This window comes from Tissierella sp. MB52-C2 (genome assembly GCF_030931715.1).
GTDB lineage: Bacteria > Bacillota > Clostridia > Tissierellales > Tissierellaceae > Tissierella.
Genome location: NZ_CP133261.1, coordinates 3,344,947 through 3,806,319 on the forward strand (window position 1 = coordinate 3,344,947; position 461,373 = coordinate 3,806,319).

Annotated in this window: 442 protein-coding genes, 6 tRNA genes, 3 rRNA genes, 3 pseudogenes, 5 riboswitches and 2 other annotated features (2 of these 461 cut by a window edge); of the genes and pseudogenes, 260 read left to right on the forward strand and 194 right to left on the reverse strand. The window is 30.7% G+C overall.

Features of this window, described 5'->3' with window-relative positions; genetic code table 11:
- Positions 1–1,388: the 3' portion of an FtsX-like permease family protein gene (locus tag RBU61_RS16770; RefSeq protein WP_308876793.1), read on the forward strand. It extends 1,243 nt beyond the left edge of the window; 1,388 of the gene's 2,631 nt are visible here — the last part of the coding sequence; the start codon falls outside the window, past its left edge; it ends in the stop codon at positions 1,386–1,388.
- 172 nt (positions 1,389–1,560) lie between these two features.
- Here RBU61_RS16770 and RBU61_RS16775 read toward each other — a convergent pair whose 3' ends face one another.
- The 11 genes from RBU61_RS16775 to RBU61_RS16825 form a co-directional block, all read right to left on the reverse strand.
- The gene (locus RBU61_RS16775) at positions 1,561–1,830 is read right to left on the reverse strand and encodes a CD3324 family protein (protein ID WP_308876794.1); all 270 of its coding nucleotides are present in this window, start codon (positions 1,828–1,830) and stop codon (positions 1,561–1,563) included.
- 118 nt (positions 1,831–1,948) lie between these two features.
- The gene (locus tag RBU61_RS16780) at positions 1,949–2,758 is read right to left on the reverse strand and encodes a GNAT family N-acetyltransferase (protein ID WP_308876795.1); all 810 of its coding nucleotides are present in this window, start codon (positions 2,756–2,758) and stop codon (positions 1,949–1,951) included.
- Positions 2,759–2,930: 172 nt separating this feature from the next.
- Entirely contained in the window at positions 2,931–5,528 is a 2,598-nt protein-coding gene (clpB, locus tag RBU61_RS16785; protein ID WP_308876797.1) for an ATP-dependent chaperone ClpB, read from the reverse strand.
- A 119-nt stretch (positions 5,529–5,647) separates the two neighbouring features.
- Positions 5,648–7,024, reverse strand: coding sequence for an ADP-ribosylglycohydrolase family protein (locus tag RBU61_RS16790; RefSeq protein WP_308876798.1), 1,377 nt, complete (start codon positions 7,022–7,024; stop codon positions 5,648–5,650).
- 32 nt (positions 7,025–7,056) lie between these two features.
- On the reverse strand, positions 7,057–7,995 hold the full coding sequence (locus RBU61_RS16795; protein ID WP_308876799.1) for a nucleoside hydrolase: 939 nt from the start codon (positions 7,993–7,995) through the stop codon (positions 7,057–7,059).
- A gap of 3 nt (positions 7,996–7,998) precedes the next feature.
- Positions 7,999–8,919 carry an ABC transporter permease gene (locus RBU61_RS16800; RefSeq protein ID WP_308876801.1) on the reverse strand — a complete coding sequence of 307 codons (921 nt, stop codon included), beginning with the start codon at positions 8,917–8,919 and terminating at the stop codon, positions 7,999–8,001.
- On the reverse strand, positions 8,912–9,961 hold the full coding sequence (locus RBU61_RS16805) for an ABC transporter permease (RefSeq protein ID WP_308876802.1): 1,050 nt from the start codon (positions 9,959–9,961) through the stop codon (positions 8,912–8,914). Before RBU61_RS16805 ends, RBU61_RS16800 begins: the two co-directional genes overlap by 8 nt.
- Positions 9,951–11,507, reverse strand: coding sequence for an ABC transporter ATP-binding protein (locus RBU61_RS16810; protein WP_308876803.1), 1,557 nt, complete (start codon positions 11,505–11,507; stop codon positions 9,951–9,953). The genes RBU61_RS16805 and RBU61_RS16810 overlap by 11 nt, the downstream gene beginning before the upstream one ends.
- 122 nt (positions 11,508–11,629) lie before the next feature.
- Positions 11,630–12,727: a BMP family ABC transporter substrate-binding protein gene (locus RBU61_RS16815; RefSeq protein ID WP_308876804.1), complete on the reverse strand. Its 1,098-nt coding sequence runs from the start codon at positions 12,725–12,727 to the stop codon at positions 11,630–11,632.
- A complete protein-coding gene (gene rbsK / locus RBU61_RS16820; RefSeq protein WP_308876805.1) occupies positions 12,728–13,648 on the reverse strand; it encodes a ribokinase in 921 nt (306 codons plus the stop codon). It abuts the gene before it with no gap.
- On the reverse strand, positions 13,645–14,658 hold the full coding sequence (locus RBU61_RS16825) for a LacI family DNA-binding transcriptional regulator (RefSeq protein WP_308876807.1): 1,014 nt from the start codon (positions 14,656–14,658) through the stop codon (positions 13,645–13,647). The genes rbsK and RBU61_RS16825 overlap by 4 nt, the downstream gene beginning before the upstream one ends.
- A 297-nt stretch (positions 14,659–14,955) precedes the next feature.
- Here RBU61_RS16825 and RBU61_RS16830 point away from each other — a divergent pair, with 297 nt between their 5' ends.
- On the forward strand, positions 14,956–15,282 hold the full coding sequence (locus RBU61_RS16830) for a transposase (protein ID WP_308876808.1): 327 nt from the start codon (positions 14,956–14,958) through the stop codon (positions 15,280–15,282).
- Between the two features lie 251 nt (positions 15,283–15,533).
- Positions 15,534–16,427: a transposase gene (locus RBU61_RS16835; RefSeq protein WP_308876809.1), complete on the forward strand. Its 894-nt coding sequence runs from the start codon at positions 15,534–15,536 to the stop codon at positions 16,425–16,427.
- Positions 16,428–16,611: 184 nt separating this feature from the next.
- Here the strand turns inward: RBU61_RS16835 and RBU61_RS16840 are convergent, their stop codons facing one another.
- Both RBU61_RS16840 and RBU61_RS16845 read right to left on the reverse strand, forming a co-directional pair.
- On the reverse strand, positions 16,612–17,547 hold the full coding sequence (locus RBU61_RS16840) for a DnaJ C-terminal domain-containing protein (RefSeq protein ID WP_308876810.1): 936 nt from the start codon (positions 17,545–17,547) through the stop codon (positions 16,612–16,614).
- A gap of 118 nt (positions 17,548–17,665) precedes the next feature.
- Positions 17,666–17,818, reverse strand: a complete 153-nt coding sequence (locus RBU61_RS16845; RefSeq protein ID WP_308876811.1) for an aspartyl-phosphate phosphatase Spo0E family protein — start codon at positions 17,816–17,818, stop codon at positions 17,666–17,668.
- 155 nt (positions 17,819–17,973) lie between these two features.
- On the opposite strand from RBU61_RS16845, the gene RBU61_RS16850 reads away from it, so the two are divergent.
- Positions 17,974–18,369: a helix-turn-helix domain-containing protein gene (locus tag RBU61_RS16850; RefSeq protein WP_308876812.1), complete on the forward strand. Its 396-nt coding sequence runs from the start codon at positions 17,974–17,976 to the stop codon at positions 18,367–18,369.
- A 161-nt stretch (positions 18,370–18,530) separates the two neighbouring features.
- On the opposite strand, the gene RBU61_RS16855 is transcribed toward RBU61_RS16850, so the two are convergent.
- The 4 genes from RBU61_RS16855 to RBU61_RS16870 all read right to left on the reverse strand — a co-directional run bounded on the left by RBU61_RS16855 (position 18,531) and on the right by RBU61_RS16870 (position 21,711).
- A complete protein-coding gene (locus tag RBU61_RS16855) occupies positions 18,531–18,674 on the reverse strand; it encodes an aspartyl-phosphate phosphatase Spo0E family protein (RefSeq protein ID WP_308876813.1) in 144 nt (47 codons plus the stop codon).
- A gap of 133 nt (positions 18,675–18,807) precedes the next feature.
- Positions 18,808–19,077 (reverse strand): metal-sensing transcriptional repressor, encoded by a 270-nt coding sequence (locus RBU61_RS16860; protein ID WP_308876814.1) that lies wholly within the window; start codon positions 19,075–19,077, stop codon positions 18,808–18,810.
- A gap of 14 nt (positions 19,078–19,091) precedes the next feature.
- On the reverse strand, positions 19,092–19,298 hold the full coding sequence (locus RBU61_RS16865) for a cation transporter (RefSeq protein ID WP_308876815.1): 207 nt from the start codon (positions 19,296–19,298) through the stop codon (positions 19,092–19,094).
- A 34-nt stretch (positions 19,299–19,332) separates the two neighbouring features.
- Entirely contained in the window at positions 19,333–21,711 is a 2,379-nt protein-coding gene (locus RBU61_RS16870) for a heavy metal translocating P-type ATPase (RefSeq protein WP_374212528.1), read from the reverse strand.
- A gap of 213 nt (positions 21,712–21,924) precedes the next feature.
- On the opposite strand from RBU61_RS16870, the gene RBU61_RS16875 reads away from it, so the two are divergent.
- The 4 genes from RBU61_RS16875 (at position 21,925) to RBU61_RS16890 (ending at position 26,526) form a co-directional block, all read left to right on the forward strand.
- Entirely contained in the window at positions 21,925–22,149 is a 225-nt protein-coding gene (locus RBU61_RS16875) for a FeoA family protein (RefSeq protein WP_308876817.1), read from the forward strand.
- 122 nt (positions 22,150–22,271) lie between these two features.
- A complete protein-coding gene (gene feoB / locus RBU61_RS16880) occupies positions 22,272–24,296 on the forward strand; it encodes a ferrous iron transport protein B (protein WP_308876818.1) in 2,025 nt (674 codons plus the stop codon).
- Between the two features lie 11 nt (positions 24,297–24,307).
- On the forward strand, positions 24,308–24,574 hold the full coding sequence (locus tag RBU61_RS16885; protein ID WP_308876819.1) for a hypothetical protein: 267 nt from the start codon (positions 24,308–24,310) through the stop codon (positions 24,572–24,574).
- A gap of 497 nt (positions 24,575–25,071) precedes the next feature.
- Positions 25,072–26,526 carry a nicotinate phosphoribosyltransferase gene (locus RBU61_RS16890; RefSeq protein WP_308876820.1) on the forward strand — a complete coding sequence of 485 codons (1,455 nt, stop codon included), beginning with the start codon at positions 25,072–25,074 and terminating at the stop codon, positions 26,524–26,526.
- Positions 26,527–26,637: 111 nt separating this feature from the next.
- Here RBU61_RS16890 and RBU61_RS16895 read toward each other — a convergent pair whose 3' ends face one another.
- Positions 26,638–27,831: a hypothetical protein gene (locus RBU61_RS16895; RefSeq protein WP_308876821.1), complete on the reverse strand. Its 1,194-nt coding sequence runs from the start codon at positions 27,829–27,831 to the stop codon at positions 26,638–26,640.
- Between the two features lie 467 nt (positions 27,832–28,298).
- Here RBU61_RS16895 and RBU61_RS16900 point away from each other — a divergent pair, with 467 nt between their 5' ends.
- Both RBU61_RS16900 and RBU61_RS16905 read left to right on the forward strand, forming a co-directional pair.
- The gene (locus RBU61_RS16900) at positions 28,299–28,850 is read left to right on the forward strand and encodes a hypothetical protein (protein WP_308876822.1); all 552 of its coding nucleotides are present in this window, start codon (positions 28,299–28,301) and stop codon (positions 28,848–28,850) included.
- Between the two features lie 12 nt (positions 28,851–28,862).
- Positions 28,863–29,270, forward strand: a complete 408-nt coding sequence (locus tag RBU61_RS16905) for a hypothetical protein (protein ID WP_308876823.1) — start codon at positions 28,863–28,865, stop codon at positions 29,268–29,270.
- 49 nt (positions 29,271–29,319) lie between these two features.
- Here the strand turns inward: RBU61_RS16905 and RBU61_RS16910 are convergent, their stop codons facing one another.
- The 5 genes from RBU61_RS16910 to RBU61_RS16930 form a co-directional block, all read right to left on the reverse strand.
- Positions 29,320–29,574: a hypothetical protein gene (locus tag RBU61_RS16910; protein WP_308876824.1), complete on the reverse strand. Its 255-nt coding sequence runs from the start codon at positions 29,572–29,574 to the stop codon at positions 29,320–29,322.
- A 107-nt stretch (positions 29,575–29,681) separates the two neighbouring features.
- Positions 29,682–30,233 carry an accessory gene regulator B family protein gene (locus tag RBU61_RS16915; protein WP_308876825.1) on the reverse strand — a complete coding sequence of 184 codons (552 nt, stop codon included), beginning with the start codon at positions 30,231–30,233 and terminating at the stop codon, positions 29,682–29,684.
- 201 nt (positions 30,234–30,434) lie between these two features.
- Positions 30,435–30,956 carry a hypothetical protein gene (locus RBU61_RS16920; RefSeq protein WP_308876826.1) on the reverse strand — a complete coding sequence of 174 codons (522 nt, stop codon included), beginning with the start codon at positions 30,954–30,956 and terminating at the stop codon, positions 30,435–30,437.
- Positions 30,957–30,968: 12 nt separating this feature from the next.
- On the reverse strand, positions 30,969–31,199 hold the full coding sequence (locus RBU61_RS16925; RefSeq protein ID WP_308876827.1) for a hypothetical protein: 231 nt from the start codon (positions 31,197–31,199) through the stop codon (positions 30,969–30,971).
- 314 nt (positions 31,200–31,513) lie between these two features.
- Entirely contained in the window at positions 31,514–31,645 is a 132-nt protein-coding gene (locus tag RBU61_RS16930) for a cyclic lactone autoinducer peptide (RefSeq protein WP_308876828.1), read from the reverse strand.
- 222 nt (positions 31,646–31,867) lie between these two features.
- Here RBU61_RS16930 and RBU61_RS16935 point away from each other — a divergent pair, with 222 nt between their 5' ends.
- A complete protein-coding gene (locus RBU61_RS16935; RefSeq protein ID WP_308876830.1) occupies positions 31,868–32,593 on the forward strand; it encodes a LytTR family DNA-binding domain-containing protein in 726 nt (241 codons plus the stop codon).
- 2 nt (positions 32,594–32,595) lie between these two features.
- Positions 32,596–33,909, forward strand: coding sequence for a GHKL domain-containing protein (locus tag RBU61_RS16940; protein WP_308876831.1), 1,314 nt, complete (start codon positions 32,596–32,598; stop codon positions 33,907–33,909).
- A gap of 389 nt (positions 33,910–34,298) precedes the next feature.
- On the opposite strand, the gene RBU61_RS16945 is transcribed toward RBU61_RS16940, so the two are convergent.
- The 16 genes from RBU61_RS16945 to RBU61_RS17020 form a co-directional block, all read right to left on the reverse strand.
- Positions 34,299–34,478, reverse strand: a complete 180-nt coding sequence (locus RBU61_RS16945; protein WP_308876832.1) for a hypothetical protein — start codon at positions 34,476–34,478, stop codon at positions 34,299–34,301.
- Between the two features lie 155 nt (positions 34,479–34,633).
- Positions 34,634–35,146, reverse strand: coding sequence for a hypothetical protein (locus RBU61_RS16950; RefSeq protein ID WP_308876833.1), 513 nt, complete (start codon positions 35,144–35,146; stop codon positions 34,634–34,636).
- Positions 35,147–35,340: 194 nt separating this feature from the next.
- A complete protein-coding gene (locus RBU61_RS16955) occupies positions 35,341–35,952 on the reverse strand; it encodes a V-type ATP synthase subunit D (RefSeq protein WP_308876834.1) in 612 nt (203 codons plus the stop codon).
- A 9-nt stretch (positions 35,953–35,961) separates the two neighbouring features.
- Positions 35,962–37,338: a V-type ATP synthase subunit B gene (locus RBU61_RS16960; protein WP_308876835.1), complete on the reverse strand. Its 1,377-nt coding sequence runs from the start codon at positions 37,336–37,338 to the stop codon at positions 35,962–35,964.
- 11 nt (positions 37,339–37,349) lie between these two features.
- A complete protein-coding gene (locus tag RBU61_RS16965; RefSeq protein ID WP_308876837.1) occupies positions 37,350–39,122 on the reverse strand; it encodes a V-type ATP synthase subunit A in 1,773 nt (590 codons plus the stop codon).
- Positions 39,115–39,744: a V-type ATP synthase subunit E gene (locus tag RBU61_RS16970; RefSeq protein ID WP_308876838.1), complete on the reverse strand. Its 630-nt coding sequence runs from the start codon at positions 39,742–39,744 to the stop codon at positions 39,115–39,117. The genes RBU61_RS16965 and RBU61_RS16970 overlap by 8 nt, the downstream gene beginning before the upstream one ends.
- A gap of 11 nt (positions 39,745–39,755) precedes the next feature.
- A complete protein-coding gene (locus tag RBU61_RS16975) occupies positions 39,756–40,061 on the reverse strand; it encodes a V-type ATP synthase subunit F (RefSeq protein ID WP_308876839.1) in 306 nt (101 codons plus the stop codon).
- Position 40,062: 1 nt separating this feature from the next.
- Positions 40,063–40,485, reverse strand: coding sequence for an ATP synthase subunit C (locus RBU61_RS16980; protein WP_308876840.1), 423 nt, complete (start codon positions 40,483–40,485; stop codon positions 40,063–40,065).
- Positions 40,486–40,499: 14 nt separating this feature from the next.
- Positions 40,500–42,437, reverse strand: coding sequence for a V-type ATPase 116kDa subunit family protein (locus tag RBU61_RS16985; protein WP_308876841.1), 1,938 nt, complete (start codon positions 42,435–42,437; stop codon positions 40,500–40,502).
- Positions 42,437–43,498, reverse strand: a complete 1,062-nt coding sequence (locus RBU61_RS16990) for a V-type ATPase subunit (RefSeq protein WP_308876842.1) — start codon at positions 43,496–43,498, stop codon at positions 42,437–42,439. Before RBU61_RS16990 ends, RBU61_RS16985 begins: the two co-directional genes overlap by 1 nt.
- Before the next feature lie 10 nt (positions 43,499–43,508).
- Entirely contained in the window at positions 43,509–43,826 is a 318-nt protein-coding gene (locus RBU61_RS16995; RefSeq protein WP_308876843.1) for a hypothetical protein, read from the reverse strand.
- Between the two features lie 256 nt (positions 43,827–44,082).
- The gene (locus RBU61_RS17000) at positions 44,083–44,649 is read right to left on the reverse strand and encodes an indolepyruvate oxidoreductase subunit beta (protein WP_308876844.1); all 567 of its coding nucleotides are present in this window, start codon (positions 44,647–44,649) and stop codon (positions 44,083–44,085) included.
- Positions 44,650–46,425, reverse strand: coding sequence for an indolepyruvate ferredoxin oxidoreductase subunit alpha (iorA, locus tag RBU61_RS17005; RefSeq protein ID WP_308876845.1), 1,776 nt, complete (start codon positions 46,423–46,425; stop codon positions 44,650–44,652).
- 102 nt (positions 46,426–46,527) lie between these two features.
- Positions 46,528–47,436, reverse strand: coding sequence for a nucleoside hydrolase (locus tag RBU61_RS17010; protein WP_308876846.1), 909 nt, complete (start codon positions 47,434–47,436; stop codon positions 46,528–46,530).
- Between the two features lie 32 nt (positions 47,437–47,468).
- On the reverse strand, positions 47,469–47,813 hold the full coding sequence (locus RBU61_RS17015; RefSeq protein WP_308876847.1) for a DUF1622 domain-containing protein: 345 nt from the start codon (positions 47,811–47,813) through the stop codon (positions 47,469–47,471).
- 214 nt (positions 47,814–48,027) lie between these two features.
- Positions 48,028–48,183, reverse strand: coding sequence for a hypothetical protein (locus RBU61_RS17020; RefSeq protein WP_308876848.1), 156 nt, complete (start codon positions 48,181–48,183; stop codon positions 48,028–48,030).
- Between the two features lie 119 nt (positions 48,184–48,302).
- Here RBU61_RS17020 and RBU61_RS17025 point away from each other — a divergent pair, with 119 nt between their 5' ends.
- Complete coding sequence (locus tag RBU61_RS17025) at positions 48,303–48,623, forward strand: CGGC domain-containing protein (protein WP_308876849.1); 321 nt, start codon at positions 48,303–48,305, stop codon at positions 48,621–48,623.
- A 260-nt stretch (positions 48,624–48,883) separates the two neighbouring features.
- Here the strand turns inward: RBU61_RS17025 and RBU61_RS17030 are convergent.
- From RBU61_RS17030 to RBU61_RS17060, 7 genes and pseudogenes are all read right to left on the reverse strand, one after another.
- Positions 48,884–49,300: pseudogene (locus RBU61_RS17030) on the reverse strand (ATP-binding cassette domain-containing protein); the annotation flags it as partial.
- A complete protein-coding gene (locus tag RBU61_RS17035; protein ID WP_308876850.1) occupies positions 49,284–49,619 on the reverse strand; it encodes a hypothetical protein in 336 nt (111 codons plus the stop codon). The pseudogene RBU61_RS17030 and the gene RBU61_RS17035, both read right to left, overlap by 17 nt.
- Positions 49,606–49,971 (reverse strand): hypothetical protein, encoded by a 366-nt coding sequence (locus tag RBU61_RS17040; protein ID WP_308876851.1) that lies wholly within the window; start codon positions 49,969–49,971, stop codon positions 49,606–49,608. Before RBU61_RS17040 ends, RBU61_RS17035 begins: the two co-directional genes overlap by 14 nt.
- A gap of 93 nt (positions 49,972–50,064) precedes the next feature.
- Positions 50,065–50,616, reverse strand: coding sequence for a CD3072 family TudS-related putative desulfidase (locus RBU61_RS17045; protein ID WP_308876852.1), 552 nt, complete (start codon positions 50,614–50,616; stop codon positions 50,065–50,067).
- A 27-nt stretch (positions 50,617–50,643) separates the two neighbouring features.
- Entirely contained in the window at positions 50,644–51,657 is a 1,014-nt protein-coding gene (locus RBU61_RS17050; protein WP_308876853.1) for an ABC transporter ATP-binding protein, read from the reverse strand.
- Between the two features lie 26 nt (positions 51,658–51,683).
- The gene (locus tag RBU61_RS17055) at positions 51,684–52,685 is read right to left on the reverse strand and encodes an ABC transporter substrate-binding protein (RefSeq protein WP_308876854.1); all 1,002 of its coding nucleotides are present in this window, start codon (positions 52,683–52,685) and stop codon (positions 51,684–51,686) included.
- 25 nt (positions 52,686–52,710) lie between these two features.
- Entirely contained in the window at positions 52,711–53,508 is a 798-nt protein-coding gene (locus RBU61_RS17060; RefSeq protein WP_308876855.1) for an ABC transporter permease, read from the reverse strand.
- Between the two features lie 429 nt (positions 53,509–53,937).
- On the opposite strand from RBU61_RS17060, the gene RBU61_RS17065 reads away from it, so the two are divergent.
- Together RBU61_RS17065 and RBU61_RS17070 are read left to right on the forward strand one after the other, a co-directional pair.
- Positions 53,938–54,798, forward strand: a complete 861-nt coding sequence (locus tag RBU61_RS17065) for a nucleoside hydrolase (RefSeq protein ID WP_308879839.1) — start codon at positions 53,938–53,940, stop codon at positions 54,796–54,798.
- Positions 54,799–54,859: 61 nt separating this feature from the next.
- Positions 54,860–55,135 carry a hypothetical protein gene (locus RBU61_RS17070; RefSeq protein ID WP_308876856.1) on the forward strand — a complete coding sequence of 92 codons (276 nt, stop codon included), beginning with the start codon at positions 54,860–54,862 and terminating at the stop codon, positions 55,133–55,135.
- A gap of 45 nt (positions 55,136–55,180) precedes the next feature.
- On the opposite strand, the gene RBU61_RS17075 is transcribed toward RBU61_RS17070, so the two are convergent.
- The 11 genes from RBU61_RS17075 to RBU61_RS17125 all read right to left on the reverse strand — a co-directional run bounded on the left by RBU61_RS17075 (position 55,181) and on the right by RBU61_RS17125 (position 64,242).
- Positions 55,181–56,182, reverse strand: coding sequence for a phosphotransferase (locus RBU61_RS17075; RefSeq protein WP_308876857.1), 1,002 nt, complete (start codon positions 56,180–56,182; stop codon positions 55,181–55,183).
- On the reverse strand, positions 56,139–56,849 hold the full coding sequence (locus RBU61_RS17080; protein ID WP_308876858.1) for a TIGR04282 family arsenosugar biosynthesis glycosyltransferase: 711 nt from the start codon (positions 56,847–56,849) through the stop codon (positions 56,139–56,141). Before RBU61_RS17080 ends, RBU61_RS17075 begins: the two co-directional genes overlap by 44 nt.
- Positions 56,849–57,523: a TIGR04283 family arsenosugar biosynthesis glycosyltransferase gene (locus tag RBU61_RS17085; protein WP_308876859.1), complete on the reverse strand. Its 675-nt coding sequence runs from the start codon at positions 57,521–57,523 to the stop codon at positions 56,849–56,851. The genes RBU61_RS17080 and RBU61_RS17085 overlap by 1 nt, the downstream gene beginning before the upstream one ends.
- Positions 57,520–58,545, reverse strand: coding sequence for an ABC transporter ATP-binding protein (locus RBU61_RS17090; RefSeq protein ID WP_308876861.1), 1,026 nt, complete (start codon positions 58,543–58,545; stop codon positions 57,520–57,522). The genes RBU61_RS17085 and RBU61_RS17090 overlap by 4 nt, the downstream gene beginning before the upstream one ends.
- A 12-nt stretch (positions 58,546–58,557) precedes the next feature.
- Positions 58,558–59,358 carry an ABC transporter permease subunit gene (locus tag RBU61_RS17095; protein WP_308876862.1) on the reverse strand — a complete coding sequence of 267 codons (801 nt, stop codon included), beginning with the start codon at positions 59,356–59,358 and terminating at the stop codon, positions 58,558–58,560.
- A 4-nt stretch (positions 59,359–59,362) separates the two neighbouring features.
- Positions 59,363–60,223 (reverse strand): ABC transporter permease subunit, encoded by an 861-nt coding sequence (locus RBU61_RS17100; RefSeq protein ID WP_308876863.1) that lies wholly within the window; start codon positions 60,221–60,223, stop codon positions 59,363–59,365.
- Between the two features lie 3 nt (positions 60,224–60,226).
- The gene (locus RBU61_RS17105; RefSeq protein WP_308876864.1) at positions 60,227–61,468 is read right to left on the reverse strand and encodes an ABC transporter substrate-binding protein; all 1,242 of its coding nucleotides are present in this window, start codon (positions 61,466–61,468) and stop codon (positions 60,227–60,229) included.
- Complete coding sequence (locus RBU61_RS17110) at positions 61,461–62,126, reverse strand: TVP38/TMEM64 family protein (RefSeq protein ID WP_308876865.1); 666 nt, start codon at positions 62,124–62,126, stop codon at positions 61,461–61,463. The genes RBU61_RS17105 and RBU61_RS17110 overlap by 8 nt, the downstream gene beginning before the upstream one ends.
- A 4-nt stretch (positions 62,127–62,130) precedes the next feature.
- Positions 62,131–63,240: a (Fe-S)-binding protein gene (locus tag RBU61_RS17115; protein ID WP_308876866.1), complete on the reverse strand. Its 1,110-nt coding sequence runs from the start codon at positions 63,238–63,240 to the stop codon at positions 62,131–62,133.
- A 57-nt stretch (positions 63,241–63,297) separates the two neighbouring features.
- Entirely contained in the window at positions 63,298–63,981 is a 684-nt protein-coding gene (locus tag RBU61_RS17120; RefSeq protein ID WP_308876867.1) for a TVP38/TMEM64 family protein, read from the reverse strand.
- Positions 63,982–64,153: 172 nt separating this feature from the next.
- Positions 64,154–64,242: transfer RNA gene (locus RBU61_RS17125), tRNA-Ser, on the reverse strand.
- Between the two features lie 206 nt (positions 64,243–64,448).
- Between RBU61_RS17125 and RBU61_RS17130 the strand changes: the two genes are divergently transcribed.
- The 3 genes from RBU61_RS17130 to RBU61_RS17140 all read left to right on the forward strand — a co-directional run bounded on the left by RBU61_RS17130 (position 64,449) and on the right by RBU61_RS17140 (position 64,915).
- Positions 64,449–64,523 (forward strand) — tRNA-Glu (locus RBU61_RS17130).
- A gap of 119 nt (positions 64,524–64,642) precedes the next feature.
- Positions 64,643–64,719, forward strand: a tRNA-Asp gene (locus RBU61_RS17135).
- Between the two features lie 120 nt (positions 64,720–64,839).
- Positions 64,840–64,915: transfer RNA gene (locus RBU61_RS17140), tRNA-Thr, on the forward strand.
- Positions 64,916–64,953: 38 nt separating this feature from the next.
- Here RBU61_RS17140 and tadA read toward each other — a convergent pair.
- The 7 genes from tadA to RBU61_RS17175 all read right to left on the reverse strand — a co-directional run bounded on the left by tadA (position 64,954) and on the right by RBU61_RS17175 (position 70,291).
- Positions 64,954–65,406 (reverse strand): tRNA adenosine(34) deaminase TadA, encoded by a 453-nt coding sequence (gene tadA / locus RBU61_RS17145; RefSeq protein ID WP_308876868.1) that lies wholly within the window; start codon positions 65,404–65,406, stop codon positions 64,954–64,956.
- Positions 65,407–65,690: 284 nt separating this feature from the next.
- A complete protein-coding gene (locus RBU61_RS17150) occupies positions 65,691–66,158 on the reverse strand; it encodes a GNAT family protein (protein ID WP_308876869.1) in 468 nt (155 codons plus the stop codon).
- A gap of 43 nt (positions 66,159–66,201) precedes the next feature.
- Complete coding sequence (locus RBU61_RS17155; protein WP_308876870.1) at positions 66,202–66,642, reverse strand: pyridoxamine 5'-phosphate oxidase family protein; 441 nt, start codon at positions 66,640–66,642, stop codon at positions 66,202–66,204.
- Between the two features lie 24 nt (positions 66,643–66,666).
- Complete coding sequence (locus RBU61_RS17160) at positions 66,667–67,374, reverse strand: hypothetical protein (RefSeq protein WP_308876871.1); 708 nt, start codon at positions 67,372–67,374, stop codon at positions 66,667–66,669.
- 59 nt (positions 67,375–67,433) lie between these two features.
- Complete coding sequence (locus tag RBU61_RS17165) at positions 67,434–68,339, reverse strand: YafY family protein (RefSeq protein ID WP_308876872.1); 906 nt, start codon at positions 68,337–68,339, stop codon at positions 67,434–67,436.
- A 292-nt stretch (positions 68,340–68,631) separates the two neighbouring features.
- A complete protein-coding gene (locus tag RBU61_RS17170) occupies positions 68,632–70,095 on the reverse strand; it encodes a serine hydrolase domain-containing protein (RefSeq protein WP_308876873.1) in 1,464 nt (487 codons plus the stop codon).
- Between the two features lie 119 nt (positions 70,096–70,214).
- Positions 70,215–70,291 (reverse strand) — tRNA-Arg (locus tag RBU61_RS17175).
- 171 nt (positions 70,292–70,462) lie between these two features.
- Between RBU61_RS17175 and RBU61_RS17180 the strand changes: the two genes are divergently transcribed.
- Complete coding sequence (locus RBU61_RS17180; protein WP_308876874.1) at positions 70,463–71,128, forward strand: AraC family transcriptional regulator; 666 nt, start codon at positions 70,463–70,465, stop codon at positions 71,126–71,128.
- 25 nt (positions 71,129–71,153) lie between these two features.
- On the opposite strand, the gene pssA is transcribed toward RBU61_RS17180, so the two are convergent.
- From pssA to RBU61_RS17280, 20 genes are all read right to left on the reverse strand, one after another.
- A complete protein-coding gene (gene pssA / locus RBU61_RS17185) occupies positions 71,154–71,723 on the reverse strand; it encodes a CDP-diacylglycerol--serine O-phosphatidyltransferase (protein WP_308876875.1) in 570 nt (189 codons plus the stop codon).
- Complete coding sequence (locus RBU61_RS17190) at positions 71,704–72,705, reverse strand: lysylphosphatidylglycerol synthase transmembrane domain-containing protein (RefSeq protein ID WP_308876876.1); 1,002 nt, start codon at positions 72,703–72,705, stop codon at positions 71,704–71,706. Before RBU61_RS17190 ends, pssA begins: the two co-directional genes overlap by 20 nt.
- An 8-nt stretch (positions 72,706–72,713) precedes the next feature.
- Complete coding sequence (locus RBU61_RS17195) at positions 72,714–73,280, reverse strand: nicotianamine synthase family protein (RefSeq protein ID WP_308876877.1); 567 nt, start codon at positions 73,278–73,280, stop codon at positions 72,714–72,716.
- Positions 73,281–73,292: 12 nt separating this feature from the next.
- Positions 73,293–75,047, reverse strand: coding sequence for a ferrous iron transporter B (locus tag RBU61_RS17200; protein ID WP_308876878.1), 1,755 nt, complete (start codon positions 75,045–75,047; stop codon positions 73,293–73,295).
- Between the two features lie 2 nt (positions 75,048–75,049).
- A complete protein-coding gene (locus RBU61_RS17205; protein ID WP_308876880.1) occupies positions 75,050–75,265 on the reverse strand; it encodes a FeoA family protein in 216 nt (71 codons plus the stop codon).
- Between the two features lie 172 nt (positions 75,266–75,437).
- Entirely contained in the window at positions 75,438–76,562 is a 1,125-nt protein-coding gene (locus tag RBU61_RS17210; RefSeq protein WP_308876882.1) for an ABC transporter permease, read from the reverse strand.
- Positions 76,549–77,604 (reverse strand): ABC transporter permease, encoded by a 1,056-nt coding sequence (locus RBU61_RS17215; protein WP_308876884.1) that lies wholly within the window; start codon positions 77,602–77,604, stop codon positions 76,549–76,551. Before RBU61_RS17215 ends, RBU61_RS17210 begins: the two co-directional genes overlap by 14 nt.
- A 1-nt stretch (position 77,605) precedes the next feature.
- Positions 77,606–78,538 carry an ABC transporter ATP-binding protein gene (locus RBU61_RS17220; RefSeq protein WP_308876885.1) on the reverse strand — a complete coding sequence of 311 codons (933 nt, stop codon included), beginning with the start codon at positions 78,536–78,538 and terminating at the stop codon, positions 77,606–77,608.
- Between the two features lie 215 nt (positions 78,539–78,753).
- Positions 78,754–79,668, reverse strand: a complete 915-nt coding sequence (locus RBU61_RS17225; RefSeq protein ID WP_308876887.1) for a M55 family metallopeptidase — start codon at positions 79,666–79,668, stop codon at positions 78,754–78,756.
- Positions 79,661–81,301 carry an ABC transporter ATP-binding protein gene (locus tag RBU61_RS17230; RefSeq protein WP_308876888.1) on the reverse strand — a complete coding sequence of 547 codons (1,641 nt, stop codon included), beginning with the start codon at positions 81,299–81,301 and terminating at the stop codon, positions 79,661–79,663. The genes RBU61_RS17225 and RBU61_RS17230 overlap by 8 nt, the downstream gene beginning before the upstream one ends.
- 17 nt (positions 81,302–81,318) lie before the next feature.
- A complete protein-coding gene (locus tag RBU61_RS17235; RefSeq protein ID WP_308876889.1) occupies positions 81,319–82,647 on the reverse strand; it encodes a radical SAM/SPASM domain-containing protein in 1,329 nt (442 codons plus the stop codon).
- Positions 82,644–83,948: a radical SAM/SPASM domain-containing protein gene (locus tag RBU61_RS17240; RefSeq protein WP_308876891.1), complete on the reverse strand. Its 1,305-nt coding sequence runs from the start codon at positions 83,946–83,948 to the stop codon at positions 82,644–82,646. Before RBU61_RS17240 ends, RBU61_RS17235 begins: the two co-directional genes overlap by 4 nt.
- Before the next feature lie 25 nt (positions 83,949–83,973).
- Positions 83,974–85,626 (reverse strand): hypothetical protein, encoded by a 1,653-nt coding sequence (locus RBU61_RS17245; RefSeq protein ID WP_308876892.1) that lies wholly within the window; start codon positions 85,624–85,626, stop codon positions 83,974–83,976.
- Between the two features lie 140 nt (positions 85,627–85,766).
- Entirely contained in the window at positions 85,767–85,934 is a 168-nt protein-coding gene (locus RBU61_RS17250) for a hypothetical protein (RefSeq protein WP_308876893.1), read from the reverse strand.
- Positions 85,935–86,375: 441 nt separating this feature from the next.
- Positions 86,376–88,019 carry a hypothetical protein gene (locus RBU61_RS17255; RefSeq protein ID WP_308876894.1) on the reverse strand — a complete coding sequence of 548 codons (1,644 nt, stop codon included), beginning with the start codon at positions 88,017–88,019 and terminating at the stop codon, positions 86,376–86,378.
- 108 nt (positions 88,020–88,127) lie between these two features.
- Positions 88,128–88,286 carry a hypothetical protein gene (locus RBU61_RS17260; protein WP_308876895.1) on the reverse strand — a complete coding sequence of 53 codons (159 nt, stop codon included), beginning with the start codon at positions 88,284–88,286 and terminating at the stop codon, positions 88,128–88,130.
- 442 nt (positions 88,287–88,728) lie between these two features.
- Positions 88,729–90,360, reverse strand: coding sequence for a hypothetical protein (locus RBU61_RS17265; RefSeq protein WP_308876896.1), 1,632 nt, complete (start codon positions 90,358–90,360; stop codon positions 88,729–88,731).
- A gap of 121 nt (positions 90,361–90,481) precedes the next feature.
- Positions 90,482–90,646, reverse strand: a complete 165-nt coding sequence (locus RBU61_RS17270; RefSeq protein WP_308876897.1) for a hypothetical protein — start codon at positions 90,644–90,646, stop codon at positions 90,482–90,484.
- A gap of 441 nt (positions 90,647–91,087) precedes the next feature.
- Positions 91,088–92,731, reverse strand: coding sequence for a hypothetical protein (locus RBU61_RS17275; RefSeq protein ID WP_308876898.1), 1,644 nt, complete (start codon positions 92,729–92,731; stop codon positions 91,088–91,090).
- Between the two features lie 169 nt (positions 92,732–92,900).
- Complete coding sequence (locus RBU61_RS17280) at positions 92,901–93,026, reverse strand: hypothetical protein (RefSeq protein WP_308876899.1); 126 nt, start codon at positions 93,024–93,026, stop codon at positions 92,901–92,903.
- Between the two features lie 618 nt (positions 93,027–93,644).
- Between RBU61_RS17280 and RBU61_RS17285 the strand changes: the two genes are divergently transcribed.
- The gene (locus RBU61_RS17285; RefSeq protein WP_308876900.1) at positions 93,645–94,457 is read left to right on the forward strand and encodes a histidine kinase; all 813 of its coding nucleotides are present in this window, start codon (positions 93,645–93,647) and stop codon (positions 94,455–94,457) included.
- A 5-nt stretch (positions 94,458–94,462) separates the two neighbouring features.
- Entirely contained in the window at positions 94,463–95,065 is a 603-nt protein-coding gene (locus RBU61_RS17290) for a response regulator transcription factor (protein WP_308876901.1), read from the forward strand.
- A 33-nt stretch (positions 95,066–95,098) separates the two neighbouring features.
- Here RBU61_RS17290 and RBU61_RS17295 read toward each other — a convergent pair whose 3' ends face one another.
- The 5 genes from RBU61_RS17295 to RBU61_RS17315 all read right to left on the reverse strand — a co-directional run bounded on the left by RBU61_RS17295 (position 95,099) and on the right by RBU61_RS17315 (position 101,557).
- Positions 95,099–96,943: an ABC transporter ATP-binding protein gene (locus RBU61_RS17295; protein WP_308876902.1), complete on the reverse strand. Its 1,845-nt coding sequence runs from the start codon at positions 96,941–96,943 to the stop codon at positions 95,099–95,101.
- On the reverse strand, positions 96,918–98,768 hold the full coding sequence (locus RBU61_RS17300; RefSeq protein WP_308876903.1) for an ABC transporter ATP-binding protein: 1,851 nt from the start codon (positions 98,766–98,768) through the stop codon (positions 96,918–96,920). Before RBU61_RS17300 ends, RBU61_RS17295 begins: the two co-directional genes overlap by 26 nt.
- An 89-nt stretch (positions 98,769–98,857) precedes the next feature.
- Positions 98,858–99,589 carry a GHKL domain-containing protein gene (locus RBU61_RS17305; RefSeq protein ID WP_308876904.1) on the reverse strand — a complete coding sequence of 244 codons (732 nt, stop codon included), beginning with the start codon at positions 99,587–99,589 and terminating at the stop codon, positions 98,858–98,860.
- Positions 99,582–100,310 (reverse strand): LytTR family DNA-binding domain-containing protein, encoded by a 729-nt coding sequence (locus RBU61_RS17310; RefSeq protein WP_308876905.1) that lies wholly within the window; start codon positions 100,308–100,310, stop codon positions 99,582–99,584. The genes RBU61_RS17305 and RBU61_RS17310 overlap by 8 nt, the downstream gene beginning before the upstream one ends.
- 59 nt (positions 100,311–100,369) lie before the next feature.
- Positions 100,370–101,557 (reverse strand): D-alanyl-D-alanine carboxypeptidase family protein, encoded by a 1,188-nt coding sequence (locus tag RBU61_RS17315; protein ID WP_308876906.1) that lies wholly within the window; start codon positions 101,555–101,557, stop codon positions 100,370–100,372.
- A gap of 181 nt (positions 101,558–101,738) precedes the next feature.
- On the opposite strand from RBU61_RS17315, the pseudogene RBU61_RS17320 reads away from it, so the two are divergent.
- Positions 101,739–103,296, forward strand: a pseudogene (locus tag RBU61_RS17320) (IS3 family transposase).
- A gap of 62 nt (positions 103,297–103,358) precedes the next feature.
- Here RBU61_RS17320 and RBU61_RS17325 read toward each other — a convergent pair.
- The 20 genes from RBU61_RS17325 to RBU61_RS17420 form a co-directional block, all read right to left on the reverse strand.
- On the reverse strand, positions 103,359–104,858 hold the full coding sequence (locus RBU61_RS17325; protein WP_308876907.1) for a M1 family metallopeptidase: 1,500 nt from the start codon (positions 104,856–104,858) through the stop codon (positions 103,359–103,361).
- Between the two features lie 103 nt (positions 104,859–104,961).
- The gene (locus tag RBU61_RS17330; protein WP_308876908.1) at positions 104,962–105,831 is read right to left on the reverse strand and encodes a DUF1002 domain-containing protein; all 870 of its coding nucleotides are present in this window, start codon (positions 105,829–105,831) and stop codon (positions 104,962–104,964) included.
- 123 nt (positions 105,832–105,954) lie between these two features.
- The gene (gene serS, locus RBU61_RS17335; RefSeq protein ID WP_308876909.1) at positions 105,955–107,229 is read right to left on the reverse strand and encodes a serine--tRNA ligase; all 1,275 of its coding nucleotides are present in this window, start codon (positions 107,227–107,229) and stop codon (positions 105,955–105,957) included.
- Between the two features lie 756 nt (positions 107,230–107,985).
- A complete protein-coding gene (locus RBU61_RS17340) occupies positions 107,986–109,398 on the reverse strand; it encodes a HAMP domain-containing sensor histidine kinase (RefSeq protein WP_308876910.1) in 1,413 nt (470 codons plus the stop codon).
- Position 109,399: 1 nt separating this feature from the next.
- Positions 109,400–110,110, reverse strand: coding sequence for a response regulator transcription factor (locus RBU61_RS17345; protein ID WP_308876911.1), 711 nt, complete (start codon positions 110,108–110,110; stop codon positions 109,400–109,402).
- Between the two features lie 66 nt (positions 110,111–110,176).
- Positions 110,177–110,968, reverse strand: coding sequence for a TraX family protein (locus RBU61_RS17350; protein ID WP_308876912.1), 792 nt, complete (start codon positions 110,966–110,968; stop codon positions 110,177–110,179).
- A gap of 297 nt (positions 110,969–111,265) precedes the next feature.
- Positions 111,266–112,294, reverse strand: coding sequence for a PTS sugar transporter subunit IIC (locus RBU61_RS17355; protein WP_308876913.1), 1,029 nt, complete (start codon positions 112,292–112,294; stop codon positions 111,266–111,268).
- A gap of 61 nt (positions 112,295–112,355) precedes the next feature.
- Positions 112,356–112,877 carry a transcription repressor NadR gene (locus RBU61_RS17360; RefSeq protein ID WP_308876914.1) on the reverse strand — a complete coding sequence of 174 codons (522 nt, stop codon included), beginning with the start codon at positions 112,875–112,877 and terminating at the stop codon, positions 112,356–112,358.
- A gap of 40 nt (positions 112,878–112,917) precedes the next feature.
- Positions 112,918–113,895 (reverse strand): ATP-binding protein, encoded by a 978-nt coding sequence (locus RBU61_RS17365; protein ID WP_308876915.1) that lies wholly within the window; start codon positions 113,893–113,895, stop codon positions 112,918–112,920.
- Positions 113,896–113,897: 2 nt separating this feature from the next.
- Positions 113,898–114,992, reverse strand: coding sequence for a DnaD domain protein (locus tag RBU61_RS17370; RefSeq protein ID WP_308876916.1), 1,095 nt, complete (start codon positions 114,990–114,992; stop codon positions 113,898–113,900).
- An 11-nt stretch (positions 114,993–115,003) separates the two neighbouring features.
- Positions 115,004–115,603, reverse strand: coding sequence for a GNAT family protein (locus RBU61_RS17375; RefSeq protein ID WP_308876917.1), 600 nt, complete (start codon positions 115,601–115,603; stop codon positions 115,004–115,006).
- A 186-nt stretch (positions 115,604–115,789) separates the two neighbouring features.
- Complete coding sequence (dnaB, locus tag RBU61_RS17380; protein WP_308876918.1) at positions 115,790–117,121, reverse strand: replicative DNA helicase; 1,332 nt, start codon at positions 117,119–117,121, stop codon at positions 115,790–115,792.
- A 12-nt stretch (positions 117,122–117,133) separates the two neighbouring features.
- Positions 117,134–117,577 (reverse strand): 50S ribosomal protein L9, encoded by a 444-nt coding sequence (gene rplI / locus RBU61_RS17385; RefSeq protein ID WP_308876919.1) that lies wholly within the window; start codon positions 117,575–117,577, stop codon positions 117,134–117,136.
- Positions 117,574–119,574, reverse strand: a complete 2,001-nt coding sequence (locus RBU61_RS17390; protein ID WP_308876920.1) for a DHH family phosphoesterase — start codon at positions 119,572–119,574, stop codon at positions 117,574–117,576. Before RBU61_RS17390 ends, rplI begins: the two co-directional genes overlap by 4 nt.
- Before the next feature lie 13 nt (positions 119,575–119,587).
- On the reverse strand, positions 119,588–120,541 hold the full coding sequence (locus tag RBU61_RS17395) for a DUF2232 domain-containing protein (RefSeq protein WP_308876921.1): 954 nt from the start codon (positions 120,539–120,541) through the stop codon (positions 119,588–119,590).
- An 11-nt stretch (positions 120,542–120,552) separates the two neighbouring features.
- Positions 120,553–120,873, reverse strand: a complete 321-nt coding sequence (locus RBU61_RS17400; protein ID WP_308876922.1) for a MazG-like family protein — start codon at positions 120,871–120,873, stop codon at positions 120,553–120,555.
- 93 nt (positions 120,874–120,966) lie between these two features.
- On the reverse strand, positions 120,967–121,191 hold the full coding sequence (gene rpsR, locus RBU61_RS17405) for a 30S ribosomal protein S18 (RefSeq protein ID WP_308876923.1): 225 nt from the start codon (positions 121,189–121,191) through the stop codon (positions 120,967–120,969).
- Positions 121,192–121,205: 14 nt separating this feature from the next.
- Positions 121,206–121,637: a single-stranded DNA-binding protein gene (locus RBU61_RS17410; protein ID WP_308876924.1), complete on the reverse strand. Its 432-nt coding sequence runs from the start codon at positions 121,635–121,637 to the stop codon at positions 121,206–121,208.
- A gap of 20 nt (positions 121,638–121,657) precedes the next feature.
- Positions 121,658–121,939, reverse strand: a complete 282-nt coding sequence (gene rpsF, locus RBU61_RS17415) for a 30S ribosomal protein S6 (RefSeq protein ID WP_308876925.1) — start codon at positions 121,937–121,939, stop codon at positions 121,658–121,660.
- A 180-nt stretch (positions 121,940–122,119) separates the two neighbouring features.
- Positions 122,120–122,680 carry a hypothetical protein gene (locus RBU61_RS17420; protein ID WP_308876926.1) on the reverse strand — a complete coding sequence of 187 codons (561 nt, stop codon included), beginning with the start codon at positions 122,678–122,680 and terminating at the stop codon, positions 122,120–122,122.
- Between the two features lie 233 nt (positions 122,681–122,913).
- Between RBU61_RS17420 and RBU61_RS17425 the strand changes: the two genes are divergently transcribed.
- From RBU61_RS17425 to RBU61_RS17455, 7 genes are all read left to right on the forward strand, one after another.
- A complete protein-coding gene (locus RBU61_RS17425) occupies positions 122,914–123,819 on the forward strand; it encodes a substrate-binding domain-containing protein (protein ID WP_308876927.1) in 906 nt (301 codons plus the stop codon).
- A gap of 11 nt (positions 123,820–123,830) precedes the next feature.
- The gene (gene pstC, locus RBU61_RS17430) at positions 123,831–124,688 is read left to right on the forward strand and encodes a phosphate ABC transporter permease subunit PstC (protein WP_308876928.1); all 858 of its coding nucleotides are present in this window, start codon (positions 123,831–123,833) and stop codon (positions 124,686–124,688) included.
- Positions 124,689–125,516: a phosphate ABC transporter permease PstA gene (gene pstA, locus RBU61_RS17435; protein WP_308876929.1), complete on the forward strand. Its 828-nt coding sequence runs from the start codon at positions 124,689–124,691 to the stop codon at positions 125,514–125,516.
- Positions 125,509–126,264: a phosphate ABC transporter ATP-binding protein PstB gene (gene pstB / locus RBU61_RS17440; protein ID WP_308876930.1), complete on the forward strand. Its 756-nt coding sequence runs from the start codon at positions 125,509–125,511 to the stop codon at positions 126,262–126,264. The genes pstA and pstB overlap by 8 nt, the downstream gene beginning before the upstream one ends.
- A 15-nt stretch (positions 126,265–126,279) precedes the next feature.
- On the forward strand, positions 126,280–126,933 hold the full coding sequence (gene phoU / locus RBU61_RS17445; RefSeq protein ID WP_308876931.1) for a phosphate signaling complex protein PhoU: 654 nt from the start codon (positions 126,280–126,282) through the stop codon (positions 126,931–126,933).
- A gap of 385 nt (positions 126,934–127,318) precedes the next feature.
- The gene (locus tag RBU61_RS17450) at positions 127,319–127,990 is read left to right on the forward strand and encodes a response regulator transcription factor (protein ID WP_308879840.1); all 672 of its coding nucleotides are present in this window, start codon (positions 127,319–127,321) and stop codon (positions 127,988–127,990) included.
- 2 nt (positions 127,991–127,992) lie between these two features.
- Complete coding sequence (locus tag RBU61_RS17455) at positions 127,993–129,171, forward strand: ATP-binding protein (RefSeq protein WP_308876932.1); 1,179 nt, start codon at positions 127,993–127,995, stop codon at positions 129,169–129,171.
- Positions 129,172–129,210: 39 nt separating this feature from the next.
- Here the strand turns inward: RBU61_RS17455 and RBU61_RS17460 are convergent, their stop codons facing one another.
- The 6 genes from RBU61_RS17460 to RBU61_RS17485 form a co-directional block, all read right to left on the reverse strand.
- The gene (locus RBU61_RS17460) at positions 129,211–130,395 is read right to left on the reverse strand and encodes a PLP-dependent aminotransferase family protein (protein ID WP_308876933.1); all 1,185 of its coding nucleotides are present in this window, start codon (positions 130,393–130,395) and stop codon (positions 129,211–129,213) included.
- Between the two features lie 110 nt (positions 130,396–130,505).
- Complete coding sequence (locus tag RBU61_RS17465) at positions 130,506–130,772, reverse strand: DUF951 domain-containing protein (RefSeq protein ID WP_374212531.1); 267 nt, start codon at positions 130,770–130,772, stop codon at positions 130,506–130,508.
- Complete coding sequence (locus RBU61_RS17470; RefSeq protein ID WP_308876935.1) at positions 130,759–131,646, reverse strand: mechanosensitive ion channel family protein; 888 nt, start codon at positions 131,644–131,646, stop codon at positions 130,759–130,761. Before RBU61_RS17470 ends, RBU61_RS17465 begins: the two co-directional genes overlap by 14 nt.
- 16 nt (positions 131,647–131,662) lie before the next feature.
- Positions 131,663–131,929, reverse strand: coding sequence for a DUF3343 domain-containing protein (locus tag RBU61_RS17475; protein WP_308876936.1), 267 nt, complete (start codon positions 131,927–131,929; stop codon positions 131,663–131,665).
- Between the two features lie 9 nt (positions 131,930–131,938).
- Complete coding sequence (gene yedF, locus RBU61_RS17480) at positions 131,939–132,550, reverse strand: sulfurtransferase-like selenium metabolism protein YedF (RefSeq protein ID WP_308876937.1); 612 nt, start codon at positions 132,548–132,550, stop codon at positions 131,939–131,941.
- 120 nt (positions 132,551–132,670) lie between these two features.
- Complete coding sequence (locus tag RBU61_RS17485; RefSeq protein WP_308876938.1) at positions 132,671–133,753, reverse strand: DUF5711 family protein; 1,083 nt, start codon at positions 133,751–133,753, stop codon at positions 132,671–132,673.
- 241 nt (positions 133,754–133,994) lie between these two features.
- On the opposite strand from RBU61_RS17485, the gene RBU61_RS17490 reads away from it, so the two are divergent.
- From RBU61_RS17490 to RBU61_RS17510, 5 genes are all read left to right on the forward strand, one after another.
- Positions 133,995–134,285, forward strand: a complete 291-nt coding sequence (locus RBU61_RS17490) for a hypothetical protein (protein ID WP_308876940.1) — start codon at positions 133,995–133,997, stop codon at positions 134,283–134,285.
- A 15-nt stretch (positions 134,286–134,300) separates the two neighbouring features.
- Positions 134,301–134,669, forward strand: a complete 369-nt coding sequence (locus RBU61_RS17495; protein WP_154440081.1) for a DUF2089 domain-containing protein — start codon at positions 134,301–134,303, stop codon at positions 134,667–134,669.
- A gap of 14 nt (positions 134,670–134,683) precedes the next feature.
- Complete coding sequence (locus RBU61_RS17500) at positions 134,684–135,895, forward strand: DUF4097 family beta strand repeat-containing protein (protein WP_308876941.1); 1,212 nt, start codon at positions 134,684–134,686, stop codon at positions 135,893–135,895.
- Positions 135,896–135,905: 10 nt separating this feature from the next.
- Complete coding sequence (locus tag RBU61_RS17505) at positions 135,906–136,283, forward strand: hypothetical protein (protein WP_308876942.1); 378 nt, start codon at positions 135,906–135,908, stop codon at positions 136,281–136,283.
- Between the two features lie 92 nt (positions 136,284–136,375).
- Positions 136,376–137,824, forward strand: a complete 1,449-nt coding sequence (locus RBU61_RS17510) for a PLP-dependent aminotransferase family protein (protein WP_308876943.1) — start codon at positions 136,376–136,378, stop codon at positions 137,822–137,824.
- Positions 137,825–137,870: 46 nt separating this feature from the next.
- On the opposite strand, the gene RBU61_RS17515 is transcribed toward RBU61_RS17510, so the two are convergent.
- The 3 genes from RBU61_RS17515 to RBU61_RS17525 all read right to left on the reverse strand — a co-directional run bounded on the left by RBU61_RS17515 (position 137,871) and on the right by RBU61_RS17525 (position 142,087).
- The gene (locus tag RBU61_RS17515) at positions 137,871–139,361 is read right to left on the reverse strand and encodes a BCCT family transporter (protein ID WP_308876944.1); all 1,491 of its coding nucleotides are present in this window, start codon (positions 139,359–139,361) and stop codon (positions 137,871–137,873) included.
- A 78-nt stretch (positions 139,362–139,439) separates the two neighbouring features.
- Positions 139,440–140,750: a betaine reductase selenoprotein B gene (gene grdH / locus RBU61_RS17520; RefSeq protein ID WP_308876945.1), complete on the reverse strand. Its 1,311-nt coding sequence runs from the start codon at positions 140,748–140,750 to the stop codon at positions 139,440–139,442.
- A gap of 11 nt (positions 140,751–140,761) precedes the next feature.
- The gene (locus tag RBU61_RS17525) at positions 140,762–142,087 is read right to left on the reverse strand and encodes a glycine/sarcosine/betaine reductase component B subunit (RefSeq protein WP_308876946.1); all 1,326 of its coding nucleotides are present in this window, start codon (positions 142,085–142,087) and stop codon (positions 140,762–140,764) included.
- Between the two features lie 276 nt (positions 142,088–142,363).
- Between RBU61_RS17525 and RBU61_RS17530 the strand changes: the two genes are divergently transcribed.
- Positions 142,364–143,029 (forward strand): TetR/AcrR family transcriptional regulator, encoded by a 666-nt coding sequence (locus RBU61_RS17530; protein ID WP_308876947.1) that lies wholly within the window; start codon positions 142,364–142,366, stop codon positions 143,027–143,029.
- A 59-nt stretch (positions 143,030–143,088) separates the two neighbouring features.
- Positions 143,089–143,243, forward strand: a riboswitch (M-box (ykoK) riboswitch).
- A gap of 288 nt (positions 143,244–143,531) precedes the next feature.
- Positions 143,532–146,165, forward strand: a complete 2,634-nt coding sequence (gene mgtA / locus RBU61_RS17535) for a magnesium-translocating P-type ATPase (protein ID WP_308876948.1) — start codon at positions 143,532–143,534, stop codon at positions 146,163–146,165.
- Here mgtA and RBU61_RS17540 read toward each other — a convergent pair.
- The 17 genes from RBU61_RS17540 to dnaA form a co-directional block, all read right to left on the reverse strand.
- Complete coding sequence (locus tag RBU61_RS17540; protein WP_308876949.1) at positions 146,149–146,961, reverse strand: alpha/beta hydrolase; 813 nt, start codon at positions 146,959–146,961, stop codon at positions 146,149–146,151. The two genes, mgtA and RBU61_RS17540, sit on opposite strands and share 17 nt — an antisense overlap.
- A 22-nt stretch (positions 146,962–146,983) precedes the next feature.
- Positions 146,984–148,000: a hypothetical protein gene (locus RBU61_RS17545; RefSeq protein WP_308876950.1), complete on the reverse strand. Its 1,017-nt coding sequence runs from the start codon at positions 147,998–148,000 to the stop codon at positions 146,984–146,986.
- A 292-nt stretch (positions 148,001–148,292) separates the two neighbouring features.
- Complete coding sequence (locus tag RBU61_RS17550) at positions 148,293–148,598, reverse strand: hypothetical protein (protein ID WP_308876951.1); 306 nt, start codon at positions 148,596–148,598, stop codon at positions 148,293–148,295.
- 389 nt (positions 148,599–148,987) lie between these two features.
- Positions 148,988–149,104, reverse strand: a 5S ribosomal RNA gene (rrf, locus tag RBU61_RS17555).
- A 24-nt stretch (positions 149,105–149,128) separates the two neighbouring features.
- Positions 149,129–152,024: ribosomal RNA gene (locus RBU61_RS17560) — 23S ribosomal RNA — on the reverse strand.
- Positions 152,025–152,095: 71 nt separating this feature from the next.
- Positions 152,096–152,171 (reverse strand) — tRNA-Ala (locus tag RBU61_RS17565).
- Positions 152,172–152,300: 129 nt separating this feature from the next.
- Positions 152,301–153,831 (reverse strand): 16S ribosomal RNA (locus tag RBU61_RS17570).
- Together the 16S, 23S and 5S rRNA genes with 1 tRNA gene alongside form the textbook arrangement of a ribosomal RNA operon.
- 307 nt (positions 153,832–154,138) lie before the next feature.
- The gene (locus tag RBU61_RS17575; protein WP_308876952.1) at positions 154,139–154,930 is read right to left on the reverse strand and encodes a SigB/SigF/SigG family RNA polymerase sigma factor; all 792 of its coding nucleotides are present in this window, start codon (positions 154,928–154,930) and stop codon (positions 154,139–154,141) included.
- Positions 154,927–155,304 (reverse strand): ATP-binding protein, encoded by a 378-nt coding sequence (locus RBU61_RS17580; protein WP_308876953.1) that lies wholly within the window; start codon positions 155,302–155,304, stop codon positions 154,927–154,929. Before RBU61_RS17580 ends, RBU61_RS17575 begins: the two co-directional genes overlap by 4 nt.
- Positions 155,297–155,626, reverse strand: coding sequence for an STAS domain-containing protein (locus RBU61_RS17585; RefSeq protein WP_308876954.1), 330 nt, complete (start codon positions 155,624–155,626; stop codon positions 155,297–155,299). The genes RBU61_RS17580 and RBU61_RS17585 overlap by 8 nt, the downstream gene beginning before the upstream one ends.
- A gap of 239 nt (positions 155,627–155,865) precedes the next feature.
- A complete protein-coding gene (gene gyrA / locus RBU61_RS17590; protein WP_308876955.1) occupies positions 155,866–158,289 on the reverse strand; it encodes a DNA gyrase subunit A in 2,424 nt (807 codons plus the stop codon).
- 10 nt (positions 158,290–158,299) lie between these two features.
- On the reverse strand, positions 158,300–160,219 hold the full coding sequence (gyrB, locus tag RBU61_RS17595) for a DNA topoisomerase (ATP-hydrolyzing) subunit B (protein WP_308876956.1): 1,920 nt from the start codon (positions 160,217–160,219) through the stop codon (positions 158,300–158,302).
- A 25-nt stretch (positions 160,220–160,244) separates the two neighbouring features.
- Positions 160,245–160,496 (reverse strand): extracellular matrix regulator RemB, encoded by a 252-nt coding sequence (gene remB / locus RBU61_RS17600; protein ID WP_308876957.1) that lies wholly within the window; start codon positions 160,494–160,496, stop codon positions 160,245–160,247.
- Between the two features lie 14 nt (positions 160,497–160,510).
- Positions 160,511–161,611, reverse strand: coding sequence for a DNA replication/repair protein RecF (gene recF / locus RBU61_RS17605; RefSeq protein WP_308876958.1), 1,101 nt, complete (start codon positions 161,609–161,611; stop codon positions 160,511–160,513).
- A gap of 27 nt (positions 161,612–161,638) precedes the next feature.
- Positions 161,639–161,848 carry an RNA-binding S4 domain-containing protein gene (locus RBU61_RS17610; RefSeq protein ID WP_308876959.1) on the reverse strand — a complete coding sequence of 70 codons (210 nt, stop codon included), beginning with the start codon at positions 161,846–161,848 and terminating at the stop codon, positions 161,639–161,641.
- 12 nt (positions 161,849–161,860) lie between these two features.
- Complete coding sequence (gene dnaN / locus RBU61_RS17615) at positions 161,861–162,967, reverse strand: DNA polymerase III subunit beta (protein WP_308876960.1); 1,107 nt, start codon at positions 162,965–162,967, stop codon at positions 161,861–161,863.
- A 182-nt stretch (positions 162,968–163,149) separates the two neighbouring features.
- Entirely contained in the window at positions 163,150–164,481 is a 1,332-nt protein-coding gene (gene dnaA, locus RBU61_RS17620; RefSeq protein ID WP_308876961.1) for a chromosomal replication initiator protein DnaA, read from the reverse strand.
- A 567-nt stretch (positions 164,482–165,048) separates the two neighbouring features.
- On the opposite strand from dnaA, the gene rpmH reads away from it, so the two are divergent.
- The 9 genes from rpmH (at position 165,049) to noc (ending at position 172,345) form a co-directional block, all read left to right on the forward strand.
- Positions 165,049–165,183 (forward strand): 50S ribosomal protein L34, encoded by a 135-nt coding sequence (gene rpmH, locus RBU61_RS17625; RefSeq protein WP_308876962.1) that lies wholly within the window; start codon positions 165,049–165,051, stop codon positions 165,181–165,183.
- Between the two features lie 72 nt (positions 165,184–165,255).
- A complete protein-coding gene (rnpA, locus tag RBU61_RS17630) occupies positions 165,256–165,612 on the forward strand; it encodes a ribonuclease P protein component (RefSeq protein ID WP_308876963.1) in 357 nt (118 codons plus the stop codon).
- Positions 165,605–165,820: a membrane protein insertion efficiency factor YidD gene (gene yidD / locus RBU61_RS17635; RefSeq protein ID WP_308876964.1), complete on the forward strand. Its 216-nt coding sequence runs from the start codon at positions 165,605–165,607 to the stop codon at positions 165,818–165,820. The genes rnpA and yidD overlap by 8 nt, the downstream gene beginning before the upstream one ends.
- Before the next feature lie 14 nt (positions 165,821–165,834).
- Positions 165,835–166,542: a YidC/Oxa1 family membrane protein insertase gene (locus tag RBU61_RS17640; RefSeq protein WP_308876965.1), complete on the forward strand. Its 708-nt coding sequence runs from the start codon at positions 165,835–165,837 to the stop codon at positions 166,540–166,542.
- A 4-nt stretch (positions 166,543–166,546) separates the two neighbouring features.
- Positions 166,547–167,173 carry an RNA-binding cell elongation regulator Jag/EloR gene (jag, locus tag RBU61_RS17645; RefSeq protein WP_308876966.1) on the forward strand — a complete coding sequence of 209 codons (627 nt, stop codon included), beginning with the start codon at positions 166,547–166,549 and terminating at the stop codon, positions 167,171–167,173.
- Between the two features lie 115 nt (positions 167,174–167,288).
- The gene (gene mnmE / locus RBU61_RS17650) at positions 167,289–168,662 is read left to right on the forward strand and encodes a tRNA uridine-5-carboxymethylaminomethyl(34) synthesis GTPase MnmE (protein ID WP_308876967.1); all 1,374 of its coding nucleotides are present in this window, start codon (positions 167,289–167,291) and stop codon (positions 168,660–168,662) included.
- 170 nt (positions 168,663–168,832) lie between these two features.
- The gene (mnmG, locus tag RBU61_RS17655; protein ID WP_308876968.1) at positions 168,833–170,752 is read left to right on the forward strand and encodes a tRNA uridine-5-carboxymethylaminomethyl(34) synthesis enzyme MnmG; all 1,920 of its coding nucleotides are present in this window, start codon (positions 168,833–168,835) and stop codon (positions 170,750–170,752) included.
- Positions 170,739–171,455 carry a 16S rRNA (guanine(527)-N(7))-methyltransferase RsmG gene (gene rsmG / locus RBU61_RS17660; RefSeq protein WP_308876970.1) on the forward strand — a complete coding sequence of 239 codons (717 nt, stop codon included), beginning with the start codon at positions 170,739–170,741 and terminating at the stop codon, positions 171,453–171,455. The genes mnmG and rsmG overlap by 14 nt, the downstream gene beginning before the upstream one ends.
- 98 nt (positions 171,456–171,553) lie before the next feature.
- Entirely contained in the window at positions 171,554–172,345 is a 792-nt protein-coding gene (noc, locus tag RBU61_RS17665; protein WP_308876971.1) for a nucleoid occlusion protein, read from the forward strand.
- A gap of 27 nt (positions 172,346–172,372) precedes the next feature.
- On the opposite strand, the gene RBU61_RS17670 is transcribed toward noc, so the two are convergent.
- Entirely contained in the window at positions 172,373–173,146 is a 774-nt protein-coding gene (locus tag RBU61_RS17670; protein WP_308876972.1) for a polysaccharide deacetylase family protein, read from the reverse strand.
- 277 nt (positions 173,147–173,423) lie between these two features.
- Between RBU61_RS17670 and RBU61_RS17675 the strand changes: the two genes are divergently transcribed.
- Positions 173,424–173,918 (forward strand): GNAT family N-acetyltransferase, encoded by a 495-nt coding sequence (locus RBU61_RS17675; RefSeq protein ID WP_308876973.1) that lies wholly within the window; start codon positions 173,424–173,426, stop codon positions 173,916–173,918.
- A gap of 496 nt (positions 173,919–174,414) precedes the next feature.
- Here the strand turns inward: RBU61_RS17675 and RBU61_RS17680 are convergent, their stop codons facing one another.
- Complete coding sequence (locus tag RBU61_RS17680; protein WP_308876974.1) at positions 174,415–175,005, reverse strand: DsbA family protein; 591 nt, start codon at positions 175,003–175,005, stop codon at positions 174,415–174,417.
- A 180-nt stretch (positions 175,006–175,185) separates the two neighbouring features.
- Between RBU61_RS17680 and RBU61_RS17685 the strand changes: the two genes are divergently transcribed.
- From RBU61_RS17685 to RBU61_RS17710, 6 genes are all read left to right on the forward strand, one after another.
- Positions 175,186–176,058, forward strand: coding sequence for an aminoglycoside phosphotransferase family protein (locus tag RBU61_RS17685; protein ID WP_308876975.1), 873 nt, complete (start codon positions 175,186–175,188; stop codon positions 176,056–176,058).
- An 82-nt stretch (positions 176,059–176,140) separates the two neighbouring features.
- Complete coding sequence (aac(6'), locus tag RBU61_RS17690; RefSeq protein WP_308876977.1) at positions 176,141–176,575, forward strand: aminoglycoside 6'-N-acetyltransferase; 435 nt, start codon at positions 176,141–176,143, stop codon at positions 176,573–176,575.
- A 54-nt stretch (positions 176,576–176,629) separates the two neighbouring features.
- Positions 176,630–177,085 carry a GNAT family N-acetyltransferase gene (locus RBU61_RS17695; RefSeq protein WP_308876978.1) on the forward strand — a complete coding sequence of 152 codons (456 nt, stop codon included), beginning with the start codon at positions 176,630–176,632 and terminating at the stop codon, positions 177,083–177,085.
- A 203-nt stretch (positions 177,086–177,288) separates the two neighbouring features.
- Positions 177,289–178,002 (forward strand): hypothetical protein, encoded by a 714-nt coding sequence (locus RBU61_RS17700; protein WP_308876979.1) that lies wholly within the window; start codon positions 177,289–177,291, stop codon positions 178,000–178,002.
- Between the two features lie 16 nt (positions 178,003–178,018).
- Entirely contained in the window at positions 178,019–178,513 is a 495-nt protein-coding gene (locus tag RBU61_RS17705; RefSeq protein WP_308876980.1) for a hypothetical protein, read from the forward strand.
- 1 nt (position 178,514) lies between these two features.
- The gene (locus RBU61_RS17710; protein ID WP_308876982.1) at positions 178,515–178,880 is read left to right on the forward strand and encodes a hypothetical protein; all 366 of its coding nucleotides are present in this window, start codon (positions 178,515–178,517) and stop codon (positions 178,878–178,880) included.
- A gap of 80 nt (positions 178,881–178,960) precedes the next feature.
- Here RBU61_RS17710 and RBU61_RS17715 read toward each other — a convergent pair whose 3' ends face one another.
- Complete coding sequence (locus RBU61_RS17715) at positions 178,961–179,386, reverse strand: hypothetical protein (protein WP_308876983.1); 426 nt, start codon at positions 179,384–179,386, stop codon at positions 178,961–178,963.
- A gap of 259 nt (positions 179,387–179,645) precedes the next feature.
- On the opposite strand from RBU61_RS17715, the gene RBU61_RS17720 reads away from it, so the two are divergent.
- From RBU61_RS17720 to RBU61_RS17760, 9 genes are all read left to right on the forward strand, one after another.
- Positions 179,646–180,413: an AAA family ATPase gene (locus RBU61_RS17720; protein WP_308876984.1), complete on the forward strand. Its 768-nt coding sequence runs from the start codon at positions 179,646–179,648 to the stop codon at positions 180,411–180,413.
- 4 nt (positions 180,414–180,417) lie between these two features.
- On the forward strand, positions 180,418–181,275 hold the full coding sequence (locus RBU61_RS17725) for a ParB/RepB/Spo0J family partition protein (RefSeq protein ID WP_308876985.1): 858 nt from the start codon (positions 180,418–180,420) through the stop codon (positions 181,273–181,275).
- Between the two features lie 22 nt (positions 181,276–181,297).
- Positions 181,298–182,194, forward strand: coding sequence for a PhzF family phenazine biosynthesis protein (locus tag RBU61_RS17730; RefSeq protein WP_308876986.1), 897 nt, complete (start codon positions 181,298–181,300; stop codon positions 182,192–182,194).
- Between the two features lie 206 nt (positions 182,195–182,400).
- Entirely contained in the window at positions 182,401–183,759 is a 1,359-nt protein-coding gene (locus tag RBU61_RS17735; protein WP_308876987.1) for a sodium:alanine symporter family protein, read from the forward strand.
- Positions 183,760–183,837: 78 nt separating this feature from the next.
- Positions 183,838–184,476: a cyclodeaminase/cyclohydrolase family protein gene (locus RBU61_RS17740; RefSeq protein WP_308876989.1), complete on the forward strand. Its 639-nt coding sequence runs from the start codon at positions 183,838–183,840 to the stop codon at positions 184,474–184,476.
- A gap of 108 nt (positions 184,477–184,584) precedes the next feature.
- Positions 184,585–186,309, forward strand: a complete 1,725-nt coding sequence (gene ade / locus RBU61_RS17745; RefSeq protein WP_308876991.1) for an adenine deaminase — start codon at positions 184,585–184,587, stop codon at positions 186,307–186,309.
- A 29-nt stretch (positions 186,310–186,338) separates the two neighbouring features.
- A complete protein-coding gene (locus RBU61_RS17750; RefSeq protein WP_308876992.1) occupies positions 186,339–187,481 on the forward strand; it encodes an aminotransferase class V-fold PLP-dependent enzyme in 1,143 nt (380 codons plus the stop codon).
- A gap of 14 nt (positions 187,482–187,495) precedes the next feature.
- Positions 187,496–188,017 carry a DUF4446 family protein gene (locus RBU61_RS17755; protein ID WP_308876993.1) on the forward strand — a complete coding sequence of 174 codons (522 nt, stop codon included), beginning with the start codon at positions 187,496–187,498 and terminating at the stop codon, positions 188,015–188,017.
- A 14-nt stretch (positions 188,018–188,031) separates the two neighbouring features.
- Positions 188,032–188,910, forward strand: a complete 879-nt coding sequence (locus RBU61_RS17760) for a diacylglycerol kinase family lipid kinase (RefSeq protein WP_308876994.1) — start codon at positions 188,032–188,034, stop codon at positions 188,908–188,910.
- Positions 188,911–188,926: 16 nt separating this feature from the next.
- Here RBU61_RS17760 and yyaC read toward each other — a convergent pair whose 3' ends face one another.
- Positions 188,927–189,520: a spore protease YyaC gene (gene yyaC, locus RBU61_RS17765; protein ID WP_308876995.1), complete on the reverse strand. Its 594-nt coding sequence runs from the start codon at positions 189,518–189,520 to the stop codon at positions 188,927–188,929.
- Positions 189,521–189,868: 348 nt separating this feature from the next.
- Here yyaC and RBU61_RS17770 point away from each other — a divergent pair, with 348 nt between their 5' ends.
- The gene (locus RBU61_RS17770; RefSeq protein ID WP_308876996.1) at positions 189,869–191,353 is read left to right on the forward strand and encodes a M23 family metallopeptidase; all 1,485 of its coding nucleotides are present in this window, start codon (positions 189,869–189,871) and stop codon (positions 191,351–191,353) included.
- Positions 191,354–191,450: 97 nt separating this feature from the next.
- Here the strand turns inward: RBU61_RS17770 and RBU61_RS17775 are convergent, their stop codons facing one another.
- Positions 191,451–192,734 carry a S8 family peptidase gene (locus RBU61_RS17775; RefSeq protein WP_308876997.1) on the reverse strand — a complete coding sequence of 428 codons (1,284 nt, stop codon included), beginning with the start codon at positions 192,732–192,734 and terminating at the stop codon, positions 191,451–191,453.
- A gap of 98 nt (positions 192,735–192,832) precedes the next feature.
- Positions 192,833–195,517, reverse strand: a complete 2,685-nt coding sequence (locus tag RBU61_RS17780; RefSeq protein WP_308876999.1) for a calcium-translocating P-type ATPase, SERCA-type — start codon at positions 195,515–195,517, stop codon at positions 192,833–192,835.
- 332 nt (positions 195,518–195,849) lie between these two features.
- Here RBU61_RS17780 and yycF point away from each other — a divergent pair, with 332 nt between their 5' ends.
- The 11 genes from yycF to RBU61_RS17835 all read left to right on the forward strand — a co-directional run bounded on the left by yycF (position 195,850) and on the right by RBU61_RS17835 (position 206,010).
- Complete coding sequence (gene yycF, locus RBU61_RS17785; protein ID WP_308877000.1) at positions 195,850–196,548, forward strand: response regulator YycF; 699 nt, start codon at positions 195,850–195,852, stop codon at positions 196,546–196,548.
- A gap of 1 nt (position 196,549) precedes the next feature.
- Entirely contained in the window at positions 196,550–198,358 is a 1,809-nt protein-coding gene (locus RBU61_RS17790; RefSeq protein ID WP_308877001.1) for an ATP-binding protein, read from the forward strand.
- An 83-nt stretch (positions 198,359–198,441) separates the two neighbouring features.
- Positions 198,442–198,942 (forward strand): hypothetical protein, encoded by a 501-nt coding sequence (locus RBU61_RS17795; protein ID WP_308877002.1) that lies wholly within the window; start codon positions 198,442–198,444, stop codon positions 198,940–198,942.
- A gap of 29 nt (positions 198,943–198,971) precedes the next feature.
- On the forward strand, positions 198,972–200,399 hold the full coding sequence (locus RBU61_RS17800; RefSeq protein ID WP_308877004.1) for a hypothetical protein: 1,428 nt from the start codon (positions 198,972–198,974) through the stop codon (positions 200,397–200,399).
- Between the two features lie 21 nt (positions 200,400–200,420).
- Positions 200,421–201,275, forward strand: a complete 855-nt coding sequence (locus tag RBU61_RS17805; RefSeq protein WP_308877006.1) for a two-component system regulatory protein YycI — start codon at positions 200,421–200,423, stop codon at positions 201,273–201,275.
- A 182-nt stretch (positions 201,276–201,457) separates the two neighbouring features.
- Entirely contained in the window at positions 201,458–202,252 is a 795-nt protein-coding gene (locus RBU61_RS17810) for an MBL fold metallo-hydrolase (protein ID WP_308877008.1), read from the forward strand.
- 12 nt (positions 202,253–202,264) lie between these two features.
- A complete protein-coding gene (locus RBU61_RS17815; protein ID WP_308877009.1) occupies positions 202,265–203,410 on the forward strand; it encodes a trypsin-like peptidase domain-containing protein in 1,146 nt (381 codons plus the stop codon).
- A 19-nt stretch (positions 203,411–203,429) separates the two neighbouring features.
- Positions 203,430–204,179, forward strand: coding sequence for a 5'/3'-nucleotidase SurE (surE, locus tag RBU61_RS17820; RefSeq protein WP_308877010.1), 750 nt, complete (start codon positions 203,430–203,432; stop codon positions 204,177–204,179).
- A 64-nt stretch (positions 204,180–204,243) separates the two neighbouring features.
- The gene (locus RBU61_RS17825) at positions 204,244–204,546 is read left to right on the forward strand and encodes a hypothetical protein (protein WP_308877011.1); all 303 of its coding nucleotides are present in this window, start codon (positions 204,244–204,246) and stop codon (positions 204,544–204,546) included.
- 83 nt (positions 204,547–204,629) lie between these two features.
- Positions 204,630–205,109 carry a 23S rRNA (pseudouridine(1915)-N(3))-methyltransferase RlmH gene (rlmH, locus tag RBU61_RS17830; protein ID WP_308877012.1) on the forward strand — a complete coding sequence of 160 codons (480 nt, stop codon included), beginning with the start codon at positions 204,630–204,632 and terminating at the stop codon, positions 205,107–205,109.
- Positions 205,110–205,152: 43 nt separating this feature from the next.
- Positions 205,153–206,010 carry a GIY-YIG nuclease family protein gene (locus RBU61_RS17835; protein ID WP_308877013.1) on the forward strand — a complete coding sequence of 286 codons (858 nt, stop codon included), beginning with the start codon at positions 205,153–205,155 and terminating at the stop codon, positions 206,008–206,010.
- Between the two features lie 300 nt (positions 206,011–206,310).
- On the opposite strand, the gene RBU61_RS17840 is transcribed toward RBU61_RS17835, so the two are convergent.
- Positions 206,311–206,814: a CPBP family intramembrane glutamic endopeptidase gene (locus RBU61_RS17840; protein ID WP_308877014.1), complete on the reverse strand. Its 504-nt coding sequence runs from the start codon at positions 206,812–206,814 to the stop codon at positions 206,311–206,313.
- Positions 206,815–207,880: 1,066 nt separating this feature from the next.
- Between RBU61_RS17840 and RBU61_RS17845 the strand changes: the two genes are divergently transcribed.
- The 5 genes from RBU61_RS17845 (at position 207,881) to RBU61_RS17865 (ending at position 211,445) form a co-directional block, all read left to right on the forward strand.
- Positions 207,881–208,492, forward strand: coding sequence for a sigma-70 family RNA polymerase sigma factor (locus RBU61_RS17845; protein ID WP_308877015.1), 612 nt, complete (start codon positions 207,881–207,883; stop codon positions 208,490–208,492).
- Positions 208,471–209,271 carry a hypothetical protein gene (locus tag RBU61_RS17850; RefSeq protein WP_308877016.1) on the forward strand — a complete coding sequence of 267 codons (801 nt, stop codon included), beginning with the start codon at positions 208,471–208,473 and terminating at the stop codon, positions 209,269–209,271. The genes RBU61_RS17845 and RBU61_RS17850 overlap by 22 nt, the downstream gene beginning before the upstream one ends.
- Before the next feature lie 567 nt (positions 209,272–209,838).
- Positions 209,839–210,126: a helix-turn-helix domain-containing protein gene (locus tag RBU61_RS17855; protein ID WP_308877017.1), complete on the forward strand. Its 288-nt coding sequence runs from the start codon at positions 209,839–209,841 to the stop codon at positions 210,124–210,126.
- The gene (locus RBU61_RS17860) at positions 210,123–211,079 is read left to right on the forward strand and encodes a transposase (RefSeq protein WP_308879841.1); all 957 of its coding nucleotides are present in this window, start codon (positions 210,123–210,125) and stop codon (positions 211,077–211,079) included. The genes RBU61_RS17855 and RBU61_RS17860 overlap by 4 nt, the downstream gene beginning before the upstream one ends.
- 213 nt (positions 211,080–211,292) lie before the next feature.
- Positions 211,293–211,445 (forward strand): DUF2200 family protein, encoded by a 153-nt coding sequence (locus RBU61_RS17865; RefSeq protein WP_308877018.1) that lies wholly within the window; start codon positions 211,293–211,295, stop codon positions 211,443–211,445.
- Positions 211,446–211,568: 123 nt separating this feature from the next.
- Here the strand turns inward: RBU61_RS17865 and RBU61_RS17870 are convergent, their stop codons facing one another.
- Positions 211,569–211,736 carry a hypothetical protein gene (locus RBU61_RS17870; RefSeq protein WP_308877019.1) on the reverse strand — a complete coding sequence of 56 codons (168 nt, stop codon included), beginning with the start codon at positions 211,734–211,736 and terminating at the stop codon, positions 211,569–211,571.
- Positions 211,737–212,047: 311 nt separating this feature from the next.
- Between RBU61_RS17870 and RBU61_RS17875 the strand changes: the two genes are divergently transcribed.
- From RBU61_RS17875 to RBU61_RS17900, 6 genes are all read left to right on the forward strand, one after another.
- Complete coding sequence (locus RBU61_RS17875) at positions 212,048–213,124, forward strand: metallophosphoesterase (protein WP_308877020.1); 1,077 nt, start codon at positions 212,048–212,050, stop codon at positions 213,122–213,124.
- Positions 213,125–213,150: 26 nt separating this feature from the next.
- A complete protein-coding gene (locus tag RBU61_RS17880; RefSeq protein ID WP_308877021.1) occupies positions 213,151–213,918 on the forward strand; it encodes a nitroreductase family protein in 768 nt (255 codons plus the stop codon).
- Between the two features lie 40 nt (positions 213,919–213,958).
- Positions 213,959–214,819, forward strand: coding sequence for an ARMT1-like domain-containing protein (locus tag RBU61_RS17885; RefSeq protein ID WP_308877023.1), 861 nt, complete (start codon positions 213,959–213,961; stop codon positions 214,817–214,819).
- Positions 214,820–215,047: 228 nt separating this feature from the next.
- Positions 215,048–215,773 (forward strand): MBL fold metallo-hydrolase, encoded by a 726-nt coding sequence (locus tag RBU61_RS17890; RefSeq protein WP_308877024.1) that lies wholly within the window; start codon positions 215,048–215,050, stop codon positions 215,771–215,773.
- A 318-nt stretch (positions 215,774–216,091) separates the two neighbouring features.
- Complete coding sequence (gene helD / locus RBU61_RS17895; protein ID WP_308877025.1) at positions 216,092–218,329, forward strand: RNA polymerase recycling motor HelD; 2,238 nt, start codon at positions 216,092–216,094, stop codon at positions 218,327–218,329.
- 612 nt (positions 218,330–218,941) lie between these two features.
- Positions 218,942–219,550, forward strand: coding sequence for a GNAT family protein (locus RBU61_RS17900; protein WP_308877026.1), 609 nt, complete (start codon positions 218,942–218,944; stop codon positions 219,548–219,550).
- Between the two features lie 351 nt (positions 219,551–219,901).
- On the opposite strand, the gene RBU61_RS17905 is transcribed toward RBU61_RS17900, so the two are convergent.
- Entirely contained in the window at positions 219,902–220,657 is a 756-nt protein-coding gene (locus RBU61_RS17905) for a class I SAM-dependent methyltransferase (RefSeq protein ID WP_308877027.1), read from the reverse strand.
- Between the two features lie 6 nt (positions 220,658–220,663).
- The gene (locus RBU61_RS17910) at positions 220,664–221,563 is read right to left on the reverse strand and encodes an AraC family transcriptional regulator (RefSeq protein ID WP_308877028.1); all 900 of its coding nucleotides are present in this window, start codon (positions 221,561–221,563) and stop codon (positions 220,664–220,666) included.
- 285 nt (positions 221,564–221,848) lie between these two features.
- Here RBU61_RS17910 and RBU61_RS17915 point away from each other — a divergent pair, with 285 nt between their 5' ends.
- The 5 genes from RBU61_RS17915 to RBU61_RS17935 all read left to right on the forward strand — a co-directional run bounded on the left by RBU61_RS17915 (position 221,849) and on the right by RBU61_RS17935 (position 226,984).
- The gene (locus RBU61_RS17915; RefSeq protein WP_308877029.1) at positions 221,849–223,087 is read left to right on the forward strand and encodes a transposase; all 1,239 of its coding nucleotides are present in this window, start codon (positions 221,849–221,851) and stop codon (positions 223,085–223,087) included.
- A 63-nt stretch (positions 223,088–223,150) separates the two neighbouring features.
- Entirely contained in the window at positions 223,151–223,561 is a 411-nt protein-coding gene (locus RBU61_RS17920; protein ID WP_308877030.1) for a hypothetical protein, read from the forward strand.
- A 205-nt stretch (positions 223,562–223,766) separates the two neighbouring features.
- Positions 223,767–225,299 carry a YjjI family glycine radical enzyme gene (locus RBU61_RS17925; RefSeq protein WP_308877031.1) on the forward strand — a complete coding sequence of 511 codons (1,533 nt, stop codon included), beginning with the start codon at positions 223,767–223,769 and terminating at the stop codon, positions 225,297–225,299.
- Positions 225,292–226,128 carry a YjjW family glycine radical enzyme activase gene (locus RBU61_RS17930; protein ID WP_308877032.1) on the forward strand — a complete coding sequence of 279 codons (837 nt, stop codon included), beginning with the start codon at positions 225,292–225,294 and terminating at the stop codon, positions 226,126–226,128. Before RBU61_RS17925 ends, RBU61_RS17930 begins: the two co-directional genes overlap by 8 nt.
- Before the next feature lie 88 nt (positions 226,129–226,216).
- Positions 226,217–226,984 carry a DUF975 family protein gene (locus RBU61_RS17935; RefSeq protein WP_308877033.1) on the forward strand — a complete coding sequence of 256 codons (768 nt, stop codon included), beginning with the start codon at positions 226,217–226,219 and terminating at the stop codon, positions 226,982–226,984.
- Between the two features lie 54 nt (positions 226,985–227,038).
- Here RBU61_RS17935 and RBU61_RS17940 read toward each other — a convergent pair whose 3' ends face one another.
- On the reverse strand, positions 227,039–227,821 hold the full coding sequence (locus RBU61_RS17940; RefSeq protein ID WP_308877034.1) for a formate/nitrite transporter family protein: 783 nt from the start codon (positions 227,819–227,821) through the stop codon (positions 227,039–227,041).
- A 243-nt stretch (positions 227,822–228,064) separates the two neighbouring features.
- On the opposite strand from RBU61_RS17940, the gene RBU61_RS17945 reads away from it, so the two are divergent.
- The 6 genes from RBU61_RS17945 (at position 228,065) to RBU61_RS17970 (ending at position 234,299) form a co-directional block, all read left to right on the forward strand.
- On the forward strand, positions 228,065–229,444 hold the full coding sequence (locus RBU61_RS17945; RefSeq protein WP_308877036.1) for an MATE family efflux transporter: 1,380 nt from the start codon (positions 228,065–228,067) through the stop codon (positions 229,442–229,444).
- Between the two features lie 125 nt (positions 229,445–229,569).
- On the forward strand, positions 229,570–229,827 hold the full coding sequence (locus tag RBU61_RS17950; protein ID WP_308877037.1) for a YkuS family protein: 258 nt from the start codon (positions 229,570–229,572) through the stop codon (positions 229,825–229,827).
- 326 nt (positions 229,828–230,153) lie between these two features.
- Positions 230,154–230,238: riboswitch (cyclic di-GMP riboswitch) on the forward strand.
- Between the two features lie 117 nt (positions 230,239–230,355).
- A complete protein-coding gene (locus tag RBU61_RS17955) occupies positions 230,356–230,784 on the forward strand; it encodes a GAF domain-containing protein (RefSeq protein WP_308877038.1) in 429 nt (142 codons plus the stop codon).
- Positions 230,785–230,811: 27 nt separating this feature from the next.
- Entirely contained in the window at positions 230,812–232,437 is a 1,626-nt protein-coding gene (locus RBU61_RS17960; protein ID WP_308877039.1) for a thiamine pyrophosphate-binding protein, read from the forward strand.
- Between the two features lie 11 nt (positions 232,438–232,448).
- Complete coding sequence (locus RBU61_RS17965) at positions 232,449–232,835, forward strand: hypothetical protein (RefSeq protein ID WP_308877040.1); 387 nt, start codon at positions 232,449–232,451, stop codon at positions 232,833–232,835.
- Positions 232,836–232,982: 147 nt separating this feature from the next.
- The gene (locus tag RBU61_RS17970; RefSeq protein WP_308877041.1) at positions 232,983–234,299 is read left to right on the forward strand and encodes a methyl-accepting chemotaxis protein; all 1,317 of its coding nucleotides are present in this window, start codon (positions 232,983–232,985) and stop codon (positions 234,297–234,299) included.
- Between the two features lie 30 nt (positions 234,300–234,329).
- On the opposite strand, the gene RBU61_RS17975 is transcribed toward RBU61_RS17970, so the two are convergent.
- Complete coding sequence (locus RBU61_RS17975; RefSeq protein WP_308877043.1) at positions 234,330–234,827, reverse strand: IS110 family transposase; 498 nt, start codon at positions 234,825–234,827, stop codon at positions 234,330–234,332.
- A 292-nt stretch (positions 234,828–235,119) separates the two neighbouring features.
- On the opposite strand from RBU61_RS17975, the gene RBU61_RS17980 reads away from it, so the two are divergent.
- From RBU61_RS17980 to tlp, 6 genes are all read left to right on the forward strand, one after another.
- Positions 235,120–235,662 carry a pyridoxamine 5'-phosphate oxidase family protein gene (locus tag RBU61_RS17980; RefSeq protein ID WP_308877044.1) on the forward strand — a complete coding sequence of 181 codons (543 nt, stop codon included), beginning with the start codon at positions 235,120–235,122 and terminating at the stop codon, positions 235,660–235,662.
- A 224-nt stretch (positions 235,663–235,886) separates the two neighbouring features.
- The gene (locus tag RBU61_RS17985) at positions 235,887–236,399 is read left to right on the forward strand and encodes a PadR family transcriptional regulator (RefSeq protein ID WP_308877045.1); all 513 of its coding nucleotides are present in this window, start codon (positions 235,887–235,889) and stop codon (positions 236,397–236,399) included.
- A gap of 15 nt (positions 236,400–236,414) precedes the next feature.
- Complete coding sequence (locus tag RBU61_RS17990; RefSeq protein WP_308877046.1) at positions 236,415–236,993, forward strand: flavodoxin family protein; 579 nt, start codon at positions 236,415–236,417, stop codon at positions 236,991–236,993.
- Positions 236,983–237,657, forward strand: a complete 675-nt coding sequence (locus tag RBU61_RS17995; protein ID WP_308877047.1) for an NAD(P)H-dependent oxidoreductase — start codon at positions 236,983–236,985, stop codon at positions 237,655–237,657. Before RBU61_RS17990 ends, RBU61_RS17995 begins: the two co-directional genes overlap by 11 nt.
- Before the next feature lie 339 nt (positions 237,658–237,996).
- Positions 237,997–238,203: an alpha/beta-type small acid-soluble spore protein gene (locus RBU61_RS18000; protein WP_308877048.1), complete on the forward strand. Its 207-nt coding sequence runs from the start codon at positions 237,997–237,999 to the stop codon at positions 238,201–238,203.
- 59 nt (positions 238,204–238,262) lie between these two features.
- A complete protein-coding gene (gene tlp, locus RBU61_RS18005) occupies positions 238,263–238,496 on the forward strand; it encodes a small acid-soluble spore protein Tlp (protein WP_308877050.1) in 234 nt (77 codons plus the stop codon).
- Positions 238,497–238,560: 64 nt separating this feature from the next.
- Here the strand turns inward: tlp and RBU61_RS18010 are convergent, their stop codons facing one another.
- On the reverse strand, positions 238,561–239,013 hold the full coding sequence (locus RBU61_RS18010) for a hypothetical protein (RefSeq protein WP_308877051.1): 453 nt from the start codon (positions 239,011–239,013) through the stop codon (positions 238,561–238,563).
- 340 nt (positions 239,014–239,353) lie between these two features.
- Between RBU61_RS18010 and RBU61_RS18015 the strand changes: the two genes are divergently transcribed.
- Entirely contained in the window at positions 239,354–239,695 is a 342-nt protein-coding gene (locus RBU61_RS18015) for a ferritin-like domain-containing protein (RefSeq protein WP_308877052.1), read from the forward strand.
- A gap of 12 nt (positions 239,696–239,707) precedes the next feature.
- Entirely contained in the window at positions 239,708–240,496 is a 789-nt protein-coding gene (locus RBU61_RS18020; protein WP_308877053.1) for a family 1 encapsulin nanocompartment shell protein, read from the forward strand.
- Positions 240,497–240,707: 211 nt separating this feature from the next.
- On the opposite strand, the gene RBU61_RS18025 is transcribed toward RBU61_RS18020, so the two are convergent.
- Both RBU61_RS18025 and ychF read right to left on the reverse strand, forming a co-directional pair.
- A complete protein-coding gene (locus tag RBU61_RS18025) occupies positions 240,708–241,244 on the reverse strand; it encodes a GNAT family N-acetyltransferase (protein WP_308877054.1) in 537 nt (178 codons plus the stop codon).
- Between the two features lie 293 nt (positions 241,245–241,537).
- Entirely contained in the window at positions 241,538–242,635 is a 1,098-nt protein-coding gene (ychF, locus tag RBU61_RS18030; RefSeq protein WP_308877056.1) for a redox-regulated ATPase YchF, read from the reverse strand.
- Positions 242,636–242,873: 238 nt separating this feature from the next.
- Between ychF and RBU61_RS18035 the strand changes: the two genes are divergently transcribed.
- From RBU61_RS18035 to RBU61_RS18045, 3 genes are all read left to right on the forward strand, one after another.
- Entirely contained in the window at positions 242,874–243,482 is a 609-nt protein-coding gene (locus tag RBU61_RS18035; protein WP_308877057.1) for a TetR/AcrR family transcriptional regulator, read from the forward strand.
- 1 nt (position 243,483) lies between these two features.
- Entirely contained in the window at positions 243,484–244,335 is an 852-nt protein-coding gene (locus RBU61_RS18040; protein WP_308877059.1) for a GNAT family N-acetyltransferase, read from the forward strand.
- Between the two features lie 176 nt (positions 244,336–244,511).
- A complete protein-coding gene (locus RBU61_RS18045) occupies positions 244,512–245,750 on the forward strand; it encodes a transposase (RefSeq protein ID WP_308877061.1) in 1,239 nt (412 codons plus the stop codon).
- Between the two features lie 238 nt (positions 245,751–245,988).
- Here the strand turns inward: RBU61_RS18045 and RBU61_RS18050 are convergent, their stop codons facing one another.
- Positions 245,989–247,203 carry an FAD-dependent oxidoreductase gene (locus RBU61_RS18050; protein ID WP_308877062.1) on the reverse strand — a complete coding sequence of 405 codons (1,215 nt, stop codon included), beginning with the start codon at positions 247,201–247,203 and terminating at the stop codon, positions 245,989–245,991.
- Positions 247,204–247,377: 174 nt separating this feature from the next.
- Between RBU61_RS18050 and RBU61_RS18055 the strand changes: the two genes are divergently transcribed.
- The 7 genes from RBU61_RS18055 to RBU61_RS18085 all read left to right on the forward strand — a co-directional run bounded on the left by RBU61_RS18055 (position 247,378) and on the right by RBU61_RS18085 (position 253,951).
- Positions 247,378–248,031, forward strand: a complete 654-nt coding sequence (locus tag RBU61_RS18055; protein ID WP_308877063.1) for a class A sortase — start codon at positions 247,378–247,380, stop codon at positions 248,029–248,031.
- Between the two features lie 87 nt (positions 248,032–248,118).
- Positions 248,119–249,285 (forward strand): glycoside hydrolase family 18 protein, encoded by a 1,167-nt coding sequence (locus RBU61_RS18060; RefSeq protein ID WP_308877064.1) that lies wholly within the window; start codon positions 248,119–248,121, stop codon positions 249,283–249,285.
- 123 nt (positions 249,286–249,408) lie between these two features.
- Positions 249,409–250,326 (forward strand): DMT family transporter, encoded by a 918-nt coding sequence (locus RBU61_RS18065; protein ID WP_308877065.1) that lies wholly within the window; start codon positions 249,409–249,411, stop codon positions 250,324–250,326.
- A gap of 14 nt (positions 250,327–250,340) precedes the next feature.
- A complete protein-coding gene (locus tag RBU61_RS18070; protein ID WP_308877066.1) occupies positions 250,341–251,210 on the forward strand; it encodes an ATP-binding protein in 870 nt (289 codons plus the stop codon).
- 50 nt (positions 251,211–251,260) lie between these two features.
- Complete coding sequence (locus RBU61_RS18075; protein ID WP_308877067.1) at positions 251,261–252,514, forward strand: DEAD/DEAH box helicase; 1,254 nt, start codon at positions 251,261–251,263, stop codon at positions 252,512–252,514.
- 22 nt (positions 252,515–252,536) lie between these two features.
- Positions 252,537–253,286, forward strand: a complete 750-nt coding sequence (locus RBU61_RS18080) for an exodeoxyribonuclease III (RefSeq protein WP_308877068.1) — start codon at positions 252,537–252,539, stop codon at positions 253,284–253,286.
- Positions 253,283–253,951, forward strand: a complete 669-nt coding sequence (locus RBU61_RS18085) for a hypothetical protein (RefSeq protein WP_308877069.1) — start codon at positions 253,283–253,285, stop codon at positions 253,949–253,951. Before RBU61_RS18080 ends, RBU61_RS18085 begins: the two co-directional genes overlap by 4 nt.
- Positions 253,952–253,969: 18 nt before the next feature.
- Here the strand turns inward: RBU61_RS18085 and RBU61_RS18090 are convergent, their stop codons facing one another.
- Genes RBU61_RS18090 through RBU61_RS18100 form a run of 3 tightly spaced genes read right to left on the reverse strand, consistent with a single transcriptional unit; the run spans position 253,970 to position 256,678 of the window.
- Positions 253,970–254,656, reverse strand: a complete 687-nt coding sequence (locus tag RBU61_RS18090; RefSeq protein WP_308877070.1) for an MBL fold metallo-hydrolase — start codon at positions 254,654–254,656, stop codon at positions 253,970–253,972.
- 10 nt (positions 254,657–254,666) lie between these two features.
- Entirely contained in the window at positions 254,667–256,019 is a 1,353-nt protein-coding gene (locus tag RBU61_RS18095; protein ID WP_308877071.1) for a HAMP domain-containing sensor histidine kinase, read from the reverse strand.
- Positions 256,016–256,678 carry a response regulator transcription factor gene (locus RBU61_RS18100; protein ID WP_308877072.1) on the reverse strand — a complete coding sequence of 221 codons (663 nt, stop codon included), beginning with the start codon at positions 256,676–256,678 and terminating at the stop codon, positions 256,016–256,018. The genes RBU61_RS18095 and RBU61_RS18100 overlap by 4 nt, the downstream gene beginning before the upstream one ends.
- 177 nt (positions 256,679–256,855) lie before the next feature.
- On the opposite strand from RBU61_RS18100, the gene RBU61_RS18105 reads away from it, so the two are divergent.
- The 9 genes from RBU61_RS18105 to phnE all read left to right on the forward strand — a co-directional run bounded on the left by RBU61_RS18105 (position 256,856) and on the right by phnE (position 267,916).
- Positions 256,856–258,121, forward strand: coding sequence for a trypsin-like peptidase domain-containing protein (locus RBU61_RS18105; protein WP_308877073.1), 1,266 nt, complete (start codon positions 256,856–256,858; stop codon positions 258,119–258,121).
- A 173-nt stretch (positions 258,122–258,294) separates the two neighbouring features.
- Entirely contained in the window at positions 258,295–259,746 is a 1,452-nt protein-coding gene (locus RBU61_RS18110) for an IS1182 family transposase (protein ID WP_308877074.1), read from the forward strand.
- A gap of 262 nt (positions 259,747–260,008) precedes the next feature.
- Positions 260,009–260,704 carry a DUF5058 family protein gene (locus RBU61_RS18115; protein ID WP_308877075.1) on the forward strand — a complete coding sequence of 232 codons (696 nt, stop codon included), beginning with the start codon at positions 260,009–260,011 and terminating at the stop codon, positions 260,702–260,704.
- 26 nt (positions 260,705–260,730) lie between these two features.
- Positions 260,731–261,420 (forward strand): hypothetical protein, encoded by a 690-nt coding sequence (locus tag RBU61_RS18120; protein ID WP_308877076.1) that lies wholly within the window; start codon positions 260,731–260,733, stop codon positions 261,418–261,420.
- A gap of 22 nt (positions 261,421–261,442) precedes the next feature.
- Positions 261,443–262,819 (forward strand): amidohydrolase, encoded by a 1,377-nt coding sequence (locus RBU61_RS18125; protein WP_308877077.1) that lies wholly within the window; start codon positions 261,443–261,445, stop codon positions 262,817–262,819.
- Between the two features lie 141 nt (positions 262,820–262,960).
- Entirely contained in the window at positions 262,961–264,583 is a 1,623-nt protein-coding gene (locus RBU61_RS18130) for a PucR family transcriptional regulator ligand-binding domain-containing protein (RefSeq protein ID WP_308877078.1), read from the forward strand.
- Between the two features lie 166 nt (positions 264,584–264,749).
- Positions 264,750–265,622 carry a phosphate/phosphite/phosphonate ABC transporter substrate-binding protein gene (locus tag RBU61_RS18135; RefSeq protein WP_308877079.1) on the forward strand — a complete coding sequence of 291 codons (873 nt, stop codon included), beginning with the start codon at positions 264,750–264,752 and terminating at the stop codon, positions 265,620–265,622.
- Positions 265,623–265,635: 13 nt separating this feature from the next.
- Positions 265,636–266,367, forward strand: coding sequence for a phosphonate ABC transporter ATP-binding protein (phnC, locus tag RBU61_RS18140; RefSeq protein WP_308877080.1), 732 nt, complete (start codon positions 265,636–265,638; stop codon positions 266,365–266,367).
- Entirely contained in the window at positions 266,339–267,916 is a 1,578-nt protein-coding gene (phnE, locus tag RBU61_RS18145; RefSeq protein ID WP_308877081.1) for a phosphonate ABC transporter, permease protein PhnE, read from the forward strand. The genes phnC and phnE overlap by 29 nt, the downstream gene beginning before the upstream one ends.
- 31 nt (positions 267,917–267,947) lie before the next feature.
- Here the strand turns inward: phnE and RBU61_RS18150 are convergent, their stop codons facing one another.
- Positions 267,948–269,531, reverse strand: a complete 1,584-nt coding sequence (locus RBU61_RS18150; protein WP_308877082.1) for an ATP-binding cassette domain-containing protein — start codon at positions 269,529–269,531, stop codon at positions 267,948–267,950.
- A gap of 233 nt (positions 269,532–269,764) precedes the next feature.
- On the opposite strand from RBU61_RS18150, the gene RBU61_RS18155 reads away from it, so the two are divergent.
- Positions 269,765–271,540, forward strand: coding sequence for a methyl-accepting chemotaxis protein (locus RBU61_RS18155; RefSeq protein ID WP_308877083.1), 1,776 nt, complete (start codon positions 269,765–269,767; stop codon positions 271,538–271,540).
- Positions 271,541–271,692: 152 nt separating this feature from the next.
- Here the strand turns inward: RBU61_RS18155 and msrB are convergent.
- Positions 271,693–272,136 (reverse strand): annotated as a pseudogene (gene msrB / locus RBU61_RS18160) (peptide-methionine (R)-S-oxide reductase MsrB); the annotation flags it as partial.
- 184 nt (positions 272,137–272,320) lie between these two features.
- Positions 272,321–272,570: a binding site (T-box leader), on the forward strand.
- Positions 272,571–272,669: 99 nt separating this feature from the next.
- Between msrB and RBU61_RS18165 the strand changes: the two are divergent.
- From RBU61_RS18165 to RBU61_RS18175, 3 genes are read left to right on the forward strand one after another with little or no spacing between them, the layout of a single operon-like run.
- Positions 272,670–273,473, forward strand: a complete 804-nt coding sequence (locus RBU61_RS18165) for an amino acid ABC transporter substrate-binding protein (protein ID WP_308877085.1) — start codon at positions 272,670–272,672, stop codon at positions 273,471–273,473.
- 11 nt (positions 273,474–273,484) lie between these two features.
- Positions 273,485–274,126, forward strand: coding sequence for an amino acid ABC transporter permease (locus RBU61_RS18170; RefSeq protein WP_308877086.1), 642 nt, complete (start codon positions 273,485–273,487; stop codon positions 274,124–274,126).
- 5 nt (positions 274,127–274,131) lie between these two features.
- Positions 274,132–274,746 (forward strand): ATP-binding cassette domain-containing protein, encoded by a 615-nt coding sequence (locus tag RBU61_RS18175; protein ID WP_308877087.1) that lies wholly within the window; start codon positions 274,132–274,134, stop codon positions 274,744–274,746.
- Between the two features lie 151 nt (positions 274,747–274,897).
- Here RBU61_RS18175 and RBU61_RS18180 read toward each other — a convergent pair whose 3' ends face one another.
- Positions 274,898–276,886, reverse strand: a complete 1,989-nt coding sequence (locus RBU61_RS18180) for a methyl-accepting chemotaxis protein (protein ID WP_308877088.1) — start codon at positions 276,884–276,886, stop codon at positions 274,898–274,900.
- A 462-nt stretch (positions 276,887–277,348) separates the two neighbouring features.
- On the opposite strand from RBU61_RS18180, the gene RBU61_RS18185 reads away from it, so the two are divergent.
- The 15 genes from RBU61_RS18185 to RBU61_RS18255 all read left to right on the forward strand — a co-directional run bounded on the left by RBU61_RS18185 (position 277,349) and on the right by RBU61_RS18255 (position 298,050).
- Positions 277,349–279,286, forward strand: a complete 1,938-nt coding sequence (locus RBU61_RS18185; protein ID WP_308877089.1) for a flavocytochrome c — start codon at positions 277,349–277,351, stop codon at positions 279,284–279,286.
- Positions 279,287–279,369: 83 nt separating this feature from the next.
- The gene (locus RBU61_RS18190; protein WP_308877090.1) at positions 279,370–279,945 is read left to right on the forward strand and encodes a TetR/AcrR family transcriptional regulator; all 576 of its coding nucleotides are present in this window, start codon (positions 279,370–279,372) and stop codon (positions 279,943–279,945) included.
- Between the two features lie 170 nt (positions 279,946–280,115).
- On the forward strand, positions 280,116–281,051 hold the full coding sequence (locus tag RBU61_RS18195) for a hypothetical protein (RefSeq protein ID WP_308877091.1): 936 nt from the start codon (positions 280,116–280,118) through the stop codon (positions 281,049–281,051).
- Between the two features lie 113 nt (positions 281,052–281,164).
- Positions 281,165–282,976: an oligoendopeptidase F gene (gene pepF, locus RBU61_RS18200; RefSeq protein ID WP_308877092.1), complete on the forward strand. Its 1,812-nt coding sequence runs from the start codon at positions 281,165–281,167 to the stop codon at positions 282,974–282,976.
- Between the two features lie 188 nt (positions 282,977–283,164).
- Entirely contained in the window at positions 283,165–284,775 is a 1,611-nt protein-coding gene (locus RBU61_RS18205; RefSeq protein ID WP_308877093.1) for a PucR family transcriptional regulator ligand-binding domain-containing protein, read from the forward strand.
- A gap of 85 nt (positions 284,776–284,860) precedes the next feature.
- A complete protein-coding gene (locus RBU61_RS18210; protein ID WP_308877094.1) occupies positions 284,861–286,213 on the forward strand; it encodes an amidohydrolase family protein in 1,353 nt (450 codons plus the stop codon).
- 2 nt (positions 286,214–286,215) lie between these two features.
- Positions 286,216–287,367, forward strand: a complete 1,152-nt coding sequence (locus tag RBU61_RS18215; RefSeq protein WP_308877095.1) for a M20 family metallopeptidase — start codon at positions 286,216–286,218, stop codon at positions 287,365–287,367.
- Between the two features lie 18 nt (positions 287,368–287,385).
- Positions 287,386–288,588 (forward strand): hypothetical protein, encoded by a 1,203-nt coding sequence (locus tag RBU61_RS18220; RefSeq protein ID WP_308877096.1) that lies wholly within the window; start codon positions 287,386–287,388, stop codon positions 288,586–288,588.
- 513 nt (positions 288,589–289,101) lie between these two features.
- Positions 289,102–290,667, forward strand: coding sequence for an ABC transporter ATP-binding protein (locus RBU61_RS18225; RefSeq protein ID WP_308879842.1), 1,566 nt, complete (start codon positions 289,102–289,104; stop codon positions 290,665–290,667).
- A 186-nt stretch (positions 290,668–290,853) separates the two neighbouring features.
- Entirely contained in the window at positions 290,854–291,078 is a 225-nt protein-coding gene (locus tag RBU61_RS18230; RefSeq protein WP_308877097.1) for a hypothetical protein, read from the forward strand.
- A gap of 92 nt (positions 291,079–291,170) precedes the next feature.
- On the forward strand, positions 291,171–292,853 hold the full coding sequence (locus tag RBU61_RS18235; RefSeq protein ID WP_308877098.1) for a sensor histidine kinase: 1,683 nt from the start codon (positions 291,171–291,173) through the stop codon (positions 292,851–292,853).
- 11 nt (positions 292,854–292,864) lie between these two features.
- A complete protein-coding gene (locus tag RBU61_RS18240; protein ID WP_308877099.1) occupies positions 292,865–293,632 on the forward strand; it encodes a LytTR family DNA-binding domain-containing protein in 768 nt (255 codons plus the stop codon).
- Between the two features lie 125 nt (positions 293,633–293,757).
- Positions 293,758–295,173, forward strand: coding sequence for a carbon starvation protein A (locus tag RBU61_RS18245; RefSeq protein WP_308877100.1), 1,416 nt, complete (start codon positions 293,758–293,760; stop codon positions 295,171–295,173).
- Positions 295,174–295,299: 126 nt separating this feature from the next.
- Complete coding sequence (locus tag RBU61_RS18250) at positions 295,300–297,288, forward strand: M28 family peptidase (RefSeq protein ID WP_308877101.1); 1,989 nt, start codon at positions 295,300–295,302, stop codon at positions 297,286–297,288.
- A gap of 78 nt (positions 297,289–297,366) precedes the next feature.
- The gene (locus RBU61_RS18255; protein WP_308877102.1) at positions 297,367–298,050 is read left to right on the forward strand and encodes a phosphoribosylaminoimidazolesuccinocarboxamide synthase; all 684 of its coding nucleotides are present in this window, start codon (positions 297,367–297,369) and stop codon (positions 298,048–298,050) included.
- 14 nt (positions 298,051–298,064) lie between these two features.
- Here RBU61_RS18255 and RBU61_RS18260 read toward each other — a convergent pair whose 3' ends face one another.
- A complete protein-coding gene (locus tag RBU61_RS18260) occupies positions 298,065–298,883 on the reverse strand; it encodes a M15 family metallopeptidase (RefSeq protein WP_308877103.1) in 819 nt (272 codons plus the stop codon).
- Positions 298,884–299,234: 351 nt separating this feature from the next.
- On the opposite strand from RBU61_RS18260, the gene RBU61_RS18265 reads away from it, so the two are divergent.
- From RBU61_RS18265 to RBU61_RS18285, 5 genes are all read left to right on the forward strand, one after another.
- Positions 299,235–300,977, forward strand: a complete 1,743-nt coding sequence (locus RBU61_RS18265) for an ABC transporter ATP-binding protein (RefSeq protein WP_308877104.1) — start codon at positions 299,235–299,237, stop codon at positions 300,975–300,977.
- Positions 300,967–302,793 carry an ABC transporter ATP-binding protein gene (locus RBU61_RS18270; RefSeq protein ID WP_308877105.1) on the forward strand — a complete coding sequence of 609 codons (1,827 nt, stop codon included), beginning with the start codon at positions 300,967–300,969 and terminating at the stop codon, positions 302,791–302,793. The genes RBU61_RS18265 and RBU61_RS18270 overlap by 11 nt, the downstream gene beginning before the upstream one ends.
- 185 nt (positions 302,794–302,978) lie before the next feature.
- The gene (locus RBU61_RS18275; protein WP_308877106.1) at positions 302,979–303,422 is read left to right on the forward strand and encodes a MarR family transcriptional regulator; all 444 of its coding nucleotides are present in this window, start codon (positions 302,979–302,981) and stop codon (positions 303,420–303,422) included.
- 17 nt (positions 303,423–303,439) lie between these two features.
- Positions 303,440–305,686 carry an ABC transporter ATP-binding protein gene (locus RBU61_RS18280; protein ID WP_308877107.1) on the forward strand — a complete coding sequence of 749 codons (2,247 nt, stop codon included), beginning with the start codon at positions 303,440–303,442 and terminating at the stop codon, positions 305,684–305,686.
- Positions 305,683–307,530, forward strand: a complete 1,848-nt coding sequence (locus RBU61_RS18285; protein WP_308877108.1) for an ABC transporter ATP-binding protein — start codon at positions 305,683–305,685, stop codon at positions 307,528–307,530. Before RBU61_RS18280 ends, RBU61_RS18285 begins: the two co-directional genes overlap by 4 nt.
- 58 nt (positions 307,531–307,588) lie before the next feature.
- On the opposite strand, the gene RBU61_RS18290 is transcribed toward RBU61_RS18285, so the two are convergent.
- The gene (locus RBU61_RS18290) at positions 307,589–308,794 is read right to left on the reverse strand and encodes an aspartate kinase (RefSeq protein ID WP_308877109.1); all 1,206 of its coding nucleotides are present in this window, start codon (positions 308,792–308,794) and stop codon (positions 307,589–307,591) included.
- Between the two features lie 108 nt (positions 308,795–308,902).
- Positions 308,903–309,089, reverse strand: a riboswitch (Lysine riboswitch).
- Positions 309,090–309,287: 198 nt separating this feature from the next.
- Between RBU61_RS18290 and RBU61_RS18295 the strand changes: the two genes are divergently transcribed.
- Positions 309,288–309,491 carry an ABC transporter transmembrane domain-containing protein gene (locus tag RBU61_RS18295; RefSeq protein WP_308877110.1) on the forward strand — a complete coding sequence of 68 codons (204 nt, stop codon included), beginning with the start codon at positions 309,288–309,290 and terminating at the stop codon, positions 309,489–309,491.
- A 562-nt stretch (positions 309,492–310,053) separates the two neighbouring features.
- On the opposite strand, the gene RBU61_RS18300 is transcribed toward RBU61_RS18295, so the two are convergent.
- Together RBU61_RS18300 and RBU61_RS18305 are read right to left on the reverse strand one after the other, a co-directional pair.
- Positions 310,054–310,254, reverse strand: a complete 201-nt coding sequence (locus RBU61_RS18300) for a helix-turn-helix transcriptional regulator (RefSeq protein ID WP_308877111.1) — start codon at positions 310,252–310,254, stop codon at positions 310,054–310,056.
- A gap of 55 nt (positions 310,255–310,309) precedes the next feature.
- The gene (locus RBU61_RS18305; protein ID WP_308877112.1) at positions 310,310–310,900 is read right to left on the reverse strand and encodes a hypothetical protein; all 591 of its coding nucleotides are present in this window, start codon (positions 310,898–310,900) and stop codon (positions 310,310–310,312) included.
- 459 nt (positions 310,901–311,359) lie between these two features.
- Here RBU61_RS18305 and RBU61_RS18310 point away from each other — a divergent pair, with 459 nt between their 5' ends.
- The 3 genes from RBU61_RS18310 (at position 311,360) to RBU61_RS18320 (ending at position 314,959) form a co-directional block, all read left to right on the forward strand.
- A complete protein-coding gene (locus RBU61_RS18310; protein WP_308877113.1) occupies positions 311,360–312,604 on the forward strand; it encodes a class 1 isoprenoid biosynthesis enzyme in 1,245 nt (414 codons plus the stop codon).
- 385 nt (positions 312,605–312,989) lie between these two features.
- Positions 312,990–313,691: a LytTR family DNA-binding domain-containing protein gene (locus RBU61_RS18315; RefSeq protein WP_308877114.1), complete on the forward strand. Its 702-nt coding sequence runs from the start codon at positions 312,990–312,992 to the stop codon at positions 313,689–313,691.
- Positions 313,688–314,959: a GHKL domain-containing protein gene (locus RBU61_RS18320; RefSeq protein WP_308877115.1), complete on the forward strand. Its 1,272-nt coding sequence runs from the start codon at positions 313,688–313,690 to the stop codon at positions 314,957–314,959. The genes RBU61_RS18315 and RBU61_RS18320 overlap by 4 nt, the downstream gene beginning before the upstream one ends.
- On the opposite strand, the gene RBU61_RS18325 is transcribed toward RBU61_RS18320, so the two are convergent.
- Positions 314,942–315,100, reverse strand: coding sequence for a cyclic lactone autoinducer peptide (locus RBU61_RS18325; RefSeq protein WP_308877116.1), 159 nt, complete (start codon positions 315,098–315,100; stop codon positions 314,942–314,944). The genes RBU61_RS18320 and RBU61_RS18325 overlap by 18 nt on opposite strands.
- On the reverse strand, positions 315,075–315,653 hold the full coding sequence (locus RBU61_RS19650) for an accessory gene regulator ArgB-like protein (protein ID WP_374212468.1): 579 nt from the start codon (positions 315,651–315,653) through the stop codon (positions 315,075–315,077). Before RBU61_RS19650 ends, RBU61_RS18325 begins: the two co-directional genes overlap by 26 nt.
- 262 nt (positions 315,654–315,915) lie before the next feature.
- Here RBU61_RS19650 and RBU61_RS18330 point away from each other — a divergent pair, with 262 nt between their 5' ends.
- The 14 genes from RBU61_RS18330 to RBU61_RS18395 all read left to right on the forward strand — a co-directional run bounded on the left by RBU61_RS18330 (position 315,916) and on the right by RBU61_RS18395 (position 330,984).
- Complete coding sequence (locus tag RBU61_RS18330; protein ID WP_308877117.1) at positions 315,916–316,863, forward strand: hypothetical protein; 948 nt, start codon at positions 315,916–315,918, stop codon at positions 316,861–316,863.
- An 11-nt stretch (positions 316,864–316,874) separates the two neighbouring features.
- Complete coding sequence (locus RBU61_RS18335; protein ID WP_308877118.1) at positions 316,875–317,495, forward strand: hypothetical protein; 621 nt, start codon at positions 316,875–316,877, stop codon at positions 317,493–317,495.
- Between the two features lie 146 nt (positions 317,496–317,641).
- On the forward strand, positions 317,642–318,199 hold the full coding sequence (locus RBU61_RS18340) for a hypothetical protein (protein ID WP_308877119.1): 558 nt from the start codon (positions 317,642–317,644) through the stop codon (positions 318,197–318,199).
- Between the two features lie 955 nt (positions 318,200–319,154).
- On the forward strand, positions 319,155–319,535 hold the full coding sequence (locus RBU61_RS18345) for a hypothetical protein (RefSeq protein ID WP_308877120.1): 381 nt from the start codon (positions 319,155–319,157) through the stop codon (positions 319,533–319,535).
- Positions 319,536–319,568: 33 nt separating this feature from the next.
- Entirely contained in the window at positions 319,569–320,006 is a 438-nt protein-coding gene (locus RBU61_RS18350; protein ID WP_308877121.1) for a hypothetical protein, read from the forward strand.
- A gap of 610 nt (positions 320,007–320,616) precedes the next feature.
- Positions 320,617–321,642, forward strand: coding sequence for a lipoate--protein ligase (locus RBU61_RS18355; protein ID WP_308877122.1), 1,026 nt, complete (start codon positions 320,617–320,619; stop codon positions 321,640–321,642).
- Positions 321,633–322,475, forward strand: coding sequence for a lipoyl synthase (gene lipA / locus RBU61_RS18360; RefSeq protein WP_308877123.1), 843 nt, complete (start codon positions 321,633–321,635; stop codon positions 322,473–322,475). Before RBU61_RS18355 ends, lipA begins: the two co-directional genes overlap by 10 nt.
- A gap of 108 nt (positions 322,476–322,583) precedes the next feature.
- Positions 322,584–323,390, forward strand: coding sequence for an ATP-grasp domain-containing protein (locus RBU61_RS18365; RefSeq protein WP_308877124.1), 807 nt, complete (start codon positions 322,584–322,586; stop codon positions 323,388–323,390).
- Positions 323,391–323,493: 103 nt separating this feature from the next.
- The gene (locus RBU61_RS18370) at positions 323,494–324,414 is read left to right on the forward strand and encodes a diguanylate cyclase (RefSeq protein WP_308877126.1); all 921 of its coding nucleotides are present in this window, start codon (positions 323,494–323,496) and stop codon (positions 324,412–324,414) included.
- Between the two features lie 218 nt (positions 324,415–324,632).
- The gene (locus RBU61_RS18375; protein WP_308877127.1) at positions 324,633–326,600 is read left to right on the forward strand and encodes a transporter substrate-binding domain-containing protein; all 1,968 of its coding nucleotides are present in this window, start codon (positions 324,633–324,635) and stop codon (positions 326,598–326,600) included.
- 16 nt (positions 326,601–326,616) lie between these two features.
- Complete coding sequence (locus RBU61_RS18380) at positions 326,617–327,978, forward strand: sigma-54 dependent transcriptional regulator (RefSeq protein WP_308877128.1); 1,362 nt, start codon at positions 326,617–326,619, stop codon at positions 327,976–327,978.
- Between the two features lie 186 nt (positions 327,979–328,164).
- Positions 328,165–329,205 carry a TRAP transporter substrate-binding protein gene (locus RBU61_RS18385; RefSeq protein ID WP_308877129.1) on the forward strand — a complete coding sequence of 347 codons (1,041 nt, stop codon included), beginning with the start codon at positions 328,165–328,167 and terminating at the stop codon, positions 329,203–329,205.
- 31 nt (positions 329,206–329,236) lie between these two features.
- Entirely contained in the window at positions 329,237–329,713 is a 477-nt protein-coding gene (locus tag RBU61_RS18390) for a TRAP transporter small permease (RefSeq protein ID WP_308877130.1), read from the forward strand.
- Entirely contained in the window at positions 329,710–330,984 is a 1,275-nt protein-coding gene (locus RBU61_RS18395) for a TRAP transporter large permease (RefSeq protein ID WP_308877131.1), read from the forward strand. The genes RBU61_RS18390 and RBU61_RS18395 overlap by 4 nt, the downstream gene beginning before the upstream one ends.
- A gap of 43 nt (positions 330,985–331,027) precedes the next feature.
- Here the strand turns inward: RBU61_RS18395 and RBU61_RS18400 are convergent, their stop codons facing one another.
- The 5 genes from RBU61_RS18400 to RBU61_RS18420 all read right to left on the reverse strand — a co-directional run bounded on the left by RBU61_RS18400 (position 331,028) and on the right by RBU61_RS18420 (position 334,801).
- A complete protein-coding gene (locus tag RBU61_RS18400; protein ID WP_308877132.1) occupies positions 331,028–331,693 on the reverse strand; it encodes a DUF6320 domain-containing protein in 666 nt (221 codons plus the stop codon).
- A gap of 14 nt (positions 331,694–331,707) precedes the next feature.
- Positions 331,708–332,973: a hypothetical protein gene (locus RBU61_RS18405; RefSeq protein WP_308877133.1), complete on the reverse strand. Its 1,266-nt coding sequence runs from the start codon at positions 332,971–332,973 to the stop codon at positions 331,708–331,710.
- Positions 332,974–332,994: 21 nt separating this feature from the next.
- A complete protein-coding gene (locus RBU61_RS18410; RefSeq protein WP_308877134.1) occupies positions 332,995–333,906 on the reverse strand; it encodes an alpha/beta hydrolase in 912 nt (303 codons plus the stop codon).
- A gap of 130 nt (positions 333,907–334,036) precedes the next feature.
- A complete protein-coding gene (locus tag RBU61_RS18415; RefSeq protein ID WP_308877135.1) occupies positions 334,037–334,423 on the reverse strand; it encodes a DUF302 domain-containing protein in 387 nt (128 codons plus the stop codon).
- A 114-nt stretch (positions 334,424–334,537) separates the two neighbouring features.
- On the reverse strand, positions 334,538–334,801 hold the full coding sequence (locus RBU61_RS18420) for a YciI family protein (RefSeq protein ID WP_216559419.1): 264 nt from the start codon (positions 334,799–334,801) through the stop codon (positions 334,538–334,540).
- 175 nt (positions 334,802–334,976) lie between these two features.
- Here RBU61_RS18420 and RBU61_RS18425 point away from each other — a divergent pair, with 175 nt between their 5' ends.
- From RBU61_RS18425 to hcp, 7 genes are all read left to right on the forward strand, one after another.
- Positions 334,977–335,531 (forward strand): DJ-1 family glyoxalase III, encoded by a 555-nt coding sequence (locus RBU61_RS18425; RefSeq protein ID WP_308877136.1) that lies wholly within the window; start codon positions 334,977–334,979, stop codon positions 335,529–335,531.
- Positions 335,532–335,712: 181 nt separating this feature from the next.
- Positions 335,713–336,156 (forward strand): hypothetical protein, encoded by a 444-nt coding sequence (locus RBU61_RS18430; protein WP_308877137.1) that lies wholly within the window; start codon positions 335,713–335,715, stop codon positions 336,154–336,156.
- A 165-nt stretch (positions 336,157–336,321) separates the two neighbouring features.
- Positions 336,322–337,554 (forward strand): ABC transporter substrate-binding protein, encoded by a 1,233-nt coding sequence (locus tag RBU61_RS18435; RefSeq protein WP_308877138.1) that lies wholly within the window; start codon positions 336,322–336,324, stop codon positions 337,552–337,554.
- A gap of 10 nt (positions 337,555–337,564) precedes the next feature.
- Positions 337,565–338,266 carry a GTP-binding protein gene (locus tag RBU61_RS18440; protein WP_308877139.1) on the forward strand — a complete coding sequence of 234 codons (702 nt, stop codon included), beginning with the start codon at positions 337,565–337,567 and terminating at the stop codon, positions 338,264–338,266.
- A complete protein-coding gene (locus RBU61_RS18445) occupies positions 338,259–339,248 on the forward strand; it encodes an ABC transporter ATP-binding protein (protein WP_308877140.1) in 990 nt (329 codons plus the stop codon). Before RBU61_RS18440 ends, RBU61_RS18445 begins: the two co-directional genes overlap by 8 nt.
- Before the next feature lie 197 nt (positions 339,249–339,445).
- The gene (locus tag RBU61_RS18450) at positions 339,446–339,688 is read left to right on the forward strand and encodes a hypothetical protein (RefSeq protein ID WP_308877141.1); all 243 of its coding nucleotides are present in this window, start codon (positions 339,446–339,448) and stop codon (positions 339,686–339,688) included.
- 149 nt (positions 339,689–339,837) lie between these two features.
- On the forward strand, positions 339,838–341,502 hold the full coding sequence (gene hcp / locus RBU61_RS18455) for a hydroxylamine reductase (protein WP_308877142.1): 1,665 nt from the start codon (positions 339,838–339,840) through the stop codon (positions 341,500–341,502).
- A gap of 129 nt (positions 341,503–341,631) precedes the next feature.
- On the opposite strand, the gene RBU61_RS18460 is transcribed toward hcp, so the two are convergent.
- Entirely contained in the window at positions 341,632–342,105 is a 474-nt protein-coding gene (locus RBU61_RS18460; protein ID WP_308877143.1) for a pyridoxamine 5'-phosphate oxidase family protein, read from the reverse strand.
- Positions 342,106–342,266: 161 nt separating this feature from the next.
- Between RBU61_RS18460 and RBU61_RS18465 the strand changes: the two genes are divergently transcribed.
- The 3 genes from RBU61_RS18465 to RBU61_RS18475 all read left to right on the forward strand — a co-directional run bounded on the left by RBU61_RS18465 (position 342,267) and on the right by RBU61_RS18475 (position 344,892).
- Positions 342,267–343,685 carry a PLP-dependent aminotransferase family protein gene (locus tag RBU61_RS18465; RefSeq protein WP_308877144.1) on the forward strand — a complete coding sequence of 473 codons (1,419 nt, stop codon included), beginning with the start codon at positions 342,267–342,269 and terminating at the stop codon, positions 343,683–343,685.
- An 86-nt stretch (positions 343,686–343,771) separates the two neighbouring features.
- Positions 343,772–344,245, forward strand: a complete 474-nt coding sequence (locus RBU61_RS18470) for a methylated-DNA--[protein]-cysteine S-methyltransferase (protein WP_308877145.1) — start codon at positions 343,772–343,774, stop codon at positions 344,243–344,245.
- Between the two features lie 77 nt (positions 344,246–344,322).
- The gene (locus RBU61_RS18475) at positions 344,323–344,892 is read left to right on the forward strand and encodes an Ada metal-binding domain-containing protein (protein ID WP_308877146.1); all 570 of its coding nucleotides are present in this window, start codon (positions 344,323–344,325) and stop codon (positions 344,890–344,892) included.
- Positions 344,893–345,028: 136 nt separating this feature from the next.
- On the opposite strand, the gene RBU61_RS18480 is transcribed toward RBU61_RS18475, so the two are convergent.
- A complete protein-coding gene (locus RBU61_RS18480; protein WP_308877147.1) occupies positions 345,029–345,979 on the reverse strand; it encodes a WYL domain-containing protein in 951 nt (316 codons plus the stop codon).
- 117 nt (positions 345,980–346,096) lie between these two features.
- Between RBU61_RS18480 and RBU61_RS18485 the strand changes: the two genes are divergently transcribed.
- The 6 genes from RBU61_RS18485 (at position 346,097) to RBU61_RS18510 (ending at position 349,640) form a co-directional block, all read left to right on the forward strand.
- A complete protein-coding gene (locus RBU61_RS18485; RefSeq protein ID WP_308877148.1) occupies positions 346,097–346,621 on the forward strand; it encodes a dihydrofolate reductase family protein in 525 nt (174 codons plus the stop codon).
- 342 nt (positions 346,622–346,963) lie between these two features.
- On the forward strand, positions 346,964–347,377 hold the full coding sequence (locus tag RBU61_RS18490; RefSeq protein WP_308877149.1) for a RidA family protein: 414 nt from the start codon (positions 346,964–346,966) through the stop codon (positions 347,375–347,377).
- A 361-nt stretch (positions 347,378–347,738) separates the two neighbouring features.
- Positions 347,739–347,867, forward strand: a complete 129-nt coding sequence (locus tag RBU61_RS18495; protein WP_308877150.1) for a hypothetical protein — start codon at positions 347,739–347,741, stop codon at positions 347,865–347,867.
- A 153-nt stretch (positions 347,868–348,020) separates the two neighbouring features.
- Positions 348,021–348,206 carry a hypothetical protein gene (locus RBU61_RS18500; RefSeq protein WP_374212532.1) on the forward strand — a complete coding sequence of 62 codons (186 nt, stop codon included), beginning with the start codon at positions 348,021–348,023 and terminating at the stop codon, positions 348,204–348,206.
- 204 nt (positions 348,207–348,410) lie between these two features.
- Positions 348,411–349,181 (forward strand): DUF2087 domain-containing protein, encoded by a 771-nt coding sequence (locus RBU61_RS18505; RefSeq protein WP_308877151.1) that lies wholly within the window; start codon positions 348,411–348,413, stop codon positions 349,179–349,181.
- A gap of 57 nt (positions 349,182–349,238) precedes the next feature.
- Complete coding sequence (locus RBU61_RS18510; RefSeq protein ID WP_308877152.1) at positions 349,239–349,640, forward strand: GNAT family N-acetyltransferase; 402 nt, start codon at positions 349,239–349,241, stop codon at positions 349,638–349,640.
- A gap of 330 nt (positions 349,641–349,970) precedes the next feature.
- Here the strand turns inward: RBU61_RS18510 and RBU61_RS18515 are convergent, their stop codons facing one another.
- On the reverse strand, positions 349,971–350,543 hold the full coding sequence (locus RBU61_RS18515) for a cyclase family protein (protein WP_308877153.1): 573 nt from the start codon (positions 350,541–350,543) through the stop codon (positions 349,971–349,973).
- Entirely contained in the window at positions 350,533–351,003 is a 471-nt protein-coding gene (locus RBU61_RS18520) for a MarR family transcriptional regulator (protein WP_308877154.1), read from the reverse strand. The genes RBU61_RS18515 and RBU61_RS18520 overlap by 11 nt, the downstream gene beginning before the upstream one ends.
- 443 nt (positions 351,004–351,446) lie before the next feature.
- On the opposite strand from RBU61_RS18520, the gene RBU61_RS18525 reads away from it, so the two are divergent.
- Positions 351,447–352,637: an MFS transporter gene (locus RBU61_RS18525; RefSeq protein ID WP_308877155.1), complete on the forward strand. Its 1,191-nt coding sequence runs from the start codon at positions 351,447–351,449 to the stop codon at positions 352,635–352,637.
- 407 nt (positions 352,638–353,044) lie between these two features.
- On the opposite strand, the gene RBU61_RS18530 is transcribed toward RBU61_RS18525, so the two are convergent.
- Together RBU61_RS18530 and RBU61_RS18535 are read right to left on the reverse strand one after the other, a co-directional pair.
- A complete protein-coding gene (locus RBU61_RS18530) occupies positions 353,045–353,794 on the reverse strand; it encodes a 3'-5' exonuclease (protein ID WP_308877156.1) in 750 nt (249 codons plus the stop codon).
- Between the two features lie 251 nt (positions 353,795–354,045).
- Positions 354,046–355,413: a PQQ-dependent sugar dehydrogenase gene (locus RBU61_RS18535; RefSeq protein WP_308877157.1), complete on the reverse strand. Its 1,368-nt coding sequence runs from the start codon at positions 355,411–355,413 to the stop codon at positions 354,046–354,048.
- Positions 355,414–355,563: 150 nt separating this feature from the next.
- Between RBU61_RS18535 and RBU61_RS18540 the strand changes: the two genes are divergently transcribed.
- The 17 genes from RBU61_RS18540 (at position 355,564) to RBU61_RS18620 (ending at position 372,198) form a co-directional block, all read left to right on the forward strand.
- Entirely contained in the window at positions 355,564–356,067 is a 504-nt protein-coding gene (locus RBU61_RS18540) for a hypothetical protein (RefSeq protein WP_308877158.1), read from the forward strand.
- A 173-nt stretch (positions 356,068–356,240) separates the two neighbouring features.
- The gene (locus tag RBU61_RS18545) at positions 356,241–356,882 is read left to right on the forward strand and encodes a TetR/AcrR family transcriptional regulator (RefSeq protein WP_308877159.1); all 642 of its coding nucleotides are present in this window, start codon (positions 356,241–356,243) and stop codon (positions 356,880–356,882) included.
- Positions 356,883–356,884: 2 nt separating this feature from the next.
- Entirely contained in the window at positions 356,885–357,274 is a 390-nt protein-coding gene (locus RBU61_RS18550; RefSeq protein ID WP_308877160.1) for an FMN-binding protein, read from the forward strand.
- Positions 357,275–357,292: 18 nt separating this feature from the next.
- On the forward strand, positions 357,293–357,772 hold the full coding sequence (locus RBU61_RS18555) for a flavodoxin domain-containing protein (protein WP_308877161.1): 480 nt from the start codon (positions 357,293–357,295) through the stop codon (positions 357,770–357,772).
- Between the two features lie 132 nt (positions 357,773–357,904).
- On the forward strand, positions 357,905–358,669 hold the full coding sequence (locus RBU61_RS18560; protein WP_308877162.1) for a MerR family transcriptional regulator: 765 nt from the start codon (positions 357,905–357,907) through the stop codon (positions 358,667–358,669).
- Positions 358,670–358,732: 63 nt separating this feature from the next.
- Entirely contained in the window at positions 358,733–359,467 is a 735-nt protein-coding gene (locus RBU61_RS18565) for an ABC transporter ATP-binding protein (RefSeq protein ID WP_308877163.1), read from the forward strand.
- Entirely contained in the window at positions 359,454–360,197 is a 744-nt protein-coding gene (locus RBU61_RS18570) for an ABC transporter permease (RefSeq protein WP_308877164.1), read from the forward strand. Before RBU61_RS18565 ends, RBU61_RS18570 begins: the two co-directional genes overlap by 14 nt.
- A gap of 88 nt (positions 360,198–360,285) precedes the next feature.
- Positions 360,286–361,092, forward strand: a complete 807-nt coding sequence (locus RBU61_RS18575; protein ID WP_308877165.1) for a MerR family transcriptional regulator — start codon at positions 360,286–360,288, stop codon at positions 361,090–361,092.
- Positions 361,085–361,933: an ABC transporter ATP-binding protein gene (locus RBU61_RS18580; RefSeq protein ID WP_308877166.1), complete on the forward strand. Its 849-nt coding sequence runs from the start codon at positions 361,085–361,087 to the stop codon at positions 361,931–361,933. The genes RBU61_RS18575 and RBU61_RS18580 overlap by 8 nt, the downstream gene beginning before the upstream one ends.
- Positions 361,930–362,616: a hypothetical protein gene (locus RBU61_RS18585; RefSeq protein WP_308877167.1), complete on the forward strand. Its 687-nt coding sequence runs from the start codon at positions 361,930–361,932 to the stop codon at positions 362,614–362,616. The genes RBU61_RS18580 and RBU61_RS18585 overlap by 4 nt, the downstream gene beginning before the upstream one ends.
- Before the next feature lie 318 nt (positions 362,617–362,934).
- Positions 362,935–364,464 (forward strand): YfcC family protein, encoded by a 1,530-nt coding sequence (locus RBU61_RS18590; protein WP_308877168.1) that lies wholly within the window; start codon positions 362,935–362,937, stop codon positions 364,462–364,464.
- 27 nt (positions 364,465–364,491) lie between these two features.
- Positions 364,492–365,703: a peptidase T gene (gene pepT, locus RBU61_RS18595; protein ID WP_308877169.1), complete on the forward strand. Its 1,212-nt coding sequence runs from the start codon at positions 364,492–364,494 to the stop codon at positions 365,701–365,703.
- 18 nt (positions 365,704–365,721) lie between these two features.
- On the forward strand, positions 365,722–367,167 hold the full coding sequence (locus tag RBU61_RS18600; RefSeq protein ID WP_308877170.1) for an aminoacyl-histidine dipeptidase: 1,446 nt from the start codon (positions 365,722–365,724) through the stop codon (positions 367,165–367,167).
- Positions 367,168–367,282: 115 nt separating this feature from the next.
- Positions 367,283–368,686 carry a sigma 54-interacting transcriptional regulator gene (locus tag RBU61_RS18605; protein WP_308877171.1) on the forward strand — a complete coding sequence of 468 codons (1,404 nt, stop codon included), beginning with the start codon at positions 367,283–367,285 and terminating at the stop codon, positions 368,684–368,686.
- A 354-nt stretch (positions 368,687–369,040) separates the two neighbouring features.
- On the forward strand, positions 369,041–369,682 hold the full coding sequence (locus tag RBU61_RS18610) for a cyclodeaminase/cyclohydrolase family protein (RefSeq protein WP_308877173.1): 642 nt from the start codon (positions 369,041–369,043) through the stop codon (positions 369,680–369,682).
- 32 nt (positions 369,683–369,714) lie between these two features.
- Positions 369,715–370,638: a glutamate formimidoyltransferase gene (gene ftcD / locus RBU61_RS18615; RefSeq protein ID WP_308877174.1), complete on the forward strand. Its 924-nt coding sequence runs from the start codon at positions 369,715–369,717 to the stop codon at positions 370,636–370,638.
- Between the two features lie 75 nt (positions 370,639–370,713).
- Positions 370,714–372,198 carry a nucleoside recognition domain-containing protein gene (locus tag RBU61_RS18620; protein WP_308877175.1) on the forward strand — a complete coding sequence of 495 codons (1,485 nt, stop codon included), beginning with the start codon at positions 370,714–370,716 and terminating at the stop codon, positions 372,196–372,198.
- Between the two features lie 38 nt (positions 372,199–372,236).
- Here RBU61_RS18620 and RBU61_RS18625 read toward each other — a convergent pair whose 3' ends face one another.
- Positions 372,237–373,100 carry a LysR family transcriptional regulator gene (locus RBU61_RS18625; RefSeq protein ID WP_308877176.1) on the reverse strand — a complete coding sequence of 288 codons (864 nt, stop codon included), beginning with the start codon at positions 373,098–373,100 and terminating at the stop codon, positions 372,237–372,239.
- Between the two features lie 112 nt (positions 373,101–373,212).
- Here RBU61_RS18625 and RBU61_RS18630 point away from each other — a divergent pair, with 112 nt between their 5' ends.
- The 3 genes from RBU61_RS18630 to RBU61_RS18640 all read left to right on the forward strand — a co-directional run bounded on the left by RBU61_RS18630 (position 373,213) and on the right by RBU61_RS18640 (position 376,233).
- Positions 373,213–374,571: an MATE family efflux transporter gene (locus RBU61_RS18630; protein ID WP_308877177.1), complete on the forward strand. Its 1,359-nt coding sequence runs from the start codon at positions 373,213–373,215 to the stop codon at positions 374,569–374,571.
- Positions 374,572–374,611: 40 nt separating this feature from the next.
- Positions 374,612–374,839, forward strand: coding sequence for a DUF896 domain-containing protein (locus tag RBU61_RS18635; protein WP_308877178.1), 228 nt, complete (start codon positions 374,612–374,614; stop codon positions 374,837–374,839).
- 155 nt (positions 374,840–374,994) lie between these two features.
- A complete protein-coding gene (locus RBU61_RS18640; protein ID WP_308877179.1) occupies positions 374,995–376,233 on the forward strand; it encodes an amidohydrolase family protein in 1,239 nt (412 codons plus the stop codon).
- Between the two features lie 42 nt (positions 376,234–376,275).
- Here RBU61_RS18640 and ytaF read toward each other — a convergent pair whose 3' ends face one another.
- Positions 376,276–376,896: a sporulation membrane protein YtaF gene (ytaF, locus tag RBU61_RS18645; protein WP_308877180.1), complete on the reverse strand. Its 621-nt coding sequence runs from the start codon at positions 376,894–376,896 to the stop codon at positions 376,276–376,278.
- Between the two features lie 148 nt (positions 376,897–377,044).
- On the opposite strand from ytaF, the gene RBU61_RS18650 reads away from it, so the two are divergent.
- The 8 genes from RBU61_RS18650 (at position 377,045) to RBU61_RS18685 (ending at position 387,224) form a co-directional block, all read left to right on the forward strand.
- The gene (locus RBU61_RS18650) at positions 377,045–377,992 is read left to right on the forward strand and encodes a calcium/sodium antiporter (RefSeq protein ID WP_308877181.1); all 948 of its coding nucleotides are present in this window, start codon (positions 377,045–377,047) and stop codon (positions 377,990–377,992) included.
- Between the two features lie 149 nt (positions 377,993–378,141).
- Positions 378,142–378,786: a TetR/AcrR family transcriptional regulator gene (locus RBU61_RS18655; protein ID WP_308877182.1), complete on the forward strand. Its 645-nt coding sequence runs from the start codon at positions 378,142–378,144 to the stop codon at positions 378,784–378,786.
- A gap of 18 nt (positions 378,787–378,804) precedes the next feature.
- Positions 378,805–379,914 carry a radical SAM protein gene (locus RBU61_RS18660; RefSeq protein ID WP_308877183.1) on the forward strand — a complete coding sequence of 370 codons (1,110 nt, stop codon included), beginning with the start codon at positions 378,805–378,807 and terminating at the stop codon, positions 379,912–379,914.
- 172 nt (positions 379,915–380,086) lie between these two features.
- Entirely contained in the window at positions 380,087–381,922 is a 1,836-nt protein-coding gene (locus tag RBU61_RS18665; protein ID WP_308877184.1) for an ABC transporter ATP-binding protein, read from the forward strand.
- A complete protein-coding gene (locus RBU61_RS18670) occupies positions 381,912–383,780 on the forward strand; it encodes an ABC transporter ATP-binding protein (protein ID WP_308877185.1) in 1,869 nt (622 codons plus the stop codon). The genes RBU61_RS18665 and RBU61_RS18670 overlap by 11 nt, the downstream gene beginning before the upstream one ends.
- 172 nt (positions 383,781–383,952) lie before the next feature.
- Entirely contained in the window at positions 383,953–384,732 is a 780-nt protein-coding gene (locus RBU61_RS18675; protein WP_308877186.1) for an ABC transporter ATP-binding protein, read from the forward strand.
- Positions 384,733–386,358, forward strand: coding sequence for a hypothetical protein (locus RBU61_RS18680; RefSeq protein ID WP_308877187.1), 1,626 nt, complete (start codon positions 384,733–384,735; stop codon positions 386,356–386,358).
- A gap of 8 nt (positions 386,359–386,366) precedes the next feature.
- Entirely contained in the window at positions 386,367–387,224 is an 858-nt protein-coding gene (locus RBU61_RS18685) for an AAA family ATPase (RefSeq protein ID WP_308877188.1), read from the forward strand.
- A gap of 85 nt (positions 387,225–387,309) precedes the next feature.
- Here RBU61_RS18685 and RBU61_RS18690 read toward each other — a convergent pair whose 3' ends face one another.
- The 4 genes from RBU61_RS18690 to abc-f all read right to left on the reverse strand — a co-directional run bounded on the left by RBU61_RS18690 (position 387,310) and on the right by abc-f (position 393,302).
- Positions 387,310–389,055 carry an ABC transporter ATP-binding protein gene (locus RBU61_RS18690; RefSeq protein ID WP_308877189.1) on the reverse strand — a complete coding sequence of 582 codons (1,746 nt, stop codon included), beginning with the start codon at positions 389,053–389,055 and terminating at the stop codon, positions 387,310–387,312.
- Positions 389,045–390,790, reverse strand: a complete 1,746-nt coding sequence (locus RBU61_RS18695) for an ABC transporter ATP-binding protein (protein ID WP_308877190.1) — start codon at positions 390,788–390,790, stop codon at positions 389,045–389,047. The genes RBU61_RS18690 and RBU61_RS18695 overlap by 11 nt, the downstream gene beginning before the upstream one ends.
- Before the next feature lie 51 nt (positions 390,791–390,841).
- Entirely contained in the window at positions 390,842–391,261 is a 420-nt protein-coding gene (locus RBU61_RS18700; RefSeq protein WP_308877191.1) for a helix-turn-helix domain-containing protein, read from the reverse strand.
- Between the two features lie 160 nt (positions 391,262–391,421).
- Complete coding sequence (abc-f, locus tag RBU61_RS18705; RefSeq protein ID WP_308877192.1) at positions 391,422–393,302, reverse strand: ribosomal protection-like ABC-F family protein; 1,881 nt, start codon at positions 393,300–393,302, stop codon at positions 391,422–391,424.
- Positions 393,303–393,589: 287 nt separating this feature from the next.
- On the opposite strand from abc-f, the gene RBU61_RS18710 reads away from it, so the two are divergent.
- The 4 genes from RBU61_RS18710 to RBU61_RS18725 all read left to right on the forward strand — a co-directional run bounded on the left by RBU61_RS18710 (position 393,590) and on the right by RBU61_RS18725 (position 397,081).
- On the forward strand, positions 393,590–394,036 hold the full coding sequence (locus RBU61_RS18710; RefSeq protein WP_308877193.1) for a GNAT family N-acetyltransferase: 447 nt from the start codon (positions 393,590–393,592) through the stop codon (positions 394,034–394,036).
- A gap of 106 nt (positions 394,037–394,142) precedes the next feature.
- Positions 394,143–394,745, forward strand: a complete 603-nt coding sequence (locus tag RBU61_RS18715; protein WP_308879844.1) for a GNAT family protein — start codon at positions 394,143–394,145, stop codon at positions 394,743–394,745.
- A 465-nt stretch (positions 394,746–395,210) separates the two neighbouring features.
- Positions 395,211–395,831 carry a TetR/AcrR family transcriptional regulator gene (locus RBU61_RS18720; protein WP_308877194.1) on the forward strand — a complete coding sequence of 207 codons (621 nt, stop codon included), beginning with the start codon at positions 395,211–395,213 and terminating at the stop codon, positions 395,829–395,831.
- Positions 395,831–397,081, forward strand: a complete 1,251-nt coding sequence (locus RBU61_RS18725; RefSeq protein ID WP_308877195.1) for a cation:proton antiporter — start codon at positions 395,831–395,833, stop codon at positions 397,079–397,081. The genes RBU61_RS18720 and RBU61_RS18725 overlap by 1 nt, the downstream gene beginning before the upstream one ends.
- 139 nt (positions 397,082–397,220) lie before the next feature.
- Here the strand turns inward: RBU61_RS18725 and RBU61_RS18730 are convergent, their stop codons facing one another.
- Positions 397,221–398,222 (reverse strand): aminopeptidase, encoded by a 1,002-nt coding sequence (locus tag RBU61_RS18730; protein WP_308877196.1) that lies wholly within the window; start codon positions 398,220–398,222, stop codon positions 397,221–397,223.
- Positions 398,223–398,404: 182 nt separating this feature from the next.
- On the opposite strand from RBU61_RS18730, the gene RBU61_RS18735 reads away from it, so the two are divergent.
- From RBU61_RS18735 to RBU61_RS18825, 19 genes are all read left to right on the forward strand, one after another.
- Complete coding sequence (locus RBU61_RS18735; protein ID WP_308877197.1) at positions 398,405–398,779, forward strand: hypothetical protein; 375 nt, start codon at positions 398,405–398,407, stop codon at positions 398,777–398,779.
- A gap of 10 nt (positions 398,780–398,789) precedes the next feature.
- A complete protein-coding gene (locus RBU61_RS18740; protein ID WP_308877198.1) occupies positions 398,790–399,329 on the forward strand; it encodes a metalloregulator ArsR/SmtB family transcription factor in 540 nt (179 codons plus the stop codon).
- A gap of 57 nt (positions 399,330–399,386) precedes the next feature.
- Positions 399,387–399,674 (forward strand): DUF2087 domain-containing protein, encoded by a 288-nt coding sequence (locus RBU61_RS18745; RefSeq protein WP_308877199.1) that lies wholly within the window; start codon positions 399,387–399,389, stop codon positions 399,672–399,674.
- A gap of 346 nt (positions 399,675–400,020) precedes the next feature.
- A complete protein-coding gene (locus RBU61_RS18750; protein ID WP_308877200.1) occupies positions 400,021–401,031 on the forward strand; it encodes a DUF4037 domain-containing protein in 1,011 nt (336 codons plus the stop codon).
- 142 nt (positions 401,032–401,173) lie between these two features.
- Positions 401,174–401,436, forward strand: a binding site (T-box leader).
- Between the two features lie 111 nt (positions 401,437–401,547).
- On the forward strand, positions 401,548–402,090 hold the full coding sequence (locus tag RBU61_RS18755; protein ID WP_308877201.1) for a GNAT family N-acetyltransferase: 543 nt from the start codon (positions 401,548–401,550) through the stop codon (positions 402,088–402,090).
- Between the two features lie 75 nt (positions 402,091–402,165).
- Positions 402,166–402,786, forward strand: coding sequence for a GNAT family N-acetyltransferase (locus tag RBU61_RS18760; RefSeq protein WP_308877202.1), 621 nt, complete (start codon positions 402,166–402,168; stop codon positions 402,784–402,786).
- A 193-nt stretch (positions 402,787–402,979) separates the two neighbouring features.
- The gene (locus tag RBU61_RS18765; protein WP_308877203.1) at positions 402,980–403,993 is read left to right on the forward strand and encodes an ABC transporter ATP-binding protein; all 1,014 of its coding nucleotides are present in this window, start codon (positions 402,980–402,982) and stop codon (positions 403,991–403,993) included.
- On the forward strand, positions 403,974–404,207 hold the full coding sequence (locus RBU61_RS18770) for a hypothetical protein (RefSeq protein ID WP_308877204.1): 234 nt from the start codon (positions 403,974–403,976) through the stop codon (positions 404,205–404,207). Before RBU61_RS18765 ends, RBU61_RS18770 begins: the two co-directional genes overlap by 20 nt.
- 140 nt (positions 404,208–404,347) lie before the next feature.
- The gene (locus RBU61_RS18775) at positions 404,348–405,931 is read left to right on the forward strand and encodes a sensor domain-containing diguanylate cyclase (RefSeq protein ID WP_308877205.1); all 1,584 of its coding nucleotides are present in this window, start codon (positions 404,348–404,350) and stop codon (positions 405,929–405,931) included.
- Between the two features lie 25 nt (positions 405,932–405,956).
- Positions 405,957–407,171: an RtcB family protein gene (locus tag RBU61_RS18780; RefSeq protein ID WP_308877206.1), complete on the forward strand. Its 1,215-nt coding sequence runs from the start codon at positions 405,957–405,959 to the stop codon at positions 407,169–407,171.
- 60 nt (positions 407,172–407,231) lie between these two features.
- Positions 407,232–407,321: riboswitch (SAM riboswitch) on the forward strand.
- Between the two features lie 67 nt (positions 407,322–407,388).
- Positions 407,389–407,496: riboswitch (SAM riboswitch) on the forward strand.
- 142 nt (positions 407,497–407,638) lie between these two features.
- Positions 407,639–408,511, forward strand: a complete 873-nt coding sequence (gene metA, locus RBU61_RS18785) for a homoserine O-succinyltransferase (RefSeq protein WP_308877207.1) — start codon at positions 407,639–407,641, stop codon at positions 408,509–408,511.
- 16 nt (positions 408,512–408,527) lie between these two features.
- Positions 408,528–409,757 carry a homoserine dehydrogenase gene (locus tag RBU61_RS18790; protein ID WP_308877208.1) on the forward strand — a complete coding sequence of 410 codons (1,230 nt, stop codon included), beginning with the start codon at positions 408,528–408,530 and terminating at the stop codon, positions 409,755–409,757.
- A gap of 15 nt (positions 409,758–409,772) precedes the next feature.
- Entirely contained in the window at positions 409,773–410,963 is a 1,191-nt protein-coding gene (locus RBU61_RS18795; RefSeq protein ID WP_308877210.1) for an aspartate kinase, read from the forward strand.
- 139 nt (positions 410,964–411,102) lie between these two features.
- Positions 411,103–411,504 carry a metal-dependent transcriptional regulator gene (locus RBU61_RS18800; protein WP_308877211.1) on the forward strand — a complete coding sequence of 134 codons (402 nt, stop codon included), beginning with the start codon at positions 411,103–411,105 and terminating at the stop codon, positions 411,502–411,504.
- Positions 411,505–411,507: 3 nt separating this feature from the next.
- Positions 411,508–412,434, forward strand: coding sequence for a metal ABC transporter solute-binding protein, Zn/Mn family (locus RBU61_RS18805; RefSeq protein WP_308877213.1), 927 nt, complete (start codon positions 411,508–411,510; stop codon positions 412,432–412,434).
- A gap of 28 nt (positions 412,435–412,462) precedes the next feature.
- Positions 412,463–413,197 carry a metal ABC transporter ATP-binding protein gene (locus RBU61_RS18810; RefSeq protein ID WP_308877214.1) on the forward strand — a complete coding sequence of 245 codons (735 nt, stop codon included), beginning with the start codon at positions 412,463–412,465 and terminating at the stop codon, positions 413,195–413,197.
- 18 nt (positions 413,198–413,215) lie between these two features.
- Positions 413,216–414,334, forward strand: a complete 1,119-nt coding sequence (locus RBU61_RS18815; protein ID WP_308879845.1) for a metal ABC transporter permease — start codon at positions 413,216–413,218, stop codon at positions 414,332–414,334.
- Positions 414,335–415,456, forward strand: a complete 1,122-nt coding sequence (locus tag RBU61_RS18820) for a metal ABC transporter permease (protein WP_308877215.1) — start codon at positions 414,335–414,337, stop codon at positions 415,454–415,456. It begins immediately after the preceding gene.
- Positions 415,457–415,493: 37 nt separating this feature from the next.
- A complete protein-coding gene (locus RBU61_RS18825; protein WP_308877216.1) occupies positions 415,494–415,997 on the forward strand; it encodes a dihydrofolate reductase in 504 nt (167 codons plus the stop codon).
- A 90-nt stretch (positions 415,998–416,087) separates the two neighbouring features.
- Here the strand turns inward: RBU61_RS18825 and RBU61_RS18830 are convergent, their stop codons facing one another.
- Positions 416,088–417,278 (reverse strand): coenzyme F420-0:L-glutamate ligase, encoded by a 1,191-nt coding sequence (locus RBU61_RS18830; protein WP_308877217.1) that lies wholly within the window; start codon positions 417,276–417,278, stop codon positions 416,088–416,090.
- A gap of 98 nt (positions 417,279–417,376) precedes the next feature.
- Here RBU61_RS18830 and RBU61_RS18835 point away from each other — a divergent pair, with 98 nt between their 5' ends.
- From RBU61_RS18835 to RBU61_RS18845, 3 genes are all read left to right on the forward strand, one after another.
- Positions 417,377–418,258: a LysR family transcriptional regulator gene (locus RBU61_RS18835; protein ID WP_308877218.1), complete on the forward strand. Its 882-nt coding sequence runs from the start codon at positions 417,377–417,379 to the stop codon at positions 418,256–418,258.
- 71 nt (positions 418,259–418,329) lie between these two features.
- Positions 418,330–418,722: a hypothetical protein gene (locus RBU61_RS18840; protein WP_308877219.1), complete on the forward strand. Its 393-nt coding sequence runs from the start codon at positions 418,330–418,332 to the stop codon at positions 418,720–418,722.
- A 31-nt stretch (positions 418,723–418,753) separates the two neighbouring features.
- Positions 418,754–419,554, forward strand: coding sequence for a J domain-containing protein (locus RBU61_RS18845; RefSeq protein WP_308877220.1), 801 nt, complete (start codon positions 418,754–418,756; stop codon positions 419,552–419,554).
- 54 nt (positions 419,555–419,608) lie between these two features.
- On the opposite strand, the gene RBU61_RS18850 is transcribed toward RBU61_RS18845, so the two are convergent.
- The 4 genes from RBU61_RS18850 to RBU61_RS18865 form a co-directional block, all read right to left on the reverse strand.
- Complete coding sequence (locus RBU61_RS18850) at positions 419,609–421,051, reverse strand: nucleoside recognition domain-containing protein (RefSeq protein ID WP_308877221.1); 1,443 nt, start codon at positions 421,049–421,051, stop codon at positions 419,609–419,611.
- 15 nt (positions 421,052–421,066) lie between these two features.
- Positions 421,067–422,029 carry an agmatinase gene (gene speB, locus RBU61_RS18855; protein WP_308877222.1) on the reverse strand — a complete coding sequence of 321 codons (963 nt, stop codon included), beginning with the start codon at positions 422,027–422,029 and terminating at the stop codon, positions 421,067–421,069.
- Between the two features lie 205 nt (positions 422,030–422,234).
- Positions 422,235–423,665 (reverse strand): sigma 54-interacting transcriptional regulator, encoded by a 1,431-nt coding sequence (locus tag RBU61_RS18860; protein ID WP_308877223.1) that lies wholly within the window; start codon positions 423,663–423,665, stop codon positions 422,235–422,237.
- Between the two features lie 12 nt (positions 423,666–423,677).
- Complete coding sequence (locus tag RBU61_RS18865; protein WP_308877224.1) at positions 423,678–424,655, reverse strand: diaminopimelate dehydrogenase; 978 nt, start codon at positions 424,653–424,655, stop codon at positions 423,678–423,680.
- Positions 424,656–424,798: 143 nt separating this feature from the next.
- Here RBU61_RS18865 and RBU61_RS18870 point away from each other — a divergent pair, with 143 nt between their 5' ends.
- Both RBU61_RS18870 and RBU61_RS18875 read left to right on the forward strand, forming a co-directional pair.
- The gene (locus tag RBU61_RS18870) at positions 424,799–426,097 is read left to right on the forward strand and encodes a glutamate-cysteine ligase family protein (RefSeq protein WP_308877225.1); all 1,299 of its coding nucleotides are present in this window, start codon (positions 424,799–424,801) and stop codon (positions 426,095–426,097) included.
- On the forward strand, positions 426,097–427,422 hold the full coding sequence (locus RBU61_RS18875) for a glutathionylspermidine synthase family protein (protein WP_308877226.1): 1,326 nt from the start codon (positions 426,097–426,099) through the stop codon (positions 427,420–427,422). Before RBU61_RS18870 ends, RBU61_RS18875 begins: the two co-directional genes overlap by 1 nt.
- Positions 427,423–427,469: 47 nt before the next feature.
- On the opposite strand, the gene RBU61_RS18880 is transcribed toward RBU61_RS18875, so the two are convergent.
- Positions 427,470–427,964: a ferritin family protein gene (locus RBU61_RS18880; protein ID WP_308877227.1), complete on the reverse strand. Its 495-nt coding sequence runs from the start codon at positions 427,962–427,964 to the stop codon at positions 427,470–427,472.
- Positions 427,965–428,008: 44 nt separating this feature from the next.
- On the reverse strand, positions 428,009–428,428 hold the full coding sequence (locus RBU61_RS18885; protein WP_308877228.1) for a Fur family transcriptional regulator: 420 nt from the start codon (positions 428,426–428,428) through the stop codon (positions 428,009–428,011).
- A gap of 215 nt (positions 428,429–428,643) precedes the next feature.
- On the opposite strand from RBU61_RS18885, the gene RBU61_RS18890 reads away from it, so the two are divergent.
- The 4 genes from RBU61_RS18890 to rsgA all read left to right on the forward strand — a co-directional run bounded on the left by RBU61_RS18890 (position 428,644) and on the right by rsgA (position 432,141).
- Entirely contained in the window at positions 428,644–429,012 is a 369-nt protein-coding gene (locus tag RBU61_RS18890; RefSeq protein WP_308877229.1) for a GntR family transcriptional regulator, read from the forward strand.
- Between the two features lies 1 nt (position 429,013).
- Positions 429,014–429,904: an ABC transporter ATP-binding protein gene (locus tag RBU61_RS18895; RefSeq protein ID WP_308877230.1), complete on the forward strand. Its 891-nt coding sequence runs from the start codon at positions 429,014–429,016 to the stop codon at positions 429,902–429,904.
- Positions 429,891–430,634: a hypothetical protein gene (locus RBU61_RS18900; RefSeq protein ID WP_308877231.1), complete on the forward strand. Its 744-nt coding sequence runs from the start codon at positions 429,891–429,893 to the stop codon at positions 430,632–430,634. Before RBU61_RS18895 ends, RBU61_RS18900 begins: the two co-directional genes overlap by 14 nt.
- A gap of 472 nt (positions 430,635–431,106) precedes the next feature.
- A complete protein-coding gene (gene rsgA / locus RBU61_RS18905; RefSeq protein ID WP_308877232.1) occupies positions 431,107–432,141 on the forward strand; it encodes a ribosome small subunit-dependent GTPase A in 1,035 nt (344 codons plus the stop codon).
- A 27-nt stretch (positions 432,142–432,168) separates the two neighbouring features.
- Here rsgA and RBU61_RS18910 read toward each other — a convergent pair whose 3' ends face one another.
- Positions 432,169–432,522 carry a GNAT family N-acetyltransferase gene (locus RBU61_RS18910; RefSeq protein ID WP_308877233.1) on the reverse strand — a complete coding sequence of 118 codons (354 nt, stop codon included), beginning with the start codon at positions 432,520–432,522 and terminating at the stop codon, positions 432,169–432,171.
- Positions 432,523–433,029: 507 nt separating this feature from the next.
- On the opposite strand from RBU61_RS18910, the gene RBU61_RS18915 reads away from it, so the two are divergent.
- From RBU61_RS18915 to RBU61_RS18965, 11 genes are all read left to right on the forward strand, one after another.
- The gene (locus RBU61_RS18915) at positions 433,030–434,430 is read left to right on the forward strand and encodes a sigma 54-interacting transcriptional regulator (RefSeq protein WP_308877234.1); all 1,401 of its coding nucleotides are present in this window, start codon (positions 433,030–433,032) and stop codon (positions 434,428–434,430) included.
- 405 nt (positions 434,431–434,835) lie between these two features.
- Positions 434,836–436,134, forward strand: a complete 1,299-nt coding sequence (gene prdC / locus RBU61_RS18920) for a proline reductase-associated electron transfer protein PrdC (protein WP_308877235.1) — start codon at positions 434,836–434,838, stop codon at positions 436,132–436,134.
- A gap of 20 nt (positions 436,135–436,154) precedes the next feature.
- Positions 436,155–438,200 carry a D-proline reductase (dithiol) proprotein PrdA gene (gene prdA, locus RBU61_RS18925; protein WP_308877236.1) on the forward strand — a complete coding sequence of 682 codons (2,046 nt, stop codon included), beginning with the start codon at positions 436,155–436,157 and terminating at the stop codon, positions 438,198–438,200.
- Positions 438,201–438,219: 19 nt separating this feature from the next.
- Positions 438,220–438,465, forward strand: coding sequence for a CBO2463/CBO2479 domain-containing protein (locus tag RBU61_RS18930; RefSeq protein ID WP_308877237.1), 246 nt, complete (start codon positions 438,220–438,222; stop codon positions 438,463–438,465).
- A 3-nt stretch (positions 438,466–438,468) separates the two neighbouring features.
- Positions 438,469–439,188 carry a D-proline reductase (dithiol) protein PrdB gene (gene prdB, locus RBU61_RS18935; RefSeq protein ID WP_308877238.1) on the forward strand — a complete coding sequence of 240 codons (720 nt, stop codon included), beginning with the start codon at positions 438,469–438,471 and terminating at the stop codon, positions 439,186–439,188.
- 50 nt (positions 439,189–439,238) lie between these two features.
- Positions 439,239–440,246 carry a proline racemase gene (locus RBU61_RS18940; RefSeq protein WP_308877239.1) on the forward strand — a complete coding sequence of 336 codons (1,008 nt, stop codon included), beginning with the start codon at positions 439,239–439,241 and terminating at the stop codon, positions 440,244–440,246.
- Between the two features lie 133 nt (positions 440,247–440,379).
- The gene (locus RBU61_RS18945) at positions 440,380–440,802 is read left to right on the forward strand and encodes a DMT family transporter (RefSeq protein ID WP_308877240.1); all 423 of its coding nucleotides are present in this window, start codon (positions 440,380–440,382) and stop codon (positions 440,800–440,802) included.
- 13 nt (positions 440,803–440,815) lie between these two features.
- A complete protein-coding gene (locus RBU61_RS18950; protein WP_308877242.1) occupies positions 440,816–441,259 on the forward strand; it encodes a DMT family transporter in 444 nt (147 codons plus the stop codon).
- Positions 441,260–441,288: 29 nt separating this feature from the next.
- Positions 441,289–442,671, forward strand: a complete 1,383-nt coding sequence (gene trkA, locus RBU61_RS18955; RefSeq protein ID WP_308879846.1) for a Trk system potassium transporter TrkA — start codon at positions 441,289–441,291, stop codon at positions 442,669–442,671.
- Complete coding sequence (locus tag RBU61_RS18960) at positions 442,637–444,085, forward strand: TrkH family potassium uptake protein (RefSeq protein WP_308877243.1); 1,449 nt, start codon at positions 442,637–442,639, stop codon at positions 444,083–444,085. Before trkA ends, RBU61_RS18960 begins: the two co-directional genes overlap by 35 nt.
- 47 nt (positions 444,086–444,132) lie before the next feature.
- Entirely contained in the window at positions 444,133–444,627 is a 495-nt protein-coding gene (locus RBU61_RS18965; RefSeq protein ID WP_308877244.1) for a phosphatase PAP2 family protein, read from the forward strand.
- An 89-nt stretch (positions 444,628–444,716) separates the two neighbouring features.
- Here RBU61_RS18965 and RBU61_RS18970 read toward each other — a convergent pair whose 3' ends face one another.
- From RBU61_RS18970 to RBU61_RS18985, 4 genes are all read right to left on the reverse strand, one after another.
- A complete protein-coding gene (locus RBU61_RS18970; RefSeq protein ID WP_308877245.1) occupies positions 444,717–447,740 on the reverse strand; it encodes a DUF4183 domain-containing protein in 3,024 nt (1,007 codons plus the stop codon).
- Between the two features lie 183 nt (positions 447,741–447,923).
- On the reverse strand, positions 447,924–448,304 hold the full coding sequence (locus RBU61_RS18975; RefSeq protein ID WP_308877246.1) for a DUF4183 domain-containing protein: 381 nt from the start codon (positions 448,302–448,304) through the stop codon (positions 447,924–447,926).
- Between the two features lie 413 nt (positions 448,305–448,717).
- Positions 448,718–450,091 (reverse strand): HAMP domain-containing sensor histidine kinase, encoded by a 1,374-nt coding sequence (locus tag RBU61_RS18980; RefSeq protein ID WP_308877247.1) that lies wholly within the window; start codon positions 450,089–450,091, stop codon positions 448,718–448,720.
- A gap of 4 nt (positions 450,092–450,095) precedes the next feature.
- On the reverse strand, positions 450,096–450,794 hold the full coding sequence (locus RBU61_RS18985; protein ID WP_374212533.1) for a response regulator transcription factor: 699 nt from the start codon (positions 450,792–450,794) through the stop codon (positions 450,096–450,098).
- Between the two features lie 155 nt (positions 450,795–450,949).
- Between RBU61_RS18985 and RBU61_RS18990 the strand changes: the two genes are divergently transcribed.
- The 6 genes from RBU61_RS18990 to RBU61_RS19015 all read left to right on the forward strand — a co-directional run bounded on the left by RBU61_RS18990 (position 450,950) and on the right by RBU61_RS19015 (position 458,490).
- Positions 450,950–451,855 carry an ATP-binding cassette domain-containing protein gene (locus RBU61_RS18990; protein WP_308877249.1) on the forward strand — a complete coding sequence of 302 codons (906 nt, stop codon included), beginning with the start codon at positions 450,950–450,952 and terminating at the stop codon, positions 451,853–451,855.
- 17 nt (positions 451,856–451,872) lie between these two features.
- Positions 451,873–452,649 (forward strand): ABC transporter permease, encoded by a 777-nt coding sequence (locus RBU61_RS18995; protein ID WP_308877250.1) that lies wholly within the window; start codon positions 451,873–451,875, stop codon positions 452,647–452,649.
- Positions 452,650–452,659: 10 nt separating this feature from the next.
- Positions 452,660–453,400, forward strand: coding sequence for an ABC transporter permease (locus RBU61_RS19000; protein WP_308877251.1), 741 nt, complete (start codon positions 452,660–452,662; stop codon positions 453,398–453,400).
- 250 nt (positions 453,401–453,650) lie between these two features.
- Positions 453,651–454,475: a helix-turn-helix domain-containing protein gene (locus RBU61_RS19005; RefSeq protein WP_308877252.1), complete on the forward strand. Its 825-nt coding sequence runs from the start codon at positions 453,651–453,653 to the stop codon at positions 454,473–454,475.
- Between the two features lie 563 nt (positions 454,476–455,038).
- On the forward strand, positions 455,039–457,285 hold the full coding sequence (locus RBU61_RS19010) for a hypothetical protein (protein WP_308877253.1): 2,247 nt from the start codon (positions 455,039–455,041) through the stop codon (positions 457,283–457,285).
- Positions 457,286–457,371: 86 nt separating this feature from the next.
- Entirely contained in the window at positions 457,372–458,490 is a 1,119-nt protein-coding gene (locus tag RBU61_RS19015) for an LCP family protein (RefSeq protein WP_308877254.1), read from the forward strand.
- A gap of 56 nt (positions 458,491–458,546) precedes the next feature.
- Here RBU61_RS19015 and RBU61_RS19020 read toward each other — a convergent pair whose 3' ends face one another.
- Positions 458,547–459,935: an MATE family efflux transporter gene (locus tag RBU61_RS19020; protein WP_308877255.1), complete on the reverse strand. Its 1,389-nt coding sequence runs from the start codon at positions 459,933–459,935 to the stop codon at positions 458,547–458,549.
- A 267-nt stretch (positions 459,936–460,202) separates the two neighbouring features.
- Here RBU61_RS19020 and RBU61_RS19025 point away from each other — a divergent pair, with 267 nt between their 5' ends.
- Entirely contained in the window at positions 460,203–461,051 is an 849-nt protein-coding gene (locus RBU61_RS19025) for an undecaprenyl-diphosphate phosphatase (RefSeq protein WP_308877256.1), read from the forward strand.
- Positions 461,052–461,142: 91 nt separating this feature from the next.
- Positions 461,143–461,373 carry the 5' portion of a putative DNA modification/repair radical SAM protein gene (locus RBU61_RS19030; RefSeq protein WP_308877257.1) on the forward strand. 1,056 nt of this gene lie beyond the right edge of the window, so the window shows 231 of its 1,287 coding nt (coding positions 1–231); it begins with the start codon at positions 461,143–461,145; its stop codon lies off the right edge, out of view.

Consider the following 461,373-nt stretch of genomic DNA (forward strand, 5'->3'; position numbering starts at 1 on the left):
GTCAAAATAGTACTAAAGTAAAATTAAAAAAACAAAACTCTCACTCAATAATCAAAAAAACATTTGGTATAGAAGGTGAAATAGCAAGCGCACAGTTTTCAGCTAGCAAAAGGACTTTACGTACGGCTATATTATCTCTTTCAATGTGTTTTATCTTAGTAGCAGGATATATTAACATTATGTCCATCTACAATTTAGCCAATTCTACTAATGAAATACCTAAACATGATATGAAGGTTAATCTAGATATTATTGATGAACCAAGTGATGAGATGATAAATGAAATTATTTCCCTACCTGAAGTTAAAAATAGCGTCGTTAGAAGACAGGTACGCACTTCAACATATATCACATCAGAACAGGAATCAGATGTTTTTGCTGAATCTGGAGGGTTTGCTGAAGTAGGATTCCAATATAATGTATTAAGTGAAGAAGGAAAGCATAGAATTATAGTAAATTTAGTTGGATTAAGCGATAAATCATTTAAAAAGTATTGTGAAGAAATTGGTACTGATACCGGGGCATATTATCAAGATGGTGCGACAACAGGAATATTGTTAAATAGCACATATCATAAGCCAGATAATTCAAAGATTGTACAACAAATACCATTATTAAATATAAAAGAAGGCCATGAGCTAGTCTTATATGAAAAAGCAGAAAATTATATGAATACAAATTATAAATTTAATGTTCAAGTGGGCAATGTTACAGAGATTTCCCCCAGTGAACTAGGAATGCATAGATACAACTTAGCCTTTATAGTCCCTATGAAAGCCTATCAGCAAATAGTTAGTAGTTTTATGCCAGAGCGTATGCTTGAATACAGTGTTATGGCAATTGATTTGTTTGTCGGGGATGAAGCTAGTCCACGTGTGAAGGAAAAACTAACACAGATTTGTAGTTCTTATCTTGGATCCGATGATTTTAGGATATGGACTCTATTGGAAGACAAGAATCATGAAGAACTGGTTCAAAAAGCCGTAGGTATTAGCGTTTTTGCTGTAGCCTTATTGATTGGGTTAATTGGTGTTTTTAACGCTTTTTCTACCATTTCGAATAATCTTAGACTACGCAGAAGAGAATTTGCTATGCTTCGATCAGTGGGACTAACACCAAAGGGATTAAATAAAATGTTGATGCTGGAAGGTTTGTTCTTCGCATTAACACCAATTATTGTTAGTATCCCAATAGTATTATTTATTTGTTGGTTTATGTTAAGATTAACACCAATCACATGGTCTGAGTTTATATCTGTTTTTCCAGTTGGACCAATTTTAACATATGCTACACTTATAATTGTATCTATATTCTTGTCCTATGCGATTTCTTCAACATCCGTTAAGAAAAGTAATGTAGTAGAAGCAATCAAAGATGAAATAGTATAATACTTAGATAAGTATAATAAATAAGCTAGGTCATAACTGACCTAGCTTATTTGCTCAAGAGTTTATACTAGAAACACCTCTATTATTTTCAAAATACCATCTCCCTTCTTCTATACTAACCGGTTAACTATATTCTCTCATTTATTATATAAAAATGATATAGAGAGAATAATTATAATAGTTTTTTACCATATACTATTTTTCTAACCGTCTCTTGACTTAAATAATACTCCTCTGACAGCTTACTAATAGAAATACCTTTTTGAAATAATTTAATAATATCTTTATTCCTCTTTTCAATAGCTTCCTTGGAACCTGTCAACTGACCCCAGCTTACTCTGTCACTTGCTTTAGGTATATATATTAGCCCTCCGTCAATATGCTTTTGAACCTCTTCCAACAAATGAGGTGGCAATACTTCTGCTGCATTCTTGTAACTCAAATATCTGTACCTCCCATAAAAAAGTATTAAATCGACAAATGTGGTTTACACATTTCTTCATAATACCCACCTCCTTAATATATTTGTTTTAATATTATTTATATATTTAAAATAATTTTTATAATAGTTTTTCCATTCTAATTTCCCCTCTACCTTCAGCTCTAACATATCCTAAACTTTCATATAGATTAATACCACTATAATTTTCCACATCACAGGCTAAAAAACTTCTTTTTGCTCCGTTTTGTTTACCCCATTTAATAGCATATGTTAGCAATGAGCGACCTATTCCCTTCCCTTGATATTGAAGGTCTACAGCTACTTCCCTTATCCATAACACTGTTCCCTTATCACTTTCAAATCCATATAAATTAACACAGCATACTCCTACTATCTTTCCTTCCATTTCTGCTGCAAAAATACAGGAATTATCTGCTTCATTCCATTCTTTAATCCATTCATCATCTTCACCTGTAAATTCTCTAGAATATCCCATACAATTTCTAGTTACCTGACCTGCTACACTATATTCATCTTCCTTTAGCCTCCGTATATTAGAAGTATCATATTCATCTATAGAAATAGCCTCTATATCTCTATTCCAGAAATCAACAAACTCTGCTATAACTCTAAAGTCTTTTTTCTCTAAGCAACTGATAAATTCCTCTGGAATAAATTTTATATGTATCTTTTTTCCAGAAATTTTATTTTTCTTTATTAATGTCTCAAGACTATTTAACCCTGTCATAAATCCCTCTTTAGAATCTGCTGCCCAAAACAACTCTATTGCTCCATCTAGTTCCTTATATAAGAGAATGCTAGTTTCATCTTGATATATTAATTTAGCATCTTTTATATCATCTTCATCTATATATTCTAAAGAAGTATATTTATATTTTTTATCTATACTATTATTAATATTTTCCACTTCTATCCCCCCATCCTATTACCCTTACTAAGAAGTTAACCTAATTTTATCATTTATCTTATAAAAATAATATGGGAAAAATAATTATAATAATTTTTACCCTTGAATTTAAAAACTTGGCACAATTATAAAATATATTTTATAATTGTGCCAAGTTAGTATAGTTTATGGTTTATTTAATAGTTTTTAGACTTATTTTTAAATTATTTTGCTCATCGCAAGAAACTATTACATTATCTTTGTCCTTTAAATCTCCTCTAATAATCATTCTGCCAATTTCTGTTTCAAGATATTTTTGCAGGAATCTCTTAACTGGCCTTGCACCATATTGGATTGAATAAGCTCTATCTAGAATAAGGTCTTTTGCCTCTTCTGTTAATTCTATAGATATTTGTCTGTCCTCTAGACGAGTTCGGATTTCTTCTATTTGAAGATCTATTATCTTAAATATCTCATCTCTTTGTAGTGGTTTAAACATTACGATTTCATCTATACGATTTAAAAACTCTGGTCTAAAAGTTCTTCTCATTTCATTCATTACCTTATGTCTTGCATCCTGATCAATACTACCGTCTGGCCTAATTCCTTCTAATAAATATGAGGAGCCTATATTGGAAGTCATTATAATAACTGTGTTTTTAAAGTCAATAGTCCTTCCTTGATTATCAGTTAATCTTCCATCATCCAATACTTGTAAAAGTATATTGAATACATCTGAATGAGCCTTTTCTATTTCATCAAATAAGATTACAGAGTAAGGCTTTCTTCTTACAGATTCTGTCAATTGTCCCCCTTCATCATAGCCTACATATCCAGGAGGTGCTCCTATAAGCCTTGATACAGAATGCTTTTCCATATACTCAGACATATCTATTCTTATCATATTTCTTTCATCATCAAATAATGTAGTAGTTAGAGCTTTAGATAATTCCGTCTTACCTACTCCTGTTGGTCCTAAAAATATGAAGGAACCAATAGGTCTATTTATTTGTTTCATGCCTGCCCTAGCTCTAATTACTGCATCTACTACAGATTCAACTGCTTCTTCTTGTCCTATTACTCTTTTGTGAAGTATCTTATCTAGAGATAATAACTTTTCTCTTTCTGTTTCTACTAATTTAGATACTGGTATTCCAGTCCATTTAGCCACTACTTCTGCTATTTCCTCTTCTGTTACTTCTTCTTTCAACATTCTTTCTTCTTTTTCATTCTTCTTATTGGCATCTTCTAGTTTCTTTTCTAACTCTACTAAGGTACCATATCTTAATTGTGATAATTTTTCTAAATCATATTTTCTCTCTGCTTCTTCTATTTCTCTTTTTACCCTATCTATTTCCTCTTTTATATTCTTAACATTTGATATACTTTTTTTCTCATCTTCCCATTGAGCCTTCATTATATCAAATCTTTCCTTTAAGTCTGATAATTCCTTTTCTAATTTTTCTAATCTTATTTTAGAGGATTCATCAGTTTCTTTCTTTAAAGCAGACTTTTCTATTTCTAGTTGAAGTATCCTTCTTCTTATTTCATCTATTTCCACAGGCATAGAATCTATTTCTGTTCTTATCATGGCTGAAGCTTCATCCATTAAATCTATGGCCTTATCAGGTAAAAATCTATCAGATATATATCTATCAGAAAGAGTAGCAGCAGCTATTACTGCCCCATCTGATATTCTTATTCCATGATGGATTTCATATTTTTCTTTAAGTCCCCTAAGGATTGATATAGTATCTTCTACTGTTGGTTCTTGAACTAATACTTTTTGGAATCTTCTCTCTAGGGCCGCATCTTTTTCAATATATTGTCTATATTCATCTAAAGTAGTAGCTCCTATTGTATGAACTTCTCCCCTTGCAAGCATTGGCTTTAAAAGATTAGAAGCGTCCATGGCACCATCCGTTCTACCTGCACCTACTATATTGTGAACTTCATCTATGAACAATATTATTCGACCTTCTGATTTTTCTATTTCAGATAATACTGCCTTTAGTCTTTCCTCGAATTCACCTCTATACTTTGCTCCTGCTATTAACGCACCCATATCTAGTGCAAATATGGTCTTATCTTTAAGGCCTTCTGGCACATCGCCATTGACTATTCTCGAAGCCAAGCCTTCTACTATGGCTGTTTTTCCTACTCCTGGATCTCCTATTAAAACTGGATTGTTCTTAGTTCTTCTAGATAGTATTCTAATTACATTTCTTATTTCTCCATCTCTACCTATTACTGGGTCAATTTTACCCTTTCTCGCTTCCTCTACTAAATCTCTTCCAAATCTAGTCAATGCATCATAGGTGGACTCTGGATTATCAGAAGTAATAGTTTGATTTCCTCTGATCTTCTTCAAAGCTTCTAAAAACCTTTGTAAATTTATATTATATTTCTTAAATATTCTTTCAGAAGCTATTCCCTTTTCCTTTAAAAGACATATATAAATATGTTCAACTCCTACATATTCATCTCCAAACTTCTTAGCCTCTTCTTCTGCATTTAATAAAATCTTTGTATATGTTCTACTGGGATATAGTGACCCTCCACCACCAGATTGTTTTGGTAGTTTATCTACTTCCCTTTCTACATCCATTCTAATTAATTCTGGATTTTCTCCCATATAAGATAATACCTTAGGAATCAGTCCATCATCTTGAGTTATTAATCCATAATGAATATGGATTTCTTCAAGTTGCGGATTTCCATTTTTTATGGCTATATTCTGTGAGTTTTGCACTGCCTCTAAAGATTTTTGAGTAAATTTGTTTAAATCCATATTTTTCTCCTCTCCCGTCTATTTGAGTTAAAAAAATCCTCTTCCTGAGTAATTTATAAAATCAATTTTATTATACCCAAATTAAAGAGGATTTTACTTTTATATTTTAATTTCTATGATTATTTCATACTGTCTATACTTTTCAATGTTAATTCTACTAATTCAGATATGGATATTGTATCATAATTCCTTAAATATGTTTTAAAGATGGTGCCCATTGGTTGAACCCACTTTTTATTTAATCCATTTTCTGCATTTAATATCCCAACAACATTTCCTACTTGCCCTGCGTTACAGTCTACATCCAGACCTCCAAGCCCCACTAAATAAATTGTTTTATCATAGTCACCATTTCCAAACCATAAAGCTATTACTTCAATAGCTGCATTTGGATATGCATGAACAAGATTATATTTTTTAAATTGTTCTTCACATATGATAAAAGCCTCTTCTGCTGTATTTACCTTTTTACAAGTCTCTAAAGCAAATTTCACAACACTATAATATTGGCTTTTAGATGGCAATATTTCTATAGTATCAACAATTATTTTTCTAATATCTTTTTCTACAAAAGCTAGTGATGTCATCACTGCATTAAATACTTCTCCTATAATTCCATTATTATAATGTGATATCTGTCCATCTATCCAAGCTAATCTAGCTGCTTCCAGAGGGTTTCCTGGTGCTACCATACCACAGATTGCACCTCTCATCTGAGCACCAATCCATTCTTTATAGGGATTATTTTGCCTGCCTGAATATGGAGGCAATATTCCTAAGAACAAATTTTTAAGAGCAATATCTTCGGCAGACCAAGCATATGGAATCAAGGAAATCCAGTAATCTGCTATATACTCAGATTTAATTTTCTTTCCATATTCATTCATTGCCAATAGGAATGCTATCTCAAATGTAATATCATCGTTATAAGCACTTGGCTTCTTTAAATAACTTTCTACCTTTCCAAAGTCCCTTTTTATAGTTTCTCTTGAATAACCTTCTAATGCAGTACCAAAAGACCCTGCACAAATTTGACCCATCCAGCCCCAATATATCTGATTTTCCAGTCTTCCCTCATCTATATCTATCTTATTTATAAAATTACTTGCATTTTTAAATTGTTCCCAAGTCTTATATTCTTCATAATTCCAATAGTCTGAATCCTTGTCTTTAGGTGCTTTGCTTAATGCTTGGAATATTTTTGAAGTATATTTCATTAGAGCAGCATCATCATTGTTTGAATAAGCTCTGATTCCTTCCTTAAAGTATTCTTCCGCCTTAGAAACATCTCTTCCCATATTTTCAACGGATTGAATTGCACCTGCAATCAAACAAGCGGGGGCACCAGAACCTGGTGCCTTACTATGCCACATGGTTCTAATTTTATTCATTTCATGTTTTTGTGATGCACTTTGTGTCCAATCCTCATCATCTTCTATGACAATATGCCCTTTAGCATTGTCTACTATATTTTTAGCATACTCCCATGCTTTCATCACAACACCACCTTTATACATTTTTATAAATATTATTTACTATACATACCATCAAGTTTAGTCAAGCAATCACACATATATTCTACAAATTCTTTTCTATTTATATCTAATAAGACAAGAACATTAGGCTCCTTAGCTGGAACAGGTCTTATATCAGCTAAGGTCATTCCCCTCGTAATATCTCCTTGAGTCTCAATATCTACATGATATTTTTTACCCTCAAACAAATCAGGTCTTAACAAATAACCTATTGCACAAGGATCGTGTAAAGGGCTGCCTTCAAAACCAAACTTTTTACTTGCTATGGAATAAAAGTCCAATAATTCTGCAACAAAATTTGATACCTTACCTTTAGCCTTAAGCTCTTTTCTTTCGTCTTCCATTATCATAGCCTTGTTAGTTACATCTAGACCTGCCATCACAATATCTATTCCTGAATTGAATACAATTTTTGCCGCTTCAGGATCTACATAGATATTAAATTCTGCAGAAGAAGTTCTATTTCCAGTATAAATACCTCCACCCATTAGACATATTAAATCAATCTTCTCTTTTATCTCGGGAAAACTTCTTAATAACAAAGCTATATTGGTTAAAGGTCCGATAGGCACTAAAGTCACTTTCTCCTTAGAGTCTTTTATTTTTTCATACATGAATCGAACAGCGTGGGTATCAACGATTGAATATTTAGGCTCTGGAAGAACTGGACCATCCATTCCTGAAATCCCATGAGCATCTGCACCAGTGTGTATTTCTCTAGTAAGTGGATAAGCTTCACCTACTGCAACTGGAATATCTTCGTTTAAAAAAGATAATATCTTCAATGTATTATTAGTTACCTTATCTAATAGTTGATTTCCACCAACGGTTGTTATTCCTAAAATATTTAATTTATCTTTATTTGCCAATGCCATAAGTATGGCTATTGCATCATCATGTCCAGGATCGCAATCTATAATTATATTTCTCATATCTTACTCCTTCATCTTTCTCTTTTTTGTATCAGCTATTGCATATATTAACAGACCTACTACAGTAGTTAAATATGGCATGATTTTAATAAGTTCAGAAGGTATATTCAATAGTTGCAAAGTGTTTGATAAAGCATCTGCTACTCCAAATAATAAAGATGATAAGGTTGTACCTAAGACAGTCCCTTTGCCCATAGCTTCTGCTGCAAGTGCAATCCATCCACGCCCTGCTGACATACCCCTTGAAAACCAAGATACATATCCCATTGATAAAAATGCACCACCAAGACCTGCAAATACACCACTTAAGGCAATTGCCAAATATCTTATTTTTATAACATTTATCCCTACAGATTTTGCTGCATTTTCATTTTCGCCAACGGACTTAATTCGCAAGCCCAAAGATGTTTTATTCAATAAAAACCATACACCTATTGTAGATAAAATTCCTACATAAGTTAATATATTATGTCCAGAAATAATTTCTCCTAAAACAGGAATTTTATTAATTATAGGTATATTTAAGTTAGGTAAAACCTTACTAGCTAATGAAGAAGAAGTTCCTTTATCTCCTGTTAAATAATATAATAAAAATATAGTCACACCATCTGCAAAGAAATTTGTAGCAATACCACCTAAGATAACATCAGTTTTTAATTTAAGTGTAAAATATGCTAATATGCTAGCGGTAATCAAACCTACTAGAATTGCTCCCAGCAATCCTAAAAATGCACTTTTAGTATATGCACTAGCTACTACCCCTGCTAATGCAGACATTAGCATTATACCTTCAATCCCTATATTTACCGCACCTGCCCTATCTGAAATCAAAGCACCCAATGCGGCAAATAATATAGGTGTTGTAACTCTTATAGCTGAAAAAGCGAATTCAGTAGTGAAAATCGTTTCCAGTAATTTATGCATCTTTATTTACCTCCTTTAGGAGCATTCTTTGTCTATAATTTTCAAGGAATTTTCCTCCTGAAATTAGTAGAATTATAACTGCTTGCATTATGAAAACCATTTCTGATGGAACATTTGTCATTCTAGCCATTAGATCAGCACCAATTCTTATATATGCAATAAACAATGCAGAGAAAATCACATTTCCAGGCTTATTTTTTGCCAGCATCGCCACTAGTGCTCCATCAAACCCCAGTCCTGGAAGAGCAGCCCATTTAAATCGATCATACATACCAATTACTTCTACAGCCCCTCCCATACCAGCAATAGCACCTGCAATAATGCTTGCAATTATAATAACCTTAGTTGTTCTCATACCTGTGTATTTAGCAAAAGCATTATTTAAACCTGTCATTCTAATTTCATATCCCCATTTTGTTCTATACAAGAATATATACGCAAAACATACGGTCAGCAATGCAATTATCAATCCTATGTGTATTCTTGTACCAGGTACTATAACTTTAAGAAGGGATGAATCTTTCATCTTAAAGGATGCTACTCCTGAATAATTCGGATCTCTGTAGTAAAAATTCAATATATATAATCCTATACCATAGAAAATGCTATTAAACATTAGAGATATGACTAGCTCACTAGCATCCCATTTTGCTTTAAAAAATCCTATTAATAGCATTACTATCATTCCAAATAAGCTTCCTGCCGCTATTGCAATAAGAGGGTGTATCACACTTGGTAATGAGAATGTAATACCAACTATTGATGCCAGGAGTCCACTAAAATAAAATACTCCTTCTGATCCTAAATTAAATAAACCAGCTTGAAATAAAACAGACGTAGCCAATCCAGAAAAAATTAGAGGAATAGCCAATTCTACTACATTCCCTATATATCTTGTTTTGGCAATAGGCCCAACAACAAAATAATATATAGTGGATAATGGTTCTTTACTTACTAATAACATAATTATAAAACCTATTAATAAAGAAATAGCTACGGCTACGAAGGTTCGTATAATATCAAACTTTTTCTCAAAATTCATTTACAGCCCTCCCTATCTCTTCAATATTTTGTTTTTTTATACCAAGCATATATAATCCTAGTTCGTCTTCAGTAGTTTGTGAAAGATCATCGAAATATGCAACAATCTCACCTTCATATACAACCAGCAATGAGTCACTTAGTTCCATTGCTTCATTTAAATCAGCACTAACTAACAGAATAGCTGTACCTTGATCCCTCAATCTAATTATTTCCCGATGTATGAAGTCAGCAGCACCTACATCTACCCCTCGTGTTGGTTGTTCTGCAATGAGAACATCATGTTTAACCGAACATTCACGAGCTACAACTACCTTTTGAATATTTCCACCTGATAGACTATATACTTTTTGCTCTATATTTTTGCATACTATGTCATAATCTAAAACTAAATTATCTGCTAATTTTTCTATCTTTTTAACATTAAGCAAAAATCCATCATTTAACTCTCTTGTATCATATTTATTACCTATAATATTCTCTTTAATATAAGCTTCTCCTGCAACTCCTTGAGTCATTCTATCTTCTGGAATATATGACATCCCGTATTTTCTTAGTTGTTTAATTGTCATATCTTTTACATTTTTATCTTTAAATAATACTTCTCCCTCATAATTTCTTTTATGTCCAGTTATGATTTTAATAAGCTCTGCTTGACCATTACCCTCTACACCTGCGATGCCTAAAATTTTACCTTCATTTACAGTAAAACTAATATCCTTTAATAGTGCTTTATCTTCTTTATTTTTACAATTTAGATTGTTAATTTTTAATATAGATTTTCCTGCCTTGTTTTTCTTTTTATCATACTTCAAAACAATATCTCTGCCAATCATTAGATTCGATATCTCTTTTTCACTTACATCTGAAATATTATACGTTCCTTTTGTCATTCCCTTTCTGATAATGGTAACTCTATCAGAAATATTTTTTACTTCTCTAAGCTTATGAGATATAAATATTATAGTATGTCCATTGTCCTTCAATTTTTTCAATTGTATAAAGAGTTCCTCTGTTTCTTGTGGTGTTAAAACTGCAGTAGGTTCATCAAGAATAAGTATTTTAGCACCCCTTAATAATGCCTTTAATATCTCTACTTTCTGTTTCATGCCTACTGAGAGATCTTTAACTTTCATATTAGGGTTAACCTGCAAATTATAAATTTGTCCAAGTTCATTAATCATAGATATTGCCTTGTTATAATCTATAGATAACCCTTTTACAGGTTCCATTCCGAGAATCATATTTTGTGCAATAGTAAAAGAAGGTACTAGCATGAAATGCTGATGTACCATTCCAATTCCCATTTCAATTGCTTTATTGGAACTATTTATTTCCACTTTATTTCCTCTGAATAAAATTTCACCCGAGGTCGGTTGTTCCATGCCAAAAAGAATTTTCATTAAAGTTGATTTTCCTGCACCATTCTCCCCAACGATAGCATGTATTTCACCCTCTTTTAATTGGAAGTTGATATCTTTATTGGCGACAACTCCATTATTATATAATTTCATAACATTTTTTAACTCTAAAATGTAGTCACTCATAATATTACTACCTTTCTTTTAAAGATATTTTAGATTTAAATACTAATTGGGTTTTGCTAATTAGCAAAACCCAACTACTATCTTTTCACATTTTGCCGTTGGTGTTAAAATATTTTAATCTATTAAGGCCTAACAGATTCTCTTAACTCGTTTATCTTATCTGTAGATACTCCAAAAGCAGTTCCCACCTTTATTTCTCCATTAGCTATTTCTTGCTCTATCTCTATGATTTTATCCTTAATGTCTTGTGGTAATTTATCATAATACTCATTCTTAGCAAGACCAACTGCACCTTCAGCTACTCCCATTGAATTATGTGTACCATATTCAAGAGTGCCTTCAATATGTTTCTTAACAGCATCAAATATTGCTTGATCTATTCTCTTTACTGCTGAAGAAGCAATATGTGCTGCCTTTTCAGGATCTGAATCTTTAAATAACATCGCTTGGTCAGAGTCAACTCCTATTGCATAACCATTTTTTTCTGTTGCAGCATCTATTAAACCTAAACCAGTTCCACCTGCAACATTGAAGCTAATATCTGCACCAGAATTATATTGAACCAATCCTAATTCTTTTCCTTTAGCAGGATCTCCAAAGTCCCCTGCATATGAAACTATTACCTTAATATCAGGATTTACACTTTTTGCTCCCTCAATATATCCAACCAAGAAATCATTGATTCCTGGTATATCCATTCCACCAAGGAACCCAATTACATTTTCTTTATTTGCAATCTCAATATCTGATTTTGTTACTAAACCAGCCAATGCACCAGCTAAGTAGGATACTTCATTTGTACTGTAAAACATTGAATATACATTATCCACTGTTTCTTCAATAAATGTATCAAAGTTTATATATCTTTTCTCTGGATATTCTACTGCTAATGTATTCATTAATTCTGTAGTATCATTTCCAGAAATAATAATATCCCAATCACCTTCAGAAACATCTATAAAAGTTGGCTCCCATTTAGTAGAGTCTGTTCCCATTTCAATTACCTTTGTTTCTGCTCCAAGTTCTTTCCTAACAAGTTCTAATCCCGCATTTGCAGAATCAAAGAAAGACTTATCACCTAATGTACCGGGAATTAAAAGTACTACTTTAAGTTTTTCCCCAGACGCATCTTTATCTGGAACATTTTTAGGACTCGAACATCCTGTCAAGACAAAAGATAAAACTAATAATATAGACATAACAACAGCTATTTTTTTCATTTAAATTCCTCCTAAAAATTTATAATTACCTAACACATCTTGCCTTTTGGGCATAGATGATTGAGCACCTTTTCTAGTAACACTTATTGCTGAAGCTTTTATAGCATATTCTATAGCTTCCTCAACACTGTTACCATTGGCAATTTCTGCTGCCAATACACCATTAAAGCAATCCCCAGCACCTGTTGTATCAATAGCATCTACAGTAAGTCCCGGAAATTCAATTTTCCCATTTTTATTAACAAGTAATGCACCGTTTTCACCCAAAGTACAAATTACATTACCAACACCAAACTTGATTAGTTCTAATGCCTTTTTATATGAATCCTCTGCAACAATATCCTTAGTGAGGGTATCTAATTCACTTTTATTTGGAGTTATAATATCAATTTTACTTAATATGCTAGGACTTAATTCTATAGCTGGTGCAGGATTCAGTATTATAGTGCATCCTTTTTCTTTTCCTTTGTTTATGGCATATTCTACTGTTTCTATTGGAATTTCTAATTGTAGTAAAATAATACCAACTTCGTTAAATAATCCTTCATTTGCCTCAATATCTTCTTTTGTAATGCTTCCATTAGCTCCGGGTATAACTACTATAGAGTTGTCTGCATTTTTATCAACAGTTATCCACGCCATTCCTGTTTTTTGATTTTGATCTATTTTAATTCCAGTAATATCAATATCATCATTCTTTAAACTTTGTTGAAGCGCCTTTCCATCTTCATCATTTCCTATGGCCCCAATCATATAGGTTTTTGCTCCAAATCTAGAACAAGCTACAGCTTGATTAGCACCTTTTCCTCCATTATGCTTCTCCACATAAGAGGCTAATGTAGTTTCACCTATCATAGGGATTCTCTCCACAGAAACTACCATGTCTGTATTTAAACTTCCAATAACAAGCACCTTATTCATATTTGTCTCCTCTTACTAGTTGATTCTCTAACTACTAGTTCCAACTTTATCTCTACTTCATTATCTAGTTCTTCTTTATTCTCAAGAATATTTATCAATGTCTCTACAGCCAAATACCCAATTTTATAACTCGGTTGATTCACTGTGGTAAGAGAAGGCGTTACTAGAGATGAAATATAAATATCATCAAACCCAACTACACTAATATCTTCTGGTATATTTATTCCCTTCTCTTTTAACCCATTCATTGCTCCTATGGCAATAAGATCATTTCCACAAAATATAGCCGTTATATCCTTATCTATTACCATGTTTTTTATAGTCTCGTATCCGAACTCACTATTATAACTACCTTCTATAATCAATGTTTCATCATATTTTAAATTATTATCAAGAAGTGCTTTTTTATATCCCTCAAGTCTATCCATAGAAAGTCTGATATTGAGCGGACCTGATAAATACATAATCTTTTCATGACCTAACTTTATTAAATATGTTACAGCATCATATGCTCCAGAAAAACTATCAATTTCAACTTTCCCCTTAATTCCCTTAAAGTAAACATTTCTGTCCAAGGATACAATGGGAATCTTTATATTCAATTTTTCTTCAAGCTCTTTATTTCTAAAGGCTGATCCTGCTAAAGCGATACCATCAACTTGCTTCTCTATGAGATTGTTAATATATTTGATCTCTTTATTTAAATCTTCATCAGTATTACAGAAAAATATACTATATCCTCTATCATTAGCTACATCCTCCGCTCCTCTTGTTAAATCTGTAAAAAACGGATTCCGTACATCTGGAATGATAAGACCAATAGTTCTTGTCTTCTTGGTAATCATACTACGTGCAATACTATTAGGTGAATAATTTTCTTCTTCAATAATCCTCTTTACTTTTTCTATTGTTGGCCTACTTATATCGCTATCTTTTCCATTGACAATCTTGGAAACAGTTGCAATAGATACGCCAGCTAGCCTCGCAATATCCTTCATAGTTACATCCAAATCTTCACCTCCACAATCTACTTAAACGTTTTAGTAAAACGTTTAAGTAGATTATACTATTTAGAATTAATTGTGTCAATTAATTTTCCCCATGAAAAAAGGGCTGTTTCAAAATAAATAGTCCTTAATAAAAAAAGAGTTCAGAGAGCGGTTGCTCTTTGAACTCTTTTCTAGTATGCTTTATCTGCGATGAATATACATACTAAAGTTAATCATAGAGCAAAAATCAAAAAAATGCAACTAACTTTTAGTTTTGATTTGACTAATAATTTTGATATGGATGATGAGGTTTTCCTGGTGCACAATATTATTGAGGAGATGAATTTAAAGTTTTTAGATAGTGCCTACTCTAATAAAGGTAGAAAACCAGCTGTAGAATCAAAAACCATGTTGAAAATTCTAGTTTTTGCATACATAAATAGAAAATATTCAGCTAGAGATATTGAAGATGCCTGTAAATATGATATTCGATTCAGATGGCTTTTAGATAATGGAAAATCCCCTGATCATGTAACCATCAATAGATTTAGGAATAAGATATATCCTTTCATGGATGAAATATTACATCAACTAGTAAACTTACTAGTAGAACAAGGAGAAATGGATTTAAAAGTGTATACATAGACGGAACGAAAATAGAAGCAAATGCCAATAGATACACATTTGTATGGAAAAAATCTATACTTAAATATCAAGAGAAACTAATACAGAAAATACTAGAATATTTCAGAATTAATGAAAATTTATCTAGTGAGGATTGTAAAAAGCTTGTTCTACTTGAATTCAATAACATAAGAAATATTTGCAAATCAAGAAATATAGTATTTGCTTATGGTAAAGGGAAGCGAAAATTAGAAGAACAAAAGAAATATGAAATGTTGGAAGAGTGGCTTGATAAGCTAAATATATATGAAAAACATTTGAATATACTTGATGAAAGAAACAGCTATTCAAAAACAGATAAAGATGCAACTTTCATGAGATTAAAAGATGACCATATGAAAAATGGTCAGTTAAAACCTGCTTACAATATTCAATGTGCAACGAATGGCGGGTATATTGTAGATATAGAGGGATTTAGTAATCCTACAGATGTGAGAACCTTAGTTCCTTTTATGGATAAACTTCTAAAAAAATATGATACAAAAATAAATAGAGTTGTAGCAGACTCAGGCTATGAAAGTGAGGAAAATTATCTTTATCTAAGAAAAAAGAAAATAAAACCTTTCATAAAACCCTTAAATTATGAAGTAAAAAAGACAAGAAAATATAGAAATGACATATCAAGAAAAGAGAATATGATTTACTATAAAGTAGAAGATTACTATATTTGTCATAATAATAAAAAGCTTAAATTCGAAAAGAGAATATATAGAAAAAATAAATATGGATTTAAAAGTGAGTCTAAGGTTTATCTATGCAATGACTGTCTAAATTGTATATATTCTAGTGATTGCATCAATATGAAAAACAAAACTGGATTGAAACGCATATATGTTTCTGAAGGATTTGAAGAATTAAGAAAAGAATCAGAAAAAAATATAATGACAGAAGAAGGAATTACAGAAAGACTTAATCGTTCAATTCAGTCAGAAGGAGTATTTTCATATATAAAATCAGGAATGCAATATTTAAGATTTAAACATAGAGGTATGGAAAAAGTTATTTCAGAAATAAAGTTACTAAGTGTCGCAATAAATATAAGAAAACTAAGTAGTAAAATAAAGGCAGACAAATTAGGTTTTATCCGATATAAAGAAGTGATTTAGAAATAGAAAAAACGCCATAAGTAAAATGAGGTTTAGAAAAATCTAAGCTTTATTTCCTGTACCCTAAATTAATTTAGAGAGAGTATATTTAATATTTATAGGGACTGATATAACTTAGTTGTCAACTTTGATATAGAAAAAGAGGCGTTTCATAACTGATTTATCAGTTATGAAACAGCCCCTTCTAATTATGTTTCGATATTTCCTTTAGCTTCTGATATAATTCAATTTCTTCTTCCGTCAAACTCTTTGGATTTACTATATTTACTTCTATATATAAATCCCCCTTATTATCTTTCATATCTTTATATCCTTTTCCAGGTATTCTAATTTTCTTTCCTGATGATATTAGTTTTGGAATATCGATTTTAATCTTTCCATCTAAAGTATTTACTACTACCTTTTCTCCTAAAACTGCTTCCCAAGGTAGTAAGTCTAGTTTAGATACTATATCTAATCCATCTAATCTATTTTTTTCCTCTTCCTCAAAATTGATTTTAAAAAGAATATCTCCTTTTATTCCCCACTTTTCGCCTTTAACTTTCAATTTTTTCCCAGGCAATATTCCTTTTGGTACCTTTACTGTTATGCTTTTATTTTCTCCACCTATATTAAGATTAATATCCTTTTGGACTCCATTATATCCTTCTTCAATAGTTATATTTAGTTCTGATTCATAGGAAGGACTTTGTTTTCTACTGGCTTTTCTGCCACCTCCAAATAAATTACCTAAATCAAATCCTTTTTGACCACTGCTTCTTTGATTTCCCCCCATTCCACCAAAGAACATATTGAAGAAATCACTAAAGTCTCCATCCGCTGTACTATAGGTATAGCTATATCCACCAGGACCACCAAAACCATATTGAGATGGGTCGAAATTTTGACCATTGGAGAAATTATATCCTGATCCAAATTGGTCATACATCTTTTTCTTTTCTTCATCTCCTAGTACTTCATAGGCTTCATTTATTTCCTTAAACTTTTCCTGAGCTTTGTCATCATTTGGATTTAAGTCTGGATGATATTTCTTAGCTAAGCTTCTAAATGATTTTTTTATTTCATCTTGGCTTGCAGTTTTTTCAACACCAAGTATTTTATAATAGTCTTTATATTCCATAAAATCTTCTCCCTCTTATAATTAGAATTAAACAATTTGCCCTGACCTTCTTTGACCTTTAGTTTAATTATACCTTTTTCACTAAAAAAATCAATATAATATCTATCAATATAAATGGCTATTCTCTATCTTCTTCTTTAAAATTTTGTTCTTTATAATATTCTATTATCAATTTATCAAGTTCTTGACTTACCTTTAATACCCCTGCATTGTCGTTAGATTGAACCACTTGATGTAAATGTTCCCTTAGTTTATCAATTTTATTCTTCATTTTCTTCCTCCCGATAAAATTTTACTATATTTATTATATAATAAAACTTATACATAGCACAATGTTTTTTATGCATATAGCCAACAATATTTATATGCTATTAGCCAATTTAGTTAAATTCCAGAAACGTATACAGTATTATTGAGGTGGCGAAAATGAATGAAATTAAAAAAATATTAAATTATAAAGATGTAGGATTAAGAATTAGATTAGAAAGAGAAAAATTAGGATTATCTAGAGAAAAATTTGCTGAATTAATTGGATTATCATCATTTTATATTGGTCAACTGGAAAGAGGAGATCGTAAAATGAGTGTAGATACTTTAGCAAATATATCTAAGACTTTAAATGTATCTGTAGATTATCTCCTATATGGTTATAATTACTATATGGAGAATATAAAGGTTTCAGAAGCAATTGATGATATTTATAGGGTGTCTATTGATAATGAAATAAAAGAATTATTAGATATACTAAAGGGTAGCTCTAAAGAACAAATATCTCTTCTAAAAGATATTTATAAACTTATTTTGCCTTCCATTAAAAAATAAATATAAATATTAAAATAAGAATAAAAGATTGAAATATATCTTTTATTCCCAATATGAATATATCTATATCATTTTTCGACCTTCTCTGACCTTTGTTTTAATTACAAAGTTAATTTAATAAAAAATCAACTTATATTATAAACTATCTGTTGTTTTTTTACTTAACCTTTTCCCTCTTCTAAATAATACTCTACAATAAGTTTATCCAATTCTTCGCTTATTCTAACTACTTCCCCATAATCATTGTCTCTAGATTCCATCTCTTTATATAGTTTTTCTCTAATTTTATTAATTTCGTTTTTCATAGCTTCCCCCTGAATAAAAATCATACAATTAAGATTATACTTTACAACCTATATTGATTCAATAGATTTTTTATTATATTAAAAGAAATTTTTGACAAAATAAAACAACTTGATTACTCAAGTTGTCTTATGGCTATTTTATATATTTATCTATAATGTTTATTATTTCTTCTATTTTTTCTTCACCCTGTTTTTCATCTTCTAAAATAGCAGTAGATACACAAGATCTTATATGACTATTTAATATATCTATATTGGCCTTTTTTAATAGACCAATGGCAGATAGGATCTGTGTAGATACATCTACACAGTACCTATCATCTTCAAGCATTTTTATTATGCCATCTATCTGACCTCTAGCTGTTTTTAACTTAATAGCTGCTCTTCTTTTTCCTTCATTCATTAGATCACTACTCTCTACTTTATTTCTATTAAATCATATCCTGCGTCTTCTATTGCACCCTTTATAAGAATGTCATTTAAGCCTTCTCCTTCTACCTCTACACTTTTAGATGATAAATTCACTTCCACTTTACTCACTCCATCTAAACCCTTTAATGCATTTTTCACAGCATTTTCACAGTGTCCACAACTCATTCCTTCTACTAATAAAGTTTTTTTCATTTTATATTCCTCCTTATTTCTAGTAAATAATTATTTACTTTCCACTGAATTTTTTTAATCTAAGTGAATTTGTAACTACTGAAACTGAACTAAAAGCCATGGCTGCACCTGCTATCATTGGATCTAGAAAACCTAAGGCTGCAAAAGGTATTCCTATAGTATTATAGAAAAATGCCCAGAATAAGTTTTGCTTTATGGTTCTCATGGTTCTATGACTTAGTTTAATGGCTGTAACTACTCCAGATAAATCTCCCCTCATAAGGGTTATATCTGCTGCCTCCATGGCAACATCTGTACCTGTACCTATGGCAAAGCCCACATCTGCTGCTGCCAAAGCCGGTGCATCATTGATACCATCTCCAACCATACCTACGTGTTTTCCTTCTGATTTAATCTGTTCTACTACCTCTGCTTTATTCTCTGGTAAAACTTCTGCCAATACATTTGTTATACCTACTTCTTTAGCTATGGCTTTAGCAGTTCTTTCGTTATCTCCTGTTATCATATAAACTTCTAATCCCATAGATTTTAACTGTTCTATTGCCTTCTTTGAAGTCTCTTTTATTTGGTCTGCCACAGCTATAATTCCAGATAATTTATTATCTATAGATATTAACATTGCTGTTTTACCTTCTTCTTCTAGCCTTAATAAATCTTTTTCTCCTTCTAATATGGAGATATTACTATCTGCCATTAATTTTCTATTTCCAATTAGTATTTCTTTACCTTCAAGAACTGCCCTAAGTCCTTTTCCTGGTATTGCTGCAAAATCTGTAGGAATAGACAGTTGAAGTAATTCGTCTTCCCCTTTTTTTACTATTGATTGACCTAATGGATGTTCTGAAGTTTTTTCTACAGAGGCAGCTATTCTAAGAATTTCATCTCTATCTATTTCCATAAGAGAAACTATATCTGTTACCTCTGGTTCTCCCTTTGTTATTGTACCCGTTTTATCAAATACTATTGTATCCATTTCATGAGATCTCTCTAGATGTTCTCCGGATTTAATCAGTATTCCATTTTCAGCTCCCTTACCAGTACCAACCATTATAGCTGTAGGTGTGGCTAATCCTAATGCACAAGGGCAAGCTATTACTAAAACTGCAACTGCATTTATAAGACCTATATTAAAGTCTCCTTTAATAAAATAAAATCCTACAAATGTAATCAATGCAATGACAACAACTATTGGTACAAATATTCCAGATATTTTATCTGCCAATCTTTGAACTGGTGCTTTAGAGCCTTGGGCATCTTCCACCAGCTTAATGATTTGAGATAATACTGTATCCTTACCTATTTTAGTTGCTCTAAATTTAAAAGCACCAAACTTATTTATTGTAGCTCCTATTACCTCATCATCTATTCCCTTATCTGTAGGAATACTTTCTCCTGTAATCATAGACTCATCTACTGCAGAGTTTCCTTCTACTATGACTCCATCAACTGGTATTTTTTCTCCTGGTCTAACAACTATAATATCTCCTATTTCTACCTTCTCTATAGGTATATCCATCTCTGCTCCATCTTTTATAACTCTTGCTGTCTTAGGCTGTAATCCCATTAATTTCTTTATGGCCTCTGAAGTCTTTCCCTTCGCCACTGCTTCAAATGTTTTTCCTAGGATAATTAGAGTTATAATAACTGCTGAAGATTCAAAATAATATTCATGAACTCCCTTTAATAAGTTATATATACTATAAAAGTAGGCTGCTGATGTTCCCATGGAAATGAGAACATCCATATTAGCTCCTCCACCTCTTAAAGCATTATACGCTCCTTTATAAAACCTATAGCCTATAATAAATTGTACAGGGGTGGCAAGGATTAATTGAAACCATCCATTACTTAATATATTATCAATTCCTGCCATATGAAAAAACATTGCAGAAAATAAAGGTATACTTAATATGGCTGAGATGATAAATGATGTTTTTAGAGATTTTATTTCCTTCTCCCTAAGTTCTTTTTCTCTGTCTAAATCTCTTTCTACTTCTATCTCTGCCTTATATCCTGTTTTTTCTATGACTTTAATTAAAGTCTGTTCATCTGTTAATCCAGATAGATATTCTACCACTGCCTTATTAGTTGATAAATTAACTGCAGCCTTAACTCCTTCTAATTTATTCAGAGCCTTTTCTACTCTAGTGGAACAAGCTGCACAAGTCATACCTTCTATCATAAAAGTTTGCTTGACTACAGGTACCTCATATCCTGTTTTTTCTATGACTTTAATTAAATCCTTTGGTTTAATTTTGTTAGGATCAAACTCTATATTGGCCTTATTGGAAAGTAAATTCACCACTGCTGACTCTACCCCTTCCTGTTTGCCTAAGGATTTTTCTATTCTTGCAGAGCAAGCTGCACAAGTCATTCCAAGCACATCTATGCTTATTTTCTTGTTTTCCATTATATCACTCCTTTTTACCCCCACCCCCGGGGGGTGTACTTTTATTATATTCTTATATTAATATTTTGTCAACAATTTTATTATTTGTTTATTTTTTATTTTAACCCTAAGTATGTGAAATAATTATTGCATTTACATGTAAAATCATTTATAATAATAGTATAATGATAACGATTATCAATGTCTATAGATATATACATATGGAAGGGTGATATTATGAACACTTTATCTTTAGCTTCCTTAAAACCCAAGGAATGTGGCAGGATTAAAGAAATTTCAGGTTGTTGTAAAGCAAAAAAAAGATTATACGAATTAGGACTTCATAAAAATGCCTGTGTTAAAGTTGTTAAAAATGATTTTGGCCCTATTATTATTAATTTATCTGGTAACAAATTGGCTTTAGGTCGTGGTTTAGCATCTCAAGTATTTATTGAAAATTAATCATTAAAGGTTGACTAACCTTTTCTTAACGCTTATTAATGGAAAGTTCTCATATGATATTAGAATAGGACTTTCCTATTTGTTGTAAAAGATAATAATTAGATTGGAAAGAAGGGGAAAATTTGAATACGATAGCACTTGAAGGCAAAAATTTGAATACAATAGCACTTGTTGGAAATCCAAATAGTGGAAAGACAACTTTATTTAATGCACTAACAGGCTCTAACCAACACGTTGGAAACTGGCCTGGAGTTACTGTTGAGAAAAAAGAAGGAAAGTTTAAGCATAAAGGAGAACAATATAACGTAGTAGACCTTCCAGGTACTTATAGTCTCGGGGCATATTCGGAAGATGAAGTCGTTGCAAGAGACTATATTCTGAAAGGAAATCCAGATGTTGTAATTAATGTAGTAGATGCTACTAATATTGAAAGAAATCTTTATTTAACAACTCAATTAATGGAAATGGGTGTAAAAGTTGTAATTGCTCTTAATATGATGGATGAAGCTAAGCAAAGAAATATTGAGATAAATTTAGATAAGCTATCTAAGGAACTAGGGGTTCCTATAGTACCTACTATTGCTGCTAAAAATCAAGGTCTTGATATCCTAATAGATAAATCCATTGAATATGTAAAAAAAGAAAAAGATTTAAATAAATCCTTTAGTTATGGTAATGATATTGACAATGAAATAAAACAAATAGAAGAAATTATAGATGGACTAGATTTAAAATATCCTAAAAAATGGATAGCAGTAAAACTTTTAGAAGGAGATAAAGAGATATATAGTCTTCTGTCAAAAAAGGAATCTGAACCTCTTAAAGATCAATTATCAGCTTTAGAGAAAAAATCTCATGAATATGAGCTTGAAATAGTAGATAAAAGATATGAATTTATTGGAAATATTGTAGGTAGGTCTATTAAAAGACCATCAGAAGAAAAGGAAACTCTAACTGATAAAATAGACAAAATTATTACTAATAAATATTTAGGAATACCTATATTTGCTTTGATTATGTTTTTAGTATTTCAATTAACTTTTGTAATAGGTCAAGATTTACTTGGCGGTTATGTTGCAACTGGCATTGAAGCCTTAGGAGAATTTGTAGTTTCTCTATTAGAAAATATTAACTCACCTGAATGGCTTCTTGCTTTCCTTTCAGAGGGAGTCTTTGGTGGAGTAGGATCTGTATTTGAATTCGTTCCACTTATTATGGTATTATATTTTTTCTTAGGTATATTGGAAGATACAGGATATATGGCAAGGGCTGCCTATATAATGGACGGATTTATGAGACGTCTTGGTCTTCATGGTAAAAGTTTTATTTCAATGATTGTAGGCTTTGGATGTAACGTTCCTGGTATTATGTCAACTAGAACTTTAGATAACAAAAAGGATAGAATGATTGCATTACTAATTAATCCATTTATGTCCTGCGGAGCTAGACTTCCTATTTATTTAGTGTTTATAGCAGCGTTTTTCCCAGACCACGGTGGAATTGTATTGTTTTCACTTTATGCCTTAGGAATTATAATGGCTTTAATCATGGGTAAGATATTTTCAAAAACATTATTTAAAGGTGAATCTTCCCATTTTATAATGGAATTGCCGCCTTATAGATTACCTATATTTAAATATGTTTTAAGAGATATGTGGAGTAAAGTATGGGACTTCTTACATAGAGCTGGAACTATTATATTTGTAGTTGTTTCTGTTCTTTGGGTATTGTCCGTATTACCATTTGGCGTAGAGCCATATAGTCAAGAAAGTATTCTAGGTAGAATAGGTACTATTTTATCACCTATATTTGTACCTGCTGGTTTTGGTACTTGGCAAGCTACTGTTAGCTTATTCGCAGGAATAGCCGCAAAGGAAGCTGTTGTTGCAATCCTAGGAATGGTTTATGCCGGTGTAAGTGAAGGTACTGCCCTTGTTACTGCAATACAAAGTGTATTTACACCTTTAACTGCTGTATCTTTTATGATAATGGTTCTTTTATACACTCCTTGTGCAGCAGTAATAGGTACTGTAAAACATGAAACTAAGTCTGCTAAGTGGGCTGCCTTCATGGTTATATACACCTTTGCCCTGGGTTGGATATTATCAGTTATTGTATATCAAGTTGGAAGTCTTTTAGGATTTTAGGAGTTGATAATATGCTTAAAAATGTTTTAAAAGAGTTATCAGAAATTAGAGTTTTTTCCCTTCCTTTAATAGCAAAAAACTTAAATATATCTGAATCCTTAGTAGAGGAATTTATAGAACAATTATACCGTATGAAGTATATTGTAGAAGACGAAGGCTGTTCTGCTTCTGAGGTTAAATGTGGTTGTTGCTCATATAAATCCATGTGTACAAGCACATCAGTAAAAACCATAAGCATAACGGAGAAAGGAAAAAGATTATTAGAATCCCTTAAATAACACTAAAAAACTTTAAGAAAAATTTCTTAAAGTTTTTTTATATTATGTTTAAAATTATATTTCTGGGTATAATATCTATACATACATCATCTCATTATATCGGTAAAGTATAATTCCTATATAATATGGTGTGTGTAAAAAATAGATAGAACTTTAGCCCATAAACCTAATTCAAGTGTCTCATTAGCCCCTTAGCTTAAGAATAGCTTTACCAGCAAATAAAAATTGTTTCTTAGCACTATCCCTAAAATTGTAGATGGTAATTCCTCCATTATTAAAGAATTAAAAGATCAAGGAGTGTATTGAAGTATTGAATTTAAAAAATATTGTAAGTTCTTTAGGTTTGGGCGAAAAAATAAAGTTCTATTTTAAATAATGGGTAATTTCTATATAATTTTGGAAATTACCCATTTATTATTTTTTGTTGCTATGTTTATTGAACTTTTCATATTATAAGTCTATAATTAGGGTAATGATAATAAAAAAGGAGACTGCCAATGATAAGCCTAGATTGGAAGGATAGAAAGAATCTTACTATGTTAGCCGATTTTTATGAATTTACCATGGCTAATGGTTATTTAGAAAATGGTATGGGAGAGCAAATTGCTTATTTTGATATGTTCTTTAGAGCAATACCTGATGATGGTGGTTTTGCCATTATGGCAGGTGTGGAGCAATTAATAGAATATCTAAGGAATCTTAAATTTGATGAAGAAGACATAGATTATTTTGAATCTAAAAACATATTCTCTCAAAGCTTTTTAGATTATTTAAGAGACTTTAAATTTAAATGTGATGTATGGGCTATTCCAGAGGGAACTCCAATATTTCCTCAAGAACCTATTGTCGTAGTCCGTGGACCTGTAATACAGGCTCAACTTATAGAAACAATGGTACTCTTAACTATAAACCATCAAAGTTTGATAGCTACTAAGGCTAATAGAATAGTTAGGGCAGCCAATGGTAGAACTGTAATGGAATTTGGTTCTAGACGTGCTCAAGGATACGAAGGTGCAATCCTCGGTGCTAGAGCTGCATATATTGGCGGATGTATAGGAACAGCCAACACCATAGTAGATAGAGACTTTGATATTCCTGCCATGGGTACAATGGCTCATAGCTGGGTTCAAATGTTTCCCACAGAATTAGATGCCTTTAGGGCCTATGCTAGAACTTATCCAAATAATTGTACACTTTTAATAGATACATACAATACTCTAAAGCAAGGATTGCCAAATGCCATACAAGTATTCAATGAAGAAATTGTACCACGTGGATTTAGACCTAAAGGTATTAGAATAGATAGTGGAGATATTGCCTATCTATCTAAAGAATGTCGTAGAATTTTGGATGACGCAGGATTTAGTGATTGTGACATAATTGCTTCCAGTTCCCTAGATGAATATGTAATTAGAGACTTACTTATTCAAGGAGCAGAAATTGACTCCTTTGGAGTTGGAGAGAGACTTATAACTGCAAAATCACAGCCTGTATTTGGTGGTGTTTATAAGTTGACAACTGTAGAAAGAGAAGGACAGCTTATTCCTACAATAAAAGTCAGTGAAAACGTAGGCAAAATAACTACACCAGGTTTTAAACAAGTATATAGATTGTTTGATAATGCTACTAAAAAAGCAATAGCTGACGTAATTACTTTACATGATGAGATAATCGATACTAGTAGACCTTACGAAATATTCCATCCCCTATATACTTGGAAAAGAAAGACATTGGAAAATTTCCATGCTAAAAAGCTTTTGGTACAAATATTTGATAAAGGTATTTGCATATATGAAAATCCAAATATACATGAAATAAAAAACCATTGTAAAGAACAATTAGATTTAATGTGGGATGAAGTAAAAAGGTTTGAAAAGCCACATAGATATTTTGTAGATTTATCTCAGGATTTATGGAATATTAAAAACCAGTTGCTGGAAAAACATAAATAGAATATTGATTCTAGCAAACTTATATTGTGCATCTAAACATACGACTAATGAAACTCTATATAAATAAAAATAAGATTTAGTATTAATACTAAATCTTATTTTTATTTACTTTTACAACTTCTTATATAAATTCTCCATTTCTTCTACTACTTTTTTATCCGCATCTTTATCACCATAACGGCTATCTATATAAATTTTTCTAATTTTTTCAATTCTTTCTTCAGAGAACTTCTCAGCCTTTTTATTTATATCTAGAGATGTATCTGATTTTTTAATTTCTATATCTCTTTTATTTAATTTTTCTAGGTATCTTCTATAGTAGAACCTTATCTGTTCTTTTATTTCCTTTGGATACTTTTCCCTTGTTTTTTTCTTCTCTATCTTAATATCTTTTATATACTCTCTTTCTTCAGTATATTCTCGAGCATTATACTCTCTATACCCCACTTTTACAATCAATCTATATATAATATAGATTGTAGTTATGATAAGCAAAAATCCTATTATCCTTTCAAGCATTGGAAAGCTTCGAGGGATTATTTCTTCCACTTGTTCTATGCTTTCATAATTATCTACATTCATATTTTCAAATAAAGATTCCATATTATTTTTCTTTATCTCTCCTTCAATAAATACAATAAGTTTATTCATTAGATAAAATATTAAAATAATAGGATAATATAGTATCTTTATTATTACATCTATTATAAATCTATATATGTTGCCAACAATAGAAAATATAATATTTCTCAATCCATCAAGGGCAACCATGGAGGATAATATGGAAACAACTCCTATATATTTTCTATTTGATCTTTTTATATTCTCCATGTCCATACCAGAGTCTAAATGTCTAACGGTTCTTATTAATATTATTGTGGTTACCTGGCTAATGATTATAAAAGGTATGGAATATACTATAAAATTATCAAGGACACCACCTAAAAATGCCAAAGTTATTGCAGCTATATATGCTAAGTAGGACTTTTTTAGCTTTTCCGAATATTCATAGTGATTGCCTTGAAGCAAGGAATTTCTAATATATAAAAACATAAGGATAGTATTCATAAGTATAAATGTAATTGCAACGATGTCTTTAAAAAACAATAATGGAAGAAGTAAAAGTAATATACTTATATTATATATTTTTTTTCTTTTATAATTTAGTGCAAATATTAAAGAGCTTAGGTTCGTCCAAATAAAAACTATAAATATTTTATTTAAAGATGTAAAGGGAAAAAACATTAGTAATAGAGAATATATAAATGAAACCACAGATACTATTTCAATTAAAATTAAATCCATTTAATTCCCCCTATACTTAATTATATTTTTATTCAAATCACTTAGATTGTCACCATTTATAGATATGCAGACTACCTTATTTACAACTTTGCTCAATTTATTTATATAGTGTACATAGGGTTCTAGTACTCTTGGTGTGATTATTACAACTGTAGTATAACTTCCTCGCGATCTTAAAGCCTCATCTAAAGTTTCTTCAAAGATGGAGCCATGGTCTTTATATGCTCAGGTATTATATAATCTCCTCCTTCTTATATTATGTTAATTATACATTATTTAATAAATATAATTCAATAAAGAAAAAACAAAATATACCAAGTCTCTCCTAAAAATTTGCTGCTTTTTTATCTTTGTATTTTCATTGGTTTTAATGTATCATATTAATGGGTACTTATCTTATATATAATATTTAACTAATTGAATATATATATTCACAGCATAGTTGGAGCAGAAAGAAGGGATTAAATATGAAACGAAGGATACTTTTCTTACTTTATAGTTTGATAAGTATAGGTATTTTGATTTTAGCATTGATGAATAATGAATTGCTGCACAGTAGAGTTTTTCTACTGACAATTATTTTATTTGTAGGAATAGGTTTGCTAAATCATTTTTATGAAATAAATAGGTTAAATAAGGAAAATGAAAAGAAAAAAAGAATTTTTACTAAGGATAATGTAAAGATTCTAGTGGGTTCAGCTCTTGCAGCTGCTATAACATGGCATATGAATCACAAAATGGGCTATGGTGCAGTAATCGCTAATGGGTTTGTGGGAGTAGTAGCAACCATATTATTTTCTCCAGGATTGGCAGGTGTATTATTCACTACTTCTTTTATAGGTATGTCAGCCCAAACCGTAATGCCATCCATAACCATAGCTGGATTAACAGGACTGGTCGCAGGAATTATAATTATATTATCTAAAGATATATATGCAGGACTTGGGGGAAAGGGAGGTACTTCAATTGCACTTTCTGTTCAATTAGTAAAAGCCCTTCTAAGTGTATTTGGTATTTAAAGGAGGTAAAATATGATTTATTTAACTATGATAGTTGCCATATCTTCAGCGTGTCTGACTTATTTTTTAAGTCTACATCTTGAAAAAGGACCTACTCTTGCATCAGCTATAGTAACTTTATCATCAGGTTTGCTGCTGCCATATTTCTTCACAGAAGGTACTACACTTGCACTTGTTGCAACTGCTGCTTCTTACGCAGCTATGGTATCTGGAGCTAAATTTCCAAAGCTTATTGAAATGGCAGGAGTTGGAGCTATATGTGGTCTTGTTTTTAGTCTAACTCAAGATGTATTTATAGGTGTAGGTGGAAGACTTGGATCTATTGCAGCCATATCTGGGCTTTCTTGGCTTGGACTTAAGCAAATAATTGATAAATTTAAAAAACAAAATCAAGTCACAATAGATGTGTTACAAAAGTAAATATAAAAGAGAGCTATAGGATCAATGATCCTATAGCTCTCTTTTTATATTATCTAGCTGCTTTTAATTTTGCTATATCATTCCAGTTCTTTGATGCAACTATTTCTATAGTATTAAACTCTTCTGATAACTTATCGACTTTTCCATTTATTTCATATCTAAGTTCGCTTAAACTGGCAGTTTGTTCAATTATGGATTTTATGTCTTCCTTCATTTCTTGCTGCCCCTTTTCAAGACTTACTACCTTGTCCTCGATACTCCCTAACTTCTCTATTACTATTTTTTGAAATTCTTCGTTAGTCATTTTATCGACCTCCTTTATCCATTTCATTTATAGCTTAATAATAATTATATATTATAATAATGGATTATACAATGAAGTAATATTTCTATATTATAGTCTATTATAACTTAAATACTTAATGCTACTACCATTAAAGAACTACTAATGGCAAAGAAGTAATTAAGTACATCTACTATATCTAATACTATTAATACATGGCATATAGTTGCCAAAACCAATATGACACTTAACCATTTATCCTTTTTTACAATACTTTTATTTATAGTATCTTCATCTACAGTTCTATTTGTATGTACTATAGGTTTAGTGGTATAGATTTTTACTGTGGAATAAATAATAAATATTATTCCCAGAATCTGCTTTAGGGTGGAATCTAAATATATTTCTAAAAGTCCTATTATTATAAAGTTTAGGCTTGTAATAAATAAACATCCTAAGTACGTCTTACTATGGTATCCTCCCATATTTCTCCTAAGTAAAATTAACACACCTAAGTAGATAATTGATGATACAGTCTGTCTCATAATTATTCCAATTAATACAATAATTAAGGCCGTTAATATACTAGTTCCTATGATCTTCATTCCATAGAGTATTACCCCTATTTCATCATCTGTTGTTGACCAAGAAACATATCTTCTAATAAATTGACTTATCACTTTAACTCTAACTCCTTTCATTTATAATAATTATATCAAGTTAATTTTATATTTGTTGAAATCTGGATTAAGTGGTTATTTAGGGGGGATTCTGTGTTTAAAATTGGAATTTATGAAGACAATAAAAAAGCAAGGTAGTATTTTTATTCGCTTCATAATCTAATAAACAAAAAAACTAGATTAATCTAGTTTTTTTGTTTATTAATTTATATAAATCCAAGTACAATCCCAGTTTTGAAAAATTTCTGCATAGGATGTTCTAGTTGTATTTGTTTTTATTGATTTACCATCAAGTCTTGTATATTGTCTTTCAACTACTTTGTATTTATTGTAATAAGGTCTGTATCTAAGTCGGATAGTTCTATTTTTGGGAGCCGTGTGTGAGAAAGAAGATGTTTGACTATAATTTTTTCCAAATGTAACTCCAAATGAATTTCCTATTTTTAATTTATCACCATAATTTCCACTTAGCACATGTTGATATTGAATAGAAGTTCCAGTCATTTTAGACATTGAAGCTGTAATACCATTACTTGCTTGAGGACCATTTCTATAAGAACCATAACTAGTTCCTACTAATGTTTTACTTTCTACTTGCCAAAATGTTGCACCATCTGAAGGTGCTCTAAAAATTACTTCATCATCTGCATAAACCAAACTATTGTTAGAAATCAATAAAATAATAAATAATAACATAGATAAAACTTTTAAGCTTCTTTTCATATCATTTCCTCCTTAATTTTTGTTGGTATCATTCTTAGATTTAAAAAATAAAAAAGGCAAAAATAAAACAAATATAAATACAATTGTTGAAATAATAGAGACATAAGAAAAGACATTTGAAGAATATCCTTCTACTACATTAAAATTGATTTTTACTAAATTACCTAATTGAATAATAAGTGAGTAGATAATTAAATCAAAACTAATAATAATTAAAGTTATTGCTTTTTCTGTTTTATTCATGGATGAACTCCTTTCCCAAAATATCTAACTTGATTCTGTTGAGTTAAGTATCACATTGTTTAATATTAAGTTCCAGTTTTATAGGAAATTTTTATATAGATTGAACTTAATAAAAATTCAATTAAGTTGTCTCATCAGAAACCTTAATTATTTCACAATTATAAGTACTCAAGGCTCTATTAATTCTTGTTGTATTTCTCTTAACCTTCCTCCAAATGCGACTAACCTCCTGTTAGCTAGTTCTTTATCTGAAATAAATACTGCATCATCTGTAAGCTTTTCATCAACTTGTCCATTTTTATCTTATTTCTTGACTACTTCCTGATAGACTTCGGTGCCTTAGGTTCGTAATATAAAAATGTAGAAACTGTATTTGGAGACTCTTCAGCAATTTTCTTTGCTACTTTACTTATTTTATCTATACTCTTAATTAGAACTTTCTTCATCCCTTGTCCTCCTCTCTAGCTTTATTATTAATACTTAATGCCATTGTGGAAAATACCGCTAATGACAAAAGTAATTAATTTCATTTACTAAACTAATTTGTTTATCACTTTAACTACTATGCTCTTTGATTTATAATAATTATATCAGGTTAATTCCATATTTGTTGAAATTTGGATTAAGTGGTCTTTTTTTGGAGTAAGTGGTTATCTAGGGGGGATTCTGTGTTTAAAATTGGAATTTGTGAAGACAATAAAGATTTCTTATCTGAATTGAGGTTAATAATTGAGAAAAAATTTATCCAACATAATATTAATTGCGAAATAGATTGTTTTTATTCTGGGGAAGAGGTTCTTGACAATATATTTAATTTAAGGAAAACCTATGATATTATCTTTTTCGATATAGAACTACAAGGATTAAATGGAATAGAAACAGCACGAAAAGTTAGAGAAGTTGATAAAAATACTATATTTATATTTATTACATATTTAAACGAGAAAGTATATGAAGCCTTAGACCTGACAATCTTTCATTTCATAAGAAAAAGCCATTTTCACAAAGAGGTTAATTCAGTCCTTGATTCATTAATTAAGAAACTTGAATATTTAACTAAAAAATATTTCTTTCCTATAGGCGATAACGATATTTATCTTAAACTCTATGATATTATATACTTTGAAGTGGTGGATAGAACTGTAATTATACATACCCTAGATATTACTTATACTTCAAATTATCGTTCTCTAAAAGATATTCCTTATGATTTAACAGGGAAACATTTCTTTGAAATATATAGAGGAATTATGATAAATCTTAATCATGTGGAAGATTTTATAAATGATAAGGTTATTCTTTCCAATGGAGATACTTTCTATATTGCAAGAAGAAGAATTAATAACTTTAAGAAAGAATTCTATAGATATATTTCAACTAAAAGAGAGGGATAATCATGGAAAAGTCTAATATTATATTAAGTTTGTTATTTGCCATAGTGGATAATATGCTTTTTGTAGGTATATTATCTAGATTTAGAAACTCTAAAAATAATTATAAAATCATTGATTTTCTTTTAATTATTATTGTATCTATTGTTACATGTATATTCGCCCAATTTGGTATTACTCCGTACTTGAAACTAATTCTTATATCTATTTTATTATTTTTCATAACCTTCTTATATGATATTAAACTTCATCAACGTATTTTAAGTGTTGTAATATATTATTTTATATTAATTATTTCAGAGCTATTAATCACTTCACTAGCTTCAGAAGTTTTAGGTAAAACTGCAATAGAATTAAATTTTCCATATGCTTATTTTTATTTAGGATTATTTAGCAAATTTTTATCTATATTACTCTTTATGTTAATCAGTAATAAATTTTTAAATAAAAGTATTGTTCTACCGAAAGTTCTAAATTATCTAATGATAGGGGTTTTGTCTTTGTCCAGTATTTCAATGATATTATTATTTTATTCTAGTTTAGGATTATCCCCTAAAGGCATAGCTTTTACTTTATTTATCATATGCTTGTTTACTTTATTTACTAGTCTAGGTACTATGATAATGTATTTCAAGGCAAATACCTTTTATATTAATTTACAAAAAGAAACTACCAAAAGGATTTATAATAGATCTTATGAAAAGTTTATTATAAATAGTGAACTAAAAAATGATACCTTATCTAAAATATGGCATGATATAGGAAACCATATTAAGATATTAGAGAAAATGGATATAGTAGAAAATAAAGCTTATATAAATTCAATAAAAGAAAGGTTTAAATCTATTCCAAATAAAATAAGTACAGGAAATAAATTAATAGATATAATATTAAATGATAAATATACAGAAGCAACTATCCATAAAATAGACCTTGATATAAAAGCAATTTCTCCTCCTAACCTGGATATTGATGATATGGATTTAAGCTCTATTTTATTTAATACTATAGATAATGCAATAGAAGCCTGTTTAAATTGCAATGAAAAAAATAGATATATTTATTTGGAATTATATCTTGATGGAAATTTTTTATTTTATAAGATTAAAAATAGTTATAATTCTATTAAAGATAATTCTTCTAAGAAATTCTATTTTAATAAAAAGAAGTATCTCTCTTCTGGATATGGTATTAGCATAATAGCGGATATTTCAAATAAATATGATGGATATATGGATATAAAGAAAGATGATAATGAATATTCACTTACTATTATTCTTCCTTTAAATGACCATCCAATCCAAGAAATGACCACTTAAACCAAATTAAAACTATTTTAAATTAGATTTGATATAATTTTTATAGGTAAATAAAACGTATGTCTTATATGACAAATTAAAGTGTATCAAGATAAGAAAAAACACAAGAAAAGAAGGCAAAAATCCTTCTTTTTTTTAATAATAATTGAATTTTAAAGATAAAAAAGTTTTTGTAGATTTTTCATTTTAACTTATCTTGAAGGGTATTGATAAAAAACCTTAATTAATGTTATAGTTTCAATAGTTATAGGGATTTATTGCGAGAAATTTTTTTGTAGAATGATTTATCTAAAATTTTCTTAGAAAAATCATTCACTAATAATAAATCAAGGTAGTATTTTTTATTTGCTCTTAAATAACCAAGGTGAAAAAACATATTAAGTCATGGTTTATTGTTCTAAATAATATTTATTTAGAAAATGTACTCCTATTATAAAACATAAAACTTTCATTATAAAAGCAATATAATTCATAGGTTCTACCAAATAATTACCTGTAATACTTCCTGTTAATAAAAAAGGATATATTATTACTAGTATACTTAAAATCAAGCTAACTTTTTTATTCATATTATCAACCTTTCTATAAATAAAATATGAAAATAAAATTCCATGTATTTTTTACTTTGTAGCGCATTATAAGTTTGGACACCATTCATGCTTTCAAATTTTGGTTCAAGCTGTTTTATAGCTTCTCGTATAGTAAAAAACTTTCTCATTTCCTCTTACGCCTTTCCATATTTTATACTTTCAATAAAAAAATAGTTTGTAGAAAAGTTTGTAATAGCAATATAATATTTGCCATCTTCTAAAACTTCCAACATAATATCTTCTTTAGGTGATTTTAAGTCATCGTGTTTAACATTATCGTTAACAATATTAGATTTTATAAGTTCTACATTTAAAGCTTTATCTGTTACGTATTTCTCGTTTTCATTTTCTCCTAATATGGGACGACCTTCTATTTCAATAGAAATTCTATCACCTTTTTTTAATGATAATCTTTTTTCTTTTTCACCTCCTAATAAAACTGTATCTCCATTTTGCAACATTATATTGAATTGTTGATATGGATCTTGATTTAAAATTGGTATAATGAATCTTACATTTGCTTTTATCTTTTCATTATTACCTAGAATATTGTAAAAGGTTTTTGAACTATAATAATTTCTTGTTAATAACAAAAGTAAACAAATAAATATTATTAAAGAAATAAATATATTCTTTTTTTTAGACACTATTTCTTCCCCCTATCCCCTATCCCCTATCCCCTATCCCCTATCCCCTATCCCCTATCCCCTATCCCCTATAATAATTATATCAGATTAAATTTATATCTGTTGTAATTTGGTTTAAGTGATCTTTTCTTGGAGTGAATGGTTATTTCCATATAAAAATACCAGAAGAATCCTTTATTCTTCTGGTATTTTCTTTATTTTCCCTTAACTCTCTTTAATCTAAAGAAATCTTCTCTTTCCTTTTCTTCCAATACTTCCTCTATATATTTAATAGTAGAAGTATATTTAGGAATTTGGATTTTATCTAGGGCGTTGGCTCTTTTTTGTGTCTTTTTTATTTCCATGGCTAATTTATATACTGAGTTTTCTAGCTCTGCTAATTCATATATAAGATTTTTTATATCTGTAAATTTTAGTACTGCTTTGTCAAAGGCTGGATTTGTTCTAAAAAAACCATACTCTGTCGTAAGAATAGTGTCTTCCCTTTTTATAATGGGTACTTCTACTCCCATTACAGATTTAAATAATATATCAAAACTCTCTTCCTTTGCAATAGAACTTGCTAGTTCACTTACATATTCACTGCCTATGGTTATATTGGCTAGCTTTAAAGCTTCATAGGCCTGCTTAAACTCAATATCTATTCTCTCCTGTAGTTCACTAGCCCTATCTATTAGAGACATCATTTCTCTAATTAAAACTGTTCTCTTTCTATCTAATAACTCATAACCCTTCTTCGCAAATCCAAGGGAACCTTTAGCTTTAATTAAGTTTGCTTTTGTAGGGGTCATTTTATATACTACCATTTAATCACCTTATTTCATATACTTTTCTATTAAGGCTGGGTCTAGTCTATCTAATTCTTCTTTAGGTAATAGTGAAAGAATTTTCCATGATAAATCTAATGTATTTTCCATATCTCTATTTTCATTATGCTTTTGGGTAACAAATTTTTCTTCAAAAGCATCTCCAAACTCCATATGTTTTTTATCCTTATGAGATAAATCATCTTCACCTACTATCTGTGCCAAGGATCTAACATCTTGAACCTTAGAATATGCAGAAAATAATTGGTTAGATACATCTGGATGATCTTCCCTTGTATAGCCTTCACCGATACCGTCTTTCATAAGTCTTGATAATGAAGGGAGTACATTTATAGGTGGATAAATATTCTTCTGATGAAGTTCTCTTGATAATACTATCTGTCCCTCTGTTATATATCCAGTTAAGTCTGGTATAGGGTGGGTTATATCATCATTTGGCATTGTAAGTATTGGTATTAATGTTACTGAACCTTCCCTATCCTTTAACATACCTGCCCTTTCATATAATGCTGCTAAATCAGAGTAAAGATACCCTGGATAACCTCTTCTACTTGGTACTTCTTCTCTTAGGGAAGAAACTTCTCTAAGAGCTTCACCATAGCTAGTTATATCTGTCATTATAACTAATACGTGTTGATTTTCTTCAAAGGCTAGGTATTCTGCTGCCGTTAGAGCTGCCCTTGGTGTTATGATTCTTTCCATTATAGGGTCATCTGCATAATTAATATACATAACTACCTTGCTCTGAACTCCTGCTTTCTTAAAGGCTTCTTTGAAGAAAAATGCTTCATCATGTTTTACACCTATGGCTGCAAAAACTATTGAAAAGTTGTCACTTTCCTTACCCTTTACTTTAATCTTTGCCTGTCTAACTATTTGTGCTGCCAATTCATTATGGGGTAATCCTGAACCCGAGAATATAGGCAGCTTCTGTCCCCTAATAAGGGTAATAAGCCCATCTATTGAAGATATTCCTGTTTGAATATAATCCCTTGGATATTCTCTAGATACGGGATTTATCGGTCTACCGTTTACATTGTAAAAGTTGTCTGCATATATATCTCCACCATTATCTATTGGCATACCTATTCCATTAAAAGTTCTTCCTAGTATATCCTTAGATAATGGGATTTCAAAGGGTCTTCCTTCAAAGCTTACCTTAGTATTTTCTACAGAATGACCTAAGGTAGAACCAAAAACCTGTACTACTACTTTATCTCCATCTATTTTGATAACCCTGCCAAGTTTCTTTTCACCTAAATTATTCTCAACTTCAACGATTTCTCCATATCCAACTGCATGAACTTTTGATAATTCAATTAATGCTCCCTCTACCTTATCTAATACTAAATATTCTTTTTTCACTTTATCACCTGCTATTTAGAATAATCTAATTCTAATTTATTGTAAAAATCATTAATCATATTTTTTAATTCTTCTATCTTTCCTATATTATCGTTAGGTATAGAATATTTCATCTTAATAACTTCATCATAAATTGCTCCATTTCTTACTTTAGAAATAGGTATGTTTTTCTTTATAGCTTGCAATCCTCTTTCATATAACAAATCTATGGTTTTTAACATTTCTAATTGTTTCTTTAAAGGTACGTAGGTATCCTCCTTATGGAAAGCATTTTGCTGTAAAAATCCTATTTTTATCACTCTAGCAACCTCAAGAATTAATCTTTGATCATCAGGCAACACATCTTCACCAACTAAAAGAACTATTTCAAGGAGCCTGCTTTCCTCAAATAAAAGTCTTAACATCTTTCCTCGAAATCCATCTACTTCTTCATTTAACTCCATTTCGTAATAGTTTCGGAGCATTTCCATATATCCACTATAACTATTCAACCAGTTTATAGCTGGATAATGTCTTGAATAAGCTAGTTCTCTATCTAGTCCTAAAAATACATTTACAAATCTTTTGGTGTTTTCTGTAACTGGCTCAGAGAAATCCCCTCCTGCGGGAGATACTGCACCTATAATAGTTACAGAACCTTCATTACCTGAAAGAGATTTTACATATCCTGCTCTCTCATAGAATTGGGCAAGTCTAGAAGGCAAATATGCTGGATAGCCTTCTTCTGCCGGCATTTCCTCTAGTCTTCCTGATATTTCACGTAAAGCCTCTGCCCAACGGGAAGTGGAGTCTGCCATTATTGCCACATGATATCCCATATCTCTAAAGTATTCTGCCATGGTAATTCCTGTATAAATACTGGCTTCCCTTGCTGCTACTGGCATATTTGATGTATTAGCTATAAGGACAGTTCTTTCTACTATAGCTCTCCCAGTTTTAGGATCTATTAGTTCTGGAAAGTCCTCCAGTACTTCTGTCATTTCGTTTCCTCTTTCACCGCAACCAATATATATTATAATATCTGCATCTGACCATTTTGCCAGTTGGTGCTGAGTCATAGTCTTTCCTGTACCAAATCCTCCAGGAATTGCAGCAGTTCCACCCTTCGCTATGGGAAAGAAAATATCTAGAACCCTTTGTCCTGTGGCTAATAATTTAGTTATAGGCAATCTTTCTTTTATTGGTCTTGAAACTCTAACAGGCCATTCCTGATACATTTTAAGAGAATACTTATTTCCTTCGCCATCTTCTATTTCTACTAGCTCTTCTTCAATATTATATTTTCCATTTTTTATTACCTTAGTTACTTTCCCTTCTAGTCCTACTGGTACTAGAAGTTTGTGATTAATTAAAGATGTCTCCTGCACCGTACCAAATATTTCCCCTTCTTTAAGGAATTGTCCCATTTCTACATTTATATTTACTTCCCATAATTTTTCTTCATCTATAGATATAAGACCTATACCTTCTGGAATAAAGCTGCCAAAATCATCTCTTATTTTCTTTAGAGGCCTTTGAATACCATCAAACATATTGCCTAACATACCAGGACCTAGTTTTAGGGACAAAGGCTTTCCAGTTGAAACTATCTTTTCTCCTCTTTTTAAACCTTCTGTTTCTTCATATACCTGAACTGTGCCGTATTCTCCATCTATGGATATAATCTCACCAATGAGTTTTTTGTCTCCTACTAATACCATTTCTCTCATTTTAAATCCAGTCATTTCTTCTCCAAGTATTACAGGACCGTTGATCATAGAGATTTTACCAACTAAGTTATTCATTTAAATCACCTGTCTTTTCTAATAAACCATGTAGCTTTTTACCGATTTCATATCTATTGGAAAATATAATGGTTTTAAAACTATTATCCAGATTATAAGTCTTATTTTTATCTGATAATATAAATCCACCGATTAAATCCTTTGTAATCGCGCTAAAGGATATTTCCTTATTGCTTTCTTCCCCAATTTTTATAATGGAGTTTTTAAATCTTTCTAAATCTATTTCCGTTAATCCTATGATAATGCTGTGTTCTTCTACTTCATTAATTAAATCTTGAATTTTACTTAGGACGTAGTTTTCATAATCTTTAGTTTTAGTAAATTCCTTTGCTTTCTCTTCTAATGTCTGCATTAAATCTTCTAGAAGTTCTTCCCTCTTGGAAAGTATTCTTTCTCTATTTTTTTCAATAGCCTTAGAAATCATTTCATTTTTTTGAATTTCAGCTAAATTTCTTTTTCTTTCTAATAGATTTTCTTTGGCTTCCATGAGGCTAGATGTCTTTGCCTCTAATATCTTTTTGTTTCGTTCTTCTTGTTCTTCCAGGAATCTTTTACATTTTTCTTCTTCATCTTTATAGACTAATTTATAGAAAATATCTAACTTATCATCAATAGTAATCATTATTTCACCACCTAGATTTTTATACCTACAGATTCCTTAACATATCTCATAATAAAATTTCTGTCCCTTAAGCCAGTTGCATCTGGAATAGTAGTTATAAGCTTAGAATCTCCAGTTCTTTTTAGTTCCAATACCTGTTCTTCTATTTCTTCAAATATCTTTTCCGTTATTATAATTATTCCAATGTCTGGATTTTCAACAGCTTCTTTGAAATACTTCTCTGTTTCTTCTTTATTTTTTGCTAAAATTCCTTCTATTCCTGCAAGCCTAAGTCCTATTATAGTGTCTTCATTATGGCTGATTAAGAAGGATTTCATATTATAACCTTCCTAGGATTAAGATAGATACTATAAGTCCATAAATAGCAATACCTTCTGCAAGACCTACGAATATCAATGTCTTACCTAATATTCTTGAATCCTCAGATACAGCTCCTAAAGCTGAAGCACCTACTACAGCAACTGCATATCCTGTACCTATGGCTGCTAATCCTGTAGATAAAGCTGCTGCAATAAATCCCATACCTGATGCTGCAGATGCGGAAGCTGTTTCAGCATTAATCGCTCCTGGCACTAAAGTTATTATGGCAGCTGCTAATAGTGGTAAAAATACGAATAAGTTTGTTCTTAAAGCCTTCTTTAATCTCTTTTTGCTCTCTTCCATGTTGTTATAAATCATAAAAATTCCAGTTCCTATGGTAATTAAAACCATTAAAGTTGTTGATATTAATATAAATTGCATTTAAATTCCTCCTATTATTTAATATTTACAGGGTTAAATTCCTTTCCTTCACCTTTATAATATCTACTAAACAATTCATAATATTGAAGTCTTAAACCTTGAATGAACACTATAAGACCTTCCATACCAATGATTACAATATTTCCTATAATAAGAACTATAATATTTCCTGTAGTCGTTCCTATCATTTTTCCTATGGTCTCAAAGGCTATAAATAAACCTACGTGAGTTAGTGCAAAGGCCCCTACCCTTATGAAAGAAACTGTACCACTTAACATACTCAAAAAAGTTTCTATAATGGAAAATACAGATTCTACATAATATCCAGATATATCATCTCCATGAAGAGGACGTTTTTTCGTTATAAGATGAGTAAGTGGTTGTCTAAATATCATGGCTAATATACATAAAACAATGATAACTATACCTATTTCCATTGACAATATTGGTCTATTTAAAAGCTTTCCACCAACTAATATCAGTAAGCATAGATATAATAAAAACCCGGCCAAGCCTTCTTTTCCAAATAATCCATCTTCTATGTCTCTTCTCTTCACACTGTTTATCATTCCATAGATATAAGCTATAAGAATAAGTCCTATACCTATGAATACTGCTGCCACCAGTACTGTATTTATATTTTCAAAGGGCTTAATTATAAGGGCAGGCAAAATATCTTCAAATCCAAATACTGCTCCATATAATCCTCCAAATATCATAGAACTAATACCTAGTCTTCCTAATAAACCACCAAACATCTTATTTTTCCTAGATAAAATCAGTCCACCTAATAATAGTATAAATCCTTGCCCTAAGTCTCCAAACATTGCCCCAAATAATAACATATAGGATATAGATAAAAATGGAGTAGGGTCTAGTTCGTTGTAAGATGGGACGCCATACATTCTAACTAAAGATTCAAAGGGTCTAAAAAGCCAAAAATTTCTTAGTTTAGTAGGTGGTGTAAGATCTGACTCATCCTTAAACATTATAAGGATATCTTCATACTCCCTTAATCTATCTTCAATATTTTTCTTATCTTTTTTAGCTACCCAACCTGATAGATAAAAAAATCTATTAGATCTTGCTAATTTTTCTTTGATATCTTCAATTTTTCCTTTTACATTTAAATGATTTATTGATTTTATAATATTGTCTTTATATTTATTTTCTAAATCAATTAATAGTTCTTCTAATATTTTTATATTTTTTCTTAGTTCTTTTAGCTTTACTTCTAAAGTCTCCATCATATCCTTTGGAGTACCTTTATATTCCTCAGGTATTATAATCTCTCTAAAGTTTAAAGATCTTAAAATTCTATTCATTTCTTCTCTTATGGTTGAAGGGTAAATAACTAAATAAGTTTCTCCATCTTTATTTGTTCCTGTATGGAGAATAGTCGCTAATATATTTTCATAGTTCTTTTTAAGATTTAATCTATCTTCTTTTGATAAGGACCCAATTCTAAAGTCAAAGTATGAAAGGTTTCTCAGATTTTCTATTGGTATTGTAAAGTCTTTTATTTGTGAAAAGCTTCTATAAAAGTCTTCTATTTCCTTTAACTGTTTTTTAGCTGATTTCAATTCTTCATTAGGGCCCTTTACCTCATCATAGATATTTTCTAATTCCTTGGAGATACAAGATATGTCTACATTCTCTTTTAAATCAGGTTCCATATCTATAGATTCAATATGAAATATTTCTTTTAATTCTTCTCCTTTTTTAAGAGCTCCCTCATAAAACTTATCTTTCTGAAAGGATGTTATATAGTTTAAATCTATGACTTTTTCTAAGTTTTCATCCTCTACCTTGAAGACAAAACTATTATCTTCAATTTGTGATAATGCAGATACTAAATCTACCTTTCCAGACAAGATGATATCCTTCAGTACATTATCTACATCAAAGATATTTCCAATGACATTAATCATAGTCATCTTTTCAACAGCCATTATTTATCACTTCCTTCAATTTTCCTTACTAAATATTCTTTTATTTCCTCTATTTCCAGTCCATATTTTTTAGCTTCTAATATAGAAATAATATCTCTTATTTCATACTCTAAAAGATGAAAATATGCAAAAGACATTGTTATATCAAACTTTGCTTTTTTAAATACATCTGAAAACCTGTAATAAATATATCTTTCAATTCTTCTCTCCATATATAAATCTACATCTTTTTCAGTATCAAATAAGAAATCATAAGAGGTGGATAAGACAATTTCTTTAAGCTCATCTACATTGGAATAACACATTTTCTTTAAAATTTTATATTTCAACTCATATCCATGGGGTAATATGAAATTTATTAACTCCTCCGGGATTAAATTATAAAATTTAATTCCTCTATAAATCCATTCAATATTTAATAAATCTTCGTTTCTCCCAAGTATTTCTTCAAAGATTAATCTATCTTCTTTCTTCAATTTCTTAGAATTATTGCTTAAAAGATTAAAATATAGCCTATCTAGATTCATTTCCATATAAAATATAATCTTTTCAGGTTCTTCCTTTCTATAAGGACTTAAAAAACTATAATAAATAGTTCCCTCTAAGTTTTCGATTAATTCTTCTAAATTAGATGAATTCTTTAACTTATTAGAATCAAAGCTGTAATTTTCCCCACCTAAAAGGCTTAAATTTCTGAATTCCATCTTTATCTTATCTTCATTTCTGCTTAAAGCTCTTAAATATAGTTTTAAATCTTCAATTTCATATCTAAGAATTAAAGCCTTGAATAGATCCTTATATCCACCAGCAAAATATTTTATTATTCTGCCAAACTCATGGATTAGATTTCTTTCAAGCTCTATTTGAACTTGTGGAATATCCTCTAAGTCTTCCCCATTCTTTAAGACCTCTTTATAACTAGTATTTTCTTTTAGATATAAAATTTGTTCCTCTACGCTTTCCTTTTCCATTAATTGAATATAATCTTCTTTGTCTAATAGTTTAGCCTTTAGAACTCTAATCTTAGTGTTTATGGCTGCAAAAACTCTTTCATTGCCCATAAATATCCCTCTATTCTTCCATCCTAAATAAACCAACCCATAAGTCTTCAACTAATCTTTTTTTATTTTCCTTATAGGAGTTTTCAATATCTTTTAAGATCTTACTATCTTTATATTCTAATCTTTCTATTTCTTCTTCACTTTCCTTAATGATTTTCTTATAAATATCTTCTCCCTCTATCCTTCCCTCTTCCATATACCTTTTTTCTAACTCTTGAAGGTTTTCTTTTAGCTGTCTTTCTCTTTGATTCATAATTTCTTCAGTCTTCAGCTTTATGTTTACAGCGTCTTTATCAATGCTAATAATCTTTTTAACAATATCATCCATAGCCATCACTCCTCGATTAATCTATTATACTCCTATTATTTTTTATGTAAACTTTGATAATTTCTCCTTTGAGCTCGATAATTTAATATAGATCAACTTCTAATAATAATAATTAACCTCTCTCTTATTTACTCGATAAATCTCTCTTATACTTCTATTTACTTCTTTTTTATATTCGTTACAAAAATTTAATAAAATAAAAAAGGGGCTGTTTCATAACTGATTTATCAGTTATGAAACAGCCCTTCTCTTTATTTTAGTTTAATCCTCTTTCGAAAGCCTTTAAATTTACTTCATGAACTCTTTCAGGAAGGAATTTCTTTATTTTTTGTTTCCAATCTATATTTTCTAGTCCTAAAGCCTTAACTATAAGCCCTAACATTACTATATTTTGGCATCTTGGTTCTCCCAGTTCTTCTGCTATATCTCTTGCATTTATTGATATTACATTATCAATTTTAGATTTTAATTCTTCCATTATATTTTCGGGATATTTCTCTAATCCTGCTAAAACTGGCAAAGGCCACATTTCTTCTTCATTTACTATTAATGTTCCGTCCTTTTTAAGTTGAGAGACATATCTTGCTCCTTCTAATTTCTCAAAAGAAACTAATACATCTGCTTCTCCTTTGTTTATAGTTGGTGAATATACCTTATCACCAAATCTAATTTGAGTAGTAACACTACCACCTCTTTGAGCCATACCATGGATTTCAGACATTTTTACATCGTAGCCTTCTTCCAATAGCCCTTCTGATAATATTTTAGATACTAGAATTGTACCTTGACCACCTACACCTACTAAAAGTAAAGACTTAGCCAATTACTCCACCTCTTTCCCAAAAGATTCTATAGCATTAAATGGACAAACCTGTAGACATACTGTACAGCCGTTACATAGTGAAGTATCCATACTTACTACATTATCCTTCATAGATATGGCTGGACAACCTATTCTTAAACAAGTCTTACATTTTCTACATTTATCTTGATTTACTTGACAATGTAGTCCACGTCTCGCCTTTTGAACATCTTTAATAAGTGCACAAGGCTGTTTTGTAATAATTACAAATGGGTCTGTGGCTTGTAGCGCGTCTTTTACTGCATTTATATTTTCATCCATTTTATATGGATCTATTACCCTTATATTTTCCTCTTTAACACCTATAGCCTTAACTAAGCCTTCTATATCAATCATTGGTGCTTCTATACCAGATATGTTCTTACCAGTACCTGGATTTTGCTGATGTCCTGTCATAGCAGTAATCCTATTATCAAGGATTACAACTACCATATTGCTCTTATTATATACTGCATTAACTAATCCTGTCATACCAGAGTGGAAGAATGTGGAGTCCCCTACAAATCCAAATACCTTCTTCTCTCTATCTGCCATTTGGTTGACCTTATCAAATCCAATACCTGCCGTAATTCCAGCACCCATACAAATAACAGTGTCTCCCATACCTAATGGCGGCATAGCTCCTAAGGTATAACAACCTATATCTGATGTAACTACTACCTTATTTTTATGTTTAGATAGAGCATAGAATATTCCTCTATGTGGACATCCTGCACATAATGCAGGAGGTCTAGACGATACTTCTAAATCTAATTTATGTGTATCTTCTACCTTTTCACCCAGCATAGCTTCTCTTATGATTTGCGGATTTATTTCTCCACAAACTGAGAATATCTCCTTACCTATACATTCTATTCCCATGGCTTTAATAAATTGTTCCATATATGGCTCATTTTCTTCTATTACATAGAGCTTGTCTACTTCGTTACTAAATTCTTTAAATAATTTATCTGGTAATGGATAGCTAAATCCTACCTTCAAGTATGATACAGTATCTCCAAATACTTCCTTTGCATGAAGATAACTTGCACCAGATGTGATAATTCCTATTTTTTTATCATTCCATTCAATTCTATTTAGTGGACTATTATTTGAATACTCCCTAAGTCTTGGAAGTCTATCTGTTTCAATTTCTATATGTTTAGCCTTAGAATTTGCCGGAACCATTATATATTTCTTAGTATCCTTTACATATTCTTTAATTCCAACGTCTATTCTTTCTCCTAATTCAACTACACCTTTACTATGGCAAACTCTAGTAGTCACCTTAAATAATACTGGAGTATCATAAGTTTCAGAGATTTCAAAAGCATGTTTTACAAAATCTTTACATTCTTGACTATCTGATGGTTCTACCATAGCCACCTTTGCATGAGGTGCGAATAATCTATTGTCCTGTTCATTCTGTGAACTATGCATACCTGGCTCATCAGCAGTTATAACTATTAGTCCCCCATTTACACCTTCATAAGCTATGGTAAATAATGGGTCTGCCGCCACATTTAATCCTACGTGCTTCATTGCAACTAAAGATCTAGCCCCTGCTATAGATGCACCTGCCCCAACTTCTAAAGCCACCTTCTCATTTGTAGACCATTCTGAATATATTTCCTCATATGAAGAAATATTTTCAAGTATTTCAGTGCTTGGTGTTCCAGGATAAGCTGTTGCAACTAGACATCCTGCCTCATATGCCCCTCTTGCAATAGCTTCATTTCCTGTTAAAAGCTTTTTCATAGAATCCCTCCTACTTTTATGGTGTTTATAATATTATATCAGAAATGTCACAATTTGTAATAAAATTTGAAAACTTTAGATTGGAAAATTTTAGTTGAAAATTTAACAAACTAATTCTTTAATAAAGGACCTAAATCCTTCTATATCTATATCTACTGCTACATCTATATTCTTATCCTCTTCAGGCATATTTCTATAATCTAAAAGTATTGAACCTAAGGCCTCTTTATTATTTGTCTCTATTGACACATTAAATTTCTTCTTTTTTATTATTTCCGGTAAAATCATAGTAATAAAAGCTACTGCATCATGGACTTCAATATTGTTTTCTCCCCATAGACATTCCCTATTATGTATTGCAAGAAAAATATTTGAAAGTAATGTACCATGTATATTATTAAGTGAGGAAAAGTATTCTATATCTTCTAGTCTTAGGAAAGCCTTTTTAGTTATATCTAATCCTACCATAGTTAAAGGTATAGAAGATTTAAATACTATATCTGCTGCCTGTGGATCTACATACATATTGAATTCTGCCCAGGGTGTGATATTTCCCGCTCCTGTAGTTCCACCCATAAATGTTATGGACTTTATTAGATTCTTTACATCTGGATATTTTAATAAAGTATTTGCTATATTTGTCATAGGTCCTATAGATAGAATTTCTAATTGTCCGTTGTTTTTAGTGGCTTCGTTATATATAAAGTCTACTGCTTCAATATTATAAAATTGCTTTTCAGATTCTTGTAATACTAATTTTCCTAAACCATTCCTTTTATTAGATAATTTCCTTTCTCTAGCTAAGGGCTGACTTGCACCTTTTGCAACTGGTATGTCCCATCCAATTGCATCTAATAGGTTTAAGGCATTTCTGCTGGTGTTTTCCATACTAGCATTTCCAACTATAGTTGTTAGTCCTAATACATTTATACTCTCTACTTTATGAGCAAGTACCAAAGCTGCAGCATCATCTAATCCTGGATCACAATCTATAATAATTGGTCTTTTCATGTTATCCCCCCAGATAATAGTTAAGATAAACCCTATTTTCCTTCTACTTCCACATTCTTTGCTCCACTTTTTAATTCCCAGTGTAGTACAAAGGTTAAAACTACCCTAAGTATTGCAACTGCTGCAAGTATAATAAATTCATCTATTGTCCTTATGACTACTGTTTTTATAATTTCTGCTGCTAATTTAAACTCTAAACTAAGAGACATAGCCTTAGCAAAATCAATAGCTACTTCATCATCTCTAAAGTCAAATCCGTTTCTCATAAATTGAAAGATTCCTCTTAAGGCTGCTATTGTAATAATAGCTACACCTATGGTCTCCAAGGAACCAGTAATATACGGTATTATAAGTTCTAAAAAATGTTCAATTATCATTTATTTCTCTCCTCTTTTGTATAATGTTACAAGGGGGGATGAGTATATTACTCTTATATTTTAGCATAAAAAACATTGATTGTGTAAATATATTAAGATCCAGTATTATAAATATGTATAAGGATTTATTTTATGACAAATTTTCTATTAAAAATACCTTTAGCTTGAAATATAACCACAAACTAAAGGTATTTGTTATTTATCTATATATCGTTTATTTCCCTAAAACTGCTTCTTTTATTGTCATACTATATTGTTCCTTAAAATAATCTTCAAGTGACTTTACTTCTTCCTCTGTTTTTTCAGCAGCCCCACCCCATCTGTCAGAACCTTTTATTTTCTCAGTATTATCGTTATAGTCTCCATCCACCGTAGGGTTATTTTTGCTAATAAATATTCCCTGTTACTTTTTTCTCCGTTGACATTATATTATGTTTATAGTAATATGGCAGGAACAAATTAATAGATAAAAAGGTTAGGAGAGTAAATATGAAAATTGCAATTGGAATATGTGAAAAAATAAATGGTAAATGTTCTACTATGGGATGTTTTAGGACATACAACAACAAAGAGAAGCACTTTTCTCAATACAAGGACATAGAAACTGAACTTATATCTTTATTCTCATGCAATATATGTTCTATGGATTCTAAAGAAAATATAATTACCATTGCGGAAAGACTGAAAAATTCTGAAGTAGACAGGGTACATCTAGGCACTTGTGCTGTTAAATGCAAGGCTGACAGAAAAGATGAAATTAAAGAAATCTTTGAATCCATGAATATAGAGGTAGTAGAAGGCACTCATTAAGATAAGATTAAAGTAACTTTTAGTCGTGATAATACTATGGGATTATCAAACAAAGATGTGGACGATGGTTTAACTCTCATGTATTTAATAGGTAATAAGAATATAGAACTATTTAATGAGTTAATTTTTGAAGCTTGGAAAAGAGAATAAGACACAAATAGGGCATAATAGCTCTTTTGTGTCTTATTCTAATAGTATCAACTTAAAAAATCTTAAATTTAGACCTATGATTAAAATTTAAACTTCTAATCTTTAATATGTTATAGCTCCCAACCACTTGATTCTGCCTGTATTGTCCATAATTTTTTATAAAGACCATTCCTATACATAAGTTCATCATGTGTTCCTTCCTCTGCAATTTTCCCTGCTTCCATAACGCTGATATTATCCGCATTCTTAATGGTTTTAAGGCGATGGGCAATTACTATGACTGTTCTTCCTACTATAAGCTCGTTGATTGCTCTTTGTACTTCAACCTCATTTTCTGGATCAAGGGAAGCTGTTGCTTCATCAAGTAAAACAACAGGAGCATCCTTTAGCATAGCACGGGCAATAGAAATACGTTGCTTTTCACCACCTGAAAGAGTGCAGCCTCATTCTCCAACCATAGGGTCAAATCCCTTTGGAAGCTTCATAATAAAGTCATAGCAGCAAGGTTTTTTAGCTGCCTCTATCATTCATTAAATTTAAAATACGCTCTCTTGCTCTTTCATCATAGCGAAGCTCCGCATATTTCATCAATGCAGAAGTAAGAGGATCATATACCCTGGAACCTATAACTAAGAACATTACAAAGGTCAATACATCTAAAGACCCTCCTATTAATAAATAGGTACCTGTTAAAATCATTAAAGTTAGACCTGCACGAATAAGAGTAATAGAAGTAAGAATAATAGGTCCTGATAAAGCTTCAAATGGAATACATTCTTTCATTAACTTTCTAAAAGAGTTCTCAAGACGAGCAAATTTTTCACCTACAAGATTATAAGCCTTCATAACACGGATACCTAACAAATACTCCTGTTTCAATCAAGGTGAAATCACCCATCATCATATTAGCTAAATCTCCCGGATCACGACTTGTAATATAACCTAGCGAAAGTTTACGAAGATGTTCTGCAAGATTAGCCCTATCTTCTGCAGAAAGTGCATAGGCATCACAATAGCTATGGCGATATGCAGGCTTTTCAGCAATAAACATCACTATCATATAAGCAAATAATATGTCAACAATCCTGCAAATCCTAGTCATATCAAGTCCTGTACCAGAACCATCAAAAGCGTTAAATATAATCTTTATCACTTCAATAGAAAACATAAAGGAAACTACATTGACTAAATTAGCCAAGATTATCCTGTAATATTAATAAAATATTTCTTCTATATCTATTGATTTTGAAATCTACTAAATTCATTTGATAAATAGCAGAATTTCTGTTTTCTAGTTTATAAATTCTCTTATTTTATCTAAAGAACTATATACATCATTTTCATTAATAGCTGTAAAAGGTATTTCTATTCCGACTTCCTTCAGATAATCTCTTAGTTCTTCTATGAACACACCTGAGCCTTTAACTTCCTTTAAAGTTCCAAGGATATTTTCCAGTTCATCGTTGTTTGAAATCTCTCCTCTAAAATCTCCGGAACAGGTATAATCAACTCCACAGCTTGGGCTGCCATCTATCCCTACAACTCCTAGGATTTCATAGCCTGCATTTATATAGCTTTTAGTCTGCTGGACTATGGGTCTAAGCATTTCTTTACATTGTTCCCTATAAAACAAAGTATCAAATTGCTCCTTTACATGGCCCCATCTTTTTATTCCATATACAATCATTTCTGGACATGGAAGTTGAATAATACCTATGCCTTTCTCCCCAAGAATATCTATAAATTCCTTAAAAGTTCCCTTATACTGGCTAAGTCCTTCCACCTTAGAATTAGAATTAATGATACAATGACAAATTAATATTATCTTCTTATTTCTTTTCAATTGTCATCCTCCTTAACTATTTAATAGTTATAGACCAATACAATGATTTTTCTTTAATTTCAAATACACTCTTTGCCCCAAAATATAAAGATTCAAATCATTAAACAACACATCTACCTTTAATGAAATAGAATTAATATCAACTGTGTATCTTATAATATTACCTTGAGGCAGTATATCAATAATTTTGCCAGAAATGATATACGATTCTTTAGATTCTTCTAATTCAATAGGAGATATCTCAATAGTCTCAGGTCTAATTACAATTCTTGGATGAGCTGAATATTCTTGACTTGTCAGCTTGGAGAATTGCTCACTTTCCAATATATTGTAATTGCCAACAAAGGCTGCTGTGAAAATAGTTTTTGGATTGCTGTATATTTCAAAAGGATTTCCTGATTGCTCTATAATCCCATCTTTCATTATATGAATTGTATCTGACATAGTCATTGCCTCATCTTGGTCATGGGTAACAAATATCGAAGTCATATTAAGCTCCTTGTGTATTTCCTTTATTCTGGATTGTAGAGATTTACGAAGCTTTGCATCTATTGCACTCAAAGGTTCATCTAATAGCAAAACCTTAGGTTTAGTCACAATACATCTTGCCAATGCTACTCTCTGCTGCTCGCCCCCAGAAAGCTGATAAGGATATCTCTTTTCATAGCCTTGAAGATTAACCATTTTTAAAGTATTCTTCACAAGATCATCAATAGTATCTTTTTTAGCCTTCTTCATCCTAAGACCAAATGAAATATTATTATATACATTCATATTAGGAAAAAGACTATATTGTTGAAATATCATTCCGATATTTCTATCCTTTGGATTCAAAAAAGTAATATCTTCTCCATCTAAAAATATCCTTCCACTGGTTACCACTTCTAATCCTGCAAGACATCTAAGAAGTGTACTTTTCCCACAGCCAGAAGAACCTAATAATGTAACAAATTCTCCCTGGGGAATTGAAAGATTGGTGTTTTTAAGGACATGGTTCTCACCATAATATTTTTCTATGTTTTCAAAAACAATATATGACATATTTATCTCCCTAACTTGATTAAATCCTATTTCCCCAATGCCTTTCTTGCATTATTTACATAAGACATATCAATAATATTTTCATATCCAATAGGATTTTTAATAATTCCCTGTTCTAAGCAAAAATCTTCGATTGCATTATAGCCTTCTTCGGAGAAGAAGCCATCGTTAGAAAGTGCTCCTCTTAATATACCGACAATTTCAACTAAATCTCTGTCTTCAAACATAGGAGAAACTAATTTTGCAAGTTCCTCATCAGTATGCTCTGATTGCCAAGCCATAGCTTTTATAACAGCATTTACAAATTTTTGAACTGTTTCAGGATTTTTCTCTGCAAATTCCTTAGTGACTGTAACCATTTGAGATTCATAATATTTAGATCCATAAAGTGCCTCATGCTGTGCAGGATCAGATGTATTAATTAAAATATTAGCGTTTAGATTTTTAAGTTCATTAATATGGATTCCATCAAAAAATGATGCTGAGATACTTCCTTGCTCAAGCGCAGCCAAAGCAGCTCCGTACTCCATATTTATCCACTCAACATCATTCTCAGAAAGTCCGGCTTCTTCCAAGGCAGAAAGAACAAATGAATAAGGGGCAGAGCCCGGCATTCCAGCAAAAATTGCCTTTCCTTTTAGTTGTTCAACACTTGTGATTTCGGAATTTCCGGCAAAAATATATTGCTTATTCTTTACTGTTGAAATAACTATCTTAGACTCTAATCCCTCTTCAGAAGCACGAAGTACCGGTTCAGTGGATAGCATACAAAATTGTGAATCTCCTGCATGCATCCCTTGGAAAGCTATTGGACCATCCTTAAAAACAACCCACTCAGTATCTAATCCTTCTTCCTTAAAGTAACCTAACATTTCAGCTGCATATACAGGAATCCAAGACTCTCCTCTCATTTCTGATATTACAATTTTTGTAAACTCTGAATCCTTAGAAACCTCCTTTGATGTACATCCGGTAAATATTCCGGCAATTAGACAGATCATAAGTACAATAATTATTGATTTTTTCATTTTTTCCTCCCCATTTTATTAGATTCTATATATTTTTTTCATGCTGTAGAGATAATCTTGTAGCTGCTCTCCAACGCAATAAATATGCCTCAATTTTATCGAGAATAAAATTAAGAATAATACCTACCATTAATAAAATAAAAATACAGGACATAACACGAGCTATCTTAAAATATGATGAGGCATAAGCAATCATCCATCCAAATCCAGCCGAAGCTCCCATAAACTCTCCTATAATTGCACCAATTAAAGAAGCCCCTACACCATTACGAATACCCGCTATTATCCAAGGCATACTAGATGGCAATACTACATGGTACAAGGTTTGTATTGTTCCCGCACCTAACAAATTTGCTGATTCAATGAGCTTAGGTTCTACATTTTGAATACCTGCATAGGTAGAGAAAAAAACATTGAAAAAGACCATTAATGCTGCAAGAAATATCTTTGATGTTAAACCTAGTCCAAACCATAGTATATATACCGGTGCTAGTGTGAGCTGAGGTACACCATGAATAGCTGTAATTATAGGTAAGAAAATCTTACCTAATGATTGTACTTGTCCAAATAATAGTCCAATAAAGATTCCTATAATAGTACCATAGAACAATCCGGCAAGGGCCTCTCGCAAGGTTATAGACGTATGTTTTACTAAATCTCCACTCAAAAAAAATTGTTTTAAATCTAAAACAATCTCACTTGGATAGCTTGTAAAAAAAGCATTATAAAGCTTAAATCTAGCGGCAATTTCCCAGAAAGATATAAATAAAACAACAATCAATATCCTTGTAATAAATACAAATTTATTTTTTCTCTTATCCATAATCACCATCCCTTCATATTCATCCAAAGTTGTCGAATATTGTCAATAATATCACACTGTATAAATATAATAATCTATCAACATAAGATGTTGAAGAGTTATTAAAAAAAATAATAGCAATTAAATTATTATTGTTTTTTTTAATAACATCCTTAATTTGAAATAACCTTGATATTGTTTCAGATAGAATCTATATCTACATAGCCTTCATGGAATCCGTAATATAAAGAATTATAGCTTTCCCAGAATGCTCAATTATCATTTAACTTTCTCGCCTTTTATAAAATTATTGCTGAATGGGATAGTTCAAATTGGCGAGATTTCTACCTTCCAACACATTATGTTTTAACATAAAATTATTGATTATGTTAGTATATAATTTGAAGTAGATTAAAATCACATGGCTAGGAGGTATTAATTTTGATTAAAGTGATTTTTGATTGTGATAATACTATGGGATTACCAAACAAAGATGTGGACGATGGTTTAACTCTTATGTATTTAATAGGTAATAATAATATAGATTTGCTTGGAGTAACCACTACTTTTGGCAACAGCAATATAGAGGACGTATTTACAACTACAACTAAATTGTTTAGAGATCTAAATATTACAAATATCCCCTTAAAGAAGGGAGCGGCACAGGACTATGATAGAAGAAGTGAAGCGGCTAGATTTCTTGTAGATATGGTCAATAAGTACCCTAATGAAATTACTATATTGGCAACAGGTTCTCTATCTAATCTATATGGTGCTTATCTTCTTGATAGTGATTTCTATAAAAAGGTTAAAAAAATTGTACTTATGGGAGGGTTGACTGAGCCCTTGATCATCAATTGTAAAAACTTAAATGAGTTAAACTTCTCCGTTGATAGTGAAGCAAGTCACAATGTTCTGCACTCTGGTGCAAAAGTCACTACGATGACAGGTCATATCTGTCTACAGGCGGAGTTCAAAAAAGAAGAATATGAAAGATTGATGGATAATAAAGATATACCGTCCTATATCTACATTAGAGAACATTCCTATGGGTGGTTTGAACATTTTAGAGCTTTATTTAATACAGAGGGATTTTTCAATTGGGATATAGTTGCAGCTGTATATATAACTAATCCTGAATTATTTAATGAAAATCCTAAACCTATAGTTTCCACTGTAAAGGATTTGGAAACTGGATTTTTAAGAGTAGATGAGAATAGTGAAAAGGAAAATATAGTAAATATACCTACAGTGATAAAGAATGTAGAACTGTTTAATGAGTTAATTTTTGAGGCTTGGAAGAATGTTTAGTCATTAGATGGGTAAATATAATTTATATACTATAATATCAATTTTATGAAAGGAGAATTTCATGGAATTAATTATTAGAAATGCTAAACTAAGAGGTGCAGATAGTTTAGTTGATATTGGTATTGAAAACGATAAGTTTAAGGAAATTAATAAAGGTATTGAGGCTAAAGGTATTAAGGAAATAAATGCCAATGGTAATTTAGTATCACCACCTTTCATAGAGTCCCATATCCACTTAGACTCTGCCCTTACTGTAGGCTTTCCACGATATAACGAAAGTGGAACTCTGTTAGAGGGAATTGAAATTTGGGGTGAAAGGAAGAAATATTTAATATAGATTTTAAACTTTAAAAAACACAAGGGATTTTACCCTTGTGTTTTATTACATATAATCCCTCAATAAGCCTTCCATAAAATCCATATCCAAGTATTCCTTTATCTTCTTAAATGTGTCCATGTTTTTTATTTCCTTATTGGGGTCATGATATTCTACAAATGCATGGGCACACCACCCTAATGCTCTTAAATATAGATATGGAGTATAAAGATTTACTCTTTCTCTTATATTTTTGTCCTTACAACTTAGTCCATTTATATATTCTTTAAAAAACTCTTCTTTTTCATCACTGCTTAGTATATAATCTGTTTTCCATAATGTAGTAGTAGGGGAAAGAAATTGAGTTAAATCTTGAGCTGGATCACTTATAACTGGTTTTTCCCAGTCAATTAAATATGCATTTTCTCCTATGATGAAATTGTGGGAATTAACCTCTGTATTATTTATTACATGCCAAGGCTCATCTATGAAATATTTCTCTTTACTTCTATTTACCTTTGCCCAATCTAAGAACTTATGGAAAAATAATTTAATATCTTTATCTACTACATCACTATGCCATACATTCTCTAGGAGCCTTTCTCCTTCAGCTATTCTATGGCTAAATATATTTTCCTCCACAACAAAATGATTACCTTTATTTATATCCAAGGAGTGAATTTTAGAGAATATATTTGCTGACTCTTGTAAGTCTCTACCATAGTCGAGAGGATATCCTTCTAAAAACTCCATGATAAGTATTCCATAGTCAAAGAACATCTTTGATCCATCTACAAAGAATACCTTTGGAGTTACAGAAGATTTCTCTAAATATTTTAAGGAATTAAATTCATATCCTATTTGATTATCTAGCTGTAGCTGACTTCCAGTATTTACCCTAAATACATATTTATTATCAAATGAATCTATTGTAAAGTTAATATTATATTCACCTTGAGCCAGAAACTTAACTTCCGCATCTTCTCCTAAATTAAGCTCTCTCAAAATAGTCTTTCTATTTATATCAATATATTGTTTGATTTGTCCTATTAATTTGTTTCTTATCATATTTACCACTCCATCTTCTTACAAATTCTATGGTATTTGAAGCTATTGGATTTTCATTGTTTTTATACATATCCATGAATAAAAATAAATCTTCCTTAGTATCAATATCCATATATTTTGGTGCAAAATCTACAGTTAATCCTTGACTATTAATAATATCTACAGTAGATTCAAGGACTGATTTTCCACCCCACTTTTTGTTTATATGAAATATTCCCTTATTTGGTGTTTTCATACCAATCAAATAATATCCACCATCATAGGAAGGTCCCAGGACTATATGATTTTTATCTAATATTTCAAAGGAATAAAATATATCAGAAGAACTAATATGAGGTATATCTGAACCTATTAAAACTACCTTTTCATATCCTAAATTTAATACATGAGAAATTCCATTATACATTTTACTTCCTAGATCTTCTCCCCTTTGAGGAAAGGTTTTGGTAAAATTAGGAATTATATTGCCTATTACTCCTAGAGAATATTCTGGAGTATAGGTAATATATATGTCTATATCTTCTTTTAAAGCTTTAAAAGTATTAAATAAATCCTTCAGAAATTCCATATGTAAATTAGCACACTCTTCTCCTGTCATTATGTCCATTAATCTGGTTTTGGTCATTCCAGGCAGAGGAACTCTTGTCATAAGTATTAAAGCATTCATTACCTCACCTCTTTGTATATCCTTGCTAATTTATCTGGTGACATACCTAATATATATAGCAGTTTTATTTTATGCATTTTCAATAATGTCTTTACTTGTCCACCTTTTTCAAATCGTCTTCCTGAAGTGCCTATTCTTTTATCTAATACCTTCATCTTTCCTAATCTATGAATCCTTCTAGAAAATTCCCAGTCCTCCATTAGCTCCATGTCCTTATATCCACCTAAATTTTCGAAAATATCTCTTTTCATAAATATACCTTGATCTCCAAAAATTAGTTTAAAATGTTTTGCTCTTTTATTTGAGGAATTTGACACAAATCTCATGAATTTAGTATCTAAATCATAGAAATAAAGTTTGAAACATCCTCCTATATAACCATTTTCTATTGTTTTTTCTATTTTTGCTAGGCTATCTTCATCTAATATAGAGTCAGAATGAACAAACCATAGAATATTTCCCTTGGAAGCTTTAGCTCCAGCATTCATCTGTCTTCCTCTTCCCTTTTCACTCTTTATAACTCTAGCATATTTATTTGCAATTTCTACTGTACTATCTATACTGCCTCCATCTACTACGATTATTTCTTTTTGTCCTCTTATCTTCGCAAGTCGTTCTAAATTTTTTCCTATAGTCTTTTCTTCATTTAATACAGGTATTATTATAGATATCATCTATCCTCATCCTTAAATAGCCTTATACCTTCAAGGTTTATGTCTATAGATACTTTATCTTCAACTTCATATGTGGGAGAAGCATTGGATACTACCTTTAGCATATCTTTATCTATGGAAACAGTATAGTAAATCCTCTCTCCACCATACTTTTTAGATCTTATTATACCAGATAATGTTTTAGTTTCTTGTGGGCATATTCTTATATCCTCTGGCTTTACCATTACAATTACATTCTCCATATCTTCCATATTAATAGGAAAGTTTAATGTATTACCTATAAATCTGTTATTTATCACTGAGCCACTAATATAATTCTTATCACCCATGAAGTCTGCCACTTCCATAGAATTTGGGCTTTCATATAATTCCTCTGGAGTTCCAAATTGTTTAATTTCACCCTTTAACATTATGGCTATTTTGTCTGAAGTCATTAATGCTTCTTCCTTATCATGGGTCACTAAAATAGTCGTTATATTTAATTTTTTTTGTATACTCTTTGTAAGTTCTCGCATTTCTTCCCTTAGCTTTGTATCTAAATTGGAAAATGGTTCATCTAATAAAAGCACCCTTGGATCAATGGCTAAAGCTCTAGCTAATGCAACTCTTTGCTGTTCTCCTCCTGAGATTTCATTAGGGTACTTTTTATTATATCCCTTTAACTTAACTAAGTCTAACATCTTTTTCACTTGGATCTTTATATCCTTTTTAGGAACCTTTCTCATTTTAAGCCCAAATCCTATGTTTTCTTCTATATTTAGATGTGGAAATAAAAGATAATCTTGAAATACTATAACTATTCCTCTTTTTTCCACTGGAACATTTAATACAGTTTTTCCATCTATTAATATATCTCCCTCATCTGGAGGAAGAAGTCCCCCAATAATCTTTAAGGATGTAGTCTTTCCACATCCTGATGGTCCAAGTAACGATACTAATTCTCCCTCTTCTATGACTAAAGATATATTATTCAATACCTTTTTCCCACTGAAACCTTTATATATATTTTTAAGTTCAATCATAATTCTACTCCTTTAATAAAAACCACTAGATTTATAATATTTCTTTATCAAAATTTCCATTAATCCTAAGAATACCATGGTAGTTAAGATAAATACAATACTGTATACTGAGCCTAACATCCTGTCACCACTTTTTACAAAGGGAAACATAATCATGGAAAATGTAATTACCCTTCCCCCACCTATTAAAAGATTAAGAAAGTATTGACTAAAGGAAACTATAAATACCATAGTTCCAGCAGATACTATGCCAGGGGCAATGAGAGGTAAAGTAATATTTATGAAGGTCTGAAAGGAGTTTGCACCTAAAACTTTTGCTTGTAACTCTAGAGATTCTCCTATTATTTCAAAGACATTTTTAAGTATTCTTACTCCATAGGGAATACAGGGTGGTAGATGAATCAAGACTACACCTAAAAATGTATTGGCAAGTCCCAATTTTAAAAATGTAATATGTACACCCATGGCTACTGCAACAGTAGGTACTATAATAGGTGCGAAGATTAAGATTTCTATTAACTTTTTCCCCTTAAATTCATATATTCCTAAGGCTTTTCCAGCTGGAATACTTATGATTAGCGTAATTATAGTCACTACTGTAGATAAAGTAATACTATATAATAAAACCCCTAAAGAATTATTCTTAGGGTCTAAAAAATACTCCCATCCCCTTAAACCAAATTCCTTTGGAAATATTAGAGGCCAAGGCCATATTTTTGTAAAACTCCATATAATTATAACTATTAATGGAAGTATTAAAAAAGCCATAAACAAATATGTAATAAATCTAAATAATAAATTGTTCTTATTCATAAAATCACCATTTATATTTTGTCATCAATGAAAATGCCTTATTGTAAAGCCATACTAAAACTATAGATATAAAAGTCAGTATCATGTTTATTACCATAGCATAGGGTCTATTTATTAAGCTAGGATTGCTATATTCTATAAAGGCCTTAATAGGTAAAGTTTGAGGGGATGTAGGTCCTAGTAACAATGGTACTTCATAGGCTCCAAAGGAAAATGCAAATATTATTATAAAGGAAGAAAAAACAGTAGGTCCAATAAGGGGAAGTAAAATATGTCTAAAGACTTGTCTATTGTTTGCCCCTAAGTTTCGTGCAACATCTGATAATTTATTGCTAATATTTCCTAATATGGCATAAGTAGTCATGGCAATAAAGGGAATTTCCTTCCACATATAGGATAGTATAATACCTACTCCATTTTTCCCATATAAAAGAGAAGGAAAACTTGCTTGTTCTTTAATTAGTCCAAAGCTATGGAGTATTCTTGGAAAAGTCCCAGATTGAGCCAATATATTATACATCAGAAGGGCAGAAACCATATGAGGAACTACTATAGGTATATTAAATATTCTTTCCATACCAGTTCTAATTTTAGATTTATAAATTGAATATGCAAGTAGTACGCCTAAAACTATAGATATAATAGAAGATACTAAAGCTATATAAAGACTAAATTCTAAGGAGTCAATAAAACTCTTGCTCCCTAGAACTTCTCTATAGTATTTCAATGTAATTTCTGTTAAACCAGCTGCCTTGAATATACCAATACTCTGAAGAAATCCCATTAATATTCCAAAGGCAAATATTCCAATAATCACTGCCATAATTGGAATTAGTAATATATAAGGTTTTAATCGTTCTTTCAATTTTTATTCACCTTCACCAGGAATTGTTTCCATCCAAATCTTTTCAATAATTGGTACTAGTTTTGCTGGCATTTCAGGTAATCTATGTTCTGCTAATTCATCCTGTGGTAAAGTTGCTATACCTAATTCTATAGCATTGAACATAGCCTTTTCTTCATCACTAAGTTTATCATTATCTAGTACTGGCAAATCTCCTCTACCTGTAGGATCATACTTTGAGACCTGTGCTTCAACACTTAAAATAAAGTCAATAACAGCCATTGCACCAGCTTTATTCGGTGAGTTAAAAGGAATTGCTAAAAAGTTTGTATTGCCTATGGTTCCCTTATCAAATATAAAAGTTCTAGTAGTATCTTTAAACTCTCCAGTTAATATTTTATTAGATGCTTCATTTGGATTATATCCCATAGTCATCCATACTTCTCCATCTGCATACATATTGTTTAAAAGTGGTACTTCTGCTGGATAAGTTTTTCCTTCTTTCCAAAGATAAGGTTTTAATTCCTTTAAATATTCTATTGCCGGCTCTATGGCTTTTCTTACTACTTCTTCATCTGCTTCCATATCTATAAACTGTTCATATCCTACTATATCGGATATTATATTTCTAATAAATGCAGAACCTGTAAAATCGGGTAATGCAGGATATGTAAACTTTCCTGGATTATTCTTTGCCCATTCTAGTAATTCCTCATGTCCCTTAGGTACATTATCTGTCTTTTCACTATCATAAATCATAACAAACTGTGCCTTTCCATAAGGTGCCTCATAGCCATCTACAGAATAACCAAAGTCGTATTTCACATCTGGAGAATCTTTATCTATATACTTATTAAAGTTTGGTAATTCTTCTGTAAATGGTCCAAACAATAAACCATTTTCTTTAGCTGTAAAGAAATTTTCTCCATTAATCCATACAACATCTATATTTCCTTCAGTAGACTCCACTTGTTTCTCATTTAAAAGATTATTAAGGATTTCATCTATATTCATACCTACTCTTTTTAAAGTTATATCATATCTTTCCTTTAATGTGTCTGCCACATATCCGTCAATCCATGAGTTATGAGTATCGCTTCCACCCCATCCATAGTATGTAACTGTGGTCCCCTTAGCTTCTTGTAAAATATCTTCCCAACTACTATCTAATACATCTATAGTATCTACTGAGGGTTTCTTAGCACATCCAACTAAGTTAAAGATTAAAATACTTGATAATATAAGCAATAATAACTTTTTATTCATTTATTCCTTCTCCTTTCCCTTGAAATAATCTTTTCATTATAAATGAAATAACAATTAATCCTATTAATAATCCAATTGCTATATAAAAATCTTTACTTCCTAATGCTGTAGTCTTATCTCCAAGATTTGTATATACTATAATCCCTGGCATAGAACCAATAGTCGTAGCCAAGATAAAATCTTTTAATTTTATATCAGATAATCCTGCGCTATAACTTACTACCTTAAATGGGAATAATGGTATAAGTCTTAGGATTAATGTAAGAAAAAAACCTGATTTTTTATTTTTATTGTTAAATAATACTATATCCCTTTTTATAATTTTCTTAACTACTTGTTGTCCTAAACATCTGGAGATATAAAAAGAGATAATTGCTCCAATTAAGGAACCTATAGTGGTAAGTATAGTTCCCCAAAATAATCCAAATATCATTCCACCGGCTATTACTAATACAGAATCTGGAAACAATAGAAGTGGTAAAGAAGATAATAATACCAAATATATAATAGGAGCCATTATTCCCTTACCTTGGATATAGTCCTTGATTTCACTTGGTCCATAGCCTTTGAATATATTAAATTTATTAATTAATATTGCTATGATAATTATAATAGTTGCTATTATAAGAATTTTTAATAAAGACTTTTTATCTTTCATGCTTTCACTTCCCTATTTTCTTTCCATTATATCTATTGACCCATTTTCTTATTAATCCTTGATTTATTTGTTCCATATTTTGAAAATCATCATTAAATAATAAGTCCAATATATGATATGACTTCTTCCCGCCTCTTCTCATAGACTCTACACATTCCTGACAATAGGCAATTATATATTCTGTATATGCCTCATTAGCTCTCCTTATGGTATGCGCCTTAGCTATATGACCTTCAGTGGTAGGCACTAGACCTCCTGCCCCACAGCAAAGAGTTTCTCCCCTGTTATATTTCATTTCTTCTACCCTAAACCCTAACTCATTTAATATATCTCTAATAGAACTATGGATTATATCCATATCTCTAGTAGGACATGGATCATGGATAGTAAATTTCTTATTTATAGTTGTTCCTATACCCCTTCTATCCTCTGGAACTCCTTCCTTTGCTATTACTTCCCATAAAGAAACCACCTCTATATCTTTACTATTATTCTTTATGGTCATAAAACAATTTTGGCATCCAGTTATGATTCTTTTTATATTTTTATCTTCAAATTCTTTTTCCAGTATGGAGTAATATTCTTTAAACTTCCTATCCTTACCTAGAAATACAGTAGGTTTTCCACAGCACTTTGTATATATTCCTATACCATTTATTTTAGTTCTAAGATAGCTATACGTATTTTCCACAATCTTTGGACTATGGGAAATAAGTCCACAGCCTGGAAAAAATATGGTATCTCCTTGTAAATTCTCTATATCAGATGTAAATAAGTAGGAAAAACTAAGTTTCTGATGGATGTCCACCCCTCCAGTTCCCAATTCCTTAGGCACCTTCCCATTATTTTCTTCCACTATGTCTTTTCTTAATCTCATAAAAATAGACTTTAAATCTACATTCTTTGGACATACCTTGGAGCAATAACCACATAACATACATGAATAAGGTAAAGAGTAGTCATATTCCTTTTTATCCTTTAATTCCCTTAACAAGTCTTTCGGATTTTCGCAAAACTTGATAAGCATAGGACAGCCCTTCATACAGGCTTTACATCCAATACATCTTTCTTCTGCTTCAATTATTTTCTTCATAGCTTTATCTGATATATTCATATAAAACACCTTTCCATCTTAACTAAAAGAAAGGATTGTCTCAACAATCCCAATTTCTTATAACTTCTCTTTGTTCTTTTCGTTCCATAGCTTTTTCAATAAAAATGCAAATGCACTAACTCCAAATAATATAAGTAGTCCCGTGACAAATGTTTTTGCTCCACCTGTTAGCTTTTCCCCTGCATAGGAATAAATTATAGTAGCTGGAAGTTGTCCAAGTCCCGTAGCCCAAAAGAAAGACCATAGGCTCATGGAAGTTAATCCTGCTCCATAGCTTACTATGTCGAAGGATATAAATGGTAGAAGTCTAGCTATTAATACTGCGTTTCTACCATATTTATCGAAGAAGCTGTCTATTTCCCTTAAGGCAAATTTAGATGTTAATTTTTCTGCCGTAGTTCTTCCATATGTCTTTGAGATATAGAAACATAAAACTGCTCCTGCCATGGCAGATGACCATGAAAGTATGGCTCCCTTAACCCATCCAAATAATCCTGCATTAGCAAAGGTAATTAGAAATGCTGGAAGTGGTGCTGCTACTGATTGAAATATCATAAGTAAAAATGATATAATAGGTGCCCATATACCAAAGGAAAGTATATAATCTTTAATTACTTCTACATCGCCTTTCCCAAATAGTCCAACTACTTCTTTTACTACTAAATTAACCTGTGGCACAAATAAATATATTCCAGCTAATAAAAGAACAATAATTAATTTTGTCCATGTGGATTTTTTCAATATTTACACCCCTCTTCTATTATAATGACGATATGATTTTAACATAGCTACAACCTTTAATAAAATTAATTTTTTCTATGATTTGCTATTTAATATAGACTAGATTAATATAAAGATGCCTTAAATAATACGTATTATTTAAGGCATCTTTTCGAAAATATATGCGATTTAACGGAGAGAGTGGGATTTGAACCCACGGTACAAGACATCTTGCACAACGGTTTTCGAGACCGCTACCATAAGCCTCTCGGACATCTCTCCTAAATTAAAAGTTTTCCTATACATTATAGCATAAAGTAACTCTAAATTTCTATAGGATAAAAGAAGAGTTATAATATTTCGTTAATTATGTTTAATATTTTATAAATTATCATTTTAAGAAATTAATTAATAAAATATAAAATTATGTTTGACAAATATAATGATCCATGTTAATATTAAGAAGGTTGTCTCTTGGCAATCCATATGGCCCCATGGTCAAGCGGTTAAGACATCGCCCTTTCACGGCGGTAACCCGGGTTCGAATCCCGGTGGGGTCACCATTATGACCTAACACAACGAGCGATAGTGAGTTGATGTAGGTCAAACGCAACGAGTACCAAATCTATACGAGCATAGCAAGTAAATAGATTTGAGTTACGAAACTGCGAAAATATGTAATGGCCTGGTAGTTCAGTTGGTTAGAATGCCAGCCTGTCACGCTGGAGGTCGAGGGTTCGAGTCCCTTCCAGGTCGCCATTATGACCTAACACAACGAACGACAGTGAGTTGATGTAGGTCAAACGCAACGAGCACCAAATCTATAGGAGTGTAACGAGTAAATAGATTTGAGTTGCGAGACTGCGAAAATATAGGTTTGCTGGCGTAGCTCAATCGGCAGAGCAACTGACTTGTAATCAGTAGGTTGGGGGTTCAATTCCTCTCGCCAGCTCCATAAATAAAAAAACATTAAGACTAAGTCTTAATGTTTTTTTATTTATTTCTTCTTAATTCTCTAAAAAATTCAGATATTATACTACTGCACTCATCTTCCAATACTCCAAATTCAACTTCTACCCTATGATTAAACTTAGGGTGATTTGTTAAATCCTCTATAGTTCCACAGCATCCTCTTTTAGGATCTCTAGCACCTATAACTAACCTACCTATTCTGGAATTAACTATGGCACCAGCACACATGGCACAAGGCTCTAAGGTAACATACATGGTACAATCAAGTAATCTCCAAGCATGAAGCCATTGGCTTGCTTCTTTAATTGAAAGTATTTCTGCATGGGCCGTAGGGTCACTTATTGTTTCCCTTTGATTATAACCTCTACCAATTATTTCTCCTTTATAAACAACAACAGCACCTACTGGAACTTCGTAGGCGCTATAAGCTCTTTTAGCTTCTTCTAAAGCTTCTTTCATATAAAAAATATCCATCAATATCACCTATCACTAAATTAAAATTCATCTTTTTATATACTAATATCTACCTTATTAGCTGTATTTCCGCCATATACAATATATTTTCCTCTACTTTCAGATAGCTTATTTAATGTAAATATGAAAACTTACTAATCAATAAGAGAAAAATCTTAATTTTATCCTTATATATTTAATTCTCTATATTATACCAGTTATTTGTTATAATAACAGTACATATCCGTGGTGTCAAGATAGCGTAAAGTACTCTTAAAATATAAAAAGAATGCTGTTCAATCTCTTTATTCTCTAACCATTATATAAAATTCATCTCCAGACCTGGAATGATTAACAGTCTTTAATATGGTAAAACCAGCTTTTTCATACAAACTAATAGCACGTTTATTAAAGGAAGCAACTGTCAGTCGATATTTTTCAACTTGAAATTGCTCTTGGGCAAAATCCATTCCGGCGTTTAAAAATGTATATCCTAGTCCATTTCCACATAAAATCGGCTTCATACCTAATCCAATATCTAAAGCTTCTTCAGAGTATATATAGTCATAGGTTGGGATTTGTGCTGGTTTACCAAAACAAAAATAACCAGACAATTGATTTTTATCATCAATAAAAGCATAATAATCACCACTTATAAGCTCAAGAATAGTTTCTCGATTCTTTTCTAAGCTATATATGGAATAAGGCTCTTCATAAATCCAATTTGAAATATCTTCAGCTAAATCTTTTGTCATTTCAGTAATTAAACTCATACAATCTCCCCATTTAAATTTATTCTAAAGACTTTATCTTTCTTCACAATACTCCCTCAACTTCCTGCCAATCAACTAGAAGATTATATCTATTGGTCTTAAAACGCAGAACACAATATTCTAGATCATTGGAACCCTTAAAATGTTGTCCCATTCCTGGATACCACATTTCCTCCTTCACAGCTATATCTGTTACAATCTCAATAGTTCCCACTAAAGTTATATTATATGCACCGTCCTTATTAAAGCATAAGCTGGCACGGTTACAGTTTTCTATACGCTTTACCTTATTGCTTTTAAGTCCAGTACAAAATGTAAGCCAATTAATTCCATCAGACTTTGATGCCGTAATTGTTGAAGCAGTAGGATGGCCATCCTTGTCAATAAGTGCCAGAACACAATAAGGCTCTGAACCTACCAATGAATTATGTGCTGTATTCTGACGAATAATTTCCCCTGCTTTTTTAATAATCTCTTTACTCATTTCACCACCTCCGTAATAACTCTTTTAGCCTTTAATAAACTTCAAAATCTTTTTTGACTCTGCATGGGGATTAAGCATAAAAATACGCTCTCTTATCTTTTCAATGGCCTCATCCTTCTCAATTTTTGCAGCTTTATCAAATATGTCCTCACCCCAAAAATTTTCAGTTGTGCAAAATACTGTTGAAGACCAACCGTATTCCATTCCTTTTTGGGATGTTTTTTGCTGTCTTCCACACATAGTTAAATACATTTTCATTTGCAACTCCGTTAAGGCTCTATCAAATTGAGATTTTTCATCCTTCCCAAATCCTGCCAACTGCTTTATTCCGTGTAAGGGCAAAGTTCCATTCTCAATGACAGCATCATAAATGCGTTTCGCATAGTTACTGATTGTACCCTCTGAGTATTCCTCATCAAAGCTTCTATTCTCACGCCTAACAGCAAGAAAATAGGGAGCCCATTCCTTGGCAATATATCCGCTTTTCCTAAAAAATAGTTTTGCATAGGCAATATCCTTACGCTGATCCAACACACGTATACGCCACTCCCAGGGGTCAGTTTCCGGATTTCCTGTATGCCAGCAAACTGGCGTCTCGTAAGGGGGTATTTCCTTCCAATTCCATGGAATTACGGAAAAAATCCCCTCGCTGTTTCCTCCACCCATGGAAAACCCCACATCCAATAAGGTATTAACAAAATCTCCATAGTTTTTTATCTCCTTACCATTCAATCAAAACCCTCCTTTAAAGAAGATCATATCACATTAAACAGGACAACACCCTGTCCTGTTTATCTATAAGATTCTAAAATATTATCAGCAATTCTTTTTATATGTTCCGCCATATGAGCAGGTTCTATTACCTTTACCTTATCTCCAAATCCCAAAAGCCATGATATGGTGAAATCCATATTTGTATAGCCAATTTCAAGACGGAGCAGACCTTCTTCCGTTTCTGTATAACACTGGAGCCCATATGTTTCAATGAGCTGATAGCGGGCTGATAAGTCAAATAGAGCAACCAGCTTTTTATCATCTGGAAGATGGGCATTGAAATCTCTCTTTTCAGGTGGAATTTCACGTGGAATATAGGTTTCAGCACAAAGGTATAAATCCCATAATCTCATTATCTTGAATAATCTCCAATCCTTTCGGTCTTGACAGAATCCAAATATATACCATGCTGTCCACTGGAAAATTATAAAGTATGGTTCGATATGGCGATGGGTAATTCCCTTTTCATAATAATAGTCAAATTCAATTATTCTATGCTCATGAATAGCCTGTTTAATAAGTTCAATCTTTTCCGTCAAACTACCTTTGTAATGAGAGGCAAGGTCTATTACAATAGGCTCTCGTAGTGATACGACCATATCTTTATTGGCAGATAATTTATCTAGAGTTTTCTCAATATGAGACTTGTCCGATACGCTTCCGATACCTTTAAGCCCAGCAATAATCCCTGAAAGCTCATCAACAGTCAGAACACTTTTGTCTAGCTTGAAACCCTCTGCAATAGAAATACCACCGCCGCTTCCTTGATATGTGATAATCGGTATGCCCGACTGACACATAGTGTCAATATCCCTACCAATGGTACGGCGGGTAACTTCAAATTTCTCAGCGAGATATGGAGCCGTTACTCTCTCGTTTTGAAGCAAGATTGTGAGTATTCCAAGCAAGCGGTCAATCTTCATGGACACCCGCCTCCAATTCTCTCGTTACAGCACTAGGATAAACACTACGGTAAAATTCTCCAATCATAAAATTACCTCCTATTTAACATTATAACACATGAACACGACACTCATATGTCGTGTTCATGTGTTATCAAAAAAATCTTATATAGACTAGTTTCCTTCATCATATCTATTTTCGGCAACAGATAAGTGTAAAGCCATAAAAAAGCTGCAAGTCTTTATTTCTAAAGACTTACAGCTTTATTTTTGTGTTATTAAGTCAAAATAGATGCAGGTAAGATTATGCTCATTATCGGGACACGGCATTATGCTGGCGAGTGTATACAAAAAATGTAATAGAAGTAGTTAATAGCGCCAGTGAAATCAAAACTGTAAGGATACTATATGTTTGCCAAACAAGTAACGTTGGCCAATCGTATCCGAAGACCATTGGGAAAACCCAGCACATAATGCATATGGCAACAGTAACCATTAGCCAAACAACGGTTATGAGTATTCCTTTTTTTGTTATTGATTGCCGCTCATTCATTTTCTTTCTGCGTAACCCCAAAATAAAGAAAATGACAGACAACAGGCAAACAATAATTGTAGCAGACGAAAGAATCATGTCCAAAAGCTGTATGCCACTTATCTTATACGACTGCGTAAGATTGCCGTCCAATATATCTTTAATGCTTTTTACCAGACTGATATTGGTATTAGCGCCGTTGGTTAGCAGGCAGAAAGCTGTTCGTTCATTTGGCAGTATTACCACTTGGGTTGAGAAATTGGGATTGCTCCCCGAGTGCTCAATAATTGTTTTGTCAGCGTTTACCATCCATCCCGCCGCATAATACATCCCATTGACATCCGGAACAGATACGTCTCCATGATGTGATTTCATGATAACCGCTTTAAATACTTCGGGTATATTCTGTACATCACCCATCTGTATGTCCATCCAATGCGCCATATCCTTTGTAGAAGACATGATGTATCCCGCCGGTTTGTTACCGGCATAATCTGGTGCGTCATATGGGCTTGTTATAAAAAAAGAAGATCGGTAGCCCTGCGCCAGTTGCCCGGTTGCTTTGGCTTCTTCTTTATAAACATAAGTATGATATAAGCCCAAGGGGCGAAATACCTGCTCCGTCATAAAGTTTTCATAGCTTTGACTAGACACAACCTCAATAACCAAACCTAATACATCATAATTGACAGTTCCATACTCGTATTGCTCACCGGGAAGAAATGCCAGTTCAGCATCCACCAATGCTTCCACGGTCTTTCGCAACATATCTGGCGTACTGCCTTGCGGGATGCTTTGAACATGCTTTCGATTTGTCAAGCCGCTGGTATGGTGCAAGAAGTGATTAAGTGTAAGGCTCTGCATATCAACAGGCATCCCTTTATACTCCATCGTAAGCCAAGGCAGATATTTCTGAATAGGATCGGTCATGGACAGTAGTCCCTGCTCCTCTAACAGTAAAATACCCACACCAGTAAAAGCCTTACTAACCGAAGCCAGCTCGTATAGAGTGTTTTCATTGGCAGGCAACCTTTTCTCACGGTCTGCGTAGCCAGAGGAAAAGTAGAATGTTTCATCCCCGTCGATTATAGAAATTGACATGCTCGGTACACCTGATATACGACAGGCATCATCCAGCAATGTTTGTATTGCCACAGATTGTGCGTCCGATAGCGCATAAACCGGTGTTGCAAATCCTGTGAATAGTATAAGTGATGCTATCATGGTAACGATGATCTTTTTCATTGAGGCCTCCATTATAAAAAATGCCTATACGGATAATATAAATTATTTTCAACTTAGAATAACATAAAAAATTAGAATAAGACAGATGCCATCTTACATCTGTCTTATTCTATCATTCGTGGTGCACTGGAGAGGAATCGAACCCCCGGCCTACGCCTTAGGAGGGCGTCGCTCTATCCTACTGAGCTACCAGTGCATAGTTTACCAATATATTTTATAATATCTTTATATATATGTCAAGGAGGAAGAAAGCCGAAATATCTGATTTCTTTACTTAACCATGTTTGAATTTTTCCATTAAAATTGATATAATATATAACTGATAGTGATTATCATTTTAAGTTTGTTAGTTATTGGAGGGTTGACTATGGTACATCTAGAAAATCAGTTGCTTAAAGAAATAAATTGTAGAAATAAAGCTAAAACCTTATACTATTACAATAGAATTTTTAATAATATTAAGGAATTTGATTTTAGTGATGTAAACTATATAAAATCTATAAAAAATTATTTAATATCTCTAAGCTCAATTTTATACATCAATGCCTCTAATAGTCCTGTATGTAAAAAAATATTATACGAGAAAAGAGTTTGCATGATAAAGGAAATAGAAAAAAAGCCTTGTGTAAAAGATCTTTACTCCTTAGGAAAAGATTTAATATTTTTCCATTTAGATATTCAAAGCATGGAAGATATGAAAAATAAAAATCCAATTATTATGGAAGCCTTAGATTATATATATAGCAATCTAGATGAAAATCTAACCCTTGGAAATGTGGCTAAGGAAATACATATCAGTAGTAGTTATTTATCCTGTTTATTTTCTAAATGTACGGGATATAGCTTTTCTGATTTTATTAATAAGATAAGAATCGATAAATCTAAACTACTCCTACAGAATACTTCTCTTTCATTATTGGATATAACCATAGAATGTGGATTTAGTAGTCAGAGTTATTTCTGCTATGTATTTAAAAAGGTAGAAGGTGTAACTCCAAAAGAATATAGAACTAAGCTTAATACTAAAAAATAAGACCTTCTATAGAAGGTCTTATTTTTTAAATATTAGGTTTTTTCACTCTAAATGTACTTATCATCAGGAATGATAATATTATAGTTATTATAAGGTTTTCATAAGATAAATTTAAAGAGCTTTCCATTATCCTATAATTAATATCTATAATATATTTTGCTACTAATATTCCGCCTGCGATAGTAATAGGTAGTCCTATGATATAGCATGTCTCTTTCTCAATATTAAATCTAGCAAGTCTAAATATCCCTGTGCCTATAAATAATAAAGACACTGCTATTTCCAATAAACCTAAATAATTGCCATGTATATTTAATCCAATTATTGTTGGAGCTAATCCAAAGGATACTAAATCACATAGTGAATCTAGTTCTCGTCCAAATTCACTAGTCATATTAAGTTTTCTAGCAATAAATCCGTCCATCTTATCTGTGATAGCAGCTAATAAAATTAGTACACAAGCCATCTTTATTTTATTCATATCTGTAGTATTACTAATAAATATTGCTATGGCTCCTAAAAACATATTAAAATATGTTATCATAGCTGGTAATACATAATACTTTCTATGCTCTCTAGATTCTGCCTTTAGCATATCCATCATCCTTTACAAAATATCTCCTTAATTTATCTAAGATTAACATTATAAAACTTAATCCAAACTCAAACCAAAAAGTTACAAACCTAAATACTACAGATATTGCTATACTTTTCTCCACTGGAATTCCTTTCATTACTAAGAGCGTAACCATACTAGTTTCAAAACTGCCTATACTTCCAGGTAACAAAGGTATCATACCAACTATATAGGTCAGATATGTTATTGCAGCTATTGAAATTAAATCTAGTTTCATATTAAATCCCTTGATTACTAAAGCCATTTTAAAGGCAAATAATATCCATATAAAAATTCCCAATAATATTTGAATTAAAAACTGTAGCTTATTTTCCAATAACTTTCCTATTGATAAACTATATTGCCCAAATGCATTTTCTATTTTTATAATTGTTTCAGACTTCAATGAAAACTTATATAATATTTTTTTTATAACATTGGGCTTTACACACAAGATCAATAAAACAAATAATCCTAAGGCTAATACAACTACTGCTGATAAAAATAAATTAAAATACGATTTATAGTGATTTCCCATTGTAGTATAAAACCATATTAAGCTTATTATAGTTAAAGAAAGAAAGCTAAAAAGACTAATGGTCTTTTGTAATCCTACAACTACAGTAGCTTCACCGTAACTTAAGTCTAGCCTATTTTTAATCTGATATAACCTAGCTAGTTCACCACCCATCTTTACTCCCGGTGTTATGGCATCTACAATATTCCCCTTAGCATTTATTCTAAAAGCATCTATAAACCTACAATTCCTCTGAATCCAAGAAACCATATACTTCCATTGTAGACTTAGTAAAACCATTGTTAAAAATTGTAAAGATAATGCTATTATCAGTATATAAAGATTCATGGATCTAAGATTAATTAAAACCATTTCCCAATCAAAATATATAGATACAAATCCTATTCCTATAATAGTTAAGATATACAATATATATTTTTTCATAATCTCACCTAATTCTTTACCATAAGTAGGACTTCTTTCATCGTATTTAACTCGTTGTCTAAACAACAATTCCTAGTACAGCTTTCTTTTTCATTTAAGTATTCATTTGATATATTTGAGTAGAAATACCTTAGATTCTTCTTAGGCATACGAACCAATATCCTAGTACCTTTTCTAGCTTTGCTCCATATATGCTCTACTACTTCTTCCTTAGGTGTAACCTGCAGTGCCACATGTATAACATCATAGGAAGATATATCTACTTCTTCTCCTCCGGTATTTGTTATATATATCTTATTATTTAATCCCATTTTCTCTACTACATTTCTAGCATTATATACTGCCCTGCTATCTATATCTATTACATCTACCTTTGCTCCTGTTAAATTTGCTATTTGAAGCGCAGTACATGGAATAGATCCTCCCCCAATACATAGTATTCTATCGTTTATTTTTACATCAGCTAGTTTTATTTCATTCCTAACAATCTTTTTATAATATTTTTCATATAATCTAATTAGAAAATTTGAACAGGAAATCCTTTTTTCCATCCATTTTGTCCAAGTCACTATCATAAATTCCACCCGCTAAAGTACAGCCATTATAAACAGACCAATATGATTTACTAGCCCTGCAAATAGGAAAGCTGATATAATCGTTATAACACCTATAGTTATAGATACCTTTAAGGAGAATTCCTTTGTAAGTACGCCGAAAACTGATAAACAAGGTAGATAAAATAGTGCCATTACTGAACCTACTAATAATTGTAATGTGTTTAAATCCATTTCAAGTAATGGAAGTACTGCCAATTCTCTTCTTATTATTCCTAGCAATAGAGATAGGCTGGCTTCCTTAGGTAATCCTAACCATCCTTCAACTAAAGGCCCTATTATATTGCTAAATTCATTTAATATGCCTGTTTCTGCCACTATTGCAGCTATTAATATACCTATAAACATTGGACCTTCTGCATCAAGTAAGAAATGTTTCATTCTTATTTTTAGCTTCTTCTTAAAAGCATTTTTATCTGGTAACAATAGATTAGGTACTTCTAAAAGCATTGGCTGCCCTTTTCCTGGTATGACTTTATTCATAATTACACCTACACATAGTAATATTAGTACAGACATCATATAAACCAATATTAAAGCAGGTATAGATCTATCTCCTAAAAGTGCTATAAATGCACCAGTTTGAGAAGCGCAAGGAATAGCAAAGGAAACTAAAGCTGCAACCATTATTCTTTCCTTATACGTAGTGGCAGCCCTTGTACCTACTATGGCAGGTACAGCACATCCATATCCCATCATAATAGGTATTATATTTCCACCTTGGATTCCTATACGACTAAGTATTCCGTCTGCCAAAACTCCTATCCTAGGTAAATATCCACTGTCCTCTAAGAAGGAAAAAACCACATAGAATAATAAGACATAAGGAAGAATCAATGCAAATGGCCACTCTATCCCTATAATCAATATACCAAATTCCCCTACTAATAGATTTCTAAAAATCCCTGCAGGTATAATTGCAGAAACTATCGTTGTAAGAAAAGGCATAATAACCTTTCTTACTAAAGGTAAAAGTACTACTGATCTAAGAGCCTTTCCTCCACCAACTACAACACCTAGAGATAATATTAATACTAAAATAGCTATAGGTATACCTGGCCACGGTTGTACAGTCCAATTCTCTAGTTTTTCCATAAAAGTTGGTTCTTTTTCTTCTTTCTTCTCTACCTTCTCTATAACCTTATTGATCCTATTCCATCTTTCTTCATCTTCTAATGGAGGCTCTGGATCCTTTGTTGTACCTGATAGTTCTACAGATTTCAAAATCAAATCCGTAAGTCCTGTATTTTTAATTGCCACTGTTGGAATCACAGGAGCATTTAGTTCCTTAGATAATTGTTCTACATCTATTGTGATCCCTTGTCTCGCCGCAACGTCTACTAAGTTTAAACAATAAATAATAGGAGTAGAATATTCCTGAAGTTGAATTGCCAGATCTAAGTTTCGTCCTAAGTGAGTAGCATCTAATACACAAATAATTACATCTGCCCCTTCTTCTAATAGACCTACTGCTACTTCTTCAGCCTCAGAACTAGCCTCTAAGGAATATGTACCTGGTACATCTATCATTACCCCTTCAATATTTCTAAAATTAATATCTCCTACGGTATAATCAACAGTAGTACCAGCATAGTTTGAACTGTCTACATGGACTCCTGTTAACTTAGAAAATACTACACTTTTTCCTACATTGGGATTTCCCATAAGTAATATTTTTATTTTATCATCAAGAGATATACTTCCCTGATTATTAGAGTGACATCCCATTTCTAACTTACCTCCTGAACAACTATTTCTTTTGCTACATCTTTTGCTATGGCTATACTTCTATTACCTACTTTTACTACTATTGGCCCTCCTAGAGGCTGTTTGCTCTGAACCTTAAAGTCTATTCCTTTTCTAAGACCTAGAACTTTTAATAAATGTAAATCTGGCAAATCTTTAATTTTATAGTCATAAGTTTTTTTACAATTAGTCAGTACCATCTCCGTCCTCCTTTATTAATTGTATTAAATCATATATTGATAACAATTATCATTATGATTGTTATAAGTATAACATTACCTTTAGATTTTTTATTTAGATATCTTACGATTTATTTAGATAATATACTTAATTTAAAAGGACTGGTCTATAACTCCGTTATAGACCAGTCCTTTAATTTACTTGTTTTGCTCTAGAAAAATATAGCCCCATTAATAAGAATACCACGGCAAACAATAACTGCATAAATATTTCATACTTTACATCTAATAGAGAGCTAATATCCATTTCATTTATCTTTACAAAATAATATGTTGGGAAAAATTTAGCTATTGTCAATACCTTTTCTCCTAAAAATTGCTGAGGTACCATTACTCCTGATATAAACGAAGTTCCAAGAGATAGTACTGTACTTACCCCAGATATAATATATTTATTATGTGTTATATTATTGATTAAAAATACGAGACATAATGCAGAAAATGAAAATACTATTGTATTGACTACATATTTTGAAAAGTTCACTTCTCCAATATATTTTCCTTTCAAAACAATACTTCCAAATATAAATATTAATGTTAGAAAACTTGCTATTGTCAACTGTCCTAAATATATTTCTCTATTAAATTTCAAAAACTTTATTGAAGATATCTTTCTTCTGTTCTCAACTTCCTTATTTATAAAGTCAGTCATTACAAACCCTATTACAGAAATATATAAAGCCATTATTATATAGGAGACATAATTAAAGTAAAATTTAAACCATGTATTCATCTTCTGATTTATATTATTATCAGATTTAACTATATTTACCTCTATCCCTTCATCTAAAGCAGTACTTACATTGGATAAACCAAATTTCCCATCTTCATAGGTTGCATTGGCAAAGGAAATAAATTTATTGATTTGATTTTCAATTTGATAAGATGCTACATTTCTATCATCTCTAAATAATTCAATGGCATTTTTCTTATTTACTACCCTTTCGTCAAAATCCTCTGGAATGATAATTACTGCATCTACTATTTGGAGAAACACCTGCTCCTTAATATATTCTTCATCTGCCTCTATGAAGGTTGTATTATTCTTCTTTCCTAGATAATCTGTTAAGCTTCTAGATATTTCACTATTACTGTTATCAACTATTCCAATAGTAAACTTTGTTTCTGTGAAGCTGATTTCCCTTTGAGCATTGCTGCCACTATTTAATATTGATAGAATAAAAAATATTATAGTATACGAGAGAATAACGCCTTTGTTTTTTAGTGCTATCTTAATAAAATACTTATATACTGTCATAGGTTTTCCTCCTTAAAAATACATAGGATATACTGATTAAGGCTACACAATAAATTGATAAAATAATGATTCCTTCACCTACACTTTTAGTGCTCCCTAATAGATTGATCCTATATAGATTGTTGGTTATTATAGATATGGGATTTATTCTTCCTAATATCGGAATATTCTGATCAATTGAAATCTTTATATTAGGTGACATCATCCCAGATAAAGCCGATAAAACCAAAGTAATCATAATACCTATAATTGTCTTTGTATTTTCATTTTGTTTATTGGAAGCTCCAATAAACATTCCGAGGGCTACTCCAAATAAATTTCCCATTATTATAAGCACTGTACTGTACTTTAGTTCTGTAAACAAATTAATCTTTAAGATATATTTTATAAAAATCAATAATATGCCGTTTGAAAGTAAATTTAAGATTAATGAAACTATAACACCTGCCAATAGAAATTCATTCTTTCGCAGAGGTGTTATATTTATTCTCTTTCCTAGATTAGTCAGATTTGCTTGAATCAAAATTACTGTTACAATTCCAGGAAAAATTCCATATGCAGAAACCATTGCAATTAGTGAATAAAATATTATAATTACAACATCTGCTTTTTGATTTGTTTCTGAAATATATTCCACTGTAAAATCAAATTTTTCAATGGGAACACTTAAACTTTCCATCTGTTTAATTTGATCCAATATCTCTTTAATTATAGTCTGATTTACTCCTGATTTTTTGACTAATAAATTAAAATCATCGTCAATAAATCCTTGAATTTCTTCATTCTCTAACTTTTCATTTATCTCTTCTTCTGAGATTTTATGAACATTTACTATTTCAATTTCTTCCAATATAAATGCAATAGGATTTTGAGAGCTTATTCCTATATCTATATTCTCTAGTTGTATATTTATCATTCCATTGAAGGCTGTGTAGAAAAATATTGCCATTATAATTGGATATATTAAAGTCCAGAAAAGAAAAGATTTGTCTCTATATAAATTTTTTCCTTGATATATGCAATTTCTAAATATACTTTTCATATCAATCCCTAAGCTCCTTCCCTGTTAACTCCAAAAATACATCATTTAATGTTGGCAGCTGGCTATATAATTTTGTATAGGTAAGGTTATTTTCTTTTATAAACTCCAATAGATTTGATAAATTGTTTAGTCCATTTTCAAACTTTATTATATAATCATCTTCTCTTTTTTCTATATCTATTACATGAGGAATTTTTCTGATCTTCTGAATCTCTTTATCTTCAATATCTGAGAAACCAACTACTATCTTTTCAGTGGTTGTTATCATAGCCTTCAATTCTTCATTAGTTCCTGAAACCAAATTTTTGCCATTATCCATGATTATAATTCTCTTACAGAGCATTTCTGCTTCCTCTAGATAATGAGTAGTATATATAATAGTACTTCCTTCTTGATTTAACCTTTTTATTCCATCTAATATGAAGTTTCTGCTTTGTGCATCTACTGCAACTGTAGGTTCATCCAAAAAAATCAACTTCGGTTTATGAGCTATACCACAAGCAATATTTAGTCTTCTTTTGAGTCCTCCACTTAATTTCTTAGGATAGAATTTTACATAATCCTTCAGCCCTACAAATTCTATAGCTTCTTCTACATATTGTTTTCTCTTAACTTTATCTTCTATATAAAGTCCGCAAAAATAATCTATATTTTCTCTTACGGTTAAATTCTCAAAAACTGAAACTTCTTGAGGCACTACTCCTATCTGTTTTTTAATATCATAGGAGTTTGGAGTCATTTTCTTTCCAAATATTTGTATTTCACCTTTATCGAAATTCAATAATGAAAGAATACAGTTTATTGCCGTAGTCTTACCACAACCATTAGGTCCTAAAAGTCCCAATATCTCTCCCTCTTCAACCTCCATATTAAAATGCTCAAGGGCAATTAATTCCTTATATCTTTTTACTAAGTTATTTACTTTTACTACCACTTAAATCACTCCCCCTATTTCATCTTAATTTAATTATATGTATTTGGAGTTTTTCATTGTAGTGTATAGAATCACAATATAGTATGACATTTGTCATATTATAAGAAAAATAATATAGAAAAATATATTTATATTTATAACTATAAGTAATTACACAAAAAATTAAACAGCCTCAGTTCGATAGAATATCAAGCTTTGGCTGTTTAGAGTTGTTTTTACTCTTTAGGTTGAAGTTCAAATTTAGCACTCTTATCATCTTTTATTTTATAAAAGTATTGCGATATTTCATATAAATCAAGATAAGTTAGTGAACTTATATCTTTATCTAATAATTTTCTTATATTCTCATCTTTCACTAATTCCAAGGATTCAGGTCTATTTCTCACTAATTCCTCAAACATATTTTTAAGATCTTTGCTTATTATATGATTTAAAGGAATGTGCAAATTAGGCAGATATCTAAAAAAATCAATTGTATCTTTAAAAGAAATTTTAATATCCAATTCTAATTCTTTTACTCTTCTTTGTACATAATTATTGTAAATAATTTTAACCTTAGAATCATCAAATTTGGACAATGAGATTTCACTATTAAGGGCTTTTTTTACATCATTTTCTAGGTTTAAGTATATTGAAGACATATCTCCTTTGTCTATGTCATGATATATGCAATTATAATTTAGGTAATCAATTACCGAGGCTTCGGTGCTTATCAATGAAACCGGGATCTTGTAGTATGATAAAAAATTAACTACCATTTCAATTTCTCCCACTTCTTTTTCTCCTAAAGATAATATTTGAATCTCATCTCTAAAGGTATGAGGGAACCTACAATGGTCACTTTTCTTGCCATGAAAACCCACTAGAAAAGCTGTTTTATAATCAATACTAAAATCAATATTTCTTATTTTCTTGATTATATTGATTCCATGACTTAATTTCTCCGTTAAATTACTAGGGAATATACCATCATTATGGTCATAGCATAGATATATATTCATATTATTAGGTATGGAGTTTATAATTGTAGCTATTTCTTTATATAATAAATCCTCATTCCTCTTATTATCCCACAAATCTTCAACTCCAATAATTCCTTCTAAATCGATTATAATCAATATATTATCCATTTTGCACCTCTAGGCTTTCGTGTTTAAATTTATAGTATCTATCAAAAAAATCAGATTTATAGTTTCCATGCTCAATCATTATTACTGTTTTATCTGAAAAATATTTATTTAGTATATAATCGAATTTATTTTTAAAATCAGCATCTAAACTGGCTAGAGGTTCGTCCAATATATAAATAGATGAATTCTTGGATAGACATCTTATTATTTCTATTTTCTTCCTCTGACCTCCAGATAGATTATAGTTTTCATCTATAAAAGTATCTATACCTTCTTCTAAGCTTTCTATATACTCCAATAGATCAAAATCCTCCAGAATTTCATTTAGAGCATATTTACCATTATCTGCTTCATATAAAATGTTATTTCTTATAGACAAAGGATAGACAGTTGGGTTTTGATTAGATATACTTATACAATCCATAATATCTGAAGCCTTGTATTCTTTATGGCTATTATCATTAATCAGATATTCTCCACAACTTAAAGGATATTGTAATGATATAAGTTTTATAATACTGGATTTTCCACTTCCATTTTCACCTTCAATCAATATATGTTCCCCCTTATTTAAATGCATATTAACATCCTTCAATATATAAGAATCTTTTATTTTAAATTCTCCATCTTTTATCTCTATTTTATCAATATACTCAAGGGGTTGTTTATTTTCTTCTTCATCTTTGAATAATTTTTTTGTTTCCATTACTTCAAAGACCCTATCCAAACTCACATGATATCTTTGGACAGTTGGTATCAGATTAGTTATCCCTATGAGGCTTATCAATACTTTTTGAATATAAAAAGATAGAAATATGAAGATTTCTGGGGTTATTCTTTTCTTAAATACAAGTATTCCAGCTAATATATAAAATAAGAATATATTGATTTTCATAATAGAATCCATTATATATTGTAAATTTATCTTACTTTCATTTAGCTTATCAACATTAGAAATCTTATCCTCTATATAATCATCAAAATCCCTTACTATAAAGTTTTTAATCTTTTCATTTGAGGCAACTTCATAAATATTATTAGAAACTTTCTTGATAATACCCAATATCACATCTGAATAATAAAAGTTTATTTTATTATATTTCTTTATTTTTTTAGAATAATGAATATTGATAAATATTATAGGTATCACTAAAACAATAGTATATATAAACCAAGTATTTTGCTTAACTAATATAAATAGCATAGATAACAAAACTATAACTTCCGATAAATATCCAAATAAATAATCTAAATAAGATAAAGGAGAACTATAATCACCTGTGAATACATTATTTAATTTAGCCGAATTATATGTACTGCTATATTGAAAATGTCCAAAATAGCTGTAAAATATCCTCTCTTTAACCTTATTATTTATTCTAATCATCAATTTAGAAGATACTTTATCTAATGAATAATTTATAATGCCAAACACCATATAGTATAGGGCAAACAGGATAATATACCTTTTAAACAAAAATCTATTATTCTGCATAATTGATGCAACAATTACACTTACTAGATAAGGTTCTATTAATGCACTGATCTTTATCAAAATACCTGTCAATTTAATCAATAAATATTTAATTTTATATCTATCTAATAAAGCCATACTCTTTTTTATATATAGCAAATTTATCTTCTCCTATATCATGCTTTAATTTTATCAGTATTTCTTATTTCCTCAGCTATCAATTGATTTAAAACTCTCTCTAAAGCTACTTTATAATCTTCTTCTTTCCATCTGCTGCAATATCCTATATCTAAGGTATCGTATCTTTTGATATTCTCGGCAATACAACCGCCTCTGCAAAAATATTTATAATCACAATCTTTGCATCTTGACATATTACGGACATCACGATTATGGATATTTTCTATATTATCCTTATTTATAAGAATCTCTGGCTTATAAGTTCCTACCTCTAGTTTAGGATTATCTGAACTTAAGCAAGTAACAGCCTTTCCATTTGGTATAAATGTATAAGAAGGTCTAAATGTAAGGTCACAATGCTTATATGGTATTCGAGTCTCCCTTGACTGTATCATACTAAGCATAGAAATTTCAGTATAATTTGTAAAGCTTTGACTTAGATATTTTGCTCTATTATCCAGTTCAATTAGTTGTTTAAAGGATTCCTTTGCAATATTAATATATGTCTTATCCCCACCTATAGATTTTGTTTTCATCATATCTAAATCAAATTTCACTGAAAATTTATTTTCCAACCATCCATGCTTTTCCAGAATATCAAAAAATAGAGGATAATCTTCAATCTCTTCAGGATGATATACAGAATTGATAATTATCTCAATATCATTGTTCAATAAAAACTCCAATGCTTCCCATATATTATCGTAGAACTTATCATTAAAGGTATTCCTATGTTTTAAATGTAGTTTTTTATTGCCATCAATTGAAAGTATTACAGTTTGAATCCTTTCTCTATTTGATTTTATCAAAGATTCATATTTGGATATATTTGAACCATTGGTAGTAAAGGTCAGCCTTGCTGTTGGAAACTTTTCAAAAACGCTTTCTATAAATTTAAAATTATCATCTAGGAAAGGCTCTCCACCCATGATAGTGATGGTCTTTATAATTGAATTCGTATCAAATAACTCATCATATACTTTATAGAATTTTTTTATCTTATCAAGGTCATCTGTATTCATCTTAGATTTAATATGTTTATAATCCTTTTGATAGCAATAGATACAATTATAATTACAGTCAAAGCCAGTTATAAAAACTAAATCAAGAAATTGTTTCTTATCCTTTACAATGATTTCTGCTTCATCAATTAGTATATCAGAATTATTTTTCAGATAGTCTCTATAATCATCTAAAAGTTCATTATATTCTTCCTTGTCTGTAACTATATAATCCAAGGTTACCAAATCGAAAATTATATATTTTCCATAATTATAATGAACTGTTTTCTCATTATCTGTTCTTATATTGAATTTTCCAATCATAGTATCACTTCCTCTATGGTTTCATATCCTAAAGCATTGGAATATTGCAATAGTTTCCTCGAAAAGGAACTGCATTCTCCTCTGAAGCCCTCATTATTAATATTTCTTGAATTTCCACATCCGCCACCACATAATAAAGCAAATTTACAATTTTTGCATTGTTCAATAGTAGTTATATTCCTATTTAACAAGCTATTTTCAAAATACCTAAATTCAGGATAATATGTTCCAACTCTAGAATCTCTATTTCCTACAGAAACTAGGCAGGAATAAATATCTCCACTACTATCTATCAGCCTAGCACTTGTCTCTGCTGGACAACTATGGTATTTTAAACCGATAGGTTTGCCATTAATTAAGGACCTATGCAGGTTAGAGGACATATTGTTAATAGTATTGTCACTATATTCATCTACTGAGTACAATATAGGTTCTAAAAAGTTTTTACTATCATCGTCTAATTGAAATATAGGCTGTAATTCAAATATCAACAGTTTATTATCTGGATATTCTTTCTTTAAATTATCCCTAAGCTCTAAACATTCTTGATAATTAGCTTTGCTGATATTCATTCTTATTTTTATTCTTATATTATTTTTTATGGCTAAATCAATATTGGATATCAGTTTATCAAAGGTTCCCAGTCTATTGTCTTTTAAAAAACGGGATTTATCATGGGTTTCCTTACCTCCATCTAATGTTACCTGCAGCCATTTTACCTTAATCTTTTTCAAAATATCAATATACTTATCTATACCGTAGCCATTTGTTATTATTCGATATTCTTTATCAGGATATTTTTCTATTATATATTTTATAATATCCATATTTTGTTCCAATAGAGGTTCTCCACCATATAAAAGTATGCTTTCTATATTTGGAAACAGAGATTCAGACCTGTCAATCATATCTTCTGTCAGTATATCCTTATCATGGTTATTTACATTGGATTCAAAGCAGTAGCTACATCCAAAATTACAATCATAGGTCAAAACTATACCTAAATCCTTAATATTTTTTTTTCGCTTTTCATAGTTTCTTCTAAGAGTTTCCAATTGAGATTCCTTGTACCTATTCTCTTCTTCTCGATTTTTCATCATATATTTTCGTTTAGTCAGTGCATTATATAAGTCTGTTTCGTATTTATTATTAAACTCAATATCATCTGATTTTGTCCAAAGCTTGATTAGGTTTAAATCTTCTTCTGATAATATATCTGATAATCCATTTAATAAGTTGATTAAGATATATTCATCCTCTTTATTTGTCTTCATAATTGTAGAATGTTCTATAAAATGCATGGCTTGTCCTCCTATGGTTTTTATATTAAAGTATGGATTCAATTCCCTTGATGTTTTCTTGCAAATAATTCGTCCAATCTACTTTTAATTCTTCAAATGTTTTTCCAAATACTTCTTTATAGGTTAATCCATTAAAATCTGTAACATTTAGGTAAAGCATCTTTTCCAATCCATATTCTTCAACTAAGTAATTAAAGAAACTAAAGTTCTTATGATAATCCATAGTGTCACCTTCATTCATCAAATCCATAGGTGCATTTCCTTCATTTGAGTTAGTACCTAGAATCTTACGAAATTTAACTCTATATAAAACGTTCAAATTGTTTTTCATTATTCTCTTATTTTTACTCTTTGCAATTTCTTCTATATTATTAATATCAATATCATTTTTAATATAAAGATTTAATAAATCGTCATATAAACTCTTTAGTTTTTTTAATTCATTTTCTGTGAAACCTTGTGCAAATAGAAGCTCTGTATAATTTGGTATGTTATTAAATTCATCTTCAATCATTTTAATAGAAGCTTCTGAATATATTATATCTAAATAATTTGCAATTCCTTCATTTAACCATTTAGGTCTTGTAATAGTTATACCTTTTTCCATAAAAGGATTATAGAAAAACAAATGACAATATTCATGTGCATGAGAATTTATATCTCTTAAGTTTATCTTGTCAGTTCCTTTGGAAAAAAATCCTCCATCAATAGGATCATAGGAGTTAGTAGTATCAAAAATATATTCTATTTTAGGTACATTATTTAGTACCTCTTTATATTCGGCATAGAATCTTGGCGAATCTTGTTCTATCCCATTCTTTATAGCTAATATATCTCTATCAAATCTTAATATAATCTGTTCTATTTTTTCTGCTGTATTATATTGTGTTGCTATACTATACTGTGCTTCCATCTCTGCAATACTAATATCTATTTTAAATCCATTGATTTCTTCTTTAGTATTTATAATAAATTTATCTGCTATATCGTATACTTCCATCCTATTCATTAGACTCTCTATTTTCCTTTGATAACCTAAGTCTATCCCCTTTTCCTTTGCCCAATTCTCTATATCAGATATATTTATATTGTTTTTAAGAAGTTCTTCCTTTTTATTATTTTTTAATAGGTATTCAACTAAGTCCCTTGATGCAGATTTTATATTATCTATTTCTTCTTTAGTTGAAAATGGCTCAAAAAATCTTGCTCCAAATAATGAAAAATCATTATTTGTATAATATGTAGTATAATCCACTTCCTTTTTCTCTATATCATATATATATGCATAAAGCCCTTCTGATATCCAGTTATCATATATTCCATAAGATTTCTTTATAAGTTCTTTTTTAAATTCTTCTGTTTCTATGAATTTAACATCACATTTTATTATTCTATCTACCTTTGGAACTATATGTTGCTTTGATATCTCTATTTCAATATTTTCTATTGGTGAAAATTCATTTATCTTATGTAATTCATTTAATATAGATGTATATATACTTTCCTTTTCATCTATATTATCCGATATTTTTATCTTTATATTGTCATTTTGATAGATTGTAGAACCTTCACCACTAGCTTCAACTAATTGGATTTTTTCTTTTTTTTCATTCTTTTCACTACATCCTATTAGAAATATTGTAATGATGAGTAAAAATATGATTTTTCTGTTTTTCATTTTATATCTCCTCCTTTAATAAAGATATATTTTTAATAAAGATATATTTTAGCAATTTAAAGGCAAAATAATTAAATAAACTTGATATAGAAATAGATGGAGGTTAATTCCATCTATTTCTATATCTTTAAAATTATTACCTAACAGTTTATAAACATATTATATGAATAGTATATGTCCCTACAGCTACGAGTAAGTCCACCACAACTTTGCTCTAAGCTTATGTCATCTCCCAATTGAATGTTTCCATTTTTCTCTTCTTCTAAATCAATATCTTCATTCCAGATAATATCGTTCAATGATTTCATATTTTCAGCCTCCTTTCTGTAAGTATTTGTCGCTAATTATAAAATCACGTAATTAGCATAAATACTACTCTTTTAATTGAAGTGGCTAGTGTTCTCCCATTTTAGACATAATTAACTAATCATATATATAATTCAAAATTAGTTTATAAATGAGAGACCTACTCTATTCCTCTTTCCCCATAGAGAGCTATAGAAATATTAGCATAATATTATACTAAATATTTCTACTAGCCAATTCATAAGTTCATTGTATTATTACTTAAGTATTCCGTCAACCCGTTGATATGGCTTATCTCCCGACATTATTCAACATAATTTGGTATCTTTTGTCGAATAAATATAAGTCAGTTAGAATTATGTGTTTTAACTCCAACTGACTTTTGCAACATCCAGAACTATTTAATCGTACACTCAACATATATCCAAACAACTTACATGATATTAAAGTATGGATTCAATTCCCTTAATATTTTCTTTTAAATAATTCGTCCAATCTACTTTTAATTCTTCAAATGTTTTTCCAAATACTTCTTTATAGGTTAATCCATTAAAATCTGTAACATTTAAGTAAAGCATCTTTTCCAATCCATATTCTTCAACTAAGTAATTAAAGAAACTAAAATTTTTGTGATAATCCATAGATTCACCTTCTGTCATCAAATCCATAGGTGCATTTCCTTCATTTAAGTCAATACCTAGTGTCTTATGAAATTTAACTTTGTGTAAAACTCTCAAATTATTTTCCACTATTCTCTTATTTTTACTCTTTGCAATTTCTTCTATATTATTAATATCAATATCATTTTTAATATAAATATTTAATAAATTATCGTATAAACTCTTTAGTTCTTTTAACTCCTCTTCTGTAAAATCTTGTGTACCTAGAAGTTCTGTATAATTGGGTATGTTATTAAATCCATCTTCTATCATTTTCATATAAGATTCTGAATACACTCCGTGCATATAATTCGCAATTCCTTCACCAAGCCATCCTGAAATTCCTATATTTATACCTTTTTCTATAAAAGGATTACGAAATAAAATATGGCAATATTCGTGTGCATGAACGTTCAATATCTTCAAATTTACTTCTTCACTTCCCGGCTGTATCACAAATCCACCATCAGGCAAATGATCAACACTCGTATTAAAAATATATTTTATCTTAGGAACATTGTTTAAGATTTCCTTATATTCAGCATAGAATTTTGGTGCTTCCTCCTCTATTCCCTTTCTTACAGCTAATATATCTCTATCAAACATCAATATAAACTGTTCTATTTTTTCTGCTGTATCATACTGCTTAGTTCTTTCATTTTTTGCTTTTATTTCTGTCATGCTTATATCTATTTTAAATCCATTGATTTCTTCTCTCGTATTTATAATGAATTTATCTGCTATATCGTATACTTCCATTCTATTCATTAAACTTTCTATTTCATTATGATAGGATAAATCTATATTTTTTTCTTTTGCCCATTCTTCCATGTGTAGTATTTCTATATTGTTTTTAAGAAGTTCTTCCCTTTTATTATCTTTTAATAAGTATTCTACTAAATCTATAGATGCAGATTTTACACTTTCTATTTCCTCTATAGATGAAAAAGGCTCAAAAAATCTTGCTCCAAATAATGAGAAATCATTATTTGAATAATATGTAGTAAAGTCCACCTCCTTTTCTTCTATACCATATATCCTTGCATAAAGCCCTTCTGATATCCAATTATCATATATATCATAAGACCTTTTAATTAATTGTTTTCTGAAATCTTCCGTTTCTATATACTTTGCATCACATTTTATTATCTTGTCTAGATTAGGAACAATATATTGTTTTGATATCTCTATTTCAATATTTTCTATAGGAGAAAATTCATCTATCCTTTGTAATTCTTTCAGTATAGATGCGTATATACTTTCCTTCTCATCTGTATTATCAGCTATTTTTATCTTTATATTATCATTTTGATAGATTGTAGAACCTTCACTGCTAACTTCAACTAATTGAATTTGTCCATTTTTTTCACTACATCCTGTCAGTAATATTGTAATGATAAGCAATAGTATGACTTTTCTATTTTTCATTTTATATCCCCCATTCTAGCAAAGCTTCATACAAAGAATAAAACTTAGATAAATATTAATATAAAATAGATGGAGCTAAGTTCCATCTATTTTATACCTTAAAAATTATCAATTACACAATGTGTATGGGTTATATGATCCACAACCACAGTTATTATTAATTCCACAACTTTGCTCTAAGCTTGGGTATTCTCCCAATTGAATGTTTCCATTTTCTTCTTCTAAATCAAGATCTTCATTCCAGATAATATCGTTCAATGATTTCATACTTCTGCCTCCTTTCTGTAAGTATTTATCACTAATTACCAAATCATGTAATTGGCATAAGTACTGCCTTTTTAATTGAAATGGATAGTGTCTTCTCACATTAAACACAGTTTGTTAATCATACGTATATAGTTCAAAATTAGTTTATAAATGAGAGACCTACTCTATTCCTCTTTCCCTATAGAGAGCTATAGAAATATTAGCATAATATTATACTAAATATTTCTACTAGCCAATTCATAAGTTCATTGTATTATTGTTTAATCATCGCGTCAACTCGTTGATATGACTTGTTTTCTGACATTTCTCAACATAATTCGGTATCTTTCGTCGAATAAATATAAGTGAGTTAGAATTATGTGTTTTAATTCCAACTGACTTTTGCAATATCCAGAACTATTTAATCATACATTCAACATATATCCAAAAAATTTACATTATATTAAAGTATGGATTCAATTCCCTTGATGTTTTCTTGCAAATAATTCGTCCAATCTACTTTTAATTCTTCAAATGTTTTTCCAAAGGTTTCTTTATAGGTTAATTGACTGAAATCTGCAACATTTAAATAAAGTATCTTCTCTAATCCATACTCTTGAATTAAATAGTTAACAAAACTAAAATTTTTATGATAATTCATAGTATTACCTTCATTCATTAAATCTAAAGGAGCACTCCCATCATTTAATTTAGACCCAAGTATTTGATTGAATTTAACTCTAGATAAATATCTCAAATGATTTTCTATTATTCTTTTATTTTGATTCTTTGCAATTTCTTCTATATTGTTAATATCAATATTGTTTTCAATATAAATATTTAATAGATTAGTGTATAGACTTTGTAGTTCTTTTAATTCATTATCCGTAAGATTTAGTGTTTCTAGTACTTCCATAAAATTAGATATCTTATAAAAGTTATATTCCATTACTTCAATATAAGCTTCAGAATACACTCCATATAAATAGTCTGCAATCCCTTCGTTAAGCCATACTGGCTTTGTAATAACTATGCCCTCTTCTATAAAGGGATTATGGAATAGTAAATGACAATATTCATGTGCATGAACATTGACATCTCTTAAATGTATTTCTTCAGTTCCTGCCATAATATAGCCTCCATCAGCATTACCATCAGCACTTGTATCAAAGATATACTCTATTTTTGGCACATTATTTAATATTTGTTTGTACTCCGAATAAAACCTTGGTGCGTCCTTCTCTATTCCTTTCTTTAAAGCTAATATATCCCTATCAAACTTCAATATAACCTGTTCTATTTTTTCTGCTGTACTGTACTGTTCATTTATTTCTGCAATACTTATATCTATTTTAAATCCATTTATTTCTTCTCTCGTATTTATAATGAATTTATCTGCTATATCGTATACTTCCATTCTATTCATTAAACTTTCAATTTCTCTTTGATAAGATAAATCTATACTCTTTTCTTCTGCCCATTCTTCTATATCTGATATTTCTATATTGTTTTTAAGAAGTTCCTCCTTTTTATTGTTTTTTAATATGTATTCCACTAAATCTATAGATGCAGATTTTACACTTTCTATCTCTTCCTTTGATACAAATGGCTTAAAAATCCTTGCTCCAAATAATGAAAATTCATTATTTGAATAATATGTAGTAAAGTCCACTTCCTTTTTCTCTATATCATATATCTTTGCATATAGTCCTTCTGATATCCAGTTATCATATATTCCATAGGATTTTTTTATAAGTTCCTTTTTAAACTCTTCTGTTTCTATAAATTTAGCATCACATTTTATTATCTTATCTATATTTGGAACTATATATTGTTTTGATATTTCTATTTCAAGATTTTCTATAGGAGAAAATTCATCTATCCTTTGTAATTCGTTTAATATCGATGTATAAATTATTTCCTTCTCATCTGTATTATCAGCTATTTTTATCTTTATATTATCATTTTGATAGATTGTAGAACCTCCACTACTAACCTCTATTAATTGAATTGGCTCTTTTTTTTCATTCTTTTCACTACATCCTATTAGAAGTATTGTGATGATAAGTAGAAATATCATTTTTCTGTTTTTCATTCATGTGTCCTCCTTTGATAAAGATATATCTTAACAATTTGAATACAAAATAATTAAATAAACTTAATATAGAAATAGATGGAGCTAATTCCACCTATTTCTATACTTTGAAAATTATTACCTAACAATTTAGAAACATATTATATGAGTATATGTCCCTACAGCTACGAGTAAGTCCACCACAACTTTGTTCTAAGCTTATGTCATCTCCAAATTGAATGTTGCCATTTTTTTCTTCTTCTAAATCAATATCTTCATTCCAGATAATATCGTTCAATGATTTCATATTTTCAGCCTCCTTTCTGTAAGTATTTGTCGCTAATTATAAAATCACGTAATTAGCATAAATACTACTCTTTTAATTGAAGTGGCTAGTGTTCTCCCATTTTAGACATAACTAACTAATCATATATATAATTCAAAATTAGTTTAGAAATGAGAGACCTACTCTATTCCTCTTTCCCCATAGAGAGCTATAGAAATATTAGCATCTTACTATACCAAATACTTCCATTAGCCAATTCATAAGTTCATTGTACTATTACTCAGATATTCCGTCAACCTGTTGATATGACTTATCCCCCGACATTATTCAACATAATCTGGTATCTTTTGTCGAATAAATATAAGTCAGTTAGAATTATGTGTTTTAACTCCAACTGACTTTTGTAATATCCAGAACTATTTAATTATCCACTCAACATCTATCCAAAAAACTTACACTATATCATAGTATAGATTCAATCCCCTTGATATTTTCTTTTAAGTAATTCATCCAATCTACTTTTAATTCATCAAAGGTTTTTCCAAATACTTCTTTATAGGTTAATTGACCAATATTAGTTACATTCAGATATAGTATCTTGTCTAACCCATATTCTTCGACTAAATAATTAAAAAAACTACAATTTTTATGATAATTCATAGTATTTCCTTCGTATAATTGATCGGCAATAACGCTCTCTTCTTTTAGTTTAGAACCCCAAATCTCATTAACTTTAACTTTAGAAAAAACTCTCACATGGTTTTCTAATATTCTTTTATTTTTATCCTTCGCTATTTCTTCTATATTATTGATATCAATATCATTCTTAACATAAATATCTAATTCTTTATCAAATACACTTTTTATTTCTTTAAACTTACTATATGTTGAATCTTTAATTGCTATATCTTCTGTGTAATTAGACTTAATATCAAAAAAACTTTTCAATGTTTCCACATTACTTTCAGAATAAACTACATCGAAATAATCTGCCATCCCTTCATCTATCCATGATGGTGTTGAAATAGCTATACCATTATCTATAAACGGACTGTAGAAGAAGAAGTGACAATATTCATGTGCATGAGTTGTAATATCTCTTAAGCTTACTCTTTTAGAACCTTGAGAAACATAACCATCAGCATACACATCAGCATTAGTATAAAAAATGTACTCTATTTTAGGAACATTATTTAAGATTTCCTTATATTCAGCATAGAATTTTGGTGCTTCTTCCTCTATTCCCTTTTTTATAGCTAATATATCTCTATCAAACATCAATATAATCTGTTCTATTTTTTCTGCTGTATCGTATTGTTCAGTTATATTATTTTTAGCTTTTATTTCTGCAATACTTATATCTATCTTAAATCCATTTATTTCTTCTCTGGTATTTATAATGAATTTATCTGATATATCATACACTTCCATCCTATTCATTAGGCTTTCTATTTCTCTTTGGTAAGATAAATCTATCCCCTTTTCTTCTGCCCATTCTTCTATATCAGATATATTTATATTGTTTTTAAGAAGTTCTTCCTTTTTATTATTTTTTAATATGTATTCCACCAAATCTATAGATGCAGATTTTACATTATCTACTTCTTCCTTAGTTGAAAATGGCTCAAAAAATCTTGCTCCAAATAAAGAAAAATCGTTATTTGAATAATATGTAGAAAATCCTATGGTTTTATCTTGTCCAAATATCTTGCCGTAAAGTCCTTCTGATATCCAATTATCATATATCCCATAGGACTTTTTTATAAGTTCCTTTTTAAACTCTTCTGTTTCTATAAACTTGGTATCACATTTTATTATCTTATCTATATTTGGAACTATATATTGTTTTGATATTTCTATTTCAAGATTTTCTATAGGAGAAAATTCATCTATTTTCTGTAATTCATTTAATATGGATGTATATATATTTTCCTTTTCATCTATATTATCAGCTATTTTTATCTTTATATTATCATTTTGATAGATTGTAGAACCTCCACTACTAACTTCCATTAATTGAATTGGTTCTTTTTTTTCATTCTTTTCACTACATCCTATTAGAAGTATTGTGATGATAAGTAAAATTATGATTTTTTTATTTCTCATTTATATGTCCCCTTATTTATATTTTTATATTAAAGTAGCCTCTTGTGCTAGTAATTTTGAAATTACATAATTCTACTAATTAATTTTTTGAAAAATAATGCCTCTCAAGAATACAATTTGGAAACAATACCCAAACATGGGTTCTTTAATATATATTATATTTATGTCATTATTCAGTATCTGAATCATATATTGTCGCTAACATCAGCATATCATTCATAAAAAAACCTGTCAATCCATTGATTTTACTCATTCTTCGACATATTTTGATATGTTTTGTCGATTTATTATGCACAAATTTGACCACCAACATTTATCTCACCAAAGAAACTATATATATTACAAATATAGATATCGTCATTGTTGTTCATAGTATCTTTTATTATTAAATTTAGTATATTTTATGATATGAATTTACCACAACTACCTAATGCTATCTAATGCTTATGTAGTGTAAATAAAATTAAAGTTATAAAAAGAATTATATATAGAGGATGTAACATTGAAAGCTTGTATCAAAATATTCTCTTGATCTATAAAAATTGGATTATCAGCTAACTATATAAAGAATCTCTTCTAGAATGATAAATCAAGATAGAATTACAATATATTTGTATAGTTTAATAAATATTAGTATAATTGGATTACACAGATAATAGAAAACTTATAAAGGAGTTTCTTAATGAGAAGATTTATAGAAAAATCATTCATAGTTCTTTTTTGTTTATATAATACTTATAAAATAAACCCAACAAAAGACTTAGCTTTTTACTTTCTTATATCTCTGATTCTCTCCTTATTCTTAGATTTGTTTCGCCCTAAAAAAGTAAGGTTTTTTATTTATTTTATCTTTTTAATATTTTATCTTTATGATCCCTTATTTATCTATTACTTACCTTTGATTTTTTATAATATGTATTTGGATTTCAGTATATATGCTTTTTTTACCATAATATTAGTTCTAAGGGATTTTTCTATAGCAAATCTTTTAGTTTCCTCCATATCTATTTACCTTTCAATTATGACAAAAAGATTCAATGTATTTTTAAATCAAAACAAAATAGTAAGGGACGAATTGAAAGAAGATGCCATTTATTTAAAAAAATATACTGAACAATTAAAAATTGATAGAGAAAAGAATATTCATATTGCCATACTTACAGAAAGAAATAGAATTGCAAGAGAACTCCATGACTCTATAGGTCATGCCATAAGCAGCAGTATATTACAGGTGGAAGCCCTAAAGATAATCTCCGATAATAACATGATAGAAAGTTTAGATTTACTCCAAAATACCTTAAATAACGGAATGAATGATATTAGAAATAGCATCCACAATTTATATAATGAATCTCTTGATTTGGAGAGTAGAATCGAAAGCCTTTGTAGAGAAGTTCCTACTATAGACATTCAACTTATATATAAGTTAGAAGATAGTTTACCCTATGATTTAAAATTTGACATATTATCTGTTATAAGAGAGGCCATCACTAATTGTGCTAAACATTCTAATGCTACAGAGCTTAAAATCAACCTTCTAAGTCAACCTAAGTTCTATTCTATTATAGTGAGGGATAATGGCAACAAATTTAATAAAACAGATGATCTCTTAACTAAGGGAATAGGTCTTCTTTCTATGAATGAAGTCGCTAATAAATATAATGGTTTTTTAAATTATGAGTTTGATAATGGATTTAAAATACACCTGACTTTAATGAAAGGATGATGTATATGAAAGTTATAATCGTAGATGATGATTATTTAGTAGTAAACTCTTTAAAAACAATCGTAAATGCCAGTGGAATAGAAGTTTTAGCTGTGGGTCATGATGGTATGGAGGCAGTTGAACTTTATTCCCTTCACAAACCTGATTTAATCCTTATGGACATAAGGATGGAAAAAATGAATGGAATAGAAGCTACTAAGGAAATTTTAGATAGAGACCCTAATGCTAAAATACTGTTGATTACCACATTTCAAGATGATGAATATATATCTGCTGCCCTTTCCTTAGGCTGTAAAGGTTATATATTAAAACAAAATATTGGGGGCATTATCCCTGCCATAAATGCAGTTTACTCCGGTAATCATGTTTTCGATTCAAAGATAGTATCTAATATACAAAAGCATTCTAAGAAAAACATAGATATAGATTTAACAGATAGAGAGTTTGATATTTTGCTTTTAGTTGCAGAAGGATTTAATAATAAGGAGATTGCTGAAAAGCTATTTCTAAGTGAAGGTACTGTAAGAAATTATATTTCTCATATGTTAGAAAAATTATCTTTAAGAGATAGGACACAACTAGCCATTTATTATTATAAAAAACAGTAGGGACGGTTCATTATTAATCGTCCCTACTATCTATTACACTGCTTCTTCATTATAATACTGAGCTTGTGAATTCCATAATTCATAGTATTTTCCATCTATATCCTTCAATAAACTTTCATGATTTCCCTTTTGAATTATCGCCCCCTTATGAAATACTGCTATTTCATCACAAAATCTACAGGATGATAATCTATGAGATATATAAAAGGCTGTCTTGGTGCCTACTAATTCGTTGAACTTAGAATATATTTCAAACTCTGCTATAGGATCTAAAGCTGATGTTGGTTCATCTAATATAATAATAGGTGCATTACGATATAAGGCCCTAGCCAAAGCTATTTTTTGTGCTTCTCCACCTGAAATCTCTACTCCATCTTCATCAAAATTTTTATATAATGGTGTTTGAACACCCTTTGGCATATTAATTAATCTTTTTTCTAATCCTGCTTTAATTAAAATGTCTTCCACTTGATTTTCATCATAATCTACAGATGTGGCTACATTCTGTCCTAGAGAGAAGGAAAATAGCTTAAAATCTTGAAATACTATGGAAAATAAACTTAAATATTCATCATAATCATATTTCCTTATATCTATTCCATTTAAAAGTATTTCTCCTTCGTCTGGGTCATAGAGCCTGCACAATAACTTGATAAAAGTAGTTTTTCCTGAGCCATTCATCCCCACTATGGCAAGTCGTTCCCCTATATTTAATTTCATAGAAACATTCTTTAATACATTATTATTTGTCCCTGGATATTTAAAAGATACGTTTCTAAACTCTATTTCATATTCATCATCATCTCTTTTTTCCACTGGCAATGTTCCCTTATATTTCTCTCCCTCTATATTTAAAAAATCCATATATAACTGCAAATATTGATTATTAATCTTTAATCCTACTATAGTCATTAGCACCATACCGCTTCCTGCCATAAATTGATTTATACTTCCTGTATATTTGACTATATTTCCTATGGTAATGGAACCACTCATAGCTTTTAGCCCCACAAATATATATACTAAACCAGATAATAATGATGAAATAAATCCATTTGCCGCACCATATTTAACATTATTGGAAATAATTTCATTTAATATCTGATGTACTCCATTATACATATTTTCAAATCCTTTATTAAATAAAGACTTTTGATTATATAGCCTTACACTTTTACCTGAATTATAATCTAAAATTTGATTATAGTAAAAGAAAAACATTCTATTATAGTCGGTTGTTCTATTAAAAGAATTAAAAAATTTATTTTTTGAACTTTCATTTAACTTTAAGTTGTAAATTGTACATATGACCAATATAACTATAAAGATCATATTGAATATTGGGGAACTTATAAACCCAATAGATTCTCCTATATTTGAATTCACTTTAAAAATCTCTATTATCAATATAATACTTGTGAATAGGGTAACTAAACCTTTTATCAATTCATCAAAATAATTAACAAATCCATATATTCCTCCACCATTCATATTTTCTGCCTCTGTTATTTTTGTTCTTAGAATATGAGTTTCTGGGTTTTCCACATGTTGATAATCCATATTTATTATTTTTTCATTCATCCTCATATCTTGATTCTGCAACATTATTCTAACCAATAACTCCTTTAAATGTTCAAAACCTGTGGATAAAAGATAAATCATAAGATTCAATCCAATTGTCATACCTACAAGGAAGGTAAGTCTATCTACATCTTGTATTCCCAGTAATTCATCTATTATTTTTGAAGACATATAAATATTTATAAAAGGCATTATGGATTTAAAAAATGAATTAGAAATAGTAACTGGAATTACCCAAGGCTGTAGTATATGAATTTCCTTTAATCCAAATTTAAGAATCTGTATATCTTTCTTCACTTTCCACACCTCCTATATTATCTCTATAGTAATGTGCCTGTATATCGTACATTTCCTTATAGCTTCCACCTTTATTCATTAGACTATTGTGATTTCCTTCTTCTATTATCTCACCATCTTTAAGAAAAACTATTCTATCACAAAATCTAGTAGATGATAACCGATGAGATATAAATATGGAGGTTTTTTCCTTTGTCAGTTCATTGTATTTCTGGTATATTTCATTTTCGGCTATGGGATCTAAAGCTGCTGTAGGTTCATCTAATATAATAATAGGTCCATCCTTATATAATGCAGCAGCTAAAGCTAGTTTCTGTTTTTCTCCCCCCGATAAATCTATGGCATCATCATAGATGGATTTTAGCATTAGAGTCTTTTTACCTTTCTCTAAGGAGTTTATCTTCTCCATTAATCCAGACATATTAAGGACTTTATCCATTTTTTCTCCATCAATATTTTCTTCTAATTGAGACGCTATATTTTCTTCTATGGACATTGGAAGTAGATATATATCTTGAAATACTGCAGAAAATAGTTTGTAGTATTCATCCCTATTATATAAGGTAGATTTCTTTCCATTTATATATATTTCACCTTTAGTAGGAGTATATAATCCACAGATTAATTTAACTAAAGTGGTTTTTCCTGCACCATTTATTCCCACTAAGGCTAATTTCTCTCCCTTTCTTATATGAAGATTAATGTTTTTAATAGTATAGTCTTCTGCTTCTGGATATTTATATGAAATATTTCTTAGTTCTATATCACAAGGTAATTCGTATTCTTTTGGTAACTCTACTCCAGTACCTCTATTCATCTTATCTTCCATCTCTAAAAATTCTCTTAAATCTATAGTCTCTAAATGAACTCTATTTAGTTCATTTATATTTTTTACTATGGCTGATAGCCAAGTGGAAAATCCAGCAATAGCTCCAAAATATAGTACAAAATTACCTATACTCATATTTTTATATAATACAGAATGAATTAAAATTCCATAGGCTATGCCATCTCTTAAAAAACCTAATAATCCATCTATAATATTAGCAAGATATTTTCTAGATATATTTTGCTTTTGTAGCTTTATTCTTTTATATAAAAATATATTATACATTTCTTTAAACCATAAAGACATATTATACAACCTTAAATCCTTAGCAGCTTTAAAATCTCCTGATTTTTCCCTTATATATCTAAGTCTCTTTTCTATTGGTGCTAAATTGGATTTGTTTTTATATTCAAATTTATTTGCGTAATCTCCCACAAAATAATTAATTAAGGAAGAAATAAAAATTAATAACATAAACAATGGATGTATAGTAAATATTATACTTCCATATAGAATCAGACCTACTATATTTGATATTAGTTCTACAGAAACCTTAATTACAAGTTCTGTAGCAGAACTATTGTCGCTAGATGCCATAATCGCCTTCATAAATTTGTTTTGTCCTTGTGGTCCATCTATATTTTCAAAATCCGTATCAGTTGCCTTATGGATTTGCATTCCAATATACTTAAATCTATAGGGTATTCCTCCAAATAATATTTTCAAGTATGACCCTTTCAAGATTGTTTCTACTATTATAATACAAACTATTGGTATTCCAATGTTTATTAAAAGTTTAGTTATACCTACATTTTCTACTATGGAATCTATTAGTACCTTAGGCAAATAGATACTAAGTAATGGTCCAAGGACTAATAAAGGAATCTGCATAATGAAAAACCCAAATAATCCCTTATCCCAATTCCACATATTTTTAATTAAATACCTTAGATTCTCAAATAAAGAATATTTTTTCTTCAAAATATTTTCTTCCATAATCTTCATCACCTCAACTATATCATAGCATTACATCCATATTTATGTAAAAAAAAGCACCAATGGTTCAATTTATGACACCAATGGTACTATATTGATAAAATTATTTCTGTTGCAAAAACACCTTCTTCATTTTGTCTATTTATAAATCCATTATATTTTTTTACTATACTATCCACCCTTTTTAAGCCAAACCCATGATTTAGCCCCAGTTTTGTAGTTAGATATTCTAAGTTAATTTTCTTTACTTCCCCACCTACAGAGTTAGTTATGGATATATATAATTGTCCTTTCATTTCTCTTATATAGATTCTTATGAATCTTTCATCTAAATTCTCCAATTTCATAGTAGCCTCCATAGCATTATCCATTAGATTTCCAATAATCACACAAAGATCCATATCTAAAATCTTTAAATCCTTTGGAACTGTTGCTTTAGCATTAATTTTTATATCATTACTAATAGCCATGGATAATTTACTATTTAAAATTGCGTCTACCATTATGTTTCCTGTTTTAACAACTATATCTATATTGGTTAAATCCTTATCTAATTCATTTAGATATTTGTCCATATCTTCATATTTTCCTAAGGAGAGATATGCCTTCATCACCTGTATATGATTATGGTAATCATGTCTCCATCCTCTCATTTGCTTGTAGATATTTTCCACTTCATTGAAATGTTTTGATACAAGGTCATTTTGATAGTTTCTAATTCTACTATCTACTAACTTATTGAATAAATATCTACCTAGAAAAAATATAATTCCCATGAATAGAGGAAATCCTACAATAAAAGTTAAAACCTTATTATTCATCCACTCCACCTCTAAAGTATCTAATAAATTCCATATTAACTTTAGAATATAGCCTTCTGCTTACAGGAATAGTATCCTTATTATCTAACTTTATATCTGTTTTTCCTATTCTATTTATATGCATTAATCCCACTATATAGGACCTATGGCATCTGATGAAAAGTTTTTCATCTAATTCCTTTTCTATAACACCGATATTTTTGCGAGTAGTATACTTTTTATCTATTGTATAGATATCTATGGAGTGGGAAAAGGCTTCTATATATATTATATCTTTCTCCTTTATTCGAATAGTTTCTCCTTCTACATCTACAAGGATTATCTTCTCTTCTATATAAATCTTTTTCTTTGCCTTATCTAGACATTCATATAGTTTGGTTTCCACTATGGGTTTAATTAAATAGTTTATGGCATCTACTTCATAACCTTCTCCTATATAATCTGGGATAGCTGTAATAAAGATTATGTTTAATAAATTATCTTCTTGTCTTATTTTTTTCGCCAAGTCTACTCCATTTATTCCCGCCATTTCTATATCTAAAAGGAGTATGTTATATTTTTTATCCATACTCCAACTGAATTCAAAGGATTCACCACTATAAAAGCACTCTATATTTATTCTTAGATTGTTTTTATCTGCCCAGTTAATCACATAGGTTTCCAATAATTTTACCTGTATCTTCTCATCATCACAAATTGCTATATTAATTATCTCAGACATCTTAGTCCTCCTATGATATAATATTGTAAGATATTATATCATATTTAAATTTGTGAAGACTATTCTTTGCCAAATAATCTTTCAAAGTATCTCTTAATAATTGTATACCACTTAGCTTTATTTACGTCTTCCTTAATCAAAATATCTGTTTCAAATATTATATTGCCATTCTCTACTACCTTAGCCTTCCCTATGACAGTATCTTTTTTTATAGGTAATTTTATATTTTCATCTATATCTATATTCACATCTATATTTTCATCATTTCTTATTAATTTTGAAAATTCTTCTTCAGGGAATATATCTACTTTTGTAATATCTCCTTTGGGAAATTCTAAAGTTTTTAATGTGGTATTCTCATCTAAAAATATTTTATGAGAGTAGTTATGAATCCCATATTCTACTAGAATTTTAGACATTATATTTCTTTTTTCAAAATCCTTAGCACCCATTATTATAGCTATAAGTCTTAAATCTTTACTTTCTGTAGCTTTACCGTCTATGGTAAATGTGGATACATAACTATATCCTGCCTTATTTGTAAAGCCTGTCTTTAAACCATCTACACCTTTTATTTCATTTAATAGAGGATTAGTATTTAACTCAAAATAATTTCTATCTATATTTTCTATTGCCCTCATTGTAGAAATATCCAATATCTCAGGATATTTGCTAATTATATATTGGGATAAAAGAAATATTTCCTTTGTGGTCATTTTATTTTGTAAATCTTTTCCTTGTATTGGAAGTCCTGTAGAATTATAAAACTCCCCATGGCTAATACCTATCTCTTTTGCTTTTTCATTCATTAACCTTACAAAATTTTCTTCTGTTCCCCCTACATATTTTGCCAATGCATATGCTGCATCATTTCCAGATACAACTATAGCTGCATCAATTAATTCCTTTACTGAAAATGCTTCTCCTACATTTACTTTAAAACTAGACCCTTTTATTTTTGTAGTATCTTTATCTATGGTTATAATGTCGTCCAAGGAAATATCTCCCTTTGATACTTTATCCATTACTACCAAATAAGACATTAACTTAGATATACTTGCTATTTCTACTACTTCATCTATATTATATTGTTCTAATATTTCACCAGTTTCAAAGTCAGCTAAAATATATGACCTTAGATTTTCTTCTAAAATAATAGGAATATATGTATCTATGTTATCTCCATAAGATATGGTACTTGTTATTGTAATCATTAAAATTAATAAAATTGATAATAGTCTTTTCATAAAACCCCTCCATACCTATTGTAACAAAAAAATATCTATATTTATATAATGTATTAGATATTTACTACAAATATTAAATAATGAGAGTAAATAAAATAAAGCAGAGAACCTGGTATGTGATATGCTCCCCTTATGGTAGACAGATTAAATAAAAAAATCTGATACCAAAGGGGAGTTTTTTATGTCTAAAAGAAGTAAGTATACTAAAGAACAGAAATATGCCATCTTAAAAGGAATAGAATTTGGTGAGTTGTCTATAGAAGATTATTGTAAAAAATTTAATATTTCTGAATCAACTTATTCAAATTGGAAGTTTTTATACGAAACATACGGAATTGAATCTCTGGAAGAAAGTAAAACCTGGAAAAAATATCCCAAAGAATTAAAAGAGAAAGCAGTTTTAGAATACTTAAATGGTTGGGATTCACAAGTAAATATTTGTAGAAAGTATGCAATATCATCACATTCAACGTTACAGAGATGGATTAAAAGGTATAATAGTCATAACGAATTAAATACTACAAAAGGTAGGGTTGATGCTGTTATGACTAAAGGTAGAAAGACTAGTCTAGAAGAAAGAATAGAGATCGCTAAATACTGTATAAATCAAAATAAAAATTATCAAGAGACCTCGGAAACTTATGAAGTTTCATATCAACAAGTCTATCAGTGGGTTAGAAAGTTTGAAGAACTAGGAGAGGATGGACTTATTGATTGTAGGGGTAAGGCTAAAGTAGAATTAAGTTTAGAAGATAAAGAAAAAAATGAATTAAGGAAATTAAAAAAAGAAAATGAAAGATTAAGAATGGAAAATGATTTTCTAAAAAAGTTGCAGGAGCTAGAAAGGAGGGGGTATTAGGCTCATATTTATCCAAGCTTAAATATGAAGCCATAGAACTCCTGAATAAAGAGAATAATTATTCCATAACTTCCTTATGTCAGATAGCAGATATTTCAAGATCATCCTATTATAAATGGCTTAATACAACGGAAACAAAAATGAGAAAATTAATGACGGTTTGATTAAAGAAATTATCTCTTTATATGAAGAAGTAGATGGGATCTATGGTTATAGAAGAATTACCATGAATATCAATCGTAAATTAAATAGTAAATATAATCATAAAAGAATATATCGACTTATGAAAATATTGGGATTAAAATCAGTAATTAGAGTCAAAAAGAAAAGATATATAAAAGTGTCCGCTGAAGAAATTGCAAAAAACAAATTAAATAGAGAATTCTCAGCATCTAAATTTAATGAAAAATGGTTATCCGATGTTACAGAATTTAAGTATGGTGTTGGCAAGAAGGCCTATTTAAGTGCCATTTTAGACCTTTATGATAATAGCATTGTTGCTTATGAAATCGGACATAGAAACAATAATTCATTAGTATTTAGAACATTTGATAAAGCCATTGAATCCAATCCTGGTGCAAGACCTTTATTTCATAGTGATAGAGGCTACCAATATACCTCATATGGGTTTAGAAAAAGACTGGAGATAAATGGTATGGAGCAAAGTATGTCAAGAGCTGGTAAATGCATTGATAACGGTCCTATGGAGAATTTTTGGGGGATATTAAAATCAGAAAGATATTATCTTAAAGGGAAATATGATACCTATGAAGAATTGAAAAATGATATTAAAGGCTACATAAAATTTTATAACAACAAAAGGTTACAAGAAAGATTAAACAGCATGAGTCCACTTGAATACAGAGCTCATGCTGCTTAGAATATTTTATTTATTTAAATTGTCTACTTGACAGGGTGCAGTTCAATGTTCTCTGCTTTATTTTATTTATTACCTTTTAAATACTCCTTTACTAAAGGTTCAAAGGATGTATTTGTCACTTCTTCACAGACTTTAATAAAATCTTCAGTTGTTGCTATATGAAATTTATATCTTTCATAGTATTTACTTAATATCTCATATAGTACTTCTTCTCCAAAGTCTTCTTTTATTCTATCTATAAACATAGCACCTCTTAGATATACTAGGATAGAGTAATCATCCCATCCTGCAAATTCTTCTAAAGGTTTATTTACTACTTCATTTCCTATATACTTATATTGAGTTGCGTATTCATATCCTAATTTTATATTTTCATTATAATAATCCTTAGCTTCTCTTTCTCCCTTAGTTTCATTTACATATATTAATTCTGAATATGTGGCTAAACTTTCATCTAGCCAGGCCTCAGCTACTTGATTGTTTCCCACTAAACCATACCACCATTGATGGGCTGTTTCATGGACTATGACTTTTTCCAATATACTTGTTAAATGTCTATAAAAATAATCATTAGATATAAAGACTATACCAGGGTACTCCATACCAGAAGGAAATTCTGTATTTACTATGGAATATATGCCATAAGGGTATTTGCCAAAGATTCTATTAAAAGTTAATAAAGATTGCTCTCCTATTTCTAAGGTCTTATCTATCATATGAGAATTATCATTTACTGAATAAACCTTAACTATTGTATCATCTACTTTCTTTTCCTTAACTACAAAATCTTTACTTGCGACCCAAGCAAAATCTCTTATTAGCTTTCCTTCAATATTATATATCTTTTTACCTTTGCTTTCTTTTTCTGATAAGATTTTTCCACTGGAGGCAACTATCATTTCCTTAGGTACTGTAATAGTTACATCATAATCAGATACCTGACTATAGAAAGGATCTCCTATTTTATAATATGGGTCTAAGTTCCAGCCTTTTTCATCATATACACAGACTATAGGATACCAGTTTCCAAAATTTATTCCCTTATCATGGTATCCAAATCTATCCTTTGTAGTGGGTAATTTCACCTTATATTCTAGATAGATTTCCGTTGATTCACCTTTTTGTAATGTTTCATTAAGTCTTACATGAAGAATAGTATCTGCATCCTTATCTATATTCCATTCTAAATCCTTATTTTCAAAACTTACTTTTTCTATATCTATAAAGCCCCCCCTATAATTTAAAGAATCTATATTCTCTCCTAAATTAAATAAAACAGGTGCATCTTCCAAGGTTTTAAAGGCATTGGGATAAAGGTGGAAATATAGTTCTTCTAAATCTACATCTGTATTATTAGTATAGATAAGAGTCTGTTTTCCAGTATATGTCATGGTTTCAGCATCTAATTCTACGTCTATTTTATATTTGTTTATATTTGATTCATCTACTCCATTTGAGTTTTTAATGACTATTGTATCTGGGTTTAATTGCTGACTTTCTAGTCTACATCCTGATGATAATATAAACATTACAATTATAATGAATAGTCTAAATTTTTTCATAATATCCCTCCATATATTAATATTACCTATATATAGAAAATTTATCAATGAAAACTTTTGATATAATTAAAAAACCTAGGATTATATAACCCTAGGTTTTTTATTATTTTCTTTTAAACAAAGAATTAAAAAACTCTTTTATGGCATCTAATATCTTCTGAAGCAATGACTTCACTTCTTCATTATTTTTTAATGTTTCATCAAGTTTTTGACCAATGCCTTTTAGTTGTTCTTTAATTTGTTCTGTATTTAGATCTAGATTACCTATTTTTTCCATTAATTTTGTAATATCTTTTATTTGATCTGTATTTAAATTTATATCCAATTTTCCTGCAATTTCAATAATAATCTTTTTTATTTCCTCTGGAGCCTTTACATTCTTTTCTATAACCTTTTCTTTTACTTCTCTAATTAATTCACTAGCCTTTTCTTTACCTATTATTTCTCCCAATTCTCCTGTTTGAATAATTTCTTCATTGGCTACTTTCTTCTGGTCTTCACTTATTTCTATACCTGTTGCCTGTTCAAAAGCCTTTAGTATACCAGTAAGGGCTCCTGTTCCTGAAACCGGATATGGAGCGGCTGCTATGACTTTAGCGTCTCTTACACCTGCTGTAATAAGTGCACTACTGTACATTTCTTCTGTTGCCCAAGAGATATTATATGTTTGTACATCTATACCAGAACCTTCTTCTAATAGCTCAACATAGGAAGATGATATGGTTATCTTTCCAAGTTGTCCTTCACTTGCCACCCCTTCTAAGTATTTTCTTTCTTCTTCATTATTTACTTCTATTATAGTAGCTTCATTTTTATTTACATTGAAAAGATTCAACATTTGTTTTCTTTGATCTTCATTTAAGTTTTTCCCCAGTGTAACAACCTTTGTACTATCTCCATAGGCAAAGGCATTAAACATGAACACTAAAGATAGAATTATTGTTATATTTATTATTAATTTTTTGTTTTTCAATTTACCACCTCTCTGCAATGCTTTTTCTTTATTTTATCATATAATTTCTTTTTAGTCTCTGATTATATAATAGAAATCAATAAAGAACTAGAATAGATTCTATCTAGCTCTTTATAATATACTCTATTTCTCTATTTTCTCCAATCCTCCCATATATGGTCTTAATACCTCTGGGACTATTACTGTTCCATCTTCTTCTTGATAATTTTCAAGAATTGCTGCAAAAGTTCTACCTACAGCTAGACCTGAACCATTTAGAGTATGAACAAACTCTACTTTGCCTGTTTCTTCTTTTCTATATCTAATATTTGCACGTCTTGCTTGGAAATCTTCAAAGTTACTACAGCTTGAAATCTCCACATATCTGCCATAGGAAGGCATCCATACTTCTATATCATAAGTCTTTGCAGCTGAAAATCCTAAGTCTCCACTACATAATGCAACGACTCTATAAGGTATATTAAGTTTTTTTAATACTTCCTCTGCACTTAAAGTTAATTTCTCTAACTCTTCGTAGGAGTTCTCTGGATTTGCAAATTTAACTAGTTCAACCTTATCAAATTGGTGATTTCTAATAAGTCCTCTAGTATCTCTTCCTGCTGCTCCTGCCTCTTGTCTAAAGCAAGGAGTATACGCTGTATAGTATATTGGTAAATCCTTTTCATTTAAGATTTCATCTCGCAGCAAATTTGTAAGAGGAACTTCTGCTGTTGGCACTAAGAAATAATCTTTACTAGGCAAATGGAACATATCTTCTTCAAATTTCGGTAATTGACCTGTACCTATCATACTATCTCTATTTACCATAAATGGAGTAGCCATTTCAATAAATCCATGATCAGTGGTGTGAAGATTTAGCATAAACTGCGTAATAGCTCTTTCAAGCCTTGCACCTAAACCTCTAAAAACTGTAAATCTAGCACCTGTAATCTTTGTGGCACTTTCAAAATCTAATATATTTAAATCTGTACCTATATCCCAGTGAGCCTTTGCATCAAAAGTAAAGTTTCTTGGTTCTCCAAACTTTCTTATTTCTACATTATCTGTATCGTCTTTACCTTCTATTACAGATTCATTAGGTGTATTTGGTATTTGGAGTAAAGTCTGTCTTAATTCTTCGTCTATTTCCTTTACTTTTACATCTAATTCTCTTATTCTTTCTGATAACTCTTTCATTTCAGCGAAAATAGGTGCTGGGTCTTTACCTTCCTTTTTAAGTTTAGGTATTTCTTTTGACCCTGCATTTTGTTTCGCCTTCATTTCTTCTACTTCTACAAGGATATTTCTTCTGTTTTCATCTAATTCTAAAACCTTATCAATAGGAAATTCACCTTTTCTCTTTCCTAAAGCTTTTATTACTTCCTCTGGATTTGATCTAATTCTTCTAATATCTAACATGATTATAACCTCCTTAAATTTTCCACAGTCCCGAAACACAAATCGGGTTAGGCATTTTCCACAGTTTCGCAACTCAAATCTATTCACTCGCTACGCTCGTATAGATTTGGTTCTCATTGCCTTTTTGTCCAATGAGCGATAGCGAGTTGCAGACAAAACGGACAGCGGAGGTGCGTTTGACCTACCATCGATTTGCAAAAAACGCAAATCGGGTTAGGTCATAAAAAAAACTCTCAATCCCTAAATATTAGGGACGAGAGTTACCCGCGTTGCCACCCTAGTTAGCCCGAAGGCTCACTCGAAATTCATAGACTCTAGGACGGATTCAATATTTCACTTTGCCAATTTTCACCAACCATTGACTCTCTAAAAAAGCTATATACTTACTATTTCCCTTCTTTGCCTAGTATTTAATTTTAATTATAGATATTATAACACAATATTTGGAATTGTCAAGGATAACTTTTTACTTTTTGTTTAATTTATAATAAAAATAAGATTTAAACGGATATATCTTGATGAAAAATTCATAATTTTTTTAATTTATTTCTATTATATATTTGTCTAAATGGAGCATAACGGTTTTTATAGAGCAGACAATCTTAAAAATCTATATTAGACTATTTAATATATCTCATATATAGGTATTTATAAAGGTTTTATTAAAATTTATGAGAAAATAGAAGTATGGATGATTGCATAATTGATTTTTTAGTTTTAAAATACTCAAAACACAGTCAACATGGATATAATGGCTTAGTTAAAAAGAACAACCTCAAAACATGTACCCGTTCCAAACTTACTTTCTACACTGATTTCGCCTCCGTGGACTTTTATAATCTGCTTAGTTATAGCCATACCTAAACCCGTTCCTTCAACTGTATTAGAAGTATTTGTGCCTCGATAATGTCTATTGAAAATATATGGCAAATCCTCTGGTGAGATTCCCTTACCATCATCAGCCACCTGTATGTGAATTTTATTTTCCTCATAAGTTAATTTCACATTAATATTCACTGATCTGTCATTATGTGTAATAGCATTATATAAGATGTTATTTATGGCTCGTCTAAAAAGTACAGGATCAAGCTGACATAAAATCTGTGTTTCATCACAATACCAATCCAAATGAACATTAGACATATCTACACCGTTAAGCACATCAATAACAATATCTCTTAACAAAGTCACCATATTTACCCTCTGTAAATTTAACACCAAATATCCACTCTCTAGTCTCGTACTTAGATTTAAATCATCTACTAGGTTTGAGATATAAAGTGCTTTATCCTCAATAATCTTTGCATAACGATGCATATTCTCTACTGAAATGCTTTCATCACTACGAAGCAATTCTCCATATCCACGAATAGACGCCAATGGCGTTTTTATATCATGGGATATATTAGAGATCCAGTTTTCTCGCATGACATCTATGGCAACACGTTCTTTTTCATTGGCTTGTAATTGGCCCGACAGTTTATTGATATTAGAAAAAACCGAGCCGTATAATCCATTTGTTGACAGAACTTGGTTGTAATGTCCCCCAGTCAGATTCTCTATACCTTTGATCATTTCTCCTACAGGTCTTGTTAGACCCCTACTAAAACCCATGCCAAAGAGCAACCCTAAAATTATGTCCACAGCAAAAATAAGCAGCATAATTCCACCTATAATACTGGCAAAATAATTTTTATTAAAGGTAAAAAACGTCCTTTGAAGGTCTCTATATGGCATACCAATTAAATAGGTATAGGTCTCTTCCTCAAAAGACACCTCACTTACAAACATCGTATCTGGATTGGCGTATTTATAATTATGCACTAAGGTCATTGGAGTGTATATCTGTGGAAGTTCTTCATGCCCATTGAATTGAAAAATCACATTATAATCTGTACCGAGTATCTGGATCCAAGCATTATTTTGGATTAAAGAACGCTGTGCATTTTTGTCTAAGGAAAACTGTCCTTCCTCTAAGCTAATATGCTTAAAAAACTGTCTAACATAATCTTCTGGACTAATGTAGCGTTCATTAGCAATACCATAGGAATAGGATTCCCTAGATCCAAAATGAAATAGGCCAAAAGTTATAAGGCCGTTGACCAATACTACTACAATGATAACCATAATAATACTCATTAAATATTTAAGAGTTAAATGTAATCTCATATTATTTATCCTTTACTACTAACTTATAGCCAAGCCCTTTTACTGTTATTAAATATTCTGGATTTGATGGGTCTACTTCAATTTGCTCTCTTATTCTTCGAATGTGTACCATAATTGTGTTGTCAAATCCAATATAATCCTCTCCCCAGACTGCATCACATAAATGCTCCTTACTTAAAATCAAATTAGGATGTTTTGCAAAATATTCCAATAGCTTATAGGCTTTTGGCTGTAGCACAAGTGCTTCATCTTCCTTAAAAAGTTCGCCTTTTAAAGGAATCATCCTAAATGGTCCAAAATGGATAGTTTCAATATCCTGTGTATCAGCTATAGATTCTGAGCGTTTCAAATGTGCTTTTACTCGATATGCAAGTTCTTTTGGGCTAAATGGTTTAGTCACATAATCATCTGCCCCTATTGCAAATCCCACAATTCGATCCACTTCTTCCGTTTTTGCAGATACAAAAATAATGGGAATCTGTGAAGTCTCTCTTATGGTCTTACATAGATTATGGCCTTGAATATCAGGCAACATTACATCTAAAATCACAATATCTGGTTGCCAGCTATGAAAGTCTTCCAAAGCTTTAACACCTGTATTTGTAGTTTTAACATAAGTAAAACCTTCTAATTTCAAAGCATGTTCGATTATCTCCAGCAACTCAACTTCATCATCTACAACAAGTATCTTTTTATTGAATAGCACATCCATAATACCGCTCCCTTATTCTTAATATAGGTATAGTATACCCAATTTCAGCGCCATGTGTTAAATAATCTACACGAAAAAAGTAGATAAAATGTATAAAGCATAGATATGAACTGGATAGAATACATAGAACAAGTACTTCATGCCCTTCCCTCTTTGTCCATTATAAAGTGCTAGAAGAGGTAGAGCACCAATCATCAACCATTGGAAATTATTATAAAGTAGACCCTGTAATGAAAAATTCTGCCACGGTATTAGGGCAATGGATACCAGCGCATATAAAATCAGTTGAAGTGTTTTTTTATCACGTGTTAAATAAAACAAGATTCCCAATCCCACAAATATTGGACCGCCTTCAACAAATATTGGGGTTGGTAATAGGAAAACTGCATGAATCATCCCTGGAATATGAAGGTTCATCATCATAAATATACCAAGGGCAACGGGCAATACCAATCCCAAAATGCCCAGCACTACAGACATGATGCGTCTTTCTTTTATACCTTTTTTTAAATAATCAATAATCGTTAAGTAAACAGTAATTAAAAAGAGAGTCGCAAAAATATTTGCCATAAGAGCAGCATTATCACTACGTGGAAACCATCTTGTAATCCATTGATTTCCAAGAACCATTATCAATGATCCCACGTAGAGTCTAGCCATATATTTGGCACGATTGCGTGTATGGACAAAGCCTTCCACAGTCATGAAGGCAAATATCGGAGCCACTACACGCCCTATCCATGTAAACCATAGAGGCACCTGATTAGTAAACGAAAAAAAGTAATGCACATGATCAAAAACCATTAGAAAAAGTGCAATGAGTTTTATTTGAAATCCTGTTAATCCTTTTTTAAACATATTGTTCACCTCATTTTTTTATTTTCATTATGAGTATAGCAGGGTAAGTTTAAATCTTATTAACAGAAACCTTAATTAAACCTTAATTATCTGGTTTCCGTATAGCAAGCAAGAGTACCGATTTTTACTAAATTCCTCTGTTAAAATGCAAATATCCATTAGAAAATCTAAATTTAGATTTTCTAATGGATATTCTCATCTTTTGTTCTTTAATTATTTTATCTTTAGTTAGGAGGCTCGTCCTCCTGTTTTTTTTATACCCCATGGGAGTTTCTTAAAACAATATATTCAAAAAGTTTATAATTTCATATCTCCAAATTTTATTAATCCCTTTTTCCTCATCCATTGTGATACTACATAGGATATTAGTCCAGGCAATAAAAAATGCATTACAAAAATTAAAATTAAAGTCTTAGAATCTCCGCCCATTGCATCTATAGTAGCAAATTGACCTACCAACCCACTGGTACCCATACCTGCACCTATGCTATTTCCTTCCATCTTCAAAACATATGTAGATATAGGTCCTAAAATAGCCGATGATACTATGGCAGGCATCCATATTAAAGGATTTCTTATTATATTTGGAACTTGAAGCATTGAAGTACCCAATCCTTGAGCTATAAAACCTCCGAAACCGTTTTCTTTATAGGAAGCCACTGCAAATCCAATCATATTTGCTGCACATCCTACTGTACTAGCTCCTGCTGCCAATCCTGATAATCCCAAAGATATGGCCAATGCTGCTGAACTTATTGGAAGTGTTAAAACTATTCCCATGACTACTGAAACTATTATTCCCATGGGAATTGGGTGCATTTCTGTTGCTGTATTCACTATATTTCCAAAGAAATTCATTACTGCTGTCATATATGGGCCAATATGAATTCCTACAAGTCCACCTAATACAATGGTGGATAGAGGGACTAATACTATATCTACCTTAGTTCTGCCACCAATTAATTTAGAAAACTCTGCTCCTACTAAAGCCGCCACAAATGCCCCCACAGGTTCTCCTGTATTTATAATTGCCGTAGCTCCATCAAAAGTAATACTTCCTGCTCCTATGGCCCCAGTAATTACTGAAGCAAATATTCCTAATGGCGGAGCACCTACACTATACGCTACTCCTGCTCCTATGGCTGGTCCCATTAGTTTTTGTGCTATGGACCCAAATAGAACAAGAGCATTAATATTAAATAAAGTTCCTAATTGTTTAGTTATAAGTCCGATAAGCAAAGATGAAAAAAGTCCTAAAGCCATGCCGTTTAATATTTTAACAAAATAATCTCTTAGACTTCCCTGTGATTTTGCTATTTCCGACACCCCCGAGTTAAGTTGTATTTACAGCTGTCTTGTCAGCTATATATATAAATATATCATCTCATTATTCTTTTATCAAGTATTTTTTCTTTGAAAGTGCTTCTCTTATCTTATGAAATACTTCTTCGCTATTTACTTCTATAGTATGTAAGTGAACACCATCTGTTAGTGAGGATAAGGGCTCCGCTTTAGTTGTCTTTAAATTATCCATAAATAGCATTAAATCATGTCTCGACCCTATTTGTAGTTGAGACTTTATTTCTCCATATAAAGGATGTTCTACTATTACATCTATAATCTTTCCACCTAAATTAACTATAGTTCTTAATTCATCTTCTAACTCATAATTATTTTGGTGATTACACACTATAGTTTTTATTAGCCTATCTTTTTCATAAATCCTAGGCATCAAATATCCTTGAGGTGTGGCAAATATATTTTCCCCTTTCGCCCGTAGTATTGCAATATCTTGAACTATTACTTGTCTACTTACTTGTAATTTTTCTGCTAATTCTGTACCTTTTACTGGATCCTTTGATTTGTTTAATATATTAATGATTTCCTGTCTTCTTTCACCTGCATCCATTATCTAACCCCCAGATTTACTATTTATTATTTACTAAAAGCTATTCCCATCTTAAATCTGGTCCATAAAATTTCAATGGAATAAACTTATCTAATATTCTAGAAAATACTCTATCTGTATAAGTCTCAGATATTTCCTTTGGAGTTAGGTTTGTAGATATTATAGTCTTTTTACCTCCTATTATTCTTGTATTTACTATATTGAAGATTTCTGCATTTGTAAAAGTATTGGCTACTTCAGTGCCTAAATCATCGATTATTAATAAATCTGCATCAAATAATGAATTATATTCATAATCATTAGACTTGGTATCCCTTCTAAATCTATGTCCTTCTATTATTTCAAGTATTGTAAATGCAGTTTGATATATGACTATTTTATTTTTATCTAAGAGAGACTTGGCTATACAGCTACAAAGAAAAGTTTTTCCTAAACCTGTAGTTCCATAGAATAGCAAATTGTCTCCATTGTTTTCGTTAAAATTGCTGATAAATCCTTCTGCAATACTTACAATATCCTGCATATTTTGCCTTGGTGTCATTATTTCATTTCCAAAGGGTTCATCTTTAAATATATTAATATTAAAGGTCTTAAAATTTTCTATTTCTAAAGAGTTTTCTATATTTGACATTTTATATGCTCTAGAGACTAAGGCCTGTCTTAAACAGTTACATTGGCTGCTATTATCTAAATATCCTGTATCTTTACAGTTTTCGCACTCATATTTTATATCCATATAATCAGCTGAAATATTAGATTCTGTTAATAAATATGCCTTTTCCATCTTTAATTTTTCTATTATCTCTTTAGCCTTTTCTGCTGCTTCCATATATTTATCGGGATTACCTATTATGTATTTAGACATGGAAAGTCCTGCCTTAAATATATCTTCATCAATTCTTTTAATGGCAGGTATTTTTTTATAGACATTTTCTTTCCTAATTCTCTGCTCACTTAATTGTCTATCTCTTTTTCTCTCATATTCAGTTGATAATTCCTTTAATATATCTTTATACATCTCTAAGCTTCTCCTTTTGCTTTTTGATTATATGCTTCCCTCTTTCTTCTTGCGATATTTTCAAGTTCTTCAGAAGTATATTTATCTGTTCTCTGTTCAAAATTATGAAACCTTGTTTTAAGTGGTGTGTTTTTATTTTGTCCGGGTCTTGCTATTTTGTATTCCTTTTTCTCCTTAGGTCTATCCTTTTCTTCTATATCTTCTAAGGTCTGTATTCCCTTATTATGCCAAGATGTCATTACTCCGTCAATATAGTTGACACTAGGGTTTGCCACCTTAGATGAAGACTCGCAGCCCTTTAGAACCATATCTAAGGAGAACCTATATTTATCAAACCATTTATCTATTACAGTCATTTCACCCTCTGAAATAGGTCTTTTATCTAGTCCTAATGACTTCATTACTCTTTGGTATCTATAATATCTTTCATCTTGAGTTTTAAAATAATCTATTATGGCTTCCATATTTGTAAGTCCATTATCATACCAATTTCTTATGATACCTTCTATATAGTTCAGGCTCTTAACTCCCTTTCTCTCCACTCCATAGAAAAAGGCCTTTTCTATTACATCTGGATTCATATTATAATTTTCTATCCATGATAATATCTTTTGTTTCTCAGTAGTTACAGTTTGTCTTCTAATTATATAGTCTATTTGGTTAAACATTTTGTTTATGGCCGGTATTTGATTTGCATCAATTAATTCCTTAGGTGTAATATTCTTTGGCTTCTGTATAGTATTTTCTTTTGTACTAAATAGACTTAGATTATTTTTTATGTATAGTTGCTTTAGATTTAGAAACTTCACTTTATAGTTATACTTATTTTCTTCTTCATTTGGTATCTTAATTATTATTCCCTTGCTCTCCCAAAAGTCCCAAGCTCTCAATACATCTTCCAAAGGTATTTCTAAATGTTTCGCTATGGTTTGGTTTGTTACCTCTATTTTCTCATCTTTATCATGGGCATATTTATATCCTAATAAATAAACTTTTACATAAGTTCCATTGGCCATGGGCATAAAGTCATTTATAAATATGTTTTCTATAGGGGTATCACCTAAATCCATATCCGTAGTTTCAAGAGTGAAACTCATTTTATCAACTCCTACATCGTTTTCCTTAGTTTAAAAAATCTTTTCTTATCTACAACCATTTTGTAGATATAATTATATATCTTTTTATCTGTTATTACAAAAGAAGATTTTGCTTCCAAATAGTATGGGTCTGTTAAGTCTAATTCTGAATCAAAGAATTCATCAAGATAATAACCTGTAGGAAGAAATCCTATTTTTTCGTATACTCTATAAGCCCTTTTATTAAATTCTGCTACTTCCAGTATCATCTTTCTCATTTTCATTTCAGTAAAGTAATATTCCAGAAATGTATCTAAAATCTCTGTTCCATATCCTTTATCCACATTGTTTGGATCAAGAACTATTCCTAAAGTAGATTCCCTTCTAACTACTTTTATATCTTTTATGCCCATATATCCTATTAGTTGATTATTTTCATTTAACACACCATAGTATTTATTAAATAACCTATCGGTCTTCATTTTATACCATAGTTTTATTTCTTTATCGTTCATTGGTGGAAAATTATAATCTTCTATTAAAGTATTTTCATGAAAGCCCCAATTTTTCATATTAAATACATCTTCAAGTTTTAATTCCCTTATTGTAATTCTCTTCCCTTTAACTTCCAAAAGATCACCCCGTTGTATCAATTGACAATTCTAGAACAAGGCAAATAAAGATAAGATAAAGGATTACAATGATACTTTTTTATTGTAATCCTATTATTTCTAAAATATATATAAATCCTTTAATTCCATAATATCCTTATATAAATAAAGTATTTAATTTTTAATTTCATTGTCCATTGTCAATTCTTATTCTCTTACCATATTAACAAACTTAGTAAATTCTTTCTTAAATACTAATTCAATACTTCCAGTTGGTCCATTTCTATGTTTTGCTATAATTACTTCTCCTATATTTTTCTTTTCTGAGTCCTCATTATAATAATCATCCCTGTATAGGAAAAGTACTACGTCAGCATCCTGCTCTATGGCTCCAGACTCCCTAAGGTCAGATAATATAGGTCTATGATCAGTTCTTAGTTCTGGGGCACGGCTTAGCTGTGATAAGGCTATTACAGGGCAGTCCATCTCCTTAGCCAATGCCTTTAGACCTCTAGAAATTGTTGAAATCTCCTGTTGTCTACTTTCCTGTTTACCTTCTAATTGCATCAGTTGCAAATAGTCTATCATAACAAGGTCTAGCCCTTTTTCTATTTTCAACCTTCTGCATTTAGCTTTCATTTCCATCAATGAAATCCCTGGTGTATCGTCTATAAAAACATTTGCCTGAGATAAAGGACCCATAGAATTTATAACCTGCAGCCACTCCTCCTCTTCAAGTCTTCCTGATATGATCTTTTGAAGATCCACATGGGCTGTGGCAGAAATCATTCTCTGTACTAGCTGTTCCTTAGACATCTCTAAGGAAAATACTGCTACACTTGCACTAGCTTTTAAGGCAGCATTAGTTACTATATTTACAGATATGGCAGTTTTTCCCATGGAAGGTCTAGCCGCCAATAGGACTAAGTCTGATTTTTGAAGCCCAGATAATTTGTTATCTAAGTCTATAAATCCAGTCGTAAGTCCAGTTAAAGTTCCTTGGTTTGCTGCTCTTTCTTCTATCTGAGAAAAGCTATCTAATAACACTTCACTAATAGGAGAAAATCCTTCTCTATGTCTTCCTTGAGTAATATCAAATATAGACTTTTCAGCCTTTTCTATTATGGTATTTACTTCATCTGAATTCTCATAGGATTTAGCAATTACATCATCGCAGGAATTAATTAGCCTTCTGAGAATAGATTTTTCTTCTACTATTTTGCAATAATATTTCACATTGGCAGTCGTTGCTATACTACTGGAAATATTCGCAAGATAAGTAACACCACCAATATTTTCTAATGTTCCTCGCCTTTTTAATTCTTCTGATAAAGTAATTAAATCTACTGGTTCATTTTTATTAAATAATACTAATATGGATTCGAATATTTCCTTATTGGCTTCTTTGTAGAAATCATCTGGTCTAATGATTTCTATTGCCGTATTTATAGCTTCTTTATTTAAAATCATAGCTCCTAATACCGATTGTTCTGCTTCTAGGCTATGAGGTGGAACTCGTCCAATTAGTGCTGTTTCCATTTAATCACCCTACTATTCTTTTACACTAACATTTAATTTTGCTAATATTTCAGCATATACTCTTACGTCTACTTGAGTATTGCCAAGGGATTTAATATTATCCTTTAATTCTATTTTTCTTCTATCTATATCTATTTTATGTTGTGCTTTTAATCCATCAGCTATATCCTTTGAAGTAATGGAACCAAATAATTTTCCACCTTCCCCTGATTTACCTTTAATTACTACTGTAATGGATTCTATCTTCTTTTTAAGTTCTAATGCAGCTTTATTTTCTTCTGCTTTTTTCTGAGCTTGCTCAGCTTTTTCTTCTTCCCATTTTTTCAGATTAGTTGGAGTTGCCTCTATTGCATCGCCTTTTGGCAATAAAAAGTTTCTAGCATAACCATCCTTTGCGTTTACCAAATCCCCAGCTTTACCTAAACCCTTTATATCTTTCATTAATATTACCTTCATTCTTCTTCACCTTCCCTTAAAAATTTATCTATTGTTTCAGTAAGTATGGATTCTCCTTCATCCATACTAATATTATCTAATTGAGTACCGGCACTAGTTAAGTGTCCACCTCCACCTAATTCCTCTAGGATTAATTGTACAGATATATTTCCCAGTGACCTTCCGCTAATATGAAGTTTATTATTTACATAGGTCATTACAAAGGAAGCCTCTACACCATTTATATTTAAAAGCTCATTTGCAGCCTGTGCAGCTATTAAAAGTGAATCATCCATCTGTGTTTCAAGTCTACCTATGGCTATTTTCTCAAATATAATCCTAGAAGACTTTATTACTTCTGCTTTATATATAAATGTATTATAATCATCTCTAAATAATTGTCTTACCACTGTAGTATCTGCCCCTGCTCTTTTTAATGTAGAAGCTGCTTCAAAAGTTCTAACTCCTGTTTGAAAGCTAAAATTCTTTGTATCTACAGTTATACCAGCCATTAATGCCTCTGCCTCAAACTTAGTTAAATTGATTTTATTGCTCATATAAGACAATACTTCTGTAACTAACTCGCAGGTAGAAGATGCATAGGGTTCCAAGTAAGTAAGGACAGGATCTTTTATAAATTCTACACCTCTCCTATGGTGATCTATGACTACTACCTTATCTGTATGATCTAAAAGATCTGGTGCTTCTGTAAAGCTAGGTTTATGGTTATCTACCACCACCATTAAGCAATTATTATTTATTAGTTCTAAGGCCACTTCTGGAGTTATAATCCTCTCCAAAAGTTCTGGCTGTTCTTTCTCCATTTTTTCATAAACATTTTTAATAGATGGATTTTCTCCACTTAAAACTAAATATCCTTCTTTATCTCTATCACTTACACAGCGTAATATTCCTATTCCTGCACCAAAGGAGTCCATATCCGGATTTTTATGTCCCATTACAAATACTTTATCAGCTTGGTCTATAAGCTGTCTTAAGGCATATCCTATGACCCTTGATTTTACTTTATTTCTCTTTTCTATGGCCTTTGTCTTACCACCATAGAAGCTTAATTGACTGCCAACTTGAACAACAGCTTGGTCTCCACCTCTCCCAAGGCCAACATCTATGGCCGCTCTTGCCTTTTCATAGGAGTCAAATGGAGTATTCCCACCTGCACCAACTCCCATACTTAATGTAATAGGAATTGCATTTCCTAAATTCAATTCCCTTAATTGATCTAATATATCAAACTTTTTTGCTTCTATGCTTTTAAAAGCATGATTTTCCATTATTATAAAGTATTTATCGTTTTCATATTTTCTAACTACACCGTTATACTTAGCAAAATATGAGTTAATATTTTTATCTATTTCTGCCATTACTAAGGGTCTATTTACTTCTGGAGTACTATTTTTTACGTCATCATAATTATCCACATAGGCCAATGCTACTACTAGCCTTTCTCTATTATATCTATCTTCCAAACCTACAAAATTAGTATTATCAACGAAATAAAGCATTACTATCATATTGTTAGTACTATTAGTTTTTCTTGTATCTACTATATTAGGATATACCTTATAGATTCTATCTTCATATTTTACATCTAAGGGTTTTAAATCATTTTCCTTAAATATACCCTCTAGACTAATTCCTGGAATTAACTCTAATATCTTTTTATTTAATATATCTTCATCGTCTATCATTTTTAAAAATGGAGTATTATACCATGATATTGCCCTATTGTCATCTAACATAACCAAGGGAAATGGCATATTAAATATAGCGTGCTTTGTTGCAGACTCAAATTCATCTGCAAGGCCTTCCACGTGTCTCTTAAAAGCTTCCTCCTGTTTATGGGTATTTTTTATACTATGAAAAATTAAATATCCCAACAGAATTACACCTATTACCGCCAATATTGGTTGGTAAATCGATATTATCACAAGTAAAACTCCAATGATTATAAGATTTACATTGTCTTCTAGCCATTTAAATATATTTTTTTTATCCATATTAATCCCCCTATTAGGATTTCGATCTTCTTAATTTTCTTGTGTCAAATATTGTATCTAATATACCTATAAATAATATAATACTGCTCATAGGTATGAATAAGGTCATCATACCCAAGATTAAAATCCTAAATACTAAGCGAACTTTAGATTTCTTTAAAAGAAAATCTACAACAGCTAATCCTTGAACTAAAAATACAAAGCTAACTAAAAATGTAATATTAAATAACAGGGCATCGTGGTACTCTATCCCCAGTTGCTTTATTATAAAAGCTGCCACAAACATTACTCCAACTCCTGGAATAATATTTTTAGGTAATTTAAACTTAGAAAATCCTATGGTTTTCACTGCACCATATCCCATTTTCCTCAAAATTAATGATGATAAAAATACATTAATAGAACTTGTAACTAAAGAGAGTATTCCTATCATAGATGGAATGAGAACTATAAGACTTCTATATGCACTTTCCAATAAATCTTTAGTCTGGAGTATCTCATAATTTGTCATTCCCATGTCTTTAAACATATCTATCTGTATAGTTAATATTTGAGTAAAGTCATTTTCTAACTGTTTAGTTAAGTCTAAGTCAGATATTTTCACTCCAAGAAACATTAATATTACAATAGAAAGAAAAAATATTAAGGTGGAGATCGATATGATTTCCATAGTAGTTTTTCTTTTTATTATACAATAGTTTATCACAAGACTTAAAGGTAGAAAAATTAGGATAAGTAATGCATTGGATGCAAACCCAAGAAGCGCTCCTACTATTATAAAGGATATTACCATACTAATGGCATTGACATATATATTATTTCTTATGCCTAGAACTATGAAAGGTAATGGGATAAACAACATCAATAAAGGTAAGAAATGAATTCCGTAAACTATGTACAAGGCCATAATAGATATTATTACTATACTTTCTGTTATGCTTTTCTTTATTTTATCATTATTATTCAAAAATTTCACCTCTAATCTTTATGGTTGTCTATAAATTCCAACAATATACTTAAATCTCCATACCATTTTTCTATTTTATGTTCTTCTATTAGATTTAATTGAATATTATCTCTTAAAGTTGATTTTATACTTTCATAGGATAACCCTAATCTTTTACCTAAAAGCAAAGATTCTAATATAAGATTGGAAATATTATCTTCAAGGTTTTCCTTAGTATTTTCTTCTCCATTTGCCAGAGTAGTATAAAGGTTAGCAACTGTACTAAGCAACTGAGCCTTTAACCACTCTACAGTCTTCATATTCTTTATAATATCTACGTCTTTGTTCTTCATCTATTCCCATCCTTTAATTTATATTTTAGCCTTATTAAAATAATACAAATTATCAGGACATAAGTCAAATAAAAAAGAGAGGATTATCCTCTCTTATTCTGCACTATATGGTAATAATGCTACTTGTCTTGCTCTTTTTATAGCTGTTGTAAGTTCTCTTTGATGTTTTGAGCAGTTGCCTGAAATTCTTCTAGGAAGAATTTTGCCTCTTTCCGTTATATATTTTTTAAGTTTATTTATATCTTTATAATCTATATTACTAGATTTATCTGCACAAAAGCTACAAACTCTTTTTCTTGGTTTAAATCTTCTTTGCATCTCTTTACCTCCTTCTAGAATGGAATATCGTCATTATCAGTAGGATGGAAGCCCTCTATACCACCAAAATCTGAAGAAGAATCATTGAAACCTGGGGTTTGATTCTTATCTCCCCACTCTAGAAATTCAACATTATTAGCTACAACCTCTGTAGTATATACTCTTTGACCCTCTTTTTCATAAGAGCCAGTTTGGATTCTACCTTGAATAGCTACTAATCTACCTTTTGCTAAGTAGTTAGCACAATTTTCAGCAGGTTTTCCCCATACTACTATGTTTATAAAATCAGCCGTTGGTTGATTTCTAGATTCCATTTCTTGTTTCTTTTCCCTTGAAAGTCCCTTATCTACTGCCATTCCAAATCTTGCAACAGCAGCACCGCTTCCAGGTATATATCTTAGTTCTGGATCTCTTGTTAGCCTTCCAATCAATACAACATTATTCAATATTTTCACCTTCCCTTAGATTATTCATCTTCTCTAGTGATCATGTGTCTCATAATGCTGTCAGAAATTCTAGCAACCCTATCTAACTCTTTAATAACTTCTGGTGTACCTTCAAAGTTTATAAGTACATAATATCCTTCAGCTATATCATCAATTAGATATGCAAGTTTTCTAGTTCCCCACTCATCAATGTTTGTTATAGCTCCGTCAGCTTCAATTATACCTTTGAATCTTTCAAGAACTTGAACTCTTTTTTCCTCTTCATTTGGTAAAAAGATAAACACCGCTTCATATTTTCTCATACATTTCACCTCCCTATGGACTATCGGCTCTATATTTAGTTATAGAGCAAGGATTACCAAAGTATTATACCACTTATGATGAGAGTATGCAAGAAAATTTAAATACCTTTTATATAATAATTATGTCCAGATTTTACATTTCTTTTAATTTATAAAATACCATAATATTTAATCATATGATCAATCAATTTGTAGTAGTTCTACTCCTTCTTGAGGCTCAATATATATTTCAAATGCGCCTGTTGCCTTATATCCTATTAAAGCTATTATATTCTCTCCTTTCGATAAAGAATAGGTTGCTTTTTCTGTAACAGATTCTTTCATAAGTTCAACTAATTCACCATTGGATAAAATTATAAATACTTTGAAGTCATCTTCTGGAGCAGAATTTTTATAGGATATTACTACATCACATTCATTTTCTGTATTTATTGAAACATAATGGTGAACACCTGTAAATTTACTAAATTTAAAAGAAAACCCATTTATCTCAGGGGTAGACCCTCTAGTTAGGAAGAACCTACCAATTGAATTATTTATTATCATATTCTCGCCTATATCTTCTAAATTATTTAGTTCTGACCATTTTTTTATGTTTGACTTCTCTTCCAATGTATTTACAACATTCGTATTTCCTTTAGTCATATTATCATCTTTAATAGAATTTTTCCTATATAAAGAAAATATAGTCAAAATTATGATAGCAGATAAAATTAAAAAGACAAAATTTCTCTTAGACATAACAAGCATCTCCCCTTTACATTTACATAAGCTTACCATATACATAAATTTAAATAAATAAATTTAATCCACTATTTTATATCACAATTCGACGTTTTTTACTTCCAATTAAACATTTACTATTTATAATAATATCAGCTAATTAATTTTACATAAACTTTACATTATCATAACAATAGATTTAACATTCCTCCTATATACTAAAGGCAAATAGTAAAAAGGGAGGAAATAAAGTGAAAAGAATAATTGTTTTAACATTATCATTTATTTTAGCAGTATCACTTCTTGTAGGATGTAAACCAAATAATCAAAATGGAGAAAATATTGAAACAGGTGAAGGTAGTAAAAAAGAATTTGATTTATCAAAAGAAATCGTCGTAGTTACTAGGGAAGAAGGTTCAGGTACAAGAGGTGCTTTTGTTGAATTAACAGGAATAGAAGAAAAAGATAGTAGTGGTAATAAAGTAGATAGAACTACAAAAGAAGCTATTACTCAAATGAAAACAGATACTGTACTTACAACAGTTGCTGGAGACGAGTATGCCATAGGATATATATCTACAGGTTCTCTTCAAGATACAATAAAAGCATTAAGTATAGATGGAATAGAGCCTACAACTGAAAATATCAAAAATGGCAATTATAAGATAGCAAGACCTTTCAATATCGCAACAAAACATGAAGTTTCTGAAATTACACAAGATTTTATAGACTTTATAATGAGTAAGGAAGGTCAAGAAATAGTTTCAAAATCTTATATAGCTATAGATGATAATCCAGAAGTATATAGCGGAAATAAACCAGCTGGAAAAATAGTTGTTGCTGGTTCTTCATCTGTTACACCAGTTATGGAAAAACTTAGAGAAGCTTATCTTGAAATCAACCCAAATGCTGAAATTGAAATACAACAATCTGACTCATCAGCAGGTATAAAAGCTGCAACAGATGGTACTTGTGATATAGGTATGGCTTCAAGAGCATTAAAAGATAGTGAAATAACAGGACTTCAAAGTATGGAAATAGCTTTAGATGGAATTGCAGTAATTATCAATCCTAACAATACTTTAACTGATATATCTTTAGAAAATGTAAAAAAAGTATTTATAGGAGAATTTACTAACTGGAGTGACATTAAATAAAGGGTGATTAAATGAAAAGAAAATTTTTAGACAAATTTATGGAGATAATATTTTTTATCTCCGCTTGTGTTTCTATAATATCTGTAATTTTAATATGTTATTTTATGTTTGCCAATGGTATACCAGGGATTAAAAAAATTGGTGTATTCAATTTTTTATTTGGATTAGATTGGTCTCCTTCTAATATACCACCATCCTTTGGAATATTTCCTATGATTGTTGGAAGTATTTATGTAACCTTTGGTGCCATAATAATCGGAGTTCCAATTGGAGTCTTAACTGCCATATATCTGGCTAAGTTTTGCTCACCTAGATTATATAAATATCTAAAACCAGCAGTCAATTTAATGGCTGGAATTCCTTCAATTATATATGGTTTCTTTGGACTTGTTGTACTTGTACCTCTAATAAGGAATATATTTGGCGGCACAGGCTCTAGTATATTAACAGCCTCCATACTACTTGGCATTATGATTTTGCCAACTATAATAGGTCTTTCAGAATCTGCCATTAGAGCAGTACCTAATTCTTATTATGAAGGAGCTGTGGCTCTAGGTGCTACTCATGAATATTCAATAGTTTTCGCCATGTTACCTGCAGCAAAATCTGGTATACTTTCGTCTATAGTTCTTGGAATTGGCAGAGCCATAGGTGAAACCATGGCAGTAATCATGGTAGCAGGAAATCAGGCTCGTATGCCTAATGGAATATTAAAAGGTGTACGTACTCTTACTGCTAATATTGTAATAGAAATGGGATATGCTGCAGACCTTCATAGAGAAGCTTTAATTGCAACAGGTGTAGTATTATTTGTATTTATTTTGATAATAAATGGATTATTCTCCATATTAAAAAGGAAGGTGTTTTAATTGACTAAATTAAGTAAGCTGATTAAAACTCTTGTAATGCTTTCAGCATTTTTAACCTTCTCTATTTTATTTATTATAATTGGATATATTTTAATGAAAGGAATTCCACATATAAAACCTTCTCTATTTGCTTTAGAGTATACAACAGAAAATGTTTCCTTATTTCCAGCTATAATTACTACTTTAATAATGACATTTTTATCCTTATTGATTTCCTGTCCAATTGGAATATTTACTGGAATATTTCTTATTGAATATGCAAGGAAGGGAAATAAATTGGTTGAAACAATAAGGCTAACTACAGAAACTCTCTCTGGCATACCTTCTATTGTTTATGGTTTATTTGGACTATTATTCTTTGTAACAAGCTTAGGTATGGGATTTTCTATTTTATCTGGTGCTCTGACTTTATCTATTATGATCCTTCCTCTTATAATTAGGGCAACAGAGGAAGCCCTTTTAGCTGTTCCTAATAATCTTCGTGAAGCAAGTTTTGCTTTAGGTGCAGGAAAACTTAGAACTATATTTAAAATAGTCTTACCTACAGCAATACCTGGAATATTTTCTGGAATTATCCTTGCCATAGGTAGAATTGTGGGAGAAACTGCTGCCCTTGTATATACTGCTGGCACAGTACCTCAAATACCTAAAAATTTATTTTCATCAAGCAGGACTTTGGCAATTCATATGTATTCTCTTTCTAGCGAAGGTTTGTATACTAATGAAGCCTATGGTACAGCTGTAGTACTTTTATTAGTAGTCATAGGAATTAATGGATTATCATCTTTAATAGCTAAAAAATTAAGGAAAGGTGAGTTAAATGGATAAAATCGTAGTTGAAAATTTAAATCTATATTATGGGGATTTTCAAGCCCTTAAAAATATAAATATAAATATTCCCAAAAATCGTATTACTGCTTTTATAGGTCCTTCTGGTTGTGGTAAATCTACATTTCTTAAAGCCCTTAATAGAATGAATGATTTAGTTTCTGATTGTAAAATAGAAGGTAAAGTTTTAGTAGATAAAGAGAATATTTATGATGACGGAAATATAAATATAAATAATTTAAGAAAACGTATAGGTATGGTTTTTCAAAAACCAAATCCTTTTCCAATGAGTATATATGATAATATCGCCTTTGGTCCTCGTACTCATGGAATAAAATCAAAAAGTGAATTAGATGAAATAGTAGAAAAAAGCCTTAAGAATGCTGCCATATTCAATGAAGTAAAGGACAGGCTAAAGAAAAACGCCCTAGAACTTTCCGGTGGACAACAGCAAAGGATATGTATAGCAAGGGCTTTAGCTGTTGAACCAGAGGTACTCTTATTGGATGAACCTACAAGTGCTCTTGATCCAATATCCACCATCAAAATCGAAGAATTAGTTGAGGACTTGAAGGATATTTATACTATAGTTATGGTGACTCATAATATGCAGCAGGCAACTCGTATCTCCGATAAAACTGCATTCTTCTTATCAGGAGAATTAGTTGAATTTGATGATACAGATATTATATTCTCTAATCCAAAAGATAAACGTACTGAAGATTATATTACTGGAAGATTTGGTTAAAAGGAGCTGATATAAATGAGAAGTAAATTTGATAAAGAATTACAGTTATTAAATGAAGAGCTTATCGATATGGGAAATATTGTTGAAAGCTCCATAGAAACTGCTGTCACTGCTCTCATAGAGCAAGATGCAGATTTGGCAAGAAGAATTGTAGAAAATGATAGGGAAGTAGATGAAATAGAAAAAAGCATAGAAAGCAGATGCTTAAAACTCTTATTACAACAACAACCTGTAGCTAGTGATCTAAGAATGATCTCTTCAGCACTAAAGATAATTACAGATATGGAAAGAATAGGGGATCAGGCTGCTGATATTTCTGAAATAACCATTAGACTTGTGGGACAAAAATATATAAAGAAAATCACCCATATTCCACAAATGGCAGCAGCTACAATTAAAATGGTACGTGATAGTATAAATGCCTTTGTAAAGAAAGATTTAGAGCTTGTAAAGACTGTTATAGACTATGACGATGAAGTAGATGCACTATTTCATGTAGTAAAAAACGAATTAATTGAACTTATTAGAGAAAGTGTGGAAAATGGAGAACAGGCCGTAGACCTACTTATGATAGCTAAATATCTGGAGAGAATTGGTGACCATGCAGAAAATATTTCTGAATGGGTTTATTATTCTATTACGGGAGAGCATTATGTAAGGAATTATTGATTGAAATATGAGAGTCTTTTTCAAGATGATTTTAAATAACAATTAAAAAGGCAACTACTTTTCTTTTTGTCAAGAGAACCTAATCAAGTAATGGATTAACCCCTTAATACTAAATAGAGCCTCAAGAATACTATTAATATTTTAATCTCTATGATATGATTAAAATATGTTATTGAGAATAATCCAAATTTAAAAATAGATATATTAGGGGGTTATTACTTATTAAAAAAAGCTAGTATGGGGATTGGATTATGTGTCATAGGATAAAAATTCAATATGTATATTTTATGGCGATAAAAAATACTCTATATAATATAGTGAATTTAAATATTATAAATCATAATTAACACTATACTACAATTAATATTGGGGTGGTTTTATGAAGATGGTTTACTGTGTTGAAGACGATGAAAGCATCAGACAATTAGTCTTATATGCGTTAAAAAACAATGGCTTTGAAACTAAAGGTTTCGAAAATGGTGATGATCTATATACTGAACTCCAACATACAATACCTGATTTAATTTTATTAGATATAATGTTACCTGGAGATGATGGATATAAGATATTAGATAATATAAGGAAAAATCATAATACTAAAGATATACCAGTAATAATTCTTACTGCAAAAACTAATGAATATGATAAGGTAAAGGGACTTGATATGGGAGCAGATGATTATATTTCAAAACCCTTTGGTGTAATGGAACTAATATCTAGAGTCAATGCTGTTCTTCGTAGAAGCCTTAAAACAGATAATAAAGATAGTATTTTATCTATAGGTAATCTTACTATAGATGAAAGCAAACGTACTGTAACTGTAGACAATAAAGAGATCAATTTAACCTTTAAGGAATTTGAACTTCTTCTATATCTTCTTAGAAATAAAAATATGGTTTTATCCCGTGATAAGATAATGAATGAAGTATGGGAAACTGATTTTGAAGGAGAAAGTAGAACTGTAGATGTTCATGTAAGAACCCTAAGATTAAAACTAGGCGATGCTGGTAAAATTATTCAAACCATAAGAAATGTTGGATATAAGATAGGAGGATAATCTTGGAAAGAAAAATCTATTATAATCTTGCGGCCATAGCAACTATAACAGCAATTATAACCTCCATAGTACTAGTATTTTTGTTCTATGACTTCTATAATCCAGAGGATATTACCGATATAGTTAAAATAGATACTTATGATTATGATTCTGTACCTGAGGCGAAGGATTCAAACTCCTACTATGATTTAAACATAGATAATAAGGTAGTCAGAATATCTAAACCTGTTCAAAATATTAAACACGCCTTTATAGGAATATTGCCTGCCATGGCAGGAGTATTGGTCTTAATCCTAATTTCCCTATATATAGTTGCTTCCCTCTTAACATCTAAATTAATAGAACCCATGAAAATAGCATCTAGAAGCATTGAAAGCATATTATCAGGAGAAGAAATAATAGATACTAAAACCTATGAGGAACTTCAACCTTTTATTAGAACCATAGACATACAGAAAAAGGAAATTGAATACTCTATCGACCAACTAAAGAAATCGGAAAAATTTAGACGAGAATTTACTGCAAATGTATCCCATGAACTCAAGACTCCACTAACGTCTATTATTGGATTTGCTGAAATGATAGAAACTGGAATGGCTAAAGATGATGACATTAAAAGATCTGCCTCTATTATTTATAAGGAAGGAAATAGACTTTTAGGTTTAATAGATTCTATAATCAAATTATCCCAACTAGATGATTTATCTATTAAAAGAGATTTAACTGAAATAGACTTATTCTCAATTGGAGAATTTGTATATTCAAACCTATTAAATAGTGCAAAAGAAAAAAATATATATTTAAATCTAGAAGGGCAACATACTAAAATCAAGGGAAATCAAAGGATGATTGAAGATCTCATATTTAATTTAGTAGATAATGCTATTAAATATAATAAAATAAACGGTAAGGTAGATATTGAGATTTATTCTGATAGTAAATGGGGCATAGTTAAAGTAAGTGATACAGGTATTGGAATACCATTAAAATATCAGGATAGAATATTTGAAAGATTTTACAGAGTAGATAAATCCCGCTCTAAAAAGATTAATGGTACTGGTCTAGGTCTATCTATAGTTAAACATACTGTTGAATACCATGGTGGACAATTATCTATTTCCAGTGTAGAAGATGAAGGAACCATCATAGTAGTTAGATTACCTAATATTGATAATAAATAAAACCCTTAAATTATCTAGATAATTTAAGGGTTTTATTTATTATTTAACTGCTTCTCTTATTACTTTTCCAAGTCTTTTTATACCTTCTACTATTTTTTCTTCATCCATATTAGAATAATTTAATCTAAAAGTATTTTCATTTCCACCATTAGGGAAGAAAGAACCACCTGGTACATAAGCAACGTTTTCTTCCAATGCTTTCAATGCTAATTCTCTAGCATTCATATATTCAGGTAATACTACCCAAGTAAATAGTCCTCCCTCTGGATACGTATAAGTAACTCCTTGTGGGAATTCTTCTTCTATGGTTTTCATCATTAAGTCTCTTCTAACTCTATATAAATCAATTATTTTCTTAATATGCTCATCTATATTATAATCCTCTAGGAACTTTGCTGTCTCCATCTGTGATACAGTACTTGATTGAAGGTCTGCTCCCTGTTTTACAAGTATAAACTTATTTAAGAATTCAGTATCAGCTGCTACCCAACCAAGTCTTAATCCAGGGCAAAGTATTTTAGAAAATGTACCTAAGAAAGCTACTCTTCCTTCTGTATCAAAATGTTTTACAGCTGGTAGTATTTCTCCTTCAAATCTTAATTCTCCATAAGGATTATCTTCTATTATGGCTACATTATATTCATTAGCTAGGTCTATTAACTTCATTCTTCTCTCTACTGACCAAGTCTTGCCTGATGGATTTTGGAAATCTGGAATAACATAGATAAATTTAACTTTATCATTGTTTTTTAATACTTCTTCTAATTCTTCCATATTCATACCATCTTTATCAGTAGATACTTCTATGAATTCTGGTTCATAAGCCTTAAATGCATTGATAGCTCCTAAATAAGTAGGGCTTTCACATACTATAATATCTCCAGGATTTATAAATACTTTAGCAGCAAAATCTAATCCCTGTTGTGAACCGCTGGTTATTAATATGTTTTCAGCTTTTACATCTACTTTCACTTTTTCCATTCTCTTAGCTATGGCTTCCCTAAGTGGCCCATAACCCTCAGTTGGACCATATTGTAGTGCTTGAGTTCCTGTTTTTTCTAGAACTTCTCTTCCAATTTTAATAAATTCTTCTATTGGAAATGATTCTGGAGCTGGTAATCCACCAGCAAATGAGATTATACCTGGTTGCTGAGTTAATTTTAACAACTCTCTAATTTCTGAAGCTCTAATATTGTCCATACGCTTTGCATAGTTTAATGACATTAGACGCACACCTCCACTGAATTTGGATTCTGTTTGTTATATCCTTGTCTATAGTTTACTATTAAATTATGCAATTGTCTAATATTATAATACAATTTAGCATCTAAAAATTAAAGTTCATCTATTGGGAATTTTCCATCAATTCCCTCTTCATTATTTTCTTTACCTTTATAATGAATTATACTAATCCACTTATCTTCCACTAAAATCTTTCTAATTCTTTTATTAAAGTCTATCCTTGGTATCCAAATCTGTCTATCACAACCTAAACATCTAAGTTTTATATCTGCACCAGTACGCATGATTTCCCACTTATTTTCTCCACAAGGATGACCCTTTTTTAAAGTTATAATATCTCCAGTATCATATTTCAATATCATTTTCTTTTCCTCCAAATATTACTGTTTTGGGATAAGGTCTCTTTATATTCTCTTTAGCAAAAGCTTCCTTAACCTTTTTTCTTATTTGTCTTTCAACTGCCCATTGTTCCATAGGCTTAGTTTTAGCTATTATGGTAAGCGATATATTTGATTCTCCTAAGTCTGTAATTCCTAGTATAGTAGGTCCATCTAATACAGAATCATTATTCTTTTTAATATCTAGACAAATACCTTCTAATATTTTAGTAATCTTATCTATGTCTTCTTCATAGGATACAAATACCTCTACTAATGCTCTCATGGCACCTCTAGTTTTATTAGTTACAATTTGAATCATACCATTGGGAATTATATATAAGTCACCCGAAAAATCTCTAATCTTTGTAACTCTAAACCCCAGCTCTTCAACAGTACCTTCCATGGATTCCACACTTATATAATCTCCAACTGCATACTGGTCTTCGAATAATATGAAAAATCCAGTAATAACATCCTTAACTAAAGATTGAGCACCAAAACCTATGGCCAATCCACCAATTCCCGCAGTAGCAAGTATAGAGGTAGTATTGATATTGAACATATCTAGAACTATTACCGCGCCTATAAAAAATAAAATATATTTAAATAGTTTTTTCAAGACCTCAGCAATGGTATTAGCTCTTTTACTGTCAACAAAAAAGTTTGTACCTCTTTTATTCTTTAGAGTCTTGTCTATAAGTTTATTTATTAAAGAAACTATTGATCTTATTACTAAGATTATAATAAATATCTTTATGAGTTTTCCTAGAATATTAAAATCTCCAGTATCTTTCTTTATATATCTTTCTATATTATTTCTTAGATAATCAAATTTTTCTATAATATCTTTCATAGAATCAACTCCAGAATTAATCTATCTTCTCAGCTTTATTACCTGATCCACTTTTTGTATATTTATATATACTATCTACATTTATTTCCTCATTATTTACCATATCCTTTACCTTTGGCAAATCGTCCAATGCAAAAATAATGGCTAATCCACAGCTAACAGTAATTTCTCTTGGAGTAGGTATAGTTCTAAAGCTTATTTCTTTCTCTTTAAATACTCCTTCCGCCTGAATAGTATGATGTGTAGATTTATAAGTAGTTACTCCATAAGTTTCTTTTATCATATTTATCTCCTACCCGATATTTAAAGTATTGTTTGCGTTTCTCATTTTCTCATATATAGCATACATATTTCCTATTTCTCCAACTTGAATTTTATCCTTTAGATTATAATAATCTAAACAAGTTCCACAGGAAATAATTTCAACACCTGATTTTGCTAACTCCTTTAGGTCTTCCAGCACAGGTGAATCTTCACAGGTTAAATTGACACCGGAATTTAAAAACACCATTGTAGTTGGAAATGGAGTAGTTTCTCTTATGGTATATATAAAGCTTTTCATTAAAATCTTACCTAATTCTTCTCCACCAACACCCATTTTATCTGAAGCTATGGATATGGTTAAATCCTTAGTCTTACTTGGAATAGAAACATTAATAGTATCTTTTACTATAGTATCTTCTACTGCCCCATCCTTAGTAATATGAATATAATAATCATTGTCCTTACTATCTATTATAAAGCTACACCCACAGGATTGAGCTAATTTTGATACATTATCTCTAGCTACTTCATTATCTACTATTGTAGTAATTACTCCCTTTTTTAAATTATCTAATTCTTTTTTAGTCATTATAACTGGTCTAGGGCAAAGTTCGCCTCTTGCATCTACTTCTATTCTCATTTATTTACGCCTCCTGTATATTCAATAATTATATTATACTAATTTTAAGGGATGTCAATAAAGTTATTTATAAATATTATACTTTTTTATTTTCTATAGATTAGTTTAATAAAATAAATTCTATTTATTAGAAAATCTATAGATTTTAATCTCATCATTATTCCAAATCAGTATATTATTTTTACTAATCTCCACTTCTTTTATTTCATCAGTGTATTTTAATATTTCCTTATTTCCTTCTATTATGGACATACCTTTTTCCCCATAAACTAATATCTTTCCATTAAAATCCATTATTTTTCCGTAATCCTCAGTAAACCCTATTTTATTTTTAGTATTCCCATCAAAATCTATAACTTCTAAATAGTTACTATATAATATATATATATCTTCTCCTATATAAATATCTTTTATTAAATCAAATTGTTTTTTCCATAATACTTCATCTTCTTTAATACAATAAATATTATAATCAGTTAAGACAATTATTTTATCTTTTGATATAAACTGGAGGTATACTGCTATTTCTCCTTCTATATCTAAAGAACTTAACTTCTCGTTATTTTCTCCATATACTTCTATTTGAGACTTCAAAACATTTCCTTTAAAGTCTAAGGATGACAATACTCTTTTTTTGCCATTTTTATTTACCTCATATGTAAGTATATTCTTATCTTCATATGAAGTACTACCAATTATGGCATTATCTTTATCTAATATTGTTATGCTTTCCTCCCCAGCCTCTTTTATATGATATATAATATATCCATTGCTTTCCTTTAAATTAAATATTTCTTTATTTATTTGATTCCTATATATGGTTTGTCCATTTTTATCTAAATAATAAATATCTCCCGTTGACCTATCTGTCACATAAATATTCTTTTGTCCATAATATATAAAAGGATCTGTAAAATTAAATTCTTTTTCTAAAATAATACTTCCATCACTTTTTAGAAAACTTAGTTTATTCCCATTCCATCTAATTATATTATTATCATATAGATTTACACTAACTAAAGACTCCTTATCTTTAAAGGAATCTACTAATTCTAAAGTCTTCTCCTTCACTCCTATGGAATTGAAAAATGTAATTAATCTTTCTTGATTTTTCTCATTTAATAAAAATATACTTAAACCAAGAAATATAATAATAAATATTTTAAGTCCTTTAGGACTACTATCCCTTTTATCGCTCTCCATATTACTCCTCCCAAAGCCATATTATAAACTTATTATATCATACCTAAATTATATAACAATTTAAGAATTTACATATTATTACTATAATAATATTAATATTTAAGCATTAACATTAATAATATTAATTTATAAATTAATATTATTAATGTTTTTATTGACATTTTTTATTTTTAATATTATTATAGTATTAACAAATAAAATATAATATTTCAAATATAATATTAATTATGGAGGTGAATAAATGGCACCAAAAATAAAAATTAGAGTTGTTGATAAAAAGAGTAACTTTAAATTATGGCTGCCTGCCATACCTTTTTGGTTGATCGTTTCTTTATCCTCCTTAGCCTTAAAATTTAAAGATGTAATCGTAAAAAATATAGATGGTTCAGATGAAGGTATAAAACTTGTTTTAGAATTATTAGATAGTGAAATTATAAAAGATTTAATCAACGAACTTAAGGGAAATGGTAAATTTGATTTAATTGATTTATTCACTGGTGATGGAACAATGGTTAAAATTTCTGTAATTTAAAGAAAGGATGAAAACATGAAAAGAGAAGTAATAGGCAAATGTCCAGTTTGTGGAGAAGAACTTTTTGTAACAAAACTTAGTTGTCACAAATGTCATACTCATATAGAAGGTAATTTTTCACTTTGTAAGTTTTGTAAACTTACAGATGATCAAAAACACTTTGTAGAAATATTTATGAAAAGCAGAGGTAATATAAAGGAAATAGAAAAAGAATTAGGTATATCATATCCAACTGTAAGGGGAAGGCTTGAAAATGTAATTGAGGCCTTAGGTTATAGTCCAAAGTACAATGAACCTACAGTTAATAAGAAAGAAGTTCTTGAGAAATTAAATAGTGGTGAAATAACATCTGAAGAAGCCCTTAAACTTCTTCAAGGTGAATAATAGGAGGGAGAAAATTGAAAGAGGAAAAAATGATGATTTTATCAATGCTTGAAGAAGGCAAAATAACATCTCAAGAAGCAATTAAATTAATGGAAGCATTAGAGGATATAGAATTTCCTAAAGAAACTCAAAATATTAAAGAAGAAAAAGATGAAAAACATAAGGAGAGAGAAGTATTTAAACCTATTTTTAACAGTCTAGAAGATATTGGGTCCGATATAGGCAGTGCTTTGTCTAATATGTTTGAAGGTCTTAAAGGTATAGGTAATTCTTTTAACTTTATAGGTAATTATGAAACTGTAGTTACAGATTTAGATATGGATTTATCAGGAATTGAAAACCCAAGTTTAGATTTTAAAGCCATTAATGGCAGTATAAAGCTTAGACCAGCAGATGATAATAAGCTTATTATTAAGTCCACTTGTAAGTATAAAAATGGACTACTAAACCTAAATGAACCTTATTTCGATTTTTATGCAGATGAAAATAAAATAATATTCAACCCAAAATATAATAGCAACATATCCATTAGTTTAGATGTTTTTGTACCAAAACAAGATTATGATGAAATAATATTAAGTTCTAGCAACGGAAAAATAGATATAGAAGAACTAAATACTAATATCTTAAAATGTGTAACAAACAATTCCTCCATTGATATTCTAGACGTAAATAGCAAGGAAATGGATTTATCGACTAAAAATAGTAGGATAGAATGTAGAGATACTAGGTCAATTTTTTTAAAGGCTACAACTTCTAACTCCAATATATATTTAATGGATGTTATTGCAACGGAAATAGATGCTAAAACAGCAAACGCTAAAATAGTAGTAAATGATATAGATGCTTTTAACGTAGTATTGAAAACCTCAAACTCTCCTATTGAAGTAGAAGATATTACATGCGATATAATCAATCTAACTACATCTAATAGTAAGATTGATTTAGATAATATAGATATAGATAGAGTTAAGGATGTTGAATTGCATACTTCCAATGGCTCTATTAATTTAGAAATCAATAAAATCGATAGAGATATTTATTTTGACTTAGAAACATCTATTGGAAATATATCTCTTGAAATACCAGATTTAGTATATAAAATAAATAAACAAGCAAATCTAGGTTTTAGAAAAATAGTGGCTCATAGTGTTAATTTTGACGAAAGTCAGGACTCTGCTAAGTTTATTGCATCAACATCTAATGGTTCAATAAAAATATATTAGGAGTGATAATATGTCAGAAAAGCTACAAATATTAAACATGGTTCAAGAAGGAAAAATTACAGCTGAAGAAGGAGTTAAACTACTTGAGGCATTAGAAGATAACAGCAAATCCACAAATAATTTAGTTTATTCAGGCAACAAAGCTAAGTGGTTAAAAGTAAGAGTCTTTGACCCAAATGATGCAACAAAAGTAAATGTAACTTTACCTGTTTCTCTTATTAACATAGGAGTTAAGCTAGCAGGCAAATTTTCCCCCGAATTTAAAGCAGCTGGTCTAACGGAAGAAGATATGGAAGAAATCTTTGCAGCTATTCAAAATGGTCAAATGGGTAAAATTGTAGATGTAGATAGTGAAGACGGTACTAGAGTTGAGGTAGTAATAGAATAATCCCATTTTTATGGGATTATTTTGTTATTTTTAGTTTATTATTATATCAAATCTGTTATAATAATCGTATCCATACATTTAAGGAGGATACTATGGAAAAGTTTAAATTAAATAAAGACACTGATATACCTTTATATATACAATTATATGAAAAATTTAAAATCTTAATAGAAGAGGACCAATTAGAACAGGAGAAATTACCTTCCATAAGGAGCCTTGCAAAATCCCTTGGAGTAAATAATGTAACTATAGTTAGTGCATATAAACTTTTAGAAAAAGAAGGATATGTTTATTCCATAAAAGGCAGTGGAACTTATATAAAAAAATTGCCTGATGAAACTATCCATTATTTAGAGGAAGGTGATATGGATTTAATGGTATCTGGTATACTTCCTATATCAAAGAACAGTATAAACTTTGCATCTATGTCACCTACATCTGATTTATTTCCCATAGAGGAGTTTAAAAAGGTCTTAATGGAAGTTTTAGATAGGGATGCTGGTCTAGCCTTTTTATATCCAGAAATCACAGGATATGACCCTTTAAGAGATTCCATTTCTAAATTTCTAAAAGAAAATTATAATACAATAGTAAATAAAGAAGAAATACTTATTACCTCTGGAGGCCAGCAGGGATTAGATATAATCTCTAAAACATTGATTACTCCTGGAGATTGTATTTTTGTTGAAAACCCGACTTATTCTGGAGCCTTATCCTCATTTAAATCTAGAGGTGCGAAAATCATCGGAATACCTATAAATGAAAGTGGAATAGATATAGGATCTCTAAAATCTTATATAAAAAAATATAGACCTAAGTTTTTGTATATAATGACTAATTATCAAAGTCCAACGACTTACTCCTATAGTACTGAGAACAAAGAGGAACTTTTATCGCTATCTAAAGAGTATGGCTTCTATATAATAGAGGATGATTTTTTGACAGATTTAAATTTTAGTGAGAATAAAAAAATGCCGCTAAAATCGAAGGATAGATTTGATCAAGTAATATTTATTAAAAGCTTCTCAAAAATATTTATGCCTGGTGTTCGTATCGGGTTTATTACTTTACCTAATAAGTTATTTAAGGAAATAATAAAAGCAAAACATACTACTGATATTTCGTCATCAGGATATCTTCAAAGAGCCTTCGACTTATATTTAAGACAGGGCCATTGGAAAAGCCATATAGAGAAAATTAAAACAGTTTATTCTGAAAAATATAAAATCATGACTGATGGATTAGATAATTTATCTCAGTATGGAATATCATACATAAAACCTGATGGTGGCCTTAGTATTTGGCTTAAACTACCTAATAATATAGATGCTATTAATCTTTACAATGAATGTGCTGAAAAGGGATTGGCTATTGTACCTGGAAAAGTTTTTTTCGTAGACGATTCTATTTATTCAAACTATATAAGACTTAGTTTTGGAGCAGTAACCAATGAAGAAATGACTGAAGGCCTTAGAATATTAGAAAATATAGTATCTAGACCCTTTAAGGATAAGGAAAATAATTATTTGCCATTTATATAAAATGTTCTGCATAAGAGGAGGGCCCCAAATGGGGACCCTCTATTATTTATTTTTCTTCTTTTAAGGCTTTCATCAATGATACTATTGCCAATATCATTACAAATATAAATGGGAATGCTGCAGCAACTGATGCAGTTTGCAGTGCTTCAAGTCCACCAGCTAGTAATAAAGATGTTGCTAATAAGGCCTGAACGATTCCCCAAATAAATTGTTTTTTAGTTGAAGGATTTAGGTTTCCTTCTGAAGTCAACATTCCTAATACAAATGTAGCTGAGTTTGCAGATGTAATAAAGAATGTACATAATAAAGCTACTGTAATTAAAGATAATACTGTACTTAAAGGATAGTTATTAAATACTTGGAATAAAGCTGTAGATGTATTACTTGCAGCGGCAGCTAATCCTTCTACTCCAATTTTATCAACTAAGTTTAATCCCATTGTTCCAAAAGCTGCAAACCATATGATTGATACTAGGGCTGGAGCAAGAATAACTCCTCCTATAAATTCTCTAATAGTTCTACCCTTTGATATACGAGCTATAAATGTACCTACAAATGGAGCCCAAGCTATCCACCATGCCCAATAAAATATTGTCCATGAGTTTAACCAACTATTGTCACCAAAGGGTTCAACATGAAGACTATCAGCTATAAAGCCATTAATATATTGACCTAATCCATTGGTAAAGGAGTTTACTACCTTTAGTGTAGGGCCTAATACAAAAGTAAGTAATAGAAGTCCAAAGGCTAATACTAGGTTTATATCTCCTAATGTTTTTATACCTTTATCTATTCCACTAACAGCTGTCCAAATATATATAATTGTAATTACTACGATTATTCCTACTTGAACTAATTTAGTTTCTGGAATATTGAATAGGAAATTTAATCCACTATTAATCTGTAAAGTACCAAGACCAAGAGATGTAGCTACTCCTGCAACTGTTGCAAATACTGCAAGTATATCTATTAGCTTTCCAATAGGTCCATTAACTCTTTTTTCACCTAATAGTGGTATGAAAATACTACTGATTAAACCTGGTTTATTTTTTCTAAATTGGAAATATGCCAATGCTAAACCTATAATACTATAGTTAGCCCAAGGGTGAAAACCCCAGTGCATAAATGATGATTTCATAGCAAAATTAGCAGCTTCTATTGTTCCAGATTGAATTCCAGGGGCTGGATTTACAAAATGAGATATAGGTTCAGCTACACCCCAAAATACAAGACCTATACCCATACCAGCTCCAAATAACATTCCAAACCAAGAAGTAGTACTATATTCTGGCTTGGAATCATCAGGACCTAATTTAATATCTCCATATTTACTAAATGCTAATATAATTGCAAACACTACAAATATGAACATAGAGATTAAGTAAGCCCATCCAAAATTAGTTGTCAGGAAGTTAAGTAATGAGTTTGCAAAACTTGAGAAATTCTCTTGTGCTACTATGCCCCATAAAACTATGGCTATAGTTAGAGCAAGAGATATATAAAATACTGTATTATTCTTTTGCTTTACCGTATTCATTATAATTCCTCCATTCTTAGAATAATTTGAGGGTTATATTTATAGGGGTGTATAAAACTACACCCCTATAAAATTTATCTAAATTTTTACCTTAAATACTGTTTGCTCTTTAACATCTTCTGTTAAAGCATCTAGTGCTACACCAACTCTATGATATCTAAGTTTCCATTGTTGCTCTTTAGATGTTGCCGGATCTCCTAGTGGATATGGAATAGATATTGTAGGTACTATCTTATTTGAGCCTACTGTTGTTGCTACAGGTATTAAGTTACACATTTGAACTACTGGAATACCTGCTCTTTCGATTTCTTTTACCATTGTTGCACCGCAACGTGTACAGGTGCCTCATGTGGAAGTCATGATAACTCCATCTACGTTATCTTCTTTTAGTTTTTCTACTATTTCTTTACCCATTCTAGCTGCCTCAGCTTGAGTAGTTCCTGTACCTACAGTACTATAGAAATAGTCATGAAGTTTACCGATTTTTCCTTCTTTTACATAAGTCTTCATTGCATCTATTGGCATTATTACATTTGGATCTGCATCTGCTGCTGCAGGGTCAAATCCAGCATGGATAGTTTTATATACTCCGCCTTCCAATCTTTCATCCTTAGATATATCATATCTTCCCCAACGTGTAGCTGAAGCAGATTGAATTCTATCTGGATTGTCTATTGGAACTATTCCTCCAGTAGTTACCATGGCTATATTTGCTTTAGATAAGTCTTTAATTGGTGCTGCAATAGGTACTCTATCTTGTTTTGGTATAGGAAGTTCTGTTACATAAGGAATATTGTTTAATTTCTTAACCAACATTTCTACTCCTCTTTCTGCAGCAGTTTTTCCTGATTCTAACCAAGCTTGAGCTCTAATTCCTCTTGGGAAAAAACCTTCTTCATCAGCTGAACCAGTTTCTTCACCTTTTAATATCTTATTTGCAAAATCAGCCATTACTTTTACATCATCCCTTAATTTTGCTGCTGATTTTCCACCTTCAAATACATACATATCTTTCTTAAACATTTCTACTCCAGGGTTTTCTACATTCATAGATGTAATAACTGGTACATTAAATCTTTCTTTAACAGCCTTACAAATAGTTCCACAAGCTACTCCGTATCTACCTGCTTGGAATGCTGGACCTGCAACAAATATGTCAAATTCTTTATCCTCTAAAAATCCTAATATGATTTTAACAGCTTCATCTGTGTTTGATCCCATGAAGTTATCACCACAAATAATTGTATGAGTAACTTCTGCATCTAACATACTATTTAATGCAAGGGAAGGTCCTACTAATCCTTCTCTTATTTCTGGCTTATGATCTGCCTTTTCTTCTCCACCAATCCCTGCGAAAAACTGATTTATATAATGAATTGCCTTTTTCATATTTTCACCTCCTAAAATTCCTTCATAGTTTTAGTTGACCAACCTGGTATTCTGTCACCACAGAACATGGCATTATTTTCCATGATAATTGAGCCATCTTCTCTTACAGATCCACCTAATATTTCATCATAAGCCCATCCTCCAGATAAACCGTCTCTGGCTAAAGCTTGTAATTCTCCTATTACCTTATCGGCTGGTGGTAATTCTATTAGTTGAGATACATTACCTGTAGATACTAAAGCATTTGCCTTTTCATCTAATGTAACAAGAGGTTGAGAAGCTCCATCTCTACCTGTACACTCATTACTTATACCTACTGTCTTTACTCCTACATCTTCTAAAGCAGCTAAGCATAAAATATAGTCAGCATCTGGATTTCCATATCCTTCTTCAGTAACTATTGCTCCATCTGCTCCTAATGATTTTGCCATTTGTGCTACAAATATAGCTGATCTATGTTTTTGCTCTAAGGAAACATTTAGATTTGACATTATAACTCCTAAGAAGTTAATTGATTTTCCATGTTCCTTATATAATTCTCTAATTGTAGGGAAATTTTGGAAATCATATGTTGACCACTTTGATGATGCAGGCATAAAGCTACCTGATATCAATGCTCCATCTAATACTTCATTTGGATGCATAAAAGTAGGAACATATTTATTCATATCCCATCCATATACTAAATCATTGTATCCTAATTCCTCCATCTGAGATTGTGGCTGCATAACCAATACTACTGATGGAAGTTTATTTACTGCTTCAGTTCTTTTAGTTACTGGATCTAATTCAAAAGTTTCTATTTCTTCTGGCTCTAAATCTTTTACTGCATTTCCTAAATACTCTGCAAACTTATGAGTAGCCATTCTAATTGCTGTATTTTTCTTTTGTTGCTCAAATCTTTCAAATTCTTCATCTGTATCAGCAACTATACATATATTAATTAATTGTGAAAATAGAGTATACTTTGCACCTTCACCACCCATATCAATTAGACCATCACCAAAACTACCATAGTGCATACCTACCCCTAGAACACTACATCCTTTTAATGCATGTACTCTTCCACTACCTGCAGATTCAACGTCTCCTGTAACCCCAGGAAATACTGGTCTATCATCTGGACGAATTCTTGGTTCTGCTGCTTCCTTAACTGGTACTATTCTTGTATTCTCACCTGGCTTTGCAATTACTATATCTAATTCTGTAATATGCTCATCTTCTTTAATAAAGGCCATGGCTTCTTCCTTATTAATGGACAGAACACCGTTACTAAACATTGTCTTTTCTCCAAAAACAACATCTTTTACTTGAAAATTACCTATTTCTAGTCTCATCTTTTCACTCCTTTTTGTTATTTTTAATGAATACCTCAATATCCATAATCTAGATTATAGATATTGAAAACTTTTTGAAACTTTGTGAAACTTTTTTCGTTAATTTATATAATATCATAATCATGATTATATTACAATCGTAATTATTAATAATTTTTATAATTATTTTATTAGTATAGACAATTCTAAATCTATTTAGCCATAATTAAATTGTGATTTTGAAGTATTTATGCTAATATTAATCTAGTAAGAATAATATAAATATGGTGATTAATGGTGAAAAAAACGATTCAACGAAAAAGAATGATGTCTTATTTTATTAATGCAACTGTAGATCTAATAGATGAAGTTGGAATTAATGGAATAACTTTAAGAAAAGTAGCTGATAAGGCTGGATATAATAGTGCTACACTTTATAATTATTTTGAAAATCTAGATCATTTAATTTTATATGCTTCTATGAAACATATAAAAGATTATGCCCATGCTTTAGATGCATATTTAAAAGATGCAAAAAATGCCATGGATAGGTTTCTCAAAGTTTGGGAATGTTTCTGTGACTATGCCTATGATAAACCAGAAATTTATAATGCCATTTTCTTCCCAAATCTAGAAAAACATTTTGAAGATTATGTTGCTGATTACTATAAACTTTTTCCAGAAGATATTATTAGTAAAGATAAAAATATTTCTACTATGCTACTGAAAACTGATATTAATGAAAGAGCACAAACTACTGTATATGCATGTGTAAATGAAGGCTATATTCGACTTGAAGATGCAAATAAATTAAATGATATGACTCTTTTAATCTTTGAAGGTATGCTAAAAAGAGTATTAAACAATAAAATTTCCTATGATGATTCAAGAAATAATACTATGGATTATATTAAAGCCATAGTAGAAAGACTTTTAATTAAAGATTATACATTCTATTATTAACAAATTTTATAAAAATACTTGACATTTATAATTTTACAGTATATGCTTATAAGCGAACTTAATAATCTCGGTAGGTGAGGTTACTATAAGGATATGGATTGCTGCCGTAAAAGGGTGGAAACACTCTGCACTGGTTAGCAGGTTTTGTCGCAAGGCTCAACCTAATGCAATTTCAACGCCTTATAAAGCCAAAACTTGAACGAGAAGAGTAAATCCTTCCCCTTCAAGCTTTGGTGGAGGATTATTATTTTTTTGGAGGTGAGTAAATCAATGGATTCTGGACCGAGTAGTACTTATATAGAGGAAGGCTGAAGTATATGTATAGTTAATATCGTATAATTATATAAATAATTATCTTTTCTTTACATATATCTCAAGAAAACCCTTCTAAATAATTTTTCCAAGCTTATTTTAAAATTTAAAGATTCAATACGAATTTAATTTATGGTTAGACTATTTACTAAACCATTATTTAGTGTTGTCTTTTTTGGAGGTGTAAATTATGAAAAAGAAAAGAGTTTACAGTAATGAAAGTATAAATAAAAACCTACAAGATATGAGTTCAAAAAATATTGATACTATTTTAAGAGAGTTAAATTCATCCATCGATGGTCTATCTGAAATAGAAGCAGATAACAGATTAAGCTTTTATGGACACAATGAAATAATTTCTGAAAAAAGGAAACCTTGGTATATTTACCTTTTAAATTCCTTTGTAGATCCTTTTATTTTGATATTATTAGTTATAGTTTTGGTATCTTATTTTACCGATATTGCTTTTGCTCCACCTGGAGAGAAGTCTTGGATGACTATAGTAATTATTTCCACTATGATATTAATTAGTGTAATCCTTAAGTTTTCTCAAGAGTATAAATCTCAAATAACAGCGGATAATCTAAAATATCTTGTTCCTACAACTACATCTGTTAAAAGAGGTGGTATGAAGAAAAGAGAAATCAATATATCCGATGTAGTTCCAGGAGATATTATTCATTTAGCAGCTGGAGATTTAATACCTGCAGATCTAAGAATTATTACTTGCAAAGATTTATTTATCAGTCAATCTTCCTTAACCGGTGAATCAGAGCCTGTCGAGAAATTTTCAGAGATTAAAGATAAGAATGTAAATAAGAATATATCCGATTTAGAAAATATTGCCTTAATGGGGACCATAGTTGTTAGTGGTTCTGCAGTAGGTATAGTTTTGCAAACAGGAAACCAAACATACTTTGGTACTATTGCAGAGTCTCTTGCTAAAGATAGAGGGCAAACTAGCTTTGAAGAAGGTGTTAAAAGTGTTAGTTTTCTTCTAATAAGATTTATGTTAGTTATGGTTCCTATAGTTTTCTTAATAAACGGATTAACAAAAAAAGATTGGATAAATGCCTTTTTGTTTGCTATTTCAATAGCTGTAGGCTTAACTCCTGAAATGCTTCCAACTTTGGTTTCTACTAATCTTGCCAAAGGAGCAATATCTTTATCTAAACGTAAAATTGTAGTTAAAAGATTGAGCTCTATTCAAAATTTTGGAGCTATGGATATTTTATGTACAGATAAAACTGGAACTTTAACATTAGATAAAATTATATTGGAAACACATTTAGATGTGCTGGGCAATGAAAATGATAGGGTCTTAAGACATGGGTACTTGAATAGTTATTATCAAACAGGATTAAAAAACTTATTAGATATTGCCGTAATAGAATATGGTAACGAAAAAGGATTCAACGAAGTAACAAAGATATATGAAAGAGTAGATGAAATTCCCTTTGATTTTACAAGACGTAGGATGTCAGTAGTGGTTGAAAGTGAAAATGGAAAAAGACAACTTATAACCAAAGGTGCTGTTGAAGAAATGATCTCTATATGTTCTTTTGTAGAAATCAATGGAGATGTTTTGCCTTTAACTGAAGATTTAATAAAAACCGTTATGGATATGGTAACTAAACTTAATGAAGATGGCATGAGAGTCCTTGCTATAGCTCAAAAAAATAATGTTCCAGATGAAAATATCTTTAGCATTAAAGATGAAAGTAATATGGTTCTTATTGGATATATGGGCTTTTTAGATCCTCCAAAGGATTCAGCTGTTTCTGCAATAAAGGCATTACATGAGCACGGAGTAACTGTCAAGGTATTAACTGGAGATAATGATATAGTTGCTAAAAAAATATGTAAAGATGTTGGGATTCCCGTAGATACTGTGGTTTTAGGAATAGATGTAGAAGAAATGATAGATGAAAAATTGTACGAAGTAGCATCAAAGTCCAATATCCTAGCAAAACTATCTCCAATGCAAAAAGAAAGAGTTATCTCTGTTCTGCAAAATAATAATCATGTTGTTGGTTTCTTAGGTGATGGCATTAACGACGCTCAAGCCTTAAAGCAAGCTGATGTAGGTATCTCTGTAGATACTGCAGTTGATATAGCTAAGGAATCTGCTGATATAATATTGCTTGAAAAAGATTTAAATGTTTTGGAAAAAGGAGTTATTGAAGGTAGAAGAGTATTTGGAAATATTGTTAAATATATAAATATGACTGCTAGTTCTAACTTTGGAAATGTATTTAGTGTATTAGCAGCTAGTGCATTTTTGCCATTTTTACCAATGTTGCCTATACAGTTACTTGTACAAAACTTACTCTATAGTATTTCTCAAATAGCTATACCTTGGGATAGCATGGATGAAGAATACTTGAAAACACCTCAAAAATGGAATGCAGATAAAATAGGTAAGTTTATGCTATATATAGGACCTATTAGTTCCATATTTGATATTGCTACCTTTGCTATTATGTGGTTTGTGTTTAAAGCAAATACGATAGAATTACAGCCTTTATTTCAATCTGGTTGGTTTGTAGTAGGACTCGTATCACAGACCCTAATAGTCCATATGATAAGGACAAAGAAGATTCCATTTATACAAAGTAGGGCTTCTACTCCCCTAATGATAATGACTTTCTTAATAATAAGTCTAGGAATAATAATTCCATATACTGGGTTCGGAACTTATATAGGACTTGTCCCCTTACCATTTAGTTATTTCCCTTGGTTAGTGGGAATATTGTTAGCTTACTCTATTCTTACGCAGATTGTTAAAAATATCTATATTAAAAAGTTTAATACTTGGATGTAAATTCCTCTAAAACCCTATTAAATCTAATAGGGTTTTCTAATACCAATAGGTGGGTGCAGTTTTCAAATATTACTAACTCTGAATCTCTAATATTTTCTTTAAGATATCTTCCTGTATCAACTGAATAAAAAGTGCTTTCTCCCCCAAATATTATTAAAGCCGGTATATGTATTTTACTTAAAGTCTTTCTATAATCCTTTTCTATCATGGATTTCCATATTGCATACATTACCTGAGGTGAATTATTTTTCATCTTATCCATTGAAATACTAAATTGTTTTTCATTGAAATAAGGTGCCATACTTTTTATAAATCTTTCTGCAAATTTCATCCAATTGTCTTTGATTAAACTTAAATCCTTTAAAGCATTTTCCATAGTATATTTACCATGATATAAACCTAGATTCCAATTATTATCATTTAAAACCTTCGGACCTTTATCTATAATACATATTTTAGACAATTTATCTTCTCCAAATAGATTTATATATTCAAATATAATTGAAGCACCCATAGACCATCCTACTAATACTATATCTTGTAGCTCTAAATAATCTATAAACTCCTTTAGGTCCAATGCAAGTCTTTCTATATTTAGTCCATAATCTACCCTGCTAGATAGACCGTGACCTCTTACATCATAGGTAATTATTTTATATTTTTTAAACAATGCCCTCTGCTGTATTCTAAAGGAATTATGGTTTTCAGTAAATCCATGGATAAAAAGTATTGGTTTACCTTCTCCCTTTACTTCATAATATAATTTTACATTATCACTTGTATTAAAATATTCCATTTCATTTATCCCCTTGTTTTTATTATAATGCTACTAAAATGAAAATGAGTACAAAAATACCTATCAACCCAAATATAGGATATAATACTGCAACTAATTTAGAAAATCCAAGTTTGGCTACTGGAATAGATAGTAAACAATATAATGCTGTAATTAATATTTTATATTTACTGTTAGATACCTTATTCATAAATCCAAATCCATTTGCTAATGCTGTAGTAAATATGGAAATCCAGAGAATAAAAGCATAAAACTTCCTATAGCCATTACTTATATAATCGCATATTTTTAACATAGGTATATCTAAAAGAAATACTTCGTTATAATATATAAGCATAGATGTTAATATAGACATTCCAAGTATAGACAATATAAATCCTCCAGTTACCCCTCCTAATATAGCTGTTCTTTTACTATTAATCATTGGCAATAGAGATGAAAATACTACAACAATAATCAATGAATTAGATCCCACATATAAAAGTGCTGATGTTAGAAAGTTACCCTTTAAAGTTAAGTTAACACCATTTATATTGGAAAAATTATAACCTTCTCTAATATTCAAATATAAGGATGTAAATATAATACCTATGACAAGTAGTGGAACTAACATTGTATTTATGAAAGATAATCCCTCTAGACTAAATAGAAAAACTATAAAAGATAACACCACCATAAAAATGACGCCAAGATTAAAGGATAAGTTTAGTTCTTGGCTAAAGATAGCACCACTTCCAGCTACCATTACGCTGAAACCAGTATATAGAGAAAATGTAATTATACTATCCAATATAACTCCAAACCTTTTACCAAATATATTACATATTAATTCATCAAATCCTCTGATTTTATTATTATATATTTTTATAAGAAGTAAACTTCCAATCAATGAAAGAATTATACCAACTATGAACATTCCCCATATTCCATTAATACCATAGACCCCAAAGAACTCTATGATTTCCCGTCCTGAGGCAAATCCTGCACCTATTACTGTACCTACATATATTGAAGCAATACTTAACCACTCTTTTTTCATCTTTTCCCTCCTATTCTAATAATTAATATATTAGATAGAGGGCTTATCCTATGACTTAAATAGGCATAAAAAAAGTCCTATTACGGCTAAGGTGATAGGACTTTATATGTGAATATACTGTATATATGCAACTTCGCAGTCTCGAAGCTCAAGTCTATTTACTCGTTACACTCGTATAGATTTGGTGCTCGTTGCCTTTTTGTCCAATGAGTGTAACGAATTGTAGACAAAACGGACAGCGAAGTGAACGCCAGTGAGCGTAGGAATGAGCGAAGCGAGTGTTGCGTTTGACCTACCTACAACTCACTATCGTTTGTCGGGTTAGGTCATAAAAAAAGAAAGCCCTACTACGACCAACGTAATAGAGCTTTCTATATGTTTTTATGTAAGCCCGGCAACTTCTGATTTTATTATTATATATTTTTATAAGAAGTAAACTTCCAATCAATGAAAGAATTATACCAACTATGAACATTCCCCATATTCCATTAATACCATAGACCCCAAAGAACTCTATGATTTCCCGTCCTGAGGCAAATCCTGCACCTATTACTGTACCTACATATATTGAAGCAATACTTAACCACTCTTTTTTCATCTTTTCCCTCCTATTCTAATAATTAATATATTAGATAGAGGGCTTATCCTATGACTTAAATAGGCATAAAAAAAGTCCTATTACGGCTAAGGTGATAGGACTTTATATGTGAATATACTGTATATATGCAACTTCGCAGTCTCGAAGCTCAAGTCTATTTACTCGTTACACTCGTATAGATTTGGTGCTCGTTGCCTTTTTGTCCAATGAGTGTAACGAATTGTAGACAAAACGGACAGCGAAGTGAACGCCAGTGAGCGTAGGAATGAGCGAAGCGAGTGTTGCGTTTGACCTACCTACAACTCACTATCGTTTGTCGGGTTAGGTCATAAAAAAAGAAAGCCCTACTACGACCAACGTAATAGAGCTTTCTATATGTTTTTATGTAAGCCCGGCAACTTCCTACTCTCCCAGGTCGTTTCCAACCAAGTACCATCGGCGTTAAGATGCTTAACTTCTGTGTTCGGTATGGGTACAGGTGTGTCCATCTTGCTATCGTCACCAGACGAAAACTATCAATTGCAATATTTTAGGTCAAGTCCTCGACTTATTAGTATCTCTTAGCTTAAAGTATTACTACTCTTACACCTGAGACCTATCTACCAAGTGGTCTTCTTGGAGTCTTAACTTTTAAAGTGGGAAATCTTATCTTGAGGGGGGCTTCGTGCTTAGATGCCTTCAGCACTTATCCCTTCCAGACATAGCTACTCAGCCGTGCCATTGGCATGACAACTGATACACCAGCGGTCTGTCCATCCCGGTCCTCTCGTACTAAGGACAGCTCCTCTCAAATTTCCTACGCCCACGACGGATAGGGACCGAACTGTCTCACGACGTTCTGAACCCAGCTCGCGTGCCTCTTTAATGGGCGAACAGCCCAACCCTTGGGACCTACTCCAGCCCCAGGATGAGACGAGCCGACATCGAGGTGCCAAACCTCCCCGTCGATGTGGACTCTTGGGGAAGATAAGCCTGTTATCCCCGGGGTAGCTTTTATCCGTTGAGCGATGGCCCTTCCACTCGGAACCACCGGATCACTAAGTCCAACTTTCGTTTCTGCTCCACTTGTTGGTGTCGCAGTTAAGCTCCCTTTTGCCTTTACACTCTTCGCACGATTTCCGACCGTGCTGAGGGAACCTTTGAGCGCCTCCGTTACTCTTTAGGAGGCGACCGCCCCAGTCAAACTGCCCAACTGACAGTGTCCCTATACCAGTTTCATGGTATCAGGTTAGAATTTCAGCATTACAAGAGTGGTATCCCAAGGTTGACTCCACCAAAGCTGGCGCCCTGGCTTCAAAGTCTCCCACCTATCCTGTACATGCAATGCCGAAATCCAATGTCAGCCTGCAGTAAAGCTCCACGGGGTCTTTCCGTCCTGTCGCGGGTAATACGCATCTTCACGTATACTACAATTTCACCGGATCCATTGTTGAGACAGTGCCCAAATCGTTACACCTTTCGTGCGGGTCGGAACTTACCCGACAAGGAATTTCGCTACCTTAGGACCGTTATAGTTACGGCCGCCGTTTACTGGGGCTTAAGTTCTAGCCTTCGCTTACGCTAAGCCTTCCCCTTAACCTTCCAGCACCGGGCAGGTGTCAGCACCTATACTTCGTCTTTCGACTTAGCAGATACTTGTGTTTTTGGTAAACAGTCGCTTGGGCCTATTCACTGCGGCCAGGTTTCCCTGGCACCCCTTCTCCCTAAGTTACGGGGCTATTTTGCCGAGTTCCTTAACAATGGTTCTTCCGCTCGTCTTAGGATTCTCTCCTCGCCTACCTGTGTCGGTTTGCGGTACGGGTAGTTACTTGCTCGATAGAAGCTTTTCTTGGCAGTGTGGAGTCAGCTACTTCTCTACTTGTTTTTCGATCCCCATCACATTTCAGAATTATGAGTACGGATTTGCCTATACTCACTTCCTTTATGCTTAGACGTGCTCAACCAACGGCACGCTTAGCCTATCCTCCTGCGTCACTCCATTTCTCAAACGCTTATAACTAGTACAGGAATTTCAACCTGTTGTCCATCGCCTACGCTTTTCAGCCTTGGCTTAGGTCCCGACTTACCCTGAGTGGACGAACCTTCCTCAGGAAACCTTAGGCTTTCGACGGGTGAGATTCTCACTCACCTTTCGCTACTTATGCCAGCATTCTCTCTTGTGTGCAGTCCAGCACTCCTTACGGTATACCTTCTACCCACACACAATGCTCCTCTACCGATTCTTACGAATCCCACAGCTTCGGTACCAGATTTAAGCCCCGGAAATCTTCGGCGCAAGGTCTCTCGACCAGTGAGCTATTACGCACTCTTTAAATGTATGGCTGCTTCTAAGCCAACATCCTGGTTGTCTGTGAAACCTCACATCCTTTACCACTTAATCTGGATTTAGGGACCTTAGCTGGTGATCTGGGCTCTTTCCCTTTCGACTATGAAGCTTATCCCACATAGTCTGACTCCCAAGGTTATGAGTATGGCATTCGGAGTTTGATAGGTTTTGGTAACGCTATGCGCCCCTAGACCATTCAGTGCTCTACCTCCATATCACTTTTCCTTGAGGCTAGCCCTAAAGCTATTTCGAGGAGAACCAGCTATCTCCGAGTTCGATTGGCTTTTCACCCCTATCCACAGGTCATCCCATAGCTTTTAAACGCTAACGGGTTCGAGCCTCCATTGAATTTTACTTCAACTTCACTCTGCCCATGGATAGGTCACCCGGTTTCGGGTCTATGGCAGGGAACTTAGTCGCCCTATTAAGACTTGGTTTCCCTACGGCTCCTGACCTTAAGTCATTAACCTTGCTCACTACCATAACTCGCTGGCCCGTTCTACAAAAAGTACGTGGTTACACGAATAATGTGCTTCCACTGCTTGTAGGCGTAGGGTTTCAGATTCTATTTCACTCCCCTTCCGGGGTTCTTTTCACCTTTCCCTCACGGTACTATTTCTCTATCGGTCACCAAGGAGTATTTAGCCTTGGGAGGTGGTCCTCCCTACTTCCCACAGGATTTCACGTGTCCCGTGGTACTCTGGATACCAGCTGGTAAACTTTTCTTTCATATACCGGACTATCACCGTCTATGGTGGGATTTTCCAATCCTCTTCTATTAGATTTATTATTCCATTATGCTGGTCCTTAACCCCAGATAAATCTGGTTTGGGCTCTTTCCCGTTCGCTCGCCGCTACTTAGGAAATCGATTTTTCTTTCTTCTCCTCAGGGTACTTAGATGTTTCAGTTCCCCTGGTCTTCCTTCATACACCTATGTATTCAGCGTATGATACTTGAGGGTTGCTCAAGTAGGTTTCCCCATTCGGAAATCTCCGGATCACAGTCTATTTGCGACTCCCCGAAGCATATCGGTGCTTATCCCGTCCTTCATCGGCTCTTGGTGCCAAGGCATTCGCCCTACGCCCTTAATAACTTGACCTAAATTACTTATTTATATTGCAATTTGTAGTTTTCAATGTTCAGTGTGAACAATTATACTCGATAATTGTTTGGTGGAGATGAGGAGAGTCGAACTCCTGACCCCCTGCTTGCAAGGCAGGTGCTCTCCCAACTGAGCTACACCCCCACGATTAAATTCACAATTTTACAGCCACAATTAACAATTGAAATCCAAAGGATTTCAATGTGATTGATTCTGTAATTTTAATGAACCAAATTTATAAACAAACAGTGTGAGTTCTTTTGAACTCCTTAGAAAGGAGGTGATCCAGCCGCACCTTCCGATACGGCTACCTTGTTACGACTTCACCCTAGTTATTGACCCTACCTTCGACAGCTGCCTCCTTACGGTTAGCTCACTGGCTTCGGGTATTGCCAACTCCCATGGTGTGACGGGCGGTGTGTACAAGACCCGGGAACGCATTCACCGCGACATTCTGATTCACGATTACTAGCAACTCCGACTTCATGCAGGCGAGTTGCAGCCTGCAATCCGAACTGGGATCGGCTTTAAGAGATTTGCATCTTATCGCTAAGTAGCTGCTCGTTGTACCGACCATTGTAGCACGTGTGTAGCCCAGGACATAAAGGGCATGATGATTTGACGTCATCCCCACCTTCCTCCGATTTGTCATCGGCAGTCCCTCTAGAGTGCTCAACTTAATGGTAGCAACTAAAGGCAAGGGTTGCGCTCGTTGCGGGACTTAACCCAACATCTCACGACACGAGCTGACGACAACCATGCACCACCTGTGTCCCCTGTACCCGAAGGTAAAGATCTATCTCTAGACCTGTCAGGGGCATGTCAAGCCCTGGTAAGGTTCTTCGCGTTGCTTCGAATTAAACCACATGCTCCGCTGCTTGTGCGGGTCCCCGTCAATTCCTTTGAGTTTCATACTTGCGTACGTACTCCCCAGGCGGAGTGCTTAATGCGTTAGCTGCGGCACCGAGGTTTGACCCCCAACACCTAGCACTCATCGTTTACGGCGTGGACTACCAGGGTATCTAATCCTGTTCGCTCCCCACGCTTTCGTGCATCAGCGTCAGTATAAGTCCAGAAAGTCGCCTTCGCCACTGGTATTCCTCCTAATATCTACGCATTTCACCGCTACACTAGGAATTCCACTTTCCTCTCCTTAACTCAAGCCTTCCAGTTTCAAATGCTTACCACGGTTGAGCCGTGATCTTTCACATCTGACTTAAAAGGCCGCCTACGCACCCTTTACGCCCAATAAATCCGGACAACGCTTGCCCCCTACGTATTACCGCGGCTGCTGGCACGTAGTTAGCCGGGGCTTCCTCCTTGGGTACCGTCATTATCGTCCCCAAGGACAGAACTTTACGACCCGAAGGCCTTCATCGTTCACGCGGCGTCGCTGCATCAGAGTTTCCTCCATTGTGCAATATTCCCCACTGCTGCCTCCCGTAGGAGTCTGGACCGTGTCTCAGTTCCAGTGTGGCCGTTCACCCTCTCAGGCCGGCTACCCATCGTGGTCTTGGTGAGCCATTACCTCACCAACTAACTAATGGGACGCGAGACCATCTTTCACCGCTTTACGCTTTGACTATTCCTTCATGTGAAGATTTAGTATCATAAGGTATTAATCCCAGTTTCCCGAGGCTATCCCTTTGTGAAAGGCAGGTTTCTCACGCGTTACTCACCCGTCCGCCGCTAAGATAATCAAAGTTTCATTCCGAAGAAATCGACTTTGAAAACTTCGCTCGACTTGCATGTGTTAGGCACGCCGCCAGCGTTCGTCCTGAGCCAGGATCAAACTCTCATTTAAAAGTTTGATTCAGCTCAATTTGCTGACTGTTGTTTCATGTGTTACTTTTTATAATTCAAAGTTTCTCACACTGTTTAGTTTTCTAAGTTCATGTTGCCTTGTTTGAGACAACTTATTCAGTATAGCAAATTTTTCATTTGCTGTCAACTACTTTTTAAAAACTTTTTTTAAATCTTTGTTGATTTATGAAGTTTAATGTCGTAGCTGACTTTTACTATGATACCCTGTTTTATAATAAAAGTCAATATGTTTTTTAGAAAAAGTTTTAATTTTAATAAATAAACCATTTCAGATATTTGCTTTCCTATTACATCATTATTTTATCTACTTCTTTTCTCAGTTTCTCTAGAACTCTTTTCTCTATTCTTGAAACTGTCATTTGAGATATATCTAAGTCTTTTGCTATGGATACTTGAGTCTTCTTATTAAAATATCTTTCAACTAGTATTTGCTTTTCTACATCATTTAACTTTTCCATAGTTCTTGTTAAAAAATCATTGTTTTCAATTTTGTTAAAGTATTCATCCTCTTCGCCTATTAAATCAGCTAAATTTACATCTTTGTCCTCGCTATTTGAATCATAAGTTACATCTAATGATTGAGGGGTATATACTTTACTTGCCTCCATGGCTTCTAGTATTTCTTCCTCCGTATAATTCAAATAATTTGCTATATCTTCAATTGTAGGTGACCTTTGTAATTGTTGCGACAGTAATACCTTTGCATTATTTATCTTTTTAGATAGTTCTTGTATCCTTCTAGGTACTCTTATGGTCCATCCCTTATCCCTAAAATACTTCTTTATTTCACCTATTATAGTTGGAGTGGCAAAGCTTGAGAATTCATAACCTTTTTCTATATTATATCTATCTATGGCATATATAAGTCCTATACAGGCAACTTGATATATATCGTCATATTCTATACCTCTATTTGCATATTTTTTAGATAAAATTTCTGCAATATATATATGTTTTTCAATTAATATATCTCTAATCTGCTTGTCTTTAGTTTCGTTATATATTTTAAATAATTCTTTAATTTCCATCTTAGTATTTAGGTTTCTTGCATCTCTTGCTTCTTGACTTTTATTAGTCATTGATTATCATCCTCTATATATTTAATCATTTCTATACCATTTTCAGTAAATTCTACTTTATCCATCAATGACTTTATAATCAATAATCCTAATTGTCTTTCTTTTTTATCTTCAATATGATCAGGTATTTCTTCTGTAACACCTGTTACTTTTACAGTTAGTCTTTCTTCTTCTATTTCAAATACTATTAATATCTCTTCTTTTTCATTTAACATAAGAGCATTTATACAAGCCTCTCCTATAGAAACTTTAATATCTTCTATATCATCTATACTTAATGCCATACTATTTCCTATTCCAGAAGTAGTAAGTCTAATTAAACTAATATAATCTGGTTTCCTAGGTATTTTAAGGCTAATTATATCTTTATTCATCTACCTCACCTCTTATAATAAATAACTTATCTAATTCTGTAATATGAAATAGCTTTAGTATATTAGGTTTAACATTTGATAAATATATCTTATAATCATTATCTTTTAGTTTTTTTAATATATATATTAATGCTCCAAGTCCTGTACTGTCTACATAATCTAATTTTTTACAATCAATTGATATATCTGTTTGTTTACTATCAAAAGCATCTAATATTTCTTTTTTTAACTTAGGAGAAGTATAAATATCTATTTCACCTTCTGGAAAAATGTCCCACATATTTTCCTTTTCATTAAATTTTATTTCTATATTTAAAGACATTTGCAAAAACCTCCCTTATTTATATTATTATATATTAATTTTATAATAAAAGAATATGAATGTAAAGTGGAATACTAGGATTTAAAATTTCTGTATAACTAGCGCTGCTATAGAAGGGTTGAATATGACTTTTGTTGAAACTTATTTATAGAAAATTCCTTTTTGTGGAATTTTAAAAATCTATCTTTCCTACTTAAATAAAAAAAAGATTCCCTATTCTAAGAATAGGGAATCTTTTTTTATTCTTCTCCTACATATTTTGCTACAGCAACTACTCTATCATCATTCATCTTCATAAGAGTAACCCCTTGAGTACTTCTACCCATAATAGATATATCCTTAGCTATAAGTCTAATAATTGTACCACTAAATGAGATCATCATTATTTCATCTTTATCGTCTACAACTTTAGCTGAAACTATATCTCCTGTTTTTTCTCTTATATGGTAAGTTATTAAACCTTTTCCACCTCTATTTTGAGTCTTATATTCTTCTAAGGAAGTTCTCTTACCAAATCCATATTCTGATATAACTAGTAATTTCTTACCTTCTTCTACTAATTCCATAGCAACAACCTTGTCGTCTTTCTTTAGATCTATAGCCTTTACACCCATGGCAGATCTACCCATTTCTCTAACATCATTTTCACTAAATCTAATGGACATTCCTTTTTTAGTTACTACAATTATTTCCTGACTTCCATTAGTTTTTCTAACTCCTATTAGCTCATCATCTTCCCTTAGGCTAATTCCTATAATACCATTTTTTCTAATGTTTTCGAAATGTTCTAAGCCAGTTTTCTTGATAATACCTGACTTAGTAATAAGCACTAAGTTAGTTGCAGTAGTATCTTTATTTATAGGGATTATAGCACTTACTTTTTCATCACCTGTTAAATTCAATAGATTTATTATGGCAGTTCCTCTGGCCTGTCTACCACCCTCTGGAATCTCATAGGCTTTTAATGAAAATACTTTACCTTTATTTGTGAAGAAAAGAATAGTATCATGGGTTGAAGTAATATATAAATCTTCTACAAAGTCTTCTTCCCTAGTAGTCAGAGCTATTATTCCTTTTCCACCTCTTTTTTGAGTTTTATATGTGTACTCTGGAGTTCTTTTTATATAACCAAAGTGAGTCAATGTAATTACAACATCTTCTTCTTCAATCATATCCTCCATATCAATTTCATCTGCTGAAGGCATTATCCTTGTTCTTCTAGGATCTCCGTATTTTTCTTTTAACTCTAATAATTCATCCTTAATTATTTGATATACTAGTCTTTCATTTGCTAAAATTTCTCTAAATCTATTGATTTCTTTTATAAGCTCTTCATATTCTTCTTCTAATTTTTCTCTTTCTAAGCCAGTTAATCTTCTTAGTCTCATATCCAGTATAGCTTGAGATTGTCTATCTGATAGACCAAAGTTTTCCATCAAAGCTTCTTTGGCTATGGCTTCTGTCTTAGATGATCTTATGATACGTATTACCTCATCTATATGATCTAGGGCTATTTTTAATCCTTCAACTATATGAGCCCTTTCTTCTGCTTTATTTAAATCATATTGAGTTCTTCTAGTTATTATTTCCTTCTGATGGTCAACATAATAAGAAAGCATTTCCTTTAGATTTAAAATCTTAGGCTCATCATTGACTAAGGCTAACATTATAACTCCGAAAGTAGTCTGAAGCTGAGTATATTTATATAGATTGTTTAAAACTACATTTGGATTTGCATCTCTCTTCACTTCTATAACTATTCTCAAACCTTCTCTATCTGACTCATCTCTTAAATCAGATATTCCTTCTAATTTTTTATCTCTAACATACTCTGCTATTTTTTCGATTAAATTTGCTTTATTAACTTGATAAGGTAGTTCCGTTACTATAATTTTATGTCTTCCTTTATTTGTTTCTTCTATTTCAGTAACAGCCCTTACTCTTATTTTACCTCTACCAGTTTTAAATGCAGATCTAATACCATCTTTACCCATTATATGACCAGCCGTAGGAAAATCTGGCCCCTTTACTACTGTCATTAAATCGTCTATGGTAGAATCAGGACTATCTATAAGCATTATAATACCATCTATAACCTCTTTTAAGTTATGAGGTGGAATATTAGTTGCCATTCCTACTGCTATACCTGAAGAACCGTTAACCATTAAATTAGGAAATCTACTTGGAAGTACTATAGGTTCTTTTAATGTCTCATCAAAGTTTGGTCTATAGTCTACTGTATCTTTACCTATATCTCTTAACATTTCCATTGCAAGTTTTGTCATTCTAGCTTCCGTATAACGCATTGCAGCAGCTTCATCACCATCTATAGAACCAAAGTTTCCATGACCATCTACCAATGGGTATCTAATATTAAAATCCTGTGCAAGTCTTACCATTGCATCATAAACTGAACTATCACCATGAGGATGATACTTACCCAGTACGTCCCCTACAACCCTAGCAGACTTTCTATAGGGTTTATCTGGACTCATACTAAGTTCATCCATAGCATAAATAATTCTTCTATGAACTGGCTTTAATCCATCACGTACGTCTGGTAAGGCACGACTCATAATTACACTCATGGAATAATCTAAGTAGGATTTTTTCATTTCATGTTCGATATTTATTTCAACTACATTATCAAATTCTCTGTCCATGACTTACCTCCTATATATCTAGATTTTTTACAAATTTAGCATTTTCTTCAATGAATTGTCTCCTTGGGGCTACCTTATCTCCCATTAGAGTAGTAAATACTTCATCAGCCGCCACAGCATCTTCTAGGGTTACCTTTAAAAGTGTTCTAGTTGATGGATCCATAGTTGTAGACCATAATTGTTCTGGGTTCATCTCTCCAAGACCCTTATATCTTTGAAGAGTATAATTTGTTCTACCTATTTCTTCTAAAAGTTTATCTAGTTCATCGTCATTGTATACATAATGTTCTTGTCTACTCTTAGTCACCTTATAAAGTGGAGGTTGGGCTATATATATATGTTCATTATCTATTAATTCTCTCATATATCTATAGAAAAATGTCAAAAGTAAAGTTCTAATATGTGCACCGTCTACGTCAGCATCCGTCATTAATATTATTTTACCATATCTTAATTTCTCTATATTAAAGTCTTCACCAATTCCTGTTCCAAAAGCTGTAATCATAATCTTTATTTCTTCTGAACTTAGAATCCTATCTAATCTAGCCTTTTCCACATTTAATATTTTTCCCCTCAGCGGCAATATAGCTTGGAATTTCTTGTCTCTACCTTGCTTTGCACTACCACCAGCTGAGTTTCCTTCTACTATATAAATTTCTGTAGTTTCTAAATCAGAATCCTGACAGTCTGCTAATTTCCCAGGCAATGTAGTATTTTCTAAAACGCTTTTTCTTCTAGTTAAATCCCTTGCCTTTCTAGCAGCATCTCTAGCCCTCTGAGAAGCTATGGCTTTTTCTAATATTATTTTTCCTTCTCTAGGATTTTCTTCTAAATACATATTTATATAATCATAAGTTAAAGACTCTACTATACCTCTAATTTCACTATTACCTAGCTTACTCTTAGTTTGACCTTCGAATTGAGGTTCCATTAATTTAACAGATAATATTCCTGTTAGACCTTCCCTTACGTCATCTCCACTTAGATTTTCATCTTTTTCTTTAAGGAATCCATATTTTCTTCCATAATCATTCATAACTCTAGTTAATGCAGTTCGGAGTCCTGATAAATGTGTTCCACCTTCTGGTGTATTTATATTGTTTGCAAAGGTAAATATACTTTCTGAATATCCATCTGTATATTGTAGTGCTAACTCTACAGTTGTTCCATCTTTTTCTCCTTCAAAATACATTATATCTTTTTGAATTGGAGTTTTATTTTTGTTTATATATTCTACAAATGACTTTATTCCACCTTCATAGTAGAATTCCTTTATTTTATCTGCTCTCTTATCTTCCAGTACAATTTTTATTCTCTTATTTAAGAAAGCCATTTCTCTAAATCTATTTTCCAGAGTTTCAAAACTAAATATTATTGTTTCAAATATTTCTGCATCAGGTTTAAAATGAATAGTTGTACCTGTATCATGGGAATCTCCTGCTATTTCTAATTCTGTTTGTGCTATACCTCTTTCAAATCTTTGTACATACTCCTTACCGTTTCTCTTTACCTTAGCTACTAGCCATTCAGATAATGCATTTACTACTGAAACACCAACTCCGTGTAATCCACCAGATACTTTATATGCACCATTATTAAATTTCCCACCTGCGTGCAATATGGTTAAAACAGTTTCTACTGTAGATTTTCCAGTCTGTGGATGTATCTCTACAGGTATTCCACTACCATTATCTGATATCTTAACTGAATTATCATCAAAAATAGTGACCCTAATAGTGTCACAAATTCCAGCTAATGCCTCATCTATACTGTTGTCTACTACTTCATATACTAAGTGGTGGAGTCCTTTTGGTCCTGTACTACCTATATACATACCTGGTCTTTTTCTTACTGGTTCTAACCCTGTAAGTACCTGTATATCCTGGGCCGTATAATGTCTGTCATTATTAACATTTATCTCATTATCCATTAACTTGCCTCCAATCTAATATTATCTATTCATAAGTATCTCTATTTGCCAATGCTTTCGAAGATATATTTGATGTATATATTATCGTCTTATTATTCTTTGAGACTAATATATAAGATTTTATACTTGAGTCTAAACTTCCAACTATGGCATTTTCCCCTATTAGCTTGTTTATAAATTCCCTAGTTTTCTTTGTACCCTCTGCAGCCTTTTTATCTAATATTGCTATTATATCTTTTGTAAATATATAGTTACTATCACCTATATGAATAATCATAGTATAACTCCCATCTAACTTAATTGTCCATTATCTATATAATATACTGATTTTTCAACATTATCCATTTCTTTCAAATCTATTGCATCTGTTGCTGTTATTAAAGTCTGCATATTTTTAAAAGAACGAATCAAATACTTTCGCCTTTCCTCATCTAATTCAGAAAAAACATCGTCTAAAAGTAAAACTGGGTAAACTCCTCTTTGTTTCTTTATTAATTCTACCTCTGACAGTTTTATGGATAATACTGCAGTTCTTTGTTGTCCTTGGGATCCATAGGTTTTAAGGTCTTTATTATTTATATTAATAGATATGTCATCTCTATGGGGACCTAATTGTGTAGAAGATGATTCTATATCATTTTTTGTATTCTTTTTAAGTTTATCTAAATACTTTTTTTCCATCTCAGTTTTATCATCTAATATTTCAATATTTGATAAATACTTAAGCTCCAACTTTTCCTTTGATGAAGTTATATTATTATGGGTGGTCTCCAATATACTAGATAATTCTTTTATATATCTATCTCTTTCTAAAATTATATCAGTGCCGATATTAGCCAACTGCAAATCAAATATCTCCAAAATGTTAGAAATATTTCCTTGAAATTTGCTAGTCCTTAATAGATTATTCCTTTGAAATAAGACTTTATTATATCTATTTATGTTAAAATTATATACTGGTTTTATTTGTGAAATTTCCGTATCTAAAAAGTTCCTTCTCTCACTTGGACCACCCTTTACTAATTTTAAATCTTCGGGAGAAAATACAACTACATTCAATCCGCTATAAAGTTCCTTATGGCTTTTTAATTCTGTCTTATTTACTCTAATCCTCTTTGCCTTATCCTTTTCTAATTTTATCTCTATAAATTTTTCATATTTTCCTATATTTATTTCAGAACCAACATAGGCTTCATTTTTATTAAAGTTTATTATTTCCTTATCTCTATTTGTTCTAAAAGATTTTCCAGTTCCGCAAATATATATGGCTTCAAGTAAATTAGTTTTTCCTTGAGCATTTTTTCCTATAAAGACATTAGTTTTTTGATTTAGTTTTATATTTAGACTGTAGTAATTTCTGAAGTTTATTAGTCTTATATTTTTTACATACAACAAAAACACCCCTTAAGGCAAATAATATTATATCACAATAAAGGTATCATAGCCTTCAATATTAACTATATCATCTTTTCTTATTTTTTTTCCTCTTTGCAATACTATCTCATTATTTACTTTTATACTACCTTCACTTATGATAATCTTTGCCTGTCCTCCAGTTTGAGCAACTCCTATATGTTTTAAAAATTGATCTAACTTTATATAATCAGTATCTATTGATATTTCCTTCATAATATCTCCCCTCTAAAAATCATCTTGAGCAAGACGAACTGGTAATACTAAATAAATATAATTTTCATCTTGTATTGGTTTTATAATACATGGATTTAGGCTTCCCATAAAATTTAATTGTATTTCTTCCGCATCTATTATTTTTATACCTTCTAGTATATATCTTGAATTAAATGCAATATTTATATTTTCTCCATTTACATCTGCATCTATTACTTCATTTACATTTCCTATTTCAGAATTAGATTTTATCAATATTTGTCCATTTATTATATTTACCTTTACTAAATTAGCTTTTTCTTCCTTGGCTAATAATGAAGCTCTTTCTAAACTATTTTGAAACTCTCTTTTATTAACTGTTACAGATGTCTTGTGGTCTTTTCTAATGATTTCTTTGTAATTAAAGAACTGTCCTTCCAATAGTCTTGAATATACTATTGTATCTCCAGTATTGAATACAACATGACCTGGTGCCGCTGCTATTTTCATTATTTCTTCATTATCTTCCAAAATTTTATTTAATTCATTTAATGCCCTACCTGGTATTATTATCTTTAGCTGTACTTCTGATTCTATTGGTAATTTTCTTAAAGATAGTCTATAACCATCTAAGGCAACGAAAGAAATAAGCTTATCTTCAATTTCTATTAATACTCCTGTTAAAGATGGTCTAGTTTCATCTTGTGTAGTTGCGAATACAGTTTGTCTTATGGCAGATTTAAATAGATCATTTGGTAATTCGAAGCTTGTATGGTCTAAGATTAAAGGAAGATCAGGATACTCTTTAGCTGAATTTCCTATTATATTGAACTCAGAGTTCTCACATTTAATATTTATATTATTGTTATCCACATCTATATATATTGGAGCATCTGGAAGTTTTTTGACTATATCTCCAAATATTTTAGAATTAACTACAATAGATCCTTCTTCTTCTATTTCACAATTTACATAAGTTTCTATACTTATTTCTAAGTCAGTTCCTATAAGTCTTAATCTACCCTTATATGCTTCTAATAAAATACCATCTAGTATTTGTAAAGTAGTTCTAGATGATATTCCTTTTTGTGCAATACTTATATGTTTAGATAAATCTTTTTGATTTATTTTTATTTTCATTTTAGACCTCCTCTTTTTTCCAGATATAGAAAGAATATAAAATATATAGTAGTAATAGTAGTAGGGGCTGTGATTATGTGGATAACATTGTATAATTGGAAATATAAAAGATTTTATTAACTTAATAACATGTGGATAAGTATTTTGAAACCATTTAAATTATCCACATGCAGTAATATAAACTATCCTTTTAATTCTTTCATTATATCATCGATTTTCTTTTTCAAATCATGTTTTTCATTTATATCTGTACTTATTTTATCATAGGCATGGATTACAGTTGTATGATCCCTACCACCAAATTCTTCTCCTATTTTAGGTAAAGATAAATCTGTTAATTCTCTAGTTAAGTACATTGCAATTTGTCTAGGATATGCTATAGCCCTAGTTCTTTTCTTTGAGTTAAAATCATCAATTTTGATTTTAAAGCTTTTAGATACTATATCTTTTATTAAATCAACGGTAATTTCTATGGTTTTATTATTTGATAGTATATCTTTTAAAGCCTCTTCTGCTAATTCTTCAGTAACTTCACTGTTAGTTAAAGATGAATAAGCTACTACCCTAATTAATGCTCCTTCTAATTCTCTAATGTTGGACTGAATCTTTGAAGCTATATAAAGCATTACATTATCACTTACTTTGATATTCTCCACATTAGCTTTCTTTCTAAGAATGGCAATTCTAGTTTCTAAATCTGGTGGCTGGATATCTGCAATAAGTCCCCATTCAAATCTAGATCTAAGTCTATCCTCTAGTGTAGGAATTTCTTTAGGGGGTCTATCACTAGATATTATTATTTGTTTATTAGCCTCATGTAGTGCATTAAAGGTATGGAAAAATTCTTCTTGAGTTCCTTCCTTACCAGCAATAAACTGAATGTCGTCTACTAGAAGAACATCGATATTTCTATATTTATTTCTAAATTCTTCATTTCTATATTCTCTAATAGAGTTAATAAGTTCGTTTGTAAATTTTTCCGATGAAACATATACCACCTTTGAATTAGGATTTTGACCAAGTATGTAATGTCCAATAGCGTGCATTAAGTGGGTTTTTCCAAGTCCAACTCCTCCATATATAAATAAAGGATTATACGCCTGTGCCGGTGCTTCAGCTACGGCCAATGAAGCGGCATGAGCAAAACGGTTACTATTACCTATTACGAAAGTATCAAAAGTATATTTAGGATTTAATTGAGATTTATGATTATTATCATTGGTCTCTTGTACTGCAGGTTGTCCTATGTTTAGAGAATATTCTTCTCCAGGTATAATAAATTGAATATCAAATTCTTCTTCAGTAACATGAGAAAAGGCATTTTTTATTAGATTAAGATATCTTCCTACTAAAATGCCTTTTGTGAATTCATTAGGTGCTGCTAAAATTACTTTTCCAGAAGAAATGCTAACAGGTTCTATTGCCTTAAGCCAAGTATTAAAACTAACTTCTGTCAATTCAACTTTAATAAGATTTAGAACTTCATTCCAAATATTATCTAAACTTGAAGCCATTTTTTTACCTCCTATCCATTAGAATTATAGCCTATATAAAAAAAATTAAACTAAATTAAAAAAGTTATAAACATAGTTATCAACAATATTTTTAATTTTGTATAGAAAAAATAATTAAGTTTGAAAAATAAAGTTTGTGGATAAACTATTAGTAATATGTTATTAAAAAAATAATCCATATAAATGCTAACTTATCAACATAGTATGAAAAAATATAATGTGGATAAAAAACGAGGAAAATATAGGCTTTCACGTAAAAATGTCGTAAAGTTTATAAAAGTTATACACATACTATCCACAAAATGTGTATAACTTTTAATTCTTAATAACTATAAAATACTATCCACATGTTATTCAATGATAACAAAAAAGACAAATATATTCAACAAATTTATCCACAAGTTAAACATATTGTTAGTAACTTTTTCTAGATATAGTTTTGTTGAAAATTCTTGACATATTTGCTTCAAATAAATATAATCATTAGTAGTATTCATGTTTTCTTATGGAAAACTCTGTATTATTTATATATTTCTGAAGTTATATTATCGAAGGAGGTGTTTATAAGTGAAAAGAACTTATCAACCGAAAAAGAGACAAAGAAGTAGAGAACACGGATTTAGAAAGAGAATGAAAACTAGATCAGGTAGAGAAATAATAAAAGCAAGAAGAAGAAGAGGTAGAAAACAACTAACTGCATAAGGCCGCTAATATGGTGGCCTTTTTATAACGAGTATTTAAGGGCTATTTATTCTATTAGAGGGAGTAAATGCAATGAATAAGATTTATAGATTGAGAAGTAATATGGAGTTTAAGAAGGTATATAGTGGTGGAAAAAATTATTGGAATAGAAATTTAGTGCTTTATGTTAAGAAAAATAATTTAGAAAATACTAGGGTAGGATATTCTATTACTAAAAAAATTGGAAATGCTGTTGTTAGGAATAAAATAAGAAGGCAAATGAAGGAAATTTATAGACTAAACTTTAGTAACATAAAGAATAACTATGATTTAATTTTTATACCAAAAAAGAACACGGTGGATATTTCATATAAGGAATTAGAAAGTGCAATGCTTCATATTTTAAAATTAGCAAATATGCTAGAGGATAAAAGGGATAGTAATGGCTAAAATAGCTATTTTTTTAATCAGATTTTATCAGAATTTTATATCGAAGTATATCCTAACTAGAAAAAACTGCAGATTTTATCCAACTTGCTCGGAATATTCTATACAAGCCTATAAAAAATATGGCTTTATTAAAGGAACTTATTTAACTGTAAGAAGAATATTAAGATGTCATCCATTTAATGAGGGAGGATACGATCCGCTAAAATGATAGGGGGTTTATAAATGACGGCTTTTTTAGGCAATATACTGGGTGGACTTTTAAAGTTTATCTATAACATGGTATCTAATATTGGAACAGAACCACAGAATTTTTCTTTCTATGCAATGGCAATAATAATAACAACTATAATTTTTAAACTTATACTTTTACCTGTTAATTTACATCAAAGTAAATCCTCAAAAAAGATGAACGAAATACAACCTAAAATGAAAGAACTTCAAAATAAATATAAAAATGACCCACAAACCATGCAGATGAAGATGGCAGAATTATATAAAGAACATAATTATAATCCAGCTGCTGGATGTGTACCACTTTTAATTCAATTACCCATTATTCTTGCATTTTTTAAAGTAATGGGTAATCCTACTATTTATGCTTTCAAAGACCCAGTAGCTTATGAGGCTATGAATAAGACATTTTTTTGGATTCAAAACTTGGAAGTTCCAGATCCTTATCTTTGGGGTTTACCATTGTTAGCTGCGGCTACTACTTATTTACAAAGTTTAACGATGGCTCAACCAAGTACAGATCCCCAAGCTCAAGCTACACAGAGAATGATGAATATGTTTTTACCTATAATGATTTTTATGGCTGCAAGAGGATTTGCAGCGGGACTTGCATTATATTGGGTAATAGGTAATATTTTCTCTATTGTACAACAAGTTATAACGAATAGGTCTTTAGGTAAAATTAAGGAGGAGAATTAAAGTCATGAGGTCTGTTATTAAGGTATCAAAAACCGTTGATGAGGCAATAAAAGAGGCTTTAATCGAATTAAATGTAAGTGAAAAAGATGTTAAAATAGATGTAATAGATGAACCAAGTAAAGGTTTATTTGGTTTAATTGGTGGGAAAGATGCAAAGGTTAGGGTTTCTGTAATATATGACCCTATTGAAATAGCAGATAATTATTTATCAAAAATATTAAATTCTATGAATATAAGTGCAGTTAATGTAGTAAAAAAAGAAGGAGATAGCCTAATAGTAGATATAAAAGAAATTAGTTCTACTGATATGGGAATATTAATAGGAAAAAGAGGCAATACTCTTGATGCAATTCAGTATTTATTAAGTTTAGTTATAAATAAAAATCGAGATGATTATACTAAGGTCGTAGTAGATACGGAAGGATATAGGGCTAAGAGAGAAGAAACCCTAATAAAACTAGCTAATAAAATGGCTGAAAAGGCTAAGTATGTGAGAAAGCCTATAAAATTAGAACCTATGAATCCTTATGAAAGAAGAATTATACATTCTGCGTTACAAAATATACAAGGAATAACGACTTATAGTGAAGGTGACGAGCCTTATAGAAGAGTGGTTATCCAATCAAAATAAGACCAAAAACCCAGTATAATACTGGGTTTCTCTTATGATATAGGGAAATTTGTAAATTATTATAAATGTGAATAATATTGGAATATTAATCTAATATTGTTAGTGAGGTGAAATTATGACTATTGCTGCAATTTCTACGGCTGTTGGTGAATCTGGAATAGGTATAGTAAGAATTAGCGGTAAAAATGCACTAAGTATTGGAAATGTAATATTTAGAGGTAGCAAGGTAGAGGAATTAAGTGAAAAATATAATAGGAAATTAGTATATGGCTACATTATAGATAAAAAAAATGACCAGCTAATAGACGAAGTTCTAATATCCTTTATGAAAGGACCTATGACATATACCAGAGAAGATATGGTAGAGATATACTGTCATGGTGGTATTATTTCAGTAAAAAAGGTACTAGAACTTATACTAAATAGTGGAGCAAGGTTGGCTGAACCAGGAGAATTTACTAAAAGAGCATTTTTAAATGGAAGGCTGGATTTAGCCCAAGCTGAAGCTATTATAGATTTAATAAAGGCTAAGACCGATAAAAGCTTTGAAACATCTCTAGATCAATTGGAAGGTTCATTATCTAGAAAGATAAAGGAAATAAGAAATATATTATTGGAAATGATCGCTCATGTGGAAGTTTCAATAGATTTCCCAGATGACGATATAGAAGAAGTTACCTATGATGATTTAGAGATAAATGGAAATAAGGTAAAGAAAGAAATAGAAAAGCTTCTATCTACAGCAGATAGAGGTAAAATTCTAAGGGATGGATTGAATACTGTAATATTAGGTAAACCTAATGTTGGTAAATCATCTTTACTAAATGCAATCCTTCGTGAAAATAGGGCTATAGTAACTGATATACCAGGTACTACAAGAGATATTATAGAGGAATATGTTAATATAGATGGAATACCCCTTAGAATAGTAGATACTGCTGGTATTAGAGATACAGATGATATAGTGGAACAAATAGGCGTAGATAAGGCTAAGGAAACTGTTGAAAAGTCTGACCTAATCATAGGAGTATTTGATGCTTCAAGGGAATTGTCAAATGAAGATTATGAAATAATAGATTTAATTAAAAACAAAAAGAGTATAGTTATTTTAAATAAAACTGATTTACCTACTAAATATAATAGAGATTATTTAAAAAGCCTTATAAATAATAAAGAAATAATTGAAACCTCCATTACATCGGATATAGGTATAGATATATTAGAAAAATCTATAAAAGATATGTTTTATAGTGGAGAAGTAGAAATTTATTCCGATACTATAGTAACTAATATGAGACATAAAAATCAATTAATCAAGTCTCTAGAAAATATAACTCAGGCTTTAGAAGATATAAGAGGAAATGTACCCATAGATTGTATAGAAGTCGATTTAAAAAATTGTTGGGAAAACTTAGGTGAAATCTCAGGCGACACCATAGGAGAAGATATTTTAGATAAGATATTTTCTGAATTTTGTATAGGAAAGTAAGAAAAGATAGTGAATAGTGAAAAGTGAATAGTGAAAAGTGTATAGATTTGAATTAATAAAGAATATCTATTTTAGTTTTTAGTTAATAGTTTCGAATAAATTCGAAACTTACCTGAACTATTCACTATTAGTTATTAGTTATTCACTGGTTTAATAGAAAGGTGAAATTTATGAAAGAAGTGAAAAAATATTTTGCAGGAGAATATGACGTTATAGTAATAGGTGCTGGCCATGCAGGTGTTGAAGCAGCTCTTTCTAGTAGTAGAATGGGCATGAATACCATGATAATGACAATGAGCTTAGATTCTATAGTAGCCTTATCTTGTAATCCTAATATAGGAGGTACTGGGAAAGGTCACTTAGTAAGGGAAATAGATGCCCTTGGTGGAGAGATGGCATTAAATATAGATAAGTCCTTTATTCAATCAAGGATGTTAAATACATCTAAAGGTCCTGCAGTTCATTCTCTTAGGGTTCAAGCGGATAAAAACATGTATCATACTGAAATGAAGAAGGTATTAGAGGAAGAACCAAATTTAACCCTAAGACAAGGAGAAGTAATAGATATATTATTAGAAAATAATGTAGTAAAAGGAGTCCTAACTAGAACAGGGGCAATTTATAATTGTAAGGCTGTAATATTAGCTACAGGAACTTATTTAAAGGGTAGAATATTTATGGGTGAAGTCAACTATGAATCAGGACCTGATGGAATGTTTCCTTCTATACTCTTATCAGATGCATTAAAAGAAAAGGGTTTTAATATGAGAAGGCTTAAAACAGGTACGCCTGCCAGAGTTCATAAAGATAGTGTAGATTATTCAAAGATGGAAATTCAACCAGGAGATAAAGAAGTTATACCTTTTTCTTTCTTAAATATGGATAAAACATTTGATAAAGAACAAGTTCCATGCTATTTAACTTATACTACAGAAAAGATGCATGAAATCATAAGAAATAATCTACATCGTTCTCCAATGTATGCAGGAGATATTGATGGGGTAGGTCCTAGGTATTGTCCTTCAATAGAAGATAAAGTAATTAGATTTGCAGATAGAAATAAACATCAAGTATTTATTGAACCAGAAGGTCTATCTACAAAGGAAATGTATGTACAAGGAGTAAGCTCCACATTACCAGAAGAAGTTCAATTGGAAATGTATAAGGAAGTGATAGGCCTTGAAAATGTAAGATTTATGAGATCAGCCTATGCAATTGAATATGATTCCATAGATTCTACAATATTGAAGAGAACATTGGAACATAAGGAGATAGAAAATCTTTTCTTTGCAGGACAAATAAATGGATCTTCAGGATATGAAGAAGCTGCAGCTCAAGGTTTAATTGCTGGAATAAATGCAGTATTAAATATAAAAGGAGAAGAGCCTTTTATACTTGATAGGTCAGAAGCATATATTGGAGTTCTAATTGATGATTTAGTTACTAAGGGCACAGAAGAGCCTTACAGGATGATGACATCTAGAGCCGAGTATAGGCTTACATTAAGACAAGATAATGCGGATTTAAGGCTTACAGAGCGTGGATATAAAGTAGGACTAGTAACAGAAGAAAGATATAAAAGAATGTTAGAAAAAAAAGAAGCTATAGAAATTGAATTAGAAAGACTTAAAAATGTTCAAGTAAATCCTACCAAGGAAAGCAATGATATAATTGAGAGTTTAAATAGTTCTCCAATAAATACACCTACAAATATTTATGAGTTAATAAAAAGACCTGAATTGGGATATGATTTATTATCAGCTTTAGATTTAGATAGACCAGAGCTATTAAGGGAAATTAGATTACAGGTAGAGACTCAAATAAAATATGAGGGATATATAAAGAAACAAATGATTCAAATAGAACAATTTAAAAAACTAGAAAATAAAAAGTTAAGCGAAGATATGGACTATAATGAAGTAAAGGGACTTAGCAACGAAGCAAAACAAAAATTAAATGATATAAAGCCTGATTCTGTAGGACAGGCCTCTAGAATATCGGGAGTATCGCCATCCGATATAAATGTATTATTAATTTATTTAGAACATAAAAGAAGGGTGGGAAAAGAAAATAGAGATGAACTCGATTAATACCCTATTAGATGGAATAGTAGATTTAAATATTGAATTAAGTCAAGAACAACAAAATCAGTTTATTAAATATAAGAGATTATTAAAGGAATGGAATGAAAAAATTAATATTACTGCCATAACAGATGATATAGAAATTGATGTAAAACATTTTTTAGATAGCCTTACTCCAGTAGTTACTAAATTATTTGATGGCAAAAAAAGTATAATAGATATAGGGACAGGAGGAGGTTTTCCAGGTCTACCTCTTAAAATTTTCAATGAAGAATTGAAAGTTACACTACTAGATAGTTTAAACAAAAGGATTATTTTCTTAAATGAAGTTATTAAAGATTTAGGATTAAAAAATATAGAAGCCATACATGGAAGGGCAGAAGAACTTGGTAGAACAGAGAATTATAGGGAACAATATGATATTTGCATATCTAGAGCAGTTGCATCATTGAATACCCTATCAGAATATTGTATGCCTTTTGTAAAAGTAGGTGGATATTTTATATCTATGAAGGGTGAAGATGTAGAAGAAGAGCTTAAAGAAGCAGAAAAGGGAATTAAAATATTAGGTGGAAGTATACTGAAAAAAGAACTAGTAAAAATTCCTAAATCCGATATAGTGCATTCTTTGATAATAATAGAGAAAATAAAAGAAACTCCTACAAAATATCCCAGGGGTGGAGGAAAGCCAAAGAAAACTCCATTATAATTTGTAGAAATTTGTAGGAAAAAACTTGGGCAATAAAGAAGGAAATAATCTACCTAATGTAGAAATATATATTAATGTCAATTGAGAAGAGGGATGTCATGAAAAATACTCAACCGGAAATAAAATATATTCCTATATCTATTATTAAACCTAATCCATATCAGCCTAGGAAAGAGTTTAATCAAAGATCTCTAGAAGAACTTAGTCAATCTATAAAATCATATGGAGTAATTCAACCTATTAGTGTTAGAGAGATTAGGGAAGACTCTTATGAGTTAATAGCTGGAGAAAGAAGACTTAGAGCTTCTGAATTGGCTGGATTAAATGAAATACCAGCTATTATAGTAGACTATAGAGATAAAGAATCAGCTTTAATTGCATTAATGGAGAACCTCCAAAGGGAAGACTTAAATTTCATTGAAGAAGCTGAAGGATACTATAATCTAATATCAGATCATGGTTTTACTCAACAAGAAATAGCAGAAAAAATGGGTAAAAATCAGTCTACAGTTGCTAATAAACTAAGACTTTTAAAATTACCTGAAGATATTAAGAAAAGTTTATTGGAATATAACCTTACTGAAAGACATGGAAGAGCATTATTAAAGCTGGCAGATGACGATTTAAAAAGAAAGATACTTGAAAGAGTAATAAAAAATGAACTAAATGTAAATCGAACAGAGACTTTAGTTAATGATATATTAAATGATTTAACTAAAGAGGAACATGTTGAATCAAAACAAAATATAAAAAGCTTAATAAATGTTAGAATTTATTTAAATACATTTAAAAAGGCCTTTTCTGCTATTAAAGATACTGGAGTTAATGCAGAGTATAAGGAAGTGGATAAAGGTGACCATGTGGAAGTAGTAGTAAAGATACCAAAATAGAGTTAGGATTCCTAACTCTATTTTAATTTAATTGAAATTATTCAATACTTTTCTATCTTGGGAAAGATTGATAAGCTCCGACATAGTAACAAACTGATATCCTTCATCGACTAATTTAGGTAAAATTACCTTTAATGCTCCTACAGTATGGCTTTCAGGCTTATATACATAATCATGGAACAAAATAATGTCTCCATTTTGTACCTTAGATAAAGTAGTATCTATTACAACGTCTACCCCAGGATTGCTCCAATCCTTAGAATCCTGATAAAAAGTCCAGAGAACTACAGAAGAATCATCACTACTTACAATCTTAATTACATCATCATTATAATTTCCATAGGGTGGTCTAAAAACCTTAGGTCTTATATTTGCTATGGAATAGACTATATCTTGAGTTTTTTCAAATTCTTGTTTAATTACCTTAGCTGATACTTTTTTCATATTTACATGAGAATATGAATGATTGCCAACTTCATGACCTTCAGCAATTTGTCTTCTAATTATCTCTGGATATGTTTCGGCATATTTACCTAATACAAAAAAAGTTGCCTTAGCATTATATTGTTTTAATAAGTCTAAGATTTCCACAGTATATTCTGGATGGGGACCATCATCAAAGGTTAGAGCTATAATCTTATCTTCCTTTGATCCCCTTGAAACAATAGCAGCACGATTATTTGAATTTGAAAATGCATATAGGGTCTTAGGATATGTATTATATATGGTTACTACCATGAACACAATAACTACAATAGTTAAATCTAATATTATATTAACATCTTTTCTTATTCCATTCATTTAAATTCTCCTTATTTTGAAATATTCAACTTATATAAAATTATATTCAATAGGGCAAGTACATATTAATAAATCTAGAGAATAACTAATAACAAATAGTTAAGAAAATTGTTTCACGTGGAACATTCTATTTATTTAGTTAGTGATATAGCTTATAAGTTGGTTTAAGTCAATAATATAGAGTATTCTTAACTATTCTGATTGAATAAGGAAGGGCGTTATGATATTCTCTTAATAAAAGAGTTATATAGGTAAAATAGAGGGTGGGGAGTAGAGGATGATATTTTTATCAAAAGAGTTTTATATAGAGCAGTTGGAAAATAAAGATTTGAAAGAGGTCCTTGAAGTATATAATTCTAATGGCAAATTTTTAACAAATCATATAGATAAGAGTACAGTAACAAATGAATGGATAACTGAGGAACTAGAATATATGAAGGATAGTGGATTTCGTTCTTGTAAGGTAATTCACATAGCTACAGGAAAGATAGTGGGAATAATGGATTTTAAGGTGGATGAGGAAATATATTTATCACTATTGATGATACATAATGATTTTCAGGGAAAGGGATTTGGAAAAATAATTTATAATGGGTTTGAGGAATATGTTAAATCATTGAAAAGGAAATGCATCAGAATAGATGTAGTAATTAATTATGATAATTCTATACTAAAGTTTTGGAAAGATAATGGATTTGTTAAATCCAAAGATATAGAATTAAATTGGGCAGGGAAAGCTTTACCTGCTGTAACTATGAAGAAATATCTTTAATTATTTGTTATGCAGCATTTAGATGTTGCATAAGAGTAGAAAAGTATTCAATAAACCAAGAGGTTTAGTATAGAATTATTTTTGAAAACTTGTATTTTCTTAACTCAATAAACAGGTTATAAGGAAGAGCCAAGTTTTCATTGACAAATACAATATGAAAAATCATAATGACAGTAATTGGTAATAGTATGAAATTGTTAACTAGAAAGTGTGTAGTTTTAAATAAGTTATATCATTAAAAACGAAGCCGTATTTTTGATTTTAAAAGCATTTGAAATAAGTATTAATAGAAAAGTGTGCAAATAAAGTTAGAAAGCAATAATGGGGCCTTTAAAACCTATAAATAAATTTTCTCGAATTTGACTATATTATAAGGAGTAATAAAATTTTTGGAAACTATTTATAATATTATCAGCAGGTACTTTCATAATGCTATGGAAATAAAGATATAAAGCCAATAAATGTTCCATGTGGAACATTTATTGGCTTTATATCTTTAAGCTACTAGATCTTTTTTAAACTTCTCATAATCCTTCAGCAATTCTACTTTCTTTTTATCATTTACAATAAAAGTAGGCACACTTTCTATTTCATATACTGATACTAAATTTCTTGCTTCCTCTATTTTATCATTAAAAGTACCTTCTTCAATACAATTATTCATCTCTACTATATTAAGTCCTGCAGCTAGACCTATTTCATTTACTATAGTAGGGTCGCCTACATTTTTTCCGTATTCAAATATTGCTTTAAAAGCTTCCTTAGCAAATTCATAATATTTATTCTCTTTATTTGCATAAAGAGCAGCTTGATGAAGTCTATTAGTATTAAACTTTTTGGTTTTATTATTATATACTAATTCATATTCTCTTCCCAGTCGTTCTATTCTTCTATAGCTCATGTCTATTTGTTCTTGAGGAATATGATTTAATAAATCATCTCCATCTAAAGAGACATTTGAATCTAAAATATAAGGTATCCATTCAATATTTATATTGGTATTTTCCTTTCTTAGTCTATCAGCTATTGAGAAGCCTATATAGCAGAAAGGACATGCAAAATCTGAAAATATCTTTATATTAACCATCAAATCACTCCTATATTTTTATTTTTATGTAGTTTAGATATACCCAACATAAGATATAATTAACAAATTCTACGTGAATGGAAATGATTATAATATAATTAAGTCTAATATAGTCAGTGGTAAAGCAATCTACTTATGGTAAAATTATAAATAAGAAGATTAAAATGGAGCTGAAGTTCTATGGTAGATGGATTAGATAGAATGAGACAACCAGAAAAATGGAGAGAGACTATAGATCCTTTTTCTTTAAAGTTTAATAATTTTTATCTTGAGGAGATATTAGGGTATCCCCATGCAGGAAATGATGTTTTTTATGTTAAAGGAATAGAAAAGTCAGGAGAAGAAATAACAGCATTCCTAAAAGTAGAAAGGCAGAAAACTGCTGATACAGAAAGAGAAGTTTCAATAATCAATAAGCTGGATTTCCCATTTTTACCTAATATTATAGATTATTCATTCAATACTCCTAAATATATTTTAACGGAGGAAGCAGAAGGTAATCGTCTATCATATATTTTAGGAGATAATAAGAATATGGAATCCTTAAAATATATGAATGTTTACGGAGAATTATTAGCAAAAGTACATAATATAAAAATAGAAGCTCCACCTGTGAAGAAAAGAGATTTTACATTATCCCATAAATTCTATTTAGAGAATAATCTAGAGTATATAGAGCAATATTTGTTAGATAAAGAAGCTAAAGAGACAAAATGTTTTATTCATGGAGATTGTCACTATGGAAATATTCTATGGAAAGATTACAAAGTATCTTGTCTATTAGACTATGAATTGTCTGGATATGGAAGCAGGGAATATGACTTAGCATGGTCATTAGTATTAAGACCAGGACAAAAGTTTCTAAGAACAGCAAGAGAAAGGGAAGTTTTCTTAGAATCCTATGGTAAATATCATAAATTTTCAAAGCCAGCTTTTGATTACTATATGGTTTTATTTGGAATATTTTTTTATAGTATTAGTTTAGATAAACAATATAAAGAATATAGGATTATTATTATCGATATGATTAAAGGCATTATATCAAATAATTGAGTGAATTAAGGTATAGTAAATAATAAGTGCAATAAAAGGTATATAGATATGGAAGTATGGAATTGAGAAATAGGAGGAAAAAATGATTAAACAAGCATCTGTTGAAGACTGTAAAATAGTTTCAGAGTTGGCTATATTGTTATGGGAGGATAATGAGATAAACAGTTTGGAAGAGGATTTTTTAAGTTATATCAATTTAAATAAAGGAGCTATTTTTCTTTACTTTGATAATATGGAGCCAATTGGATTTGCACAGGTTGGCCTAAGGTATGACTATGTTGAAGGAACTGAAAGTAGTCCTGTTGGGTATTTAGAAGGTATTTTTATAAAAGATAATTTTCGCAAAAAAGGATTTGGAAAAAAGTTACTTTATCAGTGTGAGATTTGGGCAAGAAATCAAGGATGTAAAGAGTTTGGAAGTGATTGTGAACTGGATAATCTAGATAGTTTAAAGTTTCATTTAAGTTCCAATTTTGAAGAATCAAATAGAATAATATGTTTTAAGAAAAATTTATAAATATGATATAAATTTTCTGAAAAAATATAAATAAAACTGAAATGAGGTGATGTTATGATACAAAAATACGATTTTAAGAAGCTAAACCTTTCAGATTTAGACCTTGTATTACAAATGGAAAAGGATTTTAGAAGTGGATTTGTTGTTGAGGAAAATGTGAGACAGTTTCTTTTAAGCCCAAATAACTGGATTTTTGCCTGTATTCAAGATAAAAGAGTAATTGGATTTGCATATGGGTATGAGCTTAATCGTCTTGATAGCAAAGGAAATATGTTATATATCCATGAAGTTGGTGTACTTCCAGAATATCAAAGACAAGGTATTGGACTTCAGATTCTTACTAATATAAAGAACTTATGTAAGTTGACAGGTATATGTAGATTCTTTTTGTTTACACAAAAACATAATATTGCTGCATGTTCATTATATGAAAAGGCTGGTGGCGAAAAAACATCTGATGGACGGCATAATGATGTAACATATTTCTTTAATACAAGTGGAAAAAGATAGTTTCTGTAGAGTTGGGAAAGAAATATCTGTATTCTATAAGAAGATAAATTCAGAAATAGATGATTATGATATAAGTACAAATATATTATAGATAATTCAAATTAATACTTTGGTAATATATATTGGAAGATTAAATCGTAATATTAAATTAACATATAAAAAAATTATAATAAGACTTTAAAAGATACTATGGGGATGATTATATGGAAAAAACAAGGAAAGTTATTGTAGGTATAATTTCATCTATATATCTAACACTTGTACTTCTCAAAATTGATATTCTAAGTAATACTTTTATTGTTTTTACTGGGATAGTACTTATAAGCCAAGCAATGGATGAATGGAATAGATATAAAGAGACAAAAAGGAAAATATATTTGATTATTCCTATCGCCTTATTGTCTATTATTACTTTTTCTATAATTTTTATAACTTTAACAAGGTGTTTACATATTAATATGGATAAAACAAAGGAGTATATAGGGGAAAAGTTATCTATAGGGATAATTGGTGATATTCCTGAGATTAGAGAAGTGGAAATAGAATTTGAAATAATTGATTTTGATTTTTTGAAAGAAGAGGACTTTGATTCTACATATGATGCCATATTTATTACTAAGGACAATTTTAAAAAGGCGTCTAATGCTGAATATGTATCTATATATAAGACATCAGAAATACCATTTTATTTTATTGAAAATGAGAAAACTCATGTTAATTTCATAAAGGAAGATTTGTCCTATGGAGATGAACCAGATGCTGAAGATGGAATGTATATAACAGGATTATTTTATAGTAAAGATAAGGTTTGGGGATATGGTTTATATAATAATACTAAAAATGAGACTAATATAAGAGCAGTATATTCTAGAATTTTTGAAGATATTTCAAAAATAAGAAATGGTGAATTACCATAAAAAAGGATGAGTCAAATTGAAAAGATTTATTAAATGGGCTTTTATTTGTCTAGGGATTATTATAACCATAGGTACTGTTATAAAACTAATGGACTATAATTCTCTATCAAGTAAAAACACCAGATCATTAGAAAAAGCATTATCTGAAGATATTAAATTAGGAAAATATAGTAATGAAGGAATGGTAAAAGATTTAATTACTATTGATTATGATAAATTATATGTATTTGAACCCTATGAGTCAGTTGAAGAAATGGAAAAACAACTGGGACTTAAATATACTAAATTAAAAGTAGCTTATAGTGAGGGATGGATCAATATGGTATTTGTCAAAGGAAATAAGATAGTTGCTTATTTGTATGGATTTAATTCTTACTATATAGATATACCAAAGGATATATATTTTAAAGAAGAAATAAATCAAATGACATACCATAGTGAAGAAAGAGAAATTGGAAATTCATCAGGTACTCCAAAGAAATATATATATTATGAATTTAAGGAGAAATAATATGGAATATAGTGCATTCAATGAAATGATGAATTATTATCATTGGGATTTTTTTGTATATTATATTTTAACTTTTATAGTTTTTATAAATTGCATGAAATCTATTATATATTTTTACTCTGTTAAAAAAGGTAAATTATTAAAAGTTATTGCAAGTTATATAGATATATTTATAAGTATATTGGCAGGTGTAGGACTATTATATGGAACATTTTTTCAAGGAATACTTACGGATATTCCAGCAAATAATGGTAGTCAATGGTGGAGTAGAATATTTATTTTAGATATAATAGCTTTTGTTTTATTTATTATTCAACTTGTTTCTATAGTAAAAGGTAGAACTATAGAGAAGGAAAAAAGCCCCTAATGTTTCACGTGGAACATTAAGGGCAAGTTTTTTCCTGAATTCAGAGAGACAAAATCTTTAGATGGATTAAACTAGGGTTCTTATCTTAGTCTGAAATCTAAAATATTTGATAATATTTTTATTTCACCAGTAAAAGGGAAACATACAAGTTTATTTTCTGTTTCGAAAATCATAAAAAAAGGTAAATCATTTTTTGGAACTATAAGATATACTTCCTCGACAGTTGTATCTAGCCATTTGTTTTGTACTTGAATTGCAGAATTAAGTGGAAATCTAATGGCATATTCATCATCCTTTATAGGATCAACTTTTGCATAGACTTTATCTATTTTATTTATCCAGTCTATAATCATATTATTGATTTCTTTGTTTGTCTCTACCATTTTTACTACCTTATCTTGCTTAGGGTCAAATATTTCAATATATTTAGATGTATCAGCACTAATAATTTTCGGATGAAGAAGCATGATAAATACAGCCATTATAATCAAAACCTTTTTCACCATATATATCACCCCATAATTAGTATTCTCATAATATTCTTTTAAAATAACAGAAATAAATTGGTATATAATATTGTTGGATTGGTATAGTGTTAATTCATGGAATTGAAAATATTACAGTATTAATGTCTTTATTTTTAAATTAATTTTACAAAATCATTAACAAGATTTAATGTTCCACGTGAAACATTAAATCTTTCTTTTAAATATTAAAATAATCTGATATTATATAATTATGATATATATGGAAGGTGGTGGTTTTTTGGGTAAAATTATATCTATATTTAATCAAAAAGGTGGAGTTGGGAAGACCACAACCACTATAAATCTAAGTGCTGGAGTTGGAAAGTTAGGTAAAAAGGTTCTTTTAATTGATATTGACCCTCAAGGTAATGCAACTTCAGGTCTAGGAGTAGAAAAGGACAATGGACAACCTATTATATATGATGTATTAGTAAATAATATTGGATTAAAGGATGCTATTAGGGAGACATCTGCTGAAAATGTAAGTATAATTGGATCTAATAATGAATTAGCAGGTCTAGAAATAGAATTAGCTAGAGAAGGTAATTGGGAAAATATATTGAGTAGCAAACTTAGTACTATTAGAGATGAATATGATTATATTTTTATAGACTGCCCTCCATCTTTAGGTATTTTATCAATTATAGGTTTAGTTGCTTCAGATAGTGTAATTATACCTATTCAATGTGAATACTATGCACTGGAAGGTGTAAGTCAATTATTTGATACAATAAAATTAGTGCGAAAAGGATTAAATCCAAATTTAGAAATAGAGGGTGTAGTTCTGAGTATGTTTGATGGTAGGACAAACCTATCTATACAAGTAGTTGAAGAAGTAAAAAGCTTTTTTAAAGGAAAGGTTTATGTAAGTCTTATTCCTAGAAATGTTAGGTTAGCCGAAGCTCCAAGTTATGGTTTATCTATTCTAGATTATGATCTAAAATCAAAAGGGGCTGAAGCCTATATGGAGTTAGCAGAAGAATTCCTAGAGCTAGTTGAGGAGTGATAAGATGAGTATAAAGAAAAGAGGTTTAGGAAAAGGATTATCGGCTTTAATTTCAGATGAAATGATTATAGAGAATAAACAATCTAAGGAAATTATTGAAAATATAGACATAAGCTTAATTAGTCCTAATAAAAAACAGCCAAGAAAAGAATTCCAAGAAGAAGCGTTGATTGATTTAACTAATTCTATAAAGACACATGGTCTAATACAGCCTATTATAGTAAGAAAAATAAAAAATAAATATGAGATTATAGCAGGAGAAAGAAGATGGAGAGCATCTAAGGCTGCTAAGTTAAAGGAAATGCCATGTATAGTAAAGGACGTAGATGAAGAATTATCGGCTAAGTTTGCCTTAATCGAAAATATTCAGAGGGAAGATTTAAGTCCAATAGAAGAAGCCATAGCCTATAAGCAGCTAATGAAAGACTATAATTTGACTCAAGAGGAAGTAGCAAATCAAGTAGGAAAATCAAGATCATATATAGCCAATACCATACGACTTTTAAATTTAGAAAAAGAAATAGTAGACTATATATCTAAGGGAGAATTAACACCAGGTCATGGTAAGGCTTTGTTAGGAATTAAAGATAAGAAGAAGCAAATAATGATTGCAGAAGAAATAATAAAAAATAATTTAAATGTTCGTGATGTAGAAACAATTGTAAATAAAAAAGCAACTTCTATTAAAAAGACTAGTAGTTTGCCTAATAAAGATCCTCATATAAGAAGCCTTGAAGAAGAATTGATGGGGATACTGGGTACTAAAGTTAATTTAATAAAAGGGGACAAGAAGGGTAAAATTGAAATAGAATATTATGGATATGAAGATTTAGAAAGAATTATAGATGTTTTGACTAAGTAAATACTGAAAGGAGAAGTACTTTATGGAAGTGAAAATGTACCAAGTAAATGCTTTTTCAGATAAGCTCCTTGGAGGAAACCCTGCAGGAGTGGTATTAAGTGTAGATGGATTACCAGACGATATAATGCAGAACATTGCAAAAGAAATAAATTTATCTGAAACTGCATTTATAACTCCTCTTCAAAGAGATAATTTTAATGTAAGGTTTTTTACTCCAGTATGTGAGGTAGACTTATGTGGTCATGCTACTATAGCCGCGTTTTATACTTTAGCTAAAGAGGGATATATTAGTCCAATTAAAGATGGTGTAAAAACTGTTTATCAACATACAAAAGTAGGAAAATTATCAATAGAAATTCATTTTGAAAATAGACGGGTAAGTAAAATATTCATGGAACAAGCTATTCCTAAAAAATTGGGTAAAATTAAGGATATATTATCATTGTCTAATATAATGGGAATTTCTGCAGAAGATATAGGAGTATTAGATAAGAACATAGCTCCTGAAATAATTTCAACAGGATTAAAGGATATTATATTACCAATAAAGAAGAAAGAGATATTAGATAGTTTGATTGTAGATAAGGTATTATTAAGTGAATTATCAGAGAAACTTGGAGTAGTAGGAGTACATGGATTTCATTTACCAGAATTAAATTCAGAGATTGCATATACTAGAAACTTTGCCCCTCTAGTAGGCATAGATGAAGAAGCTGCAACTGGAACATCAAATGGAGCCTTAATTTACTTTTTAAAGGAAAATAAACTAATAAAAGATAATAAGCTAACATCATTTCAAGGTGAAACCATGAATAGACCTAGCAAAATATATTGTAGAATTGAAGAGAATGAAGGAGATTCAGTAGTCAAAGTAGGTGGAAGTGCTAAATTAATAATTAGTGGAACTATGTTCATATAATCAACCAAAGCTTGGTTGATTTTTTATTGCAAAAATCAGACGGTTTATGTCAAAAAATGTCGCAATACAGGGAGCTTTAAAATAAATAGTCTAAATGTAAGATAATTAACAAACAATTCCTAAGATTTGATTTACAAAGATAGACATAAATGATATATTAGAACTGTGTCATAAAAATTTATTATACTTAAGAGGAGGTAGTTTTAATGCAAGCGTTTGTTAATGAAGTGAATGTATTCTTGTGGGAAAATTTTCTAATGTATGCCCTATTAATAACAGGAATCTATTACACTATCAGACTAGGTGTTCCACAAATATCTAAAATTGGACCAGGATTCAAGCAAGCTTTTGGTGGAATATTTAAAAAAGAAAAAAATGCAAATGCAGATGGAGATGCAGATGGAATGACATCATTCCAAGCATTAGCAACAGCAGTTGCGGCACAAGTAGGTACAGGAAACTTAGCAGGTGTGGCAACAGCTATAGCATCTGGTGGTCCAGGAGCTATTTTTTGGATGTGGATGTCAGCATTATTTGGTATGGCTACAAACTTTGGTGAGGCTGTACTTGCACAAAAATATGCAGATAGATCTGGTGATGAAGTAACAGGTGGTCCTGCATATTATTTATCTAGAGGAGTAAAAAGTAAATTTTTAGCTGGATTTTTTGCTGTTACTATAATAATAGCACTAGGATTTGTTGGTAATATGGTTCAATCTAACTCAATAGCAACAGCAGTAAATGTAGCTTTTGGCTTTAATAAAGTAGCTATAGGAATTGCTACAGCAATTTTTGTTGGTCTTATATTAGTAGGTGGTATGAGTAGAATAGCATCATTTGCAGAGTTAGTAGTACCTTTCATGGCATTACTTTATATTATAGGAAGTTTTGTTATAATATTCAAAAATCCTGCAGCTATAGGACCAGCATTTAAGAGTATTGTCCAAGGAGCATTTACTACTCAAGCAGCAGTAGGTGGAGCTTTGGGAGTTACTATGAAGCAAGCAGTTAAATTTGGTATAGCAAGAGGATTATTCTCAAACGAAGCAGGTATGGGTTCAACACCACATGCCCATGCAGTGGCAAAAGTAGCACACCCTGCACAACAAGGTATGGTTGCTATGGTTGGAGTTATTATAGATACAATTGTTATTTGTACAGTAACAGCACTTATAAATTTAGTTACAGGAGCCAATACTTTAGGTCTTACTGGAATAGAAATGACTCAAGAAGCATTTAGATTAGGACTTGGTAACTTTGGAACAATATTTATAGCTATTAGTTTATTCTTCTTTGCACTTACTACTATTATAGGATGGTATTTCTTTGGAGAAGCAAATATCAAATATTTATTTGGAGCTAAAGCTGTAAATATTTATAAAATTGCAGTTCTTGGATTTATAATATTAGGTTCATTTATGGAAGTAGGTATAGTTTGGGACTTAGCAGATATGTTCAATGGTTTAATGGTTATTCCAAACTTAATAGGTCTTTTAATATTAGCACCTCAAGCAGCTGCTATAATAAAAGATTATGATACAAGTTTTATTAAACAACAAAGATAATATACTATATAAAAAAAGGGAACAATACTGTTCCCTTTTTTTATTACTTATAGTAAAATAGGTCTAGGAGGGGATAAAATGTTTATAGATAAAAGTTTAAAAGAGTACATAGCTGCTACAGCTAGTGGAGAACCTACACCAGGAGGAGGAAGTGTTTCCGCTTTAGTAGGTAGTTTAGGGGGAGCACTTACTAATATGGTATATAACTTAACTGTTGGTAAAAAGGCCTACGAAGAATTATCAGATGATATTAAGTCAAAGATCGTCGAAAATTCTAAGGAAGTAGAAAAACTAGTTGAAGCTTTAAATGGTATTGTAGACGAAGACACAAAAGCATTTGACAAGGTAATGGAAGCTTTCAAACTTCCAAAGGAGACAGATGAGGAAAAGGCCACAAGAAGCAATGCTATCCAAGAAGGGTATAAAGTAGCATTAGAGGTTCCATTAAGATGTGCAGAGAAATGTTTAAGAGTATTACAACTACAAGATATTTTTGCTGAATATGGAAATGTAAATGCTATTACAGATGTGGGGGTAGGTACATTATTGGCTTATGCAGGATTGGAAGGAGCATTATTTAATGTAACTATTAACCTAGGAAGTATAAAAGATGAATCATTTAAGAAAGAAATATCAGCTAAAGTAGATAATCTTTTAACTGAAGGAAAGAAATTAAAAGAGGAACTACTAAAGGTTGTATATAAAAGATTGGGATAGGAGAAGGGAAACCTTCTCTTTTTCTTTATTAAATCATAAAAATATTGTATTATAATAGTAGTAGTATCATAAGTAATTCTCACCATTAAGGCTTAAGGAGGTAGTAAGATGTTTACGGAGCAGCTGGCAGATCTTATAACTAAAGCAAAAGGTGTTAAAGAAGCAGAATTAGTATTAAAAAATATAAATATAATAAATGTTTTTTCAGGTGAAATAATAAAGGGAGATGTAGCTATTGATAGCGGCAAAATAATAGGTATAGGTGAATATAATGGTAAAGAGGAGATTGATTTAGAAGGTAGATATTTATCTCCAGGCTTTATAGATAGCCATGTTCATATAGAGTCCTCAATGTCATCACCTTCTCAATTTGCTAAGGTAATAGTTCCAAGAGGTGTAACTACTATAGTGGCTGATCCTCATGAAATAGCAAATGTTAAAGGAATAGAAGGCATAAAATATATAATAGAAGATAGTAAAAATGTTCCATTAGATGTTCATATAATGTTGCCTAGCTGCGTTCCATCTACAAACTTTGAAAATGCAGGAGCTATATTAAAGGCCGATGATTTAAAGGAGTTATTGAAGGAAGAAGATGTTATAGGACTAGGAGAAATGATGAATTATCCTGGTGTAATATCTTTAGACGAGGATGTATTAAATAAGTTAGCTTTATTTAAAGATAAAGTAATAGATGGCCATGGTCCTATGATTTCTGGAAAGGATTTAAATGCATATGTGGCATCAGGTATAAAGACAGAACATGAGTGTTCGACAACTGACGAAGTATTAGATCGTTTAAGATTAGGTATGTATATACTCCTTCGTGAAGGATCAGCTGCAAAGGATTTGAGAAATATAATTCAAGTTGTAAATAAAGATAATTTAAGAAGATTCTTATTCTGTACTGATGATAAACATCCAGAAGACTTAATTAATGAAGGAACTATAGATTTTAATATTAAACTTGCTATTAGGGCAGGTATTGAACCAGTAAATGCAATTAGGATGGCTACCTTAAACCCAGCTGAGTGTTATGGACTAAAAGGTAAGGGAGCTATAGCACCAGGATATATTGCAGATTTAGTAGTAATGGATAATTTAGATGATTTAAATATATTGAAGGTATTTAAAAATGGAAAATTAGTAGGCGAAAATAACAGGGCATTATTTCAGCCAGAAATACATTTACCAAAGAATATGACAGATTCAGTAAATATAAAGGATATTAAATTAGATGATATTAAAATTCCTATGGAAAATAGAAACGCAAATATAATAGGAGTAGTGGAAGATAGCTTAGTCACTGAATCCATAGTAAAAGAAGTAAATGTCCTAGATGGTTATTTTGATTTCTCAGATGATAATATACAAAAGATTATAGTAGCTGAAAGACATTTGGGTACAGGGAATATAGGGGTAGGACTTATAGAAAACTTCAATCTAAAAAATGGATCAATAGGCTCAACCATAGGTCATGATTCACATAATATAATAGTGATAGGTGATAATGATAGGGATATATTAATTGCCATAGAAGAGTTAAGAAACATTGGGGGTGGACTTACAATAGTAAAAGATGGTGAGATTCTAAAAAGTTTACCCTTAGAAATCGGTGGAATTATGACTTCCAGACCAGTTGAAGAAACTAATGCTGTTCTTAAGGAAATGATAAGCTTATGTTATGAAGAATTAAATGTAAATAAGAATATAGATCCTTTTATGACCCTAGCATTTATGGCGTTACCTGTTATACCTAAATTAAAACTTACAGATATGGGTTTATTTGATGTGGAGAAATTTGATTTTGTTAAAGTATGTAGAGATGTTTAGTATAATTTATTTTAAATGGAGATGATTTTATGGTTTACTTTGATAATGCAGCTACATCCTATCCAAAGCCAAAGGTAGTATATGATGCTATAATGGATGCCATGGTAGGATATGGTGCTAATCCTGGAAGGTCAGGGCATAAAAAGGCATTAAAGGCCAGTAGAGGAATATTTGATACAAGGGTTCAAATAGGTAAACTTTTCAATATAAAAGATCCTATGAGTATAATATTTACATTTAATTGTACAGAAAGCTTAAATTTGGGAATAAAAGGGTATTTAAGACCAGGAGATCATGTAATTACTACATCAATGGAGCATAATTCTGTTTTAAGACCTATTGCATTTCTAGAGAGACTAGGAGTAAAACATACAATAGTACAGGGAGATTCTAAGGGAAGGATAGATCCTAAGGATATTGAAGACAGCATTACTCCAGAGACTAAGATGATAGTAACAACTCATATATCTAACTTGACAGGAACTATAATGGATATAGAGGCCATAGGAAAAGTTGCAAAGAAACATGGATTAATTTATTTAGTAGATGGTGCTCAATCATCAGGTGTATATAATATTGATGTAGAAAAAATGAATATAGATATGCTAGCTTTTCCTGGACACAAAGGGTTACTAGGTCCCCAAGGTACTGGTGGACTTTATATTAGATCAGGTATAGAATTAGTAGAGACTTTTCAAGGCGGTACAGGAAGCATATCCCACTCTCTAGATCAACCAGATGTATTTCCAGATAAATTTGAATCTGGTACACCCAATGCTCCAGGAATAATAGGATTAGGTACTGGAATTAAATATATATTTGAAAAGGGCATCGATAACATAAGAAGAAAAGAAGAAGAGCTTACAATGCATTTTATAGAAGAAGCAAGCAGAATTGACAAGATTATACTTTATGGACCATTAGAGAAAGGACATCATGCACCAGTAGTTGCTTTAAATGTTGGAGAAGCCGATTCATCAGAGATAAGTTATATTTTAGATGAAGAGTATGATATTGCCGTAAGACCAGGATTACATTGTGCTCCTTTGGCTCATAAAACCATTGGAACCTTTGAACAAGGAGTCGTTAGATTTAGTTTTGGCTATGAGAACACTCACGAGGAAATAGAATTTGCCATAAAGGCCTTAAAAGAAATTGCTAAGGAAGTTTAGAGAGGAGAAAGTATATGATTCAGCTACAAGAATTTATTGCATCGTATAATATAGAAATTATGATAGGACTTATGGCAGCAATACCTATATTATTAGTTTTATACTTAATAGCTGAAATAAGAATATCAAGAATAAAAGATAAATATAATGAATTAGTAAGGGGAGTTAAAGGTGTAAATATAGAACAGCTCCTTATAAAGACCAATGAGGAACTAAAATCAGTTCGTATGGATATGAATGTTATAGAACAAAATATAGAGAGTATTGAAACAAAGCTAGCCTTTGCTATTCAAAAGGTTGGCTTTGTTAGATACAATGCCTTTGGCAACATGGGTTCTGATTTAAGTTATTCAGTTGCATTGTTGGACAAGTTTAATAACGGATTTGTCCTCACAAGTATTTATGGTAGAGAGTACAACACAAATTATGCCAAGCCAGTTAAATTAGGAAAATCAGTATATCCATTATCTGTAGAGGAAATGCAGGCCATAGATAGGGCATTAATGGGTGAATCTCAAGACAAGACTCTCTATTAGGAGGAGCAGATTAAATGGGGAACATTCTTTTTATTATAAATCCTGTAGCTGGTGGTGGAAAGGCCAAGGGTTTAATATCACTGATTAAAGCAAAGATGAAAAAATATAAAATAGAATATTCGATAAAGCTAACTACAAAGCCGAAGGAAGCAATAACAATTGCAGAAAATAGTGTAGATGATTATAATATAACGGTAGCAGTGGGTGGAGATGGGACCATAAATGAAGTGGCTAGAGGACTAGTTAATAAGGGAAAGGGCGTATTAGGAATCATACCTGGTGGCACAGGAAATGATATGGCAAAAAGCTTGGGAATATCTATAGACCCTGTTGAGGCATTAGAACATCTATGTAATGGAGGGAAAAATAGTATAGATATTGGAGATGTAAATAATCTTACTTTTTTTAACATTGCTAGTATTGGATTTGATGGAGAAGTTTTAAGAAATACAATAACTATAAAGAAGATTATCAAGAGCCGATTTGCTTATGGGATTAGTGTTATATATTCATTGTTTAGTTTTAAGAAGAAAAAAATTCAGATTAATATAGATGGAAAAATCATAGATGAAGATGTGATATTAGTGGCTGTAGGTAATGGAAAATACTATGGCGGTGGAATGAAGATTTTGCCTGAGGCAAAGGTTGACGATGGATATTTGGATATATGCGTAATATCTAAGATTGGAAAAATAAAACTTTTATTCTTATTTCCAAGTATATTTAAAGGAAAACATATTAGATATACTAAGTATGTAAAGACATATAAGGGAAGAAATATAAAAATAACAGCTGAAGATGGAGTATACTTAAATATGGATGGAGAAATAAATCCTAAGGTTAAAGATATTGAATTTAAATTGAAGAATGAAAAATTAAATGTAATAAACTAAGAAAAGTAGCCCAAAGCTACTTTTCTAATATATACTGGTTTTTTTCTTGTCTAGATAATCTGAAAAGTGATAGATAAATACTTTTAGATATAATATCGGCCATACTCATGACTAGAGATAATCTAGTATTTTGTAATACCATAACTTCCATCATACCACCAATATTTACGACTCCAGTGATGGATATATCTCCAACCGGTGGTAAAGATTTATTCACCCCAGCTCCTGGTCGTAGAGGGGAATTTTTAATAGATAAATGTCCTACACGTTCTAATCTTCCTAGGGAAGAATCTATGGCAATTATAAATGGATTATTGTAATCCTTTTTTACTTTATCTAGAGTTTCCTCAAGATTTTTTGCGTGAATTGGATTTTCTAATGTTCCCATTAAGTGTACGTTGCTGTAATTTTTTATTATAGGTTCAAGCTTGTGACCTACTAAAGGACCTAAGGAATCTCCAGTAGATCTATCTGTACCAATACAGAAAATAATTATATCTCTATTTTCTATAGAGCCGTTAGATAAGTAATTAAATATTAAGTTGGAAAATTTAGACAAGGCAAAGGGAGAAGATGAATCAATATAATTGTTTCTAGAAAATATATTCATTAATAACCTCCTATGTATTCTCTTCTATAATATCCTTAAAATTAAAAGGACATTAAGAGTATTGCCTGAAATTAAATATAAATACTTTTTTACATATATAAAAAAGGATATTAAGAATTTGTAACATTTACATATTTATCCAATTTCTATTTATATTAATACCATAGGAAATAAGCAAAAAGATTAGTAGATGAATAAATTAAAAGAATCAGAATATAATAATTTTATTACAATATGGAGTGGTTGAAAAAAATATAATCTATGATATAATTGTTACAGATTGATTACAAAAAAGTTATGGCTATAATATGGCTATAATAAGAAGTAGTTTAAACTAGGAGGAGAAATATGGATAATCCCAACCATATAAGAGAAACTTTAGGCAGGCTAAAGGAACAAGGAAATAAGATGCTTGAATTTATTAAGAGATTTAAGATTCAAAATATAGACTTTAAAGAAGACAACTCTAATGATTGCAATATAAAAAGCAGAAATATGAAAGTAGCACTATCATCCTTAATGATTATATCTATTATTGCATTATGTATCACAGGATATAAAGTTTATGACATTAAGATGAGGGCATTTGATGTATATCTTGGAGAAGATATAATAGGAACTGTGAGAAACCAAGAAGAAGTTAATCATATAATGGACAACTTAGAAAAAGAATTATCCAATACATATAATATAGACGTAGTTTTAGATAAAGATATAAGGTTTGAGCAGACTAGAGCTAAAGACCAGCTAATAACATCTAGTAGTAATTTACAAAAGGAAATTAAATCAAAAATGAATTTCCTAGTATCTGGATATGCTCTTGAAGTAGATGGAGTAGAAGTAGGGGTATTGAAAACTAAAGAAGATGTAGAAGATATAATTAGTGAGATTAAACAACCCTATGAAGATATGGCTAAAGAAGGTACTGATATAAAAGATATAGGTATAGTTGAAAATATACAAGTAGTAAAAAGAGAAGTACCACTAAATAAGATAAAAGAAAAAGAAGATTTATATAATCATTTATTAACAGGGTCAGAGGAAATAAAGACCCATATGGTAGAAGTAGGGGAAAGTTTCTGGACTATTGCAAAGATATATAATCTGTCCGTGGATGAGTTAGAGACTGCAAATCCAGATAAAAATCCAGAAAAGTTACAAATAGGCGATGAGGTAAAATTAATTGTACCTAAATCAGTACTTACAGTAGCTACAGTACTGGAAGTAGAATATACTGAAAATATAAACTATGAAACTGAAATAGAGTATGACGATACTATGTATAAGAACCAGAAAAAAACTAAGATAAATGGTTCAAATGGTGAGAGAAAAGTACTGGCAGAGGAAACCAAACATAACGGTATTTTAGTTGATAAAGATATAGTAAAAGAAGAAGTAATTACAAATCCTGTCACTGAAGTTATAGTAAAAGGAACCAAAGAAGTCCCAAAAACTGTAGCTACAGGTACATTTTTGATGCCTACTAGAGGTAGAGTTTCTTCTAGATATGGTATGAGAAGTGGCAGAATGCATAGTGGGCTTGATATAGCGGCTCCTATAGGAACAGCTATAAAGGCTGCAGATGGAGGTAAAGTTATATATTCAGGTTCCAACAGAAGTGGATATGGAAAGATGGTTGAAATTGATCATGGTAATGGGTTTATCACTAGATATGCACATTGCAGCAAATTACTTGTAAGTGTTGGAGATAAGATATATAAGGGACAGCATATTGCCAATGTAGGAAATACAGGAAGATCAACAGGACCACATTTACATTTTGAAGTCTTGAAGAATGGTAAAAACTATAACCCAAGTAATTATGTAAAATAAAGGAAGCTTTGGCTTCCTTTTTGTATATATAAATAAGTATAATAAAAAAGAGATTTATTATAATATATAACACTAAAAGGGCGACTTTTCGCCCTTTTTAAAATCTAGAATCTAATAAAAATACAATTATCAATAACATAAGAAAAGTCTCTATTAAATCATTATCTATAAAGCTTGAACTAGATTTTATATTACCTTCTACACTATCTTTTCCATCATTAAACAATAGTTTTAAGTTTAAAACTCCTATCCCATAATTTTCAGGAGAATTGGCAAGAGCTATAGATGATTTTATTAATTTATTTTTTGCTTCCTGTGGCGAAAGGTCTTTATGTTTATTTAATAAAAGTGCAATGGAACCTGAAACTAAAGGTGTCGCCATGGAGGTTCCACTAAGGGATGTATATCCATTTAATTTAGTATTTGATAGAGAGTTAATATTTGCTCCAGGAGCTAATACATCGGGTTTTATTAAACCTTCTGAAGTTGGTCCACGGCTAGAGAATGGAGCTATAGTATCATCAGATGGATCTATAGTTCTTTTATCATCAATTGCACCAACAGTTATAACATTTTTATTAATACCAGGTGAAAGAATAGTTCCCTTTTCAGGTCCACTATTTCCTGCAGCTACAACAACAATTAAACCTGCATTTATTGCCATGTCAACAGCCTTACATAAGGGATCTTTATCACAAGAGTTATTGGCTGGAGTACCTAAAGAAAGATTAATAATCTTAGTATTATATTTATCCTTAGTAGCTACTATATACGATATGGCATCTATTATGTCTGAAATATTTCCACCACCTGATTTGTCTAGAGCCTTAATACCAAGTATATTAGCCTTAGGAGCGATACCTACATACTTGCCACCTGAAGAATAACCGCTTGCTGCAATAATTCCAGCCACATGAGTACCATGTCCGTTATCATCATAAGGATCAGTTTTATTATTAACCAGATCCTTAAATCCAACGATCCTATTATTAGGTCTTGTTAAATCATTGTGGGGAGCCACACCCGTGTCTATTACAGCTACTGTAATACCTTCTCCATTATATCCCTTATCGTGGGGAAAATATGCATCCATAGTAGGAGCTGCAATATCTAATAAAGTATATACTCTGGAATCAAAACTAATATAATCTATTTCAGGATTAGATACAATTTTATAAATTATATCTGTAGTCATAAGTCCAGCAAACCCACCTATTAATGGTAAATTACGTTTGACACTATTAGATAAGCTATTGATATTTTCCTTTAGAGTAGAGGAGCTATTATTGAACTGTACAATTACTGGTACTTCTTCCCTTGATTGAGACATTATTTTAGCACCTAGAATAGGGCAAAGCTTAGTATTTATTACTGTTTTCACTATTACCACCTTCCTTGCTCTATTCTATGCTACAAAAAAATGAAATGTGTCAAAAAAGAAAAAAGCCCGAGGGCTTTTTTATAACGAGTAGGAAAGTTCTACTTTTTAATTATTAATTTACTTAGTTCTCCTACTATTAGAGGAATAAAGGCGTATTCAAGAATTGCCAACCAATCCTTTATACCAAGTGAGAAAGTATTAAATATAGGTTGTATAAACGGTACATACAGTACAACAAGTAATAATATAAAGGAAAACAGTGTACCATATACCAAAGTTCTATTTGTAAAGAATCCTATTTTAAATAATGTATGTCTTTGTGATCTACTAGAATAAGCACGTAATAGTTCGGCAATTATTAAAGCTGCGAAGGTAATAGTTCTCGCTTTATCAATATCTCCTGGATAAGTTGCAAGACCCCATTTATAAGCTAATAATGAAGCTCCGCCTACAGCTATACTCTGAATAATTATTCCTATTAACATGGATTTATTTAGTATAGGTTCTTTTGGATTCCTAGGAGATATTTTCATAATATCAGGATCACCTTTTTCCATACCTAAAGCAAGGGCAGGAAAACTATCTGTAACTAAATTTAGCCATAATAATTGAATAGGTAAAAGTGGTACTGGTAGATTAAATAATATACTTGCAAATACTAGAAATATCTCTCCTATATTACATGATAATAGGAAGAAAACAAACTTCTTAATATTGCTATATATTATTCTACCTTCTTCTACAGCAGATACAATGGAAGCAAAGTTGTCATCTGTTAAAATCAATTCTGCAGTATTTTTAGCTACATCTGTACCTGTAATTCCCATTGATACACCAATATCTGCTCTTTTTAAAGCCAATGCATCGTTTACTCCATCTCCAGTCATCGCAGTTATTTCGCCATTAGCTTTTAATGCACTAACTATCCTTACCTTATGTTCAGGGGAGACTCTAGCATAGACCTTTATATCTTTTACTACTTCTTTTAGTTCTTCATCTGAGATTTTATTTAATTCTTCACCCATCATAGCTTGATCTATTGTATCTGCCATGCCAAGTTCTTTAGCTATGGCAAAGGCAGTTTCTTTATAATCTCCAGTAATCATAACTGTTTGTATGCCTGCTTCTTTACACTTAGCTATTGCATCTTTAGCCTCTGGTCTAGCAGGGTCTATCATACCTACTAAGCCTACAAAGGTCATATCTACTTCATTTAAATCTGGAGATATATTATTTGGTAATTCGTCATATTCCTTATATGCGAAGGCTAAAACCCTTAATGCATCCTTTGAAAAACCACTATTTACTTTTAATACTTGATCTCTTATACTTTGATCAAAATTAATTACCGAACCATCTATACTAATTCTATTACATCTATTAATTATTATATCAGGTGCTCCTTTAGTAAAAGAAACAACCTTATTAGGTATATAGTTTTTATGGAATGTAGTCATCATCTTTCTATCTGAATCAAAGGGTATCTCTTCAATTCTAGGGAACTCATTATTGATACTTTGTCTAGTAATATTGGCTTTACCAGCTAAAGTAACAAGGGCACCTTCTGTAGGATCTCCAATAACCTTATATCCATCATCTGTTTTTTCAATACTAGCATCATTAGCTAAGGCTGAAATGGAAAGAAGTGTTTGTAAATCACCTACTTCTTCAATTTTTATATTATTACCATCTATCTGGAATTCTCCAGATGGCTCATATCCACCGCCAGTTACATCTATGATTTTTCCATCGGTAAAAGCTTTAACTACTGTCATTTCATTTTGAGTTAATGTACCAGTTTTATCGGAACAAATAACTGTGGTAGAACCTAATGTTTCAACTGCTAAAAGTTTTTTGACAATGGCGTGTCTCTTGACCATTTTATTCATACCAATAGCTAAAACAATAGTTACAATGGCTGGTAAACCTTCTGGAATAGCTGCTACAGCTAAACTGATGGAAACCATTAACATCTCTAAAGCACCTCTACCTTGAAAAAGACCAATTATAAATACTGCTATACATATAAATATTGTGGCAATACCTAGAACTTTACCAAGGTGATTTAATTGTTTCTGAAGAGGAGTTGTTTCTTCTTCAAAGGATTGAATCATTGTAGCTATTTTTCCAATTTCAGTATCATGGCCTGTGCCTACAACTATACCTTTTCCTCTACCATAAGTAATGGCAGTACTCATATATGCCATATTATGTCTATCACCTAAAGATATGTCTTCATCAAAAATGGAATTACTATTTTTTTCTACGGGTACTGATTCACCAGTTAAAGAAGCTTCTTCAATTTTTAAATTAGAACTTTCCATAAGTCTTAAATCTGCAGGAATTATGTCCCCTGCATCTAAGGATACAATATCTCCTGGTACTAAGGTATTAGCAGGAATCACTTCAAGATTTCCATTTCTAATAACCTTTGCGTTTGGTGAAGACATCTTCTTCAATGCATCTAAGGCTTTTTCAGCCTTACCTTCCTGATAAATACCTAAAAAAGCATTTACAATGACTATGGCTATTATAACTATGGCATCCTGTGATTCTCCAACGAAAACTGAAATAATCGCAGCTCCTATTAAGATTAATACTAGGAAGTCTGAAAATTGGGCTATAATTTTGGAAAAGAAACTTTTCTTACTTCCCTCCTTCAGATCATTAGTGCCGTATTTTTCTAGCCTAAGTTGTACTTCGTCTGATGTCAAACCAGAATCAATATCTGAATCTAAGTTAGACAATAAATCTTCTTTGCTTTGTCTGTACCATTCTTTCAAATTAATCCCCTTCCTTCCAAATCTTATTAATTAGTATACCACTGAAAAATAAAATAAATCAAAAAAGACCTTTGTTTAAATCATAAATCGATTTAAACAAAGGTCTTGCTTCCTAAAAAAGGTAATTAGCCGGGAAAATCCGTAATGACGACTAATTATTTTTAAGCTACTCCCCTTTGAGATGATATAATTATATAGTAAATTAATGTAAGTTGCAAGTAAAATATTTGAAGAGTTGCCAAATTATAATAAGCATTTGACAATGAATCTTCTATATTAGATAATCTAATATAGAAGGTAATTATGCAAATAGTTAATTGGAGTGATTCAATATGTATAATAAGATATTGGTAATAGACGATGAAAAGGCCATTGCAGATATAATAAAGTTTAATCTTGAAAAGGAAGGCCATAGTGTAGAAACAGCCTATGATGGGGAAGAAGGCATGAATATGATCCATGAATTAATGCCAGACTTAGTAATATTAGATGTTATGATGCCTAAAAAAGATGGCTTCCAAGTCCTTAAGGAAATTAGAATAGAATATAGATTTCCAGTAATTATGCTTACGGCAAAGGAAGAAGAAGTAGATAAGGTCTTAGGTTTAGAACTTGGTGCAGATGATTATATAACAAAACCATTTAGTATGAGAGAGCTAATAGCTAGGGTGAAGGCAAACCTGAGGAGAGTTGATTTTTCTAAGACCTCTACAACGAAGAGCTCAAATTCTATGATTACTTCTGATGATTTAACTATAGATTTAAACAAATATGAAGTTAAAAAGGGCGGGAATATAGTAGATTTGACTTTAAGAGAATATGAATTGCTTAAATTCTTGGCTTCTAGTTCTAATCAAGTTTTCTCTAGGGAGCAACTACTAGAAGAAGTATGGGGATATGAATATTATGGAGATATAAGAACTGTAGATGTAACCATAAGAAGATTAAGAGAAAAGATAGAAGACAATAGTGGAGATTTTAGATATATTTTAACTAAAAGAGGAGTAGGCTATTATTTCAGGGGGGCTTAGTATGTTTGCCAGTATAAAGTGGAAATTTATTGTAGTTTATTTTTTATTAATATTTATTGCAATGATAATAGTAGGTATATTTATTATTGGAAGATTAGAATCCCAACAGATATTAAATATTACTAACTCTATGGAGCAACACATAGAAACCATAATTAGAACCTCTTCATATTTAGCAGAGGATGATTGGCTAAATGTGGGGGAACAAATACAAGAAACTTTAAATGAGTGGAAGATAGATAGCAATGAGACTTTATACGTAATATATAATGATGAAATCCCAACTATAATAGCCTCATCATCGAAGCAATATGAAAAGCTAATAGGACAAAATGCCTTATCATATAAATTCATAGATCCTACATTAGTGTTAAAGGCTTATGATGGAGAAAAGTCTAGCAACGATCTAAAGGAAAAAAATGAAGATACTTCATTAAACCATATAGCGTATCCTGTTTTAAATGAAGTAGGAAAGGTCAAAGGAGTAATATATATGACCTCAAATCTTCAAAATGTATATGTAACAGTAAATGAATCTAAGAAAATATTAACAAGTGCTACAATGATAGCCCTTGGAGTTACCATACTTTTAGGATATCTAATAGCATCAAGTATTACAGAGCCTATTCGTGATGTAACCAACAAAGCAGAAGAAATGGCTTTAGGAAATTTTGACCAATTTGTTGATGTGAAATCTGATGACGAGATTGGTCAACTTGCCAGTATGTTTAATCATTTGACCTTAAAGCTAAAGAATACAATACGAGCAATGGATTTAGAAAGATCTAAGCTAGATACTATATTTAATTATATGGCAGAAGGAGTTTTGGCAGTAGATACAAATGGAAATATAATCCATGGAAATCCTATTGCCATGGAAATATTGAAGTTAGCTGATAAGCAAACTGATAATATGGAAATTAAACCTCATATGAATAATCTATTGAAACTCATAGATTTTGAAGATATTAATTATGAACAAATATCTACTTTAGAGGGATATAAGACATTGGATATTGATTCCCATATATACAAAGTAAAATATGCACCTTTTAGAAATGAAGGAAATAATATAGCTGGACTTATATTTGTGTTTCAGGATATGACAAACGAGCATAAACTAGATAATATGAGAAAGGAATTTGTAGCAAACGTATCTCACGAGTTAAAAACGCCTATAACTACGATTAAGAGCTATACAGAGACTTTAATGGATGATGGAATAGATAAGGAAACAGAAAAAATGTTTTTAACGGTTATAGATAATGAATGTGATAGAATGGCAAGGCTTGTTAAAGATTTACTACAGCTTTCAAACTTAGACTATAAGAAGACAGTGTGGAAAAAAGAGGAAGTGTCTATAAATAGACTTTTAGAAGATATTTTATTAAAATTGGAATTTGCCTTTAAAAATAAAGGTCATAAATTAGAAGTAAATATAGAAGAAAGTTTACCAAGTATTGTAATAGATAAAGATGGTATAGAACAGGTAATACTAAATATAATATCTAATGCCATAAAATACACAGAAGATAGAGGAACTATTCAAGTTTCCTTAGCAGGTGAAAATAATTTTATAAATATAGAAGTGAAGGATAACGGTATAGGCATTCCGGAAGAAGATCAAAAAAGGATATTTGAAAGATTCTATAGAGTTGAAAAAGGAAGAAGCAGAGAGCTAGGTGGTACAGGACTAGGACTATCTATTGCAAAACAAATAATGGAAGTCTATCAAGGTGAAATTATTCTTAATAGTAAGTTTGGAGAAGGCACAACAGTGACAATAAAGATACCTTATGAAAAAGTGTAATTCAATCTTAATTTTATTGTAATAGTTCTGTAATATATTTGCTATATAATGTAGCTAAAGTAAAAAGTAAAGGAGGATGAAATATGTGGAAAAAGATATTGGCTAGTTTATTTATAGGTACTAGTTTATTTGCTATTAGTTCAGTTGGACATTCAGCAGGATTTAATACTAAAGTTGATACTGAGCAAAAAGTTGATATATCCAAATATCAAGTTATAAACCCTGAAAAAAAAGCTTATTCTACAGAGGATAAGATTACTTTTATAAATGGAAAAGCACCATCTGGAGCAGAAATTACAATAGAAGTATATGGAACTACAGATCTTACAAGAAAGAATTTTGATTTATTAAAATTGCCAGAGGAAGATGATTATATAGAGATATCTACTGATACAATCAAATCAGGTAATATGGGATTTTTTGATAAAGAGTTAGAGTTAGTAACAGGAATAAATAAGATAATTGTTAAGTTTGATGTAGAAGAAGTTTCTCCAGTTGAAATAATTATATATGTAAAATCATCAGATACTGGAAATCAGACAAATGAAGTTAAACTTAAAGATATAATAACAATTCTTAAGTAATATTTACTAATGATACGGAGATGATTAAAATGATGGAAAGATTCAAAACTCTCATATTAATATCATTAGTATGCATTAGTTTAGCGTTTACAAAACAACTATGGATTGAACTACCTAATGAAATGATTAATATATTTAGCAATAAAGAAGAGGCTTATGGTGTATCATATCTGTTATCAGATATGATAGTGCCTAATAAATATTTGTTAAATTTTGGTCAAAAAAACCATACTTTTTTCTATGACGAATATAAGTATAGATTATGGACTAATTCAAGGAGTATTTTAAATAATATATTAGGCTCAAAGAGTATTGAAGTCTCTGAATTACCTGATGACGAGTTTTCCACATATAGTGGTAAAAGGTCTTTGGTCTTTTATTTTCCTGAAAAAGTGAATACTTATATATTAGCTAAATCCTTAGAAGTTAAAGACCCTAATCTAATAGTAGATACTTTACCTAATGTTAAAAGTATTTATATATATTTGGGAAATAAGGATTCTTTTTTTATTTTTTCAGATGGAGAAAAAAATGTATCAATATATGATAAATCCATAGATTTAGATAATTTAAAAAAGCAGATTAACAAAATTGAGGAAGATAGGAATTATAATAATTATTTTTCTATGAAAGAAACACTAGATATTAACAATAATACTTATATTTCATATGAAATGAAAAGTACATTGCCTACAGTATATGTAGAAAATGAAATTAGAAATTTAGATGAAGAAGAAAAGAAAGAAATGGTAGAAAAGTTTTTTAATAAGGATATTGATTATATCAGAGAAATAGTTGAAAGTAATGGTTCAACCATATATATCTATAATCAAAAAGTTTTGAAGCTAAATATAAATGGTTCCTTAGAATATTTTCATCCCCTAGAAGGATCAGTTAGAAAGCTAGAACTTTATCAAAGTTTGACTACTGCAGCAGACTTTATATCTAAAAGTCCAGGAGTTCCAAAAGGGATGTATTTAGCCAAAGTAGAAGAAATCGAAATAGATGATAACTTAGGATATAATCTAACCTTTAGATATAGAGTTAAGGGTATACCAATAATTCTTGGAAATGAAGAAGTAACAGATTTTGTTCAGATAGAGGTATTTAATGACCATGTAAGATCGTATAAACATTTTATTAGAAAAGATATGAATCAATCAGTTGAAAATGTTCCAGAGGCTAAGAGGAATTTAGCTTCATTTGACATACTTGACATGAATTATGATTTTATAGTTGAAAAGTATTTAGAAGAAAGTAATATTAAATTAACGGATGGTGAAGAGCCTCTTCAAGAGGAGGTTTTGGAGTCTATAGAAGATATTACTCTATCTTATTTTGATCCATGTTTGAAGGATATTGGAGATGAACTAATACCTGTATGGGTCATAAGAATAGGAAATGGGCTTTATGCATTTAATGTATATGATGGTTCCTTAGTATATGAAAAAAATTAAGTAGGATGGATGGTGAGTTAAGTGGACTGGTCAAAGGCAAAAACCATCTTAATAGTTGCATTTATAGTAACTAATATGTTATTAGGCTTTGTTTTGCTTTCAAGTGAAAGGCAAACAGAAACGACGATAAAGGAAGGATTTATAGAGGATGTAACCCAAATTTTAAAAGATAAGAATATCTTTTTAGACACAGAAATATCTAAAGAAATTCCTAGTCTAAATACTTTAATAGTAGAATACGAATTTGTAGATTCTTCTAAAATAAATAATACATTTTTTCAAGGTCAAGGAATTATTGAATCAGATGAACAGAGTTTAACTGAAATTGTCCATAAAGATGAGAAAATATTAATTACAAATAAAAAGACTTTGGTCTACGAGAATAAAAGTAATACAGAAAATTATAAAGACTTAGATGAAGAAAAGGCCAAAAATATTGCATTAGAATTTTTGCAAGAGAGAAGATATAATATTTCAGATATGGAATTATCCTATATATTATTAAAGGATGATAGCTATTATTTAGAATTTTCCAAATCATACAAAGATAGATATTTAGAGAAATCTTATACTAATATAGAGGTAAATAAGACTGGAGTTAAGAAGTTGGAAAGGATATGGCTAAATGTATTGGAGGAAAGAGATACCCTTATATATATTGGCACAGCACCAAAATCTATTCTAAGCCTTTTAAGTATGAAGGAAGTATATGGGAAAACCATAAAGGATATATCCTTATGCTATTACTTTGAACCAACAGATCATAATGATTATGTAAAGGATCTTAAGGAGGCAAAGAAGGGAAAAACTATGCCTGCTTGGAGAGTTTTATTTAACGATGGATATAAAGTAATAATAGATAATTATAATAACTAAGAAAAAGAAGAATTTTAAATTCTTCTTTTTTTAATGTAGATGTACTATAATATAAAAAAGGCTCTAAATAAACATTATAAGAAAGCTTTTTGAAACTCATTTACGTAAAGTTTTAAAATAAAAAATAAAGTAGAACTTTGCTATTCATTATAAAAAGATACTATAAAATGGGGGAATTGTGAATGACGATTAAGTTTTGTTCCTTATCCAGTGGAAGTTCAGGGAACTGTCAATATATTGAAACTAGCAGTACAAGATTATTAGTAGATGGAGGTTTTTCAGGTAAACGAATAGAGGGATTATTATCCTCCATAGGAGTAGAACCTAATACATTAGATGGGATATTAGTAACCCATGAACATATTGATCACATAAGGGGAGTAGGAGTTCTTTCAAGAAGGTATGATTTGCCCATATATGCCAATATTAATACTTGGATGGGAATGGAAAAATCCATTGGTAAAATAAAGGAGAATAATATAAAAACATTTGTAACTGAAAAATTTCTAGATATAAAAGATATAACCATACTTCCTATTAATATATTCCATGATGCCTTAGAGCCAGTTGGTTACATATTTTACTACAAAAAAACTAAGATCAGTATTATAACCGATACAGGTTGGGTAAATGATAATATGAAGAATCATATAAAGGGTTCTGATTTATATTTAATGGAGTCAAACCATGATGTAAATATGTTAAAGAATGGAGCTTATCCTTGGCCATTGAAACAAAGAATACTTAGTGAGAATGGACATCTATCTAATGATTATGCTGGAAGTGTTTTAGGAGAAGTTATATCAGGTAATAAAGAAACCATCTTATTAGGGCATTTAAGTAAAGATAATAATACACCAGACTTAGCCCATAGGACTGTAAAGGAAATATTAGTAAATAAAGGGATAGATGTAGATAGTGAAGTTACATTAGATTTAACATATAGGGATAAGATAACTAAAGTATATAAATTATAAGGAGGTATTGGAATGGATGATTATAATTATTATAGCTATAATAGGCCACCTAAGAAAAATAGAGTTTTTTCATATATCCTAGTGGCATTAATAGCAGCTATAATCGGGGGGATATTTGGCTCTTATATAGCACCTACGTATTTATATGGAAAACTTCTCCCTGTACCAGAATTATATCAAAGACAAGAGACAAGTCCTATAAATCAGATAACTATTACTCCAACAGAAGGTATAACTCCAGTGACAGCTGCTGCAAAAAAAGCAATAGGTTCAGTAGTAGGTATTACTACAGTTCAAGAAATGAGAGAATTGTTCTGGTCAAGAGATGTGGAAGGAGTAGGTTCAGGAGTAATTATAGACTCAAATGGATATATACTAACTAATTCCCATGTTATTGGAGATGGTAAAGCAAAGTCAATATCAGTACTAATAGAAAATAGAGATAAAATTCAAGGAAAGGTTTTATGGTATGATTCTTCTCTTGATTTAGCTATAGTAAAAGTAGAAGCTAAAGATTTACAAGTGGCAGAATTAGGAGATTCTGATATACTTGATGTAGGTCAATTGGCAGTTGCCATAGGAAATCCATTGGGCTTAGATTTTCAAAGGTCTGTAACATCAGGAGTAATTTCTGGACTTCATCGTTCCATTAGAGTAGATGAATACAATATTATCGAAGACTTAATTCAAACAGATGCATCTATAAACCCAGGAAATAGTGGTGGTCCCCTTTTAAATAGTGAAGGCGCTGTAATCGGTATAAATACTGCAAAGGTAAAGACAGGGGAAGGATTGGGGTTTGCCATTCCAATAAATTTAATAAAACCCATAGCAGAACAAGTTATTAAGGAAGGCAAATTTAGCAGTGTTTATATTGGTTTTCAAGGGACAGAAGTGGAGAGATTTGAAAGAGAATTTGGTACTAAATTAGGCATTAATAGTGGAGTAGTGATTATAGAAATATTACAGAATTCTCCAGCAGAAAAAGCTAATTTAGAGGTTTTAGATATAATAACCAAGATTGATAATCAGAAGGTTGAAAATATGACTCAATTAAGAAAGATACTTTACAAATATAAAATTGGAGACAAAACAGTTCTGACAATCAATAGGAATGGTCAAAATATGGAAGTACAAATAGAATTTATAAAATTTTAAAATAGCTAGGAGGTTAAAAGTGAGAATATTATTAGCAAATGATGATGGAATAATGGCAGAAGGTATATATACATTAGCAAAGGAATTAGAAAAAGACCATGAGATAATCATAGTCGCACCAGATGTACAAAGGTCTGCCCAAAGCCATGCAATTACATTGGGACAAGATTTAATAGTAAAAGAGGTAGAGTTGGAAGGATTGAAGTCTAAGTCTTATAGTGTTTCAGGAACTCCTGCCGATTGTGTTAGAGTTGGTTTAGAAGTTTTAGCAGAAAGACAAATAGACTTAGTCTTATCAGGAATAAACTTTGGATTTAACTCAGGTATGGATATACTTTATTCAGGAACAGTTTCCGCAGCAATAGAAGGAAATATATATAAAATACCTTCTATAGCCATATCAGCAGAAGTAAAAGAAGGTAATGCAAGATTTGATATTGCAGCTAAATATACAAGACAAATTTTAGAAAGCTCCATGGATAAATTAGTGAAATCAAATATCGTATTAAATATAAATGTTCCCTATAGAGATGAAGAGGATATATTAGGCATAAAGATTTGTAAAATAGGTGGTCCTATTTATGATGATTATTTTATGGAGCACAGTGAAACTGGAGAAAAGGTATTGAAGTTAAAAGGTAGGAAGGACATGGAAGCTGAAGAGGCTACAGATAGGTTTTATCTAAATGAAGGATATGTAACAGTAACGCCACTTTATTATAATCTAACTAACTTTAGATTATTAGAAGAGGTAAAAACTTGGATATAATTGATTAAACATTACAAGACTAGGGTATTATTCAATTAATACTTTAATATGAGGGGGTAAAATTATGTTTGAGATTAGAGGTAAAGAAGAAGTCTTAAATGAATATGTAAAGAGATACCCAGAATTAGACCAATTTGTAATGGATGAGCTATCTAGAGAATACGACAGATACATAGATTTATTAAAAAATCTAGAGACTAGAGAAGAAGCCATAGAAATATTTGAGGAAGAGATAAAAATGAATGAAAGATCCTATAAGGATAATTCAAAGATGAGAGCATTAGAAGGCTCAACTCATAATCAATTTATGGAAATTTTAGCTAATTATGGTCTTATAGTATTTTTTAGAGACAATATGATAAAATAGAGATTATTGATGGAAAGAAGAACAGCTGTAAGATTCACTTATGCAGCTGTTTTTATATTATATAAAGGTAAAGGTATATAAATATGAATATAAGAATTATTGCAGTAGGAAAGATAAAAGAGAAATATATACAAGAAGGAATAAAGGAATTTTCAAAGAGATTATCAAGGTATTGCTCATTGAGTATAGTAGAAATTGAAGACGAAAAAGCACCTGAAACTTTATCTGAAAAGGAAATGGAAATAGTAAAAAATAAGGAGGGAGAAAGAATATTAGCCAAAATTCCCCCAAATTCCTTTATTATTTCCTTGGAAATAGAAGGAAAACTATTATCTTCTGAAGATTTGTCGAAAAAGATAGATGATTTAATGATTAATGGAATAAATGATATTACCTTTGTTATAGGCGGATCCTTAGGATTATCTCAGGAAGTAAGGAATAGAAGCGATTTTAAACTTTCATTTTCAAAAATGACCTTCCCCCATCAGTTGATGAGGCTTATTTTACTAGAGCAAGTATATAGGGGATTTAGGATAATGAAGGGTGAACCGTATCATAAATAACGGATAATAAACTATATTTATGGTAATAAAGGAGTGAGTAATATTGAAAAGTGGCAAGAGTATAAGGATTTTTTTAGAAGAAGGAAAATCTAATGGTATAAAAACAGTAGAGCTATCTAATACAAATATAATAGGATATATAGTGCCTAGAATGAAAATAGGAAAATATTTAAATAGTCAAGAATGGAGTAGACCAGGTATTTACATGTTAGTTGGAGATGAAGAAAAAATATACATAGGTGAAGCAGATGAAGTTGTGAATAGGATAAAAACCCATATAAATAATAAAGATTATTGGACAGAGTGTTTAGTATTTATGTCTAAAGATGATTATTTAACAAAGACACAAGTTAAATACTTAGAATCTGATTTTATAGCTCAAGTCAAGGAAGCAGATAGATACTTATCTGATAATAAAAATATACCTAATAAACCTAAAATATCTAAGGCGGATGAAAGTGAAGTAGTACAATTTATGGATATGATAATACTTATATTAGAAGCATTAGGTTACGAATTTTTGACACCAAGAACAATAAAGGGAAATAGCTTAATTGAAGATATTAAACAAGATATATATAAATATTCGATAAAAGGAGCAGTAGCAATGATGGAGGTAGTTGATAATAACTATGTTATGTTAAAAGGTTCGACAGTATTAAAAGATATTGAAAGTAGGAAGAGCACGAGGAAGTCTGTTGTTGAAGATAGGGAGAAATTCGTAAAAAAAGGAGTACTAAAAGAAAAAGATAATAATTTATATGAACTAATGGATAGTATAAAATTTTCTTCTCCTAGTGCAGCTGCAATATTTGTCTCAGGTGGCTCTGTAAATGGAAGAAAGGCATGGAAATTAGGAGATAAAACATTGAAAGATATTGAAAATATAGATAGTAATTAACGTTTTATCCGATGGTATATATACAGAGAACCTTACCATAAGTAACGGTGAAAAACATATCTAAATCAAGGTATATTTTTCGCCTTATCTTATTGCTTTACCTTATTATTAAAATATAAATTTATAACCATCCCTGAAATCAATTCCAAAGTTACCATTATAATATATGGTACTATGCTTCCATTGAAATATTTAGGGTTAATAGGTGATACCTTGAATGTAAAATTAAGTGTAAAGTGGAGGAATACTGCTACGAAGATACTAACAGTACTTCTATTATGGAACCAGGTAAACCAAGGACTATCTCCAATACAGCCAGCTAAAAAGGATAAATGGCAGATTGTTTTGGAATTGTCCTGGTACTAGGAATAGCCAGTAATGCCAGCCAGCCCATACTATACCTAATAATAATGAGGCCATTATAGGAGATAGCTTCTTTTGCATAATAGGCAAAGTAATGCCTCTCCAACCGAATTCCTCACCTAGAGGTGATGTTATAGTAGTAACGACTGTGGTGGGAACTAAAACCAATAATGCCGGAGTTGTTTTTATAATGCTCGCGCCAAGAAAAACTCCTGAGAACATGCATGTTGCTGGGACAGTAATAGTTAGTACATAAACATACCAAGGTAATTTTATGTTTGTAGCCCTTCTTAATAAATCCTTAACACCCTCCTTGCAATCGAATATAAATGCTGTAATAAAAGTGCTGAAAAAGGGTCCAAATTGAGCTGATAGCATTAGTGATAGGAAAATATTTTCAGAGTTTAAGTTAAGGTTTAATATTAGTGGTAATGCAAACAATCATGATATTCCATATGCAAGTATAAAGAATAGATAAAGTTTTTTGCTTTCATGCTTGTTTGTTTGAATACATTCCAATTCATACACCTCACTAGCCAAAATTTGGTTGGAAATATCCAACCATGACGATATTATACAATGATTGAACAAAGTATTCCATTATACTTTTGAAATCATAAAATTAGATGAATTTTGGACAGGCTTACAAAGTGGAAAAATTGATGCTAAATATTTAAGTAAGTAAAAATCCAATAATTTTTAAAGGAGGGCATATGGATGGTTCCAATGAATCATTTATGATAATGATATTGAGGTATTAGTTAATGAAAAATATGAAGTTATAAATTAAAAGATATAAAGTTAATACTTTATTATTAGCAACATGCAGAAGCCATTTATTAATATGGTATGATTAAATTCGAAATAACATCATGAAGATACAGGTTTAAATCAACTGCTAGAATTATTAAAATACAAAGATATGAAATTTATAGATAGTCAACACAAGCAAGTAGATTTCATGATGCATAGATTATTTCCAGTTGGTGATCATTAGTATCCGTCAGTTTTCGTCTTATAAGGTAAAATTTTTAGAATAAATCTTGGCATTGTTTTGGGTGTCGTATTCTCATATACTTATCATGTAAGTAAAAGGCCGTTCCTTAACACAATTTAGAAAGAGGTGTGTGAAAATGAAACCAACTCAAAAAAAATTGACAGATTGGGCTATTATAATGGTGGTAGCTTAGGTAGTACTACACGAATCACACAGTGTTCATAGAGATAAATAAGAGTTTAAATCAAAAGGGCATCCTAGAATCGTACTCTTTTTTGTAACGAATAGGAAAGTTCTACTTTTTTGTTCTTCATTTTAATAGACTTTCCATGGTATAAATAGGAATCAACTTATACCACGGAAACTTATACACAGAAAAATTTAATTATTCAACAACCTATAAAAAATAAATAAAAAGTGAACCTTTTATATAAATTGAACCAATACATTATGTAAGCAGCTTACAAAACAAATTTTCAATTTAAATGCTTAGGGAGGAGGGAAAAAATATTGCTAGACCAGTCAAAAGAAAAAGACTACGAGCTTTATAAGCATATAAAAGAGATGAGAGATGGCTCAATCGAATCTTTTGACTTTATTTATAATGAAACCAGTAGTGATGTTTATAGATTAATTTCAATGATTGTTTATAATCACATGGATAGAGATGATATTATGAATGAAGTTTATGTTCAGTTGTGGAGTTCAATTAATAATTATAATTTAGATAAATCCTTTGGAGCATGGCTTCATGGAATAACTATTCATCAAATTAGTAACTTTAAAAGAAAGAATTATCGTATTTTTCGGATTTTCGAAAAACAATGTTCAATGCTAAGCAGAGAGGATATGAGTTATGAGCCAAACATTATTCACTCTGAAGTAGAAAGTGAGACAATTGAATTAATTAATAGTTTATCAGATAAACTAAAAGTAGTAATAGTTTTAAGATACTATTATGATTATTCATTGCAAGAGATTGCAGACATACTAGAAATACCTTTGGGAACTGTAAAGTCAAGACATCACTCAGCTCTGAAGCAGTTAAAAAGACGGATAAATTTAATAAATAATGTGGATGGAGGTCGCAAAGATAAAGAATGGATATTGAAAGAAAATTAAAAGAACAATTGTCAAACTACGCTGATAGCATAGAGTGTCCTAAGCAAGCATATTTTAAAACACGAAACTTGTATATAAATAATGTTATTCGAAAAGGAGAGCAAAAATTTATGGAAAAGAAAAAGAAATTTATGTTGAGTACTGCAACTTTAGCAATAGCAGTAGCAGTAATAATTCCTGTAGGAGTATTTGCAGCACCACATATTATTGAAGCGTTTAAAACAGTAACTATTCAAGAGGAAAATGTTGATATGAAATTGTCAGAATATCTTCCAGATAGTTCTAACCTTACTTCTGTTCAACAGACAGCTTTAAACAAAGCTTATACAGCTTTCCCCGAATTAAAAGAATTTGATATTACGGGCATTAATACAGGTGAAGGAAGAGTAGATTATGAAACAATGAATTGGAGCTCAATTCAATTGGAAAAAGACGGTCTTGAATTTGTACTTGATATTGATAATGTAACAGGTGAATTTTATTATTTTGGCAGATATAACTGGGATAAAAACTATAACGAAATGAGTAAAGAAGATATTGTTCTTCAAGCAAAAGCAATGATTGGAAGCATCTATTCAGATATTGATTCTTATTCTTATGAGTTTAAAGATTTTTATGGTAAACTTCCAAATGAAAAACTACAAGGAGCGGAAAAACAAGGGATTAATATTGATACAGATAAAGAATGTCTTGAATTTTCAAAAGAAGATAGTGATATTTACTTCAGAGTTGATTACTCAGAAGATGGACAATTAGCAATTAGAGTTTTGAATAAATAATTATATACTACTTTAACCACTTAGCTTTCATTAAGTGGTTTTTATTTTCTTAAAAAGAGATACGTTAAAATAAAAAATTGCAATTTAATATCAACACTTTTTTAAACTTATATAAAAATATAAGATTATTATATTTCTATATATATATTTTGTTGCGAGTCAATCGTTGGCGGTGAACCTTATCATAAGTAACGGCGGTTTTTGCTGCATGTTAGGCATATCAACTGGTATATAGGATTGGAATGTAGGATGCTTATAACTATAAGTAATATAATTTTAAATTTAGTATACACGTTCTCTTACAGAAACGTTTAAGAGAACTTTTTGTTAATCGGAAATTTATTTATAGTGCTGAAGGATAATTAATGAATATTATCACTATAAATTTACTTAAAATAATTTTGACATATTATTGATAAACGAAGCTTGCACACTCGTGACTTCAGTCGTGGGTTAAAGCTTCTTTCCTGATAAGAAACTTGTGTTCGGAACTAATGTAATATATAATATATGTAAAGAAAATAAAATAAAATATTACCTGTATTATCTTAGGAAGGAGGAAACTATATGACTAAAAGAAAAACCATTAAAGAGAAAAATGAAGCATTAGCAAATCAAGGTAAACAGCTTAATAATTTTGGGATAGTATTACGTATTTATCCTGATGATTCACAAAAGATATTAATTAAACAAACCTTTGGTTGCACTAGACTTATCTATAATAAATATTTAGCAGAAAGACAAGAGCATTACAAACAAACAGGACAAGCTTTATCTGTTTATGAATATAAAAGTAACTATTTAAATCCAATGAAGCAATTAAAAGAATACTCTTTTCTTATCTTAAAAATATAGATAAATTCTCCTTAGAAGTAGCCGTTGAGAACGTAAATGATGCTTATAATAGGTTTTTTAAAGGACAAAATAGATTTCCTAAATTCAAGTCAAAACATAATGCAAAACAAGCTTATACTACTAAGTTTACTAACAATAATATCGAAATCGTAGATAAGTTTTTAAAACTTCCTAAGTTAAAACTAGTAAAATTTAATATGCCTAATGAAAAACATATTAGTGATAAACTAAAAAAGGTAATAAGGAAAAAGTCTCAAATAAAAAATATAACTATTTCTGAAAAGGCTGGTAAGTATTATGCTTCCCTATCTTGCGAAGAGGTAATAGATAGGGTTAAGACCTTAGATTTAGATAATATAGACCTAAATAAAGTAGTAGGTATAGATTTAGGTTTAATGGACTTTGCTACCATTACTAATGGCTTAAACCTAGAAAAAATACCAAGCCCTAAGTATTTAAAAAAGTCAGAAGATAAATTAGCTAAAACACAAAGGAGTTTATCTAAAAAGAAGAATGGTAGCAAAAACTTCATAAAAGCTAAGAAGAAGGTTGGGAAAGTACATGAAAAAATAGCGAATCAAAGAAAAGACTTTGCACATCAATTAAGTCGTAAACTAGTCAATGAAAACCAAGTTGTCATAGTTGAAGACTTAAATATAAAAGGTATGGTAAAGAATAGAAAATTAGCTAAATCAATATCAGATGCTGGATGGAGTAGATTCATCACTTTTCTAGATTATAAGCTAAAATTAGAAGGTAAACATCTAGTAGAGGTAGATAGGTGGTTTGCCTCCTCAAAACTATACTCATCCTGTGGAAATAAAAATATAATGCTAACATTAAATGAAAGGGCATGGGTATGTAGTGGTTGTGGTACACACCATAATAGAGATTTGAATGCATCTTTAAACATAAGGAAAGAAGGTCTTAAGCAACTTAAATTAGTAGCTTAAGGAGTAAATATAGCAACAAGAATCACTGGAACGGTGAGGTTGGCCTAGCTTAGAGTAATATTTAAGCATAGTTAAGAGATACTCTTTTTAAGTATCGACTTAACTATTGGAGTAGGTGCAAGACCAGAAGTTTTGGCAGTTTACGATGAATTAGGAAAAATTCTAGATATTTTTATCTAGAAGCCTGTGACTTTAGTCATGGGAGGTTCACGAATGAATCCTTCTCGGGCTTTAATCAAAGGTGTGGTTTGTGGTATCCGAGTGGAAGATATCGAAGAACCAACTATGCAGGAAATTCGCTATTTGGATAAGCTGATTGATGAATTAGCAAAGGGAAAAGCGATGGATAAGATTTTGCGAAAATAATTCAAATTGAAAATCTAATATCAGATCCTAGACTTCTAGGGTTTTATATTAGATTTTCAATTCAGATAAAAAATAATATTTATTACCTTTTTTACTTATATTCTCATCTGCCTCTTTTGCTAACTATAAATATTCTTTCACTAATTCTTCATTTTTACCAACCATATAGGCACTTTCAAACATTCCCAGTAAGGAATACACTCTAGATGTCTGCCATTCACTCCTTGCAAATTCAATAGGAGTTCCAACCTCATCCCAATGAAATCTCGAAGCATGAGCTGTGTGTATCATTTTTATATTATCTTCTCTAGTCCTATCAGTTTTATCAATTAAATCCTATGTAGTATTAAAATTATTGATTGCTTGTTTTTTATGCCATTCCTGTAGACTTAGCTTAATTTCATCTATCTTATTCCTCCTAAATATATGCTATCTTAAATATAGCATAGAGTATTTTGCTGTTCAATAAAAATTATTGCTCCAAGTTAGTTTAGATAAGGTATAATCATTATTAAATAGGTTTTTTAGCATTAATCCTATTAATATAGTAAGTTAAAGTAATATAAAATGATAAAAATACTTGAATGTTAGGAGATGCCTAAATGAAAGCTAAAGTCGAAAAGGTTACTCTTTATAAAAATAGGAGAATTATCGTCATAAGTGATATACATGGGAATCTAAAGCTATTTAAAAAGCTATTAGAGAAAGTTAATTATACAAAAGATGATGTTTTGATTTTGGTTGGAGATCTAATTGAAAAAGGTGAAAAAAGTTTAGAAACTTTAAGATATATTATTCAGCTATCTAATGAGCAAGAGGTTTATGTAGTCACAGGAAACTGTGATGTTTTGTGGGAAGACATAAAGTATGAAGTTGATAATGACAGTCTGCTAAAATATATGTTGTTTAGAAAGAATAGCATATTAAATGAGATGTGTAAGGCTCTTTCTATTGAAGTTAATGAAAAATCAGACATGAGTTTTATTAATGAACAGCTAAGAGCGAATTTTGCTATGGAGTTAGACTACTTAGAGAAATTACCACATATAATTGAAACAGAAGATTATATATTTGCTCACGCTGGCATTACAACTGAAGATTTAGAAAAGAATGAGATAAATAAGGTTATAAAACGAGATGCCTTTATGAATGAAAAATTGGTTTTTTCAAAATATGTTATAGTAGGGCATTGGCCAACGGCAAACTATGGAATAGAAAAAGGTTGCTGTAATCCCATTATAAATGAAAAGCAAAAGATCATAAGTATAGATGGTGGAAATGCAATAAGGACAGAGGGTCAGCTCAATGCACTAATTATAGATGGTGATAATATTACCTTTGATTCGGCGGATGATCTATTAAAAGGAGAGATAATAAAAACTCAATATTCAAATAAGAATACTATCCAAATTACTTGGATGGATAATCTGATTGACATACTTAAAGAGGGAGAAGAGTTTAGTCTTTGTAGGCATATGTCTTCCGGTCATGATCTTTTAATTAAGAATGATAAAATCTTTAAGGCTGAAGATGGTATAAGGTGCTATGATGGTACAGATTACTTTATTGAGGCAGAAAAAGGTAGTATAGTTTCAATCATAGAAAAGGCTAATGAAATAACTCTAGTAAAAAAGGATGGAGTAATTGGATGGGTGCGAAATGAGAATCTTAAACTTTAAAATGATATAAAAAAGGAGGGATAGGAGTGGATTATACTAATTTCTACGATATAATCTTCAAAAGGAAATCCATTAGAAAATATGACTTATCATCACTTGATAATAATATTCTCCAAGATGTTTTAGATTATATTAGCAGCCTAAAGCCTATGTATGAAGATATAGAAGTTCAAATGAAAATTGTAACAGGGGAAGTAGTTAGAAATTTATTCCCTATTAAAGCACCTTACTATCTCCTAGTATATTCTGAAGAAAAAGAAAAGCACATAACAAATGCAGGATTTATGCTTCAGCAAGTGGACTTATTTTTATCAGCTAATGGAATAGGGAGCTGCTGGGCAGGCATGACACAACCTAAGAAGGAAATAGTAAATGAATCTAAATTAAACTATATCATTGCTTTAGCATTTGGGAAACCAGCGGAGAATATACATAGAGACAATGTATCAGAGTTTAAAAGAAAAGCAATTGAAGAAATAAGAGATAATGGAGAAAGAGATGAATTGCTAGAGGCAGTTCGTCTGGCACCATCTGCAGTAAATAGTCAACCCTGGTATTTTAAAGTAGATAAAAATAAGATTCATGCATATTGTGTTAAATCAAATTTGATAAAAGGAATTATATATAATAGGCTGAATCAAATAGACATGGGCATAGGAATTTGTCATTTATGTATAGCAGCTAAGCATTTAGGAAAAGACTATATATTTATTTCTGATAAAGAGGCTTTAGATAATCCTCCTAAAGGATATTATTATATAACATCTATGGAGATTTTAGAGAAGGGAATATAAGAAGAAAGTTCACCAAACATCATCATTAGGAGGAAATCATATGAAAATATCACGTGAATGTATCCACTGTCTTGCTAGACAAGCAGTAGAAATAGCTGAAGAAGCGACAAATAATGTTGCAATGCAAGAAGATATAATAAAAAGATCTTTGAAAGAATTAGGAGAAATGAATTTCAATGAAACAGCACCTGAAATAGCCTTTAGGATGCATCAACATGCTAAGAATATTACTGGTATTAATGATCCATATAAAATATTGAAGGAACAGTACAATGAAATTGCTAAAGAGATTTATGAGAGAATTATTGAAGAAAAATGGTTAGATAAGGCAGAAGATCCCTTCGATATGGCTTGTAGATTGGCTATTTCAGGGAATATTATAGACTTTTCAGCTGGACTTAATCTAGAGTATTCGGATATTGTTAAGTCGGTTGAGGACAGTATTAAACATGATATTTTTGGAACTGGAACAACTGCTCTACGAGAAGCAGTAGAAAAGTCAAATAACATTATGTATATTGCTGACAATTCGGGTGAAATTATATTTGATAAATTCCTATTAGAGAGGCTTCCAACAAACAAAATTACTTATGTGGTGAAAGGAGGTCCAATAGTTAATGATGCGACTATGGACGATGCAATAAGCACAGGTGTTGTAGACTTAGTAAAAGTCATTGACAATGGGCATTCTGCGCAAGGAACGATAATAAAAGATTGCTCAAGTACATTTAAGAGGGAATTTAGTAAAGCAGATCTTATTATAAGTAAGGGACAAGCGAATTTTGAAACATTGAGTGATATTAAGGATAAGAATATATTCTATCTATTGAGAGCAAAATGTAGTTCAGTTGCTTCTGCTATTGGGTGTAAACGAATGGATTATGTTCTCACAAATTATTAGAATAACTTTTAGGTCCACCGTAATAATATCGTGGACTTTATCTTATCGAAAACAGAAATTCAAACAGTGAATAGGAACATTATAATTATAAATATTTAGTATAACATTTAAAAGATATATTGAAATTGATCTTAGAAATGAGTGGAGTTTTACCTGTATATTTATAATATGTCTGTAGAAAGTAATTAAAAAGACAAATGAAACGTTGAGTTTTTGGAGGCGAGGATTATGAGACTAAAAAAGATATCTGAAAGAATCTACTATTTACCTGCTGAGGAAGAAACGGATAGACCTATACTTGGGTATATAAAAGGAGATAAGTATTCACTGGCAGTAGACGCAGGGAACTCAAGTAAGCATGTAGAGAAATTTTACAATGAATTGAGAAATGCGAATTTAAGGTTACCAGATTATACTGTGATTACTCACTGGCATTGGGATCATACTTTCGGAATGCATGCAGTGTCAGGAAAAACAATTTCAGGACATTTGACAAATGAAAAACTAAAAGAAGTTGCAACATGGGGATGGTCTGATGATAATATGAAAGATAGGCTTGAAAAAGGTAAAGACATTGAAATGTGCGATAGATGTATTAAAATAGAATATTCAAATAGGGGAGATATAACAGTTATAACTTCCGATATAGAATTTAGTGGGACTTTAAAGATTGATTTGGGTGGAATTTGTTGTGAGATTATTGAAGTTAATGCACCACATTCCGTAGATTCAGTATTGATTTATATACCCGAAGAAAAGACTATTTTTATTGGTGACGCAGATTGTGAAGATCATTATGATAATGATGGAAAATATGATAAGTATAAGTTAAAAAACTATATAGAATTAATTAAAGGTTTTGATTTTAATATTTATATGATAGGACATGGTGAGCCAGAAAGCAAGGAATCAATACTGAGTTATTTAGAAAGTGAATTTAAAAATATAAAATAACAAAATCTACGTTTGATTTCATTAGTCTTATGGATTTATATCCTTGGGGAATAGTTCTCGTATATATTGTGTAGATTTATAAATCTGATGATAGGGCATATCTTGCATAAAAATACTTTATATAAGAAAAAGACATTCGTTTAATGACAAATGTCTTTTTTATTGACATAACAAAACAAGAATGATAACATAAAACTATGTCGCCATTTTATAAGAGCGGGTACTATCATCCAACTATAGTATACAACTTTTCGAAGTCAATGTCAATGGTTTTTTTAAATAATTTTATTAAATTATTTATTATAAGGAGGTTATATCATGAATAGAGATAATTTTGAATGGAAGGCTGAAGATGAATGGCTGCAAGAAGTACTTGAAGAAGCAGGGAAACAGTATGATAACAACAACAATTTAAAAGAAAAGATTAGAGAAGATGCTATTAGAACACAGAAGGAACTATGGGAGGAAGTAGGTTCAGTTTCCATAGCAAACGGAATGGATCAAATCACAGACTTTATGCAATTTATTAATTTTATGAGGACACAAAAGATAAGCCACGAATCAACTAGAAAAATTCAAGAAAAATACGAGAAGGTACTTTCATCACCTTATTTCGGAAGAATCGATTTTATTGAAGATGTAGAGAATGAGGCGGAGAAATATTATATAGGTCTTTCAAACCTTATTAATGATAATTTTGATTTTCTTGTATATGACTGGAGGGCACCAATTTCTAGTATGTTTTATGATTGTGAAATTGGAGAGGCTAGTTATAAATGTCCTGAAGGAGTAATGGAAGGGGAACTTATACTAAAAAGACAATACAAAATTAATAATGGAAAAATGGAGTATATGTTTGATAGCAATCTTAAGATAGATGATGAAATGCTTCAAGATATTTTGAGTAAAAGTACTGACGATAGGATGAAGGCCATAGTAACAACAATTCAAAGAGAGCAGAACAGAGTGATTCGTGATGAAGAGTACAAAGTCCTAATTGTTCAGGGGCCTGCAGGAAGTGGAAAAACTTCTATTGCTCTTCATAGAATTGCATACCTTCTATATAGATATCGTGATAAGATAACGCCTCGGAATATAGTAATATTTTCACCCAATGAAATTTTTAATGATTATATTTCTAATGTATTACCAGAGCTGGGAGAAGACAATATGTATCAAACTACCTTTAAGGAATATATGCATATGGCATTAGGTGGTGAGTTTATAAAGGAAAGTTATTGTGATATGATGGAATATATTTTAAATTCAAAGAATGAATTAAACTATAAAAACAGAATTACTAATATAATGTATAAATCTACTGTGGAATTTGTAAATATATTAAAATATTATGTGACCTATGTTGAAAAAATAGATAGAAAATTTACAGATATTATTTTTAGAGATATGTTAGTAGTATCATCTAAAGATTTAGAAGAATTATTTTTCAAAGATTATATAAGGCTTCCTCTAAAAAGGAGATTAAAAAAAATTAAGGAAAGAATATTATTTCTTTTAGATCCATATAAAAAAGACAGGATAAAGAAAGTTGTAGGTGAATTGGAGGATACGGGATCATATATAAATAAAATGGAAATATTAAAAGATAGTATCTCTATTGTAAATAATGAAATGAAGGAAATATATAATGAAATAGACAGAATAACAGAGTTTAATTTAGCAGAGATTTACAAGGGATTTTTTGAAAATCTAGAGTTCTTCTGTAGGAATTTAAATATACCATATTGTAAAGAGAAAATTGAAAAAATTAGAAATTATACTATAAAAAATTTAGAGACTCAGAAACTTAATTATGAAGATCAGATTCCCCTTCTATATCTAAAAGCTGCTTTGGGAGATATCCCAAAAACTTCGGATATTAAATATGTTATTATTGATGAAGCCCAGGACTATACGCCTCTACAGTATGAAATATTTTGTCAGCTTTTTGAATCTGCAAATATGACTATACTAGGGGATTTAAATCAATCTATTAATCCGTTTATGAATATAGGAGGTTATAATAATATATCCTATATATTTTCTGAGAGTAACACCTGTATAATAAACTTAACTAAAAGTTACAGGTCTACAAAGGAAATCACTGAATTCTCTAGGAAGCTACTTAATAGTAAATTTGTTGATGAAAGTATACAAAGAAATGGAAATAGACCATTATTAATTGGATTTTCGAAAGAGGAGGAAATAAAGGAGAAAATCCTTAATGATATAAAAATATATAAGGAGAGAGGATATAAATCCATTGGAATAATAACAAGGACTGCAAAGGAAGCAAATGATGTATATGATTTTCTAAAGGATAAGATTCATATTAAGGCCATAATGAAGGATGATGATGACTATGTTAATGATACATTGGTGATACCAGCATATCTTGCTAAAGGATTAGAATTTGACGTTGTGCTTATTTATAATGTAGGAAATGGGAATTACTGTTGTGAAGATGAAAGGCTGCTGCTTTATACTGCCTGTACTAGAGCACTTCATATTTTATGTATATATTATAGCGGAAAGTGTACACCATTGTTGAATTGAAGATAGCAAATAAATATTGCAAGTATATTGACAAAAAGATAATTGTAAGTTATGATACTATGAAATCTTAGTTTAAGGAGGAAAGTAAGCGATGATGATATTAAATTGTTAATATTAATCAAAGATTAATATGTATTTCTTAGAAATTATTGATTTTGCCTAATCTAGGCTTGTTTGTTATGCTTTTTATGGAATTAACAATTTAGAAGGTCACTTACTTAACTATAAATAACTATTATAATGAATTAAAATCTTTATATAGTATAATGTATTGTCTTTGATTCTAAAGCTATACATTTATCCTTATATGATTTTAATATAATATTTTATGCTTGATATTAGGCTATAAGTAGATTATTTCTTCTTATGGCTTTTTTGTTGCTAAAAATTAAATATTACGAATAAGGTAACCTAATATCTAAATTTCCATATAACATATCAAATGAATATAAAAAGATTGGTGGTGATTATATGACCCCCGTTTTGGTGTATACAAAACAATTAAATTGAAGGAAAAGGATATTATTACATTATTAATAGGGGATATGGGGAATTAAAACAGTGCAACTAAAATTCTGTGTCTTGAATACGATAAAAGGAGAGATATTTATTATGAGAGAGATAGTATATGATAATTATTATTGGCAAAATGATTTGGTCAGATTAAGAGCTTGGAGTGCAGATGATTGGAATTGGGATTATTGCACCAATTTTGATAGTGAAACTTTAAGATTAGCAGATTGTGAACTTTCATTGCCACCAACAGTTGTAGCATCACAAAAGTTTTCAGAAAGAATTAAGGATTTTTCAATAACTAATAATAGAACTTATTTCGCTATAGATACTTTAGATGGTACTCTTGTTGGGCGAATAAATATATTACTAGGTGATGAACAACATGGAACTTTTGAAATTGCAACAAAGATTGATAAGGAGTATAGAGGAAAAGGTTATGGTACTGCTGCGATGAGAATAATGCTTAAGTATGCTTTTATGGAAAAAAGATTAAATAAATATTGTGCAAGTATTTTAGAAGGTAATTTAGAATCTATTGCCATGCATGAAAAGCTTGGATGTGAACAAGAGGGTGTGTGTAAGCAGAATATTTATACAAATGGAAGATATCATGATGAAATTCTATTTGGATTAACAAAGGAAGATTACTTAAAAAGATTAATTCTTGTAGAAAATAATATTTGTGATGAAAAGGTTCTAAAATGAAACTACAGTGAGATTTAAATAGGCTATGGGATTTCTGTAGAGGATAAAGAAAAAATAGATATATGTTGGCAGGGGCGAAGCACATATATTCAAAGTTTTTCTAATACAGATGATTTAGGGATTTTCAATAGCCCCGATGACTTTTTTCTTAAATATAATAATACACGCAGCAAGTTAAAAAGATTTTTATTTGATGTTTTAAGAAGAATTAATAAGAAATTAGACTTAATCAGAGGTGGCATTTGTAACTAAACTAGAATCAAGAGATTTCTACCAAGATATTCCTAAAAACATAGAAATGGATAATATTTTAACTGTGAAAGTTATATATTATCCATTTTCCATATATCCTTATCTTCGATATGCTTCAAAGGTGATGACTTGATTATTATCTGTAGGATATATACCAAACTTATAATCAGAGGAGATAGTAATATCCCTAAATCCGACCTTCTCTAAAATTAATCTAAATTCTTCTACGCCATACCATTTTAATGGAAAACGCTCAAGTTCAGTCTGTATCAGTTGGTTCTTATGCCATTTTTCATATCGAAAATGAGAAACTGTATATTGATGAATGAAATTAACTTCTACTAGTGACTCGTTTAAAGTAATTAAATCTTTATTAGGAGTACTCCAAGTTCTTGTTGAAGTACGGCCAACATTAAAATCTGATTGCATGAATATATCAACAATAAGACGTCCACCTACTGAAAGGTGTTCATAGAAACATTTTAATCCATTAATAGCTTCTGTTGAATCTTGTAGTAATAGAAAAGAGCCTGTAGGAATAATAATTGCTTCATATTTATGAGGCAGAGAAAAAGATTCCATATTTTCTTCATAAAGGTCAGCTGTAAGACCTCTTTCTTTACAATGAGATCTGCATAGATCCAGCATTTCAGCAGAGGAATCTATACCATCTACAGTAAATCCCTCCTCTAGCAGTGGGATTAAGATACGCCCTGTTCCTACTGCTGGTTCCAGAATCCTTCCTTTAATACCTTTAAGTCTTTCCGTGTAAAATTCCACATCTCCAAATGAATGGCCAATGGGCTTATCTATATTGTATACTTCTGTGGAAAGCTTACTATAAAAACTAAACATATTGATTTACCTCCTTTTTATTGGAATATAAATATCCATACAGATTTTTTCATATTCCCAAGAATGGCAACGCTCATCATAGAATTCAAAATCGAGCTTGGAATCATCAATTTCATAGCCAGAGTTTGGAAACCATTCTTCTAATATATATTTCCAAGTACCTTTGATTGAGTTTACAAAACTATCATCATCTGAAGCTACAGAAGGAGTTGTGAAGATAGCATAGGTTGCAGCTGGTACTTCAAGTGTACACATTTCATCAGTTGCATAATCAAAGTCAGCTACTTCTATGCCTAATATATAAGAAAACTCATCAGTTTCCATATTTGTATTTACACAAATTCCGTATTCTCCATGTCTAGAAGGGTTCTGTGTTTTATATAAATGTGCTTCCTTACCTTCTATATTACATTGATCCCAAAAGGCAGGAATATCCCTAGAGTGAGCATTATTTCTCAGGGTGGTTTTAAACTCATATCCTACTATTTTAAAAGAATCCCTATTTATTATCTTAGGCTGCATTATAATACCTCCAATTTTATTGGATTTAATTTTTTTCAAATCTACTTTCTGTGGAAAACCTACTGGTGCGTGCAGTCTGTAAAAGCTTGGTGTATATCCAAAACATTTTTTAAAAGCTTTTGTAAATCCAGCATGAGTTTCGAACCCTAAATTTAAGGCAATATCAAGTATTTTTCTATTATTACTAAGTTCAGAAAGAGCATATTGAAGTTTTCGTCTTGTGACATATTCCATAACGGGAATTCCAACGAAACTATGGAAGACCCTATAGTAGTGATAGGTAGAAAAACCTGCAATTTCTGCTAATTTATCAACTGTTATTTTTTCGCCAATGTTATCATCAATATAATCTATGGTTTTTTGGATCAAATCTACATAGTCCAAAGAATCCCTCCTTTAAAGAATTAATTTTCCTAGGATAACTATATATTAACATATTCGCCGATGGAATCCTTTTCCTACTTTGCTAAGATAACAAATACTTAGATTAAATAATATTATTCGATTTTACTTAGGTTTTATCTAGGATATATGCTTTTTTATCAAAAAGGCCAGCAAGAATACATCCACTTCTATAAGTGGGTGATGAATTGCAATAATTGGCAATAAACGCATTGAGCAAACTTCTGTTCTGTGATAAAGTATATTCATAGAATAGAGGTAAAAAAAGTGTATTTAACAGTAAAGCAACAAGTTAAAAACCTTACCAAAGAAGAATATCTAATCTTAAGGGAACTATCTCATACTGCTAAAAATCTATATAATGTAGCCCTATATAATATTAGACAATATTTCTTTGAAACAGGTGAATATCTTAGTTATGGTAAGAATAATCTACTATGTAAAAATAATGAGAATTACAAAATACTAAATAGCAATATGAGTCAACAAATACTAAGAGAAGTAGATGGAACATTTAAATCATTTTTTGAACTTCTCAAACTAAAGAAACTAGGTAAATATAATTCTAAAGTAAATATTCCTAAATATCTTAAAAAAGAAGAATTTTTCACACTAATAATTGGATTTGTTAGACTTAATAATAATAAACTAATACTTCCCTATTCCAATACATACAAAAGGAATCATAAGCCTATCATAATAACAATACCACCAATATTAAAAGATAAAGCAATAAAAGAGATTAGAATAGTACCTAAACTATCTGGAAGGTACTTTGAAATTCAATATACCTATAAGGTAGAAGAAGAGCAAAGGGAATTAAATAAGCAAAATGCACTTTCAATAGATTTAGGAATAAATAATCTGGCAACCTGTGTAACCAATAAAGGCAAATCTTTCATAGTAGATGGAAATAAACTTAAATCCATAAACCAATGGTATAACAAACAAATGGCTAAATACCAGAGTATAAAGGATAAACAAAGAATAAAAGGGATAACAAAATATCAAGTAATAATTACTAAAAAGAGAAATAATCAAGTCAATGACTATATAAATAAATCCTGTAGATATATAATTAATTACTGTATCAATAATGATATAGGTACAATAGTCTTAGGATATAACGAAGATATACAAAATAAAATAAATATAGGAAAAATCAACAATCAAAGCTTTGTAAATATCCCTATAGGAAATATAAAAGATAAGTTAGACTATCTATGTAAACTATACAATATAACCTATATAAAACAAGAAGAAAGCTATACATCTAAAGCAAGTTTCTTTGATAAAGATGAAATACCAACAATAGGAGATAAAACCTCAAGGGACTTTAGTGGAGAAAGAATAAAAAGAGGACTATATAAAACAAGTACAGGTACTACCTTAAATGCAGATGTAAATGTAGCACTAAATATATTAAAGAAAAGTAAAGTTGTGGATCTAAGAATCCTATACAATAGAGGCGAAGTGGATACGCCTAAAAGAATAAGGATAGCTTAGCTATCAAACTTCTTCGGAAGCTCCAACTTCTATAAGTGGTGAGTAGTTCACATTGATAAAAAAATGCAGAAAGGAGCCCTAACGGAAATCACCTATTTATTTGCTCCCCAAAAAATAGTTCATGCTTGGTCTGAAGTGTATTTCAATGATGAATGGATAGCTCTAGAAGGTGTAATCATTGATGAAGATTATCTTAATCAAGTGAAAGATAATCTTTATAACTTTAATAAGGGATATATAGGTTATGGGATTTCTGTAGAGGATAAAGAAAAAATAAATGTATGTTGGCAGGGGAGAAGCACATATATTCAAAGCTTTTCTATTACAGACGATTTAGGCATTTTCAATAGTCCAGATGATTTTTTTCTTAAATATAACAATACCAGCAGTGAATTAAAAAGATTTTTATTTGATGTTTTAAGAAAGCGAATTAATAAAAAATTAGATTTAATCAGAGGAGGTATTTGTAACTGAGTCTCTATTATCAAATTTTTAAATGTAAGAGCATGAATAAGATCAGGTAAAAAATTTTAATCACAAGATAAAGATTTTAACAATAACTAACAAACCGCTTGGATTCCACAAGTGGTTTGTTATGTTATTAACTCCCCTTTTACATTTCTTTTATTTATTATATAATAAATAAAAGAAATAGTAATCTATTTATGGAGGTTATGAAATGGAAATTTTCGATAAAGTTGAAGATATAAAAAAAGAAGTTATGAATACCATAGAAAATCAATCCTTAACATATGAACAGCAAACTTACAGATTATCAAAAATTGCAGAAAATGTTATGGATTATCCTATATTAAAGAATGATTTATTCTATGAAATGTATAATAAGGGAAAGATATGTGACTTAGACGAGGGGCACGCTCCTTATGCTCCTAGATATATATTACCTGATTATGAAAAGCTTTTAAGAGAAGGTTCAGAATTCTTAAGACTTACTCCTGCAAAAAATTTAAGACAGGCTATAAATAGCCTTTTAATATTTTATCATCATGTTCCAAGTATAACAAGATTTCCAGTATATATAGGATCTCTTGATACACTTTTAGAACCATTTGTAGATGAAGTAAATGATGATGTCATAGAAGAAATCAAACTATTTTTAATTCAATTAGATAGAACTATAAATGATTCCTTCTGTCATGCAAATATTGGACCCTATGAAACAAAAGTAGGAAATATTATTTTAGATATTATTGGTGAATTACAAAATGTAACGCCAAATATGACACTTCTGTATGATTCAGAAATAACTCCTGATAATTTTGCTGAAAAGGCAATTAAGGCTTCATTAGATTCTGCAAATCCAGCCTTTGCAAATTTATCATATTATAAAAAAGACTTCAATGGCATTCCTTTCGGAATTGCAAGTTGTTATAATGCTTTGCCAACTACAGGTGGTGCGTTTACACTATCAAGAATTAGACTAAATAAAATAGCAGATGATTCTAAAGACATAGATGATTTTATAAATAGAGAGCTTCCTAAAGTTGTAGACACTTTACTGCATTTTATGGAAAGTAAGATTGACTTTTTAGTAAATAAGACATCTTTTTTCGAAAGCAACTTTTTAGTTAGAGAAGGATTTGTCAAGCTTGAAAACTTTGTAGGGCTGTTTGGAGTTGTAGGGCTTCATGAATGTATTGAAACCCTATCAGCTAAAGAAGGTAAGACTTTGGTGCTAGGTACTGATAAAGAAGCTAAAGAATTAGGAGTAAAGATTATGGATCAGGTAGAGGAACTGGTAAATAACTTTACTTCAAAATATTCACCTGTATGGAACAATAAATTTATGCTTCATGCCCAAGTAGGAGCTGCCAACGATAAAGGCACGACGGCAGGTACAAGAATCCAAATTGGTAAAGAGCCTGATATATATCAACATATTAGAACAGCTGCTAGACTACAGCAATACTTTCCATCAGGAACAGGAGATCACTTTCCTTTTGAAAGTACAGCAGAAAAAAATCCAAAGGCTATTTTAGATATATTTAGGGGAGCCTTTAAACTAAATATGAGATATATTTCTTGCTATAAAGAGGATGGAGACCTTATAAGAGTCACAGGTTACCTTGTGAAGAAATCTGACCTTGAAAAGTTTAATAGGGGTGAACAAGTATCCTATGACACAGTTCAATATGCACAAGATCCGCTGAATGAATATGGAATTTTAGAGAGAAAGGTGCAAAATGTGTAAGACAGCCACTATTAATAAGATAATACCAATGTCTCTAGTTGACGGGCCTGGAAATAGAACAGCTATATTTTTCCAAGGGTGTAATTTTAATTGTAGCTATTGTCATAATCCTGAAACCATAAAAAAATGTATTAATTGTGGAGTATGTGTTAGTCATTGTCCAGTTGGAGCATTAAAGATGATTGATGGAAAAGCAATTTGGGACGAAAATAAATGTATAGACTGTGATACCTGTATTAAGGTTTGTCCCCATGGTTCTACTCCAAAGACCCATGAATATACAGTAGATGATCTTATGGAGAAGATAGAGGAAAATATTCCCTTTATAGAAGGAATAACTACAAGTGGTGGAGAATGTACTCTAAATTTTGAATTCTTAGAAGAACTTTTTACTAAAGTCAAATCCTTAGGACTTACAAGCCTTGTAGATACAAATGGATTTATTTCTCTTAAAAGCCCAATAATGGACGGATTAGTTAAGGCGGCAGATGGATTTATGCTTGATATAAAATCCATGAACGAAGATGAGCATATTAAATTAACTGGAAGATCAAATAAAACTGTAATTGAAAATGCAGTATACCTTGCTAGTATAGGAAAACTACAGGAAATTAGAACCGTTCTTATTGAAGGACATAAGAATAGAGAGACTGTAGAGAATATAACAAAGCTTTTGAAACCTTATCCTAATCTCACCTATAAACTAATAAGCTATAGACCCTTTGGTGTAAGGGAAGAATTTTTAGAATTAAAATCCATAGGGCAAAAAGAAAAAGAAGAATTAAAAGAAATAGTCATAGCAAATGGAATAAAGGTTATAGATTGTTAAAACAATCTATAACTTTTAAAAAACTGTCTCTTTTCCGCATAGTTTACATATAATAAGGGTAAGTATAAACTGGGAAAGGGGTGATTTTATGTGGAATAGAGAATATATTAAGAATTATGCTAAAGAATTCTTAAGGAAACACTATTGGAAGGCTTTTCTAGTGTGTCTTATCGTATCCATCCTAAGTGGAGGTAGCAATGGTGGTTCATCAAGACATTCTGAGAGGAACTACCAGGAACAAACAATCTATGAATTTAGAGATCAAACTGTATTTGAAACTAATAATCCAGTAATAAACTTTAGCTTGAGAAGATTAGGAAGAACACCTATATTTTATTTAGTATGGGGAAGTGCTGCAATAGTAAGTATTGGACTGATTTTACTATTGATAACTGTAGGATATAACCTTGAAGTAGGTCTAAAAAGATTTTTCTTAAAAGGATTTAAGGATGATGTCAATGTAAGAAGTCTATTTTCTACATTCAATTCTTTGGAGTATTTTGATATTATAAAGACACAGTTTTTAAGAAGTCTATATAATTTATTATGGTATTTTGCTTTAATAATTCCTGGCATAATAAAATCATATGAATATAGTATGGTACCATATATTTTAGCGGAAGAGCCTAATTTGCCATCAAATGAAGTAATAAGGAGAAGTATAGATATGACAGATGGACATAAATGGGATATGTTCGTACTGGATTTATCTTTTATAGGCTGGTATATTTTAGGTTTATTTTTCTTTGGTATAGGTGAAATCTTTGTAAATCCTTATAAGGAAGCTACCGTGGCAAAATTATATAATATTATATCTGGAAATGATGAAATAGATGGTATGGAATTGTTGGAATAGTTGTTTATAAATATCTTACTAATATTTATAAAATAATAGGGTAAAAATACCCTATTATTTTTCTTTAGCTGGAACAATATAAGTAATATAATAAACAGTAGGTATTATTATTGCACCACCAAAAATGTTTCCTAAAGTTACTGGAATTAAGTTTGAAATCCAAATATCTAACCAAAGGGATTTCAGTCCTGCAAACTTAGCTAGAGGTATAAAAAACATATTAGCTATACTATGTTCGAATCCACACAGGACAAACAACATTATAGGAAACCATAATGAAAATGTTCTAGAGATAATATCCTGTGCTGAAGCTGATATCCATACTGCAAGGACAACTAATATATTACAGAGTATTCCTCTTATAAATGCACTCTGAAAACTTAAACTCATTTTACCAACTCCTACACTAAGGGTTGTATCTAATACAGGACCACTTACTAATTGGGATTTATATATTAAGCAAGCTAAAGCTATGGAGCCAAGAAAGTTTCCTAAATATACTAATGACCAGTTCCTCATTAGCCCTTTGAAAGATATTTTTTTATCCATTAGAGCCATGGTCATTAAGTTATTTCCAGTAAAAAGCTCACTTCCAGAAAAGACTACTAGCATAAGACCTACAGGAAAAACTGCACCACTTGAAAACTTTTTTAATCCAATATCAATATTTCCTAAGGTTTGACTAATGACAATAGATGCAAAGGCACCAAGACCAATATAGGCGCCAGCCATTATTCCTAATATTAATAGTCTTACTGTAGATAAACTAGCTTTTGTTTCGGCAGAAATAATAATTGCTTTTGCAGTTTCAGAAGGTGCAAGAAATCTTTTTTCCATTTATATTACCTACCTTCATATAATAATAGGATTATTTAATACAAGTATTTTTCCACTAAAGGTTAAAATAATACTAAAATAAAAATATGAGAATAAAAAGTATTAATGTTGACAGATAATAAAAACTAATATATACTATCATGGGCAGTTTATACTAAATACACAATAAAAATTAAAGCAGATGGGCAGCTTTCAATACCCATTTGCTTTTTTGTGTCTAAAAATAGGAGGATGACGACATAAATGAAAAAGACATTAAAGAACAAGCAGTTTTTTCTCGCTATTCTTACATTGGTTATACCTATAACTTTGCAGAACTTAATTAGTTCATCATTGAATATGGTTGATAATTTAATGATTGGGAGACTAGGAGAAAGCTCAATTGCGGCAGTTGGTTTAGTTAATCAATACTTTTTTATATTTACTTTATGTTTATCAGGGATTAATGCTGGAGCAAGTATATTTATGTCTCAATTTTGGGGCAAGAAAGATAGTTCAAATATAGGAAAGATGTTAAGGCTAGATATAATCTTAAGCCTTATAGCTTCAATTATATTCTTTATTCCGGCAGTATTATTTCCAAGAGAAATCATAAGCATATTTACTAGAGAAATTGAAGTTGTAAATTTAGGAATTAAATATCTTAGGATAATATCTATAACCTTTATACTTACTAGTATTACTCAGGCTTACTCTACTGTATTAAGATGTATAGGAATAGCAAAACCACCTATGTATGGAAGCTTAATTGGAGTAATAACAAATGTATTTTTAAACTGGGCATTGATATTTGGACATTTAGGATTTCCAGCAATGGGAGTAGCAGGAGCAGCCATAGCTACAAGTATTGCTAGAATTATGGAGATGATATTTGTAGTTATTAGTGCCTATAGATCTAACTCTATTGTCTTTAATAGAAATAGGGATAATCTATCCTTTGATATTGAGTTTGTAAAGATGTATTTTAAAACTTCTTATTCAGTAATACTTAATGAATTAATATGGTCAATAGGATTATCTGTGTATTCAATTATATATGCTAAAATTGGTATTCGTGAAGTAGCCAGTATGCAGATAGCCAATACCATAAACAATATGTTCATGGTTCTATCCATAGGATTAGCTAGTGCCGCTGCAATTATGGTAGGAAACCAAATAGGAGCTAAAAAGGAAAAGTTAGCAGTTGGATATGCAACAAAGCTAGGTATATTAGCTCCTATTGTAGGATTAATATCAGGAATATTATTATGGATGGCTGCACCAATAATTGTAGGATTATTTAAAATTAATAAAGATACATTGGATATTACCATTTCGGTACTAAGGATTATGGCAGTTTTTGCACCCTTAAGATTTTTCAATGTAATTATGATAGTAGGTATATTTAGAGGTGGTGGAGATACTACTTATTCCATGTTAGTTCAACTTGGAACCGTTTGGTGTTTTGCAATTCCAGCAGGATTCATATCAGCAGTATATTTCAAAATGCCTCTAGAAAAGGTATTTTTAATAATAACTTTAGAAGAAGTAGTTAAGATATTTTTCGAAGCCAAAAGACTTAAATCTAAAAAATGGATAAGAAATGTAGTGGAAGACATAGAAAATATAAGTATAGCTGCATAAACGAAAAGTACTCCTTTAGGGAGTACTTTTCGTTTATAGAATAACTAATATATACTGTGAATCAATAAAATATCTAGAGTATATTATATTAGGAATTGTACAAAATAAACCATGAGGTGATGAATATGAAAAAGATTGGTATAGAAAAAGGATTAACCAATGTGGCAGGTTACTTAATTAAGTCAGGATATACAGTTGAATCTTTAAGTGGTTCAATAGATGAAAATATTAAAAAGCTAAGTGGTTTAGATGCAATAGTAACAGCAGGATACAATACTGACATGATGGGAATCAGTGATACAGAAACTAATGCACCAGTAATAAATGCTAGAGGATTAACTCCAGAAGAAGTAAAGAATAGGTTAGACCAAGAATTGAGATAAATAAAAGATGAGTTGTCTTAAAATAAAAAACAACCAATTAAGAGAAGATAGCATAAAATTATAAAAAATATTAAAAACGAATTCTCCAGAATTCGTTTTTAATATTTTTTTATGGAAAAAGGAAGAATAGAAAAAGACTCCAGCAAAACTCCAATATTTATTAAGACTTAAGTCCTGATTTTTAATTATTTAGCTTTTAAAACCCCAAAATTCGAATAAATTACTCATTTTATAAGAATTTTACAAGAAATACATATAATATTACAAAATTTTACATATTTTGGTAATTTTTTATGGTATAATCTCTTTAATGACAAAAAAGTACAACATTAACAAGGCAAACTTATTGAAAGATAAGGACGCAAAGCTATGGGTCTAAGGAATTTGTTCTATGACTGCCAAGCTGCTAAGTTTTGCTATGGAAGATGGATAGCATGTCTTAGTGGCTATCTGTCTTTTTTATTGCAGATTTCTATTATATCTTGAAAATTCCTTATGATCATATTTATAAGAAATGGAGGGAAGAAAATGCAAGAAAAGTTTCTGGATGAATTATTTGAAAAAATACAAGATACAACAGGTATTGAAGATATTGGATATCATGAGATCAGAGATGGCAGGCTTCACCCTATTTATAAGACTAAGACGAATGCATTAGCTATGGAACAATGGAAAAATATCCATGCTAAAAATGTAGTCTATATAGAAGAACATAAGATACTCATGAAGATCGCAGAAGAAAAAGAACCTATTGCAATTTCTGATGTAAATAGAAATGAACTTTCTTCAAATGCTTTTTTCCTATTTGGTATAGATAGCATCCTAGTAGTCCCTGTAATGAAAAGTGAAACTTTGGAAGGGATTATATGTATAGCTTCTATTGGACAACCTCATGAATTTACTTTTGAGGAAATAAAAAAATGTGAAACTTTAATTAAAGATTATATGAATAGATAAAAATATAAATTAAGGAGGTAGCATCATATGAAAATTGCTAATGGAGTCATGGAATACTTAGAACAAAATCAGGTAGAATATATTTTTGGTATGTCGGCAGGTACTGTAAGTGCTCTCTATGATGCGATGAATGATGTAAGCATTAAACCTATCATTACTAAGAATGAAGCAGGGGCAGCTTATATGGCTGCGAAATATGCAAGTATTTCTGGAAAGATGGGAGTTTGTATTGCTGCTGGTGGTGTTGGGACTAACAATATGGTTAATGGTATAGGTGATGCAATGCGATCTAAGGTACCTGTTCTATTTATAACAGGATATGTACATAGATGGCAGATTGGAAAAGGCGCTATTCAAGAACTAAATACAGAACAAATATTAAAACCTATTACAAAGTATAGTAAAACCGTACTTGATGAGAATTGTGTACTGTCTACATTAAAGGAGGCTATGGAAATTGCTTTAACTCCTCCTATGGGACCTGTTCATGTATCTATACCTATTGATATACAGATTTCTGAGCTTATTGAGTCAATGCCTGAACAAGTAGCAATTCCTCAAGTTATGTTTGATGATGAGTCCATAGATAAAGCTATAGAAGTCATAAACGGAGAAAAAGATGGAATTATTATGGTGGGAAGGGGTTGCAGAGGGCTATCAGAGCAAGTAAAGGCTCTAAGTGAAAAATTACAGTGGCCTATAATTACAACACCAGAAGGAAAAGGCGTTGTACCTACAGATTTTTATTTGAACTTAGGTAACTATGGATTTTCGGGAACCGACTCGTCTACAGATTATGTAGAGGATGGACCATCTACTTGTATTTTGGTATTAGGCTCTAGTTTGGGTGAGTCTGCTACTCGTAACTATAATCCGGTGCTAGTAAAGGATAAAAAAGTTATACACGTAGACTGGGATAAAAAAGAGTTAGGAAAAGTTTTCAAAACAGATGTAGAGGTTTACCATGACTTGGAGAAAGTTATTCCAGAATTGATAAAAGGTGTAAATACAAAAAGTAGGTCATTTGAAAGACCTTTAATAAATGGACCGTACGTTCAAAATCATACTGGTCTATCTATTAGACTACTTTTAGAAAAAATTACAGAAATTTTACCTAAAAATACTTACTATGTTTCTGACATTGGAGAATATATGAACTTTTTATTTAAATATCTTCCAATACGATCAGGTGGAGATTTTGATATTAGCTTGAACTATGGAGCTATGGGCTCTGGGGTTGCAGGTGTTGTAGGCGCACACTTAGCAGAACCAAATAAACCTATGGCTATATTTACTGGAGATGGTTCATTCTTCATGAATGGAATGGAAATTCTAACAGCAAAGGAATATAAGATGCCAATTATTTTCATTGTTATTAATAACGCAATGCTTGGATATGTTGAGCATGGACATAAATTTCTATATGGAAGGACTGTGGAAGGATTTAAACAGCAAAGAATTTCTATTAGCAGTATGATGAATGCTATTGGAATAAAATCCATAGAGGTTTCCACCATGGAGCAGTTAGAGAATATAGGGGATTTCGTAGAAAACTTAGACGGTCCTTGTGTAATTGAACTAGTTACCGACGGGAGTGAACCAGCTCCTGTTGCAGATAGATTCAAAGCTTTAGGAGAAACTAAAAAAAATTAGGAGGAGAAATTATGTTAATTCAAGATGCAAAAGGTATGTATAAAATCAAGGTAGATACTACGAGAAGGATAGTGTATGAGTATGTTACAGGAATGTGGCAAGCAGAAGACTATAATAGAATGCATAATGAATACACTACCAAAATAGGACCTCTTCTTGGAGGAAAACCTTGGGCTAAGATAAGTGAGTTGAAAAACTATAAAACTTCAAATATCACAGATGAAATTAATAATCATGTTAGTTGGTCTACAAAAAATGGATTAGCGAAAGCAGCTATTGTAGTGGAAAGTAGTATTATTAAGATGCAGATGCAAAGAAGTGGTGCAGGACTTATGAAGCCAGAGATTTTTACAGATGAAAAGTCTGCTGATGATTGGTTAAAAAGTCAAGGTTTCTAGAATAAGTCTATTTTCAAAGAAACTGAACTTACACAGATTATGTTGCTAAGTTCAGTTTCTTAACGTATCTTTAAAAAAGAAAAAAGACTTTAAATTTTGTATATGATTCTAGAACATGGTAAGTTAAGAATAAGGAGAGAAGAGGCCATGAAGGGAACATTAAATAAATTTAAGAGCTTGATCAAAAAATGCAAGCAAGGGAATTTTAGCATTTTAGGGAAGTTTATTTTAGTATCTTTCGGAACTTCCGCACTTGGAAATATAATAGGCATATTGTTGCACAAAACCATAGGAAAAATGATGCAAATGCCAAGTTATTTTGGAGAGATTTTATTCACAGTAATAGGTATATTGATAGGTATAGTATTATTAGTAATCTGTATGAAAAAAATGTTATTGAATCCTCTAAAAGAACTTGGTTTGGGGATGACACAAATATCTGAAGGAAACTTTGATATAGAAGTAGAAGTAAAATCCACTGATGAAGTGGGAAAGCTTATGGAAGAGTTTAATCAGATGGTTGAGAATATGAAGAAACCAATTAAAGACATTCAAGATCCGTTAGATATTCTAATAAAGATGTCTGAAGGATTGAATAGTATCTCAGAGCAGACTAATATAGCTACCCATGAAATAGCCAAGACTATGGAAGATGTAGCTAGCAATGCTATGGATCAAGCAAGTAATGCAGAAATATGCGTTTCTGCCATGGAAGAGCTTGGCAACACCATGGAGAGTATTAGTAAGAAAACATCAACAATGAATGAATTTGCCCAGAAAGCCAGCGAAGACAGTAAGTTGGGGTATAAAATAGTCAATTTATTGACAAATAAGTCAGAAGAAAATAGTCAGGTAACATTAGAGGTAAATCAGATAGTACAAAATGTAGATAATAGTATTAAACATATAGGAACTATTACAGAAGTAATTAAGCAGATTGCAAGTCAGATTAATTTACTGGCATTGAATGCTGCCATTGAATCAGCAAGAGCAGGAGAAGCAGGAAGGGGATTTGCTGTAGTTGCTGACGAAGTAAGAAAATTGGCAGAGCAGTCTTCTAAAGCTGTGAATGAAATTGAGGGTTTGATATCGAATATACAACAAGAGTCTAATATTGCTGTAAATGCAATGGAACAGGTAATATACACAGTAAAGGAACAAGATGAAGCTGTTCATGAAACAGAAAAGGTTTTTGATGATATTACTTATTCTATCGATGCCTTACTTGAAAAAGTTGTAGAAGTAAAAGAGCATAGTGAAGAAATGATTAATATGAAGTTTATTGTTACGGAGGCTATAGAAAATGTTTCTGCTATCTCACAGGAAACTGCAGCAGCTACCGAGCAAGTTTCTGCTAACAATGAGGAAAATTTAGCTTCAATAGAAGAAATATCTTCTCATTCAGGAAACTTAAATGAAGTAGTTAATACCATTAAGGTATCTATTGATAACTTCAATATCTAGTAGATAAACTTGTAAATTAAAATACAACTTTTACGAAATCCTAGTAAAGATTCTACTAGGGTTTTTTAATTTATAATATTTAATTGAAGAGGAAAAGTTTTTAGATTTTTTAGTTTTTTCTCTAAAACGACATAGGCTTTTTAGGCGAATTGAATCAATATCATCCTGAGTAAAAATCCTATGGTTGTTTAAAATCATTGATTTAATGATTAAGATAGTATCAACCTTATCAGTCTTAGTTTTACGAATATTTGACTTTCTTAAAGTAGCAGTCTGGATAGGGTTGATAACAGCAATATGATAACCCATATTGTAAAGATAACAAATAAGGTTTTCTCCATAATGAGAAGTTGATTCAAGTCCAATTAGAAGAATTTCATGATTAAAGGTCTTGAGCTTGGACACTAACAAAGAGAAACCTTCAGAATCATTAGTAAACCCAAAAGGTTGAATTAAGACTTCACCACCAGCGGTCATAGCAGCGGCAAAGTGTTTTTGTTTGGCAATATCAATGCCAACATAAATCATAGAACCACATCCTTAAAGATAAATTGACAACTGTTTTGGTCCACCTAGTCTTATTCTCATAGCCTTGCGGGAGATAAAAGTTTAAAACTTATCCAACTATAAATGATTTAAATAAGACAGTTGCAATACACTCCCTCGAATAGTCAAGCTATAGAATTTTATAAAAAGTCCACAGTGTCTAATTCAATTATAGCGGATAATATTAATAAAAAAGAAAGGAGAGTATGATTTTAGTCGTTGACTATATCATACAAGGGATTTTATGAAGGAAATGAGAAGGAAGGATCGAAAGATGGATGATAATTTTGCCTATTCCATCATAGATAAAGCTGAATTTGGAACCTTAGCTACTATTGATGAAGAAGGAATTCCTTATTGTGTTCCAGTTTCTATTGCTAGATGTGATAATAAAATATATATCCATTCTGCATATCAAGGCAGTAAAATAGAAAATATAAAAAGAAATTCTAAAATATGTATGTCTTTTGTTGGAGATGTGAATGTCCCACCGCCAGGACCTACTGGAGAATTAGAAAAAGCTATGGAAGACCCCAAAACATTTAGAAAAATAGCCAGTCAAAAATTTACCACTGAATTTGAATCAACGGTAGTTTTTGGTAGGGCTAATATTGTTGAAGATGAGAAAGAAAAAATCTTAGGCCTAAGGTTGTTATCAGAAAAATATAGTCCTTGGAATATGCCGTATTTTGAAGCAGCTATTGAAGGGTCTTTAAAGGTTACTTGTGTAATACGTATTGATATTGAAAGAATTACCGGAAAAAGAAAGAAGTATGATGAAGATGGTGTAGAGATGAAATGGTGTAGAATGGAGTAATATAGGTAAAGTTATAAATATGTTTTTGAGATTATCTTATTGCCATAAAAATGCTAAATATATGTTTAGCATTTTTATTTTTATAAGGAATAGGAAAGGTCTGCTTTAATACTTAATATCAAGAGCTTAACCTATAAATTTAATATATTATATTGACTTTTAGCATATATAGCTATATGATATATATCGAAACGATATAGTGACATTAAGGAAGGATGATGCTAATGATAAAATTCATAATTTTAGGTTTTTTAACATATAAAAACCTCACAGGGTATGATATAAAGCAAATTATGATTCAAAGTACATCAAATTTTGCTAATGCAAGTTTTGGAAGTATTTATCCTGCATTAAATAAACTAGAGAAAGATGGTTTAATAAACTCTACTAAGGTTATAGAGGATGGAAAATACAAGAAGGTATATTGTATCAATGAAGCTGGAAATGATGTATTTATTAAATGGCTAGAAGAACCTGTAGATTTTATGAGATCTTATGAAGATATTCTTGCTAAAATATTTTTTTATGAGAAACTTCCAAAGGAAAAAGCTTCAAAACTTATAGAGCAGTTAATTGAAGATATTAATAAAAAGTTAGAGGAACTTGAAAGTCTTGAAGCTGAGATTAGGCATAAGGCAGGGTATTTTGAAATATCAACACTTTATTTTGGTATAGATCATTTGAAATTTATGGCTAGTTGGTATGAAAAATTCTTAAAGGATTTAGATAATAGATAAGGGAGGTAAGTATAAGTGAAAGCACTAATACTTAATGGCGCATTAGAAGACGATCAAAGTATGAAAAGAATAAATATGCTTATTGAAGAGGAACTTATTGAACAGGGTTATGAAGTGGAATCAATCGTACTTAATGAAAAGAAAATAGGAGAATGTGTGGGATGTTTTGGCTGCTGGATAAAGACTCCTGGAATTTGTGTAATAGATGATTATGGACGAGTGCTTACAGAAACTATAATTAATATGGATTTAGTAGTATATCTTACCCCTGTAGTCTATGGAGGATATTCATCTGAACTTAAAAAGGCTTTAGATAGAATAATTCCTTTATTGCTTCCATTTTTTAAAAAGATTAATGGAGAAGTGCATCATAAGGAGAGATATAAAGTATATCCAGAGGTAGTAGCATTAGGATTGATGTCAGAGGAAGATAATGAAATGGAAGAAGTATTTAATAATCTTATTAAGAGAAATTCTTTAAATTGGTATAATTCTTTCAGTGGAGGAACGATATATAATAAATCAGAGGAACAGATTAAACATCAAATAAGAGAGAAATTGAGTGATAGGAAGGGGATAGAATATGTTAAATGACAAAAAGGCTTTATTACTAATAGGAAGTCCTAAAAAGAAAAACAGTACCTCTGAATCCCTAGGAAATTATGTACTTGAAGGGCTGCATAAAAAAGGATACACTTCTGAGAAACTTCATATAATTTCTATTCTAAAGGATGATGTAGAAGTTTTATTTTCCAAGGTAAATGATGCTGATATAGTTATAGTCTCTGCCCCTTTATACGTAGACAGTTTACCATCTCCTTTGATTAAAGCCTTTGAGCTTATAGGACAAAATAGAAAAGGAATGTTAAGTTTTAAAAAGCAAAGGTTCATTTCTATTGTAAATAATGGTTTTCCAGAATCATTTCATAGTAATACAGCTCTTAAAATATGTAAAATATTTGCAGATAATGCTGGATTTCAATGGCTTGGTGGCCTTGCTATAGGATGTGGTCCTGCAATAAATGGCATGCCAATTAAAAATTCAGGTGGCATGACTAGAAATATAGCAAAATCTTTAGATATAACTATAGATACAATAGCTAAGAATGAAAGTATCCCTTTAGAGGCAATAAATCTAGTATCAAAAGAAATAATACCTAGTTGGTTATATACATTAATTGCTAATAGAGGATGGAAAACTCAAGCTAGGAAATTTAATGCCCATAAAATCTTATACACAAAACCTTATACAAAATAAATATAATTTAACTAAAAAATCCTCATTTTGCAAAGAATATTTTTTAGTATTGCCTTATATTGTAAACCATTTAAGATATTTCCATTTATATATGCAAAGAATAATTAATCCATAAAATATTTAATATTTTATGGATTAAATTTATTTGATAAAAACTACATCTCTTCATGTAATCTCTAATAAAATTTGTGAAATTAGTTTTATTAATCTAAAGTAAACTCCAGTATATAAGCTATGATAAAGTTTATAAAATATTGATTTTATGACTTTCATTAAATTACCTAGTATTTAAAATCATAAAAAATACAAAATAATAAAGAATAAAAAGTTGATATAGAGGTGAGTATTTTGGAAAAGACACCATTAAATTCTAATGCTGTAAAAGCTCTAGAGGAAATGAAGATGGAAATAGCCAATGAAATGGGGCTATCAAATAATCTTTCAAATCTAAATCCAGTAGAAAATATATTTACCGCTGGCCCAGTAGGTGGAATGATGACTAGAAAGTTAGTTGAAATGGGACAAAAACAGCTTATAGATAAATAACAAGGCTGTAGTTCCTTTTAGATAAAAAATAAACTAATAAAGATAAGGAGATGCAAATTATGAATAACAAACCTAAACCAGATGATAGAAGAGATAATGTTGAGAAAATACAATTTAATATTGATAATACCATCAAAAATTATAATCTTGCAGAAGAAATGATTGCAAAAACAGATGACGAAAATACTAAAGAAGCATTAATGGAAAAAAATAAAAGAAGAGAAGAATCTCTTAAAGGAATGAAAGAAGAGATTAAAGATGAAGCAACAGCAAGAGAAAATAATTATAAGTAAATAAAACTGAATTTAAAGTAAAACATGGGTATTATTCTACCCATGTTTTTTGTATTACTTATTTTTAATATAAGTCGTCATTGAGTGTAGATATAGCCTTTTCTAAATCAACGTCAGCATTAGATATAACTTTTTCTCTACTAACATTTGGATTACCTAAATATCCACCATTACTTTTGAGAATATCTCTAGCCTTCTGAGAATCTTCACTGTTTGTATCTACATTGACAACATAATTTATACTCGCAATATCATCAAAAGAACCCATTCCACTGACCATAGGGCTAGCTGCAGCTAAAGGAGAATTTCCTTCATTTAAGCTAGTTGAACCGGAGCTTAAAACTAATTGAGAGAGACTAGGTGCTGTGCTTGTTCCTGGAACATTGGTTTTAATATTTCTATTTCCAATATAATGATCATTGATATCTACAAAAGCACCACTAAAGCCTGCATTTTTAAGTTCTTTAACAGCATCATTTGCGGCACTTATTTCTCCGAAATAACCTCTTTCTGTCATTTTCATTCCTCCAATATAAATTATAGTGTATATATACTTTTCCACAAATTTATTTTATTATTAGAGTTATAATTTTCAACAACAACCAAAAGAGAGTTATTAATATCTAGAGTATATTATATTATTAATTTGTGCAGAATACTCTAGAGGCTATAAAACATGAGAAAGATTGATGCAGAAAAAGGATTAAGCAATAACTAGTTAGATTTTTTAGAAATCAGCTTGTACGAACTATTTGTTAGGAGATTCTAAATTACAATCATACATATTGGAATTGTTTAGCAACGCATTAATAGGGTGATTTAAAAATAATAAAATAAAATAACGGGAGGTATTAAATATGAGTGAATATCATGAGCCAGTGGAGAAACTAGATGAAAAAACCTTAAACATATCAAGAGCTATAAATAGTTTAAAGGAAGAGGTAGAGGCTGTTGATTGGTATAATCAAAGAGTTGATGCTTCAAAGGATGCAGAGCTAAAGGCTATAATGGCACATAATAGAGATGAAGAGATAGAACATGCTTGTATGCTTTTAGAATGGTTAAGAAGGAACATGGATAAATGGGATGAGGAGCTTAGAGCCTATTTATTTACAGAAGGACCTATTTCACATTTGGAGGAGCAAATTAAATCAGGATTTGAGAATGAATCAAATCTAAATATTGGAGATTTAAAATAGGAGGGAGAGAATATGTTGTATAGAGAATTAGCACCTATATCTAGTGAATCTTGGAATGAAATAGATAAAAGAGCAAAAGAAGTTCTAAAATCCTATTTATCTGCTAGAAAAGTAGTGAAGGTAAATGGACCAAAGGGACTTGATTATAACGTAATTACAGAAGGCAGATTAACTAATATTCAAGATTCAGAGGGCGTTTACTATGGTAATTATGAGGTTTTACCTTTAACAGAAGCAAGGGTAGAATTTGAAATGCATAGATGGGAATTAGATAATATTGCTCGAGGAGCTAAAGATATTAATTATGAACCACTGGAGAAAGCAATGAAAAGCATTGCATTATTTGAAGAAAATGCAATATATAATGGATTAGAAAGTGCTTCAATTAAAGGAATAAATGATTCAGTTGAATTGCAACAAATAACATTTGGGAAAGATCCGACAGCCATAATGGAAGCAATAACTAAGGGTTTAATTGAACTTAAAAAATCCTATGCGGAAGGACCTTTTACTTTAGTTGTAAATGAGGAAGCATATAAAAGAATTATATCTAAGGAAACAGCATATCCATTAGACGAAAGAATTGAAAGATTAATTGGTGGGAAAATTGTATTTAGCCATGTAGTGGATGGTGCATATTTACTACCATATAATCATGATGACCTAGAGCTTACTATTGGTAGAGACTTTACAATAGGGTATCAAACTCACACTAGTGAAATAGTAAGATTTTTTGCTACAGAGTCTTTCACTTTTAGAGTATTAGATCCATCTATAATAGTTAAATATACATTGAAATAAAGTTTACTAATATATGAGAATCTGTCTTAAAAATGATTAATTTAATCGTTTTTGAGACAGATTCTTTTTTGCTCTAATATTAAATCAAAATGGACAAAATCAAACTGGAATTAAGATGAAATAAATATAGATAAGTATAAATAAATTTCTAAAACCCACCTCTGATATTTCAAAGGTGGGTTTAAAACTGATATTACTTAGTCATTTCATATTATAAGCGTTTTCCCATATAGATATCTGGTTTTCCTATGCCGTTGGCATCAGGCATAACTCCAATGATTTTATAGCCGATTTTCATATAGAAGCTAGTTTGGTGAGTGCCGGGATTAAAATTTTCAATACGCCTAGGTAAATTGTCATATAGATCAACATTGGCAAAGGAAGTTTCCCCATCATTGACCTCATCATCTGCACCTAGCTGCATTGTTATTCCTCCACGACTGCGGGCTGCATCTTCTAAAGCCTTAACAATTGCAGCTCCAACACCCTTCCTTCGCATATTTTGTTTAACCGCTAATGGATGAAGTTCAAATACATTACAATTGTATTGAGGGAGTATTCCACCCCATCCTATGATTTCGTCATCCTCTACAGCAGCAAGTAAAACATTTTCAGAAATTAATCTTTCTTTAATCTCATCAATTGCATCATCAAGGGTTGGCCATCCAATAGGGAGACTATCAGTAAGAATTTGTGCAGCCTGAAGAATTAAATCATCTTTAATTTCATTCATATTTACAATTTTCAAAATAACACCTCCAAATATTGTATATAAATCTTCAAATCATAAATCTTAAGGGGAGGTGCTCGTAGTCTTTGTAATAAAACGAATTAACAAGGAAGTCTAATATATCTCATAAGGGTTACCTCCTTTTTTAAATAATAAGCAGAATTTTCCTTATATTTTTAATTATAACAGAGAAGTAAAATTTATAGCAATAAAGTTATCAATCAAATTTGCTTATATATAATTAATCCACTATATGTTTTCTATACAGTGGATTAATCTGTTACTATAGGATATGTTTAATTATTTGTTATCTACACATTAAATCTAAATAATACTACATCTCCATCTTTCATTACATAGTCTTTTCCTTCAATTCTTACAAGTCCTTTTTCCTTAGCTGATGTCATATTTCCACCATGGGTCATTAAATCATCAAAGGCTATTACTTCTGCCCTAATAAATCCTCTTTCGATATCGGAGTGGATTTTACCAGCAGCTTGAGGGGCTAAAGTTCCTTTTTTAATAGTCCAAGCTCTAGCTTCCATAGGTCCTGCTGTTAAAAAACTCATAAGTCCTAGTAAACTATAGGAAGCTTGTATAAGTTTGTCAAGACCAGATTTTTCTACTCCTAAATCATTTAAGAATTCCATTTTTTCTTCATTATCTAAAAGTGAAATTTCTGCTTCGATTTGGGCACTAACTACAACTACCTCTGCATTTTCAGAATTAGCATGTTCTCTTATCTTGGCTACATAAGGATTTGAGTCACCGTTATTTACTAAGTCCTCTTCAGATACATTTGCTGCATATATTACAGGCTTTGAACTTAAAAGATTAAAGGTTTTTACTATTTCCTTTTCCTCAGGAGATAAATCCAATGTTCTTATGGATTTTCCTTCCTCTAAGGATTTCAAGACCCTTTGAATTATTTCTACTTCTGCAGCCAATGACTTATCTGATTTAGCCATTTTCTGTGATTTTTGAAGTCTTCTTTCTAACTGTTCCATATCAGAAAACATTAGCTCTAGATTTATAGTCTCTATATCTCTAAGAGGATCGATATTTCCTTCTACATGGACAACATCTACATTTTCAAAAGCTCTAACTACATGAACGATAGCTTCAACTTCACGAATATGAGATAAAAATTTATTTCCAAGACCTTCTCCTTGACTAGCTCCTTTTACAAGACCTGCTATGTCGTAGAATTCTATTGCCGTTGGAACTGTTTTCTTTGATGTATAAATTTCTGCCAGCTTGTCTAGTCTTTCATCTGGCACTGCAACTACTCCTACATTTGGCTCTATAGTACAAAATGGATAGTTAGCAGATTCTGCACCTGCTTGAGTTATTGCATTAAAAAGTGTACTTTTTCCTACATTAGGTAGTCCTACGATTCCAAGTTTCATCCTTTATTTCCTTTCTATGATAAAAATAATATACTAAATATATCTTAATTTAAAAAACACTATACAACAAGAAATTATACAGTAAATATCACATAAGTGCAATAATAAGATTATTGATGATTAATGGAAGATTAATATATTATTTTATATAAAATTTATATATTATATTGTAGCCATTAATTATTTAACATATAATAAAATAAAAAGACCGACTAGTCGGTTTGTAATTGGAGGTAATATGACGAATAATGGGAGTAAAGGAATACAAAGTAAAAAGGAAAAGATAATTAATTATGCTTTTGACTTATTTGCAGAGAAAGGCTATTCTGAAACATCTGTAGATGATATTGTTAAAGCATCAGGAATTAGTAAGGGAGGAATATATTATTATTTTAAAAGTAAGGAAGATATATTTTTAGAGATTGCAAAGGATAGATTAAGACAAAGACATAGTATAATAAATGATGAAAAGAATACAAATTCAAGTAAAGAAAAGTTAATCAGTTATATTAAATGGACCCTAACAGGATTCTTTGATGAAAGGGTTCAACAGATGTCTAGATTTACCTTTGAATTTTGGTCTGTACTTTCTAGAAACCCTAATATGGAACATAAGGCTAAAGAAAGATACAACATGTTTTATACTATTCTATCAGAAATATTAGAAGAGGGAATCCGTAATGGGGAATTTAAAAAAAATATAGACATAGAATCTATGGTTTATATTATTTTATCTACAATGGATGGTATTGGATTTGCAAATTCCGTAATGGGTATTAGAATGACTGAAGAAGTAATTGAAAATTATATAGATATGATATTGAAGAAAATTGAAAAAGGAGATTAATATGATTACATATGATTATTGTAATAATGTTGAGTTTGAAAAAGTATATAATGCCTTTAGAATAGGATTTTCAGATTATATAATAAAAATTGATATTTCTGAGGAAGGCTTTATGGAACGTTTTTTTGGGCCAGAGGGCAATCAATTAGAACATTCATTTATAGCCTTAGATAACGGAAGCCCAATAGGTTTAATTCTAGGTGGAATTAAAGATTATGAGGGAACAAAAACTATTCGCTGCGGGGCTCTTTGTATTCATCCTAATTATAGGGGGAGAGAGATTAGTAGAGATTTATTTAAATTACACAAGAGAGTTGCATTAGACAATCAATGTAAACAAATGTTTTTAGAAGTTATAGTGGGAAATGATAGGGCTATTAAATTTTATAATAAACTAGGATATGAAAAGGTCTATGATATAAAGTATTATTCCCTTAGAGAAATTGATAATATACAGAAGGAGGTAGATAAATCTATAGAGATAGAAAAGATAACCTTCGACACTGTTTTAGATTTGTCACAATCATTGAAAGATATTCATGTTAATTGGCAAAATGATTTTGATTATATGAGAAAGCTTCAAGGATTAGTTCATTATGGGGTTTATAAGGAGTCTAAGTTAATAGGTGCTATGACCATAAGTATAAATGGCAAAATACTTTTTATTTGGGTTAATCCAGTACATAGGCAAAAAGGAATTGCTAGAAATCTTATTCTAAATGCAGTTAATGATTTAGACTTAAAAAGGTTAAACATAAGTTTTCCTAATAATGCTAAAATAGAAGGCTTTTTAAAAAAGATGAATTTCCAAAAAGATAATATATCACAATATGAAATGTATTTAACTATTTAGCAAAATAACAGGAATTGTAAATTAAAGATTACTACAAATGATAGTTTTATCAAAAAGGCCAGCAAGAATACATCCACTTCTATAAGTGGGTGATGAATTGCAATAATCGGCAATAAACACATTGAACAAACTTCTGTTCTGTGATAAAGTATATTCATAGAATGGAGGTGAAAACAGTGTATTTAACAGTAAAGCAACAAGTTAAAAACCTTACCAAAGAAGAATATCTAATCTTAAGAGAACTATCTCATACTGCTAAAAATCTATATAATGTAGCCCTATATAATATTAGACAATATTTCTTTGAAACAGGTGAATATCTTAGTTATGGTAAGAATAATCTACTATGTAAAAATAATGAGAATTACAAAATACTAAATAGCAATATGAGTCAACAAATACTAAAAGAAGTAGATGGAACATTTAAATCATTCTTTGAACTTCTCAAACTAAAGAAACTAGGTAAATATAATTCTAAAGTAAACATTCCTAAATATCTTAAAAAAGAAGAATTTTTCACACTAATAATTGGATTTGTTAGACTTAATAATAATAAACTAATACTTCCCTATTCCAATACATACAAAAGGAATCACAAGCCTATCATAATAACAATACCACCAATATTAAAAGATAAAGCAATAAAAGAGATTAGAATAGTACCTAAACTATCTGGAAGGTACTTTGAAATTCAATATACCTATAAGGTAGAAGAATATCAAAGGGAATTAAATAAGCAAAATGCACTTTCAATAGATTTAGGAATAAATAATCTGGCAACCTGTGTAACCAATAAAGGCAAATCTTTCATAGTAGATGGAAATAAACTTAAATCCATAAACCAATGGTATAACAAACAAATGGCTAAATACCAGAGTATAAAGGATAAACAAAGAATAAAAGGGATAACAAAATATCAAGTAATAATTACTAAAAAGAGAAATAATCAAGTCAATGACTATATAAATAAATCCTGTAGATATATAATTAATTACTGTATCAATAATGATATAGGTACAATAGTCTTAGGATATAACGAAGATATACAAAATAAAATAAATATAGGAAAAATCAATAATCAAAACTTTGTAAATATCCCTATAGGAAATATAAAAGATAAGTTAGAGTATCTATGTAAACTATACAATATAACCTATATAAAACAAGAAGAAAGCTATACATCTAAAGCAAGTTTCTTTGATAAAGATGAAATACCAACAATAGGAGATAAAACCTCAAGGGACTTTAGTGGAGAAAGAATAAAAAGAGGACTATATAAAACAAGTACAGGCACTACATTAAATGCAGATGTAAATGCAGCACTAAATATATTAAAGAAAAGTAAAGTTGTGGATCTAAGAATCCTATACAATAGAGGCGAAGTGGATACGCCTAAAAGAATAAGGATAGCTTAGCTATCAATCTTCTTCGGAAGCTCCCACTTCTATAAGTGGTGAGTAGTTCACAAAAGATAATGAATGTAGTATAATAATCTACTTTAATAAAGGGTATCCTACTATTTCAAATGATGAAGCATATGATGTTGAAATAAAACTAAATATATCAGACTTTTGTTCTAGTGAAAGCCCAATTTGTATGACTATGTTTTAAATAAATAGACCCTAATAAACCTAGGGTCTATATTACCACTCCTTATTTACTTTTTAACTCTTGAATTAAATTATCAAAGGATATATCTTTATAGTTAATGTTTTCAAGCCTAGTTTTCTTCTCGATTGCAGATTTTAATACAGGGGAAGATTTTATATTTCCGACAACTATGGCTCCTATGATTTTTCCATCATTAATCAAGACTTTATTATATATATTACTATCTATTTTTTCATCTAAAACAATATCTGTAGCCATACTTTCATCTACTATTCCCATAGAAAATAAAGATATATCAAAGGCATTTAAAGTAGTTAGCGGAGTGATATGTTCATATATAGTATCCTTATCTGTAATATTATATCCAGCCACCTTTCCTTGACCAATGGAAACATTCCATAGTCCAAATATATGATCATTATATTCTGCCGCATCTCCAGCAGCAAATATTCCATTTACACTTGTTTCCATTTTTTCATCTACTACAATTCCCCTATTTAATTCTATAGGAGTATCTTTTAAAAGTTCTATATTGGGACTAGTACCTATTGAGTATATTACAGTATCACAATTATATGTTTTGCCATCACTGGTTTTAAAACCTTCAGCTTTATCATTGCCTAGTATTTCACTTATTTCACAGTTAAATAGTATCTGAACATTATTAGCACGTATATTGTTTTCTAGGATTTTAGATGCTTTACTATCTAATTGTTTTGTCATTAATCTGACATGATTATGGGCTATGGTAACCTCCTTATTTATTTGAGATAATATCCAAGCAATTTCTAAACCTTGTATTCCACCACCGATTATTAGGATATTTTTACTATCTTTGAGACTATCAGCAATATCCCAAGCGTTTTGAAGAGTTCTCAAGCTATATACCCCATTTTTGTCAACTCCTGGGATATTGGGTTCCATATTATTAGAACCAGTTGCAATTAATATTTTAGTATAACTAATTAAGCTATCATCAAATAATCTTACTACCTTTTTATCTATATCTATAGATACGACTTTAGTACCCAGGTATAGATTTACATTATTATCATCATACCATTCTCTTTTTTGCAGCAATATTTTATCTTCTTGAAGTGTAGATAATAAGCCCTTTGAAAGCCTTATTCTACTATAGGGATAAAATACTTCTTCTCCAAATAAATGAATTTCACTTTCCATATCTACTTCTCTTATGGCTTTTATAGCAGAGATTGCAGCTATACCATTACCTATTATAATTATTTTATCTTGCATTTGTTTTATTCCTTTCCAATATGTTTTTATTAGTTTGTTACAATTATTATTTAAAATACATATTTGAAAATAAATAAAAAATTAAAATAGATTAATATGGGTAGCTATTAACTATCTGCATTGATTGAGTAAGAATGCAGATTTAGTTTTTATTTTTAATTTTGAGGTGGTAAAATGAAGAAACTTATTTCTACAATGGCAATTATAATAGGTATTATAGTCTTATCTATTCCATATATAAATAATTTAATTATCCAATATAATATTAATACTAAAAGAAATATATTAAATGAAATCACTCCAGAGGAAATAGAGGAAAATAAAAATACAGAGACGAATTATGACTACGATAGCATAATAGATATTGAAACAAACTCATTATTATGGGAGATTAAAGATTTTGATAATAAATATATAATAGGTCAAATTGCCATACCAGATTTAGGGATTGATATTCCTATATTAAAGGGGACAACTAATTCTAATTTATTAATAGGGGCTACAACTATGGTTGAAGGACAGGAAATGGGTGAGAGAAACTATCCTCTAGCAGGTCATCTTATGAAGAATAAGTCTCTTCTATTTGGAAGTCTTATGGATATAGAGGTGGGAACTGTAGTAAAAATAAGTGATAAAAAAATGATCTATGAGTATAAGATCTACGATACAGTAGTAGTACCTGATACAGCTCTTAATATGTTAGATGATATTAAGGCAGAAAAAAAGGGGAAGCCAATTATATCCTTAATGACCTGTTATTATTCTTCTAAAACAGGAAAAAGGTTTTTTGCATTGGGAGAATTAGTAGACATATATACTTATCCATAATTCCCAAGAATTACAGGTTGAAAAGGATTTGAAAACTCTGTAGGATGAAAATAGAATATAATTTTAAAAGAGGAGCTGGACCGTTTTATGACAGATGTTACAAATAGTAAAAAAGTATTATTTTCATCTTTAATCTTTGTATTAATATTAAGCTTGCTATGTATAACCCCTACTGCTTTAGCCAATGGAGTGAAGGAGCCTGAAAGGAAGATTGTAGGATATTATACATCTTGGTCAGCTTATTCAGGATATACTTTGGATAAAGTTGATGCTACTAAGTTGACTCATATTAATTATTCTTTTGCAAATATTAATGAAGAATTAAAAATAGTATTAGGTGATCCATATATAGATTTAGTTAATTTACAAAAAATAAGGGAACTTAAAATAATTAATCCAAATCTCAAGGTACTAGTATCAGTGGGAGGATGGTCATGGTCGGATAAGTTTTCTGATGTAGCATTAACAGATGAATCTAGGACTACCTTTGCAAATAGCTGTATAGATTTTATGAGGGAGTATGGGCTTGACGGAATAGATATAGATTGGGAATTTCCAGTAAGTGGTGGACTTTCAGATAATATCTATAGACAAGAGGATAAGGAAAATTTTACACTTTTACTAAAGGAATTAAGAGAAACCTTTGATACTCAAGGTCAAATAGATAATAAATCATATATATTAACTTTTGCAGGTGGAGCATCGAGTATGTTTACAGACAATATTGAATTAGAAGAAATTCATAAATACGTAGATTTTGCAAATATTATGAGCTACAATATTCATGGTTCTTGGGATAAATACACTGATTTTAACTCACCATTATATACTAATAATGAATCTTTAAACAATATAAAACTTAGTGTAGATGAGTCAATGAAAATTTGGATAAATAGAGGTTTTCCTAAGGAAAAAATAGTTATGGGGATTTCATTTTATGGAAAACAATATAATAATGTAAATCCATGGAATAATGGACTGTATCAACTTTATGATGGAAATTCAACTATTGGTTATGGTGATATAGTTTATAAGTATTTAGACAAGCAAGGGACCAATAGATACTTTCATTATGGCTCTTTAATGCCATGGATTTATGATGGTACAAGCTTTATAACCTATGAAGATGAAGAATCTATTTCTTATAAGGCAGATTATATTAAGTTAAACGAACTAGGTGGGGCAATGATTTGGGAGGTAAGCGGAGATTTTAATGGACTTTTATTGAACCAGCTTTATAACGGACTAAAATAGAGAAGAATAATAGGCCTAGGTTTAAATTTAACCTAGGCTTTGCTTTGGTTGCAGATAGGGTTCAAAGTGTGTTATATTATTCTAGATAAGGGATTATATAGATTATTGAAGGGGGAACTTTATTTGAGAGATAACAAATATTTGCCCATAGTTTCGGCAATTATATATTCAACTATATTTGGATTTTCTTTTATGTTTTCTAAAATAGGGCTTGAGGTTATGACGCCAATAGAACTTATTTCCTTTAGATTTTTACTTGCAGCCTTAGTTATGACTTTACTTAAAGCCCTTGGAATTATTAAAGTAAATTTAAAGGGAAAAAATATAAAAATGGTCTTACTTACATCGATCTGTGAACCTGTATTATATTTTTTATTCGAATCTATGGGAATTAATATGACATCCTCCTCAGAGGCAGGTCTTATGATATCTCTAATACCTGTATTTGTAGCTATATTTAGTATGATATTTTTACATGAAAGGCTTAGACCTATTCAGTTGGGATTTATAGCTTTGTCTGTTGGAGGAGTAATCTTTATTAATATGATGAAAGACAGTTTGAGTTTATCAGGTAATTTATTAGGGATTATATTTTTATTTTTTGCTATAATAGCATCTGCTTTCTATAATATCGGATCAAAAAAATCTTCAATAGATTTTACACCTGTTGAGATTACATATGTAATGATGTGGATAGGAGCTATTTCATTTAATACGATACTTATTATTACTAATCTAATAAAAGGAAACATGAGAAATTATTTTGCACCATTAGCCCATAGTCAAGCAATAATTCCTCTACTATACTTAGGAATATTATCGTCGATAGTTGCTTTCTTTATGGTTAATTATACAATATCTAAGATACCAGTATCACAATCAGCAGTATTTGCTAATCTTTGTACAATAGTATCAATTGCTGCTGGAGTTCTAATATTAAAGGAAGATTTTTTCTTTTATGATTTTATCGGAGCAGTTGTGATTTTAGTAGGAGTATGGGGAACAGTATATTTTGAAGAGAAAGAAGGAATATTAAATTAAGCGGAGTGATAAATATGGATGAAAAAGATAATGGAATAAAGGGAACAGGATGTGAAATATTAGTTCCTTTTAATGACAGAAAACCATTAAAGGATATAGAAAGAAGCATTATAAAGACTTATAGAAAACATATATGGTCTAAGTTTATTAAGGCAATAAAGGAGTATGATTTAATACAAGATGGTGATAAAATAGCAGTAGCAATATCAGGCGGAAAAGATAGTCTTCTTATGGCAAAGCTTTTTCAGGAATTATATAAAAACGGCAATCAAAATTTTGAATTAGAATTTATAGCCATGGATCCTGGGTATCATAAGGATATACGTAGTCTTTTAGAGGATAACTGTAAATATTTAGATATACCTGTTAATATATATGATGCAGATATATTTCAAGTGGCAGATAAGATAGCCAATGATTATCCTTGCTATATGTGTGCCAGGATGAGAAGGGGTTCTTTATATGGTAAGGCAAGAGAATTAGGATGTAATAAACTAGCTCTTGGTCACCACTTCAATGATGTAATAGAGACTACTATGCTGAATTTATTATGTGCAGGTAATTTTAAGACTATGATGCCAAAGTTAAAGGCTCAGAACTTCGAAAATATGGAGTTAATAAGACCACTGTACTTAATAGAAGAGTTATATATTCAAAGATTTATTCAAAATGCAGGAATATGGCCTTTAAACTGTGCCTGTATGGTGGCTGCTAAAAAAATAGGAAATAAGAGATATGAAATAAAGGATTTATTAGAAGAATTAAGAAAAGATTTTGCAAATGTAGATATGAATATATTCAGGGCTGCAGAAAATGTAAACATGGATGGAATATTGGGATGGCAGAAAGAAGGAGAAAAACATTTATTTTTAGAGGAATATTAGATTTATAAAACAACTAATGATAATAAGATATAAGAAAGAAGGTGCTCTAAATGTCAGGAAGTTTCAGAGATCTTGGAATAAGCGAAGAACTGGAAGCTATATTAAATAAAAATGGAATAACAGAACCTACACTTATTCAAGAGAAAACCATAAGGGAACTATTAAATGGACGTGATGTAGTAGCTCAGGCTCAAACAGGAACAGGTAAAACTTTAGCATTTTTATTGCCAATTATACAGAAAATAGATACAAATAAGTCATATATACAAGGATTAATCATAACTCCAACTAGAGAGCTGGCTATTCAAGTTACGAATGAGGCTAAAAAACTTATGGGTGAGAAGGAAATAAATATTTTAGCAGCCTACGGTGGTCAGGATGTGGAGCAGCAAGTAAGAAAGCTAAAAAAGGGTATTCATTTAGTAATAGCTACTCCAGGTAGACTATTGGATCATATAAGAAGAGAAACCATAGATTTTGGTAGAGTTAATTTTTTAGTATTAGATGAAGCAGATGAAATGCTTAATATGGGATTTTTAAAAGATGTAGAAAGTATCATAGTGAATACGCCGAAGGCTCGTCAAACCATGTTATTTTCTGCTACAATACCTAATGAAATAAGATCTTTAGGCAAAAGATTTATGAGAAATCCTTTGCAAGTTGAAATACAAGGAAAAAATATTACATTAGATGAGATAGAACAAGTAATTATAGAAACTACTGAAAGAAAGAAGTTAGATATACTTTGTCAATTAATTGATGAATATAATCCCTATTTGGCTATTGTATTCTGTCGTACAAAACAGGGAGTAATTGCCTTAAATGGTGAATTGCTTTCTAGAGGATATAATTCAGATGAGCTTCATGGAGATCTTAGCCAAGCTAAAAGGGAAAGAGTAATTAAATCCTTTAGGACTGCAAAGATTCAAATCCTTGTGGCAACAGACATTGTGGCTAGAGGTTTAGATGTAGAGGGAGTGACCCATGTTATTAACTATGATATACCTAGAAATGTAGATAGTTATATTCATAGAATTGGTAGAACTGGAAGAATTGGAAACTTAGGTACTGCAATTACCTTTGTAACAGAGAGAGATAGAGACGATTTGGCATTGATTCAAAGGAAGGTTAAGGCAGACTTAAAGACTAGAAAAGTAGAGAAGAATGGAAGAAAAGATGTAAAGAAACCAGATAATAAACCTGAAAAGAAGAAAACTATATCTAAAGAATATAAATTTGAAAGGACTAAAGGTAGTGGTCCTAGATATGCCTTTAAGAATAAAAAGAATAGTAAAAAGAAGTAATGTTCATAAGGGGGAAAACTAAATGAAATTAATTTCTTGGAATGTAAATGGGATTCGTGCTTGTGTAGGTAAGGGTTTTTTAGATTTTTTTAAGGAAATAGATGCAGATATATTTTGCGTTCAAGAGACAAAATTACAAGAAGGGCAAATAGATTTAGATCTAGAAGGATATTATCAGTATTGGAACTATGCAGAGAAAAAAGGGTATTCGGGCACTGCAGTATTTACAAAGATTAAGCCCATATCTGTTACTTATGGATTAGATATAGAAGAACATGATAAGGAAGGTAGAGTTATTACATTAGAATATGATGATTTTTATTTAGTGAATGTTTATACTCCAAACTCCCAGAGAGAATTGGCAAGGTTAGACTACAGGATGCAATGGGAGGATGATTTTAAAAACTATTTAAAGATGCTAGAAACCAAGAAGCCTGTAGTATTATGTGGAGATTTAAATGTTGCCCATAAAGAAATAGACCTTAAAAATCCTAGTACCAATAGGAAGAATGCAGGTTTCTCTGATGAAGAAAGAGAAAAGATGACTATTCTTTTAGAATCAGGATTTATTGATACATTTAGACATTTCTATCCAGATAAGGAAGATGCTTATACTTGGTGGTCCTATATGAGACAAGCCAGAGATAGGAATGTTGGTTGGAGAATCGACTATTTTATAGTATCAGAAGTATTAAAAGATAGAATAAAGTCAGCGACTATTCATTCAAGTATACTAGGCTCAGACCATTGTCCTGTAGAGATTGAAATATGAAAAAAACAATCCTAGGTTCCATAAGGCTTTTAATAGGATATTTTGTATGTGCCACAGGTATGGTAATGACTATTAATGCTAATTTAGGAGTAGCACCTTGGGACGTATTTCACCAAGGGCTAGGAAATGTATTTAATTTACCAATAGGAAGAGCAAATATAATTGCAGGGCTTATTATAATCCTTGTTAATATATATTTTGGTCAAGATATTGGGTGGGGAACTATTTTTAATATGATATTTATTGGGACTTTTATAGATATATTAATGCTAAATAAACTAATCCCAATATTTGATGGATTTCTTCCAAGTTTAATTATGATGCTTTTAGGGATGATTGTTTTAGGTTATGGTTGTTATATATATATTGGAGCGGGCTTTGGTGCAGGACCTAGGGATGGATTGATGGTAGCCCTAACTAAGAAGACTAACAAATCAGTAAGATTTGTAAAAAACTCTTTAGAAATAATAGTTGTAATAATAGGATATTTTTTAGGTGGCTCTGTAGGAATAGGAACTGCTATAATGTCCATAGGTGGAGGATATTTCTTTCAGTTTGTGTTTAAGACAGTAAAATTCAATGTATCAGAAGTGGATCATAGATATATTAAAGACGATATAAAGTTTTTAAAGGAAAAATTTACAGCAAAAAAAGGTGAAGTCTAGACTTCACCTCTTTTTATATTAAAGATTTATTATTTGATTTCTGTGGGTAATTTCCACAATTTTAGTATCTATATCCTTTGTTTTGTGGATAAAGTCTGAAGAAGCATGAAACTTATCCCCAAAATGCATTGGGAAAAGGTATTTTGGCTTTACCATCTTAATAAAATATTCTCCGCCAAAATTAAAGGCACCTTCTAATCTTGGATCTACTGGGAAGAAGGATATATCTATATTAAGTTCTTCTATTTTTTTGATTTCCTCTTTAAAGGACTTTTCCATACTGATTTTTTCTTCTTCTGTATCATCATTCCAATACCACCAATTTAAGTCTCCAGCATGGAATATATTAATCCCATCAACACTAACAAAAAAAGATACTCCCATATCTGTAGAACCAAAGGTTTTAATATTTACACTATCTAAAGTTAAACTTTCATAAGGGCCCATTTTATATATTCTCTTATTTGAATCCATAATTTCTATATCTGAACTAAATACATAATTAATATCATCTCTAATATTTGACCATTTCAATATTTCAGGGTTAAAATGATCACTATGGGAATGGCTAGAGAATATTATGGTTTTCTTATTTTTTAGTGATATATCACCTTGATAATAGTCAAATACTAAAAGAAAATTTTCTGTTTCTACAGCAAATCCACTATGAAATATATGCTCTACTTTTACATTTAATTTATCCACATCATCACTCCTAACTATGAATCTCTATATAAAATGATACCCCTTTATCTTCATTTACAGCAAATATATTAGAACCATATGAATTAAGAATTTTATTTACTATGGCAAGGCCCAATCCGAACTCACCTTTATAACCCTTGTTGAACTTATTAAATAATGTATTTAAAAGTTTTTCCTCAATGGGTGGTCCGTCATTCCACACTCTTAAGATGATTTTGCTGTCTACATCTTTTAAGGAAATTAAAATTCTTTTATCTGCATATCTTATTTGATTATCTAGAAGATTTTCTATTACAATTCCCCACTGTTCCTTATCTCCCTCTATAAATATAGGGTTAAGTTCTAAGTTCCAATCAATATCTGTTCTACTCCACGACAATCTATCTACAACTTCTTGAATTAATAAATCAAGAGGAAATCTTACTTTATCTATTTCATGATTAGACAAGTAGTCTAATTTAGTTAAATATAATAGGTTTCTAACTTTCTTCTCTAGTCTTTTAGCTTCGCCTTCGATTACCTCTATAGAACATTCTAAGGTACCTTTTGGATATATTCCATCTTTAATAGCTTCAGTATAAGACTGAATAACCATTACTGGAGTTTTTAATTCATGAGAAACGTGTTGTAAGAAGGATTGTTCTGCTTCATCCTGTCGTATAAGCTGATTTCTCAAATATTCTACAGATTTTCCAAGCCTTCCGATCTCATCTTCTCTATTTAGCTCTATAGGTTCATTCCATTCATTACTGGCTAACTTTTCTACCCTTTTTTCTAAATCTACTAGAGGCTTAGATAAGTATCTAGATAATAATATGGCAGGAATCCAGCTAAATAAGAAAACAACAACCATAACCCCTAGAAGTTTTCTAAATAGAGTCTGAACCAAATCCTCTCTATAGGAGTCTCCCATATAAGAAACGAGAAAGGCATCTCTATTTAATGCTTTGCCTTTTGTAATTATATAAAATACTTTTTCACTTCCTATATGTCCAGCATATTCTTGGCTAATATTTCTTTGATTTAAGGCTTCATTCTGCACTTTTTCTAGAAATTTTGCAGGCATAGAAAGACTTAAAGGGCCTTTACTATCAGCATAAAATATAAAATGCCTTACAGTTCTAATATTTTCTAGAAATTGTTCATCTCGTCCAAAGAAGTCTGAACCAATATAATCCCTATATATATCGCTATCAAATTGGTTAAATACTAAGTCTTGGGCAGAGGTAATAGTTGCATAAATTTCCCTTGTGAAGAAATCTCTTAAGGTAGAGGGGAGTATGAAGGACAGTAGTAAGGAAATCGATAAAGTAATAATAGCTATAATAAGCCAAATTTGAAATGATAGAGGGTAGTTTTTCATCTTTTATTCACCCTGTATCCATAGCCATAGACCGTTTCTATATCCAATTCTGGAAGTTTTTTTCTAACACGTCTTACCAAGTCATCTACTACCCTATCGGAACCGAAATAATCGTCTCCCCATATGGTATTTAAGATTTGTTCTCTAGATAAAGCTATTCCAGGATTTTTGGCGAAATACACCACTAGTTCATATTCCTTAGAGGTAAGATCAATAGCTTCTTCTTTATATTTTACTATTCTACTACTTTCATTAATATTATAAGGTTGTAGATTGGATACACTAGAATTGTTTGTATTAAGTCTATCCAGTATATTTTTTACTCTAATAACCAATTCACGAGGAAGAAAAGGCTTAGGTAAATAATCATCGCTACCTAGTTCTAAGCCTACGACCCTGTCAATATCCTGATCTCTAGCAGAAATAAAAATAACTGGAATATTTGGAGTAATACTTTTTATTTCTTTAATTAATTGATAGCCATCTATATCTGGCAGCATAATATCTAAAATCCATAAATCAGGTGGAGTATTTATCATTTTTTCTGCATCTTCTCCATTCAAAAAGGAAGATACATCCCAGCCTTCTTTTTTTAAATATGAAGACAGTACTAAGTTTAAATTTTCATCATCTTCTACTAAATATATTTTATAGGACATATTATCACCCCATTATAATTTACACCTATTTAAGGATATTATAACAAATATATTAAAAATAAAAAATAAATCCCACAACAAAAACACAATTACCCCATATTGTTTTCATAGTATTAGGTTAATATAATAAATAAGGATTTAATCAATTGATGATTAAAAAGGATTGGAGGAAATATTATGGATGAAAATAGAGATTATGATATGAATGAGAATAAGGCAAGTGAAGAATTCGAAAGCAGAGAAGAAGTTATAGAAGAAACAGCAGAAGAATATAAGATACCAGAAGATATTTATATCTACAGAAGTTCAGAAGAAGACTCGAGGAAAAAGCAAAAAAAGAAAAGAACATTTAGAGGAAGTTTACTATCCTATGTATCTTTGGCTTTAGTTGCATCTCTTATCGGAGGTTTAGGATCTACGTATATAGCACCTAGTTTATATGGGAAGGTATTACCAAATCCAAAAACTTCTCAATATGTAGCAGCACCAGTAAATATTACAACTAACGATAGTATAAATACAGTATCTGCTGTGGCTAAAAAAGCGATGAGTTCAGTAGTAGGTATAACATCTGTAGAATTACAGCAATACTTATTTTCACAACAGGAAGTAGAAGGTGTAGGTTCAGGAGTTATAATAGATAGTAATGGATATATACTTACGAACTCTCATGTAGTTGCCGATGGTAATGCTAAGGAAGTAAATGTATTGTTTGAAAATGGTGATAAGAAACCAGGTACAGTGCTTTGGAATGATACAGCACTAGATCTTGCCATAGTCAAGGTAGAAGCTACAGGACTTCCAGTGGCTGATTTAGGAGATTCAGATGATCTAGAAGTTGGTGAAATAACTGTAGCTATTGGAAATCCATTAGGACTAGAGTTTCAAAGATCAGTTACATCAGGTATAATATCTGGACTTCATAGGTCAATCCAAGTAAGTTCAAATAATGTAATAGAGGATTTAATACAAACAGATGCTTCCATTAATCCAGGAAATAGTGGTGGACCTCTTTTAAACAGTAAAGGTGAAGTAATAGGTATAAATACAGCAAAAATTAAATCAGCAGAAGGATTAGGTTTCTCTATTCCTATAAATGAGGCTAAGGCAATAGTAGAAGAAGTTGTTAAAAATGGATCCTACAAGACTGTGTTTTTAGGAATATCAGGGGTTTCTGTTGAAGATTATCAAGCCAGACTAGGAGTTAAATTGACAGCAGATGCTGGAGTCATACTAATAGAAGTATCTGAGAATACTCCAGCCTCCAAAGCAGGTCTGCTAAATGGAGATATATTAACTAAGATAGACGATGTAAAAATAGATAATATGAGTAATTTGAAAAAATCATTATATAAATATAAACAAGGTGATAAAGCAAAATTAACAGTTATAAGGAATAATACAGAATTAAAGATTGATATAGAATTTACAGATGCAAAATAAACTGTAAGAAAACAACCTATGAGTATCCCCCTTCTCATGAGGCCACTGAAAAAGTACTAGTAAAATAGAATTAAAGGCATAACAAATACAATAATAGTTGTAGGAGTTATGCTTTTTTGTTGTAGAATATATATATATATATAAATACATTCTAATTGATGAAGGTGATTCTAATGCTAAAAAAACAAATGGAAATGATTTTAAGTACATATAGTGAAATATACAATTTGATTATTCCAAAAGATAATATCCTTAGAAAGATAAATGAAATGATTGATTTTTCATTTGTTTATGATGAATTAATCACAAAATATTCTCCTGATAATGGAAGAGGTGCAATTGATCCTTTAAGAATGTTCAAATACCTTCTTCTAAAAGTAATTTATGACTTATCAGATATAGATGTCGTAGAACGTTCAAGATATGATATGTCATTTAAGTATTTCCTTAATATGGCACCAGAAGAAGACGTTATTAATCCAAGTTCTTTAACAAAGTTTAGAAAACAAAGATTAAAAGATATTAATTTACTTGATTTACTCATTGGAAAAACTGTAGAAATAGCATTAGAAGAAGGTATAATAAAAAGCAATTCAATCATTGTGGACTCCACTCATACAAAAGCAAGATATAACCAAAAATCGCAAAGAGAAATCCTTCTTGAATACTCTAAGAAGTTAAGAAAATCAGTCTATGAAATAGATGACTCAATAAAAAAAGAATTTCCTCCAAAAGTAAATAGCGGTATTCTAGAAGATGAAATACAATATTGTAAAAAACTAATATCTGTTGTTGAAAACAATGAAATAATATCTCAATACCCTAAAGTAAAAGAGAAAATGAATTTATTAAAAGAATTAATTGAAGATGATTTAGAAATGTTAGAATATGCTAATGACAAGGATGCAAAAGTAGGTCATAAAACTGCAGACACTTCTTTTTTTGGATATAAAACTCATTTAGCATTGACAGGAGAAAGAATAATAACTGCAGCCACCATAACATCTGGAGAAAAGCATGATGGTAAACAATTAAAAGATTTAGTAGAAAAATCACGTAAAAATGGTATTGAAGTAAATGAAGTAATAGGAGATACCGCATACTCAGAAAAAGATAATATAAAGTATGCTAAGGAAGAAAAATTTAGATTAATTTCAAAGCTAAATCCTACAGTAGTCCACGGCAATAGAAAAAATGAGGACAAGTTTGAATATAATAAAGATGCTGGAATGTATGTCTGTAAAGCAGGGCATATGGCAATAAGGAAAGCACGCCAAGGTAAAAAAGGGGGGGCAAGAAATCAAGTCAATACATATTATTTTGACATAGAAAAGTGTAAATGTTGTTCGCATAAAGATGGATGCTATAAAGAAGGTGCAAAAACAAAATCATATTCTGTATCTATAAAATCTGTAACTCATCAAAAGCAAATGAATTTTCAAGAAACAGAGTATTTTAAAGAGAGAGTAAAAGAACGGTATAAAATAGAGGCTAAAAATAGCGAATTAAAGCATAGACATGGATATGATATAGCATCATCTTCAGGTCTAATTGGCATAGAATTGCAAGGAGCACTCACAATATTTGCAGTAAATTTAAAAAGAATAATTGCATTAATAAAGTAAGTTAAATTTAATATCATAAGCTTTTATTAAAGAAAAACGAACTAGTGATAAAAAATATATCCCTAGTTCGTTTTAATTTCATTATCTAGATTAAGAATCTAGAAAAACAACTAATGTTTTTCAGTGGCCTCCTTCTCATAGGTTGTTTTTTATTTTTGAAAATATTTTCAAAAATCTGATTAAATTATGAAAGTTTTTGCGTTGAATCCATATATGCTATGGTGATACCATATAGTCACACAATAACTAAGGAGGAATACTTATGGATTATTTAAAAATAGCAAATAGCTTTCCAATGTGGCTGGCAGCAGGTCTTGCCATAATATTAGCATTGTTTCAAGCAATTATTTTCGCTAAAAAATCTTATAGTACAGGAAAAGAAATAGGGCTTACTGATAATCAGATGAAGAGTGCTATGAAAAGCAGTTTTATCACATCTTTAGGACCTTCAATAGTAATTTTAACAGGACTTTTATCATTATTAGTAACAGTAGGTGGTCCGATGGCATGGATGAGGTTATCATTTATAGGCTCTGTAATGTTTGAAATGATGGCAGCAGGCTTTGGAACAGAGGCAGTAGGAGTTAAGATGGGAATAGACCCAATGACAAATATAGCTTTTGCAAATGCAGTTTGGACTATGATACTTGGTTCCATGGGTTGGATAGTATTTGCTACATTAACAGCAGACAAGATGGAAAAGGTACAGACTAAATTTTCCAAAGGTGATAAAGGAATGTTAAGTATTATATCTGTAGCAGCTATGCTAGGATCCTTCGGTTCATTAGTGTCAGGGCACCTATTGGCAATGAATAAAAATACAATTGCGGCACTGGCTGGTGGAGCTATAATGCTTATTCTATCTCCAATAGCAGACAAGAAGGATATAAAATGGCTCAAGGAATGGGCATTAACCTTTGCATTATTTGGTGGAATGTTAATAGCTGCAATAATATAATTTGAAATAATAGGAGGTCTATAATAATGGAAAAAAGTAATCAATATGATGGAATCTATTTACCATATATAATTAAATGGGGAAGGATAACTGGTTGGTTAGGAATATTGTTATCCTTTGGACCAGCATTAGTACTTGCAGTAGTATATAAACTGATGCCACCTGTATCTGCAATTATAACAGCATTTATAGCTATAGCATCAGCAGTAGGTATAAACTGGGTAGTTGAACCAATATCATATTTCCCAATAGTTGGAGTGCCAGGAACATATATGGCATTTATAACTGGAAATATTTCAAATCTTAGGATACCAGCTGCAGCTGTATCTCAAAATGTTGCAGGTGTAGAGCCAGGAACAAAAGAAGGAACCATTATAGCTACATTAGGTATGGCTACATCAGTTATTGTAAATATAGTAATATTGGCTTTAGGAGTATTCGCAGGTACTGCAGTTTTAGAATCATTACCAGAAAGTGTAGTTGCCTCATTTAACTTTTTATTACCTGCATTATTTGGAGCTATATTTATACAATTTGCTCTTAAAAAGTTGAAATTAGCGCCAATAGCATTAGGAATAGCACTAGCTCTAACATTTGCATTAAATGTAGGAGTATTTAGTTTCTTACCTGGTAAACCAAGTTATATAGTTACATTAGGTGCAGTATTTGGAACTATTGGTATAGGTACAGCTTTATACAAAAAGAAACTTATATAAAAGTATCTAAGGAGGGTTTACATTGAATAAATCAGATGTATTAAAATATTTAAAAGATATAAGTGAAGAGGTAAAAGATTTAAGCTTAAAGGTATGGAACAATCCAGAGACTTCTGGAAATGAAAAAGAAGCTGCTAATTTATATAGAGAAATATTAAAGAACTATGGTTTTAAAATAAAAGAAGTAGATGAAATGGAACACGCTCTAATTGGTGAATATGGAAGTGGTTCTCCAGTTATAGCAGTATTGGGAGAATACGATGCACTACCTGGGTTATCTCAAAATTTAGATACAAAGTTTAATCCAGTACAAGAAGGTGCACCAGGACATGGCTGTGGACACAATCTTTTAGGAAGTGCTGCCCTAGGTGGCGTACTAGCAATTAAGAAATATTTGGAGGAAACTAAAAAAAGTGGAACAATAAGATTTTATGGTTCTCCAGAGGAAGAGACTTTAATAGGTAAAGTAAAAATGATTAAGACTGGAGCTTTTGAAGGATGTGACTTAGCATTAAGCTGGCATCCAATGAATGCTAATGTTGCTATAGAAAGTACATTTTTATCAAATAATTCTATTAAGTTTAAGTTTCATGGAATATCAGCCCATGCAGCTGCATCACCAGAATCAGGTAGATCTGCATTAGATGCTGTAGAGTTAATGAATGTAGGTGCAAACTATTTAAGAGAGCATATCATAGATTCAGCTAGAGTTCATTATACAATAACAAATGCAGGTGGAGCTCCGAATATTGTTCCAAAAGAAGCAGAGTCTTGGTATTTTGTTAGAGCACCACATAGAAAAGATGTAGATGATATAACTGAAAGATTAGTCAAGATTGCACAAGGTGCAGCAATGATGACAGAAACTACAGTTGAATATGAAGTACTAGGTGGATGTTATGAAATGTTGGGAAATAAGGTGTTATTCGATTTGACTCACAAGAACATGGTTGAAATTGGTTCACCAGAATATACAGAAGAAGAATTACAATTTGCAAAAACAATACAAGAAAGCTTAGAGCCAAAATTAGTAGAAGCAGAAGTTAAAAAATTTGTGAGATCAGGTAGCGAAAAGACATACCTATATGAAGGAGTAGTGGAAAAAGAAAAATCAGATTCTGTACAAATTACAGGTTCTTCTGATAGTGGTGATGTTTCATGGATAATGCCAATGAATTTATTCTTAACTGCTACTTGGCCATTGGGAGTTCCAGCTCATTCATGGCAGGCTACTTCATCATCAGGATCATCTATTGGAATAAAAGGAATGTTATATGCAGCAGAAATATTCTCAGGTATGATGTATGATTTATTAAACGACCCTAAATTAGTGGAGGAAGCAAAGGCTGAGTTTAATAAAAAAACAGAAAATAATAAATATGTAAGTCCACTTCGATAATAAACTTTTATATAATTAAATAAAAAAGAGATTCTTTACATTGTTCTAAATAACATTATTATATAGGTGTAAAGAATCTCTTTCTTATATATATAATGATTTGTGGTATAATACTAACATTAAATAGAAACAGGTGGTACTATGGGTTTAACTATTAGAGAAATGCTTAAAGCAGAATTTTTCAAAGACTTTAAAGTCATAGCAGGACAGGGAGGGATAGATAAACAAATACAAGGAATTGCAATCCTTGATGCACCAGATGGATATAAATGGACCAAGGGCAGGGAGTTTGTTATATCATCAGGTTATGTATTTCAACAACATCCAAGACTATTCGGAGAATACATTAAGACCAATACATTTAGAGAAATATCCGGTATGGGAATTAAATTAGATAGATATTTAAAGACTGTCCCAGATCATATAATATCTATATTTAATGAGCATAACATACCTCTAATAAATATTCCAATGGCTCCTTCGTGGATGGAGATTATGAACCAACTTAATGTACTTGTAATGAATAAAAATATTAGACAATTTAGGATAGGGAATATTAATCCCAAGAGTTTTTCTAATTTGACTTATCAATCAAGAAAGATAAATAAGATATTATCACAAATGGAAAGGGAAATGAATTTTCCTGCAATGCTCTATGATTTATCAAGTGAAAAGCCTTATTATAGCTCCCCTACATTTTTGGAATTGATGGAAGATATTCAGATAGGAGATTTTTGGAATCCAACAATAGAAGTCACGAAAGAAATATTATGTGACAATCTTAGAATGATACGATATAGATTTTATGACGATAAATATGATAAGCCCTATAGCTGGATTACTGTACCTATCACAGTGGGAGACAAGATAAAAGCTTATTTTGTAGTGGTTGAGGCTACAGGACTTATAGATTACTTTGATCAATTTGCATTACGAATAGGATTTTTACTTCTTCAGTCTCTATATGAGCAGATATTAGTAGCACAAAGTATTGGAGACATAGGTTTTGAAAAGTTTATTACAGAAATTGTATCTGGTAGCTTATCAGATGATGAAACTATAGTTAAGAGAGCTATTGACCTAGGTCTAGATATAAATTTAAATTATTATTTGATTTTGATGAAACAAGAAAAAGAAGAGGCTCATCTAGTCAGTTATAAAGATGAACTCAAGGAAGCTATAAATAGCAGCATATCACATATGGAAGCGAGAATGGCTATGATAGATGATAATAGTTGTGTTTTCTTGCTTCCAGCAGATAATAGGATTCCAGAAAAAGAGAATTTGGAGCTAATGAAAAAATCAGCTAATATTTTTAAAAAAAGAATAGAGTCAAAGATTGAAAATATAAATATAGTTTTTGGTATTTCAGACAATGAGAGCACAATATATGAAATAAAAAGAAATTATATGAGATGTGAACAAACCATAAAGATTGGTCAGATATTATATCCAGATGAAGATTATCTAAATTATTCTGATTTAGGAGTTTTTGCTTGGATGGACATAAAGGAAGATGAGTTAGAAATAATGTCAAAGGATATTAAAATTCTAATTGAAAATCCTGATCATAAAGAGCTTATAGAAACTCTAAAAGTATATCTAGAATGTAAAATGAATTATAGTCTTACAGCAAAGCAACTTTTCCTACACATAAACACAGTTAGGAAAAGAATAGAAGAAATAAATGATTTAATAAATTTTGACATAGAAGACCCTATGAATAGATTAAAACTTGAGGTTTTATTAAAATTAATGCAGTAAGGTACTACCTAACAAAGAAGATAGCTGATGGCTATCTTTTTTAATGAAAAAACAAAGCGTATCGATACGAATGGTAGTGTAATTAAAATATCTTAAAAGTGTATTGCAATTAATATAAAAGTGTAGTATTCTGTAATCAATAATTTAGATTTAAGGGGGAAATATAATGAAAAGAATGATTGCTTTTTTATTAATTATAACCTTAGTTATTCCAATTATTGGTTGTACTCAGAAAAAAGAAGAGGTTATTAGAATGGGTTTTGTTCCTATGAAGGATGGAGATAAGTTAATAGAGTCTGTAGAGCCTTTAACAGAGATTTTATCTAAGGATCTTGGAGTTAAGGTAGAGGGCTTTACAGCCACTAATTATGTAGGTGTAGTAGAAGGACTGGGGTCAGGTCAAGTCGATTTTGGATTTATTCCTCCATTTGCCTATGTCTTAGCTAATCAGGAAAGTAATGCAGGTGTTATACTTACAGCATTAAATAAATCTGGGGAAGCAAAATATCGTTCCCAATTCTTAGTAAGAAAGGATAGTGAAATTGAAAGCTTTTCAGATGTAAAGGGTAAGAAGGTAGCATTTGTAGACCCATCTTCCACATCAGGCTATCTATTTCCTGGAGCACATCTAATTAAGAAAGGGCTTGATATAGAGAAGGATATAGAATACGTATATGGTGGAGGACATGACAAGGCTTTACAATTACTATTAAATGGTGATATTGATGTAGCCACTACTTTTGTTGATGCAAGAGATAGATATAAAGAGGATTTTCCTAATGCTATGGAAAAGACTAAAATACTAGGATATACAGATTATATTCCCAATATATCTGTAACTGTAAGAGGAGACATGGATGATGAACTTAGGGAAAAAATAAAAAATGCTTTACTGAACCTTGCTAAATCGGAGGAAGGATTAGAGCTTTTAAAAGAGCTATTTAATATGTATGGATTTGAAGAAGCAACAGATGCTGATTATGATATTATAAGAGATACAGCAGAGTTTATGAATGTTGATTTAAAAGAGGGAAATTAGGGGATGATGTGAGATGCTGAGACTAGAGCATATTACAGTTTCATATGATAGAAAGATACTAGCTGTAGATGATATAAGTTTAGAAGTAGGGCAAGGGGAATTTGTAGGGATAATAGGTTCATCTGGAAGTGGGAAGTCTAGCATATTGAAATCCATAAATTTATTGGTTAAACCTGTAAGGGGAAAAATCTATATAGATGATGTAGATATAATGAGTCTTAAAAATCCTCAGCTTAGAGCCGTAAGAAGAGAGATAGGTTTTGTCTTTCAGGATCATAATTTGATAGACAGATCATCAGTTTTAGACAATGTATTAGTAGGAAGGCTTGGATACAAGTCTTCCCTTCACTCAATGTTTGGAATATTTACTGATAAGGATTATAAAAGGGCAGAAAAAGCATTGATCCAAGTAGGACTAAGTGAAAAGATCTTTGAAAGATCAGATCAATTAAGTGGAGGTCAAAAACAAAGAGTTGCCATAGCCAAGACTCTATGTCAGAGTCCCAAAATAATATTAGCTGATGAACCTGTGGCTAGTCTTGATGTCTCTACTTCTCAAAATATAATGAATTATTTTAAAACCATCAATGAGAAGAAAAATATTACCATATTAATCAATCTTCATGATGTAAATCTAGCAAAAAAATACTGTAAGAGGATAGTAGCTTTAAAAAGAGGGAAGCTTTTATTTGATGGAAAAGCAGGTGAATTAAAAGATGAATTCCTTAAAGAAATATATGAATAGTAAAAGAATATATAGATATTCATATTTGCTGGGAATGTTTATTGTTTTAATTTATTTAGGATATAAAGTGGATTTTAGCTTTATTAGATTGTACAAAGGTTTACCTAGTATGATGGACCTTATTGAAAGGATTTTAAAGCCTAATTTGCTATATAGTAAAGAGGTAATTCAAAAATTAGTTGAGACAATTCAAATGGCAATAATTGCATCTTTAATGGGACTAGTATTGGCATTACCATTTTCTCTATTTACGGCAAACAATATTACTTCTAATAATTTATTGGCAGGTATATTAAATGGATTTTTTTCTTTTCTTAGAACTATTCCAAGTTTAATATGGGCAGCTTTGTTAGTAAGTATATTTAGTATAGGGAAATTTTCAGGTATTATAGCTCTTGGAATTATTGGTTTTTTAATGTCTTTAAAATTATTTAGAGAGTATATTGAATCCATTAAAGAAAATCAACTGAACTCTATTAGAGCCATAGGAGCAAGTTCCATACAGGTATTGAGATATTGTGTTCTTCCCTATGTATTTGAGCTATCTGTTTCTGTATTTTTTATTGTATTAGAAACTAATATTAGGGCAGCAGCGATATTAGGATTAGTTGGTGCTGGTGGAATAGGTCAGATTATGTGGAAGGATTTAAACCATTTGAGATATGATAATGTGGCTACTATAATATTGATTTTGTTTTTGACTATTTTAGTAATTGATTTACTGAGCCTATCTATTAGAAAATATTTAAATAAAAAAAATATTAAATTTACGGATATAAAAGAGCATAAAAGATTCCAAATATGTAAAATAATCTATATGCCTATGGTATTTATAGTGTTATTATATATTGTATTTAAATTCTTAGATATAGACCATGATAGATTAGTTCTTGGAATAGGGCAAGGCACAGATATTATAAGGAGAATGATAAAAATAGATATATCTTATTTTCCTAAGCTTATGGATGGAATAAAGGAAAGTTTTTTTATAGCCATATTTGCTACTATAGTAGGAGGGGTATTTTCTCTAATATTTTCATATTTAACTGCATATAATACATCTCCTAAAAGGGCAATATCCTTAATTTTTAAAGGAGGTATAAATATTTTGAGAACATTTCCTCCACTAATAACTGCCATAATATTTTTTCGTGGAGTAGGTCCAGGACCTTTGGCTGGAGCCATAGCTCTTAGTATTTATACAACAGGTGTACTTACAAAAATGTATAGTGAGGTATTGGAAAATACTCAAAGGAATATTCAAGACAGTATAATTGTAACAGGAGCAACGAGATTTCAAAGCTATATACATGGACTTTTGCCTCATACATTTCCAAGTTTTATAGGATTGTTATTATATAGGCTAGAATCTAATATTAGAAATTCTACTATTTTAGGTGTAATTGGAGCAGGAGGTGTAGGGACTGCCCTAACAATTAATATAACATGGAGAAATTGGGAAAGGGTGGGATTATTGCTTGTTGGAGTGTCTATTATGATAATCATAATAGATAGATTAAGTCAATATTTAAGAAAAGTGTTTTTATAAAATAAAAAATTCTATTAAAAGGCTTAGCCTTTTAATAGAATTTTTCTATATATTCTTCATATGTCATTGCTCTATCATTGAATCCATCAGATTTTATCTCAATTATTCTATTGGCAATAGTTTGGATGAATTCGTGGTCGTGGGAAGCGAACAATACATTGCTCTTAAAATCTTTTAATCCATTATTCACAGCAGTAATAGATTCTAGGTCTAAATGGTTTGTAGGTTGATCAAGGATCAACACATTGGAATTACTTAACATCATCTTAGACAACATACATCTTACCTTTTCGCCTCCAGATAATACTTTAGCTTGCTTTAATGCTTCTTCTCCTGAAAATAACATTCTTCCTAAGAAGCCTCTTAAATATATTTCAGATTGTTCCTCGGAGAATTGTCTTAACCAATCAACAAGGTTCAAATCTACATCGTTGAAGAACTCTGAATTATCTTTAGGGAAATATGATTTTGTAATAGTAACTCCCCATTTATAGCTTCCGCTATCGGGCTCCATCTCTCCCATTATAATTTTAAATAATGTAGTAATACCTATTTCATCTCCAATAAATGCAGCCTTGTCTCCTTTGTTTACTCTAAAGCTAATATTATCTAATACTTTTACTCCATCTATAGTTTTTGATATATCTTCTACAGTTAATATTTCGTTACCAACTTCTCTTTCCATAGTAAATCCAACGAAGGGGTATCTTCTAGTAGAAGGTACTATATCATCTAAGGTAATTTTTTCTAGTAACTTCTTACGTGAAGTTGCCTGTTTAGATTTGGAAGCATTGGCACTAAATCGAGCAATAAAGGATTGTAATTCTTTAATCTTATCTTCTTTTTTCTTATTTTGATCCTTCATCATTTGAAGGGCTAACTGGCTTGACTCATACCAGAAATCGTAATTTCCTACAAACATTTTTATTTTACCAAAGTCAATATCCACCATATGTGTACATACTTCATTTAGGAAGTGTCTATCATGAGATACTACTATGACAGTACCCTCAAAATCACCTAAAAATGTTTGAAGCCATCTTACAGACTTTACATCAAGGTGGTTAGTAGGCTCATCAAGAATTAGTATTCCTGGCTTACCAAATAAGGCCTGGGCAAGTAATACCTTAACTTTTTCATTACCAGTTAAATCTGCTACCTTTTTTTCATGTAAAGAAGTATCAATTCCTAGACCTTGTAATAAAGATGAGGCCTCAGACTCAGCACTCCATCCATCCATTTCAGCAAATTCAGCTTCAAGTTCAGAAGCTTTTATACCATCTTCATCAGAAAAGTCCTCTTTAGCATAGATAGCATCTTTCTCAACCATTATTTCATATAATCTTTTATTTCCCATGATTACTGTTTGAATTACACCACAATCATCATATTGGAAGTGGTCCTGTTTAAGTACAGACATTCTAATATTTTTATCAATGGAAATATCTCCAGTATTAGGTTCAATTTCACCAGATAATATCCTAAGAAATGTACTTTTTCCAGCACCATTGGCCCCAATTACACCATAGCAGTTACCAGGTGTAAATACTAAATTAACATCATCAAATAATTTTTGTGATCCATATCTTAAACTTATGTTATTTACACTAATCAATTTTTTTCCATCCCTTGCTTAAAATTTATATCATAACATTATATCATAAAATAGAAAGAAAACATAGAAAAAAGAGAAATAATAGTCTAAGATATGAGACTATGAATTGGCAATGTTAGGAAAAATCCGACAAATTCTCCTTGTATTGACAACTTATATAATATACAATTAGAATATGGAAATTATTAGGGTATAGAAATAATTTTTAAATTTGACAGGGGGTAATAAAATCTATGAAAATTAGAGATAAGAGAGATTCACTGACTAAATATTTAAAAAAACTGGGAAGCAATGGCATGAGAATCATAGATGATAGGTCCATAAAGACTAAATTAATCGCAGGGTTCTTAATTATATCTATTTTTGTAGGTGCCGTAGGCCTGTTAGGTACAAGCAATATGAAAAAAATTAATAAAAGTGCAGAATTAATGTATAGTTATAATTTACAAAATATTGATGATTTACATATACTTAAATCAACGTTGCAAAAAATAACCATAATGCTTCAATATATGGCAGGGGAAGATAGTGTATCTCGTAGAGAAGAATATGTACAGCAGGTAAAAGATATAACAGCATCTTATAAGGAAGTAATGGATAGGTTTGAAAGTAGAGATATGCCTGAAGATGTTAAATTAATATGGGAAGGATTAAAAGCTGATGTAGAATATTATGAATCAAGACGTGAAAAAATTTTAGATAATGTTGGTGGAAGTACAACTTCAATAACTGTACCAGTTAGGGCACTATCAGATTTTACAAATGAAATGTTTGAAAGAATAGATCAGCTAATTTTAATTAATCAAGATATGGCAAGAGAACAAGCCAATGATAATAACATAGCATATAAACTCGTTTCCTTTACAATGAATATAATATTTATAGGTAGCTTTGCCGTTGCAATTGTTTTAGGGCTATTTTTATCCTTTGGCATATCTGGAGCCGTAAAAAAGGGTCTAGAATTTGCTGAAGCACTAGGCAATGGGGACCTAAGATTTGAAATGATAGAGTCTAAATCTAATGATGAAATGGGTAGGCTTATGAGAGCATTGAAAGAAGCTCAAGAAAAGATAAAATCTACAATAATAAAAATATCATCAGAATCTCAAGATGTATCAGCTTCTTCTGAAGAACTTTCAGCCATAATTGAGGAAATTAACTCAACATTTGAAATAATATCAAATAACACTTTAAGTATAGTAGATGATATTCAAGAGATAAATGCAGCTACAGAGGAGCTGACAGCTACAATACAGGAAGTAAACTCTGGAGTGACCCAGCTTGCATCTAGTTCATCCGATGGGAATGCAGAATCAGCAAAAATTAAGGAAAGAGCAGAGAAAATAAAAATCCAAGGACAGGAATCAAAAAAGGTTGCAGATAATTTACTAAATGAAAAAGAGCAGGCAATATTAAATGCTATAGAGGAAGGAAAAGTAGTAAATGAAATTTCCATTATAGCAGAATCCATAGCATCAATCGCTTCTCAAACAAATTTATTAGCTTTAAATGCAGCTATAGAAGCAGCAAGAGCAGGAGAAGCCGGTAAAGGGTTTGCAGTAGTTGCAGATGAGATAAGAAAACTAGCAGAGCAATCTGATGCATATGTAGCAGATATTCAAAAGGTAGTTGGAAATGTGGGGTCTGCATTTACACACTTATCTATCAATGCTCAAGATATATTAGATTTTGTAGGTGAAAATGTAAGAAAAGACTATGATTTATTAATAGATACAGGAATCAATTATGAAGAAGACGCAGTATTTGTAAATAACCTATCTCAAGAAACAGCAGCAATGGCCGAAGAGTTAAATGCATCAATTGAAGAGATATCATCAGTAATACAAAATGTAGCAAGTAGTATGAATAATGCTTCTGCTAATTCTGATGAAGTAATGATGGGAATGAAAGAAACAGTGACAGCATTAGAACAAATAGCCGCTGCATCAGGAGGCCAAGCAGCCACTGCTGAAAGATTAAATAATTTAATACAATTGTTTAAGATATAAATACAGAAGACCAGAAATTTCTGGTCTTTTATAATGTTTAAATAGCAATTTTCTCTTTATTTCCATTACCATATGTACTATATAGGGGTATACGTAATATAAAACATAAGGATGAATTTGTAAAGAGTAAATTTCAAATAATAACTTATAAATTACTTAAATAGACCAACATATTCCCCATACCCTTCCTTTTCTAAATCTTGTTTTTTAATAAATCTAAGGGAAGCACCATTTATACAATACCTAAGTCCGCCTTTATCTCTAGGACCGTCTGGAAATACATGGCCAAGATGAGAATCACCATATTTACTTCTTACTTCAGTTCGAATCATACCATGGGACAAATCTCTATTTTCAATTATATGTTCACTTTCTAAAGGTTTAGTAAAGCTAGGCCAGCCACATCCTGCATCAAATTTATCCTTTGAGCTAAATAAAGGCTCACCAGACACTATATCCACATATATACCTTCCTCATTATTATCATTATATTCATGGGTGAAGGGTCTTTCTGTTCCACTTTCTTGGGTTACTCGATATTCCATATCATTTAACTTTGACTTGATTTCTTCCTTACTTGGTTTAATATATTTGTCACTCATTATTATCACTCTCCTCAAGAATATATTACCCAAATGTTTTACATATAAGTATTAATAATAAAATAGGGAAAAGAACTTCTCTATTAGTTGTGAAAATATTTATAAAAAAATTAAAGAAGATTTGAAATTATACTTGACATTTATTTAAAAACAATTTAATATAATAACATAATAAATCAATAAAGCGATGAGAGGAAATAGTATGAATGAATCTTTTATTTTAGAGAGTACCCAGTTGGTGAAAAGGGACATAAAAAACATTCAGAACACATCCTTGAGTAGGACCTGAAAGGTTATCTAAGTAGGAGTCTTCGGTTTAATCACCCGTTAAAATGATTAGTATGTGTTGGCATACTTACTGAGGTTGATATCGCGAGATATCAATGAAACTAGGTGGAACCACGTGAGCGATAGCTTTCGTCCTTGATTGATTTTGAGGACGAAAGCTATTTTAATTATATACAAGGGGACAACCTGGCTCGATCAAGTCCAACAAGAATATTCATAAATTTAAATGGAGGGATAATATGAAAAAGTTAAAATTTTTAGTGATTTCAGTTGTAGCATTAAGTTTAATTCTTTCAGGTTGTGGGGCTAAGGATAAGGTGGTTGATGCATGGAGTAAGATAGAGGAAAGAGGAAGTATAATTGTTGGATTAGATGATACTTTTGTTCCTATGGGGTTCAGAGATAAAGCTGGAAATTTAACTGGATTTGATGTTGAGTTAGCTAAAGAAGCTGCTTCAAGAATGGGTCTTAAAATAGAATTTCAGCCAATAGATTGGAATTTAAAAGAGCAGGAGCTTGATTCAGGTAATATTGATCTAATATGGAATGGCTATTCTATTAGTGAAGAAAGATTGAAGAAAGTTAATTTTACTAAACCTTATTTAGATAATAGACAAGTAATTGTAGCACTAAATAGTTCTGATATTAATACAAAAGAAGATTTAAAAAATAGGATAGTAGCTACTCAAAATTCATCTAGCTCTTTGGAAGCCTTGGAAAAATCAGGTGCAATTGAAGACTTTAAAAATGCAGAGGCTATATTATTTGATACTTATAATGAAGCTTTTATGGATCTAGAAGCAGGAAGAGTCGAAGCAGTAGTAGCTGACCAAGTGTTAGCTAGATATTATATAGCTGAAAGAGGAGAAGAAAAATATAAGGTACTTGATGATGATTTTGGTGATGAGGAGTATGGCGTAGGTTTAAGACTTGGAGATAAGGTGTTATTAGAAAGACTTAACAAAGCGTTAGATGAAATGAAAGAAGATGATACTGCAAAGGCTATTTCTGAAAAATGGTTTGGAGAAAATATAATTAAGTAGTAGGTGAAGATATGGATTACATTTTAAGCATTACACCTTTTATTCTAAGCGGATTTAAAACAACTCTATGGGTATTCATGATCACTGCATTGTTCTCTATACCTCTTGGAGTTATAGTATGTCTGCTTAGATTATCTAAAATAAAAATAATTCAATTTATGATACAATGCTATATATTAGTTATGCGGGGAACGCCTTTATTATTACAGATAATATTTGTATTCTTTGGACTTCCGATTATAGGAGTTGTTCTTAATCGAGAAATGGCAGTTTCAATTGCATTTATTTTAAACTATGCTACGTATTTTGCTGAAATATTTAGAGGAGGAGTCAATTCCATAGATATTGGCCAATTTGAGGTCGCCAAGGTGCTGAAACTTTCTAAGAAAACTACTTATCTTGGGATAATTATTCCTCAAGTATTTAAAGTAGTATTACCATCTTTGAGTAATGAGCTTATTACTTTGGTGAAGGATACATCCTTAGTATATGCCTTAGGTCTTGGGGATATACTGAGAGCAGCAAAAACTCTTTCAAATAAGGATGCTTCATTGGTACCTATATTTTTGGCAGGTGGAGTTTATCTTATATTTATCGGAGTCTTAACCTATGTATTAAGAAACATTGAAAATAAGTTTGAATATTATAGGTAGGTGGAATGATGGTTAAAGTTGAGAATCTAAATAAATCATTTGGAGATAAGAAGGTTTTAATAAATATAAATCTAGAAGTAGAAAAAGGTAGTATAGTTATGATTGTAGGAGAATCTGGAGTAGGTAAGACTACTTTGGTTAGATGTTTATGTGGTTTGGAAGTCTATGATAGTGGGAAAATATTATTTTCTAATGGAGATAAAGTAGAAGATAACTCCATAGGACTAGTATTTCAGAGCTTCAATCTATTTCCTCATTTTAGCGTAATGAAAAATATAGCCTATCCGTTGATTAAGGGAAAGAAAGTGATTAAAGAAAATGCTATAAAGAAAGCTAAGGAGTTAATAGAATTATTAGGTCTAAATGGGCTAGAGGACTCCTATGAGTATCGGTTATCAGGTGGACAAAAGCAGAGAGTTGCTATTGCAAGGGCTCTTGCAATGGAACCTCAATATCTTTGTTTTGATGAACCTACTTCTGCACTGGATTATAAGTTAAGAGACAGTGTAGGAGAGATTTTAAAAACAGTAGCATCTAAGGGAATGGGAGTTATAGTAATTACTCACGATAGAGATTTTGCAGATAAATATGGCAATAAGATATATGAATTGGGCAGGTAACTGCAAGTATAGCAGTATTTCTAAAGAAATTGAATTAATAGATGAAAATAACATAAAATTTATTATTAATAAATTAGGTAAATATTGAAATTGAGTGTGATTAATCACACTCAATTTCAATATAATGAATTATTTACTTCTCATTATATTCTTAGATTTTAAATCTCATAATAATTGATTGTAGATTTTGTGCCAAATCTGATAAAGATTCACTGGCATTTGCAATTTCACCCATAGAAGCGACTTGTTCCTCAATGGATGCTGTTACCTGTTCTGTAGCAGCAGAGTTTTCCTGTGCTATGGCAGAAAGATTTTGTAGAGTATCAAGTATTTCATTTTTCATACCTTCCATTTCTGCTCCCGAGAGATTTAATTGTTCAATTTCCTTGTCTGCATTTTTCATAGCTTCATATACTAGCATATACTTATCTTTGCTATTCATTACGCTCTGTGTCTGTTCATTAGCTATATCAGATACCCTTCCTATGGTCGTTACAGCATCTTTAGAATTTGCTTGTAAATCACTAACTATTTGATTAATAGATGCTGTAGAGGTTGAAGATTGTTCTGCCAATTTTCTAATTTCCTCCGCTACAACTGCAAATCCTTTTCCAGCCTCTCCTGCTCTTGCTGCCTCTATGGCTGCATTTAGGGCCAATAGATTCGTTTGTTCTGCGATTGAAGCAATTACATTACTTGCTTGTCCTATTTTAATAGAGCTATCATTTGTTTTTAATATGACTTCTTGAATCACTTTTGATGCATTGTTGCTTTCTTCTGTTATCTTAGATAGGTTTTCAATTTCTTTTATACCACTGCTAATGGTCTCTGTTATTTTTTGTGAAGTAGTCCTTAGATTCCTTGTGTATTTTAAATTCTTCTCAATTATTTCACCTAATAAAACAGCTTTTGAAGAACCAGTTTCTGTACTTAATGCTTGATCTGAGGCACCATTAGCTATTTCTTGTGCTGTTTTTGATACTTCTTCTGCAGAAAGAGCTGATTGATGTATGGTAGCTGTCATTTCTTCTGAAGTAGCAGCTACTTGTTCCGAGGAATTTCGAATTTCATTAATCATATTTCTAAGATTAAGGGCTATACTTTGCATAGATTTACCTAGACCACCGATTTCATCTTTTCTAGATACAAAATGTTCAGAAATATTTTGTGTAATATCATAGCTAGCCAGTGTCTCTGAATATCTAGTTGCTTCAATTATTGGATTTGCAATAAGAATTCCTATTATGTATGTAATAGCTATGCTCAATAATAAAGCTATAGATGCTGATATGAGAATACCTTTTGTCATCGTTGGGATTGAATTCAATACTTCATCTGCATCTGCTGTAATAACAAATATCCAGTTAGTACCTTCAACTGGTGCATAGCCAGCATATAAATTTTTACCATCAAAGGAATAATTATTTATACCAAGTTTTTCTTCTAGTATTGTTTGAGATATTTCTGCTGCGCCTTTGAAACTTTCATCTTCCTTTGATTTTTCTATTGCATTATACTGATTTAGTACCAATTCTTTATCGGGATGGGCAACCATAGTTCCTTTATCATTGATCATATAACTATATCCAGTATTTCCAAAACCAGTATCCTCGATGAGTTTACTTAAAATATTACCATCAGCCCTAGCTGTCAAAGTAGCTGCTACCTTACCATCCTTTATAATAGGTACAGCATATAATAGGTTTAGTTCATTTACAGCACGAGTGACCGTTAGATCAGATACATTTGATTCACCATTCAAGGCTTTCCTTAGATATTCTCTATCTCCTAATTGAACGACAGTTCCATCTTGGGCATATGTAGTTCCGTCAGGGTGAGAAATTGCCATTTCAATAAAATTAGTTCCTTTCACTTGCCTCACTATTTCAGCTCTTTGCAATTCCCAATCCATGCTTTGAATCCCTTCACTACATGCTATAGTTTCTAAAACCCTTATCTCAGTTTTAATTCGGCTTTCTATTATTTCAGCTCTGTCGATAGCCATGTTTTTAAGAGAATTTTCTACTTCAGTGCTAATAGTTCTAGTGGCACTCATTATGGAAATAAGGCCAATAGTAACAGATGATAATAAAATTAATACAGAAAAATATACAACAAGTTTTACTTTGATACTTTTCACTTTAATACCCCCTTAAAAATAATGCTTATATATTTTTAGTTCACCTGGCCTTGAAAAAAGTTAATATCCCATTCTTCTAGGCACTAGAATATATATCTAGAATATTCTAGATATATATTCTAGTGCCTATTTTAACCTAATATTGATATTTTTGCAACATATGGAGGTATAGGACAATAGTAGGAAATAATGTAATGAATTTCTAGGTTTAAATTTATAAAAGTAGCTGATTTCCTATATTGGGTGATATTTGTTATTCATGTAGGATAAGAATTGATATTATATTTATTTCTTGAGATCCTTAGTCCCTAGTTTTTATTTTTCCGAATTAAGGTTATTTATATAAAGATATTGTTATTTTTTTAATAAGTCTATTGACATTTTTTTAACCTGGGATATACTAGAATATATTAACAGAATATTCTAGTGAAATATTCTATAAAATTAAAAGGAGGTTTTTTTATGTTTAAACTTACCAAAAAATATATAGCTTTATTTTTGATATTAGCTATGGCATTATCCATGGTTGGATGTAGCAAGGAAAAGTTACCAGCTTCTTCTAATAATGGATCAGGTAAACTTACACCTGGAGTATATACTGGTGAAGCAAAAGGAATTAGTGATATTCTTACTGTTGAAGTAGAGGTGGATGAAGAAAGTATTTTATCGGTGAAAGTTACTAATCATAGTGAAACACCTGGAATATCAGATGCTGCTCTAGAGCGTATTCCTGAAGAAATAGTTGAATATCAAAGCTTAAATATTGATACAATATCTGGAGCTACTGTTTCTAGTAATGCTATCCTAGAAGCTACTAAACAAGCTTTAGAAAAAGCTGGAGCCAATATTGATGATTTTTCAAAAGAAGTAAGTAAGTCTGCAAATGATGGAGATGCAATAGAAAAAACTACGGATGTAGTTATTGTTGGTGGCGGTGGTGCTGGTCTTGCAGCTGCTGTTTCTGCATTAGAGAACAATGCTAAAGTTATTGTGTTAGAAAAAATGCCTACTTTAGGTGGATCCACTATAATGGCTGGTGGACAATATAATGCAGTTGATAGTAAACGACAACAAAATCTTACTATGCGTCCTGAATTAATTAAACAAATTGAAGCAATTACAAAAGAAGAGCCTGTTAATGAAATACATAAAAGATTAATGAGTGAATTAGCAGAGCAAATTAAAGAATATAAAGAAAAAAAATCTACTTATATGTTTGACTCTCCTCAACTTCATGCATTACAAGCTTTTAATGGGGGAGATAAAAAAGGTAATCTTGAGTTAATAGAAAAATTTGCATATGGTGCTGAAGGATCTGTTAGTTGGCTTGAAAGCTTAGGAGTGGATATATCAGATGAAATTGCTACTGTTACAGGAGCATTATGGCCAAGAACTCATCAATTTATTAAACCACTTACTACTGGTCCTATAGATGCCTATGTTGATTTTATATCATCAAAAGGTGATGATGCTGAAATAATATTAGAAACCAAAGTAACTGATATTATTATGAAAGATGGTAAAGCTGTAGGGGTCAAGGGATTACAAGGGAATACTGAAATTATAGTAAATGCAAATAAGGGTGTAATTATAGCAACTGGTGGATTTGCAAGAAACAAGGAATTAGTTGCTAAGTATGATGAACTTTGGGGAGATCTATCAAATCTCAACTCTACAAATAGTGTTAGTGCTACTGGTGATGGTGTCATAATGGCTGAAGCTGTTGGTGCTAATCTAGTTGGAATGGAATATATTCAATTACTACCAGTTGGTCATCCAGAAACTGGTGGAATGTCTGGGAATATTAGCATTAATGCTGCTAATCAACTTTTTATTAATAATAAAGGTGAACGTTTTGTAGCTGAGGACTCAAGAAGAGATACTCTTACAAAAGGATTATTAGAACAACCAGATCAAGTTATGTGGATATTACATGATGCACATGAATATTATAATGAAGATGTTAAAAATGACTTTAACGAATCAATAGGTAAATTGGTTGAAAGTGGTATTGCTGTTAAGGGTGATACTATTGAAGAATTAGCAGAACAAATGAAAGTAGATCCTACTGTACTAAAAGATACAGTTGATACTTACAACAAAGCTGTTAGAGGTGAAATAGCTGATCCATTCGGAAAGAAACTACTTCAAGACGAGTTTAATAAAGGACCTTTCTATGCATCAGTTCGTGTACCAACGATACACCATACTATGGGTGGAGTTGAAATAAATACAGATGCTCAGGTGATGGATAAAAATGGTAATATAATCAAGGGACTATATGCTGCTGGAGAAGTTACTGGTGGTATCCACGGTTCCAATAGACTTGGTGGCAATGCTATACCAGATACTGTAGTATATGGTAAAATAGCTGGAAAGTCTGCAGCACTAGAAAAATAAGTATAATTTTAAAATAATTCTCTATAATTAATAGGGAATTATTTTTTTATATGATATAATTTTCTAGGGGTGGTGATATTTATATGTTTTATGAAATGGAAAAATCCTCAAAGAAAAAAGAGGAGTTAATAAGTATTATTGTAAGCCTTATGGATGAAGAAGGACTTAAAAACGTAACAATTAAAGATATTTGCAAAGCAACTAATATATCAATTGGAGCTTTCTATCATTATTTTCAGTCTAAAGATTCCATAGTAGATGAAATGTTTACTTTAATGGATGAATTTTTTCTAGTTAATCAAGAAGCAATTCTACAACACCCTACGGCCGCAGAGCAAATAATTGATTTTGTAAATCATTTTGGTATATATGTTGAAAAATGGGGATATTATGCAAATCTATTAATCATGCGTTCTCATATAACTAAATACAGTCATAATAAAAAAAGACGATTATATGGAATATTGGAGGAAATAATTTTAAAAGGTATCAATGATGGAGAGTTTAAGGTTAAAGTTAATACCGAAGAACTTATAGTTATGATTTTCGTAATAATGAGAGGGTATCTTTTAGAATGGGTTAATAGAGAGCACAATTATCCTGTTAGGGACAATATGGTAAAGCAAGCAACCTATCTATTAAAATCTTTAACAATATAATATGAAAAGTGATTACCGCAATAATATTCTCCCCTTAAGGTAGCTAGATTAAATAATAAAATTTGATACCGATAGGGGAGTGTTATTATGTTTAAAATAAGTAAAGATATAGGAAAATCGTAGTGTCTTTATGTTATAATTAAATCAATAAAATATTGGGAGGGATATTGATGTATAGGGAAATCAATGAAGAAATTTATGACCTCAGAGAAAGACTTAGATCTAAAGAAAAACTTGAGTCATTAAAATCTATGGCTATGGAAGAATTAGAAAAGAAAAATCAAAATCTAGAAGAACTAAAAAATATATTGAAAAAAGAAGAAAAAGATGTATTGAAGCTGGAAGGTATGAGTTTAAGCTCATTTTTCTTGAATATCATTGGGAAAAAAGAAGATAAACTTGATGAAGAAAGAAAAGAATATCTAGGAGCTAAAATGCAATATGATGAATGTGTTTTAGCTATAAAGGAGCTAGAAGACGGAATAGAAAAATATAATAAGGAATTAATTAATTACTCATGGGTAAAAGATGAGTATCAACAATCAATAAAGAAAAAGCAAGATATGATAATCAATGAAGATACTCATAGAGGAAGAAAACTTCATGATCTATTAGATAAGCAAAATGAATTAAAGTTAGATATAAAAGAAGTCAAAGAAGCCATAAATGCAGGAAAAAATGCGTCCAGTGCATTGTCACAAATGATGGGGCCCTTAGACTCAGCTAAAAATTGGGGCATATGGGATATGCTTGGAGGCGGATTTTTTACAGATATGATAAAACACTCTAAAATAGATGATGCAAACAAGATGTCCTACGATGTACAGCAATGCTTAAAGAGGTTTCAAAAAGAATTAAATGATGTAAATGAATTTACAGATATTGCAGTAGATATTGGTTCTTTTGCTACATTTGCTGACTTTTTCTTTGATGGCCTTTTTGCTGATTGGTTTGTGCAGTCAAAAATAAATGAATCCATATCCAATTTAGATAATGCAAACAGAAAAGTAGGAGATATAATAGAAGATTTAAATAGAAGCTTAACTATAATGGAAAGAGAGCAGGAGTCTATAGAGACTGAAATCAATAAATTATTAGATAGGTAATAGTTTTATGTTCATTCTTAACTAAATAAAATTGAATATAGAATTATTGTAATATTCTTACGTTTATAATATAATTTACTTAGATACTCGAACTAAGTAAAAGGAGTGATAATATGCCAAAGGTTTTATTGGAAAGAAAAGATGTAGATGTAAATCTTACATGGGATTTATCAACGATTTTTAAAACTGAGGAAGAATTTGAAGAAGTAGTAAGTAAGGCAAAGGAACTAACAGAAGAATTAGAAAAAGAGTTTAAAGGAAAATTAAGCAATTCAAAGGCAATTAATAATTGTTTAGATAAGTTAAGAGAAATATTCCAGTTATCTGCCCTTGCAGGTACATATGCATATCTTGCCGTTGCAGTAGACCAGACAAATGTGGAAAATCAAGGTAGACAAATGAAGCTTTCTAATATATCGTCTGATATTCAAAGTAGATTAAGCTTTGTAGAATCTGAAATCATAGAGGCTGATGAGAAGGTAATAGAGGAATCCATAGAGGAGTCAAAGGAAAATGCAGGTTATCTTAAAGAAATAATGAGACAGAAAAAATATGCTCTTCATCCAGAGGTGGAAAAAACATTATCTGCTTTATCAAGTACACTAGGTTCCCCTTATCAAGTTTATAATCGTGCCAAATTAGCGGATATGGATTTTGGTACATTTACTGTAGATGGTAAGGAATATCCTTTAAGCTTTGGTCTTTTTGAAGATGAGTGGGAATATGAACATGATACAAATATAAGACGAACTGCCTTTGAAACTTTTTCTAAGAAATTAAGAGAATATCAGCATACTATAGCAGGAACTTATCAGACTCAAGTACAAAAAGAAAAGACTTTGGCGACTTTAAGAGGATTTGACTCAGTAATAGATAGCTTATTATTTCCACAGAAAGTAACTAGAGAATTATATAATAGACAAATAGATTTAATAATGGAACATTTAGCACCACATATGAGAAAATTCGCAAAGCTACTTCAGAAAATTCATGGCATAGAAGAAATGACATTTGCAGATTTAAAACTAGATGTAGACCCTGATTTTGAGCCAGAAATATCTGTCGAAGAATCTAAAAAGTATATTGAAGGAGCATTGGGAGTCCTAGGAGATGATTATTTAGAAGTAATCAAAAGAGCCTACGATGAAAGATGGGTAGATTTTGTTCAGAATAAAGGAAAATCTACTGGAGCATTTTGTTCAAGCCCTTATGGAAGTCATCCATTTATATTGATTTCTTGGACGGAAAGAATGAGAGAAGTATTCGTATTGGCTCATGAATTAGGTCATGCAGGACATTTTTATTTAGCGGGGCAAAACCAAAATATATTTGATACAAGACCATCAACATATTTTGTTGAAGCTCCATCTACTATGAATGAAATGCTTATGGCCAACTATCTAATGAAAACAATGGACGATCCTAGAATGAAGAGATGGGTATTATCATCTATGATATCACGTACTTATTATCATAACTTTGTAACTCATCTACTTGAAGCCCACTATCAAAGAGAAGTATATAAGATAATTGATGAGGGTGGAAGTATACAAGCTGCTACTTTGAATAAACTTAAAAGAGAAACTCTAGAGAAATTCTGGGGAGATACTGTAAAGATTAATGATGGGGCAGAACTTACTTGGATGAGACAGCCACACTATTATATGGGACTATATCCATATACTTATAGTGCAGGACTTACAATTGCTACAGAAGTAAGTAAGAGAATTTTAACAGAAGGGCAAGAAGCTTTAGATGATTGGAAAGAAGTGCTGAAATCAGGAGGAACTAAGACTCCCATAGAATTAGCAAAGATGGCAGGAGTAGATATAACTACAGATAAGCCATTATTAGACACCATAGCACATATAGGAAATATAATAGATGAAATAATTCAATTGACAGAGGAAGTAGAAGGAAAGTAGTAAAATTGAGATAAAAAATAATCACTCTGTATTGGCCGTACAGAGTGATTAAGATTAACTAACAAATTATACGGTAACCACACTATGTGGGATCGGTTACCTTATTTATATTATACAAAATTATTGATTAAAGTAAATATACTTTGGGGAAAATTAAGATAATCAATATCTAGGATGTGAGCTATACAATGATTAAAGTTAAAGATTTACTGGAACAATTTAAAGATTTTAAAGTATTAGCTGGTGAGGAAGGATTAAATAAAAATGTAAGTACAGTTAGTGTAATGGATGCTCCAGACATATATAATTGGATGAAAGGTGGAGAGTTTTTAGTTACTACAGGATATATAATGAGAGAAAATCCTTTAGAATTAAAGAGTTTAGTAATCAAGCTTCATGAAAATGGTGCAGCAGCTTTAGGAATAAAGGTAGGCAGATTTATCGAAAAATTGCCAGATGAAGTAAAAAAAATAGGTGATGAATTAAATTTTCCCATTATATATGTACCTAAGAGCTATGCTTTTACAGATATTATTAATCCTGTTCTTTCAAGAATAGTTAATGAACAGGCTAAAAAATTAATGATGTCTGAAGAAATCCATAAATCTTTTACACAGATAGTTATACAGGGGAAAGGAACCTCCCACATAGTAGATACATTATATAAGATATTAGACAAAGATATAGCTTTTATAGATTTAGTCTTTAATAGAAATTATATAAGGTATAAATCTAATGGATTTAAAGAGGATATAGAAAATTTAGGGCTTAAAAATATATTAGATAAATATTATAGCTATCCCGTTCAAATAGGAAGCTCTATTTATGGATATTTAATAATGGAAAGTTTAGGGAAAGAACCATTGGAGGATTTGGATAATATAAGTATAGAACACGCCAGTACTGTGCTTAAACTTAATATTCAAAAAGAAATATCCAATCATCAAATAGAGCAAAAGTATAGAGATGAATTTATCCAAGATTTAATAATAAATAATATAAAAACTGTGGAGGAAGCTAATAATAGAGCAGCGTTATATGGATGGAAAATAGAAAATGGGTTGATTTGCTTAATAGTAGATATAGATAATTTTAAAGAAAAGTTTATTACCTTAGAAAATACACAGGAACTAGAAGGTGAAAGGGATAAAATCTTTAGATTGTCAAACTTTAAGATGAAAAGAAGCTTTAAACAATGTTTTTATACAATTTATAGTGATAATATAGTTTTTCTAATAGAGCCAGATGAAAAGCCTATAGAAAAATTTGTTAAAAAGCTAGAGAATGTTGCTGAAGAATTAAGGAAAGAGATTAAAGAAAATAGTAAATTTACAGTTTCCATAGGTATAGGAACTTATCAAGAATCCATAATAGATGTTTATATTAGTTTCGTCGAAGCTCAAAAAGCTGTAAGAATAGGAAGAACAGTTTATGAGAAGGATAAGATTTATAGTTATTCCAAATTAGGAGTATATAAAATGTTGTATAATCTTTCTCTAGAGGATGATACCAATAGATTTTGCAGTGAATATCTACAAAGCCTACTGGATTATGATAATGAAAACAACTCTGAGTATATAGAAACTTTAAAGACTATAGTTAAAAATGATTGGAATCTAAAACAAGCTTCAGAGGAAATGTTTATTCATTATAACACTATAAAGTATAGATTTAACAAGATTTGTGAAATTATAGATTTAGATTTAGGTAATAGGGAGGATAAATTTAAAATAGAGCTTTGCTTAAAATTAATGAATATGAGTAAACAATACTCTTTGTACATGAAGACTAAAATATAGTCTTCATTTTTATACTCTAAATACAGTGTAGATATTGTTAATTAATTATATAATACAATTAATTAAATACTGAGGAGGAAATATAATGTATAAAACAAAAGTAGGAATGTTAAAAGATGTATTGGCTTCAGTTAAAGAAAATAATTTATCAGATCCTTTTAAGGATTTAGAAAAGACAGGAAGAATCATATTAAAAGGTGGATTAGTAGTAGATCCTAAAAATAATGTAGAAGAAGTACTGGATATTGCTGTATTGAATGATGAAATCGTTGAAGTAGGAAAGGATATCTATGTAGAAAAAGGCGACATGGTAATAAATTGTGAGGGATTACTAGTAACTCCAGGAATAGTTGATATGCATCTTCATCTAGGAGACTTATTTGAAATAAGTACAGATCCTATGTATGGTGCAGTAGCAAATGGAGTGACTATGGGACTTTCTCCAGGAGCAGGAAATACATTTATGGCACCAGCATTATTAGGAGCTGAAGTAGATAGGGGCTTACCAGTAAATATTGGAGTATATCAAGGTGCGGCAAGCGTATTATCCACTATGTTATCAGTGGAAGAGTTAATCAAGTTATATAAAGGTGAATTAGATGAAGAGACTGCATCATCAAGGATGACTAGAAATGCAATTACAAATACTACGGCACCATTAGTAGTAGGTATAAAGGATCATATGGGTCACTTTATAATGCCTGATGAAAATATAGATAAGATATTTGAAATAACTTCAAAAGCTAAATTACTATATATGACTCATACTCAAGATCCAGCCCATGCAATTAGATTAGTAGAACTATCTAAAGGAAGACCTCTTCACTTAGGACATACAACAGCTGCTGGATGTGGTACGCATATGGATGCAGCAGAGGGTATGAAAACTGTAATAGATTTATGTAAAAACGAAAATATAACTGGAGAGTTTGTAACTACTATGTTAAGACCAGGTGGTGGAAGTAGAGAGGGACTTATCCTACCTAAGAAATCTCAAGAACTTTCCTATGAGGCATTAGAAAAAGGAATAGTAGATGTATTAATATCCGATGGACAAAATGATGCTACAATGAAAGGATTTGGAGATACAAGAGACAATATCCCTGCCATATTAGAATTAGCAGAAATGGGAGTTTTAAAATTAAGCAAATCAGTAGCTACTATGACTTCTAATCCAGCAAAATTAATTGCTGAGAAGACAGGCAATGACTGGTGGACTGAAAAGATAGGACATTTAGGAAAAGGTGCTTTAGCTAATATAACTGTAATAAATATGGATGTAAAGTCAGCGGTTTATACTATGGTAAATGGAGAAGTAGTAGGTTTTGAAAATAGAGCAGTAAGACGTGGAAGCGGAGCAGGAGGATTTGTAAGTAAATTTGGTATGGTTAAGAGGGTTGGAGTAGGAGACTTAGTAATGTTTTCACATAAGAGATAAGAATGGATTTAAGAGAGGAAGTTGTTTTAATGCATATTACAGAGGACATATTAAAGAGATTAATAAATATTAATTCTACTAACCTGCCAGGTAATGAAATGGACATGGTTAAAGAGATACTGAAATTTTTCCCTGATTCAGTAAATCATGAAATAATAGATCATGGAAATAATAGAGGTTCCCTAATAATAGAAGTAGAAGGGGCTAAAAAAGAAAAAATTGGCTTTATTGGTCATATAGATACTGTGCCAGTATCAGATGAAGAAAGTTGGGAATACCCTCCATTTGAAGGTATAATCAAAGATGGATATATGTATGGGAGAGGGACATCTGATATGAAGGGTGGAGTTACTGCTATGATAAAAACGGCTCTACACTTCATAGAAAACAATGTGACTCCCAACTATACACTTAAGTTTGTATTTACAGCTGATGAAGAATCAGGAGGCTTAGGAGTACGGACATTAAGAGATAAAGGCTTATTACAGGACTTATCAAAAGTGTTTATTACAGAGCCTTCTGATGAGGAAATTGGTATATGCGAAAAAGGAACTCTTTGGCTAAACGTTTCCATTAAGGGGAAATCTGCCCATGGCTCTAAACCATATTTAGGAATAAATGCCATAGAGAACTTGTATGAGTATATAGATAGACTTAAAAACACATTAGATTTAGAAAAGACACATCTGTTTTTAGGAAGTTCAAGTTTTGCGACTACTACTATTAAAGGTGGGGTTAAGACAAATATTATACCTGAAGATGCAAAGGCAACTTTAGATATAAGAACTATTCCAGGTTTCAGTCATGAAGAGATCATAGAAAATGCTAATAAAATTGCTAAAGATATGGAAAATGAAAACCAAGGAATGGTTATACAAGTGGTAGTAGAAAATGACAGACCACCTTTAACCATGGACAAGGAAGACGATTTTATAAAGGAAATAGAAAAGGTATTTAATAAATTATCTTACCCAGTAAAATATAAAGGAATAAACTTCTATACAGATGCTTCACAGCTTATTCCTTATCATAATATTCCATTTGTAATATTAGGACCTGGTGAAGAGAATATGTGTCATCAGAAAAATGAAAGAATAAAAATTGAATCTATTGACAAAATGACTAAGTTCTATATTTCTTATATTACTGATTAATAAAATTGGAGGATTAATATGGAAGATATGAATACTAACAAAAAACAATATAAAACAGGTTCCTTACCAGGGTTTATAATATCCATAGGTATAGGAATTCTAATCTACTTGGTTTTAAGTGGAATGAACTTTCAGACTAGTTGGCTAGATTATAATACTATAGTAGCCAATGCAGATAGTAATGTTTTCTATAAGTTCATTTGGTATATTATGAACTTTACAGAAGCACAATTTTATGCAGGAGTATTTGCATCCTTGGGATTAATTCTAGGAGGTATAGTAGCTTGGAGATTAGATGTTAAAAATTCCAAACTAGCAGGATTTAATGTTTGTTATGGTTCAAATATGTTTCCTTGGGTATTAGCTTCACAGCTATTATCACTATTTATTGCAATATTTATTTTAAAATATACATCATTATTTGGAAATGGAGAATATACTTGGTTACCAACGTTCATTACTGTAGTAGGAGCTCCTCCAGCTATAATGTTATTATATGGACCTAGCATAAAGGCATTGCTTACAGGTTCCATATTAGGTGGAATTATGGGATTCCCAGTGGCATTCTGGATTTCAAATAATATTATTCCAGTATTAGAAGTGCCAGGAGTAGTTTCAAATGTATTTACTATGACAATAACAGGATTAATAGTTTGTTGTATAGCTAAAGCATTGCCTTGGATGGAAAAGGTTCCAGCGAAGCCATTAAATAGATCTGCAAAGTCAGAAAAAGAAACTTTAGAAGAAATGAAAAAGCCATTATGGAGTGTAAGAAGAGTTTTAGCAGATTTTTCTGAAGCTCAATTCTATGGAAACGAAATAGCTGGATTATTTGTTATATTAGGAGTCTGTCTTGACTGGGTGCTAAATTCAAATCATGGAGCCTATGCTTCAGGTGCTATTCCAGCAATTATATTGTCACAATTTATAGGATCAGCAGTAGGAGTATTTTTATACTTTAATAAATATGTGGAAAAAGGATGGTATGGAACTTATGTGCCAGTGGTAAGTGTTGGGCCAGCTTGTGTTCTAATGTTTGGAGCAACTATGCCAGTAGCAATAACAGCAGGAATATTAGGTGGTATTATAGGACCAGCTTTAGCTGAATATTTCTGTGATAAACTTCCAGAAGATTATCATCCTACAATTGGAAATGTTACCTCAATGGGAGTTACAACAATAGTGGTATCTATGATAATAAAAGTACTTCCTTGGTTTTAAGTAAAATACAAAAAAGTTGAGCGAGCTCGCTCAACTTTTTTTGTATTTTATGTGATATGTTAATGAATATAAAATATTAGAAGAGGTATTGTTTTGTTAGTTTGGTAATGGTTTAGTTGCTCATTTTAAGTTCAACGACAAGTGTTTGATACAGAAAAAATTTGCATCAAAAAGTGAATAAATTTAAGCAGGGAATAGTATATATGGATACTAAGAAGTATATCTTTTAATAAGCTAATTAAAAGATAAGTGTTATCATGAACCATTTGTCAAACTATAATTAAGTTGAATACAAATAATATTACTGAAGCCAAAAATTAACAGCTGGATGTAGATATTTTCGAGGTAGTGTTCCAACGAGAAGGAGGTTAGTGCCTATTGTTAGAGAAAAAGAATTTTTGGCATGTGTATATGTCAAAATTCTTTTTTGACATATACACATATATTTTATTAGCCATATAAGGAGGTCCTATGAAGAAAATTTACTTTAAACATAAAAGTCTAGGGGTTCTGATGATAGCACTTCTGGTTATAGGAAATGTGATTCTTGTTACGAATTCTTTCATGAATTTAAAGATGACAGATACTATTATTAATCAAGATCTACATGGATTCTATAAATATCTTGCTATTGTTTTAGGAATAATGATTTTAAAATCTCTTCAAGGATATATCTACGGTATTTACGAATCCAAGATGGTTCAATCGATAGGGATGGAGCTAAGAGAAGATATCGTAAAAGAACTTATAGAATATGACTATGAAGAATATTACTCAAAAGATAGCGGGACGTACGTGTCCTGGTTAACACAAGACGTGGATTATATATTGAATAATGGATTAAAGCCTTTTTATACGATGTTTGATCAGATAACGGCAGTAATAGCGTCGCTTATTGGAGCAACGATGATTCATTGGTCTTTCATTATCATTTTTCCAGTGAGTTTATTGATAATGATGATTACACCTAAACATTTAGCACCTATTATGCAAAATGCAGCGAAGGATTATAGTCATGCAAATGGTACATTTGTCAGCAAAATTAAAAATATTATTTTGGGTTTTGGAGTATTTTTGTCTGAAAACTGCATGGAGGGAATGAATGTACAGGTTTCCGAGTTCACTAGAAAGTTAGAGGATATTCGCTATAAATACAATAAAACTATCTATTTTTCTAATACAATTATAAATACAGTAGCGATATTTTCTCAATTACTCTATATTGTTGCGACAGGGATATTAGTTGTTAAAGGTATAATCACTCCAGGCTCTGTAGTAGGTTTGATGAGTCTTTCTTCACTTTTCTTTGGAAATGCACAGCGGGTGGTAAGTCAAAAGATGCTAATAGATTCTACTATTCCGGTATATGAGAAGATTATATCTATGAAGAATATTGAAAAATCAGGAAAGCACACAGGAAATGAAGAGATTAAAGCCTTGAGCCATAAAATCGAAATAAAGGATCTCTATTATGCATACTTCGACAGCAAAGAAATCTTACATGGATTAAATGTAACTTTTGATGTGGGAAAAAAATATGCCATTGTTGGAAAAAGTGGTTCGGGAAAGACGACATTGATCAAAATCTTAAGTGGAAATCTAAAAGAGTATGGTGGTTCAGTCTACTATGATGATCTAGAATTAAGCAGTATAGACAGAAGAAGCCTTCGGAATTTTATTGGAGTCATCGATCAAGATACTTATATACTCAATGAAAGTATTCATTATAATATTACACTTGGAGAAAACTTTAGTGACGAGGAAGTGCAAAGTGCACTTGCAAAGAGTGTCCTTTTAGACTTTACACTAGAACAACCGAATGGTAAGGATTATCAGCTTACTGAGAATGGCAAAAATCTCTCTGGGGGACAAAAACAGCGTATTGCCATTGCAAGAGCATTTATTCGGAATAAGAAAATCTTGTTTATAGACGAAGGGACATCAGGGCTTGATTCTGAAACTAGAAATGCCATCGAAAACCAAATCTTAGAAGATCCAAAGCTTACAGTAATCATGGTAAGCCATCATTTGACAGAAGATATCCGAAAGAAGTTAAACGGAGTTGTGACAATTTCATAAAAGACGAAAAGATATTATGATAAACTATCTCTCGAGAATGAATATAGAAATTATATAGGAGAGCTATATGGAGTCTATGCTTCAGGTGCGATTCCAACAATTATATTATCACAGTTTGTAGGATCAGCAGTAGGAGTATTTTTATACTTTAATAAATATGTGGAAAAAGGATGGTATGGAACTTATATGCCAGTAGTAAGTGTTGGACCAGCTTGTGTTCTAATGTTCGGAGCAACAATGCCAGTAGCAATTATAGCAGGAACATTGGGTGGTATTATAGGATCAGCTTTAGCTGAATATTTCTGTGATAGACTTCCAGAGGATTATCATCCTACAATTGGAAACGTTACCTCCATGGGAGTTACAACAATAGTGGTATCTATGATAATAAAAGTACTTCCTTGGTTTTAAGTAAAATACAAAAAAGTTGAGTGAGCTCGCTCAACTTTTTTGTATTTTGTATGATATACTAATGAATATAAAATATTAGAAGAGGTGTTGTTTTGTTAATTTTTTTACTTAAAAATCTGGCTAATCGAGTAGGTATTCTTTTGATTTTAGCTCTTTTCTTATCTAGGATAGGTCTATTTAGAAAGTTAGTATCAAAGGAAAATATAAATATTAAAGACAAGGTTCTTCTATCTATTATATTTGGAGGTTTTGGGATAATTGGGACCTATACGGGAATTCCTATACAAGGTGCCATAGTAAACTCTAGGGTAATAGGTGTATTTGTAGGAGGTTTACTTGGAGGACCTATGGTAGGAGCTTTGTCTGGAATTATAGCAGGAGGGCATAGATACCTTATAGATATTGGTGGATTTACTGCTTTTGCCTGTGCTATATCTACCTTAGTTGAAGGAGTTATGGCGGGACTTTTGAAGAAAAGACTTGAGAAGTCTCCCCATAGAGTAGTATTTGCTTTAATCTATGGAAGCATAGCCGAAGTAATTCAAATGATAATAATTCTATTAGTAGCCAAGCCTTTTTATGATGCTCTGTCATTAGTTAGAATAATTGGAATTCCCATGATTATAGCAAATGCCATAGGAATAGCTTTTTTTATTGGTATAACAGATACTATATTTAAAGAAATTGAAAATGAAGCAGTCTATCAAGCACAATTGGCTCTTAAAATAGCAGATAAAACTTTAGCATACTTTAGAAAGGGATTTAATGAAGAAACAGCTAAGAATACAGCAGAGATAATCTATGAAATGACCAATATAAAGGCTGTAGCCTTTACTGATACAGAGAAGATATTGGCACATGTAGGTATAGGTGAAGATCATCACTTATCAGGGAGTCCCATAAAAACTAATTTGACAAGAGAGGTCTTGCAAACCAATAAATATATAGTGGCAAATATAAAAAATGAAATAGGATGTGAAAACCATCAATGTCCATTGAAATCTGCTGTAATTGTGCCTATACGAGAAGAAGACAGAGTTATAGGTATATTAAAGCTATATAAAGGTGAGGAAAATTCCATAACAAAAGTGGAGACAGAATTGGCTTTAGGTTTGGCACAAATTTTCTCTTCCCAAATAGAATTAAGTAAAATTGATTATCAAAGAGAATTGCTAGCTAGATCAGAATTAAAAGCATTACAATCTCAAATAAATCCACACTTTTTGTTTAATGCTATAAATACTATAGTTTCCTTAACTAGGACTCAACCAGATAATGCTCGTAGACTTCTTATACATCTTGGAAATTACTTTAGAACCAATTTGCAACAGGAAGTAGATGTGGTGGATTTATATAAGGAAATCGAGCATATAAACTCCTACGTCGAAATTGAAAAAGCTAGATTCGGAGATAAGTTGGATATAATCTATAATATTCCAGAGGATATAGATTGTAAACTTCCTCCATTACTTCTTCAGCCCTTAGTAGAAAATGCAATTAAACATGGTGTCTTAGGAAAGATTGAAGGTGGAAAAGTTGAAATAATAGCAAAAGACCATGGAAGTGAGATAAAACTAATTGTAAAAGACAATGGTATAGGGATATCTAAGGAGGAGTTAGGACATTTATTTGATGAAGATTTCCATAGAGAAAGCATTGGGCTTAGGAATGTAAATGAAAGATTAAAAAATAAATATGGTTTAAAATACGGACTAAAAATTGAATCTGAACTTAATAAAGGCACAATAGCAACTATTGTAATTCCTAAGTATTAGGAGGGATTTAAATGAAGAGATGTTTAGTAGTAGATGATGAGAGACCAGCACGTGAAGAATTGATATATATATTAAAAGATATAGAAGGCATAGAAGTCATAGGTCAGGCATCCCATGGAAAAGAGGCATTAGAATTAATAGAAAAGTTACAGCCAGATATTGTATTTTTAGATATTCAAATGCCTGAGATGAATGGTATGGAAGTAGCTAGAAGGTTGATTAATAAGGAATATATTCCTAAAATAATATTTGTAACTGCCTATGACCAATTTGCAGTAGAGGCTTTTGAAGTAAATGCCATGGATTATTTGCTAAAGCCAATATCTGAAGATAGATTAAAACAGAGATTAGAAAAGATGATTTTAGAGGATGAAAAGGATAAAAGTATAGATTATGATAAATTAAAAGATTTAATCTATTCCATGAAGCCGGATCAAAAGACTACTTCACAAAGAATATCTCTATATCAAAATAGTCGACTTATTCCAGTAGATATAGAAGATATTATATATATAACTATAGAAAACAAGAGTACTGTAATTTTTAGTAATAAAGGAAACTTTGATACAAATTATACTCTAAATGAGCTAATGGATAAATTAGATAATACTATATTTTTTAGGTCACATAAATCCTATATAGTGAATTTAAACTATATAGAATCTATAGATCCTTGGTTTAACTATACTTATAATATACATCTAAAGGACAGCAAGGAGATAATACCAGTAAGCAGAAGTTATGTGAAAGAGTTTAGAGAAGCTATGAATATTGAGTAAATGCATTTTAACCTAGTATATTGCATCTTAGATATAGAATAATGTCTTTTATCAGAAAAGTAGCATATATATTATCTTCTTATTATATTATTATAATGAAACAATATTATAAGGGGGTTTTTTAGATGTTTCAATTTATTCTTGGAATTATAGTGCTTATAGTAGGCTATTTTATCTATGGAAGTATGGTAGATAAACATTTTGGTGCTGATGATAGCATAGAAACTCCAGCTACAAGGCTAGAAGATGGTATAGATTTTGTACCTATGAGCTGGGGGAAAATTTTCTTAATCCAACTACTTAATATAGCAGGATTAGGACCAATCTATGGGGCGATTCAAGGAGCCTTATTTGGGCCAATGGCATTTGTATGGATTGCACTAGGATCAGTATTTGCAGGAGCAGTACATGACTACTATTCAGGAATGTTATCTTTAAGACATGACGGACAAAGTATATCAGAAATTACAGGTATTTACTTAGGAGAAGGTGCAAGAAAGATAATGAGAGTATTCTCCGTTGTATTACTTGTACTAGTAGGTACAGTATTTATGACTGGACCAGCTACATTGATGGGAAGTATAAAATTATTTGGGCTAGGTAATGCGGATGTATGGTTGGCAATAGTATTTGTATATTATTTCTTAGCTACAATATTACCAGTTGACAAAATAATTGGTAAAATTTATCCATTATTTGGTGTGGCTTTACTTACAATGGCAGGCGGAATCGGTACAATGATTCTTATAAAAGGATATAAACTACCAGCATTTACAGTACAAAGCTTACATCCAAGCGGACTACCAATATGGGCAATTTTATTTACTACAATAGCTTGTGGTGCAATTAGTGGATTCCATGCTACTCAATCACCAATGATGGCTAGATGTATGACGAAAGAAAGCTATGGTAGAAAGATATTCTACGGTTCTATGATAGCAGAAGGAATAATAGCAATGATTTGGGCAGCTGCTGGAATGGTATTCTTTAACGGTATCCCAGGATTATCAGAAGCATTAGCAAATGGTGGACCTGGTGGAGTAGTAAATACTATTTCAACTTCTTTATTAGGACCAATAGGTGGAGTATTGGCAATGCTAGGAGTTATAGCTTGTCCTATTACCTCAGGTGATACAGCTTTTAGGTCTGCAAGACTTACAATAGCAGATGCTATGAACTATGAGCAAGGACCTATAAAGAAAAGATTAACCTTAGCTCTACCACTATTTGTAATTGCATTTGGATTAACTAGAATTGACTTTAATATTATTTGGAGATATTTTGCTTGGTCAAATCAAACATTGGCAATGATTGTTTTATGGACTGCATCAGCTTACTTAGTTAAAAACAATAAGAGCCATTGGCTGACAACTATACCAGCAACATTTATGACTGCAGTATCTGCAACTTATCTTTTACAAGCACCAGAAGGATTTAAATTATCTACAACAATTGCATATCCTGTAGGAGCAGCTATAGCTGTTTTAGCAATTGTATTCTTCCTTGTAAAGATAAAGGGTAAGAAATCTGTAAAGGCATAGAATTAAATAAATAATTAGCATTTTTAAAAGAGATGGATTTCCATCTCTTTTTTGCATTATTTGGAAAATTATAACCTCTTATGTTATACTTATAACGAGGAATAGACTAACAAAGGGGGAAGTGAGATGAGAAAAAACGTTATATTACTTCTATGTATATTATTGTTAAGTGGATGTACTAAGGATGTAATGAAAGAAGAGGTTCATACTAATTTAACAGGGGAAATACAAAAATATAGCTTAGAAGAAACCATGGAGACTTTAGTTTCGGAGGAATTTAAAGGAAGATTACCAGGAACAGAGGGAAATGAAAGGGCCACATCTTATATAGAAAACAGATTTAAAGAGATGGACCTTGTACCTTATAAAGATAGTACCTACCTTCAAGGCTATACTCAAAGAGTATGCCACCCAGATGAGCAGAAACATAGCTTAATAATAGAATATAAAGATGGAACAAAAGAGGAGTTAAAGTTAGGCGTAGACTATATGTACAATAATTTTATTTATAATGAGGATATTTCACTAGAGATAACTTCCAGTGTAGAGGATAAGGATATTTCTAAAAAAATGTTATTACTAGATAGTACGGATGAATTAGGAACATATTTGTCAAAAGCTGGTGGATTGTTGATTAAAAGAGAAGGATTCCATTTATCTGCAATTATTAGCCAATCAAATGTACCAATTATACATGTAAATCCTCAAGTTTATGAGAAAATAGTATCAAACAATGGAAAGATAGTAAATATAAAATCAGAGCATAAGATTAAGGAAATGGAAGTATATAATGTGGCAGGAAAGATTCCTGGAAAAGATAATAAAAAGGCATTGGTTCTTTCATCACATTTTGACCATGTAGGATGGAGAGGAGATGCGATTTTCTATGGTGCCATAGATAATGGTTCAGGTACTACAGTTCTCCTAGATGTGGCAAATAAACTTAAGGAATATTCAGATATAAATCCTTTTAAAATGGATATAATAATAGTTGCCTTTAATGGAGAAGAAGGAGGATTATTAGGTAGCGGGAATTTTGTAGATGATATAAAGAATGTTTATGAAGATATATATAATATCAATATTGATTGTGTTGGAAGTAAATCTTCAGGGAAAATTGCCTTTGACCCAGATAACTATTTGGGTCGAGAGTTAATAGAAGAATTAAAAATAAGATTGGAAAGAAATAATATTGAATATGAAGATAAATATTATGGAATGAGTGATCATCAGTCCTTTCTAAACCAAGACATTCCAGCAGTATCTATTGGACAAGGAGATTTAAAGTTTATTCATACACAGAGAGATAATATAGAAGATGTAGATTTTCAGTATCTACAAAGAATAAGTAATTCCATATATAACTTTGTATTGGGGAATAATGGAAAAACATTTGCTCCTTCAGAAGATACCATAGACCATGCTTTTCCTAGCAATGAGATATGTGAAGAAGCTTATAAAAAGTCAGAAGAAATTAAAAAAGAAATGAACATACAATATGATGAAGAGTTTGAATTTAAAATAGAAGGATATACATTTAGAGGAAGTGGAAATAAGAAGTTTAATAAGATTGAAGAAGTAAAAGAGTATTATCCTGATATGAAAATTGCAGATAATTTGTCAAAATATAAATTCAACAATATCATTGTAGATAGATGGACACATGGTATATCTTATATTACAGTCGGTATACCATTTGATGGAGAAATTAGTAAAGTGACTAAGAGAAATATAGATATTAATAATGTTCATGAGATACTTATGGAATATACTTATGGTGAAAAGGTACTTGAAGTGGAAGTTGGAAAAAATGCATCTAGAGATACTTCTTATGAGGAAGAAATAAGGTTAGATGGAGATAGAAAAGATTATATAATAAGAAGAGATGAGATTTCAGGAATATATTCAGGATTTTATACTGAAGTCAAAATAGGAGTAGATACCTTTTATGTAGATTTTATATTATATACTCCTGGGGAGTTGGATTCAGAAAGAATCAAATCTTATGACTTCCATAAAAATTTAAATACTGAAGAAGAATTAATTGATTTAATAGACGAAATAATAGCTGAAATAAATATGGAGGAAATGGTTCAAAATCTTTTCACGAATTAATTTTAAACTATGTCTTGATAGTTTTTTAAAAAAAATATATAGTATTAGTAGAAAATCTTTTATGAAGGAGCTAATAAAATGAATTTAGTTTATAAAGGAAAGACAAAAGATGTATATGAATTAGAAAATGGCAACTATTTATTAAAATTTAAGGATGATGTAACAGGAACAGATGGAGTATTTGATCCTGGTGCTAATACTGTTGGATTGACTATTGAAGGTATGGGAAAGGCAGGGCTTAGACTTACAAAGTTCTTCTTTGAGAAGTTAAATGGAATGAATATACCAACTCACTATGTGGAGTCAGATATAGAAAATGCTACTATGACAGTTTTACCAGCTAAGATGTTTGGGAAAGGAGTAGAAGTAATCTGTAGATATAGGGCCGTAGGTAGCTTCCTAAGAAGATATGGAATGTATGCTACAGAAGGACAAAATTTAGATGCATATGTTGAAGTTACTCTAAAAGACGACGACAGAAATGATCCTCTTATAACAGATGAGGGATTGGAAATGTTAGGTATAATGAGTAAAGAAGAATATAAGGTTTTAACAGATTTAACTAAAAAAATAGGTGAAGTAGTTAAAGAGGAATTAGCTAAAAAGGGAATGGAGTTATATGATATTAAATTTGAATTTGGTAGAGTAGGAGCAGATAATCATATAGCTTTAATTGATGAAATCTCAGGTGGAAATATGAGAGCTTACAAAGATGGAAAATATATAGAACCATTAGAATTAGAAAAAATAATGTTGTCATAAAAAATACCTAGGAGCTATATAGCTCCTAGGTATTCTTCTAATGTAATATTTTTTTCAAATATTTCTTTTGCCGCTTCTTTACCTACATAACGAATATGCCAAGGTTCATAGCTGTATCCAGTTATATCTGTAGTTTCTTTTTGATAGCGAATTATAAATCCAAAATTATGTGCATTTTCTTGTAACCATTGTCCTTCTTTAGCTTGTCCAAAACTTTCTTCTAAAGTAAATCCAACACTTTGAGCAGAAACATCTATGGCAAGCCCAGTTTGATGTTCGCTTTGTCCAGGATAAGCCACTAAAAGATTTGCTGCGTCCACACCTACTTTATTTACCTTGTTATCAAATAACATTTTTTGAGTTTTATAAGAGCGGTATCCTGATATTGCAAAAAGATATATACCGTCATTGTCTGCTTCTCTAAATAATTCCTCCAAGGCGTAAGCTGCATCTTTTCTCAGATATTTCTTTTCTAAGTCTTCTTCAAAAGGAAATCTTACATTTGGAATTACTAAATCTTCTGGTTTATAATCAGAGGGAAGGTTTCTCTCTTTGTTAGCCAATACTAAAATATCATCTGTATTTTTTACTATAAGATTGCCATTTTCATCTTCATAGGTAGTATCTTCTAAAAGATTTATTTCATTATTTATTACTAAATCCTCTGTATCTATACTTTCAACTATTAAATCATTAGTATCTTTTTCTGCAAAAGCAGCACTAGGTTCCTTAGAGAATGAATCTATAGTCTTATGTTTAGAGGGTGAGAAGATATTTACACAAACTACTCCTATTACACCAATGGCCAAGACTCCAATTAATCTTTTTCTCATACTCATCATCCTTTGTATTTGTTTTAAGCTTCTATACTTGTCCATTATATAATATTTCAACAATAAAGTACATATTTCGATAGTAAAATTATCTTTAAATACCATAAAGATGATGAGAAATCTCTATTATAGACTTACTTTGTTACCAAGATTATAAACTGAATCAATGTCAAATAAAGTATCCAAATTATCTAATGGATTCTGATTAAGCACTAGGAAATTAGCACTAGATTTTGTAGATGCGACAATTGCTTTCATAGAAAATTTTAAAGTTATTAGACTAATTTAATTGTATTTCGGGTATCTAAATAATATAATATAATAAACAATCACTTAATAAGGAGATTTAATATGAATATAGGCTATTTAAAAAAATATATCAAAAGATATAAAAAACAATTTTCCATTGCCCTTATTTTTATAATTCTTGAAACTACGGGAGACTTAATTCAACCAACTATTATGTCGAAGGTAATTGATAACGGTGTAAAAAAAGGTGATATGGATTATATATTTACTTTGGGTGGATTAATGTTTTTTATGACCTTTTTAGGAGCAATATGTGCAGTTATTAGAAATATTTTATCATCTAAGGTGAGTCAAAGTTTTGGAGCAGATTTACGTGAGGATTTATATATTAAAATCCAAGATTTTTCCTTTGATAATGTAGATGAATTTGAAGATGCTTCTTTGATAACTAGATTAACTAATGATGTAAATCAAATGCAAAATTTTTCCCATGGAATGATGAGAATATTTGTAAAGGCACCAGTTATAGGAATAGGTTCAGTAATTATGGCATTTATATTGAACGCGAAGATGGCTATTATATTACTTAGTGCAATACCCATTATTTTCATCATAGTTTCATTAAATTTAAAGATTTCTTATCCCATATTTACAAAAATTCAGAAATCATTAGATAGGGTAAATGGAGTTATGAGAGAATATTTGGCGGGAATTAGAGTGGTAAAAGCCTTCAATAGATTTGATTATGAAAAAAATAGGTTTAAAAATGTAAATGATGATTTAAGAAATATTACCCTCAAGGGTATGAGGATTTCTGCTGTATTTAACCCAATAATCTCTTTAATAATTAATATATCCATTGTACTAGTATTATGGTTAGGTGGAATAGGAGTTAATAAGGGGAATATGGAAGTCGGTAAAATAATGGCATTTGTCAACTATATGACTCAAGTTCTTTTCTCATTGATTATGATGACTAGAATATTGAATATATTTATTAGAGCCAAAGCTTCTGCTGAGAGAATAGGAGAAGTATTTCAGGTTGAAAATACCATAGTTGAAAAGGAAAATACTAAAATGCCAAGAGAAACAAAGGGAAAGATAGAGTTTGAAAATGTATATTTCAAATATTTCACTGGTAAAAACTATATATTGAAAGATATTAATTTTTCCATAAGCCCTGGAGAAACTTTGGCTATTATAGGGTCTACAGGTTCAGGTAAATCATCTTTAATCAATTTGCTTCCTAGATTTTATGATCCGATTAAGGGAAAAATAAAAGTAGATGACACAGATATAAAGGATATGGATATAAAAGAGCTAAGAAAAGAAATAGGAATAGTTCCTCAAAAAGTTTTATTGTTTACAGGTACCATAGAAGAAAATATTAAATGGGGAAATAAAAATGCTTCCTTTGAGGATGTTGAACAAGTTTGTAAAATAGCGGAGGCTCATGACTTTATTAAGTCTTTTAATGAAGGATATAATACTTATTTAGGTCAAGGGGGAGTGAATTTGTCAGGAGGTCAGAAACAGAGGATTTCCATAGCAAGGGCACTTATTAGAAGACCTAAAGTTTTAATTTTAGATGATAGTACATCGGCAGTAGACTTGATTACAGAAAGAAGAATAAGAAAAAAGTTAAAAGAGTATTTAAGAGATACTACAACCATACTAATTGCACAGAGAATAACATCAGTTATGGATGCAGATAAGATAATAGTCATGGATAGAGGAGAAATAGTAGGCATAGGTTCTCATAAATACCTTATGTCTAAATCAGAAGTATATAGAGATATATATAATTCACAAATAGGAAAGGGGGGCGAAGACCTTGGATCCTAAACAAGGAAGAAAAAGAGTAACAGGTATAGCAGGACCTATGAATGCAAGATTAACTGTGGAGAAACCGAAGGATATAAAGTATACACTAAAAAGATTATGGAATTTATTTAAAAAAGAAAAAAGACCCCTCCTTATAACATTTTTGCTAATATTAGTATCGGGGCTATTAGGTATATTAGTTCCTTTTCTAATTGGAAAATCTATAGATACTATTTTTCCTGGAATGAATCTAGTAAAGTTTCAAAATTTAAGGCTTATTTTACTAATATTATTATCTGTATATATATTAGATAGTTTATTTACATTTTTACAGGAGTATATTGTTGCCGGGATAGCTCAAAGCATAGTATATAGACTGAGGGAAAAATTATTTGAAAAACTTCAATCTCTTCCCATTATGTTTTTCGATATGCATACCCATGGAGAGATTATGAGTAGACTAACCAATGATATAGACAATGTAAGCATTACCATATCTCAGACTACAGTTCAGCTTATGTCATCTATCGTAAACATACTTGGGTCTTTAGTAATGATGATTTATTTAAGTCCTATTATGACAATGGCTAGTTTAGTAACTATACCTATGGTATATTTTTTGACTAAATTTATAGCAAATAGAACAAAGGTGTTTTTTAAACAGCAGCAACAAACTTTAGGAAGATTAAATGGACATATTGAGGAGACCATAGCTGGAATTCATGTGGTGAAATCCTTTAATAATGAAGATAAGGTAATAGAAGAATTTAAAATTCAAAATGATATATTAAGAAATGTAGGAGTCAAGGCTCAAATTTGGTCGGGATTTATAATGCCTATTATGAATGTAATAAATAATTTTGGCTTTGGAGTGATAGCCATATTTGGTGGCTATTTAGCTGTAAAAGAAGTAATAACCGTAGGAATAATAGCAAGCTTTATTTCCTATTCTAAACAATTTACTAGACCTTTAAATGAATTAGCTAATACATTTAATACTTTACAATCAGGTATAGCTGGAGCAGAAAGAGTATTTGAAATATTAGATGAGGAAGAAGAAAGAAAAGATTCTCATACTTCTATAGAAAAGGATAGGATCAAAGGGGAAGTAGAATTTAGAGACGTAAGATTTGAATATATAGAAGATGAACCAGTTCTAAAGGATATATCATTTAAAGTAAGACCAGGAACAAATATTGCCTTAGTAGGGCCTACTGGGGCAGGAAAGACTACTATAGTCAATCTTTTGACTGGATTTTATGATATAAATAAAGGTGAAATATTAATAGATGGAATAAATATTAAAGACTATAAAAAAGATAGTCTAAGAAAAATATTTGGTATGGTTTTACAGGACACTTATCTTTTCTCAGGTACCATCAAAGAAAATATAAAGTATGGAAAACTAGATGCAACAAATGATGAGATAGAGAGAGCAGCTGTTTTAGCAAGGGCAAATGATTTTATAGATTATCTTCCCAAGGGATACGATACATTTATAAATGAAGGGGGAACTAATTTAAGTCAAGGACAAAGACAATTACTTGCCATATCAAGAGCGATTTTATCCAACCCCTCCATACTGATACTAGATGAAGCCACATCATCAGTAGATACAAGGACAGAGTTAAAGATCCAAGAGGCAATGGTGAAATTAATGGAAAATAGAACTACATTTATAATTGCCCATAGACTTTCCACAATAAGAGATGCAGATATAATTATGGTAATAGATCATGGTGAAATAGTAGAAAAAGGAAACCATGAGGAATTACTAGAGCTAAAAGGACATTACTATAATTTATATCAAAGTCAATTTGCTAATATTGAAGTCTAAATAGGTTAATCAGAATTAAGTTAATTCTGATTAACCTATTTATTTTAGCTATAATCATACTAATAACTTAGATGGCTAATTATAAAATAAATTTATATTATATAAATGATTACTTATTGACTATTATAGTACATAGTGCTATTATAATTATTATAATTAGCCGACTAACTAAAAAGGAGGACAACATGGATGTAATAAATAAGGATTCTTTATATTATATATTTCTTGAAATTCTAAGACTTCATCATATTCGTACCCATATGTTACTTGATGAAATAGGAATATACCCAGGACAGCCACCTTTATTATTTATCTTAAATAAAAAAGATGGTCAGAGTCAGAGAGAAATAAGTGACAAACTAATGCTAGCCCCTGCAACTTTGACAGTAATGATAAAGAGAATGGAGAAATCAGGTCTAGTAATACGAAAACAAGATAATAAAGATCATAGAATTTCTAGAGTATATATAACTGAAGAAGGGAAAAAAATATGTAAAGATGCACTAAAGGCAACTAATATAATTGGAGAAGAATGTTTTGGAAATTTTACACCAGAAGAAAAAATCATTTTAAGAAGATTATTAATGGAAATGAGGGATAATTTAGATAAAGCAAATCGCAAAGAATAGAAGATGAGGAGGATAATATGCTAAAACTATATAAAGAATTTAAACCATTTACTCTATTAATATTTATTGTAATAGCATTGCTTTTCCTTCAGGCTAGTACAGAACTTGCCTTACCTGATTATATGTCTAATATAGTCAATATAGGAATACAGCAAAATGGAATAGAAAATGTAGTACCAGAAGTAATAAGAGCTTCTGAATTGGAAAAGATAAATATATTTTTAAATGATGAAGAAAGAGAATTAATAAATAACAGCTATATACTAATAGAAGAAAATAAGGTAGCAGATAAAGAATATAAAGACTACTTAAAGAAATATCCTATCTTAGAAAATGAAGCATTATATATGCTAAATACTAAAGATAAGGAAGATATTGAAGATATGAGTTCCTTCTTAGGAAAGCCTATGCTTATTATATGGGCAATAGAAAATGGAACTCCTGAAGGAATTGGAGCAGAAAATAAAGGCACAAATCCTTTTGCTAATTTACCAGAGGGTACAGATCCTTTCGTGGTGCTGAAAAGTTTACCACAGGAACAACTTCAAGAAATTAAGTCTAGTGTTGAAGAACAATTCAATAACTTACCTGATACCATGATAAATCAGGCTGCCATAAACTATGTTAAGGCTGAGTATGAAAATATAGGTATAAATATAAAAAAGACTCAATCTAATTATATTTTATACATAGGTGGAATAATGTTACTTATTTCACTTATAAGCATGGTTGCATCAATATCAGTTGGATTTCTATCATCTAGAATTTCATCAGGAATTGGTAGAAATTTAAGGAAAAAGGTATTTAAAAAAGTAACTCAGTTTTCCAATAATGAATTTGATGATTTTTCAACAGCATCATTAATAACTAGAAGTACAAACGATATTCAGCAAGTCCAACAATTTACTATGATTATGTTAAGAATTATATTTTTTGCACCTATTATGGGAGTTGGCGGAGTTATAAGAGCTCTTAGAACTAATACTTCTATGGCATGGATAGTAGGAGTAGGGGTTATGGCTATCTTAACATTGGTTATAGTCTTGTTTTCAGTAGTTATGCCTAAGTTTAAAAAATTACAGGATCTTGTAGATAAAGTCAACCTTGTAATGAGAGAAGCTCTTAATGGATTAATGGTAATAAGAGCCTTTAATACTCAAAAAGTTGAAGAAAAGAAATTCGATAAGGCAAATAATGATTTAACAAAAACAAATTTATTTGTATCAAGGGTAATGACTATGATGATGCCAACCATGATGCTTATTATGAATGGGATTATGCTTCTTATAATATGGGTAGGTGCCCATGAGATAGATAATGGAGTAATCCAGGTAGGAGACATGATGGCATTTATTCAATATACTATGCAGATTATAATGTCCTTCCTTATGATATCTATGGTTTCAATCATACTTCCAAGAGCTTCTGTATCAGCTGGAAGAATTGCCGAAGTATTAAATAAGGACTTTATAATTCAAGAACCTAAAAATCCTAAAAAACTTACAAATAATGCAAAGGGAACTTTAGAGTTTAAAAATGTTAATTTCAAATATCCAGGAGCAGAGGAATATGTATTGGAAGATATATCTTTTGTGGCAAAACCTGGAGAAACTACAGCTTTCATAGGTAGTACAGGAAGTGGGAAATCAACTCTTATTAATTTAATACCAAGATTTTATGATGTTACTAAAGGACAAATTCTAATTGATGGAATAGATATAAGAGATATGGATATTCATGATTTAAGAGAACAAATAGGATATATCCCCCAAAAAGGAATCCTTTTTTCAGGAACAATAGAAAGCAATTTAAAATATGGAAAAAATAGAAATGCTACAGAGAAAGATGTTTTCAGAGCCATAGAAATATCTCAAGCTAAGGAGTTTATAGATGCAAAGGAAGAAGGGATTTTAACTGAAATATCTCAAGGGGGAACCAATGTATCTGGTGGTCAAAGACAGAGACTTTCCATAGCTAGAGCACTGACTAAGGAAGCTAAGATATTTATCTTTGATGATAGCTTTTCAGCTCTTGACTTTAAAACAGATGCAGCACTACGAAAAGCCATGAGTGAAGAGGTTAAAGATAAAACTGTACTCATAGTAGCTCAAAGAATAAATACAATAATGAATGCTGAAAATATTGTAGTTTTAGACGAAGGAAAAATAGTTGGGGAAGGAACTCATAAGGAGCTTTTGAAGAATTGTCCAGTTTATAGACAAATAGCTCTATCCCAACTATCAGAGGAGGAATTAGCCATATGAGTGAAAAAAATATAAAAAGAAATACTCCCAGAGGCGGACATATGGGTGGTGGGCCTGTGGGGGCTAGGTTTGAGAAACCTGAGGATTTTAAGGGGACATTTTCAAAGTTATTAGCTTATCTAAAACCATATACATTTAAATTAATTGTAGTAATGATATTTGCCATAGGTAGTACAGTATTTTCCATAGTAGGACCCAAAATTCTTGGTAAGGCTACAACTAAGATATTTGAAGGATTAGTAGCTAAAGTATCTGGGGCAGGTGAAGGAATAGATTTCCAATATATATTAAATATAGTATTGCTTTTAATAGGACTATATGTAATATCTGCCTTATTTTCCTATATACAAGGGTTTATAGTAACTGGAGTGGCACAAAAGGTAAGCTATAATTTAAGAAAAGAAATATCTGAAAAAATAAATAAACTTCCACTTAAATATTTTGATAATATAAGTCATGGAGATGTTTTATCTAGAGTTACAAATGATGTAGATACTGTGAGTCAGACATTGAACCAGAGTATGAGTCAAATAATAACTTCCGCCACTACTCTAGTAGGAGTTCTTATTATGATGTTATCTATATCTTGGCAGATGACTATTCTAGCCATTTTAATATTACCTTTATCCATGGGGTTAGTTATGGCAATAGTTAAAAGGTCACAGAAATATTTCAAGGCACAACAGGAAAGCTTAGGAAAGGTAAACGGACATATAGAAGAAATCTATGGTGGTCATAATATAATGAAGGCTTTTAATGCAGAAGAAGAGGCAGTTGAAGAATTTACAAAGATTAATGGAGAACTTTATAGTTCTGCATGGAAGTCACAATTCCTTTCTGGAATGATGATGCCTATTATGAACTTCATTGGTAATCTAGGTTATGTAGCAGTATCAATTTTAGGTGGATGGTTTGCAGTTAGAAAAACCATAGAAGTAGGAGATATACTTTCTTTTATTCAATATATAAGAAACTTTACTCAGCCTATAGCTCAAGTAGCACAAATATCTAATGTATTACAATCTACAGTGGCTGCTGCTGAAAGGGTATTTGTATTTTTAGATGAAGAAGAGGAAGTAAAGGAATCAACTACGCCTGTTAAATTAGAGGAAGTAGAAGGAAGAGTTACCTTTGAAAATGTTAAATTTGGATATAGTGAAGATAAAATAATAATAAATAATTTTTCACAAAACATAAAACCAGGGCAAAAAGTTGCCATAGTAGGGCCTACTGGTGCAGGAAAAACTACCATAGTAAAATTACTAATGAGATTCTATGATCTAAATGAAGGTAGAATTTTAATAGATGGTAACGATATAAATGATTTTACAAGGGAAAATTTAAGAAATAACTTTGGAATGGTTCTTCAAGATACATGGCTATTTAGTGGAACAATAATGGAAAATATAAAATATGGCAGATTAGATGCAACAGATGCAGAAGTAATAGAAGCTTCTAAATCTGCCCATGCTCATAGATTTATTCAAACATTACCAGATGGATATAATATGGTCATAAATGAAGAAGCAAATAATATATCTCAAGGACAAAAACAACTTTTAACCATAGCAAGGGCAATACTCTCCGATCCTAAAATACTTATCTTAGATGAGGCAACATCTTCTGTAGATACAAGGACGGAGGTATTAATTCAAAAAGCAATGGAAAACCTTATGAAGGGAAGAACATCCTTTATAATTGCCCATAGACTTTCAACCATAAGAGATGCAGATTTAATTCTAGTAATGAAAGATGGAGATATAATAGAGCAAGGAAGCCATGAAGAGCTTCTAAAGAAAAATGGATTTTATGCAGAATTATATAATAGTCAATTTGCAGCATAAGATAAATTCAATCCAATTGATATAAAATTATAAGTGACCAAGGGTAAAACCTTGGCACTTATAATTTAAACTCCCTAGCAATATTAATTATTGCTTTATCTTTATCCTTAGTATTTATTGTATATGATATTCTAATTTCTGAAGTAGTAACTTGTTTAAATTCAATATTATTAGTAACAAAGATTTCAAATATCTTTGCTGCAACTCCAGATCGAGTTCTCATGCCTAATCCTATTACTGAAATTTTGGTTATATTCTCTTCTATATCAGCTTTTATTTCTTTCATTGTTATTTTTAATTCATTAATTATATTGTTTATTGATTTCTTACTGTCTTTGGGAGCAGTAAAAGAAATATTGACATATCCACCTATTGGTGCAGTTTGGCTAATCATATCAATATTTATATCTCTTTCAGATAATTTATTAAATAAGCTATATATTCTTCTAATACAATAAGGTATATTATTAATTGTTACCATCAAATCACTATCACTAACAGTAAGACCTGTAATTACTTTGGATTCCATAGACTCATCATACTCCTTTATATAGGTTCCTTTGTGCTGATCAGTGCTTAATGCAATATAAATAGGCACATGATATTTACATCCTATTTCAATAGCTCTAGTTGCTATGACATTAGCACCTAAACTGGACATCTCAATCATTTCATCATAACTAATATAATCTAACTTTTTTGCATTTGGATATATTCGAGGGTCAACGCCGTAAATACCTTGTACATCAGTATATATTTCACAGGGACAATCTAACTTAGCTGCCAATGCAACAGCAGTAGTATCTGAACCACCTCTACCTAAGGTTGTTATGTCTCCATTATGGCTTATACCTTGAAATCCAGCTACTATGATTACTTTCCCTTCACTTAGTTGTTTTTTTATATTTTTAATATCAATATCTAAAATAGTGGACTTAGTATGTTTGTCATCAGTTGTTATGCCAGCTTGGAATCCAGTTAATGCTATGGCATCTTGTCCTTTTTCTTTTAGTGATATAGCTAAAAGGGCTGATGTAATTTGTTCTCCTGTAGATAAGAGCATATCTAATTCTCGTGCACTAGGGTTTTTAGAAATTTTCTTTGTCATTTCAATAAGGTTGTTAGTAGTTTTTCCCATGGCAGAAACAACAGTAACAATATCAAAACCAGATTTTTTGCGTTCTATAATAAGATCAGCTATAAAATTGATTTTATCAATTGTCTCTACTGATGTTCCACCATATTTCTGTACTATAATGGGCAATTAAATCACTTCCTCTATTTAAATTAAAAAAACAGTCATGAGTAAAAGAACTCATAACTGTTTTAGTTGCAAAGATAACAAACTAAAAAAGCATATAACTTTTACCCTGTGTAATATAGCACTCTACTAGAGACTGGGTAATCAACTAATGGCAGTGATGTATCTATTAAATACATCCCCAACATATAATTCTAGGGGAAATTATATATTTCGGCAGTTACACCTTTTTTATAGGAATAGGATTCCCTAAATCTAACCTATAATACTAATTGCAACTGCATCCTCTATATTACAACTAAAGCTATGAAATTGTATTTTTAAAAGTATAGCATGTACTAGGGAAATTGTCAAATTAAGATTTTGAAATAATAGATAATATTTTAAATCTATGAATTATTAATATAAATAAGTTATTAGGCCAAAGGCATATTTAAACACTATTTCAAAATTATTAGGTTATTTAAAGTCATATACATTTCAACTAATCGTAGTAATGACTGAAGTAGCACAAAGGGTAAGCTATAATTTAAGAAAAGAAATATCTAAAAAAGCAAATAAATTTTCACTTAAATATTTTGATAATATAAGTCATGAAGACGTATTATCTAGGGTTACAAATGATGTAGATACTGTAAGTCAGACCTTGAAGCAAAGTATGAGTCAAATAATAACCTCTGCCACTACTTTAGGCAGTTAGAAAAACCATAGAAGTAGGAGATATTCTTTCCTTTATTCAATATATAAGAAACTTTACTCAACCTATAGCTCAAGTTGTTCAAATATCCAATGTTACAGTAGCTGCTGCTGAAAGGATATTTGTATTTTTAGATGAAGAAGAAGAAGTAAAGGAATCGACTACACCTGTTAAATTAGATGAAGTAGAGGGAAGAGTTATCTTTGAAAACATTAAATTTGGCTATAATGAAGATAAAATAGTAATAAACGATTTTTCACAAAATATAAAATATGGTAGATTAGATGCAACAGATGCAAAAGTAATAGAGGCTTTTAAGTCTGCCCATGCCCATAGACTTTCAACCATAAGAGATGCAGATTTAATTCTAGTAATGAAAGATGGAGATATAATAGAGCAAGGAACCCATGAAGAGCTTCTAAAGAAAAATGGATTCTATGCAGAATTATATAATAGTCAATTTGCAGCATAAGATAGGATTATAAATATAAAAAACATTACCCCTTGATATTTTATTAAGGGGTAATTTTGCTAGTATCTTTAATGAAAATTGATGTAAGTAGCTTTATATCCTTAAAATTAAATCATCTATCTTAACACCTAAAACTTCTGCCAGCAAAACCACCTTATTGAAAGCAGGATTCTTCTTGGTTCCTCGCTCTAGTTCTTCAATATAAGATTTAGAGATATGAGTGAAATTTGATATATCTAATGTAGTATATCCTTTGCTGTTTCTTAGTTCTCTTACCTTCGAACCATTTAACATAAAAACCCTCCTCTAAAATACTATATTTAATTATACTTAATATAATTTAAAACTATTACGCAATTCTAAAATCATTAAACAATTTTTCTGTATGATTTTTTATTATATTTTCTATTTCAAACCAGTTATTTACACGTGTAACTCTTTCTGGTATCGGTCCTTTATTATAGTTACAATCTATAAGAAGTACTTGGAATCCTGAATCTGACAATTGTATAGCATTTTCATATCTGTCTTCTATAAAAATATCACAATTTAAGTCTTTGGCAGTTTTAACTTTATTGTGAGAACCCAATAAGGTCAAAGAATCCATAGGTATATTGTAGTAGGAAAGCCACATAAGGGTTACAGCTTTCATTTGTTCTTCTCTTGCAGTTACAAAATGAATTTGATGATTTTTATATAAATTATCAAGAACCTGTTTTACACCCTTTCTGGCTTTAGCCTCAAGGTGTAATGTCTCACCATATAAAGCATAAAACAAATCATAAGATGATCTATCTATTCCTAAAACTTGGTGTATTTCATATACTGTCACATCTTCAGGTGTAATTTTAGTGTTGAAATAGGTGTTTACCATAGGAATCCAGTCATAAGCTTCAGTAATAGTTCCATCAATGTCGATACATAAGTTTAAATGTTTCATCACTATCGCCTCCATATATATTGTAACTTAATTATATAATATAAATATAAAGTCTCTTTTAACAACAAGTTAAGTTTAGGTAAAGGGTTTAAAAAAAGATATAAAGTTATTAGTCAATCAATATAAAACTAAAATATATACTTTTTATTTTCAATATTTCTAAAAATAGAGAAGAGACAGATGATTTGTTTTGAGATATGTGGATAAAAGTATTCTCTAGTATTGATTCCTTAATTCTATTGAAGTTAGAATATGATGAAATGTGTGAGTTGTAATATAGATATAAGAAATGATTGGAATTATTGTCCCAATTGCTCCAATAAATTATAAAATTTTCAAGAAATTCACAGCAGTATTAATAAAAGGCCTTTATATAGGGGCTTTTTATGTTGTGGAAAAGTGAAATCAACTATATAATTAAATTACTATGCCGAAATAGATATATTAGGGGGTGATAAAATGATAAGGGATTTGAAAGAAAAATATCTGTCTCTATGGTGGGATACAGAAGCAGATTTACATATGGAAAATAATAAAATATCTCTCATAGAAAAACTGACAAATGAGAGAAGAATAGAGCAATTTAGAAAAGAACTTTTTAAAATCTTAAAAAAAGCTCCCAATAAAGATGAGGAAGAATCATGGAGAAAGTCCATATTGACACAGATAAAAGATATGGAAATGAATATATTAGGGAGTAGAGAAAGTATAATAGATTTTTTTATTGATAGTGGCTATGCCAGTGTGACAGAAGATTTTATAGATGAAGTAAAAGAATTTGATCCCCAAATACATGTCTATGATATATTTCAGGCAATTAGGAATGTGTGGATTATGAATAGTATACAGATATTATTCGATATGAAAGTTAAGTTAACGCCCTCAATATTTTCATATAGTATGTTATATCCTTATAGTGATAATTATTTAGATGATTCCAGTATTTCAAATACAGATAAGGTAGAATTTAATAAAAGGTTTAGAAAATGGATATTAGGAGAAGAGGTTAAACCTTTAAATTGTAATGAAGAGCGTATTTATAAATTAATAAAAAAGATAGAAGAGGAATTTGAAAGAGATATATTTAAAGGGTTGTTCCAGAGTTTATTAGATATTCATAGTGCCCAGGTAAAAAGTCTTATACAGCAAAGAGAAAAAACATTACCCTACGAAAAAGACATAATAGGAATTACCTTTGAAAAAGGTGGAACCTCTGTATTGGCAGATGGATATTTAGTTAGGGGAACCTTAGAAAAAGAAGAAGCTGAATTTATGTTTTGCTATGGAGTATTTCTTCAAATAATAGATGATTTGCAAGATATAGAAGAAGATTACAATAATAAACACATGACCATATTTTCTCAAATAGATGGAAAATATCCCTTAGATAGAATTATAAATAAATTAATAAATTTTATTGATGAATTCTTTAATAAGGAGCTTGTCTTTGTTTCTGAAGAGGCAGAAAAATTAAAGAAAGTAATACAGGATTGCTCTAGGATTATGATATTTGAAGCTATATCTAAAAATAAAAAAAGATTTACTAAAGAATATATAAAATCAATAGAGTCCTATTCAATAGTTAGATTTTCTTACTTTAAAAAGATTAAGAAGAAATTCCAAAAAACATTTTCCCAAGAGGATATTATTAGAATTTGCAATATATTAGGTAACAGTAAATTAGAGATAGACATAGGAATATGACAGTAAAATTTGGGCTATTATCAGTCCAGATTTTATATTGTAGGGTGAAGATATGAACGATATGACTTTTAAATTCCAAACTCTTTTGCATAAGTTACAGCTCCACTTATGGACTTTGCACTGTCCTGCAACTTAATTGCCATAAAGTTAGGACAAGGTATACCCTCAGGAACTTCAATACCAAATTGTTCTGCTGGAAGATAGCCGGGGCGTGGATAATATACTCCATTTCACGCTATAATATCCTATAATATTTTTTATGACTTGTAAACATAATGAAATACCTCTGGAAACTATATAATAGCTTTAAAGTTCACTTCATAATGGCTAATAAATATGGTAGGATAGAAGATAGTATATAGTTTAACAATAAGAGGTGATTTAGATGTCTAAGATATTAATTGTTGAAGATGAACCTATAATTGCAAATGGATTGGCAGCAATGATTAACTCTATAAACAGCAAAATAAATATTACCATAACTGGCTATGCCAAAGAAGCCTTAAAATATGCAAAGGATATTAATTATGATGTATTTTTACTAGATATTCAACTGAAAGATTATTCAGGATTTGAATTAGCTAAAGAAATACGAAATATTAACAATTATAAGCTGACACCAATTGTATTTATAACTGCTGTACCAACTAGAGAATTAATGGCATTTAAAGAAATACATTGCTATGACTATATTGTAAAGCCATTTAAAGAAGAAACAGTAAAAACTATTTTAGAAACTATAATCAATTATGGAGTAATAAAAGAAGAGGATACCTACCTAAAATTAAAGCAAAAAGAATATACTTATTTTATAAAGCAGGATGAAATCATTTATATTGAGTCTCAAAATAGAAAAATATTTATTTCAACAATAAAAGAACGAATAGAATTATCCACATATACTTTAAGTCAATTATTGAAAGAGCTAAATACTAATTTTATACAATGTCATAGGGGTTATATAGTTAATATCAATTATATTGAAAAAATTGATAAAGGTAACAATGATATTTATATTAAGGGTGCTGAACTTCCCATTTCCATTGGCAGAAAGTATAGGGATTTAATAAGGAGTAAGTTGAAATGAGATTAGTAGGATTCTTTATAATGGCTATATTTGATATTATAAATCTTATTATAATATCAAGAAAGTTAGTTGGATCCACAAAAAGTAATAGGAAGAAAATTATAATATTTATTTTAATATTTTCAGTATTAATGGCATTATCTAGAAGATATTTACCTTGTAAATATAATATTCTAATAGCACTGGTTTTAATTATGACTATTATATTCATACTATATAAGCAAGACATCGAACAAACTATTTACATAAGTATAATTTGTATAATAATTATCTTATTGATTCAATTTATGATTGTGGGTATATTGCAAATTTTATTTATGGATATAAAATTGAATTTTACACATGGAATAATTGCTCAAATTATGGGATTCTTAGGTATTATTTTAGTAAGCAGATATATACCTCTCAATTATCTATATAGATATGTTCTTATGAATAATAAGGTATTCAAGTATATAACACTAAATATATTTGTTCTATTAGTATCCATGCTATTATATTGGAATATAGATATTGATGGTGCTTTAAAAAATATAGTCATCATAGCAGTAATCTCTTTAGGAATTATATATGTTAATTTTGTTTTAATAAAAAATGGACTTAAAAATGAGTACGAGCAACAGCAACTACAAACTTATGAAAAATATATTCCAGTTATCGATGAACTAATTCAAGAGTTAAGAATCAAGCAACATGAGTTTGATAATCATATCCAGGCACTAAATATGATTATCTTTACAAATATGGATTATGGAAAAAGGATTAGAGCTATGGAAAATTATATGAATGATATAAAAGGAAACAATAATTTAGGAGATTTGATTAAGCTTGATAACAAGGTGTTGGCAGGTTTTTTATATAGTAAGATAAAAAATGCTGAAGAATTAGGTATTCAATTTGAAATACTAATAGAGGACTATGGATTTAAACTAAACCTAAAGGACTATGAAATAATAGAGACAATAGGGAATTTAATAAATAATGCTTTTGAGACAGATATAGAAAATAATGTTGTTATACTTAAATTAAAGAAAGAAAAAGATATGAATGTTATAGAGGTTAGAAATAAGCATCCATATCTAAAAAATGAAAATATAAATAGAATATTTAATAAAGGCTTTAGCACAAAACTAGGAAACAGAAGAGGTTTTGGCTTATATAACATTAGAGAAATAGTAAAAAAATATAATGGTAATATAGAAATAATGAATGAAATATATAATGATGATAATTATATTATATTTAGAGTTCTATTTGTCAGTAATTGATTTTTTCAGAGAATCAGGGCATTCAGGTTCTCCCCAAAGGAAAAAAGAAGCTGTATTAACTATTGTCATTGGTGCTAATAGAATTAGTAAACTACATAGGACCTTAAGGAATTTTTTAAAAATTGATCTTTTTTCTTTCATAAATTATTATCCCCTTTGCTATTAATAATTGAATAGATTGTAATGCTATGACCCATACTGAATTGATAAAGTATGGGCTTTTATGTATAAAAAAATACATTCCAAAATATATAAGGATCGATACTACCCCTATTAATCTAAATTTTTGCCTTTTTTTATGAGGATAGTCAGGTCTGGATTCCCCACAAATAGGAGCAAATATAATAGTTGTGAATAGGGAAAATATGAATAAAATAAAGGCAATTCTAAAGTTAAGATTTATATTGTATTTTAAAAGTATAATTATGTAAAAGAAAATTCCGCTAAATATCAAACATTTAGCATATGTTCTAAAATGCAATCCCCCTGTGAATAATCTAATAACCAATAAAACTGAAGAGCAATAAATAAAATCAGTGGACTTACCCGATATCCAAAATAGAAAAAATAATATAGTAAACTTTGAAATTTCTCCTATGATAAACTCCAAAGAATATTTTAGTTTAATACTATCAAGTTCATCAAAATTGAATTCCCTTTGAAAATACTTATGCAATCTGTCAATTAAAATCATTGTAATCACCTAGAATCATTATTGATGATAATAATATCACAAACTATAAGCTTTTAAATATCAAATGGATGAACGACATATATATCTGCATGAATAACATATTTTATAAAAATATGTAGTTTATGTGGATTAGATTGTCGTTTAGTCAAAAAGTATTGTAAAGAAAGTTGATTTTGGTAATATGAGGATAATTAAGATATCTTAAATAATACAGTTGACCAAATATATATAAAAAATATAATATAAAGGGAGATATGAGGTTATGAGAAAATTAGTTAGTTTGATAATGGCAATGGTTATGCTGCTATCTTTTAGTAGTGGAGTTTTGGCAGAGGTAGTTATTTTAAATAGTTATTCAGAGTATGATGATGTTGAATTATTGAAAGAAGTCATTTCAAATATGAATGAATATGAAAAATCATTATTCTTTGAAATGATACAATCAAGTGTTGAGGAACAACAGTTTTACAGGGATAATATAGATAATAATTATAGAGTCAATTATAAGACTAATATTAAAAGTGATAATATAGATATTAATAGTATCAATGGAGTATATAGAGCAGCTAGGAGCAATAAAGATGCCTCCATACGAAATGCCATAAATACATTTAATGCTGGGATTGTTACATTAGGATTGTCAAAAACTGCTGTTATGTTGTTTAAGGCAACGGCAGTCAGTTTGGGAGCTGCTATTGCAGATGGTCCACTACCAGCTGGAGATGCTCTATTTATAATAACGGGAACCCTTACAGTTGCTTATTTAGCTGCTAATTGGAAAGAAATAGGTCCAAAGTGGAATAGTATAGATAGATTATTTAAAACATCTTTTTCCATGGCTTCATATGCAATAGGACAAGCAATGAGGGATTTAAAAGCAAAAGTCTTGGATAAGGTAAGTGAAAAATCGGAGGATAGAAAATCTGAGGGAGAGATTTCGGATTCAACAGAGAAAGAAGTAAAAAGAAAACTGGGAAGTGAAGCATTAAAGAAATTTAAAGAAGCAGTCAAAAAAGGTCTTGTAGGATCAACAAATGAATCGGGTATAAAAAGATTAAAAGGTAAAGGTATACAGATAGGAAGAACCTATTATGAATATGAACTAAAAATATTGGGAAAATATGGAGATTTTAGATTACTAGGAAATAAAGATCCCCGTGGAAAAATTATATTCACAATTTTAACAGACCATAAATATAAAAAAATGTAAGAGGTTAAATTATGTATATAGGAGAATTATCAACTTTAATTAAAAATAATAGCTTAGAAGATTATACAATAGAAGAATTTAGTAAATTTTTAAAGGAAGAGGAGACTATAAAAAAATACTCTTTAAACAATTATAAAAATACAGAAATACAACTCGTTGACTTTAAATTAGTGAAAGACTTAGATGATTTTAGAATAATAATAACATATCATTTAATAAATTTAGATGATGAAACATGTCAAGGAATATTATCATATTCTAAGGAATACTTTTTAAGAGAATTAGAGAAAAGCTTGGATATTAAAAGTGTTATAATTACAAAATTTCAAAATTGGATAGAAAAGCAATCTAATTTAAAAAAGCATTTAATAGATGGATTAAAAAGATATTATGAAAACTGGATGATTGACTGTAAAGATGAATATGAAGAAAAAATGGGAGGTATATGTATTGATGAATTAAACTATAAATTGGGGAATATAGCTTATCTTGAATCATATTTTATGTACCAAGATGGTTATCAAGATACGTTTATAGTAAAATTAGATGTATATTCAAAGGATAGATTGTTAAATTCTTACTATATGGAATTTTCCATAGATGGAGAAGTGTTAGATGACTGGATGGATTAATATTTTTAAAACTAATTAGATCCTTGAGACTACTTAATAAAAAACAATATTTAAAAGATTGTTGAGGATTGTCATAGATTTGGTAGTATTTTTATAATTTTGATTACGCATTGCTGGTTTATAAATTAGAAAAAGGAGTTATTTTTATGTTTTATATCAGTAATAAAGGAAGTTTTATATCTTTATCATATGTATTGTTGTATTTAGAACAAATTAAATATTTTACAGTAAGTGAAGAAGGCGTTTTAACTTGCAATGAGGATGGAAATAATCCACGCTTTAAGGAATGGATATATTCAGATGAGATACAGTATCAAACATTTTTAGAAGCATTAAAACCATATAAGATAAAGAAATTTTCACCTAGGGAGTGGTTTATGCGTTCAGAAGTATCTGATAGATTTAAAAACCAATATTTTTACCGAGTATTAGTATATGAATTCAATGAAACTACAAAGCATATTTTACTTAATAATACTTCAAACGTAGTATTTAGAGACAAAGAAAATAACTTGCTATATCTTCCACAAGATTTATGCTTTTTTGATAAGGAAGGAAAATTGCTTATGGGAACTTTGTCACATGAAGATATTGCTGCAATAATGGTAACAAGGCCTTTAGATAACAATGAACTTTTGAAATATGGATTATTTCCAACTGGTAAACAAGTAGTGATTCCCGATTTAGATTGTATTAATTTATAAATTTATTAATAAAAATTTGGCAAGCTTTTATTAATAAAACTTTCAATAGTTAAGGAAATATTAAATGATTTGATAAAGTAATATTTTTAAAACGAATTAAATCTTTGAAACTACTTGATAAAAAACAATACTAGTGCCTCCTCATTTAAAGGAGGCACTAATATTGAAAAGCATCTGAAAAAATTGTTGAGGACTGCTATAGAGTTGATAGTGAAGCTAAATCGAGATATTGGAAATATTATCATGCAATTAACTATCCCAAAGCTCAATATTGGTTTATCGGATATTAAATTTATTAAGGAGCTTATGAACAGAACTAATTACAATCATAATTTATAATTATTAAAAGGAGATATTATTGTGAATAAGATGTTAGAATTACAAGAAAACATTGAACTTGAAAAGTTTTTTGAACTATTGGAGTTATGTTTTGAAGTGTCCACATATTTTTGATTTACAGAAAATCCACTTGAGAAATATGAAAAATCAATAAATCATGCTAACTTTCTAAAAGCACTTGAACCTTTTCTTATAAAAACAATAAAAACGACCCATTGGCATCGTTATTATACTATAGAGAAGAATAAAAAAACAATACATATATATAAAGCTAATAAAAAAGCTAAAGAAATAATTAAAAATAATTTCGATAACTTATTTTTAGAGGAACGAGTTAATGGAAAACTTACTAGTATCAAAGACTTGCCAGAGGATGTATGTTTTTTTATTAATAATAAATTGTTATTAGGAACTGTTTCACATGAATATATTTGTACAGCATATCTTTTTTCTTCCAACTATATATAAAAAAATAAAGAAATTAGGCAAATGGAGACGCAAGAAATATTCAGATGAAGAGCAAATAATACTAGATTTATAAATAAAAGTATTAAGTATATTCTAGAATTATGGTAATAAGCCATTTGAAGGACAAAGATATTAGGGTGGCGTTAAAATGTATACTAAATTTAATGAGAATTATAAATTAGAGAAATGGTATCCTGCTAAGTATAGTGATCTATGCTCTATGCATGATATTAGGTCTATAAAAGATTTAATAGAAGGATTATTTATAGAGTTAGTATCGGATTCAATTGTAGACTCGGAGAATGAAAAATATGAAACCATATATATATATTGGCCAGGGAATTACGTATCTTATATGGTTAGTGAAAGTGGAGCAAGAAATTTAATAAGTTTAGATGAAAATAATCATAGATGGACATTTTTTAAGATCATGGACTCTAAATATGTAGATTTTATAGCACCTTATGAACCACAAATACTGGATTCAAGTAAAAAACCTATAGCAGGAGAAAAAGACTGGGAAGAATAATAAATATTAAATAAAATATTGTTATAGGAGGAATTGATTCTGAAAAATAAAAAGTTTGATGAATATGGTCATTATATTGATGAAGAAGGTAATGTAATTGATGAGACTGGCAGAGTTTGGGAAAAAGAGGATAGCTGGTATAGAATTGGTTTATTTGAATTGAATTGTGGGATTATGGGGGATGATGAAACTGAAGTGCCTTCCTTTTGCAAATATGGTAGAGGGAAACCAGGAGATTATTGTTTGGAAAACTCATGTACTCATCTTTTAACTTGTACAGTTCCATTTACCTTAGCATATACAAATAAGTATGGATATATGAATTGTGATGCAGGGTTTCCAGAAGGAATTTATTTTGAAGACGAGATAGATGAAAGAACAAAAAAATTACTTAGTATTTGGGAAGAACTTTGTCATAAGAAAATAGATGAAGCTGAAAAGGAATATAGTGACAAAGTAAAGCCTCTTTAAATTATTTTGAAGAAGAAAATCAAAGGAGTTTTATTAATGACTATGGATCAAAACATTATAAACTTTATAATAAGAAAAATTAGTGTTATTATATATGTATTTTATCGTTTTTATAATATTATAAAAACGATAAAATACGAAAAAACTATTACTAGTTTAACTAAGTTATTTCAACCTATTGTATTTCTATTTTTAGTTTTTTCCTATACACATCATTTTAACCTTGATTTGTTCGATAAAACAGTTATATTTATCGTATTTCCTATACTTTTTTTAGCTGAATCATTTTTGTTTTTTAAAGGTAAAAAAGATAAGAATTTAAAAGAAAAAGTAATATATATAATAATTTTAATTTCTTTTTTATTAACAGAATTACTATATATACTTAAATATTAAATTGATATATAGAATATAGCTGAGGCTATTAGATTTAACTAAGGGGAGCTTGGATGATTTTATTATAGAAAATTAAATAATGCTACTATATACTGGAGGACCTCTTATATGGAGGTTCTTTTCATGATTGCTAACTTAATATCACAATATTGAAAGTAATGTAAATGTTGTATATAATTATACTAGAATAGTTCATATGAATAGGAGGTCTCCGATGATTTACGTAATAAATAACAGCAATGACCCATTCTTTAACCATGCTGCAGAAGAATATCTAATGAATAATTTTGATGAAGAGGTCTTTATGTTATGGATAAATAAGCCATCTATACTCATTGGTAAAAATCAAAATACCATATCTGAAATAAACTTAGACTACGTGAAAGAAAATGATATTACAGTAGTTAGAAGGTTATCGGGTGGTGGAACTGTTTACAATGATTTAGGTAATATGAATTTTACTTTTATTACTTATAGAAGTTCTTCAGACACTAAGGTTAAAAATGGATTTGAAAAATTTGCATTACCAGTAATAAATGCATTGAAGTCTTTAGGAGCAAATGCAGAATTTACAGGAAGAAACGACATAGTAATAGATGGAAAAAAGTTTTCTGGAAATGCACAATATTTTCAGAAAGACAAATTGCTTCATCATGGAACACTATTATATGATTGCGATATGTCGAAATTATCCTTAGCACTTAAAAGTAAACCCATAAAATTTGTGGACAAGTCAGTTAAATCAGTGGGAGCTAGGGTAACTAATATTGTAGACCATGTAAAAGAGGAAATGAGTTTACTAGAATTTAGAGAGTACTTAAAAAACTATGTAATAAATACCCATGGTATAGAAACCATATATGAATTTAATGAAAAAGACTTAGAGGAAATCAATAAAATAGTTAAGGATAGGTTTGAAACTTGGGAATGGAATTATGGAAAGAGTCCTAATTATAAATATACAAATTCTCGAAAGTATCCAAGTGGAGTAGTGGAATATCACTTAGAAGTAGAAAGTGGTCAAATAGAGAAAATTTCCATATATGGAGATTTTTTTGGAGAAAAGAATATTACAGAATTGGAAGAAAAGCTAATTGGAAAAAAACACAATATAAATGATTTAGAACTTGTATTAAATACAATAAATATAAATGACTATATCCATGGACTATCAGCAAAGGAGTTTATTGAAGGATTGTTGGATATAGAATTAGACATGGAGGTAACTAAATGCGATTAAGAAAACCAGAATGGATTAGAGTGAAAATGCAGGGGGGAGATGTATCTAAGAAGGTAGACTCTTTATTGTCTGATCTTTCTTTAAATACAGTATGTGATGAGGCAAATTGTCCTAATAGAATGGAATGTTTTGCAAGAGGAACAGCTACTTTTATGATACTAGGTAGAAATTGTACTAGAAATTGTACCTTCTGCAATGTAACCAGGGAAATGCCAGATAAGGTAAATTTGAAAGAACCAGAAAGTGTAGCTAAAGCTGTAGAGAAGCTTAATTTAAAGCATGCTGTTATTACATCTGTAACTAGAGATGATTTACCTGATCAAGGAGCTAATCAGTTTGCAAATGTTGTAAAAGAAATAAGAGAGAGAACACCAAAGGTGACTATTGAGTTACTTATACCAGATATGCAGGGTGAAAAAGAGTTAATAGACATTATTATAGATTCAGAGCCAAATATATTAAATCATAATGTGGAAACAGTGCCAGAATTGTATGATGAAGTTAGACCAATGGCAATATTTGAGAGATCATTGGAATTACTTGATTATGTAAAGAAAAGAAAACCTAATATGAGAACTAAATCTGGCATGATGCTAGGCTTAGGTGAAACTAAGGAACAGGTAATAGATACATTTAAGAAACTCCGAGAAGTAGATTGTGATATGTTGACATTAGGGCAATATCTCCAGCCTACTACATCACATATAGAAGTAGTAGAATATATTACACCAGAACAATTTGAGGAGTATAAAGAAATTGCTTTATCTATGGGTTTTGAGAGGGTAGCATCATCACCTCTTACTAGAAGTTCTTACTATGCAGAAGACTTTTAATATATCTTAAAAAGTTTCTGTTAAAAACATCTTTTTCCATTAAAAAATATATTGCCAAAAATCCTTTTTAAGAGTAAAATATTTTTGTCACAAATTAGAAGGGATGGTATGATGAGAATAGTTACATTTAATCCTTTTAGGACATTGGGTATGCCTAATGTTACCTATATTAAACCAGAAAATATGTTGATGGAAATAGACAAAATTAAAGAAGCAGATTATATCCTATTTCCTGAATATTGGCAGATAAATACTTTAGTATATGGTTTAAAGAAAAAGATATTTCCAAACATCAGTACTTATCAATTGGGACATAATAAAATTGAGACTACTAGAGTATTACAAGCTATATTTCCTAAAAATATACCCTATACTCAAATAATTAGCAGAGATCGTGTAAATATAGAGACTATAGAGGAAGAATTTAGTTATCCATTAGTAGCTAAGGAAATAAAAAGTTCCATGGGGAGAGGGGTTTTCTTAGTAGAAAATAGACGAGAATTGAAATCTTATATAGAAACTAATGAATCCCTATATATCCAAGAAAAGCTTCCCATAGACAGGGATCTTAGAATAGTATATGTGGGAAACAAAGTGATAGGTGCTTATTGGAGAATTGCAGGAGAAGGGCAATTTCATAACAATATAGCAAAAGGTGGATCCTATGATTATGACAATATACCGAGAGAAGCCATTGAACTAGTAGAAAAGGTAGCAGAAGAATTAAATATAAATCATGCAGGATTTGATGTTGCAGTAGTAGATGATGGATTATATATATTGGAATATAATGTAATGTTTGGTAATGAAGGTCTAAGGAATATAGGTATTCCGGTAGAAAAATATATCTATGAATATATTACTTCAGACCCTGATTTTACACCTATTAATCCAACATTCCCAAGAGCTTCTTAATAAACAAGAAGCTCTTTTTACATTATTTGGAACAAACCTAATATCTTTACAATAGGTATAAAATAAGATAGAATCTAAGCTATCTAATGTAAAGGTGATAAATATGGAAAACAAATATAAAGAAAAAATATACTTTGATAGTGAACAAGAGAGAAAGATACTGTCTACAGCAATAGAACAATCTTCAGTTGTTATACTTATTACAGATATAGAAGGTAATATTATATATGTAAATTCAGCCTTTGAAAAAATTACAGGTTATTCTAGGGAAGATGCCATGGGGAAAACCCCAAGGATTTTAAAATCGGGACTTACTTCTCCAGAGATATATGAAAAGATGTGGTTTACCATATCCAATGGTGGTACTTGGAATGGTGAGCAAATAAACAAAAGAAAAGATGGCAGCTTATATTATGAGGATTCTAGAATTACTCCAATATACAATAAAGAAGGAAAACTTACTTACTATTTAGCAGTAAAGCATGATATAACAGAAAGAAAGTTACTAGAGACTAAGTTAAAAGAAATTGCCATAAGGGATCCATTGACTAATACATATAATAGGTGGTATTTGATGGAGAGATTTCACCAGATTATAGATAATTATAAGAGAGTTAAAAATCCTTTTTCTCTAGTTATATTGGATATTGATTTCTTTAAAGAAATCAATGATTCCTATGGACATCAGGCAGGAGATTATATACTAACTAATTTTGCAAATATTGTAAATCAAAATATAAGGTCCTATGATATATTTGGTAGATATGGGGGGGAAGAATTTATTCTATTATTGCCAGATACAGATAAGGAAAATGCATATATACTAGTTAAGAGAATACTAAATATAATTCGAAATAAGCCCTTTATCTATGAAGATATAAGTATAAAGCTTACATTTAGTTCTGGTATTATAGAATCTAGTGAAATAAGCTTAGACAAGATAAGTATGGATGAGTTAATAAAAATAGCAGATAGTAGGCTATATGAAGCTAAACAGACTGGAAGAAATAAAATAGTAATATAAAGAAAGATACTTATAGTATTAATACTATAAGTATCTTTCTTTATAGGGAATAGGAAAGTTCTCTTTTTTTATAAATGAAAAGTCATATATGAAACTCAATTTGCCACTATATAATGATAGTGTTTTACTGGAGTAAGGTAATCGTTTTTGATATAATTAATGTATAATTGTTATGGTTTTGATATTTATAAATTAATTATATAAAGGTGGTCATTCTAGTGCAGAGTAGGTTAGATCCTGTTATTTTATTACTAGCCATATTATTAGTTATTAGTTCAAAATCATTATGTATTAATGATGATGAAATCATAATAATTGGTGGTGAAAAGAATTATCCACCATTTGAATATTTAGATGAAGACGGTGAGTATAGAGGTTTTAACGTAGACTTGATGAAGGCTTTATCATTAGAGGTAGGTGTAGAAATAAAATTAGTTCCTATGGATTGGGTAGACGCCCATGTTGCTTTACAGAATGGGAGTATCGATGCAATACAAGGAATGAATTACAATGATGCTAGACTGGCCATGTATGACTTTTCTAATGAGTACTTAAAGAATTCATTAGTCTGTTTTGTCAGAAAAGATGAAACTAAAATATTGGGAGTAGATAGTTTAATAGGGCGTAGAGTCGCTGTTCAAAGAAGCGATTTTGCTGCATATGCATTGGCAGATAAAGGAGAAATAGAAGTTGTATTTTTTTCAGATTTAGATATTGCCTTTGAAAAGCTTATTAAAGGTGAAGTTGATGCTGTAGTAGGAAATAAACTTACAGGATTATACATAATTCAAAAGAATAGAAGTGTTGATTTAATAAAGACTGTAGGAAATGATATTAGCTTTACATCATATGGTATGGCCTTTAAGAAAGGAAATAATCAATTGATGAATGAGTTTAATCAAGCTTTGGAAAGTTTAAAGAAGAAAGGTACATATTATAATATATATGAAAAGTGGTTTGGTAAGGAAATTAAACCAGCTTGGAAGGGTCTTTTGAATTTACTCTATATCCTATTATTTATTATTATCATAGTCATTTTAATAAATCTATTTTTTATTAGGATTAATAGTATTTTAAAGAAAGAAGTGGAATTAAGAACTATTAATTTAAATGAAGCGAATGAGGAATTAAATAAAAAGCAGCAGATTATAAAAGAAAGTAATCGATATAAAGAGCAGATATTAAATGGTATTGGAAATGGACTTATAACCTTCGATAAAGAGGGAATTATTACAACTTTAAACAAAAGCTGTGAAAATTTGTTGAATATTAACAGTGAAGAATTTATTGGTATGAGGTATGATGAAGTTGATTTGGAAAGATATATTCATATTAATCACTTGAAAGAATGTCTGAGATATGAAAAACAATTTAATATTGAAGAAAAAAGGTATTATCAAGGTAATAAGGAAAATATATTATCATATATTTTAAGACCATTATTTGATTTAAATAATGAAAATATTGGAGCTGTGGTTACATTCAATGACATAACTGAAATAAGTATATTGAGAAGAAAACTTGCGGAAAACGACAAAATGAATTCACTAGGAACCCTGATATCTGGAATATCTCACGAAATCAGGAATCCTCTTACATCCATTAAGGCTTATATCGATCTTTTACCTAAAAAATACGATAATATAGAATTCAGAAAAAAGATAACAACTGAGATTCCTACTGAAATAGAAAGATTAAATGAACTATTAACAGATTTAATAGATTATTCAAGGCCTAAAAAATTCAAGAAAGAAAACTTCGATTTAATACATTTAGTAAATCAAACTATTGATATTTTCATATCTGAGATGGAAAGCCAAGGAATTGATATTAATTATTTAATTGAAGATGAGGTGATATTATATGGAGACAAGCAACAAATTAAACAAATAATAGTAAATATCCTAAAGAATAGCATGGAGGCAGTTAATTTCAATGGTAAAATTGTAATCGATGTAGAGGACACAGAGGAACAAGCTATTTTGAGTATATTAGATAATGGTCAAGGGATTATGGAGGAGGATTTAAATAATATACTTAATCCTTTCTTTACAACTAAGGATAATGGAACTGGTTTAGGATTAGCATTATGCTATCAATATGCTAAAGATAACAATACAAATATTAAGATTAACAGTAAATATGGAGAGTGGACAAAGATAGATCTGGTATTCACTAAATCATAATAATAGGAGAATTAATATGGAAAAAATATTGATTGTTGATGATGAAAAAAATATTTGTGATTCTTTAAAGTTTGCACTTGAAGACGATTACGAAGTATTTACTACTCAAGACACTAGTCGAGTTATGGAAATATTATATGATGAAAATATAGATGTGGTACTATTGGATTTAAAAATAGGAAAGATAGATGGAATTACAGTTTTAAAGGATATAAAGAGTAGGCTAAAGGATGTTCAAGTTATTGTAGTGACAGCATATGGGAGTATTGAATCTTCAATTAATGCAATGAAAGAAGGAGCATTTCATTATATTACTAAACCCATTGATATGGAAGAACTATACTTATATATCCAAAAATCTATAGAATATAAAAAATTAAATTATTCCTTAACAAATCTTAGAAGTATATTGAAGGAAAGATATAGCTTTAAAGAAATCATAGGGAAATCTCATAATTTAAGATTATTTCTTAATAGAGTTGAAAAAGTAATAGATATAGATTCCACAGTTTTGATAACTGGTGAAAGTGGAACGGGAAAAGATTTAATTGCTAAGGCATTACATTTTCAGGGAAATAGAAAAGATGAAAATTTTATAGTAGTAAACTGTGCAGCTATTCCTGAAAATCTTCTAGAAAGTGAATTGTTTGGATATGAAAAGGGAACATTCACTGGAGCCCACAAGAAAAAAATAGGAAAAATTCAGTTAGCTGACAAGGGGACATTATTTTTAGATGAAATAGCAGAAATGGATATTCAGCTTCAAGCTAAGATATTGAGAATTGTTGAAGATATGGAAATTACCCCCTTAGGAAGTAATAAGCCAATTAAAATCGATGTAAGAATAGTAGCTGCCACTAATAAATCTTTGGAGGAAGAAGTAAAAGCAGGAAGGTTTAGAGAGGATTTATTTTATAGACTTAATGTTATTAATCTAGAAGTACCACCATTGAGAGAGCGTAAAGGTGATATGCCTATTTTACTTAATTATTTTTTAAACAAGTATAATAATAAATTAAATAAAAATGTTTTGGGGTTTAGTAAGGATGTTATAGATATATTGGAAAAGTACAAATTTCCTGGAAATGTTAGAGAATTAGAAAATTTAGTGGAGATGTTAATAGCACTGGCAGATAATGATATTATCTATAAAGAAAATTTGCCGAAAAAATATTGTTTTAATGATGATAATGATAGTGATCATAATCACGATTACATAAAAATTACCATAGGAACTGATTTAAAAGAAGTTGAAAAAGCTGTAATACTAAAAACTCTGGATTATTTTCATGGAAATAGGCGTATGACAGCAGACATTCTTCGGATAAGTGAAAGAAATCTTCAATATAAAATAAAAGAATATAATAGTATAAAATAAGATACTTCTGCAATTATTGCATCTAAATGCAATAATTGCAGAAGTATTTTAAATTCCATATTTAATGAATGGGATTATTAGGCTATATTCTTAATATGCAATATGGCATAAATGTTGCAATTATATATTATAGATTGACTGGGATGTCGTAAAGTCAAGTAGACCAAAATTAGGAGGATGATAAAAATGTTCAAGTCTAGAAATTTGGTAATGCTTTTAGTTATGGTGTTATTACTCAGCTTAATTGTTATTGGTTGTAGAGGTAGGGGAGATTTAAATACAGTAAGTAAAGAAGATTTAGGAGAAATAATCGAAATTGGATATGGACATGGGTTTATGCCTGAAACACCTCATCATAAGGCAGCTATTAAGTTTAAAGAGGAAGTAGAAGCGGCTACAAATGGCAGAGTTAAAGTCAACCTATTTCCATCAGGTCAACTAGGAAGTGCAAGGGAGATGTTTGAAGGATTACAAATGGGAACTCAAGAAATTGCTTTAGTTCCAACAGCAAGAATAAGTGGGTTTGCACCTGAACTACAATTATTTGATTTGCCTTTTCTATTTCCGAACAGAGAAGCAGGATATAAAGTTATGGATGGAGAAGTTGGTACAGAATTACTTGAAGGGTTAAAGAGTCAGAAAATTAAAGGTGTGGCTTTTTATGAAGATGGATATAAGCATTTTACAGCTAATAAGCCAATATCCAAATTGGAAGATTTTAAAGGTCTTAAATTTAGAACAATGGAAAGTCCTATTGTAATCAATCAATTTAAAGCTTTAGGGTCTAACCCAACTCCTATTGATTTCGGAGAGCTATATAGTTCACTACAGCTAGGTGTGGTTGACGGACAAGAGAATCCACTTGTTACCATAGTAAGTTCTAAATTCTATGAAGTACAAACTAATCTAACTCTTAGTGAACATGCATATTTAGGTCATGTACTTATATTTAGTGATAGTTGGTATAGTAATCTGCCTCAAGATATACAAGAAATACTTTATGAAAAAGGTAGAGAAATAGCTAACTGGCAAAGGCAAGCAGTTCAAGAAGAAGAAATAAAGTATTTAGAGACAATCAAGAATGCAGGTGTCAATATAGTGGAGTTATCTCAAGCGGAGAGAGACAAAATGAGAGAGATTACTTTATCTGTTCATCAAGAATATGTTAAATTGTTTGGAAATGAGATATTAGATAAGGCATACGCAGAAATTGAAAAATATAAATAGAAAATTAATAGCCATAGGTAGGGGGAAAAATATGAAAAAATTTAATAATATCCTATCAAAGATAGAACAATACTTTATTGGAATATTGCTGCTAATTATAGCATTTATGCTTTTTATCAATGTATTACTTAGGTTTTTAGGATCTTCCCTAGTGTGGTCAGAGGAAGTAGCACGTTATTCTATAGTATGGGTCACATTCATTGGCTCTAGTGTTTGTATCTATAAAGGTGCACATATTGGAGTTGATGCTATAATGAATATTTTAAGTGATAGGGGTAAGAAAATTTTAACCATTATAACAATTTTAATATCTATTGTATTCACTATAATATTTACCTATCTATCATTTATCATTATAAAAAATGTACTTATAACGAATCAAGAGAGTTCAACTATAAAGATTCCGATGGTTTATGTATATGGTGCTATGCCTGTAGGTGGAATACTTATGTTATTGAGATATACTCAAGAATTTGTTTTGAAATTAAAGGATGGTGAGAATAAATGACTATAGCACTATTTGCAATTCTTTTTGTTTTCTTATTTAGTGGAGCACCAGTATATATTGCAATGTCTTTTGCAAGTGTTTTATCATTGTACTTTTTCACATCTATACCTATGGAAGTCGTAGCCCAAAGAATGTTTTCTGGTATTGATAAATTCTCATTAATGGCTGTGCCATTTTTTATTCTTGCAGCTAATGTAATGAAGGGTGGAGGAATATCAAAGAGGATTCTTAACTTGGCAAGTAAATTAGTGGGACATCTGAAAGGTGGGCTTGCTATTGCAGTTGTAATATCTTGTATGTTCTTTGGAGCTGTTTCTGGGTCTAGTCCAGCTACTGTTGTTGCTATTGGAGGACTTATGTTACCTGAATTACTTAAGGCTGGTTATGGTGAAAAGTTTTCTCTTGGGTTGATTACATCCAGTCCAGCGGTTGCAGTAATTATACCACCAAGTATAGGTATGATTGTCTATGGAACAGTTACTGGTGTATCTGTTGGAGATTTATTTATAGGTGGAATTGGTCCTGGAATTGTATGGGGACTAGTAGTAATTTTATATTGTTATTTTATTGCAAAGAAAAACAATGTACCTACACAGGAGAGAGCATCTTTGAAGGAAGTACTAATAGCCCTTAAAGACGCTGCGTGGGCCTTAGGAGTTCCATTTATCATTATAGGGGGAATATATGGTGGAATCTTTACACCAACAGAATCTGCAGTTGTCGCTTCGGTATATGCTATTTTTGTCGCTTTATTTATCTATAAACAATTAGATTTTAAAGGGCTGATAAATGAATCTGTTGATGCAGCAGTAGGTACAGCTCAAGTTATGATATTGTTAGCCTCTGCTTCGATATTTTCATGGATATTAACTAGACAGCAGATTCCTCAAGCACTGGCAGAAGGTCTAATAACAATAACTAATTCTAAGATTACAATATTATTAATGATGAATATAATACTTTTAATTGCTGGAATGTTCATAGACCCAGCCTCTTCAACTACAATATTAGCACCACTATTTTTACCTTTGGCAATAAACTATGGTATAGATCCCATACATTTAGGTATAATTATGGTTGTTAATGGGGCGATAGGTATGTTTACGCCGCCGTTTGGATTAAATATGTTTGTGGCAACTGGAATTTCTAAGGAGCCTATTAGCAAGATTATTTCAGGTATAATACCCTTTGTAATCTTGGCATTACTTATTATGGCAATAGTGACTTATGTGCCTCAAGTGACCATGTTTCTTGTTGGTGCTATGAAATAAAAACAAGATAAAAGCTTCTACAAATTTTTGTAGAAGCTTTTATCTATATATGCATTCTTTTATTTAATTCCATTTTAATATCTTTTCCTCTAAATATAAATATGGCAGACAAAGATATAATACTTAATGTTACGCAAATAACAGTTGGATAGATTACCTTTATCCAGCCAAATAGAAGAAATAAAATCGGAATAATCCCAAATAGTCCATCGATTAAGGCATAGGTAATATATTCTCTTATGCTGAGTTTCATAATTTGTGCTGTTATATACATAGTTATTATTGCAGCAATAGAAGTAATAGGTATTAAATAATCTAAAGACCAACCTATCCATCCAATTTTCCAGTCCCAAAAGACTCCCAGTAAAGATATAATACAAACTTGGCGAACAATTTTTTTAGATATATGATACCTTCTTTGAACAAGGGCAATTACTCCAAGCCATATACTAACTAAAGCAAATAATAAGAGTAATGGCCAGTTTATATTTGATGGAAATATAATATTAATAGAAAAACTAATCGCTACGGCTGCCACTGAGATAAATAGCAAAATCCTAATGGCTAAATGTCTCTCATAATATGGTGGAATTCTTGGGAAAATATCTTCATGGCGATTATTAGAAATACCTGATAGCATATTTCCGCATAATGGGCACTCTTCTTGATTTTCTCGTATCTTAACTTCACAATGTGTACAGTAGTTCATATGTTTCCTTCTTTCTAAAGATTTGATGTAATTTCAATTTCCACTCCTTTTTGAGAAAGAAACTGAAAAAATCTCCTTTGTATATCTGTTTCTTCAAAGGGGGAAGTAAAGCTTATGACCAATCTATCTTCATAAGTACATAGAGTAATTAAAGGTCTTCTAGCACTTACACAAATACTAAATTGATTTATATAATCATTAAATTCCTTTGGCATAATAATCTTACCTATATTAGAAATAGAAGAGGTTATCTTTCTATCGTCTAATTTATTTGCAATATAGATAGCATAATCTTTAATAGTTAGTGGAACTATTCTTGTAAAGATACTTTTTTCTAAGGACATAAAATGATTTAATTTCCTATCTAATTCTTCTTTAGTTAAATTTTCCTTAAAGCTATTACTTACACTTTGAATTATTTCATTTAAATCTAAGTTGTCACTATGAGTAGAATGACTAATGTTCATAGTGCTAAAAAAGTTTCTTGCCGTTGTTGATCCAAAGTAAGGTCTTAAGTTAATTGGAACAGATAGTATTATGGGCTTATTCTTTTTATTAAGAGGCATTTCTTTATAAATAGAATAAATAAGCAAAGATGTTAAAAATATCGTTAAAGTAGTATTATATTCATGGGATATGTCTAAAACCGACTTTACTGACATGGCTCCCTCAATTAATTTCATTCTATTTTCTTTAATTCTACTTCCCTTAATTTGATATGCAGAAGATTGCTTACTCTTTCGCTGTAAAAAATTATCTTTTTTATTGTAGTTTTTCCTAAAGCTATCATCTGATTTCTCGCTTATGGAGGCCTTATAATTTAGTCTAGGAATATTGTTTCCAAATATTTCTCCATATTTGATAGTCATATAATGATATATAAGGGTTTCCATAAACCAAATAACACCTGCACCATCAGTAAGGGAGTGAAATACTTCTAAATTAATTCTTTTATTATAATAAAAGACGCGAAATAAAAGATTTTTTTCATTCCTTATGTAAATAGGAGCACATAGAGGTTTATTTTCCGATTCAACTGTAGGATTTATATAAGTGGACTCAAAGTAGTACCAGAAAAATCCTCTTCTTAATATAGAGTTGTAAAAGGGAAAGCTTTCCATAGTTAGATTAAGTGATTGTTGTAAAACCTCTGGATCTACATCTTCATATAATTCACAGGAAAACCTAAATACCTTTGTATCCTTATTATTTGCAACTGCTGGAAAAAACTTAGAAGCATTATCAAGTCTAGTCCATTTTTCTTCTTTATGTTGTTTCATATTAGTCCTCATTTCAATGTTTTAATCTTTTAAAAATGAATTTATAATTTCGTAGCATTTATCTATACTATCAGAACTTAAAGGATTAGAAAAAAATCCATGTATCGTATTTTCTATTCTACATATTTTAGCATTATTACCAAACTCCTCTAGCTTCATGCCATAGGCTTCTCCTTCATCACGAAGAGGATCGAATTCTGCTGTGATGATTAAAGTCTCTGGCTGATTAGAAAGATCTTTAGATAGTATGGGAGCCACATAAGGATTTAATCTATCTTCTATATTTTGAACATATAGATCCATATAATCCTGTATACGTCTTGAAGTCATAATATAATTTTCTCCATTTTCTCTTACTGAAACATAAGGTGAACTTTCACTATGGTCATAATTTGTAGCAGGATAAATTAAAATCTGCTTAGTAGGTAGAAACTCTCCCCTGTCCCGGGCCATAAGAGAAACTACTGCTGCTAAGTTTCCTCCAGCACTATCTCCTATCAATACTATATCTTCTTTTCTACAATTTAATACTTCAGGTCTATTAAAGATTTCTCGAGTAACATAATAACAATCTTCTAATCCAGCCGGAAAAGGATTTTCAGGAGCTAAACGATAATCTACTGAAATAACTATATGATTAGTTTTATTAGCCATATTAGCGGATACATTGGTGTAGGAATCAATATTTCCAGTAACCCATCCGCCTCCATGAAAGAAAATCAAAACCTTAGGAAGAGGATTAGCTTCAGGTATAAAAACACGAACTGGAATTTCTCTATTTTCTATCATAATCCTATCATCTAATGTTTTATAAATTGGCTCCGATGGAGGATTGAGTATATTTAGTATTTTACGATATTGTTTATAATATTTCTTTAAACTTATATGGGGAATAGATAAAATTTTTAAAGCTAATCTTTTAAAATTATTCATAAAGTTAGTTTCTCCTTATCTAGTACAGATAACTATACCTATTTATTATATATTATAATACCCATAGTAGGTCAATATCTTTCTTTTATAAAACAAAAAGGTGATCTTTTTGATCACCCTCTATAAAAAATTATATAGCATTGTCTATAGCTTCTATTAATATTTCTTCTACTTCACTGGCCACATCTCCGAGATCATCATAGCCTGCCATGCCCATTAATATTTCTGGCCTTGCAGTTCCTATTCTTACAGTTCCATCCTTTTCGTATACTACCATTTTACATGGCAGGAAATAACCCATTTCGATATGCTTGGTAAGCACTTCATTAGCTTTTTGGGGATTGCAAACTTCCAAAACCATAAAATTATTGGGGAAATCAATCCCATGTTCAATCATTTTATCCTTAAAGTTTAACTGCCACAGTACACCAAATTTTTTATCCTTAAGACTTTCTGTTATATTTTTTACAGCTTCATCAAAGGACTTATCTGTAATCTTTTCATATATTAATTCCACTTTAATACACTCTCCTCTATATATAATTCTAAAAATCATATACCCGTATAGGGTATATGATAAACATTAATTATTATAGAGTTATTCTGTCTAATATATAGAATAATATTTATACTATTCTATATTGCTACGCCATTCCTTTAATATCAAGGTACGGGACTTTTGCAATACAGCTGGGTCATTTTCGGCCATTTCTTTAGCCTCTTCATAGGAATTAGCCTTATAGATTACAAGACCACCACTATGATCTGTAAAAGGTCCCTTAGCAAATATCTTGCCTTCGTCGATAAATTTTTGAAGATAAGCTTTATGTATGTCTAGTATTTCACTATCCTTTTTTGCATCGATTGTTTCTAATATAGCAGCATATAAAATCATTTTTCTCACTCCTTATAAATTTATACTAGTAAATTTGAATCTCTTATTAAGTATTATACATATAATTTCTTTTCTTGATATGTATAATTTCTCCAAAAGATTAACTACAATTGGATTAATATAGCGTGAAATCTTGGGTATAGATATATATATAGATAAAAATAGGAGGGGTTATATGAAGAAGGTTATTTTATTTTTAGCAGAGGGGTTTGAAGAAGTAGAGGCTTTAACTGTAGTAGATTATCTTAGAAGAAAAGATATATCTGTGGATACAGTATCTATTACAGGAGAAGAAAAGGTAAAGGGAGCACACGATATTATAGTTCTTGCAGATAAAACTATAGATGAGATTACAGATATAGGTTCATATGATGCTGTAATCATTCCAGGAGGATTGCCAGGGGCTACAAACCTTAGGGATAATGATAAAGTAATTGATATAGTAAAGAAGACAGACAAATATGGTGGATTAGTGGCTGCAATATGTGCAGGGCCTATAGTTCTTGAAAGAGCTGGAGTTATAAATGGCAAAAATGTAACCTCATATCCAGGCTTTGAAGATGAGTTAAAAAGTGGAATATATATTAAAGAAAATGTTCTTAGGGACTGTAATATTATAACAGCAAGAGGGCCAGCACTAGCAGTAGACTTCGCAATAGAGATAATACAATATTTATTAGGAGAAGAAAAAGCAAAAGAATTAAAAGATGATATACTATATAAAGCTTAAATTAAAATTATAGGAGGATTATAATGTGGTGGTGGATAGTTATTATACTAGGGTATATTCCAGTGATTTATAAACTAAACAGGAGAATATCTGTATTAGAAGATGAAGTGGCAAATCTCAAAAATAAAAATAGTTGGTAACAATGATTACCGACTATTTTTCAATTATGGGGGTTACTAATATGAAAGATTCTGTTTTTAATTTTAAAAAATATAAGAATTCAAGATATTATCTTTTGTTTTTAACTCTAATTAATTCAATATATTTATTTATAGAAACTTCTAGGTTTCAATATATTGAAAAATATTCTTTAAATGGACAAATACAAAAGGAGCATTATCAATATATTTCTAACTTATCGAAGATGAATAATGTTTTAGTGATTTTTATGATACTAATATGCTTAGCATATTTAGTAGTCCTTTTTGTACAAAGAAATAAAGTAAATGGAATTAAACATTTTCTTCTAAATCTTATATTTTGTATAGTTTTTACTTGTGTTAGCTATTTTATATCTTTTGTTTTTACAATACCTATTGGAAATTTAATTCAACAGTTAGTAATTCTTTATGGAACTACAATAATAGTTCTTTTGTATTATACATTCAATAAAATTAAATCATAATTTTAGAGCTTGAGTCTCAGATTTCAAGGAATTATAATAAAAAGGAACAAGGCAACTTTTATTCAATAAATAATTTATGGTCGGTAACAATGGTTACCGACTATTTTTTTATTTAAGGATATAATAAACATAGGTTATGACGGAATTAAGTTTAGGAGGAATAAAATGAATAAATATTTTGATATAAAAGATAAGGTATATGATATAACGGAAAAATATCCAGAAACAATAGATATATTTGTAGCCAATGGTTTCGAACAATTAGCCAATGAAAAGATGAGAAAGCTAATGGGTAAGACTATTTCTCTTGAAATGGCTTGTATGACTAAAAAGGTAAATGTAGAACTATTTACTCAAAAATTAGTAGATGCAATAGAACAGAATAGGGTATCTGTAGACTCAGCATTATCCATGTCTAAGGGACAAAATGGAGGAGATATAAAAATAGAAGGAGTTCTACCTTGTCCAGTGAGAGTTCCTTTGCTAGAAGGATTTAATGCTTGGATGGACGAAAATAAAGATAAATTTGGTTTTAAGGTTGATTATGAGTTAAAATCTGCAAACTTAGGTGTAGATTGGATAAAGGAAAAAATCCATTCTGATAAGGAAGATTCCCTTTCAGATTTATTTATGTCAGCAGGATTTGATTTATTCTTTGATAAAGAGTTAATGGGAAAGTTTAAATCAAGAGGAGTATTTGAAGATATTACAGGACTAGAAAAGTTGAATAAGGATTTTGATAATGAAGAAATAGATTTAAAAGATCCCCAAAAACAATATTCAATAATAGCAGTAGTTCCAGCTGTATTTATGGTAAATACTGATGAACTAGGAGATAGACAGATGCCTAAGTCTTGGAAGGACTTATTAAAAGAAGAATTTGAAGACTCCGTATCCCTTCCCATGAAAGACTTTGATTTATTTAATGCTATCCTTTTAAATATATATAAAAACTACGGAGAAGAAGGAGTAACTAAGCTTGGAAAAACACTACTAAGGAGTATGCACCCTGCAGAAATGGTGAAGGCTCATACAAAAAAAACAGAATCTAAGATTCCAACTGTAACCATCATGCCATATTTCTTTACAAAGATGGTAAGAAGTCAATCACCATTAAAACCTGTATGGCCAGAAGATGGTGCAATAATTTCTCCAGTATTTTTATTGACTAAGAAAGAAACTAAGGAGCAGACAAAATCTTTCGTAGACTTCTTTTTTTCTAAGGAAGTAGGAGAGATACTTTCAACCAATGGAAAGTTTCCATCAACTAATCCGGAGGTAGACAATGATTTATCTATGGAGCAAAAGTTTATGTGGCTTGGTTGGGACTATATAAATAATCATGATATTGGTGAATTAATAAGAAAATGTGAAAAGATATTTCATGATGCAATTTAGGAGGTAGAAAATGAATTTAATCGTATTTTCAGGTCCACCTTCATCAGGAAAGACCTCAATAATATTAAAAACAATAGATGCTTTAAAACAGAGAGATATCTCTGTAGGAGTAGTAAAGTTTGACTGCCTTTATACAGATGATGATATATTATATGAAAAGGCTGAGATTCCAGTAAAAAAGGGGCTTTCAGGGGCACTTTGTCCAGACCATTTCTTTGCTTCAAATATAGAAGAAGTTGTGAAATGGGGAAATCAAATGAAACTAGATATGCTAATTACTGAATCTGCAGGACTTTGTAATAGATGTTCTCCCTATATAAGAAATATAAAGGGTGTTTGTGTTATAGATAACTTATCTGGAATAAACACTCCAAAGAAAATTGGACCTATGTTAAAGTCAGCAGATATAGTAGTTATCACTAAGGGAGATATAGTATCACAGGCAGAAAGAGAAGTATTTGCTTCAAAGGTAAATTCAGTAAACCCAAGGGCGACCACTATGCATATTAATGGTCTTACGGGGCAAGGAGCTTATGAATTAAGCACCTTATTGTTTGATGAAGAACAGCAAATAGACTCTGTACAAGGAATGGAACTAAGATTCCCAATGCCATCAGCTATGTGTTCCTATTGTCTAGGAGAAACAAGAATAGGAGAGGCATATCAAATGGGAAATGTAAGGAAGATGGAACTAGGTGATGATTATGAATAAATTAACTATAGGACAGCTAGAAGAAAAATATCCTTTCATAATTAGCTATTTTGAAGAAAATAAATTAGACACAAGTAATTATAAAGATAAAACATTTAGAGAATATTTAGATAGCTTTAGTCAAGAGGACATAGAAAATTGGGCCATAAATAAGGAAAAATTAGAATCAGATCTAGAAACATTCATAGAGCAGATGAAAGAATTCTTAGGAATAAAAGAAGATGCAAAGGTGAAATCCTTGACTATATTATCTGGTCATAATAAATCAGGAGATAAAGAAGGATTTGAAGAATTAACTATAAATAAATCGGAAATAGTTTCCATAGTAGGCCCTACGGGTTCAGGTAAATCTAGGCTGCTAGCCGATATAGAATGGACTGCTCAAAGGGATACACCTACAGGCAGGGGAATACTAATAAATGGAGAGATGCCAGATAAGAAATGGAGATTTTCTTCTAATAACAAATTAGTAGCTCAACTTTCACAAAACATGAATTTTGTAATGGATCTTACAGTTAGGGAGTTCTTAGAGCTTCATGCACAAAGCAGGTTGGTTCAAGATGTAGAAGAGACAATAAAGAAAATAATTAGTGCAGCCAATAATCTTGCAGGAGAAAAGTTTGATTTAGAGACTCCAGTGACATCTTTAAGTGGTGGACAATCAAGGGCTTTAATGATTGCAGATACAGCGATACTTAGTTCTTCACCAATAGTACTAATTGATGAAATAGAAAATGCAGGAATAGATAGAAAAAAGGCCTTAGAGTTATTAGTATCTGAGGACAAGATAGTCCTTATGGCCACCCATGATCCAATATTAGCCCTTATGGCAGATAAGAGAATTGTAATTAAAAATGGCGGTATAGATAAGATAATTGGAACTAGCAATGAAGAAAAAGAGTTATTATTAGAGCTTGAGAAAATGGATAATATTATTCAAGGAATGAGAAATAGACTTAGAACCGGAGAAAAGTTACAGTGAATAGTGAAAGGTGAATAGTGAATAGTTTTAAGCGAAGCTTTAAGGGCTTTTAAACAATAGTTTCGAATTCATTCGAAACCACTACAATTATTCAATAGATGAACAAACTAAGCGATGTACACAAAATTCAAATCCACAATTTTGGTACTCTGCTTATATTAGTTATTAACTATTCACTAAAAAAGGAGGAATACAAAATGCATGATGGATGTACAGGAAGTTTTGGAAGTGGAAAGGAAGTAGTAGATAAAATAAGAATGATGGGATTTAACACTCGTCCAATGCCTCCAGGAGTTCTTATAAAATGTGTAGAATGTGAAAATGAGTTTGAAATGACTCACCTAGAAACAAAATGCCCGCATTGTAATATGGTTTATGGTGTGACACCTTGCTCAGTAGCATATCCAGAGAGAATTAAACCAGCGGGAAAAGATTATTAGAATTAATAAATAATTAAAAATAAAAAATATTTTACTTTGTAACATATGTTACCGAATTCTAAAATTGATTCATATATAATGTTAAATGTAAGGTAAAGAGAATAACGTGTGTATGATTACAAATATATAAATTAGGGGGAAGGAAAAGAATGAGTATGTTTTGTTATCAATGTCAAGAGGCAGCAGGCGGAAAAGGTTGTACAAAGGTAGGTATGTGTGGAAAGACAGCTGATTTAGCAGCGTTACAAGATTTAATGATCTATGCAGTAAAAGGTATTTCAGTATTAGGTGTAAAAGCAGACGAAGCAGGGATTCAAATTCCAGAATTAGATAGGTTTTTAATAGATAGTTTATTTATGACTATTACAAATGCTAACTTTGACAAAGAAAGATTCTTTAAAAAGATTAAAGAGGCATTAAAATTAAGAGATGTATTAAAGGCAACTTTAATTGAAAAAGGCATAGAATTAGGTAGTTTAGCAGATGCTGCGACATTTACAGTTAATTCAGATGATGAAATAGTATTTAAGTCAACTAGCCAAGAAGTAGGTGTACTTGCCACAGAAAATGAAGATGTAAGATCATTGAGAGAGTTGATTATCTATGGCGTTAAAGGAATGGCAGCATATGCTGAACATGCAAGTAATTTAGGATATGAAGATCCAGAAATATCTAAGTTCATTAGAAAAGCAATGGCTGCAACTTTAGATGATAGTCTAACAGCAGACGAATTAGTGGCATTGACTTTAGAAACAGGCAAATTTGGTGTAGATGTAATGGCATTACTTGATAAAGCTAATACTTCTACTTATGGAAACCCAGAAATAACAGAAGTAAATATAGGGGTAGGAAATAGACCAGGAATATTAGTCTCAGGACATGATTTAAAAGATTTTGAAGAATTATTAGAGCAAACTAAAAATTCAGGAGTAGACATCTATACTCATGGTGAGATGTTACCAGCAAACTATTATCCAGAGTTTAAAAAATATGACCACTTTGTAGGAAACTATGGAAATGCTTGGTGGAAACAAAAAGAAGAATTTGAAAAGTTCAATGGAGTTATATTATTTACTACAAACTGTATAGTACCACCATTAGCGTCCTATGCTGATAGAGTATATACAACAGGTGCATCAGGTTATCCAGGATTCAAACATATTCCAAACAGAGTAGAAGGTAAACAAAAAGACTTCTCAGAGTTAATTGAGCACGCAAAGAGATTACCAGCTCCAACAGAAATAGAAAAAGGTAAAATCGTAGGTGGATTTGCCCATGCTCAAGTATTTGCCTTAGCTGATAAAGTAGTAGAAGCAGTTAAATCAGGTGCTATTAAGAAATTCTTTGTAATGGCAGGTTGTGACGGAAGACAAGGAAGCAGAAACTACTACACAGATTTTGCATCAGCACTTCCAAAGGATACAGTAATCCTTACTGCTGGCTGTGCAAAATATAAATACAATAAATTAAATTTAGGAGATATTAATGGAATTCCTAGAGTATTAGATGCAGGACAATGTAACGACTCTTATTCCTTAGCAGTCATAGCTCTTAAGCTAAAGGAAATATTTGAATTAAATGATATAAATGAATTGCCAATAGCATATAATATAGCTTGGTATGAACAAAAAGCAGTAATAGTATTACTTGCATTACTACACTTAGGTGTAAAGAATATCCACTTAGGACCTACATTACCAGCATTCCTTTCACCAAATGTAGCTAAAGTATTAGTAGATACTTTTGGAATTGGAACGATATCAAATGTAGAAGATGATATAGCAATGTTTATGGGAGAAAGAGCAGAAGCTTAATATAAAAATAAACTTATAAAGGGGCTGTGTCTAAGGTGATGAAACAAATCACTTTAGACACAGCCCTTTACAATACTTATCTATTTAGTAAGTTATAAGTAGGTTTTATGTCAATTAGATAATTCTAGTCTATTTATGATATTTCCCTGTACATTCTACGATATCTATCTGGATTACACCAGTACCCTTAATCATATTATCAGGAAGTTCTTTTCCAGCAAATTGCGGAGTGTACTTCTCAACTATCTTATTCAATACTTCACGTTTATAATCTAAATCCTCTATCAATGAAGCATTTCCCATAATTACAACACTGTTGTACTTTGCTTCAGTATCACAAGCATTTTCGATATTGTCAGTCAAAAGACCAAACAACTCACTGACCTCAAAGCATACCTTGGGGTTTCGATTTACATTATCGATTTTCTGTCCCTTTGGTAGTCCATGCATATAAATTTTATTATTGTAGTAAATATAGTGCATTGAAACGACATATGGATAACCACTCTCATTGATAGTAGCCAATCGTCCGGTATCCCCACGATGAAGCAGCTCGTCAATCTGCTCCATGGTTAATTGGAACTTCTTCATTCTGTATTGCATAACTTAATCATCCTCCTAATCATATAAATTTGATCTCTATTCAAGATGTATATACTTGATATACAATCAAACATATTATATCATATAAGTGTACCTGTCAAAAGATACACTTATATGATATAATTAAGGGTACACTTTTATATAAGGATGGTTATAATTATATGATATACATTCAAAAAGATTCGGATGATCCAATGTATCTTCAAATCTATCATCAAGTCAGAAAAAATATTGAGCAAGGAAATATTCCACATGGAGAACGGCTTCCAGGTATTCGCACACTAGCCCAAACATTAGGTGTTGCACGGAATACCGTTAACCAGGCTTATACTCAACTGGCTGTGGAGGGATATATTCAAGCAAGACATGGGTCGGGATTTTTTGTTCTAGATACTTCAAATAAATTTACGGAGAGGAACTATGTTCCCCAGGATATAAATACTTTATCTGTGGAAAGATCAGAGTCAGAACAATCTGCAAGTCCATATGATTTTCAATACGGCACGCTTTCTTATGAGCAATTTCCTTTCAAGCTATGGCGAAAATATACTTCTCAAGTTCTTTTATCATCGCAGAAAGAAGTAGTTAATCAGTATCCAGATAAGCAAGGTGATCTGTTGTTACGGCAAGAAATCAAAAAACATCTGTACAGATCAAGGGGCATGGTTTGTTGTGAAGAACAAATTATCATTGGTTCTGGACTACAATATTCGTTAAATATTTTGTGTACTCTTCTACGTAAAGAAAATAGCAGTATTGCAATGGAGGAACCGGGATATAATGGAGCAAGAGATGTATTTATCAACAACAATTATAATCTGTATGCAATCCCGGCTAGTAAAGATGGGCTTAATCTCTCAGTCATTCATCATTCCGATGCATGTGCTGCTTATGTAACTCCTTCGCATCAGTTTCCTTATGGTACTGTTATGCCAATTTTTCAGCGTAAGGAGCTTCTTAATTGGGCAAATGTGAGGGATACATATATTATTGAGGACGATTATGATAGCGAACTTAGATATGATGCCAATCCAGTACCGACGCTTTATTCCCTAGATACTGAAGATCGTACTATATATATTGGAACTTTTTCGAAGTCTCTTTCTCCTTCTCTGAGGGTGAACTATATGGTGTTGCCAATACCATTGCTAAGGAGATATTATAGTTTATTCCGTTCTCATAACTCTCCTGTATCATGGCTGACGCAACGTGTTTTAGCCACATATATGAGGGATGGAAATTATGAGAATCATATTCGAAAAATATGCATCACCTACAAAAGGCGTCATGATGTATTTGTAAAGGAAGCAGCGAAAATGTTCGGCAGAAAAGTAATCTTACATGGTCGTGGAGCAGGGTTACATTTTGTTTTGGAGTTTCTTGATGGTGAAGAACAAGATTGGCTTATTAAACAGGCAGCAAAAGTAGGAGTTAAAGTATATTCTATGACTCCATTTTGGAATAATAAGAATGATTGCCCCCAAAATATCATATTTGCAGGGTACAGTTTATTGAATGAACAACGGATACGAGAAGGTATTGCATTGTTACAATCTGCATGGTTCAGTGCATTATCATAATGTAAATTGAATGGTGAAATTTCGGAAGACATGTTAGGTAAAATAAATGTACACTAAAGATATAATTAGACAAGGAGGTTATTCATATGAAAAACATTGTATTCTATCCAACATCTCTCGGTTCGATTGGCATTGTAGAAAAAAACGGTTCAATTATTGAACTTTTCTTTGGGAAAGAACATAAGTCTATAGGCTGCGTGGAGCAGGAAACTCCGTTATTAAAGGAAGCAGCACGTCAACTGGAGGAATATCTTGAAGGTAAGCTTAAATTCTTTGACTTACCCCTTGAACCGAAAGGTACAGATTTTCAGCAAACTGTATGGGCTGCTCTGCTAGATATACCTTATGGTGAAACTCGTACTTACAAGCAGGTGGCAGAGGCTATTGGGAAACCAGAAGCATCCCGTGCAGTGGGTATAGCCAACAGCAAAAATCCAATTTTAATTATTACACCATGTCATCGGGTTATAGGTACAGATGGAAAGCTTGTAGGCTACGCTGCAGGACTTGCAGTTAAAGAAAAGCTGTTGAAGATGGAAAAGAACCATGTCAACGGTTAAAATAAAGTGTTTTGTGTACGGAAACTAAAAAGATAATCCATGATATGAAACGATAATAAAAAAAGAAGGTGGTATAGATGCTACTCAGCGATGAGCAGAAATGGAAAGCAGCTATTGATTGTGATTCGTCTTATGACGGTCAGTTTTTTTATGGAGTGAAAACAACGGGTATTTTCTGTCGTCCGTCTTGTAAATCAAAAAGTCCAAAAAGAGATCATATGGTATTTTTTGATACTGCAGAGCAGGCTCAAGCTACTGGATTTCGTCCTTGTAAGCGCTGTAGACCTGATCTTTTGAAATTTGAACCCAAAATAGAGACTATGGAAAGAATTAAAAAAGTAATTCATGAGTTTTATACTGATCCAAAACAGCTTAAAGTAGAGATTGATGGACTTTGTATTAGTAAAAACACTATGATCCGATTATTTCAGGAACAGTTAGGGGTGACTCCTATTCAATATATTAATAAACTTAGAATAGAGAAGGCAAAGGAGCTTTTATTGAACTCACAGGACACGATTTTATCCATTGCTTTGCAATGTGGATTCGGTAGTGTTTCAACATTCTACAGTCTTTTTCGACATTTAGTTGGTATGTCACCCACACAGTACAGTAAATTTTTTGTTGGAAAGGAAGATGTAAAATGATTCTCAGTGAAAGCCGTCGCTCAGATATTCTTGACTTTTATTCAGAGTAGTCATTTAATTGGTTACGCTTATATCAACCTTTCGACAATATTAAGATGTGTTATTGAAAGACTACTCACCTAATTTTTAATTTTAACTATTTATATAGTTGAATAATTTCAGTAGCTTTTGTTTTAATTTCATTAATTGCTTCAACGGGTTTTATAATTCTTATATTCTTTCCATACGCAAAAGCAAATTCAATACCTTGCCAAATATCTTCAAAAACTATATCTAAGTAAATTTTATTGTCTCTTACAAGTTCTTTACTTATAGTGATAAATTTTCTTTCCTTTATATGATTTAAAATCCAAGGGTCAACAATAAAAGTAAACGTATATTTAGGAATTCGAGACTTATAATTGCTGACAGATGATTTCCAATGAGCTTCTAAGTTGAAATCACTTGGTCTATTGAAATGCTCGTCTGTAAAAAGGGCACTTTCTATGGAACTTACCCTATAGGTTTTAATTATTTCAGCATCTATTGCAATCAAATACCAGATGCCTCTTTTACATACCAATCCCAGTGGATTTAAGATTACTTCTTTTATCTCGTTTGTTTTTCTATATACTATCTTGATTATATTGCTGTTCCAGATGGCATTTTGTAATAAGGAAAGAATATTTTTATCTACAATAGCCGGGTTCTCATTCCAAGTATGCATATCTATATAAATATAGTTTTGAATATTTTCAACTTCCTTAATTTGATTTGGAGCAGAACCCCCTAAAAGTTTAAGTATTGTAGAGTATTTAAGTTTTTCAAAACCTAAATCTTCTAAAATTTTGTCGCCAGTTGGAATAAATAAAGAGTAAATCTCATCATTATTTATTCCACTTAAAGAAGTTTTATAATCTCCTAATAACTTTATTCCTCCATTTGTTCCTCGGTCAGCGAATATGGGTACCCCAGCACCACTCAGAGCTTCAATATCTCTATAAATAGTTCTGACAGAGACTTCTAACCTTTGAGCCAACTCACTAGCCGTTAGTTGTTTATGAATCTGCAATAACATTAATATAGAAATTAATCTATCTGCTTTCATAATATCTCCTTTCCAATATGACATAGGATGTCAACTATTATAAGTTACAATGTATTTAATATCAAGTAATAGAAATTATATTAATATGGTATTAGTTAACTAAAAGGAGGTTCTATGATGAGTAGAAAAATTATAATGAATTTGGCAATGAGTATTGATGGCTTTATTGCTGATGAAAATGGTGGCTTTGATTGGATTGTTGGTGATGGAAATAACAAACTCAATACTGAAAAACAATGGGATTATGATAAATTCTTAGATAGAATTGATACTGTTGTTATGGGGAAAAACTGCTATGACCAAAAATTTTACCAGGAGTTTAAAGAAAAAACTGTATTTGTGGCTACTTCTAAATCTCTGGATGATTATGAAAATATTAATTTTATTAACGGTGATATATGCAAAGTTATTCTTGATGAAAAGAAAAAAGAGGGCAAAGATATTTTTTTATTTGGTGGTGGCATTCTTATAGATAGCTTTATCAAAGCAGACATAATTGATGAATTTATTATAGGTATTATCCCAACTGTTTTGGGAAAAGGAAGACCATTGTTTCTGGGAAACAATCCTACTGTAAAATTGAAGCTAGAAGAATACTATATTGATAACGGAGTTACAGTCCTATGTTATAAAAAACGTTAATTCTCGATTAAAAGCATTCAAAAGGAAATTTGATATAACATTTACTGTTTATGATTATCAAGCTTCCTTATTTTTACTCAACTACTCCCTAAATACATATTTAAGAAGTAGTTATAAATTAGTTGAATTTATAGTCAGCTTAGTTTATAATGTAAGGAATTGATATACTAAGTATAGGGAGTGGGTAGAGATGAAAAAGAGAATCTTAAGATTTTTACCTTTCGGAATTGGATATTCTACTGCTATTTTTTTCTGAATTAGCTTGAGAAAGAGATAAGTTACCTAAAATTTTCTCAAGCTAATTAAAATAGTAGTTAATTTATATCGAAAGAAGGTAATTTAATGAAAAATAATAAATCTAAAGATAATAATAGAATAGAAAGAATAAATCCGTTGGGAGTTCCAGCGCCAGTTGGTAGGTATAGTCATATTACTAAAATACCAAGAGATTCTGAAATTTATGTTTTTTCAGGTCAAATAGGAGTAGATCTTGAAGGAAATGTTCCTTCAAATCTTAATGAGCAAGTAATCAATACTTTTTCTAATATATCCAACTTATTATCTAGTCAAGATCTAAATCCAGATAATGTTATAAAGGTAAATATTTGGGCTACTGAACAAATAGATTGGGATTTCTTTGATTCTAAGTGGGATGAACTTTTCGGTGATAATTCACCGTCTATGACTATTGCATATATAAGTGAATTGGGATTGCCTGAATTAAAAATCGAAATAGAAATATGGGCTGCAAAGTAATTACTATACTTATTTTATTATAAGAAAATAAGTAAACTAGGTTATTTGAATTAAGCAAAACTTATCTTTTTTATATAAATTTTAGGGCTTAAGTCAACAGAGAGCAATCTAAACACTAGATTGCTCTTTATAATTTTTTTGATCCTGATAAAATCTTGAAAATACGACTATGTGTTAAATTTAGACTTAGAGCAGAGTTAATAGTACCTTAGACCTAAGTACTATTTTTAGTATCAGAGGTCGCAGGTAGAAGTTTATGTGTAAACTGATGATTTATAATATCAATAAATTATTATTGACAAGTGCATGTGTGCACACAAAAGTATTTGTTCGCTAAATTAACTGAAAGGAAGGGATAAATATGAATATATTATCTGTTTTAGCAAGCCCTCGAAAGCAAGGCAACACGGCTATTTTGTTGAAAGAATATTTAAAAGGTGTAGGGACTTTATTATCTCCAGCTAAAATAGAAACAATTTATCTCCAATAAAAAAACATATAGTATTGTACAGGTTGCAACACCTGCTAAAAAAGCAGTTAAAGTTAATGTATATTAGTAGATATAAAGGTCGAGGATGGAGAGAATTTTGATTGGGGTGGTGGCTGCGAGATAGTAGGCACTCCTGGACATACGCCAGGACATATTTCTTTATATCTAAAGGAAGGCAATTCTATTATTACAGGAGATGCTGCAGTAATTGATGACAATAAACTCATTCTTGCAAATCCGCAGTTCACCCTAGATTTAGACATGGTTAAAGAATCGCTCAGAAGACTTATATCTATGGATGCAGATAATTATTATTGTTATCATGGGGGGGAAACTTAATAATCAAAGAAAATGAATATAACTATAGTAAGTATGAATAACATATAAAGGAAAAAGTAGTAGTTCTTATGCAGAACTACTACTTTTTTAAATAAAAATATGCAAATGTAGACAAATGAATAAAAAGTCTACTTATATATAGACAATAGGTTAAAAATGATATATAATTGATGTACAAATATATATTGAAGGATGTTGAGTAAAATGAAAGGAAATAATAAGGAGTTATTTTGGGATGTAACTATTGAAGAGATGAAAAAAGGGTATGTTGAATTAGAGGAAAGTTATAAATGTATAATTTGTCAGGAGGAATTTACAAAGGGGAGAATATATGAAGCAGATTCTATGCTTTATGATGCAAGAAAAGCCACTGAATTTCATATATTAGAAGAACATGGCTCTATTTTAGAATATCTATTAAAGATGAACCCATCATTTATAGGGGTATCAGAGGTTCAAAGAGAGGTATTAACATTAATGGCAACGGGATTATCTGATAAGGAAATAGCCATGAAACTAGGGGTAGCACAGTCTACCATAAGAAATCATCGTTATAAATTACGTGAAAAAGAAAAGCAAACGCGATTATTTTTAGCAATGATGGAATTAATATCATTGAGCACAAATAAGAAGATAAACATATTAGATAAGGATACTCTATGTGATGCACATAAAACAGCAACTACCATAGATGATAGATATAATATCACTGATAAGGAAAGAGAAAAAACAATTAAAAATTATATGGACGAAAGTGGATCAATAAAAATATTTCCTGCTAAGGAAAAGAAGAAAATAATAGTTTTATCTGAAATAGTTAAGCATTTTTCTAAAGGAAAGAAATACTCTGAAAAAGAGATAAATAGAATTTTGCAAAGAATACATGAGGACTATGCCACTATTCGAAGAGCCCTAATAGAATATGGGTTTATTGAGAGAACTAACGATTGCAGCAGTTATTGGGTAAAAGAATAACTTAGCAATTTTACTAGAAAGAAGAGCAAACTTCCATTATTTTGGGAGGTGATTTATATGGAGCAGATAAAAAGTTGTAGTGAAGAAAAGGCAGATTATATTCACAGACGCTTACAGGAGTATAATAGTCGATACATTACGGATTATGAAGATTTATCTTATTGTATTGAAAATGAAAAGGGTAAATGCATTGCTGGAATTGTTGCGTCAAGAGATATGGATTGTATTACAATAGACTATTTGTTTGTAGATGATGCATATCGAAAAAATGGATATGGGTCAAAATTATTAACCTATCTTGAAACACAGGCCATTCCTTTGGGTGCAAAAAGAATTATCTTAAATCCCTTTGGATTTCAAGCACCAGATTTTTATGATAAGAATGGTTATCAGTTATTTGGAAAAATAGAGCCATCCTTTAGTGACTATGGACAATATTTTTTCAAAAAGGAGCTATAATAAAATGGTATTAGTATAACACTTCGCAAAGCCGTTAATTTTATATATGATATTTATATTTGCCTTACCTAGAAATTATAGCGATTTACTTATCGATAAGACTATTTATATCCTAGGAGGTATAATTGATGAATATAAGATATAATTTTGGTTTAGCCCAAGAAAAAGATATTGCAGGTATTTTACTTTTGATTAGAAAAACAATCTAATGGATGGATAGTTGTGGTATTGAGCAATGGAATAAGACAAATTACATGGAATGCTATCCATAAACAAAAAAGTCCAACCTTCAGTCAAGGGAAGGTTGGATATATAAATTATAGTCTCCTTTTATATTTCAGCAATTACCCTACAAGGCAATCCACTTATATTTTCTATATTAATTGGAAATGTATATACTTTAAAACTTTCATCTTTAGCCTCATTCAAAAGTAGTTTTAGATTATCAAGGTTTTCAATTATAAAGATTCCATTATCAGCACAGTACTGGTCTGTTTCAATATGAATATCAGGTTTTACAATACTAGCTGTATCTATTCCAATAAGACTAACTTTTTTAGAAATAAGATTATCTATTAAGTCCTTTGAAAGAACAGGGTAATCTGTAAAATACTTTTCCGTTCCATAAGGTTCTTCTTCAAGATAGCCAGTATAGAATATGACAAAGTCATTTTCTTCTATTCTATTTAAATCTATATCTGTAGTGTCAATTTCTCTATCTCTAATATTTCTGACATCAAACAATTTACCATTTCGAATAGTATTTTCTAGAGAAAACTTTTTATTCATCACATCAAAATGTGTTCCGATATGTCCAATGATATCTCTCTTAGCTTTAAAAGATTTTTCTAAAAGATCATTAAAGAGTTCTCTTTGAATACTTATACTTAAATCAATTTTCATTTTTACTTATCTCCTCTATCTGTTCTTTAAAATAATTATTCATTTCTTTTAAAAAACTTATGATTATTTCTATTTCATTATCATTAAATTTTTTGAAGATATTAATATATTCGATCTCAGATATATCATGTAATTCTCTATGGGCATGATATACCTCCCAGCCCCTATCTGTAAGTTCGAAGAAAATTTCCTTTTTATTATCAGGCTTTTTATATTGTTTTATAAGTCCTTCAGAAAGTAATTTCTTAGTTATCTTGCTGATAGCACCTCTGGTCATATTTAATTCTTCTGATATCTTAGTAACATTGGTATCTTCTAGATTACCAATACAATCTATACAGTGCACTTGTGATAGATTGTATTTCTTGAATATTCCACGGTTATGATCTGGAACACCCAAGTAATCTATATTCTCCGTTAAGTTTTTAAAATTTAATAATAATTGATCTAAATTACTCAAGGTAGGACCTCCTTATATTGTTTCCTAGGATACAATATAAGGATATAATATTATTGTTTCCGTGTCAACTATAATTTGAAATTATTTTTAATATAAGGAGATTTTTAAAAATGAAATATACTTAAAAAATAGTGGGAATGCTTGAAAAATTAGAGGAAAATGGAATTGGGAAAGGACGATTCCAAAGATCATCTTAAGAATATAAATTTAAAGAAATACCTAAATACATTGAAAATACTATAGCGTATATAAGAAAGTTAGAATATATAGCTTGAAATTCTAATATAGTAATATTATAGTAGAAGATAAAACTATAATTTTTAATGCCAATTTTCAAAAGGAGATACAACTATGGTAAATCCAATTTAAAAAATACTCCAAAATAATTGTCTTTAGGCCTTTTAATAGGTCTTTTTGTGATGCAAACTTTGGAGGTGTTTATATTGGATTATAAGGTAAAGTCTAGTAATAGATTAAACATATATTTAATGTATTTGATTGCATTTTTTCAGGGCTTTGTATTTTATGGGCCTGTGGCAACATTATATCGACAGAGTAGAGGAATTTCTATGTATCAGATTTTCTTGATAGAATCAGTATTTTGGATACTAATGATAAGCCTTGAAATCCCTTGGGGATGGTTTGCTGATCGATATGGGTATAAAAAGACACTAGTGATTTCTAATATACTGTTTTTTGTATCAAAGATCGTTTTCTACAAGTCCTTTTCCTTTGAAATGTTTATTTTTGAAAGAATATTGTTAGCAATAGCAATATCAGGTTTATCAGGCTGTGACGTAGCCCTTTTATATGCTTCAATAGAAGAGGGGAAATCGCAAAAAGTATTTGGATTATACGATGCTTTAAATAGATGTGGTTATTTAATTGCTTCTTTAATATCAATAATAATTGTGAAATTTTCCATTGATAAGACAGCATCTTTAACTATCATTCCATATGGGATAGCTATGATACTAACTTTATTTATCAACGATGTAGAGGTTGATATAAAAGAAAAGCCAAGCTTAATAGACAGCTTCAGAAACACCTTGAAAAACAAGCAAATGATAATTTTAATTATCTCTATTGCATTAGTCCGTGAGGTAGTCCAAGCAACCAGTGTATTCCTAAATCAGCTTCAATATATAAGAAGTGGGATAGATATAAGTCACTTTGGGATTTTGGCTGTAGCTATACAAATCGTTAATTTAAGTTCTGCAAAATCTCATATTTTGAGCGACAAGTTTGGAAAAAATAATAGTATTGAAATGTTAATATTTTTTATAACAATTTGCTGTTTCTCTCTGATATTTACCCAAAATCAAATTTTGTCGGTGGTATCAATCATGATTGTCACTGGAAGTATGTCACTGGTGAACCCTATCATTTTAGAGATACAGAATAAAGCTATAGTTACAGGAGATAGGGCAACAGTTTTATCTATGCATGCAATGGTAGGAAATGTTGTTGCTGCTGTAGTAAATCCATTTATAGGAAAAGCTGCTGATACCTCTGTACAGGCTGCTTTTACCGTCTGCCTATTCATAGCAGTATGTGGATATGGGTTTTTCTTCATATATAAAAAAATGAGTTTGGCATCAGAGATAGAGGAGAAAATTAATCTATCTAATTAAACTTATAAGTATTTGTTGTGCTTATGAATATAAAAGGAGAGTGTAGTATTTAAGTAATACTTGGCTAATCTAATAAGCAGTTAAAATATCTTTAGATATAGAAGAAGTTAGTTTGTTTCTATATACAATGATTAATCCATGAACTAAATTGTTTAAATGATTTATTATAGCTTAATATGGCATAGTTCTTACTCCCGTGTTATTTATTTGTACGGTAACTTTTATTTAACATAGGCTAAGAATTTATGCCATATTCATTTTTGAAATCATATTTGTTAAGTTCTTGTAATCCTACATTCTAGACTAAGCATTCCTGAAGCTGGGCAAAACACTGGATGCGATGCTGTACAATGTTTTGTCCGAATTACCATTAAACTAAATGAATTTGACAATGCTATAAAATTAAATCATTTTAAAAACTGATGTGTTTTCCCCATTTTATAAGCTAGTTTAATTATCTCCTGTTCTTCTTCAGTCATATCTCTTCCATACATTTTTCTGAATTGCTGAATAAGGCTATCATAATCTATCTGTTTTTTACGTTGTATTGGTCTAATTTTTATATATGATGGATCATAGAGTTTTGGTTGAATTGATGAGGTATATATCTTTTTAAATATTTCAGCAGTATAGTAGGCATCATAAAGTGCATTATGAAAGTTATACGTTATTGGAATATTAAGCATCTCTATGGCATTTTGGAGACCAAGTAACTTTTTTTCAGAAATATTCAGATGCTTGGAAGCATAAGGTTGGAGATTAATAAACATTTTAGGCAAGGGGTTGGGATCTAATTTATAATAGTCGACACTCCTAAATAATTCTTTTATATCAGACATACCCCAAATACAAAATATGGATTCTGTATTACCTATAAATTCAATGTAGGCATTATAAACTTCAAAAAATGGCTCTTGTATAAGAAGTTGCTCTGTAGTAATGCCTGTCAATTCTGTAATAAATGAATTTACTTTGGAATAAATAGTTGGCTTTACATAACGGTTAAAAATTGCTATGGTATTAAAATCTAGATCCAGTTTTATTGCACCTATTTGGATAATTTCAAAAGGATATTTAGATCTTTTTATGATAGTATTTTGTTCTTGGAAGGAAGAAAAATCTTGATTAAACTCTAAATCAAAAACAATATAATGCATATAAGAGCTCCCTTAAATATATTTGGATTTATTTTTAACTGAATGTATTAAGATTATTCTAATGAAAAGGAAGTTCAATGCAATTCATTCAAATATAAACTGGGATTATACAAGTATATTTAATGTAGATTTGAGATGTTTATAGAAGAGAATAATATGAGAATAGCTTCCTCTACATTTAAATTTTAGGTATAAGGAAGTTAAAAGTAGACTTTAGATATCTAAAGTCTACTTTTAATTTTGTGTTTAACTTATAGCTGACTATTCTTAGTAATTTTCCATATAACACCCGATTTTGGATAAAACTCATCAGGTTCGCCCTCAGGTGTAACTGCAAAATCCAGTATATACATAGCGTTGTCAGGTCCAAATACTACATCAATTGGTCTTTCAAAGCCTCCTTCACCTGTATAAGAAGCTGGAAGACCAGACTTATTAATAGCAAAGTCAGTTACTTCTCCTGTTTCCATATTAATTCTTGATATTCTATGACCTACATTAGGAAGGGGTTTGCCTCCTGTAGTTTCCGGAGCCTCACTACCATATTCGGCAATATAAGCATCCCCATAGGGACCAAAATCGCTATAATTAAAATCAAAACCCATTATGGCAGAGTGTGGAGTAAAGAGGGCAAATGGTTCTGGAGGAGCCATTGGATGTTCGGCCAATAAAAATCTAGGTTGAGCTTCACCTTCTGGTTTGAATCTTGGCAGTGTTACTGGAAGTCCTCCAGTGTAATCAGGCCAGCCATACCAAGTTCCAGGAACAATCACATGAAATTCATCTGGTGAATTATTAATAGGTCTGCTGCCTCTAACATCTGAACCATGATTTGTACTAAATAGCCTATTAAATCTGTCAAACTTTAATCTAAATGGATTCCTAAGCCCCCAAGCGATTAGCTCAAGGTCTGAGCCATCAAGATTTGATCTAAGTATACTGCCACTAGCCCTTGCGATACCTTTTACCCATTCATAAGGAGTACCTGGTACACCAAAGGGTGAATATGCACCAGTGCAGGTATAGTCATCTGGTGATGCAGTTTGAATATTTTTAGTTATAAAGTTCTCTCCATTTAAAACTATGTTACTTCCAGGGTAATCATGGAAAAAGGGGTACTTTTCTATCCAACTATTATCTAATCCTACTACACCTGAGTTAGTAGCTGTTCCTTGCCCAAAATACATTTTTCCATCACATCCAAAAACTACTTGATTGTTATGATGATCGCCAAAACTAGGCAGACCAGAAATTATGTCTTCCTTTGTTCCATCTGGTTTGACTATGGTTATAAATCCTCTATGAGATACATAAATGTTTCCGTTGAGGTAATTTATACCTGTTAATGGGGGATTAAAGCCTTCTGCAACTATTTCAAAGCCATTCTTAGAAAGACGCAGAACTTTACCATTACCAGATATAACTCCAGCATCAGCCACTAGCATTTCTCCATTTTCAGTAAAAATCATATTAATAGGGGTATTTAATCCTTGTGCGAATACATCTATCTTATAGCCTAAAGGTAATTTTATGTCAGAAGGATTAAGTTTTCTCTTATAGTTTTCTTTGTATTCATTAGGCGGTGTAGTTAAATTAGAAAATCGCTCTTGTCTTCTCATAAAAAAACTCCTTTTTAATTATTATTTGTAATAGCATATTCATTAGGTACTCCGTTAGTTCCTTTTGAGAATATAACAAGGTAACAAAAAATAGATTAGGTTCATATAATATAATTCATTATATATAAAATTAATTATTGGAGGAATATTATGATTAATACTAAAAACATTATAATTGGTTCCTTGTTTGCAGCTATAGCAGCTTTATTTCAGCTAATACCTGTTGTATTTTCAGAAGTTCTTGTATTTTTGACTATTTTTAGTGCAGTTCCCATTTATATTGTTTCAAGAATAAATCCTAAGACAGGATTTCTATCATATTTAGTAGCAAGTATAATTGTAATGATTTTAAGTGTACATGAGGGAGTATTTTTTTTATGTACTAATGGAATTGTTGGAATATCACTTGGAATTTTTAGTTATTATACAAGAAGAAAAGCCAGCATTTGGATTTTAAGCTCTATTGTTTTAACAATTACATTAAGTATTATGAATTATGGTATAGGCATCCCTGTTTTTGGCATGAAGATTCCTGGAGGAATAATAATTCAAATACTAATAATATTTTTGGTTTCAGTAACTTACAATATTTTCTATTACTATTTTTCAAGTTATATTTACAACCTTTTAAAGAAAAATTTAAGATCCATATAAGATTAAATAAAACACCGTTGTTATCCTTGTATTAAAGGATAACAACGGTGTTTTTAGGTCTCTAATTTCCAATTTTTATTTTTTTATATTGACAGCAGCCAGGGAAAGTGTTATTTTAAAATTGAACAGTGTTCAAATATAGAACTATGTTAAATGGAATAAGGAGTGACATAATGACTATTAAAGGAAGAAGAGAACGTGAAAAGGAAGAAATGAGAGAGCTTATTCTTTCGGCAGCAAATGATATTATTGCTTCTGAAGGTCTTGACAAGGTATCAATTAGAAAAATAGCTAGGAAAATTGAATACTCTCCATCTATTATTTATCACTATTTTAATGATAAGGAAGAGATATTAAACAATTTAATGCAAAGAGGTTATAAAAAAATAGTAACAGCTGTATCTTCAGCAAAGGTAGAAGGGGATTCTCCCAAAGAAAGACTAATTGAAATGACGAAAAATTATATAGAAGCAGCACTAAATATGCCAGAAGAATTTATGGCTGCCAAATTAAATCAATCTGAGATAGCATTAAAACACACATCCTCATTATTTAAGGGTGCCTCAAAAGAAAAGCCTGCTTTAGCTGCACTATATAATTGCTTAAAAGAAATTTACAAAGATAAAGAGATAGATGAAAATACAGTTGAATTAACTGCTCAAATGATTGCAGTATCAACATTAGGACTTATCATAAAGCTTATCATAGAAAAAGATATTGGTGATAAACAGAGACAAAGATTAATTGAATATTTTTCAGAAGAAGTAGTATTAAGGATAGTTAATGAAACAGGAATTAAAAGCAAGGAGGTGTAGAATTGAAACTAATATTTAAAATACTATTATCAGTAATACTTATATTTATATTAGTCTCTGTAAGCGGAATATTTTATTTAGCTCGAGGACTTAATGAAGGAAAGAATATTAGGATAAACGGAATAGATGTATCCAATTTAAATGATGGAATATATAACGGAAAATATAAAGCTGGAAGATGGAAAAATGAATTAAATATCACAGTAAAAGATCATAAAATCATAAAAATTGATATAAAAGATGACGTGACTTTTCCTAATACTGATGTAAGCAACGAGTTATTTAGCAAAGTTATAGGAAAACAAAACACTACAGTTGATGTAATTTCAGAAGCTACTGTGACATCTAAAGCCTATCTCAAATCAATAGAAGATGCATTAAATAATAACTAAATATATGGAGGCAATGAAATGAGTACTTTAATAGTTTATGCAAGCAAATATGGATGTACGGAAAAATGTGTTAAACTGATGTCTAAAGAACTTAATGATAAAGTAGACTTAATAAATCTTAAGAATATAAGGGATATTGATTTGTCAAAATATGATAAAGTAATTATCGGAGGGTCAATATATATTGGTAGAATTCAAAAAGAAGTCACTGAATTCTGTTCAAAAAATTTAGATAAACTAAAGGAAAAACGAATTGGATTATTTATTTGTGGTATGCAAGAGGGAGATATGATAAATACTGAATTAAATCAAAACTTTCCCTCCGAATTATTGGAAATTGCAGAAGCAAAGGGACACTTTGGAGGAGAATTTATCCTTGATAAAATGAATTTCATGGAAAAATTAATAGTAAAAAAGGTATCCAAGGTAACATCTAATAAGTCAAATATATTGGAAGATAACATTCACAAATTTACTCAAGAGATAAATTCTATTTAGGCTATTTGGATAAATTATCAATGAAGTATAGAAACATAACAAATTTATTTTTTACTACAATAAACTCTCCATTATAACACCAGACTTTGACTCTATATTATAATGTCTAGAAGAATAGGAGGTGGAGCAAACATGTCGAATACTTATAAAACAGCAGAAGTTGCAAAAAAGATTGGAATACATCCTAACACTGTACGACTTTATGAAGAACTTGATTTGATACCGAAAGCCCAAAGAAGGTCAAATGGTTACCGTGTATTTACTGATTTTCATATTGAGCAATTCAAACTTGCAAGAACAGCTTTAAAGGTTGAAGTTTTACAGAATGGTCTAAGGAAAAAGATGATCTGCATTATTAAACTCTCGGCAAAAGGAAATTTTCAAGAAGCCATTGCACTTACCGAAAATTATTTGGAAAAGATCAAAGTTGAGCAAAATAATGCGGAGGAAGCCATAGATATTGCAGAAAAACTATTGTCCGGTATGCAAGAGAGAGAAGATGAATTATCTCTTACACGAAAAGAAACGGCTGATTACTTGCAAATTTCAATGGATACTTTGAGGAATTGGGAAATGAATGGATTGCTGACAGTTAAGAGAAAGCAGAATGGCTATAGGATTTATACCAATAGCGATATTAGATATCTAAAGATTATTCGTTCACTTCGCTGCGCCAATTATTCTCTTACAGCGATTTTGCGTATGCTGAACGCACTATCTTGTAATCCAGATGTTGATATACGAGAAGTCATTGATACTCCCAAAGGGGATGATGACATTGTATCTGCCTGTGATAAACTTCTTACATCATTGCGAAGTGCTGAGCAAAATGCATTATGTATATTGAGTCAAATAAAAGTTATGCAAGAAAAATTTAATAGGAACCCTACAGTTTAACACCAGACTTTGTTCTGGTGTTATTCTTTTTATACAGTAAAAAACAGGAGGTAGATAAAAGATATGGAAACAACTATTAAAGTTACAAATCTATGCAAAGCATATGGAAGTATTCAAGCTGTGAATGATGTTAGTATTTCTGCTATGCGTGGTGAAGTATTCGGACTGCTCGGAGCTAATGGTGCAGGAAAAAGTACAACTATTGAATGTATTCTAGGAACAAAAAAATTTGATAAAGGAACCGTTTCTATTTTAGGAATGAATCCACAAACAGAAAGAAAAAAATTATTTGAAAGAGTTGGTGTTCAGTTCCAAGAGTCCAATTATCAAGAAAAAATAACAGTAGCTGAACTTTGTGAAGTAACGGGGTCTCTCTATGAAAACCCTTCAGATTATAGTGAGTTATTAAAACAGTTTGGACTTTCGGATAAACTTAAAAGTCAAGTTAATGAACTGTCAGGAGGTCAAAAACAACGTTTGTTTATTGTCCTTGCATTGATACCTAGTCCTGAAGTAGTATTTTTAGATGAGCTGACTACAGGGCTTGATGCAAGAGCTAGGCGGGATGTGTGGAAATGTCTTGCTAATCTAAAGTCAAAAGGACTTACCATTTTTTTAGCTTCACATTTTATGGATGAGGTTGAAGCTTTATGTGATAAAATTTGTATTCTTAAAAATGGAAAAACTGTTTTTTATGGAACAATACAAGAGGCAGTTGATAGTAGTCCATACGATAAATTTGAAGATGTATACCTTTGGTATACAGATGAGGAGGGTTCAAAAGATGAAAGCATTTAGGACAATGTTCAAAACTGAATTAAAACTTGCCATACGTGGCATGGATATGGTGATTTTTGCAATCGTTTTACCTGTAGTAGTCATGATTATTATTGGTGCTATTTATGGAGATAAGGCGGCATTTGAGGGAGCGGAATATTCATTTTTAGCTCAATCCTTTGGAGGAGTAGTGACCATTGCCATAAGTGCATCGGGAATGATGGGGTTGCCTTTGGTGGTCGCAGATTACCGCAATAAAAAAATATTAAAAAGGTTTAAAGTTACACCTATGAGTCCAACGCTGATTTTATTTGTACAGATTGTTGTTAATATGCTTATGTCGTTTGCTTCACTTCTTCTTGTGTACGTTGCTGGAGCAATATTTTTTGGACTCAGATTGAAGGGTGATTGGTTTGCATTTTTAGGATCATATTTTTTGGTGTTACTGTCAATTTACAGCATTGGAATGATGGTGGGAGCAGTATCGCCGAATATTAAAACATCAAATTTATTGTGTTGTATATTATATTTTCCCGCGCTTATCTTTTCAGGTGCAACTTTACCTTATGAGGTTTTGCCCACAGTACTTCAAAAGATGGCTGACATACTCCCTCTGACACAAGGAATAAAATTATTAAAGGCTACCTCTCTTGGATTACCAATAGGTAGTGTTCTTTTTCCGATTACTATTATGGTTGTAATATCAGTAATTTGTGTGTGTATTTCAGTTCGATTTTTTAGGTGGGAATAATAAAGTCGAATATAATAAATTTCTTCCAATATGATATTGCTTGTGACGTTACGTCATATGCTATTATATATCTAAGGAGGGGAAAAGAATGAGAGAAGATTTATTTACTGTTGGGGAATTAGCAAAAAAGATGAATGTTACTGTAAGGACTTTACAGTATTACGATAAAGAAGGTTTGCTGAAACCATCTGCAAGAAGTGAGGGGGGACGCAGACTATATGCAAAAAAAGATATGATATTGTTATATCATATCTTATCAATGAAGTACTTGGGATTTTCTCTTGAGGAGATAAAAAATAACCTTATATCTCTTGATAGTCCAAAAGATATTTATAAATTACTAGAAGAACAAACAAAGACTATAGAGTATGAAATTGATAATTTGAATAGAATATTAGAAGCTATTGAGGCTTTGAAAAAAAGCGTAGCCCAAACAAATGCTGTAGATTTTAATAGATACGCTGATATTGTTTCGCTTATTCGCACAAAAAATGAAGGATTTTTGTCAGTTGAATTTTTTAATGAAGATGAAGAACTGGCAACACATATTAAGGGGTTGTTCGCAGATAATCCAGAAATTGGTATTGGACTTTTCCAACAATACCAGCAGATGTGTGATAAAACCATATTACTAAAAGAGCAAGGTAAGACACCTGATAGCAAAGAAGGGCAGATATTAGCAAAAGAATGGTGGGATCTAATATTTACCTTCACAGGTGGAAATATGGAATTGCTGCCGGGAATCCTAAGTTTTAGTGAGAAACGTGACAATTGGAGTGAGGGGATGCGAACTCAACAGAAGGCAGTAGATGAATTTATGGAAGAGGCCCTTTCAATCTATTTTCAAAAAAATTCTATAGATTTTCCTGAACTAGAGGAGGGCTATAATGATTGAATTGAATAAAGTTATAAAATGCTATGGACAGAAAAATGTTGTCAATGATATTTCTTTTTCTATTCCAGAGGGAGAGCTATTTGGATTTCTAGGTCCCAATGGTGCTGGAAAATCCACAACAATAAGGATGATAACTGGGCTTTTGAAGCCCACATCAGGAAGTATTATTGTAAATGGTCATGATGTTGTGGCAGATAAGAAATCTATTTGTGAAGATATTGGAGTTGTTTTTGAACTTCAAAATCTTTATGTCCGCTCTTCAATAGAAGAAAATTTAAAGTTGTTTGCTGCTCTTTATAGAGTTTCTGATAAACAGGTTAATCAAATTATGAAAGAATTGCAGCTGACTGAAAGAAGAAAAATGGCAGTGAAGAAGCTATCAAAAGGATGGAAGCAAAGAGTATTGATTGCCAGAGCTTTATTACACCAACCGAAAATTCTTTTTCTAGATGAACCTACAAGCGGACTTGATCCAAATACAGCTGCTTTAATTCGTAACTATATAAAAAGAGTAAATGAGAAAGGTACAACAGTTGTTTTGACCACCCATGATATGTATGAAGCAGACGAGATGAGTAATCGAATTGGCATAATGAATGAAGGACAATTAGTTGCAATTGATACTCCTGAAAGATTGAAGCAGCAGTATGGAAAAAATGAAATTTTTGTTGAGTATAAGGACAATGGCAATATCAACAAAAAAAGTCTTCCATTTGATACCGATGAAACAAATCAATTCATAGCACAATTAATTCAAGAGGGGCGAATTGTAAATATTCATACAATGGAAAGTTCACTTTCTACCATATTTGCAGAATTAACAGGGAGGAAATTAAATTGAAAAGTATCTTTGTTTTAGGTAAACATGAATCTAAAGAAATGTTGAGAAACCCAGGAACTTTGGCCGTACTGTTTTTACCAATTTTAATGTCAAAAATGATTTTAACTACTATTAAGGTATCAGGGGCAGATTTTCTTCTTTTATCAATATGGATATTATTTGCTCAAGTCTTAATTGGAATTATGCTTACAGGTCCAACAGTTATCGAAGAACGGGAGACAAAAACTATAGATGCATTGTTATGTTCACCTTTGACATTCAGAGGTATTGTGTTGGCTAAAGGTGGCATTATATTGATTAATTCCTTAATAGTTCAAATAATAGTTGCGTTAATTAACGAAAAGTTTGCAATTCATCTTATTTCTCTACTGTTGCCTATGATTATAGGAGGAATTGTATTTGTTGAAATTGGCATGATAATCGGTTTAACTGTAAAATCTTCACAAAGTGGTTCAGCCCTATCGTCTGTAGTTATGATATCATTATTTTTAATAGTTGCTCTTTATCAGGTTCTGCCGAAATGGACATATAATTTTTTGATTTTACTCCCAAGTATTGAGGTCACTGAAGTCATGCAGAAAATATTAGATGGTAGGGATTTAATATGTATGGAAATGTTGCTTCTAATTGTATGGATGTTTGTCTTAGGCTTTACTATTAAAAAGATTGGAGATAGATATTAAGTATAAAAATCATAGCTCAGGGCTACCTTCTAATAGATACTCCAAAAGCTTATTGGAATTTCGTATATTGATAAATAATTATGTCAAAAGCAAAAAAATGGGTTGTTTCATAACTGATTTATTAGTTATGAGACAACCCATTTTTGTATTAAAAATTAATAAGAAGATAATTAAAGAAAATATATAACAGAAGAAATTAATGATCCTTTGGAAAGTTTTATAGAGAATAAAAAGTATCTATAAATTAGCTAATAAATGCAAATACTGTTTAGGTAATACTAAATGATTATAATCATTACTATTTAAGGAGATGAAAATATGAAGGAAGAAAGAAAAAATAAAAGGAAAAAAAGGTTTGAATTTCCTACAGCCTTTACAGTTTTATTTATAATATTAATACTTGCTGCCATATTAACCTATATAGTTCCAGCAGGGCTTTACTCAAAATTACAATATAATCCAGACCAAAATATCTTTATGGTGGAGAACCCAGAAGGGCAGCTGGCAGAGCTTCCAGCAACTCAAGAAACACTTGATAGCCTAAATATTAAAATGGATTTAAGTAAATTTACAGATGGAAGCATAAAAAAACCCATTGCTATTCCAGATACCTATAAACCTATAGAGCAATCACCACAAGGATTAATTCCAGTAATCATGTCTCCTATTCTAGGGGTTATGGATACAGTAGATATTATGGTATTTGTATTGATTTTAGGTGGAATCATAGGTTTAGTAAACAAGACAGGAACCTTCGATGCAGGAATTGCAGCTTTATCTAAAAAGACAAAGGGTAAAGAGTTTTTATTAGTAATATTTGTAACTGCACTGATAGCTTTAGGTGGTACTACCTTTGGTTTGGCAGAAGAAACCATAGCACTATATCCTATATTGATGCCCATATTCATAGCCAGCGGATATGATGCAATAGTTGCTATTGCAGCAATATATATGGGTTCTTCCATTGGATCTATGTATTCAACTGTAAATCCTTTTTCAGTTGTTATTGCTTCAAATGCTGCGGGAATTTCTTTTAATGAAGGCCTTACATTCCGTATTATAGCTTTAGTATTAGCAACTATAATCACTCTTGTATATATTTACTATTATGCGAAAAGAGTTAAGAGAGATCCTAAGAACTCCATAGTTCACGAGGATATGGGGAAAATTGAAGAAAGATTTTTAAAGAATTATGATCCTGAAAACGTTGCTCCTTTTAACTGGAGAAGAATTCTAATCTTAGTTATCTTCCTGGGAGCATTCCCTATTATGATTTGGGGAGTTTCCAGAGGAGGTTGGTGGTTCCCAGAAATGGGTGGACTATTTTTGTCTGTAGCTGTTATAATAATGTTATTGTCAGGACTTTCTGAAAAAGAATCCATCAGCACTTTTATAGCTGGTGCAGCAGATTTAGTTGGAGTTGCACTTATAATAGGAGTTGCAAGAGCAATTAATATTGTAATGGATGATGGTATGATATCAGATACATTGTTATACTATACATCATCTATTATTAGAAATATGAATGGTGGTATTTTTGCTGGAGTTCAGATGATACTATTTAGTTTCTTAGGATTTTTTATACCATCTTCATCAGGTCTTGCTACACTTTCAATGCCTATAATGGCACCTTTAGCAGATACTGTTGGAGTATCTAGAGATGTAGTAGTTACAGCATATAACTGGGGTCAAGGTTTGATGGCATTTATAACTCCAACTGGATTAATTTTAGCGACTTTAGAAATGGTAGATGTGACTTATAATAAATGGCTAAAATTTATACTTCCTCTTATGGGAATAATAGGAGTATTCTCCATAGTTATGCTTGTAATACAGACGTTATTATAAGAAAAATTATTTGAAAGGATGATTAATATGGATAAGATTATTGAAAGATTCAAGAGCTATATTGCTATAGACACTAAGTCTGATGAAAATAGCAGTACTTGCCCTAGTACCAAAGGACAATTAGAACTAGGAGCTCTTTTAGCAAAGGAACTACAAGAACTAGGACTTGAAGATGTAAAACAAGATGAAAATGGATATATATATGCAACATTAAAATCTAATATGGACACAAAAGTACCAACCATAGGATTTATAGCTCACCTAGATACTAGTCCAGATCTAGATGGTAAATGTGAGAATCCAAAGATATTTACCTATGAAGGTGGAGATATAAAGCTAAATGATCAATATAGCATAACAGAGAAAGAATTTCCATTTATAAAAGATTTAGTTGGAAAGGAACTTATTACAACAGATGGTACAACACTTTTAGGTGCCGATGATAAGGCTGGAATAGCTGCAATTATCGATGCTATGGAATATTTAATTAATCATCCTGAAATAAAACATGGCGATATAAAGATTGGAATTACACCAGACGAGGAAATAGGAAGAGGAGCAGATCTTTTTGATGTAAAAGGTTTTAATGCAGATTTTGCTTATACAGTAGATGGTGGTCCTGTAGGTGAACTAGAATATGAAAATTTCAACGCAGCCAGTGTAAAAATAGAAATCCAGGGGAAAAATGTTCATCCAGGAACAGCAAAAAATATTATGATAAACTCCGCTAGAATAGCTATGGAAATTGACAATATGTTACCAGCAAATCAAAAACCTGAATATACAGAAGGATATGAAGGATTTTATTTACTAACTGAACTTAATGGAACTGTGGATTATACTGTAGCTACTTATATTATTAGAGAACATTGCAAAGAAAAATTTGAAAAGATGAAAGAAGATTTTAGAAAGATTGTAAATTTCTTAAATGATAAATATGGAAATATAATCAAAATAGAGATTAAAGATAGCTATTATAATATGAAGGAAAAAGTAGAACCTCATATGGAAATCATAGAATTAGCTAAAAAGTCTATGATAGATATTGGAATTGAACCAATGATTCAACCTATTAGAGGTGGAACTGACGGTGCTAGACTTTCATATATGGGTCTTCCTTGTCCTAATCTTTTTACAGGAGGATATAATTTCCATGGAAGATTTGAATTTATTCCAACTGAATCTATGAAACTAGCATCTAAACTAATTGTAAAAATTGCAGAAAACAATGGAAAGTAAATAAAGGAAGGTGGTAAGGTGGGTAAGTTAGAAGGATTAAAACCAGAAAGAGTTTTTTATTACTTTGAACAATTAACACAAATACCTCGATGTTCCTATGATGAAAAAAGAGTAAGTGATTATATTAAAAGTGTAGGAGAAGGGCTAGGTCTTGAAACTATCCAAGATGATACACTAAATATAATCATAAGAAAGCCAGCTAGTCTTGGATATGAAAAGTCTTCAGGAGTTATTATACAAGGACATATGGATATGGTATGCGAAAAAGAAGATGATAGTAGCCATGACTTCACTAAAGATCCTATTACATTGAAAGTAGAAGGAGACTATATATATGGAGATAAAACTACCTTAGGGGCAGATAATGGAATTGCCATAGCCATGGGTCTTGCCATACTTGAAGACAATACATTGGAACACCCTGAAATAGAATTATTAGTAACTACTTCAGAAGAAGTGGAAATGGATGGAGCATTAGGGCTATCTGAGAATGTCTTAAAGGGAACTAGACTATTAAACGTAGATTCCGAAGAAGAAGGTGTATTAGTAACTGGTTCTGCTGGCGGAGAACTAATTGAAGCAAGAATTCCTATAGAATATGAAGAAGTATCAGATTATGTGGCAGTTTATATAGAAGTAAGGGGGCTATTTGGAGGACACTCAGGCATGGAAATTCATAAACCTAGGGGAAACTCCAATAAGATTTTAAATGATATATTAGAAGAATTAAAAGCTGATTTCCATATAAAACTAGTGTCTATTAGTGGTGGAACTAAGGATAATGCTATTCCAAGACAAACTTCAGCTACAATTGGCGTAAAGTCAGAAGAATTATCTAAATTTACAAGTAAGATAGAAGAAATAAAAGAAAAAACTATAAATAAATATAAGTCAGAAGAACCAGAAATAGATATAGTAGTCACTAAGGGAGAAGAAGTAAGAAAGGTAATAGATAACAAAGCCTTTGACGCTTTAACATCACTTCTTCATAATATTCCTACAGGAGTATATACAATGATTCCAGACAATAAGGAAGTAGTAGAAAGCTCTAGTAATTTAGCTATATTAAAGACAGAGGATGAACAAATTATTCTTCAGGTATCTACTAGAAGCTCTACAGAAAGTGTATTGATAACATTACGTGAAAAGATTGTAGATGAAATAAACAAAACTCATTCTAAATGTAGTATTAGTGGTAATTATCCAGAATGGGAATATAATCCTAAATCAAGGTTGAGAGATAAGGCACTTGAAGCATATAAAGGAATGTTTGGAAAAGAAATGGAATCTACAGTTATTCATGCAGGATTAGAGTGTGGAGTACTTGCTAAAAAATATCCTGATTTAGATATTATTTCTTTTGGTCCAAATATGTATGATGTTCATACTCCAAAGGAAAGACTTAGTATATCATCTACAGAGAGAACATATGAATACTTAGTTAAACTGTTGACCAAGTTATAATAACCAGTAAAAAGCTAGTTGGAGAATAAATTTTCTTTAACTAGCTTTTTATATAACTATGTCCTTGTGATATAATATTATATAACCAATAATGCTGTATAAAAGAGGTGTTAATATGGAAAAGGTTAAGATGTGTTTAAATTTAAGTAAGATTAAGGATATATTTAATTCCTTAAATTTAGGAGTTCATGTAGTTGATTCTAGAGGTGTAACAATTTTATATAATAAAGCTTGTGAAGAAATAGAAGGAATTGAAAGCAATTGGATTGTAGGAAAAGATATGAAAAACCTTGTAAGTGAAGGAGTTTATTCTGAATCAGTTGCTTTAGAAGTTATTGAAAAAGGAGAAGTAGTAGGAAAAACCCAGAAAGCAAATGGAAAAAATATTTTTTCTACTGGAGTTCCAATCTATGAGGATGGGCAACTTATAAATGTAGTTGTAAGTGTTATGGATATAACAAGTATAGAGAATCTAAAGTTCCAATTAAATGAATTGAAAAGTGTAAATATAAGGATGCAAAGAGAATTGGATATATTAAATGCCAAGGATACAGAAGATAACTATATGATAGCTAAAAGTAAAGTCATAAAGGATATACAAAACTTAGCTCTTAGAATTGCAAAAGTAGACTCTACAGTGTTGATTACAGGAGAATCAGGAGTAGGAAAGGGAGTTCTTAGTAAGTACATACATGAAAATAGTCATAGACAAAAAGGAACTTTTGTAAAGGTAGATTGTTCATCACTTCCTGAAAGTTTGATAGAATCTGAACTATTCGGCTATGTAGAAGGTGCATTTACGGGGGCTAAGAAAGAGGGAAAAATAGGACTAATTCAATTAGCACATAAAGGAACTTTATTCTTAGATGAAATTGGAGAGTTACCACTTAATTTACAAGTAAAGCTCTTATCTGTGATTCAAGATAAAGTATTGCAAAAAGTTGGTGGTACAGAAAATGTACATGTAGATACTAGGATTATAGCTGCTACGAATAAGGACTTGCATCAGATGGTAGAGGAAGGGAAGTTTCGTAGTGACTTGTATTATAGATTGAAGGTTGTTCCAATAGATATTCCTCCCCTTAAGGAAAGGAAAGAAGATATAGTTCCATTGATTCAGTTTTTCTTGGAGAGATTAAATGAACATTATAATTACCATAAAAGAATTTCTTCAAGGGCAATGCAGTTGTTAATTAGTTATGATTGGCCTGGAAATATACGTGAATTAGAAAATGAAATTGAAAGATTAGTTGTAACATCTGAAATGGACTTAATAAGTGAAAGAGATATTTTAAGTGGAGAAATAGGAAAAATTAGAACCATGACATTAGATGAGAATAAATCTTTTAAGGAAAATATCTATCACTATGAGAAAATATTATTAGATGAATATATGTATAAAGCAGAGGATATACATGAGTTAAGTAAGAAGACTGGATTAGAGGCTAGTACCTTAAGGAAAAAGGCAAAAAGACTTGGAATTGATCTTAAATTTGGGACGGGAAAAAATTCCCGATAGACAAGAAAAAATTCCTCTTGATTTAAGTTGTGTGTTTTGAAGGTTCCTGTAGAAATACGAAGCTTTTAGAAGGAAAAAAATCTTCTAAATAAATAGTTTAATTATATTGTAAAATATATAAGGTCTTTAGAATTAAAATATTTTTTAAATTATATAAGAAAACTTAATAAGCTGATATGTACTAGGAATGAGTAAATGACTATATTATATCAATGTCACAGATAAAACAAAACTTTTTTTAATTATTTTTTTAAAAATTAAAGAAAGTTTTGTTTTTTTGGCATATGTCTTGCTGTATATAATGGCAGTATGAAAAATACGAAAGTTTATATATTATACATTGGAGGTGCAGTAATGTTTATTGATAAAAGTTTAAAACAATATGCATTAGATACTAAAAGTAGTGATCCTACGCCAGGTGGTGGCAGTGTATCGGCTTATGTAGGAACACTGGGATCTGCTTTAACAAGTATGGTTGGTGGATTGACATTTTCTAAGAAAAACTATGAAGAATTACCAGAGGAAGTAAGAACTAACTTAGAAGCAAATGCAAAAGAGTTAGAAGGATTATTTGAAGAGTTAGCAAATGTAGTAGATGAAGATACAAATGCTTTTGATAAAGTAATGGAAGCATTTAAAATGCCAAAGGAAACTGATGAAGAAAAGAAAGCTAGATCACAAGCTATTCAAGATGGATATAAAATTGCATTAGAAGTTCCTTTAAAATGTGCAGAAAAATGTCATAGAGTATTAGAGCTACAAGATGTATTCGCAGCATATGGTAATGTAAATGCTATAACTGATATAGGTGTAGGTGTATTATTAGCTTACTCAGGATTAGAAGGTGCATTATTAAATGTAACTATCAATCTAGGAAGTATAAAAGATGAAGAATACAGAACTACAATATCTGCAAAAGTATCTTCATTATTAAACTCAGCAAAAGAATTAAAAGAAGCTTCATTAAAAGTAGTTTATGAAAGACTTAATGCTTAATAATATATAAAACTATAGAAGGAGAGATAATGATGGAAAAGAAATTTATGCTTGCAGTACCTAACTTTAGTGAAGGTAGAAGACAAGAAGTAATCGATGCTGTTGCTGGCGCAATCAAAAACAAAGAAGGCGTTAAACTAATAGGTGTAGAACCAGAACACGATTTTAACAGAACAGTTTTAACTATCATTGGAGAACCAGCTCCATTAAAAGAAGCTTTATTAGAAATGGCTGCAAAATCATATGAATTAATAGATATGACAGTTCAAGAGGGTACTCACCCAAGAATAGGTGGACAAGATACAATTCCTCTATTCCCATTAATGAATACAACAGTAGAAGAGTGTAAAGAATTAGCAGAAGAAATAGGAAAAGAATTATTTGAAAAACATCAAGTACCAATATTCTTTTCAGGCGAAAATGCTAGAACAGAAGATAAGAAGAGTATTTCATATATAAGAAAAGGACAATATGAAGGATTAAAAGCTTTATTAGATGATCCTAACCACCCAGATCATGAAGCAAGACGTCCAGATTTATCAGTAGATGGTAAATTAAGTCCAGAACGTGGAGCTACTATAGTATCTGCAGATAAAGAAGGTTTAACTGCTTATAACGTATTCTTAGCTACAGAAGATGTAAACATAGCTAAACAAATAGCAAAAGCTGTAAGAGGACCAAGTGGCGGATTCTCAACAACTAGAGCAGTTGGAATTAAATTCCCTGAAAGAACAGGAGTAGTTGTATCTATAAATATGTTTGACTGTGCAAACACTCCACTTTATAGAGCTTATGAATTAGTAAAACTTGAAGCTCAAAAATATGGTGTAGCAGTAACAGGTTCAGAAATAGTAGGACCAGTCAAATTAGAATACTTACTAAATAACTTAAACCATTATTTAGGGTTACAAGGATTAAAGGATGACCAAATACTAGAAACCCACTTAATGGGTTAATAAACATAAGTCTGTCCATTTAAGTACTTAAATGGACAGACTTATAAATATAAATCAAATTACAGAAAGAAGAAGGTGACAGAACTGCAACCGATAAACTTAAGTAAAAACAAAGATTATGATTTAAGCCAATTAGATTTAAACGATCCCAAAGTTCTAGACTCCATTGAATTGGATAGAAAAGATTGGGCAATAGGAGCTATGAAAGCATTTATAATTTCAGCAATAGCAATATTTGTATTTTTCGTACCTATAAATGGCGGAATTCCATTTGGATATATTTATCAGGGTGCAATATCAATTGTAGACTCATTGATAGTTATTAACGGACAAGCTGTCGGAGCATTACTCATATGCACAATTGTACTTATGGGTACAGGAATTGCAAGTGTAATTGGGAAGTTCTTTTCAAAGAAAGATAGTAAACTTTATAAATACTTTGAAGCAGACTCAGTTATACATCCATTTTTATATTTAGCAGGTGGAATATTTATATTACTTTATTTTCTTAATAAAATTGGTGTTTATGCCGCTCCAGAAATGATAGTTGGACCATCAACTGGTGAAATGGTAATACCTGGAGTAGTCATAGGAGTAGCGTTTATTATACCAGTAGGAGCGTTCTTTATTCCTTTCTTAACGGATTATGGTTGTATAGACTTCTTTGGAGTTCTTTTAGAGCCTCTAATGAGACCATTGTTTAAGACTCCAGGAAAATCAGCAGTTGATGCTTGTGCTTCCTTCGTAGGTTCAACAACTATGGGTATTATAATTACTAGTAGAATGTATAAAGGCAATGTATATACAGAGAAAGAGTCATCTATAGTAGCTACTTGTTTTAGTGCTGTATCTGTAGGATATGCACTGCTAGTTATGGAAACAGCAGGAATAGGTGAACACTTTATAAAAACTTATTTTGTTTCATTCTTATTGGCCTTTATACTAGCAGCTATTTGTAGTAGATTATGGCCACTTAACAAAAAGCTAGATGTGTTTGCAAATGGTAAAGTACAAACAGATGAAGACAGAAAAGAAGCTTCATTAAAATTTGGACCTTCCATGTTAAAGGCTGGTGTAAACAGAGCGGCAGTAAGAGCTCATACAGCAGGTGGAATGTTTAAGAGAATAGTTGATTCAGTTGTAGATTCATTCCCTGTATTACCAAAGGTTATTACTTTATTATGTTCCATAGGTATATTAGGTATGATTGTTGCAAAATACACTCCAGTATTTGACATAATAGGATATGCGTTTTTACCTTTAACTAAATTATTAGGGGTTCCAGATGCTCAAGTTGCAGCAACAGCAATCCCAACAGGAATTACAGAGATGTTCATCCCAGTATTGACAATTGCAGATCAAGTAGCACAGTTGCATGTTAAGACAAGATTCTTCGTTACCGTAGTTTCAATGGTGCAAATTATATTCTTAGCAGAATCAGTAGTTGTAATTATGAATACAGGACTTCCTTTAAAATTCAAAGAATTAATGATTATATTCTTAGAAAGAACGATAATAGCAATGCCATTTGCTGCATTGTTTATGCATATATTATTTTAAAAATAAAGACTATGTCTCAAAAAATTGAGATATAGTCTTTATTTAATATTATCTATAAAATTAGTTGCCACAGTAGATAAATTACTATCTTTTAAAGTTATTATTGATACTTGAGACGATAATGAATCATCATCTATGATTTTATATTTTAAATTGTTTGCTAGAACTAAGTTCTTAGATGACATGGGGACAATGGCAATACCTAACCCAGCATTAGCCCATAGAAGTGAAGTCCTTGAATCATCATTAATACAGAAGACATATGGATTTATATCAAGCTTTTGAAATGCAGATACTATTAAATTTTCAAATCTGCGATAGATAATAAGAGGTTTTCCCTCTAGATATTCTATATTAATATGGGAATTTATTTTATCTAGATCATCGTCTTCTTTATATGCAGCTATCATAGGTTCCATTTTTAAATAATGGGTTTTTAGACCTGTTTTATCGAAGGGAGTTCTTACAATTCCTACTTCAATAACTCTTGAAAACAATAGATTAATAATTTCAGGAGTTATACCTTCATAGACTTCATATTTAATATTGTTATATTTTTTATGAAATTTAAGAAAAGTATTTTCTAGAAAGTCTGCATCTATGGCAGATATAGTACCTATTTTCAATGTACCCTTAAACCCGGATTTACTATCTTCTAATTCTTTTCTTATGGAATTTTTTAATTCAAGAATATTATTTGCCTTAGTATAGAGGATTTCACCTGCTTCTGTTAAGGTGATTTTTCTAGGTCCTCTATGAAATAACTTTACATCTAATTCCTCTTCCAAGTTTTTAATATGATTACTAAGGGCAGGTTGAGCAATATGAAGTTTCTTTGCTGCTGATGTAATATTTCCTTCATTTACAACAGTAATAAAATATAAAAGTTGTTTTATATCCATAACAATTCTCCTATATAAAAAAGTATATACATTCTATAATATATTTATATTTTAATTATACATTCATTCGTGTTAAACTACAAGAGTATAGATATAGAAAGGAGTAAAATATATGATAACAGATATGACAAAGGGAAATCCCGCTAAGACGCTAATAGCCTTTACATTTCCCATGTTAATTGGAAACTTATTTCAGCAATTATATAATATAGTAGATTCAGTTGTAGTTGGAAGATATGTAGGGAAAAATGCATTGGCAGCAGTAGGGTCATCATTTATGCTTATGAACTTTTTTTCTTTTGTAATAATTGGATTATGTATGGGAGCGGCGGTAGTATATTCATATTATTTTGGTGAAAAGAATTACTCTAATCTTAGAAAAACAATATTTATATCGTTCTCATCCATAGGTGTCTTTACAATAGTATTATCTATTATATTAGTATTTACTACAAAAGGCATGTTGAACCTTATAAATACACCAGAAGAAATATTTCTAGATTCACAAAAATACTTACAAACCATATTTGCAGGATTGATATTTGTTTACTTGTATAATGGATGTTCAGCTTTGCTTAGATCCATAGGAGATTCAAAAACTCCTTTATACTTCTTAATATTATCAGCTGTAATAAATATAGTGCTAGATTTACTATTTGTTATAGTCTATGATATGGGAGTATCTGGAGTAGCCTTTGCTACTGTAATAGCTCAGGCAGTTTCGTCAATTCTATGTTTAATATATGGGTTGTGGAAAATAGAGTTTATAAGGCCAAGGAAAGAGGATCTAGTGTTTGATAAAGATATATTTACAATGGTAAGTAAATTTAGTTTCCTTACGTCTATTCAACAATCTATAATGACCTTTGGAATGGTATGTGTACAAGGTATAGTAAATACCTTTGGGTCAGACACTATTGCAGCCTTTACTGCAGCAAGTAAGGTAGATTCCATAGCATATTTGCCAGTTCAAGATTTTGGGAATGCCTTTGGAACATATGTGGCTCAAAATAAAGGAGCTAAGAAAAATGATAGAATAGTAGAGGGAGTAAAAGCCTCTATAAAAACTATAATTATATTTTGTATTATAATGTCCACACTAATATATATAAGTTCCAGTAGCTTAATGAGAATATTTGTGGAAGCAAGTGAAATAAATGTAATTAATCTAGGAGTAGAGTATTTATCTATAATATCTATTTTCTATGTTTTAATAGGATTTTTATTTATGTTCTATGGATTCTTTAGAGGAATAGGAGAATTAAATACATCTCTAATTCTTACAGTAATTTCATTAGGTACTAGAGTATTAATGGCTTATGTGCTCTCAAGTATTCCATCTATAGCTCAAAGAGGAATATGGTGGTCTGTTCCTATAGGCTGGGCATTAGCCGATGGAATAGGATTTATCTTGTATAGAAGGACAAAGCGTAAAAAATTACTTGTTGAAGAAGATTCTCCTAAGTGTTAAAATCTAATTAAGTATCAAAATGAAGAATTGGAGAGATTACATGGAAGAATTAATAAAGAGGATAAATGAACTGGCACATAAATCAAAAACCATAGGACTAACACAGGAAGAAAAAGAAGAACAACAGAAATTACGTCAAGAATACCTTAAGATATTTAGAGGAAATATGAAAAACACTTTAATGGAAGTAAAGGTAGTAGATGAAGAAGGAAATGACGTGACTCCAGAAAAGTTAAAGCAAGAACAAAATAAAAGCTATATGAATTAATAGAATTCCCTTAGTGATGAAAGCTAAGGGAATTTTTTAAAGTAATTTCTAAATTGGTAAATTAATATCTATTGTTAATTATGATGTTGGATGCCTATAAATCATATGATATAATATTGATGGTATAAATATTTAAATTATAAGGAGGGGGTTTTGTGAATCAAATTATATTCACTGGTGGGCTATTAATAAATGGTACTGGAGAAGTAATAGAAGATTCTATGGTAGTAGTAGAAGATAAAAAGATTAAATATGCTGGGCCTAAGAAAGAAATGGAAACTGAAGGCACAATAATTGATATAACTGGAAAAACTATTATGCCAGGTTTAATAGATACACACCTTCATTTTAGCGGTAATTTAAGTGATGACGATAATGAATGGGTACTTGAACCGATAATTCAAAAAACTGTAGTAGCAGTAGCACAGGCAAAGGAATCCTTAGAACATGGTTTAACTACAGTAGGAGAGATTTCTCGTTCAGGTATACATATTAGAAATATGATTGGAAAAGGAGTCATAGAAGGACCTAGAGTAATAACAACAGGACTTGGTTTTTGCAGAACTGCAGGACATGGAGATTCCCACAGATTACCTTTAGAATATAATAATGACTCTCATCCTTGGGCGGAAAGAGTAGACGGACCTTGGGAATTGAGAAAAGCTATTAGAAAGAGACTTCGTGAAAACCCAGATGCAGTTAAGATTTGGTCTACTGGTGGAGGAATATGGAGATATGATGCTAAGGCTGATACTCACTATACAATGGAAGAAATACAGGCAGTAGTTGATGAATGTAATATGGTAGGTATACCTGTATGGTCCCATGCTGAAGGCTATGAAGGAGCATTGAATTCATGTAAAGCTGGAGTAGACTCTATTATCCATGGACAGGAATTAAACGAAGAATGTTTAGAAATTATGAAGGAGAAGGATATAACCTTCTGCCCTACGCTGCAATTCTTCTTTGAATGGTTTACAGTATATGAGCCGCCATATAGACCTATACATGATAAATATCCAGGAAATACAACTGCGGAAAAAGAATTGAACCGTATAATAGACAATTTAAGAAACGCAAATAAAAAGGGAATTAGAATTACAGTAGGGTCTGATTCATTCTGTAGTAGCTTAACTCCTTATGGTAAATATGCAATTACAGAAATGTATGCACTAAATAAGGCAGGATTAACAGAGATGGAAGTAATTTTAGCTGCAACTAAAAATGGAGCAGAGATGTTGAAGGTAGATGATATTACAGGAACTCTAGAGGAAGGCAAATTTGCAGATATACTAGTTTTAAAGGGAAATCCTCTATTAGACATTCATAATATTTCTGTTGAGAATATGGAAGTAATTATGAAGGAAGGTCAATTTGTAAAAAATCTAATATAAAAGAATAGATAAGTCCTATGTCAATTAGCCATAGGACTTATTTTAAATTAATTTTAAAATTGCTAATATTATTAGCAGAATACCAGATAACCAAGATAAATTGATTTTTGTCTTTTCCACAATCTTTTTACCGATAAAAATTCCACTGTAAATAGAAAATAATCCTATAATTAGAGATAATCCTATTACATGAAGATAATTAATATTACCTAGACTGCTTCCAAAACCTACAGCCAATGAATCTAGTGAAAGTGCAGTGGCAAGATATACTGCTTCCTTCGCATCAAGCTTTTTAGATAGATTAAAATCTGCTTTAGTTTCATCGCAATACACATCTATAATTATCCATATATCAAATAGCTTTATTTTAACTTTCTCATTTTCTTCTAATTTCTTTTCCAAATAGGTTTTAATAATACTTTCAAATAAATAGTATATTCCAAGTAGCATTAGTATAGAAAAGCTTAATATTAATGTAATATTATTAGGGAGTATTTTTTTTATTTGAAAGCCAAAGAAAATGGAAACACCTAGGAAAAGTGAACAAATAGTATTAATAATTAGGACTGACCTAAATGGTATCTTTATTTTATTAGTTCCGTAAGCAATACTAGCTACGAAAGCATCTAAAGATAATACCAATACTAATAGTATAACTTCCATACTCACACCCCTATCATTTAAAACTAATATTATTTTATTCAGATTACCAATATATGTGATGAAATAAGAAGATATTGTAATATTAGCTGATATATTTTTATATAAATAATATAATTGATTAAAGAATAAATAAATAGAGGGGGGCAATATGGGGATTTTTTCTACATTTTTATTATTTATTATAGGACTTATTATGATCGTTAAGGGTGGGGATTGGTTTGTAGATGCTGTTATTTGGTTTGCAGATAAAACTGGGATCTCCTATGGAATAATAGGTGCAACCATAGTTAGTGTAGCTACTACATTACCAGAGCTTTTCGTATCTACACTATCAAGTAAAGAAGGATTAACAGATATGGCAGTAGGAAATTCACTAGGTTCTTATATTTGTAATATTGCATTTATAGTGGGAATTTGTGCATTGATTAAGCCTATACATATAAAAGATAATTTATTTGGTATCAAAGGATCAATGATGTTTGGATATTTAGGTATATTTTATTACTTTGCATCCGATGGAGTAATTAGTCATTTAGAAGGAAAGATTCTGGTTGCTTTATTATTATTATTTATTTTTATAAATGTATTTGAATTAAAGAAAGGGAATGGAAAGTCTAAGAATACTTCTAGGGAATTTCCAAATAAGAAAGATTTAATACAAAATGGAATTAAGTTTGCAGTAGGAACAGCCCTTATAATAATCAGTGCACATCTGCTGGTAGATACTGGAGTAGAAATAGCAAACTTTTTGAGAATACCAAAGCAAGTAGTTAGTCTAACTTTACTTGCCATTGGAACATCTTTACCAGAACTTGTGACAGCCCTAAGTTCAACCATAAAGGGAAAACAAAATATATCTGTAGGAAATATAGTGGGAGCTAATATATTTAATATGACTTTAGTTATGGGAGCATCTGCATTGGTTAGTGATAATGGACTAATTATATCACAACAAACTTTAGCTCTAGATATTCCCATGGCTACCATAGTAGCATTAGTATTTATATTAATAGGAACATCTACCGAGAAAATAGGAAGACTTACAGGAATATTATTATTAGCATTATATGGAGGATATATGACAATTTTATTTTAAATAATAAAAATAGAATTACCCCTTAATTATAATTAAGGGGTAATTTCGAGGACTATTTTATATATTCATTTTTGAAGAAATACTTATTGACAAACTAACGCTGTTAGTATAACATGAAACTAACGGTGTTAGTTTAAAGGAGTGGAAAAATGATGGATTTATTTAAGGAAGATTTAGAATTAAAGGATACAAAAGAAAAGATTATAGCTGCAGCCATAGAACAGTTTTCAAGTCAAGGATACGATAACACTTCAATACGGAAGATTGCAGATATTGTAGGGATCAAGGGAAGTTCTATATACAATCATTTTAATAGTAAAGAAGAAATACTTGAGGAGATATTTAAATATTATAGGAATCTTTTCTATCAAATGGGAGATGTATTTGAGATAAAAGAACTAAATCCTAGTGATTTAAGGGAAGATAAAATCCTTCATATTCTCAAGGGTGGATTTGATAGTGTTATTAATATTCTCAAAAGACCTGAAATGATCAATATCTTAAAAATCATTATAAAAGAACAATTTAAAAACCAAAAGATCAAAAACTTTTTTTTAGAAGAATTTATAGATAAACCAAGGACAGTCATGGAAAAGTTTATGAGGGAACTTATGGATAAAGAAATTATTAGGGATGGAAATCCATATTTATATTCCCAAGAATTTCAAGCTTTTGCAATCTATAAAATGTATGAAGAATTTATGCTAAAGGATGTAGAATATATTGATATTAATGAGATTGAAGCACAGATAAATTATCATATAGAATTCTTTTGGAATAGTATCAGAAAATAATGATTCAGGGGGATAAGTATGGAAGAATTAAATGATATAAAAAAATCTAATATAATACTATCAAAAATGCTTAATAGATCAATAGAACTCCTTATGGAGGATTGTATAAAAATAGCCCTTAGAGATTTTACATCAGCAAAGAGTATTATGAAAATTGCATTAGAACAAAGGAACTCACCCAAAATTAGAGCTAAACACGAAGAAAAAGGGCTTCATGTACCGCCTTTTGTGATAGCCTCTATTACAAGTGTTTGCAATTTAAGATGTAAGGGATGTTATGATAAAGCAAAAGTTCATAATAGATCATTAGAACTAGATGAAAACCAATGGTCAAGTATTTTTGCTCAGGGAAAAGAGTTAGGTATATCATTTATACTGTTAGCTGGGGGAGAACCTCTTACTAAAGAGAAGGTAGTTAAAGAATGTATAAAGTTTCCAGAGATTATTTTTCCTATATTCACAAACGGAATGTTAATAAATGAAGAGTGGGCTGAAACTTTTTCTTTATCTAGAAATATGATACCGGTCATAAGCATTGAAGGTGATGAAGATCAAACAGATAAGAGAAGAGGAAAAGGAGTATTTAAGAGAGTTTCATCTAGCATTGATTTACTTCAAGAAAAAAGCATATTTTATGGAATATCTATAACCATTACAACAGAGAATTTTGAAGATGTTTTAAATGATGAATTTATCAGAACTTATATAGAGCGGGGATGTAGAGCATTTTTCTTTATTGAATATATCCCCTTTGATAGTTCTACAGAAAGCCTTGCAATATCCACAAGTCAAAGGCAACAGCTTAATTCTAATATGGATAAGTTAAGAGAAAAACATAGGGCAATATTTATAACATTTCCTGGAGACGAAGAAAAGTTTGGAGGGTGTTTAGCAGCAGGGAGAGGATTCGTGCATATCAATGCAATAGGCTCAATAGAACCATGTCCTTTTGCACCATATTCAGATATAAATCTAAAAGATGTAACACTTGAGGAAGCATTAAATTCTCCCTTATTAGAAAAGGTCAGAAGTATTCATGAGCTGCTAAAAGAGCATAAAGGTGGTTGTGCACTTTTTGAGAATAGAGAAATGGTGAAAGATTTATTAGGTAAAAATCAAAATTCTTAATTAGCTATTTTCATCATGTAATAAAATAATATGCTAAAATCAGAACAAAAAGCATATTTTAAAGTAGGGTGATTATACATGTATATTATATATAATCAATATTAAATGAACTAGTTAAGGAAGATAAGATATAAAGGAAGCATTATATTATAATTGTTATGGGGTGATGAGGTTGGAAAAAAAGAATTACAGTGTATTTAAAAATATAATTTTTACACATAAATACATATTACAAGAATACAGGAGTAGGTATTGGGCAGGTGCAGTAATAATTATATTGTGCAATATATTTACAACTTTTATGCTGATATTGTTACCTGCATATGCTGTAAAGTTATTGACAGAAGAAATTAGCATCTCACAGATTTTATTGAAATTAACATACTATTGCTTAGTTTTATATTCCATAACAATTTTTTATAAAAGACTTGTACAAAGTTCAGATAACACTGTAAATAAGAAGCGTATGTTTAAATGTCAAGATTATTATGACCATATTATGATAACCAATTATCAAAATCTTGATATTTCAGAAAGTAGAGAAATTCTTGATGCAGGACTTGATTCCTATATGGATGCTTTTAATATAGGATTTACTCATATGATAGTGGATTTTAGAAACTTTATACAAAGTGTTTTAGGTCTTATTGTATATTGTATTTTTATTGCAAGGGTAAATATTTGGATTTCATTGATTTTAATAGCCATATCCTCTTTTTCCATTATTGTTAATCTTTTAAATGAAAAGTGGATAAATAAAAATAAAGAAAAATGGTTCAAGTTTGATACAAAATTAAAATATTTATCTACACAGTCCACCTCGCTAAAAAATGCAAAGGATATACGATTATATAGTATGAAAAATTGGTTCATGGATACATCTGAATACTTAATTAGCCTAAGACAAAATTGGCTAGAGAAGGAGTTAAGAATCTATTATTTAGTTAATGTATCGGAACGAATTCTAACAGCAATAAAATATGCCATTGCTTATTTTGTTGTATTTAACAAAGTGAAAAATGGATTAGAAATAAGTCAGTTTATTATGGTTATAGGATTGATTTTAGGGGTTAACAATTGGGTAACCAGTATATTTGACAATATAAAATATCTACAATTAAATAATACAACTGTAAATAACTCAAGAACTGCCATAGAAATAGATGATGTGAAGTTAGAAAATAGTATCAGTAATGATTTGGATTTATATAATCATATAACAGAAGAAAAAACATATGAATTAAGATTTGAAAATGTATCATTTGCTTTTCCAGGAGAAACAACAAAAATATTTGATAATTTTAATTTGACTATTGGTAAGGGAGAAAAACTTGCACTAGTAGGAGTTAATGGAGCAGGAAAAACTACACTTGTAAAGTTGATGTGTGGATTATATAAACCTACAGAGGGAAAGATATATTTAGACGGTGTAGATATAAGCACATATAAAAGAGAGGATTATTTTAAAGTATTTTCTATCGTATTTCAAGATTTTCAAGTACTTGCTTTATCAATGGCTGAAAATATATCTTGCTGTATTAAGGAAAAAACTGACTATAATAAAGTTGATAAATGTATTGAATTGTCAGGTCTAAAGGATAAAGTAGATAAATTGAAAAATGGAGTTCATACAACTATGTTAAAAGAACTCGATGATGAAGGTGCTATCTTATCTGGAGGAGAAACTCAAAAGCTAATGCTTGCCAGATGCTTATATAAAAATAGTCCTATTATGATTTTAGATGAGCCTACTTCAGCCCTAGATGCCTTGGCAGAAAGTGAAATGTATGAAAAATATAGTTCATTAATAGATGGAAAGACAAGTGTATTTATTTCACATAGATTAAGCTCAACAAAATTTTGTGATAGAATCATTATGTTGGAACATGGAAAAATTATTGAGGAAGGTACTCACTATAATTTATTAAAAAACAACGGTGAGTATGCAAAGATGTTTAATATTCAGTCGTCTTACTATCAAGAGGAGGTGCCTGAAATTGTTTGCTAAAATATTCAAAGGATTTAATTATCATAAAGATGGTTTTGAAAGTTTAAAAATAGTTCACAAAATAGACAGAAGTATTATACCATTATTGATAGTACAATCTATTCTATCTGCATTGTTTCCATATATAGAGCTTTATATTTCTGCATATATGATTAATTCAATTATAGCAAAGGATTTTGTAAAAATACCATCTTTGATAATAGGTTTAGTTCTATCAAATCTATTGATTGGTTTGTTGATAGATTTTTTAAATAATATAAATAAGTATAAAGCAGATTATATTCAAAGAAAAATGATTATTTTAATTAATGAGAAGGCAATGGAAATAGACTTTGACATTATGGAGGACCCTCAGGTATTACAAAAAATATCTAATGCAGAATATACCATGGAGCATACAGGAGGATATTATGGCTTTATAATGTATTATAGGAAATTACTTGAGGGGATTTTTAAAATTATAACATCGGTCTCTTTGGTTATAAGTCTATGTGTTTTAGCACCAGTAAGTAACATCCATATTATAAATACACTTGCATCTATGCCATTTTCATTAGGTGTATTAGTAGTTCTAACTGTATCTAATATGAAGTTCAATAAATATGTGGAAATAAAATCTAAGAGTCATAGTTCAGATTTATTTAATAATAAAATAATCGTTGAAAGGAAATTCAGTTACTATACAGACCAAATATTCTTAAACTATCCCATGGGAAAGGATATAAGAATATTTAATATGTTTGAAATGATCCACAATAATTATAAGAAATATATGCATGAATCTGGAAAGTTTTTCGATATGTTTTATTATGAGAAGGTTAAAAATAAAGAAACATGGAATCTTTTAAGTAACTCCATTTATATGTATATTGCATATATTATTGTAATTTTAAAGGTATTAGCTGGAAGTATTACAATTGGTGAACTTACAAAATATATAGGTGCCATAAGTATATTTAACAATGCGGTTACAGATATAATTAGTGTCAATCAGCGTATAAAACTTCAAACTGAATTTGTGAAAGTATTTAATGAATTTATTAATATGGAGAATAAAAAACAAACTGGTTTATTATCGATAGAAAAGAGTAAAGATGAGGTATATGATATTGAATTCCACAATGTATCATTTAAGTATCCAAATACTGAGGGCCATGTTCTTAAAGATATATCCTGCAAATTAACTGTAAAGGATAAAATAGCTGTTGTAGGAAAAAATGGTGCTGGTAAAACCACATTTATAAAGCTATTAACAAGACTTTATGACCCAACAGAAGGATATATAACTTTAAATGGTATAGATATAAAGGAATATGATTATAGTGAGTATTTATCAATATTTTCTGTTGTATTTCAAGATTTTAATTTGTTTGCATTTCCTGTAGGTGAAAATATTGCCACAAATAGAAATGTGGAAGATGATAAGGTATGGAATTGTTTAAGTTTATCTGGAATAGCCAATAGAATAAAAGAAATGCCACAAAATATAGAAACCAATTTATATAAATATGATGAGGATGGAGTGGAAGTAAGTGGTGGAGAAGCACAAAAAATAGCAATTGCAAGAGCATTATATAAGGATGCCCCCTTTGTCATACTTGATGAACCAACATCAGCATTGGATCCAATTAGTGAGTTTGAAATCTATTCAAGATTCAATGAGTTAGTAGAAGATAAGACAAGTATTTTTATATCCCATAGAATGAGCAGTTGCAGATTTTGTGATAATATAATAGTGTTTGATAGTGGAAAAATTATTCAAAGGGGTAATCATGATACTCTTATTAAGGATGAAAACAATATTTACGCAAGCTTGTACAATGCACAGGCAAAATACTATAAAAGAGAAACGGTTTAATAAATTTTAGAATAAATTGACGAAGCTTTATAAGAGTGGAAAGGTAGAAATATCTGGCCACTTTTTTATTTATAACACTATAAAGGCTAAGTAGATGACTTTAAAAGAAGGATTTGGAAGTAGAATTCTTTATGTTATAATATAATCAATAGATTACTAGGGGGATGGAAATATGGAATCAATAGTAACCATAAGGAATTTAAGTAAGAGCTATGGAGAGAAAGAGGTATTACGGGATATTAATCTAGATGTACATAAGGGAGAAATCATAGGGTATATAGGACCAAATGGGGCTGGAAAGAGTACGACAGTGAAAATCATGCTAGGTTTAGTTGGAGATTATTCTGGAGATATAAAGATATTTGGGGAAGATATAAGAGACGGAAAAGTAGATTATAAAAAGAAAATCGGATATGTACCTGAGACTGCTGAAATTTATGAAAATCTTACAGCTAGAGAATATCTGACTTTTATTGGAGAACTCTATGGCATAAAATATGAAGAAGCAAATAAAAAAGCTGGGAAGTTAATGGATCTATTTGGAATTAAAGATGTTTATGATGCTAGAATAAGCTCTTATTCTAAGGGAATGAAGCAAAAGACTCTTATAATATCGGCTTTAATCAATGATCCTGACGTTCTATTCCTAGATGAGCCTTTAAGCGGAATGGATGCCAACAGCGTTATGGTATTTAAGGAAGTATTAGCAGAGTTAGCTAGAAAGGGAAAAACTATTTTCTACTCTTCTCATATTATGGAGGTTGTTGAGAAAATCAGTAGTAGGATAATACTTATAAATAATGGAGAAATAGTAGCCGATGGAAGTTTTAATGATTTAAAGGGTATAACTATGGATAGTTCATTAGAGAAGATATTTAATCAATTAACAGGATTCAATGAACATGAGAAAATAGCTAAGGAAATAGTAGCTACCATAGAAGAGGTGATATAGATGAAGGATTTTGGAGTATTAAGATTCTTAGACATCTTCAAGGGCATATTTGAAAAAATTGGAGTAGATTATCCTGCAATGCGAAAGATACTTAATGTAAAGCTAATATTAGATGGAAGAAGAGTATCTACCGTTTTAAGCAATCAAAATAATAAGAAAAAAGAAAAGGAAAGTAAAGATAAGAATAACTTCCTAAAGTCTTTATGGACATATATTTTAATGGGGGCCTTCTTAATTTTATTTATAGTAATTGGAGACAATTTCTTGTTTCAAATGAGCTTTGTATTTGGAATAACTATGTTTCTATTGATGACTTCTTTAATAGCTGATTTTAGTTCGGTACTACTAGATATAAAGGATAAGGAGATATTACTTTCAAAGCCTATAGATAGTAAGACCTTAAATATGGCTAAGATATTACATATATTCATGTATATTACAGCTATTACTATGGCTATTTCTGGGCCTTCACTTATTGTATCTATAAAAAGACATGGATTTACTTTCTTTTTTATATATTTATTAGCAGTTATTTTAATTGCATTGTTTACCATAATACTTACTGCCCTCATTTACCTTGTAGTTCTTAGGTTTTCCAGCGGTGAAAAACTAAAGGATATTATTAATTATGTTCAAATAGGTCTAACTATAGTTATGTCACTGGGTTATCAACTAATAGGCAGACTTTTCGACTTTATAGATATAAATAATTTGGAATATAATCCTAGCCTATGGAAATACTTTTTTCCGCCATTATGGTTTGCAGCACCCTTTGAGTTAATATTAAAGGGTAATAATGAAAGTTATATTGTAATTTATTCTATACTTGGAGTTGTAATTCCAATTGTATCTATTGTGATTTATATAAAACTCATGCCTATGTTTGAAAGAAATTTACAGAAGCTAAATAGTGCAGAGGGGCAGACTAAAGATAAGAATAAAGTTAATATTTTTGTATCAAAGTTAGCCTGTAAAGATGAGGAGGAGAGAACTTTTTACAAATTTGCTGCTAATATGTTAAAAAATGAGAGAACCTTCAAATTAAAGGTTTATCCAAGTTTGGGGATGGCAATTATATTTCCATTTCTTATGATGTTTAGTATGAATAGAAGTCAATTCTCAAATATTTCTAATACGAAAAATTACTTATGGATTTACATGGCTTTTGTGATGATTCCTAATATATTAATTCTCTTAGGGTATTCTGGAAATTATAAAGGAGCCTGGATATACGAAACTATACCTATTAAAAATAAACCAGCTATTTATAGAGGCACTGTTAAGGCGGCAATAGTTAACCTATTTGCACCTGTATTTGTTTTAGTGAGCTTAATATTTCTAATTATATATAAAATGCAGATAGTAGATCAGATGATAGTAGTTGGAATAAATATGCTGCTCTTTACTATTATAGAATTTAAGATATTAGATAAGAATCTGCCGTTCTCTAGAGCCTTTGAAGTAACAGAAGGTCCAGGTGGATATAATATCCTAATAAGTATATTTATTATGGGTATGTTTATATTGGGGCATTATATATTGACTAGAATTCCTTATGGTGTATATGCTTATATTCCAGTTGGATTGATTATAAGCAAAGTAGCTTGGAAGAAATGTGTTGCTTAGGGAAGGTGATGATAATTTATTTAAATACTTTTACATTTCCAAATGAAGGTATGGAATTTGACTTTTTGCTAGGGATAAGAAGAACTTGCTATGACTCATTTTATCCATTTAAGATATTATCAAAACATGATCTTGAAAGAGTTGATTTTGAGCAAATTACGATTTTCTATGGTGGGAATGGCTCGGGAAAATCAACAGCATTAAATGTGATTGCAGAAAAAACGGAAATCAATCGCGATTCTATCTATAATAAATCTAATTTTTATGGAGACTATGTCAGTATGTGTACGATGGAGATTGTGACTGATATTCCTGAAAAAAGCAGAATTATTACTAGTGATGATGTCTTTGATTATATGTTTAATATCCGCAACCTTAATGAAGGAATTGATCAAAAACGAGAAGAACTTTTTGGGGAATATTTAGATTCTAAGTATTCTCAGTTTCAAATGAATTCCATAGCAGATTATGAAAAATTAAAAAAGATGAATGATAGTAGAAGAAAAACTCAGTCACGTTTTGTGAGAAATGAATTAATGGATAATGTACGAGAATATTCAAATGGTGAAAGTGCCTTTCTATATTTTACAGAAAAAATAGAAGAAAATGGACTTTATCTATTAGATGAGCCTGAAAACAGTCTTTCCCCAAAGCGTCAGATGGAGTTAATGAGATTTATTGAGGACTCGGCACGATTTTTTAACTGTCAATTTATTATATCAACACATTCTCCTTTTTTCCTTGCTATGGCTGGGGCAAAGATATATGATCTTGATGAAAACCCAGTTGTAGTGAAGAAATGGACAGAACTAGAAAATATGCGTACATACTATGAATTTTTTAAGAAATATGAAAATGAGTTTTAAAGAATATTTGACAAGGCTCACTGAGGATATTTATCCTCAGTGAGCCTTATTTTCTTGGAATTTAATATTCCTTTTAATAATTTCTTTAACTCCAAGTCATTCTTTCCAGTATGACACGTTTGTTATACCAGTCGTCGCTTTGCAAAAGTTGTTTTGGTGTCCCCACATTTTTAACCATGCCATTTTCTAAGAGAACCACTGTGTCACTAGCAACCATAGAAGACATACGATGTGAAATGGATAGTATCGTATGGGATTTGCTTACCTTTTGTAGTACTGAAACTATTTTTTCTTCTGTTATGGAATCAAGGTTCGCCGTAATCTCATCAAGTAGCAGAATTGGAGGATTATTCACAATAGCTCTTGCTATGGAAAGAAGCTGTTTTTGTCCTTGTGAAAATATGGTATCACTTATTATTACAGTGTCCAAACCGTTTTCCAACGTAGCAATGTAGTCGGTTAATCCTACGAAATCCAAAGCATTTTCAATCTGTTCTCTTGTAATGCTTTCATCTCTCAAACTAATCTGTTCGGCAATGGTTCCTTTCACAATATGAATATTTTGATCCACATATCCGAATATCTTTCGTTTCTCTGAGTTGGGTATATCACAGACATTGAATCCACTTATTGTGATATTTCCATTAGTTGGCTCCAAAAGACCCATAATTAGTTTGAAGAGTGTGGTTTTCCCAACACCGGTTCTACCTATAAAGGCGATATTTTCACCAGGTTTAAAGCTAAGATTAATATCTTTCAATATATCCACACCATTTTCATATTGAAAACTAAGTTCATTAAAGGCGATTCTCACATTACTGCGATTGGGAATAATGTCAGCAGCCGTAACATTTGCCTTTTTCGGGTTGTCTTCCGGTTCTTTTATAAAGTCATTCACTCTGTGGATACCCGATATCGCCTGCTGGATACTTTGAAGTTCCATGCCAAGGCTTTCGATTGGCTTAAACAGGCTAGATATAAGTTCTATGGTTGCAGCTACCATACCCAATGATATTCCCAAGTAGTTTAATTGGGCTGATGACAGGATGATGACAAGACTGATAAAAACTGCTCGTGTAATTTGAATGATCGGAGGGAATATGGAATCGTACCAGTTCACTTTTTCAACGGTTTTATAGCTATCGAGCAGATAACCAATATAGTTTTTCTCCATATATTCTTCTTTGCTATAAGATTTTATCATCTGTACATTTTTAAGGCTTTCGGAAATATGGTTGTTTACTTTGCCAATAAGTATTCTGTTCTCAACTTGTGCTTTTAACATTTTTCGTTGAAAAAGCCGTGTGATAGCATAAATGATAGGCAGAAGAAACAAAGTTATGATTCCAAGTTTTTCACTGAACATCCATATTGAAATGACAATACCAATTATTTTCAGGCAATCAATGACCATTCCAATAATGCCATTAGTAAACAACGAGTTAATAGCGTCAACATCATTTGTGAAACGTGATACGACCATCCCTGAGGTATTTTCTGAAAAAAAGAGTGCATTTATTTTTTCAAGTTTCTCCATCATCTCCATGCGTATTTCTTTAGTGATTTTCTGCCCTAAGACTGTTAGAATTGCTTCCTTCATAAAATCGAAAATACCAGCAAACAATATTGCACCTATGTAGGCACCAGCCAAAACAAGCAGCTTATCCGCAGTTTTTTGAACAAGGTTTTGATCAATTATTATTTTCAAAATTTGGGGCGGGATTAGACTTAATAAAACAACACCTATTATTGAAATCAGTAATAGGATACTTAATCCAATATCTTTTTTAATAACTCTTATAATAGCTGTCTTAACTGGGTTATTTTTCATCAAAATCACCTTCCTTAGTTCCTTGCAGATTGTAGATGGTTGAATAAACCTTGGATTTTTCTAAAAGTTCATTATGAGTACCATATTGAGCAGATTTATTACCATCCAGTAAAAGGATTCTATCTATGCTGTTGAAAACAGCTAAACGGTGTGAAACCAATATAATCAAGCTATCCTTATAGGATTTCTTAATATTTCTAATAATTTGTTCCTCAGTTTTCATATCAATAGCTGAAAACGGGTCATCCAATATGATAATTTTGTTTTTGTTAAATAATGTGCGGGCAAGAGCAATACGTGCCTGTTGTCCTCCGCTCAACCGAATGCCACTGTTTCCCACCAGTGTATCTTCTCTATCAGTCATATTTATCAAATCATCATTAAAACATACATCTCTAAGAACATTGTCAATCTGACCTTCACATCCTAATGTAATGTTGTTGTAAATGGTATCAGAAAGAAGTTGTGGCTCATGGCCTAGGTAGGCGATCATTTGACTTCGTTCAAATTCTGAGTAGTCCTTTAACTCCTTACCATCTATTTTAATACTTCCCTCATAAGGGTAAAGACCGAGTAAGGACAAGGCAAGTGTGGATTTTCCGGAAGCTATGCCTCCCGTTACGCCTATGATTTCTCCCTGCTTACCCTCAAAACTGATATTTTCAATTACATAATCACCATGTTCTTCATAGCGGAAACTCAGGTTCTCTACAGTTAGCTGTGTGCCATTACTGCTTATATTAAGGTCAGTATACTTACTTTGATATTCCGTTAGGTATGGTTTGATACGGTTCCATGAAACCTGTGATTTTTGCACAGAGTTAAAGAGTTTTGCTGCTTTGCTGGCTTTGGTTGCCATAGTAATAAAAGCAGTTATATATGCCGAAAAAATCCCTACTGAAAAGCTACCATCTATTACTTTCATGCCTCCCATATAAATGGCTGGGATAATGCCAAGCATTGCAATGACATTATAAACGGGCTGCATAGAGTTTTCCAGTATATTTGCCTTGATTGCTTTGTTTTGTAAGTCTTCTAGATTATTTCGGTATCTTTCCCTGTTTGCCGGCTCCATTCCGCTGATACGGTATAGCATAGCATTTTCAATGGTATCATAGGTGATGTCAGTCACTTCGCTGCTTTTATTACGGAAGGCTCTTGTATATTTATAAATAAAGCCTTTAAGATTTTCCGCAATCAACATAGCGACTGGAACAAACACTATTGAAAACAAGGTTATTTTCCAATCATATACAAGGAGCAGAACAATATAGGAGACCATCATCACACCAGTATCAAAAACCTCAGTTGTAAATTTCCGCATTCCCTCTACACATAAATCAACATCAGAAACAACTCTTGTCATAAGGTTTCCAATGTTTTCATCATCTAGTTCCGAAGTGCTTTTGTTCATAATATTATTGTAAAGCATAAGACGCATGGTTGCACTGGTACTGTTAGCAAAGCGTCTTATGTAAAACCGTTTAAAGTACCTGAAAAGTTGTATCAAACCTATCATCATAATAAAGCTCACAGCAAGGGTAGTTACAGTGGACAGGCTATTATTATGTGCAATGGAATCTATGAGCTTACCTTGATAGATTGGCAGAAAAACTAATGAGATATTATATAGTAATCCGAATATGATAATACAGACTACAATAAATTTTTCTTTTTTCCAGTAGTTAAGCATTCTGTCCGGTTGTTCCATCGGCTCAATTTTTAGCTTTGACATAGGCTTTCTCCTTTTTAACTATATATTATTAAATTTGCATTTGTTATAGAATCAATCTTTAATCAGCCAGAAAACTTTAAATGTTAGTTTTTCAATTCCACGTTGTCGTTTGTAACTGACCCTTAAAGTTGCGTCGTCGGGGAGGAAAACATCTTTGTTTAAATCTGGTAATAATTCACGGACATTTGCGCCATTGATAGTGAGCATTTCAACGTCTCCCTTTATCTGTTCCAATATATCTTGCTTAGATAACCTTGTGTCATTAGCAATCCGATATAGTTCTGTTTGATTTAGATAATTAGTAGAATCGCCTTCACCTAACCACTTCAACAAAGCAGTTTTATTAAACCTCCATTCACGTCCGATCTTTCTTGCTGGAATATGTTCTTCCCGAAGTAGTTTTATCATGGTTCGTTCGCTGACTCCAAAAAGCTCCATTGCCTGTTCAAGATTTAAAATATCATCGTCCATATCAGCACCTCCTATGTTTTCGTATTTATTATAATAGCATATGATAATCACTTGGTCAACATTTGACATGAATATAACATCACTTTATATGCAGTTTAGTATGAACTTGACAGTAAAAGCCCCACCGAAGTGGGGCCTTGATTATTATTTATGATTAGTTTTAGATTTGAAGAGTCTCCCATAATTCATAAGAGTCTTCTAGTTGTTTTTCAATTAATTCTTTTTCAACAAATAACTCATATAACCTATCTGCATTATCGCTGTTTAAAGCCATTTCTTCATCAATAAGTTTTAATTTATTTTCAAATTCTTCAATTTCCTTTTCAGCCTGTGCTATTTTAAAGATGTTAGGTTTTTTAGATGGTTTAGCTGGAATTGTTTTAACTGGCTTAGACTCCTTGACCATAGGCTTTCCAACTACTTCCTTTTTCCTTATTTCCAAATATTCGTCATATGGTACAGGATATAACTTTGCTCTAGATTTATCTAATACCATTATCTTTGTAGCTACTTTTTGGACAAAATATCTATCATGGGAGACAAATATAGTTGTACCATTGAAATTAGAAAGTGTTTCTTCTAAAACTTCTCTAGAGTCAATATCCAAATGGTTAGTAGGCTCATCTAGAACCATAAAATTCACTTTATCAAGTATTAAAGAGCATAATTTAAGTCGAGATTTTTCACCACCAGATAAAGATTTGATTTTCTTATATACATCATCTCTAATGAATAACATTTTTGCTAACTCAGATCTTGCTTCAGAATTGCTGATATTATGTTTTGCAGCAAAGTAATCAAGAATTGTCATATCTTCATCTTCAAAGACTACATTTTGTGGCAAATAGCCTAATTTTATACTGGAACCTATGGTAAAGCTCCCACTATCAGCCTCAATTTCTCCAAGTATAATCTTTAATAGGGTTGTTTTTCCACCACCATTTTCTCCCATTATACATAACTTATCCTGATAAAATAGAGTAAAGGATATATCTGAAAATAATTTTTTATGAGAAAAGGATTTTTTAAGATTTTCTGCATTAAGAACAATTTTTCCAGAACGATTTACTTTTTCAGAAGAGAGTCTAATTTTGGAATCTTCCAATGTTGGTCTATCTACTACTTCTACCTTCTCTAATCGTTTCTCAAGTTCTTTAGCACGTTTATACATCTTTTCACTATCTCTCATGGCACCCCAAATTCTATATCTTTCAATTTGCTGTTCCATTTTCTCGATTTTTCTTTGATTATTGATATAGGCATTATATTCTAATTCAAATCGTCTTTGTTTCTCCTCAACATAATAACTGTAGTTTCCATCATATATCTTTGTACCTATGGGTTCCAACTCTATAATCCTATTGGCAACTTTATCAAGAAAGCTTCTATCATGTGAAACCATAAGAACTGTACCGTTATATCCTAATAGAAATTCTTCCAGCCATTCAATAGATTCTATGTCTAAATGGTTAGTAGGCTCATCTAATAAGAGTATATCTGGATTTTCCAAGAGTAATTTTGCTAAAAGAACCCTGGTTTTTTCACCGCCAGATAATTGTTCAAATGGCTTCTTTCTAAAGTCATCTGGTAGGAAAAGTCCGCTACATACTTTGTTTATATTAGTGTCCATAGTATATCCACCACAGCGTTCAAATTCCTCCATAAGTAGACCATAACTATTCATTTCAATCTCTAATTCTTCACCAGATAAAGTCTTTAATCTTTCTTCCAAGTTTTTTAACTCTAGCTTAATATTAAATATATTTTCAAAGGGCATTTCAAGGATTTCTATTACAGTAGTATCCTTGGGACATTTGAATATCTGGTCTAAATATCCAACTCTACTTCCTTTTCTAAAGCTAATATTCCCTCCATGATAATCTTCAATGCCCATTAATATCTTCATTAAGGTAGTTTTTCCGCATCCATTCTGTCCAATTAATCCTACCCTTTCATTACTGTGTAATTCAAAGGATATATTTTCAAAAATCTTATTCGCTCCATAATATTTGATTAGATTATTTATACTGCATTCAATCATATGTGCCACCTCACTTAGTTAAATTATATTTGAAGAAATATCCATAGTCAAGGATAGGAAATGTTACAATAAATCCTTCAAAATCAATTATACATCTCTTGCTTATAATTACAGTCTATGGGAATGGAAAGATAAGGATTAATAAGATATAATATAAAAAAGATGTACCCAAATTTAAAAAAGAAAGGGTGGTTTTCATGAGAAATATAACTAAATTATTAAAGTATAGTGCAAGGAGGGTGCACTCACTTTAACCCTCCAAAATGAAAATTTTAGGAGGAAATATTTTGATAGATAATAAAATTATTATTAAAGAAACAAGTAAAGATGATTTAGAAAACGTCATGAAACTATGGAATAATGGAGATGTAATGAAATTTGTAGGTTTTCCTGATGGATTGGGAACAACTATAGAAAATCTTGAAAAGTGGATTATATGGGCAATTCAACCACCATATCGTTGCCATTATTCTATTTATTTAGAAGATGGTACTTATTGTGGAGAAACATTTTATAATACTGATGTTAACACTAAGACGGCTGAATTAGATATTAAAGTATTATCTAATGCTCAAGGTAAAGGAATTGCCTCTAAAGCCTTATCATATTCTATAAATAAAGCTTTTAAAGAAGGGAAGGCTGAAAGGGTATATGTGGAGCCACATCCAGATAACATTAGTGCATGGAGACTTTATGAAAAGTTAGAGTTATGGACCTCGCCCTGCTTATCTTGAAGGTAATAATCCATATTTAGAGATTACAAGAGATGAATGGCAGAAAACAGTAATTGAAGAACAACTATTTAATGATTTTAAGGTAGAGATTAATTTTAAGGATATAATACTTCGTGATTATATAATAACCGATATAGAGGATGATATTCGTTGGATGACAACTGAAGTTCAATGGCATGACTGGGATGCACCATGGGAAGCAGAGGAACAGTTATTAAAGTTTAATCCTGATGAATTTAGAGAAAAGCAGATAAAAAGGCTCAAGAAAGTACGCAGTAGTGGTATTTTAAGAACTTCATTTGAAATTTGTACAAAAGATGGTGTTCATATTGGAGGCTGTAATTCATATTTAATTGATGATAAATATGAGTGGATACCTAATACAAAAGATAACAAAGGGTATAGAACTTTAGGGATTGATATTTGTGAAAAATCTTATTGGAATAAAGGATTTGGCACTCAAGTGCTAGTAGCACTTATAAACTATTATATAGATCATGAAATTAATGAAATCTATACACAAACATGGTCAGGAAACCATAGAATGGTTAATCTAGCTAAAAGGATTGGGTTTGTAGAGTGTGAGTGCTTGGAGAATTCAGTCCTTGTAAGGGGAAATATGTATGACGGTCTCACTTTTAAATTGGATATGGATAGATACAAAGATTTTTATAATAGATTAATCAGTAATCATATAAGCAGATGTTAAAATAACTGGCTTTATTAAGTAAGATTTATTGTTTTGTTCTTAGATTTTTCAGTAGGAAAGTAATATCGGATAATTAAGCAATTGTCCTGTATTGATAGAGTGCAGATAGTTATATCTGAAATTAGGTGGTACCACGGACATATATAGTTCGCCCTAAGCTTTAAACATTAAGGCTTGAGGCGAACTTTTTATTTTATCTTATAAATGATCGAAAGAATAACATATGTCTTAATGATGTAAACAAATAGAATTATATAAGGAGGCTTAATTATGATTTATGATAGAGAAAATAAAACAATGTAATGAAGAAAGGTCGATGCGAAGATCTTATATATTATGGCATTATAAATCTATAATTAGTAAGATATATGTAAAAAAATTAAGCGAAAAATATTGACCAGGTAGTACATTTATGGTAATATAACAATATTGACCACATGGTCTAAAATGTAAAGAGGTGATAATTTGAAACGAGAAGAAAAAAATTTGCTAACGCGACAAAGAATAATTGATAGTGCAATAGTTGAGTTCGGAACTAATAGTTATGCAGAGGCTTCCTTAAATGCAATTTGTAAAATTGGAAATATATCTAAAGGTATTATTTATCATTATTTTAAAGATAAAGATGAGTTATATTTAGTTTGTGTTAGTGAATGTTTTCATGCACTAACAACTTTTCTCAATAATGGAGAAACAGTTTTTTGTAAATTTGAAGAAGATATGAAAAGATATTTAGATATGCGTCATGAATTCTTTGACGAAAATCCCTACTATAGCAATATATTTGCAAATGCAGTATTACAACCACCTAAACATTTAATTGAAGAAATAAAAAAAAGAAAAGTGGAATTGGATACCCTTAATGTAAATTATTATAAAAGTGCACTTCAAAATGTTAATTTGAAAAATGATATAAGTGTTGAAGATGCCATCGAATATTTTTTAATATTTCAAGAAGGATTTAATAATTATTTTCAAAATAAGACTTATGACAATTTTAGAAATTTACTAAATGATCAGGAGCTTAAATTAAGTAAGTTATTAAAGACTATGACTTATGGAATAGCACAGGAGGATGGGAAATAATGATTCAATTAGTAATGAGACTTTTAACTGCAATTGTTATCGCATTTTTTATAGGTAAACTTGTATCTAAGATGAAGCTTCCTGCTATATTAGGTTGGCTTTTAACAGGTATGATTTTAGGACCCCACGCAGTAGGGATAGTAAATGAATCACTATTGAATGCTAGTTGGTATAGAATAGCTTCAAGTATCTTGGAATGTGCTGTAGGTCTTATGATTGGTACAGAACTTGTACTTAAAAAGTTGAAAGAATCTGGTAAACAAATAATTATAACAACTCTGACTCAATCTTTAGGCACATTCTTTTTGGTGACTTTATTCTTTGGAATAATCTTTCATTTTATGAACATACCAATATATTTGGCATTTATCTTTGGAGGAATTGCACTTGCTACAGCACCAGCCCCGGCTTTATCAATAGTAAAAGAATTTAAAACAGATGGGCCAGTAACTAGAACTTTGATTCCCATGGCGGCCCTTGACGATATTGTTGGTATAATAGTTTTCTTTAGTGTTATTACATTTGTAACAGCAGGAAATACAGAACAATCAACACCTTTATATTTAACTTTAGCAATGATGATTTTATTACCACTTGTAATAGGAGCTGTAATTGGATTAGTTGCTGGAATTTTCCTTAAACAAGAGCGTTCCAATAATGCAACTTTGCTAATTACAATTGTATTTATATTGGTAGTTGCAACTATAGGATTGATCTTCAATAACTTAATTTTACCAGAACCAATGCTTAACTTTATGCTTATAGGAATGGCATTCTCTGCTGTCTTTTCAAATATGGTATCTGAAGAAAGACTGGAACAAATAATGAATAGCTTTAATCCAATTTTAGGACTTTCTATGATTATAGTTATCTTAAATCTTGGTGCACCTCTTGATTATCATTTGATTTTAGGGGCAGGGATATTTACAGCAATATATATAATTTCAAGGGCAATAGGTAAATATTCAGGAGCATATTTTGGAGCAAAGATAACAGGTTTACCTCAAACTGTAGAAAAGTATTTAGGACTTACACTATTGCCTCACTCTGGTGTTTCCCTTGTTTTCACAGGAATTGCTGTTACATCAATAAGTGGATTTGATCCTGATTCGGCAGCTATAATTCAAGGAACAATCGCAGCAGCAGCAGTTATAAATGAAGTTATAGCAGTTATCATATCGAAAAAGGCCTTTGAATGGGCAGGAGAATTTGGGAAATTGGAAAATGGAAGACAAGAAAGAATAGAATAACACAAATTCTATATATTCTTTAATTTACGTGATTTTAGCAGAGGATTATTGATATAAGTACATGTCAAAATAACTTGTTTCGCTAATTTGAATTTATAAGATAGTTTATTAGGAGGTAGTCGACTACCTCCTAATAAATCTAATTAAAGATTACATCATCACAGGTAAATACAAAGTCCATGTGGAAAGGGCAGTTGTTTTTTCCACCGAATAAATGGTTCATTCCCAACCCTATATGGTAAGTACCTAAGGACTTTTCGTCAATAGATGAAAAACCTATTAAATCTTTAACTTGAGGATTTAGTCCGATTCCAAACTCACATAGGATTCTGAAATTTTCTGGTAGTGAATTAAAAAATTCATCTAATTCTTGAGAGGAAGAATTTATAAGTTTACCATCTTTAAAGGTCATAAGTACGTCTCTATATATTTGTCCTTTTAGATTGATTATGGAGATTAGTAAATCTCCATTACTATTATTTTCTATAGGAGCTATATAAACTTCACCTGGAGGAAAATCTCCACACCCGTCATCTACAAACCATTCCCTATTATTAATATCTAATTTTAGTGAATATTCTTTTCCAGTGAGTATTTCTATACTGTTCTTATCCCTAAGGTTTTCGACTTTTTCCTTACAAGATTTTTTTAATTTAGGAAAGTCTACAGATAAAGCATTACATAAAGCCGAACTATAAATATCATAATCTAAACCTGCATTAAATGCATTTATTTCTGTAGGAACATTAATCTGTATATAATACTTTTTATCTTGAGTTAGAGAATTAAATAATTCACCCAAATATTTCTTGAATTTAGGTATATTTGATTCAGAAATTCCGCTAGGTAAACTAGGAGAATACATAAATATATCTATTACTTGCTTAAAAGAAGATAGATACTCTAGATATTCTTCAGGTGTTTCTAAATTATTGTCAATTAAATTTAAAACTACTTTTTCAAAGAAAGAGTTCGAGCAATGATGCTTAAAAGGAATCACTCCTTTTTTACTTATATTTTCTGAAATCAAATCTAAAACTTCTAAATCTTCATTATCACCCCAAAAGTTTAATAAAACAAAATCTCCTTTCTCAAAGGGAAATCCTTCACAAATATTTGGAATAAGATCTATAAATTCCATACCAATACCTCCTGAGCAGATTTATTTTGATATATATCAAATCATATTTTAATATAAAACCCCTTAAAAAGCAATCTAATTTTACAACTATAGAATTAAATATAGGAATAATATATAGATAGGTATTGAAATAGTAATTTCGTTGATATACAATAAAGATATAAATCATAGGGGGGAATAAGATGAAGGATATAAATTGGTTGAAGGAAAATTATTTGAATTTTTTAGAAGAAAAACAAGGAAATTATAAAAGAAATATAGAGGATTTACGGAAAAAGGAATGTTTAGATGAGGCTAATTTAGAAAAGGTAAGACTAAATATAGTTGAAATATTTTATAAAATGTTTACTATTAGTTTTAGTGATAAAGCTGTAGAATTAGAAGAAAAATATCTAGGTTTCTTCCATAAGATAACAAAGCCTTGGTATATAAATAAAGAAAAAGCTTTAAAGTTTGGAGAAGAAAAGGAAGTAATAATCGAAGATATAAAAATACAGGAAGCTGAAGAACTGAAAAGTCGATTCAAAGAATATTTTAAAGAGATACATATTGATTAGGGGTGGTAGAGTGAACTCATTAGAGATTTTCAAATGTTTGGCAGATAACTCTAGACTAAGAATTATAAATAGTTTAATGATAGAGCCTATGTATGTGGAACTACTGGCTGAAAGATTAGAACTATCTGCTTCAACTATTTCCTTTCATCTTAAAAAATTAATGGAGGCTGATATAGTATCATGTAAAAAAGAGCAATACTATACAGTTTATAGATTAAATGAAAAGATATTTTCAATGAATCTTAAAGATTTAGTAAAGGACAATAGAAATGAAGAAGAAATTTTAAATCAAAGAGAAGAAAAATATAAGGAAAAAGTAATAGAATCTTTTTTTAAGTATAACAAGCTAAAGGATCTGCCAGTACAGAAAAAGAAAAAACAAATAGTTTTAGAAAAAATAGTGGAAAGTTTTGAAAGGGATAGAACTTATACAGAAAAGGAAGTCAATCTGATAATAGCAGATTTCCATGATGACTTTTGTACCATAAGAAGAGATTTAATAGGATTTAATCTTATGGAAAGAGAAGATGGAATATACAAAAGAATATAGGATACAAGATAATATGAATTTGATTTAGATAATATCCTGTAAAGAGGAGGGAATATATTGGAGAATAGTGGAATTGAAAAATGGATGAAAGAAAATAGAATCATTAATTTACCCAGAAGGCAAAATGATAAAATGAATATTTTTTGTTATATAACTAATTTAGAGTTTAAAACTGGAGTAGAGTATACTGAAAAAGAAGTTAATCATAAATTAGTTAATTATTATGATGATTATGCTTTGCTGCGTAGGTATCTTGTGGACTTTGGATTATTAGAAAGAAGCAATGATTGCTCTGTATATATTCGTAAGCAGGATAGAGAATATGAAGCAAATAATAATTATTAATATTATTTACAAATAATTGAATTGGATATATAATTCAATTATGTAACAGTATAATGTTTGAAAGGTGGAGTGCTATCCGATTAGATTAGTGCTGTATATTCAAAAAGCATAATTTGATACGGAGAAGTAAGATAAAATCATTTATTAATATAAAATGGCGAAACTGTTTTTCAGTTTATTTGGTGAACCATTTTATTGTTATATGATTTTATATTACTCTTCGGATAGTTTAATTACTAGTTTATTATGGAAACCATAGAGTAAAATCTATGGTTTTTTATTTTATTAAAATTATACTGTTACATTTATGCTTTATTTGACTATTAGTTGGAAGGAGAATGTTTTTATGACAAGACCATATGTAAACTTAAAAAGTGAAAATAAAATTAATGATTTTATGTTGGCATTACAAAATAATATAAAGAAGTTTGAGGACTTAGAAGGTGTAGTTGGGATAACCCTTAATGGAGGAATGTCACGAGGTTATGCTGATTATCTTTCAGAAATTGATATAGTTATATATTTAGATAGAAAGAATTATGAACTATGGAACAATGGAGAATCACCTATATCACTTGGTATTACTAAGAATGATAAATATCTTTATGATATAAAGATATTAAATTTAGACGATGAAAAACAAAAATCATGGGATAACGTAGCTTTATGGGATTTATCTTATTCAAAGATTTTATATGACCCTAAAGGAGAAATAAAAGAACTGGTAAGTGATAAACTTACAAATAAACCAGAACCATTACAAGCAGAAGGATTACTTTTCAGTTGTTGGTGGTATTTTAAACTGGCAGGTGATATATGGATTCATAGGGGAGATACAGTACAAGGACATTATATGATGAATGAAGCAGTCACTAAATTGTTAGAAGCTTTATTTATAGCAAATGGTGAATATATACCCCATGAAAAATGGATTATTCATTTTAGCAGAACTCTCCAGTGGACACCTACAGAATGGGATATGAAAATTTCTGAGGCAATGAGTACAGGGGATTTATCATTGGAGAGTTTAATTAAAAGGCAAGATAATATTAAAAAATTATGGGAAGAAATAGACTCATATATTATAAAAAAAGAATGTCCGTATTTTAAACTTAGACTTATGCAGAAAACCTTTTACGATTCGCTCCAACTATTGATTAGTAATGATTATATAACAATTGAAGAATGGAATAAAAATGCAAGTAAAGCATTGCTATCAGCAGAACCTTTTTTTAGTTGTGTAACGGTTATAGATGAAAGGATTATTTTTGATAAAGAAAAAGCTTTATCAATAAAACCAGAGGATTTATATTATTGGCATTATGAAATATTAGAAAAAGCGTTAATGAAAATGTAATGTTTATTAATAACTGTTTTGTTAATCTAAAGATAAAAAAAGTATCATTTATTTTGTAGAACTATTAAATAAATTTTTAAAAATCAAAAAATTATATTGACTTTTAAAATACATTAAGATATTATAATACAAATGAAAAAATAAAATGGCTTTGAAAAGGAGGAGTACATACTTATCTAAAGTTTAGAGAGAAGATGGTTGGTGAAAATCTTCGTGAGGAAAGTATGGAAGTAGCCTTTTAGCTGTGAACTGAAAAGATATAATCTTAGTAGGCTTCAACGGAAGTTTCCACCGTTAAAAGGAAAGCAATATCGGATAATTAAGCAATTATCCTGTATTGATAGAGTGCAGATAGTTACATCTGAAATTAGGTGGTACCACGGACATATATAGTTCGCCCTAAGCTTTAAACATTAGAGCTTGAGGCGGACTTTTTATTTTGTCTTATAAATTATTTGAGGAATAAAATATGTCTTAATGAGGTAAACAAATAAAATTATATAAGGAGGATTAATTATGATTTATAATAAAGAAAATAAAACAATTACTACTGAGAGACTAGTACTAAGGATATTTGAAAAATCTGATGCAGAAACTGTTACTAAGCTTTGTAATAATTATAATATTTATAAAAATACATTATATATACCTTATCCATACGCCATAGATTGTGCTTTATCATGGATGAAAAATCACGTTGATAACTTTGATGCCGACAGGTCATATGAGTTTGCTATTACAGATAAGGAGACAGGAATGTTATATGGTGCTGTAGCATTATCTAATAATCAACGATTTAATAATGGAGAAATAGCATATTGGATTGGGGAAGAGTTCTGGGGAAATGGATATGCTACAGAAGCAAGCAAAGCTATTTTAGAGTTTGCCTTCAATGTTAAAGGATACCATAAAGTATATGCTCGATATTTTGCCTCAAATCCTGCTTCTGGTAGAGTCATAGAAAAGCTAGGTATGGTAAGAGAAGGAATTTTAATTGACCATGTAATGAAGGAGGGACGATACGAAGATCTCATACATTATGGTATTATAAGGCCATAAGTTTTAAGGGATTTGAGAGAATAATCAAGTTGTACAATATATTCCTAAAGAAAACAGTAAGGAGGAATAATAGTTATGTTTAATAGTAAAATTATGAATAATGAGGAGATAAGTTCAAAAAAAGTTTTTACCATAGATTGTAAGGATATAGTATTAATAGAGTTTAGATTGGAGGATTTGGATGAGCTATATGGTCTTACATTACAACCTGAAATAACAGATTATTTACCTGATTGGAAAGCAACAAAGGAGCAGCGTAAAGAATGGTTAATAGATTTTCATATGAAAAGTAATAAAGAATTTTTAGAAGCTGTTCCAAACATTGGAGAGCAATGGTTAAATCTAGGTATTATATTAAAGGAAACAAATGAGTTTATAGGATGGTGCTGTACAGGACCAAAGGATGAACTGCCTTTACCAAATAGAGAGATAGCCTATGCCATTTCAAAGGATTACAGATCTAAGGGGTACACAACTCAGGCAGCAGAAGGATTAGTAAAATATTTATTTGAAAATACTAATGTTGAGGTGTTAAATGTAATAGCGTTAACACATAATATACCTTCAAACAGGGTAATTCAAAAATGTGGTTTTAGCTATATAAATATTATTGAGATCGAAAATGAAGAGTTTCACCATTATAAACTTAGTAAAAATGAATGGATAAGTAAAAACGATTGTTTTACTAATTGTTGAAATTATGCCATTATTTGCTATACTTAATATAATGAATATAGAATTCCCCTCATGAATTAATATTAAAATAACCAGCAAACAATAATTAAAATTAACGGAGGTTTGAGATGGTTAGGCTAAGATAAATATCATATTAATAGGTTTCCCATAAAGATAAATGAATAGGTAAAATTAATATGAGGGGATTGATTTTATGAAAAAATATCTAAAGAAGCATAAAAATATCTTAATTTTAGGATTATTTTTTGTTTTGTTACAAACATCTACTTCTACTATATTACAGTTTCAAAAAGGGAATATGATAAATAGAGCTATAGAAAAAGATGCTAAAGGGTTAATAGTATCCACTAGTTTGTTACTTTTAATGATTTTATTAGAAATCGGATTTACCTACTTTGGGGAAAGAATAAATAATTTATTCTCTTTTAATCTCACTATGGATTTAAAAGGAGGATTATTTAAAAGCATTATTTCTAAATCCATTGAAAATAATAGAAAAAAAGATATAGGGCATTATATATCATTATTCAATAATGAATTAAATGCCATAAGAATGGATTTTTATGAAAGTATTACGTACATTCTTTTTTTAGTAAGCAGAATTGTATTTGTTTTCATTGGACTGACATTTTTGAATCTTACAATAGCTGCTGTAGCTCTAGTAACATGTTTTATTCCATTGGCAGTGCCGAAGCTTATGAAAAATGTAATATCTAAGATTAAGACCATTGAGTACGAAGAACTGTCTAACTTCAATCAATATATTTCAGATAGATTTAATGGACATCGAGTTATTAAAATCTATGGAGCGGAGGATTATACTAATAATGAATTTCAGCAGGTAAATATTACAACGGGGTCTGCTATATATAAAAGTAGAAATCTAAGGGTACTTCTACAAGTGCTTTCAATGATTTGCTCCTATATGTCATATTTTATAGTCCTTGGAATGAGTGTTTTCTTTGTAGCTAAGGATATATTAAATGTAGGAGAAAGTGGTTCAGGAAAGTCTACGATATTAAAAGCAATCAATGACGAATATGGAGATTGCAAGGGAGAAGTTCTCGCAAATAATATTCCTATAAAAGAATATTATTTAGTTGATAATCTTGCATTAGTTGATCAGGAGCCTTATATCTTCAAGGGAAGCATAGAAGAAAATATCAAGCTTGGTCGTGAAATAGAAGATGAGGATTTCTTTAGCTAGAGCATTAGTCAGAAATACTCCAATTCTGCTATTAGATGAAATTAGCTCTTCTTTAGATAATAAGCTTGGAAGAAAAATAGAAGAATATTTATTAAAAAGAGATGACCTTACTGTCTTACTTGTTACTCATAAAGTGAACGAGGATTTTACTAAATATTATGATGATATAATAAGATTTGAAGAAGGTAGACTAGTAGATTTAAATATTAACTAAGAAATACTCCAGTCATTAAAGACTGGAGTATTTTTTAACATTCAACTAATTTTATGTAACAAGTTACAACTATTAAAACAGTTATGATACAATAAAATCATAAACAGCAAGGTAATTAGTAATCTGAAAGGATGGTCCAATTGAAAAAGCGGATATATAAATTAATTGACAGAATTGATAACCTAGAGAGAGTAAGAAAACTATATGTTTTTCTACTTATCTTTTCCATAGTTTCTCTATTAGTTATTGTGAATTATTGTTATATATCTACTTTTAAGGATGTAAAAGTATTATATGCTCAATATACTAAAGATCGGATTATAGATATGAAAAAGGATTTTCTTGAGGATTCTGTTAATAATATGATAAATAATATTCAACAAATAAAAGTTGAAAAAATAGAAGTAAATAGAAACCGTATAAATAGAGCTGCTAAAGTTATAGGAGAATATTATGAATCAAAGAAAGGTGATTTTTTAGAAAAAACCATTGACTACTTTGAGACAGGAACTATAAAAGGGACTTTCGACATATTTATATTGGATAGGTTTACAGATAAAATCTTATATCAAAATAATATAAAATATATGGAGAATACAAGAAATATCTATGATTATATTGATGATTTAAAGAAAGAGTCGATAGTATATAATGAAGATAATTATGGAAAGTACTATATTTTTTATGGAGTTACTGAAGACTACATAAAATATGCAACCATGGAATCCATAAAAAAAAGGATACATAGTGATAGTTTTGAAAATGATGCTTATATTTGGATTAATGAGGTTGTAAATTATGAAGGTGGAGATAATTATGCTATCCGGCTTATTCATCCAAATCTAAAAGACACAGAAGGTATGTATTTATCTACAAAAATGCAAGATATTGAAGGTAATTATCCTTACCTGACAGAACTCAATGGAATTAAAGAAAATGGGGAAATACATTTTACCTATTTTTTTAAAAAGAAAACATGTGATGAAGTTGCTGAAAAATTAACTTATGCAAAGTTATATAAAGAATATAACTGGATTATTGCAATGGGTGTTTATTTCGATGAAATTCAACCATATATAGACGAAATTTCTAAGGATGGTGATAAAGCTATTTCTAAAATGATTACACTGGTAGGAGTCTTATCACTTGGATTAATCCTTATAGGAATTTTAGTAGTATTAATTCTAGAACATTGGTATTATCAAAATTCTAATAAAAAATTAAGAGAAGAATTAAATATAGATGAACTCACTAAGGCTTTTAATAGGAGAGCTGCAACAAAAAAGTTGCAAGAAACATTTTATTCATTTGAAAGATATAATAGTATTTTTGCCATTATTATCTTTGACATAGATGATTTCAAAAAAATAAATGATAGTTATGGGCACGACGTAGGGGATAGAGTTTTAAGAAATCTTGTAGAAATCATAAACAAATCTACAAGGAAAACAGACTTTCTTTATAGATGGGGAGGGGAAGAATTTATTCTTATTTGTGAGGGGCTAAAAGAAGAAAGCTTAAATTCATTTACAGATAAGATATTAAAAGATGTAGAAGATTTTCAATATGAAAGTCAAGGAGAAAAATATCATATAACTATATCAATAGGTGCTTCTTATTTTAATAAAGATGATGAAGACTTTTTATCCGTAGTTAAAAGAGCTGATATGGCTCTGTATAATTCTAAGAGAGAGGGAAAGAACAGAGCTACACTTAATATATAATATGATTAAATAAGGATGTGATTTTATGGAATTACAAGGAGAACATAATATAGCAAAGGTTTTTACCGATAATCTTGAAGATGGTGCAAAGGAACAGATACTTGAATTACTAAATCAAGATTTTGTTAAGGATTCTAAAGTTCGAATAATGCCTGATGTTCATCAAGGTATGGGGTGTGTAATTGGCTTTACAGCTGATATGGGAGATAAGGTAATACCCAATATTGTTGGAGTTGATATAGGATGTGGCATGCTTACTGTAGAGCTTGGACATATAGATATAGATTTACCTAAATTAGATGATATAATACACAAAAGAATTCCGTCAGGCAAATCTACTCATAATGAAAGGAAATCCAAATTTGACAAATTAAATGATTTATATTGTTTTAGAGATTTGAAGGATACCAAAAGAATTGAAAGAAGTATAGGAACATTAGGTGGAGGCAATCATTTCATTGAAGTCGGAGTAGATAGTAAAAACAACAAATACTTAGTGATCCATTCAGGCAGTAGAAATCTAGGGAAACAAGTTGCAGAGATATATCAAAGGCTAGCTATAGATTTATGTAGTGGAAAAGAAGATTACTTTATTAAAAGAGATGAAATAATTACTGGATATAAAGCAGAAGGTAAAAGAAAAGAAATAAAGAAGGTGCTTGAAGAACTAAAAAAGGAATATGATAATCTCCAACCTAGCTATCCAAAAGCATTATGTTATTTAACTGGAGAATATAGAGAAAAGTATTTACATGATATGAAAATTTGTCAAGAATATGCAAGCTTAAATCGTGAAGTGATGGTAGATATCATCCTACAATCTTTATTTAAAAAAGGATTGCATGAGTTTACCTACTTTGAAACCATTCATAACTATATTAATTTCAAAGATAATATTATTAGGAAAGGGGCTATATCAGCTTATGAGGGAGAGAAAGTTTTAATCCCTATAAACATGCGAGATGGTTCCATAGTTGCCATAGGAAAGGGAAATCCAGATTGGAACTATTCAGCTCCCCATGGTGCAGGAAGACTTATGAGCAGAAATGTTGCAAAGGAATCTGTTAATTTAGATGATTTTAGAAAAAGTATGGAAGGTATATATTCTACATCAGTAAATGAATACACATTAGATGAATCGCCTTTTGCCTATAAGCCTATAGAAGAAATACTCAATAATATTACTGAAACTGCCAAGATTGTAGATATAATAAGGCCAATATATAATTTTAAAGCATAGGAAAAATATTGTTGACATATTTAGACCCCTATGCTAATATGATTAATAACTTAATAGCTTTACTTATCAAGAGTTAGGGTAGAGAATTAGCTCTATGACCCTACGCCAACCTGTTATTTAACAAGGTGGTTCTGCTAATGCCGATAAGAGAGATTTCATAGAAAATCAACCTTCTTAGCATTAGCTAAGAAGGTTTTTTTAATTACAATTTAATATTTTCTTATCTAGAGTGGTGGAGGGACTGGCCCAATGAAACCCAGCAACAGTTTTAAGCTATGGCTTAAAAAATGTGCTAATTCCTGCGGTGAAAACTGAGAGATAAGAAGTGGAGTTATATTTTTATATAAAAAATCCCTTCTTATCTTAGAAGGGATTTTTCAATTATAAAAGGGGGAGTAAAAGATGAAAAAGGAAATCGAATATTTAAATGAAGGCTTGAGATTAGTATATATGGGTGGGTCTAATATATGGGTTTAGTAATCAATGAAAATATTTTAGCAATAGATTTATTAAGAAAGGATAATATAGACATTGATCTTCAAGGCGACTCTCAGGATTCTCTAAAGGTATTAGTATTAAATTTAATGCCAAATAAATTGGATACTGAATATCAACTATTAAGATTATTGGGAAATAGTTTTGTAGACATACAGGTAGATTTTCTATATGTAAGATCACATAAACCTAAAAATACAAACTTGAATTACCTAGAAAGAGCTTATAAAACATTAGAGCAAATAAAAAATACAAACTATGATGGAATGATAATGACAGGTGCCCCCTTAGAATTTGTGGATTTTGATGATATATCTTATTGGAATGAGTTAAAGCTTATAATGGATTATTCTAATAAATATGTTAAGTCCACTATATATCTATGTTGGGCAGCAGTAGCAGGACTATATTATAACTATAAAATACCTAAACACATCATTGATAAAAAGGTAGTAGGAATATTTAGTCATGAAATCATAGGAAGAAATTCTCTATTATTTAAAGGGCTTGAACAAGAAATAATCTCCCCACATTCTAGATATTTTGAAATTAGGGAGGAGGATATAAGAGATATAAGGGAATTAGAGGTTTTATCTAAATCTAATGATGTGGGAATATATATATTGGCTGAAAGAGAAGGAAAGGCAATATATATTACAGGACATCCAGAATATAATACAGATACTTTAGAAAATGAATATAAAAGGGATAGAAATAAAGGGTTAGCACCTGATTTGCCTAGAAATTATTTTCCCAATGATGATTTTTCTCTAGTACCTAGAAATACATGGAGGAATCATTCACAGATATTAATGGATAACTGGATAAGATATTGTTTAGTGTAAGAAAAGGGGTGTAGCAATGTTAAATATTGGGTTATTAGGATTGGGAGTAGTAGGAATAGGTATTGTCCAGATATTAGAAGAGAGAAAAGATTATTTAGAAAAGTTTATAAAAAAGGAAATTAATATATCTAAGATACTGGTAAAGGACATAGAGAAGATAAGAGATATTGAAATAGATAGAAGAAAGCTTACTACAGATATTCATGAAATAATCGAAGACAATAGTATTGATGTAATTATTGAAGTTATGGGTGGTTTAGATAAGCCCTATGAATATATAAAAGAAGCATTAAGTAGAGGAAAGAATGTGATCACAGCAAATAAAGCTGTAGTAGCAAAATATTTAGAGGAGTTAACAGATTTAGCAAGAAAAAATAACAGACTTTTTCTATATGAAGCTAGTGTAGGTGGAGGAATCCCAATTATAAAACCATTAAAGGAGCAAATAAATATAAATGAAATACAGGAAATAAGAGGGATTTTAAATGGGACTTCTAATTATATACTGACAAGGATGGTAACAGATGATTTAAGTTTCAAAGAAGCCCTAGAAATAAGTCAAAATTTAGGTTATGCAGAAGCAGACCCTACTGATGATATTGAAGGTTATGATACTAGAAGAAAACTTAGAATTTTATCTACGATTGCATTTAAAGATAGGATAAATGAAGATAATATCTCATGCTATGGCATCAATAGCATAAATTTTAAAGATATAAAAAATATAAAAAACATGAATTGTACGATTAAATTGTTAGGTACAGCAGTCTTAAATAATAATAAATACTATGCTTCTGTTGAGCCAGTTATTTTGAGTCAGGATTCTTATCTGGGAAAAGTTGATAATGCTAAAAACTTAGTTTCTTTTATAGGAGATATGGTTGGAGAATTAAGGTTTTTTGGAGAAGGTGCCGGGAGATTTCCTACAGCTAATGCAGTATTAAGTGATTTAATAGACATTACAACCAATACTTATCCAAAAATGAGTTTGGGAGTGAATATAGATTTAGATAATATGAACAGATTATATAAAGGAAAATATTATATGAGAATTGACACTAGAGAAAATACTGAAGATAAAATAGAAAAATATATTAAGGAAAATGGGATTATAGAAAATATGATTGAGAAGAAAGAGGGCATTATATTTACAACTAAATCCATATCAAAAGAAAAATTAGAAAGAATGACAGATTTATTTAAGATAGATAAGAAAGATTACTTCACTGCAAGATTAGAAGTATAAAAAGGGTGTGATTTCATGATTGTTCAAAAATATGGCGGGAGTTCTTTAGAAACTACTGATAAAATTATTCAAGTAGCTAAAAAAATAATTGAAAGAAAGAGAACTGCTAAAAATATTGTAGTTGCAGTTTCAGCTATGGGAAAGACTACAGATCGATTGATTGAATTAGCAAAAGAAATATCTTCAGATCCTATAGAAAGAGAATTAGATGTATTGTTGTCCATAGGAGAACAACAGACAATATCCTTATTATCCATGGCATTAAATAATTTGGGGCATAAAGCTATTTCTTTGACAGGAACACAAGCTAGAATAAATACTAAAGGAAATTATACTAGGGCCAGTATAGAAGATATTGAAAAAAGTATAATAAACAAATATTTAGAAGAAGGCAATATAGTAGTTATAGCAGGTTTTCAAGGTGTTAATGAAAAAGGAGATATTACAACTTTGGGAAGGGGAGGCTCTGACACTACTGCTGTAGCTTTAGCTGCTAAATTTAACTGTCCTTGTGAAATATATACAGATGTAGATGGAATATATTCCATAGATCCTAGATTATACGAAGGGCCTTGTAAAATATCAAAAATAAATTATGATATTGCCTTGGAAATGGCTAGATTAGGTGCTAAGGTAGTTGATAAAAGAGCTTTAGCCTTGGGAAAGAGATATGACGTGCCAATATATGTTGGAGATAGCTTTAAAGACCAATTGGGAACCAGAATAGGAGGGGAAAGCATGGAAGAATTGAAAATATTATCATTGATGGTAGATGATAACCAAGTAGAAGTAAGGATAAAAAATATTCCAAACAAAATAGACAAATTATCTAATGTATTTAGAATATTAGGGAGATATAATTTAGATATTGGAATGGCAGAAAATAATTTAATAGATGAAGATATAAATATATCCTTTATATGCTCAAAAGAGTATATGAAATTATTCCCCTCCATAAAGAAGGATATAGTAAACAATGTAGATAGACTTATAGATGTGGAAATAAATGATACTACTAGAATATCCATAGTAGGTACTGGGAGAATAAATCAAGCTAAGGTCACATCAGAGATATTCGATATAGTAAAAGAATCTGGTATAAAATATAAGAAATTCTGCACATCTGAACTAAGCTTATCCTATTATTTTGAAAAAGCAGAAGTGAAAAACTTAATCAATAGATTAGCGAAGAATTTTAATTTATAATACAAATAAGAAGATGATTTCTGTATTGAGCAGAGATTATCTTTTTTATTTTTAAATATATTGTGTTAACTCTATTAAAAGAGGGTATTATATACATAAGTTAGGCATGCCTAACTTAATACAATTACGGAGGAAGATTATGAACATAAATAAAGAAGATTATTTAAAGGCGATTTATGAGCTAGGTGGTGACAAGGAGCAGGTTAGCAATAAGAATATAGCTAGAGCACTTAATATATCACCTCCCTCTGTATCAGAGATGATAAAAAAGCTATTACAAGATGGCTATGTTGAATATACAGTGTATCAAGGTATAAAACTTACAGAATATGGAGCTACAGAAGCTAGGAAAATTAGAAGGAGACATCTTCTGTGGGAGGTTTTTCTTGTGGAGAAACTAGGATATAATTCTGAGGAAGTACATGATGAAGCAGAGAAACTAGAGCATGTAACTAATAAAAAGCTAGAAGAAAAATTGGATGAATATTTGAATTATCCTGAGGTATGTCCCCATGGGTCAAAAATAATAAGGGAGGAATAAGTAATGAAAAAGATATTGATTTTAATAATGGTAGTATCTATATTAACTACTTTTGTATCAGGATGTGGAAATCCAAATAAGGAGAATGATACTGGATATAAGGTCGTAGCCACTACTACCTTAGTAGCAGATCTTGTAAAATCCATTGGAGGAGAATATGTAAGTGTTCAAGGATTAATGGGACCAGGAGTTGATCCTCATTTATATAAAGCAAGTGCAGGAGATGTTAAACTAATGCAAAATGCAGATATGGTAGTTTATAATGGTCTTCATTTAGAGGGAAAAATGGGAGAGATATTTGAAAATATAGAAGATAGTGAGAAAGTAATTTTAGCAGTAACACAAGGTATAGATGAATCAAGCTTTATTGATTTTGTTTCAAGTCCTGGAAGCTTCGACCCTCATATTTGGTTTGATGTAAAGCTTTGGAAGGAAGCTGCAAAAACTGTGGCAGAAGGACTCAAAGAACTAGATGAAGAACATGCAAAGGATTTTGATATTAGTTTAGAAAAATACTTAGGAGAGCTTGATAAGCTTGAGGAATATATTAATCAAAGAATATCTGAAATTCCTGAGGAAAATAGAGTTCTTATAACTGCACATGATGCTTTTAATTATTTTGGGAATGCCTACGGGTTTGAAGTTAAAGGATTGCAAGGCATAAGTACTGCATCAGAAGCAGGGACATCTGATGTTCGTCAATTGGCAAAGTTTATTGTAGAGAGGAAGATAAAGGCAATATTTGTTGAGTCATCAGTGCCACGAAAGAGTATTGAAGCATTGCAAGAAGCTGTTAAGGCTCAGGGATTTGAAGTGGAAATAGGAGGAGAACTTTATTCAGACTCCACAGGTGATGCAGGAACTGATGATGAAACCTATATAGGAACATTTAAAGCAAATATAGATACAATTATCGATGCCTTAAAATAATCAGATAAATAGCAAGGGGGAATGAAATATGAATTTTGATTATATAATAGAAGTTGAAGATATGACAGTTGCCTATGAAGCAAAACCAGTTTTATGGGACGTTGATCTTAATATACCGAAATCCATTTTAATGGCAGTAGTAGGTCCTAATGGAGCGGGAAAATCAACATTAATAAAGGCTATGTTGGATTTAATAAAGCCAGTATCAGGAAATGTATTATTTAATGGAGCATCCTATAAGTCCCAGAGAAAACATATAGGATATGTACCTCAGTCTGAATCTGTAGACTGGGATTTTCCTACAAATGTTTTAGATGTAGTTCTTATGGGGAGATATGGGGAAATAGGATGGATAAAACGACCTAAGGAAGAGGATAAGAAAAAAGCAAGAGAAGCCTTGGAAAAGGTAAATATGATAGAATTTGCAGATAGACAAATATCACAGTTATCTGGAGGACAGCAGCAGAGAGTATTTCTTGCAAGAGCATTGGTTCAAGATGCAGATATATACTTTATGGATGAGCCATTTAAAGGTGTAGATGCTAAGACCGAAAAGGCCATAATATCCATTTTAAAGGAATTGAAGGAAAGAGGAAAGACCATAATAGTTGTTCACCATGACCTTCAAACTGTGGAAGAATATTTTGATTGGGTGGTATTATTAAATACTCAGATTATGGCCAGTGGACCTGTTAGTGAAGTGTTTACAGATGAAAATCTAAGAAAGACTTATAGAAGTACAGGGCAAATTTTAAAGAGGTAGGTGAGAAAATTGTTAAATATGATATTAACAGATTATACTCTACAGATTGTATCCTTAGGCTCTGCACTTCTAGGGATAATATCAGGAATTTTAGGAAGTTTTGCTGTTATAAGGAAGGAAAGTTTGTTGGGAGATGCAATTTCTCACTCTGCCTTACCAGGAATTGCATTGGCATTTTTAATGACTCAAAGTAAAAAGACAGAGATACTTCTTTTAGGAGCTTTGATCTCAGGATTATTATCTACATTTATTATTCTTTCCATAGTAAAATATTCAAGAATTAAATTTGATAGTGCCTTAGCATTGATATTATCGGTATTCTTTGGAGGTGGTATTGTTCTTTTAACCTATATTCAAAAAATACCCAATGCAAATCAAGCAGGCTTAGAAAAATTTATCTTTGGTCAGGCATCTACTTTTCTAAAAAGAGACATAGAAATAATGGGCATATTGGGAATAGTTTTGATAGCATTGGTTCTTATATTTTGGAAGGAATTCAAGATAGTATCCTTTGACAGGGATTATGCAGAAAGTCTTGGATTCTCTTCACAGAGAGTAAACGGATTGCTTTTTATTATGATAGTAACAGCTATTATTATAGGATTGCAAACTGTAGGAGTTATCTTAATGAGTGCTATGCTTACAGCACCAGCTGTAGCTGCTAGACAGTGGACAAATAAATTATCTGTTATGGTAGTTTTATCAGCCCTATTTGGAGCAATATCAGGAGTTATTGGTACTATATTAAGCTCTTTAGTTTCAAAATTACCTACGGGACCAATGATAGTAATAGTTATAAGTATAATAGTAATTTTTAGTTTATGTTTTGCACCTAATAGAGGGTTGATATGGAAATATTTCAGAGATAGAAAGAAGCAAAGGACCATAAATGAAGACCAAGTACTGGTGAATCTCTATCATTTAGCTATGAATCATGAAGATTTAAACCATAGTCACAATATCTCTATAATAAAACCAGATAAATCTATGACTGCAAAATCAGCAAAAGAACTTACAAAGAAACTAGAATCCTTAGGAAGCAGAGGTCTTGCTAAGAAGGATTATTTCAATAAATGGGCAATTACTGAAAAGGGCTTAGAATATGTGGAAAATTATTTTAAAAAGGAGGAGTTATAGATGTCACCACAAATGGAGATTCAAATTATAGCGGTTATAGTGGCAGTAGCATGCTCTCTTCCAGGCGTATTTTTAGTTCTTAGAAAAATGTCTATGATGTCAGATGCTATAACCCATACGATTTTATTAGGGATAGTAATTGGATTTTTTATGGTAAATAGTTTAACCTCTCCTTTTTTAATAGTAGGAGCTGCTTTAATGGGAGTTATTACTGTATTTTTAACAGAGATGTTAAATAATACTAAGCTAGTATCTGAAGATTCTGCCATAGGAATAGTATTTCCTCTGCTTTTTAGTATAGCCATAGTAATTATATCTAGATATGCTAGTTCAGTTCATCTAGATACAGACTCTGTATTATTAGGAGAACTTGCCTTTGCACCTTTCAATCGTATGAAAGTGTTTGGAGTAGATATAGGAGCGAAGGCAATTTATTCCATGGGAGGTATTTTAATAATAAATCTTTTATTTGTAATAATATTCTTTAAAGAGCTCAAAATAGTAACATTCGATTCTGCATTAGCAACTGTTTTAGGATTTTCACCTTCTTTAATACATTATAGTTTGATGACCATAGTCTCAATAACTGCTGTTGGAGCTTTTGAATCTGTAGGCTCTATTCTAGTAATTGCTTTTATGATAGGTTCTCCAGTCACAGCATATCTGATTACAGATAATCTAAAAAGCATGATTGTTTTAAGTGGATTGATTGGTGGATTAAATGGAATTTTAGGGTATCAGTTAGCATCTCTTTTAGATGTTTCCATAGCAGGCTCTATGGCAGTTATGACAGGAGTAGTATTTTTATTAGTGTTTATATTTTCACCTAGCAGAGGGCTATTAACTATTGTTAGTCGAAGAAAACGACAAAAAATAGAATTCGCAGGAAAATCTTTAATGTTTCATATATATAATCATGAGGGCAAAGAAGATGAAGCTTTGGAGAGTGGGATTTATACCATTAGAGGGCATCTGCAATGGAATGAGAAATTTTTGAAATTAATAATAGAAGAACTTAAAGATAAGGAGAAAATCTATATAAAAGATGATATAATAAAATTAACTAAATCAGGTAGAGAATATGCTATAAAAAGCTATGAGGAAATAGTATCTGGATTCTAAAATAAAACTATATAATAAATAATTTATAGGAGGATATATGATATTAATTTTTGCGGTAGACAACAACTGGAACATTGGATATGATGGAGATTTGCTATATAAAATATCAGAAGATTTAAAGCGATTTCGACGACTTACAGAGGGAAATATTATTGTAATGGGCAGAAGAACATTCGAGTCTTTACCAGACAGAAAAGCATTGCCTAATAGGATAAATATAGTAATAACTAGAGATGAAAAGTATAAAGCCGAAGGTGCAGTTGTGATTAATTCCTTGGAAGCTTTATTTCCATTATTGAAGGAATTAAATCCTAATAATGAGATGGAGAACTTCATAATAGGGGGAGGAGAAATTGCTAAGCAAACCATTTCCTATTGTAACAAAGCATATATAACTAAGATATTCAAATCCTTTGAAGAAGCAGATACTTTCATACCAAACTTAGACTTATTAGATGATTGGAAAATAGTAAAAGAATCAGAAGTGCATAAACAAGATGATTTAGAATATAAATATGTAGATTATGTTAGAGTTAAATAGTAAAATCCCCTATAACCAAGTGTTATAGGGGATTTTATTGTTCGAGTAATAACTTTAGTTGCGTTGTAATCAGGAAGTAGATAAATATGATTATTTTGTATACTTATCAAAATATCCTTGGATATAAACTATAGGTGTTCCTTTATCTCCGCTTCCAGAGGTCAAATCTGAAAGGGAACCTATTAAATCAGTAAGCTTTCTTGGAGTAGTTCCCAGAGATGTGGCATTTTCAGCAAGAGAAGATTCTTTGTTTTCAATATACTTAGATATAGCTGATTTTAATTCATCTCCTTGTAAATCAGCAAATTTATCATCTGCTAAATATTTTAATTTTACTTCTGAAGGAGTTCCTTCTAAACCAGGAGTGTAAGCAGGAGAGACTACAGGGTCTGCCAGTTCCCAGATTTTTCCCACTGGGTCTTTAAAGGCACCATCCCCATAGACCATAACCTCAACAGTTTTACCTGTTTTTTCCTTAATCAATTCTTGAATATTGTCTACAACCGGTTGACAATCCCTAGGAAATAGTTTGATTTTATTTTCTGTTGACTTATTTGAGCCAAGTAAACCATACTTTTCATTATATCCACTGCCGTTTATAGATGAAGTAAGGATATCATCAAGTCCATAAATATTTTCTCCTCCATTTTCCTTTAATAATCTTTTAGTTCTAAATCTAGTATGAATATCACATACAATTACATTTTTAGTATAGTCTAAAATAGTTTTTGGATTGTTGGAGAATATTATTTCACAATTAGTTCCATATTCAGCTATTATTGATTTATAATACTCAATATAGTCTACATTAGTAAAGGGATGAAAAGTATATCCAAAGCACTCCCTAAATTCATCTTCGCTTAATGTATCTGTCCAAGGATTGATTCCTTTTGAATCAAGCGTGTCTATGTCTACCAAATGATTTCCTACTTCATCTGAAGGATAGCTTAACATTAATACTATTTTTTTTACGTCCTTAGCGATGCCCCTCAATATAGTGGCAAAACGATTACGACTTAAAATAGGAAATACTACACCAATAGTTTCACCACTGAATTTTCCTTTAATATCTTTTGCAATATCATCAATATCAGCATAATTTCCTTGGGCACGAGCAACAAGGGATTCTGTTATAGCAATTATATCTTTATCTTGAATTGTAAAATTTTCTATTTTGGAAGCCTTAATTACAGAGTCAACTGCTATATTTACAATATTATCTCCTTCTTCAATAATAGGTGTTCTTAAACCTCTAATAACAGTTCCTACTACTCTTTCCATTTATATCGCTCCTTTTCATATTCTATATTTTTAATATATAATATTTTATGGTATAAGTAAAATAGGTATATGATATAATAGATATAAGGAGTGGTTATATGTCTATCAGGTTAGAACTTTATAAAATATTTAATAAAGTAGCTGAGTGCGGAAGCTTTTCACAGGCTGCTAAAGAATTATATATGACACAACCTGCAGTAAGTCAATCTATAGCACAACTAGAAGACGAACTGAAAGTAAGACTTTTTACTAGAATTCCAAGGGGAGTAAGACTTACAAATGAGGGAAAGGTTTTATTTGAATATACTAGTTCAGCAATTAGTTTATTGGACACAGGGGAAAAGAAAATAAAAGAATCACGGAATTTAAATGAAGGGGAGTTAAAAATTGGAGTTAGTGATACAATCTCTAGGTACTACTTATTACCATATCTGGAGAGTTTCTATAGAGACTATCCCAAAATTAAATTGAAAATAATTAATCGGACTACAGATGACCTTCGTAATTTGATAAAATCAGGTGAAATAGATATCGGAATATGCAATCTGCCAATAGAAGATAATTCACTATATATAAGAAAATGTAAAGACATTCATGATATATTTATAGGTGGAGAGAAATATAAAGACTTAGTTTCAAAACCTATTACATATGGTGAACTTTTAAAATATCCTTTAATATTTTTAGATAATAGATCTAGGTCGAGGCAATATGTAGAGGAATATCTTTTTTCCAAGGGTATAAAAATAAATCCAGAGATTGAGTTAGGGTCCCATGATTTGCTGTTGGAATTTGCACAAATAGGCTTAGGCTTGGCCTGTGTAGTTAAGGAATTTTCAGAGGATTATTTATCAGAGGGAAGACTATATGAAATTAATCTTACTGAAAGTATTCCCAAAAGAAGTATTGGAATTTGCTCATTAAGAGGTGTTTCTCTTTCTCCGGCATCTAGAAAGTTTGTAGAGTATTTAATTAAATGATATGAGATATATTGCAAAGTTAGGGTATTAATAGTAAAATATTAACAAAATATAGATAAGGGGCAATGTATATGAAATGGTTAAATAAGTTTATGGCTGGTCGATATGGCGGAGATCAACTTTCAATGGTATTAACATTTTTAGCTTTAATTTTGACTTTACTGGCTAGATTAATTAATATTCCTATACTAATTTATATTGGATATATTCCCTTAGTAATAAGTATATATAGAATATTTTCTAAAAATATAAATAAACGTCGAATGGAAAACTATAAGTTTGCAATTTTTATGAGTCCCCTTTATTCACGGTTCAAAAGAACTCAAAGCAAGGTAAGGGACTTTAAAACTCATAAATATATTAAGTGCCCAAATTGTAATGCAAGCTTAAGATTACCAAAGAAAAAAGGAAAAATCATGGTTACTTGTCCAAAGTGTAAGGAAAAGTTTGAACAAAGGACATAGAACTAATTAATAAAGAGAGGTTTAATACTATATGAATATATTAAAAAAAGCATGGGGTAAAACTTTATATGGAGTTGGCAGTATTACTTCTGCAATATTTGATGTTTTTATTGGTATTGTAGAACTTATAGTTGGAATTGTAATAAGTGTAGGAAGGGGAGTAGTAGGTCTTATATCCATGGGTGGTTGCTTATTAATTATGATGTTAGGACCCGCCTTGCTACTCAATCCCTTAACTTTTTTTGGAATTTTATTTCTTATTATATTTCCAATTCTAGGGACAAAGTTTGTATCCTACTTAAAATATGTAAAATATATGGTAACTGAATATTTATTCGACCATGCAGATAATTTTATAAAAGGTAAAAAGGCAGAATTTGGAACATTTAATGAATATGGTAGAAAATATAGAAAGATAGAAGAAGAAAAGATAAGAAGAGAACAGCAGCGAAGGCAAGCTGAACAGCAAAGAGAATGGGAGGAAAGGTTTAGACAATGGGCAGAATATCAAAACTCCCAAAGAGGAAGCAGTGGATATGGCGGATATAGTAATTATGGCGGCAACTATCAGAATACAGGATATGGAAATACTTATGTAAATCCAAATGTTGAGTTCAAAAATAAATATGAAAAGAGTTGCGATTTACTAGGTGTTCCTTATGATTCAGATAAATACCAAATAAAGCTTGCTTATAGAAAAAAGGCAAAGGAATACCATCCAGATTTAAATAAATCACCAGATGCTACTACAATATTTCAACAGATAAATAATGCTTATGAATTTTTAAGTGACGACAATATAGAAAGATATAAAAATATAAGGGTAAATTAGGATATGTTAATCCTATTTGACCCTTATTAATTATTTCTGATTTATTAAATATAGTTAAAAGAATAAATGCATTAATATTGATCCAAATATAATAGCCAGAAATGTTCTTTCAACAAATGCTACAACTAATTCCCAAAGCTTTAGAGGAAGCTTTGAGGACATCATTACAACTATTGTTTCTGCGAAAAATATTATTTGTACAATGGATACTGCTACTACAAGGTATCTTGCACCTGCATCGATTAAAGCAATATTATTTTTTATAAGTAATACAGGAAGAAACATTTCTGCAATACCTACAGGGAAACTAGGTGCTATTAATTCTACATTTGGAACACGTAATAGATTAAGCAGTGGCTCAAATGCTTTTCCTAAAATTACAAATACTGGAGTAGTTTCTGCAATTATTAAAGATGAAACACCAACTGCCGCAAGTAGTGATAATACTTTTGGTAATACTTCAAACCCTTCTTTAAGACTTACAAGTATTTCTTTACCTAGACTAGGAGCCGTTAATGCTTTCTTTGAGGCTCTTGTAATACCTGCCGTAAGTAAATTATTTGTAGGCTTTGCGTTTATAATATCCTCTTTTGTTTGTATCTTTCCATTAATATAAACATCCTTTTTCTTACTAAAGGGTGGAATTCTTGCCATGATTGCACTAACAACCAATGTCAACATTAAAGATGAGAAATATACAAGAAGAAACCTGTCTGCTAATCCAGCTGTTTCAATTACCATATATGCAAATCCAACACTAACCGCACTGAATCCAGTAACAACAAGAACTGCTTCCTTTTCAGTGTATACGCCCTGTTTATATAACTTACTAGTTATTAATACTCCTACAGACGAAGAACTTACAAAAGATGCTATGGCGTTTACAGCTGCCCTGCCAGGAACCTTCCATACCGGTCTCATCAGTGGTTCTAATAATGACCCAACAAAGTCTACTATACCATAATTTAATAAAAATGGCATAGTTACTGAACTTACAATAATAATCCAAAAAACTGCAACAACTATAGCTGGTACTATGGTTCCTCCTGTTGAAGAGCCTACGATTATTTCTGGTAGCTGCACCCCCATTGTTGCATTTAAAGTATATGCTAGTACATAAAATCCACCAAGTAGGTACAAGATAGGATGAACTTTAGAATCACCTTCGAAGTAATCATGGATTCTTCCACTTTTTGCTATATACTTACCATAGGAGCTTAAAAGTCCAGTGCCTAATACTACTAAGGTAACAATCCATAATCCTAAGTTTCCAGTTAACTCCATCATCTTACCATACATTATACCAAATACCATATCGGTCTTCCCATTGAATGTAATTGGTATAAAGAATATAAAAACTGCTATTAATGAAAAAAATATAGATTTTATTAATCCTTTAGTATGATCCGCTTTTGATAATGAAAAGGAATCAAGTATGGATAAATCATTTAAATCCAAATCTTTTTCTTTAATTTCTTTAGGGGTTAAAAGATCCACATTTATCATCCTCTCTTATCTTTTGCCAATCTTTTTCTGAAGAGCTAAAACTGATAAGAATTCAAAAACAACATTAGCTGCAAGCAAAGATGTAACTTCTGCATGATCATATGGTGGGGCTACTTCAACTATATCAAATCCAACAAAATTAATATCTTCGAATCCACGAATGAATGTAAGTCCTTCTAAGGAAGTGAAACCTGCTACCTCAGGAGTTCCAGTTGCTGGTGCATAAGCTGGGTCAAAGAAATCAATATCAAAAGTTAAAAATGCTTTATTATCGCCAACTCTCTCTTTAATTTCTTCAATAACTGCATCAATACCCATTTTTCTTACTTCATGACTTGGAATAGTTCTTAGTCCAAGGCTTGCGGCTAATTTAAACTCTCCTGCATCATATAATGATCCTCTCATGCCTATCTGAACGGATTTATGAGGGTCTATTAATCTCTCTTCAATTGCTCTTCTAAAAGGTGTTCCATGGTTGTATTTCTCACCGAAAACTTCATCATTAATATCAGCATGTGAATCAAAGTGGATAAGACTTACAGGGCCATGTTTTTTAGCTATTGCTCTTAATTCAGCTAAGGTAATTGAGTGATCTCCTCCTAATGCAATTGGTATAGCACCTGCTTCTATAATTTCTGTTGCAAACTTTTCAATTGCATCGTAAGTAGGGTGAATATATCCTGGTATAATATTAACATCACCCATATCGGCACCTTTTAAGTAATCTAATATATTAACCTCATGAATTGGGTTATTAGTCTTCATCATAACTGAAATATTCCTAATAGCTTGAGGGCCAAATCTAGCTCCTGAACGATAGGAACAAGCTGTATCAAAAGGAACTCCATAAATAGCGAAATCTAAACCTTCGGCACTATTAACTCTTTCCATTCTCATAAAATTTCCTGTATTACAGAATCTAGGTGATGCAAATGCTGTTGCTGGTTGTTTAATTTCTTTTTTGTTCATAATTAAAACCTCCTTTTTATTTGTCTATTACTTATTGCATTTTTCATGCCAATAAAATAATATGCAAAATCAATAGGTATAGCATTAGCATATTATATTTAGAAGGAATATTTTCCTCCTAAATATCTATATTCTTAAAAAATATCTTGAAGTTGTTATAAAATTAACGCCTGAAATTGATAAGGAATAATTTCCTCCGAGGAAATTATTCCTTATCAAATTCCAGTTTAATGTTTAAACGTTTAAATTTTTTTCTAATAGTACTACAATCCAGATCAAGGATTTCAGACATTTCTGCCGTGCTTTTGCAAATTTTCATTGCTTCAAGAAGAAGCTTTCTATCAAATTCTTCGATAATAGTTTTATAATTTTTATCCTTACAAAACTCCATATCTACAGAATCTAACATGTTAAATATTGGATGATCAATAATATCATATTTACTAATCAAATCATCATTAGATGTAACAAGAAGTCTTTCGATTAAATTTTCCACTTCTCTTATATTCCCTGGCCAATTGTAATTTAATAAAAGTTTCATAGCTTCAGGGCTTATCGTTTTGTTATAATTATACTTTGCATTAAATGTATTTAGAAAATGCTTAATTAATAGGGGTAGATCCTCTTTTCTTTCTCTAAGTGGGGGAATAGTAATTGGTATAACATTGAGTCTATAATAAAGGTCTTCTCTAAATTCCTGATTTTTAACCATTTCAAATAAATTTCTATTAGTCGCTGCAATTATTCTTATATCAACAGGAATAACACTATTGCCTCCAACTTTAGTAATTTCCTTATTTTGAATTACATTTAAAAGCTTCACTTGAAGATTTAAAGGAAGTTCACCGATTTCATCAAGAAATAATGTACCTTCGTTTGCAAGTTGAATTAATCCAACCTTTCCTTCCTTATTTGCACCAGTAAAAGATCCTTTTTCATATCCAAAAAGTTCAGATTCCAAAAGGTTTTCAGGGATTGCTCCACAGTTTATTTTTATGAAGGGATTATTGTACCTAAGGCTGTTTTTATGTAAGAAATGACTTAAAATTCCTTTACCAACACCTGATTCTCCCTCTATAAGAATTGTTGAATCCACTTTAGCAACCCGTAGGGTCAAATCAATTATTTTGTCCATCTTCTCGCTGTTATAAATTATATTGGAATTGGCTGCATTATCCTTTGAACTTAAAAGTTGCAGCTCATTTTGATATTTCTCATTAATAAGCTCTGATTCCTTAAGGTTTCTCTTTAAGATATTTAATTCCGTTATATCTCTTGAATTAATAACTATTCTGTAAAGTTTACCATCTTTAAATATTGGGGTACCTGTTCCAATGACTTCCTTACCATTAACTTTCTGAAGCATTGAAATTTGCTTTTTTTCCCTAATAACAGCAAGGGCAACAGATTCCGAATAAATGCCCTCCGCAACTAATTCCTCCATGTTTTTTCCAATTACATAATCTGCACTGACTCCATCTATTCTTTCACAGGATTTATTAAATCTTAATGTAATCCCTTTTCCATCTGTAATATGTATTCCATCATCAGATGAATCTAAAATAGCGTTGAATTCATTCATTAAATCGTTATATGCATTTTGGTAGTCTATGCTGTCATATTCAATATTTTTCATTATAAACCTCCATTACAACAATTCCTTCCTCAGATCTTCCATTGATTTAGGAGACAAATATCCTAAAGGAATATCAAATATGGTTATTGCTCCTATTTTTTCCTCTAAAGACATTCTATAAACTGCCCTAGCATAAGCTACCAACACAGATGAAGTAAATTCTGGGTTGCTATCAAGAGTAAGATTAAACTCAATTTTTTGTTTATGTCCTACACCTGTATTTCCCGCTCTAATGACAAATCCACCATGGGGCATTTCATTATGAGTTTTGTTGAATTCTTCCTCTGATATAAAAAATACAGATGTATCATAGCCAGCAAAGTAATTTGGCATAGTCTTTATTTCTTTTTCTATTCTACCTTTATCTTCATTGTCTTCACATACTACATAGCATATTCTTTTATGTCTGCTGCAAACTGGAGCATCTAAAACTTCACAATTTCTAACCTTTTCTAAAGCTTCTTTAACTGGTACGGTATATTGTACTCCAAGTTTTACACCTTTAACCCTTCTAATTGCATCTGAATGACCTTGACTTAAACCTTCTCCCCAAAAAGTGTAATCCCTACCATTTGGTAAAATACATTGACCTAGTAATCTATTAAGAGAAAAAAGCCCAGGATCCCATCCTACAGATATAAGACTTAATTTCTTATTATTGTATGCCACATTATTGATCCTCTCAAAGTATTCAGGAATTCTTCCATGGTTATCAAAACTATCTACAGTGTTAAAATGTTTTGCTATCATCGGTGCTTGTTCATCCAGGTCTACTAAAGATCCTCCACATAGTATCATAACATCAATCTTATCTTTAAATTCTAATATATCAGAGATATGTACTACATTAGAATTTGTATTCAACATATCAGGCTTTCGTCTTGTAAATATGGCCACAAGGTCCATATCAGGATTTTCTCTGATGGCTAATTCAGCTCCTTGGCCTAAATTTCCATATCCTACTATTCCTATTCTAATTTTCTCAACCATTGGGCACCTCCAAATAAATCTTTAATATTAAGATTATATCATTTATTCATGGATATTCTAATAGTATTATTATATTATTAGAATTAGAATAAATGGGTATTAATATTCAAGAGAATAATTAGGACCTAAAGGGAGAGGAGTAAATGGATTATAATAGACAAATACAAGAAATAGTTGAATATTTTATAGATGGAGAAAAAGATATAGAGGATTTTAGAGTTGGAGTTGAATTTGAACATTTTATAGTAGACAGACACACTTTAAAGACTATTTCCTATTATGGCGAAAATGGCATAGCTGAGACATTGCATGAGTTGGAAAAGAATGGTTGGATAGGAAGCTATGAAAATGAATATATTCTTGGGCTAAATAAAGGAAACAAAACTATAACCTTAGAGCCGGGAAGTCAGTTTGAACTTAGTATAGAAGCTAGAAAGAATATAAAAGAAATTGAAGAAGAATATTTAGAATTCCTAGAAGAAATTACTCCAATACTCCAAAAGAAAAACCAAGGATTAATGGCAGTGTCATATCATCCCGAAACTAAAATAGAAGATATAAAACTTTTACCAAAGGGCAGATATGATATTATGTTTAATTACTTTAAGACTAAGGGAAAATATGCTCATAATATGATGAAGGGTACAGGGGCATTACAAATAGCCATAGACTATAAATCGGAGGAAGATTATAGAAGGAAGTTTAGAGTAGCAAATGGATTGGCTCCAGTATTATATGCTTTATTTGACAACGGATTTTATTTTGAAGGAGACAAATGGAATAAATACAACTTGAGAACTGATGTGTGGAATAATTGTGATAATGATAGATCAGGAGTAGTAGAGCATGCTTTAGATAATGATTACGGATATAAAAAATATGCCGAATATATACTCAACAGACCACCTATATTTATAATGAAAGGTACGGAAGCAATACCAACTGGCGACAAGCTGGTAAAAGAACTTTTTGATCCAGAAGATTATAAAAAAGAAGAATTAGAACACCTATTGACTATGTTTTTTCCAGATGTACGAACTAAGGGATATATAGAAATTAGAATGATGGATTCAGTGCCATATCCATTAAGTTTTGCTGCAATAGCTTTAATCAAAGGAATATTCTATAATGAAGAAAACTTAAATAAAGTGTATGATTATATTAAGGATATAACTATGGAGGATGTAAATAAGTCTAAGGCAGATATTATAGAAAATGGATTAAAAGGTAGATTAAAGGATAAAACTGTATTAGAAATAGGTAAATTTTTAGTGGAGTTAGCACAGAAAGGCTTAGATAAAGACGAAGTTAAATATTTGTTGCCGCTCGAAGAAATGATTTTATCAGGAACTAACCCCTATGGAATTACAAAGGAAAAATCGGAATTAGGAAAGAAAGAATCTTTAAATTGGTGTTTGATTAATAATATTGAGGTGATGTAATGAACTGGAAGGAAGTAAATGATAATTATATAGACCTGATTAAATCTAATCCAGAAAAATATGAAAAAAATTATAGATTAACAATGGAAAAGGTGGCAAACTCTACTGCAATATATAAGGGTAAACCAGTACCTTTCCTTTATCATCCCATGTTTTATACTGAAAAGGATATAGAAAACTTTAATAAAATTGGAAATACGCTTATGTCCATAACTAATAAGGTAACTAATAGATATTTGGAGTCTAAGGAATTTAGAGAAAAATTTGAATTCAGTCCTCTATTAGAAGAACTTATTTTGGTGGATAATGGCTATGATATAAATGTTCCCATAGGGAGATTTGACCTTTTCTATAAAGATGAAGATAATTTTAAGTTTTGTGAATTAAATACAGATGGCTCTTCTGCCATGAATGAAGATAATACCATAGGAAATATATTGCTTCAAACAGAAGGGCTAAAGGATTTTTCTAAGAAGTATAATCTATCTCTATTTGAATTAATAGATAGATGGGTTGATGATAGTATTAGTATATTTAAACAGTGGAATGAAGAAATAGAAAAGCCTAATGTAGCCATAGTAGATTTTACTGAGAGTGGTACATCTAAGGAGTTTGAAGTATTCAAAGCGGCTTTTACAAAGAAAGGATATAATACTATAATTGCAGATCCTAGGGACTTAAAATATAGAGATGGAGGACTATATTTTGAAGACTCTAAAATAGATATGGTATATAGAAGAATTGTTACATTTGAATTAATTGAAAAGGCAGATGAAATACCAGATTTTATTGAAGCATATAAGAACAAAGCTTTCTGCTCCATAGGCTCCATTAGATCTCAAGTGGTACACAATAAGATAATATTTAAGATATTACATGATGAAGATACATTGGAATTTTTATCGGAGGAAGAAATAGAATTTGTAAAGAAACACATACCTATTACTGGATTATTTAAAGGAGATATAAGTGTTTATGATGAGGTTTTAAATAATAAAGACAAATATATAATGAAACCTTTAGATCTAAATGCTTCTCAAGGAGTATATGCAGGCAGAGATTTAACACAAGAGCAATGGAAGGAAAGATTAGATCAATCCTTTAATAAAGACTATCTATATCAAGAATTCTTTATACCTTTCACTAGGGAGCATATTATATTTGAAGATAAAAAGATAAAAGTAGAAGACTTTAGATCCATAGTTGGTCTTTTTATGTACAAGGAAAGATTTGCTGGAATTTATACTAGGATAGGAAAAAACAATATAATATCTGGAGTTACTGATTATTATACTCTACCTAATATTTTAGTAAAAAATATATAAAAAATACCCTCATTTTAAATTTAAAATGAGGGTATTTTTTTATCTAATTAATATTTAATAAATTTTGAACCAGGTACATTACAAATATTACATTTTTCTGGTACAAACTTTTCGATGTTTCCACAAACAGGACATAGATAGTAGAAAACTTCTTCTTCGTTATCTAGGTTTTCTAAAGCTTCTTTATATAATTCTGCGTGAACTTTTTCAGCTTCCATAGCATAAGTAAATGTTTGTACTGCAGCTTTATTACCTTCAGCTTCAGCGATTTCTACAAAAGGTGGATACATAGTTTCGAATTCAAAAGTTTCACCGTTTACTCCATCTTCAAGGTTTTCAGCTGTTGTTCCAATATTACCTGCTACTTTGAAGTGTCTAAGAGCATGAATAGTTTCAGCATCAGCAGCAGCTTTAAATAATTTTGCAGCATTTGTTTTTCCTTCTGTCTCTGCCTTTTCTGAATAAGCTAAGTACTTTCTATTTGCTTGAGATTCTCCAGCAAATGCTTCCATAAGATTTTTAATAGTTTTGTTGTTCTCCATTTTTTCTCCTCCATTTTTTATAATTATATTTAAAATTATTTAACCTACATAGTTTTATTACAACTTGAACATAAGCCCTTAAAATACATATCCTTATTATGAATTTTGAAGTTATTCAATCCAGCTATTGCCATTGAATCGAAATCTATATCAAAATCAAATATTTTTTTACAAGAAGTACATTTAAAATGTCCATGATCGTTAGTATTACCATCATATCGAGCTTCATTGTCCTCTATAGTTAGGACTTTTACTAAGTTACTATCTGCTAAGGCATTTAATGTGTTATAAATAGTTGTTTTTGATAATGTGGGAATTTCTTTTTGTAAATCTTTGTAAATCTCATCAACAGTAGGATGAGTTTTATTATTATTTATATATTCTAAAACCTTTAGCCTCTGATGAGAGAGACGAATATTTTTATTCTTTAACTCATTTACTAAATCTTCAAAGGTTCCATTCATAGATTTCACATCCTTTATATAAGACTATAATGCTATACTTAAAAGTAACAATTGCTAAGTTGTAATGATTATAAGTTTATTATAGTCATGAATATATCTAATGTCAAGAGAAATTTTATAATATTTTTAAAATCTATTGACAAAAAACAAAAAAGCCCATATACTTAATTACATAACTAACTAACCGTTCAACTGATGAACATGGAGGTGTTAAATTGTTAGATCTAAATTCAGATAAATCTATTTACGTGCAGATAGCAGAAATAATAGAAAATGATATTTTGATGGGTCACTTAAAAGAAGAAGAGCAATCACCTTCTACAAACCAATTTGCAAAGATTTATCAAATAAATCCAGCTACAGCTGGAAAAGGACTAAATATCTTAGTTGATGAAGGAATTTTGTATAAGAAAAGAGGTATTGGTATGTTTGTAGCAGAAGGTGCTAGAAAGAAGATAATTAAGAAAAGACAAGGATCATTCTTTAAAGAAATATTACCAGATATAATGGTAGAGGCCAGTAGGCTTGAAATAACAAAGGAAGAAATTGTAGAATTTATTAAAGAATATAAGGGAGGGGAATAGTGTGATTGAAGTAAAAAAATTAAATAAATCCTATGGAAGAAGTAAAGTTCTTACAGACGTTGATTTAACTCTTGAAGAAAATAAGATTTATGGGTTACTTGGAAGAAATGGAGTGGGTAAGACTACACTATTAAATTTAATATCTGGTCAAATTCTAAAAGACCATGGAGAAATAAAATTAGATGGATATGAAATATTTGAAAACTCCAGCGCCATGGAAGAAATATGTTTAGTTAAGAACTTTCCAGAATCTATTAAGGAAAGAAAGGTAAAAGATATATTGGCATTGGCCAGTATAATATATAAGAATTGGGATGAAGAATATAAAGATTATCTAATTAAGGAATTCAATTTAAATACAAAGAAAAAACTGATGAAGCTATCAACAGGAAATAAAACTATTGTGGGATTAATTATAGGTCTTGCTTCAAGAGCAAGGTTCACCATGTTTGATGAGCCCACACTAGGTTTAGATGCAGCCATGAGATATAAGTTCTATCAATTACTTTTAGAAGACTATGAAAAAAATCCAAGGACAATAATCATATCAACTCACTTAATAGATGAAGTAGCTAACGTATTTGAAGAGGTCATCATTCTAAATAATGAAAAAGTTGCATTAAAAGATGAGGTAAGTAAACTTAAAGAAAAATCTTACTTCTTATCTGGTCGTAAAGATGTAATAGACCAGGTTACAGATAATAAAAAGGTAATTCACAGAGAGGAATTTGGCTCCACTAATATAGTAGGTATATATGGAGAGTTTACCGAGGAAGAATTGAAATATATAAGAAATAATAATATTGAAATAAGTAATATACCGCTTCAAAAACTATTCATATATCTTACTGAAAATATTATGAAGGAGGAAAATTCAAATGGATTCAACTAAAAGGATATTTAAATTTCAAAATCGTGATTTGAAAAAATCTATAGGCGCATTTTGGTTAATTATATTAATAATTAATTTACTGTCCAGTATATTGTCTATATCCTATAACGGTAATATTGTATATGGACTTAATGCAAAGGGTGGAGAGTCAATTTCATTTATAGGTGCAAATATGGTGTCTATATTTATTTATATAATAATATATGGGATTATTATGTATTATGAAGACTTTGCACTCGCTCTTAGTTTTGGAGCCACAAGAAAAGATTTCTATAAGTCTGCCATAGTAAATAATATTCTAGTAGCTTTAATCTTTGGAATTATCCAAGGTGGGTTACATCTTATTGAAAAATATTTCTTTAAAGTTTCAGGATATAAGTTAATGACAGAATTCGGTATATTTAATATTGCAACAGATAATATATTATTTATAATATTGTCTTTGTCAGTATTCTTTCTAGCATTATTCTCTATCTCTAATCTTCTAGGAGTTTTACAATATAGATTTGGATATAAACTTTGGATAGGAGTTGGGGTAATGGCTTTCTTGGGATTAAACTTGGCTAGAATTTCTATTTCTATTAAGACAATTAAAATGTTTTCAAATATGTATTTATGGCTTTATTCAATATTTAACGTAGGATCTGTATTTATAATTGAAGTGATTTTAAGTGTTATTTGTTATACTTTGGGATACTTCCTTATAAGAAAGGCCAGTATTGGAAAATAAAGCCAGCTACAATATAAGAATTACAATAAACCAGAGATAAAACTATATCCCTGGTTTAATTTATTAACCATAAGAATATAAAAATATTAATAAGTACAAGCCATATACTTGACAATGGTATTTTTCATCTATATACTTGAATTATATAAATAGTGAGGAGTTGATGGAATATGATAATAATGACAATGGTGAAACTTAAATAAAATCAAATATTGGCCAAGGAATAGGTAGTTGATGCTATGTTTTTTTGCTATGCAACAAACCTTGTGCCGTAGAAATCAACCTTTCACATCTACTGAAAATTTAATAATTAGATAGTATTACCGTAGATATCCATGGATGGTTTTGTCTACGGTATTTTTGTGCCCATTTTTAATAAATTGAAAGGAGTGGGGTTTTATGAAACTAAGTGTAAATTTAAATATTAAATATATAAAGATTAACGGAAAATCAATGAATTTGGAGGAATTACATGACAAATAATATGGACAATTATGGATTTACAGATTACTTTAAAAATCAAATAGAATTAATTAATGAAGATAAAGATGATCTTATACCAGCGAGAATAACTGAAGTACACAAAGAAATGTATACAATAATCTATGATAATATAGAAAAAAGAGCAAGGCTTAAAGGATCTATATTTTACAATGATAAACATAGCATATATCCAGCTGTAGGTGATTTTGTTTTAGTTAAAGGAAATCCTTATGGAGAAGATATAATTCACTATGTATTAGAGAGAAAAAGTAAATTTTCTAGATATGATTCCCATTATGAAAAAGAACAGATGGTTGCTGCTAATTTTGACCATGTATTTATAATCTCATCTTTAAACTATGATTTTAATATAAAGCGAATTGAGAGGTATCTTGCCATTGCATGGGAAAGTGGAGCAAACCCAGCGATAGTTTTAACTAAGTCAGATTTAGTTGACGATACTGAAGAATATAGTTCACAGATAGATAATATTGCCATAGGACTACCAATTTTCTATATTAGTTCAGTTACTGGAGAAGGTATAGATGAATTGAGGAAGTATCTTAAACCAAAGGAAACCATAGTATTTCTAGGTTCATCAGGTGTGGGTAAATCTTCTTTAGTAAATGCTCTTGCTGGAAAAGAGATAATGAAGGTTAATGATATTAGAGAAGATGATAGTAAAGGTAGACATACTACAACCCATAGACAATTAATTACATTAAGTAATGGGACTATGATAATAGATACACCTGGAATGCGAGAACTTGCACTTTGGAATACTCAAGATGGACTAGATACTACATTTTCGGAGATAGAAGAATTAAGTAGATTATGTAAATTTAAAGACTGTAGCCATAATAAGGAGCCAGGCTGTGCAATTAAATCCGCATTGACAACAGGAGAACTTAGTCATGATAGGTGGGATAACTATATAAAGCTTCAGAAAGAAGCTAAGTTTGCTGCAAAGAAAGAACAATTAAATCTTAAAAAGAAGGAAAAATTACTAAGAAAAAGATCATAAAGTAAAACCAGCTATTTTTAGCTGGTTTTATTGATAAATGACTTCATTGACAAGCTGCCTCTTATATAAATTTAAATGATTTAAATCTAAATACATATAATTTGAATTGGTTTTCATTTCTACAAATCCTAGAGATGAATAGAAATGCTTTAAATGTTTAACAGCTATATCTCTTTCTTCCTTACTCATGGACTCCATAGAATCATATTCTAAGTCCTCAGTAATAGGGTCGGGGAAAAGTCCTATATATCTAACATTGTTGTTTACAAATAAGTCTATATTCTTCTCAAAAGTATCTAAAACCTGCCTTCCAACACCACTACCTCTATATTCTGGGTAAATGAAAAAACGGTCTAGGTGATAAATGTTTTCACATCTCATTTTATAGCATGATGTCTCTTTAATTAAACTATTACAAATGTCAAAAGTTTCTTCATCATATTGATGAAGAAAAGAAATAATATTATCTAATTGCTTATCATTGTAAAGCTTACATAAGTTGAAAAAATGTCCTTTTAATTCACCTATAGCAGTTTCTCTACCATTTATTACTTCGAAAATATCTAAAAATACTTCTTTTGTATAAGGGTTATACTCATGAGATAATTTGAGGTTTTCCCTTAGATAAATAGTAAAGTCATAATCAGCATCTGGGTCTTCACTATCCGTTTCGATAATCCCAACTCCCTTAATTTATTAATGTCATTTTACATAAAATATAAGATAATTCATATCTCACCGCCCTTAATATTATTATACCCAAAATATTATAAAAAGCTAAAATTCTATTTGATTTATTTTAATCCAAATATAATAATTCCATGGAATATAAGTACATTAAGATTTATTTATGATACAATTATATATAAAAATAAATAACCTAAGTAGGTGATTAAGCTGACAGAACATTATATTGGAGAAATAGAACTTCAATTAAGGCTCATACTTGGAAATCTTCATGAAGCAGTATGTGTAATAAATACATCAGGAATTGTTACTTTTTGGAATTTTAGCTCTGAGAAGCTATATAATATAAAAGCTAAGGAAATTGTAGGTAATCATATTGAAAAATTCTTCAAAGATCCCATACTTTTAAGGGCATTAAAAGAAAAAAAGACATTCCAAAATCTTAAGCATAATCCAAAAGGAGAGACGGATGTAATCCTATCTGCTATACCTCTTATATATAAGGGAGAATTAATAGGTGCTGTATCTACAGATCGAGATTTAAATGAAATTACAAATTTATATATGGAATTAGATAGGGAAAAAACAAAGGTAGAGATATTAAAACAGCAAATGAAGGAAATTACTCAAGATAAATACTTCTTTGGCAAAATTATCGGAAAATCTAAGGCATTAATAGATGCCATGACCATAGCTAAACAAGTGGCTAAGACTGATGCCAGTGTACTTATAACTGGAGAAAGTGGAACAGGTAAAGAAGTATTTTCTAGGTCGATACATGAAGAAAGTGAAAGAAAAGGAGACTTTATTCCTGTTAATTGTAGTGCAATACCATCTAATCTATTGGAATCAGAATTATTTGGTTATATAGAAGGTGCATTTACAGGGGCATATAAAAAGGGGAGACCAGGAAAATTTGAATTGGCTAATGGAGGGACTTTATTTCTAGATGAAATAGGAGATATGCCATTACTGATGCAGGCAAAACTTTTAAGAGTTTTACAAGATGGTATTGTATATAGGGTAGGAAGCGGTAAACCTATAAAAGTTGATGTGAGAATAATCGCTGCCACTAATAAGGATTTACACAAACTGATGGAGAATGGTGAATTCAGAGAAGACTTATACTATAGACTAAATGTAGTGACCATATCTATCCCACCTCTTAGAGAGCGAAAAGAAGATATTCCAGAGCTTATAAAAGATTTTTTATTGGAGTTTTCAAAGAAAAACAATAAGGAAAATCTATATATAACAGGAGATGCCATGAAGGTATTGACAGATTATCCTTGGAAAGGAAATATAAGGGAACTTAAAAATACTATTGAAAGGTTAGTTATTCTATCTCAAGACAATGAAATCGAGACTAAGGATATTCCAATAGAAATAATCAATAGTACAAATGTAACATCTTTTATAGATTTAGATAGGAAGATTCCCTTTGACTTTAAAGGAGCAGTAGAAGAATTTGAAAAGAATATAATTATAAATGCATTGGAAAAAACTAAGGGAAACAAGGTACAGGCAGCAGAATTGCTAAATATAAAAAGATCAACTTTATATTATAAATTGAATTTATATGGTTTGACTAAGTATCTCTAATATTATATATTGGGGTGTCAATAAAATGACATTGGTGTATCAAAAATTGACATTAATTATTCTGTAATGATAGATGTAGCAATACCAATGCTTTGAACTATAAATAATATGAATATTAGAACTTAATTAGATTTATCTATAATAAAAAATTAAATATAAGACCTATTTATGTCAACAATCTGACATAAATAGGTCTTAATTATAAAATCACGGTTATAAATGCTAAAATATTAACAAACAAATAAGGAATTAAACGAAAAAACATATAACTGAAACCTTGTAAAATACAGATTTATAGTAATTGTAACAAGTAAATAAGAAAAAGATTATAACTTTCTCTAAAGTTGGTCTGATAATTGCATATATAATAAGTGGACAATAATTTGTTAGTAGGAGGATGAAGTTATGGAGTTATATGTAATTCCTTTAAAGCAGCATATAGGTGCTCCTTGTACACCTGTAGTAAATATGGGAGATGAAATAAAGAGGGGACAATGTATAGCAGAGCCTAATGGTCTTGGTGCTAAGATACATACAAGTGTGTCTGGAAAAGTTATAAAAATAACAGAAGAACATATAGAAATTGAAGCAGAAGATCTAGACAATAAGGATTATATAAAAATAAAGAAATGCAATAGTATAGTAGAAACAGCTTATGAGGCAGGTATAGTGGGAGCAGGTGGAGCAGGTTTTCCAACTCATATAAAGTTGCAATCTGAAATTCCAGATGGATATATTATTGCAAATTGCATAGAATGTGAACCAATTTTAAACCATAATATAAGACTTTTAGAAGAAAATCCTGAAATAGTGTTAAAAGGCATAAGATATGCCATGGAAGCTACAAAAGCACCAAAGGGATATATAGCGATAAAGGCTAAAAATAAAAAAGCTATAGATTCATTGAGAAAAGCTATTGGCGATAAAGATGATGTAGAAGTAAAAGAATTAAGGGATATGTATCCAATGGGAGAAGAAAGAGCTATAATCTATGAGATATTTGGTGCTTGGCTAGAGCCTACTCAGCTTCCAATAGAGGCAAAATGTGTAGTGATGAATGGAGAGACTTTGGCGAATTTAACAAGGGCTGTTGAAGATTTAAAGCCTGTAATAGATAAGGACATTACCATAGGTGGAAAGCTTAAAAGCGGGAAAGAATCAAATGTGTTTTTCCAAATGCCTATAGGTACTCCAATAAAGAAACTTATAGAACAATGTGGTGGAATTGATGGAGATTTTGGAGAAGTAATAATTGGAGGTCCATATACAGGAAAGGCTTCTGATCTTGAGAGAGCTGTAGTCACAAAGACATCTGGCGGTGCCATAGTTACCATACCTTTACCAGAATTTGAAGGACCCCTAGGATTATTGGTATGTGCCTGTGGTGCAGATGAAACTAGACTTAGAGATATAGCAGGAAAGATGAAGTCTCAAGTAGTAGCAGTTACAAAGTGTAAGAACCTTGTGGAAATACGAGGTGCAAATAAATGTCTAACGCCAGGACATTGCCCAGGGCAGGTTCAAGGTATAATGGACTTAAAGAAAAATGGTGCAAAAAGAGTTCTAATTTCTAATTGCAGTGATTGTACAAATACTGTAATGGCTTGTGCACCTAAAATGGGAGTAGGTGTATATCACCATACAGATCATATATTTAGAACTGTAGACCATGAATTATCTAGAAGACTTCCAGTGGAAGAATAAATCATTGAAGGAGGATCAAAATGGCAATAAGTGCTGAATTAGCAGAAAAACTAAAGAATGAAGTTGCTGTAGTATGTTGTAGAGTCGAAGCTGGAACTATAATATCAGCAAGTAATCTTGAGGATCCAGGAATATTTCCTGATCTTGTAGACTCTGGGTTATTAACTATACCAGAAACACCAGTAAAGATTGGAGAGGCTATAGGAGCAAAAGTATTAAAAACTATAGATTCACTAACACCATTAACTCCAGAAATACTAGAGGGAATGAAGACTTTAGAATCAGAAGTTAAAAATATAGAATTGGATAATGGAAATGAAAAGGCAGTATTTAAAAATAATATGAAAGCTGGAGATATAATAACAGCAGAGGATCTGGAGAATCCTATGAACTTTGAGAAACTAGAGGATTCATTGCTTATTAAACTTGATGATAAAGTACTTACTAGGGAAGAAGTCATAGGAAAGAAATTATCTAAAGATACTCCTGCTTTAACTCCAGTAACAAAAGAAGTCCTAGAAGGATTTGATGCCCAAGAATCTACACCGGCTATATCTACTGGAAATGGCGGAGTAATTAAAATTAAAATTGCAGAGGGTAAGGGTATAGACATTGAGGTTCCAATATTTGGACTATCTACACCTGTAGTAGAGGCTAAAGAAACTATAAAGGACATAGTTGTAGAAGAACCTAAGAAAAAACCTGAGAAAATAGTTAGAAAACTAGTTAAAAGACATTTTAATATAACAGAAGTAAAGTTTGGTGAAGAAACTAAGATTGAAGGAACAACTCTATATATCAGAGAAAATATTGGGGAAGATGCAGTAAAGGTAGATAAATTAGTTAAGAATATTAAAGTTGAAATAATCACACCTGATAAATACAATACTTATTCTGAAACCATAATGGATATTCAGCCAATAGCTACGAAAGAAGAAGGAGGCAAATTAGGACAAGGTTTTACTAGAGTCCTTGATGGAGTAATTATGATGGTAACAGGTACTGATGAAAATGGAGTCCAAATAGGTGAGTTTGGTTCATCAGAAGGAATTCTTGAAGAAAATATAATGTGGAATAGACCAGGGGCTCCAGATAAGGGAGATATATTTATTAAGACTGAAGTTACAATAAAGGCTAATACAAACATGGAAAGACCAGGACCGTTGGCAGCTCATAAAGCTTCAGATTTCATTACTCAAGAAATAAGAGAAGTCCTAAAGACTTTGGATGAATGCTTAGTAGTTAATGAAGAAGAATTTGTTCAGAAAAGAAGACCAGATAAGAAAAAAGTAGTAATAGTTAAGGAAATCATGGGACAAGGAGCAATGCATGATAATTTAATTCTTCCTGTTGAACCAGTTGGAATATTAGGAGCTAAGCCTAATGTTGACCTTGGAAATGTTCCAATAGTTTGTTCACCTTTAGAAATACTAGATGGGGCTATTCATGCTCTTACTTGTATAGGACCTGCTACAAAGGAATGTTCAAGACATTACTTTAGGGAGCCTCTTGTAATAGAAGCTCTAAGAGATGAGGAAGTGGACTTATGTGGAGTTGTACTAGTAGGTAGTCCTCAAATCAACTCTGAGAAATTCTATGTATCAGAGAGAGTAGGTATGACGGTAGAGGCCATGGATGCTGATGGTGCAGTAGTTACTACAGAAGGATTTGGAAACAACCATATCGACTTTGCAAGTCATATTGAGCAAATAGGAATGAGGGGAACTCCAGTAGTTGGAGCATCTTTCTGTGCTGTACAAGGTGCTTTGGTAGTTGGAAATCAGTATATGACTCATATGATAGACCTTAACAAAACAGAGGCAGGAATTGAAAATGAAATACTTTCCTGTAACACTTTAACTCATGATGATGCACTTAGAATATTAGCAATGTTAAAATCAGCTATGGCAGGAGAAGAAGTTAAAGCTCCTGAAAGAAAATGGAACAAGGATATAAAAGAGAACAATTTACAATTAATAGAGAAGGCGACGAATAAGAAAATAGCAAGACCAGATAATGAAACTTCTTTACCTATGAGTGAGAAGAGAAGAAAGAAATATAGTTAATATAAAATAAGGTGAAATTATGAAATACACTGATAATGCTAGGTATATGGAAGGAATTATAGTTGAAATAAGCGATGGTGCTGTAAGTATAGATTTTAAAGGCAGAATGGGATTTTTAAAAATTCCCATGAGAATGTTAATTACAGACTATCCCTTACAAGTAGGTCAAGAAGTGGGTTTGAGTATGAGTTATGTGGAAGTTTTAAAAGAAGAACCTAATGAAAAATATATAAGTAATTTAAGTAAAAAAGATAAGGAGGTATAAAGTATGACAGTAATAAAAGGATTACAATCAGAAATATTTGTACCAATTACACCACCTCCAGTATGGACTCCTGTAACTAAGGAATTAAAGGATATGGTAGTTGCTTTAGTTACAGCAGCTGGTGTTCATGAAAAGACAGATGAAAGATTTAACTTAGCAGGAGATTTTACTTTTAGAAAAGTTAAAGATACTACTCCATCACAGGAATTAATGGTATCCCATGGTGGATATGATAATGGAGATGTAAATAAAGATATTAACTGTATGTTTCCTATAGATAGATTACACGAACTTGCAAAGGATGGAATTATAAAATCAGTAGCTCCAGTACACGTTGGATTCATGGGTGGTGGAGGAAATCAGGAAAAGTTTAAAAATGAGACAGGTCCAGAGATTGCAAAGATACTCAAGGAAGAAGGAGTAGATGCTGTACTGTTAACAGCTGGATGAGGTACTTGCCACCGCTCTGCCGTGATTGTGCAGAGAGCGATTGAGGAAGCAGGTATACCAACTATTATAATAGCTGCTCTTCCTCCAGTAGTAAGACAGAATGGTACTCCAAGGGCAGTTGCACCATTAGTACCAATGGGAGCAAATGCAGGAGCTCCACACGATACAGAGATGCAGTATAATATCTGTAAGGAATCTTTACAAAAACTAGTAGAAATAGATTCACCAGGTAAAATAGTTCCACTGCCATATGAATATATTGCAAAGGTTTAGAGGCTTATGCCTTTAAACCTTTCTAACCATAATTTCCAGGAGGGAAAAAGATGAATTTTTCAAAGAGTTTACAAGCTATAGATTCTCATACTATGGGAGAGGCAACTAGAATAGTAACTGGTGGATTGCCTGTTATACCAGGAAGTACTATGTCGGAGAAAAAAGAGTATTTAGAGAAAAATTTAGATTACATAAGAACAGCCTTAATGCATGAACCAAGAGGGCATAAAGATATGTTTGGTGCAATTATTGCTGCACCTACTTTAGAAGAAGCTGACTTAGGTATAATATTTATGGATAGTGGCGGATATTTAAATATGTGTGGTCATGGAACCATGGGTACAGCCACAGTTGCAGTAGAAACAGGTATGGTAAATGTAACTGAGCCTTTTACAGATATAGTATTAGAGGCTCCAGCTGGATTGGTTAAAGCAAAGGTGAAAGTAGAAAACGGAAAAGCTAAAGAGGTTTCAGTAGTAAATGTCCCTTCGTTTTTATATAAAAAAGATATTCAAGTAGAATTACCAGGAGTAGGCAAAGTAACCTTTGATATTTCCTTTGGTGGAAGCTTTTTCGCCATAGTAAGAGATAGTGAACTAGGTGTGGAAATAAATACGAAGGATATAAATATATTAGCTGAAAGAGCAATGAAGTTAAGGGAAATAATAAATGAGGAAATAAAAGTAGAGCATCCAACTAAGAAGCATATAAAGACTGTAGACTTAGTTGAAGTCTATGGAGAACCTAAGAGTGAAGATGCTGATTATCAAAATGTAGTTATATTTGGAAGTGGACAAGTAGATAGATCACCTTGTGGAACAGGAACTAGTGCTAAGCTAGCCACGTTGTATGCTAAGGGTGAATTAGGATTAAATGAACCCTTTGTATATGAAAGTATTATAAATACTAAATTTAAAGGAAGAGTTCTTGAAGAAACTACAGTAGGTGAATTTAAAGCTATTATTCCAGAAATAACAGGATCATCCTTTATAACGGGATTTAATCATTTTGTAATTGATGAAGATGATCCAGTTAAATATGGTTTTGTTTTAAAATAAATAGATTTGAAGAAATGTTCTTTTTCCATAACTATATATAGTTATGGGGAAAGAACATTTATATTATTTAAGAAAATCTATATATAAATATAATTATTTCTGATACAATAAATTGGAATAAGGAGGTAGACAGATGTATAGATTTTATGCAATTTTTATAGGTGTTTTGATTACCATAATGGTAACATTCAATGGAACACTAGATAGTTATTTAGGTAATTATCTATCTATATTGGTAATTCATATAGTTGGACTTACGGCGATTTTAGGTATTTTAATATTTAAAAAGATTAAGCCTGTGTTTAAGAAGGAAGTACCTTTATATCTATATAGTGGTGGAGCTATTGGAGTTTTGTTAGTATTAGCAAATAATATAAGTTTTTCTGCTTTGGGAGCTTCTTTAACTTTAGCACTGGGAGTTTTTGGACAATTAATATTATCTTCAGCTATTGATCATTATGGACTAATGGGTATGGATACTTATAAGTTTCATAAGAAAAAAATTGTAGGTTTTGGAATTATATTAGTTGGAATCATTATAATGACCATATATTAAGGAGATTAAAAATATGATATATATAATATTAGCAATAATTGGAGGATTTCTCACTATATTATCAATGGTAGTAAACGCCAGTTTAGCAAAGAGAATCGGAGTATTCCAAGGAGCATTTATCAACTACATAGGAGGATTAATAGTTACTCTGCTTATAACCATGGGATTAAGAGAATACTTACATATGGAAAGCTTAGCCAACATACCTTTTTATGCGTTTTTAGGCGGTGCTTTGGGAGTTGTCATTGTGGCCAGCTCAAATGTTATAATCCCTAAGATACCAACTATATATAGTACTCTATTGATTTTTATAGGACAAATATTTACAGGAATAATTATAGACTACTTAAGACTAAGCCATGTTTCAAAGGGGAAAATAATAGGCGGATTAATTGTAGTATTAGGTATACTATATAATTCCAATGTGGACAAAAAACAATTAGTAGATGAAAGGTAGATAAACGAGGGGTGAAAATTGTGAAGATAATGGTAATAGGGGCAGGGAAGCTTGGATATAAATTGGCAGAAACTATGGTGCTAGAAGATATAGATGTTACAGTAATTGACTACAATCCAAGGGTAATAGATTTTGTAAATGAACATTTAGATGTTCTGACTGTTTTAGGGAATGGTATTGATATAAATATTCTAAAAGAATTGGGCATAGAAACATATAATATTTTAGTAGCTTCAACGGATAGTGATGAAACCAATACTTTAATATGTTCATTAGGAAAGAAATTGGGATGTCAAAGAACCATAGCACGTATTAGAAATCCTGAATATATGCAGCAGATAGACTTTATAAAGAAGGAAATGGGAATTGATAATATTATTAATCCAGATTTTTCTACGGCTCAAGTCATAGAAAAATATTTACTAAAAAGCTATAATTTTTATTCAGGAGATTTTGCCAGTGGAAAGGTTCAAATGATTGATTTTAATATTGAACATATGAAGGACTTTGTGGGTAAGAAACTAATGGAATTGGAGAATTTTGAAGGATTGCTTATTACAGCCATATCTAGAGATGGTAATATAATAATTCCAGATGGAACCACAAGGCTTATTGATAATGATATAATTCATGTCATAGGGAAAAATTCTGATATAAATAATTTAAATGATAGATTTACTAAGGATATAACTAAAAAGGAAATAGAAAATGTAATGATACTTGGAGGAAGTAATATTGGATATTATCTTGCAGAAAAATTATCTAAGGCTCATATATCTGTTACATTAATAGAAAAGGATAAGGAAAGATGTCAGGAGTTATCAGAGGTTTTAGGAGATGTACTTATTATTCATGGAGATGGTGCAGATATACACTTACTGGAGGAAGAAAGAATATCTTCCATGGATGCCTTTGTAGGAACCACAGGCTATGATGAAGAAAACTTACTTATGGCATTAATGGCTAAGCAAGCAGGGGTTCCTAAAACCATATCAAAGATTAGTAGAGAAAACTATACTAAGATAATAGATAGACTGGGAGTAGACGCTGCCTTTAATCCAATCTATATTACTGCAAGTAATATATTGAAATATATTCGTGGTGGCAAAATAGTATCTGTATCACTACTAATTGGTGGAGATGGAGAAGTAACAGAAATAATTATAGGAAAAGATCTTCCTATAGTAGGAAAGACTTTAGAAGAGTTGAAACTACCTAAAGGTATAATAATTGGAGCTATAGTTCATGGGGGAAAAGTTATAATACCTAATGGAAAAACTGTAATAAATGCTAATGACAGAATAGTAGTATTTTGTCTAAAGGAAGACTTACCAACCTTGAAGATGTTCTTTAAGACCCATAAGGGAGGCGTATTAAGTGAATTATGGAATCGTACTAAGGGTATTAGGTAGTATATTAATATTAGAGTCGGCACTTATGGTACCATCTTTACTTATATCCTTATATACAAATCAAGGGGATAAAGTGCCTTTTCTAATAACAATACTAATAACATCCATAATTGGATTTATTTTATTGAGAAAGAGAAATCAAAATAAACATATTAGTGCCAGGGAAGGTTTGGCAATTGTATCTTTAGGCTGGTTTTTAATATCATTATTTGGTGCATTGCCTCTATATCTATCGGAAAGTACTCCAACTTATATAGACGCATTTTTTGAAATAGTATCTGGATTTACAACAACTGGTGCCACAGTAATAGCAGATGTAGAAGTATTACCTATGGGGATTTTATTCTGGCGTTCTTTAACTCACTGGATAGGTGGTATGGGGATATTGGTATTTACTTTGGCATTGTTACCAGCTTTAGGTATAGGGGCATTCCAAATATTTAAGGCAGAAAGTCCAGGACCTATTGCAGGAAAAATAGCACCAAGAATAAGAGATACTGCTAAAATTCTTTATGGTACTTATTTTGCTATTACAATAATTCAGGTGATATTTTTAAAATTTGGAGGCATGTCTTTATTTGATTCTTTAGTATATACCTTTGGTACAGTAGGTACAGGTGGATTCGCTACTAAAAATGCCAGTGTAGGAGCTTATAATAGTACTTATATTCATTTAGTAATAGGTAGTTTCATGGTACTTTCAGGTGTGAATTTTTCTCTGTATTATTCCTTGTTTAAAGGAAAATGGAGAGATGTTCTAAAAGATGAAGAATTAAGACTTTATTTTATAATTGTAGGGGTAGCAGTATTATCTATTGCCATTAATTTATATAGTACAGTTTACTCAAATCTAGGATTAGCCTTTAGAGACTCCTTTTTTCAAGTAGGATCTATTATGACTACAACAGGATATTCCACAGCTAACTTTGATATTTGGCCAACCTTTAGTAAGGCTATCTTACTATTACTTATGTTTATAGGAGCCAGTGCAGGTTCTACTGCTGGTGGTATGAAGGTTATTAGAATACTTATTATGTTGAAGTTAATTAAACGAGAAATATTGAAAATATTTCATCCTAGAGCTATGAAGCCAGTTAAATTAAACGATAAAATACTTCCCAATGAAACCATAGCAGGTATCAATAGTTTTATAGGGTTATATATTATTATATTTGCATTATCTACTATTTTAGTATCCTTAGAAGGTGTAGATTTGGAAAGTGCAGCTAGTTCAGTGGCTGCGACTCTAGGGAATATTGGGCCGGGTCTAGGATTTGTAGGACCTACTAGTACATTTTTTGGATATAGTCAAATTTCAAAGGCATTTTTCTCTTTTCTTATGCTTTTAGGTAGGCTTGAGTTATTTACCATAATAGCATTACTTGCACCAAGGAACTGGAGACGAGAAATATAGAAGAAGTCCTAACTATAGATAAATATTAAATGAAAGTTGGTGATATTATGAATGAGAATACATATGCAAAGATTACAAAGCTAATATATAGTCATAAATATGGACCACAAATACTTAAGGCAATTAATAATAGTACAGTCATATTAGTATATTGCTTGTATCTGATTCTTCTTATGATATTAGCATATAACCATGACGCTAGATTTTGGAGAGTGTTATTGACACCTGGTATTTCTTTTGTGTTAGTAAGTATTTTTAGAAAAGTTTTTAATGCATCTAGGCCTTATGAAGTACTAAATATAGATTCTATTATTAAAAAGGATACTAAGGGAAAATCTTTTCCATCTCGTCATGTATTCTCTATCTTTGTAATTTCAACAGCCTTTTATTATATTCTGCCTCCTATGGGAGTTGTTTTGATGTTCTTAGGGATATTATTGGCATTAGCTAGAGTTTTAGGCGGAGTACATTTCCCTAGAGATGTAATAGCAGGAGCTATAATAGGAATATTATCGGGAACAATAGGATTTACTTTATTTTAGCTAGGGATGGTTTAAACCATCCCTTTCTACTGGAATAGAAGCAGAAACTTTCCATTAATAAGTTTCAAAAAAAGTTAAATCTAATTCTTCTATAAAAATAAAGAAATAAATTGTATAGAGATAGGAACTCCTTCAATAGGTGGATATTCTACTTCTAATAGAAGAAGACCCTTTTTAATTATATAATTGATACTTGGCTGGATGACTCCGTTTATAAAAAGATTTTCATAAGAAGTATGCTGGGGGTCAAGAATTCCCTTATTTCCATACATAATTAATTCATCTTCATTTGTATAAATTTTCCCTCCGTTGGAAACGGTGTTATACTGATAAAGTTCTGCTTTTAGAAGCTGGTGATTTTCATCATTTATTATTAAATATTCAAGAATAATAGGCACTTCATTTCTAGGAGGCTCTACTAATTTAAGAGTTATAAGACCTGTTTCTACCGCATAGTTGATTTTAGGTTGTAATACTCCATTAATATAAAGATTATAGAAGGAGACTTCATCTGGATTAGGTATGCCGCTGTTACCATATATTATTAGTTCATCATAATTTGTAAATTCTTTTTTAATTCCATCGGAAACCGTATTATATTGATACCTTTCTCCTTTAAGAATACCACTTCTTTTGTTGCTAAGAGAACCTGTGATTTCTGCCACCATTACAATAGCACTATTAGAATTTAAGGTTCCAATATCCCAGATAATCTGGTTGTTTTGTTGAGAGATGGTACCTTGAGTAAGGCTGATAATATTAAAATCAACTAAATCATCCAATAGTAAAGTATCTGTCACAAAAATATTACTAACTGGACCATATCCATTATTGACTATTTTAATTTCTATTCTCCAAGTATTTATAGTATTGAAATTGACTGCTACAGGTCCTGATGTAATATATTTTTTAATAGTTAGATTACCAAATATATTGGGACATTGATTATCTTTACTGGTTTTTATTTGCTTGCTCTGACCAAATGGCTTATTTTGTAATGGAAAAAAATCGGGAAAATCTTTAAATTTAAAAATATCACAGACATAATTCTCATTGAATTCTTGACAATTGCAAGGATCAGGGAGAGATTTAAGACTAGGTATTAACATTTGTACCTTTCCTGTTGCTTTGATAACGATAAATACACCTACTGGAAAGTTTAATTGACTATTTAATTTAATAGGTTCTTGTAAAAGTTTGGAGCTGGTTTCTACTATAATATCAAATGAAAACTCATCTCTTGATTCTGGCATAAACATGATAATATCTTTAGATATATTGGGAAGATAACCTTTGATTATAGTATTATTTGTAGTGATTATTTCAAATGGTATTTTTAATAGAAATCTAACTCTCTTAAAATTTAGTTTACCTACTATATCAGTAATTATTAGACTGTCTTCTATAATAAATCCCGATTTAAATAAAATACTCTTGAAGGTATTGTCACCGATACCTACTTTAATAGCTTCAAAGCAAACTTTTTGTTGATATTGAGAGAAAACTTTGCGGACAATGGCGCATGTATTTTTAAAATCATTGATATAGTCAATAACTTTAATAGATGCCCCAGAAGATATGTCTGATAATATGCAAGAATCTGGACTTAGACCTGAAGCAATAGCCCTACTGAGAGAATGTAACCCAGCATTATTGAAAAGACCTTCGATTTCAAAAATAGCAGTTAAGGTTTCCCCAGGAGAGAGTTCTTCAATATTCCATATAATAGAGTCATGAGATATGGAAATTTGACCGGAATTTATAAATAGAGTACGGATATAGTTAATCTCATCAAGCAGAATATAATCTGCTACAATGATATTTTTTAAAATATCATTTGTTAGATTGGTGATTTTAAGAGAAAACTTCCATTTCCTAAAATTGCCTAAGAATCCAACCAAAGGTTTACTTAATAGGATATTTTGTAGTAACAATTGCCTTTTTACCGGATTTGAAGCTGGATACACAATGATTTGAAAATCCTGCGAAGGATTTGTAAATATTTTACCGGAATTTATACTCCCAACCCCTAGAGCGGTATCTAAGCTTCTAAATCCATCTAGAGCAAATGAACCGATTATATCTATTACGATGATGGCGTTTTCTGATTTTTTTAGTATATCAATTTCCCAAAGGATTTCATTGTTCTTTAAATAAGCAGTTCCATGGGATATATTTACGATTTTAATATTATGAATAGTATCAATAAGTAATGTATCTGTTACCAAAATATTAAATACATTATCATCACTAAGATTAGATAACTTTATTTCTACTCTCCATGTGTTAGTTTCTTTAATATTTACTTTTATGGGACCTGATGTAATGGCTGTGATAATATCTAATCCTTTACCAACATCTATTGAGTTTCCACCAATAATATTGGTTGTTATGGGACCTAGAATAGTATTTCCAGTTGATAGACCGCTACTAATAAATCGGATACCACTAGCATTGAAGAAACCTTCTACCCTAAAAATTGCGGTAGCAGATTCACCTGTATTTAAAATATCTATATTCCAGGTAATAACCTTATTGTCTATAAGGATATTTCCATGAGACGGAGAGAAACTTTCTACATTTAATATAGAGTCCAGCAGAATATTATTTGTTACAACAATATTATTAATAGGAATATTGCTTATATTACTTATTGTCAGCCTGGATTCCCAAATGGCTGTAAGACCTGTGGGAATAGATTCAGGTCCAGATATAATAGCTTTTTCTAGTTTTAAATAAGAATCCACAGTATTTTCAATGCTAATATCCATATCTGTTACGGGGCCTATAGAGATATGTCCTGAAGGTAAGATACCTTCAGCTATGGCAGAATTAAGCTTAGTAGATACTTTATTTCTAAAGGTAACAAAATTAATAATTATAGTAGAATCCTTTAAAGGAACATCTTCAGTTTTAAGAGTAAGAAGGCCTTGTTCAATTTCATAGTTAATCCTTGGCTGCAATACCCCATTGATAAACAAGCTATAATAAGAGACCTCATTAGGGTTAAGAATACCCCTGTTTCCATATTCCGTTAACTCGTCATTATTGGTGTAAATTTTCTTTATACCATCGGATAGGGCGGTATATTGATAAACATCTGCTTTAAACACAATCATCACTCCAAAGATAAATATATTTTAGCCTTCCATCAATGAGTTCCGAAAAAGGGTTATCTTAATTAGAAGCCATTCTTATTATTCTATGTATGTAATAGGAAATAGGTTCCTTATTATAGATATAGAAATTGTAAAGATAAAGGATGTGCAAATTACGGCACATCCTCAATATGACAATTAAGTTGTTATTGTAGTATCGGAATCGGATACTGGAGCAAAGTTAGTTACAACTAAGGTAATTGGTGCACCTACAAGAATTGTAGCTGCATCAGTAATAACAACTTGAGAGCCGTCACCACTAACTGTATATATACTGGATTGCTGTAATACGCCATTTATAAATAACATATAATATCCATTGTCTGTAGCTGCAGTGGTAAGATTACCTGTCATTACATTACCAGTGTCATCGGTAAATTGAGTAGCTGGAATAGTGACTGTACTACCAGTTCTTTCATCTTCTCTTAGCTCATAAAAATATTTATCAATTTCTGGATTTGTATTAGTATCAGTTGTAGTAGTAGCATCTATTACAAGCTTAAATAATTTAGTAGCCATTGCTTATTCTCTCCTTTATTGTATTTTAAATTTGTTTATACTTTAGTATATTAGACAAGTTGTTGATTTGTTACTAATTTAAGATTTATTTTAGTATTTTATAATATTATGGAAATGGAGGATATTATGACTATGTAGTTAATTCGGGGAAAGGAGCTGCCAGTACTTGGCATAAGGAAAGTAAATTAGTTTTTGAGGAACAATTAGCAAATAGAAAAGAGTTTTCGTCCTTCAACTACTAAAAATTGAAAGTTCCATTGTATTATCAGAGATTAAACCGATATGGAAAAATCTATTGAAATTCAAACCAATACGGGAAAAATTATCTTAAATTAATGTGAATGTAAAAATATAAATCTGACTAAAATTAGAAATAAGCCTATTAGTAGATAGCAATAGGCTTATTTTTGCAATTAAGAAGGTAAAGTTATTCTAGTATTGAATCCATGATTTTCAAGACTACTAAAAGTAACAGAACCTTGATGTAATTCAATAATTTGTTTTACAATCAATAAACCTAATCCATGAGATTTTTCTGTTCTATTATTTTCTTTAATAGATTCTGCTACAGAAGAGTTTAGAGAATTTAATCTATCATTTGATACACCAACCCCGTTATCAGAAATATCAATAATAATTTCATTAGCATTTATAGTAATTTCTATTTGAATTTGGCATCCCCTTGGATTATGTTTCATAGAATTCAAAATAAGATTTCTAAAGGCCCGTTCCAATAACTTTGCGTCCCCATATATCATGGTAGAGGAGGAGAAACTATCTGAAACAAAGTCAAAGTTATATAAATCCTGATCTTCATAGTTCATATAGTACACAATAATCTCTCTTAGAATTTTTATGATAGAAATACTTTTTCTTTCCATGGGTATTAAATTATATTCCAGTTCAGAAGCTAAATTTAAATTACTAACTAAGTCTTGAATCTGAGTACTATTAACTTGAATTAATCTAAGTTCTTTTCTTTCTTTTTCATTAAGATTTTTGCTTTGTGAAAGTCGATTTCCATATCCTATAATGAGAGATAAAGGTGTTCTTATATCGTGACTAATCCCAGCAATCCAATTCATTCTCATGGAATCTCTTTGTCGTAATTGTTTTGATGTTTTATTGATAGCAGTCTTAATATCCAATAAGTCGCCCTTTTCTTCTAGCTGTATTTTTTCTCCGCTTGAAATCTCACATATGGCATTAGTAATAGGGTAGATGGATTTCAGTAATTTTCTTTTTGATACCATATATATAATAAAAACAATTATCAAATTAAAAATTAAATAATATATAAGATTTCGAGGTAGATTTCGTAACAGCAGTAAAGGAAAAGCATTAATAGGTATCTTTCCGTAGCTATCTTTAGGATAACCTAATACTAAAAGTCCTTTGTCATTGACATAAGTAAAAACAGGATAATCCTTCAGATAGTATCTTGTAAATAAAGCAATGTCTTTTCTAGAATAATATGTGGGAATTTCCTCTGGTAAATCCTCACTCCAAATTACCGTACCTGTTTCATCATCAATGACCATGGCCCATATTTTATTTTCCCTAAGAATTACAAGACTTTCTTCATCTATGATTATAGATGAGCCACTTTGATTAACCTGTTCAATCAATTGACTATTCAGTGTATTTGGAGCAATTATAGACTCATCTATTTTTACAGTTTGATACCCCAAGTATATAAATACTATTAGATTTATAATCAATAAAATAAATAAAGAAAAAAAGAAAGCAAGTAGATTCTTACGAATAAATCGTACTGTAGATTGCATGATTTTACCTTCCTTCCACAATTAATTTATATCCTAAACCCTTAATTGTAATTAGGGATTCAGGATAAGAAGGGTTTTTTTCGATTTTCTCACGAATCCTCCTAATATGTGTCATTAGGGAGTTTTCATATCCATAATATGCATCGCCCCAGACAGATTGGCATAAGCCATCTATGGTAACAATACGGTTTGCATTTTGATATAAGGTCTGTAAAATAGAAAATTCTTTTGCAGTAAGAGCAAAGATTTCATCGTCTCTTATGATTTCTCCTCTATCAAATCGAATGGCTACATATTTTAAGTTTATTATCTCTGCTTCTTCTCTGTAAGTTCTTCGAAGAACAGCCTGTAATCGAAGTATTAAGTCTTTTGGGAGAAAAGGTTTTGTAAGATAATCATCTGCACCTAGCGAAAATCCGTGATACTGGTCATCCATAGCATCTTTTGCTGACAAAAATAGGACAGGAATATCTGATGATTTTCTAATTTTACTTAATAGCTGAAAACCGTCTCCATCAGGTAACATAATATCTAAAATAATAGCATCAGGCTCAAATTCATAAAATTTATTTAAGGCTTCGTCCATTGTTTTTGCCTTTTTAATATTGGAATATCCATCCTCATATAAAATAGTTTGAAGTAAATCTAATAATCCTTCTTCATCATCTACTAGAAGGATTTTTTTATTCTTTAGATAATCCAAATTATTCAATAATATCACCTCTAAGTAAAATTATATCATATATCATTTTATAAAAAGGAACTATTCATGGATTTAAGGTAAATGTAAGGAGGATATAAGGAGAATGTAAAGATCTATTGATATGCTGTATATACAAGGAAAAGGAGTGATAATAAATGAGCATAATGATACAAGTTAAAAAACTTAAAAAGGAGTATGGTAAAGAAACAGTTGTAGATATTAATTCTTTACAAGTAAAAGAAGGAGAAATATATGGATTTCTTGGTCCGAATGGTGCAGGAAAATCTACCACAATGAAAATGTTATTATCTATCGTGACGCCTACTGAGGGAGAAATTCAAGTCATGGGTAGAGAAATGAATGATAAGACTAGGGTACAAATCTTGCAGCAGACAGGCTCATTAATCGAAGGACCTTCATATTATTCTCATTTGACAGGAATGGAAAATATGAAAATCATACAGGCATTAAAGGATGCACCTAGAAAAAATATAGATAAAGTTATTCGAATAGTCGGACTTGAGAATCATATGAATAAAAAAGTAAAAAACTATTCCCTAGGTATGAAACAAAGATTAGGAGTAGCTATGGCCATAATAAATTTTCCCAAATTACTTATATTAGATGAGCCTACTAACGGGCTTGATCCTGCGGGAATGGAAGAAATGAGAGAATTGATTAAAAGTTTTCCTAAAGAATATGGAATTACTGTTATGGTATCCAGTCATATCTTAGATGAAATGGAGAAGATAGTAACTAATATTGGTATTATCAATAAGGGACATATGATTTTTGAAGGAAATCTGGCTCAATTTAAGAGAAGTAGTAGTCCAAGCATCTATTTTAAGACTTCTAATCCACAAAAAACATTCTTTCTTCTACAAGGAGAAAATCCTAAGCTTGAAGAAACTGGAATATTATTAGCAGACTTATCCGATGGGAAAGTTTCACATTGTGCAAAGAAGATTATTGATGAAGGAATTGAGATATTTCGTATAGAGGAGAGAACGAAGTCTCTAGAAGAATTATTTATTCAATCAACAGGCAAAGGGACTTTATAAGGAAAGGAGTTAATGTTATGGAAAATAGAATAAAAAAGTTCCAAATAGAAAGTAAAAAATATCGCCATTTATATATTCCTATTATCTTCTTTTTATTTTTATGTATGGATATAGGTACTGTTCTTATGACAGCTTTAGATTCAAGATTTCAGTCTAAGATAAATTACCTGGAAAGCTACCCATGGTTACAGCTATTAAATAGTTATTTGATAGCAAAATTAATTTTTACACCAACATTGCTTTCTGTAGTCATAAGCAGGATGGTAGAAATAGAGAACACTGGTCACATGTGGAAGATGCTAAAGACTTCTGGGTGGACTGTTGAGGAAATTTTTAATATTAAATTTTTATCTATCTTTAAAAAATATACTGTATTCCAAATGTTAGAATGGATATTATTTCTTCAAGTAGGAAAAACAGTAGGGATTACCATACCAATTCCCACGGAAAGATTTATCATTACGCTATTATCTATTATGGCCATAAGCTTTGCTATTATGACTTTCCATTATTTTTTATCTATGGTTTGTGAAAATCAACTTATTAGCTTAGCTTTTGGAGTATGTGGCTCTTTAGCTGGAATCATAGGAACACTTTTACCTCTAAGTATTAGTAAGTTTATTCCTTATTCTTATTACGCTCATCTCCTAAGCACAGAATATGTTAGAATTGGAGAATCCCAGTGGATTCAAAAGGAAGTTCCTCTACGATTATATCCTCTCTTAGTTTCATTACTATTAGGTGGTTTTGTATTTTTGTGGAGTCGTAGAAAAATTAAAGGACTAGATATTTAGGAGGGATAATATGCTGGAGTTAATAAAAATAGAATTTATTAAAATGAGAAAATCAGGTATATGGATTCCAATAGTTTTTATACCGATGGTTTCCGTGTTGTTTGGCAGTGGAAACTACTATTTAAATAGAGAAATATTACAAAGTCAATGGTATTCTTTATGGACGCAGGTTAGTCTATTCTATGGGTTGTTTTTTTATGCTATAACTATTGCAATTGCAGCTTCCTATAGTTGGAGAATGGAACACAAGGATAACAATTGGAATAGAATTTTAGCCTTACCATACGATTATTCACAGCTTATTATTTCAAAACTTATCTCCATATCTATTGTTTCTTTATGTATTCAATTTACACTTTTAATATTTTATTACTTAGTAGGAGAATTTGTAATTCAATTTCAATTAGATTTCCCCATAGAAGTTCTTATCTGGGGAGTAGTTAGCTGGATCGTATCTATTTCAGTTTGTGCATTACAGTCTTTTATTTCCATGAGGATAAAATCCTTCTCTATTCCTGTAGGTATTTCTTTATGTCTATGTTTTATTGGGCTTGGATTTTATGCCTTTAAGGGACTAGGAGAGAATTTAACATATTTCTCACCGAATTCATTGTTGATAACTAGTATGCCATCCAATAAAGCAGAGACATTTGAAGTATTAGAATATTTTAAGATGATAATATCAGGATTAGGATTTACCGTATTTTTTACCTTTTTATCAATAATGAGTATAAAAAAACAAAAAGTTTAAGAAGAAAGAGGCTAAGTCCTTAGGTTAATTTTAATGACCTATAGACTTAGTCTATTTTTACCATAAGGTAGATTATACTATTACATATCAATTTCAACTCATAAGTGAATTGCACAAATATTCAATTACTAGGTTATTGTAAAGAGAATTGATCCAATGTTATGATATAAATGTAGGAATTGAAAAATAAAAGATATTTTAGGAGATATCCAAGATTGGTACTATAAACCTTTAATTTGGAGGGATTATTATGGAAATAAGGGAAATAATAGGGCAGAATATTGCAAGATATAGAAAAGAGAGAGACCTTACACAAGAAGATTTGGCAATAGAATTAGGAATAAGTTTTAAGGCTATTTCAAAATGGGAGAGAGGAAATAGTTTGCCTGATATAACATTGGTTCCAGATATATCTAAGATATTGGGAATTAGCATAGATAGACTATTTGGATATAAGAACCAAGAAAATATAACGAGTATATATGAACAGAAATACCAAACTGAAAATTATTATTGGGGACTAATTCCATCTAAGATGTGTTTTAATATCTTAGAGTTGATGCCTCCCATAAGACAATTAAAGGTGTTAGATATTGGATGTGGAGAGGGTAAAGATGCTGTTTTCTTTGCTAGAAATGGATATGATGTATCGGCTTTTGATATATCCACAGTAGGTTTAGAAAAATTGCAAAAACTATGTGAAGAAATCAATACATCTGTAAATACTTTTAGAGCCGATATAAATGATTATAGAATAAAATCTAAATACGATATATTGTTTTCTAGTGGAGTGCTGCATTATATAAAGCCAGAATTAAGAAGGGAAATATTTCTTAATTATAAGGAAAACACTAACGAAGATGGTATACATGTGTTTAATGTTTTCGTAGATAAACCTTTCATTGAAGCACCGCCAGAAAATGAGCCTAATGCATATCCGTGGATTTCTGGAGAATTACTCACATATTATCATGATTGGGAGATATTAAAGTTTGAAGAACAAACATTTGATTGTGAATCCTCGGGAATACCTCATAAACATACTATGAATATAATGATAGCAAAAAAAAGATAGATATAAATAGATGATGTGGATTCAATCTCCACATCATCTATTTTTTTATAACCAATAGGAAGGCTCTACGATAGAGTAATGAAAATACAATGCTTTAGGTAATGCATCAAGCTATATAAATAATATAAATCCAAGAATATATGTTTTGTTAGTCTTAATAATGCTAACAATAGAAAAGAGATTATAATAAAAAATAGTAGGAAAGTTAGATAGAGTAAATTAGCTTGAATTTTTATTGAATTTTGTATTCATAATAATAGGGTTAGTAGGATATTCTAAAAGCAATATAGGTATAATGAATACATTTTTTAACTATAGAAATTCTTTACAAGAACCAGCTGATGAGTAGTGATTGGCAGTATTGGCTTATGCCTAGGATTTAGATTATTATTGCTATTTCTTAACAAATGTTATAATATAGTGAAATGTACAAAATATAACATAGATTTTTCTAAAACCTCATTACAACCTTTTGCATAGCTGGATTTTAAATATTTGAATTAGAAAACCTAATATCATAGCAGAAGAAATAGCTCCATTATTATAATGGGAGGGATGTTGAATTGGAAAAAAAATTAAATAATATTTTTAAAGATATATTAAAAATAGTTTTTATAATATGTGTAGTTTTAAGTATGACGACTTCTAAGGTAGTAGCTGTTTCTGATAATATCCAAAATAAAAAGGCAATTGTGTTGATAGTGGATGAAATTAGTTTAGTAGAAATCCTTAATAGTTATACTCCTAATATAGATACACTGTTGGAAAATGGTGCTATGGGGTTTATGAACATACGAGCAAAGTCAAGTTTATCTAATAGGGGCAGTACTTATCTTAGCTTAGGTATGGGTGTAAGAACTTCAGCGTCCAGTAGAGGTGGATTAGCCTTTCAGAGAGATCAAGAATATCCTTTAACACATAATAGTATAGAAACGGAAGATATTGCTGTTAGTGATATTTATAAACTATATACAGGAAAGCAGCTTCCAGATGGTGAAGTTATAAATGTAAGCATTAGAGATATAGAAAAAACTGCCTTAGATATTACACCTAATAATCAAGTTGGACTTCTAGGTAAAATAGCTAGGGAAGAAGGTATTATAACAGGAATCGTAGGAAATAGTGACTTAAGTACACCTGCCAGAGAAGCTACTATGTTGGCTATGGATGAAAATGGAGCAATTCCTTTTGGTTATGTAGACTCTGATTTATTGATTTCTGATGCAAGTGTTTTGGGAGGAGTCAAGTTAAATCAAGAAAGGCTATTAGAAGAAGTAGAAGATATTCTACCTTATGTAAATATGCTATTTATAGATTATGGAGATACTGTAAGGGTACAAAAAGCAAGTGGACCTATAATAGAAGATATTAGGAAAGAACAAAAAATTAAAGCTATTGAACGAGCTGATTCATTCCTTGGTCAAGTTATGAACAAAGTCGATCAAGAGAAAACCTTATTTATGATTATAACGCCTAACCCTTCACCAGAAATGGTTAGCCAAGGTAACTTCGGTTTAACTCCTATAGTTATGTCAGGACCCAATATTCAAAGGGGATTATTGACTTCAAATACAACTCGTAGGGAAGGATTAGTAACTAATTTTGATTTTAGCCCTACTCTCCTCAGCTTCTTTGGAATTACTGAATCTAGAGGTTTTATTGGAGAAACAATGAAAGTAGCAGCTAATGATAATCCAGCGGAAACTTTGCTTAAAAACCAAGAGCAAAATTTATATTTAAGGAAGTATCGCCGTTTTTTCCACAATGCTTTTATCATTTTAATAGGTATTACTTTAATCGGATTTTATTTGCCTAAGTTTACAAAATGGAAAGGGCTACCAGGTAGGATACTTAACTATCTAAGTTTAACAGTAATGATTGTTCCTTTAATGATGATGACGGTTTCATTGATTGGATATAAATCTATAACCTTTGATCTCATTTATGTATTTGGAGGTGCCTTCATTATATCCTATGTTTTAAATAAGATTTTTAATCAGAAATTATTGATCATGGCCATAGTAGCATTGTTAACCAGCGGGTTGTTATTGACAGATGTTTTCGTTTTGCAAAAGCTGATGATTATTTCTCCATTGGGATCTGATGCAATTGCAGGAGGAAGGTTTTATGGTATAGGTAATGATTACATGGGTATATTGCTAGGCTCTACTTTATTAGGATTTTTTTCGCTATTTCATCTATATAAAACGAAAAAGTCCGTTATGGTAGTATCTATGATTACTTATATGCTTTTAGCCATAGTAGGTCTTAGCCCTTTTTTTGGAGCTAATATGGGTGGAACATTATCTGCCATGTTATCGACTTTATTGATTTTACTAGTTATCTTTGATAGAAAACTTTCCTTTAAAAAGATAGCTATTATAGGTGTTGGAGTTGTTTTAGGGATATTATTGGTAGCCAGATTAGATACTTTGTTTAACCCAAATCCTAGCCATGCAGGAAAGGCATTGGAATCCTTAATGGTAGGTGGTTGGAATAAGTTTTTTGAAATAATTGGTTCAAAATTAAAGCAAGTTCTTTGGAATTTAGTTAATTCGCCATGGAATATTATTTTATTCTCACAATTGATTTTAGGGATTTTGTTATATAGATATAAAGGTAAAATTTTAATGGAAGTACGTGAAAACTTTTGGAACTTATATAAGGGATTTACTATAATTCTGTTTTGTGGGGTAGCGGTTTTTTTATTTAATGATACAGGAACCATAGCAGCAGCTTTGGAATTGAGCTATTTATTTATACCTTTAGGAGTGGTGCTAAATAACATAGACAGAGCAGAGATATTATAATATGGAGAAGTATAAAAAGACATAATTCACATTTCACACTAAATTGTATGTATCAAAATCCATGTTCCAAAAGGAGGTTTATACCAATGAAAAATGAAAGCAGTGTATATAAGCCAAGAAGAAGTAGAAGAGCAGAGATAAGGGCAAGAAAAAAGAGAATATTTTTCATCAGGAGATTGACTATTTTAACAATTTTAATTGTTTTAATTGTTTCATGTGTAACCATTATTAAAAATATGATAAAGCCACCAAGCATTCCACAGCCAGGTGCAGATAATTTAACAAATTATGATGATATAGCTTTTATTACCCCAGAAGTAAATGATTATGATATGCTTATTGGAAACAATCTAGATATACCTGAAGGTCTTACAATGGAAGATAGGAAGGATCAATTTTATACTTTTTTAATTTTAGGCTTAGATAAAGGTGTAAATACAGATACGATTATGGTTGCTTCCTATGACGGAATAAATAAAGAGGCAAATATTATAAGTGTTCCACGAGATAGTTTAGTAAATGTTAAGAGGAAGGTAAAGAAAATAAATGCTGCTTATCCAGCAGGAAATTTAAATGGTGGGGGAAAAGAAGGTGGCATCAATCAATTAAAGAGAGAACTGAAAACTATAATAGGCTTTGTACCTGATTTCTACATTGGTATAGACTTAGATGGTTTTGAAAGAATAGTAGATGCTGTGGGAGGAATAGATATTAATGTATCAATGGATCTGAAATATGATGACCCTACACAAGATTTACATACTAATATAAAAAAGGGGCAGCAGGTTTTAAATGGCGAAAATGCTTTGAAATTTGCACGTTATAGAAAAGGTAATAATGGCAAAAATACTATTAGTGATTATGAACGTATGGAAAATCAGCAGATTGTAATTAAAGCTATACTTACTAAGCTGTTGAAGCCAGCTAATATATTGAAGATTCCTGAATTTATAGATATATTTAATGAAAATATATATAGTGATATAAAAACTGAAAATATGTTGTGGTTTGCAGATCAACTTAATAGAATTAAGGGAACAGAAGCATTATCCACATATACAATGCCAACCACAGGTACTAGTGGAGTACCTATGTATTATGAATACTTAGATAAAGATGGAATTCTTGAACTTGTTAATGACACCATCAATCCATATAAAAAGGATATAGAGAATATACACGTAGACATCATTGGAGGAAATTAAGAAAATTTATCAATAAATAAAAAGACCTATTTAAACTTAGTTTAAATAGGTTTTTTTTATGCTTCATCAGCAATTCCCTTTTCACGCCAAACACCTTTTTTATAGAAAATTAAAGTTACAATTGCTCCTAGAACCCAAGATAACAATAGAGATATGAAAGTTGACTCAGGTCTTCCTGTAGGATAAGCAGCACTTCTAGTGAAGTAAGCAATACCATAAGCTATAGGTACACGAATAAGAACTGTAGTAATTAATGAAATCCACATAGGCGTCATAGTATCCCCTGCACCACGCATAACTCCAGATAATGATTGAGTTACGGCCATGGCAATATAACCTACTGCAAGAATTCTCATCATATGCATACTTAAATCAACTAATTCCTGTGTATCGGTGAATACACTCATAAGAGGCCTACCAAAGATTAAAATTATAACAGTTATTACAGTAGATACTCCAACTGCAATCATAGTACCATCTCTAGTACCTTTCTCAACTCTATCTATTCTCTTTGCTCCTATATTTTGTCCGGCATAGGTGGTCATAGCACTTCCGAAGGAGAAGTTTGGCATCATGGCAAATCCATCTACACGCATAACGATTACGTTACAAGCTATTACCATTTCTCCGAAGCTATTGGTTAAAGATTGTACAACTATCATTGCAAGGGAGAATATTGCCTGTGTTAAACCTGACGGTAATCCAAGTTTTATTAATCTATAAGAGAATTCCTTGTCTAACTTTAACATTTTCAGATTTAAATCAAAGTTATCCTTCATTTTCATTAATTTAATGATACAAAGTAAGGCTGATATCATCTGAGCAACTATAGTTGCCAGTGCAACTCCTGGAACTCCCATATTAAGTCCTGCAACAAACCAAATATCAAGACCTACATTTAAAACTGTAGAAACAAGTAAGAATACAAGAGCAGATATTGAATCTCCAAGACCACGAAGAACTCCAGCTAAAATATTATAATAAGCAAAACCTGCAATACCAACGAAATAGATAATAAGATAATCTACGCACCACTGCATTATTGTATCAGGAGTATTAAGAAAAGAGAGTAATGGACGTGTAACAATAGGACCAAGAATCATAATTATTATAGATGCTATGCCAGTAAGGCTAACACATACACCAATTGTCTTGGAAAGCTTTTCTCTGTCTTTAGCTCCAAAATACTGGGATACCATTATACCTGCACCTACGGAAATTCCTACGAAAAGTACAAGCAAAAGATTTAGTATAGGAGAAGCACTACCAACTGCGGCAAGAGCATTATCACCTATGTATTTACCAACGATAATAGAGTCGGCAGTATTGTAAAATTGCTGAGCTATATTACCAATTAGCATGGGAATAGCAAATTGAGTAATTCTTTTCCAAGGTGTGCCTTCAGTTAAATCTTTGGGGGCAAATAGTTCTTTAAGTTTCGCCATATTCCTACCTCCTTAAACAATTTGTTTTATTACATAAAGACTAGTTTATAATAATTAAAATACTTTGTCAATGAACTTATAATCTTACTATGAAGAAAACCTGCATTCAATAAGAATAAAATAATATAAGCAGTTTTATTTTTCTAAAATAGAATTACCTTAATTATAGAATAATCACTAGGATTATGATAAAATATACTCTATATTCATATAATTAAAAGAAAGTCGGCTCAAGAGTTTGACAATATATGTAAAGGGGATGTAGAAATGGGTACCATATCTTTAGTATTAAAATCTATAATACTAGGTATTGTAGAAGGATTGACAGAATTTTTACCAGTATCTTCAACAGGACATTTAGTTATTTTTCAAAACTTAATGGAATTTAGCGGAACAAATCCACAGTACGTGGAAATGTATACATATGTAATACAACTAGGTGCAATATTGGCAGTAGTTATTCTTTATTGGAATAAGATAAAAGATACTCTTTTAAATTTCTTTCCACAAAAAGTAGGATATGAAAAATCAGGTTTTAGATTTTGGTTTATGATATTTATAGCTTGTATTCCAGGAGGAGTTTTTGGAATATTACTAGACGATTTAGCAGACAAATATTTGTTTAATCCAGTATCCATAGCGATTACATTATTTATAGGTGGTATATTGATGATTTATGCTGAAAATAAGTTTAGAAATAAAAGAATTAAGACTAAGGAATTAAATGTAACAGTAAAACAAGCTATTACAGTTGGATTATTTCAATGTCTTGCCATTATTCCAGGAATGTCTCGTTCTGCATCAACTATTATAGGTGGCTGGGTATCAGGGCTTTCAACAGTTGCAGCTGCAGAGTTTTCATTTTTCTTAGCAATTCCAGTTATGGTGGGAATGAGTGCTTTAAAGCTTTATAAAATTGGAGGAATACTAGTACTTAGCACAGCAGAGATAATTTCCTTGGCAGTAGGATTTATTGTATCATTTATAGTGGCTTTAGTAGTTATAAATAAATTTATTTCATATTTGAAAAAGAAGCCTATGAAAATATTTGCCATATATAGAATGATATTTGCAGTTATAGTCTTAATAGCAGGGTCTAAAGGAATATTTTATTAAATAAAAAGAACAAGGGTTCAAACATATGTTTGAACCCTTGTTCTTTTTATGGTATAATTTCCCTAAGAATATTTAGTGATGGGGTGTTATGATGGAGGTATTGGAGAAGCTGAAGATATTATCAGATGCAGCTAAATATGATGTATCCTGCTCATCAAGTGGAAGCAATAGAAAAAATAAAAATGGAGGATTAGGGGAGGCACATAATAGTGGAATATGTCATAGCTGGTCTGATGATGGAAGATGTATTTCACTGTTAAAGATTTTAATGACTAATTATTGTATGTATGATTGTGTATATTGTATTAATAGATCTTCCAAT

Bases quoted from the DNA above. Each gene is read 5' to 3' on its own strand.
- clpB (WP_308876797.1), bottom strand. From the start codon at position 5,528: ATGGATTTAAACAAATTTACTCAAAAATCTTTAGAGGCAGTGCAAAAC.
- RBU61_RS16790 (WP_308876798.1), bottom strand. From the start codon at position 7,024: ATGAAAGCATGGGAGTATGCTAAAAATATAGTAGACAATGCTAAAGGG.
- RBU61_RS16795 (WP_308876799.1), bottom strand. From the start codon at position 7,995: ATGAGAAATATAATTATAGATTGCGATCCTGGACATGATGATGCAATA.
- RBU61_RS16800 (WP_308876801.1), bottom strand. From the start codon at position 8,919: ATGCATAAATTACTGGAAACGATTTTCACTACTGAATTCGCTTTTTCA.
- RBU61_RS16805 (WP_308876802.1), bottom strand. From the start codon at position 9,961: ATGAATTTTGAGAAAAAGTTTGATATTATACGAACCTTCGTAGCCGTA.
- RBU61_RS16810 (WP_308876803.1), bottom strand. From the start codon at position 11,507: ATGAGTGACTACATTTTAGAGTTAAAAAATGTTATGAAATTATATAAT.
- RBU61_RS16815 (WP_308876804.1), bottom strand. From the start codon at position 12,727: ATGAAAAAAATAGCTGTTGTTATGTCTATATTATTAGTTTTATCTTTT.
- rbsK (WP_308876805.1), bottom strand. From the start codon at position 13,648: ATGAATAAGGTGCTTGTTATTGGAAGTTTAAATACAGACATGGTAGTT.
- RBU61_RS16835 (WP_308876809.1), top strand. From the start codon at position 15,534: ATGTTGGAAGAGTGGCTTGATAAGCTAAATATATATGAAAAACATTTG.
- RBU61_RS16840 (WP_308876810.1), bottom strand. From the start codon at position 17,547: ATGGAATATAAAGACTATTATAAAATACTTGGTGTTGAAAAAACTGCA.
- RBU61_RS16845 (WP_308876811.1), bottom strand. From the start codon at position 17,818: ATGAAGAATAAAATTGATAAACTAAGGGAACATTTACATCAAGTGGTT.
- RBU61_RS16850 (WP_308876812.1), top strand. From the start codon at position 17,974: ATGAATGAAATTAAAAAAATATTAAATTATAAAGATGTAGGATTAAGA.
- RBU61_RS16855 (WP_308876813.1), bottom strand. From the start codon at position 18,674: ATGAAAAACGAAATTAATAAAATTAGAGAAAAACTATATAAAGAGATG.
- RBU61_RS16860 (WP_308876814.1), bottom strand. From the start codon at position 19,077: ATGAATGAAGGAAAAAGAAGAGCAGCTATTAAGTTAAAAACAGCTAGA.
- RBU61_RS16865 (WP_308876815.1), bottom strand. From the start codon at position 19,298: ATGAAAAAAACTTTATTAGTAGAAGGAATGAGTTGTGGACACTGTGAA.
- RBU61_RS16875 (WP_308876817.1), top strand. From the start codon at position 21,925: ATGAACACTTTATCTTTAGCTTCCTTAAAACCCAAGGAATGTGGCAGG.
- RBU61_RS16885 (WP_308876819.1), top strand. From the start codon at position 24,308: ATGCTTAAAAATGTTTTAAAAGAGTTATCAGAAATTAGAGTTTTTTCC.
- RBU61_RS16890 (WP_308876820.1), top strand. From the start codon at position 25,072: ATGATAAGCCTAGATTGGAAGGATAGAAAGAATCTTACTATGTTAGCC.
- RBU61_RS16895 (WP_308876821.1), bottom strand. From the start codon at position 27,831: ATGGATTTAATTTTAATTGAAATAGTATCTGTGGTTTCATTTATATAT.
- RBU61_RS16900 (WP_308876822.1), top strand. From the start codon at position 28,299: ATGAAACGAAGGATACTTTTCTTACTTTATAGTTTGATAAGTATAGGT.
- RBU61_RS16905 (WP_308876823.1), top strand. From the start codon at position 28,863: ATGATTTATTTAACTATGATAGTTGCCATATCTTCAGCGTGTCTGACT.
- RBU61_RS16910 (WP_308876824.1), bottom strand. From the start codon at position 29,574: ATGACTAACGAAGAATTTCAAAAAATAGTAATAGAGAAGTTAGGGAGT.
- RBU61_RS16920 (WP_308876826.1), bottom strand. From the start codon at position 30,956: ATGAAAAGAAGCTTAAAAGTTTTATCTATGTTATTATTTATTATTTTA.
- RBU61_RS16925 (WP_308876827.1), bottom strand. From the start codon at position 31,199: ATGAATAAAACAGAAAAAGCAATAACTTTAATTATTATTAGTTTTGAT.
- RBU61_RS16930 (WP_308876828.1), bottom strand. From the start codon at position 31,645: ATGAAGAAAGTTCTAATTAAGAGTATAGATAAAATAAGTAAAGTAGCA.
- RBU61_RS16940 (WP_308876831.1), top strand. From the start codon at position 32,596: ATGGAAAAGTCTAATATTATATTAAGTTTGTTATTTGCCATAGTGGAT.
- RBU61_RS16945 (WP_308876832.1), bottom strand. From the start codon at position 34,478: ATGAATAAAAAAGTTAGCTTGATTTTAAGTATACTAGTAATAATATAT.
- RBU61_RS16955 (WP_308876834.1), bottom strand. From the start codon at position 35,952: ATGGTAGTATATAAAATGACCCCTACAAAAGCAAACTTAATTAAAGCT.
- RBU61_RS16965 (WP_308876837.1), bottom strand. From the start codon at position 39,122: ATGAATAACTTAGTTGGTAAAATCTCTATGATCAACGGTCCTGTAATA.
- RBU61_RS16970 (WP_308876838.1), bottom strand. From the start codon at position 39,744: ATGATTACTATTGATGATAAGTTAGATATTTTCTATAAATTAGTCTAT.
- RBU61_RS16975 (WP_308876839.1), bottom strand. From the start codon at position 40,061: ATGAAATCCTTCTTAATCAGCCATAATGAAGACACTATAATAGGACTT.
- RBU61_RS16980 (WP_308876840.1), bottom strand. From the start codon at position 40,485: ATGCAATTTATATTAATATCAACAACTTTAATGGTTTTAATTACCATA.
- RBU61_RS16985 (WP_308876841.1), bottom strand. From the start codon at position 42,437: ATGGCTGTTGAAAAGATGACTATGATTAATGTCATTGGAAATATCTTT.
- RBU61_RS16990 (WP_308876842.1), bottom strand. From the start codon at position 43,498: ATGGGCAATGAAAGAGTTTTTGCAGCCATAAACACTAAGATTAGAGTT.
- RBU61_RS16995 (WP_308876843.1), bottom strand. From the start codon at position 43,826: ATGGATGATATTGTTAAAAAGATTATTAGCATTGATAAAGACGCTGTA.
- iorA (WP_308876845.1), bottom strand. From the start codon at position 46,425: ATGAAAAAGCTTTTAACAGGAAATGAAGCTATTGCAAGAGGGGCATAT.
- RBU61_RS17010 (WP_308876846.1), bottom strand. From the start codon at position 47,436: ATGAAAAGACCAATTATTATAGATTGTGATCCAGGATTAGATGATGCT.
- RBU61_RS17015 (WP_308876847.1), bottom strand. From the start codon at position 47,813: ATGATAATTGAACATTTTTTAGAACTTATAATACCGTATATTACTGGT.
- RBU61_RS17025 (WP_308876849.1), top strand. From the start codon at position 48,303: ATGAAAATTGCAATTGGAATATGTGAAAAAATAAATGGTAAATGTTCT.
- RBU61_RS17035 (WP_308876850.1), bottom strand. From the start codon at position 49,619: ATGAAGGCTTATAATCTTGTAGGTGAAAAATTTGCTCGTCTTGAGAAC.
- RBU61_RS17050 (WP_308876853.1), bottom strand. From the start codon at position 51,657: ATGTCATATATTGTTTTTGAAAACATAGAAAAATATTATGGTGAGAAC.
- RBU61_RS17055 (WP_308876854.1), bottom strand. From the start codon at position 52,685: ATGAAAAAATCAATAATTATTGTACTTATGATCTGTCTAATTGCCGGA.
- RBU61_RS17060 (WP_308876855.1), bottom strand. From the start codon at position 53,508: ATGGATAAGAGAAAAAATAAATTTGTATTTATTACAAGGATATTGATT.
- RBU61_RS17070 (WP_308876856.1), top strand. From the start codon at position 54,860: ATGGAATTAATTATTAGAAATGCTAAACTAAGAGGTGCAGATAGTTTA.
- RBU61_RS17075 (WP_308876857.1), bottom strand. From the start codon at position 56,182: ATGATAAGAAACAAATTAATAGGACAAATCAAACAATATATTGATATA.
- RBU61_RS17080 (WP_308876858.1), bottom strand. From the start codon at position 56,849: ATGAATGCTTTAATACTTATGACAAGAGTTCCTCTGCCTGGAATGACC.
- RBU61_RS17085 (WP_308876859.1), bottom strand. From the start codon at position 57,523: ATGATATCTATAATAATACCTGTATTAAATGAAGAAAAGACTATAGGA.
- RBU61_RS17090 (WP_308876861.1), bottom strand. From the start codon at position 58,545: ATGATTGAACTTAAAAATATATATAAAGGTTTCAGTGGGAAAAAGGTA.
- RBU61_RS17095 (WP_308876862.1), bottom strand. From the start codon at position 59,358: ATGAATAAGAACAATTTATTATTTAGATTTATTACATATTTGTTTATG.
- RBU61_RS17105 (WP_308876864.1), bottom strand. From the start codon at position 61,468: ATGAATAAAAAGTTATTATTGCTTATATTATCAAGTATTTTAATCTTT.
- RBU61_RS17110 (WP_308876865.1), bottom strand. From the start codon at position 62,126: ATGAAAGATAAAAAGTCTTTATTAAAAATTCTTATAATAGCAACTATT.
- RBU61_RS17115 (WP_308876866.1), bottom strand. From the start codon at position 63,240: ATGAATATATCAGATAAAGCTATGAAGAAAATAATTGAAGCAGAAGAA.
- tadA (WP_308876868.1), bottom strand. From the start codon at position 65,406: ATGGATATTTTTTATATGAAAGAAGCTTTAGAAGAAGCTAAAAGAGCT.
- RBU61_RS17150 (WP_308876869.1), bottom strand. From the start codon at position 66,158: ATGAGTTTAATTACTGAAATGACAAAAGATTTAGCTGAAGATATTTCA.
- RBU61_RS17155 (WP_308876870.1), bottom strand. From the start codon at position 66,642: ATGAGTAAAGAGATTATTAAAAAAGCAGGGGAAATTATTCGTCAGAAT.
- RBU61_RS17165 (WP_308876872.1), bottom strand. From the start codon at position 68,339: ATGAAGATTGACCGCTTGCTTGGAATACTCACAATCTTGCTTCAAAAC.
- RBU61_RS17170 (WP_308876873.1), bottom strand. From the start codon at position 70,095: ATGAAAAAGATCATCGTTACCATGATAGCATCACTTATACTATTCACA.
- RBU61_RS17180 (WP_308876874.1), top strand. From the start codon at position 70,463: ATGGTACATCTAGAAAATCAGTTGCTTAAAGAAATAAATTGTAGAAAT.
- pssA (WP_308876875.1), bottom strand. From the start codon at position 71,723: ATGCTAAAGGCAGAATCTAGAGAGCATAGAAAGTATTATGTATTACCA.
- RBU61_RS17190 (WP_308876876.1), bottom strand. From the start codon at position 72,705: ATGAAAAAATATATATTGTATATCTTAACTATTATAGGAATAGGATTT.
- RBU61_RS17195 (WP_308876877.1), bottom strand. From the start codon at position 73,280: ATGATAGTGACTTGGACAAAATGGATGGAAAAAAGGATTTCCTGTTCA.
- RBU61_RS17200 (WP_308876878.1), bottom strand. From the start codon at position 75,047: ATGGGATGTCACTCTAATAATCAGGGAAGTATATCTCTTGATGATAAA.
- RBU61_RS17205 (WP_308876880.1), bottom strand. From the start codon at position 75,265: ATGGTACTGACTAATTGTAAAAAAACTTATGACTATAAAATTAAAGAT.
- RBU61_RS17210 (WP_308876882.1), bottom strand. From the start codon at position 76,562: ATGACAGTATATAAGTATTTTATTAAGATAGCACTAAAAAACAAAGGC.
- RBU61_RS17215 (WP_308876884.1), bottom strand. From the start codon at position 77,604: ATGAAAAGTATATTTAGAAATTGCATATATCAAGGAAAAAATTTATAT.
- RBU61_RS17225 (WP_308876887.1), bottom strand. From the start codon at position 79,668: ATGGATAATATATTGATTATAATCGATTTAGAAGGAATTATTGGAGTT.
- RBU61_RS17235 (WP_308876889.1), bottom strand. From the start codon at position 82,647: ATGATTGGAAAATTCAATATAAGAACAGATAATGAGAAAACAGTTCAT.
- RBU61_RS17240 (WP_308876891.1), bottom strand. From the start codon at position 83,948: ATGCATTTTATAGAACATTCTACAATTATGAAGACAAATAAAGAGGAT.
- RBU61_RS17245 (WP_308876892.1), bottom strand. From the start codon at position 85,626: ATGAAAAACAGAAAAATCATATTTTTACTCATCATTACAATATTTCTA.
- RBU61_RS17250 (WP_308876893.1), bottom strand. From the start codon at position 85,934: ATGAAATCATTGAACGATATTATCTGGAATGAAGATATTGATTTAGAA.
- RBU61_RS17255 (WP_308876894.1), bottom strand. From the start codon at position 88,019: ATGAAAAATAGAAAAGTCATACTATTGCTTATCATTACAATATTACTG.
- RBU61_RS17260 (WP_308876895.1), bottom strand. From the start codon at position 88,286: ATGAAATCATTGAACGATATTATCTGGAATGAAGATCTTGATTTAGAA.
- RBU61_RS17265 (WP_308876896.1), bottom strand. From the start codon at position 90,360: ATGAAAAACAGAAAAATGATATTTCTACTTATCATCACAATACTTCTA.
- RBU61_RS17270 (WP_308876897.1), bottom strand. From the start codon at position 90,646: ATGAAATCATTGAACGATATTATCTGGAATGAAGATATTGATTTAGAA.
- RBU61_RS17275 (WP_308876898.1), bottom strand. From the start codon at position 92,731: ATGAGAAATAAAAAAATCATAATTTTACTTATCATCACAATACTTCTA.
- RBU61_RS17285 (WP_308876900.1), top strand. From the start codon at position 93,645: ATGTATTTGGATTTCAGTATATATGCTTTTTTTACCATAATATTAGTT.
- RBU61_RS17290 (WP_308876901.1), top strand. From the start codon at position 94,463: ATGAAAGTTATAATCGTAGATGATGATTATTTAGTAGTAAACTCTTTA.
- RBU61_RS17300 (WP_308876903.1), bottom strand. From the start codon at position 98,768: ATGGAAGAAAATATTTTGAAGAAAAAATATTCTTTATTTGAGAATCTA.
- RBU61_RS17305 (WP_308876904.1), bottom strand. From the start codon at position 99,589: ATGAATAATAAGGTTTTAACTTTTATTGTAGGATTTCCTCTATTCATG.
- RBU61_RS17310 (WP_308876905.1), bottom strand. From the start codon at position 100,310: ATGTCTGAGATAATTAATATAGCAATTTGTGATGATGAGAAGATACAG.
- RBU61_RS17315 (WP_308876906.1), bottom strand. From the start codon at position 101,557: ATGAAAAGACTATTATCAATTTTATTAATTTTAATGATTACAATAACA.
- RBU61_RS17325 (WP_308876907.1), bottom strand. From the start codon at position 104,858: ATGAAAAAATTTAGACTATTCATTATAATTGTAATGTTTATATTATCA.
- serS (WP_308876909.1), bottom strand. From the start codon at position 107,229: ATGTTAGATATTAGAAGAATTAGATCAAATCCAGAGGAAGTAATAAAA.
- RBU61_RS17340 (WP_308876910.1), bottom strand. From the start codon at position 109,398: ATGAGATTACATTTAACTCTTAAATATTTAATGAGTATTATTATGGTT.
- RBU61_RS17345 (WP_308876911.1), bottom strand. From the start codon at position 110,110: ATGGATGTGCTATTCAATAAAAAGATACTTGTTGTAGATGATGAAGTT.
- RBU61_RS17350 (WP_308876912.1), bottom strand. From the start codon at position 110,968: ATGTTTAAAAAAGGATTAACAGGATTTCAAATAAAACTCATTGCACTT.
- RBU61_RS17360 (WP_308876914.1), bottom strand. From the start codon at position 112,877: ATGGATGCAGGTGAAAGAAGACAGGAAATCATTAATATATTAAACAAA.
- RBU61_RS17365 (WP_308876915.1), bottom strand. From the start codon at position 113,895: ATGTATAAAGATATATTAAAGGAATTATCAACTGAATATGAGAGAAAA.
- RBU61_RS17370 (WP_308876916.1), bottom strand. From the start codon at position 114,992: ATGAGTTTCACTCTTGAAACTACGGATATGGATTTAGGTGATACCCCT.
- dnaB (WP_308876918.1), bottom strand. From the start codon at position 117,121: ATGGAAACAGCACTAATTGGACGAGTTCCACCTCATAGCCTAGAAGCA.
- rplI (WP_308876919.1), bottom strand. From the start codon at position 117,577: ATGAAGGTAATATTAATGAAAGATATAAAGGGTTTAGGTAAAGCTGGG.
- RBU61_RS17390 (WP_308876920.1), bottom strand. From the start codon at position 119,574: ATGGATAAAAAAAATATATTTAAATGGCTAGAAGACAATGTAAATCTT.
- RBU61_RS17400 (WP_308876922.1), bottom strand. From the start codon at position 120,873: ATGAAGAACAAAGACGTAGATATTATAAAGAATATGAAGACTGTAGAG.
- rpsR (WP_308876923.1), bottom strand. From the start codon at position 121,191: ATGCAAAGAAGATTTAAACCAAGAAAAAGAGTTTGTAGCTTTTGTGCA.
- rpsF (WP_308876925.1), bottom strand. From the start codon at position 121,939: ATGAGAAAATATGAAGCGGTGTTTATCTTTTTACCAAATGAAGAGGAA.
- RBU61_RS17420 (WP_308876926.1), bottom strand. From the start codon at position 122,680: ATGTCTAAGAGAAATTTTGTCTTTTTAATTTTATCTGCTATCATAATT.
- pstC (WP_308876928.1), top strand. From the start codon at position 123,831: ATGAAAAGAAAATTTTTAGACAAATTTATGGAGATAATATTTTTTATC.
- pstB (WP_308876930.1), top strand. From the start codon at position 125,509: ATGGATAAAATCGTAGTTGAAAATTTAAATCTATATTATGGGGATTTT.
- phoU (WP_308876931.1), top strand. From the start codon at position 126,280: ATGAGAAGTAAATTTGATAAAGAATTACAGTTATTAAATGAAGAGCTT.
- RBU61_RS17450 (WP_308879840.1), top strand. From the start codon at position 127,319: ATGGTTTACTGTGTTGAAGACGATGAAAGCATCAGACAATTAGTCTTA.
- RBU61_RS17460 (WP_308876933.1), bottom strand. From the start codon at position 130,395: ATGTCATTAAACTATGCAAAGCGTATGGACAATATTAGAGCTTCAGAA.
- RBU61_RS17470 (WP_308876935.1), bottom strand. From the start codon at position 131,646: ATGAAAGATATTATAGAAAAATTTGATTATCTAAGAAATAATATAGAA.
- RBU61_RS17475 (WP_308876936.1), bottom strand. From the start codon at position 131,929: ATGATAAAAGAAACTTATGGAGTAACTACTTATAAATCTACACATCAT.
- yedF (WP_308876937.1), bottom strand. From the start codon at position 132,550: ATGAGAATAGAAGTAGATGCAAGAGGCGAACTTTGCCCTAGACCAGTT.
- RBU61_RS17485 (WP_308876938.1), bottom strand. From the start codon at position 133,753: ATGGAGAGCGATAAAAGGGATAGTAGTCCTAAAGGACTTAAAATATTT.
- RBU61_RS17490 (WP_308876940.1), top strand. From the start codon at position 133,995: ATGGCACCAAAAATAAAAATTAGAGTTGTTGATAAAAAGAGTAACTTT.
- RBU61_RS17495 (WP_154440081.1), top strand. From the start codon at position 134,301: ATGAAAAGAGAAGTAATAGGCAAATGTCCAGTTTGTGGAGAAGAACTT.
- RBU61_RS17505 (WP_308876942.1), top strand. From the start codon at position 135,906: ATGTCAGAAAAGCTACAAATATTAAACATGGTTCAAGAAGGAAAAATT.
- RBU61_RS17510 (WP_308876943.1), top strand. From the start codon at position 136,376: ATGGAAAAGTTTAAATTAAATAAAGACACTGATATACCTTTATATATA.
- RBU61_RS17515 (WP_308876944.1), bottom strand. From the start codon at position 139,361: ATGAATACGGTAAAGCAAAAGAATAATACAGTATTTTATATATCTCTT.
- RBU61_RS17525 (WP_308876946.1), bottom strand. From the start codon at position 142,087: ATGAGACTAGAAATAGGTAATTTTCAAGTAAAAGATGTTGTTTTTGGA.
- mgtA (WP_308876948.1), top strand. From the start codon at position 143,532: ATGAAAAAGAAAAGAGTTTACAGTAATGAAAGTATAAATAAAAACCTA.
- RBU61_RS17540 (WP_308876949.1), bottom strand. From the start codon at position 146,961: ATGGAATATTTTAATACAAGTGATAATGTAAAATTATATTATGAAGTA.
- RBU61_RS17545 (WP_308876950.1), bottom strand. From the start codon at position 148,000: ATGAAAAAAGAGTGGTTAAGTATTGCTTCAATATATGTAGGTACAGTA.
- RBU61_RS17550 (WP_308876951.1), bottom strand. From the start codon at position 148,598: ATGAAAAAAGAGTGGTTAAGTATTGCTTCAATATATGTAGGTACAGTA.
- RBU61_RS17575 (WP_308876952.1), bottom strand. From the start codon at position 154,930: ATGACTAATAAAAGTCAAGAAGCAAGAGATGCAAGAAACCTAAATACT.
- RBU61_RS17580 (WP_308876953.1), bottom strand. From the start codon at position 155,304: ATGAATAAAGATATAATTAGCCTTAAAATACCTAGGAAACCAGATTAT.
- RBU61_RS17585 (WP_308876954.1), bottom strand. From the start codon at position 155,626: ATGTCTTTAAATATAGAAATAAAATTTAATGAAAAGGAAAATATGTGG.
- gyrA (WP_308876955.1), bottom strand. From the start codon at position 158,289: ATGGACAGAGAATTTGATAATGTAGTTGAAATAAATATCGAACATGAA.
- gyrB (WP_308876956.1), bottom strand. From the start codon at position 160,219: ATGGATAATGAGATAAATGTTAATAATGACAGACATTATACGGCCCAG.
- remB (WP_308876957.1), bottom strand. From the start codon at position 160,496: ATGATTATTCATATAGGTGATAGTAACTATATATTTACAAAAGATATA.
- RBU61_RS17610 (WP_308876959.1), bottom strand. From the start codon at position 161,848: ATGAAGGAAATATCAATAGATACTGATTATATAAAGTTAGATCAATTT.
- dnaN (WP_308876960.1), bottom strand. From the start codon at position 162,967: ATGAAAATAAAAATAAATCAAAAAGATTTATCTAAACATATAAGTATT.
- dnaA (WP_308876961.1), bottom strand. From the start codon at position 164,481: ATGGCTTCAAGTTTAGATAATATTTGGAATGAAGTTCTAAATCTTATT.
- rnpA (WP_308876963.1), top strand. From the start codon at position 165,256: ATGAATAAGATTTATAGATTGAGAAGTAATATGGAGTTTAAGAAGGTA.
- yidD (WP_308876964.1), top strand. From the start codon at position 165,605: ATGGCTAAAATAGCTATTTTTTTAATCAGATTTTATCAGAATTTTATA.
- RBU61_RS17640 (WP_308876965.1), top strand. From the start codon at position 165,835: ATGACGGCTTTTTTAGGCAATATACTGGGTGGACTTTTAAAGTTTATC.
- jag (WP_308876966.1), top strand. From the start codon at position 166,547: ATGAGGTCTGTTATTAAGGTATCAAAAACCGTTGATGAGGCAATAAAA.
- mnmE (WP_308876967.1), top strand. From the start codon at position 167,289: ATGACTATTGCTGCAATTTCTACGGCTGTTGGTGAATCTGGAATAGGT.
- mnmG (WP_308876968.1), top strand. From the start codon at position 168,833: ATGAAAGAAGTGAAAAAATATTTTGCAGGAGAATATGACGTTATAGTA.
- rsmG (WP_308876970.1), top strand. From the start codon at position 170,739: ATGAACTCGATTAATACCCTATTAGATGGAATAGTAGATTTAAATATT.
- noc (WP_308876971.1), top strand. From the start codon at position 171,554: ATGAAAAATACTCAACCGGAAATAAAATATATTCCTATATCTATTATT.
- RBU61_RS17670 (WP_308876972.1), bottom strand. From the start codon at position 173,146: ATGAATGGAATAAGAAAAGATGTTAATATAATATTAGATTTAACTATT.
- RBU61_RS17675 (WP_308876973.1), top strand. From the start codon at position 173,424: ATGATATTTTTATCAAAAGAGTTTTATATAGAGCAGTTGGAAAATAAA.
- RBU61_RS17680 (WP_308876974.1), bottom strand. From the start codon at position 175,005: ATGGTTAATATAAAGATATTTTCAGATTTTGCATGTCCTTTCTGCTAT.
- RBU61_RS17685 (WP_308876975.1), top strand. From the start codon at position 175,186: ATGGTAGATGGATTAGATAGAATGAGACAACCAGAAAAATGGAGAGAG.
- RBU61_RS17695 (WP_308876978.1), top strand. From the start codon at position 176,630: ATGATACAAAAATACGATTTTAAGAAGCTAAACCTTTCAGATTTAGAC.
- RBU61_RS17700 (WP_308876979.1), top strand. From the start codon at position 177,289: ATGGAAAAAACAAGGAAAGTTATTGTAGGTATAATTTCATCTATATAT.
- RBU61_RS17710 (WP_308876982.1), top strand. From the start codon at position 178,515: ATGGAATATAGTGCATTCAATGAAATGATGAATTATTATCATTGGGAT.
- RBU61_RS17715 (WP_308876983.1), bottom strand. From the start codon at position 179,386: ATGGTGAAAAAGGTTTTGATTATAATGGCTGTATTTATCATGCTTCTT.
- RBU61_RS17725 (WP_308876985.1), top strand. From the start codon at position 180,418: ATGAGTATAAAGAAAAGAGGTTTAGGAAAAGGATTATCGGCTTTAATT.
- RBU61_RS17730 (WP_308876986.1), top strand. From the start codon at position 181,298: ATGGAAGTGAAAATGTACCAAGTAAATGCTTTTTCAGATAAGCTCCTT.
- RBU61_RS17735 (WP_308876987.1), top strand. From the start codon at position 182,401: ATGCAAGCGTTTGTTAATGAAGTGAATGTATTCTTGTGGGAAAATTTT.
- RBU61_RS17740 (WP_308876989.1), top strand. From the start codon at position 183,838: ATGTTTATAGATAAAAGTTTAAAAGAGTACATAGCTGCTACAGCTAGT.
- ade (WP_308876991.1), top strand. From the start codon at position 184,585: ATGTTTACGGAGCAGCTGGCAGATCTTATAACTAAAGCAAAAGGTGTT.
- RBU61_RS17750 (WP_308876992.1), top strand. From the start codon at position 186,339: ATGGTTTACTTTGATAATGCAGCTACATCCTATCCAAAGCCAAAGGTA.
- RBU61_RS17755 (WP_308876993.1), top strand. From the start codon at position 187,496: ATGATTCAGCTACAAGAATTTATTGCATCGTATAATATAGAAATTATG.
- RBU61_RS17760 (WP_308876994.1), top strand. From the start codon at position 188,032: ATGGGGAACATTCTTTTTATTATAAATCCTGTAGCTGGTGGTGGAAAG.
- yyaC (WP_308876995.1), bottom strand. From the start codon at position 189,520: ATGAATATATTTTCTAGAAACAATTATATTGATTCATCTTCTCCCTTT.
- RBU61_RS17770 (WP_308876996.1), top strand. From the start codon at position 189,869: ATGGATAATCCCAACCATATAAGAGAAACTTTAGGCAGGCTAAAGGAA.
- yycF (WP_308877000.1), top strand. From the start codon at position 195,850: ATGTATAATAAGATATTGGTAATAGACGATGAAAAGGCCATTGCAGAT.
- RBU61_RS17790 (WP_308877001.1), top strand. From the start codon at position 196,550: ATGTTTGCCAGTATAAAGTGGAAATTTATTGTAGTTTATTTTTTATTA.
- RBU61_RS17795 (WP_308877002.1), top strand. From the start codon at position 198,442: ATGTGGAAAAAGATATTGGCTAGTTTATTTATAGGTACTAGTTTATTT.
- RBU61_RS17800 (WP_308877004.1), top strand. From the start codon at position 198,972: ATGATGGAAAGATTCAAAACTCTCATATTAATATCATTAGTATGCATT.
- RBU61_RS17810 (WP_308877008.1), top strand. From the start codon at position 201,458: ATGACGATTAAGTTTTGTTCCTTATCCAGTGGAAGTTCAGGGAACTGT.
- RBU61_RS17815 (WP_308877009.1), top strand. From the start codon at position 202,265: ATGGATGATTATAATTATTATAGCTATAATAGGCCACCTAAGAAAAAT.
- RBU61_RS17825 (WP_308877011.1), top strand. From the start codon at position 204,244: ATGTTTGAGATTAGAGGTAAAGAAGAAGTCTTAAATGAATATGTAAAG.
- rlmH (WP_308877012.1), top strand. From the start codon at position 204,630: ATGAATATAAGAATTATTGCAGTAGGAAAGATAAAAGAGAAATATATA.
- RBU61_RS17850 (WP_308877016.1), top strand. From the start codon at position 208,471: ATGGATATTGAAAGAAAATTAAAAGAACAATTGTCAAACTACGCTGAT.
- RBU61_RS17855 (WP_308877017.1), top strand. From the start codon at position 209,839: ATGACTAAAAGAAAAACCATTAAAGAGAAAAATGAAGCATTAGCAAAT.
- RBU61_RS17865 (WP_308877018.1), top strand. From the start codon at position 211,293: ATGAATCCTTCTCGGGCTTTAATCAAAGGTGTGGTTTGTGGTATCCGA.
- RBU61_RS17870 (WP_308877019.1), bottom strand. From the start codon at position 211,736: ATGATACACACAGCTCATGCTTCGAGATTTCATTGGGATGAGGTTGGA.
- RBU61_RS17875 (WP_308877020.1), top strand. From the start codon at position 212,048: ATGAAAGCTAAAGTCGAAAAGGTTACTCTTTATAAAAATAGGAGAATT.
- RBU61_RS17885 (WP_308877023.1), top strand. From the start codon at position 213,959: ATGAAAATATCACGTGAATGTATCCACTGTCTTGCTAGACAAGCAGTA.
- RBU61_RS17890 (WP_308877024.1), top strand. From the start codon at position 215,048: ATGAGACTAAAAAAGATATCTGAAAGAATCTACTATTTACCTGCTGAG.
- helD (WP_308877025.1), top strand. From the start codon at position 216,092: ATGAATAGAGATAATTTTGAATGGAAGGCTGAAGATGAATGGCTGCAA.
- RBU61_RS17900 (WP_308877026.1), top strand. From the start codon at position 218,942: ATGAGAGAGATAGTATATGATAATTATTATTGGCAAAATGATTTGGTC.
- RBU61_RS17905 (WP_308877027.1), bottom strand. From the start codon at position 220,657: ATGTTTAGTTTTTATAGTAAGCTTTCCACAGAAGTATACAATATAGAT.
- RBU61_RS17920 (WP_308877030.1), top strand. From the start codon at position 223,151: ATGCAGAAAGGAGCCCTAACGGAAATCACCTATTTATTTGCTCCCCAA.
- RBU61_RS17925 (WP_308877031.1), top strand. From the start codon at position 223,767: ATGGAAATTTTCGATAAAGTTGAAGATATAAAAAAAGAAGTTATGAAT.
- RBU61_RS17930 (WP_308877032.1), top strand. From the start codon at position 225,292: ATGTGTAAGACAGCCACTATTAATAAGATAATACCAATGTCTCTAGTT.
- RBU61_RS17935 (WP_308877033.1), top strand. From the start codon at position 226,217: ATGTGGAATAGAGAATATATTAAGAATTATGCTAAAGAATTCTTAAGG.
- RBU61_RS17940 (WP_308877034.1), bottom strand. From the start codon at position 227,821: ATGGAAAAAAGATTTCTTGCACCTTCTGAAACTGCAAAAGCAATTATT.
- RBU61_RS17945 (WP_308877036.1), top strand. From the start codon at position 228,065: ATGAAAAAGACATTAAAGAACAAGCAGTTTTTTCTCGCTATTCTTACA.
- RBU61_RS17950 (WP_308877037.1), top strand. From the start codon at position 229,570: ATGAAAAAGATTGGTATAGAAAAAGGATTAACCAATGTGGCAGGTTAC.
- RBU61_RS17955 (WP_308877038.1), top strand. From the start codon at position 230,356: ATGCAAGAAAAGTTTCTGGATGAATTATTTGAAAAAATACAAGATACA.
- RBU61_RS17960 (WP_308877039.1), top strand. From the start codon at position 230,812: ATGAAAATTGCTAATGGAGTCATGGAATACTTAGAACAAAATCAGGTA.
- RBU61_RS17965 (WP_308877040.1), top strand. From the start codon at position 232,449: ATGTTAATTCAAGATGCAAAAGGTATGTATAAAATCAAGGTAGATACT.
- RBU61_RS17970 (WP_308877041.1), top strand. From the start codon at position 232,983: ATGAAGGGAACATTAAATAAATTTAAGAGCTTGATCAAAAAATGCAAG.
- RBU61_RS17975 (WP_308877043.1), bottom strand. From the start codon at position 234,827: ATGATTTATGTTGGCATTGATATTGCCAAACAAAAACACTTTGCCGCT.
- RBU61_RS17980 (WP_308877044.1), top strand. From the start codon at position 235,120: ATGGATGATAATTTTGCCTATTCCATCATAGATAAAGCTGAATTTGGA.
- RBU61_RS17985 (WP_308877045.1), top strand. From the start codon at position 235,887: ATGATAAAATTCATAATTTTAGGTTTTTTAACATATAAAAACCTCACA.
- RBU61_RS17995 (WP_308877047.1), top strand. From the start codon at position 236,983: ATGTTAAATGACAAAAAGGCTTTATTACTAATAGGAAGTCCTAAAAAG.
- tlp (WP_308877050.1), top strand. From the start codon at position 238,263: ATGAATAACAAACCTAAACCAGATGATAGAAGAGATAATGTTGAGAAA.
- RBU61_RS18010 (WP_308877051.1), bottom strand. From the start codon at position 239,013: ATGACAGAAAGAGGTTATTTCGGAGAAATAAGTGCCGCAAATGATGCT.
- RBU61_RS18015 (WP_308877052.1), top strand. From the start codon at position 239,354: ATGAGTGAATATCATGAGCCAGTGGAGAAACTAGATGAAAAAACCTTA.
- RBU61_RS18020 (WP_308877053.1), top strand. From the start codon at position 239,708: ATGTTGTATAGAGAATTAGCACCTATATCTAGTGAATCTTGGAATGAA.
- ychF (WP_308877056.1), bottom strand. From the start codon at position 242,635: ATGAAACTTGGAATCGTAGGACTACCTAATGTAGGAAAAAGTACACTT.
- RBU61_RS18035 (WP_308877057.1), top strand. From the start codon at position 242,874: ATGACGAATAATGGGAGTAAAGGAATACAAAGTAAAAAGGAAAAGATA.
- RBU61_RS18040 (WP_308877059.1), top strand. From the start codon at position 243,484: ATGATTACATATGATTATTGTAATAATGTTGAGTTTGAAAAAGTATAT.
- RBU61_RS18050 (WP_308877062.1), bottom strand. From the start codon at position 247,203: ATGCAAGATAAAATAATTATAATAGGTAATGGTATAGCTGCAATCTCT.
- RBU61_RS18055 (WP_308877063.1), top strand. From the start codon at position 247,378: ATGAAGAAACTTATTTCTACAATGGCAATTATAATAGGTATTATAGTC.
- RBU61_RS18060 (WP_308877064.1), top strand. From the start codon at position 248,119: ATGACAGATGTTACAAATAGTAAAAAAGTATTATTTTCATCTTTAATC.
- RBU61_RS18070 (WP_308877066.1), top strand. From the start codon at position 250,341: ATGGATGAAAAAGATAATGGAATAAAGGGAACAGGATGTGAAATATTA.
- RBU61_RS18075 (WP_308877067.1), top strand. From the start codon at position 251,261: ATGTCAGGAAGTTTCAGAGATCTTGGAATAAGCGAAGAACTGGAAGCT.
- RBU61_RS18080 (WP_308877068.1), top strand. From the start codon at position 252,537: ATGAAATTAATTTCTTGGAATGTAAATGGGATTCGTGCTTGTGTAGGT.
- RBU61_RS18085 (WP_308877069.1), top strand. From the start codon at position 253,283: ATGAAAAAAACAATCCTAGGTTCCATAAGGCTTTTAATAGGATATTTT.
- RBU61_RS18095 (WP_308877071.1), bottom strand. From the start codon at position 256,019: ATGAAAAACTACCCTCTATCATTTCAAATTTGGCTTATTATAGCTATT.
- RBU61_RS18100 (WP_308877072.1), bottom strand. From the start codon at position 256,678: ATGTCCTATAAAATATATTTAGTAGAAGATGATGAAAATTTAAACTTA.
- RBU61_RS18105 (WP_308877073.1), top strand. From the start codon at position 256,856: ATGGATGAAAATAGAGATTATGATATGAATGAGAATAAGGCAAGTGAA.
- RBU61_RS18110 (WP_308877074.1), top strand. From the start codon at position 258,295: ATGCTAAAAAAACAAATGGAAATGATTTTAAGTACATATAGTGAAATA.
- RBU61_RS18115 (WP_308877075.1), top strand. From the start codon at position 260,009: ATGGATTATTTAAAAATAGCAAATAGCTTTCCAATGTGGCTGGCAGCA.
- RBU61_RS18120 (WP_308877076.1), top strand. From the start codon at position 260,731: ATGGAAAAAAGTAATCAATATGATGGAATCTATTTACCATATATAATT.
- RBU61_RS18130 (WP_308877078.1), top strand. From the start codon at position 262,961: ATGGGTTTAACTATTAGAGAAATGCTTAAAGCAGAATTTTTCAAAGAC.
- RBU61_RS18135 (WP_308877079.1), top strand. From the start codon at position 264,750: ATGAAAAGAATGATTGCTTTTTTATTAATTATAACCTTAGTTATTCCA.
- phnC (WP_308877080.1), top strand. From the start codon at position 265,636: ATGCTGAGACTAGAGCATATTACAGTTTCATATGATAGAAAGATACTA.
- phnE (WP_308877081.1), top strand. From the start codon at position 266,339: ATGAATTCCTTAAAGAAATATATGAATAGTAAAAGAATATATAGATAT.
- RBU61_RS18155 (WP_308877083.1), top strand. From the start codon at position 269,765: ATGAAAATTAGAGATAAGAGAGATTCACTGACTAAATATTTAAAAAAA.
- RBU61_RS18165 (WP_308877085.1), top strand. From the start codon at position 272,670: ATGAAAAAGTTAAAATTTTTAGTGATTTCAGTTGTAGCATTAAGTTTA.
- RBU61_RS18170 (WP_308877086.1), top strand. From the start codon at position 273,485: ATGGATTACATTTTAAGCATTACACCTTTTATTCTAAGCGGATTTAAA.
- RBU61_RS18175 (WP_308877087.1), top strand. From the start codon at position 274,132: ATGATGGTTAAAGTTGAGAATCTAAATAAATCATTTGGAGATAAGAAG.
- RBU61_RS18185 (WP_308877089.1), top strand. From the start codon at position 277,349: ATGTTTAAACTTACCAAAAAATATATAGCTTTATTTTTGATATTAGCT.
- RBU61_RS18190 (WP_308877090.1), top strand. From the start codon at position 279,370: ATGTTTTATGAAATGGAAAAATCCTCAAAGAAAAAAGAGGAGTTAATA.
- RBU61_RS18195 (WP_308877091.1), top strand. From the start codon at position 280,116: ATGTATAGGGAAATCAATGAAGAAATTTATGACCTCAGAGAAAGACTT.
- pepF (WP_308877092.1), top strand. From the start codon at position 281,165: ATGCCAAAGGTTTTATTGGAAAGAAAAGATGTAGATGTAAATCTTACA.
- RBU61_RS18205 (WP_308877093.1), top strand. From the start codon at position 283,165: ATGATTAAAGTTAAAGATTTACTGGAACAATTTAAAGATTTTAAAGTA.
- RBU61_RS18210 (WP_308877094.1), top strand. From the start codon at position 284,861: ATGTATAAAACAAAAGTAGGAATGTTAAAAGATGTATTGGCTTCAGTT.
- RBU61_RS18215 (WP_308877095.1), top strand. From the start codon at position 286,216: ATGGATTTAAGAGAGGAAGTTGTTTTAATGCATATTACAGAGGACATA.
- RBU61_RS18220 (WP_308877096.1), top strand. From the start codon at position 287,386: ATGGAAGATATGAATACTAACAAAAAACAATATAAAACAGGTTCCTTA.
- RBU61_RS18225 (WP_308879842.1), top strand. From the start codon at position 289,102: ATGATAGCACTTCTGGTTATAGGAAATGTGATTCTTGTTACGAATTCT.
- RBU61_RS18230 (WP_308877097.1), top strand. From the start codon at position 290,854: ATGCCAGTAGTAAGTGTTGGACCAGCTTGTGTTCTAATGTTCGGAGCA.
- RBU61_RS18240 (WP_308877099.1), top strand. From the start codon at position 292,865: ATGAAGAGATGTTTAGTAGTAGATGATGAGAGACCAGCACGTGAAGAA.
- RBU61_RS18245 (WP_308877100.1), top strand. From the start codon at position 293,758: ATGTTTCAATTTATTCTTGGAATTATAGTGCTTATAGTAGGCTATTTT.
- RBU61_RS18250 (WP_308877101.1), top strand. From the start codon at position 295,300: ATGAGAAAAAACGTTATATTACTTCTATGTATATTATTGTTAAGTGGA.
- RBU61_RS18255 (WP_308877102.1), top strand. From the start codon at position 297,367: ATGAATTTAGTTTATAAAGGAAAGACAAAAGATGTATATGAATTAGAA.
- RBU61_RS18260 (WP_308877103.1), bottom strand. From the start codon at position 298,883: ATGAGAAAAAGATTAATTGGAGTCTTGGCCATTGGTGTAATAGGAGTA.
- RBU61_RS18265 (WP_308877104.1), top strand. From the start codon at position 299,235: ATGAATATAGGCTATTTAAAAAAATATATCAAAAGATATAAAAAACAA.
- RBU61_RS18275 (WP_308877106.1), top strand. From the start codon at position 302,979: ATGGATGTAATAAATAAGGATTCTTTATATTATATATTTCTTGAAATT.
- RBU61_RS18280 (WP_308877107.1), top strand. From the start codon at position 303,440: ATGCTAAAACTATATAAAGAATTTAAACCATTTACTCTATTAATATTT.
- RBU61_RS18285 (WP_308877108.1), top strand. From the start codon at position 305,683: ATGAGTGAAAAAAATATAAAAAGAAATACTCCCAGAGGCGGACATATG.
- RBU61_RS18295 (WP_308877110.1), top strand. From the start codon at position 309,288: ATGACTGAAGTAGCACAAAGGGTAAGCTATAATTTAAGAAAAGAAATA.
- RBU61_RS18300 (WP_308877111.1), bottom strand. From the start codon at position 310,254: ATGTTAAATGGTTCGAAGGTAAGAGAACTAAGAAACAGCAAAGGATAT.
- RBU61_RS18305 (WP_308877112.1), bottom strand. From the start codon at position 310,900: ATGAAACATTTAAACTTATGTATCGACATTGATGGAACTATTACTGAA.
- RBU61_RS18310 (WP_308877113.1), top strand. From the start codon at position 311,360: ATGATAAGGGATTTGAAAGAAAAATATCTGTCTCTATGGTGGGATACA.
- RBU61_RS18315 (WP_308877114.1), top strand. From the start codon at position 312,990: ATGTCTAAGATATTAATTGTTGAAGATGAACCTATAATTGCAAATGGA.
- RBU61_RS18320 (WP_308877115.1), top strand. From the start codon at position 313,688: ATGAGATTAGTAGGATTCTTTATAATGGCTATATTTGATATTATAAAT.
- RBU61_RS18325 (WP_308877116.1), bottom strand. From the start codon at position 315,100: ATGAAAGAAAAAAGATCAATTTTTAAAAAATTCCTTAAGGTCCTATGT.
- RBU61_RS19650 (WP_374212468.1), bottom strand. From the start codon at position 315,653: ATGATTTTAATTGACAGATTGCATAAGTATTTTCAAAGGGAATTCAAT.
- RBU61_RS18330 (WP_308877117.1), top strand. From the start codon at position 315,916: ATGAGAAAATTAGTTAGTTTGATAATGGCAATGGTTATGCTGCTATCT.
- RBU61_RS18335 (WP_308877118.1), top strand. From the start codon at position 316,875: ATGTATATAGGAGAATTATCAACTTTAATTAAAAATAATAGCTTAGAA.
- RBU61_RS18340 (WP_308877119.1), top strand. From the start codon at position 317,642: ATGTTTTATATCAGTAATAAAGGAAGTTTTATATCTTTATCATATGTA.
- RBU61_RS18345 (WP_308877120.1), top strand. From the start codon at position 319,155: ATGTATACTAAATTTAATGAGAATTATAAATTAGAGAAATGGTATCCT.
- RBU61_RS18355 (WP_308877122.1), top strand. From the start codon at position 320,617: ATGATTTACGTAATAAATAACAGCAATGACCCATTCTTTAACCATGCT.
- lipA (WP_308877123.1), top strand. From the start codon at position 321,633: ATGCGATTAAGAAAACCAGAATGGATTAGAGTGAAAATGCAGGGGGGA.
- RBU61_RS18365 (WP_308877124.1), top strand. From the start codon at position 322,584: ATGATGAGAATAGTTACATTTAATCCTTTTAGGACATTGGGTATGCCT.
- RBU61_RS18370 (WP_308877126.1), top strand. From the start codon at position 323,494: ATGGAAAACAAATATAAAGAAAAAATATACTTTGATAGTGAACAAGAG.
- RBU61_RS18380 (WP_308877128.1), top strand. From the start codon at position 326,617: ATGGAAAAAATATTGATTGTTGATGATGAAAAAAATATTTGTGATTCT.
- RBU61_RS18385 (WP_308877129.1), top strand. From the start codon at position 328,165: ATGTTCAAGTCTAGAAATTTGGTAATGCTTTTAGTTATGGTGTTATTA.
- RBU61_RS18390 (WP_308877130.1), top strand. From the start codon at position 329,237: ATGAAAAAATTTAATAATATCCTATCAAAGATAGAACAATACTTTATT.
- RBU61_RS18395 (WP_308877131.1), top strand. From the start codon at position 329,710: ATGACTATAGCACTATTTGCAATTCTTTTTGTTTTCTTATTTAGTGGA.
- RBU61_RS18400 (WP_308877132.1), bottom strand. From the start codon at position 331,693: ATGAACTACTGTACACATTGTGAAGTTAAGATACGAGAAAATCAAGAA.
- RBU61_RS18405 (WP_308877133.1), bottom strand. From the start codon at position 332,973: ATGAAACAACATAAAGAAGAAAAATGGACTAGACTTGATAATGCTTCT.
- RBU61_RS18410 (WP_308877134.1), bottom strand. From the start codon at position 333,906: ATGAATAATTTTAAAAGATTAGCTTTAAAAATTTTATCTATTCCCCAT.
- RBU61_RS18420 (WP_216559419.1), bottom strand. From the start codon at position 334,801: ATGATTTTATATGCTGCTATATTAGAAACAATCGATGCAAAAAAGGAT.
- RBU61_RS18425 (WP_308877136.1), top strand. From the start codon at position 334,977: ATGAAGAAGGTTATTTTATTTTTAGCAGAGGGGTTTGAAGAAGTAGAG.
- RBU61_RS18430 (WP_308877137.1), top strand. From the start codon at position 335,713: ATGAAAGATTCTGTTTTTAATTTTAAAAAATATAAGAATTCAAGATAT.
- RBU61_RS18435 (WP_308877138.1), top strand. From the start codon at position 336,322: ATGAATAAATATTTTGATATAAAAGATAAGGTATATGATATAACGGAA.
- RBU61_RS18440 (WP_308877139.1), top strand. From the start codon at position 337,565: ATGAATTTAATCGTATTTTCAGGTCCACCTTCATCAGGAAAGACCTCA.
- RBU61_RS18445 (WP_308877140.1), top strand. From the start codon at position 338,259: ATGAATAAATTAACTATAGGACAGCTAGAAGAAAAATATCCTTTCATA.
- RBU61_RS18450 (WP_308877141.1), top strand. From the start codon at position 339,446: ATGCATGATGGATGTACAGGAAGTTTTGGAAGTGGAAAGGAAGTAGTA.
- hcp (WP_308877142.1), top strand. From the start codon at position 339,838: ATGAGTATGTTTTGTTATCAATGTCAAGAGGCAGCAGGCGGAAAAGGT.
- RBU61_RS18460 (WP_308877143.1), bottom strand. From the start codon at position 342,105: ATGCAATACAGAATGAAGAAGTTCCAATTAACCATGGAGCAGATTGAC.
- RBU61_RS18465 (WP_308877144.1), top strand. From the start codon at position 342,267: ATGATATACATTCAAAAAGATTCGGATGATCCAATGTATCTTCAAATC.
- RBU61_RS18470 (WP_308877145.1), top strand. From the start codon at position 343,772: ATGAAAAACATTGTATTCTATCCAACATCTCTCGGTTCGATTGGCATT.
- RBU61_RS18475 (WP_308877146.1), top strand. From the start codon at position 344,323: ATGCTACTCAGCGATGAGCAGAAATGGAAAGCAGCTATTGATTGTGAT.
- RBU61_RS18480 (WP_308877147.1), bottom strand. From the start codon at position 345,979: ATGAAAGCAGATAGATTAATTTCTATATTAATGTTATTGCAGATTCAT.
- RBU61_RS18485 (WP_308877148.1), top strand. From the start codon at position 346,097: ATGAGTAGAAAAATTATAATGAATTTGGCAATGAGTATTGATGGCTTT.
- RBU61_RS18490 (WP_308877149.1), top strand. From the start codon at position 346,964: ATGAAAAATAATAAATCTAAAGATAATAATAGAATAGAAAGAATAAAT.
- RBU61_RS18495 (WP_308877150.1), top strand. From the start codon at position 347,739: ATGAATATATTATCTGTTTTAGCAAGCCCTCGAAAGCAAGGCAACACG.
- RBU61_RS18505 (WP_308877151.1), top strand. From the start codon at position 348,411: ATGAAAGGAAATAATAAGGAGTTATTTTGGGATGTAACTATTGAAGAG.
- RBU61_RS18510 (WP_308877152.1), top strand. From the start codon at position 349,239: ATGGAGCAGATAAAAAGTTGTAGTGAAGAAAAGGCAGATTATATTCAC.
- RBU61_RS18515 (WP_308877153.1), bottom strand. From the start codon at position 350,543: ATGAAAATTGATTTAAGTATAAGTATTCAAAGAGAACTCTTTAATGAT.
- RBU61_RS18530 (WP_308877156.1), bottom strand. From the start codon at position 353,794: ATGCATTATATTGTTTTTGATTTAGAGTTTAATCAAGATTTTTCTTCC.
- RBU61_RS18535 (WP_308877157.1), bottom strand. From the start codon at position 355,413: ATGAGAAGACAAGAGCGATTTTCTAATTTAACTACACCGCCTAATGAA.
- RBU61_RS18540 (WP_308877158.1), top strand. From the start codon at position 355,564: ATGATTAATACTAAAAACATTATAATTGGTTCCTTGTTTGCAGCTATA.
- RBU61_RS18545 (WP_308877159.1), top strand. From the start codon at position 356,241: ATGACTATTAAAGGAAGAAGAGAACGTGAAAAGGAAGAAATGAGAGAG.
- RBU61_RS18555 (WP_308877161.1), top strand. From the start codon at position 357,293: ATGAGTACTTTAATAGTTTATGCAAGCAAATATGGATGTACGGAAAAA.
- RBU61_RS18560 (WP_308877162.1), top strand. From the start codon at position 357,905: ATGTCGAATACTTATAAAACAGCAGAAGTTGCAAAAAAGATTGGAATA.
- RBU61_RS18565 (WP_308877163.1), top strand. From the start codon at position 358,733: ATGGAAACAACTATTAAAGTTACAAATCTATGCAAAGCATATGGAAGT.
- RBU61_RS18570 (WP_308877164.1), top strand. From the start codon at position 359,454: ATGAAAGCATTTAGGACAATGTTCAAAACTGAATTAAAACTTGCCATA.
- RBU61_RS18575 (WP_308877165.1), top strand. From the start codon at position 360,286: ATGAGAGAAGATTTATTTACTGTTGGGGAATTAGCAAAAAAGATGAAT.
- RBU61_RS18580 (WP_308877166.1), top strand. From the start codon at position 361,085: ATGATTGAATTGAATAAAGTTATAAAATGCTATGGACAGAAAAATGTT.
- RBU61_RS18590 (WP_308877168.1), top strand. From the start codon at position 362,935: ATGAAGGAAGAAAGAAAAAATAAAAGGAAAAAAAGGTTTGAATTTCCT.
- pepT (WP_308877169.1), top strand. From the start codon at position 364,492: ATGGATAAGATTATTGAAAGATTCAAGAGCTATATTGCTATAGACACT.
- RBU61_RS18605 (WP_308877171.1), top strand. From the start codon at position 367,283: ATGGAAAAGGTTAAGATGTGTTTAAATTTAAGTAAGATTAAGGATATA.
- RBU61_RS18610 (WP_308877173.1), top strand. From the start codon at position 369,041: ATGTTTATTGATAAAAGTTTAAAACAATATGCATTAGATACTAAAAGT.
- ftcD (WP_308877174.1), top strand. From the start codon at position 369,715: ATGGAAAAGAAATTTATGCTTGCAGTACCTAACTTTAGTGAAGGTAGA.
- RBU61_RS18625 (WP_308877176.1), bottom strand. From the start codon at position 373,100: ATGGATATAAAACAACTTTTATATTTTATTACTGTTGTAAATGAAGGA.
- RBU61_RS18630 (WP_308877177.1), top strand. From the start codon at position 373,213: ATGATAACAGATATGACAAAGGGAAATCCCGCTAAGACGCTAATAGCC.
- RBU61_RS18635 (WP_308877178.1), top strand. From the start codon at position 374,612: ATGGAAGAATTAATAAAGAGGATAAATGAACTGGCACATAAATCAAAA.
- ytaF (WP_308877180.1), bottom strand. From the start codon at position 376,896: ATGGAAGTTATACTATTAGTATTGGTATTATCTTTAGATGCTTTCGTA.
- RBU61_RS18650 (WP_308877181.1), top strand. From the start codon at position 377,045: ATGGGGATTTTTTCTACATTTTTATTATTTATTATAGGACTTATTATG.
- RBU61_RS18655 (WP_308877182.1), top strand. From the start codon at position 378,142: ATGATGGATTTATTTAAGGAAGATTTAGAATTAAAGGATACAAAAGAA.
- RBU61_RS18660 (WP_308877183.1), top strand. From the start codon at position 378,805: ATGGAAGAATTAAATGATATAAAAAAATCTAATATAATACTATCAAAA.
- RBU61_RS18675 (WP_308877186.1), top strand. From the start codon at position 383,953: ATGGAATCAATAGTAACCATAAGGAATTTAAGTAAGAGCTATGGAGAG.
- RBU61_RS18680 (WP_308877187.1), top strand. From the start codon at position 384,733: ATGAAGGATTTTGGAGTATTAAGATTCTTAGACATCTTCAAGGGCATA.
- RBU61_RS18685 (WP_308877188.1), top strand. From the start codon at position 386,367: ATGATAATTTATTTAAATACTTTTACATTTCCAAATGAAGGTATGGAA.
- RBU61_RS18690 (WP_308877189.1), bottom strand. From the start codon at position 389,055: ATGAAAAATAACCCAGTTAAGACAGCTATTATAAGAGTTATTAAAAAA.
- RBU61_RS18695 (WP_308877190.1), bottom strand. From the start codon at position 390,790: ATGTCAAAGCTAAAAATTGAGCCGATGGAACAACCGGACAGAATGCTT.
- RBU61_RS18700 (WP_308877191.1), bottom strand. From the start codon at position 391,261: ATGGACGATGATATTTTAAATCTTGAACAGGCAATGGAGCTTTTTGGA.
- abc-f (WP_308877192.1), bottom strand. From the start codon at position 393,302: ATGATTGAATGCAGTATAAATAATCTAATCAAATATTATGGAGCGAAT.
- RBU61_RS18725 (WP_308877195.1), top strand. From the start codon at position 395,831: ATGATTCAATTAGTAATGAGACTTTTAACTGCAATTGTTATCGCATTT.
- RBU61_RS18730 (WP_308877196.1), bottom strand. From the start codon at position 398,222: ATGGAATTTATAGATCTTATTCCAAATATTTGTGAAGGATTTCCCTTT.
- RBU61_RS18735 (WP_308877197.1), top strand. From the start codon at position 398,405: ATGAAGGATATAAATTGGTTGAAGGAAAATTATTTGAATTTTTTAGAA.
- RBU61_RS18750 (WP_308877200.1), top strand. From the start codon at position 400,021: ATGACAAGACCATATGTAAACTTAAAAAGTGAAAATAAAATTAATGAT.
- RBU61_RS18755 (WP_308877201.1), top strand. From the start codon at position 401,548: ATGATTTATAATAAAGAAAATAAAACAATTACTACTGAGAGACTAGTA.
- RBU61_RS18760 (WP_308877202.1), top strand. From the start codon at position 402,166: ATGTTTAATAGTAAAATTATGAATAATGAGGAGATAAGTTCAAAAAAA.
- RBU61_RS18765 (WP_308877203.1), top strand. From the start codon at position 402,980: ATGAAAAAATATCTAAAGAAGCATAAAAATATCTTAATTTTAGGATTA.
- RBU61_RS18770 (WP_308877204.1), top strand. From the start codon at position 403,974: ATGAGGATTTCTTTAGCTAGAGCATTAGTCAGAAATACTCCAATTCTG.
- RBU61_RS18780 (WP_308877206.1), top strand. From the start codon at position 405,957: ATGGAATTACAAGGAGAACATAATATAGCAAAGGTTTTTACCGATAAT.
- metA (WP_308877207.1), top strand. From the start codon at position 407,639: ATGGGTTTAGTAATCAATGAAAATATTTTAGCAATAGATTTATTAAGA.
- RBU61_RS18790 (WP_308877208.1), top strand. From the start codon at position 408,528: ATGTTAAATATTGGGTTATTAGGATTGGGAGTAGTAGGAATAGGTATT.
- RBU61_RS18795 (WP_308877210.1), top strand. From the start codon at position 409,773: ATGATTGTTCAAAAATATGGCGGGAGTTCTTTAGAAACTACTGATAAA.
- RBU61_RS18800 (WP_308877211.1), top strand. From the start codon at position 411,103: ATGAACATAAATAAAGAAGATTATTTAAAGGCGATTTATGAGCTAGGT.
- RBU61_RS18805 (WP_308877213.1), top strand. From the start codon at position 411,508: ATGAAAAAGATATTGATTTTAATAATGGTAGTATCTATATTAACTACT.
- RBU61_RS18810 (WP_308877214.1), top strand. From the start codon at position 412,463: ATGAATTTTGATTATATAATAGAAGTTGAAGATATGACAGTTGCCTAT.
- RBU61_RS18815 (WP_308879845.1), top strand. From the start codon at position 413,216: ATGATATTAACAGATTATACTCTACAGATTGTATCCTTAGGCTCTGCA.
- RBU61_RS18820 (WP_308877215.1), top strand. From the start codon at position 414,335: ATGTCACCACAAATGGAGATTCAAATTATAGCGGTTATAGTGGCAGTA.
- RBU61_RS18825 (WP_308877216.1), top strand. From the start codon at position 415,494: ATGATATTAATTTTTGCGGTAGACAACAACTGGAACATTGGATATGAT.
- RBU61_RS18830 (WP_308877217.1), bottom strand. From the start codon at position 417,278: ATGGAAAGAGTAGTAGGAACTGTTATTAGAGGTTTAAGAACACCTATT.
- RBU61_RS18835 (WP_308877218.1), top strand. From the start codon at position 417,377: ATGTCTATCAGGTTAGAACTTTATAAAATATTTAATAAAGTAGCTGAG.
- RBU61_RS18840 (WP_308877219.1), top strand. From the start codon at position 418,330: ATGAAATGGTTAAATAAGTTTATGGCTGGTCGATATGGCGGAGATCAA.
- RBU61_RS18845 (WP_308877220.1), top strand. From the start codon at position 418,754: ATGAATATATTAAAAAAAGCATGGGGTAAAACTTTATATGGAGTTGGC.
- speB (WP_308877222.1), bottom strand. From the start codon at position 422,029: ATGAACAAAAAAGAAATTAAACAACCAGCAACAGCATTTGCATCACCT.
- RBU61_RS18860 (WP_308877223.1), bottom strand. From the start codon at position 423,665: ATGAAAAATATTGAATATGACAGCATAGACTACCAAAATGCATATAAC.
- RBU61_RS18865 (WP_308877224.1), bottom strand. From the start codon at position 424,655: ATGGTTGAGAAAATTAGAATAGGAATAGTAGGATATGGAAATTTAGGC.
- RBU61_RS18870 (WP_308877225.1), top strand. From the start codon at position 424,799: ATGGATTATAATAGACAAATACAAGAAATAGTTGAATATTTTATAGAT.
- RBU61_RS18875 (WP_308877226.1), top strand. From the start codon at position 426,097: ATGAACTGGAAGGAAGTAAATGATAATTATATAGACCTGATTAAATCT.
- RBU61_RS18880 (WP_308877227.1), bottom strand. From the start codon at position 427,964: ATGGAGAACAACAAAACTATTAAAAATCTTATGGAAGCATTTGCTGGA.
- RBU61_RS18885 (WP_308877228.1), bottom strand. From the start codon at position 428,428: ATGAATGGAACCTTTGAAGATTTAGTAAATGAGTTAAAGAATAAAAAT.
- RBU61_RS18900 (WP_308877231.1), top strand. From the start codon at position 429,891: ATGGATTCAACTAAAAGGATATTTAAATTTCAAAATCGTGATTTGAAA.
- rsgA (WP_308877232.1), top strand. From the start codon at position 431,107: ATGACAAATAATATGGACAATTATGGATTTACAGATTACTTTAAAAAT.
- RBU61_RS18910 (WP_308877233.1), bottom strand. From the start codon at position 432,522: ATGAGATGTGAAAACATTTATCACCTAGACCGTTTTTTCATTTACCCA.
- prdC (WP_308877235.1), top strand. From the start codon at position 434,836: ATGGAGTTATATGTAATTCCTTTAAAGCAGCATATAGGTGCTCCTTGT.
- prdA (WP_308877236.1), top strand. From the start codon at position 436,155: ATGGCAATAAGTGCTGAATTAGCAGAAAAACTAAAGAATGAAGTTGCT.
- RBU61_RS18930 (WP_308877237.1), top strand. From the start codon at position 438,220: ATGAAATACACTGATAATGCTAGGTATATGGAAGGAATTATAGTTGAA.
- RBU61_RS18940 (WP_308877239.1), top strand. From the start codon at position 439,239: ATGAATTTTTCAAAGAGTTTACAAGCTATAGATTCTCATACTATGGGA.
- RBU61_RS18945 (WP_308877240.1), top strand. From the start codon at position 440,380: ATGTATAGATTTTATGCAATTTTTATAGGTGTTTTGATTACCATAATG.
- RBU61_RS18950 (WP_308877242.1), top strand. From the start codon at position 440,816: ATGATATATATAATATTAGCAATAATTGGAGGATTTCTCACTATATTA.
- trkA (WP_308879846.1), top strand. From the start codon at position 441,289: ATGGTAATAGGGGCAGGGAAGCTTGGATATAAATTGGCAGAAACTATG.
- RBU61_RS18965 (WP_308877244.1), top strand. From the start codon at position 444,133: ATGAATGAGAATACATATGCAAAGATTACAAAGCTAATATATAGTCAT.
- RBU61_RS18975 (WP_308877246.1), bottom strand. From the start codon at position 448,304: ATGGCTACTAAATTATTTAAGCTTGTAATAGATGCTACTACTACAACT.
- RBU61_RS18980 (WP_308877247.1), bottom strand. From the start codon at position 450,091: ATGCAATCTACAGTACGATTTATTCGTAAGAATCTACTTGCTTTCTTT.
- RBU61_RS18990 (WP_308877249.1), top strand. From the start codon at position 450,950: ATGAGCATAATGATACAAGTTAAAAAACTTAAAAAGGAGTATGGTAAA.
- RBU61_RS18995 (WP_308877250.1), top strand. From the start codon at position 451,873: ATGGAAAATAGAATAAAAAAGTTCCAAATAGAAAGTAAAAAATATCGC.
- RBU61_RS19000 (WP_308877251.1), top strand. From the start codon at position 452,660: ATGCTGGAGTTAATAAAAATAGAATTTATTAAAATGAGAAAATCAGGT.
- RBU61_RS19005 (WP_308877252.1), top strand. From the start codon at position 453,651: ATGGAAATAAGGGAAATAATAGGGCAGAATATTGCAAGATATAGAAAA.
- RBU61_RS19015 (WP_308877254.1), top strand. From the start codon at position 457,372: ATGAAAAATGAAAGCAGTGTATATAAGCCAAGAAGAAGTAGAAGAGCA.
- RBU61_RS19020 (WP_308877255.1), bottom strand. From the start codon at position 459,935: ATGGCGAAACTTAAAGAACTATTTGCCCCCAAAGATTTAACTGAAGGC.
- RBU61_RS19025 (WP_308877256.1), top strand. From the start codon at position 460,203: ATGGGTACCATATCTTTAGTATTAAAATCTATAATACTAGGTATTGTA.